Source organism: Bradyrhizobium sp. Kon69 (assembly GCF_055807515.1).
This window is the reverse complement of the sequence record NZ_JBVVOS010000005.1, coordinates 1-351,705: the sequence shown is the minus strand read 5'-3', so window position 1 is coordinate 351,705 and position 351,705 is coordinate 1. Positions and strand designations below refer to the sequence as shown.

Annotated in this window: 306 protein-coding genes and 1 pseudogene; 141 read left to right on the top strand and 166 right to left on the bottom strand. The window is 64.4% G+C overall.

What is annotated here, in order from left to right:
- Positions 1–344 precede the first annotated feature (344 nt).
- From AC0L3U_RS09845 to AC0L3U_RS09830, 4 genes are all read left to right on the top strand, one after another.
- Complete coding sequence (locus AC0L3U_RS09845) at positions 345–1,340, top strand: NAD(P)H-dependent flavin oxidoreductase (protein ID WP_473361594.1); 996 nt, start codon at positions 345–347, stop codon at positions 1,338–1,340.
- A 25-nt stretch (positions 1,341–1,365) separates the two neighbouring features.
- Entirely contained in the window at positions 1,366–2,337 is a 972-nt protein-coding gene (locus AC0L3U_RS09840; protein WP_473361593.1) for a quinone oxidoreductase family protein, read from the top strand.
- A 208-nt stretch (positions 2,338–2,545) separates the two neighbouring features.
- Positions 2,546–3,919 carry a cation diffusion facilitator family transporter gene (locus tag AC0L3U_RS09835; RefSeq protein WP_473361592.1) on the top strand — a complete coding sequence of 458 codons (1,374 nt, stop codon included), beginning with the start codon at positions 2,546–2,548 and terminating at the stop codon, positions 3,917–3,919.
- Between the two features lie 226 nt (positions 3,920–4,145).
- Entirely contained in the window at positions 4,146–6,476 is a 2,331-nt protein-coding gene (locus AC0L3U_RS09830) for a PAS domain-containing sensor histidine kinase (protein ID WP_473361591.1), read from the top strand.
- A gap of 3 nt (positions 6,477–6,479) precedes the next feature.
- Here the strand turns inward: AC0L3U_RS09830 and AC0L3U_RS09825 are convergent, their stop codons facing one another.
- Complete coding sequence (locus tag AC0L3U_RS09825) at positions 6,480–7,373, bottom strand: LysR family transcriptional regulator (RefSeq protein WP_247433008.1); 894 nt, start codon at positions 7,371–7,373, stop codon at positions 6,480–6,482.
- A 223-nt stretch (positions 7,374–7,596) separates the two neighbouring features.
- On the opposite strand from AC0L3U_RS09825, the gene AC0L3U_RS09820 reads away from it, so the two are divergent.
- Genes AC0L3U_RS09820 through AC0L3U_RS09800 form a run of 5 tightly spaced genes read left to right on the top strand, consistent with a single transcriptional unit; the run spans position 7,597 to position 13,577 of the window.
- Complete coding sequence (locus tag AC0L3U_RS09820; RefSeq protein WP_473361590.1) at positions 7,597–8,073, top strand: formate dehydrogenase subunit gamma; 477 nt, start codon at positions 7,597–7,599, stop codon at positions 8,071–8,073.
- Complete coding sequence (locus AC0L3U_RS09815) at positions 8,070–9,626, top strand: formate dehydrogenase beta subunit (protein ID WP_473361589.1); 1,557 nt, start codon at positions 8,070–8,072, stop codon at positions 9,624–9,626. Before AC0L3U_RS09820 ends, AC0L3U_RS09815 begins: the two co-directional genes overlap by 4 nt.
- 10 nt (positions 9,627–9,636) lie before the next feature.
- On the top strand, positions 9,637–12,522 hold the full coding sequence (fdhF, locus tag AC0L3U_RS09810; protein WP_473361588.1) for a formate dehydrogenase subunit alpha: 2,886 nt from the start codon (positions 9,637–9,639) through the stop codon (positions 12,520–12,522).
- Positions 12,523–12,526: 4 nt separating this feature from the next.
- The gene (gene fdhD / locus AC0L3U_RS09805) at positions 12,527–13,354 is read left to right on the top strand and encodes a formate dehydrogenase accessory sulfurtransferase FdhD (RefSeq protein ID WP_473361587.1); all 828 of its coding nucleotides are present in this window, start codon (positions 12,527–12,529) and stop codon (positions 13,352–13,354) included.
- Positions 13,344–13,577 carry a formate dehydrogenase subunit delta gene (locus AC0L3U_RS09800; protein ID WP_027516979.1) on the top strand — a complete coding sequence of 78 codons (234 nt, stop codon included), beginning with the start codon at positions 13,344–13,346 and terminating at the stop codon, positions 13,575–13,577. The genes fdhD and AC0L3U_RS09800 overlap by 11 nt, the downstream gene beginning before the upstream one ends.
- Here AC0L3U_RS09800 and AC0L3U_RS09795 read toward each other — a convergent pair.
- The 13 genes from AC0L3U_RS09795 to AC0L3U_RS09735 form a co-directional block, all read right to left on the bottom strand.
- Entirely contained in the window at positions 13,534–16,521 is a 2,988-nt protein-coding gene (locus AC0L3U_RS09795) for a bifunctional [glutamine synthetase] adenylyltransferase/[glutamine synthetase]-adenylyl-L-tyrosine phosphorylase (protein WP_473361586.1), read from the bottom strand. The genes AC0L3U_RS09800 and AC0L3U_RS09795 overlap by 44 nt on opposite strands.
- Entirely contained in the window at positions 16,518–17,978 is a 1,461-nt protein-coding gene (locus tag AC0L3U_RS09790; RefSeq protein ID WP_473361585.1) for a sensor histidine kinase, read from the bottom strand. The genes AC0L3U_RS09795 and AC0L3U_RS09790 overlap by 4 nt, the downstream gene beginning before the upstream one ends.
- Positions 17,962–18,642 (bottom strand): response regulator transcription factor, encoded by a 681-nt coding sequence (locus tag AC0L3U_RS09785; protein WP_035969420.1) that lies wholly within the window; start codon positions 18,640–18,642, stop codon positions 17,962–17,964. The genes AC0L3U_RS09790 and AC0L3U_RS09785 overlap by 17 nt, the downstream gene beginning before the upstream one ends.
- 283 nt (positions 18,643–18,925) lie before the next feature.
- On the bottom strand, positions 18,926–20,509 hold the full coding sequence (locus AC0L3U_RS09780; protein WP_473361584.1) for a Do family serine endopeptidase: 1,584 nt from the start codon (positions 20,507–20,509) through the stop codon (positions 18,926–18,928).
- 231 nt (positions 20,510–20,740) lie between these two features.
- Positions 20,741–21,223, bottom strand: a complete 483-nt coding sequence (locus AC0L3U_RS09775; RefSeq protein ID WP_473361583.1) for a cytochrome c-type biogenesis protein — start codon at positions 21,221–21,223, stop codon at positions 20,741–20,743.
- 4 nt (positions 21,224–21,227) lie between these two features.
- Positions 21,228–23,210: a heme lyase CcmF/NrfE family subunit gene (locus AC0L3U_RS09770; protein ID WP_473361582.1), complete on the bottom strand. Its 1,983-nt coding sequence runs from the start codon at positions 23,208–23,210 to the stop codon at positions 21,228–21,230.
- Positions 23,207–23,734, bottom strand: coding sequence for a cytochrome c maturation protein CcmE (ccmE, locus tag AC0L3U_RS09765; RefSeq protein WP_473361581.1), 528 nt, complete (start codon positions 23,732–23,734; stop codon positions 23,207–23,209). Before ccmE ends, AC0L3U_RS09770 begins: the two co-directional genes overlap by 4 nt.
- A gap of 37 nt (positions 23,735–23,771) precedes the next feature.
- On the bottom strand, positions 23,772–24,887 hold the full coding sequence (ccmI, locus tag AC0L3U_RS09760) for a c-type cytochrome biogenesis protein CcmI (RefSeq protein WP_473361580.1): 1,116 nt from the start codon (positions 24,885–24,887) through the stop codon (positions 23,772–23,774).
- A gap of 131 nt (positions 24,888–25,018) precedes the next feature.
- Positions 25,019–25,288, bottom strand: coding sequence for a hypothetical protein (locus tag AC0L3U_RS09755; protein ID WP_456765139.1), 270 nt, complete (start codon positions 25,286–25,288; stop codon positions 25,019–25,021).
- Positions 25,289–25,387: 99 nt separating this feature from the next.
- Positions 25,388–26,788, bottom strand: a complete 1,401-nt coding sequence (locus AC0L3U_RS09750) for a hypothetical protein (RefSeq protein ID WP_473361579.1) — start codon at positions 26,786–26,788, stop codon at positions 25,388–25,390.
- A gap of 162 nt (positions 26,789–26,950) precedes the next feature.
- The gene (locus tag AC0L3U_RS09745) at positions 26,951–28,327 is read right to left on the bottom strand and encodes an ATP-binding protein (protein ID WP_473361578.1); all 1,377 of its coding nucleotides are present in this window, start codon (positions 28,325–28,327) and stop codon (positions 26,951–26,953) included.
- A gap of 121 nt (positions 28,328–28,448) precedes the next feature.
- On the bottom strand, positions 28,449–29,120 hold the full coding sequence (locus AC0L3U_RS09740; RefSeq protein WP_027569117.1) for a response regulator transcription factor: 672 nt from the start codon (positions 29,118–29,120) through the stop codon (positions 28,449–28,451).
- Between the two features lie 230 nt (positions 29,121–29,350).
- Positions 29,351–29,506 (bottom strand): hypothetical protein, encoded by a 156-nt coding sequence (locus tag AC0L3U_RS09735; RefSeq protein ID WP_007593402.1) that lies wholly within the window; start codon positions 29,504–29,506, stop codon positions 29,351–29,353.
- Between the two features lie 233 nt (positions 29,507–29,739).
- Here AC0L3U_RS09735 and ku point away from each other — a divergent pair, with 233 nt between their 5' ends.
- The 7 genes from ku (at position 29,740) to AC0L3U_RS09700 (ending at position 35,339) form a co-directional block, all read left to right on the top strand.
- A complete protein-coding gene (ku, locus tag AC0L3U_RS09730; protein WP_473293341.1) occupies positions 29,740–30,723 on the top strand; it encodes a non-homologous end joining protein Ku in 984 nt (327 codons plus the stop codon).
- Between the two features lie 57 nt (positions 30,724–30,780).
- Positions 30,781–31,017, top strand: coding sequence for a hypothetical protein (locus tag AC0L3U_RS09725; protein WP_027569115.1), 237 nt, complete (start codon positions 30,781–30,783; stop codon positions 31,015–31,017).
- Positions 31,018–31,192: 175 nt separating this feature from the next.
- Positions 31,193–31,375, top strand: a complete 183-nt coding sequence (locus AC0L3U_RS09720) for a hypothetical protein (protein WP_473361577.1) — start codon at positions 31,193–31,195, stop codon at positions 31,373–31,375.
- 191 nt (positions 31,376–31,566) lie between these two features.
- Positions 31,567–31,731 carry a Flp family type IVb pilin gene (locus tag AC0L3U_RS09715; protein ID WP_456765145.1) on the top strand — a complete coding sequence of 55 codons (165 nt, stop codon included), beginning with the start codon at positions 31,567–31,569 and terminating at the stop codon, positions 31,729–31,731.
- A gap of 183 nt (positions 31,732–31,914) precedes the next feature.
- Positions 31,915–33,477, top strand: a complete 1,563-nt coding sequence (locus AC0L3U_RS09710; RefSeq protein WP_473361576.1) for a hypothetical protein — start codon at positions 31,915–31,917, stop codon at positions 33,475–33,477.
- 174 nt (positions 33,478–33,651) lie between these two features.
- Entirely contained in the window at positions 33,652–34,647 is a 996-nt protein-coding gene (locus AC0L3U_RS09705) for a glycosyltransferase family 2 protein (protein ID WP_473361575.1), read from the top strand.
- Positions 34,648–34,655: 8 nt separating this feature from the next.
- A complete protein-coding gene (locus AC0L3U_RS09700; protein ID WP_473361574.1) occupies positions 34,656–35,339 on the top strand; it encodes a class I SAM-dependent methyltransferase in 684 nt (227 codons plus the stop codon).
- A 1-nt stretch (position 35,340) separates the two neighbouring features.
- Here AC0L3U_RS09700 and AC0L3U_RS09695 read toward each other — a convergent pair whose 3' ends face one another.
- Positions 35,341–36,786: a hypothetical protein gene (locus AC0L3U_RS09695; protein WP_473361573.1), complete on the bottom strand. Its 1,446-nt coding sequence runs from the start codon at positions 36,784–36,786 to the stop codon at positions 35,341–35,343.
- Positions 36,787–37,603: 817 nt separating this feature from the next.
- Between AC0L3U_RS09695 and AC0L3U_RS09690 the strand changes: the two are divergent.
- Both AC0L3U_RS09690 and AC0L3U_RS09685 read left to right on the top strand, forming a co-directional pair.
- Positions 37,604–39,247 (top strand): annotated as a pseudogene (locus AC0L3U_RS09690) (thiamine pyrophosphate-requiring protein); the annotation flags it as partial.
- Between the two features lie 114 nt (positions 39,248–39,361).
- Positions 39,362–41,863, top strand: coding sequence for a GAF domain-containing sensor histidine kinase (locus tag AC0L3U_RS09685; RefSeq protein WP_473361572.1), 2,502 nt, complete (start codon positions 39,362–39,364; stop codon positions 41,861–41,863).
- Positions 41,864–41,869: 6 nt separating this feature from the next.
- On the opposite strand, the gene AC0L3U_RS09680 is transcribed toward AC0L3U_RS09685, so the two are convergent.
- From AC0L3U_RS09680 to AC0L3U_RS09670, 3 genes are all read right to left on the bottom strand, one after another.
- Entirely contained in the window at positions 41,870–43,450 is a 1,581-nt protein-coding gene (locus tag AC0L3U_RS09680) for an MDR family MFS transporter (protein ID WP_473361571.1), read from the bottom strand.
- Between the two features lie 207 nt (positions 43,451–43,657).
- Positions 43,658–44,749, bottom strand: coding sequence for a M12 family metallopeptidase (locus AC0L3U_RS09675; protein ID WP_473361570.1), 1,092 nt, complete (start codon positions 44,747–44,749; stop codon positions 43,658–43,660).
- A 167-nt stretch (positions 44,750–44,916) separates the two neighbouring features.
- Positions 44,917–45,432, bottom strand: a complete 516-nt coding sequence (locus AC0L3U_RS09670) for a YcgN family cysteine cluster protein (protein ID WP_063993066.1) — start codon at positions 45,430–45,432, stop codon at positions 44,917–44,919.
- Positions 45,433–45,726: 294 nt separating this feature from the next.
- Between AC0L3U_RS09670 and AC0L3U_RS09665 the strand changes: the two genes are divergently transcribed.
- From AC0L3U_RS09665 to rnk, 5 genes are all read left to right on the top strand, one after another.
- Positions 45,727–48,015, top strand: a complete 2,289-nt coding sequence (locus tag AC0L3U_RS09665; RefSeq protein ID WP_473361569.1) for a transglycosylase domain-containing protein — start codon at positions 45,727–45,729, stop codon at positions 48,013–48,015.
- Positions 48,016–48,040: 25 nt separating this feature from the next.
- Positions 48,041–48,619, top strand: coding sequence for a DUF1214 domain-containing protein (locus AC0L3U_RS09660; protein ID WP_473361568.1), 579 nt, complete (start codon positions 48,041–48,043; stop codon positions 48,617–48,619).
- Positions 48,616–49,200: a DUF1254 domain-containing protein gene (locus AC0L3U_RS09655; protein ID WP_473263156.1), complete on the top strand. Its 585-nt coding sequence runs from the start codon at positions 48,616–48,618 to the stop codon at positions 49,198–49,200. Before AC0L3U_RS09660 ends, AC0L3U_RS09655 begins: the two co-directional genes overlap by 4 nt.
- Before the next feature lie 1,216 nt (positions 49,201–50,416).
- On the top strand, positions 50,417–50,908 hold the full coding sequence (locus AC0L3U_RS09650) for a GreA/GreB family elongation factor (RefSeq protein WP_473361567.1): 492 nt from the start codon (positions 50,417–50,419) through the stop codon (positions 50,906–50,908).
- Between the two features lie 9 nt (positions 50,909–50,917).
- Positions 50,918–51,331 (top strand): nucleoside diphosphate kinase regulator, encoded by a 414-nt coding sequence (gene rnk / locus AC0L3U_RS09645; protein ID WP_473361566.1) that lies wholly within the window; start codon positions 50,918–50,920, stop codon positions 51,329–51,331.
- A gap of 861 nt (positions 51,332–52,192) precedes the next feature.
- Here rnk and AC0L3U_RS09640 read toward each other — a convergent pair.
- A complete protein-coding gene (locus AC0L3U_RS09640) occupies positions 52,193–52,528 on the bottom strand; it encodes a hypothetical protein (RefSeq protein ID WP_473361605.1) in 336 nt (111 codons plus the stop codon).
- On the opposite strand from AC0L3U_RS09640, the gene AC0L3U_RS09635 reads away from it, so the two are divergent.
- Positions 52,479–52,718 (top strand): YjiS-like domain-containing protein, encoded by a 240-nt coding sequence (locus tag AC0L3U_RS09635; protein ID WP_473361565.1) that lies wholly within the window; start codon positions 52,479–52,481, stop codon positions 52,716–52,718. The genes AC0L3U_RS09640 and AC0L3U_RS09635 overlap by 50 nt on opposite strands.
- A gap of 130 nt (positions 52,719–52,848) precedes the next feature.
- Here AC0L3U_RS09635 and AC0L3U_RS09630 read toward each other — a convergent pair whose 3' ends face one another.
- Genes AC0L3U_RS09630 through AC0L3U_RS09620 form a run of 3 tightly spaced genes read right to left on the bottom strand, consistent with a single transcriptional unit; the run spans position 52,849 to position 54,986 of the window.
- Positions 52,849–53,349 carry a GlcG/HbpS family heme-binding protein gene (locus tag AC0L3U_RS09630; protein WP_473361564.1) on the bottom strand — a complete coding sequence of 167 codons (501 nt, stop codon included), beginning with the start codon at positions 53,347–53,349 and terminating at the stop codon, positions 52,849–52,851.
- A gap of 29 nt (positions 53,350–53,378) precedes the next feature.
- On the bottom strand, positions 53,379–54,062 hold the full coding sequence (locus AC0L3U_RS09625) for a hypothetical protein (protein WP_473361563.1): 684 nt from the start codon (positions 54,060–54,062) through the stop codon (positions 53,379–53,381).
- A gap of 15 nt (positions 54,063–54,077) precedes the next feature.
- Positions 54,078–54,986, bottom strand: coding sequence for a DUF1259 domain-containing protein (locus AC0L3U_RS09620; RefSeq protein WP_473361562.1), 909 nt, complete (start codon positions 54,984–54,986; stop codon positions 54,078–54,080).
- Between the two features lie 521 nt (positions 54,987–55,507).
- Between AC0L3U_RS09620 and AC0L3U_RS09615 the strand changes: the two genes are divergently transcribed.
- From AC0L3U_RS09615 to AC0L3U_RS09605, 3 genes are read left to right on the top strand one after another with little or no spacing between them, the layout of a single operon-like run.
- Complete coding sequence (locus AC0L3U_RS09615) at positions 55,508–56,542, top strand: Cj0069 family protein (protein ID WP_473361561.1); 1,035 nt, start codon at positions 55,508–55,510, stop codon at positions 56,540–56,542.
- A 3-nt stretch (positions 56,543–56,545) separates the two neighbouring features.
- The gene (locus AC0L3U_RS09610; protein ID WP_473361560.1) at positions 56,546–57,142 is read left to right on the top strand and encodes an ABC transporter ATP-binding protein; all 597 of its coding nucleotides are present in this window, start codon (positions 56,546–56,548) and stop codon (positions 57,140–57,142) included.
- Complete coding sequence (locus AC0L3U_RS09605) at positions 57,139–57,939, top strand: ABC transporter permease (RefSeq protein ID WP_473293390.1); 801 nt, start codon at positions 57,139–57,141, stop codon at positions 57,937–57,939. The genes AC0L3U_RS09610 and AC0L3U_RS09605 overlap by 4 nt, the downstream gene beginning before the upstream one ends.
- 12 nt (positions 57,940–57,951) lie before the next feature.
- Here AC0L3U_RS09605 and AC0L3U_RS09600 read toward each other — a convergent pair whose 3' ends face one another.
- From AC0L3U_RS09600 to AC0L3U_RS09590, 3 genes are all read right to left on the bottom strand, one after another.
- Positions 57,952–59,133: an MFS transporter gene (locus AC0L3U_RS09600; RefSeq protein WP_473361604.1), complete on the bottom strand. Its 1,182-nt coding sequence runs from the start codon at positions 59,131–59,133 to the stop codon at positions 57,952–57,954.
- 115 nt (positions 59,134–59,248) lie between these two features.
- Positions 59,249–60,616, bottom strand: a complete 1,368-nt coding sequence (locus tag AC0L3U_RS09595; RefSeq protein WP_473361559.1) for an NAD(P)-binding domain-containing protein — start codon at positions 60,614–60,616, stop codon at positions 59,249–59,251.
- Positions 60,617–60,663: 47 nt separating this feature from the next.
- Entirely contained in the window at positions 60,664–60,981 is a 318-nt protein-coding gene (locus AC0L3U_RS09590; protein WP_473361603.1) for an ArsR/SmtB family transcription factor, read from the bottom strand.
- A 132-nt stretch (positions 60,982–61,113) separates the two neighbouring features.
- Here AC0L3U_RS09590 and AC0L3U_RS09585 point away from each other — a divergent pair, with 132 nt between their 5' ends.
- Genes AC0L3U_RS09585 through arsC form a run of 3 tightly spaced genes read left to right on the top strand, consistent with a single transcriptional unit; the run spans position 61,114 to position 62,571 of the window.
- Entirely contained in the window at positions 61,114–61,476 is a 363-nt protein-coding gene (locus AC0L3U_RS09585) for an ArsR/SmtB family transcription factor (protein ID WP_473361558.1), read from the top strand.
- Positions 61,469–62,173 carry an aquaporin gene (locus tag AC0L3U_RS09580; RefSeq protein ID WP_473361557.1) on the top strand — a complete coding sequence of 235 codons (705 nt, stop codon included), beginning with the start codon at positions 61,469–61,471 and terminating at the stop codon, positions 62,171–62,173. Before AC0L3U_RS09585 ends, AC0L3U_RS09580 begins: the two co-directional genes overlap by 8 nt.
- The gene (gene arsC / locus AC0L3U_RS09575) at positions 62,170–62,571 is read left to right on the top strand and encodes an arsenate reductase (glutaredoxin) (protein ID WP_473361556.1); all 402 of its coding nucleotides are present in this window, start codon (positions 62,170–62,172) and stop codon (positions 62,569–62,571) included. Before AC0L3U_RS09580 ends, arsC begins: the two co-directional genes overlap by 4 nt.
- 28 nt (positions 62,572–62,599) lie before the next feature.
- On the opposite strand, the gene AC0L3U_RS09570 is transcribed toward arsC, so the two are convergent.
- The 3 genes from AC0L3U_RS09570 to AC0L3U_RS09560 all read right to left on the bottom strand — a co-directional run bounded on the left by AC0L3U_RS09570 (position 62,600) and on the right by AC0L3U_RS09560 (position 65,567).
- Positions 62,600–63,577, bottom strand: coding sequence for a tripartite tricarboxylate transporter substrate binding protein (locus tag AC0L3U_RS09570; RefSeq protein ID WP_473361555.1), 978 nt, complete (start codon positions 63,575–63,577; stop codon positions 62,600–62,602).
- 75 nt (positions 63,578–63,652) lie between these two features.
- Positions 63,653–64,558 carry a VOC family protein gene (locus AC0L3U_RS09565; RefSeq protein WP_473361554.1) on the bottom strand — a complete coding sequence of 302 codons (906 nt, stop codon included), beginning with the start codon at positions 64,556–64,558 and terminating at the stop codon, positions 63,653–63,655.
- A 16-nt stretch (positions 64,559–64,574) separates the two neighbouring features.
- Complete coding sequence (locus AC0L3U_RS09560) at positions 64,575–65,567, bottom strand: zinc-dependent alcohol dehydrogenase family protein (protein ID WP_473361553.1); 993 nt, start codon at positions 65,565–65,567, stop codon at positions 64,575–64,577.
- Between the two features lie 111 nt (positions 65,568–65,678).
- On the opposite strand from AC0L3U_RS09560, the gene AC0L3U_RS09555 reads away from it, so the two are divergent.
- The 3 genes from AC0L3U_RS09555 (at position 65,679) to AC0L3U_RS09545 (ending at position 67,968) form a co-directional block, all read left to right on the top strand.
- The gene (locus AC0L3U_RS09555) at positions 65,679–66,380 is read left to right on the top strand and encodes a GntR family transcriptional regulator (RefSeq protein WP_456765167.1); all 702 of its coding nucleotides are present in this window, start codon (positions 65,679–65,681) and stop codon (positions 66,378–66,380) included.
- 94 nt (positions 66,381–66,474) lie between these two features.
- The gene (locus AC0L3U_RS09550; protein ID WP_456765168.1) at positions 66,475–67,338 is read left to right on the top strand and encodes a fumarylacetoacetate hydrolase family protein; all 864 of its coding nucleotides are present in this window, start codon (positions 66,475–66,477) and stop codon (positions 67,336–67,338) included.
- 9 nt (positions 67,339–67,347) lie between these two features.
- Positions 67,348–67,968, top strand: a complete 621-nt coding sequence (locus AC0L3U_RS09545; RefSeq protein WP_473346775.1) for an amino acid synthesis family protein — start codon at positions 67,348–67,350, stop codon at positions 67,966–67,968.
- 94 nt (positions 67,969–68,062) lie between these two features.
- Here AC0L3U_RS09545 and AC0L3U_RS09540 read toward each other — a convergent pair whose 3' ends face one another.
- On the bottom strand, positions 68,063–68,824 hold the full coding sequence (locus AC0L3U_RS09540; protein ID WP_085395547.1) for a hypothetical protein: 762 nt from the start codon (positions 68,822–68,824) through the stop codon (positions 68,063–68,065).
- Between the two features lie 15 nt (positions 68,825–68,839).
- Positions 68,840–69,028 carry a hypothetical protein gene (locus AC0L3U_RS09535; protein ID WP_027516916.1) on the bottom strand — a complete coding sequence of 63 codons (189 nt, stop codon included), beginning with the start codon at positions 69,026–69,028 and terminating at the stop codon, positions 68,840–68,842.
- Between the two features lie 254 nt (positions 69,029–69,282).
- On the opposite strand from AC0L3U_RS09535, the gene AC0L3U_RS09530 reads away from it, so the two are divergent.
- A complete protein-coding gene (locus tag AC0L3U_RS09530; RefSeq protein WP_473361552.1) occupies positions 69,283–70,269 on the top strand; it encodes a DUF2336 domain-containing protein in 987 nt (328 codons plus the stop codon).
- Here AC0L3U_RS09530 and AC0L3U_RS09525 read toward each other — a convergent pair.
- The 3 genes from AC0L3U_RS09525 to AC0L3U_RS09515 are packed head-to-tail and all read right to left on the bottom strand — an operon-like array spanning position 70,266 to position 73,302.
- The gene (locus AC0L3U_RS09525) at positions 70,266–70,610 is read right to left on the bottom strand and encodes a DUF1491 family protein (protein WP_473293414.1); all 345 of its coding nucleotides are present in this window, start codon (positions 70,608–70,610) and stop codon (positions 70,266–70,268) included. The genes AC0L3U_RS09530 and AC0L3U_RS09525 overlap by 4 nt on opposite strands.
- Before the next feature lie 57 nt (positions 70,611–70,667).
- Complete coding sequence (locus tag AC0L3U_RS09520) at positions 70,668–71,378, bottom strand: peptidoglycan-binding domain-containing protein (protein WP_473293416.1); 711 nt, start codon at positions 71,376–71,378, stop codon at positions 70,668–70,670.
- Positions 71,371–73,302, bottom strand: a complete 1,932-nt coding sequence (locus tag AC0L3U_RS09515) for a PAS domain-containing sensor histidine kinase (RefSeq protein ID WP_473361551.1) — start codon at positions 73,300–73,302, stop codon at positions 71,371–71,373. Before AC0L3U_RS09515 ends, AC0L3U_RS09520 begins: the two co-directional genes overlap by 8 nt.
- Before the next feature lie 384 nt (positions 73,303–73,686).
- Between AC0L3U_RS09515 and AC0L3U_RS09510 the strand changes: the two genes are divergently transcribed.
- A complete protein-coding gene (locus AC0L3U_RS09510; RefSeq protein ID WP_219684869.1) occupies positions 73,687–74,112 on the top strand; it encodes a DUF5330 domain-containing protein in 426 nt (141 codons plus the stop codon).
- 68 nt (positions 74,113–74,180) lie between these two features.
- Entirely contained in the window at positions 74,181–74,612 is a 432-nt protein-coding gene (locus AC0L3U_RS09505) for a SufE family protein (protein ID WP_456765174.1), read from the top strand.
- Between the two features lie 5 nt (positions 74,613–74,617).
- Here the strand turns inward: AC0L3U_RS09505 and AC0L3U_RS09500 are convergent, their stop codons facing one another.
- On the bottom strand, positions 74,618–75,034 hold the full coding sequence (locus AC0L3U_RS09500; protein ID WP_027569063.1) for a Ros/MucR family transcriptional regulator: 417 nt from the start codon (positions 75,032–75,034) through the stop codon (positions 74,618–74,620).
- Positions 75,035–75,208: 174 nt separating this feature from the next.
- Positions 75,209–76,078, bottom strand: a complete 870-nt coding sequence (locus AC0L3U_RS09495; protein WP_473361550.1) for a DUF308 domain-containing protein — start codon at positions 76,076–76,078, stop codon at positions 75,209–75,211.
- Between the two features lie 313 nt (positions 76,079–76,391).
- Here AC0L3U_RS09495 and AC0L3U_RS09490 point away from each other — a divergent pair, with 313 nt between their 5' ends.
- Positions 76,392–78,041 carry an ArnT family glycosyltransferase gene (locus tag AC0L3U_RS09490; protein WP_473361549.1) on the top strand — a complete coding sequence of 550 codons (1,650 nt, stop codon included), beginning with the start codon at positions 76,392–76,394 and terminating at the stop codon, positions 78,039–78,041.
- A 181-nt stretch (positions 78,042–78,222) separates the two neighbouring features.
- Positions 78,223–79,002, top strand: coding sequence for a class II aldolase/adducin family protein (locus tag AC0L3U_RS09485; protein ID WP_007593534.1), 780 nt, complete (start codon positions 78,223–78,225; stop codon positions 79,000–79,002).
- Between the two features lie 197 nt (positions 79,003–79,199).
- On the opposite strand, the gene AC0L3U_RS09480 is transcribed toward AC0L3U_RS09485, so the two are convergent.
- From AC0L3U_RS09480 to AC0L3U_RS09470, 3 genes are all read right to left on the bottom strand, one after another.
- The gene (locus tag AC0L3U_RS09480) at positions 79,200–80,594 is read right to left on the bottom strand and encodes a M20/M25/M40 family metallo-hydrolase (RefSeq protein ID WP_473361548.1); all 1,395 of its coding nucleotides are present in this window, start codon (positions 80,592–80,594) and stop codon (positions 79,200–79,202) included.
- Positions 80,595–80,646: 52 nt separating this feature from the next.
- Positions 80,647–81,975 carry a glycosyltransferase family 87 protein gene (locus AC0L3U_RS09475; RefSeq protein ID WP_473361547.1) on the bottom strand — a complete coding sequence of 443 codons (1,329 nt, stop codon included), beginning with the start codon at positions 81,973–81,975 and terminating at the stop codon, positions 80,647–80,649.
- 133 nt (positions 81,976–82,108) lie between these two features.
- On the bottom strand, positions 82,109–83,737 hold the full coding sequence (locus AC0L3U_RS09470; protein WP_473361546.1) for a helicase HerA-like domain-containing protein: 1,629 nt from the start codon (positions 83,735–83,737) through the stop codon (positions 82,109–82,111).
- A gap of 346 nt (positions 83,738–84,083) precedes the next feature.
- On the opposite strand from AC0L3U_RS09470, the gene AC0L3U_RS09465 reads away from it, so the two are divergent.
- The 15 genes from AC0L3U_RS09465 (at position 84,084) to AC0L3U_RS09395 (ending at position 98,774) form a co-directional block, all read left to right on the top strand.
- Positions 84,084–84,449, top strand: coding sequence for a DUF2267 domain-containing protein (locus tag AC0L3U_RS09465; protein ID WP_247399217.1), 366 nt, complete (start codon positions 84,084–84,086; stop codon positions 84,447–84,449).
- A 26-nt stretch (positions 84,450–84,475) separates the two neighbouring features.
- The gene (locus AC0L3U_RS09460; RefSeq protein ID WP_007593543.1) at positions 84,476–84,883 is read left to right on the top strand and encodes a DUF4332 domain-containing protein; all 408 of its coding nucleotides are present in this window, start codon (positions 84,476–84,478) and stop codon (positions 84,881–84,883) included.
- Between the two features lie 234 nt (positions 84,884–85,117).
- Positions 85,118–85,978, top strand: coding sequence for a dihydropteroate synthase (gene folP / locus AC0L3U_RS09455; RefSeq protein WP_473361545.1), 861 nt, complete (start codon positions 85,118–85,120; stop codon positions 85,976–85,978).
- A complete protein-coding gene (folB, locus tag AC0L3U_RS09450; protein ID WP_027516901.1) occupies positions 85,975–86,343 on the top strand; it encodes a dihydroneopterin aldolase in 369 nt (122 codons plus the stop codon). Before folP ends, folB begins: the two co-directional genes overlap by 4 nt.
- Before the next feature lies 1 nt (position 86,344).
- A complete protein-coding gene (folK, locus tag AC0L3U_RS09445) occupies positions 86,345–86,836 on the top strand; it encodes a 2-amino-4-hydroxy-6-hydroxymethyldihydropteridine diphosphokinase (protein WP_473361544.1) in 492 nt (163 codons plus the stop codon).
- Between the two features lie 82 nt (positions 86,837–86,918).
- A complete protein-coding gene (locus tag AC0L3U_RS09440; protein WP_473361543.1) occupies positions 86,919–88,790 on the top strand; it encodes a methylmalonyl-CoA mutase family protein in 1,872 nt (623 codons plus the stop codon).
- Positions 88,787–89,251, top strand: a complete 465-nt coding sequence (locus AC0L3U_RS09435) for a GFA family protein (protein ID WP_473361542.1) — start codon at positions 88,787–88,789, stop codon at positions 89,249–89,251. Before AC0L3U_RS09440 ends, AC0L3U_RS09435 begins: the two co-directional genes overlap by 4 nt.
- A 23-nt stretch (positions 89,252–89,274) precedes the next feature.
- On the top strand, positions 89,275–91,431 hold the full coding sequence (scpA, locus tag AC0L3U_RS09430) for a methylmalonyl-CoA mutase (RefSeq protein ID WP_473361541.1): 2,157 nt from the start codon (positions 89,275–89,277) through the stop codon (positions 91,429–91,431).
- A 53-nt stretch (positions 91,432–91,484) separates the two neighbouring features.
- Entirely contained in the window at positions 91,485–92,255 is a 771-nt protein-coding gene (locus tag AC0L3U_RS09425; RefSeq protein WP_473361602.1) for an RsiV family protein, read from the top strand.
- A 126-nt stretch (positions 92,256–92,381) separates the two neighbouring features.
- Positions 92,382–93,374 carry a tripartite tricarboxylate transporter substrate binding protein gene (locus tag AC0L3U_RS09420; protein WP_007608179.1) on the top strand — a complete coding sequence of 331 codons (993 nt, stop codon included), beginning with the start codon at positions 92,382–92,384 and terminating at the stop codon, positions 93,372–93,374.
- A 231-nt stretch (positions 93,375–93,605) separates the two neighbouring features.
- Positions 93,606–94,100: a tripartite tricarboxylate transporter TctB family protein gene (locus AC0L3U_RS09415; protein ID WP_027569049.1), complete on the top strand. Its 495-nt coding sequence runs from the start codon at positions 93,606–93,608 to the stop codon at positions 94,098–94,100.
- Positions 94,101–94,104: 4 nt separating this feature from the next.
- Positions 94,105–95,619 carry a tripartite tricarboxylate transporter permease gene (locus AC0L3U_RS09410; RefSeq protein WP_018456882.1) on the top strand — a complete coding sequence of 505 codons (1,515 nt, stop codon included), beginning with the start codon at positions 94,105–94,107 and terminating at the stop codon, positions 95,617–95,619.
- Between the two features lie 51 nt (positions 95,620–95,670).
- Positions 95,671–96,660: a methylmalonyl Co-A mutase-associated GTPase MeaB gene (gene meaB, locus AC0L3U_RS09405; RefSeq protein ID WP_473293448.1), complete on the top strand. Its 990-nt coding sequence runs from the start codon at positions 95,671–95,673 to the stop codon at positions 96,658–96,660.
- Positions 96,657–97,310, top strand: a complete 654-nt coding sequence (locus AC0L3U_RS09400; protein ID WP_473361540.1) for a pyroglutamyl-peptidase I — start codon at positions 96,657–96,659, stop codon at positions 97,308–97,310. The genes meaB and AC0L3U_RS09400 overlap by 4 nt, the downstream gene beginning before the upstream one ends.
- A gap of 93 nt (positions 97,311–97,403) precedes the next feature.
- Positions 97,404–98,774 carry a TIGR03808 family TAT-translocated repetitive protein gene (locus AC0L3U_RS09395; protein WP_473361539.1) on the top strand — a complete coding sequence of 457 codons (1,371 nt, stop codon included), beginning with the start codon at positions 97,404–97,406 and terminating at the stop codon, positions 98,772–98,774.
- 30 nt (positions 98,775–98,804) lie between these two features.
- On the opposite strand, the gene AC0L3U_RS09390 is transcribed toward AC0L3U_RS09395, so the two are convergent.
- The 4 genes from AC0L3U_RS09390 to AC0L3U_RS09375 all read right to left on the bottom strand — a co-directional run bounded on the left by AC0L3U_RS09390 (position 98,805) and on the right by AC0L3U_RS09375 (position 102,939).
- Positions 98,805–99,446, bottom strand: coding sequence for a TIGR03809 family protein (locus AC0L3U_RS09390; RefSeq protein WP_473361601.1), 642 nt, complete (start codon positions 99,444–99,446; stop codon positions 98,805–98,807).
- 509 nt (positions 99,447–99,955) lie between these two features.
- A complete protein-coding gene (locus tag AC0L3U_RS09385; protein WP_473361538.1) occupies positions 99,956–101,662 on the bottom strand; it encodes a S8 family serine peptidase in 1,707 nt (568 codons plus the stop codon).
- Positions 101,663–101,677: 15 nt separating this feature from the next.
- On the bottom strand, positions 101,678–102,373 hold the full coding sequence (locus AC0L3U_RS09380; protein ID WP_456765190.1) for a hypothetical protein: 696 nt from the start codon (positions 102,371–102,373) through the stop codon (positions 101,678–101,680).
- On the bottom strand, positions 102,370–102,939 hold the full coding sequence (locus tag AC0L3U_RS09375) for a sigma-70 family RNA polymerase sigma factor (protein WP_007593582.1): 570 nt from the start codon (positions 102,937–102,939) through the stop codon (positions 102,370–102,372). The genes AC0L3U_RS09380 and AC0L3U_RS09375 overlap by 4 nt, the downstream gene beginning before the upstream one ends.
- A gap of 432 nt (positions 102,940–103,371) precedes the next feature.
- On the opposite strand from AC0L3U_RS09375, the gene AC0L3U_RS09370 reads away from it, so the two are divergent.
- Together AC0L3U_RS09370 and AC0L3U_RS09365 are read left to right on the top strand one after the other, a co-directional pair.
- On the top strand, positions 103,372–104,529 hold the full coding sequence (locus AC0L3U_RS09370; protein WP_473361537.1) for a GGDEF domain-containing protein: 1,158 nt from the start codon (positions 103,372–103,374) through the stop codon (positions 104,527–104,529).
- Between the two features lie 63 nt (positions 104,530–104,592).
- Positions 104,593–105,696 (top strand): DUF2336 domain-containing protein, encoded by a 1,104-nt coding sequence (locus AC0L3U_RS09365; protein WP_473361536.1) that lies wholly within the window; start codon positions 104,593–104,595, stop codon positions 105,694–105,696.
- A gap of 10 nt (positions 105,697–105,706) precedes the next feature.
- On the opposite strand, the gene AC0L3U_RS09360 is transcribed toward AC0L3U_RS09365, so the two are convergent.
- Positions 105,707–106,345, bottom strand: a complete 639-nt coding sequence (locus AC0L3U_RS09360) for an NrsF family protein (RefSeq protein WP_473361535.1) — start codon at positions 106,343–106,345, stop codon at positions 105,707–105,709.
- A 2-nt stretch (positions 106,346–106,347) separates the two neighbouring features.
- Positions 106,348–106,893: a sigma-70 family RNA polymerase sigma factor gene (locus AC0L3U_RS09355; RefSeq protein WP_473361534.1), complete on the bottom strand. Its 546-nt coding sequence runs from the start codon at positions 106,891–106,893 to the stop codon at positions 106,348–106,350.
- A gap of 287 nt (positions 106,894–107,180) precedes the next feature.
- On the opposite strand from AC0L3U_RS09355, the gene AC0L3U_RS09350 reads away from it, so the two are divergent.
- The 6 genes from AC0L3U_RS09350 (at position 107,181) to AC0L3U_RS09325 (ending at position 112,815) form a co-directional block, all read left to right on the top strand.
- Positions 107,181–107,834, top strand: coding sequence for a hypothetical protein (locus AC0L3U_RS09350; protein ID WP_473361533.1), 654 nt, complete (start codon positions 107,181–107,183; stop codon positions 107,832–107,834).
- A 162-nt stretch (positions 107,835–107,996) separates the two neighbouring features.
- Positions 107,997–108,776 (top strand): enoyl-CoA hydratase, encoded by a 780-nt coding sequence (locus AC0L3U_RS09345; protein ID WP_027516881.1) that lies wholly within the window; start codon positions 107,997–107,999, stop codon positions 108,774–108,776.
- 184 nt (positions 108,777–108,960) lie between these two features.
- Positions 108,961–110,391, top strand: coding sequence for a TolC family outer membrane protein (locus AC0L3U_RS09340; protein ID WP_473361532.1), 1,431 nt, complete (start codon positions 108,961–108,963; stop codon positions 110,389–110,391).
- A gap of 25 nt (positions 110,392–110,416) precedes the next feature.
- The gene (locus AC0L3U_RS09335) at positions 110,417–110,974 is read left to right on the top strand and encodes a P-loop NTPase family protein (protein WP_473361531.1); all 558 of its coding nucleotides are present in this window, start codon (positions 110,417–110,419) and stop codon (positions 110,972–110,974) included.
- A gap of 51 nt (positions 110,975–111,025) precedes the next feature.
- Positions 111,026–111,988: an amidohydrolase family protein gene (locus AC0L3U_RS09330; RefSeq protein ID WP_473361530.1), complete on the top strand. Its 963-nt coding sequence runs from the start codon at positions 111,026–111,028 to the stop codon at positions 111,986–111,988.
- 200 nt (positions 111,989–112,188) lie between these two features.
- On the top strand, positions 112,189–112,815 hold the full coding sequence (locus AC0L3U_RS09325; protein ID WP_473361529.1) for a LysE family translocator: 627 nt from the start codon (positions 112,189–112,191) through the stop codon (positions 112,813–112,815).
- A 9-nt stretch (positions 112,816–112,824) separates the two neighbouring features.
- Here AC0L3U_RS09325 and AC0L3U_RS09320 read toward each other — a convergent pair whose 3' ends face one another.
- The 3 genes from AC0L3U_RS09320 to AC0L3U_RS09310 form a co-directional block, all read right to left on the bottom strand.
- A complete protein-coding gene (locus tag AC0L3U_RS09320; protein WP_473361528.1) occupies positions 112,825–115,941 on the bottom strand; it encodes an efflux RND transporter permease subunit in 3,117 nt (1,038 codons plus the stop codon).
- A gap of 36 nt (positions 115,942–115,977) precedes the next feature.
- Positions 115,978–117,222, bottom strand: coding sequence for an efflux RND transporter periplasmic adaptor subunit (locus tag AC0L3U_RS09315; RefSeq protein ID WP_473361527.1), 1,245 nt, complete (start codon positions 117,220–117,222; stop codon positions 115,978–115,980).
- Positions 117,223–117,367: 145 nt separating this feature from the next.
- The gene (locus tag AC0L3U_RS09310; RefSeq protein ID WP_473361526.1) at positions 117,368–118,780 is read right to left on the bottom strand and encodes a CoA transferase; all 1,413 of its coding nucleotides are present in this window, start codon (positions 118,778–118,780) and stop codon (positions 117,368–117,370) included.
- Between the two features lie 54 nt (positions 118,781–118,834).
- Between AC0L3U_RS09310 and AC0L3U_RS09305 the strand changes: the two genes are divergently transcribed.
- Both AC0L3U_RS09305 and AC0L3U_RS09300 read left to right on the top strand, forming a co-directional pair.
- Positions 118,835–119,122, top strand: a complete 288-nt coding sequence (locus tag AC0L3U_RS09305) for a hypothetical protein (RefSeq protein WP_007593600.1) — start codon at positions 118,835–118,837, stop codon at positions 119,120–119,122.
- 175 nt (positions 119,123–119,297) lie between these two features.
- Positions 119,298–120,068, top strand: coding sequence for an SDR family NAD(P)-dependent oxidoreductase (locus AC0L3U_RS09300; protein ID WP_473361525.1), 771 nt, complete (start codon positions 119,298–119,300; stop codon positions 120,066–120,068).
- 115 nt (positions 120,069–120,183) lie between these two features.
- Here the strand turns inward: AC0L3U_RS09300 and AC0L3U_RS09295 are convergent, their stop codons facing one another.
- The 3 genes from AC0L3U_RS09295 to AC0L3U_RS09285 are packed head-to-tail and all read right to left on the bottom strand — an operon-like array spanning position 120,184 to position 125,826.
- A complete protein-coding gene (locus AC0L3U_RS09295) occupies positions 120,184–123,552 on the bottom strand; it encodes an error-prone DNA polymerase (RefSeq protein ID WP_473361524.1) in 3,369 nt (1,122 codons plus the stop codon).
- Positions 123,549–125,141, bottom strand: a complete 1,593-nt coding sequence (locus AC0L3U_RS09290) for a Y-family DNA polymerase (protein WP_473361523.1) — start codon at positions 125,139–125,141, stop codon at positions 123,549–123,551. Before AC0L3U_RS09290 ends, AC0L3U_RS09295 begins: the two co-directional genes overlap by 4 nt.
- A complete protein-coding gene (locus tag AC0L3U_RS09285; RefSeq protein ID WP_473361522.1) occupies positions 125,038–125,826 on the bottom strand; it encodes an ImuA family protein in 789 nt (262 codons plus the stop codon). Before AC0L3U_RS09285 ends, AC0L3U_RS09290 begins: the two co-directional genes overlap by 104 nt.
- Positions 125,827–125,986: 160 nt before the next feature.
- On the opposite strand from AC0L3U_RS09285, the gene AC0L3U_RS09280 reads away from it, so the two are divergent.
- The 3 genes from AC0L3U_RS09280 to AC0L3U_RS09270 all read left to right on the top strand — a co-directional run bounded on the left by AC0L3U_RS09280 (position 125,987) and on the right by AC0L3U_RS09270 (position 130,391).
- The gene (locus AC0L3U_RS09280; protein WP_473361521.1) at positions 125,987–127,222 is read left to right on the top strand and encodes a putative DNA modification/repair radical SAM protein; all 1,236 of its coding nucleotides are present in this window, start codon (positions 125,987–125,989) and stop codon (positions 127,220–127,222) included.
- Complete coding sequence (locus tag AC0L3U_RS09275) at positions 127,222–128,664, top strand: UdgX family uracil-DNA binding protein (protein WP_473361520.1); 1,443 nt, start codon at positions 127,222–127,224, stop codon at positions 128,662–128,664. Before AC0L3U_RS09280 ends, AC0L3U_RS09275 begins: the two co-directional genes overlap by 1 nt.
- Positions 128,665–128,762: 98 nt before the next feature.
- Positions 128,763–130,391 (top strand): inorganic phosphate transporter, encoded by a 1,629-nt coding sequence (locus AC0L3U_RS09270; protein ID WP_473361519.1) that lies wholly within the window; start codon positions 128,763–128,765, stop codon positions 130,389–130,391.
- A 169-nt stretch (positions 130,392–130,560) separates the two neighbouring features.
- Here AC0L3U_RS09270 and AC0L3U_RS09265 read toward each other — a convergent pair whose 3' ends face one another.
- The gene (locus AC0L3U_RS09265; RefSeq protein WP_473361518.1) at positions 130,561–131,733 is read right to left on the bottom strand and encodes a M20 aminoacylase family protein; all 1,173 of its coding nucleotides are present in this window, start codon (positions 131,731–131,733) and stop codon (positions 130,561–130,563) included.
- Positions 131,734–131,934: 201 nt separating this feature from the next.
- Here AC0L3U_RS09265 and AC0L3U_RS09260 point away from each other — a divergent pair, with 201 nt between their 5' ends.
- The 7 genes from AC0L3U_RS09260 to AC0L3U_RS09230 all read left to right on the top strand — a co-directional run bounded on the left by AC0L3U_RS09260 (position 131,935) and on the right by AC0L3U_RS09230 (position 137,186).
- The gene (locus tag AC0L3U_RS09260) at positions 131,935–133,554 is read left to right on the top strand and encodes a GMC family oxidoreductase (RefSeq protein WP_473361517.1); all 1,620 of its coding nucleotides are present in this window, start codon (positions 131,935–131,937) and stop codon (positions 133,552–133,554) included.
- Between the two features lie 186 nt (positions 133,555–133,740).
- On the top strand, positions 133,741–134,685 hold the full coding sequence (locus tag AC0L3U_RS09255; RefSeq protein WP_473361516.1) for a metallophosphoesterase family protein: 945 nt from the start codon (positions 133,741–133,743) through the stop codon (positions 134,683–134,685).
- 23 nt (positions 134,686–134,708) lie between these two features.
- The gene (locus AC0L3U_RS09250; protein ID WP_473361515.1) at positions 134,709–135,044 is read left to right on the top strand and encodes a cupredoxin domain-containing protein; all 336 of its coding nucleotides are present in this window, start codon (positions 134,709–134,711) and stop codon (positions 135,042–135,044) included.
- Positions 135,045–135,216: 172 nt separating this feature from the next.
- Complete coding sequence (locus tag AC0L3U_RS09245; RefSeq protein ID WP_007608103.1) at positions 135,217–135,765, top strand: sigma-70 family RNA polymerase sigma factor; 549 nt, start codon at positions 135,217–135,219, stop codon at positions 135,763–135,765.
- Entirely contained in the window at positions 135,762–136,529 is a 768-nt protein-coding gene (locus AC0L3U_RS09240; protein WP_456765216.1) for an anti-sigma factor family protein, read from the top strand. Before AC0L3U_RS09245 ends, AC0L3U_RS09240 begins: the two co-directional genes overlap by 4 nt.
- 58 nt (positions 136,530–136,587) lie before the next feature.
- Complete coding sequence (locus tag AC0L3U_RS09235) at positions 136,588–136,869, top strand: type II toxin-antitoxin system RelE/ParE family toxin (RefSeq protein WP_473361514.1); 282 nt, start codon at positions 136,588–136,590, stop codon at positions 136,867–136,869.
- 11 nt (positions 136,870–136,880) lie between these two features.
- Positions 136,881–137,186 (top strand): HigA family addiction module antitoxin, encoded by a 306-nt coding sequence (locus AC0L3U_RS09230; protein ID WP_473361513.1) that lies wholly within the window; start codon positions 136,881–136,883, stop codon positions 137,184–137,186.
- 9 nt (positions 137,187–137,195) lie between these two features.
- Here the strand turns inward: AC0L3U_RS09230 and hpnO are convergent, their stop codons facing one another.
- Entirely contained in the window at positions 137,196–138,587 is a 1,392-nt protein-coding gene (gene hpnO, locus AC0L3U_RS09225) for an aminobacteriohopanetriol synthase HpnO (RefSeq protein ID WP_026233264.1), read from the bottom strand.
- Between the two features lie 141 nt (positions 138,588–138,728).
- Between hpnO and AC0L3U_RS09220 the strand changes: the two genes are divergently transcribed.
- Complete coding sequence (locus AC0L3U_RS09220) at positions 138,729–139,361, top strand: DUF2147 domain-containing protein (RefSeq protein ID WP_473361512.1); 633 nt, start codon at positions 138,729–138,731, stop codon at positions 139,359–139,361.
- On the opposite strand, the gene hpnN is transcribed toward AC0L3U_RS09220, so the two are convergent.
- Positions 139,329–141,917, bottom strand: coding sequence for a hopanoid transporter HpnN (hpnN, locus tag AC0L3U_RS09215; protein ID WP_473361511.1), 2,589 nt, complete (start codon positions 141,915–141,917; stop codon positions 139,329–139,331). The two genes, AC0L3U_RS09220 and hpnN, sit on opposite strands and share 33 nt — an antisense overlap.
- A gap of 464 nt (positions 141,918–142,381) precedes the next feature.
- On the opposite strand from hpnN, the gene ispH reads away from it, so the two are divergent.
- Both ispH and hpnH read left to right on the top strand, forming a co-directional pair.
- A complete protein-coding gene (gene ispH / locus AC0L3U_RS09210) occupies positions 142,382–143,308 on the top strand; it encodes a 4-hydroxy-3-methylbut-2-enyl diphosphate reductase (RefSeq protein WP_473361510.1) in 927 nt (308 codons plus the stop codon).
- 35 nt (positions 143,309–143,343) lie between these two features.
- Positions 143,344–144,504 carry an adenosyl-hopene transferase HpnH gene (hpnH, locus tag AC0L3U_RS09205; RefSeq protein WP_007593619.1) on the top strand — a complete coding sequence of 387 codons (1,161 nt, stop codon included), beginning with the start codon at positions 143,344–143,346 and terminating at the stop codon, positions 144,502–144,504.
- 167 nt (positions 144,505–144,671) lie between these two features.
- Here hpnH and AC0L3U_RS09200 read toward each other — a convergent pair whose 3' ends face one another.
- The 6 genes from AC0L3U_RS09200 to AC0L3U_RS09175 all read right to left on the bottom strand — a co-directional run bounded on the left by AC0L3U_RS09200 (position 144,672) and on the right by AC0L3U_RS09175 (position 150,857).
- Positions 144,672–145,421 carry a phosphorylase gene (locus AC0L3U_RS09200; RefSeq protein WP_027516857.1) on the bottom strand — a complete coding sequence of 250 codons (750 nt, stop codon included), beginning with the start codon at positions 145,419–145,421 and terminating at the stop codon, positions 144,672–144,674.
- On the bottom strand, positions 145,418–147,385 hold the full coding sequence (shc, locus tag AC0L3U_RS09195; protein ID WP_473361509.1) for a squalene--hopene cyclase: 1,968 nt from the start codon (positions 147,383–147,385) through the stop codon (positions 145,418–145,420). The genes AC0L3U_RS09200 and shc overlap by 4 nt, the downstream gene beginning before the upstream one ends.
- A gap of 76 nt (positions 147,386–147,461) precedes the next feature.
- A complete protein-coding gene (hpnE, locus tag AC0L3U_RS09190; RefSeq protein ID WP_473361508.1) occupies positions 147,462–148,715 on the bottom strand; it encodes a hydroxysqualene dehydroxylase HpnE in 1,254 nt (417 codons plus the stop codon).
- The gene (hpnD, locus tag AC0L3U_RS09185) at positions 148,715–149,554 is read right to left on the bottom strand and encodes a presqualene diphosphate synthase HpnD (RefSeq protein ID WP_473361507.1); all 840 of its coding nucleotides are present in this window, start codon (positions 149,552–149,554) and stop codon (positions 148,715–148,717) included. The genes hpnE and hpnD overlap by 1 nt, the downstream gene beginning before the upstream one ends.
- Positions 149,544–150,428, bottom strand: a complete 885-nt coding sequence (gene hpnC / locus AC0L3U_RS09180; RefSeq protein WP_473361506.1) for a squalene synthase HpnC — start codon at positions 150,426–150,428, stop codon at positions 149,544–149,546. The genes hpnD and hpnC overlap by 11 nt, the downstream gene beginning before the upstream one ends.
- Before the next feature lie 195 nt (positions 150,429–150,623).
- Positions 150,624–150,857: a hypothetical protein gene (locus AC0L3U_RS09175; RefSeq protein ID WP_007593627.1), complete on the bottom strand. Its 234-nt coding sequence runs from the start codon at positions 150,855–150,857 to the stop codon at positions 150,624–150,626.
- A gap of 461 nt (positions 150,858–151,318) precedes the next feature.
- Between AC0L3U_RS09175 and AC0L3U_RS09170 the strand changes: the two genes are divergently transcribed.
- Positions 151,319–151,816, top strand: coding sequence for a hypothetical protein (locus tag AC0L3U_RS09170; RefSeq protein WP_027516853.1), 498 nt, complete (start codon positions 151,319–151,321; stop codon positions 151,814–151,816).
- 122 nt (positions 151,817–151,938) lie between these two features.
- On the opposite strand, the gene AC0L3U_RS09165 is transcribed toward AC0L3U_RS09170, so the two are convergent.
- The 4 genes from AC0L3U_RS09165 to AC0L3U_RS09150 form a co-directional block, all read right to left on the bottom strand.
- Positions 151,939–154,305 carry an efflux RND transporter permease subunit gene (locus AC0L3U_RS09165; RefSeq protein ID WP_473361505.1) on the bottom strand — a complete coding sequence of 789 codons (2,367 nt, stop codon included), beginning with the start codon at positions 154,303–154,305 and terminating at the stop codon, positions 151,939–151,941.
- Between the two features lie 206 nt (positions 154,306–154,511).
- Positions 154,512–155,297 (bottom strand): ethanolamine ammonia-lyase subunit EutC, encoded by a 786-nt coding sequence (gene eutC / locus AC0L3U_RS09160; RefSeq protein ID WP_473361504.1) that lies wholly within the window; start codon positions 155,295–155,297, stop codon positions 154,512–154,514.
- 6 nt (positions 155,298–155,303) lie between these two features.
- Positions 155,304–156,890: a B12-binding domain-containing radical SAM protein gene (locus tag AC0L3U_RS09155; protein ID WP_473361503.1), complete on the bottom strand. Its 1,587-nt coding sequence runs from the start codon at positions 156,888–156,890 to the stop codon at positions 155,304–155,306.
- Positions 156,891–157,041: 151 nt separating this feature from the next.
- Positions 157,042–158,421, bottom strand: a complete 1,380-nt coding sequence (locus tag AC0L3U_RS09150; protein WP_473361502.1) for an ethanolamine ammonia-lyase subunit EutB — start codon at positions 158,419–158,421, stop codon at positions 157,042–157,044.
- A 220-nt stretch (positions 158,422–158,641) separates the two neighbouring features.
- Here AC0L3U_RS09150 and AC0L3U_RS09145 point away from each other — a divergent pair, with 220 nt between their 5' ends.
- Both AC0L3U_RS09145 and AC0L3U_RS09140 read left to right on the top strand, forming a co-directional pair.
- Positions 158,642–160,381, top strand: a complete 1,740-nt coding sequence (locus AC0L3U_RS09145; RefSeq protein ID WP_473361501.1) for a methyl-accepting chemotaxis protein — start codon at positions 158,642–158,644, stop codon at positions 160,379–160,381.
- Positions 160,382–161,130: 749 nt separating this feature from the next.
- Entirely contained in the window at positions 161,131–163,101 is a 1,971-nt protein-coding gene (locus tag AC0L3U_RS09140) for an AI-2E family transporter (protein WP_473361500.1), read from the top strand.
- A 57-nt stretch (positions 163,102–163,158) separates the two neighbouring features.
- On the opposite strand, the gene AC0L3U_RS09135 is transcribed toward AC0L3U_RS09140, so the two are convergent.
- Entirely contained in the window at positions 163,159–163,929 is a 771-nt protein-coding gene (locus AC0L3U_RS09135) for a cupin domain-containing protein (protein ID WP_473361499.1), read from the bottom strand.
- Positions 163,930–164,289: 360 nt separating this feature from the next.
- On the bottom strand, positions 164,290–164,781 hold the full coding sequence (locus AC0L3U_RS09130) for a septal ring lytic transglycosylase RlpA family protein (RefSeq protein ID WP_456765231.1): 492 nt from the start codon (positions 164,779–164,781) through the stop codon (positions 164,290–164,292).
- 637 nt (positions 164,782–165,418) lie between these two features.
- Here AC0L3U_RS09130 and AC0L3U_RS09125 point away from each other — a divergent pair.
- Complete coding sequence (locus AC0L3U_RS09125; protein WP_473361498.1) at positions 165,419–166,756, top strand: epoxide hydrolase family protein; 1,338 nt, start codon at positions 165,419–165,421, stop codon at positions 166,754–166,756.
- A gap of 94 nt (positions 166,757–166,850) precedes the next feature.
- Here the strand turns inward: AC0L3U_RS09125 and AC0L3U_RS09120 are convergent, their stop codons facing one another.
- From AC0L3U_RS09120 to hpaR, 15 genes are all read right to left on the bottom strand, one after another.
- On the bottom strand, positions 166,851–168,065 hold the full coding sequence (locus tag AC0L3U_RS09120; RefSeq protein WP_473361497.1) for an acyl-CoA dehydrogenase family protein: 1,215 nt from the start codon (positions 168,063–168,065) through the stop codon (positions 166,851–166,853).
- 160 nt (positions 168,066–168,225) lie between these two features.
- Positions 168,226–169,434: an ABC transporter substrate-binding protein gene (locus tag AC0L3U_RS09115; protein WP_247288685.1), complete on the bottom strand. Its 1,209-nt coding sequence runs from the start codon at positions 169,432–169,434 to the stop codon at positions 168,226–168,228.
- Between the two features lie 176 nt (positions 169,435–169,610).
- Positions 169,611–171,134 (bottom strand): FAD-dependent oxidoreductase, encoded by a 1,524-nt coding sequence (locus tag AC0L3U_RS09110; RefSeq protein ID WP_473361496.1) that lies wholly within the window; start codon positions 171,132–171,134, stop codon positions 169,611–169,613.
- 27 nt (positions 171,135–171,161) lie between these two features.
- Complete coding sequence (gene folE, locus AC0L3U_RS09105; RefSeq protein WP_007608055.1) at positions 171,162–171,788, bottom strand: GTP cyclohydrolase I FolE; 627 nt, start codon at positions 171,786–171,788, stop codon at positions 171,162–171,164.
- Between the two features lie 135 nt (positions 171,789–171,923).
- Positions 171,924–172,814 carry an alpha/beta fold hydrolase gene (locus AC0L3U_RS09100; RefSeq protein ID WP_473361495.1) on the bottom strand — a complete coding sequence of 297 codons (891 nt, stop codon included), beginning with the start codon at positions 172,812–172,814 and terminating at the stop codon, positions 171,924–171,926.
- Positions 172,815–172,826: 12 nt separating this feature from the next.
- A complete protein-coding gene (locus tag AC0L3U_RS09095; RefSeq protein ID WP_473361494.1) occupies positions 172,827–173,654 on the bottom strand; it encodes a metal-dependent phosphohydrolase in 828 nt (275 codons plus the stop codon).
- A gap of 216 nt (positions 173,655–173,870) precedes the next feature.
- Complete coding sequence (locus AC0L3U_RS09090) at positions 173,871–174,749, bottom strand: transglutaminase family protein (protein ID WP_473361493.1); 879 nt, start codon at positions 174,747–174,749, stop codon at positions 173,871–173,873.
- The gene (locus AC0L3U_RS09085; protein WP_473361492.1) at positions 174,746–177,283 is read right to left on the bottom strand and encodes a circularly permuted type 2 ATP-grasp protein; all 2,538 of its coding nucleotides are present in this window, start codon (positions 177,281–177,283) and stop codon (positions 174,746–174,748) included. The genes AC0L3U_RS09090 and AC0L3U_RS09085 overlap by 4 nt, the downstream gene beginning before the upstream one ends.
- Positions 177,284–177,310: 27 nt before the next feature.
- Positions 177,311–180,580 carry a transglutaminase family protein gene (locus AC0L3U_RS09080; protein WP_473361491.1) on the bottom strand — a complete coding sequence of 1,090 codons (3,270 nt, stop codon included), beginning with the start codon at positions 180,578–180,580 and terminating at the stop codon, positions 177,311–177,313.
- Positions 180,581–180,868: 288 nt separating this feature from the next.
- Positions 180,869–182,173, bottom strand: a complete 1,305-nt coding sequence (locus tag AC0L3U_RS09075; RefSeq protein WP_473361490.1) for a methyl-accepting chemotaxis protein — start codon at positions 182,171–182,173, stop codon at positions 180,869–180,871.
- Positions 182,151–182,672 (bottom strand): PAS domain-containing protein, encoded by a 522-nt coding sequence (locus AC0L3U_RS09070; RefSeq protein ID WP_473361489.1) that lies wholly within the window; start codon positions 182,670–182,672, stop codon positions 182,151–182,153. Before AC0L3U_RS09070 ends, AC0L3U_RS09075 begins: the two co-directional genes overlap by 23 nt.
- 187 nt (positions 182,673–182,859) lie before the next feature.
- Positions 182,860–184,383, bottom strand: a complete 1,524-nt coding sequence (locus AC0L3U_RS09065; RefSeq protein WP_473361488.1) for a UxaA family hydrolase — start codon at positions 184,381–184,383, stop codon at positions 182,860–182,862.
- Between the two features lie 198 nt (positions 184,384–184,581).
- On the bottom strand, positions 184,582–185,358 hold the full coding sequence (locus tag AC0L3U_RS09060; protein ID WP_018456947.1) for an HpcH/HpaI aldolase family protein: 777 nt from the start codon (positions 185,356–185,358) through the stop codon (positions 184,582–184,584).
- Positions 185,359–185,513: 155 nt separating this feature from the next.
- Complete coding sequence (locus AC0L3U_RS09055) at positions 185,514–186,599, bottom strand: malate/lactate/ureidoglycolate dehydrogenase (RefSeq protein ID WP_473361487.1); 1,086 nt, start codon at positions 186,597–186,599, stop codon at positions 185,514–185,516.
- Between the two features lie 118 nt (positions 186,600–186,717).
- Positions 186,718–187,236: a homoprotocatechuate degradation operon regulator HpaR gene (gene hpaR, locus AC0L3U_RS09050; RefSeq protein ID WP_473361486.1), complete on the bottom strand. Its 519-nt coding sequence runs from the start codon at positions 187,234–187,236 to the stop codon at positions 186,718–186,720.
- A gap of 110 nt (positions 187,237–187,346) precedes the next feature.
- Here hpaR and hpaH point away from each other — a divergent pair, with 110 nt between their 5' ends.
- The 6 genes from hpaH to AC0L3U_RS09020 all read left to right on the top strand — a co-directional run bounded on the left by hpaH (position 187,347) and on the right by AC0L3U_RS09020 (position 193,689).
- Positions 187,347–188,153 (top strand): 2-oxo-hept-4-ene-1,7-dioate hydratase, encoded by an 807-nt coding sequence (gene hpaH, locus AC0L3U_RS09045; protein WP_473361485.1) that lies wholly within the window; start codon positions 187,347–187,349, stop codon positions 188,151–188,153.
- A 30-nt stretch (positions 188,154–188,183) separates the two neighbouring features.
- On the top strand, positions 188,184–188,582 hold the full coding sequence (locus AC0L3U_RS09040) for a 5-carboxymethyl-2-hydroxymuconate isomerase (protein ID WP_473361484.1): 399 nt from the start codon (positions 188,184–188,186) through the stop codon (positions 188,580–188,582).
- On the top strand, positions 188,575–190,113 hold the full coding sequence (gene hpaE, locus AC0L3U_RS09035) for a 5-carboxymethyl-2-hydroxymuconate semialdehyde dehydrogenase (RefSeq protein ID WP_473361483.1): 1,539 nt from the start codon (positions 188,575–188,577) through the stop codon (positions 190,111–190,113). The genes AC0L3U_RS09040 and hpaE overlap by 8 nt, the downstream gene beginning before the upstream one ends.
- A gap of 65 nt (positions 190,114–190,178) precedes the next feature.
- On the top strand, positions 190,179–191,162 hold the full coding sequence (hpaD, locus tag AC0L3U_RS09030) for a 3,4-dihydroxyphenylacetate 2,3-dioxygenase (protein ID WP_354056375.1): 984 nt from the start codon (positions 190,179–190,181) through the stop codon (positions 191,160–191,162).
- Between the two features lie 3 nt (positions 191,163–191,165).
- A complete protein-coding gene (locus AC0L3U_RS09025) occupies positions 191,166–192,035 on the top strand; it encodes a fumarylacetoacetate hydrolase family protein (RefSeq protein ID WP_473361482.1) in 870 nt (289 codons plus the stop codon).
- Between the two features lie 25 nt (positions 192,036–192,060).
- Complete coding sequence (locus tag AC0L3U_RS09020) at positions 192,061–193,689, top strand: thiamine pyrophosphate-dependent enzyme (RefSeq protein WP_473288852.1); 1,629 nt, start codon at positions 192,061–192,063, stop codon at positions 193,687–193,689.
- On the opposite strand, the gene AC0L3U_RS09015 is transcribed toward AC0L3U_RS09020, so the two are convergent.
- The 5 genes from AC0L3U_RS09015 to AC0L3U_RS08995 form a co-directional block, all read right to left on the bottom strand.
- On the bottom strand, positions 193,667–194,908 hold the full coding sequence (locus AC0L3U_RS09015; RefSeq protein ID WP_473361481.1) for an MFS transporter: 1,242 nt from the start codon (positions 194,906–194,908) through the stop codon (positions 193,667–193,669). The two genes, AC0L3U_RS09020 and AC0L3U_RS09015, sit on opposite strands and share 23 nt — an antisense overlap.
- A 54-nt stretch (positions 194,909–194,962) precedes the next feature.
- The gene (gene alkB, locus AC0L3U_RS09010; protein ID WP_473361600.1) at positions 194,963–195,616 is read right to left on the bottom strand and encodes a DNA oxidative demethylase AlkB; all 654 of its coding nucleotides are present in this window, start codon (positions 195,614–195,616) and stop codon (positions 194,963–194,965) included.
- A 9-nt stretch (positions 195,617–195,625) separates the two neighbouring features.
- A complete protein-coding gene (locus tag AC0L3U_RS09005) occupies positions 195,626–196,372 on the bottom strand; it encodes a 2OG-Fe(II) oxygenase (protein ID WP_473361480.1) in 747 nt (248 codons plus the stop codon).
- Positions 196,373–196,558: 186 nt separating this feature from the next.
- Positions 196,559–197,245 (bottom strand): DUF2848 domain-containing protein, encoded by a 687-nt coding sequence (locus tag AC0L3U_RS09000; RefSeq protein ID WP_473361479.1) that lies wholly within the window; start codon positions 197,243–197,245, stop codon positions 196,559–196,561.
- Entirely contained in the window at positions 197,238–198,587 is a 1,350-nt protein-coding gene (locus AC0L3U_RS08995; RefSeq protein ID WP_473361478.1) for an amidase, read from the bottom strand. The genes AC0L3U_RS09000 and AC0L3U_RS08995 overlap by 8 nt, the downstream gene beginning before the upstream one ends.
- A gap of 173 nt (positions 198,588–198,760) precedes the next feature.
- Here AC0L3U_RS08995 and AC0L3U_RS08990 point away from each other — a divergent pair, with 173 nt between their 5' ends.
- From AC0L3U_RS08990 to AC0L3U_RS08975, 4 genes are all read left to right on the top strand, one after another.
- On the top strand, positions 198,761–199,174 hold the full coding sequence (locus AC0L3U_RS08990; protein ID WP_473361477.1) for a Zn-ribbon domain-containing OB-fold protein: 414 nt from the start codon (positions 198,761–198,763) through the stop codon (positions 199,172–199,174).
- A 4-nt stretch (positions 199,175–199,178) separates the two neighbouring features.
- Complete coding sequence (locus AC0L3U_RS08985; protein WP_473361476.1) at positions 199,179–200,318, top strand: thiolase C-terminal domain-containing protein; 1,140 nt, start codon at positions 199,179–199,181, stop codon at positions 200,316–200,318.
- Between the two features lie 170 nt (positions 200,319–200,488).
- Positions 200,489–201,403 (top strand): SDR family oxidoreductase, encoded by a 915-nt coding sequence (locus tag AC0L3U_RS08980; protein ID WP_247288650.1) that lies wholly within the window; start codon positions 200,489–200,491, stop codon positions 201,401–201,403.
- Positions 201,404–201,534: 131 nt separating this feature from the next.
- Entirely contained in the window at positions 201,535–202,647 is a 1,113-nt protein-coding gene (locus AC0L3U_RS08975) for an SMP-30/gluconolactonase/LRE family protein (RefSeq protein WP_473361475.1), read from the top strand.
- Positions 202,648–202,777: 130 nt separating this feature from the next.
- On the opposite strand, the gene ppc is transcribed toward AC0L3U_RS08975, so the two are convergent.
- Positions 202,778–205,567: a phosphoenolpyruvate carboxylase gene (gene ppc, locus AC0L3U_RS08970; RefSeq protein WP_473361474.1), complete on the bottom strand. Its 2,790-nt coding sequence runs from the start codon at positions 205,565–205,567 to the stop codon at positions 202,778–202,780.
- 927 nt (positions 205,568–206,494) lie between these two features.
- On the opposite strand from ppc, the gene AC0L3U_RS08965 reads away from it, so the two are divergent.
- Entirely contained in the window at positions 206,495–206,713 is a 219-nt protein-coding gene (locus AC0L3U_RS08965) for a hypothetical protein (protein WP_027516815.1), read from the top strand.
- A gap of 243 nt (positions 206,714–206,956) precedes the next feature.
- Here the strand turns inward: AC0L3U_RS08965 and AC0L3U_RS08960 are convergent, their stop codons facing one another.
- Positions 206,957–207,835, bottom strand: coding sequence for an SDR family oxidoreductase (locus AC0L3U_RS08960; RefSeq protein ID WP_473361473.1), 879 nt, complete (start codon positions 207,833–207,835; stop codon positions 206,957–206,959).
- Positions 207,836–207,959: 124 nt separating this feature from the next.
- Here AC0L3U_RS08960 and AC0L3U_RS08955 point away from each other — a divergent pair, with 124 nt between their 5' ends.
- A complete protein-coding gene (locus AC0L3U_RS08955) occupies positions 207,960–208,583 on the top strand; it encodes a TetR/AcrR family transcriptional regulator (protein WP_473288860.1) in 624 nt (207 codons plus the stop codon).
- Between the two features lie 127 nt (positions 208,584–208,710).
- Here AC0L3U_RS08955 and AC0L3U_RS08950 read toward each other — a convergent pair whose 3' ends face one another.
- From AC0L3U_RS08950 to AC0L3U_RS08935, 4 genes are all read right to left on the bottom strand, one after another.
- Positions 208,711–208,860, bottom strand: coding sequence for a hypothetical protein (locus AC0L3U_RS08950; RefSeq protein WP_473288861.1), 150 nt, complete (start codon positions 208,858–208,860; stop codon positions 208,711–208,713).
- A gap of 469 nt (positions 208,861–209,329) precedes the next feature.
- A complete protein-coding gene (locus AC0L3U_RS08945; RefSeq protein ID WP_473288862.1) occupies positions 209,330–209,734 on the bottom strand; it encodes a YccF domain-containing protein in 405 nt (134 codons plus the stop codon).
- Between the two features lie 171 nt (positions 209,735–209,905).
- Positions 209,906–211,450, bottom strand: coding sequence for an acyl-CoA synthetase (locus AC0L3U_RS08940; RefSeq protein WP_473361472.1), 1,545 nt, complete (start codon positions 211,448–211,450; stop codon positions 209,906–209,908).
- Between the two features lie 166 nt (positions 211,451–211,616).
- The gene (locus AC0L3U_RS08935; RefSeq protein WP_473361471.1) at positions 211,617–212,426 is read right to left on the bottom strand and encodes a crotonase/enoyl-CoA hydratase family protein; all 810 of its coding nucleotides are present in this window, start codon (positions 212,424–212,426) and stop codon (positions 211,617–211,619) included.
- A 116-nt stretch (positions 212,427–212,542) separates the two neighbouring features.
- Between AC0L3U_RS08935 and AC0L3U_RS08930 the strand changes: the two genes are divergently transcribed.
- Both AC0L3U_RS08930 and AC0L3U_RS08925 read left to right on the top strand, forming a co-directional pair.
- A complete protein-coding gene (locus tag AC0L3U_RS08930) occupies positions 212,543–213,415 on the top strand; it encodes an SDR family oxidoreductase (RefSeq protein ID WP_027516806.1) in 873 nt (290 codons plus the stop codon).
- A gap of 231 nt (positions 213,416–213,646) precedes the next feature.
- A complete protein-coding gene (locus AC0L3U_RS08925; protein ID WP_473361470.1) occupies positions 213,647–215,227 on the top strand; it encodes a fatty acid--CoA ligase in 1,581 nt (526 codons plus the stop codon).
- Positions 215,228–215,393: 166 nt separating this feature from the next.
- Here AC0L3U_RS08925 and AC0L3U_RS08920 read toward each other — a convergent pair whose 3' ends face one another.
- Complete coding sequence (locus AC0L3U_RS08920; protein WP_473361469.1) at positions 215,394–216,668, bottom strand: acyl-CoA dehydrogenase family protein; 1,275 nt, start codon at positions 216,666–216,668, stop codon at positions 215,394–215,396.
- 209 nt (positions 216,669–216,877) lie between these two features.
- Between AC0L3U_RS08920 and AC0L3U_RS08915 the strand changes: the two genes are divergently transcribed.
- On the top strand, positions 216,878–217,657 hold the full coding sequence (locus tag AC0L3U_RS08915) for an enoyl-CoA hydratase-related protein (protein WP_473361468.1): 780 nt from the start codon (positions 216,878–216,880) through the stop codon (positions 217,655–217,657).
- Positions 217,658–217,799: 142 nt separating this feature from the next.
- On the opposite strand, the gene AC0L3U_RS08910 is transcribed toward AC0L3U_RS08915, so the two are convergent.
- The 3 genes from AC0L3U_RS08910 to AC0L3U_RS08900 are packed head-to-tail and all read right to left on the bottom strand — an operon-like array spanning position 217,800 to position 219,951.
- Positions 217,800–218,177, bottom strand: a complete 378-nt coding sequence (locus tag AC0L3U_RS08910; RefSeq protein ID WP_473361467.1) for a DUF6285 domain-containing protein — start codon at positions 218,175–218,177, stop codon at positions 217,800–217,802.
- 2 nt (positions 218,178–218,179) lie between these two features.
- On the bottom strand, positions 218,180–219,166 hold the full coding sequence (locus AC0L3U_RS08905) for a phosphotransferase family protein (protein WP_473361466.1): 987 nt from the start codon (positions 219,164–219,166) through the stop codon (positions 218,180–218,182).
- On the bottom strand, positions 219,163–219,951 hold the full coding sequence (locus AC0L3U_RS08900) for an enoyl-CoA hydratase/isomerase (RefSeq protein WP_473361465.1): 789 nt from the start codon (positions 219,949–219,951) through the stop codon (positions 219,163–219,165). Before AC0L3U_RS08900 ends, AC0L3U_RS08905 begins: the two co-directional genes overlap by 4 nt.
- Positions 219,952–220,117: 166 nt before the next feature.
- Between AC0L3U_RS08900 and AC0L3U_RS08895 the strand changes: the two genes are divergently transcribed.
- From AC0L3U_RS08895 to AC0L3U_RS08885, 3 genes are all read left to right on the top strand, one after another.
- Complete coding sequence (locus tag AC0L3U_RS08895; protein ID WP_473361464.1) at positions 220,118–220,897, top strand: SDR family NAD(P)-dependent oxidoreductase; 780 nt, start codon at positions 220,118–220,120, stop codon at positions 220,895–220,897.
- 107 nt (positions 220,898–221,004) lie between these two features.
- Positions 221,005–221,385: a VOC family protein gene (locus tag AC0L3U_RS08890; RefSeq protein ID WP_473361463.1), complete on the top strand. Its 381-nt coding sequence runs from the start codon at positions 221,005–221,007 to the stop codon at positions 221,383–221,385.
- Between the two features lie 253 nt (positions 221,386–221,638).
- Positions 221,639–222,916: an acyl-CoA dehydrogenase family protein gene (locus AC0L3U_RS08885; protein WP_473361462.1), complete on the top strand. Its 1,278-nt coding sequence runs from the start codon at positions 221,639–221,641 to the stop codon at positions 222,914–222,916.
- 157 nt (positions 222,917–223,073) lie between these two features.
- Here the strand turns inward: AC0L3U_RS08885 and yghU are convergent, their stop codons facing one another.
- On the bottom strand, positions 223,074–223,955 hold the full coding sequence (yghU, locus tag AC0L3U_RS08880) for a glutathione-dependent disulfide-bond oxidoreductase (protein WP_473361461.1): 882 nt from the start codon (positions 223,953–223,955) through the stop codon (positions 223,074–223,076).
- A gap of 303 nt (positions 223,956–224,258) precedes the next feature.
- On the opposite strand from yghU, the gene AC0L3U_RS08875 reads away from it, so the two are divergent.
- On the top strand, positions 224,259–225,392 hold the full coding sequence (locus AC0L3U_RS08875; protein ID WP_473361460.1) for a nitronate monooxygenase: 1,134 nt from the start codon (positions 224,259–224,261) through the stop codon (positions 225,390–225,392).
- Between the two features lie 119 nt (positions 225,393–225,511).
- A complete protein-coding gene (locus AC0L3U_RS08870) occupies positions 225,512–227,029 on the top strand; it encodes an acetyl-CoA acetyltransferase (protein ID WP_473361459.1) in 1,518 nt (505 codons plus the stop codon).
- 147 nt (positions 227,030–227,176) lie between these two features.
- Here AC0L3U_RS08870 and AC0L3U_RS08865 read toward each other — a convergent pair whose 3' ends face one another.
- From AC0L3U_RS08865 to ltnD, 6 genes are all read right to left on the bottom strand, one after another.
- A complete protein-coding gene (locus tag AC0L3U_RS08865; RefSeq protein ID WP_473361458.1) occupies positions 227,177–228,379 on the bottom strand; it encodes an efflux RND transporter periplasmic adaptor subunit in 1,203 nt (400 codons plus the stop codon).
- A complete protein-coding gene (locus AC0L3U_RS08860; protein ID WP_473361457.1) occupies positions 228,366–231,545 on the bottom strand; it encodes an efflux RND transporter permease subunit in 3,180 nt (1,059 codons plus the stop codon). The genes AC0L3U_RS08865 and AC0L3U_RS08860 overlap by 14 nt, the downstream gene beginning before the upstream one ends.
- 245 nt (positions 231,546–231,790) lie before the next feature.
- Positions 231,791–233,482 carry a methyl-accepting chemotaxis protein gene (locus AC0L3U_RS08855; RefSeq protein ID WP_473361456.1) on the bottom strand — a complete coding sequence of 564 codons (1,692 nt, stop codon included), beginning with the start codon at positions 233,480–233,482 and terminating at the stop codon, positions 231,791–231,793.
- Between the two features lie 168 nt (positions 233,483–233,650).
- Positions 233,651–234,940, bottom strand: a complete 1,290-nt coding sequence (gene otnK, locus AC0L3U_RS08850) for a 3-oxo-tetronate kinase (RefSeq protein ID WP_473361455.1) — start codon at positions 234,938–234,940, stop codon at positions 233,651–233,653.
- Entirely contained in the window at positions 234,937–235,719 is a 783-nt protein-coding gene (gene otnI, locus AC0L3U_RS08845; protein ID WP_473361454.1) for a 2-oxo-tetronate isomerase, read from the bottom strand. The genes otnK and otnI overlap by 4 nt, the downstream gene beginning before the upstream one ends.
- Before the next feature lie 14 nt (positions 235,720–235,733).
- Positions 235,734–236,651, bottom strand: coding sequence for an L-threonate dehydrogenase (ltnD, locus tag AC0L3U_RS08840; protein ID WP_473361453.1), 918 nt, complete (start codon positions 236,649–236,651; stop codon positions 235,734–235,736).
- Between the two features lie 103 nt (positions 236,652–236,754).
- Between ltnD and otnC the strand changes: the two genes are divergently transcribed.
- Together otnC and AC0L3U_RS08830 are read left to right on the top strand one after the other, a co-directional pair.
- Positions 236,755–237,429 (top strand): 3-oxo-tetronate 4-phosphate decarboxylase, encoded by a 675-nt coding sequence (otnC, locus tag AC0L3U_RS08835; protein WP_473361452.1) that lies wholly within the window; start codon positions 236,755–236,757, stop codon positions 237,427–237,429.
- Positions 237,426–237,638, top strand: coding sequence for a hypothetical protein (locus AC0L3U_RS08830; RefSeq protein ID WP_473361451.1), 213 nt, complete (start codon positions 237,426–237,428; stop codon positions 237,636–237,638). The genes otnC and AC0L3U_RS08830 overlap by 4 nt, the downstream gene beginning before the upstream one ends.
- A gap of 81 nt (positions 237,639–237,719) precedes the next feature.
- Here the strand turns inward: AC0L3U_RS08830 and AC0L3U_RS08825 are convergent, their stop codons facing one another.
- The 6 genes from AC0L3U_RS08825 to AC0L3U_RS08800 all read right to left on the bottom strand — a co-directional run bounded on the left by AC0L3U_RS08825 (position 237,720) and on the right by AC0L3U_RS08800 (position 243,318).
- Positions 237,720–238,424, bottom strand: a complete 705-nt coding sequence (locus AC0L3U_RS08825; protein WP_473361450.1) for an ABC transporter ATP-binding protein — start codon at positions 238,422–238,424, stop codon at positions 237,720–237,722.
- Positions 238,408–239,139, bottom strand: a complete 732-nt coding sequence (locus AC0L3U_RS08820; RefSeq protein ID WP_007593737.1) for an ABC transporter ATP-binding protein — start codon at positions 239,137–239,139, stop codon at positions 238,408–238,410. The genes AC0L3U_RS08825 and AC0L3U_RS08820 overlap by 17 nt, the downstream gene beginning before the upstream one ends.
- Positions 239,136–240,119: a branched-chain amino acid ABC transporter permease gene (locus tag AC0L3U_RS08815; protein WP_007593738.1), complete on the bottom strand. Its 984-nt coding sequence runs from the start codon at positions 240,117–240,119 to the stop codon at positions 239,136–239,138. The genes AC0L3U_RS08820 and AC0L3U_RS08815 overlap by 4 nt, the downstream gene beginning before the upstream one ends.
- Positions 240,119–240,997, bottom strand: coding sequence for a branched-chain amino acid ABC transporter permease (locus AC0L3U_RS08810; RefSeq protein WP_026233279.1), 879 nt, complete (start codon positions 240,995–240,997; stop codon positions 240,119–240,121). The genes AC0L3U_RS08815 and AC0L3U_RS08810 overlap by 1 nt, the downstream gene beginning before the upstream one ends.
- Before the next feature lie 171 nt (positions 240,998–241,168).
- The gene (locus tag AC0L3U_RS08805; protein WP_473361449.1) at positions 241,169–242,413 is read right to left on the bottom strand and encodes an ABC transporter substrate-binding protein; all 1,245 of its coding nucleotides are present in this window, start codon (positions 242,411–242,413) and stop codon (positions 241,169–241,171) included.
- 89 nt (positions 242,414–242,502) lie between these two features.
- Positions 242,503–243,318: a putative hydro-lyase gene (locus AC0L3U_RS08800; RefSeq protein WP_473361448.1), complete on the bottom strand. Its 816-nt coding sequence runs from the start codon at positions 243,316–243,318 to the stop codon at positions 242,503–242,505.
- Between the two features lie 120 nt (positions 243,319–243,438).
- On the opposite strand from AC0L3U_RS08800, the gene AC0L3U_RS08795 reads away from it, so the two are divergent.
- From AC0L3U_RS08795 to AC0L3U_RS08780, 4 genes are read left to right on the top strand one after another with little or no spacing between them, the layout of a single operon-like run.
- Entirely contained in the window at positions 243,439–244,356 is a 918-nt protein-coding gene (locus tag AC0L3U_RS08795) for a LysR family transcriptional regulator (RefSeq protein WP_473288883.1), read from the top strand.
- 32 nt (positions 244,357–244,388) lie between these two features.
- Positions 244,389–245,639, top strand: coding sequence for an allantoate amidohydrolase (locus AC0L3U_RS08790; RefSeq protein WP_473361447.1), 1,251 nt, complete (start codon positions 244,389–244,391; stop codon positions 245,637–245,639).
- Between the two features lie 14 nt (positions 245,640–245,653).
- Entirely contained in the window at positions 245,654–246,565 is a 912-nt protein-coding gene (locus tag AC0L3U_RS08785; RefSeq protein WP_473361446.1) for an NAD(P)-dependent oxidoreductase, read from the top strand.
- Positions 246,566–246,576: 11 nt separating this feature from the next.
- On the top strand, positions 246,577–247,650 hold the full coding sequence (locus AC0L3U_RS08780) for a malate/lactate/ureidoglycolate dehydrogenase (RefSeq protein ID WP_473361445.1): 1,074 nt from the start codon (positions 246,577–246,579) through the stop codon (positions 247,648–247,650).
- A 193-nt stretch (positions 247,651–247,843) separates the two neighbouring features.
- On the opposite strand, the gene AC0L3U_RS08775 is transcribed toward AC0L3U_RS08780, so the two are convergent.
- Positions 247,844–248,917: a tartrate dehydrogenase gene (locus AC0L3U_RS08775; RefSeq protein ID WP_247288600.1), complete on the bottom strand. Its 1,074-nt coding sequence runs from the start codon at positions 248,915–248,917 to the stop codon at positions 247,844–247,846.
- 157 nt (positions 248,918–249,074) lie between these two features.
- Between AC0L3U_RS08775 and AC0L3U_RS08770 the strand changes: the two genes are divergently transcribed.
- Positions 249,075–249,851: an SDR family oxidoreductase gene (locus AC0L3U_RS08770; protein ID WP_473361444.1), complete on the top strand. Its 777-nt coding sequence runs from the start codon at positions 249,075–249,077 to the stop codon at positions 249,849–249,851.
- 126 nt (positions 249,852–249,977) lie between these two features.
- A complete protein-coding gene (locus tag AC0L3U_RS08765) occupies positions 249,978–251,396 on the top strand; it encodes an amidase (RefSeq protein ID WP_473361443.1) in 1,419 nt (472 codons plus the stop codon).
- A gap of 174 nt (positions 251,397–251,570) precedes the next feature.
- Here AC0L3U_RS08765 and AC0L3U_RS08760 read toward each other — a convergent pair whose 3' ends face one another.
- Together AC0L3U_RS08760 and AC0L3U_RS08755 are read right to left on the bottom strand one after the other, a co-directional pair.
- Positions 251,571–252,677, bottom strand: a complete 1,107-nt coding sequence (locus AC0L3U_RS08760) for an amino acid ABC transporter permease (RefSeq protein ID WP_473361442.1) — start codon at positions 252,675–252,677, stop codon at positions 251,571–251,573.
- A gap of 2 nt (positions 252,678–252,679) precedes the next feature.
- On the bottom strand, positions 252,680–253,867 hold the full coding sequence (locus AC0L3U_RS08755) for an amino acid ABC transporter permease (protein WP_473361441.1): 1,188 nt from the start codon (positions 253,865–253,867) through the stop codon (positions 252,680–252,682).
- Positions 253,868–253,953: 86 nt separating this feature from the next.
- Between AC0L3U_RS08755 and AC0L3U_RS08750 the strand changes: the two genes are divergently transcribed.
- The 4 genes from AC0L3U_RS08750 to AC0L3U_RS08735 all read left to right on the top strand — a co-directional run bounded on the left by AC0L3U_RS08750 (position 253,954) and on the right by AC0L3U_RS08735 (position 258,009).
- Positions 253,954–254,826 (top strand): MurR/RpiR family transcriptional regulator, encoded by an 873-nt coding sequence (locus AC0L3U_RS08750; protein WP_473361440.1) that lies wholly within the window; start codon positions 253,954–253,956, stop codon positions 254,824–254,826.
- A 3-nt stretch (positions 254,827–254,829) separates the two neighbouring features.
- Positions 254,830–256,179, top strand: a complete 1,350-nt coding sequence (locus AC0L3U_RS08745) for an aspartate aminotransferase family protein (protein WP_473361439.1) — start codon at positions 254,830–254,832, stop codon at positions 256,177–256,179.
- 12 nt (positions 256,180–256,191) lie between these two features.
- Complete coding sequence (locus tag AC0L3U_RS08740; protein ID WP_473288894.1) at positions 256,192–257,205, top strand: amino acid ABC transporter substrate-binding protein; 1,014 nt, start codon at positions 256,192–256,194, stop codon at positions 257,203–257,205.
- A gap of 165 nt (positions 257,206–257,370) precedes the next feature.
- Positions 257,371–258,009 (top strand): aspartate/glutamate racemase family protein, encoded by a 639-nt coding sequence (locus tag AC0L3U_RS08735; RefSeq protein ID WP_473361438.1) that lies wholly within the window; start codon positions 257,371–257,373, stop codon positions 258,007–258,009.
- Here the strand turns inward: AC0L3U_RS08735 and AC0L3U_RS08730 are convergent.
- On the bottom strand, positions 258,006–258,653 hold the full coding sequence (locus AC0L3U_RS08730) for a TetR/AcrR family transcriptional regulator (protein WP_473361437.1): 648 nt from the start codon (positions 258,651–258,653) through the stop codon (positions 258,006–258,008). The two genes, AC0L3U_RS08735 and AC0L3U_RS08730, sit on opposite strands and share 4 nt — an antisense overlap.
- 135 nt (positions 258,654–258,788) lie before the next feature.
- On the opposite strand from AC0L3U_RS08730, the gene AC0L3U_RS08725 reads away from it, so the two are divergent.
- Genes AC0L3U_RS08725 through AC0L3U_RS08705 form a run of 5 tightly spaced genes read left to right on the top strand, consistent with a single transcriptional unit; the run spans position 258,789 to position 263,545 of the window.
- On the top strand, positions 258,789–258,998 hold the full coding sequence (locus AC0L3U_RS08725; protein ID WP_007607931.1) for a ferredoxin: 210 nt from the start codon (positions 258,789–258,791) through the stop codon (positions 258,996–258,998).
- 53 nt (positions 258,999–259,051) lie between these two features.
- Positions 259,052–260,275, top strand: a complete 1,224-nt coding sequence (locus AC0L3U_RS08720) for a cytochrome P450 (protein ID WP_473361436.1) — start codon at positions 259,052–259,054, stop codon at positions 260,273–260,275.
- A gap of 33 nt (positions 260,276–260,308) precedes the next feature.
- Positions 260,309–261,631 (top strand): MFS transporter, encoded by a 1,323-nt coding sequence (locus AC0L3U_RS08715; RefSeq protein ID WP_473361435.1) that lies wholly within the window; start codon positions 260,309–260,311, stop codon positions 261,629–261,631.
- Between the two features lie 3 nt (positions 261,632–261,634).
- Positions 261,635–262,297: a sulfite oxidase-like oxidoreductase gene (locus AC0L3U_RS08710; protein WP_473361434.1), complete on the top strand. Its 663-nt coding sequence runs from the start codon at positions 261,635–261,637 to the stop codon at positions 262,295–262,297.
- 24 nt (positions 262,298–262,321) lie between these two features.
- A complete protein-coding gene (locus AC0L3U_RS08705) occupies positions 262,322–263,545 on the top strand; it encodes a bifunctional alpha/beta hydrolase/OsmC family protein (RefSeq protein WP_473361433.1) in 1,224 nt (407 codons plus the stop codon).
- A 10-nt stretch (positions 263,546–263,555) separates the two neighbouring features.
- Here the strand turns inward: AC0L3U_RS08705 and pdxR are convergent, their stop codons facing one another.
- On the bottom strand, positions 263,556–265,004 hold the full coding sequence (gene pdxR, locus AC0L3U_RS08700; protein ID WP_473361432.1) for a MocR-like pyridoxine biosynthesis transcription factor PdxR: 1,449 nt from the start codon (positions 265,002–265,004) through the stop codon (positions 263,556–263,558).
- Positions 265,005–265,086: 82 nt separating this feature from the next.
- On the opposite strand from pdxR, the gene AC0L3U_RS08695 reads away from it, so the two are divergent.
- Positions 265,087–266,001: a DMT family transporter gene (locus AC0L3U_RS08695; RefSeq protein WP_473361431.1), complete on the top strand. Its 915-nt coding sequence runs from the start codon at positions 265,087–265,089 to the stop codon at positions 265,999–266,001.
- Here AC0L3U_RS08695 and AC0L3U_RS08690 read toward each other — a convergent pair.
- The 16 genes from AC0L3U_RS08690 to AC0L3U_RS08615 form a co-directional block, all read right to left on the bottom strand.
- Positions 265,980–267,038 (bottom strand): YeeE/YedE family protein, encoded by a 1,059-nt coding sequence (locus AC0L3U_RS08690; RefSeq protein ID WP_473361430.1) that lies wholly within the window; start codon positions 267,036–267,038, stop codon positions 265,980–265,982. The genes AC0L3U_RS08695 and AC0L3U_RS08690 overlap by 22 nt on opposite strands.
- A 2-nt stretch (positions 267,039–267,040) precedes the next feature.
- Positions 267,041–268,045: a quinone oxidoreductase family protein gene (locus AC0L3U_RS08685; protein ID WP_473361429.1), complete on the bottom strand. Its 1,005-nt coding sequence runs from the start codon at positions 268,043–268,045 to the stop codon at positions 267,041–267,043.
- Between the two features lie 64 nt (positions 268,046–268,109).
- The gene (gene paaK / locus AC0L3U_RS08680) at positions 268,110–269,441 is read right to left on the bottom strand and encodes a phenylacetate--CoA ligase PaaK (protein ID WP_473361428.1); all 1,332 of its coding nucleotides are present in this window, start codon (positions 269,439–269,441) and stop codon (positions 268,110–268,112) included.
- A 28-nt stretch (positions 269,442–269,469) separates the two neighbouring features.
- Positions 269,470–269,919 carry a hydroxyphenylacetyl-CoA thioesterase PaaI gene (gene paaI / locus AC0L3U_RS08675; RefSeq protein WP_473361427.1) on the bottom strand — a complete coding sequence of 150 codons (450 nt, stop codon included), beginning with the start codon at positions 269,917–269,919 and terminating at the stop codon, positions 269,470–269,472.
- A gap of 55 nt (positions 269,920–269,974) precedes the next feature.
- Entirely contained in the window at positions 269,975–271,057 is a 1,083-nt protein-coding gene (gene paaE, locus AC0L3U_RS08670) for a 1,2-phenylacetyl-CoA epoxidase subunit PaaE (protein ID WP_473361426.1), read from the bottom strand.
- A gap of 2 nt (positions 271,058–271,059) precedes the next feature.
- Positions 271,060–271,563, bottom strand: a complete 504-nt coding sequence (gene paaD / locus AC0L3U_RS08665) for a 1,2-phenylacetyl-CoA epoxidase subunit PaaD (RefSeq protein ID WP_473361425.1) — start codon at positions 271,561–271,563, stop codon at positions 271,060–271,062.
- Positions 271,557–272,333, bottom strand: coding sequence for a 1,2-phenylacetyl-CoA epoxidase subunit PaaC (gene paaC, locus AC0L3U_RS08660; RefSeq protein WP_473361424.1), 777 nt, complete (start codon positions 272,331–272,333; stop codon positions 271,557–271,559). Before paaC ends, paaD begins: the two co-directional genes overlap by 7 nt.
- Positions 272,333–272,620, bottom strand: coding sequence for a 1,2-phenylacetyl-CoA epoxidase subunit PaaB (paaB, locus tag AC0L3U_RS08655; RefSeq protein WP_008136594.1), 288 nt, complete (start codon positions 272,618–272,620; stop codon positions 272,333–272,335). Before paaB ends, paaC begins: the two co-directional genes overlap by 1 nt.
- A 10-nt stretch (positions 272,621–272,630) precedes the next feature.
- Positions 272,631–273,623, bottom strand: coding sequence for a 1,2-phenylacetyl-CoA epoxidase subunit PaaA (gene paaA / locus AC0L3U_RS08650; RefSeq protein WP_456765307.1), 993 nt, complete (start codon positions 273,621–273,623; stop codon positions 272,631–272,633).
- A 76-nt stretch (positions 273,624–273,699) separates the two neighbouring features.
- The gene (gene paaX / locus AC0L3U_RS08645; RefSeq protein ID WP_473361423.1) at positions 273,700–274,566 is read right to left on the bottom strand and encodes a phenylacetic acid degradation operon negative regulatory protein PaaX; all 867 of its coding nucleotides are present in this window, start codon (positions 274,564–274,566) and stop codon (positions 273,700–273,702) included.
- A gap of 96 nt (positions 274,567–274,662) precedes the next feature.
- The gene (locus AC0L3U_RS08640; RefSeq protein WP_473361422.1) at positions 274,663–275,433 is read right to left on the bottom strand and encodes an esterase/lipase family protein; all 771 of its coding nucleotides are present in this window, start codon (positions 275,431–275,433) and stop codon (positions 274,663–274,665) included.
- A 201-nt stretch (positions 275,434–275,634) separates the two neighbouring features.
- Complete coding sequence (locus AC0L3U_RS08635; RefSeq protein ID WP_473361421.1) at positions 275,635–276,921, bottom strand: DUF445 domain-containing protein; 1,287 nt, start codon at positions 276,919–276,921, stop codon at positions 275,635–275,637.
- Positions 276,922–277,093: 172 nt separating this feature from the next.
- On the bottom strand, positions 277,094–277,549 hold the full coding sequence (locus AC0L3U_RS08630; RefSeq protein ID WP_007607904.1) for a phasin: 456 nt from the start codon (positions 277,547–277,549) through the stop codon (positions 277,094–277,096).
- Between the two features lie 203 nt (positions 277,550–277,752).
- On the bottom strand, positions 277,753–278,346 hold the full coding sequence (locus AC0L3U_RS08625; RefSeq protein ID WP_007593821.1) for a GNAT family N-acetyltransferase: 594 nt from the start codon (positions 278,344–278,346) through the stop codon (positions 277,753–277,755).
- On the bottom strand, positions 278,343–279,425 hold the full coding sequence (locus AC0L3U_RS08620; protein ID WP_473361420.1) for a PHA/PHB synthase family protein: 1,083 nt from the start codon (positions 279,423–279,425) through the stop codon (positions 278,343–278,345). The genes AC0L3U_RS08625 and AC0L3U_RS08620 overlap by 4 nt, the downstream gene beginning before the upstream one ends.
- A complete protein-coding gene (locus AC0L3U_RS08615) occupies positions 279,422–279,805 on the bottom strand; it encodes a hypothetical protein (RefSeq protein ID WP_473361419.1) in 384 nt (127 codons plus the stop codon). The genes AC0L3U_RS08620 and AC0L3U_RS08615 overlap by 4 nt, the downstream gene beginning before the upstream one ends.
- A 169-nt stretch (positions 279,806–279,974) precedes the next feature.
- Between AC0L3U_RS08615 and AC0L3U_RS08610 the strand changes: the two genes are divergently transcribed.
- Positions 279,975–280,889 (top strand): alpha/beta fold hydrolase, encoded by a 915-nt coding sequence (locus AC0L3U_RS08610; protein WP_473361418.1) that lies wholly within the window; start codon positions 279,975–279,977, stop codon positions 280,887–280,889.
- A gap of 145 nt (positions 280,890–281,034) precedes the next feature.
- Positions 281,035–281,499 carry a nuclear transport factor 2 family protein gene (locus AC0L3U_RS08605; protein WP_473288913.1) on the top strand — a complete coding sequence of 155 codons (465 nt, stop codon included), beginning with the start codon at positions 281,035–281,037 and terminating at the stop codon, positions 281,497–281,499.
- A 109-nt stretch (positions 281,500–281,608) separates the two neighbouring features.
- Here AC0L3U_RS08605 and AC0L3U_RS08600 read toward each other — a convergent pair whose 3' ends face one another.
- Genes AC0L3U_RS08600 through AC0L3U_RS08575 form a run of 6 tightly spaced genes read right to left on the bottom strand, consistent with a single transcriptional unit; the run spans position 281,609 to position 289,253 of the window.
- The gene (locus tag AC0L3U_RS08600; protein ID WP_473361417.1) at positions 281,609–282,283 is read right to left on the bottom strand and encodes a spermidine synthase; all 675 of its coding nucleotides are present in this window, start codon (positions 282,281–282,283) and stop codon (positions 281,609–281,611) included.
- A 30-nt stretch (positions 282,284–282,313) separates the two neighbouring features.
- Positions 282,314–285,547, bottom strand: coding sequence for a bifunctional cytochrome P450/NADPH--P450 reductase (locus AC0L3U_RS08595; protein ID WP_473361416.1), 3,234 nt, complete (start codon positions 285,545–285,547; stop codon positions 282,314–282,316).
- A gap of 45 nt (positions 285,548–285,592) precedes the next feature.
- Entirely contained in the window at positions 285,593–286,588 is a 996-nt protein-coding gene (locus AC0L3U_RS08590; RefSeq protein ID WP_473361415.1) for an alpha/beta fold hydrolase, read from the bottom strand.
- Between the two features lie 10 nt (positions 286,589–286,598).
- A complete protein-coding gene (locus tag AC0L3U_RS08585; RefSeq protein ID WP_473361414.1) occupies positions 286,599–288,149 on the bottom strand; it encodes a WS/DGAT/MGAT family O-acyltransferase in 1,551 nt (516 codons plus the stop codon).
- Between the two features lie 46 nt (positions 288,150–288,195).
- On the bottom strand, positions 288,196–288,996 hold the full coding sequence (locus tag AC0L3U_RS08580; RefSeq protein ID WP_473361413.1) for an esterase/lipase family protein: 801 nt from the start codon (positions 288,994–288,996) through the stop codon (positions 288,196–288,198).
- On the bottom strand, positions 288,996–289,253 hold the full coding sequence (locus AC0L3U_RS08575) for a DUF6489 family protein (RefSeq protein ID WP_007593837.1): 258 nt from the start codon (positions 289,251–289,253) through the stop codon (positions 288,996–288,998). Before AC0L3U_RS08575 ends, AC0L3U_RS08580 begins: the two co-directional genes overlap by 1 nt.
- Positions 289,254–289,558: 305 nt before the next feature.
- Between AC0L3U_RS08575 and AC0L3U_RS08570 the strand changes: the two genes are divergently transcribed.
- The 12 genes from AC0L3U_RS08570 (at position 289,559) to AC0L3U_RS08515 (ending at position 303,300) form a co-directional block, all read left to right on the top strand.
- Complete coding sequence (locus tag AC0L3U_RS08570) at positions 289,559–291,157, top strand: ABC transporter substrate-binding protein (protein ID WP_473361412.1); 1,599 nt, start codon at positions 289,559–289,561, stop codon at positions 291,155–291,157.
- 99 nt (positions 291,158–291,256) lie between these two features.
- Complete coding sequence (locus AC0L3U_RS08565; RefSeq protein WP_473361411.1) at positions 291,257–292,237, top strand: ABC transporter permease; 981 nt, start codon at positions 291,257–291,259, stop codon at positions 292,235–292,237.
- Positions 292,238–293,206, top strand: coding sequence for an ABC transporter permease (locus AC0L3U_RS08560; protein WP_007593845.1), 969 nt, complete (start codon positions 292,238–292,240; stop codon positions 293,204–293,206).
- A gap of 13 nt (positions 293,207–293,219) precedes the next feature.
- Complete coding sequence (locus tag AC0L3U_RS08555; protein WP_456765323.1) at positions 293,220–294,206, top strand: ABC transporter ATP-binding protein; 987 nt, start codon at positions 293,220–293,222, stop codon at positions 294,204–294,206.
- Complete coding sequence (locus AC0L3U_RS08550; protein WP_473361410.1) at positions 294,203–295,192, top strand: ABC transporter ATP-binding protein; 990 nt, start codon at positions 294,203–294,205, stop codon at positions 295,190–295,192. Before AC0L3U_RS08555 ends, AC0L3U_RS08550 begins: the two co-directional genes overlap by 4 nt.
- A gap of 81 nt (positions 295,193–295,273) precedes the next feature.
- Complete coding sequence (locus AC0L3U_RS08545; protein WP_473361409.1) at positions 295,274–297,079, top strand: gamma-glutamyltransferase family protein; 1,806 nt, start codon at positions 295,274–295,276, stop codon at positions 297,077–297,079.
- Positions 297,080–297,088: 9 nt separating this feature from the next.
- Complete coding sequence (locus tag AC0L3U_RS08540) at positions 297,089–297,799, top strand: DUF1028 domain-containing protein (RefSeq protein ID WP_473361408.1); 711 nt, start codon at positions 297,089–297,091, stop codon at positions 297,797–297,799.
- Entirely contained in the window at positions 297,796–298,785 is a 990-nt protein-coding gene (locus AC0L3U_RS08535) for an ABC transporter ATP-binding protein (RefSeq protein WP_473361407.1), read from the top strand. Before AC0L3U_RS08540 ends, AC0L3U_RS08535 begins: the two co-directional genes overlap by 4 nt.
- Positions 298,785–299,885, top strand: a complete 1,101-nt coding sequence (locus tag AC0L3U_RS08530; RefSeq protein ID WP_473361406.1) for an ABC transporter ATP-binding protein — start codon at positions 298,785–298,787, stop codon at positions 299,883–299,885. The genes AC0L3U_RS08535 and AC0L3U_RS08530 overlap by 1 nt, the downstream gene beginning before the upstream one ends.
- 23 nt (positions 299,886–299,908) lie before the next feature.
- Entirely contained in the window at positions 299,909–301,432 is a 1,524-nt protein-coding gene (locus tag AC0L3U_RS08525; protein WP_473361405.1) for an ABC transporter substrate-binding protein, read from the top strand.
- Between the two features lie 31 nt (positions 301,433–301,463).
- Positions 301,464–302,405, top strand: a complete 942-nt coding sequence (locus AC0L3U_RS08520) for an ABC transporter permease (protein ID WP_456765330.1) — start codon at positions 301,464–301,466, stop codon at positions 302,403–302,405.
- 4 nt (positions 302,406–302,409) lie between these two features.
- Entirely contained in the window at positions 302,410–303,300 is an 891-nt protein-coding gene (locus tag AC0L3U_RS08515; protein WP_473361404.1) for an ABC transporter permease, read from the top strand.
- Here AC0L3U_RS08515 and cnbZ read toward each other — a convergent pair.
- The 9 genes from cnbZ to AC0L3U_RS08470 form a co-directional block, all read right to left on the bottom strand.
- Positions 303,297–304,043, bottom strand: coding sequence for a 2-amino-5-chloromuconate deaminase CnbZ (cnbZ, locus tag AC0L3U_RS08510; protein WP_473361403.1), 747 nt, complete (start codon positions 304,041–304,043; stop codon positions 303,297–303,299). The genes AC0L3U_RS08515 and cnbZ overlap by 4 nt on opposite strands.
- A 9-nt stretch (positions 304,044–304,052) precedes the next feature.
- The gene (locus AC0L3U_RS08505; RefSeq protein WP_473361402.1) at positions 304,053–305,303 is read right to left on the bottom strand and encodes an adenylate/guanylate cyclase domain-containing protein; all 1,251 of its coding nucleotides are present in this window, start codon (positions 305,301–305,303) and stop codon (positions 304,053–304,055) included.
- On the bottom strand, positions 305,300–305,689 hold the full coding sequence (locus AC0L3U_RS08500) for a response regulator (RefSeq protein WP_473361401.1): 390 nt from the start codon (positions 305,687–305,689) through the stop codon (positions 305,300–305,302). Before AC0L3U_RS08500 ends, AC0L3U_RS08505 begins: the two co-directional genes overlap by 4 nt.
- Complete coding sequence (locus tag AC0L3U_RS08495) at positions 305,686–308,283, bottom strand: ATP-binding protein (RefSeq protein ID WP_473361400.1); 2,598 nt, start codon at positions 308,281–308,283, stop codon at positions 305,686–305,688. The genes AC0L3U_RS08500 and AC0L3U_RS08495 overlap by 4 nt, the downstream gene beginning before the upstream one ends.
- Before the next feature lie 133 nt (positions 308,284–308,416).
- Entirely contained in the window at positions 308,417–311,512 is a 3,096-nt protein-coding gene (locus AC0L3U_RS08490; protein WP_473361599.1) for a MexW/MexI family multidrug efflux RND transporter permease subunit, read from the bottom strand.
- A gap of 76 nt (positions 311,513–311,588) precedes the next feature.
- The gene (locus tag AC0L3U_RS08485) at positions 311,589–312,782 is read right to left on the bottom strand and encodes an efflux RND transporter periplasmic adaptor subunit (protein ID WP_473288928.1); all 1,194 of its coding nucleotides are present in this window, start codon (positions 312,780–312,782) and stop codon (positions 311,589–311,591) included.
- 1 nt (position 312,783) lies between these two features.
- Entirely contained in the window at positions 312,784–313,485 is a 702-nt protein-coding gene (locus AC0L3U_RS08480) for a TetR/AcrR family transcriptional regulator (RefSeq protein ID WP_456765337.1), read from the bottom strand.
- 122 nt (positions 313,486–313,607) lie between these two features.
- Positions 313,608–314,198, bottom strand: a complete 591-nt coding sequence (locus AC0L3U_RS08475) for a thiamine pyrophosphate-dependent enzyme (protein ID WP_473361399.1) — start codon at positions 314,196–314,198, stop codon at positions 313,608–313,610.
- Positions 314,195–314,737 (bottom strand): phosphonopyruvate decarboxylase, encoded by a 543-nt coding sequence (locus AC0L3U_RS08470; RefSeq protein WP_473361398.1) that lies wholly within the window; start codon positions 314,735–314,737, stop codon positions 314,195–314,197. Before AC0L3U_RS08470 ends, AC0L3U_RS08475 begins: the two co-directional genes overlap by 4 nt.
- 107 nt (positions 314,738–314,844) lie before the next feature.
- Here AC0L3U_RS08470 and AC0L3U_RS08465 point away from each other — a divergent pair, with 107 nt between their 5' ends.
- On the top strand, positions 314,845–316,065 hold the full coding sequence (locus tag AC0L3U_RS08465; protein ID WP_473361397.1) for a cytochrome P450: 1,221 nt from the start codon (positions 314,845–314,847) through the stop codon (positions 316,063–316,065).
- 137 nt (positions 316,066–316,202) lie between these two features.
- Here AC0L3U_RS08465 and AC0L3U_RS08460 read toward each other — a convergent pair whose 3' ends face one another.
- The 9 genes from AC0L3U_RS08460 to AC0L3U_RS08420 all read right to left on the bottom strand — a co-directional run bounded on the left by AC0L3U_RS08460 (position 316,203) and on the right by AC0L3U_RS08420 (position 325,723).
- Positions 316,203–317,066, bottom strand: a complete 864-nt coding sequence (locus AC0L3U_RS08460) for a sugar phosphate isomerase/epimerase family protein (protein ID WP_473361396.1) — start codon at positions 317,064–317,066, stop codon at positions 316,203–316,205.
- Positions 317,066–318,271: a dihydrodipicolinate synthase family protein gene (locus tag AC0L3U_RS08455; protein WP_473361395.1), complete on the bottom strand. Its 1,206-nt coding sequence runs from the start codon at positions 318,269–318,271 to the stop codon at positions 317,066–317,068. The genes AC0L3U_RS08460 and AC0L3U_RS08455 overlap by 1 nt, the downstream gene beginning before the upstream one ends.
- Positions 318,272–318,406: 135 nt before the next feature.
- On the bottom strand, positions 318,407–319,558 hold the full coding sequence (locus AC0L3U_RS08450; protein ID WP_473361394.1) for a Gfo/Idh/MocA family protein: 1,152 nt from the start codon (positions 319,556–319,558) through the stop codon (positions 318,407–318,409).
- On the bottom strand, positions 319,555–320,952 hold the full coding sequence (locus AC0L3U_RS08445) for an enolase-like domain-containing protein (RefSeq protein ID WP_473361393.1): 1,398 nt from the start codon (positions 320,950–320,952) through the stop codon (positions 319,555–319,557). Before AC0L3U_RS08445 ends, AC0L3U_RS08450 begins: the two co-directional genes overlap by 4 nt.
- Before the next feature lie 5 nt (positions 320,953–320,957).
- Positions 320,958–321,788 (bottom strand): ABC transporter ATP-binding protein, encoded by an 831-nt coding sequence (locus AC0L3U_RS08440; protein WP_473361598.1) that lies wholly within the window; start codon positions 321,786–321,788, stop codon positions 320,958–320,960.
- Between the two features lie 14 nt (positions 321,789–321,802).
- The gene (locus AC0L3U_RS08435) at positions 321,803–322,795 is read right to left on the bottom strand and encodes an ABC transporter substrate-binding protein (RefSeq protein ID WP_026233291.1); all 993 of its coding nucleotides are present in this window, start codon (positions 322,793–322,795) and stop codon (positions 321,803–321,805) included.
- A 62-nt stretch (positions 322,796–322,857) separates the two neighbouring features.
- Positions 322,858–323,667: an ABC transporter permease gene (locus AC0L3U_RS08430; protein ID WP_473279483.1), complete on the bottom strand. Its 810-nt coding sequence runs from the start codon at positions 323,665–323,667 to the stop codon at positions 322,858–322,860.
- Between the two features lie 343 nt (positions 323,668–324,010).
- Positions 324,011–324,670, bottom strand: a complete 660-nt coding sequence (locus tag AC0L3U_RS08425) for a TetR family transcriptional regulator (protein ID WP_473361597.1) — start codon at positions 324,668–324,670, stop codon at positions 324,011–324,013.
- Between the two features lie 204 nt (positions 324,671–324,874).
- Entirely contained in the window at positions 324,875–325,723 is an 849-nt protein-coding gene (locus tag AC0L3U_RS08420) for a VOC family protein (RefSeq protein ID WP_473361392.1), read from the bottom strand.
- A 210-nt stretch (positions 325,724–325,933) separates the two neighbouring features.
- Here AC0L3U_RS08420 and AC0L3U_RS08415 point away from each other — a divergent pair, with 210 nt between their 5' ends.
- Positions 325,934–326,827 (top strand): sugar kinase, encoded by an 894-nt coding sequence (locus AC0L3U_RS08415; protein ID WP_007593904.1) that lies wholly within the window; start codon positions 325,934–325,936, stop codon positions 326,825–326,827.
- Positions 326,828–326,859: 32 nt separating this feature from the next.
- Positions 326,860–327,777: a ribokinase gene (locus AC0L3U_RS08410; protein ID WP_473361391.1), complete on the top strand. Its 918-nt coding sequence runs from the start codon at positions 326,860–326,862 to the stop codon at positions 327,775–327,777.
- A gap of 148 nt (positions 327,778–327,925) precedes the next feature.
- Here the strand turns inward: AC0L3U_RS08410 and AC0L3U_RS08405 are convergent, their stop codons facing one another.
- On the bottom strand, positions 327,926–329,146 hold the full coding sequence (locus tag AC0L3U_RS08405) for an NAD(P)/FAD-dependent oxidoreductase (RefSeq protein WP_473361390.1): 1,221 nt from the start codon (positions 329,144–329,146) through the stop codon (positions 327,926–327,928).
- Positions 329,147–329,369: 223 nt separating this feature from the next.
- Between AC0L3U_RS08405 and AC0L3U_RS08400 the strand changes: the two genes are divergently transcribed.
- The gene (locus AC0L3U_RS08400; RefSeq protein ID WP_473361389.1) at positions 329,370–330,164 is read left to right on the top strand and encodes an enoyl-CoA hydratase/isomerase family protein; all 795 of its coding nucleotides are present in this window, start codon (positions 329,370–329,372) and stop codon (positions 330,162–330,164) included.
- A gap of 3 nt (positions 330,165–330,167) precedes the next feature.
- Here AC0L3U_RS08400 and AC0L3U_RS08395 read toward each other — a convergent pair whose 3' ends face one another.
- From AC0L3U_RS08395 to AC0L3U_RS08380, 4 genes are all read right to left on the bottom strand, one after another.
- A complete protein-coding gene (locus AC0L3U_RS08395; RefSeq protein WP_473361388.1) occupies positions 330,168–331,508 on the bottom strand; it encodes a TRAP transporter large permease in 1,341 nt (446 codons plus the stop codon).
- Entirely contained in the window at positions 331,505–332,086 is a 582-nt protein-coding gene (locus tag AC0L3U_RS08390; RefSeq protein WP_473361387.1) for a TRAP transporter small permease, read from the bottom strand. Before AC0L3U_RS08390 ends, AC0L3U_RS08395 begins: the two co-directional genes overlap by 4 nt.
- Positions 332,087–332,258: 172 nt before the next feature.
- Positions 332,259–333,254, bottom strand: a complete 996-nt coding sequence (locus AC0L3U_RS08385; RefSeq protein WP_473361386.1) for a TRAP transporter substrate-binding protein — start codon at positions 333,252–333,254, stop codon at positions 332,259–332,261.
- A gap of 60 nt (positions 333,255–333,314) precedes the next feature.
- Positions 333,315–335,021 carry an IlvD/Edd family dehydratase gene (locus AC0L3U_RS08380; protein WP_473361385.1) on the bottom strand — a complete coding sequence of 569 codons (1,707 nt, stop codon included), beginning with the start codon at positions 335,019–335,021 and terminating at the stop codon, positions 333,315–333,317.
- Between the two features lie 176 nt (positions 335,022–335,197).
- Here AC0L3U_RS08380 and AC0L3U_RS08375 point away from each other — a divergent pair, with 176 nt between their 5' ends.
- Together AC0L3U_RS08375 and AC0L3U_RS08370 are read left to right on the top strand one after the other, a co-directional pair.
- A complete protein-coding gene (locus tag AC0L3U_RS08375; RefSeq protein WP_473361384.1) occupies positions 335,198–335,902 on the top strand; it encodes a GntR family transcriptional regulator in 705 nt (234 codons plus the stop codon).
- A gap of 196 nt (positions 335,903–336,098) precedes the next feature.
- A complete protein-coding gene (locus tag AC0L3U_RS08370) occupies positions 336,099–338,522 on the top strand; it encodes a PAS domain-containing protein (protein WP_473361383.1) in 2,424 nt (807 codons plus the stop codon).
- A gap of 132 nt (positions 338,523–338,654) precedes the next feature.
- Here AC0L3U_RS08370 and AC0L3U_RS08365 read toward each other — a convergent pair whose 3' ends face one another.
- Positions 338,655–339,068: a hypothetical protein gene (locus AC0L3U_RS08365; RefSeq protein ID WP_473289056.1), complete on the bottom strand. Its 414-nt coding sequence runs from the start codon at positions 339,066–339,068 to the stop codon at positions 338,655–338,657.
- A gap of 300 nt (positions 339,069–339,368) precedes the next feature.
- Between AC0L3U_RS08365 and AC0L3U_RS08360 the strand changes: the two genes are divergently transcribed.
- Positions 339,369–340,640: an MFS transporter gene (locus AC0L3U_RS08360; RefSeq protein WP_473361382.1), complete on the top strand. Its 1,272-nt coding sequence runs from the start codon at positions 339,369–339,371 to the stop codon at positions 340,638–340,640.
- A gap of 37 nt (positions 340,641–340,677) precedes the next feature.
- Here the strand turns inward: AC0L3U_RS08360 and AC0L3U_RS08355 are convergent, their stop codons facing one another.
- Positions 340,678–341,499 (bottom strand): NAD-dependent epimerase/dehydratase family protein, encoded by an 822-nt coding sequence (locus tag AC0L3U_RS08355; protein ID WP_473361381.1) that lies wholly within the window; start codon positions 341,497–341,499, stop codon positions 340,678–340,680.
- An 89-nt stretch (positions 341,500–341,588) separates the two neighbouring features.
- On the opposite strand from AC0L3U_RS08355, the gene AC0L3U_RS08350 reads away from it, so the two are divergent.
- Complete coding sequence (locus AC0L3U_RS08350) at positions 341,589–342,557, top strand: SMP-30/gluconolactonase/LRE family protein (RefSeq protein ID WP_473361380.1); 969 nt, start codon at positions 341,589–341,591, stop codon at positions 342,555–342,557.
- Between the two features lie 156 nt (positions 342,558–342,713).
- On the opposite strand, the gene AC0L3U_RS08345 is transcribed toward AC0L3U_RS08350, so the two are convergent.
- Complete coding sequence (locus AC0L3U_RS08345; RefSeq protein ID WP_473361379.1) at positions 342,714–344,144, bottom strand: aldehyde dehydrogenase family protein; 1,431 nt, start codon at positions 344,142–344,144, stop codon at positions 342,714–342,716.
- Between the two features lie 295 nt (positions 344,145–344,439).
- Positions 344,440–346,803 carry a transketolase gene (locus tag AC0L3U_RS08340; RefSeq protein ID WP_473361378.1) on the bottom strand — a complete coding sequence of 788 codons (2,364 nt, stop codon included), beginning with the start codon at positions 346,801–346,803 and terminating at the stop codon, positions 344,440–344,442.
- A 133-nt stretch (positions 346,804–346,936) separates the two neighbouring features.
- On the opposite strand from AC0L3U_RS08340, the gene AC0L3U_RS08335 reads away from it, so the two are divergent.
- Positions 346,937–347,398: an Lrp/AsnC family transcriptional regulator gene (locus AC0L3U_RS08335; protein WP_473361377.1), complete on the top strand. Its 462-nt coding sequence runs from the start codon at positions 346,937–346,939 to the stop codon at positions 347,396–347,398.
- A gap of 4 nt (positions 347,399–347,402) precedes the next feature.
- On the opposite strand, the gene AC0L3U_RS08330 is transcribed toward AC0L3U_RS08335, so the two are convergent.
- The 4 genes from AC0L3U_RS08330 to AC0L3U_RS08315 form a co-directional block, all read right to left on the bottom strand.
- Complete coding sequence (locus AC0L3U_RS08330; protein WP_473361376.1) at positions 347,403–348,482, bottom strand: zinc-binding dehydrogenase; 1,080 nt, start codon at positions 348,480–348,482, stop codon at positions 347,403–347,405.
- A gap of 59 nt (positions 348,483–348,541) precedes the next feature.
- Entirely contained in the window at positions 348,542–349,483 is a 942-nt protein-coding gene (locus tag AC0L3U_RS08325; RefSeq protein ID WP_473361596.1) for a DMT family transporter, read from the bottom strand.
- Positions 349,484–349,668: 185 nt separating this feature from the next.
- A complete protein-coding gene (locus AC0L3U_RS08320) occupies positions 349,669–350,508 on the bottom strand; it encodes an aldo/keto reductase (protein ID WP_473361375.1) in 840 nt (279 codons plus the stop codon).
- A gap of 45 nt (positions 350,509–350,553) precedes the next feature.
- Positions 350,554–351,456: an SMP-30/gluconolactonase/LRE family protein gene (locus AC0L3U_RS08315; RefSeq protein ID WP_473361595.1), complete on the bottom strand. Its 903-nt coding sequence runs from the start codon at positions 351,454–351,456 to the stop codon at positions 350,554–350,556.
- Positions 351,457–351,705 lie beyond the last annotated feature (249 nt).

Genomic DNA, 351,705 nt, shown 5'->3' with positions numbered 1-351,705 from the left:
GCGCCCGGCCTTCCCTGCGCCCTTGTCTCAACGAGGGTAATGCGATCGGGCAAAGCTCGGGCGAATGCGCCGCGAGAGGGCGGAGGCATGCCTTGCGACGGAAATGCAAGTTGATGGTCTCCGAAAGCTCCTCATCCTCCGTCGGTGTTGAAGCAGCGGCGCACAAAAAACCTCGCGCCACCCGGTGCTACCACCTCAATTATCCGCCCTGCGGAATCCCCCCACTCCTCGCATGATCGCCCCGCCTCCACCGCACGCCGGCGCAATAGACTTTTCCCGACCCGGGCGGCATCCTGCCGCCATCAAACGATAACAGAGCGCCACACAGGCGGAGGAAACAGATCATGCTGCAGACACGGTTCACCAAGCTCGCCGGTGTCGAGCACCCGATCGTCCAGGGCGGCATGCAATGGGTCGGGCGCGCCGAGCTGGTCGCCGCCGTCGCCAATGCCGGAGCGCTCGGCTTCATCACGGCGCTGACCCAGCCGACACCGGAGGACCTCAGGAAGGAGATCGCCCGCTGCCGCGATCTCACCGACAAGCCGTTTGGCGTCAACCTCACCATCCTGCCCGCGATCAAGCCGCCGCCTTATGCCGAATATCGCGCCGCCATCATCGAGAGCGGCATCAAGGTGGTCGAAACTGCCGGCAACAAGCCGCAGGAGCATGTCGACGAGTTCAGGAAGCACGGCGTCAAGGTCGTGCACAAATGCACCAGCGTCCGTCACGGGCTCTCGGCCGAGCGCATGGGCGTCGACGCCATCTCGATCGACGGGTTCGAATGCGCCGGCCATCCCGGCGAGGACGACACCCCCGGCCTGATCCTGATCCCGGCTGCCGCCAACAAGATCAAGATCCCGATGATCGCCTCCGGCGGCTTTGCCGACGCCCGCGGCCTGGTCGCCGCACTGGCGCTGGGCGCCGAAGGCATCAACATGGGCACGCGCTTCATGGCGACCCAAGAGAGCCCCATTCATCAGCTCATCAAGGAGAAGATCGTCGCCAATGACGAGCGCGAGACCGAGCTGATCTTCCGCACCATGCGCAACACCTCCCGCGTCGCCAGGAACGAGATCTCGACCAAGGTCGTCGCGATGGAGAAGGAAGGCGCCAAGTTCGAGGATATCCGCGAGCTCGTCGCAGGCGCCCGCGGCAAGATGGTCTACGCGACCGGCAACTCGGACGAAGGCATCTGGTCGGCGGGCCAGGTCCAGGGCCTGATCCAGGACATCCCGACCTGCGCCGAACTGATCTCCCGCATCGTGCGCGAAGCGGAGGCCATCATCCGCAGCCGGCTCGAAAGCATGATCATTCATCCGACAGCGCAGGCTGCTGAATAGTCACGGCAAGAAGCGAGAGCAACACATGAAGGCTTATGTCTACGGCCCTGGTGGCGCTACAATTTCCGACGTCGCTCAACCAAAGCCTGAAGGCACGCAGGTGCTGGTGCGTGTCCGCGCCTGTGGCCTCAATCGCGCCGACACCGGCATGCGCAAGGGCCACGCCCATGGCGCGGCCGGGGGCGCCGGCACCGTGCTCGGCATGGAATGGGCCGGCGAGATTGCCGCGCTCGGACCGGATGCCAAGGGCGTCAAGGTCGGCGACCGCATCATGGGCTCGGGCGGCGCGGCGTTTGCCGAATACACACTGGCCGATCACGGCCGGCTGTTCCGCGCGCCCTCGAACATGAACTTCGAAGAAGCTGCCACCCTGCCCGTCGCGCTCGCGACCATGCACAACGCCGTCGTCACCATCGGCGGCGTGCAGCCCGGGCAGGCCGTGCTCATCCAGGGCGCAAGCTCCGGCGTCGGCCTGATGGCGATGCAGATTGCGAAGCTCAAGGGCGCCAAGCTCGTGATCGGCTCGTCGACCGATGCCACTCGTCGCGGCCGGCTGAAGGAGTATGGCGCCGACCTCGCGGTCGATTCCTCCGACCCCACATGGGTCGAGGAGGTGCTGAAGGCGACGAACGGCGAAGGTGTCGACCTCATCGTCGACCAGGTCTCCGGCAAGGTCGCAAGCCAGAACCTCGCCGCAACGAAGGTAAAAGGCCGCATCGTCAATGTCGGCCGGCTCGGCGGCACCCATGCCGATTTCAATTTCGACCTGCACGCGGCCCGCCGCATCGACTATGTCGGCGTCACCTTCCGCACCCGCACCGTCGCGGAAGTCCGCGAGATCTTCGACGAGGTCAAAAAGGACATCTGGGGCGCGGTCGAGTCGCGAAAACTGCAGCTGCCGATCGACAAGGTGTTTGCCTTCGACGACATCGACAAGGCGTTCGAGCACATGGAGGCGAACAAGCACCTGGGCAAGATCGTCGTGACGGTGCCGTAACATTCCTGGGCCAAAGACCGAGGTCTAGTAGGGTGGGCAAAGCGAAGCGTGCCCACCATGCGTCAGCGTCCCCGAAAGATGGTGGGCACGGCGCTCCGCGCCTTTGCCAACCCTACAAAACCGGAGGATCCCGCTCCTGCAACTCACTAGCGTCTACGCCTGTGGATCGTCGCTTGATGTTCACCCGTGGCCTGCTACATCCCCCGCCATGAGCTCCCAACACAACAAGACCTCGGTCGCAGCGATCTCGATCTTCGCCAGTGGCGGCATGGCGGCGGCCAAGTTTGCGGTCGGGATCGCGATCGGCTCGCTGGCGCTGATTTCCGAGGCGCTGCATTCCTCGATCGACCTGGTCGCCACCATCATCACCTGGGCGGTGGTGCGGGTGTCCGACAAGCCGGCGGACGAGGAGCATCATTACGGCCACGGCAAGCTCGAAAGCGTCTCGGCACTGGGCGTCACGGCCCTGCTCTACGTGCTCGCCGGCGGCATCCTGGTCGAGTCCTACAGCCGGCTGCGCGAGGGAACCGCGCCGCCGACCATTTCGGCCGTGCCGTTCGTGGTGTTGGTGATCGACATTGTCGTCAATCTCTGGCGCGCCCGCGCCCTGCACCGTGCCGCGCGGGAGACCAGGAGCCAGGCGCTCGCCGCCGATGCGCTGCATTTCGCCTCCGACGTGATGGGCTCGTTCGCCGTGATCGTGGGCCTGATCCTCGCCGCCCTCGGCTTCTGGTGGGGCGACGCGGCTGCCGCTGCCGCGGTGGCCGTGATGATCGCCCTGCTCGGCCTGCGCATGGCCGGCTCGACGGTGCAGACGCTGGTCGACCGTGCCCCCGAAGGCGCGCATGAGAGGGCCACGGCCGCGATCCGCAGCGTGCCGGGTGTGATTGGCGTCGAGCGGCTCCGCGTGCGCATGGTCGGGGCCACCACGTTTATCGACACGATCGCAAAGGTGCCGCGGACTTACCCCATCGACCGGGTCGAGGACATCAAGCGCAGCGCGCAAGCAGCGGTCGAAAAGGCCTTCGGCGATACCGACCTCACCTTCACCGCAGTCCCCGTGGCGCGCGACAACGAGACCGTACGCGACCGCATCATGGTCATCGCCCACAATTCAGGCCTCGCCATCCACCACGTCACCGTGCACGATCTCGGCGCCAAGCTGATCGTCAGCATCGACCTCGAGGTCGACGCCGGGATGCAGCTCGACGCCGCCCATGACGTCGCCAACACGCTGGAACGCAACATCCAGGAAGAGTTCGGCGCGGACGTCGAGGTCGACGTCCACATCGAGCCGCTGGAACCGGAACTGCCGTTCGGGGTCGATGCCGCGTCGGAACGGGTGCAGGCCATTGCCGCCGCCCTGACGGAATATGCCGCCGGCGGCGAGATCCACGACATCCACAATGTCCGCGTCCGCAACACCGACGCCGGCGAGATCGTCAACTTCCACTGCCGCGCCGAGCCGTCGATGAGCGTGATCAGGGTGCACGAGCATGTCGACGCGATCGAGCGCGCGTTGCGGCGCGCGTTCCCGAGCGTGAAGCGCGTCATCAGTCACGCCGAACCGCCGCGTGCGTGACAGAGAATGTGCGAGGAGTCACACGTTCTCGTTTCGGACTCGCCGCGCACGTAAGTTTGCGGAGGCGCGACGCACAAACTGCGCGTTGGATAAGAATAAATTCGCGTTAACGATTCGTTGACTCTCGACAGCCCGCGAAATCTGGATTCAAATCGACCATGATTCGGAAGCGATGTGGGGCTGCTTCCAAAATCAAGTTGCAAGCAGGTTCCAGGGGGCTTTAGGCATGTCGCGTGCAGACGCCGCGAACGCGTGCGTCCAATCCGATTCGATCAAAGGATTGGCGCAATCGATCGCGAAACCTGCCTATCATCGGCTCCTGATCGCGGAGCCTGCGCTACGCCGTGCCGTGCCAACGCTCATCATCGCGTTCCTGATCACGATCTGCCTCGGCGCATTCGTGCAGGTCGTCGACCAGACGCGCCAGAAGCGGCTGGTGATCCGCCACGACATCTCGGCGCTCGCTGACCTGCTCGCCGAGCGCATCGACCGCCTCACCTCCGCGCGGCAGGAGCGGCTGAAGAACATCGAGAGCCTGCCGGCGCTGCTGCCTGACCTCATTCCATCCTGGGGCACCGCCTCGGGCCGGCACGTCATCGTCACCTCGGCTGGACTCGACCGCCGCATCCTCGCCCGCATCCCGGTCGACAGCGATCCCGCGGGCAACGACCGCCTGCTCGACGCAATCACGACGGCGCAACTGATGGCGGCGCCGCCGCACGACGGCAACATCTCCGACCTGACGCTGCCGAACGGCAACGCCGCGATGGCGACCGCGCGGCAGATCAAGTCGCTGCCCGGCTTCGTCACCGTGATCCAGGAGCGCAACGAGCCGATCTGGGGCTCGGACGCCGCGCTGTCGGTCACGCTGTCGGCCACCACCGGCTTCGTCGTCCTGATCCTCGGCTTCGCCTTCCACTGGCAGTCCACCCGTGCCCGCGAGGGCGATTTGATCAACGACGCCGTGCGCGGCCGGATCGACACCGCGCTCAACCGCGGCCGCTGCGGGCTGTGGGACTGGGACCTGTCGCGCGGCCGCATCTTCTGGTCGCAGTCGATGTTTTCGATGCTCGGCCTCGACGGCCGCAACGAGCTCCTCACCTTCGGCGAGGTCAACGCGCTGGTGAAGTCCGACGACATCGACCTGTTCGAGATCGCCGACCAGCTCATCTCCGAGAAGATCGACCACATCGACCAGACCTTCCGCATGCAGCATGTCGACGGCCACTGGATCTGGCTGCGCGTCCGCTGCGAAAAGACCAGCGGCGCGACGGACTCCAGCGTTCACCTGATCGGGATCGCCGTCGACATCACCGAGCAGAAGAGCCTCGCCGAGCGAACCGTGGAAGCCGATTTGCGCCTGCGCGACGCGATCGAGACCATTCCCGAAGCCTTCGTGCTGTGGGACGCCAGCGACCGCCTGGTGCTGTGCAATTCGCACTTCCAGCGCCTGCACAAGCTGCCCGACAGCGCCGTCATCCCCGGCACCTCCTACGAGACCGTGCTCGAGGTCGGCCGCATGCCCGAGGTCCGCACCCGGCACAACGAGACTGCGAGCCAGGGCCCCGGCGCGCGCACCTTCGAGGCGCAGCTCGACGACGGCAGCTGGCTGCACATCAGCGAGCGCCGCACCAAGGACGGCGGCTACGTCTCGGTCGGCACCGACATCACCCGCATCAAGGAGCACGAGCAGAAGCTGGTCGACAACGATCTACGCCTGCGCGCCACCGTCATCGACCTCAAGCGTTCGCAGGCAGCCCTGGAGCGCCAGGCGGGTGAACTGGCCGATCTCGCCGAGAAATACCAGCGCGAGAAGACCCGCGCCGAGGAGGCCAACCAGACCAAGTCGAAATTCCTCGCCAATATGAGCCACGAGCTGCGCACGCCGCTGAACGCGATCATCGGCTTCTCCGAGATCATGGGCTCGGGTATGTTCGGCGAGCTCGGCTCGGAGAAGTACCAGGAATACTGCCACGACATCCTGACCAGCGGGCATTACCTGCTCGAAGTCATCAACGACATCCTCGACATGTCCAAGATCGAGGCCGGCCGCATGAAGCTCGACATGGAAGAGCTCGACCTGGCGCAGACGCTGGCGGAATCCCTGCGGGTGGTCACCGGCCGCGCGCAGGACAAGCACCTGACGCTCGACGCCGACATCGCGAAATCCATCTCCGTCGTCGCCGACCGCCGCGCCACCAAACAGATCATCGTCAACCTGCTCTCCAACGCCGTGAAGTTCACGCCCGACGGCGGACGCATCGTGGTGCGCAGCCGGCAGCTCGACGACAGGATCGTGCTGATGATCGCCGACACCGGCATCGGCATCGCGCCGCATTCACTGGCGCGGCTCGGCCGCCCGTTCGAGCAGGTCGAGAGCCAGCTCACCAAGACCTATCATGGCTCGGGACTGGGGCTGGCGATCGCCCGCTCGCTAGCGCAGCTCCATGGCGGCTCGATGAGGCTGCGCTCCAAGCTGGAGGTCGGCACCGTCGTGCGCGTCACCCTGCCCCGCGACGCGATCAAGTCGGCGTCCGGAATATCAGCCGCGGCCTGATGGCTACGATTGCAGCGACGGCGCGACTTCCCGCGCGACGTTGACCAGCGCCGCGATCAGCGGCGTCATCGGATCACGCTGCGGGATCACCATGCCGATGCTGTAATTGACATCGGGATCGGTGATCGGGATCGAGCGCACGGTGTCGGACAGGCCGAGCGTCTCGGCGAGCTTGGCCGGCATCACGCTGGCCCAGCGCCCCGTCTTCACATGCGTGAACAGCACGAGCAGCGAATTCGACGTCAAGGTCGGCGTCGCCTCCGCGCCGACCGAACGTAACGCACGGTCGATGATGCGGCGGTTCTGCATGTCGGGCGTGAGCAGGCACAGCGGCACCTGTCCGACCTCCTTCCACGTCACCGTCTCGCGATCGCCGAACATTCCATCCGGCGCGGTGAGCAGGCGATAGCTCTCGCTGTAGAGCGGGATGGTCCGCACCTTGCCGATCGGCTCGTTCTCGATATAGGTCAGCCCCGCATCCACCTCGAGATTCTCGAGCAGCCCCAGCACCTCGGACGAGGTGGTGGAGCGGATACTGAAACGCACCTCGGGATGCCTGGCGCGGAACGGCGTCGTCAGCGCAGCGACCATGCCGAGCACGGTCGGGATTGCGGCAATACGGATCTCGCCGGAGAGCTGATGCTTCAGCCCGTTGATCTCGTCACGCATCGCGCGGGCATCGCCGACGATCCGCCGCGCCCAATCGAGTGCCCGCTCGCCTTCCGGCGTAAAACCCTGGAAGCGGGAGCCGCGCTGGACCAGCATCACGCCGAGGATCTCCTCGAGCTGCTTCAGCCCGGTCGACATCGTCGGTTGCGTCACGCCGCAGACCTCCGCCGCGCGTCCGAAATGCCGCTCCTTCGCCAGCGCCAGCAACAGTTCAAGCTTGTCGAGCAACCGGTCATCCCCTCGAATTGTGTGGTGGCATACAAGCTAGCATGCTCGCCCCATTCCAACACGTAAAAACGGCCCGGAGGACAGCTTCAATTGCAATTTCAGATCGAGTGATTGCCATCGCAAATCGATCGGAATCCGCAATCGCAGCATGAGACAGCTTTATTGATCTTCGAACGATTCCAAATAGTTTGCGATCAGCAGACGCTCTGGTTGAGAACGAAGAATGACAGCGGTTTTTGAGCCTTGGGACGAAACGCGCGGCGCCGAGATCATCGCCGAACACAGCGAGCAGGAAGGCGCGACGCTGGTGATCCTGCACGCACTCCAGGAGGCGTTCGGATACGTGCCGGAGGCAGCCATTCCCATGGTGGCGCAGGCGCTCAATTTGTCCCGCGCCGAAGTGCATGGCGTGTTCACGTTCTATCATGACTTCCGCCACAAGCCAGCCGGCCGCCATGTGCTGAAGCTCTGCCGCGCGGAGGCCTGTCAGGCGGCGGGCGGCGACGCGCTGGCGGCACGTGCGGAGGCAAAACTCGGCGTATCGCTCGGCCACACCACGGCCGACGATCGCGTCACGCTGGAGCCGGTCTACTGCCTCGGATTGTGCGCGACCGCGCCCTCCGCGATGCTCGACGGCCGGCTGATCGGCCGGCTCGATGACAAGCGTATCGATGCTCTCGTTGCGGAGACGCAGCGATGAGCATCCGTCTATATGTCTCTCGCGACGCGGGCGCGCTTGCGGTCGGCGCCAACGAGGTCGCGCTGGCACTGGAGCAGGCTGCGGCGAAGCGTGGCATCGCCGTCGAGATCGTCAGGACCGGCTCGCGCGGCCTGTACTGGCTCGAGCCGCTGGTCGAGGTCGCGACACCGCAGGGCCGGATCGCGTTCGGCCCTGTGACCGAGACCGATGTGCCCTCCCTGCTCGACGCGCTCGCGAGCAACACGCCGCATCTGCTGCGGCTCGGGGCCACCGACGAGATCCCCTGGCTCAAGCGCCAGACCCGCCTGACCTTCGCGCGCTGCGGCGTGATCGACCCGCGCTCGCTCGACGACTACCGCGCCCATGGCGGCTACAAGGGCCTCGAACGCGCGCTGTCCCTCGGCTCGAAAGCCATCCTCAATGAAGTGACGGCGTCCGGCCTGCGCGGCCGCGGCGGCGCGGGCTTCCCGACCGGCATCAAGTGGAAGACGGTCGCGCAGGCGAAAGCGGATCGCAAGTTCATCGTCTGCAACGCCGACGAAGGCGACAGCGGCACCTTCGCCGACCGCATGATCATGGAAGGTGATCCCTTTCTCGTCATCGAGGGCATGACGACCGCCGGCCTCACCGTCGGCGCGACCAAGGGTTACATCTATATCCGCAGCGAATATCCGCACGCGGTCGAGGCGATGAACGCGGCCATCCAGGCTGCGAAGCACGACGGCTATCTCGGCGCGAACATCGGCGGCTCAACATACAGCTTCGATCTTGAGGTGCGCGTCGGCGCCGGCGCTTACGTTTGCGGCGAAGAGACCTCGCTGCTGGAAAGCCTCGAAGGCCGCCGCGGCCTCGTGCGCGCAAAGCCGCCACTGCCCGCGCATCACGGCCTGTTCGGCAAGCCGACCGTGATCAACAACGTGTTGTCGTTCGCCGCCATCCCCTTCATCCTGGCCGAAGGCGCCAAGACCTATGCCGATTTCGGCATGGGTCGCTCGCGCGGTACGATGCCGATCCAGCTCGCCGGCAACATCCGCCACGGCGGGCTGTTCGAGACGGCGTTCGGCGTGACGCTCGGCGGGCTCGTCGACGACATCGGCGGCGGCACGTTCACGGGCCGCCCGGTCCGCGCGGTGCAGGTCGGAGGTCCGCTCGGCGCCTACTTCCCGCGCGCGCTGTTCGACACCCCGTTCGACTACGAGGCATTCGCCGCGCGCGACGGCCTGATCGGCCATGGCGGTATCGTCGTGTTCGACGACAGCGTCGACATGCGCAAGCAGGCGCGTTTCGCCATGGAATTCTGCGCCATCGAATCCTGCGGCAAGTGCACGCCGTGCCGGATCGGCTCGACCCGCGGCGTCGAGACGATCGAGAAGATCATCAAGGGCGAGCGCGTGAGTGAAAACCTCGCACTCGTCGAAGACCTCTGCAACACCATGAAATTCGGCTCGCTCTGCGCGCTCGGTGGCTTCACGCCCTACCCCGTGCTCAGCGCACTGAAGCACTTCCGGGAGGATTTCGTCCCGGCCCCGACCACGCTTCAGGCCGCGGAATAGGAGAACGACAATGTCTCTGATCGAAGAAATCGACTTCGGCACGCCGCGCTCGAAATCGGAAACGATGGTGACGCTGACCATCGACGGCAACCAGGTCACGGTGCCCGAGGGCACCTCGATTATGCGGGCGGCGATGGACGCCGGCCACCAGATCCCGAAACTGTGCGCGACCGACATGGTCGATGCGTTCGGCTCGTGCCGCCTTTGCGTTGTCGAGATCGAGGGCCGCGCCGGAACGCCAGCCTCGTGCACCACGCCAGTGATGCCCGGTCTCGTCGTTCACACCCAGAGCGAACGGCTCAAGAAGCTGCGCAAGGGCGTGATGGAGCTCTACATCTCCGACCATCCGCTCGACTGCCTCACCTGCGGTGCCAACGGTGATTGCGAGTTGCAGGACATGGCCGGCGCCGTGGGCCTGCGCGACGTCCGTTACGGCTATGAAGGCGAGAACCACGTCTTCGCCAAGACGCCTGGCAAGTCCAATGGCGAGATCAATGCCGCCTGGATGCCGAAGGACGAGTCCAACCCGTATTTCACCTACGATCCCTCCAAGTGCATCGTCTGCTCGCGCTGCGTCCGCGCCTGCGAGGAAGTGCAGGGCACCTTCGCGCTGACGATTTCCGGCCGCGGCTTCGACAGCCGCGTGTCGCCCGGCATGAGCGAGAGCTTCCTCGGCTCCGAATGCGTCTCCTGCGGCGCCTGCGTGCAGGCCTGCCCGACTGCAACACTGACCGAGAAATCCGTGATCGAAATCGGTCAGCCCGAACATTCGGTCGTCACCACCTGCGCCTATTGCGGCGTCGGCTGCGCCTTCAAGGCCGAGATGCGCGGCGAGGAAGTCGTCCGCATGGTGCCGTACAAGGACGGCAAGGCCAATCGCGGCCATTCCTGCGTCAAGGGCCGCTTCGCCTGGGGCTACACCAACCACAAGGAACGCATCCTCAACCCGATGATCCGCGAGCGGATCGAGGATCCCTGGCGCGAAGTGTCGTGGGACGAGGCCTTCTCGTTTGCCGCCGACAGGATGCGCGGCATCCAGAAGAAATACGGCCGCGACGCCATCGGTGGCATCACATCGTCCCGCTGCACCAATGAAGAGACCTATCTGGTGCAGAAGCTGATCCGCGCCGGCTTCGGCAACAACAATGTCGACACTTGCGCCCGCGTCTGCCACTCCCCGACCGGCTATGGCCTTTCGACCACGTTCGGTACCTCTGCCGGCACGCAGGATTTCGACTCGGTCGAGGACACCGACGTCGTGGTCGTCATCGGCGCCAACCCCGCTTCGGCCCACCCGGTGTTCGCCTCCCGTCTGAAGAAGCGGCTGCGCCAGGGCGCCAAGCTGATCGTGATCGATCCGCGCCGCACCGAGATGGTGGAATCGCCGCATGTGAAGGCGCTGCACCTGCCGCTGATGCCCGGCACCAACGTTGCGGTGATGACGGCACTGGCGCATGTGATCGTCACCGAAGGCCTCGTCGACGAAGCCTTCGTGCGCGAACGCTGCGACTGGAGCGAGTTCGAGGAATGGGCGACGTTCGTCGCCCAGCCGAAGAACAGCCCGGAAGCCACCGCCATCCTCACCGGCGTCGATCCGAAGGATCTGCGCGAAGCAGCGCGCGTCTACGCCACCGGCGGCAACGGCGCGATCTATTACGGTCTCGGCGTCACGGAGCACAGCCAGGGCTCGACCACCGTGATCGCGATCGCCAACATCGCGATGGCCACGGGCAATATCGGCCGTCCCGGTGTCGGCGTGAACCCGCTGCGCGGCCAGAACAACGTGCAGGGCTCCTGCGACATGGGCTCGTTCCCGCACGAGCTGCCCGGCTACCGCCACATCTCGGGCGATGCCGTGCGGGACCAGTTCGAAGCGCTGTGGAATGTCAAGCTCAACCCCGAGCCGGGCCTGCGCATTCCCAACATGTTCGACGCCGCGGTCGAAGGCACCTTCATGGGGATCTACGTGCAGGGCGAGGACATCCTGCAATCCGATCCCAACACCAAGCATGTGGTGGCGGCACTCTCGGCGATGGAATGCGTCATCGTCCACGACCTCTTCCTGAATGAGACCGCGAACTACGCCCATGTGTTCCTGCCAGGCTCCAGCTTCCTCGAGAAGGACGGCACCTTCACCAATGCCGAGCGCCGCATCCAGCGTGTCCGCAAGGTGATGACGCCGAAGAACGGCCTCGCCGACTGGGAGGTCACCATCGGCCTCGCCAGGGCCATGGGCTTCGAGATGACCTACAGCCATCCTTCCGAGATCATGGACGAGATCGCGGCGCTGACCCCGACCTTCGCCGGCGTCTCCTATGCCAAGCTCGACGAGCTCGGCTCAGTGCAATGGCCCTGCAACGACAAGGCGCCCGAGGGCACGCCGGTGATGCATATCGACGGCTTCGTCCGCGGCAAGGGCAAGTTCGTCGTGACCGAATATGTCGCGACCGACGAACGCACCGGCCCGCGCTATCCGCTGCTGCTCACCACGGGCCGCATCCTCAGCCAGTACAATGTCGGCGCGCAGACCCGGCGCACCGAGAACGTGGTCTGGCATGCCGAGGATCGGCTGGAAATCCATCCGCACGATGCCGAACAGCGCGGCGTGCGCGACGGAGACTGGGTACGGCTGCAGAGCCGCGCCGGCGAGACCACACTGCGTGCGGAGATCACCGATCGCGTCGCGCCGGGAGTCGTCTACACCACGTTCCATCATCCGGACACGCAGGCCAACGTCATCACGACCGACTATTCGGACTGGGCGACCAACTGCCCCGAATACAAGGTCACGGCAGTGCAGATCTCGCCATCGAACGGCCCGTCCGACTGGCAGAAGGCCTACGACGCGCAAGCACGGCATTCCCGCCGCATCGCGCCGGCCGAGGCCGCGGAGTAGCGGCATGCACGTGCCGGTCCAGGCCATCGACCGCGATATCTGGCGCGACGGTGTCGCGTCCGAAGGAGCGCGGCTGATCCCGGAGGAGACGCCGCTGGCGTTGACCTACAATGGCGGCACCTACGCCGTCATGATGGGAACGCCGCAGAACCTCGAAGATTTCGCGGTCGGCTTCAGCCTGGACGAAGGCATCATCAAATCCGTCGATGACATCAAGTCGCTCGAAATCGTCCGTCTCGACGACGGCATCGAGCTGCGCATGTGGTTGGCGCCCGACAATGCCGCGCGCATCAGCGAGCGCCGCCGCCACATCGCCGGTCCGACCGGCTGCGGCATTTGCGGCATCGACTCGATTGCCGCAGCGGTGAGGCCAGCAGCCGTCGTGCCGCAGGGACAGACGTTTACGCCCGAGCAGGTCATGCCGGCGATGCAAGCCATCGCGCCGCTGCAATCGATCAATCTGCAGACCCGCGCCGTTCACGCCGCCGCGTTCTGGTCGCCTGCCGGTGGTATCGTCGCGCTGCGGGAGGATGTCGGCCGCCATAACGCGCTGGACAAGCTCGCCGGTTCGCTGGCGCGCAGCCGCACGCCTGCAAGCGGCGGCATCGTGCTACTGACGAGCCGCGTCTCGGTCGAGATGGTGCAGAAGACCGCCGCCATCGGCGCGCCGGTGATCGTCGCCGTCTCTGCGCCGACTGCCCTTGCCGTGCGCACCGCGGAGGCCGCCGGCATCACGCTGATTGCCATTGCCCGCCAGGACGGGTTCGAAGTGTTTTCGCATGGCGGCCGGGTTGTCGCCCGTCATGCCACGGAGGTTGCCGATGTCGCCTGACCGCCTGATCTACATGGCCAACCAGATCGGCACGTTCTTCCGGAGCCAGGGCCACGACAAGGCCGTGCCGGGGATCGCCGACCACATCAAGAAGTTCTGGGATCCGCGGATGAAGCGCGCGATCTTCGCCCATCTCGATGCCGGCGGCGCGGGCCTTGAGCCGAACGTGCGGGAGGCGCTCACCTCGCTGAAGCCGACGACATCCCTTCCAGCAGCGCCCTGAAGACACGGCGCACCTCGCCCTGCGTCTCCTTCACGCGCGCCTCCAGCGAGGAGAAATGCGGCGCATCGCCGGCGCGTGCCATCACGCGCAGAAGGTCGGTGCCGGCGGTTTCCGGCTTGAACCGGTCGCTGACGCAGAGCCGCAGGATCTGCGTCAGGTCGTGATAGAGCCGCGCCGCGGCACGCAATATCTCGGTCTCCGATTGCGCGAGCACGCCGAGCCTGCATGCGTTGTCCAGCACCTGCGTGGTGCCGACGTCGAGAATCTCCGGTTTCTCGTGAGCATGCACGAGTTGGAGATATTGCGCGATGAAGTCGATGTCGACCATGCCGCCGGCGGCATATTTGAGATCCCAGCAATCGGCCTCGCCCTTCTCCTGGGCGATCGCGCGCCGCATGTCGGCAACATCGTTGGCGGTGATTGCGGGATCGCGGCGACGGGTCAGGACATCGCGGATGACGTGTTCGATCCGCTCCCGGAATTCGGGCGAAGCCGACACGACGCGCGCGCGCGTCAGCGCCATGTGCTCCCAGGTCCAGGCCTCGTTGGCCTGGTAGTCCGCGAACGAGACGAGGCTCGAGGCCACAGGGCCGGCACGCCCCGAGGGGCGCAGCCGCATGTCGATCTCGTAGAGCACTCCGTAATTGGTGCGCGTCGTGAACGCGCTGATCAGGCGTTGGGTGAAGCGGGCGAAGTAATGCGCACCTTGCAGTGACTTCGCACCGTCGGAGTCCGGATTGTCGCTGTCGAAATCGTAAAGCAGGATCAGGTCGAGATCGGACGACGCGGTCATCTCGCGGCTGCCGAGCCGGCCCATCGCGATGATTGCGCTCTCCTGCCCCTTGATCCGGCCATGCTGGGCGGCGAAGCGGTCGGCGACGAGACCATGAACGGTATGGACGATGCCCTCGGCGACGTCGGCAAAGGCCGTGCTCGCCTGCTGCGCCGAGACGGTGCCGGAGAGAATGCGCGTGCCGATCAGGAACAGGCTCTCCTGCCCGAACAGACGCAGGCGGTCGAGGAACTCTTCGTAAGAGCCGGCATCCTGCACGGTGGTCGCAAGCCGCCCCGACAATTCCTGCCGGTCGGGCATGGCGCCGAAGAAGCGCGGATCGATCAGGCCGTCCATGAGCTGCGGCTGCCGCGCCAGCATCTCGCCGAGCCGGGGCGCCGCGCCCAGCACCAGGGCCACGAGCGCGACGAGATCGCGGTTCTGGCCGAGCAGCGTGATCAGCCGGCCGCCGCGCTGAAGCGCCCCAAGGAAATGGTCGAACGCCACGACGGCCCGATCCGGCTCCTCGGCATGAGCGAGACCGTCGATCAGGGCCGGCACGAATTCGACGAAAGCGTTTCGCGTCGCCTCGACGCGGAAGACGCGGTACTCGCCGGTGATCCAGTCACGCACGGTCTGCGCGACGGCGGCAGGCTTCTTGAAGCCGAGCGTGGCCAGATACTGAAGCAGCCGCGGATCGTCGGGACCCGCACTGTAGTCGAGCGCCGGCAGCTTGGCCGTGCCGGTCGGATCGTCGCCCTCGAACAGTTTTTCGTAGTGGCCCTGAACGATCTCGAGCTGGCGCAAGAGGTCGCGGGCAAAGGCCTCGCGATCCGGATAGCCGAAGAACCAGGCGAAACGCTCGACCGCCTCCTTGTCCTCGGGCAGCGTGTGGGTCTGCTCGTCGGCGATCATCTGGAGGCGATGCTCGACCCGGCGCAGGAATTGGTACGCCGTGGTCAGCTCGTCACGCGCCGCAATCGTGATCCAGTTGCTGGAAGCAAGCACGCCGAGTGCCGCGAGCGTCGGCCGCACGCGCAGTTCGGGATGTCGTCCCCCGGCGATCAATTGCTGGGTCTGGGCGAAGAACTCGATCTCGCGGATTCCGCCGCGCCCGACCTTGACGTTATGGCCTTCGACCGCGACCTCGCTCTGGCCGCGATAGGTCTGCATCTGCCGCTTCATGTCGTGAACGTCGGCAAGCGCGGCAAAGTCGAGATGCTTGCGCCAGACGAAGGGCGCGATCTCCGCGAGCAGCGCCTCGCCTGCCCTGGGATCGCCGGCGCAGGCGCGCGCCTTGATCATCGCGGCGCGCTCCCAGGTGCGCCCTTCCCGCTCGTAATAGTTCAGCGCGGCGTCGCGCGAAATCGCCACCTGCGTCGAGGATGGATCGGGACGCAGGCGCAGATCGACGCGGAAGACGTAACCGTCGTAGGTGCGCTGCTGGAGAATGCGTGCCATCCCCTGCGTCACCCTCACGAAGAATGGCTGGGGTTCGATATCGGCGGCGAGTGTCGTATTGTCGGGATCGAAAAACACGATGAGATCGATGTCGCTGGAATAGTTCAGCTCGCCTGCGCCCATCTTGCCCATCGCAAGCACGATCAGCCCGCAGCCCTCCTCCGGCGCCTCGGGATTGGGCGGCGAGAGCTTGCCGCGTGCGGCTTCCTGCCGCAGCAAGTATTGAAGCGCCGCCCGCACCGAAGACACCGCGACATCGGTGAGCGCTGCGGTCACCCGCATCACCGGCCAGACCCCGCCGATGTCGCACAGTGCGATCAGGAGCGCGGCCTCCGCCTTCATGCGGCGCAGCAGCCGCATCACCTCGGCTTCGTCGGATGCCGCGAGCACCGCGCCGTTCGCCTCGGTGATCAGCGTGGCGAGATGCGCATCCGGTTCGCATTCCAGCAGCCGGATCAGGCGCTGCGGATCAGCGCGCACCAGCTCGAACAGATAAGGCGAGAATTCCGCGATGCCAGCCAGGATGTCCCGCGCGAAGCGGTGAGCCAGCAGCGCTTCAAGACGAGTGAATTGCGCGGGCTCGAGCTCGGCCAGCCAGCTTTCAAAACGTCCTTGGTCGGTGGCGGAAGCGGCAATATGGGGAGCCTCCGCGAAGCGTGCGGCAAGTCTCTCACCATGCTTGTCCGCGTTTCCCGGCGCGGAATGGTTCATGCCACCTTCTGTGGCACATCCTGCATTGGCGGAGCAACCCTGTCGCCGGCCCCCGCGCGCGCCGGCAGCACAAGCGTGGCGACAAGCCCGGGCTGGGCGTCACCCAACCTCAACTCACCGCCATGCAATGTCGCGACCGCGGAGGCGAGACTGAGGCCGAGGCCGGATCCAGGCAGCGTGCGGCTGGCTTCCAGCCGCACGAATCGCTCGACGGCATGCTTGCGGTCGGCCTCGGGTATACCGGGGCCGCGATCGGTGACGCTGAGCAGCACCTGGTCGCCCTCGCGTTTCGCCTCGATCGTGATCTGCCTTGAATCCAGGCTGACCACGGTTCCACCCGTTAGCGCGACCGGCTTGCCGTATTTGATCGCATTCTCGACAAGATTGGCGAGGGCCTGGCTGATCAACTCGCGGTTGGCGTAAACCGGCGTCGGCTCGCACCTGACCTTCAAGGTCATGCCGTCGTCTTCAGCCAGTGGCTCGTAGAGCTCGTGAATGCCGTTGGCGACATCGGCCGCGTCGAAATCATCCATGTTGCCGCGCGCCTGCCCGGACTCGGCGCGCGCGATCATCAGCAGCGCGTTGAAGGTACGGATCAGGCCGTCGGATTCCTCGATGGTCCGCTCCAGCGCGGCGCGGTAATCGGCCTCGCTGCCTGATTTCGCCAGCGCCTCCTCGGCGCGGTTGCGCAGGCGTGTCAGCGGCGTCTTGAGATCGTGGGCGATGTTGTCGGAGACCTCCTTCAGCCCCGCCATCAGCGCCTCGATGCGCTCCAGCATGGCATTGAGGTTTTCGGCGAGGCGGTCGAGCTCGTCACCGCTGCGTCCCACCGGCAGGCGCTCGCTGAGATCGCCGGTCATGATACGATGGGCCGTCCCGGACATGGCGTCGATGCGCCTGAGCACCCTGCGCGCGACGAAGATCCCGCCGCCCAGGCCAAGCACCACGACGATCAGCACCGACCATTGCGCGGCCTTGGCGACGATGCCGAACAGGCGCCGCCGCTCGGCGAGGTCTCGGCCGATCAGAAGCCGGAAGCCATTCTCGAGCTCGGTGACGCGCACCAGGGCGCGATGGTCGCGCTCGTCCGCATCCTCGATGCGCCGATACGCCGTCTCCGACCAGCCGCGCGTCGCCATCACGCCGGGCGCCAGCGAGCCGACATTGCCGGCGATCGCCTGCCCGGTCGGCGTGGTCACGAGGTAGAGGTTGGCCCCCGGCCGCAGCGCCCGGTACTCAATCGCGCGTACGAGGCCGACCAAGCCGCGGCGGCCGTAGATCTCGTTGATCTCAGACGTCTCGGCATTGACCGTCTGCGTGATTTCCTCGGTGATCAGCCGCCGCGTATTCCAGGCGAAATAGGCCAGCAGCGAGGCCGCGAACATCGCGAACAACAGCAAATAGACCAGCGTCAGCCGGAATGCCGTGGTGCGGACGAGTTTACCGAATGCCGTCACGGATCATGTATCCCGCGCCGCGGATCGTGTGCAGCAGCGGCCGCTCAAAACCCTTGTCGATCTTGGAACGCAGCCGTGAAATGTGCACGTCGATCACGTTGGTCTGCGGATCGAAATGATAGTCCCACACGTTCTCCAGCAGCATGGTGCGGGTCACCACCTGGCCCGCATGCTTCATCAGATATTCGAGCAGGCGGAATTCGCGCGGCTGCAGCGTCAGCTCGTCCTTGCCGCGCGCGACGCGATGGGAGAGCCGGTCGAGCTCGAGATCGCCGACCCGGTACAACGTGTCCTCGGCCGGACCGCCGCGGCGGCGCGACAGCACTTCGACCCGGGCCAGGAGCTCGGCGAAGGAATAGGGTTTTGGCAGATAGTCGTCGCCGCCGGCGCGCAAGCCCTTGATGCGGTCGTCGACCTGGCCGAGCGCGGAGAGAATCAGCACCGGCGTCGAATCGTCCTTGTCGCGGAGCGCGCCGATCACCGACAGGCCGTCGCGCTTGGGCAGCATGCGGTCGACCACCAGCACGTCGTAGTCGCCGTTCTCGGCCATGGCGAGGCCTTCCTCGCCGTCGGCGGCGTGGTCGGCAATGTGCCCGACCTCGCGAAACGCCTTCACGAGGTAGTCGGCGGATTCGCGGTCGTCTTCGATGATGAGGAGGCGCATCGTGCGTTCGGCAACGGTCAAGGGAGTGAACCTTCTCTAAACATGGCGCGAGCGGCAATCGCATGCAAGCCGAGTGAGAGACTCTGGCATCGAGAAAAAGGCGGGCGGTGAAGCTGGGGGGACTTCACCGCCCTAGGCCTTCCGACGGAGGGGGGCGTATTCCACCGGAAGGTAGACAGGGGAAGCAAACGTTGCGCTGCTCCCCCGAAGAGCGCCGTCGGCGGGGGCGACTGATGCCGGCGACACCCTTCATCTCGGAGGCCTCCTGAGGCCTGGCCCTTGGTTAACCCTTGGCGATGGGCACGGCGACGAAGCGCGACTGGCCGCCGCTCTTCACCCGCATCAGGACGCTGTTCTTGTTGTCGGTCCGCGCCGTGTTGATGGCGTCGCGGACTTCACCGGCGGTGCTCACGCTCTTGCCGCCGACTTCGAGAATCACGTCGCCTTCCTTGAAGCCGCGCTCGGCTGCGGCGCTCTTCGGATCGACTTCGGTGATCACGACGCCTTCCTTGCCGGCGCCGGCCACGGAATCGGCGGGCGCCACGGTCATGCCGAGCTTGGGCACGTCGGTGCCGCGGCTCGCGCCCTTGCCGCTGTCCTTGTCGATGTCGGCCTTGGCCTCGACCGTGTTCGGCAGCTGGCCAAGGGTGAGGTTCACCACCTTGTCCTGGCCCTTGTGCAGCACGTTGAGCTTCACGGTCGCGCCGGGCGCCAGGCCGCCAATGGTACGGGCGAGCTCGCGGGCGTCCTTGACCGATTCGCCGTTGACCGACGTGATCACGTCACCGGACTCGATGCCGGCCTTGGCCGCCGGACCGTTCGCCTGCGGCTCGGCAACCAGCGCGCCTTCGGCCTTCTTCATGCCGAGGCTGTCGGCGATGTCGGATGTCACCGGCTGAATCTGCACGCCGATCCAGCCGCGGCTGACCGAGCCCTTGTCCTTGAGCTGCGCCACCACGCTCTTCACGGTGCTGGCGGGAATCGAGAACGCGATGCCGACGCTGCCGCCGGAAGGCGAGTAGATCGCGGTGTTGACGCCCATCACCTCACCGTTGGTGTCGAAGGCCGGACCGCCGGAATTGCCCTTGTTCACGGGCGCGTCGATCTGGATGAAATCATCGTAGGGGCCGTTGCCGATGTCGCGGCCGCTGGCCGAAACGATGCCGGCAGTCACGGTGCCGCCGAGGCCGAACGGGTTGCCGACCGCGAGCACCCAGTCACCGATCCGCGGCTTGCCGTCGGCAAGCTTCGCGAACGGGAAGTTCGAGCTGCCCTCGACCTTGATCAAGGCGAGGTCGGTGCGCTGATCGGTACCGATCACCTTGGCGGTGTAGGTCTTGCCGTCGTCGGTCGTGACCTCGACCTTGTCGGCGCCGTCGACCACGTGGTTGTTGGTCACGGCGAAGCCATCAGCCGAGATGAAGAAGCCGGAGCCCTGGCCCTGCACGACGCGGCCACGACCGCCACCACCCTTCAGGCCCGGGATGCCATCCTGACCGCCGAAGCGGCGGAAGAACCGCTCCATCGGCGAGCCCGGCTGGAACGGCGACTGCGCGTCATCGCCGTCGTCATTGCTCGCGGTCTTTTCCTTGATGTTGACCTTCACCGAGATCACCGACGGTTTCACCCGCTCGACGATGTCGGCGAAACCAATTGGGCGTTCGACCTTGCGGACCTCGTTGTTGACCTGTGCATGCGCCGGGCTTGAGAACAGGTCGGCCGGCGAGGTCGACGTGCCGAAGCCGTAGACGGCGGCGCCGAGGCCGGCGACAACCGAGGCCATCAGCGCGATCTTGCGGGCCGAGAAAACGGACCGGCGGGGCTGCCGGTAGGACGGAAGGTTCGAGAGGTCGGAACGGTCGGTCATGCAGAGATCTCCAGGGCCTTGAAATCCATTTGGCGCCTGACGGCGGCACCTTACGGACCTGAAGATGGGGGCTGCCGCCTTACCGTGCGCTGGCGGCGGGGTTAAACTTTTGTAATGAACGCGGAATGCGGATGCGGCAGTTTATCGCGGCCGAAAGTCGTGAATCGGCAGGAACTTAACGAAGTTCCAGTAACGCCCGCGCGGTGCGGCTTGATGCGCGTAGCAACGTAGCTAGCGCGATGTGGCCTCGTCCGACATCAATGCGGCGAGCCGCGCTTCCTCGTCGGGCGTGAGCGGCGGAGCCGGTAGGTCTGCACCATTTCGCGAGCGCCGGCGGATTTGCAGCCATAGCGCCAGGCCGCCGCCAAGCAGCAGCAGCGGCGCGAGCAGCCACAGCAGCATGTTCTGGCGCTCGAAGCGTGGCTTGAGCAGCACGAACTCGCCGTAGCGCGCAACCAGGAAATCGAGCACTTGCGAATTGCTGTCGCCGGCCGCGATGCGCTCGCGCACCAGGAGTCGCAAATCGCGCGCGAGCGGCGCATCGGAATCATCGATCGACTGGTTCTGGCAGACCATGCAGCGCAGCTCGCGCGACAAGTCGCGTGCACGCGACTCCTTCGCAGGGTCCGACATGATCTCGTCGGGCTGCACGGCATGCGCCGCAGGCAAGGCCAGCAGCATCAGCGCGATGAACGCGACCATCATTCGGCGCATCAGATCACTCCGCCGGCTGCAGGCGCTGCTTTGCCCGCGCCGGTTTTGGCGCACCCACCCGCAGGCGCCGGTCCGACAGCGACAGCACGCCGCCGAACGCCATCAGCACCGGCCCCCACCAGATCAGCAGCACCAGCGGCTTGTGATAGATGCGCACCGCAATGGCGCCATCGGCAGTGGCGTCGCCGAGCGAGATGTAGAGCTGGCTGGCGCCGCGCGTCAGCAGCGCGGCCTCGGTAGTCGAGGAGCCGCGGGTGGTGAAGCTGCGCTTGGACGGCGTCATCACGCTGAGCTTCTCGCCGTCACTGCTGACGTTGAATTCGGCGATCATCTCGTGGAAGTTCGGCCCTTGGCGCTGAAACAGGCCGTCCAGCTTGACGTCATAGCCGGCGACATGGGCGACGTCGTTCTGCTTCATCGTGGCGATATATTCGCTGTTCCAGGTGGTCTCGCAGACGATTCCGATCAGCGCGACGCCGAGGCCGGCATGCGCAAATACCGAGCCCCAGGCCGAGCGCGGCAGACCGCGGGCACGATGCAGCGTCGTCGCGAACGGCAGGCGGAACAAGCCGGTTCGTTCGGCCAGATCCGTCGCGGCGCCGGCAATGACGAAGACGCCAAGTCCGATCGCCAATGGCGCCAGCGCGCTGCCGCCGAGCGCCCAGCCCCAGACCATGGCAACGGCGACAAGCCCGGCAACGCCGGCCGCGAGCAGACGTTGGGTGACGCCAAGCAGATCGCCGCGTTTCCATGCCAGCATCGGCCCGAACGGCACGGCGAGCAGCAACAGCGTGAACAGCGGGGCGAAGGTGAGATTGTAGAAGGGAGCACCGACCGACATCTTGAAATCGGCGAGCATCTCCATCGCCAGCGGATAGAGCGTGCCGAACAGCACCACCGCGCAGGCGACCGTGAGCAGCAAATTGTTCAGCACCAGCGCACCTTCGCGCGAGATCGGCGCAAACAAGCCGCCTTGCTTCAACGACGTCGCGCGCCCCGCGAACAGCGACAGGCTGCCCCCGATGAACAGGCAGAGAATCAGGAGAATGAACACGCCGCGGGTTGGATCGGTCGCGAAGGCATGCACCGAGGTGATGACCCCCGAGCGCACCAGGAAGGTGCCGAGCAGCGATAGCGAGAAGGTCAGGATCGACAAGAGGATGGTCCAGACCTTCAGCGCGTTGCGCTTCTCCATCACCAGAGCCGAATGCAGCAGCGCGGTGCCGGCAAGCCACGGCATCAGCGAGGCGTTCTCGACCGGGTCCCAGAACCACCAGCCGCCCCAGCCCAGTTCGTAATAGGCCCAGTACGAGCCCATGGCGATACCGAGGGTCAGGAAGATCCAGGCAACCAGTGTCCACGGCCGCACCCAGCGCGCCCACGCGGCATCGATCCGCCCCTCCAGCAGCGCCGCGATCGCGAAGGAGAACGAGATCGAGAAGCCGACATAGCCGAGATAGAGCATCGGCGGATGCACGGCGAGACCGATGTCCTGAAGCACCGGATTGAGATCGCGTCCCTCGATCGGCGGGTTGGCGATGCGGAGGAACGGGTTGGAGGTCACCAGGATGAAGAGATAGAAGGCACTGGCGATCCACGCCTGTACGGCCAGCACATGCGCGCGCAGCGACAGCGGCAGATTATTGCCGAAGGCCGCGACCAATCCGCCGAACAGCGCGAGGATCGACACCCACAACAGCATCGAACCTTCATGGTTTCCCCACACGCCGGTGATCTTGTAGAGCAGCGGCTTCATGGAGTGGGAATTCTCGTAGACGTTGGCAACCGAAAAATCCGACTCTACGTGCAGCATCACCAATGCGATGAACGACGCACCGACGAACAGAAGCTGCGCCAGCGCGGTGGACCGCGCCACATTCATCAGCGCGTCATCGCGCAGTCGTGCGCCGATCAGGGGCACGATGGACTGGATCAGTGCCAGTCCGAGCGCCAGCACCAGCGCGTAATGTCCCGACTCCGCGATCACCGAATTGCTCCCTGCGGATTGCCCTGCGCAGTCGTGGCCCCAGGCCTGACGCTATCTGAAGCCTTGACGCCATCGGAAGCTTTGGCACCGTAATCATCCTTCCAGTGCCCCTGCTTCTTCAGGGCATCGGCGACGTCCTTGGGCATGTAGGTTTCGTCGTGCTTGGCGAGCACGGTGTCGGCCTTGAACACGCCATCGGCGTCGAGCGCGCCTTCGGCGACGACGCCCTGCCCTTCCCGGAACAGATCGGGCAAAATGCCCTTGAAGGCGACCGGAAGCTTGGCGCCGCCGTCGGCGACCTCGAAGGTCACTGCGAGATTGTCGCCGCGCTGGAGCGAGCCGGGCTGCACCAGGCCGCCGAGGCGAAACCGCTTGCCGGGCGCGACGTGCTTCTCGGCGACCATGGTCGGGGTCGAGAAGAACACGATGGAGTCGCGCAGTGCGTTGAGCACCAGCCCGGCCGCGAGCGCGAGCACGGCAAGCGAGCCGCCGATGATGGTCATACGTCGCTGCTTGCGCGTCATGGCGTATCCATTCCCTGCCCGTCTCGTCGTGACATCCTCATCCGTCGAGCCCGAGTGTCTTGAGGCCTTCATCGAGCTGGCGCAACCGCGCTGCATCGTTGGCAACTGCCTGGCGGGCATCGGTCGATGCCCCCACCGCCTTGTCGCGATCACCCATCACGAGATAGGCGCGCACCAGGCGCAGCCAACCCTCGACGTCGTCGCCGTTCTGCTTGAGGCGCGTGGCGAGCCGTTCGACCATGCCGCGAACCATCGCGTTGCGGTCGCCCTCTTTCATGTCCTTGGAAGCTGCGAGGGTTTCATCGGACAGCGCCGGCATCGTCGCGCCACCGCCGCCGACCCGCGCGAGCGAGGTCTGCACCAGAGGGCGCCACGGCGCATCCGCCGGCGCTTTCGCCAGCAGCGCGCGCCAGATATTGGCGGCATCGTCTTTGCGGCCGTCCTGCTCGGCGGCGAGACCGAGGAAGTAGTTCGCCTTGGGGTCATCGGCGCTGAGCGCGCGCGCGCGCTCGAACTCGGTCTTGGCCTCGGCGGTCACGACGCCGCCGGCGGCGGCCGAGATCGCTTCGCCGAGATCGGACCGGCGCTCCGCGCTCTCGCCATTGTAGGTGAGCGAGTTGCGATAGGCGCGCACCGCGTCATCGAAGCGGCCAAGCCGCTCCAGCACGGGCGCGATCACGTTCCAGCCGCGCCCGTCGGTCGGATTCTTTTCCAGATGTTGCTCGACCTGGACGACCAGATTCTCGAGCGACTGCGCCATGCCGGACCCGGATCCGCGCTCCCGCTGCGCCAGTGGAAAGTCCTGAAGCCTGGGCGAGCCGAGCGGCACGTAGACGCTGATCGCAACCAGCGGCAGGCCGGCAAGCGCCAACACGGCCGCCGCGCGGCGCCATTTGAGGCTGGAATTCGGCGCCGTTGCGGGCTCGCTGCCGGCTGCGGCGAGCAGCCTGCGGCTGACCTCGACGCGCGCGGCCTCGGCTTCGGGCGCTGCGATCAGCCCTGCGGCAAGATCACGCTCGATCTCGGCGAGTTGGTCCTTGTAGACCGCGACCTCGCTGCCCTGATTTTGCGCGCGTCCGCTACGGCCGAGCGGCAAAAGCACGGCGAAGATCGCCGCGACCGTCATCAGCGCGAACACGAACCATAGCGTCATCTGGCAAGCTTCCGGCAGCGCGCAAGCCGCGCCCACAGGTGGCTTTACACCACGGCCGGACGATGCGGCAATTGACAATTGTCAATTCGGCGCGACCGCGCACGGTCCCGAAATGGTGAAAATCCAACGGCTTAGCTGATCTCGAAGTCCGCGCTTTGGGCGGCGTCCTCGCCATGCCCGTTGAAGGCCTTCAGGAAGTATGTTCCCGGCTCGATAGCGTCGGGCAATCTGATGCGCAACGCCCCGACCGGAACGGGCGATGCAACCCTGGTGACAGTCTCAGGAAGCTGCCGACCGCTTGCCTTCTCGACCAGCACCACCTTCGCGCCGACCATCAGCCTTTGATATTTGGCAACGACGACGCGATTCTCGATTTCGATGGAACTGATAACGGATTTCATGCGCCCACAGATAGAAATATCAAAGTTTGCACGGCGACCGTAGGGCCCGACATGGGCACCGTCAACCTGAAATTGTGACTACTGAAATATGCGCCTGGATCAGCTCGCGCGCGACGATTTGCGCTCGCCCGTGGCCGCGTTCTCCGCGGCGCGGCTCATCAGCGAGGCATAATCATCGCCGAACAGCACCTGGCAGAAGCGGATCGCGGCCTGCACCTGCTGCTGCCGATAGGTGCGGACCTTGTGATCGGCGCCGCGCAGCGACTGCACCAGCTGCTCGGTTGAACGCTCGACATATTGCTGGAGGTCGGAATAGGTGCGCAGTGTCACCTCGTTGATCGCAAGCTCGCTCGCATAGTTGCGACAGGTCGCAACGAAATCGATCAGCGCCACGGTTTCCTCGACCTCGGTGCTGTCGATCCGCGCGCCCGGCGGAATGTCCTTCTCGGCGCGCTGGCGCAGGATGCGGCGGACGCGGCCGGGAACACTGTCGATCTCGGATTGCAGCGCGTTGGAGATGTCGGCCCGGATCGAGGTCAACTGCTTGCCCCAAGCGGAATCGTTGCGCAGGTCGAGCTCGGTACGCAGGCCCCGGACGCCGTCGTGCAGCGTCTTGAGATTGCCGGCGACATTGTCGAAATGGCCGCGCTTGATGTCCATGCGCAGGATGGCGGCCACGCAGGACAGATCATGCAGCGCCATCGTGACGGCGACGCCATAGGGCGTTGCCGCGACACGGATCTCGTCGTCGGACGCGGCGATCTTGATGGCGAGGCGGATGATCTGCCACGGCGCGGTCATCCGCTGCACGACGATGGAGAGCGCGAAGGGCAGCATCTGCGGCGTCTGGAGGACGGGAATGTTGAGCGCTGCAGTCACCGAGGCGATCTGAGCATCGCCGAAGGCGCGCAAAGAGCGCGGCAGCTTCTCGTTCAAGGTGACGATGGCGTCGCGGACCGCGAGCACCGCCCCGGTCGAATAGAGATCCTCGATCACGTTGGGCGGACCAACGCGTGCGAGCGCACGCGATTTATCACCCCCGCCCGGTCCCGTCAGTTCGAAGATGGCATCCGCGGCGACCGCCTGGAGCTTCGAGGCCAGCGCTTCGACCTGCCCTGCGCTGTCGGCCGGCATGCGTGCCAGCGCCGCCTCGAATTCGCTCAGCTTGGCCGGAGCACCGTCGCGGCCGAGCCATTGCCAAATCGGAGCCAGCGAGGAGCGGCGGATCTGCCCGGCCCGGATCGGGGTGCCTGCCTCGACCAGGAAGGGTTCCAGCACCTGGAACAGTAGCCGCGACAGGTCGTCCGTGCGCGGCGGTGTTGCTTCCTCGGCTTCCGTCTTGCGGACAATCTTGCGCAGCTGGTCGAGCACGAGGGTCGCCACTGCCGTGTCCTGGCCGCGCTCAAGCGCGCGCTCGAACTCCCGCATCAGCAGTGCCTGCGCCTGCGGCGGGAGCTGCGCGAGATATTCCCTCAGCCGCTCGATCGATGTCTGGCTCATGCGTCCGGGTAATGAACGGTAAAATGGCGGACGTGGGATCCGTCCTGCTCGATCATAGGTGGGCCCGCTTAAGAAGCCGTTTAGGAAGTCGCTCCGAATACCCCTGGTTTCGTCCGGATCGGTGTGCCTCTGCAGGTCAAATAGTCGCGTCGGAACAAGGGATTATATTCCGGGGAGGACCAGCTCCGCCCGCAAGCCCCCGGTCGGCGCGCGGCCGAGTGCGAGGCTGCCGCCGTAGAGCGCAGCGAGCTCGGTCACGATCGACAGCCCCAGCCCCGATCCGGGCTTGGACTCGTCGAGCCGCTGGCCGCGCCGTGAGACCTGGGTGCGCTCGGCCTCCGACAGGCCGCGACCGTCGTCGTCGACGATGATGTGCAGCCGCGGACCGGCGCTCGCCTGATGCGGCGCCTCCACCAGAACTTCGATGAAGACCCGCGAGGCCGCCCATTTGCAGGCGTTGTCGACGAGATTGCCGACCATCTCCTCCAGATCCTGCCGCTCGCCGCGAAATTTCGCCGACGGATCGGCCTCGGCCTCGACCACGATGCCGCGGCCGCGGTGGATCTTCTCCATGGTCCGCCGCAATGCCTCGATGGCCGGTGCAACCTCCGTCACCGTCGCGACGACCGAGACCCGCGCCGCGATGCGCGCGCGCTCAAGGTGATGGGCGACCTGGTCGCGCATCACGTCGGCCTGCTCCATCACCTTGGCCGCGAACGGATCGGCGGCGTGCGCGCCGGCCTCGTTCACGATGACCGAGAGCGGCGTCTTGATGGCGTGGGCGAGGTTTCCGACATGGGTGCGGGCGCGCTCGACGATCTCGCGATTGGCGTCGATCAGCGCGTTGGTCTCGCGCGCCAGCGGCGCGATCTCGACCGGGAACTCGCCCTCGAGCCGCTCCGCCCGCCCAGACCGGATGTCGGCGATGGATTCGGAGATGCGCTTGAGCGGCGCGAGACCGAAGCGGACCTGGAACACGGTGGTCAGCAGCAACACGATGCCGAGCGCGGTGAAGGTGCCGCCGAGATAGTAGTCGAAACTGCGCGTCTCGTCGAAAATCTCGGTGTCGTCGCCGGCGACACTGACGAGAAATTTGCCGTCCGCGCCGAGATCGACCGGCCGCTCCACCATGCGCAGGTTCTGTCCCTCGGGACCGTCGACATAAGCGATCCGGATGCCGGCGGCGGTAAGCTCGGTGCCCTGCTCTTCCAGCTTCGGCAGCTTCTTGTCCCAGAGCGAGCGCGACGAGCGCACCTCCGGCTTTTCGATGTCGGTCCGCGTGATCTGCCAGTACCAGCCGGACAACGGCAGCTCGAACAGAGGCTCGCCGAGCGACTGGAACTGGCGGTCCGGGGGCTCGTCGGGGGTGGCAACCTCGGCGATCAGTGTGCGGAGATAGAGATTGAGCCGGCGGTCGAAGGCGCGCTCGGTGGCGTTCTTGTAGACCGACGACAGCACCACGCCGGTGACGGCCAGGATCACCACGAGCCACGCGGTCGCCGACAGGAACAGGCGGTTCGCGAGCGAGCTGGCGGGCATCGGAATGATCCCGGAGGCACGGGGTGGCATGGCGTCGGAACTCATGACCCGAACAAGGCCTCTGCCGGGCCGCCCGTCAAGCCAAGATACGTCTAGACAAGATCGTTCGAGACACCACGCTTCAAGCCCCGGGGGGCGGCGGGGTCAGGAGATAGCCGAGGCCGCGGACAGTCTGGATGATGTCGACGTCGAGCTTCTTGCGGATGCGGCCGACGAAGACCTCGATGGTGTTGGAGTCGCGGTCGAAGTCCTGGTCGTAGAGATGCTCGACCAGCTCGGTGCGGGATACGACGCGCCCCGAATGATGCATCAGGTAGGCCAGAAGCCGATATTCGTGCGACGTCATCTTGATGGGATTGCCCGATACGCTGACCCGGCCGGTCCTGGTGTCGAGCGTGACGGGGCCGCAGCTCAGCTCGCTTTGGGCATGGCCGGTGGAGCGGCGCAGCAGCGCGCGGATGCGCGCCAGCACCTCCTCCAGGTGGAACGGCTTTGCGACGTAGTCGTCGGCGCCGGCATCGAAGCCCTGGACCTTGTCGCTCCAGCGGTCGCGCGCGGTGAGGATGAGGACCGGCATGGTGCGGCCGTTGCGCCGCCAGGCTTCCAGGACCGAGATGCCGTCCTTCTTCGGCAGGCCGATGTCGAGCACCACGGCATCGTAGGGCTCGTTGTCACCGAGATAATGCCCCTCCTCCCCGTCGAAGGCGCGATCGACGACATAGCCGGCGTCGGTCAGCGCCTTGGTGAGCTGGCGATTGAGATCGGGGTCGTCCTCAACGACGAGCAGGCGCACGCTTCTCTCCAGAATTAGGCCGCATGAACATCCGCACAGATGAGCAATTCCGGCGTGAACTGAATATGAACACGGGGAACCGGCCGCGTTACTTTTTGGTCATATCCGACCAGTTCGCGCAAAACGCATTGCGCCCGCCGGGCCACCGGACGAACCGGCGGCCTGGCGGGCGCAATGTGCCGCGGTACGCGGCGAGTCGGAAGGTGCGAACCGTCCGCTCGATCTGCCGATCAGGTCCGGAAGAACACGAACCAGATGACCGCGAGGATCAGGATCGCAAGCCCGGTCGATATGGCGAGCAGCGCCGCCACCGACGGCCCAGGCTCGCCCTGGCGCGCCTCGGTCGGAGTTTCCACGATCTGACGTTGGTCTCGCGTGGTTGCCATGGTGACCTCAATTCTGGCTGTCGCGTCGGATGGCCGCGACTGCTCGCGGCGGAATGTCTCGTGCCAACGCATGATGGGATATGATGTTCCGGCCTTTGCGGCCTGATCAGGTTGCAACCGCGCACCGGGCGGCCGGTTAACGCAGTTGCAAGATTCAGCGATCCGCCTTGCTATGATTCGTTGTTCCCCGATGGTATCTTCGTCTTCTGTCCCCGTTGCGTTTGGAGTAGCCCATGGCCCCCCGCGCCAATTGGAAGGGTTTTCTGCGTTTGTCGCTCGTGACCTGCCCGGTCGCGCTCTATCCGGCCACTTCGGATACCGAGAAGGTCTCGTTCAACCAGATCAACCGCAAGACCGGCCACCGGATCAAGTACCTCAAGGTCGACGCCGAGACCGGTGACGAGGTGACCTCGGAGGACATCGTCAAGGGCTACAAGGTCGACACCGACACCTATATCGAGGTCACCAAGGACGAGCTCGACGACATCGCGCTGGACTCCACCCACACGATCGAGATCGACGAGTTCGTACCGAAGACCGACATCGACAGCCGCTATCTGATCCGCCCCTATTATCTCGTGCCCGATGGCAAGGTCGGCCATGACGCCTTTGCCGTGATCCGCGAGACGATCCGGAGCATGGACAAGGTCGCGATCGGCCGCGTGGTGCTGACCAACCGCGAGCACATCATCGCGCTGGAGCCGCTCGGGAGCGGCCTAATGGGGACGCTGCTGCGCTACCCCTATGAGGTGCGCGGCGAGAAGGACTATTTCGACGACATCCAGGACGTGAAGCTGACCAAGGACATGCTCGACCTTGCAAAGCACATCGTCGAGAAGAAGTCCGGCGCGTTCGAGCCCGAGCTGTTCGAGGACCATTACGAGACCGCGCTGATCGACCTCATCAACAAGAAGCGCAGCGGAGCGCCCATCGCAGCAAAGGCCGCGCCCAAGACCGGCGGCAACGTCATCAACCTCATGGACGCGCTGAAGAAGAGCATCGCGAACGAGAAGGACGCAAGCCCCGCGGCGAAGGTGGCCAAGGACGTGAGCAAGGACGCCGTCAAGGGCAAGAAGCCGAAGAAGCGCGTCGAAGGCCAGCGCGAGATGCTGCTGCCGATCGCGGGCAAGGGCGGCAAGGACGCTGCTGCGAAAGCCGCTCCCAAGAAGGCCGACAAGCCAGTGCGCGCGCCGGCGCGGGCGAAGAAGGCCGGCTAGAACCATCGCACAGCGACGACGCCGTGATGCCTCCCCTCGTCGATCGGCCGACCTGACATGCCCTGGTCGACTGCGTTCGACGACCCCATTTCGTTACGTGGCGGGCGCAAGCTGCGGACGCTGCAAGAAGCTGCCGATCACATCATGCGACTGCCCGAGGATACGCAGCATGCGAGCCACTGGCAGACCGCGATCGAAACCCTGATCAACGCGGCCGAGACCGGCGGCGGCTGGATGATGTTCGCCCGCATCGCGGTGTTGCGGGCGCTGAATGCGGACGCTCGTCGCGACTGAGCTTTGCACCGCGGTCGAGAACAGGCTCAACAATCCGTTAAGCCAAGCCCGCGCTTTCAGCGTCTGCCCACAGTCGCGGGGGCGGCACGTAATCCTACGGAAGACAAAATTAACCGACGCTTCTCGCTCTGCGCAGCATGGTCGCCCCTCGATTGAACCCGGGATTTGCAGGCTCGTGCAGCAGCAGGACGCCAGAAAGAACTACATCGGCATCGTCAACGACGCGGCCGAGCAAGAAAGCCTCGCCGGCAGCCCCGCGCGGGCGCAGCCGTGCGCGGTGAGCTATCTGGTCGGACGCCTGGCAGCGGTGCTGAAACGCCCCGGCAAGATCGCGCCGGAACGTCAGATCTCGTCCTGAGACGGGATGACGACATCGCCAAATGCGTCCGAATTGGGTGACGAAACCTTAAGTCAATCGATGACACCATATCAAACGGCAGGTGAGGACCATCCACCTGCGTTTTGACGCGCCCGCGAAAAATTAGTGAATCAATTTACCATTCCGAAAACGGCACCAGCCTAGGTTGGACGGATGAACAGGAGTTGACGATGACTTTGCTCAAGTCATTTCTTGCCAATGAAAATGGTGCCACCGCCATCGAGTATTGTCTGATCGCCACGGGCATCGCGCTCGCGATCATCACGGCCGTGAACAACACGGGCGGCGCACTCCTGAGCGGCAAATTCAACTCGATCAGCGCGGCGGTGAAGTAGCCGGCATAGCCGGCGCGCCGCAATCTCATCAGCACGAGTCCGCGTGCAGCACGCCGGATGACGGGCTCCTCCTTCCGATGCGGCGCGACCCCAGCTTGATTTTCGCGAAGTTCACATTATGGCGTTGTGTCGTGCGGTTGCGCCGTCGTAGAGCGTAAGCTCAAACTCCAGCGGCCCTTTGATATGATTCCTTCCGACAAGCCGACCTCGACAATCCGGGCTCGTCTTGGCTCGGACCGGTCGGTAGCGATCACCGTTCTTGCTGTCCTGGCGGCCGTGTCGTTTCTTCCGGTGCTGCTGACCCCTATCCCCGCGATGGTCGACTATCCCAATCACCTCGCCCGGATGTATATTCTGAGCCAGAACGGCACTCCCAACGCCAATCCGCATTACGAGGTGGTCTGGGCATTCTATCCCAACCTTGGAATGGATCTGCTGGTCCCGCAGATGGCGCGGCTGATCAGCGTCGAGAACGCCACACGGCTGTTTCTGCTCCTGAGCCAATTGCTGATCGTCGGGGGCGCTCTCTTGCTCGAATGGGCCCGGAAGGGACGGGTCCATCTCGCCGGCTTTGCGGCGCTCGCTTTCCTTTACTGTCTGCCGTTCAGCTGGGGCTTCGTGAATTTCGAGTTCGGGCTAGGCCTCGCTCTCTGCGGCATCGCCGTCTATCTGATGCTCGCCGAACGCCCATGGCCACTGCGTTTCGTCGTCAACATGGTCTTCGTCGCAGCGCTGTTTACGGCGCATTTCTTCTCGCTCGGCATCTACGGCGCGACGCTCGGGCTTTACGAGCTCTCGCGCATCCGCCATGGGCGAATGTCGTACGGTGTCGCCGCCGCGCGGCTCGCCGCGTTGGCCATACCGGCGCTTGCCCTGTTTGGGATCATGCGCATGACGGCGGGATCGATCGGAAGCGAAGGAACGAACTGGTTCTTCGGATTCAAGCCTATCTGGCCGTTGCGCATCATGAACGGCTACAATTTGACGGTCGCGGCGGCGACCGGGCTGACGCTGATGATCTCGCTGTTCTTCGCCGCAAGACGCGGCGTCCTCAAGCTCGAAGCAGCCGGAATCTGGCTCGCGATCGGCTTCGCTCTGCTCTATGTCGTCATTCCCTCGAAGCTGTTCGGAACCTCGTTCGTCGACCTGCGCGTGATTCCCGCTGCGGCTCTGATCCTGCCGGCCTTCTGCTCGCTGACACTGCCCAGCCGGGCATGGAGAATGGCAGCGCTCGCCGCGATCAGTAGCATCATACTGATCAATCTCGCCCTCGTGCTTGCGGTGTGGTTGCCTTACCGCACCGACTATGCGGCCATCGTCGAGTCGTTCCACAAGATCGATCGCGGCTCGCGCATCCTGGTCGCCAGCACGGACGATAACGGAGACCCGCCCTTCGCGGACCTCACCTCGTATCCGATGTATTATGCGCCTACGCTGGCCGTGCACTATGCCAACGCGTTCGTGCCCAATCTATTCACGGAAGCCGGCAAGCAGCCCGTGCGGCCCCGCGAGGACGTGCGCCGTCTTGCCATTCCCTACGGAGGGCCGGTGCCGCTGGCCGTGCTGACCGCGATTGCGGCAAGCCGGCCGCCGGCGGGCGTTCCGCCGTTCGTCCGCACCTGGCACCAGGACTTCGACTATCTCTACGTCCTCGGGCCGAAAGTCGCAAACCCGCTGCCGGATCTGCTGGAAGCGCTGGACACCTCGGAGCGATTTGTTCTCTACAAGATCCGCCGCAAGTCCTAGGCCGAAGTCCTAGACCAAAGCCGCCGCTGCCCGCGTGGTTAATCGGGTATCACCATCCGCACCCGCCTCATTGGAAGCGGCCACGGTGCCCGATATCCTTAATGGTTGTGGCAAGGCGACCTTAACCACCGCAGGCATAGACTTCCGCTCCTGCAACGAGTTGGACTCTCTCGCATGGCGGCCAATTTCCAGTCGATCCGCTACAGCCTCGTCATCCCCGTGTTCAACGAGGAAGCCGTGCTGCCGGTGCTGCTGCGCAGGCTCGACCTGGTCTTGTCCCGGCTCGACGGGCCGGCAGAAGCAATCTTCGTCGACGACGGCAGCAGTGATTCCAGCTCGATCGTGCTACAGGCGCTCGCCACGCGCGACCCGCGCTTTCGCTATATCGGCCTGTCGCGAAATTTCGGGCATCAGATCGCCATCACCGCCGGCATGGACGCCGCGCAAGGTGAAGCGATCATCGTCATGGATGCCGATTTGCAGGATCCGCCCGAAGTGATCGAGCAATTGATCGCAAAATGGCAGGAAGGCAACGACATCGTCCACGCCCGCCGCCTCTCGCGCGACGGCGAAAGCCGATTCAAGCGCGCGACCGCGCATCTGTTCTACCGGCTTCTCGGCAGGATGTCCTCGGTCGGCATCCCCGCCGATGTCGGCGACTTCCGCCTGATCGATCGCAAGGTGCTCGACGCGCTTCGGCAGATGCCGGAGCAGGACCGCTTCGTACGCGGCATGATCGCCTGGCTCGGCTTCCGGCAGGCCGAGGTCACCTTCCACCGCCTCGAGCGCGCAGCGGGCGAGACCAAATATCCGCTGTTCAAGATGGTGCGGCTCGCGACGAACGCCGCGCTCGGCTTTTCCGATCTGCCCTTGCGGCTCGCAATCTGGTGCGGATTGACGGTCTCGGGTCTGGCACTGCTCTATGGCGGCTGGGTGATCGTGTTGTGGCTCAGCAACGATAGTCATCTCGTGACCGGCTGGTCCTCGACGATCGTCGTCGTGTCCCTGCTGTGTGGAATGAACATGCTGATGACGGGCATCGTGGGGCTTTACGTCGGCCGTATTCATGCCGAGGTGAAACGTCGACCGCTCTACGTGGTGCAGACCCGCGCTGGCTTCGACCGCAACGAGGCGGCGGCCGCGCCTGCGATCCACGCCGTCAACGAGTGACCCAGCGCATGACCGAGCTCTTCGACGGTTATCACGACAACTACCGTGACGTGGTCCAATCCTCGATCGACTTCTCCGGTTTGCCGCATCATTTCTTCATGCGCGCCAAGGCTGATCTCCTGGGCAATCTGATCGCGCAGCGGCTCGACACGGAGAGGCCCGACATGCTGGACGTCGGCTGCGGCGTCGGCAGCCTTCATCCTCTGCTGCACGGCATGGTCGGCCGCTTGAGCGGTATCGACGTTTCTTCGGCCAGCCTGGCGCAGGCACGCACTGACAATGGCAGGGTCGACTACCGTGAGTTTGACGGCCGCACCTTTCCTTTCGACGATGCCAGCTTCGATCTGGTCACGGCCGTCTGCGTGATGCATCACGTCGTGCCGGCCGAGTGGGCGCAATTCATCGCGGAGATGCGGCGCGTGACGCGCCCTGGGGGACTCGTCTGCGTCATCGAGCACAATCCGTACAACCCGCTGACGCGCCTCGCCGTCGCGCGTTGTGAGTTCGACCGGGACGCTGTCCTGCTCGGGGCTGGCACAACCCGAAAATTGATGGCTGCCGGCGGCTTGCGCGAGATCGGTGCGCGCCATTTCCTGCTGCTGCCCTGGGACACCAAGCCGGCGCGGCGCCTCGAAGCGACCCTGAGCGGCGTGCCGCTCGGCGGCCAATACGCCGCCTTCGGGACCGCTTGATCTATCTTTGCGGCACATCTCGCCGCTTGTGCACGACCGCCACGTCGTCGCTGTAGACGCGCTGCCATTGGGGTAGCCGGTCCAGCATCGCTATCGCGGGCGTCTCCGGCGCGAGCAGCGTCGCGCCGATGTTGTATTCATCGAGCAACTTGAGAAAGTCGCCGAGGTCGACCAGCGCCAGGGCGCGATTGTAGCGGTTGATGAACGTTCCCCCGTACAGTTCACCGCGACCGTCGATAAAGGTGGGAATGCCGGCAAAGATCAAATAGCCGCCGAAGGAATAATCGTTGAGCACGTGCCCCGTCGTGGCGAGCTTGGCTTCAGTGACGGCAGCCTGAGGAGTAATGGCCGAAGCCGGCCGTATATCACGGACCAGCGTCGCCCCGCTCACCACGATCAGCACACCCAGCACGGCCAGGTTCAGGCCGCGTGACGAGCCGGCAGCATCTTCCGCAATCGATCCGCCGAACGTCCGCCCCAGCGGAGCCGCCAGATAGAGCGGCGCCAGCATGGCCAGCAGATCCGCATTGCGGATCTGGGCCAGCGCGAAATGCAGTAAGCCGATCACGACCAAGGTCCGCACGACCGGCAGCGTCACGCCACGCGAGAGCGCGAAGATGCCGGCCAGCAGCAGCAACTCGAAGATACCTATGTGGCTGAAATCCTGCGGCCGCCATTCCGCGATCCAACCGAGCGCGGGGCCGAGGCCGAGTGTGGTCAGCGGCATCAGCAGCGGTTCCGGCCCGTAGGGGGTCAGGCAGGACGCCGCGACCGCAAGCGCGGTGAACGGCAGCCAACGCAGGAATACGCGGGGCCATTCGCTGCGCTTCTCGCGCAGCAGCGCCTCGAGCCCCGCAGGGCCGATCAGTCCAAGCGCCAGCACCACACTGCCGTGCAGATTGGCCCACACGACCAGCAGCGGAAGGGCCCAATACGGCGGAGGCCCTCCACGATCCATGCAGCGTACCAGGGCAGCCGCCCAGGTCACCATCAGCGGCAGCACCAGCACGTGTGGCCGCGCCAGCATATGCGGCGCCAACAGGATGACGGCCGCGATCACCATGAGCAGCGTCTGGGTCGGCGAAAGCTCGCGCAGCAGGAAGAACGTGAACAGGCCGAACGCGAGCGCTATCGCCGCGGCGCCGACGACGAGGCCGGCCTGCCAGCCGGCAAGCGCGTAAGCTCCGGCGTAGATGATCTCCGAGAGCCATTCGAAGGTGATCCAGGGGGCGCCATGCCTCGAAAAAGAAAATGGGTCGCTCGCCGGAAGCTTGCCGTGCGCGATGATCCAGCGCCCGACCTCGATGTGCGAATAGGTGTCGGGATCATTGAGCAGCCGCGGTCCTAGGATCAGCAGCAGGACATAGACGCCAAGGCTCACCAGCCAGGGGAGCGCCGTGCGCGCCGAAAACGGTTGAACCTCGCTGTGGACGACCTGGTCACTCATGGCGAGCGCAAGTTAGGGCCCAAGCGTTAAATTCCTCTTTGACATTCATTGCGGCTGGAGAGTGCGCGGCGGGCCGGTCACACTTTGTGAACCATACTCCCGGCTACGAAATCCGGGCTGCGGCGCTTTGACGACCATGCGGGTCCTGATACCCTTCATACTGTCAATCGACCAACCACAGCTGCAAGGATGCGGATGAGAAGCGTGATGCTCCTGGCTTTCAGCCTCGTCTTGTCGGCGTCTGGTCGCAGGACGGCGCGAGAGGACAGACTTCGGCCGCACCGCCGGTTTCGCTTTCTCCGCCCAATGGATCGCCGCCGCACGCGGGCGCCAAAAATTCTAGACCTCCGCCGGCAGCATCCATCAGAGAAGCTTCGCCGCCTGTGATCGGCGGGCTTCCATCGGCGCCGAACCCAGCCGCCGACTACGATGGCTTCAGCGTAGGCACTGGCGACGACAACGACACATCGCATCAGGTGGTCCCGCCTGTGAGGTCACGCACTGCGAAGGGCTCCAAGGCCGACCCGGGTGCTAAAGGCGCCGCTGAGCAATTGATCGATCAAGAAGACGAGGCCTTGAAACGCAAGCTGAGGATCTGCCAAAGCTGCAAGTAGCGGTCGTAGCGGATCGAGCGCCGCAATTGGTCACCGGTCTATCCGGGTGGAACGGCCCCGGATTGCGCTGCGCTCCATCCGGGCTACGGCAGCTCACTGCATGGCTGACCTACCGCAGCTCTCACGCGCTCACGCTTTACCCTCCGCCAATTTCCTGATCCTCTCTCCCCTAATCGGCCGGACCAACCGGCCCGCCCAGGGAGAGAGACGCCATGAAGCTCGGCACCGCCATTGCGGAAATCATGAAGCGCGAGGGGATCGAGATCCTCTGCGGCTATCCGGTCAACCATCTGATCGAACATGCGGCGAAGGCCGATATCAGGCCCGTGATGGTGCGGCAGGAGCGCGTCGGCATCCACATGGCGGATGCGATCTCGCGGGTGACGTCGGGACGCTCGATTGGCGCGTTCTGCATGCAGCATGGGCCCGGCGCGGAGAACGCGATGGGCGGCGTCGCGCAATGCTACGGCGAATCCGTTCCCGTGCTGGTGCTGCCGATGGGCTATCAGCGCAGGCTTGCGCATATCGAGCCGAACTTCAATTCCAGCGAAGCGATGAAGGCGTTTTCGAAATCATCCGAACCGATCATCCTGGCCGCGGAAGTCGCCAACATTTTTCGCCGCGCCTTCACCAAGCTGAAGAACGGCCGCGGCGGGCCTGTCATCGTCGAGATCCCGGCGGACATGTGGAACGAAGAGGTGCCGGAGCCGCTGAACTATACTCCGGTGCTGCGCACGCGCTACGGCGCCGACCCCGTACATGTGAAGGAAGCCGCCCACCTGCTCGTCAGCGCCAAGCGTCCGGTGATCTATGCCGGCCAAGGCGTGCATTACGCGCGGGCGTGGCCACAACTGAAACGGCTGGCCGAACGGCTCGCCATTCCCGTGACGACCAGCCTTGGGGGCAAATCATCGTTTCCGGAAACGCATCCGCTCTCGCTCGGCTCCGGCGGCCTTGCGGTGCCGCGCGCGGTGCCGAAGTTCCTGGCCGAGGCCGACGTCATTTTCGGCATCGGCTGCTCCTTCACCGAAACAAGCTTCGGCATCGCGATGCCGAAAGACAAAACCATCATCCACTCCACACTCGATCCGAACCATCTCAACAAGGACGTCGAAGCCCGGATCGGCCTCGTCGGCGATGCCGGGCTCGTGCTCGATGCGCTGCTGGAGGAGATCTGCAAGGCCGTCACCGCGGATCGGGACGCCTCGGCGGTCGCCGCAGAGATCGCGGCCTCGCACAAGGAGTGGCTGGCGAAATGGATGCCGAAGCTCACCAGCAATGATGCGCCCTTGAGTCCCTATCGCGTGCTGTGGGACCTGCAGCACACCGTCGACATCGCCAACACCATCATCACCCACGATGCCGGCAGCCCCCGCGACCAGCTCTCGCCGTTCTGGAAGTCGGTCGAGCCCCTCACCTATCTCGGCTGGGGCAAGACGACGCAACTCGGCTACGGCCTTGGGTTGGCCATGGGCGCAAAACTCGCCAAGCCCGACAAGCTCTGCATCAATGTCTGGGGCGACGCCGCGATCGGCTTCACCGGAATGGATTTCGAGACCGCGGTGCGCGAGCGCATTCCGATCATGTCGATCCTGCTGAACAATTTTTCGATGGCGATCGAATTGAAGGTGATGCCGGTCTCGACCGAGAAATATCGCTCGACCGACATTTCCGGCGACTACGCCGCGATGGCGCGCGCCTTCGGCGGCTATGGCGAGCGGGTGACAAGACCTGAGGACATCATCCCCGCGATCAGGCGCGGCATCCAGAAGACGCAGGAAGGCGTTCCCGTGCTGCTGGAATTCATCACCAGCAAGGAGACCGAGGTGTCGCGGCCGGGCACATAAAGCTGGCCGGATTCTGGCGCCAAAACTCGCTGTCGCGGACGCTGGCTCCGGCCGCAGGAGATGTGATAATCCGCCCTGGTGCCGCGCTTGTCGCAGCATCAAGCCGGATTGCGAATGACCGCCCCTTCCAACGACATCGCGGAACTTGAGCGCCTGTTACAGGCGGCCACAGCCGAGAACGCGCAGCTTCGCAGCGAGCTCGCGATTGCGCGCGATCGTCAGAGCGCCAGCGCCGGGATTCTGCGCACCATCGCGGCCTCTCCCTCCGATGCCCGGCCGGTCTTCGAGGCGATTGCGTCCAGCTCCCGGCGTTTGCTCGGCGGCTTCTCCGCCACCGTGCTTCAGTTCATCGAGGACGAGCTCCACCTCGTGGCGTTCACACCAACCAGCCCCGAGGCGGACGAAGGGCTCAAGGCGTCGTTCCCGCGCAAGATTGCCGACTTTCCGACCTTCGCACTGGTGCGTGGCGGCGAGACGATCCAGTTTCCAGATAGCGAAGCCGCGGAGGTCCCGGAGCTGAACCGGAACCTCGCGCGGCTGCGCGGCTTCCGCAGCGTGCTGTTCATGCCGCTGATGAACCGGGGAACGCCGGTCGGCATGATCAGCGTCACGCGCGCCGAGCCCGGCGCGTTCGCAACCGACCTCGTCCAGCTGCTCCAGACCTTTGCCGACCAGGCGGTGATCGCGATCGAGAACGCACGGCTGTTCAACGAGACACGCGAGACGCTGGAACGCCAGACCGCTACTGCCGACATTCTGAAAGTGATGGCCGCCTCGCCGTCCGACGTACAGCCAGTGTTCGACGCCATCGCTGCCAATGCCAACCGGCTGATCGGCGGATTCTCCACGGCGGTGCTGCGCTACATCGACGGCGCTGCGCACCTTGCGGCGTTCACGCCGACCGATCCGGCCGGCGATCGCGTGCTGCAGGCCTCTTTCCCGGTGCCATTCGCGCAGTTCCCGCCCTACCAGCTCGTGGCCAATGGGGCGGCGGCGCAATTGCCCGACACCGAGGTCGAACCGGCAGCTCGCGACATCGCGCGCGCCCGCGGCTACCGCAGCATGCTGTTCGCGCCCTTGATGAGCGACGGCGAGGCCATCGGAATCATCATCGCCACGCGGCGCGCCACCGGCGTGTTCGGCGAGCATCATGTGCGGCTGCTGCAGACCTTCGCCGACCAGGCGGTGATCGCGATCAAGAATGTCAGCCTGTTCAATACCACGAGGGAGGCGCTGGAACGGCAGACCGCGACCGCCGACATCCTCAAGGTGATCGCGGCCTCGCCCGCGGATGTGACGCCGGTGTTCCAGGCGATTTCCGATAGCGCCAAGTCCCTGGTCGGCGGACATTCCTCCACCGTCACGCGCGTCGTCGACGGCCTGCTGCACCTGGCCGCCTTCAGCACCGACAACGCAGCCGGCAACGAAGAGCTGCTCAGCTCGTTCCCGGCGCCGCTGTCGGCGTCCGGCATTCACAGCCGGGTGGCAAGAAGCGGAGAGTTCGCATTCCGCAGCGACATGCAGAACGAGCCCGACCTCACGGATGCCATGAGAGAGCTGGCGCGGACGCGAGGTTATCGCAGCATCCTCGTGATCCCGATGCTGCGCGACGGTGTCGCGATCGGCACCATCGGCGTGACGCGGCCGGAGGCCGGTCCTTTCCCGGACAAGGCGATCGCCCTGCTCAAGACCTTTGCAGACCAGGCCGTGATCGCCATCGAGAACACGCGCCTGTTCAACGAGGTGCAGGATCGCACCAGGGACCTCGCCAAATCGCTCGACGACTTGCGCGCTGCCCAGGACCGGCTGGTCCAGACCGAGAAGCTGGCCTCGCTCGGCCAGCTCACCGCCGGCATTGCGCACGAGATCAAGAACCCGCTCAACTTCGTCAACAATTTTGCATCGCTCTCCGCCGAACTGACGGACGAACTGAATGATGCGCTCGCGCCTGTCTCGCTCGCGGACGACGTCCGCAGCGAGGTCGACGAGCTGACCGGGCTCCTGAAGGACAATCTCGCGAAGATCGTGCAGCACGGCAGGCGCGCCGACTCCATCGTCAAGAACATGCTGCTGCATTCCCGCGAGGGCGGCGGCGAGCATCGGCTGAGCGACATCAACGCGCTGGTCGAGGAGAGCCTCAACCTTGCCTATCACGGCGCCCGCGCCGAGAAGCCACAGTTCGACGTGACGCTGAAGCGCGAGCTCGATCCGGCGGCCGGGCAAGCGGAAGTGTTTCCGCAGGAGATCACCCGGGTGCTGCTGAACCTGATCTCGAATGGCTTCCACGCGGTTGCCAAGCGCAAGTCGGATGTCGGCGCCGCCGATTACGAGCCGGTGGTGATCGCCGCGACACGCGACCAGGGCGACAGCATCGAGATCCGCATCCGGGACAATGGCACCGGCATTCCGCACGAGGTGAAGGAAAAGATGTTCGATCCGTTCTTCACCACCAAGCCGGCCGGCGAAGGCACGGGCCTTGGATTGTCGATGAGCCACGATATCGTGGTGAAGCAGCACGGCGGCACCATCGACGTCGCGACGGAGCCCGGCGCGTTCACCGAGTTCACGATTCGATTGCCGCGAAACAGCAGCTTTCCGGGCGGAGGCCGCGGCTAGCGGTTCTTATTCCGCCATCTCGACGGGTTGCGTCGTGGACGGACCGGCCAGCGGCCGCTCCTCCATCATGATCAGGCAGAGCGCGGCGCCGGCCATCAGCGCCGTGGCGGCGCCGAAAACGTAGCGGAACGCATGCCGCATGTCGTCGGCGGGGATCGCATTGACGGCGCCGTGATGCTCGCCCGCGAGCGGAACGTCGGCACCGAGGGCGATGAGCAGGATGGCTGCGAACGCCGCGACGGTAAACGAGGACATCAGCGAGCGGAAGAAGTTCAAGGCGCCGGTGATGGTGCCGACCTGCGGACGGGCGACCGAATTCTGCACCGAGACCACACAGACCGGAAAGGTGGTGCCGAGGCCAAGCGCAAACGCGGCCATCAGTGTCAGCAGTGCCCAGAGCGGCAACGTCGTCAACGTCAGGCCGAGGCCGCACAGCGCAGCCCAGGACGTTCCGACGATGGCGACCCGCTTGTAGTGCTTGGCCCGCGCCATGGTGCGACCGGCGACGGCCGCGCCGACGGTCGAGACCGCCGCGAGCGGAATCAGCGCAAGGCCCGCTTCGCTGGCGCTGAGGTGATAGACCGCCTCGTAATAGAGCGGCAGCTGGACCGTGAGGCCCGTGATCGCACCGAGCGCGCAGCCGCCGGCCGTCAGCCCGAATGGCACAACCGATCCGCCGAGCAGCGGCAGCGGCAGGAACGGCTCGTCGGCGCGGCGCGCATGCCACACGAAAGTGACCGCGAGTGCGACCGCGCCGCCCACCATCGCAAGCACGGTCGGCGAGAGCCACGGGAAGCGCGTGCCGCCCCAGGTCAGCACAAGCATGAAGACGACGGCGGAGGCCATCAGCAGCACGCCGCCGAGCCAGTCGACCTTGCGCTTGCGGTGGAACACCGGGATCTTTTTCATCCGGGGCAGCAGCAGCGCGATCGCCGCGGCCGCGAGCGGCACATTGATCCAGAAGATCATCGACCAATGCAGATGCTCGGCGAACACGCCGCCGATGACCGGGCCGAGAATGCCACCGACCATCCACACGCTGGAGAAATAGGCTTGGTACTGGCCGCGCTCGCGTGGGCTCACGACGTCGGAGATCACGGTCTGCACCACCGGCATGATGCCGCCGCCGCCCAGTCCCTGGAGACCGCGTGCGAGAATCAGCATCGGCAGGTTCGGCGCGATCGCGCACAGCACCGAGCCCGCGACGAACAGGCTGAGCGAGATGATGATCATGACGCGGCGGCCGTAGATGTCGCTGAGCGTGCCGAACACCGGCGCGACCGCGGTCGACGCGAGCAGATAGGCTGTGATGACCCAGGAGAGATTGGAGACGTCGTGGAACTGGCGTCCGATGGTCGGCAGCGCGGTAGCGACGATGGTCTGATCCAGTGCGGCCAGGAACATCGTCAGCATCAGGCTGATGACGATGGTGCGGACCTCGTCCTGCGATAGCGGCGCCGGCGGCGCGAGCGAAGGAGCGTCATCGACGCTCAAGACCTCGCTCGGAAGGCGGGACAATTCCTCGGCGATATCGTCGGGCAATGTCTGGGTGTCGGCAGAACTGCTCTGCCGCTCGAACTTGTTCATCTCGATCGGAAGCCATGAGGCGGCGCAACGCCGCGAAGGATTCGTTCTATGCAGTCCAATGTAGACAGCAAAGTTCTTCCCAGGCAGGCACCGCGGCGCATGGGTGCATCCCAAAGTCGGGCCATCGCGACGATTGGCGTACGGACCCAGGTGAGAGTCGCAGGACCCCGGTCGCTGCCGGCAGCCCTGCGACGCCCCAGGGCAACCTTAGGAAAACATCAGTGCCGTCTTGCCCGAGGGGCCTGGATGCACCAGTCGCAGCCGGGCGATATAGCTTCGGCCGGCGAACAATTTGTAAGAAATTTTCGCGTTTCGATCCTCGCCGCTATCATCGTCACCCACGAGAAACCGCGGCGTTCCGTTCACCTCCTCGAACAGGACCAGCGTTGCGTCAGACGGCCCTTTGGTCTCGATGGTATATTTGCGTGAGGCGCTGGGTTTGATCGCATAGTCCATCTGCTGACCAGCGGCGAGATCGACCACGGCCGGATGGAAGGGCTGAAGCGTCGTCAAGGCCGGCTGTAGCGGCGGATACCAGCGGCGGATCCACTGCTTGTCTCCGGCGGAGAGCGTCCCCGGAGGAACCAGACCATTGGTCTCGTAAGGCTTCGGCTCCGCAATCAGCCCCGGCTCAAACTCGTATTCCATGATGGAATCCGGATCCCATGTTGAACCCTGTACCTGCTGCGGGGTGAGCTTCTCCAGAATGTTGTGAAACGTCGTCGATCGGCTCCACTTGTTGGGCGGAGCGCCCAGCGACTTGTAAACAGCCTCATCATGCCACTTGATGCCGGCGAAGGGGTTTTGATGCTCGTGCTCCATGCCAAGCACGTGTCCGAGTTCATGCAGCGCAGTGCCGCTGCCATATTGCGAGGTCAGATCCCAACCATACACGGTGGTCGGCTCGGTCTGGGATACCTGCAGCACGTCCCTGCCAACCTGCGAGGCCGACGATCCGTCTGGCACTGAATAGCCAATTCGCACTTCGGCTTCAGCGAGTTGGGAGACCTCCTGGAATTCGAGGCCGATGCCTACCGCCTTCCATTTCGCGAAGGCCTTGCGTATTGCGTCCGCCTGGGCCCTGGGAACTTCAAAGTGACCCGAGGTGAAAAAGCAGTAGTGCAGGACCGTGCCGTTCACCCACTTGGATCGGCTCGAGATAATCGCACGTGCGCGAAGGGTGTCGGCCATGACAGCCGGACTGAGCTGCGGCAGGACTCTCGGGCCGTTCTGACAAAATGGCCGGGCCTGACCTTTGACCACGGGAGATTTCTTCGCCTGCTTTTGCGACTTTGCCATATGGCTCTCCAAAGATTTACGCCCCCGGGTGGGGGACTGAAAACAGAAGGCAAGAGAAAAAAATGAGCCGTAAAACGGCGCCAGCATATCACAATCTCAGATTGTATCAATATGCTGCGCTAGGGGCTGGGCGTCCGCTCCGGCCCGACCTCGATCTCACAGGCGGATCAGTCCTTCGGACGTCGCTTCAGGCGGGCCCGTTTCGGCAGCTGCGCCGGCCACTGCACGATGTGGTTCTCGAGCTCATCGTCCGGGATCTCCACCTCGCTGCCTTCGACCCGACCGCGTACGGAGACGCCGGCCTCATGCACGGTGTCGGGATCGCCTGACACCAGCGGATGCCACCAATAGAGGTCGCGGCCTTCCGCGACGAGCTTGTAGCCGCAGCTCGGCGGCAGCCAGTTCAGGGTGCGGACATTGGCCGGAGTCAGGCGGACGCAGTCCGGAACCTTGTCGGAACGATTCGCATAGTCCTTGCAGCCGCAGGTCACCCCATCGAGCAGCTTGCAGCCGACATGGGTGAAGTAGATGTCGCCGGTGCCCTCTTCCTCGAGCTTGTTCAGGCAGCAGCGGCCGCAGCCGTCGCACAGGCTCTCCCATTCGGGCCCCGACATCTCTTCCAACGTCTTGGTTTTCCAGAAGAATCCTTCCTGGCCTGAAGGTCGTTTGGGAGCTGCGGTCATGCGCCTCAACAAAAGTTCGAAAGAGCTACGGCTGGTGCCATCTAGGGCGTGGGGCCTTGGGGCCGCAAGCAACGCCCGCGTGAGGCCCGTAATGAACCGGGGTCAATTAGGCCTGTTGTTCAAAATCGCAAGCGTGACCATTGGTTTATAGGCCCTGCTCGGCTAGAAGGAACAGCAAGTCCCCACCGTCGCTGGCCGGGCGCCTTGGGTTTGCCGCAACACTCCCGCAAGACGTCTCGATGCCGCCCCGGCCGGGTGCTTGAACGCTTTCGAACCAAGCCGCAAGGGTTCTAGGTGCGCCAGATCATACCACCGCATTGGAAGGCCCGGATCCGGAATTTCTTCCTGGATCTCGATGCGCGCATCGACTCCTCGCTGTTCTCCTCGGCCAAGGGCATCCGCGAGCTCTACGAGCGCTACTCGACCTTCATGGACCGCTTCTATGTCGGGCGTTGGAAGCGCTGGGTATTCATCGAGCCGCTGTCGGAGGCTGCGACGCTGGGCCTCGGCGGCCTGGTTGTGATGCTGACCCTCGCCATCCCGGCGTTCCGCGAGACCGCGGACGAGGACTGGCTGAAGAAGTCCGACCTCGCGGTGACCTTCCTCGACCGCTACGGCAACCCGATCGGCAGCCGCGGCATCAAGCACAACGATTCGATCCCGCTGGAAGATTTTCCGGACGTGCTGATCAAGGCGACGCTGGCGACCGAGGACCGCCGCTTCTACGAGCATTTCGGCATCGACATCGCCGGCACGGCGCGCGCGCTCGTCACCAACGCCCAGGCCGGCGGCGTCCGCCAGGGCGGCTCCTCGATCACCCAGCAGCTCGCCAAGAACCTGTTCCTCAGCAACGAGCGCACCATCGAGCGCAAGGTCAACGAAGCCTTCCTCGCGGTCTGGCTGGAATGGCGCCTGACCAAGAACGAGATCCTCAAGCTGTATCTCGACCGCGCCTATATGGGCGGCGGCACCTTCGGCGTCGACGGCGCCGCGCATTTCTACTTCAACAAGTCGGCACGCGACGTGACGCTTGCGGAGGCCGCGATGCTCGCCGGTCTGTTCAAGGCGCCGACCAAATACGCGCCCCACATCAACCTGCCCGCCGCCCGCGCCCGCGCCAACGTCGTGCTCGACAATCTCGTCGACGCCGGCTTCATGACCGAGGGCCAGGTGTTCGGCGCCCGCCGCAATCCTGCCTTCGCGGTCGACCGCCGCTACGAGGCGTCGCCGAATTACTATCTCGACTACGCCTTCGACGAGATGCGCAAGCTGGTCGACACCTTCCCGAAATCCTACACCGAGCGCGTCTTCGTGGTCCGGCTCGCGATCGACACCAATGTGCAGAAGGCGGCGGAAGACGCAGTCGAGAACCAGCTGCGCCAGTTCGGCCGCGATTATCACGCGACCCAGGCCGCGACCGTCGTCTCCGATCTCGACGGCGGCATTCGCGCCATGGTCGGCGGCCGCGACTACGGCGCCAGCCAGTTCAACCGCGCCACCGACGCCTATCGCCAGCCGGGCTCCTCGTTCAAGCCTTACGTCTACACCACCGCGCTCCTCAACGGCTTCACGCCGAACTCGATCGTGGTCGACGGCCCGGTCTGCATCGGCAATTGGTGCCCGCAGAACTATGGCCATTCCTATTCCGGCGCGGTGACGCTGACGCAGGCGATCACGCGTTCGATCAACGTGGTGCCGGTCAAGCTGTCGATCGCGATCGGCCAGAAGGAGCAGCCGAAGGCGCCGAACCCGGCCAAGATCGGCCGCGCCAAGATCGTCGAGGTCGCGCGCCGCTTCGGCCTCAAGGCGCCGCTGCCCGACACGCCGTCGCTGCCGATCGGCTCGGACGAAGTCACCGTGCTCGAGCACGCGGTGGCGTATGCGACCTTCCCCAACCGCGGCAAGGCGGTGACGCCGCATTCCGTGCTGGAAGTGCGCACCGGCGCCGGCGATCCGGTCTGGCGCTGGGACCGCGACGGACCGAAGCCCCGCCAGGCGATTCCCGCCTCGGTGGCCGCCGACATGGCCGGCATGATGAGCCACGTCGTCAGCGAAGGCACCGCGCGCCGCGCCGCGCTCGACGGGATTCCGACCGCGGGCAAGACCGGCACGACCAATGCGTATCGCGACGCCTGGTTCGTCGGCTACACCGGCAATTTCACCTGCGCGGTCTGGTACGGCAATGACGACTATTCGCCGACCAACCGCATGACCGGCGGCTCGCTGCCGGCGCAGACCTGGCACGACATCATGCTCGCGGCGCATCAGGGCGTCGAGGTGCGGGAAATCGCCGGCATCGGCATGGGCCAGAAGCTGCCGCCCGAGCGGATCGCCAACGCGCAGGCCAATGCGGCGCCGAAGGTGCTGGAGACCAAGCCCGGTCCGCCGCCGGTATTGACCAAGCGCGGCGCCGACGTGTTGGTGCGGGTCGAGAAGCTGCTCGATGACGCGGCCCGGACCGCGACCAAATCGGCCGCCAGCGACTCCAAGCAAGCCAAACCGGCATCGTCCACGAGCGCGCTCGCCTTCCCGCAGAACTATGCGGAAGAGAATGCGAACGCATCCGCCCCGCGCAAGAACTAATCGAAACAAGAACTGATCGAAACAAGTGCGGCTGATCCTGATCACATTGACGGCCCTTCTGCTCGCAACCGTGGTGGGCGTCGGCGCGACCTGGATGACGACGACGCGCGGCACCGAGATTGGCGCGCTGACCATCGGCCCCTGGACCGCGCGTCCGCGCACCGGCACCGCCGACGTCGACCCCTATTCGCGCGCCACCATCGTGCGCAACGGCGAGCTGCCGATCGGCACCGGCGACGGCGTCGCCTTCACCGCGACCACCGACGACAAGAAGAAGGTGCTCGACGGCCGCTGTGACGTCGTGGTCTCCGGCGTGACGCCGCCGGCGCGGTTCTGGACGCTGACGCTTTATGACCACAAGGGTCATCTCGTCCCGAATTCGCTGCAGCGCTACGGCTTCACCAGCCAGGAGATCGTGCGGCAGTCCGACGGCTCGTTCGAGATCCGCATCGCCTCGCGCTCGCGCGCCGGCAACTGGTTGCCGACCGGCGGCATCGAGCGTTACGCGCTGATGCTGCGGCTCTACGACACCCCGGTCGGCGTTGCCACCCGCACCCAGCGCGACGCGCCGATGCCCACCATCACGACGGCGGGCTGCTCATGATCCGGCTGTTGTTCACCATCGTTGCCGGCGTGGTGCTGGGCCTCGTGGTCCATCTCGTCAGCGTGCTGGCGTTGCCGCGGATCGCGACCCAGGACGCCTATTCGCGGCTGACGCCGATGACCAAGCTCAACGGCGTCACCCAGCTGCCGCTCGCCGATCCCAGCACCTCGCCGATGCCGTTCATGGACCCGGCCTTTGCGCTGGCGATCTGTCGCTACGATCTGTCGAACGGGCCGATCAAGCTGACGGTGCCAGTCAGCCAGGCCTACACCTCGGTGTCGTTCTACACCCGCAACGAGATCGCCTATTACGCCATCAACGACCGCTCGGCCGGCAAGAAGGTGATCGAGCTCGACCTGATGACCGAGCCGCAGCACAACGAGCTGCCGGAGGACGAAGAGATCACCGCCGCCGACCGCCTGATCATCGATTCCCCGAGCACGACCGGGCTGATCGTGATGAAGGCGCTCGCGCCCGAGCCCGGCCTGATGCCGCAAGCGCAAGGCTCGCTTGCGGCCGCGAGCTGCGGACCGCAGACCGAGCCGCCGGCGAAGGCCGAAGCGCCGCGCGGACGGCGCTGAGGCGCGGCTTCGGCAAGCCGCAAAACAAAAAGTCGAAAAACAACCCCATGCACAGTAGCGTTGGCATTGAAATCGTTAGCCATTTTTGTTGCACCAAATAGGCATTTGCCGGACCGGTACATCCCTGCCGTCGCGCTGTTCAGCTTTGACTCGTCGGGCAAAACACTGGCAGAATGGCAGCATCGAAAGTTCACCCGCGCGGAGCAATCCGCCGCGGGTTTTTTCATGCTTGTGCCTCAAACCGAAGATGACCTGAATGCCTGGAGCGCGGCGCCCCCTCAGGTCGGTGGTTGTAGCCCTGGCGAGTTGAGCCAATGATCCAGGGACAAGCTTGTTTCGGCCCAGCGTGCGCGTCTGAGGGCGGCATCTCTCACTGGCCCTGGCGGGAGCAGTTCCGCGGCTGAGCGAAGACGAGCGGCCATTTCTGCAAGCCCCTCTTCGTGCGATTCATTGAACTTGCGCCGCTGGCTCACTGCACCATCCGTTCCGGAGGAGGCGGGAGCGCAAGCAGCGTTCTCATCACCGATAACAGCCGCTGATCGGGCGGTGACGTCGGAACGTAGATATTGGTGGAAGCTTCCGTCGGCGCACTAGTGCACACAAGCGGCAGAGAGCGGTTCACGTTGGCGGCACTTCCTCCTGCAGCATGTACATGGATCAGGTCGGAGCCACCAAGCATCGCGTCCCGCTAGCGCGGGGAACAAGGTCAAGGCATGCAGGTTGACGTTGCGGCAGGGAGAGTTGTCATGAGCGAAGAGGAGCTGACCAGCAAAGCCGAGCGCGCGCTCGTTACCGTTGCGCTTAGCCTGACGATGCTGGTTCTTTGCGTCGGAGCCCTGATCTGTCGCTAGCGCGTTGCTCTGTTCGCCGCTCGGTGTTCGCCAATCCTACCGCTCTTCAGTCGGATGCCACCCATTTCTATGGGGTTGAGCGCAGGTTGCCATGATCGGAGAAGCACTATCGTCTCACTTCAACGAAGTTCCTTTGTCCCCTCTCGATATTTCATGTGCACAGGTGCTGTGCGGTTTCGTCGCAATGTTTCCGGGGAAATGAACTCCTATAATCAGATCATCATGGCTTACGTCATCGACATTGATGCGCGCACCGCGCGTTTTGGTCTTCACGCCGGCCGCCTCCAAGCAGGCGGTTAGCCGGACGGTGTTCGCGCCGTCCGGGCTCTTTTCCAGCTTTCGTGACCCCCACTCGATAGGTCGTCTTGAAGCAGAAGGAGTGCGCCGTGCTGCCTCTTCCAAAAATCGCACTGACCTCATCAGACTATCCGCGGCTCGAACAGCTCGCCCGCTTCTCCGTCCAAAAAGGAGATTTGGACGGGATATTCCTCATGGGCGAAATCAACCGCGCCGATATCGTCCCGGACGAAGCGGACAACGTCCGTCCTTTCGTGACGATCGGATCATGGGTCACCCATTGCACGAATTGGGGCGTTCCGCGTCGTACTGTGCAACTGGTCTGGCCCGAGGAGTGCTGGTCGGATCCCGCCTGCATTTCGGTGTTGACCCCGCTGGGTACAGCTTTGATCGGACTGCAGGTCGGCGATCAGATGCCGTACTTCGTCGCCGGATGTCTGAATGTCGTCAGGGTCCAAAGCCTGACCCCATCGGATTCAAAGGTCGTCCCACTGTTCCGGAGAGGGCCGAGGCGGTCAGGCAACCCGTGCGACGACGATCCCGGACCAACTGCAGCATAGGAGCGACCAATGCGCAATTTCGAAGCCGAGAGCCGGCGAGAACAGCCGGCGTTGCCGCCGATCAAGATCACTGAGGACGAATCACGGCGCCTCAGTTCCTTGGCCAATTCGAGCATGGATCTGTTTCCGCGAGTGGCCCATTTTCTGGCTCGAGAGATGGATCGTGCCACGGTGACGGACGAGAACGACTTGCGAGGCGTGATCAGGATGGGATCGAAAGTGACCTATCGCGACGACGAGACGGGTGCGAGCCGAGAGATCGTGCTGGTGTATCCGCATGAGGCAAACATTGAGCTCAATCGGATCTCGGTCCTGACGCCTGTTGGAGCGGCCTTGATCGGCCTATCGCCAGGGCAGCGGATCGACTTCGAGACGCCCCACAAGCGCACCAGGGGCCTGACCGTTCTCGCGGTGTCCGAATAAGGCGCGTACGTTAAGTCAGACCGAGCATCGCACGTCTTGCGATATGGGCCGTAGTCCCGAGGGCGTCGCACCCGGATCTGGCCCTTTCGTATGAGTTCGACAGCGCACTCGCCTTGGTTTCGTAGCGCTGTGGATCACCGCGCCTCTCACTATTGCAGGACTGGTCGCCCAACGACTCTGCGCGGCTTCGATCCATCATAGTGAGTTTGCAACGCGGTGTGCCCCCAGAGGACCGGGGCTCAGGGGGCGTGAAGTCGTTCACAAGTACGTCTCAAGTCGCGGCCGTGCGGTTGATCTACACACTCACTCTTTGGAAAAAGACAGGAACATTCCTGCAATTGCCAAGTTTTCCCGATGCCCTTCCCCAAGGGCGACCCCGAGTGGCCCCAGCTCCATGCCCCCCAATATCCCCGCGAGCTGGGGCCCGTCTTTTCTCGAAATTCGGGAGACCGCACCGGCGAGCTTCCTGCCATTGATGTCGAGGCCATGGCGGAAGAGCCGCCTAAGCCCTTGACGAAGAACTCGGGTTGCCTCGGTGGATGGCGTAGCCGAACAGGCCCCTCTCGAGGTTGCATGGTCTCGGCATAGTCTTGCCGCCATCTTGGTGCCCAGCTCCTTCTCGACGATTTCGACCGAGTTATCGCAGTGCGCGTTCCTGCTCCCCGCCAAGGAGGCCGTCATGTCGAGATTAGCGATCGTGTTAATGTCGGCACTTTCTGTGACTTCTGCCACCGCGCAAGATGCTGCGTCCGGACGATCGCACGAGCCGGCCGCTGCCAGCGCGTATGAAACTCAGCCTTTCCTATTTGATGGACGGATGCGAGGCGACGGCATGAGGCAGCGAGGGCCTGCCGACAATCGTCACCCCAACGCCGGTGCCATTGGCGTGCAACCGAAAGCAAACGAGCCAAGGCGCGAACGATGAGCCCGCGTGCCCGCTTTGATCTGCCCGCCCAGTTGTTTGCCCTGGACGAGGTGATCAATTGCGCCGGCAATGTCTCCGATCGGCCTATCGCCTCCGGCTTCCAGATCGGCGGATCGCTTGTGCGGCAGAGACGAGCATGATAGCAGGAGCCATCGGGTCAAACACAACCGCCCGACCAGCTTTCGAGCCAAGCGTTGTTTCGCTCCATTACGGAGGTGAAACATGTCTTGCGACAGCACCACTGGCTCAATCGGCACATCCAGCGCAGCCATCGGCCCTGCTCCAAACCCTGGATGGTTCTGGAAGCTCACGCTCGCGCTGCTGGATGGCATCACACGGCGCCGCCAATACGACGAGCTTCTCGAACTGGACGACCGGCTTCTCGCGGACGTCGGCTTATCGAGAACGATCGTTGGGGAGGCTCGACGGTGTTACTTCTCAGGTTGGCGCGACGATCGGTGATCGTCATATCCACTCGATGAGCGGCCACACCTGGGTGTGCGAAGGCGGCGCGTCTGCTTATCCTTGCGGATCGGACGGCCGCCAAGCCAGCGAAAAGGCTAACGGACTTCTTAACCGCGATCCTTACGCCTCAGAAGTCCAGCTTGTCGCGTATGGCATCAATTCCGGCTCTCGCGCACGCTTCGTCCGCATCACCGCCCGGAGCGCCGGACACGCCGATCGCGCCGACCAGGGAGCCGCCGGCTTCGACGATCAGTCCTCCGGCGATGACGACCGCTCCGGGAAGATTGCGAATGCCCGCCTGCATCATGCCGGGCTGGCTGATCGCATTCAGCTCGGTCGTGCTGGTCTTGAACGAGGCAGCCGTCCACGCCTTGGCTGCTGCCGTCGAGGGCGTGTGAGGGCCTGCGAAACGGTCGCGCAACATCACTTGCGTGACGCCGAAGCGATCGACGACGGCAACTGCAATTTGGTATCCACGGGTGCGGCAGTTCGCCAACGCAGCGCGCGCAAGATCGAGCGCCAGTTCCGGACCGAGCGATTTGTAGGCGACCAGACCTTCCTCCGCCCGTACCGGGCAGATGGACGCAATCAGCACGGCCGTCGCGACCGACAGGCATCGAACGTTCATGGCAATCTCCGGCAAGGGTGACCAAGCGCTTATTCGATCTCACCATATGTCAGATCATCGAACAGGGTCACGCTATCTGCCTTGGTCCACAGGCCGATCATGCCGGCGTCCGGAATGGTGGCGTCTTCCACCTCGAACAATTGCTTTCCGTCATAGCTCACCTTGAACCGACGTCCTGCGAAGTCGCAGCGCAGCAGGTGCCATTGCCCTGACGACACCGGCGCGCCGACGCCATAGCCGCCTCTGCGACCCACGATCTCAAGCGACGTTCGAACGCCATTGACCGTCTTGTACAGGACGACATTGTCCTCCAGCGCGTTAGCCCGGACCACGTAGTAATTATCGGCGTCCTTCGCACGCCAGATGACTCCCGCGGCGCGGTCCTCGGAGCCGGCAACGGCCTTGAATTTCACCTCGACGAAGCCGTCGCGGATGGCGGTATCGCGCTTGATGGCGAGAGGAAACGTCGCCCGTCCGGATTGCTTGAGAACGTTCGGCTTGCTTGGCGCCGTCGACTCGGCCTCGACGGTCCATTTGGGCTGTCCCTTGCCGGTCATCGTCAAAGTCCAACCTTCGGGCGAGGTTCCGGCAGCAGCGTTGTCGAAATTCAAGGTCTCGGCCATGGCGTTCCCTCCCACTAACAAAGCCAGCATGGATGCCAGCGCAAGCTTGCCCACGAGCTTGTCCAAGAGCTTGTCCAAGAGCTTGTCCATGTGCTTGTCCATGCATCAGCCCTTCGTGCTCGCCGTCTTGTCGAGCGCCGCACGGAGGCCCTCCGCAAGCTTGACGGCGTCGTCGTTGGCCCAGAAGTGCATGAAGAAGAGCCGCGGCTGTTCGTCCAGCATGTGGCTGTGCAGCGCCGTTACCTCGACGCCGTGGGTCCGCAGCGCCACGATGACCGGGTTCACCTCGTCGCTGGTCAGCACGAAGTCGCCGGTGATGGCCGCCCTACCCGCGCCCGTCGGTTGGAAATTGATGGCGATCGCAACGCCCATCGCGGCGACGGGGGTCAGCAACATGCCGTCTTCCGTAATGGGGTCGTGCCGCTTCACGTTGAACTGGTAGACGCCGCCATTCGCTTTCCCGTCCACTCCGATGATCTGGTCGAGTTTCGCCGTGTCGAGGTCGATGGCGGGCGGCGGGTTCACCGGCGCCGTGACCGTCAGCGGGGTCTTGCTTTCGGCCAAGGCATCATGGATGGCCGAGGCCAGTTTGACGGGATCGCCGTGGCCGGCGACGTGCATGTAGAACGTGGCCGGGCTCGCGCGCAGCAGATGATTGTGCACGGCTGTGATCTCGAGCCCGCTCGCGATCATCTTCGCCATCACGGGATTGATCTCGGTCTCGAGCAGCACGAGGTCGCCCATGACCATGGCACCGCCATGCGCAGGCTTGAACGCGATCCAGCCGCCAAGAGCCAGCGCCGGCTTGATCGCAACCCCATCCAACGTCACGGAGAGATCGCTGCGGGGAAAGCCGTAACGGCGGACGTCGTCCGAGACGGCGGGCTTGCGACCCAAAGTCTCGTCCACCTTCTGCCAGTCGGCATCCTGGGCATATGCCGGGACGCAGGAACCGAACCGAAATGCAAGAAGACAGACACCAATGCCGACCACGGCCCAGATGATTCTTTTCATCGTGCTACTCCTCAGGCTTGGTTTCCCTCTTTGACCCGATCGCCGCTGTCGACGACGGACCCGCCCCAGGTGAAGTCCGGCTCGCGATCTTCCCTACATCACACGCACGAGGCGCGACAAAGCGCGGGCATCGACGCGCGCAGCGGGGCTGCGATCGGCACGGGAGCCCGCCGAACAATCGAGCCCATCTGACGGATGAAATCGGGGATGTATGATGACATGCTGCGCCCTTGGTGATCAGGACGCGATGCTTGGGCATGTCGCCTCACGGGGAGATCGCACATCCCCGAGCCCCAAGTAAAAACCCGAGGGCGGCAGCTGTCAACGGGCGTAGGGCTTCGGGTGGCCCACCAAAGCCGCCGGCGAACGTCACGAAGAATTCACCGCTCCGCGGAACCGCGCCAGCCACGTCTTGAAACTCGCGGACGGGCTCGCTACTATTCCTGGTGTGGGGACAAAGCAGACTCCCCGTGAGGCCTCGGTCCAAGCTCTGCGCAGCACGCCATTCGTGGAGCTTGCGCATGGACACCGAACGACACCCTTCTCACCAACACACCGTCGCCATCCTCTCGCGAGGCGACGCTGCCGCGCGGCGGGATGCGACGGCGCAAAACAGCCGCTTCGTCCGCGTTTTCGAAGCCCTCGCCGCCGTCGGCATCGAAGCCCGGCCGGCGATCTACGACGAAAGCTTCGCCGAAGAGGTCCGCGAGCAGTTGCTCGCGGTGGACGGCGTGCTCGTCTGGGTTAACCCCATTCAAGACGGTCGAAATCGCGCCGGTCTCGACGCATTGCTGCGCGACGTCGCCGCACGGGGTGTGTGGGTCAGCGCCCATCCGGACGTCATTCTCAAGATGGGCACCAAGGAGGTTCTGTATCGTACCCGCTCGATGGGCTGGGGAAGCGACACGACGCTATATCAAACCGCTGCGGCGATGCGCGCCGAGCTGCCGACGCGGCTCGCCGCCGGTCCGCGCGTGATCAAGCGCAACCGGGGTAATGGCGGCCAAGGCGTCTGGAAGGTCGAGAGTCTGCCGACCTCCTCCATGATAAAGGTGCTGGACGCGACCAGGGACGCGCCCGAGGAACTGACGCTGGATGATTTTCTCCGTCGTTGCGCGGAGTATTTCGAGAACGGTAGCGTGATCGACCAACCATTCCAGCCTCGCCTGAGCGAGGGCGTCGTACGTTGCTACATGGCAGGCGATCGCTGCGCCGGCTTCGGCCATCACAAGGTCAAAGCCCTCGTTGATTCGCCGGCCGCACGCGCCGAGGCCGGACCACGGCTCTATTCGTCCAACGCAGACCCGCGCTTCCAGCGGCTGCGTCGCTTGATGGAAGACGAGTGGACGCCCGAGCTGACGTCGTTGCTCGATATTCCGCGGCACGACCTGCCTGCGATTTGGGACGCCGACTTCATGCTTGGCCCGGTCCTTCCCGACGGGACCGACAGCTATGTACTTGGTGAGATCAATGTCAGCTCGGTGCATCCTTATCCGGACGAGGCGCCGGCGGAGATCGCGAGGCGGGTTGCCGATCGGCTCCGGCGCAAGCTTTGACACATGCTGACGGTCCGCGCGCTTAAGCGCTTGCACATCTCCGTTTCATTCGACTTGCAGGACGGCGAATGCGTCGCCCTGCAAGGGCCCTCCGGCGTAGGCAAGACCCAGCTCCTTCGCTCGATCGCGGATCTCGATCCCAACGCAGGAATGGTCGAACTGGACGGAACGCTCAGGGAGGCGATGCCCGCCCCGGCCTGGCGCAAGCGAGTGACTTATGTCGCTGCCGAGCCGGGCTGGTGGTCAGAGACCGTGCAAGATCACTTCAGCGGCTGGGATGATGCCTTACCATTGGTCACGAGACTGGGGTTGCCGTGCAGTTGCGGTCCCTGGCCGATCCAAAGACTTTCGACCGGCGAGCGGCAACGGCTGGGGCTGGTGCGCGCGCTGATGCTGAGGTCGCGGGTCCTTCTCCTGGACGAGCCGACATCGGCCCTCGATTCGGCCTCAACGGCGGCCGTGGAATCCTTGATCGCGGAACGCATTTCGAATGGAACGAGTGTCGTCTGGAGCACTCACGACAACGCCCAGGCCCGCCGCGTCGGGTCGAGGGTCCTTGTGATGAATGCCGACGGTGGAATCGAGGAAAATCAGCCGTGAGTTACATTCACTTGGCATACGGCGATTTGATTCTGCCCGCGCTCCTTGTCGTCATGGACGGCGCTCTCTCGCTTGCTCTCCGCCTCAAGCTTGAAAAGCAACTGGCCATCGCCACCGTGCGGATGGTGCTTCAGCTGGTGCTCGTCGGATACGTATTGACGTTCCTGTTCGCCGCGGTCTCGCCGCTCTGGACCGCCCTCGCCGCCTTCATCATGGTTCTCTTCGCATCACGGGAAATCGTCGCTCGGCAAAAGCGACGCCTGCCGGGTATCTGGAGCTATGGCCTAGGAGCGGGATGCATGTTGCTCGCGGCCGGGACCGTCACGATGTTCGCGCTTCTGACGGAGCTACGCCCGGATCCGTGGTATCATCCGCGCTATGCGCTGCCATTGTTGGGCATGATCCTGGGCAACACCATGACGGGAATAAGCCTGGGCCTGGACGTGCTGACGAATAGCCTGGTGCGCGAACGGGCCGCTGTCGAAGCGTGCCTTGCTCTTGGCGGGACCCGGTATCAGGCGTTGCTGCCGGTCCTGCGGGACGCATTGAGAAGCGGCTTCATGCCAATCATGAACAGCATGGCCGCGATCGGCCTTGTCTCTTTGCCGGGGATGATGACCGGTCAAATCCTTGCAGGCGTCGAACCGATCGACGCCGTCAAGTATCAGCTCTTGATCATGTTCTTGATCGCCGGCGGGACGGGATTGGGAACGCTCGCTGCCGTGATGGGAGGCGCTCGCCTTCTCACCGATCATCGCCATCGATTGCGCCTCGATCGATTTTCCACTGCCGAATAGAATTGCGTGACCTCACATCGACTGCGCCCGAACAGACTGGCCCTTCCGCGCCCACAGCAGCGCGAATGGACCCAACGCGATACCAGCCGCGAGGACGCTGAATGCCAAGAGCCAGCCGGTCGCGCTCTGCGGGCCGCCGGCTGCGTCGAGCGCGGCGCCGGTGCCCCAGGCACCGACCGCCGACAGGCCGAAGCCGACCGTCGAATGCAGGGCCAGGGTCGCGCCGCGATGTTCGGACACAGCCGCCGCCGACATGCCGGCGGTCAATGCGCCCGAATCCGCCGGCACGGTCAGGCCATAGGCAAGCAGCAGCAGCGCAAGCACCCATGCCGGCGCCGTCGCGTTGAGGCCGATGATGAGCGCGACGCAGGCCGACGCGATCATCACGACCGTGATCGCGCGATGGCGGCCGAATTTCAGCGCGGCCTCGTTGCCGAGGATGCTGGCGGGCATCGAGATCACCGCGAAGCAGAAGCTCAGCACAACAGGGCTCAACCATGACGGCGCGCCTTGGTGGGCGACGACGAAGGTCCAGAACCCCACCAGCCAGGTGCGGATGCCATAGAGCTCAAAGCAATGGGCGCCATAGCCGAAGATGTATCCGAGCGCCTCGCGGTTGGCGAAGACGGGCGCGAAGTTCAAGAGACGTCCCGTCTTCGGCGCGGGCCGCTGCGCCTGCATCAGAAGGCACGCGACGACCATTGCGATAGGTCCGAAGCCGGTGACAAGGAAGGCGGTCCGCCATCCCCAGCGGTCGGCGATCACTTGCGCGACCAGGAACGAGAGGCCGACGCCGACCGAGAAGCTCGACGTGTACAGCGTGACGGCGCGCGAGGTATCGCCGGCGGGAAGCCGGTCCGTCAGCGCCTTCAAGCCCGGCATGTAGGCGCCGGCAAATCCAAGCCCTGCCAGGGACCAGATCGCGGTCGCGGACCAAAACCCTTGCGCGAAGATTCCGAACGCTGCGGTCGCGAGGCCACTGACGATCGAACCCCAGAGCAAAACGAGCCGCGCATCGATCCGGTCGGTCAATGTCGTCAGCACGGGCACGGCGAGCATGTAGCCGAACGCGTAACCGCTCGCCATCAAGCCGCCTTCGGCCGCGGAAAGCCCCCACGCCGGCATCAGATGCTGCGCCAGATTCGCGGACAGTGTCACATGCGGCAGCAGATTGCCGACCTGGCCGATGCACATCACCGCGATCAGAGACCGCCCGCTCAAGTTACGAATGCTGTCCTCCCGCCCCCCGGCTGACACGGCGCACCAACCACAATGGGCAACTCTCCGGCTTCACCTGCAAGAACTCATGTCATGAACAACCGCAGCCCGAAGCGCCGGCCTTCTTCGCTGCTTCGTCGGCGGCGCAGCAGGCCGATGGCTCTTCCTTCGCCGGCCCACCGCAACATCCTGATGCGGCCGCGGCGGCTTCGACGCCACCGCGCGAGCAGACGCCGGTCTCCGGCAGCACGAGCTCCACCCTTGTGGCGGCTTCCTTGTCGCCGGCGAGATCGGCTGCAATCGAGCGCACCTGCTCATATCCTGTCATCATGAGAAAGGTCGGCGCGCGGCCATACGATTTCATGCCCGCCATGTAGAAACCCGGCTCATCGTGCGCGAGCTCGCGCGCGCCGTGCGGGCGCACCGTGCCGCAGCTGTGCTCGTTGGGATCGATCAGCGGCGCCAGGGCGACCGGCGCCTCGATGGCGGGATCGAGCCGCAGGCGCAATTCGGACAGGAACGAAAAGTCGGGACGGAAGCCCGCCGAGACGATCAGCTCGTCCACGATCACGCTCCGTCCGCCGCAACCCGAGCCGGCCGCGATCTCGAGGCGGCCTTCGGAGTCCGACAGATGCGTGACGCCGAATTCCGTTTCGACCCTGATCTTCCCGGCGGCCACGAGCGCGGCAAAGGTGGAGCCGAGCTCTCCGCGTGCAGCGAGCTTGTCATTCCGGCCGCCGCCAAACGCCTTGGCGGGATCGGCGCCGCGCAACAGCCAGATCGCTTGCGTCCCCGGCGCCTCGTCCGCGAGATGCACGAGATCGATCAGCGTGCCCACCGCAGAGTGGCCGGCGCCGAGCACCGCAACAATCTTCCCGGCATATCGGGCGCGGCCGGCACCACGGACATCGGGCATGCCGTAGGCGATGTGGCCGGCGCATTCGCGCTCGCCGATCGCGGGCAGCCCATTGCCTCCGGCGGGATTGGGCGAGAACCATGTGCCTGATGTATCGATCACGGCATCCGCGCGCAGCACGTCGGGACCTTTGCCGTTCTGGTAGCGGATTTCGAACGGCGCCTGCTCACGCCCTTTGGTCTTCGCCTTGTCGAAACCAACGCGGCTGATGGCCGAGACGCGGCTGGATGTCCGGATCACCTCGCGCAACGGCGTTCGCGTCGCAAGCGGCGTCAGATATCGATCGATCAGCTCGCCGCCGGTCGGATAGGCGCTCGGGTCCGGCGAATTCCATCCCGTCGGCGCGAGCATGCGCGCGGCGGCCTTGTCGACATTATATTCCCATGGCGAGAAGAGCTGGACCTGCTGCCACTGGCGAACCGCGTGCCCCGCTTCGGGTCCTGCCTCCAGCACGATGGGGGACATGCCGCGCTCCAGGACGTGCGCAGCTGCTGCGAGGCCGACAGGCCCTGCCCCGATGATGGCTACTGTTTTTGCGTTCATTCCCGCTTCTCCCATATTCTAGAATTATGGAATAATTTGTCAAAAAATCACGCCGCCGTTTGCGTCGTCTTGCATCCGACTTCGTCTGCGCAGCACTCCGCCGCCAGGAAATCGACCAGACCCCGCATCGCCTCAAAGTTCGCGTGGCAGATCAGCGTCGTCGATTCCCGGACCTGGCTGACGAGCCCGACCGAGACCAGGGTCTTGATGTGATGCGACAGCGTCGACGCCGGGATCTTCAGCTTGTCTTGCAAGCGACCGACGGGCATGCCGGAGTGCCCGGCCCGGACCAGGGCCCGGTAGATCTGGAGTCGGGTCTGATTACCCAGGGCTTCGAGGCGTGCTGCTGCGTCGTCGATCTTCATGGCCGCCATGATGCGCCTGCCGATGTCAAACCGTCAAACCATATTTCTAGAATCTTCGAAATACTGGCTCGGCCACCCAACGGCAAGAATTCCGGATTGACGCGCTCCAAATAATTCCATAAGTCTGGATATATGGAAACCGAGGAAGCCGTCCTGGCGCTCGCGGCGCTGTCCCAATCGACCCGGCTGGAGGCCTTCCGGGCACTGGTCCGGCACGAGCCTGACGGTCTCGCCGCGGGCGATCTCGCCCGGCTGCTGGAGGTCCCCCAGAACACGCTCTCGGCGCATCTGTCGATCTTGACGCGCGCGCGCCTTGTCACCTCCGAGCGGCACAGCCGTTCGATTGTCTATCGCGCCAATCTCGGCGAATTTCGCGACGTTGCGGTTTTCCTGCTGCGCGATTGCTGCGGCGGACGGCCGGAAGTCTGCGAGCCGGTCATCGAAACCCTGCAAGCCTGCTGCAAGCCGAGACGAAAGGAGCGGAGCCGTGCCTGATCAATTCGATCTTCCACGGCGTCTCGCGGCCGAGGCGCTCGGCACAGGCATTCTCGTTGCCACGGTGGTCGGCTCCGGCATCATGGCGGAGACGCTGACCAAGGATCTCGCGCTTGCGTTGCTGTGCAACACCCTGCCGACGGGAGCCATTCTGGTCGTCCTGGTCACTGTGCTCGGACCGATCTCCGGCGCACACTTCAATCCGGCAGTTACGCTGGTCTTCACCGGCAAGCGCGAGTTGCCGGTGAACGAGGCCGCTCTCTATGTGATTGCGCAGATCGCCGGCGGCATCGCGGGAACGATGGCGGCGCATCTGATGTTCGGACTGCCGCTGCTCGATCTCTCGGCGAAGGTGCGAACCGGAGGACCGCAATGGTTCGCCGAAGCCGTCGCCGCCTTCGGTCTGGTCGCGACGATCCTGGCCGGTATCCGGTTTCAGCGCACCGCCGTCCCCTGGCTGGTCGGCCTGTACATCATGGCGGCCTATTGGTTCACGGCCTCGACCTCGTTCGCCAATCCGGCCGTGGCGATCGCGAGGTCGCTGACAAACACGTTCTCGGGCATACGTCCCACCGACCTGCCCGGATTCATTCTCGCGGAACTCTGCGGAGCCTTTGCCGCCATGCTGTTGATGAACTGGCTGCTCGGACAGCCCCAGGCGCGAGGCCCCATCCCAATCGTGGAGACTACCTCATGAGCGTCACGATCTATCACAACCCCGCCTGCGGCACCTCGCGCAACACGCTGGCGATGATCCGGCAGAGCGGCGTCGATCCGGACGTGATCGAATATCTGAAGACGCCGCCATCCCGCGAAAAGCTGGTCGAGCTCGTCAAGGCCCTCGGCATCTCCGTTCGCGCGCTGCTGCGCGAGAAAGGCACGCCCTACAAGGAGCTCGGCCTCGATGACCCCAAATGGTCCGATGACGAGCTGATCGACCAGATGCTCGCGCACCCGATCCTGATCAACCGTCCGATCGTGGTGACGCCCAAGGGTACACGCTTGTGCCGTCCCTCGGAAGCCGTCATCGATCTCCTGGACAAGCCCGTCGGCCGCTTTGTGAAGGAGGATGGCGAGGTGGTCGAGGCGCGATAGGCTTACGGGGCCGCTGTCTTGCTTGGGATCAGATCTTCGGGATCTTCGCCCGCTCCACCACGCCGGTCCATTTTCTGATCTCGGTCTCGATCAGCTGCTTCATCTCCTCCGGCGAGCTGCCGCGGACTTCGCCGCCGACAGCGGTCTCCAGACGCTGCTTGAGGTCGGGATCCCTGAGAGCGTCCAGCGTCGCCGCGTTGAGTGCGGCCATGATGGCGGGCGGCGTTCCCTTCGGGGCCAGCAGGCCGGCCCAGGTGCGCACGTCATATCCCTTGATACCGGCTTCCTGAACCGTCGGCACGTCGGGCAACAATGCGGTGCGCGTCGGCGAGGTCACCGCCAGGCCGCGGATCGCACCGCCCTGGATCTGCGCGGCGAGCAGCACCGGCGTGCCGACGATCACCGGAACCTCTCCGCCGAGCAGCGCGGTGACCGCTTGAGAATCGCCGCGATAGGGCACGTGCACGATCTCGACGCCGGCGGCTGCGTTCAACAGCTCTCCCGCGAGATGGTGCGTGCTGCCGAAGCCGACCGACCCGAAGGAGAGCGCACCGGGCTTCTGCTTTGCCATGACGACGAGCTCGCCCAGCGACTTTGCCGGATAATCGCTACGCACGGCAATGACGAGCGCGTAATAGACCAGCGTTGAGATCATCTCGAAGCTCTCGGCCGGCTGGTAGGCGAGGCTCTTGTAGGTCGCCGCGGAAATGGCGTGAGCGCCGGTGACGAGCCCGATCGTGTAGCCGTCGGGCGCCGCTTTCGCGATGGCATCCGCGGCGATGTTGCCGCCGGCGCCGGGCTTGGCCTCGACGATGATCGGCTGCCCGAGCTTTTTCGAGAGCCCGTCGGCGATGATGCGCGACAGCGTGTCGGCCGCGCCGCCGGCGGCAAATCCATGCAGCAGCCGGATCGGGCGCGACGGATAGTTGTCCGCCGACGCCGAAGTGGTTGCGAGACAACCGCCAAACAGAAAAATCGCCGCAGCAAGCCGCTTCATCCTTCCCATGGATGCGTCCTCCCTTTTGATTGTTCTATCGTTGGCCGCGACGAGGCGGCGTTCTTCAAGTCGAGTTTGAATCCGCTAGCGGGCGAACTCCGTGCATTCAGGCGATTGCGGCATGCCCCAGACGTCGCGCGGCAGACCGACCCAGACTTTTGGCCGCTGCGGTCGATCGCGATGCCAGGGACGCGGCTCGAAATAGCCGAGCGCCTCGTCGGTCATGCGGTCGAGATCGAAGAACAGCTCGACCACATGGCCGTCGGGGTTGCGGTGGTAAATCGCGGTGTTGTGCCCGGGGCCATGACGCACCGGCCCCCAGAGAACCGGCAGCTTGTGCCGCGCGAGATGATCGCAGGCTTCGTGCATGTGAGCGGCACCGCGCAGCTCGAACGCGACATGATGCAGGCCACGAACGGGCGCGCGAGCGAAGTTCAGCGTGTGGTGTTCGAAGCCGCTGCGCATGAAGACGAAGCGATCCTCGATCCAGTCGGAAACCCGCAGGCCCATCATGTTCGCGTAAAACTCAGAGGCCGCGCGCGGATCGGGCGTGCCAAGCGCGACATGGCCGAGCTTGCTGACGGCAAGCGCTCCGATCCGCTCCTGCGCGGGCGTCGGCCTCCAGCCCTGGATCAACTCGAAGCGCGTGCCTTCGGGATCGCTGAACGACAGCAGCCTGGAAACGCCGGGCAGGGGATCGCTCTGAAGTTCGGGCCGCAGATCGGCCTGCTTCAGCGCGGCGCCAAGCGCCTCGATCTGGACATCAGGAGATATCTCGAAGGCGATGCTCGTCAGCGCGGCGTCGCCCGGTTCGATCACCAGCGAAAGCTGCTCGGCATCGTTGGCAAGGAAGATGCGGTTGCCGTCGCGGCCGACGAGGCCAAGACCGATCACGGCGCGGTAATAATCGAGCAGCCGCTCGGGATCGGGCGAGGCGAAGCTCGCATGTCGCAGCCGGGTGAAGCGTGCAATGGGTGCTTGTGTCGTCATCGTGCAATCCACCCCCTCATGGCGTCATGATGATCTTGCCGAGCGCGGAGCCCTGCTCGAGCAGCGTGTGGGCCTGCCTGACCTCGTCGAGTTTCAGGACCGCCGAGATCGCCGGCTTGATCGCATTGCGGCTCAGCGCGTCGATCACGTTGCGCATGAGCGCGCGACGCTCGTCGCGATCGTGGTCGTAGATGTGGAAGGAGAAGCAGCGTATCGCCGGGCAGATGTCGAGATGGTCGCGCATCGCCGCCATCAGGTTTTCTTCCGGCAATCCGGCGAAGGCGTTGTACGACAGCAGCGTCCCCCATTTGCCGAGCGCGCCGAGATAGCCGGTGAACTCGGGCCCACAGACGTGATCGAGCACGAGGCCAACGCCCTCGCCATTGGTCAGCTCGCGGGTCCGCGCCACCACGTCTTCGCGGCGGTAGAAGATGATCTCATCGGCGCCGTTGTCCCGCGCGAATGCGGCCTTCTCTTCGGTGGAGACCGTGCCGATGACATTTATCTGCGCGAGCTTGGCGAGCTGCACCAGCGCGGTGCCGACACCACCCGCCGCCCCGATCACCAGCACGCTCGCCGGTGCGCGCGGATGGCGGCACTCGTTCAGCAGCGCGTAGGCCACCTGGTAGTTCGACAGGCACACGGCCGCTTGCAGATCGACATTGTCGGGCAGCACGTGAATGGCGTCGGCGGGCGCGACCACATAGTCGGCATAGCAGCCGCCGCGCTGCGACAGGTCGCGCGCGCTCAGCAGCACCTTCTGGCCAATCGCAAACCCTTCGACGTCCGACCCGAGCGCGGCAATGCGGCCGGCGACGTCGTTGCCGGGATTGGCCGGCAGCGGCGGCATCCATTTGTAGACGCCACGCCGGATCAGCACATCGGGCTGCCCCACCCCGAATGCTTCGGCGCGGATCTGCACTTGGCCGGGTCCGGGCATAGGCACCGGAAGCTCGACCAGTTCGAGTGCATCCGGCCCACCCGGCTGACGCACCAGCACCGCTCTCATGATGTCACACGCCTCCCAAGCCGTATTTTCGAAAATCATACCGATTACGAAAATTATTGCAAGATGCTCGTTAGCGCGGCATGTTGAGCCATCGATTCAATGACGGAAACCATGTCCGACAGCGCCATTCGCCCCCGCAAGGAATTCGGCAAGACCGTTGCCGCCGACATCACCCATCGGCTGCGCGAGGAGATCATTGCCTGCGGCCTGGCGCCGGGCGAGCCGCTGCGATTCGACGTCCTGCGCGAACGATTCGGCGTAAGTTTCACGACGCTGCGCGAGGCGCTGACGGCGCTTACGGCCGAAGGCCTGGTCGACGCGCAGGAGCAGCGCGGATTTCGCGTAGCGCCCGTCAGCCGCCAGGATCTGGTGGAGGTCACCGATGCGCGGGTGCTGATCGAGGTGGAATTGATCCGCCGCGCGATCGAGCGGGGCGACGACGATTGGGAAATCGCCGTCATCTCCACACTGCATAGATTGAAGCGAATCGAGCAGCGCGATCCCGAACATCCGCTGCGCGATCCCGAATGGAAGATCGCCCACCGCCAATTCCACCAGGCGCTGGTCTCCGCCTGCGGCTCGGCGACACTGCTCGCCATTCGCGCCGAGCTGTTCGATCGCGCCGAGCGCTATCGGCATCTCTCGGCCAATTTCCGGCCGCGTCCGCGCGACAAGGCCGGCGAGCACCAGGCGATCATGCAGGCCGCCATCTCGCGCAATCCGGATCTCGCTGTGCAGCTGATCGAGACGCATATCCGCTCGACCGCCGACAACGTGGCAACCTACGCCGCGCATCTGCTCGATATCGAATAGGCGGCAACGGCTTTTTACCGCCGTGGGCTTGCGCGCCGCTCCATTTTCGAAAATAATAGACAAGATCGAAAATGCCAACCTTTGAGGCGTGACCATGAAGCTGCTGTCGTTCTTGGACGGAAATCGGGAAAGCTGGGGCGCCGTTGTCGAAAATGGCGTCGTGGATCTCGGTCGCGCCCTGCCCCAGTACCCTGTTCTCGCGGACTTCCTCGGCAGCGACGACTATGCGCGGCGCGAGGCCATCGTCGCCGGGCACAAGCCCACGATGGCGCTCAGTGACGTCAAATATCTTCCGGTGATCCCGCGTCCGGAGAAGATCGTCTGCGCCGTGCGCAATTATCTCGACCACCACAATGAAGCCGTGGCGTTCGGCATGAAGCGCGAGATCACGGAATTTCCGCCGATCTTCCTCCGGGTCTGGCGCTCCCAGGTCGCGCACGACGCGCCCGTGATCCGGCCGAAAGTCTCGGACAATTTCGACTGGGAGGGCGAGCTGGCTGTCGTCATCGGCAAGGGCGGCCGTCACATCAGCCAGGCCGACGCCTGGGATCACGTGGCGGGCTACTCGATCTACAACGACGTCAGCGTGCGCGACTGGCAGCGCCACGCCCAGCAGATCGCTTCCGGCAAGAACTTCGTCGGCACCGGCCCGTTCGGTCCCTGGCTGGTGACGCCGGACGAGATCGGCGATCCCACCAAATTGAAGCTCGAGACGCGCGTCAACGGCGCGGTGGTGCAATCCTCCGACACCTCGATGCTGATCTTCTCGATCCCGCGGCTGATCGAGTACAGCTCGACCATCTTCGATCTCGTCCCCGGCGACGTCATCGCCACCGGCACGCCGGCCGGCGTCGGCTTCACCCGCAAGCCGCCTGTTTTCCTCAAGCCCGGCGACGTGGTCGAGGTCGAGATCGAGAACATCGGCGTGCTGCGCAATCCCGTCGTCGACGAAGCATAGAGCCTGCGCATGTCGTCCCAAGACTTGTCGTCCCAAGAAGTGGCCCAAGACGTGTCCTATGACATCCGCAAGACCGCGCTCAGCGTCGAGACCATCTGGCACGAGCGCGGTCCCCGGCGGGAGAAGCCGCTGCTGGTCGGAACGGCCATTGCGGTGATCCGCAATCCCTTCGCGGGCCGCTTCGAACCTGACCTGATGCCGTTTCAGGCATCCTTGCGCGAGCTCGGGCGCGAGCTCGCGACACGGCTGATCGCGCAGCTCGGCGGTGCCGCGCAGATCGAAGCCTATGGCAAGGGCATCATCGTCGGCGAGGACGGCGAGCTCGAGCACGGCGCGGTCTGGCACGAGGCCGGCGGCCAGGGCATGCGCGAGGTGCTCGGTCAGCCCAAAGCGATCGTCCCGGCGGCGAAGACCATCGGCGGTCCGGGCACGCGGCTCATGGTTCCGCTCGGGCACATTCACGCCGCCTATGTCCGCAGCCATTTCGGCACTGCCGAGATGACGCTATGGGATTCACCACGGCGCGACGAGATCGCCTTCGGTCTCGTGATGGCGACCGGCGGCCGCCCTCACGCGCGCATCGGCGGCCTCGCGGCATCCGCTATCTCCGTGCACGACGGACAGCGCTGACGGGCGCACGATGCGCTGAAGAATTTTGCGGAAAGCCGCAGAAGCAGCGCGCCAACCCGACGCAATCAGGCCCCGGTGCGCAGCCGTAAGATGATCAGCCTTTCGAGACCACCGCGCGGCCGTAGGGCGGCTGGGCCGCGACCGGCGGGTTGGCGGTCTGGGCGGCGAGTTCGCCGATCAGGCGGTCGGCATCGGCGGCCATGCCGTCGGGCGCCTGGATCACCAGCCGCTCCAGCCCCCAGCGATAGGACGAGACGCGCTGCTCGAGGCACTGCTGCACCCACTGAATGATCAGCGAATTCTCCTGCATGCGCTCGACCGCGTCCTCCTTCTCCTTCGGCGAGAGGGAGGAGACACGCGCCATGCTGGCATTGCGCTTCTTGTCGAGGTCGATGACGCGGATCGCGGAGGCGAAGAACGGCTCGAAGCGGGTGATGTCGTTGCGCACGTCCTCCATCAGCTGCGTATAGCGCGAAGAATGCGAACGGTGCGGCTCGTCGATCAGCGTGCGACCGTACATGGTGCGGTCGAACACGATCTTTTGCCGCCAGGGCGAGGGCAGCGCCTTGTAGTCGCCGAACACGCTCTTCCAGGCGGGCCGCGACAGCGGCGGCTCGATCAGCGGATAGGCGAGGTCGCGAAGCTGGCGCTCCTCGTCAGTGAGCTGGAACTGGGATGGCTTCAGCCCGACGCTGGAGGTGACTTCCGCGCCCAGCCAGCGATGCATGTCGTCGCTGCGCATGTCGGCGCGGGTCCGGCCGAAATCGCCGCCGCTACAGGCGGCAAGCGTCGCGCCCAGCACTGCGAGCATGATGGCCGTTACGACGGGCCGGATCTGGCGGAGGTTCTCCGGCATTGCAAAGGCCGAAGGCTAGCGGCGACGACGACGGCGCCCCGGCGCTGTGCCCTGCTCCGGCCCGTGATCGCCGCTGGTTTCGTCGCTCTCGCGCTCGATGCGGATCACGGGAAGGATCAAAATCGTGCCCATGTCCGCGCGCGGAGCCACGTCCCCCGACGCGCTCACCCGGCGACCGGCCGGAAATTCGATGATGGTCCCCATATCAGCTCTCTTCAATTGCCGCGCGACCCGGCGCGCCTCTGCAACATGGAGATCATTAAGATCAGTTCATGGTTAACGGGGTGTAAACGTGCCGACGGGACCGTAACCGCACGGGCGGGACCCGCCGTCCCGTTGCGGCACGAGAAAGCTTCAAAGCGCCCGTTCGGCTTCACGCCTCGTTTTCCTTAACGAGCCTTTAAAGGAGCCCGCGATAGGCTGACGGCGAGTATCTCTTCCAGGTCGCGTATCTCTCCATGACCAAGTCGTTGTTTCCAGGATTCGACGGGCTGATGACCCTCTCCCGTCGCGAAGGCGTCGATGTTCGTCCGACGCTGCTGCGCGTGCTGACCGACCTCTATGTCCAGTCGAGCACCCATAGCGACGACGAGCAGCGCCAGTTCGTCGAGCTCGCCACACGACTGATCGACCAGGTCGACGACGCGACGCGCGCGGCCGTCAAGGCGCGGCTTGCGATCTATCCGTCGACGCCCGCGCCGATCATGCAGAAGCTCGGACTGTCGGCCGCGCAGGAGGGCCGCAGGGTTCCGCTCGCGCGCGAAATCCCGGCGCCCGTCCCTGCCCCCGCTCCTGCCCCCTTGCCGGTTCGCACGCCAACCGACGCCGAGCTGCGCATGACCTCGAACATGGCGATGCAGCCAACGGACGCGGCCGATATCCACGACATGTTCTTCCGCGCCGGCGCTGCCGAGCGCGCGCTGATCCTGCACAATCTGGCGGAGACGCCGCTGAAGGCCGCGCCGCGGATTCCGACAGTCCGCGCCAAGCGCGCGATCCAGATCCTCGAGATGGCGGCGATCGCGGGCGATGTCGAGAATTTCACCTTCGAGCTCGGCGACAGCCTGATCCTGCCCTCGCGCGTCGCAGCCCAGATCGTCGACGATGCAAGCGGCGAAGCGCTCGCGGTCGCCGCGCGCGCGCTCGACATGCCGAGCCCGGTGTTCCAGCGCATCCTGCTGTTCTTCAAGCCGGAGATCGGCAACTCCGTGACCGACGTGTACCGGCTGTCGCGGCTTTACGATCGTCTCAGCGACCGCGCGGCGCTGGTAATGCTGGCCGCCTGGCGCGGCTCGACGCTCGCCGTCACCCGTGCCAAGTACCAGCCGTCGCTGCACGACAGCGAGCGCCAGCGCGCGCGCATGGGCGCAAGCCAGACGCGCCCGGGCGTGCAGCCCGGCTCCGCGCCCGCGGTGCGGACGGGGACCGACGGATCGGATCGTTAGGCCTTCGCCAGCTCGAGAAAATGCCGCCCGGCGCGGTCTTCGGTCTCGACGATCCAGATGTCGGAGTCGAAGCGGATCTCCTTGGTCAGACGCTCCTCCACCACCGGCTCCGGCATCGGCTGCGGCGCAAGCGGCACGAAGAAGCGATCGACCGGCCGACCGTCGTCATAAGAGGTCTGCGGCGCGGGCACATAGAGCATCGCGTTGCCGTCGAGCAACGAGACCTTCACGAACACCGCACCCGCCTCCTCCGCGCCGCGACGACGCACCGCGCCGTACACGCCCTCGGTCTGGCACCGGCGCAAATAGGCTGAGACCCAGATATTTGATTTCAAACGCATGGAGGCCACGATAGGACAGCGCGGCAATCAGCACCAGCCTTCGCACAACAGTGACGACTATTCGACGGGGTGGCCGATCGCGGCGCCGAGCTCGCGGAGCAGGCGGTCGGACAGCTGGCCGGTGACCTGCATCTTGTGCTCGCGCTCGAATTTCTGAATCGCGGACTGGGTCTCGGCGCCCATCGCGCCGGTGATCTTCAAATTCCCGTAGCCGTATTCGGAGAGAGCGCGCTGCACGCCGGCGATGCGCCGCGCGGCCGGGCCCTGCTGCAAGGGGATCGGCGCCGGCGGACGCGCGACGGACGGCGGCGCCGCAATCGTTTGCTTGACCAGATTGGTCATGGGATCGCCCGAGCGCGGCGTCGATGCAGTCGCCTCGACGGGCCTCTCCGGCGGCTTGTCTGCAGATCTGGGCTCGGCAGGTCTGGGCTCGGCACGAAACTCCGTCGCTCTCGGCTCGAGCGGCGAGGTATCGGCGCCGACGGGACGCGGACGGGGCAAGGGGTTCGACAGCGCCATGGACGACGGTGCGGGAAGATTGATCACGGTGCCGAACATCGGCGCCGGGTGCCGGCCGGTCTGCAGGAACAGCGCATTGGCAACGATCGCGCCGATGGCGGCGACGGCGACGAGACCGGCCAGCGTATCCTTGGGGCTATGCAGCAGCACGCGCAGCACGAGATTGCGCTCGGTCTCGACATCGATGATCGCGGCCTTGGCGCCACGGCGGCGCGGAGCGGCTTGGTCCTTGGCAGACTTCTTAGGCACTTTTCTTCACCAGAGCGGGTTGGTCCTGAACTTGGTCGTGAGGATGGTCCTGAAGTTCGTGGTCCTGAATTTCCTGGCGCAGCACCGGCGTCAAGGTCGCGATCTTGCTCTCGCTCGCCTTGCTGTCGGGCATCTTGCCATCAGAAGTCTTCATATCAGACGTCTTGGCCTGCGGCGTGTAGACCAGCGGCAGCTTGACGGTGACGGCAGTGCCCTCGCCGAGCCTGCTTTGTACCGTCAATTCGCCGAGATGCAACGCCACCAGGCTCTTCACGATCGAAAGTCCGAGGCCGGTGCCTTCGTGACGGCGCTGATAGGTCTTGCCGGCCTGGAAGAACGGCGCGCCGATGCGCTTGAGATCGTCAGGCGCGATGCCTATGCCGGTGTCGCTGACGCGCAGCGCAAGCTGCGAACCCGAGACCGCGGCTGTGACGGTGACCTGACCGCCGCGCTCGGTGAACTTGACGGCGTTGGCGACGAGATTGAGCACGATCTGCTTGAAGGCGCGTGGATCGCCGGTCATGACAGGCAGGTCCTGCGGCGCATCGGTGACGAGATCGACACCGTTCTCCCGCGCCTTCAGCGCCAGCAGATTGCAGCAATGCATCAATGATGCACGCGGCGCGAACGGTTCCGACGCCATCTCGAAATTGCCCGATTCCATCTTGGACATGTCCAGGATGCCGTTGACGACCGAGAGCAGATGCTGGCCGGAATCGTTGATGAGCTGGGCGTATTCCCTGCGCTGGGCCGCACCCAGCATCAGGGTCTGCTCCTGAGTGATCATCTCGGAGAAGCCGATGATGGCGTTCAGCGGCGTGCGCAGCTCATGGCTCATGGTGGCGAGGAAGCGCGTCTTGGCGGCGTCCGCTGCCTCTGCAGCGCTGCGTGCCTGATCGAACGCCTGTTCGGAGAGCTTGCGGTCGGTGACATCGCGCATCACGGCGACGACATCGGCCTCGCGCGTGGCATCACGGCCCCTATCCTGATCGAGCGGGCGGCAGCGCATCTCGACCCAGATGAAATCAACCTGGCCACGTTCCGAGCCGGCACGTTCCCGGCGCAACCGGAACTCGACGCTGCGCACGTCGCCGCGCGCGGCATCGGACAGCGCCGTCAGATACGCCGGGCGATCGGCGACATGGACCCGATCGAACAGGCCGTGGCCGAGCAGTTGCGCGACGGGCACGCCGAGCATCGCTTCCACCGCCGGCGAAATGAACTGCACCGCGCCGTTGCGCTGATGCCGCGAGATGACATCGCTCATGTTTCGCGCCAGGAGGCGGTAACGCTCTTCCTCACGCGACAGCAGCGCAACGCTGGTGCGCGCAAGCGATTCCGCACCGAAGGCCAGACCCGCGGCATAGAGCGTCGCCGAGGCGACGCCGAACGCCATCAGCACGCCGCGTTCCGTAGCGCTGGTGTCGCCAATCGACAGCCAGCCGAGCTGGCTGACGAGGATCAGGATGCCGGCGCACGACAGCGCCAGCAGCGAGGCAAAGGCCGCGACGCGGCGCGAAGCCGACAGCGCAGCTTCGAGGGGAACCACGACCAGCCAGATCGCGGCGAATGATTCGATGCCGCCGGTCGTCACCGCAACCGCCATGATCAGGCCCGACAGCGCCAGCGACGACAGCACATGCGCGCCTTCGTAACGGCCGGTGCGCGACAGGAACCAGGACAACAGGATCGGCGCGATCAGCCAGGCGAAGGCAGCGACCTCGATCGCGCTCGGCGCGCCGCGCATGGCGAGATAGACCGGAAATGCGGCGAAGGCGGCCAGGCTGCCGAGCAGCCGCGGGGCCATGAAGGCACGATGGCGCGCTCGCGTCAGCGCGTCGTAACGCGCGGAGGGATGCAGCAGCGCATCGAGACAATCGCGGATGATACTCAAAACTGTCACGGGTCTCGCGCTTCGGCTCATTCGTCGGGAAGACGCGCCGGAACGCCTCCTTATCGTTGAGCCACCGTGTCAGAGCGACCTTAAACGAACACTAAGGCAGCGCGGGGCGCCGCCGGACACCGCGTCATCGCAGGGCATTTTAGACGATTTGGCGACGTCATCGGCGAGGATGGTGAACACAGGGTTTCACCGTGATCCGCATGGTTTCGAAATGATGGACGGGCGTGGCGGCAGAGCTCACGGCACGGACGTCAATCGAAAATTTACGACACCGTCGATTGCAGAGATTCTTGAGTCATTTTTCCGCGAATTAAGCGGAAGGCAATCACTTGCGATTTATCGAGAGTTGCTAGGTCCGACATCCGCGGAGATCGCCGCGGCGGGCTCTAACATACAGGTCGCAAGATGCGCTTTCTGCTTCGCATCACATTCTGGCTCGGGCTGGTGCTGGTGCTCCTGCCGCGGGACAAGACGCCCGAATCGGACAAGCTGCCGCAGATCGGCGCTGCCGATGCGGTGCAGGCTGCGACCGCGGCCGTCTCCGACATGACCCAGTTCTGCAAGCGCCAGCCCGCGGCCTGCGAGGTCGGCGGACAGGCCGCGACCATCATCGGCCAGCGCGCGCAGGACGGCGCGAAGAAGATCTACCAGATCATCAACGACAAGAAAGAGCAGCTCGAGAAGCCCGACAAGAAGGCGCCCGACCACACCGGCTCGATCGCGCTGGCCGGCGAAGGCGATACCGCAACCAGCGAGGCGCCGCGCGACACGCTGTCCCAGGACGACCTCGCGCTGGAATGGCGCGGCCCGGCGCCCGCGACAGCGAATTAGCGCCCAAACCCTATCGATTTCGGCGCTTTGCGTCCCTATATTGGCCTGAACGGGAACTTTGGGCCAGCATGACGACGATCGACGAAATCAGGGATAATTTCGAGATTCTGGACGAGTGGGACGACCGTTATCGGTACGTCATCGAGCTCGGCCGCACCCTGGAACCGATGTCCGAGGCGGAGCATTCGGCCGAGAACAAGGTGAATGGCTGTGTCAGCCAGGTCTGGCTTCAGAAGCTGATCGATCATCGCGATGGCGGCGCGCCGGTCCTGACATATCGCGGCGACAGTGACGCCCACATCGTGCGCGGGCTGGTCGCGATCGTGCTGTCGCTTTACTCCGGCCGCACGCCGCAGGAGATTCTTGCGACCGACGCCATTGCCGTATTCGACGAGTTCGGCTTTCGCGATCATCTGACGCCGCAGCGTTCCAACGGTCTGCGCTCGATGGTCGAGCGCATCAAGACCGACGCGAAAGAGGCGCTCGCGGAAGCGTCGTAGAAATTCTACTTCCGCTTCCGCTGCTGCTGTCCCAGTCCCATCTGCTTCGCAAGCTGCGAGCGGGCCACCGCATAGTTCGGCGCGACCATGGGATAGTCGGCCGGCAGGCCCCACTTCTCGCGATATTGCTCGGGCGTCATGTTGTACTGGGTGCGCAGATGGCGCTTCAGCGACTTGAAGCGCTTGCCGTCTTCAAGGCAGACCAGATAATCGGGCGCGATCGACTTCTTCAGCGAGACCGCCGGCTTCGCGGGCTCGAGCGGCACCGTCTCGGTACGGCCCGACGAAACGCGCACCAGCGCGCCATGGACCTGGCTGATCAGGTTCGGAATCTCAGCCGCAGGCGTTGGATTGTTGCTGAGATAGGCCGACACGATGCCCGCCGTCAGCTCAATGAAATTCTTAGCCCCAGCATCCGACATCGGCCCGACCTTTCTCCACCTTGCCTCGCACGGGATTGACGACGTCAAAGTATTCCGTGTCAACAATACGTTCGGTTGAAACGGGACGACTGAGGAGTATGGGCTGATTTACTGACGAAGCGACAAGAACGCCAGCGCTTTACTTGGCTGCGCCAGATTTGCCTGCGCCAGCTCTCAAGCCCCGCGTTGGTCGAGGTGGGAGCGCAGCTCGTCGATCGAGGCAAAGCGCATCATCCCCTCCGGCATCTGGGCTTCGATCGAGCCGTCGGAATAGAGCGAATAGGCCATGCCGTCGACGATGCCGGATTTGAGCACGGTCACGGGCGCCTGCTCGGCCGCGGCCGCAGGCTCCGGTGCGGGCGGCGGAGCAGCCTCCGCGAAGGTGGACGGCGAGCGCGGTGGCGGGCGCCGCGAGGCGGCCGGCGGCTCTGCAGGCCTCATGCGGTCCGGCTTCGGCCAGGCGTCGTCAAAGCTCGCAGGCGGCGCCTCCGGGGCGGCAGGCTCCGCCGACGGCTCGGCATGCGGCAGCGGCGGCACGCCCTCGCCGGTCTTGGCCTCCGCGCGCTCACGCTCCTTACGGGAAGTCGAGGCGAACATCAGGTTGCGCCGGCGTGGCGGTTCCGGAACCTCAGGCGGGCTCGGAAGCTCCGGCGGCGGCTCGGCGCGCGGACGCTCGCGCGCGGCTGCTTCGTTCTGCCAGGGCGGCGGGCCTGCGGCCGGCAATGGCGGCGCCGGCTCCATCTTCTCTGCGCCCGTCGGCTCAGGGGCGGTGGCAGGCGTTCCAGGCAAGCCGAGACCCGGAAGGACGGGCCTGACCCGAACGTCGGATGGCGCGATGGACCCAGCGATCCGGCGGGCCATGCCCTTCAATTCCGCGACCACGACATAGAGGCCGGCCAGTAACATTCCGGAGCAGACGCCGATGGTGCCGGAGATTATGAGGGTACTGCCGAGACTGAATTCCCTGACGGTGAAGCCGAACAGGATCGCAAGGAGGCCCGCCAAAACGGCGAAAATCCCCGCGATCAACAATGCCAACGCCATCGAACTCACCCCCGGCCGCGCAGCCACACGCGACCCTCGTCACGCCACGATACCGTCATCCGGTGTTCCACGCCAACGTCGAATTATAGCCTGCGTTCCTAAAGGAAAGAAAATCAGGGACTTATTCACATTCCCTTCAGCTACGGCTCGCTACTTCTAAGCTGCTCTCGATGTGGTCGGATTTGCTGCGTTGCATCAGGAATTTAGCCATAATGCCCAATTACTTGGTAATGGAACTGCGCTATAGGGATTCCGGGGAGCAGGCCCGCGCGCGCCAGCAGGGCCAAGAGGGGATTCCGGGTCACCAATAGCCATGACATCCATCACGACTTCGGCGATCGACACGCCTCTGCGGCGCTCGGTTGAACGGACTTGCGACGATCTCGCCATGCTGGTGCTGGCTGCGGTCGCCGTCATTGCAGGCTTGACCTTCCGGGACTACGGACTCGGCTGGGACGACTACACCCACGCCGAATATGCTGACCTGCTGCTGCGCATGTTCGGTTCCGGTTTCAAGGACACCGCGGCACTCTCCTTCGCCAACCTTTACATGTATGGCGGCGGCTTCGACATGGTCGCGGCTCTCCTGCACAAGGTGATTCCGCTCGAGCTGTTCGAGACGCGCCGTCTGGTCGGCGCCGTCGTCGGCGTGATCGGACTTGCGGTGACGTGGCGGCTCGGCCGCCGTGTCGGCGGCCCCCTTGCGGGACTTGCCTCACTCTTGCTGCTCGCGCTCTGCCCGATCTTCTACGGCCACATGTTCATGAACCCGAAGGATGCGCCCTTCGCGGTGGCCATGATCATCCTGATGCTGGGTCTCGTCCGCCTCGCCGAGGAATATCCGCAGCCTTCGCCGCGCACGATTCTGATCGTCGGCCTTGGTGCCGGCCTTTCGCTCGGCACCCGCATCCTCGGTGGTCTCGCGCTGGTCTACGCCGTGATCGGCTTCATGCCGCTGTTCCTGGAGGAACTGCGCAGCGAGGGCCTGCGCGAGTCGGTCCGACGCTTCGCTTATGTCGTCTACGTGCTGCTGCCCGGTCTCGTGCTCGGCTACCTCGTGATGGGGCTGATCTGGCCGTGGTCGATCATGGAGCCCGGCAATCCCTTCGAGGCGCTGACCTACTTCTCGCACTTCTTCGAGAAACCCTGGAAGGAGATGTTCGACGGCGCGATCGTATCCGTGCCGGACATGCCCTGGTCCTATCTGCCGACGCTGTTCGCGCTTCAGTTGCCCGAGGTGATGCTGGTGCTGATGTTCGGCGCCGTGATCGGCACCTTGGCACTGCTGCCGCGTCGCGAGGTTCCCGCCCGCCGCAAGACCATCCTGCTGATGCTCACGCTCGCCGCGACGCTGCCGCTGGCGATCGCGATGGTGAAGCGGCCCGCGCTGTACAACGGCATCCGCCATTTCGTCTTCGTGATCCCGCCGATGGCGGTGCTCGGCGGCGTTGCCTTTGGCTGGGCGATGGAGCGCCTGCGCGCCAATCACCGCACCTGGCAGCCGGTCGTGCTCGCCACCTTCTGCTTTGGCCTTGCGCTCTCGCTCGCCGAGATGATCCGGCTGCATCCCTATCAATACACCCACTTCAACCACATCGCCGGTACCGTGCGCGGTGCCGACGACCGCTTCATGCTGGATTATTGGGGTCTGGCGCTGAAGCAGGCCTCCGACGAATTGCGCGAGCAACTGATCGAACGCCAGGAAGTGCCGCCGCGTAACCGCAAATGGAAAGTCGCCGTGTGCGGTCCGCAACGCCCCGCCCAGGTCGCGCTCGGTCCCGATTTCACCATCGGCTGGGATTCCAATGCCGCCGATTTCGCCATGACGCTCGGCGAGTTCTACTGCAAGGGCCTCACCGCGCCCGTGCTGGTCGAGATCAAGCGCGACGACGTGGTGTTCGCCCGCGTCTACGACATCCGCGGCAGCAGCATTTCCAGCCTGCTCTCGATCCCGGCACCGTAATAAACTCCTCCGGACCGTAAGCCCCGATGAGCGCAGCGACATCCGGGGCCTATCAGGCAGCCCCGCATGTCGCTTCGCTCATGCGGGCTACGCTGGACTGCCGCGCTTTGTGTGCCTTGCTGGCAGCTCGCGGCAGGACTACCCTCCCTCCCCGCAACAACGATGTTCGGAGAGATCAACCATGTCGCCAGCGGAAGCGCGCCTGAAGGAAGTGCCGTCGAATATGACGGAGGCCGAGTGGCAGCAACGGGTCAATCTCGCCGCATGCTATCGTCTCGTCTCGCTCTACGGCTGGGACGATTTGGTCGACACCCATATCTCCGCCCGCGTGCCCGGCCCCGACCATCATTTCCTCATCAACCCCTACGGGCTGATGTTCGACGAGATCACGGCGTCGAGCCTGGTCAAGGTCGATCTGCACGGCAACCAGCTCTCCGAGAGCGAGTACAGCATCAACCCCGCCGGCTTCACCATCCACTCGGCGATCCACGAGGTGCGCGAGGACGCCATCTGCGTGCTGCATCTCCACACCCTCGACGGCACCGCGGTCTCGAGCAGCGCCGAAGGCCTGCTGCCGCTGAACCAGACCGCCCAGCTCGTCACCCACGACCTCGCCTATCATGACTACGAAGGCATCGCGCTCGACCACGACGAGCGGCCGCGGCTGCAGAAGGACCTCGGCGACCACAACCACATGCTGCTGCGCAACCACGGCACGATGACGGTCGGCCGTTCGGTCGCCTCGGCCTTCGAGCGCATGTATCACCTCGAGCGAGCCTGCTCGATGCAGGTACGTACCCGCGCGCTGGGCACGCCGGTCTATCCGGTCGACGATGTCGCGATCGACAAGAACACCGAGCTGCTCGCCAACCGCGATCGGGCCGAATTGCGCGCCACCAACCTCGTGTGGCCGCCGCTGCTGCGCAAGCTGGACCGCGAGCTTCCGGGCTACCGGTCTTGAGATTTTCGGGATTTGGTGTAGGGTAGGTCTCAACACCCTCTACACATTTTCGGAATGAAACGCCGCCCAATTCCGGGCGGCGTTTTTATTTAGCCCGTCATTGCGAGGAGCGAAGCGACGAAGCAATCCAGGCTGTCTCCGCGGAGAGATTTCTGGATTGCTTCGCTACGCTCGCAATGACGAGGAAAGAGCGCCCGCTACTTCACCTCCGCCAGCGCCGCGAGGATGCGCGCCCAGGAACGGATGCCTTTCTGGAAGCTGCGGAGGTCGTACTTCTCGTTCGGCGAGTGGATATTGTCGTCGTCGAGGCCGAAACCAACGAGCAGCGAATCCAGCCCCAGCGTGCGCTTGAAGTCCGCGACGATCGGGATCGAGGCGCCCGATCCCATCAGCACGGTCTCCTTGCCCCATTCCTCGGTCAGCGCGGTCTTGGCCGCGGCGAGCGGCTTCATGTTCCAGTCGAGCGCAATTGCAGGCCCGGCAGAGTGGTCGCCGAACTCGACCTTGCAGTCTCCCGGAATGCGCGCCGTCACGTACTCACGGAAAGCCTTGCGGATCTTTTGCGGATCCTGCCCTTCGACCAGCCGGAACGAGACCTTGGCCGAGGCGTGCGACGGGATCACCGTCTTCGAGCCCTCACCGATATAACCGCCCCAGATGCCGTTGACGTCGCAGGTCGGACGCGTGGAAGCCTGCTCGACCAGGAGCCTGCCCTTCTCGCCGGCCGGTATCGATAGTCCGACCGGCTTGAGGAACGTGTCCGGTGTGAAATCGAGCTTCTTCCACTGCGCGAGAATGTCCGGCGGGGTGTCCTTCACCCCGTCATAGAAGCCCGGAATGGTGATACGGTTGTCATCGTCGAACAGCCCGCCGAGAATTTTGGTCAGCACCCGGATCGGATTCATCGCGCTGCCGCCGAACACGCCGGAATGCAGGTCGCGATTGGCGGCGGTGATCTTGAGCTCCTCATAGAGCAGACCGCGCAGCGAGGTCGTGATCGCCGGCGTGTTGCGGTCCCACATGCCGGTGTCGCAGACCAGCACGTAGTCCGCCCTAAACTCGTCCTTGTTGGCTTCGATGAAGGGCACGAAGTTCTTCGAGCCGACTTCTTCCTCGCCTTCGATCAGGAAAGTGACGTCGATCGGCAGCGACCCCGTCACCTTCTTCCAGGCGCGGCAGGCCTCGACGAAAGTCATGACCTGGCCCTTGTCGTCCTCGGCGCCGCGCGCCACGATGATCTTGCGGCCGTCGGCATGGTCGGTCACATCAGGCTCAAATGGCGGACGGTGCCAGAGCTCGATCGGATCGACCGGCTGCACATCATAGTGGCCGTAGAACAGCACATGCGGCCGGCCGCCCGCGACGCTCTTGCCGACGACCGCGGGATGGCCGGCGGTCGGCCTCACTTCAGTCGCAACGCCGAGGCTCGCGATGTCTCTGGCAAGATGCTCGGCCGCCGCCTTGCAATCGGGCGCGAAGGCCGGATCGGCGGAGATCGACTTGATCCGCAACAGCGAGAACAGACGCTCCAGGCTGTTGTCAAACTCCTTGTCGATGTGGTCGAGCACGGATTGAAGCTGCGCATTTGCCATTGTCGTATTCCCTGCGTTCGAATCCCAAGACGTCGGGGCTCAAGCTGTCTTCTCAAGAACTATCGGCTTTTAGCGCTGCCGCGGCGTTGGGGCCAGCCGCAACCGGCGGATGCCGGATGTGCCATGCGAGACTAGCTGCGAGGACCGCTGTGGCGACGAGGTTATTGCCCCAGGCCTGGAAGACATTGGGAAACCACGGCAGCGCCAGCAGCATGAGGATGCCGGCGGCGCCAAGGGAAAGCCAGGTTCCCAGGCGCACGTTCGCCCGCTCGTCGAAGGCGGCACGATGCATCAGCACCGTCATCGGGAAGAACAGCCACATGAAGTAGTATTGCCGCGCCAGGGGCGATGCCACCGTCATTAGGCAGAACAGGATGGCGAGCTCCTCGGCGTCCGAGCGCGCCGTACGCCGCGCTTGCCGTGGCATGACCGCGACGAAGCCCAATCCGAGCAACGCCGACAGCGCCAGCACGATCCAGTTCGCCGTCCTGTAATCGACGTCGATGACATTCATCGTGCGCGGCGGCTTGTTGGGATCCTCCTGATTGTAATTGATTGGCCGGACCAGCCGATGCGTGACGGCAATGAGCGACTGGTTCACCCACGACCAGTTCTGCTCGTCGCGCTGGCCAAATCCTTGTTCCGAGCTCGACCCGACCATGCCCTGATACCACGTCTTGAGCTCGGCGGCGTTGCGCTCGAAGCCGCGAATGGGGGCCGGCACGATATAGAGAAGTATGCTGGTGAAGGCGACCGTAGCGACGGCGGCTGCCCACTTCCGCCGCCAGACCAGATAGGGCAGCACCGCAATGGGAAACACCTTGATGGCGGTGGCGAGCGCGAACATGAAGCCAGCGAGCCAGGAGCGCTGATGCTGCAAGCTCCAGAAGCCGTAGAGCATCATCGCCAGCAGCACGAGGTTCGGCTGGCCAAGATCGAACATGTCGAACACGAAGGTCACGGTGACGAGAGCCGGCAGCGCCTCCAGCCAGGGGCCAGGCGTGCGGCCCGAACCGGTCATGGCGTTGGAGAGCATCCCGGTGTACCACCACGCCGCAATATTCAGGATCGACAGCACGCTGTAGAGCGCGATCTTGCCGAACCAGCTCGGGATCGCCAGCAGGATCGCCGGCAGCGGTGGATAGATGAACTCGAAGTACGCACGGATGTCGCCGGGATAGAGCGGCCCACCCTTTAAGACCTGCTGCCCGGCCCAGTACCACAGGCCGTAGTCCTTGGTCTTGCCGTGCCCAAAGATCTCGGGACCGAGGACATCGGCAGCTAGGATGAAGCAGCAGAGCAGGAAGAGCAGGTCGAGCGGCGCACGCAACGACAGGTTTCGGAATGCGCCGGGTCGGACGAAAGATTCAGGTGAGGTCACGATGTGGTCCAGTCAGGGGCCATAGCACCTAGCAGACCAACGGACGCTTGGAGAGTCCTGATCACCCGAATTTGTACCCGCCGCGCACAAGCGGCGGGTCTGCGGACGAATTGCCTCAAACGAGGCTTTCTGCCTACCTGCGCAGCAAGCCGCCGAGCGCGCCGCGGACCAGCGTGCGGCCGATCGAGCCACCAAGCTGGCCGGCGACCGACTTGCCGATATTGGCGGCCATCCCCCCGATCACCTGATTGGTAACCGATCGGGTCATGTCGCGCGCGATGACCTGGCCCGTCGACAGGCGGCCGCGCTTGACGTTGGTACCGAAGATTGTGCCGACGATCGAGCCGATCTGGCCGAGGATACCGCCGCTTCCATTTCCGCCAGCCGCGCCGGGATCGGCAGTCGCAGCCGTGCCGGCAATGCGCTTCTGAATCATCTCGTAGGCGGACTCTGCATCGACGGCGGTGTCGTATTTGCCCTTCACCGGGCTTGCATCCATGATCGCCTTGCGCTCTTCCGGCGTGATCGGTCCGATCCGGGCCGATGGCGGCCGGATCATCACCCGCTCGACCATCGCCGGCGTGCCGTTGCCTTCGAGAAACGAGACCAGCGCCTCGCCCTTGCCGAGCTCCATGATCACCTTGGCAGTGTCGAGCTTCGGGTTGGGCCGGAAGGTCTGGGCCGCGGCGGCGACCGCCTTCTGGTCGCGTGGAGTGAAGGCGCGGAGCGCGTGCTGCACCCGGTTGCCCAATTGTCCGAGCACGCGGTCCGGCACGTCGACCGGGTTTTGCGTGACGAAATAAACGCCGACGCCTTTGGAGCGGATCAGGCGCACCACCTGCTCGATCTTGTCCATCAGCGCCTTGGGCGCGTCGTTGAACAGCAGATGCGCCTCGTCGAAGAAGAAGACCAGCTTCGGCTTGGGCAGGTCACCGGCCTCGGGCAGCTCCTCGAACAGCTCCGACAGCATCCACAGCAGGAATGTCGCGTAAAGCCGTGGGCTCTGCAGCAGCTTGTCGGCGACGAGGATGTTGACCATGCCGCGGCCGTCGCGGTCGGTCTTCATGAAGTCTTTCAGCGTCAGCGCCGGCTCGCCGAAGAATTTGGTGGCGCCCTGGTTCTCCAGCACCAGAAGCTGGCGCTGGATGGTGCCGACCGTGGCCTTGGTGACGTTGCCAAAACCCTGCGCCGCCTTCTTGATCTCGGCAAGCGGACTCTCCTCGGCATCCGCCCCCTTCTTGCCGGCGTCGGGCACGATGGCATCGAGCAGCGCGCGCAGATCCTTCATGTCGATCAGCGTCAGCCCGTTGTCGTCGGCGACGCGGAAGGCGACATTGAGCACGCCTTCCTGCACGTCGTTCAGGTCGAGCATACGTGCGAGCAGCAGCGGGCCCATTTCCGTGACGGTCGCCCGCACCGGGTGGCCCTGCTCGCCGAACACGTCCCAGAACACCGTCGAGAACTGGTCGGGCTGGAACGTCAGTCCCATCTCGGTAGCGCGCTTGACGATGAAATCTTTGGCTTCGCCGACCTCGGAGATGCCTGAGAGGTCGCCCTTGATGTCGGCCGCGAACACTGGAACACCGGCGCGCGCAAATCCTTCTGCCATCACTTGCAGCGAGACCGTCTTGCCGGTTCCGGTTGCACCCGTGACGAGGCCGTGGCGATTGGCGAACGCCAGCGTCAGCCATGCCTGCTCGCTTCCTTTACCGACGAAGATCTTGTCGTCGGTATCACCGAGCTTGCTGTCCTGTGCGGTCATTATTCCCTGATCTCTCTGCCCTGTTTCGCATATCGAAACTCGAATGCACCAGTTCCGTAGTTTAACGCATATCGCGCGCTGATTGAAACCATTCAAAGCGCTCCGGGCATGCGACATCGTCGGAAACATGCGAGTGACATCCGCCGAAAGTAGGAACGACGCATTCGCATCGCGGCATTTTTCTGCCGATTTCATCTCCGCCCTTGCATCGCTGCAACACTTCTCGCGCGTTCGAGAATGAATCGGAACGTTGACGGCGTTCATCGCTTGTATTTCACATCGCACCGGCTCAAGATCATTTTCGAAAGCAATACTCCGGCATGTGAACCGGCTGAGGGGCGGCCATATGGACGAGCTGATCGGGCGGCTGGCGACAAACGCCAGCATAGATAGTGCTGTCGCCGAAAAGACCGTCGGCATTATCCTGGGCTTCCTCCGCAACGAGGGTCCTTCCGACAGCGTCCAGGTCCTGATCGACCAGATTCCAGGTGCAGAAGCGGCAATCGAGGCGTCCCGCAGCGGCGGAGGACTGTCGCGGCTGATGGGCGGCGGCCTGATGGCGGTGGGCACGCGCCTGATGGGCCTGGGACTTGGCATGTCCGAGATTCAGAACATCGCCCGTGAACTTTTTCGCTTCGGCCGAGACAAAATCGGAGCGGATCAGATGGGCAAGATCATCGCGGGGACCCCGGGCCTCAGCCAGTTCGCCTGACGCCTGCGCATTTCACATCGAGTATCATGACATATCCGATCTCCGAGATTGAGGGCCTGTCGGCCTTTGCCGCCAACAAGTTGAAGGCGCACGGTATCCGCACCACCGACGCGCTGCTCGAGGCGGCATCGACCGTGAAGGGCCGCAAGGCGCTCTCCGCCAAGACCGGCATCAGCGAGCAGTTGCTGCTGGAATGGGCCAACGTCTCCGACTACATGCGCATCCCCGGCATGGGCCGGGCCAAGGTCGGCCTGGTCCGCGCCGCCGGCGTCACCACCGTGCGCGAGCTCGCCTACCGAAATCCGGCAAGGCTCGCCCAGAGCATGCGGGACGCCAACGAGAAGAAAAAGCTCCTCCGCATCCTGCCCTCGGAAAAGTCGGTCGGCGACATCATCGCCAAGGCGAAAAAGCTGCCGCCGAAGATTTCGTATTGATCCAGGGAGAAGGCTGGGCAGATAGAGCACCGCTCCTTCCCGGTCGTCATTGCGAGCGCAGCGAAGCAATCCAGAGTCTCTCCGCAGCGGCAGCCTGGATTGCTTCGCTACGCTCGCAATGACGGAGTGTGGGCAAGAGCATCGCGCCCTCACCGGCCCCGGAGCGCATTGGGCGACTGGATCGCCCCCAATCCCGCCTTGAATCCCCCCTCCCCGACCGCTAAAGCGGGCCGCATGAATGCCTCGCCTTCCCCATCCGTCCCGGCGGCCGGTTCAGTCGGGCTTGACGTGCTGCGGACGCTGCTGGAGCGGCCGATCCCGGCGGTGATGGGCGTGCTCAACGTCACCCCGGATTCATTCTCCGACGGCGGCGAATTCATCGCGCCCGCGCAGGCGCTCGCGCGGGCAAGGGCGATGATCGAGGCCGGAGTTGACATCATCGATATCGGTGCCGAGTCCACCCGGCCCTACAAGGGCGCGCGGCCGGTCACCGCGGAAGACGAACTGGCGCGGCTGAGGCCGGTGCTATCGGACATCGTGGCGCTCGGTGTGCCGGTCTCGATCGACAGCATGAAGGCGGAAGTGGTGGCCTTCGCGCTCGATCAGGGCGCGGCGATTGCCAACGACGTCTGGGGCCTGCAGCGCGATGCCGGCATGGCGCCGATAGTGGCCGCGAGGAGCGTCCCCGTCATCGTCATGCACAACCGCGACAGCGTCGATCCTGCCATCGACATCGTTGCGGACATGAAGGCGTTCTTTCAGCGCTCGCTGGATATCGCGGCACAAGCGGGCATCGCCCGCGACAAGATCGTGCTCGATCCCGGCATCGGCTTCGGCAAGACGGCCGAGCAGAGCATGATTGCGCTGGCGCGGCTGCGTGAATTCGACATGTTTGGCCTGCCGATCCTCGTTGGTGCCTCGCGAAAACGCTTCATCGCTTCGGTGTCGCCGTCGGAGCCGACAGAGCGGCTCGCCGGCTCGATCGCCGCGCATCTGATCGCCGCACAGCGCGGCGCGAAAATCATCAGGACCCATGACGTCGCCGAAACCTTGCAGGCCCTGCGAGTGGCGCACGCAATCGAGAGCAAGCCATGACCGATACGATCTTCGTGAGCGGCCTGTCGATCCATGCCCGCCACGGCGTGATGGAGCACGAGACCGAGGTCGGCCAACGTTTTGTCATCGACCTCGAGCTCTATACCGACCTGTCGGAACCTTCCCGCAGCGACCGGCTCGCCGACACCGTGTCCTATGCCGACGTCGTGGCGACCACCACCGCAGCCTTCAAGAACACCAATTACAAGCTGCTGGAGCGCGCGGCCGGCGCGGTGGCCGATGCCATCCTGTCGCACTTTCCGCGCATCCGTGCGGTCAAGATCACCGTGCACAAGCCTCATGCGCCGATCGCCGCGATCTTCGACGACGTCGGCATCATGCTGACGCGCTCGCGGCACCCCTGACATGGCAAGCGTCCTGATTGCGCTCGGCGGCAATGTCGGCGATGTCCGCACGACGTTCCAGAAGGCGATCGCCCATATCTGCGGCATGGCGCAGGCCGCGTTGATCGCGCGCTCGTCGGACTATGCGACACCGCCCTGGGGCGACGAGGACCAGGCTCCTTTCATCAACGCCTGCGTCGAGATCGAGACCGATCTCGATCCGCATGCGCTGCTGTTCGTGATGCAGAAGATCGAGCAGAAATTCGGCCGCACCCGCGATAAAGAGCGGCGCTGGGGCCCGCGCACGCTCGATCTCGACATGATCGCCTATGACGATGTGTCGATGCAGAAGCCCGACCTGACCCTGCCGCATCCGCGCCTGTTCGAGCGCGCCTTTGTGCTGGTGCCGCTGGCCGAGATCGCGCCCGACCGCGTGATCGCAGGCATTCATGTCCGTGACGGTCTCGCCAGCGTCTCGACACAAGGCATTGAGCGGCTTCCGGATACCGGTTAACCAAAAACAACCGTTTGCAGGGACGGCCGGCCGTGGCAATTTCGCCTGCGAACAACAAGATTTTTCGGGAGCCCCTCGCCGCATGACCTCCGCGACTGACGACCTGCCGCTGGCGGCGGATTTTCCCAAGGCGACCGTCGACGACTGGCGCAAGCTGGTCGATGGCGTGCTGAAGGGCGCGCCATTCGAGAAGCTGGTCGCCAAGACCTATGACGGAATCAAGATCGATCCGCTCTATCCGCGCGCCAAAGGCGTTGCGCCCGTGGTGGGTCGGCCGGCGGCGGCGCCCTGGCAGATCATGCAGCGGATCGACCATCCCGATGCAAGTGCGGCGAATGCGCAGGCACTGACCGATCTCGAAAATGGCGCGACGGGTCTGGCGCTGGTGTTCGCCGGCGGCAATGCCGCTCACGGTTTCGGGCTGGAACCGACCGCGGACGCAGTCGCAAAGATCTTGAAGGATATCCATCTCGATGCCGGCATCGGGCTGGAGCTCGAGATCGGTCCGCAATCGCGGATGGCGGCGATCCACGTCGCGGAATATGTGAAGAGCAACGGCATCGATCCCGCGGCCTGCGACATTCGCTTCGGGCTCGACCCGCTCGCGGCCGGCGCGGTGTGGGGCCACAGCCCCTATACCTGGGATGAGATCGTTCCGGCCGTCACCGGCGGCATCAAGGGCCTCGCCGCGCTCGGCTTCAAGGGACCGTTCGCATCAGCCGACGGACGCGTGATCCACGATGCCGGTGGCTCGGAGGTGCAGGAGCTCGCCTTTGTGCTCGCCTGCGGCATCGCCTATTTGCGCGCGATCGAGGCCGCGGGCGTTCCGCTGGAGCAGGCGCGGGGCATGGTCTATGCGCGGCTTGCCGCGGATGCAGATCAGTTCCTCACCATGGCAAAATTCCGCGCCTTGCGGCTGCTATGGGCGCGTATCGAGACGGCGTGCGGGCTCACGCCAAGACCGCTGTTCATCGCCGCCGATACCGCCTGGCGCATGCTGACGCAGCGCGATCCCTATGTGAACATGCTGCGCGCGACCATGGCGACGTTTGCGGCCGGACTCGCCGGCGCGAACGCGATCACCGTGCTGCCGCATACGCTGGCGCTCGGCCTGCCCGATCCGTTCGCGCGGCGCGTGGCGCGCAATACGCAAGCCGTGCTGCTGGAAGAGAGCAACCTCGCCAAGGTCAGCGATCCCGCGGCAGGCGCAGGCGGCATCGAGACATTGACGGGACAGCTCTGCGACGCGGCTTGGGCGCTATTCCAGGAGAGCGAGAAAGCCGGCGGCGCCTTCGCTGCGCTTCAGCAGGGCCTGTTCCAGAGCAAGGTCGCGGCCGCGCGAAAAGCCCGCGACGCTAACATCGCAAAACGCCGCGACGTGCTGACCGGCGCCAGTGAGTTTCCGAACCTGCACGAGAATGAGACGACGGTGCTGAAGGCGACGCCGATCGCGCTGGCGCCTTATGGCGAGCAAAAATACAAGTTCGACGCGCTGCCGCCGATCCGGCTTGCGGAACCGTTCGAGGCGCTGCGCGACAAATCCGATGCGGCGTTGAAGGCACAGGGCGCCCGGCCGAAAGTGTTCTTGGCCAATCTCGGCACACCTGCCGATTTCACGGCGCGCGCGAGCTTTGCCAAGAGCTTGTTCGAGACCGGCGGCATCCAGGCCGTCGACAGCGAGGGCTTCGCCGATCCGGCCACGCTCGTAGCCGCGTTCACGGCTTCCGGCGCCCAGCTTGCCTGTCTTTGTTCCAGCGACAAGGTCTATGCGGAACACGCCGAAGCCGCGGCGCAGGCCCTGCAAACCGCCGGGGCGCGACTTATCTATCTGGCAGGCCGCCCGACCGATGCCGAGGCGGCGCTGCGTGCAGCCGGCGTCACCGGTTTTGTCTTCGCCGGGGGCGACGCGCTTGCCACGCTGCAAGACACGTATCGACGGATGGAGCAGCCATGACCGAAGCAGGCAAACCTGTTCTCACCGGCGGCTGCCAATGCGGGGCAGTGCGCTTTGGAGTCATGACGGCGCCGAACAGGGTTTCGATCTGCCACTGCCGGATGTGCCAGAAGGCCAGCGGCGCGCCGTTCGCCTCTTTTGCCGACATCAACAAGACGGGCTTTGCCTGGACCAAGGGGCAGCCGTCGTTCTTCCGCTCCTCCTCCATCGCCGAGCGCGGCTTCTGCGCCGCCTGCGGCACGCCGCTGAGCTTTGGCCGCATCGACGGCGACCGGATCGAGATCATGACCGGCGCGTTCGACCGCCCCGACCACGTGGTGCCGACGCGGCAGTTCGGCACCGAGTCCCGCCTCGGTTGGGTGGTCGGGATCGCCAATTTGCCCAGCCAGACCACGCAGCAGAATTACGGGCCGGAGAAGATGGCGACCATCGTCAGCCATCAGCATCCGGATCATGATTGAGCGCCTATGATATGGTTGAAACCATGAGCCGCATTCCCAATTTCGCCGACGTCGCCTTCGAGCGCATCGCCACCGCCGCTCCATCCGGCAGCGCCGAGCCGTGGCTGACGCCCGAGGGCATTCTGGTGAAGCCGGCCTATGGTGAAGGCGACCTGGCCGGGCTCGACTTCCTCGAGACCTATCCGGGCATCGCGCCTTACCTGCGCGGCCCCTACCCGACCATGTACGTCAACCAGCCCTGGACCGTCAGGCAATATGCCGGCTTCTCCACGGCGGAGGATTCCAACGCGTTCTACCGCCGTAATCTCGCGGCCGGACAGAAGGGCCTCTCGGTCGCCTTCGATCTCGCCACCCATCGCGGCTATGACAGCGACCATCCGCGCGTCGGCGGCGACGTCGGCATGGCCGGCGTTGCCATCGATTCCATCTACGACATGCGCACGCTGTTTGCCGGGATTCCGCTCGACCAGATGAGCGTGTCCATGACCATGAACGGCGCGGTGCTGCCGATCCTCGCGCTCTATGTCGCTGCTGCCGATGAACAGGGCGTGCCGCCGGAGAAGCTCTCAGGGACCATTCAGAACGACATTCTGAAAGAGTTCATGGTGCGCAACACCTACATCTATCCGCCTGCGCCCTCGATGCGGATCATCTCGGACATTTTTGCGTATACCTCGCAAAAAATGCCGAAATACAATTCGATCTCGATCTCCGGCTATCACATGCAGGAGGCCGGGGCGACGCAGGACCTCGAGCTCGCCTATACCTTGGCCGACGGCGTCGAGTATCTTCGCGCCGGCCTTGCGGCGGGCCTCGATGTCGACCGCTTCGCGCCGCGGCTGTCGTTTTTCTGGGCGACCGGGATGAACTTCTTCATGGAAGTGGCCAAGATGCGCGCCGCGCGGCTGCTCTGGGCGAAGCTGCTGAAGCCGTTCAATCCGAAGGATCCGCGCTCGCTGTCACTGCGCACGCATTGCCAGACCTCCGGCTGGTCGCTGACCGCGCAGGACGTCTTCAACAACGTGATGCGCACGACTGTGGAAGCGATGGCGGCGACGCAGGGCCATACCCAGTCGCTGCACACCAACGCGCTCGACGAGGCGCTGGCGCTGCCGACCGATTTCTCTGCGCGTATCGCCCGCAACACCCAGCTCTTCCTGCAGCAGGAGAGCGGCACCACCCGCATCATCGATCCCTGGGGTGGCTCGTATTATGTCGAGCGTCTCACCCGCGACCTCGCCGCCAAGGCCTGGAGCCACATCCAGGAGGTCGAGGAGCTCGGCGGCATGGCCAAGGCCATCGAGGCCGGCGTGCCGAAGCTGCGCATCGAGGAAGCCTCGGCGAAGACCCAGGCCCGCATCGATGCCGGCAAGCAGGCGGTGATCGGCGTCAACAAATACAAGCCGACCGACGAAGCTCCGATCGATATCCTCAAGGTCGACAACACCAATGTCCGCCGGCTCCAGATCGACAAGCTGACGCGGCTGAAATCCGAACGCAACCAGAAGGACGTCGAGGCCGCGCTCGCCGCGCTGACGCGCTCGGCCGGCGAAGGCAACGGCAATCTGTTGGCGCTCGCCATTGATGCCGCGCGCGCGAAGGCAACCGTCGGCGAGATCTCGGACGCGATGGAGAAGGTGTTCGGCCGGCACCGCGCCGAGATCAAATCCATCACCGGCGTCTACAAGCGGGAGGCGTCCAGCATGGGTAACCGGGTCGAGAAGGTTCAGGCGCTGATCGACGCCTTCGAGGAGGCGGAAGGCCGCCGTCCGCGCATCCTGGTCGCAAAAATCGGCCAGGACGGTCACGACCGCGGCCAAAAAGTGATCGCGTCGGCCTTCGCCGATATCGGCTTCGACGTCGACATCGGGCCGCTGTTCGCAACCGCCGACGAAGCCGCGCGCCAGGCGGTCGAGAACGATGTCCACATCCTCGGCGTCTCCTCGCTCGCGGCCGCCCATCTCACCGCCGTGCCGGAGCTGAAGGCCGCGCTGAAGAAGCAGGGCCGCGACGACATCATGATCATCGTCGGCGGCGTGGTGCCGCCACAGGATTACGATGCGCTCTACGCGGCCGGCGCCGAAGCGATCTTCCCGCCGGGCACGGTGATTGCGGACGCGGCCGAAGAGCTGATCCGCAAGCTGAACGCCCGGCTCGGGCATAGCGAGGCGGCAGCGTAGCTCGCCATCGCTCTTCGAAAGGATAGTGCGTGATATTTTCCGCGCCGGCGTTCATGCGCGCGCTAGCTGTGGTCGCAGCCTGCAGCGCGTTGTTGGCTACTGCCCATGCTGCCGACCCCAAGCCCGACGCGGTGATCAAGACCAAGAGCATCGAGGCCCGCGTCTTCCTCGACGACAAGGTCAAGGTCGATGCGGCGCTGGCGGCCGACTGCCTGACTGAAGGCAAGAAGTGGCTCGACAAGAACGCGGCAGAAGCCACCGCCTCGCGCAAAGAGGATCCGCAGTTCTTCAGGGATGGCGGCTGGGACTTTGAGCGCAAATATGCGGTTCGCTCCGTCGTCGCCGACCGCTATGTCAGCATTCTCCGCAACGACTACATGGATACCCACGGCGCCCATCCCAACTCCGACGTGAACACGGTCCTGTGGGACAAGACTGACAACAAGCGCATCTCCATCCGCCCGTTCTTCACCGAGACCGCCGACAACGGCCCGGCCATGAAGGCAATGGTGAAGGCGGTGATCGCATCGTTGAAGATCGAGAAGAAGAAGCGCGATACCAGCGAGACCGCGACCGACGAATGGTTCAAGAGCGTGGAGCCGAGCCTGCTCAAGATCGGCGCCGTGACGCTCGCGCCTTCAACCGACGCGGGCAAGAGTTCCGGCCTCACTTTCCACTACCCGCCCTACGCAGTCGGCCCCTACGCCGAGGGCGAATATCTCGCTTTCGTGCCGTGGGAAACGCTGAAACCCTATCTCACCGCGGAAGGCACCCGCATCTTCGGCGGCGCGCGGCCGAAGAGCGACGCGGACGAGCCGCAATGATCGTGTTGAGCGACAGGTTGCTCGCAGAGCGCTGGTAGCGCTGCCTTGCAGCCGCGCTGCAAAGCCGACTAGAATGTCGCCATTGACAAGAGCGCCCGAAATCATGGGCGCCGCTGGGAGGCATTCATGTCCAAGATTACGCGCCGCAGCTTTGCGGCCTCTTCCGCTGCGGTTGCAGCGTCGGCCGCATTCGGCCTCACACCGGCACTTGCGCAAGCCTATCCGGCGCGGCCCGTCACCGTGATCGTGCCCTGGGGCGCGGGCGGCGGCACCGACGCGACTGCACGCATTGTCGCAGCGCTGTTGGAGAAGGATCTCGGCCAGCCCTTCAACGTGGTCAATCGCACCGGCGGCTCCGGCGTCGTCGGCCATACCGCGATCGCGACCGCGCAGCCCGATGGCTACACCATCGGCATGCTCACGGTCGAAATCTCGATGATGCACTGGCAGGGGCTGACCGAGCTGGCGCCGAAGAGCTACACCCCGCTGGCGCTGATGAACGAAGATCCCCCGGGCATCCAGGTCTCCTCCTCCTCGCCTTACAAGACGGTGAAGGAACTCGCGGAAGCCATCAAGGCGGCCCCTCCCGGCAAGTTCAAGGCCTCCGGCACCGGCCAGGGCGGCATCTGGCATCTCGCGCTGGTCGGCTGGATGCAGGCAATGGGCCTGCCCGCCAACCAGGTCGCCTGGGTGCCGTCGAACGGCGCCGCACCCGCGATGCAGGACCTCGCCGCCGGCGGCCTCGACCTCACCACCTGCTCGGTGCCGGAAGCTCGCGCCATCATCGAGGCCGGCAAGGCCAGGAGCCTTGCCATCATGGCCCCGGCGCGCAATCCGATCTTCAAGGACGTGCCGACGCTGAAGGAGGCGATGGGCATCGACTACGCGACCGGCGCCTGGCGCGGCATCGGTGCGCCGAAGAACCTTCCGCCGGAGATCGCAACGAAGCTCACTGCGGCGCTGAAGAAGGTCTACGACTCCGCCGAGTTCAAGGACTTCATGGGCAATCGCGGCTTCGGCACCGTGTGGGGCGACGCCGGTCAGTTCGCAAGCTTCATGGACAAGGGGGACGCCCAGATGGGCGAAGCCATGAAGGCGGCGGGTCTGAGCAAGGCGTAATCTCCTGCGGCTATCACGCGAGGCGATAGTTGATTGAAGTGGCCGGTCCGCACGCTCAATTCACCTCGCCCCGCTTGCGGGGAGAGGTCGGAATGCGTGCGAACCGCGGATTCCGGGTGAGGGGGACTCTCCGCGAATCCAGCTTTCACCTCCCCCGCGGAGAGCCCCCCTCACCCCGACCCTCTCCCCGCGCGCGGGGAGAGGGAGAACATCTCTTGTAGGACTCCTCCCATGCGTCTTCCCGACTCCGTCACGGGATCGTTTCTCGTCGTGCTCGGCACAGCAGCCGCCTATGGCGGCTGGCTGCTGCCGCCGGTGCCTGGGCAGCCGGTCGGCCCCAACGTATTTCCGCTCGTGATCGGCATCGGGCTTGCGCTGTGCGGGCTCGCGATCGTGTTCGGGATCGGCCACACCTTCGAGGAGGCGGAAGAGCTGATCCCGCTCGAGGATGGCCAGGCAGCGGCTGCCCCGCCGCCGCAGGGAAAGTTGTACGGCCTGCGCGCGCTGCTGCCCCCGGCGCTGCTGCTGTTCTACGTGGTCGCGGCCGACCGCCTCGGCTTCATCGTCACCGCGGCGATCATGGTCTACGTCACCTCGACCGCGTTGGGGGCGAAGTGGAAGCTGGCGCTGCCGCTCGCAGCACTGGCGCCGTTCGCCATCCACCTCATCTTCGGCAAGCTGCTGCGCGTGCCGCTTCCCGCCGGCTTGCTGCCGACGCCGTGGTGATCCCATGCTGAAAACTCTGATTGAAGCGTTCGCACTGATCTCCACCTGGGAGGTCATCATCGCGATGTTCGCAGCCTCCGTGTACGGGCTCGTGATCGGCTCGCTGCCGGGCCTGTCCGCGACGATGGCAACCGCCCTGCTCGTCCCCGTCACCTTCTATCTCTCGCCGATCGCGGCGATCGCGACCATCGTCGCGGCGTCCTCAATGGCGATCTTCTCCGGCGACATCCCCGGTGCGCTGCTGCGCATCCCGGGAACGCCGGCGTCCGCCGCCTATGCCGACGAGGCTTACGCCATGACCCGCAAGGGGCAGGCCGAGCTGGCGCTCGGGGCCGGCGTGTGGTTCTCGGCCGTCGGCGGCATCGCCGGCGTGTTGTCGCTGATGATCCTGGCGCCGCCGCTGGCCGAGATAGCGCTGTCGTTTTCGACCTTCGAGTATTTCTGGCTGGCGCTGCTCGGCCTGATGTGCGCCACTTTGGTCGCGCGCTCCTCGCCCGTGAAGGCGATCGCGGGCATGTTCCTCGGCCTGCTGGTCTCCTGCGTCGGCATCGAAAATCCCGGCGGCGTGCCGCGCTTCACCTTCGGCCTCACCGATCTGTTCGGCGGCATCGAGCCGATCCCCGCGCTGGTCGGCGTGTTCGCGGTGGCCCAGGTGATGCGCGCGATGCTGACGCCCGAGCCTCCGCCGCTGCCGCGGCGCAAATTCGGAAGCATCATGGCCGGCCAGTGGAAGCTGACCAAGAAATACCATTGGCAGATGACGCGCGGAAACATCGTCGGCATCATCATCGGCGTGCTGCCCGGCGCCGGCGCCGACATGGCCGCCTGGGTGTCCTATGCGATGTCGAAGCGCTTCTCCAAGGAACCGGAGAAATTCGGCACCGGCCATGTCGAAGGCCTGGTCGAGGCCGGCGCCAGCAACAATGCCAGCATCGCCTCGGGCTGGGTGCCGTCGCTGCTGTTCGGCATCCCCGGCGACACCATCGCGGCGATCGCGATCGGCGTGCTCTACATGAAGGGGCTGAACCCCGGGCCGACGCTGTTCACCGAGAAGGCGTCGAGCATGTACGCGATCTATCTGATGTTCATCATCGCCAACATTCTGATGATCCCGCTCGGCATTGCCATGATCCGGGTTGCCGCCTACATCCTGCTGGCACCGCGCTCCGCCATCATGCCGATCATCATGCTGTGCTGCGCGGTCGGCTCGTTCGCGATCGGCAATAACATGTTCGGCGTCGTTACCGTCGCCGCCTTCGGCGTGATCGGCTATGTGATGGAGGCGAACGGCTATCCGGTCGCCGCGATGGTGCTCGGCATCGTCATGGGCACCATGGTCGAGCAGGCATTTGTGACCTCGCTGATCAAGTCCGACGGCAGCATCCTGCCGTTTTTCGAGCGCCCCGTGGCCGCGATCCTCGCCGCCATGGCGATCGGCGCGCTGCTTTGGCCGGTGATGGTCTGGGCGTGGCGGAAGCTGAAACCGGTGCGGACGGGGGTGGCGGCGACATCCCGGTGATATCGGGCGGGCGGCCCTCGCCTGCCCTGCGCGGGCGTTGTAAAGCAGGGCATGGTTGAGAAAAAGCCTTCACTGGACATCAAATCCCTCGCCCATGACCTCCGCGCCGGTAGCCGCGCGGCGCTGGCGCGGGCCATCACGCTGGTCGAGAGCCGGCGCAGCGACCATCAGGCGCTGGCGCGCGAGCTGGTGCAAATGCTCTTGCCCGATACCGGCAGGGCAGTCCGCGTCGGCATCACCGGCTCGCCCGGCGTCGGCAAATCCACCACCATCGACGCGCTCGGCACCCATCTCATCGAGCAAGGCCACAAGGTCGCGGTGCTCGCGGTCGATCCGTCCTCGGCGCGGAGCGGTGGCTCAATCCTCGGCGACAAGACGCGGATGGCTCGGCTCTCGGCCTCCGACGACGCCTTCATCCGCCCTTCGCCGTCCTCGGGCACGCTCGGCGGCGTCGCGGCCAAGACACGCGAGGCGATGCTGCTGTGCGAGGCGGCCGGCTTCGACGTCGTGCTGGTCGAGACTGTCGGCATCGGCCAGTCCGAAACCGCGGTTTGCGACATGACCGATTTCTTCCTGGCCCTGATGCTGCCGGGCGGCGGCGACGAATTGCAGGGCATCAAGAAGGGCCTGGTCGAGCTCGCCGACATGATCGCGATCAACAAGGCCGACGGCGACAATCTCAAGCGCGCCAACATCACCGCCGCTGATTATCGCGGCGCGCTGCACATCCTGACGCCGCGCTCCGAGCACTGGCATCCGCCGGTCGAGACCTATTCGGCGCTGACCGGCGACGGCATTGCGAAGATCTGGCAGAAGGTCCTCGATCACCGCAAGGCGATGAATGCATCCGGCGATTTCGCCGCACGGCGGCGCGAGCAGCAGGTGAAATGGATGTGGTCGATGCTGGAGCAGCGCATGCTGGCGCGGTTGCGCAGCGAGGCGTCGGTGCGGACCAAGGTCCGGAAGATCGAGACCGAGGTCGCCGACGGCCATCTCACGCCGGCGCTCGCCGCCGAAAAGATCCTGGAGTTGCTGCAATGAGCGACAAGCTCCGCATTCTCCTCACCGGCTTCGGCCCGTTTCCCGGCGCGCCCTACAATCCGACCCAGCCACTGGTCGCCCGGCTGGCGCAATTGCGCCGTCCCGCACTCGACGATGCCGCGATCTCCAGCCACATCTTCCCGGTCACCTATGCTGCGGTCGACCGGCAATTGCCGGAGGTGCTCGCGAGAGAGAAACCGGATGCGCTGCTGATGTTTGGCCTTGCCGCACGCACGCCCTATCTGCGCATCGAGAGCCGCGCCCGCAACGCCGTCACCATGCTCTGGCCCGATGCCGCCAACACCCGCTCGAGCAAGCGCGGCATCGCCGGTAATGCGGACGCGCTGATTTTCGGCCCGCACACCGCTAGGCTGCTACGCGCCGCCCGCCTCACCGGCATCGACGCACGCGCCTCGCGCGATGCCGGCGCCTATCTCTGCAATTATCTGAGCTGGCGCGCGATCGAGAACGTCAGGGGCGGCGGACCAAAGCTCGCCGCTTTCATCCATATTCCCCTGCTCGCGCGCGGCGGCGCCGTGCGCCGCAAGGGCGCGCCGCGGATCACGCTCGAGGAACTGGTGGACGCCGGGGAAGCGATGCTGATGGAGATGGTACAGTTGGCACGGAAGGCCCGGAACACGACTGCGTAAACATTTAACCCTACCGCGAACAATCCTCACGCGACCAGCGGCCCTGCGCTACCTAACCGCTGCGGACTCCCGCGTCCGCCGGAGGACGCGTCCATGGACCTCAATCGCCGCCATCTCATCGGAGCATCGACCGCAGGCATCGCCGGCGCGCTCGCGATACCAGCCGACGCCGCGCGCGCAGCGCCGCTGACGTCGCTGCTCGGCCGCGATGCAACGCAATATGGCGTGCGGCCCGGCAGCAGCGAGGATCAGACGCGCGCGCTCCAGCGTGCGATCGACGAGGCCGCGCGGGCGCAGATGCCGCTCGCGTTGCCGCCCGGAATCTACCGCAGCGGGCTATTGCGACTGCCAAATGGCGCGCAACTGGTCGGCGTGCGCGGCGCGACCAAATTCGTCTTCACCGGCGGGGCCTCGGCGATCCAGAGTGACGGCTCCGATGCAATCGGCCTTTCCGGCATCACCTTCGATGGCGGCGGCATTCCGCTGCCGACGCGGCGCGGGCTGATCCAGATCCTCGGCGGGCGCGACGTCCGCATCACCGATTGCGAGATCACGGGGTCCGGCGGCAGCGGCATCTGGCTCGAGCAGGTCTCCGGCGACATCTCGGGCAACATCTTTACCAACATCGCGGTGACGGCAGTGGTGTCGTTCGACGCCAGGGGTCTCAGCGTCTCCCACAACACCATCACCGGCACCAACGACAACGGCATCGAGATCCTGCGCACCGCCATCGGCGATGACGGCACGCTGGTCACTGATAACCGCATCGAGGACATCAAGGCCGGTCCCGGCGGCTCCGGCCAGTACGGCAACGCCATCAACGCGTTCCGCGCCGGCAACGTCATCGTGCGCGGCAATCGCATCAAGAACTGCGATTACTCCGCCGTGCGCGGCAACTCGGCCTCGAACATCCACATATCAGGCAACAGCGTCAGCGACGTGCGCGAGGTCGCGCTCTATTCGGAATTCGCGTTCGAGGCCGCGGTAATCGCCAACAATATTGTGGACGGCGCCGCCGTCGGCGTCTCCGTCTGCAATTTCAACGAAGGCGGCCGCATCGCCGTGGTCCAGGGCAACATCATCCGCAATCTGATCCCGAAGCGGCCGATCGGCACCGCGCCGGATGACGATGCCGGTATCGGCATCTACATCGAGGCGGATTCATCGGTCACCGGCAACGTGATCGAGAACGCGCCGTCCTACGGCATCGTCGCCGGCTGGGGCAAATATCTCCGCGACGTCGCCATCACGGGCAACGTGATCCGCAAGGCACTGGCCGGCGTCGGGGTGTCCGTCGTGCCCGGCGCAGGCACCGCGCTCGTCAACAACAACATGATCTCGGAAACCCCGCGCGGCGCCGTCGTCGGGCTCGATCATGCGCGCGCCGTAACGTCCGACCTGTCGGCGGACGGCGCTCAGCGGTTTGCGCAATTGGTCGTCGGCGGGAATGCGGTGCGGCGGTAGGTGCCGTTCCTCGCCTCTGGCTCTCGAAGGCTAGAACGCGTTCCGCAGCAGCGGGTACTTCGCTTCGAGGCCGTCGAGGCTGAAGGTGAACTCAACCAGACGTTCGGGGGCTGCGACAATTTCGGCTGCCGGCGGAGAGAACTGCGGCAGAAGCGCCGCCATTGCCGCCAGTGCCTTGGGCGCTGCCGTCGCGGCCGGCACCTTGGGCCCCGTCATCGCGACGGGCGCGGTGGGCGGCGCCATGGCAGCCGGCACTTGGAGCGGTGCCATCGGGGCAGGCGCGGCGACCTGCGCGGCCGGGGCTTCGGAGATTTCGGCGAGAACGCCCGGCTTGGGATCGAGCCTGACCGGCACGGCGGTCTGCGGGGCGATGTGCACGGCCTTCGGTTGCACGGTCTGCGCCTGCTGCTCGCGCGGAAACATGCGGGGCATTGTCGCCGGCGACCAGCCGAAGGCCGGCGATACGCTCGCGGCCGCCGTGGCGACATCGGCGCCGGTGGCAAGCGCGCGCCAAGTCTGAACGGCGAGCTTGGCTTCCTGGATGTTTTCGAGAAATGCGATCTCGGAGTGATAGCGGCGCCAGCGCCCGGTCTCGAACATCTCGGAGAGATGCACCAGCCGCTGCTCGGCGAGAGCGCACCAGCGTGCCGCAACGTCGCGGCCAATAGCAATGTCGCGAATAGCTTCTTGGCGATGTGTCATAAATCAGCCCGTCAGGAGAAAATACGGACGCGACGCAACGCACACGAATCAATTTAGACGCGACGTGAATATTTTGTGGAAAAGTTTTGACTTGTCCAGCAACGACGATGTTTTCGTCGCCAAACTCCGTAGTCGTGCGGAGATTCAAGGGGTTTTGGAGTCAAGCTTCGCACAAGCATAGCGCGCTTGCGGCGTGCCGGCGGAGCGGTCGCGCTGAGTGAGCCACGATCTCTCAACCGGAAGCTGATCTCGCGTAGGGCTTCGAGGAATTGGACGTCCAAAAAGAAAAGACCCGTCCGGGGGGACAACCGGACGGGTCGAGCCATATGGGCGCTTGGGGTGGATGGGCGCTCGCGCCTAATATGACTTATGGGGAGGGATAACCGCTCCCACATAATTTGGTCGTGGCAGCGGGCCGAACGTTCAACGCGGCGTTTGATTTTTCGACCTTCGCGCCGCGCGCAAAGTTGTCGCAGCCGCTATCGCGTCGCCGGCTTATCCGCTTGAGAAACCGTGGCTTTATCCTCGGTGCTCGACAACGAAGGTTGCTCTAATGCGCGGACGCCAGGCTCGTCGCGACGCTTCCCGATATCTTCACGTTTTGTTGTACCGGAGGCGGCCGCGACCGGCGTCGCGCCGGCGGCAGGAACGGCCATGACCGCGGCAAACGCGTCGGCCTCGCCATCGCCGAACAGATCATCACGGCCGGGTGAACCGAGGTCGCGCGCCGTCTTCGCCAGCGTCGTGCGCAGCGCTTCCGGCTTCAAGGCGTAGTTGCGCTCGAGCAGCAGCGCCGCGACGCCGGAGATATAGGCGGCCGAGAACGAGGTGCCCGACGTCATCTGGTATTTGCCGTCAGGCGCCGGCAGGAAGATATCGACGCCGGGGGCCGCGACCGCGATGTAGTTGCCGCGGTTGGAGGCGGTGAACAGCCGGTCCTGCTGGTCGGTCGCGCTGACCGCGATCACGTTGGGATTGGCGGCCGGATAGAGTGGCGGCGACTTCGCGCCGGCATTGCCGGCGGCCGCGATCAGCACCAGGCCACGCGCGGCGGTCGCCGCGATGGCCCGCTCGATCACGGCGTCTTTGGGACCGGCAAAGCTCATGTTGACGATCTGCGCGCCGTGCTCGGCGGCATAATTCAGCGAGCGCAGGATGATGTAGGACGAGCTCTCGGCCCCGCCGGTGGTGCCGCCGAAGGCGCGGATGGCGATGAGGCGCGCCTCGGGCGCGCTGCCCATCAGCTTGGCATGCGCCACGATGGCGCCGGCAATGCCGGTGCCGTGAATGTGCGGGCCGTCGGCGCTGCCAAGCGCATCGAAATTGTCGGCAATGGAATTGGCAAGTTCCGGATGTTGGACGTCGATGCCGGAGTCGATTACGGCGACCGTCACATTGGCGCCATGCGCGAGAGTATGTGCCTGCGGCAGGCGGAGCTTGGCCAGCGCATATTGCGCGGGATCACCCTCGGTCGGCACCGACGATTTCTGGTCCTGGAGCAGGTAGCGGAAGTTCGGCTGGACCGAGCGCACGCTGCCGTCGGCCGCGAATTCACGCCGCACCGTCGCGGAGGGCCGGCCGTCGGTGATGCGGAACAGTCCGAACGTTGCCCCGATCAGGGGAAAATTCTCGGAGGACACGCGGGTCAGGCCATGGCGGCGCGCAAGCTCGTCGGCTTGGCTCAACGACAGCCCGCCGTCGATCTCGGCGACGAATTCGCCGGCGAAGGTGCGCAAATCAGCGGCGACGGGCGTGTTGTTGCCGCGCCCCTTTCCGGCGGTCTTCTTGCCCGATTTGCCCGACCCATCGCCGCCTGCGTTCTGCTGCGCCAGGCATTCGCCGGCGGCGTCGCGATCGGGCGCGGTACAGGCGGGATAGAGGTTCGGGGAGTAGCGCGCATAAGGCAGCACCGGCGTCGGTCCCATCCGCGCCGAAATCCTCGTCGTCACAATCGGACCGGGACCACGGCCAACGGCCACCGCTCTGGCGGCAACACCGGGACTGACGCGTGCGGCGACGCCAGGAGAAATCGTCGGCATTCGGGAGGGGACGCTGATCGTCGGCGTGCGCATGATCGCCTGCGCCTGCGCAACCTCGACGCCGAGACAGGCGGCGAGCAGAAGCGCGGCTGCGACCGACGAAGCGCAGGCCCCGGCTCTTACTCCACTTTCAAACTTGCGCGTCATTGGTTTGGAAGCGCCTTACGGCGCTGCGACGGCGAGGTTGACGAACTTCTCGCGCTGCATCTTGCCGAGCAGCGAGGCGAGTTCGTCCCGGCTCATCGCCTTGTCGAACTGGAGGCGGAACATGCCGCCCTTGGCATCACCGATGATCGAAGCCTGGTAGCCGTCGAGCAATGCCGTGATGTCGGCGACGCGCGCCTCGGGCGTGAAGCGGACCAGCGCGCGCGCTGGCGGGACGGTCGTGCCGAGGTCGCGGGTGATCGGAGCGCTGGTCGAGAGCGAAGCAGTCTGGAAGGTCGCAGTCTGGGTCTTCGTCAACACGGCGCCGATGATTCCGGCCTGCAGCACCAGCGCCATGGCGCCAAGGCTCGCCGACCAGGCCAGAGTGCGCGGCGACAGGCTCGCAAAGAAGCTGGCGATGCGCGCCGACAGCGGCAACGAACCGGCCGCCCGCGCAGGCTCAGCGTCGATCGCGGCGAACAGCTTCTGCATCGCACGCGCCGACGGAGCACCCAGGCTCTCGTTCAGATGGATGGTCTCTTCATATTCGCCGCGGATCGCGGCATATTGCTTCGCGAGCTCCGGATCGCGCGCCAGCGCCTCGTCGACGCGGCGCGCGTCGCGCGGGTTCAGCGTGCCGGCGGCGTGCCACGGCAGCAGCAGTTCAATTTCACCGGGCTCTTGCTCCAGCATCTTCTTGCTCAAAGCCATCATGGCCAGCCTCGCTCAATGCCGGCTGCCTTCAGCAGTTCGGCCAATTTCTTGCGCGCATAGAACAAGCGCGTCTTCACAGTGTTCTCCGGGATGCCAACGATTTCGGCCACCTCTTCCACGGATTTCTCGTGGTAGTAGACGAGATCGACGATCTCCCGATGATCCGGCGAGAGGCCCGTCAGACACTCCCGCAACGCTTCACTGGTATCCTTCTTCTGCACCGCCGTTTCCGGATTGTCGGACGTATCCTCGATCGCGTTCGCGGCGTCGTCGTCCAACTCAAAATCCTTCCTGCGCCGAAGCGCAGACAGGGCCTTGAATCGGGTAATGGCCAGCAGCCAGGTGGAAACGGCGGATCGGCCCTCGAATTTGCCGGCTTGACGCCAGACGTCGAGAAACACCTCGCTGATGAGGTCTTCCGCCGCCTGCTCGTCCCGCACGAGCCGGAGGCCGAACCGATACACCCTGACATGGTGCCGCCCGTACAGCACCTGCATGGCGAGCCGGTCACCCTGAGCGATCCTGGCGATCAGGATCTCGTCCGAAGCCGCTTGTGTCACGCTCAAAGACCGTCTCGCAAGGTTGGTCGGGTCGATGCGGCAGACGGTTCGACGGGAGGGGTAAAATTGTTCAACCTACCGCAGTCATACGGGAGGCTGTGTGATCTACCCCACATGCGCGAAATTTCCTGTTGCCACCCGCGGCTGGGCGCTTCGCTCAAGAACGGTAACATAGTAATGAAGCACTTTCCTGAGCAATGCCGTCCCAGTAGAGACGGCCCGACGTGCATGGAACCTTAGCAGCCTAGCACGACATATGTCTTCCGAAGCCCTGCTTTGGCTCGACGCGTCGCACACAATGCCTAATCGCCGACAATTCCTTGAGCGGTCCACGTCCCCTGCTGCCGCGCTGCACAGCGTGGATTCGGTTTCGAAGGATACCAAACCTAAAGGCTTGCGACGTAGATTTTTGGGCTGACATCCACCACTGGCGGGACCATGAGCACGGCTGCGACGTCCTTTCCCGAGAGGAATGCCGCTGAGGCCGCGGATCTCGCCTTGACGACCGAGGCAGCGGCACCCGAGGTCCTGGCGCGCCGGATCCGGCAGCGGCGCCAGATGTATGTCGGCCAGGTGGCGAGCTATTCGCTCGGCGCCTCCGTCCTGCTGCTCTACGCCTTTGACGGCGTGATCTCCGCGGGCGTTCCGTCACTGTTCTGGCTCGGCGGCCTTCTGATCATCGGGACCTTCACCGTGCTGTCGGAAGCGGGCTTCGGCGACCGGCTCGAGGATCATTACCTCACCGTCTTCCAGATCTCGGCGCATATGACGCTGCAGCTGCTGTTCCTCCTCGCGGTGCCGACAGTCGGAGTCGCGTTCCTGGCCGTGCTGTTTCTGATCTTCGCCTTCGGCACGCTTCGTATGACCTCGAGCCAGGCGATGCTCACCTGGGGTCTCGCCACTTGCGGGCTCGCGTTGGTCTTCCTCGCCTCGGACTTGCCGATCGGACTGCCGGTGACGACCCAGCTGCAACGGGCGGCATCGATGCTGTGCTTCGTGCTGGTGATCGGCCAGTGCGCCTTCCTCGGCCTGTTCGGCGCCACGTTGCGCAAGATCCTGTACCGGCGCAGCATCGAGCTGAAGGCCGCCTATCGGCGCATCGAGGAACTGGCGGAGCTCGACGAGCTCACCGGCTCCTACAACCGCCGCTGCATCATGCGGCTTCTCGACGACGGGATCGAAAAATCGCGGCAGACATCGACCCCTTGCGCGATCGCGCTGATCGATCTCGACTGGTTCAAGCGCATCAACGACGCCCATGGCCATCCCGTCGGCGACGAGGTGCTGCGCACCTTCGCGATCACCATTTTCGCCAACATCCGCCCGGCCGACTGCTTCGGCCGCTACGGCGGCGAGGAATTCTTGCTGCTGCTGCCTGGAATGGACGGCGATGCGGCGTCGCGCATGCTCGATCGGCTGCGCGGCATCGTCGCCGATCTGGACTGGAGCGCATTCTCCCCGGGCATGCGCGTGACCATTTCCGCGGGCGTCGTGACGCTGCGCGACAACGATACTGCCGACACGTTTCTCGTGCGCGCCGACAGCGCGCTCTATTCCGCCAAGGCACAAGGGCGCAACCGCATTGCAACGAGCTGACCCATCCATTTTCTCCCGGCGCGACAGAAGCCGTTGCCGGGCCGAACGCTCCAGGACAGGGCAATGAGATCCAAATCCGCAAAATCATCCGAGAGTCTGCTCGAGGAATTGCAGACTGCGCTCTCGCACGGCACCGTTGCGCACCGGGTCGAGACGTTGCGCCGCGTCACCGATCTGTTCGTGGACAACGCGGTGGACTATTCCGACGACCACGTCCGCGTGTTCGACGACGTGTTCCAATGCCTGATCGAGCGGATCGAGACGTCCGCCAGGGCGCTCCTCGCCGACCGCCTCGCATCAATCGCGGCTGCGCCGCCGAAGATCATCCGCACGCTCGCGCTCGACGAGGTGATCGAGGTTTCCGGCCCCGTGCTGTCGAAATCCGAACGGCTGGACGAGGCGACCCTGATGGAGATCGCGCGCACCAGGGGCCAGGCGCATCTCAAGGCGATCTCGCTGCGGCGGGTGCTGTCGGAAGCGCTGACCGACGTGCTGGTGACCCGCGGCGACGAGGACGTGGTGCAATCGACTGTCAGCAATCCGGGCGCGCAACTATCCGAGGGAAGTCTCGCCGTCCTCGTGACTCGCGCCGAACGTGACGACGACCTCGCCAGCTGCATCGGCCTGCGGGCCGACCTGCCCCGCCATCATTATTTGAAGCTGGTCGCGAAGGCTTCCTTGGCCGTGCGCCGGAAGCTGGAGGCCGCGCATCCGGAGCTCGCGGGCGACGTGTCCAGCGTGGTTCAGGAAGCGGCTCAGCGGATCCGCGCCGCCACCATGACCCGGCAGACCGAGATGGCGCGCGCGCTGGTGAAGTCGCTGCACGAGGACGGTCGCCTGACCGAGCTCGAGGTCGCCACCTTCGCAGAGCAGGGCAAGTTCGACGAGACCAATGCGGGGCTCGCGGCGCTTGCGGGCGTCGCCGTCGAGACCGCCGAGACCATGATGATCGAAAGCCGGGTCGAGGGCGTGATGATCCTCGCCAAGGTCGCGGCCATGCAATGGTCGAGCGTCCGCGCCATCATCGCCCTGCGCGAGAAGCTCTCAGGCGGCCCGCAGACCGACATGCTGACGCTGCGCGATGCTTACGAGGCGCTGCGCAGTTCGACCGCGCAGCAGGTGCTGCGCTTCCACCGCATGCAGCAGGGCGCGGCGCCGGTGGCGTGAAGCCGGCGAGCTAGTAGCGTAGGACCCTCGCCCCCACCAGCGCGCCAATTGCCGCCACCAACGCGGTGGCGAGCGTGTACCAGGTCGCGACGAACAGCGGCGAGTCATCGGTGCAGTGCGAGGCGTACAGCGTCGCGGCAAGGCCCGCCGACACCAGGCCGGCGAGCGCACCGGCGAGCGCGGGATGCGACGGCGCGCCGTGGCGCAGGCCGAACAGGGCCCCCGCAAGCAGCGGCAGCGACATCGCGGGGATTGCGAACAGGCAAACTCTGGAATTCTTGCCCATCAATCGCATCGTCACCGGCATGGCCGGCGCCATCATCGCCTCGCTGCCGATCGCCACCGCGAGCAGCCCGACGGGCAGCAGCAGCAGCCAGCCCCAGCCACGCAGCAAGGCTTCGGGACGCGACAGATGCAGGCTGACGATGATCGCCGGGATCGCGAGCGACAGCGTGACCGCGAACTTCATGTCGAAGAACGGGTTGTGCATCGCGCTCATCACGTCGTGACGCACACCGAGGAAGGTGGCGAAGATCAGGATCGACAGCGGCGCGGCAACCAGCAGCGCCATGGTCAGCACCGCGCCGACGCGCGGCGGGCGATGGGCGTTGTCGGCCGCGAGCGAGCGAATGAGTTGATCGGTATCCATGACTAGTGGTCCCGCAGTTTGGCTGTCAGCGCCGCAAGTCCGCGATGCAGCGCGACCCGCACCGCGCCCTCGCTCATCGAATATTTCGTCGCCGTGTCCTTGATCGAGGTGCTGTCGACCGCGATCGACTGCAACACGTCGCGCTGGCGTTGCGGCAGCGTATTGAGCTGGCTGGCGACTTCGCCCGCCGAGGCCGTCTCCTGCGGCGCCTCGCCCGGCAGGATCTCGGCGAAATCGTCGATGTTGACGAAAATCCGCCTGCCCCGTCGCCGCAGCATGTCGATCAGCTTGTTGCGGCCGATCGCAAACAGCCACGGGGCGAAGGGGGCTTCGCTGTCCCAGGTGTGCCGCTTCAGATGCACCGCCAACAGAATCTCCTGCACGATATCCTCGGCCTGGTCGGAAGGCTGCCCGGCTCGCGCCAGGCCGCGCCTCGCGGCAGCACGCAGCACAGGCGTGACCGCCTTCAACAGACGATGATACGCCGCGTCATCGCCTGCCATGGCCGACCGCATCAGGTCGGTCCACTCGTCCTCACGTCCGCGCACGCGCGCCCTCACCATGCAATTCGGCCGTTCTTTCAGTTTGTTACGCCGGCGGCAGTATGATCACGAATTCGTGATCATACTTGGCCACGTAACCGATACGGCCGTCAGGATCTGCGACGGCTCATAACACCGATCGGTCCCGTACGCACCCGCGGGCGGCCAAGACGGCAAGGGTTTGCCGCGCTTTTGCCCGGTGTGGCCCGAAGATTCCCATTTTCTGCCCCGCTGTGGTCACGCCCCAGGGTCTCTGTTCGGTCCGGGACGGGCGGACTTGGGGAGATGTCAACATGATGAAAGCCAGCGGGCGCGCGGCCCTGATTCTCCTGGCCGGGCTTTTCGTGCTGTTCGGGGGCGTTGCACAGGCGGCGCCGAGTTCGGCTGCTAGCAGCAAGTCGGACAGCGCAGGCAAACAGGCGGACGAGGTCAAGCCGAGCAAGCAGCGGCGTCACACGTCGCGCCACCGCGACAGCACCAAGACGGCGCAGAAATCCGACAAGAAGGATGCCGTGGCGACGGCCGACGAGGCCAAGGCCGACAATCGTGAGCTCCCGGCCTCGAGCGAGATGCCGCCGGAAGTCGCCAACGCCAATGCGCAGCTCGCCGCCGCCGATACGCCGACTGCGGCAGCCGCCTCCGCAATGACGGGCCGCGCCAACGACAACGTCCAGGCCGCGGCCGATAATACCGCCGCCCCGAACGCCGAGGGCCAGGTCGTCCCACCCGATCAGCTCAACGACATCGACCGCGCCCTGCAACAGGACAACGCGCCGGCGCAGAAGGCGGTGATTGCCGCAACCGACGCGCAGCCGCGCCCGGCACCGGTGATGGCAAGCAGCCAGCAGAGCTCGGCTTGGGACCAGAGCTCCCTGATTGGAAAAATCTTCATCGGCGTCGGCACGCTGCTGACGCTGGCCTCCGCCGCGCGCATGTTCATGGCGTGACTTTGGCTTGAGTTTGGCCTGATCGCCGGCCCGCGGGACCTCGTCCGGAACGCGCATCTCACCGCCTGTTCCGGACGTTCCTGCTCCGATGGCTTTGGGGCCTCTTGAAGCCCACCGCGCCAGCGGGCACATTGCCCGCTCAACCAAAAGCGTGGGTGGAGCATGAGCACGTTCGAACACATCATCGTCGAAAGCAAAGGCGCGGTCGGCATCATCAAGCTGAACCGGCCGAAGCTGCTCAACGCACTCTCCTTCGGCGTCTTCCGCGAGATCGCCGCGGCCGTCGACGATCTCGAAGCCGATGACGCCATCGGCTGCATCGTCGTGACCGGCAGCGAGAAGGCATTTGCCGCCGGTGCCGACATTAAGGAGATGCAGCCGAAAGGCTTCATCGACATGTTCTCGGAGGATTTTGCCGCGATCGGCGGCGATCGGGTCGCGCGCTGCCGCAAGCCGACGATCGCCGCAGTCGCGGGTTACGCGCTCGGCGGCGGCTGCGAGCTCGCGATGATGTGCGACTTCATCATCGCAGCCGACACCGCCAAATTTGGCCAACCCGAAATCACGCTCGGCACCATCCCCGGCATCGGCGGCACCCAGCGCCTGACCCGTGCGATCGGCAAGTCCAAGGCGATGGACCTTTGCCTCACCGGCCGCATGATGGATGCAGCCGAAGCCGAGCGCAGCGGCCTCGTCAGCCGCATCGTGCCGGCCGACAAGCTGATGGAAGAGGTGATGGCCGCGGCCGAGAAGATCGCCGCGATGTCGCGGCCCGCGGTCGCGATGGCCAAGGAAGCGGTCAACCGCGCCTTCGAGACCACGCTCGCCGAGGGCATGAGCGTCGAGCGCAACCTGTTCCACTCGACCTTCGCGCTGGAGGACCGCTCCGAGGGCATGGCGGCGTTCATCGAGAAGCGGAAGCCGGTGAACAAGAACCGGTAAGGAGGCGAGCGGTCAGGCTGGTGTAAGCCTCTGCCCTTCCCGCAGAATCCCTGTGATGTAGCTGCAACAAGCACGGAATACATGGGGGTTTCCCCCGCGGCAGTTTGCCTGCGAGACCTTGGCTGGTTAAACAGTTAAGAGAGCCGCCGTCGGCGGGGGCGGACAGCCGGGATTTGCGGATTACATGATTGGGCGTGCCGCCAGAGCTGGTCGCGTGATGACGCGGCGTCGATCGGGCGTGGCTCCTGTGCTCGCGACATGGACCACGCTGGCACTCTGTTGCGCCCTGCCCTCCGCCGCACGGTCGGAAGCGCTGCCGGAGGCGCTCGCCAAGGCCTATCAGACCAATCCGCAGCTCAATGCCGAACGTGCGCGGCAGCGCGCCACCGACGAGAACGTGCCGCAGGCGCTCGCCGGCTACCGGCCCCAGATCGTGGCAAGCCTCAGCGCCGGGCTGCAATCGGTGCGCAATCTGCTGCCCGACAACACCATCCAGACCGCCAATCTGAAGCCATGGATCATCGGCGTCACCGTGTCGCAGACCCTGTTCAACGGTTTCCGCACCGCCAACAACGTGCGGGCCGCCGAACTCCAGGTGCAGTCGGGCCGCGAGGCGCTGCGCAACGTCGGCCAGGGCGTGCTGCTCGACGCGGTCACCGCCTACACCAATGTCCTCGCCAACCAGTCGCTGGTCGAGGCGCAGCGCTCCAACGTCGCCTTCCTGCGCGAAACGCTTTCGGTCACCCAGCGGCGCCTCAACGCCGGCGACGTCACGCCGACCGACAGCGCGCAGGCCGAGGCGCGGCTCAACCGCGGGCTTTCCGATCTCAATGCCGCCGAAGTCGCGCTGGCGGTGAGCCAGGCAATCTACGCGCAGGTGATCGGCAATGCGCCGTCGCAGCTTCGCGCTGCCGACGTCGTAGACCGCTATCTGCCGAAGAGCCGCGAAGACGCGCTGACGATGGCGATCCGTCAGCACCCGGCGGTGATGGCGGCAGGCTTCGACGTCGATGTCGCCTCCACTAATATCCGCGTCGCCGAAGGCGCGCTGCTGCCGAGCGCCAGCGTCCAGGGCAGCGCCAGCAAGAGCCGCAACAACGACCCGACGCTCGGCACCTTCGCCGAAGACCAAGCCTCGATCGTCGCCAATGTCACCGTGCCGATCTACGACGGCGGCCAGGCCGCCGCACAGACCCGGCAGGCCAAGGAGATCACGGCGCAGAGCCGGCTCGTGCTCGACCAGGTGCGCAACCAGGCGCGCACGGCGGCGGTCAGCGCGTGGGTTGCCAATGAAGGCGCCAAGATCGCGGTCTCGGCCTCGGAATCCGAAGTAAAAGCGGCGACCGTCGCGCTCCAGGGCGTGCAGCGCGAGGCCGCCGGCGGACAGCGCACGACGGTGGACGTGCTGAACTCGCAGGCCGATCTGATCCAGGCCAAGGCCCGCCTGATCGGCGCCAATCGCGACCGCGTGATCGCCTCCTACACCCTGCTCAGCGCCGTCGGCCATCTCGACGTCAAGACCTTGAGCCTGAACACGCCGGACTATCTGCCCGAGGTACACTACCAGCAGGTCCGCGACGCCTGGCACGGACTGCGCACGCCGTCTGGGCAGTAGTTTCAAATCGTCTGGCTTGGTGCCGATGAAGAGCCGCCGCATCCATCTGATGGGAGCTTCAGGCTCCGGCGTGACGACGCTCGGCCGTGCGCTCGCCGGCCGGCTTGCGCTGCCGCATCACGACAGCGATGATTATTTCTGGCTCCCGACCGCGCCGCCCTACCAGACGACACGCCCTGCCGCCGAACGTTTGCGGCTGATGCGCGAGATGTTCTTGCCGCGGCTCGATTGGGTGCTGAGCGGAACCGTCACCGGTTGGGGCGACGAGCTCGTCCCATTCTTCGATCTCGTCGTCTTTGTGACGGCGCCGCGCGAGCTCCGCTTGCAGCGCCTGCGTGACCGCGAGGCTACGCACTTCGGAGCGGATGCCGTCGCACAGGGCGGCTGGCGTCATGAGGAGGCGGAGTCGTTCGTCGACTGGGCCTCGCACTACGAAGCTGGCGATCGCGACGGCCGTAGTCTCCCAAAAGATGAAGCGTGGCTCGCGAAGCTGCCCTGCCCGGTCGTGCGCGTCGACGGCTCACGCCCGCTTGCGGACCTCGTCGAGCAGCTATGCAGCGAAGCGCAGCGGCTGCCGGGCTGATGTGATACTGTCACGACGCCACTGCCAAATAATAAAACAGGGAGAGAAACCATGCTCAGCCGACGCAGCGTCCTGCTTGCCTCCCTTGCCGCCGGAGTTGCCATGTCCAACAAAGCCCACGCACGTGCCGCGCAGCCCGCGACGCCAGTCAATTTCGACGTCCCGGCCCATGCCTGCGACTGTCACACCCACATCCATGGCGATGTCGAAAAATTTCCGTTCTTCGCGGGCCGCGTCTACACGCCGGAGCCGGCTTCGCCGGAGGAAATGGCCGCGCTGCACAAGGCGCTGCATATCGAGCGCGTGGTGATCGTGACGCCGAGCGTCTACGGCACCGATAACTCCTCCACCCTGTTCGGCATGAAGGCGCGCGGCGCGGCCGCGCGCGGGGTGGCCGTGATCGACGACAAAACGACCGAGGCCCAGCTCGACGCGATGCAAGCAGACGGCTTTCGCGGTGTCCGCCTCAATCTTGCGACCGGCGGCGTCAACGACCCCAATGTCGGCCGACCGCGTTTCACCGCCGCAGTCGAGCGCATGAAGGCGCGCGGCTGGCACGTGCAACTTTACACCACGCTCCCCATGATCTCGGCAATCAAGGACCTCGTCGAGACGGCGCCGGTACCCGTTGTATTCGACCATTTCGGCGGCCTCGAGGCTTCGCTTGGGCTGGAGCAACCGGGATTTGTCGACCTGGTCGCGCTGGTGAAATCCGGCAAGGCGTATGTCAAGATTTCCGGCGCCTATCGCTCCTCGAAGCTCGCGCCCGACTATCAGGACATGGCGCCCTATGCGCGCGCACTGATCGCAGCGAATGCGGACCGCGTCGTCTGGGGTACGGACTGGCCGCACCCGGATTCGAGCCGTGTCGAGGGACGCAAAGCCACCGACATCGCACCGCTCTACCAGATCGACGACGGTCGTCTGCTCAACCAGCTTCCGGTATGGGCGCCGGATGCGGATGTGCGCAAGAAGATCCTGGTCGACAACCCGGCGCAACTCTACGGGTTCTGAGTCGCGCCAAGCGCAATTCGGTTCAACGACCGCGACACGGTTCCACAGTGAGGCGTGGAACTGTTGTCGCGAAGTCACAAACTCCTTGGACTCACACGAACGTGTTTGTGCTCTCGCTCGTTTCTCACCCTTCTGGTTGAGGCGGCGATTCATTTTCGGGGCTACGCACACGCACAGATTTCATTTGTTCGTGCGGGTGCATGCCTTTATCGCATTATCTTGCCGCGCTTTTTTCCGGCATTGGAATTGGTTTCACCGTCGCCGCCCCCATCGGACCGATGGGCATGCTGTGCATTCAGCGCACATTGGCATCAGGCATGGCCACGGGCCTCGCAACCGGCTTCGGCGCGGCGACCGTGCATCTCACTTACAGCGCCCTCGCGGTTTTGGGCCTGGGCTCGCTTGCACAGCCCTGGGTCGAGGCCAATGCCGCCAGCTTCGGCATCGTCTCGGCGCTCACGCTGCTGTGGTTCGCGATCCGAACCCATCGCGGCTCGGTCGCGCTCCAGACGACCGACGACATCGACAACGTACGTCTGGCGCGCGCCTATCTCAGCGCCATCGCGCTTGGGTTCACCAATCCGCTGACTGTCATCCTGTTTCTGGCTGCGCTGCACGCCCTTTCAATGCAAGCCGCGGCAGCCCCGCTGATCGCCGGTGTCTTCGTCGGTTCCGCGATCTGGTGGACCGTGCTCAGCACGATCGTGGCAACGGCGCGGTCACGGCTGACGCCGCGCATGCTGTCGATGAGCAGTCGGTTGGCCAGCCTGATGCTGCTGGGCCTCGGCACCATGATGCTGGTGCGGATCGCGCAGCGGATGCTGTGATTGGCGGCGTCAGCGTGCGCGGCGGGAGAAGAAGGAGATCAGCACCGGCAGTGTCACCAGGATCACGATCGGCGCCAGCATCATGCCGGTTACCACGACCACCGCGAGCGGCTTCTGCACCTGCGAGCCGATGCCTTCCGACAGCGCGGCCGGCAACAGGCCGATGCCGGCGACGACGCAGGTCATCAGCACCGGCCGAAGCTGCAATTCGCCGGTGCGTATCACCGCGCTCATGCGGTCCATGCCCTCTTCGATCAGCTGGTTGAACTGCGACAGGATGATGATGCCGTCCATCACGGCGATACCGAACAGGGCGATGAAGCCGATCGCTGCCGAGACACTGAAGGCGGTGCCGGTGATCAAGAGACCGAGCACGCCGCCGAAGATCGCCATCGGGATCACGCTCATCGCGAGCAGCGTGTCGGTCATCGAGCCGAAATTGAACCAGAGCAGGACGCCGATCAGCGCGAGCGAGATCGGCACCACGATCGACAATCGCCGGATCGCATCCTGGAGATTGCCGAATTCGCCGACCCAATCCATGTGCGCGCCGGGCGGCAGCTGCACCTGATCGGCGATCTTCTGCTGCGCCTCGCGAATCGCACTGCCGAGGTCGCGTTCACGCACCGAGAACTTGATCGGCAGATAGCGTTCCTGCTGCTCGCGATAAATGTAGGCCGCACCCGAGACGAGGCTGATGGTGGCGACCTCGCTCAGGGGGATCTGCGTGACGGTGCCGTTCGGTCCGGGCGCGCCGATCCGCAAATTCTGGATCGCTTCGGCGCTCCTGCGGAATTCCGGCGCGAGGCGAACGATGATCGGGAAGTGGCGGTCGCTTCCGGCCTCGTAGATGTCGCCTGCGGTGTCGCCACCGATCGCGACCTTGATGGTGGCGTTGATGTCGCCCGGCGCGAGGCCGTAACGCGCGGCCTTGGCGCGGTTGATGTCGATCTGGATGGTCGGCTGCCCGAGTGAGGTGAACACCGCAAGATCGGTGACGCCCTGCACGGTTGCCAGCACCGACTTGATCTTGTTGGCGGTGTCGGTCAGCGCCTGGAGGTCGCTGCCGAACAGCTTGATCGAGTTCTCGCCCTTCACGCCGGAGACGGCTTCGGAGACGTTGTCCTGGAGATATTGCGAGAAGTTGAACTCGACGCCGGGGAAGCGATCGTCGAGCTGCTTGAGCAGCTGCGCGGTCAGCTCTTCCTTGTCGCGGGTGCCGGGCCATTGGCTGGCGGGCTTGAGCGGCGCGAAGAACTCGGCGTTGAAGAAGCCGGCGGCGTCGGTGCCGTCATCGGGGCGGCCATGCTGCGACACCACGGATTCCACTTCAGGCCGCGCGCGGATCACCTTGCGCATCTCGTTGACGTAGGAGTTGCCTTCCTGGAGCGAGATGGTCGGCGGCAGCGTGGCGCGGATCCAGAGGTTGCCCTCCTCCAGCTTCGGCAGGAATTCGAGGCCAAGCAAACGGCTGAGCGCAACCGTCATCAGCACGAGGCCGAACGCGCCACCGAGCATGATGCCGCGGTTGGCGACCGCCCAATGCAGCACCGGCATGTAGATCCGATGCAGGATCAGCATCACCTTGGTCTCGGTCTCCCTGACATGCGCGGGCAGGATGATCGCGGACAGCGCCGGGGTGACGGTGAAGGTCGCAAGCAGTCCACCGGCCAGCGCGTAGGCATAGGTGCGCGCCATCGGCCCGAAGATGTTGCCCTCGACGCCGGAGAGCGTGAACAGCGGCAGGAAGGCCGCGATGATGATCGCTGCGGCGAAGAAGATCGAACGTGAGACATCGGCCGCAGCGCTGAGGATGGCGTGGCTTTTCATGCCGAACAGGGTCTCGGACGACATCTGCTCGGATTCCGACATCGGCGTCGTCTGCGTCAGGCGCCGGAAGATCGCCTCCACCATGATGACGGTGGCATCGACGATCAGGCCGAAATCGATCGCGCCGACCGACAGCAGGTTCGCCGATTCCCCGCGCAGCACCAGGATGATCACCGCGAAGAACAGCGCGAACGGAATGGTGGCGCCGACGATCAGCGCACTGCGGAGATCGCCGAGAAAGATCCACTGCAGCAGCACGATCAAGAGAATGCCGACCACCATATTGTGCAGCACGGTGTGGGTGGTGAGTTCGATCAGGTCGCCGCGGTCGTAGATGCGCTCGATACGCACGCCGGGCGGCAGGATGCTGGACTCGTTGATGGTTTGAACGAGCTGGTGGACGCGCTTGATGGTTGGCGAGCTCTGCTCGCCACGGCGCATCAGGACGATGCCCTGCACGATGTCGTCGGCCTCGTCGAGGCCGGCAATACCGAGACGTGGCTTCTGGCCGACGGTGACAGTGGCGACGTCCTTGACCAGCACCGGATTGCCGTTGGTCTGCGAGACCATGGTGTTGGCGAGGTCGTCGATCGAGCGGATCAGGCCGACGCCGCGCACCACGGCCGATTGCTGACCGATATTGACGGTGTTGCCGCCGACATTGACGTTGGAATTACCGACCGCCTGGAGCAATTGCGGCAGCGTCAGGCCGTTGGCGACCAGCTTGTTGAAGTCGACCTGGAGCTCGTAGGTCTTGCTCTTGCCGCCCCACCCGGTGACGTCGATCACGCCGGGCACGGCACGGAAGCGCCGCTGGAGAATCCAGTCCTGGATAGTCTTGAGATCGAGGACACTGTAGTTCGGCGGGCCGACGAGACGGTAGCGGAAGATTTCGCCAATCGGGCTAAGCGGCGAGATCTGCGGCTGCACGTTGCCCGGCAGCGGCGCGAGCTGCGCCAGGCGGTTCAAGACCTGCTGCAACGCCTCGTCATAGGTGTAGGCGAAGGAGAACTGCAGTTTGACGTCGGAGAGGCCGTAGAGCGAGATGGTGCGAATGGTCGTCACGTTCTTCAGACCCGCAACCTGGGTCTCGATCGGGATCGTGATGTAGCGCTCGATCTCCTCTGCCGACAGGCCCGGACTCTGCGTCACGATGTCGACCATCGGCGGGGTCGGATCGGGATAAGCCTCGATGTTGAGCTGGTTGAACGCGATCAGGCCGCCGATGAGCACGGCGACGAACATCCCGACCATCAGGAAGCGCCGGTTGACGGCAAGGGCGACGAGGCGATCCATTCAGGTCTTCAGCTTGTCTTTTTCCCGGCCCGTCGATCAGCTGCCGGACGCCGCGCGGTCGATGAACAGGCTGCCTTTGGTGACCACCTGCTCGCCGGGCTTCAGATTGCTGATGACCTCGACGAGGTTGCCATTGATGAGACCGATCTTGATCTCGCGCAGCTCGACCGACTTGTCCTCGCGTGCGACCCAGAGGCGGACCTTGTCGGCTTCGTAGATCAAGGCCTGCTTCGGTACCGCCGGCGCGGCGCGGTCGCCGGACGAATAGATCGTGACGTTGGCGAACATCTCCGGCTTCAGCAGACCGTCCTTGTTGTCGATGGTGGCGCGGACCAGCAGGCGGCGGGTGTTCGGATCGATCGCGGCGGCGACGTAGTTGACCTTGGCGGTCAAGGGGCGGCCCGGGAGCGCCATCACGTTGACGCTGATGTCCTGCCCGACGCACACGGCAGCCGCATCGCTCTCGCGCACGAAGGCGGTGAGCCAGACCGTGGAGAGGTCGCCGACGACGAAGACCGGATCGCTGGCGCCGGAATTGACGTACTGGCCGGGGCCGATCTTACGCTGCACGACCGTGCCCGCGATCGGCGAATAGATCGTGACTTCCGGATTGATGACGCCCTTGTCCTGGAACGCCTTGATGGTCTCGTCGGTGAAGCCGAGGATACGCAGCTTGTTGCGCGCGGCTTCCAGTGCCGTCGCCGATGAGCGCATGTCGTTCTGCGCCTGAACCTGAGTCGCTTCCGCCTGCTGATAGTCCTTCAGGGGGATGGCATGGCCCTCGTAGAGGTCCTTGGCGCGCTTGAACTGGATGTCGGCAAGATCGATCGCCGACTTCGCCTTGTTCTGCGAGCTCATCGCCGCAATGAAATCGTTCTGGGCCTGCACGGTGTCGGCGGCCTCGATCGTGAACAGCGGTTGACCTTGCTTCAGCACCTCGCCAGGCTTGGCGAGCAGCTTGGTCACGCGACCCGCATAGGGCGAAAACACCGGCGTCGAACGGTCCTCGTCGACTGCGACCTTGCCCTCGGTGACATACTCGGCGCGGAAGGTCTTGGCCTTGACCGGCTCGATCGTCAGCGTCGCCCATTCCGACGGCGTCGGCGTGAAGTTCTGCGCATTCCTGCGCGACTGGCTGGAGATCTCGGAGTGGTTCTTCTCCTTCGCTCCCGCATGGAGGAAGCCGTAAGCCCCGGCACCGGCAAGAGCTAGTAAAACTACGGATGTAATCACCCGTTGTTTTGTAAGCACCTGCAATCGCTTGGTATTTTCAACTACCATGGGGCCCGGTCATGTCTGCGATGATAGCGGCGGATGCCGGCGTCATCGGTCGCGCTAATAGTGCCGAATTGTGATTTCAAACAACCTAAAAAACGCCGGGCGCCTTTCGGTTTGCGTTAAAAATTTGCGACACGTCAGCTTCACGTCAGCTTGTCACCGGCCACTCTGCCGGATGACTGCCGAGCGGCATCGCCGGACGGCTCCATTGCGCCGGCGTCTTCGACAGCAATGCTGAATGGCGCACCGCCTTCAACGTGCCGAAGCCAGATGGCATGCTCTCGATGAATGCAGCGTGTACGGCCTGGCCCGTAATATCCGGGGTATCCAGGCCATTTTCGAGCCGTCCGAGATTCCACAGCCAGCGCCCGGTCTGCGCCAGCGACACGCGCACGTGCCAGCTGCCGCCTTCGCGAGCCTGGCGGGCCTTGGCCATCATCGCGCCGAACGCCATCAGATAGCCGGTGGCGTGGTCGAGCATCTGTGCCGGCAATTCCTTCGGTCCATCGATGCCGGCAGCCTGTCCCTCGGCGTGGTTGAAGCCGGTCGTGGTCTGCACCAGCGAATCGAAGCCGCGCCGCTCCGCCCAGGGACCGGCATGGCCATAGGCCGACAGCGTCACGTAGACGATGCCGGGGTTGATTGTCGCCGCGTCCTCCGGAGTAAAGCCGAGAGCAGCAAGCGCGCGCGGGCGATAGCCTTGTGAGAAGATGTCGGCGTCCTTCAACAGCGCGCGCATCTGCGCTCTCCCCGCCTCGCTCTTCAGCTCGATGAAGGTGGTGAGCTTGCCGCGTCCGGTGTCGATGGTCAGCCACGGAATGGCCGGCAGCGTGGGGCCTGACACGAGCAGCACATCCGCGCCGTGCACGGCGAGCGTGCGGCCGGCGACGGGGCCCGCGATGACGCGAGAGAGATCGAGCACGCGCACGCCTGCGAGCGGGCGATCGCCTTTTGGCAATCGTTGCGGCCATGGCTTCGGCGGGGCCTCGCCGATCTTCTCGATCGAGACCAGCGGCAATTCGGCAAGCGCGCGGGCCTGCGGCAGCGCCGACCATTCGTCGTAGGAGCGCATCAGGGCAACGACGCCGCCCGCAGCGTAAGCCGCAGTCTCGAAATCCTCGCCCTTCCATTGCATCAATGCGGCCTGCACCTTCTCGCGCTCGGGTTCGCAGCCGAGCACCTTGCAGACGGCGTCGCGATGATGCGGAAAATTGGTGTGGCAGCGGACGAAGCGGTTGTCGCCGGTTCTGTAGACGCCGGCGATGGCGTCCCAGGCGGGCGGCGGCGGCTTGTCGTCGACGCGCAAGTAGCGCTCGGAGCGGCATTCGGCGACGGCATGGCGCAGGTCGACGCTGACGTCCTGCGCCTCGCCGCTGCGCAATCTCCAGATTTCGGCGGCGGCAAGACCGGCGGCGGCGATCGTGGTCTGGCCGGCAATTGCGACGCGAAACGAGGACGGGATTTGCGGCTCCTCGCCCGTCAGCCGCACGCGCGCGAGCGCGGCGGCATCACCGCCGGCGGAGGTCCAGATGCCACTGAGAATTTCGGTGGGGCTTTGCATGACCCTTCTCTCCCTTTAGTTTGCGACCATCGCATTAGCACACAAGGACATGCAATGGCCGCCATCGATCCCCTCACCGCAGGCGCCGTGTTCATCGCAACGGCGGCCACCGACGCGGTCTATGTCATGTTCACCTCGGCGGTGATCGCGCGCAAGCGCGTGCCCGCGGCGAACTGGAGCGCGGTCTGGTACATGCTCTCCTCCTATGCAGTGATCAGCTACACCGAAAACGCTTTCTATGTGGCTTTCGCGGCGATCGGCTCCTGGGCCGGCGCCTACGTCTCACTGACATTCCTGCACCGCCCGCCCGGCGGCCCGCCGGTGGGGGCGGCACCGGAGTGAGGGCCGCTGTTTCCACACGGTCATTGCGAGCGAAGCGAAGCAATCCAGAGTCTTTCCGCGGTGGCAGTCTGGATTGCTTCGTCGCAAGAGCTCCTCGCAATGACGATGTGGAGGCTTTTGGGCGTCTCTCGAAACAGCTACACTCGCTGCGACCAACAAAAAGGAAAACCAAACAATGGATCTCGGTCTCAAAGGCAAGAACGCCGTCGTGCTTGGCGGCACGCGCGGCATCGGGCGGGCGATTGCGGCGACGCTGGCCGGCGAAGGCAGCAATGTCGCGGTGTGTGCACGCAACGCCGATCAGGTTGCCGCCACCGTTACGGAGTTGAAGGCCAGCGGGATCCGCGCGACCGGCGGCCCGGTCGACGTCACCGACGGCGCGGCGCTGAAGTCCTGGATCGAGGGCGCGGCAAAGGAGCTTGGCGGCATCGACATGCTGTTCTCCAACGCGGGCGCGATGGCGCAGGGCCATGATGCCGCATCGTGGGAGCAGAATTTTCGGCTCGACCTGCTCGGCGCCGTGCACGCGTTCGACGCCGCGCGGCCGTTCCTCGAGGCCAGCGGTGCGAGCAGCGGCGACGCCGCCTTCGTCATCATCTCCTCGATTTCAGCGGCGCAAGCGGACACGGCCAGCTCCTACGGCCCGATCAAGGCTGCGTTGATCCACATGGCCAAGGGGCTGGCACGGCAGCACGCGAAGAAGAAGATCCGCGTCAACGTGGTCTCGCCAGGCACGGTCTATTTCAAGGGCGGCGTCTGGAATACGATCGAGCAGAACATGCCCGAGCGCTACAATGATGCGATGAAGCGCAACCCGACCGGCCGCATGGCGACGCCACAGGAGATCGCGAGCGCAGCGGTATTTCTGGCGAGCCCGGTGTCGGGGTTCACCACGGGCTCCAATCTGGTGGTGGACGGCGCGATCTCGAACCGGGTGAATTTTTAGAACAAGCTCGTCATTGCGAGCGCAGCGAAGCAATCCAGTATCTCTCCGCGGCGACAGTCTGGATTGCTTCGCTGCGCTCGCAATGACGGTGTGGCAGCAGAGTGCTCTATATTCCTCAATGAAAATCCCGCGACGGCGGCAGGATGCGGACGTTGCGGGGGTGGCGAAGTTTTTGCGCGGGCGCATCCGCATGCGCGCGGGGATCGTCATTGAGCGGTTCGACCACGGTGGCGCCTGCCGGCACCGGATGCTTGCGGCCGAAGGCGTCGTTGGCGAGGCCGACCAGATCGTGCGAACGGTCGATCATCCGCTGGGCGATCAGATGCGTCACCTTTTCGGGGCTGCTCTGGATATAGCCTTCGACCAGGATGAGGCGTGCGCCCATCACTTCTTTCCGGTACTGCTCCATGATCTTCGGCCACACCACGACATTGGCGATGCCGGTTTCGTCCTCCAGTGTCATGAACACGACGCCGCTGGCGCTGCCCGGCCGCTGCCGTACCAGCACGACGCCGGCACAGCGGACGCGGCGCCGCTCGTTGTCATGATTGATGTCCCTGCAGGCGACGATGCGCTCGCGCGTAAACATCTCGCGCAAAAATTCCATCGGATGCCCCTTCAGCGATAACCGAATGGTCTGATAGTCCGCGACCACCTGTTCGGCCCGCGGCATCACCGGCAACGGCCTGGCGTGCTCGTCCGGCTGCTCGCGTGCGGTGGCCACCTCGAACAGGGGCAGCGGCACATCGTCGGGCAAGCGCCGCACCTGCCACAGCGCCTCGCGCCGGTCGAGCCCGAGCGAGCGGAAGGCGTCGGCATCGGCGAGCAGGATCAGCGCGCGCTTGGGCAGACCTGTGTCGCGGGCGAAATCTTCCAGCGAGGTGAAGGGCCGGCGGTTGCGCGCGGCGACGATACGGTCGCCCCAGTCGGGCGCTCTCTCCACATACTCATTCCGGGACGCGGCTCTTTTGAGCCTTTCCTCATCCTCATCGAGCCAATGAAAACCGTCGATCTGGCGGAAGCCCAGGCGCACGGCGCAATATTTGCCACTTCCTTCTTCCAGCGTGTTCTGCGCAAAGCTGTAGGACACATCGATCTCCCGCACCTCGACGCCGTTCTTGCGAGCGTCGCTGACGATCTGCGCCGGGGCGTAAAAGCCCATCGGCTGCGAGTTCAGGAGGCCACAGCAGAATGCATCAGGGTGATAATGCTTCAGCCATGAGGAGATATAGACAAGCTGCGCGAAGCTTGCGGCATGGCTCTCCGGAAAGCCGTAACTGCCAAAACCCTTGATCTGTTCGAAACAGTTTCTGGCAAAATCAGGCGCATAGCCGCGCGCGATCATGTTGCCGATCATCTTGTCTTCGAACTTGCCGATGGTGCCGACATTGCGGAACGTTGCCATCGCACGGCGCAGACCGTTGGCCTCCTCGGCCGTGAACTTCGCGGCTTCGATCGCGATCCGCATCGCCTGCTCCTGGAACAAGGGCACGCCGAGGGTCTTGTGCAGCACTCTGTAAAGCTCGTCCTTGTCGCCATGCTCCGGTGACGGCGATGGATAGTTCACTTTTTCCAAGCCGTTCCGCCGCCGCAAATAGGGATGCACCATGTCGCCCTGGATCGGCCCCGGCCGCACGATCGCGACCTCGATGACGAGATCGTAGAAGGTCCGTGGCTTCAGCCGGGGCAGCATGTTCATCTGCGCGCGGCTCTCGACCTGGAACACGCCGAGCGACTCCCCGTCGCACAGCATGTCGTAGACTTTGGAATCATCCTGCGGGACGCTCGCCAGCATCCAGCGTTCGCCCTTGTGCTGCTCGATCAGATCAAAGCACTTGCGGATGCAGGTCAGCATGCCCAGCGCGAGCACGTCGACCTTCATCATGCTGAGCGCGTCGACATCGTCCTTGTCCCATTCGATGAAGGTGCGATCATCCATCGCGGCATTGCCGATCGGCACATAGGTGTCGAGCCGGTCTTGCGTAAGCACATAGCCGCCGACATGCTGGGACAGATGACGGGGGAATTCGATCAGCTCGGTCGCGAGCTCGACTGCGAGGTTGATCATGGAATTTTGCGGATCGAGGCCAGCCTGCCTGACCTGCATGTCGTTGAGGCCCTTGCCCCAGCTACCCCAGACGGTGTCGGCGAGGGCGGCGGTGACGTCCTCGGTCAGGCCCAGCGCCTTGCCGACGTCGCGGATGGCGCTGCGCGGGCGATAATGAATGACGGTGGCGATGATCGCGGCACGATGGCGGCCGTAACGCCGATAGACATATTGCATCACCTCCTCGCGCCGCGAATGCTCGAAATCGACGTCGATGTCGGGCGGCTCCAGCCGTTCCTTGGAGATGAAGCGCTCGAACAGCAGATCGACCTTGGTCGGGTCGACCGAGGTGATGCCGAGCACGTAGCAGACCGCCGAATTCGCCGCCGATCCCCGCCCCTGGCACAAGATGTTCTGGCTGCGCGCGTAATGCACGATGTCGTGCACGGTGAGAAAGTAATGTGCGTATTTCAGATCGGCGATCAGTGCGAGTTCTTTCTTCAGGGTGGCGCGCAGCTTGTCGTCGATCTTGCCGCCGAAATATTTGTCGACACCGGCCCAGGTCAGATCCTCCAGATGCCCCTGCGCGGTCTTCCCCGGTGGCACCGGCTCATCCGGATACTGGTATTTGAGCTGGTCGAGCGAGAAGGTGATCTTGTCCGCAAAGCGCTTGGTCTCCGCAATAGCCTCAGGGAAATCGCGGAACAGCCGCGCCATCTCCCTGGGCGTCTTCAGAAACCGTTCTGCATTGGCTTCCAGCTTCCGGCCGACCACCTCGATCGTGGTTTTCTCCCGGATGCAGGTCAGCACGTCCTGGAGGGGACGGCGCGCGGGATGGTGATAGAGCACCTCGTTGGTCGCAAGCAGCGGCACTTTTGCTTTTGCGGCGAGATCATCGAGCTGCGCGAGGCGACGGCGGTCGTCGCCGCGATAGATTAGGCTCGCCGCCAGCCACACGCCCTCGGCACGACTTGCCTTCAGCTTGGCGAGGATGTCCTGCGCATGCGCCGCATCGAAGCGATGCGGCAGCGTCAGGATCAGGAGCTGGCCTTCGGAAAACGCAAGGAGATCGGCGAAGGTGAGATGGCATTCGCCCTTCGCGATCCGCGTGATGTCGTCGCCGCGCTTGCCCCGGGTAAGAAGCTGGCACAGCCGGCCATAGGCGGCGCGGTCGCGCGGATAGACCAGAATATCGGGCGTACCATCGATGAAGACGATGCGGGTGCCGATCAGAAGCTTCGGCTTGTGCAGCACCTCGTCATTGTCGAGCTCCTTGTAGGCGCGCACCACACCGGCGAGCGTGTTGTGATCGGCGATGCCGATCACGGGAATGCCGAGCTTGCTGGCCTGGTGCACATAGGCGCGCGGATCCGAGCCGCCGCGCAGGAAGGAGAAATTCGTGGTGATGCCGATCTCGGCATAAGCGGGCGTGTTCATGCGAAGAGACCGTGCACATACCAACCGGGAGGAGCGGGCTTGCCGTCGTCGTCGAAGCACTCCCCCTCGTAAAGACCGTCGCGAAAGATCCAGAAGCGCAGGCCCTCGGCATCCTCGATGCGGAAATAGTCCCGCGTTAATTGCTTGCCGTCCTGCCGCCACCATTCCATGGCGATGCGCTCGGGGCCTTCCACCCGCACTACCGCATGTTGCGCGCGGCGCCAGGTGAATTGATGCGGCGGCCCGTCGGGCACGGTCGCAAACGGCACATTGATCGGCTCAGGCTTGTCGAACAGCCGCAACGGACGCAGTGGCGGCTCAGTCTCGGTGCGCGCGGGCCATTCGGCCTGCATGGCCACGACGAGATGATGCTGGGCCGGCGCCGCCAGCACCGCACATTCGGGGATATGGGTATCCTCAGGCAGATGCACGACGACGCGCTTTCCGCCGATGCGTGCGGCGATGCGGTCGATCAGCGCGGCAAGCTCGTCATTGTCGTGGACATGGGCGTCGAGATCGCGCTGCTCCTGCACCACGATTTCGGTGCGGCTTGCCGACAGCCGCACCATGTCGAAGCCGAAGCCGGGATCAAGGGGATCGGCGAGCGCATCGAGGCGCTCGCGGAACAGCCGGTCGATGACTTTGCTTTGCGTCACCGGCCGCCCGGTCTCGACCATGATCGCGCGCACCGCGCCGTCGGTACGGAAGAAGGTAGCCTCTAATCGTCGCGCGCCCTTGCCCTGCTTCTCCATGGACGCGATCAGCGTGTCGGCGAGGCGCGACAGCGTCATCGCGATCATGGTGTCGGTCGCGATCGGCTCGGCAAAGCGTTTCTCCACGATGTAATCGGGCAGCGGCTTTCGTGGATTGATCGGTGCATCGCCCTGCCCCAGCGCATGCGCGAGCAGCGTGGAGAACCGTGCACCGAACCGCGCCGTGATTTCGCTCGGCGTGCGCGAGGCCACATCGCCGATGGTCTTCAGGCCGGCGCGTCGCAGGCCGGTGCTGATAGCCTCACCCGCGCCAAGCGCGGACACCGGAAACCGGCTGATTGCCGCCGCCTCCCCGCCATCGGCAACGATGGTCCCTGAAGATTGCCGCGTCAGCGTGCGCGCGCAGACCGAGGTGCCGGCGATCGCCGCGCTGACGGCAAAGCCCTGGCGGTCGAGGGCACGGACAAGGGTTTGCAACAGCGCAGCCTCGCCGCCGAACAGATGCGCGCAGCCGGTGATGTCGAGGAACAGCCCGTGCGGCGGATCGAGCGCCACCAGCGGCGTGAAACGGTCGCACCAGTCGGCGATGTCGCCGATCGTCTTGGCATCGGCCACGGCATCGGCGTCGAACACCTTTAAATCAGGACACATCGCCCGGGCATTGGCCAGAGGCTGGCCGATATGCAGACCGAGGCGCTCGGCCGCCTCGTCCAGCGCATGGATCACCAGCGCGTTGCTGTCCTTGGCAACGACGATGCTGGGCGCATTATTTTCATGCAGTCCGACGTTGCCGAAGAACCGCTGGATCCGATCGATGGGCAGGCGCGGCAGCCACAGGCTGAGGATACGCCGACGATTCAGAGAACTGGCACTCATCACATTTCCATTCCATGATCCACCGGCCGCACGGGCCATGACGATTGCGCAGGAGCTCGGCATCGAAGCGCGGCGCCCCCCAAGCGCTCCACATCGCGCCCGGCGGCGAATGCGCCGCGCGCAGCATCCATCTGGTCTCGGCGGTCGAGGGTAAAGGTTGCGCGGCCATCCGCAGCAACAGGCCGGTGACACCGGAAGATTGCGCAGCCAGCGTCAGCTTGCGGCTCGCCACCAGATCGAACTGCCTTGTCTCCCCCCAGAGCTCGAGCACGACGGCGCCCAGCGCGTCGCAGGCGAGCGCATCGGCCGACGTGCGCAACGCGCTCTCCACGTCGGCGGCGCGCACCATCACCATGCGGCGCGGATCGAGACCGATCTCGGCGAGCCCGCTCATCGACAGCGCACCGGTTTCAATGTCTGAAAAATCCTGCCGCACCCACAGCAGCGGTTTGCGCGCCGTCACGCGCCCCGCAAGGCCCGTGACAAAGCCCGTCGCGGCTGCGCCCTGACGTCCTTCGCAAAACACCTCGTGGATTGCCGCGCGCGCGAGCCCGCCCTTCAGCGCGCTGTCTACTTCGCTATGGCCGAGCGCGACACGGTCATGATGATGCACGACCTCCGCCGTCTCGATGCGCTCGATCTGGCCGCGCAAGGCTGCAAGCGCGCTTGTTCGTGCGCCGCTCATACGCCGCTCCTCAAGGGTGATTGCCGATGGCTCTCAAAAAGAGAACCAGCGGCTAGCTCATTTGTTCATGATATGTTCTAATATAAAGCTAACGACGCCCCGGGAGTCAATCGAATTGGCGGGCCTTGGGATTCATGAGCTGAATCAAAGGGATTCCAATATGGACGTGCAACGCAAGCTGGAAATCCTGGCGGACGCCGCCAAGTACGACGCGTCCTGCGCCTCCAGCGGCACCGAGAGGCGGGATTCCAGCGACGGCAAGGGCATGGGCTCGACCGCGCCCGGCATGGGCATTTGCCATTCCTACGCGCCGGATGGCCGCTGCATCTCGCTGCTCAAAGTGCTGCTGACCAACGCCTGCAATTACGACTGCCTCTATTGCGTCAACCGCGCCTCCTCCAACGTGCCGCGTGCCCGCTTCACCATCGACGAAGTGGTCAAGCTGACGCTCGACTTCTACCGGCGCAATTACATCGAAGGACTGTTTCTCTCCTCCGGCATCATCCGCAACCCCGACTACACCATGGAGCAGGTGGTGAGCGTCGCGCGCAAACTGCGCGAGGAGCATCACTTCCGTGGCTACATCCATCTCAAGACGATCCCGGAGGCCGACGATGCATTGATCTCCGAGGCTGGCAAATATGCCGACCGTCTCTCCATCAACATCGAGATGCCGCAGGAGACGAGCCTGCAGCAATTTGCGCCCGAGAAGGACGTGCGCGCGATCCGCCGCACCATGGGCCGGCTGCGGCTGAAGCTGGACGAGGCTGAGGAAAGCCGCAGCGCGAACACGAAAGCCAAGCCGCAGCGCTTCGCGCCGGCCGGCCAGAGCACGCAGATGATCGTCGGCGCCGACGCGGCCTCCGACCACACCATCCTCCACACCAGCGCCAATCTCTACGGTTCATACAGGCTGAAGCGCGTCTATTATTCCGCGTTCAGCCCGATCCCCGATGCCAGCCGCGCGCTGCCTCTGCGCGCGCCGCCCTTGCTGCGCGAGCACCGTCTCTACCAGGCCGACTGGCTGATGCGGTTCTACGGCTTCGACGTTGCGGAGATCGTCGACGACAGTGCGATGCTGCCGCTCGACATCGATCCAAAACTCGCCTGGGCATTACGCCACCGCGACCACTTCCCGCTCGACGTCAACCGCGCCAGCCGCGAGGAATTGTTGCGCGTGCCGGGCTTCGGCACCAAGGCGGTCGATCGCATCATCGCAACGCGGCGCACGACCACGATCCGCGTCGCCGATCTCGCGCGGCTGCATGTGCCCCGCAACAAGGCGCTGCCGTTCATCGTGCTGAGCGATCACCGGCCCGCGCCGCATCGCCTCGACGAGGCACGGCTGATCGAACAGTTCAAGCCGAAGGCAACACAACTGGGATTTGGCTTCTGATGCAATACATCACCCTCGAGAACGAAACCGATTTCGATGGCTGGCGCAAAGCCGCGCGTAGCCTCGTGCTTCACCAAATGAAACCGGCCGATGTCACCTGGACCGTGCAGGGCGGCGAAGCGGAGCTGTTCACGCCGCCCTCGCCGTCTCCGCTGCCGGCGGGTGGCGACGGCACCTTCAACGTGCCGGCAAAATTCGTCGAGCTCGCCAAGGCCGCGATCCTCCATCGCGATCCCGAGCGTTTCGCGATCCTCTATCGCCTGCTGTTTCGGCTGAAGGACAATCACGACCTCATGGAGGTCGCGACCGATGCCGATGTCGCGCAAGTTACGGCCATGGCAAAGGCGGTCTATCGCGACGAGCACAAGATGCACGCCTTCGTGCGCTTCCGCGAGATCGGCAGGGAACGCGAAGCACATTACGTCGCCTGGTTCGAGCCGGAGCATCACATCGTCGAGCTCGCCGCACCGTTCTTCGCCAAGCGCTTTGCCGACATGCCCTGGTCGATCCTGACGCCGGATTTGTGCGCGCATTGGGATGGCCACGCGCTCTCGTTCACATCAGGCGTCAGCAAGAGCGAGGCGCCGAGCGAAGACCGGCTGGAGGAAACCTGGCGGCGTTACTACACCAGCATCTTCAATCCGGCACGCCTGAAGGTGAAGGCGATGCAAACGGAGATGCCGAAGAAATATTGGAGGAACCTGCCTGAGGCTTCGATCATTAAGCCCTTGATCGAGGACGCCGAACGCATGACCGGCGCCATGATCGCCAATGCCGCAACCGATCCGCACAAGCCTCAAAAGCGGCCGGAGGCTCCGATGAAACGCAAAACCGCTCCCGACGATCTTGAAGCGCTCCGCGAGGAGGCCGCCCATTGCCGCGCCTGCCATCTCTACAAGGACGCGACCCAGACCGTGTTCGGCGAGGGTCCGAAGTCCGCCAATATCATGCTGGTCGGCGAACAGCCCGGCGACAAGGAAGACCTGGCCGGCCATCCCTTTGTCGGTCCGGCCGGCCAGATGCTCGACAGGGCACTGCAGGAGGCCGGTGTCGACCGCAAGAAGGTCTATGTCACCAACGCGGTGAAGCACTTCAAATTCGTGCCGCGCGGCAAGATCCGCCTGCATCAGAAGCCGAATACGCCGGAGATAAAGGCCTGCCGGCAGTGGTATGAGCGGGAAGTCTCCGTCATCCAGCCCGATCTCATCGTCGCGATGGGCGCGACCGCCGCACAGAGCGTGTTCGGCAAGATCACCCCGATCGGAAAGAACCGCGGCCGGCTGATCGACCTGCCCGACGGCCGCAAGGCGCTGGTGACGGTGCACCCGTCCTATCTGCTGCGGTTGCCCGATCCGGAAGCCAAGGTGCTGGAATATCAGCGCTTTGTCGAAGATTTGAAGATCGCCGCCGGCTTGCAGAAGAAAGCGGCGCGCGCCGCCTAAATACAGGTGGGAAAACGACTTTCAAGCCTCGGTTGTCATCCAGCCTTCAAATCCATCGGGGACAATAGCCCTTACAGAAAGTTAAGGGGCGTCCAGACATGACCGATGTTGCATTCGACCGCGCGGTAGCCGATCCCGCGCCGATCCAGCCGGCCTCGCGGCCAAATCTCGACAAGGGCTTCAATCCGCTGACGATGATCCTATTCTTCGGCATCCTCGCCGCGGGCCTGCTCTATGTGGCCTACAGCATCTATTCCGATGTCGATGCGACCGGTACCAGGGTCACGAGCTACCTGCCCTATATCCTCCTTATCGTTGCGCTCCTGATTGCGCTCGGCTTCGAATTCGTAAACGGTTTCCACGACACCGCCAACGCGGTAGCGACCGTGATCTACACTCACTCGCTGCCGGCCGAAGTCGCGGTGATGTGGTCGGGCTTCTTCAACTTCCTCGGCGTGCTCATGTCGTCCGGCGCGGTCGCCTTCGGCATCGTTTCGCTGCTGCCGGTGGAGCTGATCCTGCAGGTCGGCTCGAGCGCCGGTTTCGCGATGGTGTTCGCGCTGCTGATCGCCGCGATCCTTTGGAACCTCGGCACCTGGTATTTCGGCCTGCCGGCCTCCTCCTCGCACACGCTGATCGGCTCGATCATCGGCGTCGGCGTTGCGAACGCGCTGATGCGCGGCCGCGACGGCACCTCGGGTGTGGACTGGGGCAAGGCCACCGAGATCGGCTATGCGCTCCTGCTGTCGCCGCTGGTCGGCTTCGTCTGCGCCGCCGGCCTGCTGTTGCTGCTCAAGCTGATGATCAAGAACCCGGCGCTCTATGCCGCTCCTGAGGGTAACAAAGCCCCGCCGATCTGGATTCGCGGCCTGCTGATCCTGACCTGCACCGGCGTCAGCTTCGCCCACGGTTCGAACGACGGCCAGAAGGGCATGGGCCTCATCATGCTGATCCTGATCGGCACCGTGCCCACGGCCTATGCGCTCAATCGCGCATTGCCGGAGTCGCAGGTCGCCCAGTTCGCGAAGATTTCGGAAGCCGCCTCCAAGGTGGTTGCGGCCAAGGGCGCCGGCCATGCGATCATCGGCGATCCCCGTCCTGCGGTGACGCAATACGTCACCTCGCATCACATCAGCGAAGGCACCTATCCTTCGCTGTCAGTGCTGGTGAAGGATGTCGGCGAGCAGGTCGCGAAATACGGTTCGCTGAACAAGGTGCCGGCGGAAGTCGTCGGCAACACCCGCAACGACATGTACCTGACCTCGGAAGCGATCCGCTTCCTGATGAAGGACAAGGAAAACGACCTCAGCAAGGAAGAGGTCGGGACCTTGAATGCCTACAAGGGCGGCCTCGACAGCGCGACCAAGTTCATCCCGACCTGGGTGAAAGTGGCGGTCGCGATCGCGCTCGGCCTCGGCACCATGATCGGCTGGAAGCGCATCGTCGTCACCGTCGGCGAGAAGATCGGCAAGACCCATCTCACCTACGCGCAGGGTGCCTCCGCCGAGCTCGTCGCCGCCGCCACGATCGGCGCCGCCGACGTGTTCGGCCTGCCGGTCTCGACCACTCACGTGCTGTCGTCCGGCGTCGCCGGCACCATGGCCGCGAACGGTTCGGGTCTCCAGGTCGCCACCATCAGGAACATGGTGATGGCCTGGGTGCTGACCCTGCCGGTCGCCATCCTGCTGTCGGGCACACTGTACGTGATCTTCTCGCGGATCTTCTGAAGATATCTCCAACCCTCTCCCCGTTCTTACGGGGAGAGGGTTGGGGTGAGGGGCTGCTTCCGCGATCGCGGTGAGAGACGGACTCGCGGAGAGTCCCCCTCACCCGGAATTCAAGCTGCGCTCGAATTCCGACCTCTCCCCGCAAGCGGGGCGAGGTGAAGTAAGAGCCTTACGACGCCGCGAGCGATTGCTCGACCAGCTTGACCCAGTACGACGTGCCGAAGACGATCGCCTCGTCGTCGAAATTGTAGGCGGGGTGATGCAGGCCGGCGCTGTCGCCGTTGCCGCAGAAAATGAAGGCGCCGGGGCGCGCCTCCAGCATATAGGCGAAATCCTCGCCGCCCATCAGCGGCGACATCTCGAGCACGTTGGCCTCGCCCGCAACTTGCCCCGCGATGCGACGCGCAATCTCGGTCTCCGCGGCGTGGTTGTTCACCACCGGATAATTGCGCTGGTAGCGCAGGTCGATCTTGGCGCCGGTGATCTGCGCCACGCCCGCCACAACCTCGTGCACGCGCTTCTCCACCAGCTTGCGCACCTCCGGGGACAACGTGCGGATGGTGCCCCTCAGTGTCGCGGTTTGTGGAATAACGTTACGGGCATTGCCCGCGTGGAACTCGCAGATCGAGATCACGGCCGATTCCAGCGGATCGACGCTGCGCGCGACGATCGACTGCAGCGCCGTGATCACTTGCGCGCCGACCAGAACGGAATCGACACATTTGTGCGGCCGCGCGGCATGGCCGCCGAGGCCTTCGATCATGATATCGACTTCGTCAGTCGCCGCCATGATCGGACCCGGCCGGATCGCGAACGAGCCGACCGGAATGCCCGGGCCGTTGTGCATGCCGTAGACCTGCTCGATGCCGAAGCGCTCCATCATTCCGTCCTTGACCATGGCCAAGCCGCCGGCGCCACCCTCCTCGGCCGGCTGGAAGATCACCACGGCATCGCCGGCGAAGTTGCGGGTCTCGGCGAGATAACGCGCAGCACCGAGCAGCATCGCGGTGTGGCCGTCATGGCCGCAGGCGTGCATCTTGCCCGGGGTCTTCGAAGCGTAAGGCAGGTTGGTCTGTTCCTCGACCGGCAGCGCATCCATGTCGGCACGCAGGCCGATGGCCTTGAGGCCCTCGCCGGCCGGCTTGCTGCCCTTGATCACGCCGACCACGCCGGTCTGCCCGATCCCCGTCACGACCTCATCGCAGCCGAATTCGCGCAGGCGGTCCGCGACGAATGCTGCGGTGCGGTGGACGTCATAGAGCAGCTCCGGATGCTGGTGGATGTCCCGGCGCCAGGCCTGAATATCGGGTTGAAGGTCGACGACGCGGTTCACGATGGGCATGGATGGTCTCAAGCTTTGTTGAAAATGCAGGCCTGTCTACCATGCAAGCACCAGTCCACCCAACTGGCGGGGATCGGGGTGTAGCCCTGACTCACAGGCATGGCCGGACTTGTCCCGGCCATCCACGTCTGACTATTAGAACGGAAAGCGCGTGGATGCCCCGGACAAGCCCGGGCATGACGCCTGTCGGGTGGAAGCAGAATGCCAAGGCGGCTCGAAGGTGAGTTTGACTACATTGTCGTTGGGGCCGGCACGGCGGGCTGCATCCTCGCCAACCGGCTGTCCGCCAATTCCAGCAATCGCGTCCTCGTCCTCGAAGCCGGCGGCGACGACAACTGGATCTGGTTCCACATTCCCGTCGGCTATCTCTTCGCCATCGGCAATCCGCGCTCGGACTGGATGTTCAGGACCGAGGCCGAGCCCGGGCTGAACGGCCGCTCGCTCGCCTATCCCCGTGGCAAGGTGATCGGCGGCTCTTCGGCGATCAACGCCATGATCTCGATGCGTGGACAGGCCGCCGATTACGATCACTGGCGCCAGCTCGGCATGACCGGCTGGGGTTATGACGACGTGCTGCCGCTGTTCAAACGGCTCGAGGATCATTTCCTCGGCGCGAGTGAGCATCATGGCGCCGGGGGCGGCTGGCGCATCGAGGCGCCGCGGCTGTCCTGGGACGTCCTCGATGCCGTGGGCGATGCAGCCGAGGAAATGGGCATCAAGCGCATCCCGGATTTCAATACCGGCGACAACGAAGGCACCAGCTATTTTCACGTCAATCAGAAGCGCGGCCGGCGCTGGTCGTCGGCGCGCGGCTTCCTCAAGCCGGCGCTGAACCGCCCGAACCTGCGGCTCGAAAAGCATGTGCTGGTCGACCGTCTGATCATCGAACAGGGCCGCGCCGTCGGCGTGCGCTTCATCCAGAATGGCGAGATCTTCGAGGCGCGTGCGAAACGCGAGGTGGTCCTCTCGGCGGGCGCGATCGGCTCGGTGCAGGTGCTGCATCGCTCTGGCATCGGACCTGCCGACTGGCTGTCACCGCTCGGCATCGACATCGTGATGGATAAGCCCGGCGTCGGCCGCAATCTGCAGGACCATCTCCAGCAGCGCGCGATCTACAAGGTCGAGGGCGTGCGCACCTTGAACGAGACCTATTACAACCTGCTCCGCCGCGGCCTGATGGGCCTCGACTACGCGTTCCGCCGCCGCGGCCCGCTGACCATGGCGCCGTCGCAGCTCGGCATCTTCACCCGCTCCGATGCGACGCGCGCACGCGCCAACATCCAGTTCCACGTGCAGCCGCTGTCGCTCGACAAGTTCGGCGATCCCCTGCACCGCTTCCCCGCGATCACGGTGAGCGCCTGCAATCTCCAGCCGACATCGCGCGGCACCGTACGTCTGCGTTCGGCGGCCCTAGACGAGAAGCCGATCATCGCGCCGAATTACCTTTCAACGGATGACGACCGCCAGGTCGGCGCCGATGCCATCCGCACCACGCGCCGCCTGATGCAGCAGAAGGCGCTGGCAAAATACCGCCCGAGCGAATATCTGCCCGGCCCCGCCGTCGGCGACGACGATGCCTCGCTCGCCAAGGCCGCCGGCGACATCGGCACCACCATTTTCCATCCCGTCGGCACCGCGAAGATGGGCGCGGTGAGCGATCGGATGGCGGTGGTCGACGAACGCCTGCGCTTCTACGGTCTCGGCGGCCTTCGCATTGTCGATGCCTCGATCATGCCGACCATCACGTCGGGCAACACCAACACGCCGACCGCGATGATCGCCGAGAAAGGCGCGGCGATGATTTTGGAGGATGCGAAGTGAATGCGTAGCCCCGATGGGCGTAGCGGAATCCGGGAGAGGACGCTCGATTGGTCCCGTATTCCGCTACGCTCCATACGGGCTACGCGTCCAACCACCTCACGAAAACGTCATCGCGTCCGGGAATAACACCCCCGCTCCCCCAATCACCTCCCCGAAGCCCAATTCCGGGCGAAGTGGAGCTGCGCGATGAGCGGACACGATCACGGCGAGGACGGCTTAAGCCGCCGCAAGGTGTTGGAATGCATGACCTGGGCCGGCACCGGGGTGCTTTGGACCATCAGCGGTGGCGTGCCGCGCTCGCTCGGCATCATCGATTCCGCGCAAGCTGCGACCGCGGCCGCGCCCGGAATGACATTCCTCCAGATCAGCGACAGCCATGTCGGCTTCGACAAGCCGGCTAATCCCAACGCGCTCGGCACGCTGGAGGAAGCCATCAACAAGATCAACGCGATGCCGGTCAAGCCGTCGTTCATGATCCACACTGGCGACATCACCCATCTGTCGAAGGCCGCCGAATTCGACAATGCCGATCGCATCATCTCGCAGAGCAAGCTCGACGTGCATTACGTGCCCGGCGAGCACGACTTCCTCGACGAGGACGTAAAATTCTATCGCGAGCGCTACGGCCGCGGTACCAAGGGCGCAGGCTGGTATTCGTTCGACGCCGGCGGCGTGCACTTCATCGGCCTCGTCAATGTCGTCGACCTCAAGGCCGGAGGCCTCGGCAATCTCGGCGCCGAGCAGCTCGCCTGGCTCGAGGACGATCTGCGCGGCAAGTCGAAATCGACGCCGATCGTGCTGTTCGCCCACATCCCGCTCTGGACCGTCTACCCCGAATGGGGCTGGGGCACCGAGGACGGCGCCCGCGCGCTGGAACAGGTGAAAGGCTTCGGTTCGGTCACCGTGCTGAACGGCCATATTCACCAAGTGATGCAGAAGGTCGAGGGCAACGTCACCTTCCATACCGCGCGCTCGACCGCCTTCCCGCAGCCCGCGCCGGGAGCTGCCCCCTCGCCCGGACCGATGAAGGTGGAGGACGCAAAGCTCCGCGCGATGCTTGGCGTTGCCAGCATCAACTTCAAGCAGAACGAGCAGCGGCTCGCGATCATCGACACGCCGCTCCAGGGTTGATGCAGGACTAACGGAAGCTGACAATGAATACATTCAATCGCCGCGACCTAGGTGTCGCCTTCGGTCTCGCTTTGGCCGCGGCCATGCTGGTACCCGCCACAACCGCCCATGCCGACGACATGGAAGTGCATATCGACAATTTCGTCTTCCAGCCGGCCGAGCTCAAGATCAAGGTCGGCACCACCGTGACCTGGACCAACCGGGACGACATCCCTCACACCGTGGTGTCGGCCGGCAAATTCAGGTCCAAGACGCTCGACACTGACGACAAGTTCTCGTTCACCTTCACCAATGCGGGCGACTACAAATATTTTTGTTCTCTGCATCCGCACATGACGGGGATGATCAAGGTTGAGTAACGTCTCGAACCAAGGCATCAACGTCTTGCCCGGCCGGTGGTCCCACGCCGGCCGGGCTCGTGTGCCTTCGGTCACACGCGGCGACCAAGCGAACTTGGACGAAACGAACAGGGACGAGACGAGCAACGACGACACGAAGCAACGAGCAGAACAAGAGGCAAAGCGAGGAGCGATGCCCGCCAACGACGATTTGCAGAAGGCGCAACGCTTCCGCGAGGCGGCGCTGCCCTATCTCGACGATGTCTACACGCTCGCGCGCTATCTGTTGCGTGACGCCTCCGATGCCGAGGACGCGGTGCAGGAGTGCTATCTGCGCGCGCTGAAGCATTTCGACAGCTATCGCGGGCCGGCGATGAAGCCCTGGTTGTTCGCGATCCTGCGTAACGTCTGCAATGCCGAATATGCGCGGCGCGCGCACAGGCACAGCGCGATCGAGGATACGCCCGGCGCTGCCGAGCAGACGCCGATCTGGCAAGAGACCGAGGCAAGCCCGGAAACCGAAGTGCTGCGCAGCCGCGATGCGGGCGCGATCCGCAAGCTGATCGACGCGCTCGCCGAACCGTTCAAGGAAACATTCGTGCTGCGGGAGATCAACAACCTGTCCTATCGTGAAATCGCCGAGGCCGTCGGTGCCCCCGTCGGCACCGTGATGTCCCGCCTCGCCCGCGCCCGCGCCATGCTGCGCGCGGCCTGGACGGCGGATGAGGAGCAAGCAAGATGACCTGCGACGAAGCAAGGATCCTGCTTCACGCGCTGCTCGACAACGAGCTCGATGCCGGCCATGCGCGCGAGGTCGAAGCCCATATCGCCAGCTGCCCGGCCTGCGCTGCGGAGCTTTCGGCCCAACGCGACATGCAGCGCGTGCTCGCGGACGCCGATTTGCGCTACACCGCACCGGCGAGCCTGCGTGCGCGTATCGAGGCTTCGCTGCCGCAGCCGCAGCGTCAACAGCCGAGCCGCCGCTCCGTGCTGCGCGGCTTTGCGATGGGCTCGGCAGTCTCCGCGCTCGCCGCCTCCGGGGTCGTCGCATTGGTGCTGCGCCAGGACGACCAGCAGCGCATCCTGTCGGAGGTCGTCTCTGCGCATCTGCGCTCGCTCCAGGCCGGCCACCTCATCGACGTGGTCTCGACCGACCAGCACACGGTGAAGCCGTGGTTCAACGGCAAGCTCGACGTCGCCCCTCCCGTGATCGACCTCACCGCACAAGGCTTTACGCTGGTCGGCGGCAGGCTCGATTATATCGACGCACGTGCCATCGGCGCGGTCGTCTACAAACGCCGGCAGCACGTGGTCAATCTGTTCGTGTCGCAGACGTCGAACGCGGAATACCGCGCGCCCAAGACCGAGACCATGCAGGGCTTCAACTGCCGGCGCTGGGGCAATCGCGGCCTGAACTTCTGGGCCGTCAGCGATCTCGGCGCAGACGAGCTCGCCGAGTTCGTTGACAAGTTCGAGGCGGCGATGAAGGCGAATGTGGAGGGGTAGCGGCCCCGTTGATACGCGGGACCTTGAATTGTGTATCAGATAATGATACATTTTTTGAGTGATCAAGACCTTCAGGGATAAGACGACTGAGGCGGTCTTTGATGGCGAAAGCCCAAAAGGCTTTCCGGCTGATCTGGTGAAGGTTGCGCGTCGGAAATTGCGCTATCTGCACGCAGCCAGCGAACTCAGCGACTTAAGGGCGCCGCCCGGCAACCGTCTTGAGGCCCTCGCGGGCGATCGCAAGGGACAGCACTCGATCAGGATCAACGATCAGTTCCGAGTGTGCTTCGTCTGGACAGCGCAGGGCGCCGCCGAGGTCGAGATTGTGGATTATCACTAGGAGACGCGAGGATGGCCAAAAAACTAAAGCCCATGCATCCTGGTGAGGTTCTTCGGGAGGAATTTCTGGCTCCGCTAGACATGTCGGCGGGCGCGCTCGCCAAGACATGCGGCCTTCCCCGCACGCGAATCGAGCGAATCGCGAGTGAACAGACCGGGGTCACCGCCGACACAGCACTTCGACTCGCCAAAGCCCTCGGTACGACGGCCGAGCTTTGGCTCAATCTTCAGAATGACTACGATATCCAGATTGCCAAGCGCGATCTCGGCAAGGCTCTCGACCGCATCGAGACTGTAAACAAGCCCAAGGCGGCCTGAGGGATCAGGTCACGCCGACCGCCGCACCGCGTTGTCCACCAGCGTCTTGCCGAGCGACCAGATCGCGCCGGGAACCTTGTGGCTGCCGGCGATGACGTCGTCGAAGGCGCGCTCGATCCAGCCGCAATCTTCCTCGGTGATGGTGAGCGGCGGCAGAAGCTTGATGGTGTGGCTGCCGTGGCCGGCGACCTGCGTGAGGATCTTGTGGTCCTTGAACAGCGGCACGGTGATGAGCTGGCAGAACAGGCCCTTGTTGGCCGCCTCCAGCACGTTCCAGGACGCCCGCAGCCGCAGCGATTTCGGCGGGCCGAACTCGACGCCGATCATCAGGCCCTTGCCGCGGACTTCCTTCAACAGCTCGTAGCCGGGCACCATGCGCGTGAGCGCGAGGCGCAGCTCGGCACCGCGCTTGGCGGCGGACTCGATCAGCTTCTCGGACTCCATGATGTCGAGCGTGGCGATGCCCGCAGCCATCGCCAAGTCGTTCTTGGAGAAAGTTGAACCGTGCACGACTGCACGGTCCATCTGGTTGAAGATCTTGTCGAAGATGCTCTTGCGCGTCAGCACCGCGCCGACCGGCACGTGGCCGCCGGACAGCGACTTCGACAGCAGCACCATGTCGGGCTCGACATTCCAGTGCTCGACCGCGAGGAAGCGGCCGGTGCGGCCCATGCCGGTCTGGATCTCGTCGGCGACGAACAGCGTGCCGTATTTCTTGCAGAGCGCAGCCGCACCCGGCAGGAACTCATCGGTGGGCATGTTGACGCCCTTGCCCTGGATCGGCTCGACGACGAAGGCCGCCACCTCGCGCGAGGCCAGCGCCTTTTCGAGCGCAGCGAGATCGTTGAACGGGATCGAGGTGCAGCCCGGCAGCAGCGGCTCGAAGCCGGTGCGGAAGTTCGAATCACCGGTCAGCGACAGCGCGCCATAGGTCAGGCCGTGATAGCCGTGGGCACAATAGACGATCCCCGGACGGCCGGTGGCGCCGCGGGCGAACTTGATCGCGGCTTCGACGCATTCGGCGCCCGAATTGGCGAAGAACGCCTTGTCGAGATAGGGGACGTACTTCAAAAGCCGCTCGGCGAGCACGCCGGCAAGCACCGAGACGTCAAACTGGACGAGGTTGGGCAGGTCGGCATCGAGCACGCTCTTGAGCGCCTCGCGCATGACCGGATGATTGCGCCCGATCGCAAACACGCCAAAACCGGACAAGAGGTCGAGATAGCGCGCCCCATCGCGGTCGTAGAGGTACTGTCCCTGCCCCTTCTGGAAGCCGACATCGTAGCCGATGGTCTTCAGGACCCGAACGAACTGCTCGTTCAGATGCCGATTATGCAGGGCGCTGCGCTGGGCCTGGCGGTCCGCGAACAGCTGAGACATGTCTGGATTTGGGCTGTGCATCCGCTACATACTTCGGTTGAGGGCCGTCTCGTCAACTGAAAACGGAACGTCGCTGAAAACGGTCTGTGCGGCCTTTTGCCCTTTTTCGGACCATCTTCGCAAGCAGAGCTTTAGACCATGTTGCACTGCCAAGGAACTATCATGCGTTTAGCCCTTTACACCGGACTAATACTGGCTGGCGGTTACACCTGCCTCAACCCGGCGCTCGCGGCCGATCCGACCGGCGATTGGCGGGTTGCCGACGGCGTCGCCAACATTCGTGTCGCCCAATGCAATGGCAGCATGTGGGGCGCGGTTTCCTGGGAAAAACAGCCCGGCGGCCGCGATGAGAACAATCCGGACGCGTCGAAAAAGACCCGCCCCACGCTGGGCATGGCGACCCTGATCGACATGAAGAGGAAGCCCGGCGCCGATCAATGGGAAGGTCAGGTCTACAACGCCAAGGACGGCCAGCTCTACAGCGCGACCATCACGCCGGTTGGCACCGACCAGCTCGAGATCAAGGGCTGCGTGATGGGGTTCCTGTGCGGTGGCGAGACCTGGACCCGGGTCAGTCCCCCGATTCCCTTGAGCCCCGCCAACGCCATGGCCAAGGGCGCGCCGAAGCCCACCGGCGCGGCGCCGAAAGCCCCGGCAACGACGGGCGCTACAGCGGCGCAGGCTGCGCCCGCAGCCCCGAAGGCCACCGGCACTGCCAAACCCGGTCAGAAGGGCGCCGCCGACCAGGTCGGCGACATTTGCCTACTCCCTGAGATTGCGGGGTTTGCCCATTAGGGCGGGCTGAAACAGCAGCACGGCGGCAAGCGTCGTCACCAGCGACAGCGCGAGCAGCTTGCCCATGCTGGACGTGCCGGGATGGCTCGACAGCCAAAGGCTGCCGAACGCGGTCGCCGTTGTCAGCGCGCTGAAAAAGATCGCGCGCGTCAGGCTGGTCTGGAGCAGGTTTGTCCTGCCCGAGCGCCAGGCCACGACATAGTAGATCTTGAAGGCCACGCCGACGCCGAGCAGCAGCGGGAACGCGACGATATTGGCGAAGTTGAGCGGCAAGCCGATCAGCACGCAGATCTCGAGCGTCACCGCGCCGGCCACCAGCAGCGGCACCAGCGTCATCAGCACGTCGACGAACCGGCGCAGCGTCACCCACAGCAACAGGCCGATCACCAGCAGCGCATAGATTCCGGCATGGATGAACGCCTTCACCACGGTGTCGCCGGATTTCAGGATCGAGACCGGACCGCCGATCGCGGTCGGCTCGGCAACGAGCACCGCCGCCGCAAATTTGCGCAGCGTGTCGTTGTCGTTGGGATCGCCCTTCGGCAGCGCCTCGACGCGGATGATGCCGTCCTTGCTCTTCCAGGCACTGACGAGATCTGCCGGCAATGACTTCAGGGTGACCGGTTCGGCCTGCATCGCGTTCCGGAGCTGGTCGAACACGATCTTCATCGGCGCGACGAACACGTCCTGCGCCTTGTTCCGCGTGGTCTCGTCGCCATTGGCGAGCTTTTCCAGCGCGTCAGCGAGCCGACGCGAGGCGACCGCACCCGGGCCCTTCGCATCGCCTGCGGTCCGGCGCAGATTGTCGACCGAGGATTTCAGCGCATCGACGTTTTCCTTGTCCGTCGGCGCGGCGTCGATCTGGTCGGGATTGAGCGCGGGGTTCAGCACCTTGGCGCCCTGCGCGATCAGCTTCAGCTTCGGCGGCTGGTCTTCAGGAACGAAGCTGTTGAGCGACATCACGCGCAACACCTCCGGCACCTTCTCCAGCTTCGCCTCCACCTGCCTTGCCTGCTCTTCCGACGTGGTCATCACGTTGATGGCATTGGCACCGGTGTTGGGATCCTTGCGCAAATCGAGGAAGGTCGCGATCGACTCCGCCTTCGGGTTGCGCAGGTTCATCGGGTTGAAGTCGAACTTCATGTAATAGAGCAGCGGCAGGCCGGCGACCGCCAGAAACATCGTACCGCCGACGACCAGCACCCGGTGCTTCTCCAGGAAGTGATCGAGCGGCGCCAGGAAGGCATAGCCGACCGGCTCCTTCTCGCCGGGCGGGTTCAACAGCTTCAGCATCGCCGGCAGCACGGTGATGCTGGTGACGAACGCGACCAGCATGCCGACGCCAGCGATCTGCCCGAGTTCGGCAATACCCTTGTAGTCGGTGGGGATGAAGCAGAGGAAGCCGGCCGCGGTCGCCATTGCCGCCAGCGACAACGGAATGGCCGAGCGCTTGGCAGCCAGGATCAGCGCGCCAGAGAGATCGTTGTGCTTGTAGCGCTCGGAGCGATAGCGGACGCTGTACTGAATGCCGAAATCGACGCCGAGGCCGACGAACAGCACCGCGAACGCGATCGACAGCAAATTGAGCGAGCCCACCATCATCAGGCCGGCGGCGGTTGTCAGCGCAAGACCGACGAAGAGATTGACGAACACCGCGAAGATGATCTTCGCCGAATGCAGCGCCAGCCACAGGATGAGCAGCACGACGAGGACCGTGCCGATGCCGTTGACGACGGCGCCTTCCTGGACGGTTGCATATTCCTCGTTGGCGATCGGGACCGGTCCAGTCAGCCGGACCCGCGCCTGGTATTTGGTGGCAAAATCCAGATCGGCTGCGGCCTTGCGGATCGCATCGGTGGCGCCCTTGCCGGGCTCCAGCGCGTTGTAGTCGAGGATCGGCTTGAACTCGATGAAGGCGCGCTTGTCCGAATCCGTCAGCGGCTCGTCACTGACGAGCTGGCGCCAGGAGAAGGTCGCATCGCCCTTGTTGAGCACGGTCTCGACCGTTTGCGCGATCTGGTTGAAGGGCCGTTCGGTGTTGTCGAGCTTGACCTGCCCGCGCTTGACGCCGGCAAGTCCGGTTTCCAGCGCGCCGGTCAGGCCGCGGATCGAGGGATCGCCCGCCATGATCTCGATCAGGGGTGCTGCGGATTCGAACTGGCCGGTGACCTTGGCGACTTCCTCTGTCGGCAGGAACAACAGGCCATTCTTTTCGAAGAACTCGCCGGTGCCGAGCTGCTGCATCGACTGGAAGTCGGTCTTGTTGTCCTTCAGCTTGGCATAGAGCGCGTCCGACGCCGCGGTCGCCATCTCCGGCGTCTTGGCTTCGACCACCGCCGTAATCGTCGCATCGCGGTCGAAGGCGCGATCGAACTGCTGGTCGCGTTGGCGCCAGTCCAGATTTTGGGCAATCAGCGAATTGATGTCGGTGTTGATGGCGAAATGCTGGGACGTGTAATAGCCCGCCCCCACCGCCAGCAGGAGCCCGAGAACGACGACGAGGGAGGCAAACCGGGTGCAGGCCCTGACGATGGCAACGACGACGCTTTGCAGCACTACTTTTCTTTCTGCGGTTAACAGCTTGCCGGAAACGCCCGCTGTTTAACGGAGTTCCCGGCCGAAACCTATTGCTGTTTTGAGTGGTTATCGCCGTCAGAAGGTTCGAGGTAAACGGCGGAAGACCATGGCAAAATCATGCGGGGCCGTGGGTATAGCCGAGGAGTTGAGGCGGGAAAGTGACGAAGCGTGCGCACAAAATGTCGCCACTTTGCTGCCACGGGCCACCTCTACTATAATACCGTAAAACTGATCCGGCAGGGAACCAAAGTTCATTCCACCTTTCCTTACTGCCGATTTTTTGACACAAAGTACTGCGCCTCCATGCACCGGGGTCCCCGCCAGGGGTGGGCGGCTACCGCGTGCGCGAAACCGATGGTGCGGATATTGCAACTCATTGGTTCGTAGCAGGGTATCCCCTGAACTTGAGAGCGGATTGGTGCAACTTGCGTGATGGGCGTCCAATGGAAGTTTATCTGGCGCAACCGCGCGGCTTTTGCGCGGGGGTGGTGCGTGCGATCGAGATCGTGGAACGGGCGCTGGAGAAGTACGGCCCGCCCGTCTACGTGCGCCATGAGATCGTGCACAACAAGTACGTCGTCGAAAGCCTGAAAAAAAAAGGCGCGATCTTCGTCGAGGAACTGTCGGAGGTGCCGCCCAAGGCCGTGACGGTCTTCAGCGCCCATGGCGTCGCCCGCAGCGTCGAGGAAGAAGCGGCCGCGCGCGATCTTCCGGTGCTCAATGCCACCTGCCCCCTGGTCACGAAAGTTCACAATCAGGGGAAGCGCTACATCGCCAGGGGCCGCACGCTGATCCTGATCGGCCATGCCGGCCACCCCGAGGTCGAGGGTACGATGGGCCAGGTTCCCGCCCCCGTACTGCTGGTCCAAAGCGTTGAAGAGGTTAAGGCCCTTGAGCTGCCGGCGGATACGCCAGTGGCCTATATCACCCAGACCACCCTGTCCGTGGATGACACAAAGGACATCATTTCGGCCCTGCAGGCCCGCTTTACAGATATTCAAGGCCCGGATATCCGGGATATCTGCTATGCGACACAGAACCGCCAATCTGCGGTAAGGGACTTGAGCAAGCTGGTCGACGTGATCTTGGTGGTGGGCGCTGCCAATAGCTCGAATTCGAACCGGCTCCGCGAAATCGGCACTGAGGCCGGTGTCGCGAGTTATCTGATTGCCGACGGCAGCGCGCTCAATCCGGAGTGGTTGAAAGATGCCAAGATCGTCGGCGTCACGGCCGGCGCTTCGGCGCCCGAGGTACTCGTGGATGACGTGATCGAAGCGATGCGGCGGATCGGACCGGTCAAGGTCTCGGTGCTTCCGGGCCGCGAGGAAAACATCGAATTCCGGCTTCCGGCCCAACTGGCTGCGAGCTGACCCACCCGAATTTCAAGCCCAGAAAGAAACTTGTAATGGCTATCCCCTTCTTCAAGGAAATGCGTATCGGCGGCTATTTGATCAAGCAGAAGCTGCTTGGCCGCAAGCGCTATCCGCTCGTGCTGATGCTAGAGCCGCTGTTCCGCTGCAACCTCGCCTGCGTCGGCTGCGGCAAGATCGATTATCCGGATGCGATCCTCAACCGCCGCATGACCGCACAGGAGTGCTGGGACGCGGCCGACGAGTGCGGCGCGCCGATGGTCGCCATTCCCGGCGGCGAGCCGCTGATCCACAAGGAGATCGGCGAGATCGTGCGCGGCCTCGTCGCGCGCAAGAAGTTCGTCTCGCTCTGCACCAACGCGCTGCTGCTCGAGAAGAAGCTCGATCTGTTCGAGCCCTCGCCCTACCTGTTCTTCTCGGTGCATCTCGACGGCCTGAAGGAGCACCACGACAAGGCCGTGTCGCAGAAGGGCGTGTTCGACCGCGCCGTCTCCGCGATCAAGGCCGCCAAGGCCCGCGGCTTCACCGTCAACGTCAACGCCACCATCTTCGACGGCCACCCGGCCGAGGAGATCGCCAAATTCCTCGACCTCACCGTCGAGCTCGGTGTCGGCGTCTCGATGTCGCCCGGCTACGCCTATGAGCGCGCGCCGGACCAGGAGCACTTCCTCAACCGCACCAAGACCAAGAAGCTGTTCCGCGACGTCTTTGCGATGGGCAAGGGCAAGAAGTGGAATTTCATGCATTCCGGCCTGTTCCTCGACTTCCTCGCCGGCAACCAGGAATACGAGTGCACGCCCTGGGGCATGCCCGCGCGCAACATCTTCGGCTGGCAGAAGCCCTGCTATCTGCTCGGTGAAGGCTACGCCAAAACCTTCAAGGAGCTGATGGACACCACCGACTGGGAGACCTACGGCACCGGCAAGTACGAGAAGTGCGCCGACTGCATGGCCCATTGCGGCTACGAGCCGACGGCGGCAACCGCAGCCATCAACAACCCGCTGAAGGCGATGTGGGTGTCGCTGCGCGGCATCAGGACCACGGGTCCGATGGCCCCGGAGATCGACATGAGCAAGCAGCGTCCTGCGCAGTACATCTTCTCCGCCGAAGTGCAGAAGCGCCTGTCGGAGATCCGCAAGGACGAGGCAGCCGCCGCGCAGGAGAAGGCTGCTCGTAAGGCGTCAACCGCCGCGTAAGCGCGACGCCCTGTAGCCCGGATGGAGCGCAAGCGAAATCCGGGACAGTCCCTCCGCGTTGAAGGCCCGATTGCGCCCCCGCTCCATCCGAGTGACGCAGATCAAACAAAAGGCCCGATCGCCAATGGCGACCGGGCCTTTTGTTTTTAATGATCGATAGAACCCGCTCAGGCCGCCTCTGAAACCAGCGCCTCGCTCTCCACGATCTCGGTGCCGATCAGGAAGTCGCGGCAGCCGCGAAGTGAGCGCAGCGCGCGGTTGAAGTCGAGGCCGGTCGAGACCAGTCCATGCAGCGCGGTCGGGTTGCGCGCGATACCGCGCAGCACGGCCAGCACGTCGATCTGGCCGTTCGGCTTGATGGCGGCGCGGGCGAGCGCCGGCAGCGCACGATGGGCGGGATCGCTGATGACGCGGACCGCGGCGAACGGCAAGCCGGCCTCGGCGGCGTAGGCGGCCGCGATGTGGCTTTCCATGTCGACGGCGGCAGCTCCGGTCTCCGAATGCAGCGCCGCCTTGCAGGAGCGCCCCGTGACCACTTCCTCGGCACCGGCGAGGCTGCCGCGCACCACGCGGCGGCGCCCCGACGTCAGGCGGTCGATCAGGTCGTCGCCGAGCGAGAGGCCAGCGGCCCAGCGGGTGTCGCCCGCGAGCACCTCGGTCGCCAGCACGACGTCGCCGGAGCGCAGCGTCGGGTCGAGCCCGCCGGCCACGCCAAAGGAGATCACACCGCGAATCGTCTCGGGATCCAGCACCGTCAACAGCGCCCGCAACTGGGTGGGGCTGCTCGACGAGCAAATGACCGCCATGCCGGGCCCGGCCGCGATGCGGGCCTCCTGAACCAGTCCAGTCACGATCAATATCGGCCTCGGATCAACGGTTTGACCCGCGGTAAGATAGTCCCCCGTCCCCAAAGTCACATTCCGACCCCTACCACCCTGCTGTTGGTGTTCCGCAAGTTCCGATACCGCGCCAATGCCCACAGCGGGAAGAACTTCGGATAACCATGGTACCGTAGATAGAATACACGGGGAAAGCCTGTGGCGGTGTACCGCTGTTCGTCCCACAGTCCTTTTTCGTTCTGTGTTGCAATCAGGTACTCCACCCCGCGGGCGACGGCCGGGTGATCAACCTCGCCAGCAGCCATCAGGGCAAGCAAGGCCCATGCCGTTTGGGAGGCGGTCGAGGGGGCGGCCTCCCAGCCCCGGTAGTCGAGCCGGTAGCTGACAGCATCCTCGCCCCAGCCGCCGTCCTGATTCTGGATCGAGGCCAGCCAGCCCGCCGCTTTCCGCATCATCGGGTCGTCATGGCGGACGCCGGCCATGTTGAGGGCGCACAGCACCGACCAGGTTCCGTAGATGAAATTCATGCCCCAGCGGCCGTACCAGGACCCTTCCGGGTGCTGGGTCTTGCGGAGGTAGGCGATCCCGTCCGCGACATGCTTGCTGGTCTCCGCGGTCTCGCCGAGCTGGGCCAGCATCGATATGCAGCGCGCGGTGACGTCCTCGGTCGGTGGATCAAGCAGCGCGCCGTGGTCGGAGAACGGGATGTTGTTCAGATAATATTCGAGATTGTTGACGTCGAAGGCAGCCCAGCCGCCGTCGTCGCTCTGCATGCCCTCGATCCACTCCCGGGCACGGTCGATCGCGGCGTCATAGCCGGCCGCACCGTGCTCCCGGCGCATCCGGTCCATCGACATCACGACCACCGCGGTGTCGTCGAGATCGGGATAATGGGCATTGTTGTACTGGAAGGCCCAGCCGCCCGGGCGCACGTCGGGCCGCTTCACCGCCCAATCGCCCTTCACCTCGAGCTCCTGCTTCGGGATCAGCCAGTCGAGACCCTGCTTGGCCGCCGGCACCGCCTTGTCACCGCCGGCTTCGAGCAGCGCGTGCGCGGTCAGCGTCGTGTCCCACACCGGCGAGACGCAGGGCTGGCAATAGGCTTCGTCGTCCTTGATCACGAGCAGCTTGTCGATGCCCCGGCGCGTGATCGCGCGCGGCGGGAAGTTCTCGTCCTTGCCGAGCGCGTCGTACATCATGACGATGTTGGCCATCGGCGGATAGATCGCGCCCATGCCGTCCTCGCCGTTCAGCCGCTCCTCGGTGAAGGCGAGCGCTGCGTCGATGGCGCGCTTGCGCAGGCTCTTGGGAAACATCGGCTCGACCACGCGCAAAATGCCGTCGAGCGCGCGGAACAGCACGAACCAGGCCATGCTCTGGTGTGGCGCCTTGGCGGTCATGCCAATCGAGCGCGGATCCTGCAGGAACAGCTCGTCGATGCCGACGCCCTTGGGATTCCTCGCCCGCGGCTTCAGCGCGGCGATGACCATCAGCGGCACCATGGTGGTGCGCGCCCAGTAGGAGATCTTGTTGATGTGGAACGGCGACCAGAACGGCAGCAGCACGATCTCGATCGGCAGCACCGGTACCGCGCGCCAGGTCACGACGCCAAACATAGCAAGCATGAAGCGCGTGAAGACATTGCTGTGAATGGCGCCGCCGCGGGAATGGATCGCCTCGCGCGCACGCACCATGTGCGGCGCGTCGATGGAATCCCCGATCATCTTCAGCGCGAAATACGCTTTCACGCTCGCGCTCATGTCGAACTCGCCGTCATGCACCAGCGGCCAGCCGCCATGGGCGCCCTGCACGCGGCGAAGATAATTGGCGATCTTGGCTTCGAGCACGGCATCGACCGGCTCGGCGAGATAATGGCGCAGCAGGACGTATTCGGCCGGAATCGTGCAATCGGCCTCGAGCTCGAACACCCAATGGCCGTCGGTTTGCTGGAAGCCGAGGACGCCTTCGGTGGCCGACGCAATGCTCGATTCCAAGTTCCTGAATTCTTGGGCTTCGCGGCTGGTCGCGTTCACGGAATCCATCTCGCTCGATTGCTCCGATAGTCGATTGAATGGGCCGAAATTGACCGGGACAAATGCCCGTCAGGGCCGCCTGTCACTATCCCTTGGCGGCCAGAACCAGATCGGCGGCGCGATCACCGGATCGGACCGATCCCTCGATGGTTGCAGGCAATCCCGTAGCAGTCCAATCGCCTGCAAGAAACAGGTTTTTCAGCGCAGTGACCGGCCCCGGACGCAGGGCATTCTGCGCCGGCGTCGCCGCAAATGTGGCACGGCGCTCGCGCACGATCTGCCAGGGGGGCAGCTCGCCGGACACACCGCCCGCCTTGCAGACGTCGTTCCAGATCGCCTGCGCGAGTTCCTCGCGCGGCATGTCGACCAGACGGTCGCCGTTGCTGATGGTGACGGACAGCCGGTTCGGGAACGCAAACAGCCATTCCACGACGCCGCCTATTACGCCGAGGATCGGAGCCGATCCCGCCGGCGGCTCGACGCGGAAATGCGCATTCACGATGGCGCGGAATTCGGTCGGCGTCTTCAGGCCGGGCAGCAGGTTGGAGGCAGCGCGCGGCGGCACCGCCATCACGACGACGTCGCCCGCGCCGATCTGGATCACATCCTCGCCGCCGAAATTCAGCGCGCCGACCTTGCCGTCACGGGTCGCAAACGAGCGCAGCTCATGGCCGAGCTGAACGGTGTGCCCGCGCTCCTGCAGGAACGTCACGGCAGGCTCGATCAGCACCGCGCTGAGCCCGTCGCGCGCGATCAGGGGACGGCAGGCCTGCCCGCCGGCGAGCAGCGTCTCGCGCACGATCGCGCCGGCAAGCCCCGCCGAGCCTTCGGGGGGATCGACGTTGAGCGCCGCGAGCAGCAGAGGCTGCACCAGGCGCTGATAGAGAACGCCCTCGCAGGGAATCGACTTGCCGACCAGCGTCTCTTCCGAGGCCCAGATCAGCGGCGCTAGCTTTAGATAATCGATCAACCCGGTGTCGGGGACACGGCGGCTCTCGTCGAGCACCCAGGTCGGCAGCCGGCCATCGCCGAGATCGATCTGCCAGCGCTGCCCGGTCTTGAGATCGACGAAGGGAAACTGCGCGCGCTCCGGACCGACGAGGCCCGCCTCGGTGCCGATCGAGCGCGCATAGGCGCGCGCATGACTGTTGCCGGACAGCAGCAAATGGTTGCCGTTGTCGATCGTGAGATTCGTGGCCCCGTCGAAATAGGAACGGCAGCGGCCGCCAGCCTGCTGCGTCGCCTCGTGCACGGCGACCTTGAAGCCGGCATTGGCAAGCCGCACGGCGGCGGAAAGGCCGGAGATTCCAGCACCGATGATGTGAGCTGTTTTTTGCATCAGATGAGAGCGTAACGGAGCAGGATGGCGATGCGTGTGATCTTCGACACACGCACCGGTTCGCGCGGCGCGTTGAACCCGCGCGCGATCAGGAGATCCAGAATGGCATGATAGTATTTCGACATCATCCGCGGCGCACGCACCGCGCGGCGGCGGTTGCGGTTCATGATCTCGTCCGACTTCTCGAAATACACCTTTGCGCGCTGCGCCAGCGGCAGGCAGACCTTCGGCAGCGCGCGCTCGACGATCACGCGGTCCGGATCGTTGGAGGTGATGCCGGCATGCAGCAGCGCTTCGCGCGGCAGATAGAGCCGGCCGAGGCCCGCGTCCTCGTCGATGTCGCGCAGGATGTTGGTGAGCTGGAGCGCGCGGCCGAGATGATGGGCGAGCTCGATGCCGTCTTCTTCCGGCAGGCCGAAGACCCGGACCGACAGCCGCCCCACGGCACTCGCGACGCGATCGCAATAGAGATCCAGCGTCGCCATGTCGGGCGCGCGGATGTCCTGCGGCACGTCCATCTCCATCCCGTCGACGATCGCGAGGAAATCCTCGCGCTTGAGGCCGAAGGTCTTCACCGAGGCGACGTAGTCCTTCAGCCGCGGCGGCGGATTGCCCCGGTAGAGCGCATCGATGTCGTTGCGCCACGCCTGAAGCGCGGCGAGCCGCTCGTCGCGCGGACCATCGGAATCGGCGATGTCGTCGACCTGGCGGCAGAAGCTGTAGATCTGGAACATCGCTTCGCGCTGGTCGTGCGGCAGGATGCGCATCGCGGCGTAGAACGAACTGCCGGATGCGGTCGAGCCATAATTGGCGCTGGGCGAGGTCGCCTCAAGCGTCATGTGCAGTCCCCGGTCTGGAAATGGCCTTGCGTCCGACCGCGCGGCGGCCGACTTCGCCGATCATGCCGGCGAGGCTGAAGGTGAGGAGCTCGAGCTTGTTCAGGTGCACGCGCTCGCGCAGGGGATCGCGCACCTTCAACAGGCGCACGATGCCGTCGGCATAGGCCTGGATCACCGAGACCTCGACGCCGAGGCGGAAATCTCGGATTTCCGCAGCTAGCGACCTGCCCTCGTCCAGCAGCGCTTCGTTGCGGACGGCGAGAGCCTGAAGGCAGGCCAGCATCGTCGGCGGCGACTGCGCCAGTCCGAGCTGCTCGACCGAGGCGCCACTCGCGGCCAACGCATCGCGCGGCAGATAGACCCGGTTGAGCTCGCGGAAATCCTTGCCGCAATCCTGAAGGTGGTTGTTGATCTGCAGTGCTGCGCAGAGCGCATCCGACGCAGCCCAGGTCGAGGTGCTCTCGCCATGGACGTCGAGCATGAAGCGGCCGACCGGCATCGCCGAGTAGCGGCAATAATGGATGACCTCGTCCCAATTCTCGTAGCGCAACTTGGTCACGTCCATACGGAACGCGATAAGCACGTCGAGCGCGTGGCGCGGCGCCATGCCACGTTCGGCCAGTGCGTGCCGCAGGCTGACGGCCTCGGCCTGGGTATCGCCCCTGCCGAGCAATTCCGCCTCGAGCAGGTCGAGATAAGCGAGCTTCTTATCCGGCGGCAGCGTGGCGTGGTCGGCGATATCGTCGGCGGTGCGGACGAAATTGTAATAAGCCAGGATCAGCGCGCGATGACGCGGATGAATGATCCAGGACGCGACGGGAAAATTCTCGTCGCGCTCACCCTTGCCGGATCGCAATTCGCTCGCAGAGGTCATCGAGGGCTGGTCTACAATCGTTTGGACAGGAAGGGCTTTTTCGCTCGCGCTAGCCCGTGCCGGCGATGCCGCCGCGGCCCCCATATAGGGGAATACGGCCGCAAAACCAATCCTGTCTCTCGATGGCTGCCCTTTGCGGATCAGGTCCGAAAAGGCGGCCCAAAAGGCCGCCTTTTTGTGGGCCAGTGGCCGAGCTTACTGGTTGTGGTTCTTCAGGACCTGGTCGCAGGCCTGAGAGATCTTGGCCCGGTTCTCCTTGAGGCAGGCCAGGATGGTGAAATCGCCCTGGTCGATGACCGGACGGCAGAGCTTCTGCACATCGCGCGAGCAGGCCTTCTGCTCGGCGTCGGTGCCGCGTCCTTGCTGGGCGAACGCTGCGGTTGAGAGGGAGGCCGACAGCAAGGTGAGAGCGACGAGAAGCTTACGCATTGTATTCCTTCATTCTGACGGCAGAATCGCACCAATCCCGGGCAGCAGAGGGCGACGACCGGAACGGAGTGTTCTGATGGCAAGTCGCCGCGGGAGTAGCGGCCTCGGAGAAGGCACAAGCACTGGCAAATGCGGCCAAATTGGCGCCACGTCCACCAAATCAGGTCTTCCCTGCGCCTTCTCTGGCAAATGTAAGAGACTGATACTACGTCATAATCCAGGTGCGCCGCGTTTTGCTGCGCACCTGTTGCAGAGCTGCATCTCTCCATCCCGCCGTGGCCGCCAGAAACATGCCGAAACGCAGAGAATCCGGAGGCCAACCATGGCAAGCGCGCTTCGCGATGCCGACATGTGGGCGGCCGGCCATTGAACCTGACACAGGCTCGGAACACTAAACCTTCGATGTGGCGAGACGTTCTTAGTGATAAGCGGACGTCGTTCCAAAACGGGATATTTTGAAGATGAAATTCTTTGGGCGATCTGAACTGGCAATCAAGGCGGCCGGCATCGGCGCTGTGCTGCTCTTCTCGGTTTCGACAAGTCAGGCTCAGTCGTCCGGACCGTTTGCAGGTTTCGAGGGCGCGTGGACCGGCACGGGTACGGTGTCGCTGTCCGACGGCTCCACCGAGCGCATCCGCTGCAAGGCCGACTACAAGGTTGCCGGTACCGGTCTCAGCCTCAAGCAGGCGCTGCACTGCGCGTCCGACAGCTACAAATTCGACCTCACCAGCGACGTGACCAGCCAGGGCGAGCGCATCTCCGGCAATTGGAGCGAGACCAACCGCAACATTTTCGGCAATCTCCAGGGCACCGCCGGTGGCGGCCAGATCGAGGTGTTCGTCGAGGCCAACGGCTTTGCCGCCAATCTGTCGCTGCGCACCAATGGCACCAAGCAAACGGTGCAGATCTCATCCAAGGGCGAGATTCGCGGCGTCAACATCACGATGACAAAGGGCTGACAGCTCTTACCGCTTCGAAAGCAGCAAGCCCCGGTTCTCGCGAACCGGGGCTTTGTTGTTTTTCGGAGACGCGGCGCAATCGCCCGGACCGCACCGATTTCATGTCTGATGAATGAAGCCGCTCAGATCGCCGGCTTGTCGGTGCCCTGAAGCTTGGCGTGCAGATTGATCAGCCACATCGCCGTCGGCCGCAGGATGAAGAGGTCGGCGACGAGCGCCATGACCATCGAGAAGGCGCTGAGCCAGCCGAACAGCCGCAGCGACGGCAGGTCGGAGAACACGGTGACGACGAGACCGCAGGCGAGCACCAACGTGGTCAGGATCAATGCCGGGCCGACCAGCACGGTGGCGCGCTCCACCGCCAGCGCCGAGCCGACGCCCGGCTTGCTCTCGAGCCTGAGGCGGTTGAGGAAGTGGATGGTGGCGCTTAGGCCCAGGCCGAACGAAACGGTCAGAGCCACGACACTGGCGAATTGCAGTCCCTCGCCCATCGCCCACAGCACCGTTCCCGACATCACGACGGGGAAGATGCCCGGCAGGATGCAGGCGAACATCACCACCCAGGAGCGGAAGGCCAGGCCGATGAAGATCGCGACCAGCGCGAATTCGACGGTGAGCCCGCGGTTGAGCTTCTCGATCATGCCGGCCGAGTTGCGCGCGGCAATCGCGGCAAGACCCGTGACCGCTACTTCATAACCGGGATGCTTCTTGCGGACGGCGTCGAGCTCGGTATCGAGCTTGTCGACGATCGGCAGGAGCTGGCTGGAATCCTTGTCCGGCACGCGACCTGCGACCACGACGGCGTCCTGCTCGGCATCGATGAACCGGCGCACCAGATGCTCCGGAATGACGCTGACATATTCCTTCAGGGTGGCCACGTCGGCGCTGCCGGCCTTGTCCGCGAGCCAGCGGCGCAGGGTCTCGACCGACCAGACATTGCCGACACCGGCTGCCTTCTCCACCGTCGCGTGCACGTCGGCGATGGTCTGCAGCGTCTCCGGCGAATAGAGCGATTCACCCTTGGGGAACTGGATCAGAACGTTGACCGGGTTGGCGCCGGTGAGCTTGGCGTCGAGCCGGTCGCTGGCGGCGACCGCCTGGCGCTTGTCCGGCACCTGGTCGGCGAGCCGGTAGCGCGGCTCCAGATTGGCGTAGATGACGCCGAGGCCCGCCACGAACACCACCGCGATCAGGCTGAACAGGCCGGGACGGCCCACCATGCGCACCGCGATCCAGTAGCAGAAATTACGCAGCGCCTGCACGCCGGCATCCGCGCTCTGGAACTTGGTCGCAAAGACCTTCTCGTTGCGCACCAACAGCACGCCGAACACCGGCACCAGCGACAACACCGCGACCAGCGCGATGATGGTGGCCGCGAGACCCGCCTCGCCGAACTTGCGGATCAGATCGGAGTCGGAGAACTGGAGCGCGATGAAGGAAATGCCGGCGGTGCCGTGCGTCAGCACGCAGGCCGGTCCCACCACCAGCACCGCGTTCTTGAATGCGGTGAACTTGTCCTGGCCCGCGATCAGCCGGTCGCGCGCGGCGAAGGTGAGCTGCATCGAGTCCGAGAAGCTGATGACCATGATGAGCGGCGTCATCACGTTCAGGAACATGTTGAGGTTGAAATTGGCCCAGCCGAGCGCGCCGAGCGCCAGCAGGATCGCGATCATCGGCGGGAACGCGGCCGCCACCATGAACGAGATCTTGCGGAAGAAGATGATGGCGATGACACAGCCGGCGAGAATACCAAGGATGTTGTAGGTGAGCCCGTCGCGCTCGACCGCGTTGCGGATCTCGAGCTGCATCACCGGCACGCCGGAAAGCTGCACGTTGAGCCCGGTGTCGCCGAGGTCTTCCTTCATCAGCGCGCGGATGTCGGCGACAGTCTTGGTCAGCTTGTTGGAGGCGACCACCTCCGGATCGAGCGACAGCACGATCAGCGCCAGCGTGCCGTCCTCGGACAACAGCTTGCCGCGGATGATCTCGTTGGCTTTGACGCCCTCGATGAACTTGTCATAGGCCGCGCCCTCGGGCAGCTCGGGCGGGAACAGCGCGGCGGGAAGCTTGCCGGGCGCCGGCGCCTGACGCGCGGAGAACAGCGAGACCAGTCCGCGCGTCCCCTCGACCAGCTGCATGTCGGTGACGAAGTCGCGCAGCTTCTCGAGGTTGTTGCGGGCCAGCAGGGTCTTGCCCTCGACTACGACGAGGACGTCGAATTCCTCGGCTGGGAACTTCTTGGTCACCGCTTCGTACTGCTTGAATTCCGGCGTGTTGGACCGGAACAGCTGCGACAGCGAATCGTCGATCTTGATCCGGTGGATGCCGAACACGGCGCCGACGATCAGGACGACCAGGACGATGCAGGAGACGATGGGCGCCCGGACGGCGAACAGCCCGATGCGCTCCAGCCCGAAGGCGATCGAGGACGCAGGTCCCTGCTCGACCTTGTCGACATGAACCTCACTCTCGCTGTGCTTTTCGAGCATGCCTTGTCCAGTTCCTAAATCAGCTCGGGTCTGTGAGCTTGTCGCGCCCCGCGAACGGCTTGAAAATGCCATACCAATGGGAGGCTTGCCCTTTGAAAATGCGCAGAAAATCGCCGCGAGGGGTTTAGCAGGTCAATCACCCTTCTCGCAAGCAGGCGGAGTGTGGCCGAATCGATCAAGATGTGGCGATTTTGCCTTAATGCCCTTCATTCGGGCAAAGCCGTGCCAATTCGACGCGGCGCGCGGTCCGCGCTCTCGTCCTTCAGCGCCACACCGGTCGCTTCCCGCGCGAGCCCCTCGCGGACCAGCCAGGCGATCTTGAAGGCCGCCTCGTCATAGCCCAACCCGGCCTTGTGGATGTTCGACACGCAGTTGCGGTCGGCATCGGTGCGATCAGGCTTCGGGGCGAAAGTCAGATAGGCGCCGAGACTGTCGGGCGCCGACAGGCCCGGCCGCTCGCCGATCAGCATCACGACCATGCGCGCGCCGAGAATGGCGCCGATCTCGTCGCCGAGCGCGACGCGCGCGCCTGAGGCGACGACGACATGGCCGATCGCGACACCATCATCGGCTGCGAGCAACGGCAGCAGGCGCATCACCAGCGCGACCGCATGGGCGTGGACCGCCGCCGCCGACAGCCCATCGCCAATCACGACGGCGAGTCGGCACGGCTCCGAGGCGCTCCGCGTCAGGGCCTCGACTGATCCGGCATCGAGCCGTCTGCCCAGATCGGGCCGCCGCAGATAGTCTCTGCGGTCGACCGCCCGGCTGTTCGCCGCGGTGACGACGAGGCCAAGCGCGCGGAGATCCGCAACCAGCCGCGGCGCATCGAACACGGCATGCACGGCATCGCGGGCGCGGGCGTGGTCCAGTGTGAAGTCGAGCAGTGCCCGCGTCGGCAGGCTCGCGCCGCTGCGCCCGAGTGCGACGCGCGCGGGCGTGAGCGACCGCAGATCGAGGGTCGGACGACGCGGGATGGCCGGATCAGACATGTCGCATCATTCGGCGGGGACGGAAGCCTCGCGTAGCCGGATCGAATAGTTCGAGGCGTTTTGCTGGCCGGTCGAGGCCGCCCGCGCAAAGGTGATGAGATGGTGCGCGATCAGGGTGCAGCCGATCAGGCCTTCGAGATCGCCGTGCTTGATGCGGCCCAGCGCGAACTTCCAGAACACGCGCTTGTAGTCGCCGAGCACGCCGACCTTCCAGAAAATGTTTCGCAGCATGACGAGGCCGCGCCTGATGTTGGGCCAGGTCTTCATCTCGTCCGGTTTCGGCATCTTCAAGCGGTGCACGTAAACGTGGTCGCATTGATACTGGAAGCGCGCGTAGACCTTCTCGGGCTCGTAGGCGACGGCCATGGCGTGCTTCCAGGATGCAACGACGTCGTCATAGGGCAACAGGAAGTTGACATTGGAATCGCGGCCGTCGTCCTCAACCAGGCGTCCCTCGCGCTCAAGACGGTCCCACAGCGGCGTCTTCGGCAGGGCTTGAAGCAGGTTGATCGTGAGCAGCGGAATTCGGGAGTCCTCGACGAAGGCGAGCAGCGCCTCCGAAGTGTTGGGCTTGTCGGTGTCGAGCCCCATGATGATGCCGGACACGACCTCCATGCCGTAGGAATTGATGGTTTGCACGCCCTCGAGGATCGGGACCATCATGTTGTGGTCCTTGTGCATCGCCTTCAGCGCATCGGGGTCGGGCGTCTCGATGCCGCAGAAGATGGTGACGAAATAGGCCTCGCGCATCTTCTCGAGAATTTCCGGCCGCTTCGCGATGTTGAGCGTCGCCTCGCAGGCGAGCCGCACCATGTAGCCGGTCCTCTTCTGCCATTCGATCAGATGCGGCAGGAGGTCCAGCGCCGCCTTGCGGTTGCCGATGAAATTGTCGTCGACGAAATAGACCGTGTCGGTCATGCCGCATTCGCGCAGGCGGTCGAGCTCGGCGATGATCTGCTCCGGCGATTTGAGGCGCGGATTGCGGCCGTAGAGGCCGGGGATGTCGCAGAACTCGCATTGATAGGGACAGCCGCTGGAATACTGGATGCTGCCGAGGAAGTACTTTTTGACGTCGGCGAGCTCATAGGCCGGGATCGGAAACTCCGTCATCGGCACGCGGTCCTTGGTGGTCAGCACCACCTGCGCTTCCGGACGCGAGATATCGCGCGACAATATCTCAAGCAGCTGATTGGTGGCGTCGCCGAGCTCACCGACATGGAGATAGTCGAAGGAGGGATAGTAATCCGGGCAGGCGCTGACGGAGGGACCGCCGAGCGCGACGGGCAGATCGAACTCATGGGCGCGGCGGCAGATGTCGTTCATCTGCTGGCGCTGGATGTGCATGCCGCTGACGAAGACCGCCTCCGCCCATTCGAACTCTTCCCTTGTCGTGCGGCGAAGGTTCTCGTCGACGAATTTGACCTGCCATTCCTTGGGCAGATAGGCCGCGAGCAGCAAAAGTCCCTGCGGCGGCATGAAGGCGCGGACGCCATCGGTCAGGGGGTAGGAATGCTCGAACGTCCCGAACGACGATGTGTATCGCGGAAACACGCAGAGAATCCGCCGGGACGTCCCGTTACTTTCAGCTCGCATCAAAGCTCCCCCGCCACGCTCGACTTAGCCGCGGAAATTGCCAGACAGACACATAGCGTAATGCTGCCGCCGGAATTTCTCAATATTGTGGCATGAGCCTAATTCCCTAGGGCATCAATGGTTTCCTCGGGCCGCCGGGTGCTCCGCCGCGTCACGCGATCAGCCGTGACGCAAAATCGGGCAGCAGGCCTGCATCGCCGGCAAGACGGAAGTCAGCGCCCGCAATGCCGGACCGCACCAGCCAGTCGTCGAATTCCGGCGCACGGCGCAGTCCGAAGACGTCGCGGACATAGAGCGCGTCGTGAAAAGACGTCGACTGATAGTTCAGCATGACGTCGTCGGCGCCGGGGACACCCATGATGAAGGTGACGCCGGCGGCAGCGAGCAGCGTCAGCAGATTGTCCATGTCGTCCTGGTCCGCCTCGGCGTGGTTGGTGTAGCAAATGTCGATCCCAAGCGGCAGGCCGAGCAGCTTGCCGCAAAAGTGATCCTCCAGCCCGGCCCGGATGATTTCCTTGCCGTCGTAGAGATATTCCGGGCCGATGAAGCCGACCACGCTGTTGACCAGGAGGGGCGCAAAGGCGCGGGCGACCGCGTAGGCGCGCGCCTCGCAGGTCTGCTGGTCGACGCCGTGATGGGCGTTGGCCGACAGCGCCGAGCCCTGCCCGGTCTCGAAATACATCACGTTCTGCCCGACCGTGCCGCGCTTCTGCGACAGCCCGGCGTCCTGCGCCTCCTTGAGAAGCGCGAGGTCGATGCCAAAACTGCGGTTGGCAGCCTCAGTGCCGGCGACCGACTGGAACACGAGGTCGACCGGCACGCCCTGCCCGATCAGCGACAGCGTGGTGGTGACATGGGTCAGCACGCAGCCCTGGGTCGGGATCTTCAGCCGCCCGATGACCTCGTCCAGCAGCCGCAGCAAGTGGCCGATCACGGCCGGGTCGTCGCTCGCCGGGTTGATGCCGATGCAGGCATCGCCGGCGCCGAGCAGGATGCCGTCGAGGATGGAGGCGGTGATGCCCCTGGCGTCGTCGAAGGGATGGTTGGGCTGGAGCCGGGTACTCATCCGGCCCTTCAGGCCGATGGTGTTGCGGAAAGCGGTGGTGACCTCGCATTTCCGCGCCGCCAGGATCAGGTCCTGGTTGCGCATCAGCTTCGAGACCGCGGCCGCCATCTCCGGGGTGATGCCGCCGGCCAGCTTGCGCAAGATTTCGGGCGTCGCGGCATCCGACAGCAGCCAATCGCGAAAGGCGCCGACCGTCAGCGAAGCCACCGGCGCGAAGGCTTTTGCGTCGTGGCTGTCGATGACGAGGCGGGTGACCTCGTCGGTCTCATAGGGGATGACGGCTTCCTGCAAGAACTGCCCGAGCGGGACGTCGGCCAGCGCCATCCGCGCCGCGATCATCTGTTCGGCACTGGCGGCGATCCCGGCCAGCCGGTCGCCGGAGCGCGGCGGCGTCGCCTTGGCGAGCAGGTCGCGCAAATCCGGGAACGTGTAGGTCGTGGCGTCGATAGTGTGGCGGTAGACCAAGGGTCTCTCCGGGGTTCGTCGGCCAGAGGCCGACTCCAGGGCAATCCCAAGACTATAGCTTCAGATCAAGACGCTGAAATATCTACCTTTCCTTCGGCCGAGGGCAAAGGGGGCCAAACCCGGCGTTAACGCCGCGTCCATCTTCATTCTGCATAGTTTTGCAATCATTTGCACGACCGCGCTCTCCGGCCGCTCCCGGCCATTCGGGCCCCTGAAAACCATGACAACCGACCAATCTGGGAATGCCGCCGGCCTTGCCGGCCGCTTCACGCTTGCCAACAAGCTCTACGCGATCTTCGCACTGTTCGCGCTGCTCACGGCCGCGATCGCGATGCTGTCCGACTACAACAGCCGCCGCGGTGCCGAGCTGACCACCGCGATCGAGACCGCGAACGCCGCCGCGCTGAACGTCGAGCGAGTCAACTCGCTGGTCTATGCGGTGGTGATGGAATCGCGCGGCGTCTACATGTCGACCGAGCCCGCCGTAGTGAAGAAATACGGCGAGGGCCTGCTCAAGTTCAACGCCCAGATCCTCGACGTCGTGAAGCGCTGGGAGACCATCGTCAAGGCCGACGATGCCGAGCAGTTCGCCACCTTCAAGAAGCGCATCGAGCAGTTCGTCGAGTTTCGCAAGGAGCTGGTGCGCCGCGGCGTCGAGATCAACGCGGCCGCGGGCCGCGAATGGGGCGACAACGACGCCAACCGCGCCGTGCGCTCGGCGCTGAACAAGGATCTCGAGGCGCTGTCCAAGGTCTATGCCGAGCGCGCGAGGCAAATCGCGCACGAGACCGAGACCAATCGCACACTGTCCTTCGTCCTGACCTGCCTCGCCGGCGTGGCGCTCGCCCTCGTCGTGATCGGCATCGTCATCATCGCCCGCTCGATCGCACGCCCCCTCTCCGCCATCACCGCGACTATCAAGCAGGTCGCTGACGGCGCCGAGAACGTCGTGGTGCCCCACTCTGACCGCGCCGACGAGATCGGCGCACTGGCACGCGCGATCCAGATCTTCCAGGACGCGATGGGGCGCAACCGCAACCTCGCCTCGCAGGTCTCGCAGGACTCCGCCGCGCGCGAGGAGCGCGCCCGCCACATCGAGCAATCGGTCGACGCGTTTCGCGAGGCGATCGGCGCGATCATGCGCGGTCTCAGCGACAACGCCTCCGTCATGCGCGAGACGGCTCAGACCATCACCCGCGTCACCGCGGACGCGAGCAGCCGCGCCGGCACGGCGGCGAACGCCACCGAGCAGGCCTCGCACAACGTCACGGCGGTGGCAGGCGCGGCCGAGGAGCTGTCTGCATCGGTGGTGGAGATCGGCCGCCAGGTGCGGCAATCCGCCAGCGCGGTCGAGCAGACCGGCCAGCGCACCGAGAAATCCATCGCCGAGATCGAGAGCCTGGCCGCCGCCACGCAACGCATCGACGGCGTGCTCAGCCTGATCCAGGCGATCGCCGAGCAGACCAATCTGCTCGCGCTCAATGCCACCATCGAGGCCGCGCGCGCGGGCGATGCCGGCCGCGGCTTTGCCGTCGTCGCGCATGAAGTGAAGGCACTCGCGGGCCAGACCGCAAAGGCGACCGCCGACATCAGCGAGAACGTCTCGATGATCCAGTCCTCCACCCGCAACGCAGTGGATGCCGTCCGCGAGATCGGCGGCGCGGTGCGCGAGATCAACGATGTCACCTCGGCGATCGCCGGCGCCATCGGCCAGCAGGACGCCGCCACGCGCGAGATCTCGTCCAACGCGCAATCGGCGGCCCAAGGCAACGAGACCCTCGTCGCCAACATCAGCTCGCTCCGCGATGCCATCGGCGAGACCGATACGGCGGCCTCTTCGGTGCTGGCGGCTGCGAGCAGCGTGACCGAGACGGCGGAGACGCTGTCGCGCGAGGTGGAGAAGTTCTTCCAGAACCTGCGCTCGGGCGCGGCGGACGGCCGCGTCGCCAAGGCGGGGTAGCAGCACGTCCATCGCCAGCGGAGCCGGCGGTGGGGTCGCTCCATCAAAAAGCGCGAAAACAACCCCATGCACGGTAGCCGGGGCTAGCGATATCAACGGCTTGGCTCTAGTCCAAGCCTATTCGTATTTTGCGAAATGATATTTGACTCGTCGGGCAAAACAGGGGCATGATGTCAATGTTGGAGCTTTCGCGCTGCGCCGGCAGATCGTGAGAAGCCGAAGGCTGGCTGAGGCCGCCTCCCTGTGAACCAAAGCCGCGGAGCAGTCCGCGGCTTTTTGCTATCGCCACCATCTAGCTCTAGCGGAAGCGATGCAGGAGACAGTGATCCTTGGAAGCGGCCCGAATGCTCAGGCTTTTCGGCGGGAAGCAGGCCGGAAAGATCGCACGCCGAGTCGCTATCGCGAGCTGAAGCGGGGCGCCATACCGCGCTCTTGGAGCAGCGCGCGGAACTAAACCCGGCGTGAGATGTTCAGTCCCAACGTGGCTTGGCGCTCCCGATTCAATGCCGCCGTTAGCGCACCATCGTTAGCTCCAGATGCTCATGGCAACAATGCGTACCCGTCGGGATCGTAGCCCTAGCCGATCGGGCTTGGTCAGTTGTGATCGGCTCGCAAAACGGCCTGAAGCTCATGCACCGACTTCGACAGCTTGCGTCATGTCAGGACTGGACGACTTTCCCAAAGATGTGCCGTCCGAACTCACCGGACCCTCAACAAACTCGCCGCTTTTCCCGGCCTAGCGAGGAGCTGTGATCAGGCAGCCATTCAAAGCACGAACACCGGAAGAACTGATTTCGCTATTGAGCGCCGTGGCGATGGCTATTCTCGCCGCGATCATTGTCATGGTGCTCTATTACGGTCGCGAGATCATCATTCCGATAGCGCTGGCCGTCTTGCTCAGCTTCGTGCTGGCGCCCCTGGTTCGACTGGTTCAGCGTCTGCGCATTCCGCGCAGTTTGGCTGTGGTGAGCGTGGTCGTGATCGCCTTCGCGTTCATATTTGCGATGGGCAGTCTGCTCGCTACCCAACTCGCGCAGCTGGCCGGCGATTTGCCGCGATATCAGTCCACAATAAGCGAGAAGATCCAATCCTTCCGTGAGACGACCGCCGGTCGAGGCACGCTCGAGCGGGCTTCCAGCATGTTGAAGGACCTCAGCAAAGAACTCGACAAGCCCAAGGAGGCCGCGAATTCGTTGGGGACCATAGCAGCTCCGAAAGCGGCCCCGCCGAAGCCCGTTCCTGTGGAAGTGCTTCAGCCCGATCCGGGCGCGCTGGAGAGCTTGCAAACACTGATTTCACCATTGCTTCATCCGCTCGCAACGACCGGGATCATCGTCATATTCGTGATCTTCATTTTGCTTCAGCGCGAGGACCTTCGTAATCGCCTGATCAGGCTGGCCGGTTCGGATGACCTGCAGCGCACCACGGCTGCCCTTGATGACGCGGCGAGCCGTCTCAGCCGGCTTTTCCTTATCCAGCTTCTCGTGAACGGGGGCTTCGGCATCATCATCGGAATGGGTCTCTGGCTGATCGGCGTTCCAAGCGCGATCCTGTGGGGTATTCTGGCAGCAGTGCTGCGCTTCGTGCCTTACATTGGGGCGGTCATCGCCGCCGCCTTCCCTCTCGCTCTTGCGGTTGCGGTCGATCCAACCTGGACGATGCTGCTTTGGACGATCGCGCTGTTCGTGGTGGTAGAACCAATCGTCGGCCATGTGCTGGAGCCGATGGTCTATGGACACAGCACGGGACTATCGCCGGTGGCCGTTGTGGCTTCCGCGACGTTCTGGACGGCGCTCTGGGGTCCAATCGGCCTCGTTCTGGCGACACCCCTTACCGTGTGTCTGGTCGTCCTGGGCCGCCATGTCGAGCGCCTGGAGTTCCTCGACGTCATGTTTGGAGACCGACCAGCGCTCTCTCCGCCTGAGATATTCTATCAGCGGATGCTCGCCGGCGATCCGACAGAAGCTTCGGCAAAAGCCGAGGAATTCTTGAAGGAGCGATCTCTTAGCTCCTATTACGACGAAGTAGCCTTGCGAGGACTGCAACTGGCTCAAGCAGATGCCGAGCGCGGCGCTCTGGCTCCCGACCGGCTGACCAAAATCAGGGATGCGGTCCAGGAATTTGCCAATAACATTTCGGAGCAGGATGAGCGTCCGTCGCCGAAGGTCAACCCGACCACAGATGTCGAAGCTACATCTGCCATAGAGGGCGTGGCTGAGGACGCGCCTTATGAGAGTCTGCGGGTGCTGCGCAAGGAGGACTTGCCTTCTGAATGGCAAGGCGATCATCCCGTGCTCTGCTTGGCTGGACGAAATCCGATCGACGAAGCGGCTGCGATCATGCTGGCGCAACTGACGGATGCGCATGGCTTGTCGGCCCGAGTTGAAGCGGCGGGAGCGTTATCGACGGCGAATATCTTCCGGCTGGAGACCGCCGGGGTCGCCATTGCCTGTCTTGTCTATATGGACGCAAGTAGTCCTGCTCATATGCGTTACTCGGTGCGACGGCTTCGCCGTAAATTGCCGAAGGCTACAATCATTCTGGGTTGCTGGATGAAGGACATCGACCCAGCGGCGCTGGAAAGCCTGCGGGAAGGTGCCAAGGCGGATCTGGCTGCTGCAACTCTGGGCGGAGCGCTCAAACTCTGCATAGAGGCGACAGGTGTGGACTCGCTTGGCACTGGAGCCGAAGGCCCGGCTTCGAAGATCACGGCCGCTTAGCAGTTTGCACGCTAGACATGGCTGCTTTCAGCCAACGAGGCGCCGCGTCTCCACCTCTCAGGCGCGCTTCCCGCCGATCGAGACAAACGCCATGAGACAGGGTTCGGGCAATGGGTTGCGCCAGCGATGGCGCGTTCCGTTTTGCACGATGCAATCACCTTGACGCAAATGGACCTTCTGACCGTCGTCCAATTCCAGTGTCATCTCGCCGCGAACCACGACTCCATAGTCTACGGTATCCGATGTGTGCATCCCTGGAGCGCCGCGCTCGAAATGATCTCCCATGCCGGGGATCTTGTCCGACATTTCTTTAAGCCCACTCTCGAAAGTGACTCCGGGCGGCGGTTTCCATCCTTCCGGGCGTTTCGGCGGATACGAGATCAATCGAAACATGGTCCCCTCAGGGCCCGGAAAGGCCTTCGTTCCTGCCGACATTGGATCCGGCTCCAGGCCGCTCAGTCCTGGCACTCCCTCGGTCATATACAGTTCATAGAAAGTCAGTCCTGGATTGGCATCGATTTCCACCAGCTTTGGAGTCACCTCAAAAGACTTCAACACCGACTTGCCGGCTGCATCGCGGCCGGTCAATGCACGTCTTGGAGGTGGCAAATCACTGGAGTCTTTTGCTTCGGCGGGGTTTGACATCTCCCCCAACGCGCTACCGGCGGCGAAGACGGATAGCGCCTGCAGCAGGTGTCGCCGACCCCTGCCTTCGAACTGTTCGGAAGAAGGCTCCGCCTTATCCGAAGGAGACTTTGCATTGTCCAGAGGTTTGTTCTTGTGCTTTTGCCACAAGCGCCAAGGGAAGTGCCAAGGGAAGCTGCTCATCTGCGTTCTCCATGGTTACGTGCAATCGCACACCGCTCCAGCGGCACGACCTCGCAACTACAACGATATTGGCGAACATGCGTGGACGTAGAACGCAGATAGAAACCGTCGGAAAAAGCAAGTTGATGAAGACCGAGCAACGGCTGCCCGCCCCCACCTGCCTTTCCGTCTTTCAATCTAGACGCGCAGATTTCAACCCGCTATTCGGCTTTGGTCGAGCATGGAGGTGTGTCGGTTTTCCCAAAACATCCGACCACCGTTGCACCGGCGAGCAACGCCTTGCCGACAGCATGGAGAGCCATCGAGGCCTTCTCAACTGTTCTGGAAGGGCCGTGCTGCGCGACTTTCTGGTGCGACGGTTCAACCAACCGGTCCGGGAGTCCAATCGCCGCCGGCAAGCGGCCGGACTTTGACGTCGGGAATGACCCCGCGCTCCAGGCTCGGATCGAAATGGCGCATCGTCCGCTCATTGAAGTCGATGATGCGGCCAGGCCTTAGCGGTCCCACGTCATTTATCCTGACGATGACCTTCTTGCCGACGGCCTCGACGAGGGCGTATTTCGGCTTCGCGCCAAATTGGACCCCACCGAATTTCTTGCGCAAGCTCGTCTTGATGGCAGCCGACCAGACCGAGGGATCATAGCGCTCGCCGGAAGCCGTCTTCGGGCCGCCCTCCTCTTTGCCAGGCTTGAACGGATTGTACATGGATGCCGCGCCAACGATCGCTTCTCCGGAAGCGGCATCGTCGACAGCGTTTGAGTGAACCCCACCAGCTTCACATCGCGCAATAGAAACGGAAACGGCAAGCGCAATCACGGCGCCGCAAATTGCGGCGCTCGAGCGGAACACCATTATAACTCCTGTGATTTTCGATTGTTTGGTTCCGATGCCGCAAATCGTTTTGCGGGTCGAGCCAACCCCTGGCTCCGGAACCGTTTGTAGGAACCCCAACAGTTCCAGCACGTGTTTTACTTGTCGCCGTCTAAGACAGACATTGCGTCAACAGCATGACGACGAGCGCGACAGTGAAATAAGTGCGACGACATGACTCTCACGGCGCCACCAATCAAGACAATCGGTGCGCTCGCCTGCCTGACCGTGTTTTCATTCTCATCGGCGTTGGTTTTCGCAGAAGCGATCATCGCAGCGACAGAGGCCGCCACCTAGCGTGAGAAGGCTTGCTTGCACGATGTCGCAGAGGGAGTTTGCGATGTCCTCGCGCGGCAAGGCCCGCTGCTGAACACGTTCATGGACACCGAGCCGACGCACAAATCCGATCAGCTTGTCCACTCCCGTCCTTGTCGGCGGACATGGGACAGAAATGCTGAGCTTGTCTTTCTTCACCTTGCCCCTGCATCAGTCGCAACTGCTCACAGCATCTAACAAGCCTTAACGAGCTATTGACCAGCTTCCGAGCCATGTTGCAGAGCCAGACGAAGGACTGCCCTGCTCCGCAGGCTCCGATCGCCTGAAGCCAGGAGGGTGTCCCATGCCGATGCCATACAATTCCGAGAACACCATCGACAGAAGTCGGCGCGCGCTTTTGAGCACCGCAGCGATTGGAATTGCAGCGGTGATTTCCACGAGCGTGTTTCCGCTGCGTGGAGCGGCGGCCGCGGGCGAAAACACAATTCGCCCCTTCCACATTGCCGTGCCGGAGGAGGACCTTCTCGAGCTTCGGCGGCGCGTGTTGGCGACGCGATGGCCTGATCGCGAGACTGTTTCCGATCAGTCCCAAGGTATCCCTCTGGCGAAGCTCCAGCCCCTCGTCAACTATTGGGGGACGGCCTACGACTGGCGCAAGATCGAAGCGAGGATGAATCGACTTCCGCAGTTCATCACCCACATCGACGGCATCGATATCCACTTCATTCATGTCCGCTCCAAACATCCCAATGCCCTGCCTGTCGTCATAACCCATGGCTGGCCAGGATCGGTATTCGAGCAGCTCAAGCTGATCGATCCACTCACCGATCCCACGGCCCATGCGGGCCGGGCCGAAGACGCGTTCGACGTCGTGATCCCCTCGATGCCCGGCTATGGCTTCTCCGGCAAACCGATCGATATCGGTTGGGGTCCCGACCGCACGGCGCGCATCTGGGCAGAACTGATGAAGCGCTTGGGCTACACCCACTATGTCGCGCAGGGCGGCGACTGGGGCTCGCCGGTCTCGAGTGCGATGGCACGGCTGGCGCCGGCAGGCTTGCTCGGCATCCATATCAATTTGCCGGCGATCGTCCCGCCCGATATCGCCGCGATCCTCGCGGCCGGCGGGCCCGCCCCGGCAGACCTTTCCGCTAGCGAACGCGCAGCGTTCGATGCATTCAGTGCGGCCGGCAAGATGGGCAACCGGTCCTACGCGCTGATGATGGGAACGAGGCCGCAAACGATCGGCTACGGCCTGACGGATTCTCCCGCGGGCCTGGCGGCCTGGATGCTCGGACATCCCGGCTTCTCGCATTGGAAATTCGACGACACCGATTCCGAAAAATCCCGCGACGAGGTGCTGGACGACATCACGCTGTACTGGCTGACGAACAGCGCCACCTCCTCGGCGCGGCTTTACTGGGAATATGGCGGGCGCAGTCCCGCCCTTGCAGGTCCGGAGAAGACTGCGGAGATTTCGCTGCCGGTGGCCATCACGGTCTTCCCCGGCGAGAGCTATCAAGCCCCGGAGACGTGGGCCCGGCGCGCCTATCGCAACCTGACCTACTTCCACGAGGTCGACAAAGGCGGTCATTTTGCGGCGTGGGAGCAGCCGGCGCTTTTCTCCGCCGAGCTGCGCGCCGCATTCAGGCCGCTTCGGCCCGCACATCTGGTCCAGTGACGGTGGTCAAGAGCGTCGCCGGCAAGGTGTTGATCTAACTGCCGCCTTGCTCGGCGCAGGAAACAAGAAATGGGGTGGTTAGTAATGGCGTTGCTCAGCCCATCACGCCGCCGCGCTTGATCAGCTCCTTCCCCACCGCGGCCAGATGCACCTGATCCGGTCCGTCGCCGATGCGGATGAAGCGGGCGTAAACGTAAGCACGCGCGAGGAAAGTATCCTGCGAGACGCCGGCGGCGCCGTGGATCTGGATGGCGCGGTCGATAACGCGGGCGGCCATGCTGGGCACCACGATCTTGGCGGCGGCGATCAAATCGCGCGCGGCTTTGTTGCCTTCGCGGTCCATCCTGTCGGCGGCCTGCAGCGTCAGGAGCCGCGCCTGCGCGATCTCGCAGAACGAGTGCGCGATGTCCTCGCGCACCGAGCCCTGCTCGGCAAGCGGCTTGCCGAAGGCTGTGCGGGAGACCGCACGCTGGCACATCAATTCGAGCGCGCGCTGGGCGCAGCCGATCAGCCGCATGCAATGATGGATGCGGCCGGGACCAAGCCTGCCTTGCGCGATCTCGAAGCCGCGGCCCTCTCCCAGCAGGATGTTCTCGGCGGGCACGCGAACGTTCTCGTAGACAATCTCGGGATGGCCGACCGGCGCGTCGTCGTAGCCGTAAGTGAGCATGTCGCGGACGATGCGCACGCCGGGCGTCGCCTTCGGCACCAGGATCATGGATTGCTGGCGGTGGCGGTCGGGATCGTCGGGCGCCGTCTTGCCCATCACGATCAGGATCTCGCAATCCTCGTTCATCGCGCCTGAGGTGAACCATTTGCGGCCGTTGATGACGTAGTCGCCGCCGTCGCGCCTGATCTCGCACTGGATGTTGGTGGCATCGCTGGAGGCGACCTGCGGCTCGGTCATCGAGAAGCCGGAGCGGATGCGCCCTTCCAGCAGCGGCTTCAGCCAGCGCTCCTGTTGCGCCGGCGTGCCGTAATTCGCCAGCACCTCCATGTTGCCGACATCGGGCGCCGAGCAATTGAAGACCTCGGGCGCCCAGAGGATGCGGCCCATGATCTCCTTCACCGGCGCATATTCGAGATTGCTGAGGCCCGGACCGTGCTCGCCGGAGAGGAACAGGTTCCAGAGCCCCTGCTCGCGCGCCAGCCGTTTCAGGTCCTGAAGGACCTGCGGCGTCTTGTAGCGTGTCGCTTCCGGCTTCACCTGCTCGTAATAGAGCTCCTCGACCGGCTCGACATGCGTCCGCATGAAGCGGCGGACCCGCTCCTGCAGCTCCAGCGAACGTTCGGAGTGGTGAAAATCCATGGCGGTCTCCTCTGTTCACAACACCTGATGTCGTCATGCCCGGGCTTGTCCCGGGCATCCACGTTCTTTCGTGCCATGGGAAAGACGTGGATGGCCGGGACAAGCCCGGCCATGACGATGTGGAGACATCGGTGTCTCCAAAGCGGGCGCTCGCTTGCCCTCACGTGCCGCGCAGCAGCTCGCTCGCGACGATCCAGTCATTGCCGTTGAACTGCAGCATATAGCCGTCCTTGATCGGACGGAAATCCTGCGGCGTGGTGTTGAGCGTGATGCCGGGCATCAGCAGCGACAGCGGCACGTTCTTCAAATTGGCCGCCTGCGCCATGATGTTCTCGCGCGTCAGATTGTCCTTGCACTGCTTCAGCAAGACTACCAATGCCTCGGCGACGGTGTAGCCGTAGAGACCCGCGACGTTGTTGACGTCGGCATTGGGCAGGCGCTTCTTCATGAAGTCGATATAGGCCGTCATCGCCGGATCGTCCTTTGGCGCCTCGACGAACGGCTTGAGCGAGCCGAGCGAGAGCACGCCCTTGCCGGCATCGAGGCCGGCCGGCACCATCACGGTGGCCTTGTTGGCACAGCCCGAGGCGAGGAAGCGCGTCGCCTGCCAGCCGACCTCATGCGCTTTCCGGATCGCCTGGGCGCAGGCGCGCGGCGTCACCGAATAGATCATGAAGACGTCGGCCTTGGTGTTGGCGAGCGTCAGGACCTGGGAATCGACGGTGGGGTCGGCGACCTCGAAGCTCGACGCCATCGCGATCGCCTTGTCGGCGTCGGCACCAAGCGCTTCCTTGACGCCGCGCAGATATTCCTTGCCGGCGTCGTCGTTCTGATAGAGCACCGCGAAGCGCGCATTCGGGTTCTTGGCGCGGGCATAGGCGACGTCGATGGCGGCCTCGCTGGTGTAGTTCGGCGCCCATGGCAGCGCCATCGACCAGGGCATGTTGGCGGGGTCGTTCCACTTCGAGGCCGAGCTGATCAGAAACAGCTGCGGCACCTTGTTGCTGTTGAGATATTTCGCGATCGCCGAGCTCGGCGCGGTGCCCATGGTCGCGAAGATGAAGGCGACCCCGTCGCCCTCGACCAGCCGCCGCGCCGCTTCCATGGTCTTCGGCGGCGAGAAGGCGTCGTCGAGCGACAGGAGATTGAGCTTGCGGCCGTTGATCCCGCCCTTCTCGTTGACCTCGTCGAAATAGGCCGAGATCACCCTGCCGGTGATGCCGAGCGGCGAAGCGGGGCCGCTATAGGGCATGGTGTTGCCGATCTTGATCTCGGTGTCGCTGACGCCGGGACCATAGGATTTTTGCGCGGAGACAGGCGTGGACAGGCAGGCAGCCAGCGCTGCAGCCAGGACCAAAGCGGCTTTCATGGTTTCTCCCGGTGATGATCGCCGCGCTGATCGGAAGGCGCGGCGTGCTGCTTTTTGCCAGCACGTCAGATCAGCGGAGTTCCGCAAGGCGGTCTTGCGTCGAGTTGCTGATCAGCCGGTGCACAGCGGCCCTCGCGGGCAGCTACATTGACGAAAATCAACACCGGATGCGCGCCTCAGCCGCGCGTCCGCTCCATCTCCAGCTCGGCCTTGAGATCGTCGAGATCCCGATAAATTGAAGCAATCGCAAGGACGCGGCCGCCCTTGCGATATTGCAACAGGCAGTCCTTGCCGGAAATGCTGCCGTCGATCGCGATATCGTCAAAACTATCGGCGTGGCCGACATAGTTGATCGGCACGTCATAGTGCTGCGACCAGAAGAACGGCACGGCCTCGAAACGCTCGCGCTTGCCGAGCATGTTGCGCGCCGCGGTCTGGCCCTGCCGCTCCGCCACCACCCAGTGCTCGACGCGGATGGTTTGCCGCGAATGCGGATCCGGCCAGCGCGCGATGTCGCCGGCCGCGAAGATGCCGGCTATGCTGGTCTCCAGATATTCGCTGACGCTGACGCCCCGGTCGGCCGCAAGCCCCGCCTGCTCGGCGAGCGCGAGGCGCGGCTTGACGCCGATGCCGACCACGACCAGTTCGGCCTCGATCACGCCGCCGCTCTTCAACGTGGCGCGCGTGCCGTCCAGCTTTTCCACCGTGTCCTCGAGATGGAAGTTGACGCCGTTCTCCTCATGCAGCACGCGCACGAAGTCGCCCATCTCGGGACCGAGCACCTTCTGCATCGGCCGTTCGTCCGGCGCGACCACGTGCACCTCGATCTTGCGTGCCCGCAAGGAGGCCGCAACTTCGAGGCCGATGAAGCTGGCGCCGATCACCAGCGCACGCTTGGCGCTGCCGGCCGCCTTGATGATGGCGCGGCTGTCGGCGACGGAGCGCAGCGTGTGGACATGAGGCTGGTCGGCACCCGGAATCTGCAATCTGACCGGCTCGGCGCCGGTCGCGAGCAGCAGCCGGTCGAACGGCAGCCTGTCGCCATTGCCCAGCGTCACGCTGCGCGTCTTCGCCTCGATCGCGGCGACATTCGTGTTGAGCCTGAGATCGATGCCGGCGTCCTGATAATAGTCCTCGCCCCGCAGCGGCAGCCAATCCTCCGGCGCGTTGCCCGCGAGATAATCCTTGGAGAGATTGGGCCGGTCCACCGGCATCGCGCTGTCATTGCTGAGCATGGTGATGGCGCCGGCAAAGCCCTCGCGACGGAGTGTCTGCGCCGCCGCGAAACCCGCCGCGCCGCCGCCGATAATGACGAATTTCTCCGGCGTTGGCGCTGTCCGGTGAGGCGCCGGAGGCTTCGGCATCTCGCGCTTGCGCTGGACGACGATCTTGTCCCGATCGCGCGAGACCTCCCACACTGCCAGCGCATTCAGCGCCGGCGGACGGGTCGCCTCGCCTGACCGCAAGGAGAAGCAGGCGTGATGCCAAGGACAGCGGATGGTGTCGCCCACCACCAGTCCTTCGACGAGCGGACCGTGATAGTGGCTGCAGGCGGGCTCGATCGCGAAGATCTCGCTGCCGGCCTGCACCAGCAGGACGTCTTCCTCGCCGACATGGCCGAGCAATTTGCCGTCCTTGAATTCGGCGAGCGTCACGCCCCGGCTCAAGTCGGGCCCGCTTGGCTTCTTGTCTTCGGTCATGGCGTTGCCTCCTTGAGCCGTCGCGGATCAATCGTCCGAATTGGCCAGCCCCAGCAGCTCCTGGCGCGTCAACGCATTGTCGCGGAACACGCCGAGCATGCGGCTGGTGACGAGATCTGTCCCGGGCTTGTGCGCGCCGCGCGTGGTCATGCAGTGATGCGTTGCCTTGATGATGACCCCGACGCCTTCGGGCCTCAGCACATCGTTGATCGTGTTGGCGATCTGCGCGGTCATCTTCTCCTGGATCTGAAGCCGCTTGGCGTAGATGTCGACGAGACGCGCGAGCTTGGAGATGCCGACGACGCGCCCCTGCGGGATATAAGCGACCCAGGCGCGGCCGACGATCGGTGCCATGTGGTGCTCGCAATGGCTTTCGAAGCGAACGCCGCGCAGGACGATCATCTCGTCATAGCCTTCGATCTCCTCAAAGGTCTTTTGCAGGATTTCGGTCGGATCCTGGGCATAGCCGGAGAAATACTCCTCGAAGGCGCGCGCGACCCGGTCCGGCGTATCGCGTAGACCGTCGCGCGCGGGATCGTCGCCAGCCCAGCGGATCATGGTGCGGATCGCCTGCTCGACCTCCGCCCTCTCGGGCCGCTCGGTCGGCGCCTGCGCGACCGCGACACGTTCCAGCCTGCGCGTTTGCGTCTTCATCGAAAACTCCCCTGCAACGAACCGCATACAGAAGGCGGCCCACAGCTTGGACGGCTGCGATCGGAAAAGGTTCCCGGGATCAGGAAAAATTGGAAGCTGTGAGAGCGGCAAGGCAGCGGGACGAGAAACCCGGCTCTACGAGACCGCTTTCCGCACATCGAGCACAGCCTGGGCCCATTCGGCCGGCCGCTCCTGCGGCAAATTGTGGCCGGCCCCTGCAAAGACGCGTCGCTCGAAAAAGCCCTCGAATTTGCCTGCATGGTGCGCGGTGCCGGAATTGACGCCGTCGCTGTCACCGTCGATCGCGATCGTCGGCACCCGAACCGGCGGCTGGGCGGCGAGCTTCGCCTCGATCGCGGCATAGGCGGGATCGCCCGCGACCAGCGCGTAACGATGTCGGTAGGAGTGGATCACGACATCGACGAAATCGGGATTGTCGAACGACATTGCGCTGGTCTCGAACGTCGCGTCGTCGAAAGCCCATGTCGGCGACCACATCGACCAGAGCTGGCGGGCAAAACCGCGCCGGTTGCGCTCCAGCGCGCGGCGGCCGCGTTCGTTGTGGAAGAGATATTGATACCAGAGCGCCGCCTCCTCGGTTGGCGAAGCCGGCTCCATCGAACGCGCGATGTTCTGGATGTTGTAGGAATTACCCGAGACGAGGCCGATCACGCGCTCCGGATGCAGCACCGAGACCACGCAGGCTGCGCGCCCGCCCCAATCGTAACCGCCGACCACCGCGCGCGAGATTCCAAGCGCATCCATGAAGGCCAGCAGATCGGCGCCAAGCGCCGCCTGCTCGCCGGATCGCAACGTCGCAGCGGAGCGGAACCGTGTCGGCCCGTAGCCGCGCAGCCAGGGCACCAGCACCCGCGCGCCCGCTTGCGCCATGAACGGCGCCGTCTCGGCATAGGCGTTCACGTCGTAGGGAAAGCCGTGGCCCATGATGCAGGGCCAGCCGTCCGGCGCGCCGTATTCGCGATAGGCGATGTCGAGGATATCGGTAGTGACCGTTTTCTGTTGCATTACAGAGCGGAGCTATTTTTGCGGCCCGGACAACGTGATCTCACGCTCGGCGCGGAACACGTTGCTGTAGAGGTTGGCGATCCACTGCCGACCGATCTCGGTCTTGTTGAGGTAGCCGATCTCGGTCTGGATGTGCGGTGCGACGCTGTTCCAGTAGAACTGCGGATAGCGGTTCACGATGTCGGCAGGCGAATCGTAGCCGAGCTGGCGATTCATGCCGACTTCCTCGAATTCGTAATAGAGCGCGTTGGCCTTGCGCAGATAGTTGGGGTCGCCGAGCTGGCCGATGAAATCGGCGGCGCGCAGGATCGAGGCGTCGTCGTCGTATTCCTGCCCTTCGCGGGCCGGAAACCGCGTGCCTTCGATGGCGCGGGCGACGCGCTCACTGTCCACGCCCCGGATCTGCGGCAGCCGCCGCCGCACAAACAGTTTCGAGCGATCGACGTGATACATCATCAGGCTGGCATCCGAAGCGCCACGCGGCAGCGCCACCTTGGTGCCGGAATCATCGATGATGAAGCCGTCTTCGTCATCCTCCGGAAACAGACCACGGACATAGCCGATGTCATGCGCGAGGCAGGCGATCAGGACGTTGATGTAGTCCTCAGCCGCAAGATGCGTGTGGAGATTACGTCCCATCAGGATCGCCTGAGCGGCCAGCGTCACCAACATCGTATGCTCGATGTTGTGATAGAGTGCGTCGCTGTTGCCGATGCATTCCATCGCCGTGCGGGCCGAGCCTTCCAGCACTCTGGCGTAGGACTCGTCGAACCGACGACGCATGAACGAGCCCAGCAATTTCTCCAGGGTCTCCGCCGCCAGTTTCGGTAACGTGATCATGGATGCAGCCCCGCTTGTCGGTGGTGTTCCACGCCAACTCCCGACGTCTCATTCATGTCCTCGACGCAAAGGCCAGCTTAGCCCATCTTGGGCCGACTGGCCAAACCCGGGAACGAAAATACGGAAATATGTTGCGGTTTGTGCCCCGCGATATCGCGGTTGCGGTGCCGGCCCGACACACCCGGGCTGAGCGTCGCCGGGACGGCAAAACGGCGATCATTCCACCAGCAGCACGTCGACGGCGACGTCGAGCTTCTGCTTCGGCGAGCCGACAATGATGCCGTCGACCGGCGAAACGTCGGAAAAGTCGCGGCCGACCGCGAGCACGATATGGTCGCCAGCGACCATAAGATCGTTGGTCGGATCGAAATCGACCCAGCCAAGCTCCTCCCCGCACCACAGCGACACCCAGGCGTGGGTGGCATCGGCGCCCTGCAAGCGCGGCTGGCCCGCCGGCGGAATGGTGCGCAAATATCCGCTGACATAGGCCGCGGGCAGGCCCAGCCCGCGCAAGCCCGCAATCATCACATGGGCAAAATCCTGACAGACGCCATGTCGCTTGACGAAGACCTCGTTGAGCGGCGTCGAGATCACCGTCGCCTTGGGATCGTAGCGAAATTCGGTGCGGATGCGATGCATCAGATCGACCGCCCCGGCGAGGATGCCCGCGCCGGCCGCGAAGCTTTCCGCGGCATAGGCGCTGACCGGTCCCAGCACCGGCACCAGCGGGCTCGCAAAGACATAGCCGACCGGCGAGGACGGCCCGAGGCTCGTCGCCTCGAAGGCGATGTCGCGAATGCTCTCCCAGGCCGGACTGGCAGCGGCGCGCGCCGGCGGCTGGCGCGACACCTTCACGCGCGAGCGGGAATCGATGCGCAGAGTGCGATGCGCGGCCTCGATCACCACGCTCTCGGTCAGGGTGCCGAAGAAATCGCGCCGGACGCTACGCTCCGCGGGGCGCGGACGAATCTCGACCTTGTGCGAGATCAGCTCCTGGCCATGGCCGCTCCTCGGCTCCAGCCGCAGCGTGCAGCGGGCGAAGCTGACCGGACTCTCGTATTCGTAGGTGGTGACGTGACGGATATCGTAGATCACGCCAGCCCCGTCAGCTTTTCCGGCCGGCTCGCATTGGGACCGTGCGGGAAGTAGTGCTGCCCGACTGCCTCGGCGAGGCTGAGCAGATCCTGCTCCAGTGCGAACAGCGTCTTGACCTCGATCCTCTCGGCCTCCGCGGTCGCGAGCATCGCCTGCAGCGCGACCGCAAGCCGCTGCGGCTTCTCGATCAGGCCGTGCTCCTTCAGGCTCGGCAGCGCGGCGATATGCTCGTTCAGCGCCATCACCTGGAACGCCACCGAACGCGGATTGTAGCTGTCGAGCACGGCGAGGTCGCGCACCGGCGCCAGGATCGGCGCCAGCAGATAACGCGAGCGGTAGGTGATCTGGCAATCCACCAGCGTCAGCAGGATATCGAGATCCTCGTCGCCGGCTTCGTCATAGGCAAACTGCCGGGCAAAACGCGTGGTGTTGATGGCGCGCTCGGTGCGGCGGCCGATATCGAGGAAGCGCCAGCCGGCGGCGCGGTTCATGTTCTCATGCGCGAGGCCGGCAAAGCTCGCGAGCTCCTGCAAGGTCAGCTCGGCCGCGCTCAGCACGCTGTCGTCGTCCTCGACCTCGACGGCCAGCCGCTCGACCATCTCGGTGATGACTTGCCAGGCATCGGGCGACAGCCGCTCGCGCAAGGAGGTCGCCGTGCGCTGGGCCGCGCGGACCAGCGACAGTGCCGAGCCGAAACGCTCCGGGCTCTGCAGCGCCTCGGCAACGATGCGGCCGGGCGCCGCGCGCGAGGTCTGCGAGATCGCGCCCCAGGTCACCAGCAGGCGCTGGATACGCTCGGCCGATTGCAGCGAGGCCGCGGTGCCCTTGTTGGGCCCGCTCGGCGAGCCCAGCGCCCGCACCAGCCGCAGCGTCGCCTCGGCGCGTTCGAGATAGCGGCCGAGCCAGAACAGATTGTCGGCGGCGCGACTCGGCAGCACGCCGGCGATACGGCGGATGCGCACCTTGTCGACCGCAGGCAGCAGCGTCGCGGTCGAGACCTGCTTGTCCGAGACCACCCAGACATCGGCGGAGCGCGCGCCGTCGCCCATCGACACGGCGCGCGCATCCGGCTGCTCGGCGATCCGGCAGAAGCCGCCGGGCATGATGGCCCAGCCGTCGGGCGTCGCGGCTGCGAACACGCGCAGCACGAAGGGGCGCGGCGTGATCTGCCCCTGCTCCCACACCGGCATGGTCGAGAGCCGCACCACCTCCTGGCCGACATAGTCCATGCCGCGCGCGGCGATGGCGTCGCTCAGGCGCCGGCGGCCAGCGGCATCGAGCTCGCTCGCGAGCACCGGACCGTTGCTGTCGAAACCGGGGACGCCGCGCCGATAAGCGCCTTCGATCGCGACCTCGTCGAGCCGCGACAACACCTCGTCGCGCGCCGAGCGCTGGCCGCACCACCAGGTCGCGATGTGCGGCATCTTCAGCTCTTCGCCCAGCAGGCGGCGGCTGAGCGCCGGCAGGAAGCCGAGCATCGCACGCGCCTCCAGCACGCCCGAGCCCGGCATGTTGGCGACGACGACGCCGTCCTTGCGCAGCACGTCGATCAGGCCGGGGACCCCCAGCCGCGAGGAGGCGTCGAGCTCGAGCGGATCGAGCGAATTGGAATCGACGCGGCGCAGCAGCACGTCGAGGCGCTTGAGGCCCGCAACCGTGCGGATGTGGATATGGTTGTCGCTGACCGCGAGATCGTCGCCCTCGACCAGCAGGAAGCCGAGATAGCGCGCCAGCGTCGCGTGCTCGAAATAGGTCTCGCTGAAGCTGCCCGGCGTGAGCACGCCGATCCGCGGCTCGTCGCGGTCGGCGCGCGCGCGAAGACTGTCGCGAAACGCCTCGAAGAACGGCGCGACGCGCGGCACGTTCATCGACTTGTAGAGATCGGAGAAGGCGCGCGAGAGCACCAGGCGGTTCTCCAGCGCATAGCCCGCGCCCGACGGCGCCTGCGTGCGGTCGCCGAGCACCCACCAGCGGCCGTCGGGCCCGCGGCCGACATCGGCGGCATAGAGCGAGAGATAGCGCCCGCCCGGCGGCGGCACGCCGCAGACGGGACGGAGATATTCGGGGCTCCCGGCGATCGCGGCGGCAGGCAACGCGCCTTCGGCGACGAGGCGGCCCTCGCCATAGATGTCGCGCAGCACGAGCTCGAGCAGCTCGGCGCGCTGGGTGATGCCATCGGACAGCTGCTTCCAGTCGGCCTCGTCGATCAGCAGCGGCAGATGGCTGATCGACCAGGGCCGGTCGGCGCTCTCGCCGGGCGCGCGATAGGTGACGCCGGCCTCGCGGAGATGACGGTCGGCCATACCGAAACGCCGCTCGACCTCGTCGGGCGCGAGCGCGCCGAAGGCATCGAAGAAGCGGCTCCAGACCGCGCGGGGCTTGCCGTCCGAGCCGAGAAACTCGTCGGGGATGCCGGGCAGGCGCCTGTAGTCGCGGACCCATTGCGCGAAACGGCGCTGGCCTTCGCGCTGGCCATTACGTTGACCTTGCGCCTTACCCGCCTTGTCGTCCTCTTCGGCTGCGCCCTCGGCCATGCGCCTCTCCCTGCCCCCGCATCATACTCATTGCAGGAGCGGGGACCGCAAGTCGAGGGTCAGCGGAAACTCATTTGTGCGTTCCTCAGGCGGCGGCTGCATCGGGCCCGGCGTATGGCCGTGGTCCTGGAAGCGCGCCAGCCGCCGCGCCTCGGCCTCGTAGGTGTTGACGGGCTTGGTGTCGTAGCTGCGGCCGCCGGGATGGGCGACGTGATAGACGCAGCCGCCGAGCGAGCGGCCGTTCCAGGTGTCGATGAGGTCGAATGTCAGGGGCGCGTGAACGGGAATGGTCGGATGCAGGCCGGAGGCCGGCTGCCAGGCCTTGAAGCGGACGCCGGCCACGGCTTCGCCGGAGCGGCCGGTGGAGGTCATCGGCAGGCGACGGCCGTTGCAGGTGACGATGTGGCGGCCCTCAACGAAGCCTTCCGCCTTGACCTGGAGCCGCTCGACCGATGAGTCGACATAGCGCACGGTGCCGCCGGCCGAGCCCTCCTCGCCGAGCACGTGCCAGGGCTCCAGCGCCTGCCGCAGCTCCAGCGTCACGCCGCCATGATGGATGCGGCCGAAAGCGGGGAAGCGGAATTCGAGCTGGGCCAGATACCATTCGGGCTCGAACGGATAGCCGGACTGCTTCAACTCGGTCAGCACTTCGAGGAAATCCTCCCAGATGAAGTGCGGCAGCATGAAGCGATCATGAAGCGCGGTGCCCCAGCGCACGAACTTGCCTTGTTGCGGCTCGCGCCAGAATTTCGCGATCAGCGCGCGGATCAGCAGCTGCTGCGCCAGCGACATGCGTGGATCCGGCGGCATTTCGAGCGCCCGGAATTCGACCAGGCCGAGGCGGCCGGTCGTGCCGTCCGGTGAATAGAGCTTGTCGATGCAGATCTCGGCACGATGGGTGTTGCCGGTGATGTCGACGAGGAGATGCCGGAACAAGCGATCCACCAGCCACAGCGGCGCCTGAACGCCCGGCGGCGGCACGTGCGTGAGCGCGACCTCGAGCTCGTAAATGCTGTCGTGGCGGGCTTCGTCGATGCGCGGTGCCTGGCTGGTCGGGCCGATGAACAGGCCGGAGAAGAAATAGGACAGCGCCGGATGCCGCTGCCAGTGCAGCACCAGGCTCTTCAACAGATCGGGCCGGCGCAGGAACGGCGAGTCCTCCGGGCTCGAGCCGCCGACCACGACGTGATTGCCGCCGCCGGTGCCGGTGTGGCGGCCGTCGACCAGGAAGCGGTTGGCGCCGAGGCGTGTCTTGCCGGCATCCTCATAGAGCCCGACGGTGATGTCGACCGCCTCGCGCCAGTTCTTTGCCGGCTGGACGTTGACTTCGATCACGCCGGGATCGGGCGTCACCTTGATGACGTCGACACGCGGATCGAACGGCGGCGGATAACCCTCGACATGGACCTGGAGCTGCATCTCCTCGGCCGTCGCTTCGAGCGCCGCGATCATCTCGAGATAATCCTCGATCTGCTCGACCGGAGGCATGAAGGCACAGAGCACGCCGTCGCGGACTTCGACCGACATCGCGGTGCGGACCGGCACGGAGGTGTTGAGCTCTTCGGGCTCGAGCCGCTCCGAGGATTCCGGACGCGCCGGAAGGCTGAACACCGGCAGCTTGCCGCGGGCCTCCATCGGATCCCGCTCGACGATGTAGGGATATTGATCGGGCGCGACATAGCCCAGCGAGTCCAGCGGCAGGCGAAGGCCGAGCGGCGAATCCCCCGGCATCAGGAACAGATGACTGCGCCGGAGCTGCCAGCGCTCGCTGCGCCAGCGCGGCGCCGCATTCCAGCGCTGCACCGGCAGCACGAAGCCGCGAGGGTTGTTGAGCCCCTGCTCGAACACCCGCGCCATCCGCGCGCGGGCCTCCGGATCGGACAATTTGGAATCGGACGGATCGACGTTGACGGGAAGCTCTGATTCCTTCTGCAGCCAGTACGCGGTGTCCTCGTAGGCCGGCATGATGTAGCCGGGATCGAGCCCGAGCCGCAGCGCCGTGCCCTCCACGAACGCCTGGACGTCCTTGGCCTGCGCCGGCCGCGGATTTTCGATGCTGGCGATGAGGTCGGCATTCTTCCAGATCGGCACGCCGTCCTTGCGCCAGTACAGGCCAAAGGCCCAGCGCGGCAGGCTTTCGCCCGGATACCATTTGCCCTGACCGAAGTGCAGCAGGCCCCCGGGTCCGAAACGCGCGCGCAGGCGGCGGATCAGATCGTCGGCGAGCCCGCGCTTGGTCGGACCGACGGCGTCCGTGTTCCACTCGGCGCCTTCGAGATCATCGACGGAGACGAAGGTCGGCTCGCCGCCCATGGTCAGACGCACGTCCTGCGCCGCAAGATCGCCGTCGACCTGCTCGCCGAGATCGTTGAGCCGTATCCAGGATTCGTCCGAGAACGGTTTTGTGATGCGCGGCGCCTCGCGAATGCGCTTGACGCTCATGTCGAAGGCGAATTCGACCTCGGCAAAGCCGGCGCCGCCGGAGATCGGCGCGGCCGAACGGTAGTGCGGCGTCGCCGCGACCGGGATGTGGCCCTCGCCCGCGAGCATACCCGAGGTCGCGTCGAATCCGATCCAGCCCGCGCCCGGCAGGTAGACCTCGGCCCACGCGTGGAGATCGGTGAAATCGTTCTCGACCTCCGGCGGCCCCTCGATCGGATCGATGTCGGGACGGACCTGGATCAGATAGCCGGAGACGAAACGGGCGGCGAGACCGAGGTGCCGGAAGGTCTGGATCAGGAGCCAGGCGGAGTCGCGGCACGAGCCCGCCGCGGAGGAGAGCGTCTCCTCCGGCGTCTGCACGCCCGCCTCCATGCGGATGACGTAGCCGATCCTTTTCTGCAGCTCCCTGTTGAGATCGACCAGGAAGTTGACGGTGTTCGGGGCTTCGTGCGGGATCGTGTCGAGATATTTCGCGAACAGCCGATCGGGCTTGACGGTCTCGAGATAAGGCGCGAGCTCCGTCTTGAGATCTTGCGTATATTCGAACGGAAAGCTGTCGGCATAGGGCTCGACGAAGAAGTCGAACGGATTGACCGTGGTCATCTGCGCCGTGAAATCGACCTCGATCTTGAGCTCGGTCGTCTTCTCCGGGAAGACGTAACGCGCGATCCAATTGCCCAGCGGATCCTGCTGCCAGTTCACGAAATGATTGGCCGGCGTGACCTTGAGCGAATAGCTCAGGATCGGCGTGCGGGTATGCGGCGCCGGCCGCAGACGGATGGTCTGCGGGCCGAGATCGATCGGGCGGTCGTATTTGTAGTGCGTGACGTGGTGTAATGCGACGTAGATCGACACGGGGTGCGGTACTCCAGCAGCTTTTTTGAGCAGAACACCGCTGGTGACCTCGATCAAGCACTAACAACGGGCAAAGGGTGCCTACGCAAGGTGCGGGCGGTCGCTTTCTTCCCTCTCCCCTTGCGGGAGAAGGTGGCGCGAAGCGCCGGATGAGGGGTATGTCTCCGCGAATTCCAGCGTGAGAGGTGCGCGCGGAGAGAGACCCCTCACCCGTCTCGCCGCAAACACGGCGAGCCACCCTCTCCCACAAGGGGAGAGGGGAAGAATGCGCGTCCTCTCCGCGATGTCCTACGCCGCTGACGTCAGCCGTTGCAGGAATTGCGTCACCTCGCGCCGGAGCGTCTCGACCTCGCCATGGACGCGTTCGGAGGCGCTGTTGACGCGGCTTGCCACGCGGCCGGTGTCGGCGGCGGCTTCGCTGATGCCGGTGACGTTGGAGGACATTTGCGAGGTGCCGGCCGAGGCTTCCTGGACGTTGCGGGCGATCTCGCGGGTGGCGAGACCTTGCTGCTCGATCGAGGTCGCGATCGAGGCGGTGATGCCGTTGATCTCGGTGATGGTCTGCGCGATCGCCTCGACGGCGGCGACCGAATTGGTGGTCGATTGCTGCATCTCGCCGACCTTGGCGCTGATTTCCTCGGTCGCCTTCGCGGTCTGGTTGGCGAGGCTCTTGACCTCGGATGCGACCACGGCGAAGCCGCGACCGGCTTCGCCTGCCCGCGCGGCCTCGATGGTGGCGTTGAGCGCCAAGAGATTGGTCTGCTCGGCGATCGCGCTGATCAGCTTGACCACGTCGCCGATCCGCATCGCCGCATCCGCAAGCGTGCGGATCTCGCTGCCGGCACGATTGGCTTCGTTCACCGCCCGCCCCGTGCTCGTGGTCGAGCCGGCCACCTGGCGGCTGATCTCGGCGATCGACGCTGCGAGTTGCTCCGCGGCGCTGGCGACGGTGGCGACGTTGCGCGAGGCCTGATCGGACGCACTGAGCACGCCGGAGGTCTGCCGGCTGGTCTTCTCGGCCGCCGCCGCCATCTGGCCGGCGTCGGATTCGAGATCGGTCGCCGCGCCCATCAGCGTGCCGGCGACCTGGTCGAGATGCGTGCCGAACTGCTTTGCGAGGTCCGCGATCTCGACCACGCGACGGCCGAGGCTGTCGGTGCCGGAATTGATGACGGTGGCTGAACGGCGGAACGAGCCGGGTAATCCGCGCGCGAGGATCTTGCGGAAATATTTGCCGCGGCTCGCATAGTCCATCGACGCCGAGGCTTCCCGCAAATACGCATCGGTGATGTCGAGCATGTCGTTGACCGACTTCTGAATGGCGCCGATCCGTCCGGCCTGGCGGATGCTGAGGATGCGCGCCTCGAGGTCGCCACGTGCCGCCTTGCGGCACACGTCTGCCACCTCGTCGACGGCCACCGCCGTGCGGTGCTGGCACCAGACGGCATAGGCGAGCAGCACGACCGTCGCGCCAAGCAACGCCGCACCGGAAATTCCGGTCGCACCGGCGAGCGAGAGCACGAACGCAACGACGGCAAGAACGGATGCGAGCGCGGTCGCTCCCTGCGCCTTAGAGAGAGAGCACAAATTCATCGTAACCGACACCCTGTTGCTTGAGCAGCCCGACCATCGCCTCGAAGCTCGCATGCATGCCGTCCTTGGCATTGGCATGCCGCGCCTCTTCCGCGCACAGCGCCTTGTAGATCGGCTTGATACGCTCGATCTGCGCAGGATCGGGTTTGCGACGGTTGGAGTGATAGCCGACGATATTGCCACGCTCGTCGAATGTCGGCGTGACGTGGGCGAACACCCAGTAATGGCTGCCGTCCTTCGCGAGGTTGACGACGTAGGCGAAGATTTCCTGCCTGGACTGAAGCGTGTCCCACAGCAGCTTGAAGACGGAGCGTGGCATCTCGGGGTGGCGGATCAGGCTGTGGGGCGCGCCCATCAGCTCCTGCCAGGAGTACTTCGCCATGCGGATGAAGACATCGTTGGCGTAGGTGATGCGGCCCTTGAGATCGGTCTTCGACACGATCAGCTCCTCCTCACCGAGGAGATTTTCCACGCCGGTCGACCGTATCGCACGCGTCATCGTCGACGAATCCTCACGAAGGGCGAACGCCCCACATGAGTGGAGCTCGCATCCTCCCAAGGGATTACGGCAGAAGATGTTAATCAGGTGTGACCGCGGGAACCCCCGTGATCACGTGACGGCTCCGTATCATTACTTAGGAGCGTCGCTTGCCGTGCAGGGTTACCGCCGACGCGCAACGAGGGGACTACATCGTCGCGCCCAGCACCCAGGGCGCGAACTCGGCGCCGCCGAAATCAAAACTCTCGCTCTTGGTCGGCTGGCCCGACGCGGTCTTGAGGATGAGATCGAAAATACGCTGGCCGCACTGCTGGACGCTCTCCTCGCCCTCGAGGATGGTGCCGCAATTGACGTCCATGTCCTCTTCCATGCGCTTGTACATGGGCGTGTTGGTGGCGAGCTTGATCGAGGGCGCCGGCTTGCAGCCGAACACGCTGCCGCGGCCCGTGGTGAAGCAGACCAGATTGGCGCCGCCGGCGACCTGCCCGGTCGCGGCGACGGGATCGTAGCCAGGCGTGTCCATGAACACGAAACCCTTCTTGGTGATGGGTTCGGCGTAGCGCAGCACCTCGACGAGGTTGGTAGTGCCGGCCTTCGCCATCGCGCCGAGCGATTTCTCCAAAATGGTGGTGAGACCGCCGGCCTTGTTGCCCGGGCTGGGATTGGCGTTCATCTCGGCGCCTTCGCGCGTCGTGTATTCGTCCCACCAGCGCATGAGATCGACCAGCTTCTCGCCGACTTCGCGGCTGACGGCGCGGCGCGTGAGCAGATGCTCGGCGCCATAGGTCTCCGGCGTCTCCGACAGGATCACGGTGCCGCCGTGACGTACGATGAGATCGCTGGCCGCGCCGAGCGCCGGGTTGGCGGAGACACCGGAATAGCCATCCGAACCGCCGCATTGCAGCGCCACGGTCAATTCGCTCACCGGAACGGACTCGCGCTTGACCTTGTTGGACTCCGCAAGCGCCTCGCGCACGAAGGCGATGCCCGCCTCCACCGTCTTGCGAGTGCCGCCGACCTCCTGGATATCCATCGCGCGCAGACGTCCGGCGAGCTTCTGCTCTTCCATCAAGCCGCCGATCTGGTTCACCTCGCAGCCGAGGCCGAGCACGATCACATGAGAGAAGTTCACGTGCCGCGCATAGCCACCGAGCGTGCGGCGGAGCAGCGCCAGGGGCTCGTTCTGCGTCATGCCGCAGCCGGTCTTGTGGGTCAGCGCAACCACGCCGTCGACATTGGGGAAGTCGGCCAGCGGATTGTCGCCGGTGAACGGATTCTTCTTGAAGACGTCGGCGACGAGGCTTGCGACATGCGCGCTGCAATTCACCGAGGTGAGGATGCCGATATAGTTGCGCGTGGCGACGCGGCCGTCCGGGCGGCGGATGCCTTGGAAACTCGCCGGCAGATCGAAATTCGGCGTCGGCTTGACGTCGGCGCAATAGGCATAGTCCTTGGCGAAATCGCCCATGCCGCAGTTCTGCACGTGCACGTGCTGGCCCGGCGCGATCGGCGTGGTCGCAAAGCCGATGATCTGGCCGTAGCGTATCACCGGCTCCCCGACTGCGATCGGCTTGATCGCGACCTTGTGGCCGGAGGGAATGCGCTCGACCGTGGTCACGCCGTCGGCCACCGATGTTCCCGGCGGCAGGCTCGCGCGCGCGATCAGCACGCCATCATCGGGATGCAGGCGAATGACGGGGCTGACGGTCATGGGAGGTCTCCTTGGTCTTCTTTCTTCACCTCTCCCCGTTCTTACGGGGAGAGGTCGGATCGCGCCCGGCGATGCATCGTCCGGGGCGATCCGGGTGAGGGGCAAGCGGCGCGCTCGATCGTTGGATCAGTCGTGTTGAGAGAGCCCCTCACCCTAACCCTCTCCCCGTAAGAACGGGGAGAGGGAAAAGGGAAGAGATCAGGCCTTGCCGCCGGAATCCTTCCGGGTGGCATTGACCTGCATCTTGGCGTAGGTCGTCATCAGGCCGACCTCGTTCGAGAGCGTCACCAGCTTGAAGCCCATGTTGATGGCGCGTGCGGCGCCTTCGGCGCCGCTGCAATGGATGCCGGGGTTGAGGCCGCGCTTGCCGCACTCCTTGATGATCTTCTCGTAGATCGCCAGGATTTCGGGCTCGGTGCGATCGAGCTTCGGCTCGAGGCCGTAGGAGAAGCCGAGATCGGACGGGCCGATATAGACGCCGTCGATGCCTTCGACGTCGAAGATCGCTTCCATGTTCTCGACCGCGGTTTTGGTCTCCATCATCGGCAGCAGCACGATGTCGTCGTTGGCCGTCTTCTGGTAGGAGCCCGCGGTGCCGTACATGCCGGCGCGGATCGGGCCGTTGGAGCGGACGCCCTTCGGCGGGTACTTGGCATAGGAGACGAGATTCCTGGCTTCCTGCGGCGTGTTGACCATCGGGCAGATCACGCCATAGGCACCGCCATCGAGCACCTTGCCGATGATGCCGGGCTCGTTCCAGGGCACGCGGACCATCGGCGTGATCGGATGCTTGTCCATCGCCTGGAAGCACTGCACCATCGACAGATAATCCTGCACGCCGTGCTGCATGTCGACGGTGACGCTGTCGAAGCCGCATTGCGCGATCATCTCGGCCGAGAAGCCGGAGGGAATCGCGAGCCACGCGTTGACCACGGCCTTGCCCGACTTCCAGATTTCCTTGACCTTGTTCGCCACGTTGCCTTCCTTCTTTGTTGTTTGGACCGTGTTATTTGGACCGTGTTATTTGGACCGTGTGATTTGGACTATCGTCACCATGACGAGCGTCGCGACAGCACAACCGCTGTTACCGCGAACTGGCGCGTCGCGCTACGCTCGCAATGACGCAAGACCTATGCGGTCGCCCTCTGGATGCTGACTTCGCTGACGCCGACCTCGCGGGCGGTATTCACTATTGCCGCCCAGGTGTCATCCGGCAAGGGGATGCCGTTTTGGGTCCGCTCAGCCCGGGTTTTCCGCTCGGGATCGCCGGGGATCAGCACCTGGTCGACCCCGGCCGCGGGCTTGGTGGCACGGATGAAGTCGGCATAGCGCGACACCTCTGCGTCGAAGACATGGGAGGTATCGACCACCTTCGGATCGACGTAGAAGGCCAGCATGCCGTTGGCGAAGCGCCGACCGCCGGACGTGGCCCCGGTTCCGGTCAACGCGCCGCCGAGCAGCTCGCACATGAAGGCAAGGCCCGAGCCCTTGTGCTCGCCGAACGCACGGATCGCGCCCGTCCCCTTGGTGTGATCGCGCGGCCCATCCGGCGTGTAGGGGCCGTAGAGCACGGCCGGCTCCTCGCTCAGGCTGCCGTCGGCATCGACCAGCGCGTCCTTCGGCAACTTCTTGCCGCCGCGGCTTGCGACCAGCACCTTGCCCTCAGCCACGACCGAGGTTGCAAAGTCCAGCACGATCGGATCCTGGCCCTCGCGCGGAATGCCGACGCAATAGGGTGCGGTGGAGAGCCGTTTCTCCACGCCGCCGAACGGCGCCACCAGCAACGAGCCTGCGGCATTGACGAAATGAACCGAGATCAGTCCTTCGGCGGCGGCCATCTCGGCCCAATCGCCGACCCGGCCGATATGGCCGGCATTGCGCAGCGCGACTGCGGCAAGTCCCGCCTTCCTGCACTTCTCGATGCCGATCCGGACCGCTTGCGGCGTCACGGTCTGGCCGTAGCCGAACTTGCCGTCGATCACCGCGAGCGAAGGCGTGTCGAGCACCAATTCGGCGTTCTGGTTGGGCACGACCGCGCCGGACTTCTGCCAGCGAATATAGACGGGGACGCGGATCACGCCGTGGCTGTCATGGCCGGTCAGATTCGCCGTGGTTAGATAAGTGGCGATGCGCCGGGCTTCGTCGGGCGACGATTGCGCATGCGCGAAGACCTCAGTGACGAAGTCGATCAGCTTCTGAACCTGGATGGTGACCATGAGGGTCTGTTTGCCTCTACCTCGGCGCCGATTTTGCAGTCATCGGCTTAAGCGGCACTTGAGCGAAAAAGCACGTCAATGTCCATTGCTGTCGCTACGCGCTCGCGCATATCTGCTTTCACTCCTCGGCACTTGCTTCCTCGCCCGCGCCGAGCCCTGCGAGACTCTGTTCGAGCTCGCCGAGCATCTCCTGCAACTCGGCGAGCTTGCGTGCGCCAAAGCGTCGCGTGATCTCCGCATAGATCGCTTCGGAGGACGGCGCCACGGAGGCCATCAGCTTCACGCCCTTTTCCGAGATCGAGACCATGCTGCGGCGCTGGTCCGCCTTCGCGGTCTTGCGCTCGATCAAATTGCGCGCCTCCAGATCACGCAGGATGCGCGACAGGCTCGGTCCGAGCAGGAACGCGGTGCGCGCCAGTTCCGTGACCTCGACCGTGTCGATCGCAGCGAGCGCGCGCAGAATGCGCCATTGCTGCTCGGTCAGGCCATGCTCGCGCAACGAGGGACGGAATTGCCGCATCACCGCTTCGCGTGCCCGCAGCAACGACATCGGTAGCGAGCGCGAGAAGTCGCGCATCGGCACCTGCCGGACGGCGGGCTCGCTTCCGTTCGCAGGATCAGCCGGTCTCTTCACCATGACGCCCCTTCAAGCCGCGAAACGTTTGCAGTGCAGCAAGCCAATTTGCGATTGACGCATTCACTTAACATGTTAAGTATCTTCCCGCACCACGATTTGTAAGATCACAAATGGCGCTTTCCAACGACGATATCCGAGCTTGCGCGAGCCGTCTGCACCAGGCGGAGAAGACCCGTACGCAGATCCGGCAGCTCTCGCAGGACTTTCCCGACATCAGCATCGCTGACGCCTACGCGATTCAGAAGGCCTGGGTCGACGTCAAGATCGCCGAGGGGCGCATCGTCAGGGGACACAAGATCGGCCTGACCTCGAAGGCGATGCAGAGCGCGCTTGGCATCAACGAGCCGGATTCCGGCGTGTTGCTCGACGACATGTTCTTTGCCGATGGTGGCCTCGTCCCGACCGAGCGCTTCATCGGGACGCGCGTGGAAGCCGAGCTCGCCTTCGTCATGAGCAAGCGCCTCGCGGGGCCCGACTGCACGTTGTTCGACGTGCTCAACGCCACCGACTTCGTGGTTCCGGCGCTGGAGATTCTGGACACTCGGATCGAGCGCGTCGATCCCCGGACCAAGGCGACGCGAAAGATCTTCGATACCATTGCCGATAACGCGGCCAATGCCGGCATCGTGCTCGGCGGACGGCCGATCCGCCCGCTGGAGGCTGATTTGCGCTGGATCGGCGCGCTGTGTTTCAAGAACGGCCAGCTCGAAGAGACCGGCCTTGCCGCCGGCGTGCTCAATCATCCCGCCACGGCCGTTGCCTGGCTCGCCAACAAGATCGCACCGCTCGGGCTTGCGCTCGAGCCCGGACAAATCGTGCTCGCCGGCTCCTTCATCCGTCCGATCGAGACCCGCAAGGGCGACACAATTCAAGCCGATTATGGCGCCTACGGCTCGGTCAGCTGCTACTTCGCCTAGACGAACAAGAAAACAGGGAGTGAAACCGCGATGCCGCATTTCACGATCGAATATTCGGCCAATCTCGACGACCGCCTCGACATCGGTGCGGCGTGTGAGGTGGTGCGCAAGGCCGCGGTCGAGACCGGCATCTTCCCGCTCGGCGGCATCCGCGTCCGCGCCGTCAGATGCGAGCGTTATGCGATCGCGGACGCGCGGCAAGACTACGGCTTTCTCGACATGGTGCTGCGCATCGGCGAAGGCCGCGATCTGCCAACCCGCAAGAAAGCCGGCGAGCATGTCTTCCAGGCGCTCTCCCAGCATCTCGATCCCGTCTTCGCAAGCTCGAAATTCGCGCTCTCGTTCGACATGCAGATCAACGACAAGGACACGAGCTGGAAGCGCAACAACATTCACGACGCCCTGAAAGCGGAGGCCGCCCATGGATAAGCCCACGCCGAAAGCCGATGTGTTCCAGGCCAATCGCGACCGCATCGCACCGCTGCTGAAGTCGCTGCGTGCCGACGGTATCGGCCACATGATCGACGGCAAGATCGTGCCCTCGATCTCGGGCGAGACCTTCGAGACCAAGTCGCCGGTCGACGGCGCGATACTCGCAAGCGTCGCCCGCGGCAATGCCGAGGATGTCGATCGCGCCGCCACCGCTGCTGCGCTGGCCTTCAAATCCTGGCGCGACATGGGCCCAGTGATGCGGAAGAAGCTGCTGCACCGCGTCGCCGATGCCATCGAGGACAATGCCGAGGACATCGCGGTGCTCGAATGCATCGACACCGGCCAGGCCTATCGCTTCATGGCCAAGGCCGCGATTCGCGCCGCAGAGAATTTCCGCTTCTTTGCCGATCGATGCGGAGAGGCGCGCGACGGCCAGAACACGCCGAGCGACGAGCATTGGAACGTCTCGACGCGCGTGCCGATCGGCCCGGTCGGCGTGATCACGCCCTGGAATACGCCGTTCATGCTTTCGACCTGGAAGATCGCCCCTGCCCTCGCCGCCGGCTGCACCGTCGTGCACAAGCCGGCGGAATGGTCGCCGGTCACGGCCGCAATTCTGGCAAAGCTCGTCAAGGAAGCCGGCGTTCCCGACGGCGTGCTCAACACCGTCCACGGCTTTGGCGAAGAGGCCGGCAAGGCATTGACCGAGCATCCCGCCATCAAGGCGATCGGCTTTGTCGGCGAAAGTTCGACGGGCTCCGCGATCATGGTTCAGGGCGCGCCCACCTTGAAGCGCGTGCATTTCGAGCTCGGCGGCAAGAACCCGGTGATCGTGTTCGACGACGCCGATCTCGACCGCGCACTCGATGCCGTCGTGTTCATGATCTACTCGCTCAATGGCGAGCGCTGCACGTCGTCGAGCCGCCTGCTGATCCAGGCCGGCATCGCCGAAAAGTTCATCGAGAAGCTGACCGCGCGGGTAAGAGCCCTGAAGGTTGGTCATCCCCTCGATCCCGCCACCGAGATCGGACCGCTGATCCACGAGCGGCATCTGGCGAAGGTGTGCTCCTATTTCGACGTCGCACGCCAGGACGGCGCGACCATCGCGGTCGGCGGCAAGGCCTATGACGGCCCGGGCGGCGGACATTATGTCGAGCCGACGCTGGTGACCGGCGCACATGGCAAGATGCGCGTGGCGCAGGAGGAGGTGTTCGGCCCCTTCCTCACCGTGCTGCCCTTCAAGGACGAAGCAGACGCGATCGAGATCGCCAACGACATCCGCTATGGCCTGACCGGCTATGTCTGGACCAACGATGTCGGCCGCGCGCTGCGTGTCGCGGATGCGCTGGAGGCCGGCATGATCTGGCTGAACTCGGAAAACGTCCGCCATCTGCCGACGCCGTTCGGCGGCATGAAGGCCTCAGGCATCGGCCGCGACGGCGGCGATTACTCGTTCGATTTCTACATGGAAACCAAGCACGTCTCGCTGGCGCGGGGCACGCACAAGATTCAGAAGTTGGGAATCTAACGCTCACGTTCCTCGACGCGCGGAGCGCGGACGGGGAATGGCGGGGTCTGGAGAGGGGAAACGCAATGCCCGTACCGCAACATATCTTCGAGCCGCCGTTCAACATCATCCGCTCCAGCCACGCCGTGCTGGACGTGACCGATCTGAAGCTCAGCCGCGAGTTCTATGAAAGCGTTGTCGGCCTGCATGTCGAGGACGCCGACGACAAGGTCGTCTATTTGCGCGCCGCCGAGGAGCATCAGCATCACTCGCTGGTGTTGCGCAAGGCGGCGGCGCCTGCCTGCAACCGCCTCGGCTTCAAGGTCGGCAATGACGGGGATCTGGACAAGGCTGCAAAGTTTCTGTCCGAGAACGGCCTGGGCTACGCTTTCGTCGATCAGCCGTTCCAGGGCCGCACGCTGCAATTCACCGACCCCTTCGGCTTCCAGATCGAGCTGTATGCGTCGATGGACCGGCGGCCGCACCTGCTGCGCCGCTATGACCTCTACAGGGGTTGCCATCCGCAGCGGCTCGACCATTTCAACGTGTTCGCCGCCGAGGTGCAGGACACCGTCGAATTCTATGCCCGGCTCGGCTTTCGCCTCACCGAATACGCCGAAGAGGACGGACCGAACGGGCGCATTGCGGCTGCCTGGATGCATCGCAAGGGCAATGTCCACGATTTCGCCATCACCAACGGCAAGGGCCCGCGGCTGCACCACTTCGCGTACTGGACGCCGACGGCGATGAACATCATCCATCTCTGCGACGTGATGGCCTCGCAAGGGTTCGTGAAGAACATCGAGCGTGGCCCCGGCCGCCACGGCATCTCGAATGCGTTCTTCCTCTACGTCCGCGACCCCGACGGACACCGGCTCGAGCTCTACACCAGCGACTATTTCACCGGCGATCACGACCACGAGCCGCTGCGCTGGTCGTTGCGCGATCCGCGCCGCCAGACATTGTGGGGCGCGCCCGCCCCGCGCTCCTGGTTCGAGCAGGGCTCGCCGTTCTCCGGGCAAGCCGTGCGCGAGCCGAAGTTCGTGGCCGACGTGCTGGTGGCGGATTGAGCAATGAACCTCCCTCGCATCGCCACCTATTCCGTCAAGGGTACCATCAGCTACGGCGCCGTCGTTGACGGCGGCATTGTCGATCTCTCCGCGCGCCACGCAAAGGACTATCCGACGCTGCGCGAGGTGATCGCGGCGGGAAAGCTCGCGAGCCTCGCCGAAGAGGCTGCCGGCCGCACGCCCGATCACGCGCTCGGTGACGTCATCTGGCTGCCGCCGGTGCCCGCGCCGGAAAAGATCATCTGCATCGGCGTCAACTACCCCGACCGCAATGCCGAGTACAAGGACGGCCAGGACGCGCCAAAATATCCGAGCATGTTCATGCGCTCGCCGCGCTCCTTCGTCGGCCACGACACGCCGCTGGTGCGCCCGCGCGCCTCAGCGCAGCTCGACTATGAGGGCGAGATCGTGCTGGTGATCGGCAAGGCTGGGCGGCACATTGCGGAAAGTTCGGCGCTCGACCACATTGCCGCGCTGACGCTCTGCAACGAAGGCTCGGTGCGCGACTGGCTGCGCCATGCCAAGTTCAACGTCACGCAGGGCAAGAACTTCGATTCCAGCGGCAGTCTCGGCCCGTGGCTGGTGCCCTACACGCAGGAATCGCAGATCGCCGACATTCGCCTCACCACGCATGTCAACGGCGAGCTGCGGCAGGACGACCGCACCAGCCGATTGATGTTCCCGTTCCGCTATCTCATCAGCTATATCTCGACCTTCGCGACGCTCGTTCCCGGCGACGTCATCGTCACGGGCACGCCAACCGGCGCCGGTGCGCGGTTCGACCCGCCGCGTTATCTGAAGCCCGGCGATGTTATCGAAGTCGCGGCCGAGGGCATCGGATCTTTACGCAACGGCGTCGTCGACGAAGCCTGAACAATAATCGAAATGGAATAATGCCATGACCACCCTCACCGGCGGCGAAGCGATCGTAAGCGGCCTCGTCGCCCATGGCGTCGACACTGTATTCGGCCTGCCCGGCGCGCAAGTCTACGGCCTGTTCGACGCCTTCCACCAGGCCCAGCTCAAGGTGATCGGCGCGCGGCACGAGCAGGCCTGCGGCTATATGGCGTTCGGCTATGCGCGTTCCAGCGGCAGGCCCGGCGTGTTCAGCGTGGTGCCGGGTCCTGGCGTGCTCAACGCCAGCGCCGCGCTGCTCACCGCCTTCGGCTGCAACGAGCCGGTGCTGTGCGTCACCGGCCAGGTGCCGACGCAATTTCTCGGCAAGGGCCGCGGCCATCTGCACGAGATGCCGGACCAGCTCGCGACCTTGCGCACCTATGTGAAATGGGCGGATCGGATCGAATATCCCGGCAACGCACCGACCACCGTCGCGCGCGCCTTCCAGGAGATGACGTCGGGACGACGCGGCCCCGCCTCGGTCGAGATGCCCTGGGACGTCTTTACACAACGCGCTGACACGGCCGCCGCAAAGGTGCTTGAGCCTTTGCCCGCGCCGCAGCCCGACCCTGATATGATCAAGCAGGCGGCCGCGCTGATCAGGAACAGCAAGGCGCCGATGATCTTCGTCGGCAGCGGCGCAATCGAGGCGCGCGAGGAGATTCTCGAACTGGCCGAGATGATCGACGCGCCCGTCGTCGCCTTCCGCAGCGGCCGCGGCATCGTCTCCAATGCACATGAGCTCGGCCTGACCATGGCGGCAGCTTACAAGCTGTGGCCGACAACCGATTTGATGATCGCAATCGGCACGCGCGCCGAGCTGCCGGCGTCGGGCTTCCGCTGGCCGTATCAGCCGAAGGGGCTGAAATCCATTCGTGTCGATATCGATCCGGCCGAGATGCGCCGGCTCGCTTCCGATGTCGCTATCGTCGCCGACGCCAAAGCCGGCACGGCCGATCTCGTCGCAGCCGTGAAGAAGGCCGGCTATGCCAGGACCAGCGGCCGGCGGGGAGAGATCCGCGAGGCCACTGCGAGCGCGCAAGCCGAGATCCAGCGCATCCAGCCGCAGATGGCCTATCTCAACATCCTGCGCGAAGTGCTGCCGGCGAACGCGATCGTGACCGATGAATTGTCGCAGTTCGGCTTCGCCTCCTGGTACGGTTTTCCGATCTACGAGCCGCGCACCTTCATCACGTCAGGCTATCAGGGCACGCTCGGCTCGGGCTTCCCGACCGCGCTCGGCGCCAAGGTCGCCAACCCCGACAAGCCGGTGGTGGCGATCACCGGCGACGGCGGCTTCATGTTCGGCGTGCAGGAGCTTGCCACCGCCGTGCAGTTCAATATCGCCGTGGTGACGCTGGTGTTCAACAACAACGCCTACGGCAATGTCCGCCGCGACCAGCGCGAGCGTTTTGACGGCCGCGTGGTGGCGTCGGACCTGGTCAACCCGGATTTCGTCAAGCTCGCGGAGTCCTTTGGCGTCGCCGCGGCGCGCGTCACCGCGCCGGATCAGTTCAAGGCGGCGATGGAGAAGGCGCTGGCGCATGGCGGGCCGTATCTGATCTCGGTGGAAGTGACGCGGGATTCGGAAGTGAGCCCGTGGGCGTTCATTCACCCGCCGAAGCCTTGAGGTGAACGCCGCCCTGTAGCCGCGCTGCCGCGATCACCAGCAAGCCCGCGCCTGCGACCGCCCAGCAGGCGACCGGGGCCCAGTGCAGCAGCGGCGCGTAGTCAGGCATTTTCTGCAAGCCGCCGGCGACCGCCGCCATTCGCGCGAAGGTCCCGAGTGCGAGCGCCGAGAAGACGAGGCCGGTCACCTTTCCTTCCGCGCCCGTCGAGCCGATGGCCAACGCAGCCGAGATCGCGCTCATCAGCATGCAGCCCCACGCCGCTCCGGCGAGAAACTGCGCGACGATCAGGGTGTTGAGGCTGCCGGCGAATTCGGCCGCAGCAATCGCGACGGCTCCAAGCAGTCCGGCCGCGCCCATCACGATCACGCCGCCACGGTGCTTGACGACGAGGCTTGCCGGAAACATCGCAATATTGAAACCGATCCAGAACACCGGCATCAGCCATTGCAGCTCATCCGGCTTGGCAAAGCGCAGGTAGAACGGCGCGCTGTTCAGAGCGAAGTGCAACTGATAGCCGAGCGCGAGCGCCACCATTGCGACGATGAAGGCGATCGGCACGAGGCCAAGCGGCTTTGCCGCCTCGGCCAGTGTCGGCGGCGCGGTGGCGCGGGCCACCTCGTGCTCGATCCGTGACAGTCCGAGCGCGGTCAACAGCAATACTGCGCTCGATATCACGAAGGGCAGCCGCGCATCGTGCTCGCGCAGCACCACGCCGAGATAGGGCGAGACTGCGCCGGCGACGCCATAGCCGAGCATCGCGAGCGCGGCGAGGAACGGCACCTGCGGCCGGGCGCGGTATCTGCCGAGCAGGGTCAGCGGTGGCGCGCGCAGTGCGGACGAAGTGATCGACCAGACCACGATCAGGGCAATGAACCACCCCTGCGCGGCCACGCCGCGCCCTGCGACGAAGGGCAGCGCGACGAACGCGCCGCAGGAGATCGCGGCCACGAGCCCGACGAAAAGGCCAAGCCTGCCGAGATGGGGAGCGATCTTGTCGGCGGCGATCCCCATCGCGGTGTCAGCGATGGTGAAGATCGCCTGGTCCAGCATCAGGATGAGGATGACGGCCGATGGCGCGATGCCGACCTCAGCCGCGAGCTTGGGCAGATAGATGACGTAGGTGGTCCAGCCAAGCGTGAACGCCAGTTGCAGCACGGCCAGATACAAGCCGGTACGGTTGGCCGCGCCAGTGCCGGCCGAGAGCTGTGTGGTCGCCATATCGCCGTCTCCCCCGCCGGAAGCTTAGACGAGCGGCGGCTGCGAGGAAACGCGTCAGCGGACCTTTCGGAATGTCAAATTGATCCGCTTCCGCCCCAGCAACGCATGCTCGCCGTCGGCCAGCGGCGCGACGCCGTGATAGGCGAGCCGTGACGGCCCGCCCCAGACCACGACATCGCCATGGATCAGCCGGAAGCGGCGCGGCTTGTCGCTGCGTGCCAGGCCGCCGAACAGGAAGGTCGCGGGCAGCCCGAGCGAGACCGAGACGATCGGCGCTGAATAATCCAGCTCGTCCTTGTCCTGATGCAATGACAGCCGCGTGCCGGGCTCGTAGCGGTTCACGAGGCAGGCATCGGGCGCGAAGCCGGCAAAGCCGCCCTGCTCCGCCGCGCGGCGAGCGAGATCGCGGAGCACCGGTGGCATCGCCGGCCACGGCGCGCCGGTCCGCGGATCGACGGGATCATAGCGGTAACCGGTATGATCGGTGATCCAGCCGCGCTCGCCGCAATTGGTCATCGCCACCGACATCAAATGCCCGCCGGGCGTGGTCATGCGCCGGAACGGCGATTGCGCCACGATGGCGCGCACCGCTTCGATCAGCTCGCTCTCGATTGGCTTGACGAAGCCGCGCAGCAGAACGGCGCCGTCGGCGATCTCTTCGCGCGACGGCTGGGCTTCGGCGACATGGTCGAACAAATCCGCCATCAGAGGCAGCGTTTATTTCGCATCGTGAAAGATCACACCTAGTGTGTGGCGCTGGCCAGAGCGAATCCGGCTGACGCCATGGCGCAGGTTAACGCGGTAGGTGCCGCGTGTCCCCTGCGCCGGGCGGTGATGCACGGCAAAAGTAACTGCGTCGCCCTGCGCGAGCGGAACCACTTCGGCGCGGGACTGCATGCGCGGGCGCTGCTCGGTCAGCACGAACTCGCCGCCGGTGAAATCGCGGCCGGGCTCGGACAAGAGGATCGCGACCTGCAGCGGGAACACGTGCTCGCCATAGAGATCCTGATGCAGGCAGTTGAAATCGCCTGCCTCGTATTGCAGCAGCAGCGGCGTCGGCCGCGCTTGGCCTGCCTCGTGGCAGCGCTTCAGGAACGCCGCGTGTTCGGCGGGATAGCGGATGTCGATCCCCATCGCCTCGTTCCAGCGATTGGCGATGCCCTGGAGATGCGCGTAGAGCGCCGGGCGCAATTGCGCGATCAGATCGGGCAGCGGGTAGGAGAAATATTTGTACTCGCCGCGGCCAAAGCCGTGGCGGCCCATGACGATGCGGCTGCGGAAGTTGGCGTCGTCGGGATAGAGCGCGGCGACGGCGCGGCATTGGTCCGGCGTGAGCAGGCCCTTCAGGATAGCGGAGCCCTGGGTGTCGAGTTCGGCGGTGATCTGGGGCCAGTCGAGGGTATCAACGTGGCCGGCGAGGTCGGCTGCCGGAGATTGAGGCGATTTGCGTGCTGTTGCTGTCATGGCACTGACTTTCGCAAGACCGCCCCATCCTCTACCACCCGATTTCCGTCTCTCTCCCCGTCATTGCGAGCAAAGCGGCGAAGCAATCCAGAGTGCCCCCGCGGAACCAGCCTGGATTGCTTCGTCGCAAGAGCTCCTCGCAATGACGGCGGAGAGAGTTCCGCTCGCAATGACGGCGGAGAGACTTTAGCCCCTCACCGGCAGCGTCACCACGTCGTAGCCGTGCTTGATCGTGCGCTTCAGCACGGGGTCTTCCAGCTCGAAATCGAAACGGTCGGCGGGGCGGATACCGCCCTTCGCCGCAAACGTGCCGCCGAACATGGCGCAACCGTCGGGAAATTTCCCTCCCCCGAAGCCACGCGCAATCAAGTCAGCGACCGGCAGCATCGCGTCGAGCGTGCCCTCCTGGTAGAGCACGCGCTCGCCCTTGATCGTGGCCCAGGAGCGCAGGATCATCCTCTCCCAATGGCCGATGACGTCCTCAAGCTCCCACAGCGTGGATGCGATCGGCTTGTCGCACATCTGCTTGGACACCGTGACGCTGTAGGCCTCGACCTTGCGGTCGGTGTGGTCGGAGCCGCAACCGACGAAAATACGCCCCTGCCAGCCGATCAGCACGAATTCGACCTCGCCGCTGGAATCGCCGCCGGTGCACTCGATGCTGTCTTCCATCGTCAGGCGCCGTGCCGAGGCGCGGTAGTAGATCGGCGTCGACGCCGGCGGGGCGATGCCCATCTCTTGCAGCTCTTTGATGTGCTTGTCGCGCGCGACCGGATCGCGGCCGGTCCAGCCGGCGATGACCATCTGGTCGATCGCCAGCGTCAGCGGCGTGGTGGTGTCCTGGGCGTCGACGGTGAAAGTCAGGTCAAACACGAATTACGGCCTCCATGCCGGCAGCAAGCTCGAAGATACGGCGGTCCGATCCGCCCGCGCCCGCCAGCATCAGGCCGACGGGAATCTCGCCCTCGCGATGCGCAGGCAGCGAGATGGCGCAGCCGTCGATCATGTTGATCAGGGTGCAATTGCGGAGCGCCCGCAGGTTTTCCCTGGTGAACGCCTTGTCGTCGGCAAGGTCCGAAATTTTCGGCGGCGTGTTGGCGGTGGTCGGCAGCACCAGCGCGTCATAGGGCGCGATGCGCGCATTGACGCGGGCGATCAGCGAGCGGCGCTCGTGGAGAAGATCGATGTAGTCCGCCGCGCTCTGCGCCTCGCCACGCATGATGCGCACGGAGACTCGGGGATCGTAGACGTCGCCCTTGGACGTGAGGAGGTAGCGATGCCAGGCGTAGCTTTCGGAAGCCGCGAAGCCGCCCTTGGCGTTCATCGGTCCGATGTCGTGGAATTCGGCCATCTCGATGCGCTCGATGATCGCACCGTGATCGGCAAGGCTCTTGAGTGCACGCTCGAATGTCGAGGCCACAGCCGCGTCGAGGTCGTCGAGCGCGATCGTGGTCGGCACCGCCAGCCGCATGCCCTTGACCGGGCGAGGCTTCAGCGGGGCGATCGGCTCGTTCGCGAGCACGGCATCGAGAATGGCACAGCAACTGACCGATCGTGCCAGCGGCCCGATGCTGTCGAGCGAGAACGACAGCGGCACAGCACCGTCGAGCGGCACGCGCCGCTGCGTCGGCTTGTAGCCGACGATGCCGTTATAGGCCGCCGGAATCCGGCAGGAGCCGCCGGTGTCGGTGCCGAGCGCGCCATGCGCCATGCCGTCGAGCACGGAAACCGCGGCGCCCGAGGACGAGCCGCCGGGCACGTGGCCCTCGGCCCGGTTCCAGACGCCCTTTGGCGTGCCGTAATGCGGATTGATGCCGATGCCGGAATAGGCGAACTCGGTCATGTTGGTCCGCCCGATCACGACGAAGCCGGCCTTGCGCAGCCGCGCCACCGTGGGGGCATCCTGTTCGGCCGGCGAGGAATCATCCAGCGCGCGGGAGCCGGCGCGCGTCACCTGGCCCTTGATGTCGAAGAGATCCTTGATCGAGACCGGGATACCGGCGTAGCGCGACGGCGCCGCCTTCACCTTGCGCAAACCGTCCATCGCATCCGCCGCCACGAGCGCGGCGTCCTTGTCGACATGGATGAAGGCGCGCTGCCCCTCGCCGGCCGGATCGGCGATTTTGGCGATGCAAGCCTCGACCAGCTTGCGGGAGGTGGTGCGGCCGCTTTCGAGGTCTTCGGCGAGCTTCTTCAGTGTCGAAAAATCGGGCATGTCTGTCTCACGGAATATTTGCGCGCAATGTATAGCGCTGCCTCAGTTCGACACAAGCATTGTGCGCATGATGGCATGCATGCGCATTGCTGGACCGTTGACGCGCCATGGTCGATTGTCGCATCAAGATCGCAACAGCCGGGCTCAGCTTGGCCTTGGGAGGACCTGCCGAGATGGCCGAACCGCAGCGCGCGCGACCGAAACCGACGCCCGAGACCCAGCATTTCTGGGACGGCACCAAGGCGGGCGAGTTGCGCCTGCAGCGCTGCGACGCCTGCGCGCATGTCTATTTCCCGCCGCGCCCGTTCTGCCCGTCCTGCGCCTCGCGCAAGGTCAGCATCTTCAAAGCGAGCGGCAAGGGCTTTCTCTACAGCTACGTGATCAACCACCGTCCCGCCGCGCCCGGCTTCACGCCGCCTTACGCCATCGCAGTGGTCGAGCTTGCCGAGGGGCCGCGGATGATGAGCAACATCATCGACTGCCCGCAGACGCCGGAGGCGCTCGAGCTCGACATGAAGCTCGAGGTCGCCTTCGAGGCACTCGACGACAAGACCACCCTTCCCGTATTCCGTCCGGCGAAGGGGTAAGCCCATGCGCAGCAATCAGGTTGCCGTCGTCGGCGCGGCCGAGACCACCGAACTCGGTGTCATCCCCAACGTCTCGCAGCTCCAGCTTCACGCGGATGCGGCGCTCAATGCCATTGCCGATGCCGGACTGAAGCTGTCCGACATCGACGGCTTCGCCACCGCCGTCGAAACGCCGCAGCAGGTCTGCCACTATCTCGGCATCAAGCCGACCTGGGTGGACGGCACCTCGGTCGGCGGCTGCTCCTTCATGCTGCACGTCCGCCATGCCGCCGCGGCGATCGAGGCCGGCCTGTGCAAGACCGTGCTGATCACCCATGCCGAGAGCGGCAAGTCGATGATCGGCAAGGCGCCGCGCTCGATTCCCCCTGACAGCCTGCAAGGCCAGTTCGAGGCGCCGTTCGGCGCCTACGGCCCGCCCAGCATGTTCCCGATCCCCGTGCTGCGCTTCATGAAGACCTACGGCATCACGCACGAGCAGCTCGCTTCGGTCGCGGTGGTGCAGCGGGAATGGGCGGCGAAGAATCCGCGCGCGATGATGAAGGATCCGATCACGGTCGCCGACGTCCTCAACTCGCGCATGATCGCCTATCCGTTCCGCCTGCTGCAATGCTGCCTCGTCACCGACGGCGGCGGCGCGCTGATCCTGACCTCGGCGGACCGTGCCAAGGATTTTCCGCGCAAGCCGGTCTACATCATGGGCACCGGCGAGAGCGTGGAGACGCCGATGGTCAGCCAAATGGAGACTTTTAATTCCTCGCGCGCGTTCAAGACCGCCGGTCCTCTCGCCTTCAAGGAAGCCGGGATCGCGCATAAGGACGTCGACCATCTCATGATCTACGACGCCTTTGCGCATCTGCCGCTGTTCGGCCTCGGCGATCTCGGCTTCATGCCGCACGAGGAGACCGGCAAGTTCATCGCCGACGGCAATACGCGGCCGGGCGGCAAGCTTCCGCTCAACACCAATGGCGGCGGATTGAGCTACATGCATTCGGGCATGTACGGCATGTATGCGCTCCAGGAGAGCGTGCGGCAGATGCGCGGTATCGCACCGGCGCAGGTGCCGAATGCAAAGATTTCGGTGTGCCACGGCGTCGGCGGCATGTTCGCCGCGTCGGGCACGATCGTGTTTACGAACGAGAGGTAATGAGCTGCTCGCCTCTCCCTCTCCCCGTTCTTACGGGGAGAGGGTTGGGGTGAGGGGCTGCTTCCACACACTCTGACTCGCGGAGAGTCCCCCCTCACCCGGATCGCATCTTCGATGCGATCCGACCTCTCCCCGCAAGCGGGGCGAGGTAAGACAACAGGAGAATCCACATGAGCAAATCACTGCAAGACAAGGTTATCATCGTCACCGGCGCAGGCCGCGGCATCGGGCGGGAGATCGCGCTGCTGTGCGCTGGCGAAGGCGCCAAGGTCGTCGTCAACGATCCCGGCGTCGCCGCTGACGGCGCCGGCACCAGCGCCGCGCCCGCCGAGGAAGTGGTCGAGGAGATCAAGAAGCGCGGCGGCACCGCCGTCGCCAATTTCGAGTCGGTGGCCGAAGCCATCCCCGCCAGCAAGATCGTGAAGACCGCGACCGATCATTTCGGCCGGCTCGACGGCGTGGTCAACAATGCCGGCATTTTGCGCGACATGATCTTCCACAAGATGAGCGTGGAAGCGTTCGAGGCCGTCATCAAGGTGCATTTGATGGGCTCGTTCTACGTCAGCCACGCCGCAGCGCGAATCTTCCGCGAGCAGGAGTCCGGATCGTTCGTGCACTTCACCTCGACCTCCGGCCTGATCGGCAACTTTGGCCAAGCCAATTACGCCGCCGCCAAGCTCGGCATCGTCGGCCTGTCGAAGTCGATTGCGCTCGACATGGGTCGCTTCAACGTCCGTTCCAACTGCGTCTCGCCGTTCGCCTGGACCCGCATGATCGGCACCATCCCGACCGAGACCGAAGCCGAGAAGGCGCGGGTCGAGAAGATCAAGCAGATGGGACCGGAGAAGATCGCGCCGGTCTGCGCCTATCTGCTCTCCGACGCGGCCAAGGACGTCTCCGGGCAGATCTTTGGCGCACGCATGAACGAGCTGTTCCTGTTCAGCCAGAACCGTCCGCTGCGCTCGGTGCATCGCAGCGAAGGCTGGACGCCGCAATCGATCGCGGAACACGGCATGCCGGCGCTGAAGGGCTCGTTCTACAAGCTCGACCGCTCCGCCGATATCTTCCCGTGGGATCCCGTGTAAGGAATCCCGTCTGGCCGCATTTCCGGCATTTCTGCCCTGCGATCTCCGGTTATCTGAGTCCGGAGATCGCTCCGCTTTACGCCCGATTGCTGGCGGATCATTTCCTCCCAACACAACTTTGGGAGGAAACCATGACAAGAATACTGACCAACTCCGACGACACGACTGCAAGCAGCGGCCTCGCCCGCCGTACGCTGCTCAAGGGCGCCGCGACCGTCGCCGCATCGGCCCTGCTCGCCTCACGCGCGGACGCCCGCGACTTCGGCGCCAACGCCGAGCCGCAGCGCTATCCCGATCCTGACATCATCGCCATCGACCCCAAGCGCTTCAAGGCCAAGGTCGGCAACACCGCAATCAAGCGGCTCTACACCGGCTGCCTGTGGGCGGAAGGGCCGGCGTGGAATGCGCAAGGGCAATATCTGGTCTGGAGCGACATCCCGGCCAACCGGCAGCTGCGCTACCTCGATGACGACGGTCATATCTCCGAGCAGTTCCACAAGCCGTCGAACGAAGCCAACGGCAACTCGTTCGACACCGAGGGGCGCCAGCTCAGTGCCGAGCGCACCCGGCTCGTCCGCTACGAGCACGACGGTTCGGTGACGACGCTGGCCGAGCAGGCCGGCGGCAAGCCGCTCAACGGTCCCAACGACATGGTGGTGCATCCCAACGACAAGGCGATCTGGTTCACCGATCCCGGCTATGGCGCGATCAGCATCTACGAGGGCAAGCTTGCCAATACCGGCTCGCTGCAGCCGTATCAGAAGGAAGCGGTTTATCGCATTGATCCGCAGAGCGGCCAGGTCGCGAAGGTCGCCGACGAGCCGTTCAAGCCGAACGGCATCGCTTTCAGTCACGACTACAAGAAGCTCTATGTCTGCGACACCGGCATCACGCATTATCCCGAAGCCAAGAACGTGGTGTGGTCGTACGACATCGATGGGGCGAAGCTGTCGAACCCGAAGAAGCTGATCGACATGACGCTCGACGGCAAGTCAGGCTTCCCCGACGGGCTGCGCGTCGACACCGAGGGCAACATCTGGGTCGGCGCCGGCTGGGTCGGACCCGGCTATGACGGCGTGCAGGTGTTCGCGCCGAACGACGGCGCGCGCATCGGGCAGATCCTGTTGCCCGAGACCTGCGCCAATGTCTGCTTCGGCGGCAAGAAGCGCAACCGCCTGTTCATGACCGCGAGCCAGTCGCTCTATGCGGTGTATGTGGAAACGCAGGGCGCGCATTTCTGTTGAGGGGACACCGCCCTCTCCACTCGTCATGGCCGGGCTTGTCCCGGCCATCCACGACTTGACGCGCGGCACTGAGAACGTGGATGCCCGGGACAAGCCCGGGCATGACGACTGAGGATGTGGCCGCCGTGAACTACCCCGTGTTCCTCAGCCCCGCCGAGATCCCGTTGATCGTCAGCTGAATCCCGCGCAGCACCTGCTCATCCGGGTTCTGCGCGCGATGCTCTTTCAGCAGCTCGACCTGCACGTGGTTGAGCGGGTCGAGATAGGGGAAGCGGTGACGCACCGAGCGCTCCAGCAGCGGGTTGCCTTGCAGCAGCCGGTCCTGGCCCATGATGTCCAGCAGCGTCTCGATGCAGGAATGCCATTCGCGGCGGATGCGGCCGAAGATTTTTTCGCGGAGCGCCTCGTCGGGCACGAGCTCGGCATAGCGCGAGGCGATCGCGATCGAGCTTTTCGCCAGCACCATGTCCATGTTCGACAAGAGCATGCGGAAGAACGGCCATTCCTTGTAGAGCTCTTTGAGGAACGGCATGCCCTTGTCGGGATGCTCCGCGATCCATTGCTCGACGGCGCTGCCAAAGCCGTACCAGCCGGGCAGCATCAGGCGGCATTGCGCCCAGGAGAACACCCAGGGGATCGCCCGCAAATCCTCGATCGCGCGGGTCTTCTTGCGCGAGGCCGGACGGCTGCCGATGTTGAGCGTCGCGATCTCGTTGATGACGGTGGACGCCCAGAAATAATCGACGAAGCCCTCGGTCTCGTAGACGAGGCCGCGGTAGGCCTTGAAGGCGAGACTTGAAAGCTCGTCCATCGCGGTCAGATATTCGCGACGCGGCGCGCTCTGGCGCGGATGCAACAGGCTCGCCTCCAGAGTCGCGGCGGCAAGGATCTCCAGATTGTTGCGGCCAACTTCGGCGTTGGAATATTTCGACGAGATGATCTCGCCCTGCTCGGTGATGCGGATCTGGCCGTTCACCGCACCACCTGGCTGGGCGACGATGGCATCGTAGCTCGGGCCGCCGCCGCGGCCGACCGAACCGCCGCGGCCATGGAACAGACGCAGGCGCACGCCGTGGCGCTCGAACACATCGACGAGGCCGATCTCAGCCTTGTAGAGCTCCCAGCCCGAAGTGACGAAGCCGCCGTCCTTGTTCGAGTCGGAATAGCCCAGCATGACCTCCTGCACGCTGCCGCGGCTGTCGACCAGCCGGCGGTAATCGTGCAGCGAGAGCATGCGGTCCATGATGGTGGAAGACGCCTGCAAATCCTCGATGGTTTCGAACAGCGGCACGATGTTGATGGCGCTGCGCCCGGAGGGATGCACCAGCCCCACCTCCTTCAGCAGCACCGCGACCTCGAGCATGTCGGACATGCTCTTGCACATCGAGATGATGCATTGGGGGATGGCATCCGAGCCGAACTTCGCGTGCGCCTCCGCGGCCGCATGGAAGACATTGAGCTCGCCCATGGTCTCGTCGCTGTATTTGACGAATGGCGACACCAGCGAGCGCGTCGAGCGCAGCTCGTTGGTGAGCAGCGAGATGCGCGCGTCCTCGCCGAGCGCGAGATAGGACATGCCGGGGTTGGCGGCGTCCATCAGCTCGGCAATGGTGCGCTCGTGCACCGCCGAATTCTGCCGGATATCGAGCCGGGCCAGATGGAATCCGAAGCAGTCCACCGCACGGCGCAGCCGCCGCAGCCGGCCGCGGGCGATGACGCCGGCGTTGTTGGAGATCAGCGAGCGGTGCAGCACGTCGAGATCGGCCTTGAACTCCCCGACGCTGTCATACGGCGCGCCCTTGCCGACCGGCCGGCGCGTGATCTCGACCTGAAGCATTTCGGCCGTTGCGGTCAGGCGCGCATAGATGCCAGAGACCGCGAGGCGATACGGCTCGCCGCTCCGGTGCGGCGAGGTATCGGGCGAGCGCTCCGCCAGCGTGCGCAGCTCCTCGGAGACGTCGGCGAGATGCGCTGCGATCGACAGCTCGGAGCCGAGCACATGCAGCTCATTGAGATAGAATTGCATCACCCGGCTCGACTGCAGCCGCAGCGTGCCGCGCATCACGTCGGCGGTGACGAAGGGATTGCCGTCGCGGTCGCCGCCGATCCAGCTGCCCATGCGCAGGAACGAGGCGAGCTCGCCGGCCGCCTGCTCGCCGCCCTCCTCCAGCCGGTCCTCGAGCGTGTTGACCAGCCGCGGCACCTCGCGCAGAAACGTGTAATCGTAGAACGACAGGCCGTTGGCGACCTCGTCGAGCACGGTGAGCTTGGTCCGGCGCAGCAGGTTGGTCTGCCACAGCGTCAGCACCTCGCGGCGGAGCTGCTCGTCGCTGGCGGCGGCCTCCTCCGCCGTCAGCGCGACGCGCTCGCGACGATCGAGCAGGGCGGCGACCTCCATCTCGCGGTCCATCGTGCTCTTGCGGCGGACCTCGGTCGGATGCGCGGTCAGGACCGGGCTGACCAGCGCGCTCTTGAAGAAATTGCGCAGGGCATCGGCGCCGATGCCCGCCGCCCTGGCATGGGCAAGCGTCTCGGCCAGCACGCCGGAGCCGCCGCCTTTGTTGGCGCGCATCTGACGGATGTTGTTCTGATCCTCGGCGATGTTGGCGAGGTGGGAGAAATAGCTGAAGGCGCGGACGATCCGCACGGTCTCCGAAGTCGACATGCTGTCGAGGATCTGTTCGAGCTCGCGACGGGCGAGCCGGTCCTCATCGCGGTGGAATCGGATCGAGGTCTGCCGGATGCGCTCGACCAGATCGAACAATTCAGGCCCCTCCTGGTCGCGCACGGTGTCGCCGAGGATGCGCCCGAGCAGGCGGATATCGTCTCGCAGCCGCGCATCTGCCTCCAGCGCCAGGACGTCCTCGGGGCGGTTGGGGCGCTGATCGGCGCTGTCGGATGATATGGTCTGGAGGGACATTGGCTCGCTCCCCTTGTCGAGCTCACTTGATTGCCCGGCTCAGCCGAGTGTGCAAGTTTTTTGCCGCAGCGCAAGATGAAGTTGGGGGCGGCGCGGCAACATCACCGATCATGGGTGGGAATGCGCCTTGCTGACGGGCGCAGACATACATTCGCGGTCTCGCGGCGCGAGCGCCCGAGTTTTGCTGTCCGTTTCGCCCTCATCGCAAAGGAAGGGCGCAGGGAAGGCCGGGCGCCGGCTGGCACCCAGGGTCCGCACGCGAAAAACGCACGCGGGGGTGACCACAGGTGATGCCGGAACATCCGGCCTTCCCTGCGCAATGGTTTTACGGCTTATGGCGCGCTCTCCCCAGGGAGCGATGCACTATTGCCCCCGTCGCCTTGCGGATGAACGATGCGCGCACCCGGTCGGGCCGCACATCACCGCAAGCCTTGACGCACAGACCCCGGGCGTCAGGACCACACGCTTTTGCCGTCCGCGGACGTCCCTCCCCGGACCTCCGGAAGCTTGCGCGTGCTCGCTCCCGAAGCCGAAAAGAACCGCTGTGACCGCGCCGGGTCGTTCGCGCGGATCGCGATGGCTCACGGGGGTCGCCCGCCCTGCCACCTCGTCACGCGCCGGCGCTGCCGCGTCCATCGCGTCCCGGCTCACGTATCGTGACGATCGCGAAACGCCCTTTTTAGCGGGCCGGGATGCTTTGCGGTTTACCCGAAGAGATGAATTCGGTCAATCAGAATATTAGACGGTCTTGTGCTTGACGTGCATGTGGCGTGTTTTGCCCGTCAGGCAACGCGAGGGATGGTGGACGCGGTGCCTGAGCGTGTGTCGGCTCTGGTACTGTGAAGCTGCAATCTCCCACTCTGCCATTTCCAAGCGGCCCGTCCCCCACGGATTTGCTTGAATCGCGCATTTTGATAAGCACTCAGCATGGGAACGCTGACAGTCGAGAACCGAACTGTGAAATATCGATGGGCGAGCGATGTCGACTTTGACGGCATTCGTATGGAAATCCTTTCGGACGACGGGGGTGTGCTCTTTGATGTTAGCGTGCCCGATGACGGTCCAATCACCATCAACACGTTCGGCAAGGAAGTTGCAGCATCTCTGATCGATACAGCAATCCAAGTCGCGCGTCGTTCAAGGTAGAACGTTCTCGCATGCGCTCTACCCGTCCTACGAGCTGAGCAAGCGCCTCGTCCTTCGAGACGACCGCTTCGCGGTCTCCTCAGGATGAGGCTGAGCCACGTCGGGTTTCGTTGAAATTGCAGCGCGTAGGGTGGGTTGAGCCGTTACGAAACCCATCATGCCCCGTCATCGGCGGACGGATTGATGAGTTTCGCTCACGCTCTATCCTTCCTACGAACTGACAGTGTGCTTATCGCCTTCCCGTCAAATCATGCTCGCCATGCCGAGCGCGCGAAGGAGATCGTTCTGGATCGGGGCGACGGCCTCGTTCAGGCGCTCGACGCCGAAATCCATGCCTTCGGGCATCACGACCGTCCGCAGAGGCCGCCGTTCCGTGGCCTCGACCAGCTGCGCGATTGCATTCGCGACGCGCTGGGGCTGTGGCGGATTCTGCGGATCGTTTCCATCGTTGGAGTGCTGCTTGATCTGACCTGGGATCGCGGCAACACCGCCATAGGTTTTCAGCACGGCCTGGTCGGATGCTTCCGGGCTGGACGGAAGAAGGTTGCTCGGGAACGGGCCTGGCTCGACGATGACCGAATCGACGCCGAAGCTCGAAAGCTCGTAGCGATAGGCTTCCGCAAGCGCTTCGAGCGCGAACTTGCTGGCGGAATAGACACCGAAGAACGGGAAGACCACCCGACCCATGAGCGACGTGACATGGACGAGGACGCCGCTGCCGGCGGCCCGCATGTGCGGCAGAACGGCACGATCGGTGCGAACGGCGCCGAAGAAGTTCACGGCGAACTGCGCTTCGATATCCTTGACGGTATAGGCTTCCGTGACGCCGACGGGCATCATTCCGGCGTTGTTGACCAGGGCATCGACCCTGCCGTGCTGCCGGATGACATCCGCGGTCGCGGCGTTGACGGATTGTTCGTCGGCGACGTCCATCTCGAGGACCTGGAGCGCACGCCCTTCAGCCTTTGCCACTTCGACAAGCACGTCGCGAACACGGCTATTTCTTCCTGCGACATCGCGCATGGTAGCAACCACCGTGTGCCCCCGCCTTGCGAGTTCCAAGGCGGTGAGTTTTCCAAAACCACTGCTCGCACCCGTCACAACCACAACTTTTCCGCTCATCTCATGATCTTTCTCTGAAATCCAAGGGACGACGGGTGTATAGACAGACCTGTATGTCTTTGCAATCTCTAAGTTGACAGAATAGTCTGTCCAGTGACGCAAACGGCTGGGTTAAGGACGATCGATGGGCACGGTGCTTGATTTCGTGGACGTGGATATTCAACCGCTCGATGCGCTCGCCCCGCGCGAGCGCATTTTGAAGACGGCGTCCGACCTGTTTTACCGGTTCAGCATCAACTCTGTCGGAATCGACCGGATCATCGCCGAAAGCGGCGTGGCCAAGATGACGTTCTACAAGCACTTTCCCTCGAAGGCCGACCTCATCGCCACCTACCTGCGCTACAAGAGCGCCGTTTGGTTTCAGATGCTTTCGACCTCCACCGAGCGAGCCGGTCTCACGCCAGTGGAGCGCGTTCTCGCTGTTTTCGATGCACTCGAACAACCGCTCCTTGCGCCTTCGTTCCGCGGCTGTCCGTTCGCGAAAGGCATGGCCGAATTCGGCCCGGAGGCAAACTCGCCGGGCGTAGAGGCGACCATCGCAGCGTATTTTTTGAAGTTGCACGACTTCGTTGCGTTACTCATTGAGCCCTTGTCATTGAGCAAACCCGAAAGGGCCGTGATCCAGATCCTGTCGCTGTTCGAAGGCTCGCTCGTGATCGCACAGTCAACGCGTGATCCCGCCATCGTCGAGGCTAACCGCGAGGCAGCCAGAGTGTTGTTGGAACAAGGGATCGCATCGTCGTCTTAATCTGGAGCCCTTGCGAAACCCATCATGCTTCGACATCGGCAAACGGACTGATGGGTTTCGCTGACGCTCTACCCATTCTGCGAGCTTAGTTGGTGATCAAGCTCCCGGATGTGCTTCGCGGTCCGAATTAAACGTGATCACCAACTCCGATCTCGGGACAAAACTGACGCTTACCAGTGGTGATGGTGCCGCCAGCCATAATGATGGCCTCGGCCTCTGCCCCAGCCGTAATGATGACCACGGCCGCCGCGATGACCCCACCCGTGGCCACCGCCATGTCCGTGGCCGCCCTTGACCTCGATGGTGTCAGTCTGAGACGCGCCCAGTGCGCCCGGCTTGGCAACAGGCATCGCCGAAACAGAAGGTGAGGGTATCAAAGCAACGGCTCCCGCCACAACGCCGACCAAGCAAAGCCACTTCATGCAATCGCCTCCCGATAAGAATGAGATCAAGGGCCAGCCAGTCGCGGCACATTGCGGCCGCGTCCGCCCCCGTTCTTCAACAATGAGGTCGGGAAAAAGTTGCAATGAAATTTGACGCATTGCGGTTTCGCTGGCGCTCTACCCATCCCACGGCCCGAGCAAGCGCCTCGTCCTTCGAGACGACCGCTTCGCGGTCTCCTCAGGATGAGGCTGAACTGCGTCGGGATTAGTTGCAGGTGCAGCCACCCGTTCCGCCCTCATCCTGAGGGCCCGCCAGCGGCGGGCGTCTCGAAGGATGTGCCGCGGGGACGCTTACGAACTCCCCTAAGCCGGCACGATCACCTTGCCGATCGGCCAGAGCGCGATACCGGCGAGCTTGAGGTGGGCCCAGGCGAAGGGGATGCCGATGATGGTGATCGCGAGGGCCAGGGCGGTGAGCAGATGGCCGAGCGCCAGCCACCAGCCGGCCAGCACGAACCAGATGATGTTGCCGATCACCCCGAGCGGGCCGGTGCCGATATCGCTCATGCCGGTGACCTCATAGCGGCTGACCGCCCGCGAGCCGAACGGCATCAGCGTGTAGACCGCGATGTTGAACGCCGCCCGCGCCCAGGGCAGGCCGATGATCGTGACCGCCATGATGACCGCGGCGACCAGCCAGCCGAGCGCCATCCAGGCGCCGCCGATGAGGATCCAGAGCAGGTTGAGCAGGATGGAAACGGGAGCCATGGGATGATCCAGAGGTCGATGATCCCGTCTATATAGCACGATGAGCGAGGTTGCGGTCCATGAAGCCGCTCACGTATTCGCGGGCTCGTGTAGCCCGGATGAGCGAAGCGACATCCGGGTCTTATTATCCCAGGTATCGCTTCGCTCACCCGGGCTACGCACTACGCACCGTCAGATCTTCCGCCCCGCCTGCTCCCAATAGGGATCGCGCAGGCGGCGCTTGAAGATCTTGCCGGAATCTTCGCGCGGCAGCCCGGCGCGGATCTCGATGTGCTTTGGGACCTTGTAGTCGGCGAGCGAGGTCTTCAGCCGCGCGCGGATATCGCCGGCGTCGAGCGCGATGCCCGGCTGCGGCTCGACCACGGCCATCAGCGCCTCACCGAACTCGGCATCGGGGATGCCGAACACCGCGCAATCATGCACGCCGGGGACGGCATGCAGCACCGATTCGATCTCGGCCGGATAGATGTTGACGCCGCCCGAGATCACCATGTCGCGCTTGCGGTCGCAGATGAAGACGTAGCCCTCTTCGTCGATATAGCCGACGTCGCCCGAGGTGATGAAGCCGTCGCGATCGATCTCGGCGCGCTTCTCCGGCTTGTTGTGATAGGTGAAATCGGCCATCCCGACCATGCGCGAGTAGATCTCGCCGATCTCGCCCACGCCCAGCACGCGTCCGTCATCGCCGATGAAGCGCAGCTCGGCGCCGGGCGATATTTTGCCGACAGTGCCGGGCTTCCTCAGCGCGTCCTCGGAGGTCGCGAAGGTGACGGCGCTGGATTCGGTCGAGCCGTAGAATTCGTAGATCACCGGCCCCCACCACGCGATCATGGCGCGCTTGACGTCCGCCGGACAGGGCGCGGCTGCGTGGATGATGTGGCGCAGCGAGGAGACGTCATATCGCTTGCGCACCTCCTCCGGCAGCTTCATCAGGCGGATGAACATCGTCGGCACCATGAAGATGGTGTCGATCTCAAAGCGCTCGATCAGCTCGAGAAATTCCTCGGGCTCGAAGCGCGGCATCAGCACCAGTGCGCCGCCAAGCTTGCCGGCGCGGATGCCGAACGAGTTCGGCGCGGAGTGATAGAGTGGACCCGGCAGGATCGTGCGGGCGCCGGGCTTCAGCCCGTAGATCATCGCGCGCATGCGCTCGCCGGCGGCCGCCTGTTCCGGCGTCGGCGCGTTGCGCCGTACGCCCTTGGGATGGCCTGTCGTGCCCGAAGTGTAGATCATGTTCATGGGCTGCGGCACGAACGGACCGTCATAGAGCTGGTGCTGCGCGAGCCAGGGCTCGAAATCGATCGCAAAGTCCGGCGTCTTCAGATGATCGGGATCGATCTTGTAGCTGGACAGGATCTCCGGCGGCGTCGGCACGCTGAGCACGGTGACGCCTTTCGGGATCGCATCGCGCAAAGCATGCAGCATGTCGGCATGCCCGATCAGCACGGAGGTGCCGGTATCGTTCAGGATGTAATTGATCTCTTCCGGCTTGAAGTGCCAGTTGATCGGCACGCCATAGGCGCCCAGCCGCATCGCGGCGTAAGCGGCTTCGACGAAGGCGATGTCGTTGCGCATCAGCATGCAGACGCAATCGCCCTGCCTGACGCCGATCTTGCTGAGACCGCTCGCGATGCGGTCGGCACGATCAGCAACCTCGATATGGGAGCGGCTGCGCCCGCCGGAGACGATGCCGAGGAAATTTGACGTTTCGCTCATTTGTTTTTCTTTGTTGTTTAGCGACGATGTCCGTTAGTCGTCATCACCGGGCTTGTCCCGGTGATCCACGTCCTTGCTTGCCGCTTCGTACCAAGAACGTGGATGGCCGGGACATCTAGCGCGAAGACGCGCTTCGCGCTTTTGCCCGGCCATGACGGAGAGTTTGTCAGTCCGCAAACTTCGGCGCGCGCTTCTCCAGGTTGGCACGCACCGCCTCGGTCTGGTTCGCGCTGCCGATCAGCTTCTGCTGCTCGACGGATTCGGCGAGCAGCGCCGGGCCCGGATCGACCGCGAGATTGTTGAGCATGCGTTTCGCGGCGCGGATCGCATCGGGGCTTTTTCCCGCGATCTCGCGCGCGACGTCGAGCGCGCTCGCGCGCGGGTCGTCGCAGATGCGCGTGGCGAGACCGTAAGCCATCGCCTCCTGCGCCGAGAAGATCCGGCCGGTGTAGGTGAGATCGCGCAAGATGTCGTCGCGCACGAGCGAGGCCAGGATCGGCGTGCCCGCCATGTCGGGCACCAGACCCCATTTGATTTCCATCACCGACATCCGCGTATCCGGGGTGAGGAAGCGCATGTCGGCGCCGAGCGCGAGCTGGAAGCCGCCGCCAAAGGCGACGCCCTGGATCGCGGCGATCACCGGCACGGGAAGCTGTCGCCAGCCCCACACCGCCTGTTGCGCAAAATTCGCTTGGCCGTGCGTGCGTTTGGTGAGGTCGCGATTTTCGCCACCCGGAATTCCGTTGCCGCCCTTCTCTTTCATGGCGGCAAAACGCCCCATGTCGAGACCGGCGCAGAAGGCGCGGCCCTCGCCGGACAGCACCACGACGCGCACGCCTTTTTCCTTCGAAAGCCGATCCGTTGCGGCCACAAGCGCCTCGAACATGGCTTGATCCAGCGCATTCATCTTGTCCGCGCGCACCAGCCGCACGTCGGCGACGCCTTCCGAAATCGAGATCGAGACGCGCTCTTCCATGGATGAATTCTCCCCTGGTTCCCTGCTGTTCTTGTTCGGTGCCGCTTTACAGGACGACGGCGGCCGGATTTAGTCAATCGATCAATTAACCGACAATCACTGCGGGGGAAACAGCCATGTTCAAGGAAAATCTTCTGGCAGGACGACGCATCCTCGTGACCGGCGGCGGCACCGGGCTCGGCAAGTCGATGGCGGCGCGCTTTCTCCAGCTCGGCGCCGAGGTGCACATCTGCGGCCGGCGCAAGATCGTCTGCGACGAAACCGCGACCGAGCTGATGGCGGAGTATGGCGGCCGCGTGAGCAGCCACGGCGTCGATATCCGCAACGCGCTCGCGGTCGAGGAGATGATCGAGACCATCTTTCGCGACGGCCCCCTCACCGACCTCATCAACAACGCCGCCGGGAATTTCATCTCGCGCAGCGAGGAGCTGTCGCCGCGCGGCTTCGACGCGGTCGCCAACATCGTCATGCACGGCACGTTCTACGTGACGCAGGCGGTCGGCAAGCGCTGGATCGCGTTGAAGCAGCCCGGCAACGTCGTCTCGATCACCACGACCTGGGTGCGCAACGGCTCGCCTTACGTCGTGCCGTCGGCGATGAGCAAGTCGGCGATCCATGCCATGACGATGTCGCTCGCCACCGAATGGGGCCGCTACGGCATCCGGCTGAACACGATCGCACCGGGTGAGATCCCGACCGAGGGCATGAGCAAGCGCATCAAGCCGGGCGACGAGGCCGGTGCTCGCACCAAGGCGATGAACCCGATGGGCCGCGTCGGCACCATGGAGGAATTGCAGAACGTCGCGGTGTTTTTGATTTCCGGCGGTTGCGACTGGATCAGCGGCGAGACCATCGCCATGGACGGCGCCCAGGCGCTCGCGATGGGCGGCAATTTCTACCAGCTCCGCGACTGGAGCGACGACGACTGGAAAACCGCGCGCGAGAGCATCATGGCGCAGAACGAGAAAGATCGGGCGAAGCGGGGGTGAGGCTCTCTCCGTAGTCGTCCTGGCGAAAGCCAGGACCCATTACCACCGAATGTTTTTTGGCGAAGATTGGTCATGGCCAGTCTTCGCCAAATTGCGTTTTGTGGCTATGGGTCCTGGCTTTCGCCAGGACGACGCATTGAGAGAGCGGGGCCGCGACCCTCTCCCGTCTTGTCATCGCCCGCGGATGACGCCACACTCCGCCCCATAAAAACAAGACGTCACGGGAGAGACATGTCCACCACACAGCCATTGGCCAATCTCGCCGACATGGTGCGTGAGCGCGCGAGGAGCCGCGGCGACGCCATCGCCTTCGAGTTCGAAGGTCGTGTCACCAGCTTCGCCGAGTTCGACATCAAGACCAATCGCGTCGCCAATGCGCTGATCGCGATGGGCGTGAACAAGGGCGAGCGCATCGCCTATCTCGGCAAGAACAGCGACATCTATTTCGAGCTGCTGATGGGCGCGATGAAGGCCGGCGTGGTGATGGCGCCGGTGAACTGGCGGCTCGCGGGGCCCGAGGTCGCCTTCATCGTGAGCGACTGCAACGCGCCGGTGCTGTTCGTGGGACCTGAGTTCATCACCCAGGTCCGCCAGATCAAGGACCAGTTGCCGGGCGTGCGCAGCGTCATCACCACCGAAGGCGGCGCACCGGAATGGCCTGACTTTGCGGCGTGGCGCGATGCACAGAGTGGCGACGATCCCAAGGTGCCGATCACGGCCCGGGACATCGCGATCCAGCTCTATACGTCGGGTACGACGGGCAAGCCGAAGGGCGCGATGCTGTCGCATGCGAACTTCCTCAACCTCGTGCAAACCGGCAATGCCGAGGACAAGCCCGAGTGGAACCGGTGGTCGACCGACGACGTGTCGCTGGTCGCGATGCCGATCTTCCACATCGGCGGCTCCGGCTGGGGCGTGATGGGACTCTACCACGGCGCCCGCGGCGTGATCGCGCGCGAGTTCGATCCGACCAAGGTGCTGGACTTCTTCGAGCTATCAGGCATCACAAAGCTGTTCATGGTGCCCGCCGCGATGCAGTTCGTCGTGCGGCAGCCGCGAGCCAAGACGGTGGACTTCTCCCGGTTGAAATACATGCTCTATGGCGCCTCGCCGATCCCAGCGGCGCTGCTGAAGGAATGCATCGAGATCTTCAAATGCGGCTTCGTGCAGATGTACGGCATGACCGAGACCACCGGCACCATCGTCGCGCTGCCGCCGGAGGATCATGTCGAGGGGCTGGAGCGGATGCGCTCGGCCGGCAAGGCGCTGCCGGGCATCGAGATCGCGATTCTCGATGTCGACGGCAAGCCGCTGCCGCCGCGCGAGGTCGGCGAGATCGCCACGCGCTCGGGCTCCAACATGGCCGGCTACTGGAACCTGCCGGAAGCGACCGCCGCGACGCTGCGCGGCGACGGCTGGCTGCGCACGGGTGATGCCGGCTACATGGACGAAGACGGCTATCTCTACATCCACGACCGCATCAAGGACATGATCATCTCTGGCGGCGAGAACATCTACCCGGCCGAGGTCGAGAGCGCGCTGTGCGATCATCCCGACGTCGCGGAAGCTGCCGTGATCGGCATCCCCGACGACAAATGGGGCGAGGCGGTGAAGGCCGTCGTGGTGATGAAGCCCGGCAAGCAGGCGACCGCCACCGACATCATCAACTTCACCCGCGAGCGCATCGCCGGGTTCAAGACGCCGAAGAGCGTGGAGTTCTTGCCGGCGCTGCCGAGGAATCCGTCAGGCAAGATTCTGCGGCGGCAATTGAGGGAGCCGTATTGGGCGGGGAAGGATAGAAGGGTGAATTAGGCCCGCTATATCCACATCGTCGTCCCGGCGAAGGCCGGGACCCATAACCACAGGATTGGGTTTTGCGAAGACTCGGAGTTGCCGTCTCGCGCTACAACTACTCCCTAGGGTAATGGGTCCCGGCGTTCGCCGGGACGACCCAGGAGAGATATCGTGCGAGCCCCCGTCAATGCTTCCCCGGCCCCATATAGCCGAACAAAAATCCCGCCACCTTCCGGATCTGGATCTCCTCGCTGCCCTCGGTGATGCGGTAGCGGCGGTGGTGGCGGTAGATGTGCTCGAACGGCTTGTGGCGTGAGTAGCCCATGCCGCCGTGAACCTGCATGGCGCGGTCGGCGGATTCGCAACAGAGGCGGTTTGCCCAGTAGTTGCACATCGAGACGCGGTCGGAAAGCGTGCGCTCGATCTGCTCCTCGGTAAGCTTGTCCATCTCCCAGGCGGTCTTGCGGATCAGCAGCCGCAGCATCTCGGCTTGGGTTGCAAGCTCGACCAGCGGGAACTGGATCGCCTGGTTCTCCGCCAGCGCCTTGCCGAACGGCTTTCGCTCGCGCGCATACTTTACGCTCTCGTTGATGCAGTAGACCGCTGCCCCCAACGAACTCGCCGCCTGCCGAATGCGGTTCTGATGGACAAAACATTGCGCCAGCGACAGGCCGCGGCCGACCCCGCCGAACAGCGCGTCCTCGGGAACGAACACGTCCGTGAAACTGACGCGAGGATGATCGGTCGGCATGTTGAAGGTCCACATGTACTCTTCAATCTTCACGCCGTTGCTCTTGGCTGGAACCAGGAAGCAGGTGATGCCGCGCGCGTCGCCGTCATTGCCTGACGTCCGCGCGAACAGAGCGCAATGCGTGGCGACGTGCATGCCGGTGGTCCACATCTTCTCGCCGTTGATGATCCAGCCCTTGACGTTGTCGCGGGTCGCCGGCACCGCGCGCGTTTCCATGTGGGTCGCGTCGGAGCCATGATTTGGCTCGGTCAAGCCGAACGTGATGCGATACTTGCCCTTGATCGAGCCGTCGATCATCGCCTTCTGGTCGTCGCGGCCGTAGCGATCCAGCATGGTGGCGACGGGAAAGTTGCCGACGATGGAGTGCTCGTTCTGGAGATCGTTGTGCAGACCGAGCCCCTTGGCGGCAAAGTGCTCGCGGATCACCGCCATCCAGAGGTTGGAGCCATCCTTACCGCCATATTGCTTCGGCACCGCAAAGCGCAAATGACCGGCGGCATCGGCAAGATCCTTCGCCTTGCGCAGCAGCGCTTCCCATTCGTGCCGCGGCAGCCCGCCATTTTCGAAATCGGTGCGGGCCCATTCGCGACGATGATCGAAGAAGCGGATATTATCATCGGCCTCTTCCAGCGGCTTGACCTCGCGTTCGATGAAACGGTCGAGCTCCGCGAGATAGGCGACGAGATCGGCAGGCAATGAGAAATCCACGGCTCTCTCCCGGGTGTTTTTTCGTTTTGTGTTAAGGCGCTGGGCGCAGCTTTGCTTCGCACGATTAAGGTGAGAAGAGCGCGCGCAAGTCAAGCAATGGGAGGCGTGCCGAATGCGCAAGGCGCATTGCGCAATTCGATGGTGCTCTAGCGCGGAGGCGCGGTAGTATTCCGGCAATATTCCTTCACGAGAAACTGCGGGAGCGCGCGATGGAGCTGAAATTTTCCAAGGTGGAACGTAAGGGGCCGATCACGATCGTGACGCTGTCGCGGCCCGAGGTCTACAACGCGCTGCACACCGACGCGCATTTCGAGCTGCAAAAGGTATTTGACGATTTCTCCGCCGATCCCGAGCAGTGGATCGCGATCGTCACGGGTAGCGGCGACAAGGCGTTCTGCGCCGGCAACGATCTGAAATGGCAGGCGGCTGGCGGCAAGCGCGGCTGGGACAAGGGCGGCTTTGCCGGCCTCACCGCGCGCTTCGACTGCGACAAGCCAATCATCGCTGCGGTCAATGGCGTCGCCATGGGCGGCGGTTTCGAGATCGCGCTGGCCTGCGACCTCATCATTGCCTCGGAGAACGCCACCTTCGCCCTGCCCGAGCCGCGCGTGGGGCTGGCCGCACTCGCCGGCGGCCTGCACCGGCTGCCGCGCCAGATCGGGTTGAAGCGCGCCATGGGCATGATCCTCACCGCACGCCATGTCAGCGCCAAGGAGGGACTCGACCTCGGCTTCGTCAACGAGGTGGTGTCGCAGGGCGAGGCGCTCACGGCCGCGCTGCGCTGGGCCGAGATGATCACCAAGAATTCGCCGATGTCGATCCGCGCCTCGAAGCAGGCGATCCAGAAGGGTCTCGGCGTGTCGCTGGAGCAGGCGATCGAGGAGCAGCGCGACTATCCGGCGGTGAAGGCGATGGTGGCCTCGCAGGACTACATCGAGGGCCCGAAAGCGTTTGCGGAGAAGCGGCCGCCGAAATGGGTGGGGAAGTAGGATTGTCTCCGTCATGGCCGGGCTCGTCCCGGCCATCCACGCCTTGCCGCTCGAAGAAGAACGTGGATGCCCGGGACAAGCCCGGGCATGACGATGCGGAGACAGTACGCCTTTGCCTCAGCACCGTCATTGGGGCTGCGCCCTACCCGTCTCTTGAAAGCTCGCGTTTGTACGACGCGTAATTCGGCTGATCCACCGCAAGTTTGTCCATCGTGGTCGCCCACAGATGCTCGGCCAATCCCGGCGTTGCCAGATCGACCTCGCCCTTCGCGATGCGCTCGGCGAGTGCGCGGTTGAGATCGATCACCGAGCCGTCCATGCCGAACAGCGCACGCAGCCGCTCCACCTCCGCAGCATCGCTGCCCTCCTCCCGCGTCAACTGCCGCGTGACGAGATCGAGGATGTTGATGGCGACGCGCAGCTTGAAGGCCTGGTGGCCGGAGATCAGCGGCGTGATGTCGTTGCGGAGGAAATCGGCGACTGACTTGGTCAGCTCGACCGGTGTCGGCTCGTCCTGCATGGTCAACTCCCCCGCGGCGCCAGCAGCCGCAACAGATCAATCTCGGTCTCGGAGGCGCGACGGCCGATCATGGCGCGTTCCATCGAATGGTCCGGACTTTCGCGGAAGCGCTGCATCATGCCGCCGCACATGATGCCCCAGCGCAGCGTGCCCATCACTTCCCAGAATTTGACACGCGATGGATCGACCTTCCGCCCAGCCGCCTCATAGCCGGCGAACAGCTCCTCACGCGAGCCAAAGCCGCCGACCGGCTTGTCGATCTCGCCAAAGCGCCAGGAGTTCACGCAGACCCAGCCGAGATCCTCCATGGGATCGCCGAGATGGGCGAGCTCCCAGTCCAGCACCGCGCGCACGCCGTCGGCACCGATGATGAGATTGCCGTTGCGGAAATCGCCATGCACCAGCGTGGTCTCGGCCGACGGGCCCGGATCGTGGTCGCGCAGCCAGCGCAGCGCCAATTCGAACACCGGCTTTGGCCAGTCCAGGCTGCGATAGTCGCGTTCGAACTCGCCGATCTCCTGGGTCGCGGACCGGCTGCGCAGCTCGGGCAATTTGTCGCCTGGTAGCCTGTGCAGCTTCGCGAGCACGCCGCCGATCTGCCGTGCGAGAAGCGGCCGCGCCGCCGCGAACTCGTCGTCGCGCAGGATCTTGCGCGCGATGGTTTCTCCCTCGACCCGCTGCATGATGAAGCCGGTGCCGAGATCGTCGTCCGGCGTCAGCACATGCATCACGCGCGGCGACGGCACGCCGGCCTCATAGGCGAGCTGCATCAGTTGCGCTTCGGCCGCAAGACCCGCCGCGCGCGTCGGCGCCGCGCCATAGCCTTTCGGCGAGCGGCGCAAGATCGCACCGATCGGCCGGTCGGGATGCACGATGTCGAAGCGCCAGGTCTCCTGGCTGGCGCCGCCGGACAGCTTGGCCGCGCCGGTCACGCCGGTCGCCCCCTCGCACCAGCGCGCAACGCTGCGGGAAAGCTCAGCCTCGATCATTTGCCCTTGAACTGCGCCGGACGCTTCTCCAGGAACGCGCCGACGCCTTCGCGGAAATCATCCGTGTCGCCAGCACGGAGCTGGCACTGGAATTCGAGATTGAGCTGATGCTCGAAGGAATTCTCCGGGCTGTCCCAATAGAGCTTGCGAATCAGCGACAGCGCGACCGTCGGGCCGCTGGCGAGGTCGCGCGCAAGCTTCATCGCCTCCTCCATCAGCACGCCGTCATCATAGACGCGGTTGACGAGGCCCCATTCCAGCGCCTTCTCGGCGGGAAGTCGCTCGCCCATCAGCGACAATTCGATCGAGCGCGCCTTGCCGATCAGCCGCGGCAAGAGCCAGGTCGAGCCGCAATCCGGCACGAGGCCGATACGGCGGAAGGCTTGCAGGAAATAGGACGAGCGCGCGCATAAAATCATGTCGCCGAGCAACGCGAAGCTCATGCCGGCGCCGGCCGCCGGACCGTTGACCGCAGTCACGATCGGGCAATGCAGATTGCGGATGCGGCGCAGGAAGGGATGAAAGCCGGTCTCGAGCGTCAGGCCGGCCTTGGTCTTCTTCGACTGGTTGTTGCGGCCCTGCAGATTGGCGCCGGTGCAGAACGCCCGCCCCGCGCCCGTCAGCACGACGCAGCGCACCTCGTCCTTCTTCTCCTCGATCGCGTCGAGCGCTTCCGCGAGACCGCCCAGCATGTCCACGGAGACCGCGTTCATCACCTCCTGATGGTCGAGCTTGAGGATCGCGACCGAACCATCGAGATCGAGCGTGACGTGTTTGAACTGCATGGTTTCCTCGTGAGTTGCGGCCTGTGTCAGTTTCGCAGACCGGAATTGCTTTTGCCGGGGCGCATATTTGATTTTTGGCGCGGTCTTGTCCATGGTGATCGGAGCATAGCAAGCAATCTTGCGCGCAGCGGCTGATGCGCGCCAAGCAAAAACAAGGAAACGCGCCATGAACCTTTTCGACCTTTCAGGCCGGGTCGCCGTGATCACCGGCGGCAATGGCGGCATCGGGCTCGGCATCGCACACGCGCTCGCCGGCCAGGGCTGCAATGTCTCGATCTGGGGTCGCAATCCTGACAAGAACAAGGCCGCTGCCGCGAGCCTGGCGGGGTTATCAGGCAAGGTCGACGCGCGGGTCTGCGACGTCACCGACCCGGCCTCGGTCAATGCCGCGATGAAGGCCACGCTCGATACATTCGGCCGGGTCGACGGCTGCTTCGCCAATGCCGGCATCGGCGGCGGCGGCCGGCGCTCCTTCATCGAGCGCACCGAGGAAGAATGGCGCACGATGTTTGCGACCAATCTCGACGGCGTGTTCCACGCGTTCCAGGCGGCCGCAAAACACATGACCCAGCGCGCCGAGGCCGGCGATCCCTTCGGCCGGCTGGTGGCGACTTCGAGCCTCGCCTCGATCTTCGGCACCGCGCGCAACGAGCACTATGCCGCGACCAAGGCCGCGATCAACGCGCTGGTGCGCGCGCTCGGCGTCGAGTTGGCGCGCCACGGCGTCACCGCGAATGCGATCCTGCCCGGCTGGATCAAGAGCGACATGACCTCGGGCCTGATGGCCAATGAGAAATTCGTCGCCAACGTGATGCCGCGCATTCCGGTGCGGCGCTTCGGCGAGGCCAGCGATTTCGGCGGCATCGCGGTGTATCTGATGAGCAAGGCCTCGTCGTATCACACCGCGGATACGTTCGTGATCGACGGCGGCTATACGGCGTATTGAGTCTCGTAGCCCGGATGGAGCGCAGCACAATTCGGGATTTTCAAAGTAAGCAAGACCCGGATTACGCTTCGCTCCATCCGGGCTACAAACTCTGAGGGGAATGGGCAATGTTCTCGCACATCATGATCGGCACCGACGACCTCGACAAGGCCAAGGCGTTCTACGACAATTTGCTGTCCACGCTCGAGGTGCGGCCAGCGCGCGTCGACGGCCATCGCATCTTCTACATCACCAAGACCGGCGTGTTCTCGGTGACGAAGCCTATCAACGGCGAAGCGGCGACGCCTGCGAATGGCGGCACCATTGGCTTTGCCGCCAACTCGCCGGAGCAGGTCAATGCATGGCATACGGCCGGCATCGCCGCTGGCGGCGTTCCTTGCGAAGATCCTCCCGGCATTCGCCAGGGCCCGGGCGTCAACCTCTATATTGCCTATTTGCGCGACCTCGACGGCAACAAGATCTGCGCGATGCATCGGATGGCGAACTGAGCCGACACGCACGGTCGTTGCCCGGATGGAGCGCAGCGTAATCCGGGGTTGCGCAACGCTCGCTCTGTCCCGGATTGCGCTGCGCTTCATCCGGGCTACGGCTCCTCAACAGCCCCATTCAAACAACATTTCAAACGCCCTCGCGATATTCCATCGCATGGCATGGCTCGCGTTGGAAAATGCGCGCTCGCACTTTGGCGACGCTGCGACTATTCTCCGGCTCGACGCGATCTCAGCGCCCCCGGGAGGAACAATGACAAAACACACCTACATTCCCCGCACCACCAACTACACCCTCAATCCCGGCGACGAGCTTAACGACCTCAGGATGTCGGACCAGGTGCGGCCGCTCTACGATCACGTCAGGAAGTTCATCCGCGACACCGTCGAGCCGATGTCGATCGAGTTCACCAAGGCCGGCGAAGGCAAAGAGGATCGCTGGAGCTTCACGCCAAAGCAGCTCGAGGTGCTGGAGAAGGCCAAGAACAAGGCCAAGCAGGAAGGCCTCTGGAACTTCTTCCTGCCCGACGACGAGACCGGCCAGGGCCTGAAGAATCTCGACTACGCCTATATCGCCTCCGAGCTCGGCAAGAGCCCGCTGGCCTCGGAGAGCATGAACTGCTCGGCGCCTGACACCGGCAACATGGAGGTGCTGGAGCGCGTCGGCACCAAGGAGCAGAAGGAGAAGTGGCTGAAGCCGCTGATGAACGGCGAGATCCGCTCCGCCTATGTCATGACCGAGCCGAACGTCGCCTCCTCCGATGCCAAGAACATCTCGACCAGCGCAAAGCTGGTCGGCGACGAATGGGTCATCAACGGCGAGAAGTACTACATCTCCGGTGTCGGCGATCCCCGCTGCAAGATCCTCATCGTGATGGTGAAGACCAATCCGGATGCGGCGCCGAGCAAGCAGCAGTCGCAGATCCTGGTGCCGCGCGACACACCCGGTGTCGAGGTGCTCGGTCCCATGTACGTATTCGGCCAGGACCACGCGCCGCGCGGCCACATGCACATGCGCTTCAACAATGTGCGCGTGCCCAAGGAGAACATTCTGCTCGGCGAAGGCCGCGGCTTCGAGATCTCGCAGCTTCGGCTAGGCCCGGGCCGCATCCATCACTGCATGCGCACCATCGGCAAGGCCGAGAAGGCGCTCGATTTGATGGTGCAGCGTGGCCTCACCCGCGAAGCCTTCGGCAAGAAGATCGCCCATCTTGGCGGCAACATGCAGATCATCGCGCAGGCGCGCTGCGAGATCGAGGCGATGCGGCTGATGGTGCTGAAGGCCGCCAAGGCCATGGACGTGCTCGGCAACAAGGAGGCTCGCGTCTGGGTCTCCATGGTCAAGGCCATGGTGCCGGAGCGCGCCTGCAAGATCATCGACCAGTCGATCCAGATGCATGGCGCCACCGGCATCTCGCACTGGACCCCGCTCGCCGAGATGTATCAGGACGTCCGCCATCTGCGCTTCGCGGACGGTCCGGACGAGGTGCACTGGATGGTGGTGGGACGCCATGAGCTCAGCATGGCGTGATCTTTCTTCCCCTTCTTCCCGCTTGCGGGGAGAAGGTTGGGATGAGGGGGAGTCTCCGCCAGGATGCTGTCAGTCGGACTCGCGGAGAGTCCCCCTCACCCGGAATTTGCTTGCGCAAATTCCGGCCTCTCCCCGCACGCGGGGAGAGGCGAAGGGACTACGACGCGGCCACCTCGCCGATCTTGTCCTGCGTCCTGGTCTCGAAATCGCCGGCATCATGCCGCTCGTGGAGCTGGCTGGCGGGATCGCCGGAGACGCGATTGACCATGCGGCCGCGCTTGACGGCCGGGCGCTTGGCGATCTGGTCGGTCCAGCGCTGCACGTTCTTGTAGTCCTGCACCGAGAGGAATTCGCCGGCGCCATAGACCAGCCCCTTGGCGAGCGCGCCGTACCAGGGCCACACCGCCATGTCGGCGATAGTGTATTCGCTGCCCGCGAGATATTCGTTGTCGGCGAGCCGGCGGTCGAGCACGTCGAGCTGGCGCTTGGTCTCCATTGCGAAACGGTCGATGGCGTATTCGATCTTGGTCGGCGCGTAGGCGTAGAAATGACCGAAGCCACCGCCGAGATAGGGCGCGCTGCCCATCTGCCAGAACAGCCACGACATCGCCTCGGTGCGGCTCTTGATGTCCTTCGGCAGGAAGGCACCGAACTTCTCGGCGAGGTAGAACAGGATCGAGCCGGACTCGAACACCCGAATCGGCTCCGGGCCGGAGCGGTCCATCAGCGCCGGGATCTTGGAGTTCGGATTGATGTCGACGAAGCCGCTGCCGAACTGGTCGCCATTGCCGATCTTGATCAGCCAGGCGTCATACTCCGCGCCTTTGTGGCCGAGCGCCAGAAGCTCCTCCAGCATCACGGTGACCTTCACCCCGTTCGGCGTCGCCAGCGAATAGAGCTGGAACGGATGCTTGCCGACCGGCAGCTCCTTGTCATGGGTGGGACCCGCGATGGGACGGTTGATGCTGGCGAACTGTCCGCCGTTCTCCTTGTTCCAGGTCCAGACCTTGGGCGGCACGTAGGCGGGGGTGTCGGTCATGTGAGGGCTCCGGCGAAAAAGATGCGTCTGCATTAATTAGCCCACGGACGGCCGATGGCAAGCCCTGCCGGCCCTGCGTCCGGCGCGGGCCTCGCGACCGCGTCATGCATTCGACATCGCCGAGGACGACCTGCACCAGAGCCCGCATCTGTCGAGCCAGGCGTACGGCTTCGCGCAACACGGCGTGTGCACGCAAGATGCGCCGCCAAATCCGGATTGGCATGGCGCGAGACGATGGTCTAGCGTCGATGAGCCTTCGCTCAAGATTGCAATGACAGCAACGCGAGGCCGCCGGAGGGAACGATGAAATCGCCGATCTGCGACATGCTGGGCATCGATTTCCCCCTGCTCGCCTTCAGCCATTGCCGCGATGTCGTTGCCGCTGTCAGCCGTGCGGGCGGGTTTGGCGTGTTGGGTGCGACCGTGCACACGCCGGATACGCTGGAGCGCGAGCTGAAATGGATCGACGAGCACGTCGACGGCAAGCCTTACGGCATCGACGTTCTGATCCCCGAAAACATCTCGACTGCGGGCGAGAAGAACGTCACCTGGAAGAGCCTTGAAGCGCGCGTGCCACAGGAGCACCGCAACTACACGCGCGATCTCCTGAAGAAATACGACATCGAACTCACGACCACCGAGGTGGCTGACAACCAGCCGCAGCCGTTCGATGCCAGGACGGCGCTGGAGCTGCTGGAGGTCTCGTTCAAGCACCCGATCCGCCTGATCGCCAATGCGCTCGGCGTGCCGCCGAAGGCCATGATCGAGATGGGCAGGAAGCACGGCGTGCCGGTCGCGGCGCTGGTCGGCGCCAAGGAGCACGCGCTGCGCCAGGTCGCGGCCGGCGTCGATATCCTCGTGGTCCAGGGCACCGAGGCCGGCGGCCATTGCGGCGAGGTCTCGACCATGGTGCTGGTGCCCGAGGTGATCAAGGCGATCAAGAATATCCGCGACGTGCCGGTGCTGGCGGCCGGCGGCATCATGACGGGACGGCAGATGGCGGCCTGCATGGCGATGGGTGCCGCGGGCGCCTGGACCGGCTCGGTGTGGCTTGCCACCGTCGAGTCCGAGACCACGGAGATCTTTCGCGAGAAGATGATCGCGGCATCGTCGCGCGATGCGGTGCGCTCGAAGGGCCGCACCGGAAAGCCGGCGCGGCAGCTTCGCTCGGTCTGGACCGACGCCTGGGACCGCGCAGCCGAGAGCCCCGGTGCATTGCCGATGCCGCTGCAAAGCATCGTCAGCCGCGACGCCTTCCACGCGATCGACCGCGCGGCGGCGGGCGGCAACGCGAAAGCGCGCGATCTCGTGAGTTACTTCGTCGGCCAGGGCGTGGGCCTGATCGACAGCGTGAAATCGGCCGGCGCGGTGGTGCAGGAGTTCAAGGAAGAGTTTGCCGAAGCCGTCGAGCACATGAATGCGCTGGTGGCGGAGTGATTGCCACACACCATCATTGCGAGCGCAGCGAAGCAATCCAGACTGCTTCCGCGGGTAGATTTCTGGATTGCTTCGCTACGCTCGCAATGACGAAACAACTGGTATCGTGAATTGAGGCCATGACCGACAAGACCAATACCCCCGAAGACCGCATTCCCGTCATCGTCGGCGTCGGCGAGATCGTCGACCGCCCCAAGGAGATCACCGATGGCCTCGAGCCGCTCGACCTGCTCGAACAGGCGCTGCTGCGCGCGGAAGCTGATGCCGGCGCAAAGCTGCTCGGCGAGGTGCAGTCGCTCGACGTCGTCAACTTCCTGAGCTGGCGCTATCGCGATCCGGAGCAGCTGCTGGCGCAACGGCTCGGCACCACGCCTGCGCATTGCTATTACGGCCCGGTCGGCGGCGAGAGCCCGATCCGCTACATCCACGAAGCCGCAAAGCGCATCGCGCGCGGTGAATGCAGTGTTGCCGCAGTTTGCGGCGCGGAGGCACAGTCGACGGCGACCAAGGCGGAGCGCGCCGGCGCGAAGCTGTCGTGGACGCCGTTCGCCCATGACGTCGAGGAGCCGAAACGCGGCGCAGCGTTCCAGAAACCGCTGGCCGTGAAGCTCGGCGTGTTCCGGCCCGTGACCGTCTATCCGTTCTATGAAGCGGCATCGTCCGCCCATTGGAGCCAGACACCGCGCGAGGCGATGGCAGAGTCGGGTACACTCTGGTCACGCTATTCCGAGGCCGCCGCGCAAAATCCCAACGCCTGGCTGAAGCGGCGCTATGCGCCCAACGAGATTACGACGCCAACGGCGGACAACCGCCTGATCGCCTGGCCCTACAACAAGCTGATGGTTGCCAACCCAAGCGTCAACATGGGCGGCGCGCTGCTGCTCACCAGCCTCGCCAGGGCGCGCGCGGCCGGCATCGCCGATCACAAGCTGGTCCATCCGCTCGGCGGCGCCTCGGCCGAGGAGCCGCGCGACTATCTCTTGCGCGACCAGTTTTACGAGAGCCATTCGCAGAATGCCGTCTTGAAGGCCGTGATGGATCTCGCCGACGGCGACGGCAAGAAGTTCGATGCGATCGAGCTCTATAGCTGCTTCCCGTGCGTGCCCAAGATGGCGCGGCGGACGCTGGGCCTGGGTGCCGACGTGCAGCCGACCGTGACCGGCGGCCTCACCTTCTTCGGCGCGCCGCTGAACACTTACATGACGCATGCAGCCTGCGCGATGGTGCGGCGGGTGCGCGACGGCGCAAAGCTCGGCCTGCTCTACGGCCAGGGCGGCTTCGTCACCAAGCATCATGCGCTGGTGGTGTCGAAGGTGCCGCCGCGTGAAGCATTGGCACAGGAGACAAGCGTGCAGGCGGCGGCGGACAGCAACAAGCGCGCGGTGCCCGAGTTCGTCACGGATGTCTCGGGCAAGGGCAAGGTCGAGAGCTTTACGGTGCTCTACGGCCGGGGCGGCGATGTCGAGCACGGCGTGGTGATGCTGCGGACGGACGATGACAGGCGCACGCTGGCGCGGATTCCCGCGAGCGATACCGCGACGTTGGCGCATGTGCTGAACATGGACCGCACGCCGGTGGGCTCGCTCGGCGAGATTGCGATGGCCGCGGATGGCGTGCCGGAGTGGCGGGTGGCGTAGGGGTCTCCCTCGCCCCGCTTGCGGGGAGAGGGTGGGGGTGAGGGGGAGTCTCCGCGAGGACGGTAAGAGTTGGACTCGCGGAGAGTCCCCCTCACCCGATCGCTTCGCGATCGACCTCTCCCCGCAAGCGGGGCGAGGTAAATGAGGCTACCCCTTCGGCGCCTGCTTCTCCGACGCGGTCGCCGGCTTGCCCTTGGCACCGGCGCCGGTGACGCGGACCTGGTCGCCGTCGGAAAGGCCGTCCGGTGGTGCCGTGATGACGCGATCATCCGCTGCAACTCCCGAGGCAAGCTCGATCTCGCGGCCGAGATCGCGCGCGATGGTCACCGGCTTGAACAGCACCTTGTCGTCCGGACCGACGGTTGCGACGCGCAGGCCGCTGCCGTTGAAGATCAGCGCGCTGGCGGGAATGCTGAGCGGCGCGGAGTCGCGCTGCAGGCTGAGCTTCACGCTGGCGTAGCCGCCGGGCATCAGCTCGCCTGAGGAATTGTCGAGACCGAGTTGCATGCGCGTCGTGCCGGAGGCGACGTCAACCGCCTGCGAGGAGGCCTCCACCGTCGCCTGGAAGGTCCGGTTCGGATACTCCGGCAGCACGATGGCGGCCTTGGCGCCGATCTTGATCGCGGGCACGTAGTTCTGGGGAACGTTGATGTAGACGCGCAGCTTGGTGATGTCGGAGACCACGAACATCGCCGGGCCCGAGCCGCCGCCTGAATTGATCAGCGCACCGACGTCGGTGTCGCGCGCCGTGACCACACCGTCAAACGGAGCGGTGATCTTCTTGTAACCGGCCAGCGCTTCGAGGCGCTCGACATTGGCCTGTCCCGAACGAACCGCCGCGTTCTTGTTGGAGAGATCGGCGGTACGCTCGTCGATCTCCTGCGCGGAGACGAAATTGGAGGCGACCAGCGTCTTGCGGCGGTTGAGGGTGGCTTCCGACAGCCTGGCGCTGGACTGCTGGCTGGCGAGGTCGGCGCGGGCCTGAAGCAGTTGCTGGTCGAGGTCAGGCGCCTCGATCTCGGCGATCACCTGACCGGCTTTCACCCGCGCACCGATGTCGGCGCTCCAGCTTTTGAGATAGCCGGGAACGCGGGCAAAGATCGGCGCGCGATAATAGGCTTCGAGACGGCCCGGCAAATCGATGGTCGCATTGAGAGCCTTGGCATTGGGCAGCGTCACCGCGACGCTGGGAACAGCCTGGTCATCGGTCCAGGCCTTCAGCTTGGAGCCCTGCTCCTCGCGGGCACGGATGCCGGTGCCCACGACCAGGCCCGCCGCGATCAGCGCCACCACGCCGAAGATGCCCAGTTTCCGGTGCGACACCGGGGAGCGGGATTCAGTGGGCGACATGCGGGGTCTCCAGGGAGGCGGCGGCTTTGGCGCCTTGCTTCTTGTGTACCATGCTGAACACCACGGGAACAAACATCAGCGTGGCGAAGGTTGCAAAGATCAGGCCGCCGATCACGGCGCGGCCGAGCGGCGCATTCTGCTCGCCGCCCTCGCCGAGCCCGAGGGCCATGGGCGCCATGCCGATGATCATGGCGAGCGCGGTCATCAGCACCGGGCGGAACCGGACGAAGCCGGCTTCCAGCGCCGCGGCGATGGGATCGCCGAGCTCTTCGTAGCGCTCGCGCGCGAACGAGATCACGAGCACGCTATTGGCGGTGGCAACGCCCATGCACATGATGGCGCCGGTCAGCGCCGGAACCGACAGCGTCGTCTCGGTGGCGAACAGCATCCAGACGATGCCGGCGAGCGCGGCCGGCAGCGCCGTGATGATCACGAACGGATCGGACCAGGACTGGAAGTTCACGACGATCAGGAAATAGATCAGGACGACCGCCCCGAGCAGGCCGAACAGCAGGCCCGTGAAGGCGCTGTTCATGGTCTGCACCTGGCCGAGCAGCACCACGGAAGAGCCCTTCGGCACCTCTTTGGCGGTGTCGGCGATCACCTGGCGGATGTCGGTCGCGACCGCACCGAGATCGCGGCCCGAGGTCGTGGCGAAGATCTGCACCATCGACTGGATGTCGTATTGCGAGACCACCGCGCTCGAGGTCGAGCGCCTGATGTCGGCGATGCCGCCGAGGATCGGCGACTGCGAATTGCCGGCCGCCGTGATCGGCAGCGTCTGAAGCGCGCTGAGCGAATCCATCTGGTACTGCGGCGTCTGCATCACGATCGAATAGGACACGCCGTTATCCGGATTGAGGTAGTAGGTCGGCGCCACCTGCGAGGAGCCAGCAAGGTTGACCACGAGACTGTTGGTGACGTCGCGCTCGGTCAGGCCGACATATTGCGCGCGGGTGCGGTCGACGTCGATGTTGAAGGTCGGATTGTTCGGCGACTGCTGGATGCGCGCATCGGCGACGCCGGGAATCCTGCGGACCTTGGCCAGCAGATTGTTGGCATAAGCGAAGTTGGCGCTGATATTGGCGCCGCGAATCTGCAGGTCGATCGGTGCCGGCGCGCCGAAGTTCAGGATCTGGCTGACGATGTCCGCCGGCAGGAAGGCGAAGCTGACGCCGGGGAACAGCCGCGGCAGTTGCTCACGCAGCACGCGCACATGCTCCTCGGTCGGCTTGTGGCCTTCCTTCAGCTTGATCTGGATGTCGCCATCCTGCGGGCCGATCACGCCGGTGTTGTTGTAGGTCATGTTGATGCCGGAGATCGGCATGCCGATGTTGTCGGTCAGCGTTTCGATCTCGCCCGGGATCAGCTTGCGGATCGCCTTCTGCACGTCGGCGAGCTGGTTCGCGGTCTCCTCGACGCGGGTGCCGACCTGGGTGCGGACGTGCATCAGGATGTTGCCGGCATCGACCGCGGGGAAGAAGTTGCGCCCGAGGAACGGCACCAGCGCGAAGGACGCGCCGACCACGCAGAGGAAGCCGATCACGAACACCGGACGGTGCGCGAGCGCGAGCCCGAGGAAATTGTGGTAGCCGCCGCGAATACGCTCGAAGCGAGCCTCGAAGCCGCGCTGGAACCACACCAGGGGATTGCGCGACTTCGGCGGGCCGTCCTCGTGATGGACATGCGGCTGCAGCAGGTAATTGGCCATGGTCGGCACCAGCGTGCGCGACAGCAGGAACGACCAGATCATCGCGAACATCACCGCTTCCGCCATCGGCACGAACAGGAAGCGCGCCACGCCGGTAAGGAAGAACATCGGCACGAACACGATGCAGATGCAGAGCAGCGAGACGAAGGCCGGTGTCACGATCTGGTTGGCGCCGTCGAGGATCGACTGCTCGACCGGCTTGCCCTGCTCCAGATGGTAGTTGATGTTCTCGATCGTGACGGTGGCGTCATCAACGAGAATGCCGACCGCGAGCGCGAGGCCGCCGAGCGTCATGATGTTCAGCGTCTCGCCGATCGCCGACAGCATGATGATAGCGCCGAGCACGGAGAGCGGGATCGAGACCGCGATGATCACGGTCGAGCGCCAGCTGCCGAGGAACAGCAGGATCATGACGCTGGTGAGCAACGCCGCGATCACGCCCTCGAACGCGACGCCTTCGATGGCGCCGCGGACGAACACCGACTGATCGCCGATGAAGCCGATCTTGAGCGCGTCCGGCAGCTGGTCCTTGACGTCGATCACCTTCTGCTTGATGCCGGCGATGATGTCGAGCGTCGAGGTCGCGCCTGCCTTCAGCACCATCATCAGCACCGAGCGGTTGCCGTCGACATGGACGATGTTGGTCTGCGGCGGGTTGCCGTCCCTGACGGTCGCGACGTCGCGCACATAGACCATCGCGCCGTTGACGGTCTTGATCGGCAGATTGCCGAGCTCCTCGATCTTCAGCGGCGAGTTGTTGAGCTGGATGTTGTATTCGAACTGCCCGATCTTCTGGGTGCCGACCGGCGTGATCAGGTTCTGGGCCGCGAGCGCGTTGGCGACGTCCTGGCCGGACAGGCCCCTCGCCTGGAGCGCGGTCGGGTCGAGATCGATCTGGACCTGGCGCTGCTTGCCGCCGAACGGATACGGGATCGCAGCACCCGGCACGGTGACCAGCGGCGTACGCAGCTGGTTGATGCCGATATCGGCGAGGTTCTGCTCGGTCAGCCCATCACCCGACAGCGCCACCTGGACGATCGGCACGGTGGAGGCGGAGTAGTTCAGGATCAGAGGCGGCGTCGCGCCCGGCGGCATCTGCTTGATCAGCGTCTGCGAGATCGCGGTGACCTGCGCATTGGCGGTGCGGATGTCGACGTTCGGCTGGAAGAAGATCTTGATGATGCCAAAGCCGTTATAGGAATTGGCGGTGATGTGCTCGATGTCGTTGACCGTCGTCGTCAGCGCGCGCTGAAACGGCGTGGTGATGCGACCCGACATCTGGTCGGGCGGCAGGCCGGTGTATTGCCAGACCACCCCGATCACGGGGATGCGGATGTCCGGGAAGATGTCGGTCGGCGTCCGCAGCGCCGCCAGCGGTCCGATGATCAGAAGCAGGAGCGCGAGCACGACAAACGTGTAGGGCCGGCTCAGGGCAATACGGACCAGAGCAATCATTCGTTGGGCAATTCCAGATCAGGGACCGGAAACACCGCCCCCGCGGGTTCCTCGGCTGATTTACCTGAAGACCGCACAAATGGCCAACGACGCTGCGGCACCTGCGGTAACTTCCCTGCTATCGCACTGCGAAATCGCATTCCAGATATGCAGCTCAGGCCCGAAAGATGACAGAAGCCGCTGTTCCCCGCGTAAAAAAAGCGGCGTCCGCGGACGCCGCTTTCAGGAATTCCGTGCCTGCCAGCCTAGGCCGCGCGGACGTTGGTCAGGAACTTGCTGACTTCGGTCTTGAGCCGGTTCGAGTCGTTCGACAGCATCTGCGCCGCCGACAGCACCTGCGAGGAGGCCGTGCCGGTCTCGGTCGCGCCGCGCTGCACGTCGGTGATGTTGGAGGAGACCTGCTGGGTGCCCTGCGCCGCCTGTTGTACGTTGCGGGCGATCTCCTGGGTCGCCGCGCCCTGCTCTTCCACGGCCGCCGCGATCGCCGATGAGATCTCCGACAGACGCTCGATGGTCGACGAGATCTCCTTGATGGCGCCGACCGAGTCGTTGGTCGCCGCCTGGATGCCGGAAATCTGCTGGCCGATCTCACCGGTCGCCTTCGCGGTCTGCTCGGCGAGCGCCTTCACCTCGGAGGCGACGACCGCAAAGCCGCGGCCGGCTTCGCCGGCGCGTGCGGCTTCGATGGTCGCGTTCAGCGCCAGAAGGTTGGTCTGGCCGGCGATGGTGTTGATGAGCTCGACGACGTCGCCGATGCGCGAGGCTGCCTTGGAGAGTTCGCTGACGCGTTCGGTGGTGGTGCGCGCCTGGCCGACGGCGTCGCCCGCCATCCGCGCAGATTCCTGCACCTGACGGCTGATCTCGCCGACCGATGAGGCCATCTCCTCGGTGGCCGAGGCCACCGACTGCACGTTGGTCGAGGCCTCCTCCGACGCTCCGGCAACCGTGGTCGCCAGCCGCTGGGAGCGGTCGGCGGTCGAGGTCAGCGTCGAGGCGGAGGCCTCCAACTGGGTCGAGGCCGACGACACGGTCTGGACGATCTCGCCGATCATCGTTTCGAATTCGCGGGTGATGTTGTCGACGCGGCGGCCGCGCTCGATCTTGGCTTCGGCATCGGCGGCGGCAGCCTCGTCGGCGGCCTTCTTGGCGATCAGCGCGTCCTTGAAGATCTGGAGCACGTCGGCCATGGCGCCGATCTCGGTCTTCTCACCACGGTGCGGAACCTCGGCGGAAAGGTCGCCCTTGCCGAGTGCCTGCATCGGCTGGGTAATCGAGTTGATGCCGTTCGAGACGTCCTGCACCAGGTAGAAGCCAACGCCGGAGCCGACAAGGACGGCGGCGCCGAGAATGATCGCGACCAGCATGAAGGCATAATAGTAGCTGTTGGCGGCATCCTGCGCGGCCTGGTCGCCACCCTTGGTGTTGAGCTCGATATCCTTGCGCAGAACCTCGTCGGCCTGAAGCCCGATCTTGTTGACCGTCTTGGTGTTCAGCTCATGCGCCTCGTGCGGGACCTTGCCGGCCTCCTTGCGCGACAGCGCCATGACCTCCTGGGTGCCCTTCTTGTAATCGTCCCAGAACTTGGACCATTCACCGTAGAGTGCCCGTTCTTCAGGCGAGGTAATCATGTCCTCGTAAGTTTTGCGGAATTTGGTGTTGGCCTCGATCACGGTCGCAAGCGTCTTCTCTGCCGCGAGCTTCTCGTCCAGCGTTTCCGACAGCATGTGCTCCCGGATGACGTTGCGGTAAGTGATGACGCCGGCACGCAGGTCGCCGAGCACACGCACGCTGGGCATCCAGCTCGTGGTGATGTCGACGGTGTTGGCATTCATCGACCGCATCTTCATGACGGCGAGCAGGCCCATGCCGGCCATCGCGACCAGCAGGAACGCCACGACACTGATGATCTTGGCGCGGATGGAAATAGTGGCGAGCATATGGAGTCTCTTTGTGCTGGCGCGGCGGCGCGTCCGGAAATCTACGAATCAACCTAAGGGAGCAGCACCGACATCCAACACCAGAGCACCTGAGCAGATGTTAACGACGACTCCGTACGAGTACGGAAGCCTGAAACAAGTGAACACGACGCTAAAAATGCCCTGCGCTCAGCGCATGAGCCCAAGCGCGTCGGAGAAAAACTCCGGCCCGCCGAAATTTCCGGACTTCAAGGCAAGCAGCATGTCGCCTTTTTCAGCACCGACCGCGCGCAGCACCGGGACGCCGGCTGCGATCTCCACCCCCACGAGAAATCCCGGTATCTTCAATCGGTCGACCACGGCACCGGATGTCTCCCCGCCGGCAACGACCAGGCGCTTGACGCCGGCCTGCACCAGACCCTCGGCGATGTCGGCCATCGCCTGCTCGATGGCGTGACCGGCCGCGTCGCGACCATGGCGCGCCTGGAGCGCGGCGACCTGATCGGGCGTCGAGCTCGATGCGATCAGGACCGGACCGTCGGCCAGTCGCGGCTTCGCCCATGCCAGCGCGCGCTGCGCCTCGTCCTTGCCCGTAGTAATACGGTCCGGATCGAGATGCAGCACCGGCATGACACGCTCGGCATTGGCGATCTGCTGGAGCGTCGCCTGCGAGCAGCTTCCGGCAAGGCACGCCGCCGGTCCGCCGACCGCTGCCCCCGCCTCGCTGCTCGCCGCGCTCGATGCGATCTTGCCCGTCGACACCAGCGCCCGCGCCAGCCCAAGACCCATGCCGGAAGCGCCGACCGACAGCCGATGCTGGACAGCGACGAGGCCGATGGTCTCGAGGTCGCGATCGAAGACGGCGTCGATGATCGCCGCGCCAATGCCCTTGCCGGCGAGTTCGGCCAGCCGCGTCCGCACGGCATCCGCGCCGCGCGTGACGGTAGCGAGATCGACCAGGCCGATTTGCGTCTTGCTCTGGCGCGCCAGGACGCGGACCAGGTTGGAATCGTGCATCGGGTTGAGCGGATGGTCCTTCAGCGGGCTCTCGTTCAACGGCACGGCGCCGACGAACAGATTGCCCTGGTAGACGGTGCGGCCGGTCTCCGGAAACGCCGGCGTCACCAGCACGGCCGCCTCGCCGCAATCGGCGCGCAGCGCGTCCATCACCGGGCCGATATTGCCGGCATCGGTGGAATCGAAGGTGGAGCAGATCTTGAACAGCACGTGGCTTGCGCCGCGGCCGCGTAGCCATGTCTCGGCCGCGCGCGAGCGCGACACGGCGAGGCCGGCCTCGATCGAGCGGCTCTTCAAGGACACCACGACGGCGTCGACCTCGGGCAGTGCGAGATCGTCCGCGGGCACGCCGATGGTCTGCACCGTGCGCAGGCCCGCGCGCGTCAGCGTGTTGGCGAGGTCGGAGGCGCCGGTGTAGTCGTCGGCGATGCAGCCAAGAGATATTTTCGCTGCAAGTGTCACGGCTTCACTCCCGCATAAGGCTTGAACCAGGCGAGGCCGTCGGTCGTCTTGCCGCGCGGATTATATTCGCAGCCGACGAAGCCGGCATAGCCGAGCCGGTCGAGTTCGTCGAACAGGAACGGATAGTTCAGCTCCTCGCCATCAGGCTCGTTGCGCGAGGGGATGCTGGCGATCTGGACGTGGCCGATCAGCGGCATCATCTCGCGCAGCCGCATCGTGACGTCGCCATGGATGATCTGGCAGTGATAGATGTCGAACTGGAGTTTCAGGTTCGGAAGCCTCAGCTCCTGGATCAGGTCGCGCGCGAAGCCGAAATCGTTGAGGAAGTAGCCGGGCACATTGCGCGCATTGATCGGCTCGAGCACGATGTCGATCCCGTGCGGCGCGAAGAACTCGGCGGCCCACGCCACCGATTTGTAGAACGCCTCGATCGCGACGCGCTCGCTGCGGTTGGCGATGCCCGCCATCAAATGCAGCCGCTTGACGCCGGTCGCCTTGGCGTAGGGCAGCGCGGTCTCCAGGCTCGCCTTCAGCTCGGCGAATCGCGACGGGAGTGCCGCAAAGCCCTTCTCGCCGGCATTCCAGTCGCCCGGCGGCAGGTTGAACAGCGCCTGGGTCAAGCCGTTGCGCTTGAGCCGCTCGCCGACCGCCTCGGCCGGATGCTCGTAGGGAAAGAGAAACTCGACTGCGGTGAAGCCGGCTGCGGCAGCGGCGTCGAAGCGGTCGAGGAACGGCACCTCGGTGAACATCATCGAGAGATTGGCGGCAAAACGGGGCATGGGAATCCTCTTGTCTATTTGTCGCCGGGCAGCTTCACGCCCGTGACCTGCGCATACATCCGCGCCACCGACGCATCGTCGTCGCGGCCCATGCCGGCGGCTGCCGTCATCAAGAACATCTGAAGTGCAGCGGCGGAGACCGGAACCGGGAATCTGGCACTGCGTGCCATGTCCTGGATGATGCCGAGGTCCTTGACGAAGATCTCGACCGCACTCCTCGGCGTGTAATCGCCGTCGAGCACGTGCGGCATGCGGTTCTCGAACATCCAGGAGTTTCCGGCGGAGGCCGTGATCACCTCATAAACCTTGCGGATGTCGAGACCCTGCTTGGCCGCGAATGCGATCGCTTCGCTGGCAGCGGCGATATGCACGCCGGCAAGCAATTGGTTGATCATCTTGAAGGCGGCGCCCTGGCCTGCGGCATCGCCAAGCTCGTAGAGCTTTGCGGCCATGGCATCGAGTGCGGGCCGTGCTTTCTCGAACGCAACCGGACTGCCGGAGGCGAGGATCGTCAGCTCGCCCTGCGCTGCGCGCTGCGCCCCGCCGGAGATCGGCGCATCCAGATAGTGCCGGCCGGTCGCCTCCAACTGCTTGGCGAGACGCCGCGCCACGTCGGGATCCATGGTCGCCGACGACAGAAAGACGCTGTCCTTGGCCATGGTTTCCGCGACGCCATCCTTGCCGAACAGGATGGTCTCGGTCTGCGCGGCATTGACGACGACGCTGACGACGATGTCGGCGCCCTTGGCAGCTTCGGCCGGCGTCTTGGCGCCCGCCCCGCCCTCCGTCACGAAACGCGCCACCGCATCAGCCGAGACGTCGCAGCCGGTGACGACATGACCGGCGCGCTTCAGCGAGGTCGCCATGCCAAACCCCATCGAGCCGAGCCCGATGACGGCGATGCGCTGATTCTGTGACGTGGAGGCGGACATGCAACTGATCCTTGCGACGTTTCCCGGAGGGCCACCCTTTGCGGCAGCTTGGCAACCGATTAACACGGCTTGGCCGCGCTGCCAAAGCGTGAGACAAACGGACATGACGGCCATGAGCAACGAGACACGGCTCCGCGAAGACATTTGCCGCTTCGGACGGTCCCTGTTCGAGCGTGGGCTGACGCCCGGCTCCTCCGGTAATATCAGCGTCAGGCTGGAGGGCGGCGGCTGGCTGGTGACGCCGACCAATGCCTCGCTCGGCTTCCTCGATCCCGCAAAACTGTCGTGGCTGGACGATCAGGGCCGACTGGTTTCGGGCGATGCGCCGACCAAGGAAGTTCCGCTGCACAATGCGCTCTACGCCACGCGCGGGAGCGCACGGGCGATCGTGCATCTGCATTCCACCCATTCGGTCGCGCTGTCGATGCTGCCGGAGATCGACCCGCGCGCCGCGCTGCCGCCGATGACGGCCTATTATCTGATGAAATGCGGCGCCACCGCGCTCGTGCCCTATTACCGCCCCGGCGATCCCGCGGTCGCCGATGCGATCAAGGGGCTGGCGGGAAAATACTCATCCGTGCTGCTCGCCAATCACGGTCCGGTCGTCGCCGGCGACACGCTGGAAGCAGCCGTGTTCGCGACCGAGGAGCTGGAGGAGACGGCGAAGCTGTATCTCCTGCTGCGCGGGATGAACCCGCGCTATCTCTCGCCCGAGCAGGTGAACGATCTGGGAAAGGTGTTTGGGCTGATGCTGCCGGAGCATGGGCACGAGGAATGACCGATGCAGCACGGCCTACACCGGGTGAGATAGTGGCGGCGGCCCGCGTTCTCCACGAAATTGGCTTACACCGTCACTGGTGGTCTCCCTATACGAAGACATACGATGAACTGACCGCAACTGATCCGATCGGAAAGGAAGAGTTCGACGCAATCGTCGAAGCGGTGTTGCTGGCGGCGGCTAAAGCAAGGCATGGTCAGCGATCGTAGCCCGCATGAGCGAAGCGACATGCGGGAGCACCTGCCCCGGATATCGCTTCGCTCATCCGGGCTACGGCAGTGTGCTTGTAGCTACAGTCCCAGATAGGCCTTGCGCACGTCCGGATTGCCCTTGATCTCGCTTGCCGCACCCTGCATCAGCACGCGGCCGGTTTGCAGGATGTAGGCGCGGTCGGCGATCTCGAGACATTCCGCCATGCGTTGCTCTACGATCAGCACCGTCATGCCGGCGTCGCGGATGCGCTTGACGGCCTGGAAGATCTCGTCGACCAGCTTCGGCATGATGCCCTGCGAGGGCTCGTCCAGCATCAACAGCCGCGGGCGCGTCATCAGCGCACGGCCGATCGCGAGCATCTGCTGTTCGCCGCCGGATAGCGTCTCGGCGCGCTGCTCCAGGCGCTCGGCGAGACGCGGAAACAGCTGGAACACGAGATCGAGCGGACTCTCGCGGTCGGCCTCGCCGCGGTAGAGATAACTGCCGAGGCGCAGATTGTCGCGCACGGAGAGGCGCGGAAACAGGCGGCGGTTCTCCGGCACATAGGCGATGCCGGTGGCCGTGATGTGATGCTGCGCCATGCCGTCGAGGCGCTTGCCGTCGAACGTCACCGTGCCCGAACGCGGGCGCTCGGCGCCGGCGATGGATTTCAGCAGCGTCGACTTGCCCGCGCCGTTGGCGCCGGCGACGCAGACGATCTCGCCCTTGGCGACTTCAATGCTGACCGAGGAGATCGCGACCAGGCCCTGATAGGCGGTCGTGACTTCACGCACCGACAGCATGACGATCTCCCAGATATGCGCTGATCACCTTGGGATCGCGGACGATTTCAGTGGGCTTGCCCTCGACCAGCACCTTGCCGAGGTCGAGCACGATGGCACGATCGACCAGCGGCATCACGATCTCCATGACATGCTCGACCATCAGCACGGTGATGCCGGCGTCACGCACCTTGCGCACCAGCGCGACGCCGGTCTGCGCCTCGGTCGGCGTAAGACCAGTGAGGACTTCGTCGAGCAGCAGCAGCTTTGGTTCGGTCGCAAGCGCGCGCGCGACTTCGAGGCGGCGCTTTTCGGCCGGCACGAGGTCGCTCGCGAGCACGTTGGCGCGCGCGGCAAGGCCGGTGAACTCCAACACCTCATGCGCCTTGCGGCGTGCCTCGCGCATCACGGTGTTGCGCACCAGTGCGCCGACGATGACGTTGTCGATAACGGTCATGGTCTCAAAGCTCTTGACGACCTGGAAGGTACGCCCGACGCCGCGCTGGCAGCGCTCGGCGGCCGGCATGCTGGTGACATCCTCGCCGTCGAACCAGATCGAGCCTTGCGTCGGCGGCAGCACGCCGGCGATGAGATTGAACAGCGTCGACTTGCCGGCACCATTCGGGCCGATCAGGCCGACGATCTCGCCGCGACCGACCGAGATCGAGACGTCGCTGTTGGCGACGAGGCCGCCGAAGCGCTGCCAGACGCCGCGGGTTTCGAGCAGCGGGGTCATCGCGTGGCTCCCTTCCGCTTCGCACGAGAGAACAGGCTCACCAGACCCTGTGGCAGGGCGAGCGAAATCAGCACGATCAGCGTGCCGTAGACGATGAGATCGACGCCGCGGCCGGAGCCGCCGATATAGGAGCGCGTCAGCTCCGTCATCGGGATCAGGATGGCCGCCCCTAACACGGGCCCCCAGAGGGTGCCGATGCCGCCCAGCACGGCCGGCAACGCCATCAGCAGCGAGAACTGAAAGCCCATGACGCTTTCAGGATCGATGTAGGCGAGGAATTGCGCATAGAAAGCGCCGCCGATGGCAACGAGGAAAGCGGAGACGGCAGCCGCGCCCATCTTGGAGTTGAACACGACGACGCCGAGGCTCTCGGCCGCTTCCGGATTGTCCTTTACCGCGCGCCACCAGAAGCCCCATTTGGAGTCCTCCAACCACCAGGTGACGAACCAGGCGAGGCTGCACAGCACCAGCGCGAAATAGAAGTACGGCAGCTTGCTGCGCATGAACTGGAATTTCAGCCAGCTGTCGCCGCGCACCGGAATGGTGATTCCCATCGCGGCCCCCGCCCATTCCCAATTCTGGAACAAGAGCAAGCCGATCTCGGCAATGACGATGGTCGCGATCACGAAATAATGGCCGCGCAACCGAAAGAAGGGATAGCCGAGCCCCATCGCGATCGCGGCCGCGACTGCGCCGCCGGCGAGCATGCCGAACCATGGCAGCACGCCGAACTTGGTGAACAGCAGCTCGGTGGTGTAGGCGCCGATGCCGAAATAGAGCGCGTGTCCCAGCGAGATCTGCCCGCAATAGCCGGAGAGAATATTCCAGCTCTGCGACAGCGCCGCATACATCAAGGTCAGGATCAGGATGTTCTGGACGTAGACGTCCTTGATGAACAGCGGAGCGAGCGCCGCCAGGGCGGTCAGCACCGCGGCGATGATGAGGTCGCGGCGGCGCCGCGCGGCAAAATCCTTGTCCATCACATCGATCCGAACAGGCCGCGCGGCCGGATGAAGACGACCAGCAGGTACACGGCGTAGATGCCGACCGATTTCAGCGACGGCGGCAGCACCAGCGCGGTGGTGGCCTCGACAAGGCCGACGATGATTCCGCCGGCGAAAGCGCCGAACACGCTGCCGAAGCCACCGAGCGCGACGGTGACGTAGGCGATCAGCGCAAAGGACGCGCCGACGTCGGGATAGATATAGAAGAAGCTCGCCATGATCGCTCCGGCGAGGCCGACCAGCGCGGCACCAAGCCCCCAGCCGAGTGCGAACACGCGGTTCTTGTCGATGCCGACGAGGGCCACCGCGCCGGGATCTTCACGGGTGGCCTCCAGCGCGCGACCGAAATCGGTGCGATGGATGAAGAAGTAGAGGCCGGCAAAGGCCAGGATCGAAACCAGCGCACCCATGAGCTGCGGCTCCGGCAGGAAGACGCCGGCGATAGAGATCGTCTTGCCGCCGAGCCAGGACTGCGGAACGCTGCGATAGTCAGGCGTGAAGAAGAATTGCGCGAGACCGCGCATCACGATGGCGAGGCCGAAGGTGGAGAAGATCTGCACCATGCCCGCATTGGCCTTGGCCCGCATGGCGAAGCGCACGATCAACAAATAGACGACCGCTCCGAATACGAACAGCGCGGCGGCCACCAGCGGCGCCGACAGCAAGGGGTCGATGGCGAAGAACGTGAACAGGAAGAAGCTCACATACATCGCGATCATCAGGAACTCGCCATGGGCGAAGTTCACGACGTCCATCAAGCCGAAGATCAGCGCGAGGCCGACGGCGATCAGTCCGTAGAGCAGGCCCATGAGAAGGCCGCTCGCGAGACTTTGGATAATGGTTTGGGCTGTCACCGGTGGTCCCCCGCTCGAAATATCATCGTTTGCTCCGTCATTGCGAGCGAAGCGAAGCGAAGCAATCCAGAATCTCGTCGCGGAGACAGTCTGGATTGCTTCGTCGCTTCGCTCCTCGCAATGACGAGGCTCTTGCGACGATCTCGATTTGCTTCCCTGCTCCCGCAGCGCTTACTTCATCGGCCAGATCGCCTCGGCGATCGCGGCCTGCGGCGGGAAGATGGTGACGAATTTGCCGCCGACATATTGCAGCAGCACCGGGTCGGCGTCGTTGTTCTGGCCCATCTCGTCGAACTTGACGCGCTTCCAGGGCATGATGGTCTGCTCGCCCGGGATGTCGGTGGCGGCCAGCGCATCGCGGATCTTCTCGCCGTCCGTCGACTTGGCGCGACTGATGGCGTCCGCGAGGATGATCAGGCCCATGAACTGACGCGAGGTGAGATCGTTGAAATCCTTGCCCGAACGCGTCTTGAACATGTCGTTGATCTTGCCGACCATCGGGCGCTTCTGCGCGAGATCGAGCGAGAAGGTGCCGCGCGAGATCACGCCTTCGAGCTTGTCGCCGACGGCGTCGTAGAGCGCCTTCTCGGAGAAGCCGGCGTCCTGCGCCACGATCGCGTTCGGCTTGTAACCGAGCTCGGCCATGGTCTTCACCAGCAGGATGCCATCGGTGGTGTAGCTCGAGGGCATCAGCACGTCGGCGTTCGCGCTCTTGAGCTGCTGCACCTCGGCCGAGAGCGAGGGCGAATTGGCGCGATACTTGATGTCCGCGACGATCTTGTAGCCGCGCTCGCCGGCGATCTTGGCCTGGGCATTGGCGGAATCGGTGCCGAAGATGGTGTCTTCGTGGAACAGCGACAGCGTCTCGATCTTGGTGCCCTTCTTCTTCAAGGCATCGAAGAAGTCGAACATCGCGGCCGAGTACATCTCGTCGTGCGGGGAGGCGCGGAAGTAATATTTGAGGCCGCGGCGATGCAGGCTCGGCGAGGAGTTGTCGGCGGAGACGAACGGGATCTGGTAGCGCTCGCAGATCTGGCTGACGGTGACGGCGACCGCGCTCTGATAGGTGCCGATGATGGCGCAGACCTTCTCCTGCGTGATCAGGCGCTCGGCTTCGGCACGGCCCTTCTGCGGATCGGCCTGATGGTCGGCGAACACGAGGCGCACTTTTGCGCCGCCGAGGCCCGGCAGGCCCTCGCCCTTGGCCAGCGGCAGGTCGAAATCCGTGGCCTTGTTGATGACCTCGAGCGCGGTCTCATAGGCCTTCTGCGCGTCGACGCCCTGCTGCGCGCTGCCGCCGGAGAACGGATAGATCACGCCGATCACGACTTCCGAAGTCTGTGCGCGGGCGGCCAGCGGTACCAGCGCGGCCGTAGCGGTGGCTCCCAACAATACGTCGCGGCGAGTGATCGTCATGGCAAAGTCCCCTGTTACTGAATTTCGGCTGATCGAATGAAGCGATTGATGGATGCGGTAAAGCTCGAAGAAGCAGCAAACGCTGCCCACTAAATCACGGCCATGGTCCTGTTCTTGAGATCCGTCACCAGCATCAGGCCCGGCGAATGCGTGATCGCGAACGGCAGCTTGGCAGCGTTGATGACCGATTGCGGCGTCACGCCGCAGGCCCAGAACACCGGGATCTCGTCGTCGGCGACCGGCACCGGATCGCCGTAGTCGGGCTTGGCGATGTCCTTGATGCCGATCAGATGCGGATGGCCGAGATGCACGGGCGCGCCGTGCACGGCCGGATAGCGCGAGGTGATCTGCACCGCGCGGATCGCATCCGCCGGCTTGAACGGACGCATCGACACCACCATGGGACCGGCGAAGGGACCGGACTCGCCGCAGGCGATGTTGGTGCGATACATCGGCACGCGCACATTGTGCTCGATGTGGCGGATCGGCATGCCCTCGTCGAGCAGCGCCTCTTCGAACGAGAACGAGCAGCCGAGCACGAACGTCACGAGATCGTCGCGCCAATGCTTTGTCACATCGGTCGGCTCGTCCACGACCTCGCCGTCGCGCCAGACGCGGTAGCGCGGCACGTCGGTGCGGATGTCGAGATCGGCGCCCAGCGCCGGGATGTACGGACTGCCGACATCGGACATGCCGATGATCGGGCACGGCTTGGGATTGAGCTGGCAGAAGCGGTGGAAGGCGCCGGCATATTCGGCCGGCAGGATCGCCAGATTGCCCTGGACGAAGCCCGGGGCGACGCCGGCAGTGGAGGCGACCAGCCCTTCGCGGTAGGCGAGCCGCGCCTTGCGGCTCGGGAGCGTGTCGGGTGTTTCAGTTTGCTGCACTGCCACCAAAACAGTCATGGGATCGACCTGCCTATAAACTCGACAAAGACAAGCCAACACCACGCGTGCTATAAAGTCTAATCTTCCTTTCTAATCAATATCGATAAATTTCATTTATCGGACAGGAAAATCCTTCCAATGCTGGACTTCAGATCGATCGAGACGTTTCTGTGGGTTGTGAAGCTCGGCAGCTTTCGCGGCGCCGCAGCACGCCTCAACACGACCCAGCCGGCGATCTCCCAGCGCATCGCCCAGCTCGAGCGCGAGATGGGGGTGAAGCTCCTGAACCGCGACCACCGCGTGGCCTCGCCGACGCCGAGCGGCCGGCAGATGATGGTCTACGCGGAGAAGCTGATCGGCCTGCGCGCTGCGATGATCGCCGAGATCGGCGATCGCTCCGCAATGCGCGGCGTGATGCGGCTCGGCGTCGCCGAGACCATCGTGCACACCTGGCTGCCGCGGCTGGTGAAGAGCATGAACCAAGTCTACCCGAACCTGTCGCTGGAGATCGAGGTCGACATCACGCCGAACCTGACCGCGCGCCTGCTCGCGCAGGAGATCGAGCTTGCTTTCGTCGTCGGTCCGCTCTCGGCTTCCGGGGTGCACAACCGCGTCCTCGCCGACTATCCGATCGGATTTCTCGCCAGCCCCTCGCTCGGCCTCGGCCATGGACCGGTCACGCGGGCCGAGCTCGCGCGGTTTCCGATCATTACCTTCCCGCGGAAGACGCGGCCCTACGAGGTCGTGCGCGAAGTGTTCGACCGGCCGGAGCTGCCGCCGATCCGGCTGCATGCCTCCGCCTCGCTTGCGACCGTGATCCACATGGCGGTCGAGGGCCTCGGCATCGCCGTGATCCCCGACGCGATCGTCGAGAACGAGCTTGCAGACGGGCGGCTGCAACTGCTCGACACCGATCTCAAAATCGCGCCGCTGACATTCACCGCCAGCTGGCTCGCCTCGCCCGACGTCGTGGCGGTGGAGCGGGTCGCAGAGCTTGCATGTCAGATTGCGCAGGGCAGCCTTACAGTTGACGCGCCCGCGCCGGCGCGTCATTGAAACAGCCGCCGGACAATTGAGAGACTGACCGCATGAGCCGAGCCGCCACCAATTTGCAAATCGATTCCGCCCGCCTTTGGGGGTCCATCCACGAGACCGCGCAGTTCGGCGCGACGGCCAAGGGCGGCGTGCGGCGGCTGACGCTGAGCGTGGAGGACAAGCTGGTGCGCGACTGGTTCCGCAAGGCCTGCGAGGACGCCGGCTTGGAGGTGCACACCGATGCGCTCGGCTCGCAGTTCGGCCTGCGCAAGGGCCGCGACATGTCGAAGCCGCCGGTCGGCATCGGCTCTCATCTCGACACGCAACCCACCGGCGGCAAGTATGACGGCATTCTGGGAACGCTCGGCGCACTGGAAGTGATCCGCACGTTGAACGACGCCGGCATTGAGACCGAGGCGCCGATCTGCGTCGTCAACTGGACCAACGAAGAGGGATCACGCTTCGCTCCCGCGATGATGGCCTCCGCCGCCTATGTCGGCGACTTCACCACCGACGACATCCTGTCGCGCAAGGATGCCGACGGCACCACCGTCGGCCAGGCGCTCGATAGCATCGGTTATCGCGGCGACAAGCCGGTCGGTTTCCAGAAGCTCGGCTGTTTCGTCGAATTGCACATTGAGCAGGGCCCGATCCTGGAAGCCGAAGGCAAGACCATCGGCGTCGTCGATTCCGGCCAGGGCGTGCTTTGGTACGACGGCAAGATTTCCGGCTTCGAGAGCCATGCCGGATCGACGCCGATGCCGCTGCGGCGCGATGCGCTGGCGACGCTGTCCGAGATCGTGCTGGCGCTGGAAGCCATCGCGAGCAAGCACGGGCCGAAGGCCGTCGGCACCATCGGCGAGGCCGTGATCGCAAACCCCTCGCGCAATGTCATCCCCGGCGAGATCGCCTTCACGATGGACTGCCGCAGTGCGGATGGCGCGATCATGGATGCGCTCGATCGCGATCTGCGCAGTGCGATTGTCGAGATCGCCGCACGCCGCAAGGTCGAGGTGAAGATCGACCTGGTCTGGCGCAAGCCGCCGACGCATTTCGATCCCAAGTTGATTGCGGCCGTCGAGAACGCGGCGAAGACGCTCGGCTACTCCTCTCGCCGCATCACCTCCGGCGCTGGCCATGACGCCTGTAACCTCAACACAATCATGCCGGCCGCAATGGTGTTCGTGCCCTGCAAGGACGGCATCAGCCACAACGAGCTCGAAGACGCCACGCAGCCCGATTGCGCCGCGGGCACCAATGTCCTCATGCACACGGTGCTGGCGATCGCCGGCGTCGCATCCTGACCGGAGAGAGAGTCATGCGCGGAGTTTTCGTCGACGCCAACGAAGCCCTGGCCGTGATCATGGAGCGGCTGGAGCTATCAGGCGATCCCAAGGTGCGGATCCACAGGGACCCCGACATCAAGCCCGAGCAATATCCTGAAATCCTCGACGGCGCCGAGATCGCGATCGTCGACCACACCGCGCTGCCGACCGAGGTCGCAAAGAACTGCGCGGGGCTGAAACATGTCGTGTTCCTCGGCACCGGCGCGCGCAGCTACATGAACCCGGAGGAGCTCGCTGAGCTCGGCATCTCCGTGCACCTGATCAAGGGCTATGGCGACACGGCGGTCGCGGAATGCGCGATCGCGCTGATGTGGGCTTCGAGCCGCGTCATCGCGATGATGGACCGCGAGATGCGCGTCGGAAACTGGCTGCGCGAGGACGGCATGCAGCTCACCGGCAAGACGCTCGGCCTGATCGGCTTCGGCGGTATTGCCGCGGAGGTCGCGCGCATTGCCTCGGGCAGCGGCATGAAGGTGATCGCCTGGAACCGCTCGCCGAAGAGCTATCCGGGCGTGGAATTCGTCGATCTCGATTCGGTGCTGGCGAGAGCAGACGTCGTATCGCTGCATCTGCTGCTCAACGACGAGACGCGCGGCATGATCACTCGCGAGATGATCGCGAAGATGAAGCCGGGCGTCATCCTCATCAACACCGCTCGCGCGGCCGTGGTCGATGAGGCCGCCATGATCGATGCGCTGAAGTCAGGCCACATCCGCCATGCCGGCCTCGACGTCTTCAACATCGAGCCCCTGCCCGGCGATCATCCGCTGACAAAACTGCCGAACGTGACGTTGTCGGCGCATTCGGCGTTCCGGACCCCGGAGGCGAGCGAGAACCTCATTCATGCGGCGTGGGAGCACTGCCGCAGAATCGTAAAGGGATAAGAGCACCAACAATGGCCGACTATCGAACCATCAAGGCACAGCCGCTCATCGAAGCCATCAGTGCCATCGTCAAGGCCGGCGGCTCCACGGACCGCGAGGCCGAGCTCGTATCCACCAATCTGGTCGAGGCCAATCTCAAGGGACACGACTCCCACGGCGTCGGCATGATCCCGCGCTATGTCCAGAGCGTCACCACGGGCGGCCTCGCCGTGAACCAGCACGTCAAGATCGTGCTCGACACCGGTCCGCTGCTCACCCTCGACGGCCTCACCGGCTACGGCCAGGTCATCGGCCATGAAGCGATGGAGCTGGCGGCCGAGCGGGCCAAGCGCAACGGCGTGTGTCTCGTCGGCCTGTCGAACTCGCACCACATCGGCCGCATCGGCCACTGGGCCGAGCAGTGCATCGACCACGGACTGGTCTCGATTCACTTCGTCAACGTGATCTCGCGCCCGATCGTGGCGCCCTGGGGCGGCAGTGATGGGCGCCACGGCACCAATCCGTTCTGCGTCGGCATCCCGCGCGCGGGCAAGGACCCCATCGTGCTCGACTTCGCCACTAGCAGGATCGCGCAGGGCAAAACCCGCGTCGCCCACAACAAGGGCGTCGAACTCGAGCCCGGCACCATCATCGACAACGAGGGCAAGCCGACCACCAACCCGCGCTATACCGTGATCCCGCCGCACGGAGCCATCCTGCCGTTCGGCGAGCACAAGGGGTCGGGGCTCGCGCTGGTGTGCGAAATCCTCGGCGGCGCGCTCTCCGGCGGGCAGGTGGTCAAGGGCCCGTCCGATGGCAAGCACAACGTCCTCAACGGCATGCTCTCGATCATCATCGATCCGACCAAACTCGGCACCGCGGAGAATCTCGCGCGCGAAGTCGAGAGCTTCGTCGCCTGGCACACCGGCTCACCTCCGGCGGCCGGCGTCGATAAGGTGAAGATCGCAGGCGAGCCCGAACGCGAGACGAAGAAAAAGCGCCTGGCTGAGGGTATTCCGGTCGATCCGACCACCTGGCGAGATATTTTGCTGGCTGGAAAACCGTTCGGGCTCGATGAGGCGGCGATCGAGAAGATCGCGGGGTAGTGAGACAGAGCACGGTGCTCTTCCCTTCTCCCCTTGTGGGAGAAGGTGGCGCGAAGCGCCGGATGAGGGGTTCTGTCCGCGAAGAGAAATGCACAATTGAGAGGTCTGTCTCCGCGGAGACAACCCCTCACCCGTCTTCGATGCTTCGCATCGAAGCCACCCTCCCCCACAAGGGGGGAGGGAAAGCAGTGCTCTAATCCACCATATCCGCAACCGCCTTGCCGCAAGCCGTGGTGTCAGCGTTGCCGCCGAGATCCTTGGTGCGGAGCGTGCGCTCCGCCAGCGTGCGCTCGATCGCATCGACGATCGACTTGCCGGCTTCCTTTTCGCCGAGATGTTCGAGCATCATCGCGCCGGACCAGATTGCGCCGATCGGATTGGCGATGCCCTGCCCCGCGATGTCGGGCGCCGAGCCGTGCACCGGCTCGAACACCGACGGGAAATTGCCCTCGGGATTGATGTTGCCCGACGGCGCGATGCCGATGGTGCCGGTGCAGGCCGGGCCGAGATCGGACAGGATGTCACCAAACAGATTGGAGCCGACCACGACGTCGAACCAATCCGGATGCAGCACGAAGTTCGCAGTCAGGATGTCGATGTGGTACTTGTCCCACTTCACACTTGGATACTTCTTCGCCATCGCCTCCACGCGCTCGTCCCAATAGGGCATGGTGATGGAGATGCCGTTCGACTTGGTCGCCGAGGTCAGGTGCTTCTTCGGCCGCGACTGCGCGAGCTCGAACGCGAACTTCAGGATGCGATCGACGCCGATGCGGGTCATCACCGTCTGCTGCGTCACGAACTCACGGTCGGTGTCCGGGAACATGCGACCGCCGACGGAGGAATATTCGCCTTCAGTGTTCTCGCGCACCACCCAGAAATCGATGTCGCCGGGCTTGCGGTTTGCCAGCGGCGACGGCACGCCCGGCATCAGCCGCACCGGGCGCAGATTCACATATTGGTCGAACTCGCGGCGGAACTTGATCAGCGAACCCCAAAGTGAGACGTGATCCGGAATCTTGGCCGGCCAGCCGACTGCGCCGAAGTAGATGGCATCGTGCTTGCCGATCTTATCCTTCCAATCGTCCGGCATCATCTGGCCGTGCTTCTCGTAATAGTCCCAGGACGAGAAGTCGAAATGATCGAAATGAAGGGACACCCCGTGCTTCTTCGCCGCGGTCTCCAGAACGCGCAGACCTTCGGGCATCACTTCCTTGCCGATGCCGTCGCCGGGAATGACCGCGATCCGGTATTGTTTCTTGCTCATCGAGAACGTCCTTGATTGCTCCGGCAGCCGCCGCCTTTTTGACCGCACTGCAATGGACCAAACGCGGCGGCAGTGCAACGCTGCACTGCAATGTTGACCATGGCGCGGCCGACCGCCTACTGATTTTATTCCCGTTCCTCTCCTGCGAGTTATTCCCATGGATCTGCATCTGCGTGGCAAGCGCGTCCTGATCACGGGCGCGTCCAAGGGTATTGGCGCAGCTGCCGCCGAGGCTTTTGCCGAGGAAGGCTGCCATCTCCTCCTCGCCGCCCGCAACGGCGATCAGCTCAAGGCTCTGGCCGAGCGCTTGCGCTCGGCGCACCAGATCGATGCCGCCACGAGCATCGTCGATTTGCGTAAGAGCGAGGATTTGACGCGGCTCGCCAAGGAAGCCGCCGACATCGACGTCCTCGTCAATAATGCCGGCGACATTCCCGGCGGCTCCATCGACAAGATCGACGAGGCGACCTGGCGCCACGCCTGGGAATTGAAAGTGTTCGGCTACATCAACCTCACGCGCATGATCTATGCGCAGATGAAGGCGAAGGGCGGCGGCGTGATCGTCAACGACATCGGCGCCGCCGGCGAGAAATTCGACGCCAACTACATTTGCGGCAGCGCCGGCAATGCCGCACTGATGGCCTTCACCCGCGCGCTCGGGGGCAAGAGCCTCACCGACAACATCCGCGTGGTCGGCATCAATCCCGGCCCTGTCGGCACCGACCGTCACGTCACCCTGCTGAAGACGCGGGCAAAACACCAGTTCGGCGACGAGAGCCGCTACAAGGAATTCCAGAAGAGCCTGCCGCTCGGCAGGCCTGCGCATGCGCGCGAGATCGGCGACCTCATGGCGTTCCTGGCGTCGGATCGCGCCGGCTACACGTCCGGCGTGATTTACACGGTGGACGGCGGCATCAGCGCGGGATGGGGTTAACTCTATCCTCGCCATTGCGAGCGAAGCGATGCAATCCAGAAATGTGTCTGCGGCAAAAGTCTGGATTGCTTCGTCGCTTCGCTCCTCGCAATGACGGAGCCTAGAACAAGCACAGGAGTAAAATAGTTGTCTCAAGACCTGATCCGCGAAACCGCTTGCACCGTCGTCGACAAGCTGCGGTCCGGCGACGTCTCGCCGCTGGAGCTCTTGGATGTACTGGAAAAGCGCATCAGCCAAGTCGACGGCAAGGTCAACGCGCTGCCGACGCTGTGCTTCGATCGCGCGCGGGATAGCGCAAAGGCGCTGATGCGGAATCCGGCGGGTGCGCGCGGATTGCTCGCCGGTCTGCCGGTGCCAATCAAGGACCTGACCGATGTTGCTGGCGTGCTGAACACCCAGGGCTCGCCGATCTTCAAGGACAACATCCCGGCGACGTCCGACATCCTGGTCGAAAACCTCGAGGCCAACGGCGCCGTCGTCTACGCCAAATCCAACACGCCGGAGTTCGGCGCCGGCGCCAACACCTTTAACGAGGTGTTCGGCGCAACTCTCAATCCCTGGGATACGTCCAAGTCGGCAGCCGGCTCGTCAGGCGGCGCGGCCGTTGCGCTCGCCACCGGCATGGCCTGGCTCGCGCAAGGCTCCGACATGGGCGGCAGTCTGCGCAGCCCGGCAGCTTTCTGCGGCGTCGTGGGCATGCGGCCGAGCATCGGCCGGGTCGCGCATACTCCAAAATCAGCCATCGATCGTAACCTCGGCGTCGTCGGTCCGATGGCACGCAACGTCGAGGATCTCGCGCTGCTGCTCGATGCCATGAGTGGCGACTATGCAGCCGATCCATTGTCGCTTCCCGCGCCTGCGACCTCATTCCTGTCAGCGGCACAATCAGGCAAGAAACCGAAGCGCATCGCCTACTCGCCCGATCTCGGCATCACGCCAGTCGATCCCGAAGTCAAAGCGATCACACGCAAGGCGGCTCAACGCTTTGCCGAAGCCGGCGCCATCGTCGAGGAGGCGCACCCGGACTGGCGCGAGGCGCATGAGTGCTTCCACGTGCTGCGCGCGTTCGATTTTGCGATCAGCAAGGCCAATCTGTTGCGCACCAAGCGCGACCTGCTCAAGCCCGAAGTGATCTGGAACATCGAGGAAGGCCTCAAGCTCACGATCGAGCAGCTCGAACGCGCCGAGGCGCAGCGCGTCGGCATGACCGGGCGTGCGGTCGAGTTCTTCAAGAGCTACGATCTGCTGCTGGTACCGACCACGATCGTGCCTCCCTTCCCGATCGAGCATCGCTATGTCGCCGAATGCGCCGGCACGACGTTCGACAACTACGTCGAGTGGCTCGGCATCGTCTATGCGATCACGCTCGCCTGCTGTCCCGCGCTGTCGCTGCCGTGCGGCTTCACCGCATCGGGACTTCCGGTCGGCCTGCAGGTCGTCGGGGCTCCACGCGCGGATGCGCAGGTGATCGCCGGCGCCAAGGTGCTGGAGGATATTTTGGGCGTACGCGGCACGACGCCGATTGATCCGCGCGTGAAGAATTAGGACTCGGAAGGCGCAGCGCGCTCGGTAGACCCCCTCGCCCCGCTCTTGCGGGGAGAGGGTTGGGTGAGGGCCTGCTTCCGTGAAGACGGTGGCAGTTCAACTCGCGGAGATTTCCCCTCACCCGATCGCTTCGCGATCGACCTCTCCCCGCAAGCGGGGAGAGGTGAAGAAGCATCACCTTCCGTCCGTCGCCTCCAGACTCCGGCTATACCGCGACATCGCGAAGCAGAAGACAAAATAGATACCGGCGATGAAGATGTAGACTTCGACGGAGAATTGCTGCCACGCCGGATCGATGATCGCGGTCTTGGCCGTCGTCAGCAAGTCGAAGATACCGATGATCAGGACGAGGCTGGTGTCCTTGAAGAAGGCGATGAAGGTATTGACCAGCGGCGGGATGACGTGGCGGATCGCCTGCGGCAGGACGATCAGCCGGTTCTTGCGCCAGTAGGACAGGCCGAGCGCGTCGGCGGCCTCGTATTGCCCGCGCGGCACGGCCTGGAGGCCGCCGCGAATGACTTCGGCAAGATAGGCACCCGCGAACAGGATGATCGCGACCTGCGCGCGCAGGAGCTTGTCGATGTTGAATCCGTTCGGCATGAACAGCGGAAACATCACGCTCGCCATGAACAGCAGACTGACCAGCGGCACGCCGCGGATCAGCTCGACATAGAGCACGCTGAGCGAGCGGATCGCGGGCAGTTTTGAGCGCCGGCCAAGCGCGACCAGGATGCCGAGCGGGAAGCCGAAAGCCAGACCGAAGGTCGCCAGGATCAGCGTCACCGGCAAGCCGCCCCAGCGGTCCTGCGAGACGAACGACAAGCCCAATATGCCGCCCCACATCAGCACGCTGATCAGCACGAGCGCTCCGATCCAGAGATAAGCCAGTTCGCGCCGCCATAAGGCGCGGCGGCTGGACAGATAGAACAGGGCGATGAACAGCAGCACCGCCAGCGCCGGCCGCCACTGCTCGTCGAACGGATAGGTGCCGAACAGGATGAAGCGGTATTTTTCGGGGATGATCGCCCAGCATGCACCGACGCCGCGTACCGCGCGGCATGCGCTGGAATCGTTCGCCGGGGTGAGCCAGACCGCATTGGCGATGCCCCATTGCACGAAGCTGAAAAGGCCCTTTGCGAGCACTGCCAGCAACACGACCGAAAGGATGCCGTTCGGGATCGACGAGAACAAATTGGTGCGCAGCCAGCGCAGCACCGGATTGCCGATCTGCGGGCGGCGGGCGGCGCGCGGTACTTCCGGAATGTCGGCGATCGCCGTCATGGTCAGCGCTCCACCAGCGCGATGCGCGAATTGTACCAGTTCATGAAAAAGCTGATGCCGAGGCTGATGGTCAGAAACACCGCCATGATCAAGGCAATGGCCTCGATCGCCTGACCGGTTTGGTTCAGCGTCGTGTTGGCGATCGAGACCACGTCCTGATAGCCGATCGCCACCGCGAGCGAAGAGTTCTTGGTCAGGTTGAGGTACTGGCTCGTCATCGGTGGCACGATCACGCGTAGCGCCTGTGGCAGGATGATCTGCCGCAGCATGAAGCTGCGTCGCAGTCCGAGCGCATTGGCGGCATCCCACTGGCCGCGCGGCACCGACTGGATGCCGCTGCGCACGATCTCGGCGATGAAGGCCGAGGTGTAGGTGACGAGCGCGATCAGCAGCGCGAAATATTCCGGCGCGAGCGTCAGCCCGCCGACGAAGTTGAAGCCGCGCAACTCCGGCCATTCGATCGTCCAGGATACGCCGAGCAGCACGGACACCGCCGCAGGCAGCACAACGAGCAACCCGAGTCCAAACGGCCAGGCCGGCCGCGGCTTGCCGTCGCGCATTTGCTGCGCGATGAGCCGCCGCTGGATGACATAGAACACGACAAGCCCGAGCACCGCCGTGCCGAGCACCCAAAGCTGCGGCGTCCCGATCGGAATCGCCGGCAGGATCAATCCGCGATTGGACAGGAACACGCCCTCGATCGGCCGCCATGCCGCGCGCGCGGCCGGCAGCGCCTGCATCAGCACGTACCAGAACAGGAGCTGGAGCAGCAGCGGGATGTCGCGGAGCGTTTCGACATACACCGCGGCGAGCCGCGACAGCAGCCAGTTGGCCGACAGCCGCGAGATGCCGATCACCGTGCCCAGGATGGTCGCAAGCACGATTCCAATCACGGCGACGCGCAGGGTGTTGGCGATGCCGACGACGAAGGCCCAGAGATATGAGTCTCTCGGATTATAGGCGAGCAGGCTGTCGGCGATGGGCATGCCGGCCTCACGGCCGAGGAAGGCAAAACCGGTCGTGATGCGGCGCGCGGAGAGATTGGTGACCGTGTTGGACCAGAGGAAGACGATGACCGCGACTGCGATCCCGACCACCAGGGCCTGCCAGAACAGGCCTTTCAGCTCGCGTCGTCCGAAAGCGCCCAAGAAGCGGCGGCGCGGCGGCGGTCTCGGAGCGTCTGACGTCACAGCACAAAAATCCTTCTCAAGACGGCGATTTCCGGCAGCGTACGTCAACTGTTGCACCAAACTCTACTTCGTGCAACAAATGTTTCATGGCCGAGCCCGCCAAATCCTCGCCGCTGAGCGAACTGCGCATTGCATTGCCATCGCTTCCGATGCGGTTGCAGGAGGTCGGGCGTTTCGTCGCGGCCAACGATTACGACGCCACCACGCGTTCGATGCGCGATCTCGCAGCGGTTGCCGGCGCCGATCCCGCCGCCTTCACGCGGCTTGCCAAGGCGATCGGCTATTCGGGCTGGGACGAATTGCGCGCGGCACTGACGGAGGAGCGGCGGCCCTCGCAGATAGCGCCCTTCTCCGGCCGCGCCAGGAGCCGCCGTCACGGCCCGAACGCCGATGTCGCGCTCGTCACCGAAAAGCTCGAGGCCGAGGCCGCCGGACTTCCGCGCATCCCGGCGCAGCCGATTGCGGAGGCGGCACGCGCGCTCCACGATGCCAAGCGAATATGGATCACCGGCTACCGAAGCTGCCGCAGCGTCGCGGAGCTGCTCAACTACGAGCTCCGGCTGTTTCGTCCCGAACAGGTGCAACTCGTCGGCGCGTCCGGCCCCGACGATCTCGACCTCGGCGCATTCCGGCCCGGCGAAGCCGTCATCGTCATCGGTTTCATGCCGTACACTCATGCGAGCGTCCGCGTCGCGCAGGCCGCGTATCGTGCCGGCGCGGCCCTGATCGCGATCGCCGATAGCCCTTCGGCGCCGATGGCCGAGGGCGCGGACCACGTACTGCTGTTCGAGGCGGCCTCCTCTCCCGGCTTTTTCCCCAGTCTCACCGGCGCCATTGCGATCGCGCAATCGCTCGCCGCCGTGACGTTTTCGCTCGGCGGCACGGCCGCCAAGAAACGCCTGGAGAATACCGAGGCGCGGCTGGCCGCGGCCTCAACTTACGTTTCAGAGAAAGGTTGACCCATGGCCGCTCGCACCAGCCGCGTGCTGCATCGCTCGCTGCGCGAAACGCCGCCCAAGGCGATCGGCGGCGAAGGCGTCTATCTCTTCGCTGAGGACGGGCGCCGCATCATCGACGCCTCCGGCGGAGCTGCGGTCTCCTGTCTCGGCCACCAGCATCCGCGCGTGATCGCAGCGATCACGAAGCAGGCGTCGACCCTCGCTTATGCCCACACATCCTTCTTCTCGTCCGAGCCGGCGGAGGCGCTGGCGGAGAGGCTGGTCGGCCATGAGCCCGGCGGCCTCGCCTACGCCTATTTCGTCAGCGGCGGATCGGAAGCGGTTGAAGCCAGCATCAAGCTCGCGCGGCAATATTTCATCGAGCGCGGCGAGCCGCAGCGGCAGCACTTCATTGCGCGGCGGCAGAGCTATCACGGCAATACGCTCGGCGCGCTCGCGGCCGGCGGCAATGCCTGGCGCCGCGCGCCCTACGCTCCGCTGCTCTCCGACGCCTTCAGCCACGTGACGCCGGCCTTCGCCTATCACGAGAAGCACGATGGCGAATCCGATGCGCAATTCGTCGCCCGGCTTGCGGCCGAGCTCGAAGCCGAGTTTCAGCGCCTCGGCCCCGACACGGTCGCCGCGTTCCTCGCAGAGCCCGTCGTCGGCGCCACCGCAGGTGCCGTGACGGCGCCGGACGGCTACTTCAAGGCGGTGCGCGAGATCTGCGACCGCCACGGTGCGCTGCTCATTCTCGACGAGGTCATGAGCGGCATGGGCCGCACCGGCACCACGCACGCCTGGGAGCAGGAAGGCGTGGCGCCCGACATTCAGGCGATCGCGAAGGGCCTCGGCGGCGGCTACCAACCGATCGGTGCAATGCTGGCGAGCGGCAGGATCATCGAAACAATCCGCTCAGGTTCGGGCGCCTTCCTACACGGCCACACTTATCTGGCGCACCCTCTCGCTTGCGCCGCCGCGCTCGCGGTGCAGGACGTGATCCGCGAGGACGACCTGCTCGACCGGGTCAAGGAGCGCGGCAAGCAGCTCGAGCAGCGGCTCATCGAGCGATTCGGCAATCACCGCCATGTCGGCGACATCAGGGGCCGTGGCCTGTTCTGGGCGATCGAGCTCGTCGCCGATCGCGCCGGCCGGACCTCGTTCGATCCCGCGCTGAAGCTGAACCAGAAGATCAAGGCGGAGGCCTTGGCCAACGGTCTCGGCTGCTATCCCGGCGGCGGCACCGTGGACGGCGTCCGTGGCGACCACGTGCTTCTGGCGCCGCCCTATATCACCTCCGCGGAGGAGATCGATCTGATCGTCGACAAGCTCGGCACGGCTGTCGACAACTTATTGCGTCGTGTCAATCAGTGAGGGGAGAATAGCATGATGAGGAAAGTGGTTATCGTAGCCGGCTTGCTCGCGGCATCGACGGTGGTCGCGTCGGCGGCAACGCTCGACACGGTGAAGAGCCGCGGCACGCTGATATGCGGCGTCAGCGCCGGTTTTGCCGGCTTCTCCGCGCCGGATTCGCAAGGCAACTACAAGGGTCTTGACGTCGATTATTGCCGCGCGCTCGCCGCCGGCGTGCTCGGCGACGCCAGCAAGGTGCGTTACGTCTCGCTGACCGCGCAGAACCGCTTCACCGCGCTCCAGTCCGGCGAGATCGACGTGCTCTACCGCAACTCGACGCAGACCTATCTGCGCGGCGTGACACTCGGCCTGCGGCAGGGACCGGTCAACTTCTACGACGGCCAGGGCTTTGTCGTGAAGAAGGACCTCGGCGTGAAGGAGATCAAGGATCTCAAGGGCGCCACCGTCTGTGTCGCGCAGGGCACCACGCATGAGGTCACGCTCGGCGATTACGGCCGCGCCAATGGCATCGACTGGAAGCCGCTGGTGTTCGACCGCGTCGACACCATGTACCAGACCTTCTTCGGCGGGCGTTGCGACGCCATGACCCAGGACGCTTCCGCGCTTGCCGGCGCCGTGACGACCGCGGCGCCGAACGCGGCCGACTACGTCGTGCTGCCGCAGACCATCAGCAAGGAGCCGCTCGGCCCCTTCACCCGCAATGGCGATGAAGTCTGGAGCGACATCATCACCTGGCTGCATTACGGCTTGATCGAGGCCGAAGAGCTTGGCGTCACACAAGGCAATGTCGACGAGATGGCGAAGTCGCAGACGCCCGCGATCCAGCGCCTGCTCGGTGCCTCCGGCGATCTCGGCTCGCGGCTCGGGCTCGACAACAAATGGCTGGTCACGGCCATCAAGGCCACAGGCAATTACGGCGAGATCTACGAGCGCAATGTCGGCAAGGCGAGCCCGCTCAAGCTCGAGCGCGGCCTCAACGGCCTCTGGAGCAAGGGCGGTTTGATGTACGCGGTGCCGTTCAAGTAAAAGGCGCGTCACCTCTCCCCGCTTGCGGGGAGAGGTCGGATTGCACAGCAATCCGGGTGAGGGGGACTCTCCGCGAGTTCAACTCTCACCGCCAACGTGGATAGAGCCCCTCACCCCACCCTCTCCCCGTAAGAACGGGGAGAGGGAGAAGAAACGCCGAACCCAATGCGCATCGCCCTGATCCACGCCCTCAAGCATTCCGTCGCCCCGATCGAAGCTGCGTTCGCGAAGGCGTGGCCGGAGGCGCGGCTGATGAACCTGCTCGACGACAGCCTGTCGTCGGATCTGGCGCGTGACGGCAAGCTCAACGATGCCATGGCCGAGCGCTTTCTTGCGCTGGGTCGCTACGCCACGGCGACGGGCGCGGATGCGATCCTGTTCACCTGCTCGGCGTTCGGTCCCTGCATCGAGGCGGTTGCGCGCGCACATGCGCCGATGCCGGTGCTCAAGCCGAACGAAGCCATGATCGAGCGCGCGGTGACGATGGGCCGGCGCATCGGCCTGCTCTCGACCTTCGCGCCGACGCTGGCCTCGATGCCGCCGGAGTTTCCTTCCTCCGTCCAGGTCGTGCCGAAACTAGCCGAAGGCGCGCTTGCCGCGCTGGACCGCGGCGACCGCGCTACGCATGACCGGCTGATCGTGGAAGCCTCACGCGATTTGCGCGATTGCGACGTCATCGCGCTCGCGCAATTCAGCATCGCGGCAACGGCGCCCGTCGTGGTAGAAGCTACCGGCCGCCCAGTCGTGACCACGCCTGACAGCGCCGTCGAGAGGCTGAGGAAGCTGTTGGCGGCAAAGGCTTAAGCGCCAGCCTTTTTCGACCGCCGTGCGCCCTTGATCGCCGCCGCAAGTGCCGCCTTGGTTTCGCTGACAAAATCCTCGACCAGGTCTTCGCGCGTGGCATGGGCAGCCTCGCCGGTGAACAGTCCCTGCTCAGCCAGCATCACCACGCCGTGCACTGCCGCCCAGATCTTGAGCGCCTGCCGCTCGCGCAAGTAATCAACTGCCGGAGCTTCCAGCGCCTCGATCACGAGCGCAAAGGTTTCGCGGGTCGCTTCGTGCAGCTCGCTGCCTTTCGCCGCACACGACACCGTGCGCGAGGCGAACATCAAGCGGTAGATGCCATTGCGGCGTAAGCCGAAATCCAGCGTCGCCTGCGCCAGCAGCGACAGCTTCGACCGCTTCGACGGCTTTGCCATCGCCGCACGCAGAAGCACGCTGAGCTGCCGGAATGCCTCCGCCGTCACCGCCGCAAGCAGCGCCTCGCGATCGGCAAAATGCCGGTAGGGCGCCGGCTGCGAGACGCCCAGCTGCTTTGCCAGCGCCTTGATGCTGATCGCCTCCGTCCCGCCCTGCTCGGCTTCGCGCAGCGCGGCCTTGATCAAGGCGTCGCGGAGATCGCCATGGTGGTAGGTGTTCTCGGGCTTGCGGGCAAGTTGTGAACGCATGTTGCGCAGAGCCTATAAGTTTGCGCTTGACAGGGGAAGCCCGCCGCGAATGTAATATCCTATAACTTGAATAAGAACTCAGATGGGAGCGCGCGCCGCCTTCAGGCCGGAGCGCATACGACCGAGGAAGCCGCCATGACAGAGCGACTGAGGGTTCACGTCGATCCGGACAAATGCCAGGGGCACGCGCGCTGCAAGGCGCTTGCGCCGGAGCTGTTCGAACTGGACGAATACGGTAACGCCCACGAAGCCGGCGACGGCACCGTCCCACCCGGCCTCGAAGACAAGGCCTGGCTTGCCAAATCCAATTGTCCGGAAATCGCGATCGACGTGATCGAGGAGTAGCGCAGCCGCTGCCCGCGAGCCTTCCGCGACCACGAGCCCCAAGGGATTTCGAGATGTCCGACGTCAGCCAGCCCGCCGCCCATCCGCCCGTGACCGACTGGGTCCATGATTTCGACCACACCGATCCGCAATGGACGGAAGATCCCTTCCCGATCTGGGACGAGCTGCGCGCCGCAAGCCCGGTCGTGCATACCGACCGCTTCCTCGGCTGCTACCTGCCGACGACCTATGAAGCGGTGCGCCAGATCGCCAACGATAGCGAGCATTTCTCCTCGCGTCGCATCATCGTCCGTGACGTTCGGCCGGAGATCACCAGCAGAAACTCCGCCCCGCCGATCACGTCCGATCCGCCGGTACACAAGCCAGCCAAGCAATTGCTGCTGCCGCCGTTCACGCCGGACGCGATGAAGAAGCTGGAACCGCGGGTGCGCGCGATCTGCAACGAGTTGATCGACGGTTTCATCACTGAAGGCCGAGTGGACGCGGCAGAGCGCTACACCAAGCACATTCCGGTTCGCGCGATCGCCCACATGCTCGGCATCCCCGAGACAGACAGCGATCTCTTCATCCGCTGGATCCACATGATCCTGGAACTTGGCATCAAGGACGAAAACACGCTGCTCCAGGCGGTGCAGGAGATGACCGTCTATTTCAGCGGCCATATCGAGGCGCGCAAGAACAAGCCGACCGACGACCTCATTTCCTACCTGATGAATGCCAGGGACAAGGACGGCAATCCGCTCGAGGATTCGCACGTGCTGGGCTCGCTGCGCCTGCTCCTGATTGCCGGCATCGACACCACCTGGAGCGCGATCGGCTCCTCGCTCTGGCACCTCGCCCGGACGCCCGCCGACCGCGAGCGCCTGGTCGCCGAGCCCGGGCTGATCCCGACCGCGGTGGAAGAGCTGCTGCGCGCCTATTCGCCGGTGACGATGGCGCGCGAAGTGGTCAAGGAGACCACGATCTCAGGCTGCCCGGTCAAGCCGGGCAACATGGTGCTGCTGTCCTTCCCGGCCGCCAACCGTGACCCGAAAATGTTTCCGGATGCTGACAAGGTCGTGATTGACCGCCGTGAGAACCGCCACGCGGCCTTCGGCCTCGGCATCCACCGCTGCGTCGGCTCGAACCTTGCGCGCATGGAGATGCAGGTTGCGCTGGAGGAATGGCTGAAGCGAATTCCGGACTTCGCCCTCGATCCGGCAGGCACGGTGACCTGGTCACAGGGAACCGTCAGAGGCCCCCGCCAGTTGCCATTTTTGCTTGGAAAGGCGATGTAGACCTCTCCAAAGAGCAATACCGAGAGGCCGGACGTGACTGAGCAAATAACCCGACCGGCTTCCGACCACATTGACCTCGCCGACGCCAAGCGCCGGATCAAGGCGATCTTCATCGGCTCGATCGGCAATCTCGTCGAGTGGTATGACTTCTACGCCTACACCGCGTTTGCGCTCTATTTCGCTCCCGCCTTCTTTCCCGGCAACGACCCCGTCGTCCAGCAATTGAATGTCGCCGTCGTATTCGCGGCGACCTTCCTGATGCGGCCGCTGGGCGGCTGGCTGTTCGGCTATATCGCCGATCATTACGGGCGGCGCATCTCGCTGACGCTGTCGGTCGTCTTCATGTGCTTCGGCTCGCTGATCATCGCGTTGACGCCGACCTACGCCACGATCGGCTTCGCCGCGCCGGTGATCCTGGCACTCGCCCGCGTCATCGAAGGCTTGAGTCTCGGCGGCGAATACGGCGCCAGCGCCACCTATCTCAGCGAGGTCGCCGACCCCAAGCACCGCGGCTTCTATTCGAGCTTCCAATACGTCACCCTGATCGGCGGCCAGCTCACCGCGATCATCGTCCTTCTGCTTCTGCAAAAGATCTTCCTCACGCCGGAGGAACTGAGAGCCTGGGGCTGGCGCATCCCGTTTGCGATCGGTGCGGCGCTCGCGATCTTTGCTGCGGTGATGCGGCGCGGCTTGCACGAGACCGAGGCCTTCGAAGAAGCCAGAAAGGTGGTGAAGCCGACCGGCTCGCTCACCAATTTGCTGCGCTATCCCCGCGAGTTGCTCCTGGTGGTCGGCCTGACCGCGGGCGGCACTGCGGCGTTCTACACTTTCACCACCTATATGCAGACCTTCGTCAAGCTTTCGGTTGGGTTGACCGAGGACCAGACCACGTTCGTGATCTTCGGCACGCTGATCTTCGCGACCATCCTGCAGCCGATCTATGGCGCCATCTCCGACAAGATCGGCCGCAAGCCGCTGCTGATCTTCTTCGGCGTCGCCGGCACGCTCGCAACCGTGCCCCTGCTGATGACGCTGAAGGAGACCAAGTCGCCCTTCATCGCGTTCATCCTGATCTGCTGCGCCTGGCTGTTCGTCGCCGGATACACCTCGATCAACGCCGTGGTGAAGGCCGAGCTGTTCCCGACCAATGTCCGCGCCCTCGGCGTCGGCCTGCCCTATGCGATCACCGTCTCCCTGTTCGGCGGCACGGCGCCGGCGATCGCGCTCTATTTCAAGAGCATCGGGCATGAGGAGTGGTTCTACTACTATCTCGCCGGCATCATCTGCCTGTCACTGATCATCTATTCCACCATGCGCGACACCAAGCACGCCTCCGCGATGCACCGACACGAGTAGCCGATGGCCGAAGACAACGAGCGCCCCGACAGCAAGCTGACGCGCACCAAGGAGAAATGGGCGCGCGAAGGCCGCTTTTTGACCGGCAAGGTCACGCGCCCGGAAGATCAGCGCCTGCCGCCCGGCCAGCATCTGACAAAAGACTGGCCGGTGCTCGATCTCGGCGTCGTGCCGCCGATTTCGCGCGAGCGCTGGCGGCTCGACGTCTACGGCGCGATCGAGACCCCCGTGTTCTGGACCTTTGCCGAGTTCGCCGCCCAGAAGCAGGCGCAGTTCACCTCCGACATCCACTGCGTCACCACCTGGTCGCGCTACGACAATGAGTGGGAGGGGCTCGCCACGCGCGAGCTGCTCGCGGCCTGCCAGCCGCGCGAGGACGCGCGCTTCGTCGTGCTGCATTCCCATGACGGCTACACCACCAACCTCGCGCTGGACGACTTTGCAGCCGAGGATGCATTGCTCGCCCATAGCTGGTCCGGAGAGCCACTGTCGGACGAACATGGCGGCCCGGTGCGGCTGGTGGTGCCGCATCTGTATTTCTGGAAGAGCGCCAAATGGGTTCAGTCGATCGAGTTCCTGACCGAGGACGCGCCGGGCTTCTGGGAAGTCCGCGGCTACCATAACCGCGGCGATCCCTGGGCAGAGCAACGCTATTCGGGCGATTAGGTTCAGCAAGGACGGGGGAAGCCCATGCCGACAGAGCGCTTTCAATTCACCGGCGAAGGCGGCCATCAACTTTCGGCCGCGCTGGAGCTACCCGACAGCGAGCCTGCAGCCTTCGCGCTGTTCGCGCATTGCTTCACCTGCGGCAAGGACACGCTGGCCGCCAAACGCATCTCGGTCGCGCTCGCCGCCAAGGGCATCGCGGTGCTGCGCTTCGACTTCACCGGGCTCGGCTCCAGTGAAGGAGATTTCGCCAATTCGACGTTTTCCTCCAACGTCGCCGATCTCGTGCGCGCGGCCGATCATCTGCGTAGCGTCCGCAAGGCGCCGTCGATCCTGATCGGTCACAGCCTCGGCGGCGCCGCGATCCTCGCGGCAGCCGGACGCATCCCCGAGGCCAAGGCGGTTGTGACCATTGCGGCACCCTCCGATCCCGCCCACGTCACCGGCCTGTTCAAAGAGCATCTCGACGACATTCGCACCCAAGGTGAGGTCGAAGTCTCGCTTGCGGGACGCCCGTTCCGGATCAAGCGCGAATTCCTCGACGACATCGCCGAGCACGAGCTGATGAAGGACGTCACCCGCCTGCACAAGGCGCTGTTGGTCATGCATTCTCCGGTCGACGATACTGTCGGCATCGACAATGCGACCAAGCTCTTCGTCTCCGCCCGGCATCCCAAGAGCTTCGTCTCGCTCGATCATGCGGATCATCTGCTGACCAAGCCGGCCGATGCACTCTACGCAGCCGACATGATCGCGGCCTGGGCAAGCCGGTACATCGACACAGCCAAACCCGCGAAGGCAATGGATCTCCCGGAGGCGCCGCGCCGGGTCGTGGTGCAGGAGACCCGCAAGAGCAAGTTCAACCAGATCATCTCCGTCGGTCCGCATCAGCTCATCGCGGACGAGCCGGTCGCCGCCGGCGGCGAGGATGCCGGCCCTGGTCCGTATGATCTTCTGCTCGCTGGCCTCGGGGCCTGTACCTCCATGACCATGCGCCTCTATGCCGACCGCAAGTCGCTGCCGCTCGATCGTGTCACCGTCTCGCTGAAGCATTCCAAAATCTATGCAAAAGACTGCGCGGAGTGCGAGACGCGCGACGGCATGCTCGACCAGATCGAGCGCGACATCGCGATGGACGGCGCGCTCGATCCCGAGCAGCGCAAGAAATTGATGGAGATCGCCGACAAGTGCCCGGTGCACCGGACGCTGACCTCGGAAATCCGCATCGTGACGAAGGCTGTGGATTAGCGCGACTGCGCTAGAAGCACGACGCCATCGTCCGCAACGCCGCGGTGATCTCGCTCTCGCGCCAGGCCGCGAAGCCGAGCAGTAGGCCGTGATCGCGCGGCCTGCCCAGTGCCAAGCCGGACAGGGCGCGCGTTTCGACGCCCGCTTCGACCAGCCGCTTGACCGCCGCCTGATCGGCGCGGCCACGCTTGAGGCGGGCGACGAGCTGAAGGCCGCCCGGAGGCGCTTCGACCGAGACAACCTCGCCGAGATGACGCTCCAAACCCTCGACGAGGCGATCACGGCGGGCGTGATAGATCCGGCGCATCCGGCGCAGATGCGCCAGGAAATGCCCGTCGGCAATGAACTCGGCCAGCGCGTCCTGGACGTGGCTCGCGGCAATCAGTCCGATGTGCCGCTGTACGATCTCGAGAGTGTTGACCAGTGCCGGCGGAACGACGAGATAGCCGAGCCGGATGTCCGAGGTCATGGCCTTGGAGAACGTACCGACATAGAACACGCGGCCATGGGCATCTAGTCCCTGCAAGGCCGGCACCGGCCGGCTGTCATAGTGGAATTCGCCGTCGTAATCGTCCTCTACGATCCAGGTCTTGCCGGGCCTGCTCAGGCCAAGAAACTCCGTGCGGCGCGAGAGCGACATCAGGCGGCCGGTCGGGTGCTGGTGCGATGGCGTCATGAAGATCAAGGTCGGGGCCGCCAGTCCCGGAATCCGCTGCATGCCCTGCTCGTCCAGTCTCATCCCGATCACGTTCGCACCGGACGCGCGGAAGGCGGCCGCGGCACCGGGAAAGCCGGGATCCTCGACCCAGACGTCGTCACCGGGCGTGATGACGGCGGCCGCAATCAAGGTCAGCGCAGCCTGCGCGCTCGGCAGAATCAGGATCTGATCCGCCGTCGCGCGCACGCCCCTGCTGGTCGCCAGATAATGCGCCAGCACCTCGCGCAGGCGCGTCCGGTTGACCGGTCCAAGCTCGCGCTTGGCCGCGCGCACGGCGCTGCGGCGCAGGCAGCGCGCCCAGACCTCGTTCGGAAACTCCCGGAAATCGCCGTGCCCGGGACGCAAGGGTCTTAGTCGCGCCTGATAAGACATCGGCCAGTCGGTCTGCGTGAGGCTCGAAGCCCAAGGCGAAAGCCGCGGCTTGCCAGGGCGTACGCGAGATGCGACGGCGCCCGCCTCTGCGATGCGCTCGCCGCCCTCGACCGTGACCATCGGACGGCGGCCGTGCGAGGCCTCGAGATATCCCTCGGCGGCGAGCTGCTCGAACGCATAGGTGACGGTGTTGCGCGAGACGCCGAGATCGCTCGCAAGCCGGCGGCTCGACGGCAGCGTGCGGCCTTTGCCGAGGCGGCCCGTCGCGATCAAGCTTCGGAGCTGGCTCGTCAGCTGAGCCACCAGTCCGTCGTCTTCGGCCCGGTTCAGGTCGATCAGGGCGGAAATCAAGCTGTCCGGAACTGGCACCTTAATCCTTTCCAATCTGGCACTTTTTCAGGTGCCAAACGGGATGCTATTCGCCTGATAGAACTGCTTCAAGGATTTTGCGATGAACTCCCTCTCACCCCGCGCGGCCGTCGGCCTGTTTCTCATCGTCGTGCTGGCCTGGGGCGTGAACTGGTCGGTGACAAAGCAACTCGTCCAGTTCCTTCCGCCGCTCTGGACCTCGGCGATCCGCAGTTGGATCGCTCTGGCAGCATTGTTCGTGATCCTGGGGCTCAGCAACAATCTGGTGATCCCCAAGCGGCGCGACATTCCGGTGGTCCTGAGCGTCGCGCTGCTGCACATGACGATATTCTCTGTCCTGGTGGCGGCGGGTGTGCGCTTCCTGCCCGCGAGTAAGGCCATTGTGCTCGGCTACACCACGCCGCTCTGGGTCGCGATCGCAGCGCCCCTGCTGGGGAAGGATACGCTGACTGCGCCAAAACTGGCCGGCGCCCTGCTCGGGCTGATTGGTCTTGCCGTTATCCTGAACCCCACCTCGATCGACTGGACCAATGCCAACGTCGTGCTCGGCGCCGGCATGGTGATCCTGGCCGCGATCTCATGGGCTGCGAATATCATCTATATCCGCGCGCATCGCTGGATCGCATCCCCACTTCAGCTCCTGATCTGGCAGGTGCTCGTTGCCACGATCGTGCTGTCAGCGGCTGCGATGATCGTGGAGGGGCTGCCGCACGCGGAATGGTCATGGAAACTCGTCCTGCTGTTCCTGTACTCCGGTCTGATCGGGACAGCGCTGGCTTATTGGGCCATGTCGATGGTCAACAAGAGCATCTCGGCTCTGACGACGGCGCTCGGGACCACCGGAACGCCGCTCGTCGGGATCGCCTGCGCTGCGATCCTGCTGGGCGAGCCTATTGATATTAGTCTTGCCGTTGCGGCCGGACTGATCATCGCTGGCATTGGCTTTGCCACGCTCGGCGATCGTATGCTGCGCCGTCAGGCTACCGCGAACGGCTGAACGCGCAGGACCCCGCGCAAGCCCGCCGTCGTGCCGAGCAGGATGCCGGCGACGGCGACGAAGGAGCCCAGCGCGAGCGTCGACACGCCTGTAAGTCCTTGCCCGATCGAACAACCGAACGCCATCACGCCGCCGATGCCCATCAGCGCGGCGCCACCCGCCGATCGCAGCATGTGGCGTGGTGAGGAATAGCCTTCGAGATGGAAACGGCCCGTAGCAAGCGCGGTGGCCAGACTGCCAGCGAAGACGCCGACAACTGTCGCAATGCCGAAATTCGGCGTCAGACCGGTCGAGAGCATGGCATATTGCAGGCTGTCCGCGATCGGCGCGACGAAGGTGAGCGAGGTCACCGGCACCGGGTTGAAGTCATCCGCGCCAAGATAGCCTGTGACGAACCAGCCGCCGGCGACGAGGAGACCGACGATGACACCGGCTGCAATCTGGCCGGTGGAACGCCGGAACGCCGGGTGCGCGAAAGCAAACAGGATCAGCGCAACGACGACGATAGCAGCAGCCATCGCGCGCGAAACCGCTTCAGCCGGACCGAACGTCGCCAACAGCGACGGCAGCGAATTCAAATTGACTGTGGTTTGCGAGGCCTGGACCAGCGCGATGCGCGCTGGCGCGATCAAGCCCTTCAGCGTCATCTGCGCGGCGATGGCGAGCACGACCACCACGACGAAGGAGCGGAGATTGCCGCGACCGAGCAGCACCAGCGCGCGCGAACCGCAGCCGTTCGACAGCACCATGCCGTATCCGAACAGAAGTCCGCCGAGAAACAGCACCGGCACCGAAAAGGACTGTTGCAGGTAGATCGATTTGCCGAGATCGACCATGCCGTTGCCGGCGAGGAATTGACTCGCGGCGGTCGCAACCGCGATCGCCAACGCGTAGGTGCGTACCAGCCGCCCATCCCCCTTCGCCAACCAGCCGCGCATGCTGCTCATCAGGCAGAAGCCGCTGAGCAGGCCGACGGCGCCGTAAACCAGGCCGATGACGAGGCCCGCGAGGATGACGAGTTGGGTGGACGATTCCATGATCAAGGCTTCAGGATCACGCGATCCCGCGACGAGCCTGCAACGGCGACATAGGCCTCCTTCGCGCGTTCGAGCGGATAGACGGCGTTCGCCTTGATCGCGAACGGTTTCAGGTGCCCGCTCGCGAAGCCCGGGCCGAGGTCACGCAGCACAGCGCCTGTCGCTATCGACGAGAGGCCGAGCGTGTCGATGCCGACATAGGTGTGTTGCCCGCGGTAGAATTCGAGAATGTTGAACTGCACGATGCGGTCGATCGCGGCGATCAGGATCTGGCGGCCGCGAAGCGCGAGCGACTTGTGCGCCGCCTGGAAATAGGGATCGCCGACCGTGTTGAAGACGATGTCGGCACCTTTACTCCCGGTCAACTCGCGCACGCGTGTGGCGACGTCGGTCGCGGAAGCGTCGATCACCTCGATGGCCGCGTTGGTATGGCCCTCATAAGCTTCCGCTTTGCGCACCACGCCGATGACACGCGCGCCCTGCCAGGTCGCGATCTGCACCGCCGCTTGACCGACCTTGCCGTTGACGCCGAATACCAGCACCGTTTCCCCGGGCTTTGGAATGCCGGCGCGGCGAAAGCCCTCCATGGCGGTGACGAAGGGCACGCCGATGCCGGCGGCCTCCTCCCACGATACGGTTTTCGGCTTGTCGACAACCGCGTCAGATTCAACGACAAGATGGCTGGCGTGGGTGCCGTCGCGACGGATGCCGAGATCGCCGGAGGAGCCGAACACCTCGTGGCCGATCGTACCGGCGGGCCCGTCGATCACCACACCGGCGTAATCGCGACCCGGCGTGCGCGGGAACACGGCGTAGGGCATCAGCCCAGTTGCGGCCTTGACGTCGGAGGGATTGACCGCAGCGGCCCTGACCTCGATCAGGAGATCGCTAGGGCCGCGAGCGACCGTCCGACGCTCAACCACCGGCGCAACCGCAGCCGCGTTCTCGGCCTTCGCGGTGAGGCGCACACAGCGCGCATCGACGGCTTTGGGATCGGCTATTGACATGGAAAGACCCGCGATTTCTCGCCGGCCTTGTCGCCTTTGGGGGCGGTCGAGTCAATCCGTCAAGTCAATCCTTCGGCCGCTTGTCGTAGAGGCGCTTGGCCTTGCCGAGCGAGCGCTCCAGCGTGGCCGGCGCAACCACGCTCACCCTGGAGCTGATGCCGATGGTGTTCTTGATGTGCGTCGAGATCCGGCTCGCGTGGTCGAGGAGGCCCCGGCCGTCCCAGCTCTCCGGCCGCGCCTCGGCAATGATGGTCAACTCGTCCATGCGGCCTTCGCGGGTCAGTTCCAGAATGAAATGCCCGCCGCACCAGTCGGTGGCGAGCAGAACCTCCTCGATCTGGGTCGGGAACAGATTGACCCCGCGCAGGATGATCATGTCGTCCGAGCGCCCCGTCACCTTCTCCATCCGCCGCATGCCCGGCCGCGCCGTGCCCGGCAACAGGCGTGTGAGATCGCGGGTGCGATAGCGGATCACCGGAAAGGCTTCCTTGGTGAGCGAAGTAAAGACCAGTTCGCCCTTCTCGCCGTCGGGCAGCACCGCACCGGTGTCGGGGTCGATGACTTCGGGATAGAAATGGTCTTCCCATATGTGCAGGCCGTCCTTGCTCTCGATACATTCCTGCGCAACGCCGGGCCCGATCACCTCGGAAAGACCGTAGATGTCGGTCGCGTCCATGTCGAAGGCGTCCTCGATCTCGCCGCGCATGGCATTGGTCCAGGGCTCGGCGCCGAAAATGCCGACCTTGAGCGAGCATTGACGCGGATCGAGCTTCTGGCGCTTGAATTCGTCGAGGATCGCCAGCATGTAGCTCGGGGTCACCGTGATGATGTCGGGCCGGAAGTCGTTGATGAGCTGCACCTGCCGCTCGGTCATGCCCCCGGAGATCGGCACCACGGTGCAGCCGAGTTTTTCGGCGCCATAGTGCACCCCTAACCCGCCGGTGAAGAGCCCGTAGCCATAGGCATTGTGGATGATCATGCCAGTTCGACCGCCGGCCGCGCGGATCGAGCGCGCCATCACGTCCGACCATGTGTCGATGTCGTGTTGTGTATAGCCGACCACGATCGGCTTGCCCGTCGTGCCGGAGGACGCGTGCACGCGCACCAGCTTTTCACGGGGCACGGCAAACATGCCGAAGGGATAATTGTCGCGCAGATCCGTCTTCACGGTGAACGGAAATTTCGCAAGATCGGAGAGCTCGCGAAAGTCCGACGGATGCACGCCGACCGCGTCGAAGGCCTTGCGATAATGCGCGACGTTGTCGTAGGCGTGCTTCAGCGACCAGGCCAGCCGCTCCGTCTGGAGCGCCATGATCTCGTCGCGCGATGCGCGCTCGTGCGCATCCAGCTCGGCCTTATAGGTGTCGCCACCTTCCTTGAGCCTCGTCAGAGCCATCCTCGTTTCCCCGTATCATTGCTTTTCTTTATTGGCCCTGCGCCGGCAGCCAATTGCCGGAAATAACCCGCGAATGCCCGCGGAATTCGGCGATGACTGTATCGCCGGCGGTGACGCGCACGTCATAGATGCCGGAGCGGCCGCCGCGCGTAACCTCGCGCGCTTTTGCGACGAGGCAATCGCCGAGCTTGCCCGGCTTGATGAAGGTGATCTGGCCTTGCGCCGCCACGACGCGATCGTTGTGCGAGTTGCACGCGAAAGCGAAGGCGGAATCGGCCAGCGTGAAAATGAAACCGCCATGGGCGATGCGCTGGCCGTTGACCATGTCCGGCCGTACAGTCATGGCGAGCGTGGCATAGCCCGGCCCGATCTCAATGATCTCCATGCCGAGTCCCTTGGAGGCGTCGTCCTCCGCCCACATCGCATCGGCGCAGGCGCGGGCAACATCCTCGGGCGACAAGGCGGCTTTGACGTTCACGCGCTTCTCCCGTCCGATTGTTTGGACACGATGTTCTGCTGCCTGGCTAAAACTGTCAAACGTGGTCGTAATCGACGACGACCCGCTCCGACGATGGCTTGGCCTGACAGGTCAGGACAAAGCCGGCCTTCAGCTCCCAGGGTTCCAGCGAGTAGTTGATATCCATCGGCGCCTCACCCTCCACCAGTTTTGCACGGCAGGTCGAGCACATGCCGCCCTTGCAGGCGAAGGGCAGATCGACACCGGCGCGCAGCGCGGCATCGAGGATCGCCTCGTCCTGGGCAACCGGCACGTCGCGGCGCTTGCCGTCGATGATCAGCGACGCGATCGCTTTCGGCGGCGCGTCCGGCGCAACGATCTTCTTCGGCCGCGGCTTGCCGCCGAACTCGGAGACAAACCGCTCGACATGGATGCGCTCGTCCGCGATGCCGAGATGGCGGCAGGTCGCCTCGATGTCCTCGCTCATGCCGGACGGACCGCAGATGAAGACGTGGTCGACGCTTTCCGCCGGCACGAGCGAACGCAACAGTACCTTCACCTTGTCGCCGTCGAGCCGGCCATGCAGGATCGGGATATCCTGCTCCTCGCCGGAGATGACGTGGAAGATCGAGAGCCGGTCGATGAAGCGATCCTTGAGCTCTTCAAGCGCCTCGAGGAACATGATGTTGTCGGTCGTGCGATTGCCGTAGAACAGGAAGAAGCGGCTGTCCGATTCGCGGGCGAGCACGCCCTTGACGATCGACAGGATCGGCGTGATGCCGGAGCCGGCGGCAAAGCCGACATGGATGCGGCCGGCGCCGGCCGGCGGGATCACGCCGAAACGTCCCGTGGGCGTCATCACGTCCAGCGCGTCGCCACACTTCAAATCGTCCGCTGCCCAGCTCGAAAACGCGCCACCATCGATCTTCTTTACGGCGATGCGTATCTCGCCGTCGTCGGGGCCGGAGCAGATCGAATAGGAGCGGCGCACTTCCTCGCCATCCAGCGTGGTGCGGAGGGTCAGGTATTGGCCGGGTGTGAAGGCGTAGTCGGTCGCAAGCTCCGCCGGGATGGCGAATGTCAGCGATACGGCGTCCGACGCTTCGCGGCGGAGGTCGTTGACGGCCAGGCGATGAAAGCGCGGTGCGGCTGCTGACATGGTCAATGACACTTGAAATAATCGAAGGGTTCGCGGCAGGCCCTGCAGCGCCAGAGCGCCTTGCAGGAGGTGGAGCCGAATTCGGACAGCAACTCGGTATTCGCCGAGCCGCATTGCGGGCACATAACGGCTTGCTCGCCGAACAGCGCGCGGCGTGAATTCGAATCCTGCGGCGGCGCGATCCCGTAGGCGTGAAGCTTCCGGCGGCCCTCTTCGCTCATCCAGTCGGTGGTCCAGGCCGGCGAGAGCACAGTGCGGACCTTTGGACCGCAGAAACCGGCGCGCTCCAGCGCGACCTCGATTTCCAGCGCGATCATGTTCATGGCCGGGCAGCCCGAATAGGTCGGGGTGATCGCGACCTCGACGTGATCGCCGTCGAGGATGACATCACGGAGTACACCGAGATCGGCGATGGTCAAAACCGGGATTTCGGGATCGACTACGCTCGCCGCCGCATCCCAGGCCCGTTGGCGCAGTTTGCTATGGGGCTCCAGCACCGTCACCATGTCTGCCCCGGGAAAGTGCGCTGCATCGATTGCAGGTCTGCGAGAAGATGGCCGAGATGCTCGCTGTGCCGGCCCACGCGGCCGCCCTGCTGCATCCAGTCGTTCTGCGGCAGCTTGAGCGTGGCTTCACTGATCACATCCGAGAGTGTCGTCAGCCAGCGACCCCGCAAGGTCCCTGGGTCTACAGCGATACCGGCATGGATCAAGGCGCGCTCGCCGTCGTCGACGGCAAACATCTCGCCGGTGAACGCCCAGAGATGATCGATCGCAGCCTGCGCGCGGGCATGGCTCTCGTCGGTGCCGTCGCCGAGCCGAATGATCCACTCCGAGGAATGCCGCAAATGATAGGCACTCTCCTTCTCCGACTTGGCGGCAATCGCCGCGAGCGTCGTATCGCGCGAGATCATCATGGCGCGCCAGTAGAGATCGGCGAAGGCGGAATAGAAGAACTGCCGCACCAGCGTCTGGGCAAAGTCGCCGTTCGGCTGCTCGAGGAGCAGCAGATTGCGATACTGCCTGACATCGCGAAGGTAGGCGAGCTTGTCTTCGTCGTTGTCCTTGCCTTCGGCTTTGGCTGCGTAGGTGTAGAGCTCGCGGGCCTGGCCGATGAGGTCGAGCGCGATATTAGAGAGCGCCATATCCTCCTCCAGCATCGGCGCGTGCCCGCACCATTCCGACAGCCGGTGGCCGAGGATCAGCGCATCGTCGGCGCGGCGCAATGCGTAGAGCACCAACGGCGTTTCGGAGACCTGGGTGTTGGCGCTCGCCATCACATGTGCCCCACTTCTTCAGGCACCTCGTAAAACGTCGGGTGCCGGTAGATCTTCGATTCCGCCGGCTCGAACATCATGCCCTTCTCCGCGGGATCGCTTGCGGTGATCGCCGTCGACGGCACGACCCAGATCGAAAGGCCCTCGCCGCGACGGGTGTAGATATCGCGGGCGGCCTGCAAGGCCATGGTGGCGTCGCTCGCATGCAGCGAGCCGACATGCTTGTGCGCGAGCCCATTGCGGCTGCGAATGAAGACTTCCCACAGCGGCGTGTTCGGCGTGGCCATCGTGATCTCCCTACTCTGCCGCTTGTGCAGTTCGACGCTGCGCGCGCTTGGCGGCATAGCTAGCTGCCGCCTCGCGTACCCAGGCGCCCTCGTCGTGCGCCTTGCGGCGCGCAGCCATCCGGTCACGGTTGCACGGGCCATTGCCGGCGAGCACCTGTTTGAACTCGGTCCAGTCGATCTCGCTGTAGCGCCAGTGCCCATCCGCATCCTGAATCATGCCGGGATCGGGAATCGTGAGGCCGAGATATTGCGCCTGCGGCACGGTGGCATCGACGAATTTCTGCCGCAGCTCGTCATTGGAGAAGCGCTTGATCTTCCATCTCGTCGAGGTGTCGCTGTGCTGGCTGGTGGCATCCGGCGGGCCGAACATCATCAGCACCGGCCACCACCATCTGTTCAGGGCATCCTGCGCCATCGCCTTCTGCTCGTCCGAGCCGCGGCACAGCGTCAGCATGATCTCATAGCCCTGGCGCTGGTGGAACGACTCCTCCTTGCAGACGCGGATCATCGCGCGGGCATAGGGGCCGTAGGAGCAGCGGCACAGCGGGATCTGGTTCATGATCGCGGCGCCGTCGACCAGCCAGCCGATGGTGCCGATGTCGGCCCAGGTCAGCGTCGGATAGTTGAAGATCGAGGAATATTTTGCCTTGCCCGCGAGCATGGCGTCGACCAGCTCTTCGCGCGAGGTGCCGAGTGTCTCGGCCGCGGCATAGAGATAAAGCCCGTGGCCGCACTCGTCCTGCACCTTCGCGAGCAGCGCGGCCTTGCGGCGCAACGACGGTGCGCGCGTGATCCAGTTGCCTTCGGGCAGCATGCCGACGATTTCGGAATGAGCGTGCTGGGAGATCTGGCGGGTCAGCGTCTTGCGATAGGCCGCCGGCATCCAGTCGTTCGGCTCGATGCGCTCCTCGGCATCGATGCGGGCCTGAAACTGCGCCGCCTTAGCTGCGTCCTCGAGGCTGCGGTCATCCGCCTCGGTCGTGTTCAGCGCCTGGGTATACATGCGCATCCTCCCATTTTATTGAGAGGCAATATATAACAAGAATTATATCATGCAAGATATTTCTGTAACATAATGATCAAGCCTGGAATCTCCGTTCCAGGAGTTTTCGCGCCGGCGGCAATGACCCCTTTTCATTTGTTCCGTGGCCATCAAGCCATTGTTCCGATGGGGCAAGCAGCGCGCGATAGATGTCGCCGCACAACGCGCGGGCGGCCTTGCCTGGCCAGTTCGCCGGAAGCAGGCTTTCGGGCAGCAGCGGATCGCGCAGCACAACGCGGCGATAATGGTGGATCAGGAGGATGCGCGCCGTGAAGGCGTCAGCCTCGGACAGCTCCGTGCCGCGCGCGATCGCGGTGCGCAGCGGCTCGAACGTCTTCATGAACTTCAGATAGGCGTCCGCGGTGCGATCCAGCGGCCAGCTCGCACTGAGCAGCCGGCGGCCGCTGTCATCCTCGGCCGAGACTTCCAGACGGATGGCGCCCGCGGCCTCGTCCGGCACTGGCACACCTGACGGGGCGACCCACACGCCCGGCAGCGGACTACCGAAGCCGGCATTGCGGAGCGCCTCGCGCGAGGCGTCGCGGTCCTCGCCATTGCCGATCAGAAGCAGTTCGAAGCGCCCGGTCCAGTCGGATGGCGGCGGATCGTAGATATGGCGTGTCGCGGCCTCGAAGATCTGGCGGCCCTTGTCGGCCAAGCGGTAAAAACTATTGCGGCCGACCTTTTCGCGCGTCAGCCAGCCATCGGCGGCAAGCCGCGACATCGCGGTACGCACCACGCCGTTGTCGATGTCCAGGCTCTCGAAGAATTCCAGCAGCGTGCCGAGCCATACCGAGCCGCCACGCGGCACGATGGCATCGCCGAACACCGTGATGACGATAGAGCCGGTGCGCGACGGTTCGCGTTTGAGCTGCTCGATGATGCGGGACAACGGATGCGCCATGCGCGAGGCATAGCGCGTTTGGTGCGGGCGCGACAATGGACGGGTGCGACGGTCTTGTTTCTGCCTCTCCCCGTCCTCACGGGGAGAGGCAAAGAACTACCGATGCGGATCGGGATAGACCACGCTGCGCCAGCCGCTGCGGTCGAAGGGACGCCAGCTGCCCTCCTTCTGCGCAAGGCGATCAGCCACCGCGAAGACAGCGGCGGGATGATGGCCCATGCCGCAATGGCTGCTCTCGATCTCGATGCTCTCGGTCTGCGTGCCCGTCTTCTCCATGCAGCCCTGCCAGGCGCAGACCCCGTCGGTGCGGCTGAAGATCGCCGTGGTCGGCACCGGCGGCGGGACGGCGAGATCGCCGCCGAACTGCGGATCGACCTCGTCGGACTTCCGCCCGCTCGCCCACTCATAGACGCGCCAGGCATTGGTCGAATGGGGATCGCCGGCAAAGGGGCTGCCGAGCGTGATCACCTGGCGTACGCGGTCGGGCATCATCTTGGCGAGCTGGCGCGCATAGAGACCGCCGAGGCTCCAGCCGACCAGGCTGATCTTGCGGCCATGCCTGTCGCTGAGCTCCTGAACCAGATCCACCATCGCGTGCTGCACGCCCTCGCGCAGGCCATAATTGCGGCCCTGGCGCCAGCCGCTCACCGCATAGCCCTTGCCGGACAGAAAGGTGCGTAGTGCACGCGTGGATGAGTCTGAGGCCACGAGGCCCGGCAGTACCAGCACCGGATGTCCATCACCGCGCGGCGCGAGGCTGAGCAGCGGCAGCGCGCCAAGGAATGCGCCGAACTCGTGGATCGCTCGCCCTTCCAGGAACATCAGGGTGCGGGACGGCGGGCTCAGCGTCTGGGCAGTAGCAGTCATCAATGGTCCCCTTGGGAGAATTGCTGAAAAGGCCACCGGTTGTTTGCCGGCAAATGGGTATGGGATTCCAACACGCCGGCTTCTTGATCGTTCCGCAACGCAACATGAATCAGCTAGGCAGCGGGTTCCCGACATTCAAGCGGGAGACACACCGGGCCACAATAGGCCGGGGCGCTAATGCTGGCGTCCGTGACGCAAAAGTCACAACAATCGAAGCAGGAATTCTACGGAGTAAAGCGCAAGGCCCGCGAGCCCGCCGATCAGCGAACCGTTGAATCGGATGTATTGCAGGTCGCGGCCAATGTTGATTTCGATCAGCGAAATCAGCTGCGCCATGTCCCACGATTTGACCTGGTCGGAAATGAAGGTCGAAACGCCGCTCTTCTGGTCCGCGACGAAACTGCGCAGCACCGCGACCAGGCCCTTGTTGATCTCGCCGCGCAGCTCGGCATCGCCGGCAAGCGCTTCGCCCGCCGCGACACACATTCCGGCGAGATGATGCTGCAGCACCTGCGTCTCGCCGCTTGCACTACGTTCGATGAAGGACCGCGTGTTGTCCCAGACGGTACGGGCGAGATCGGCGAGTTCGGGACGCGCGAGCAGATCGCGCTTCAAGCCGTCGATGCGGTCGATATAGGCCTGGTCGGTGCCGAGCCGGTCGACGAAGCTCAGCACCATGCGGTCGAACTCACCGCGGAACGGATGCTTGGGATCGCTGCGCACCTCATTGAAGAAAGCGGTGGCGGAGGCCACGATCTTGTTGACCAGAAATTTGTCGGCCCGGTAGAGCCTGAGCAGGGTCGGCAACTCCGCGCGCACCTTCTCGCGGATCATCGCCATCGTCTCGGTCTGGTTCAGCGTCTCGTGCATCACGCGCAGGAGATCGTCGAACAAGATCTGGTGGCGTCCCTCGGCAACGAAACCGCGCAACGTGCCGGCCGCGAGCGGCGCGAGGTCGATCGCCTGGAGCTGCGATGACATGCGGCGAAGGATGAAGGTCATCAGGCCCGAGCTTTCCGTCGCGGAGACGGCCTCTGGCAGCAGGCGCAGCGCAAAGCGCGCAAGGTCGTCACTACGCTTGCGGTCGCGCAGCCAGTCGGCGACGAAGGAGCCGAAATCGATCTCGTTCAGCTTGGCCTTGACCGGACCGGCCTCGAGGAAATGCACCTGAATGAACTCGCCGAGCTTGTCGGCAATACGGGCCTGGTTGCTCTGAATGATCGCCGTGTGCGGAATCGGCAGGCCGAGTGGACGCTTGAACAGCGCGACCACCGCATACCAGTCAGCGAGCCCGCCGATGGTCGCGGCTTCCGCGAAGGCCGCGATGAATCCGAACACCGGATGCACGGGCAGCAGCCATTTCGCGACGACGAACAGGACAAGCGTCGAACCCAGCACCATGGTCGCCAGCGCTTTCACGCGGCGCAATTCGGCCGCGCGTTCTGCGTCGCCGGGGGAATCGAAGGAGAAGGCGCCTGATGGAGTCATCACAGCATCACCCTATCCGTCATTGCGAGCGAAGCGAAGCAATCCAGAGTCTTTCCAAGGAGGCAGACTGGATTGCTTCGCTTCGCCGCTTGGCTCGCAATGACGGCTGCGGCGGAAAACAAAAGGCCCGCCGAAGCGGGCCTCAAATTCACTTTGTACGCAGGGCGCCGTATCAGGCGGTCTTGTTGTAGACCTTGGCAAAATTGTCCTGAGCGGACTTCGCACCGTTGGCGGCGAGCTTGCCGAAATAGTCGGTGGTCGCCTTGGCGCGCGAGACGAACGCTTCGCCGCGGGAGCGGAGCAGGCCGGACTGGATCTCGACAGCTTCGCTGAACGACTTGGCGGACGCGAGCTTGTCGATGCCCGCGAAGAACGCCTCGGCGTCCTCGTAGATCGCCTGCTGGATGTTGCGGCTGATCTTGCCCGCTTCGGTAACGGACTCGGTCACCGCATTCTCGACGGCGGCGGTCACGCGCTCGGAGCCAGCGAACACCTCGGCAGCACGGTCCTTGGCGGTATTGGCGGACTTCTTGACGAACTCGCGGGCAGCCTCGGGAACTTCCAGGTTCTGGATGTTCTTGAACGCGTCCTTGAAGCCTTCGAAAGCGGTGTTGGTTTCGGTGGTCATTGGGGTCTCTCCATCCTCATTGGTTGAGCTATGGGCTCACCCCGTCCGGTTTTGGCCCGGGGCACGGCTTATATGGCATAGTTAATTGTGCGGTGCAATATCCATATTGCAGTGCGATATCACGAAACCGTGAACAGCCTTAACGAGAGGCAATCTGGCGCCTCGCTCACCATCCGGGTTCCCCGACACCCGTCCAGAGGTTCTCAGTGCTGGACGGCGCCCGGCAGTCCATAGGCCTCCATCTGGGCCTGGACCTGCGCGATGTTATGACCGAGCACGACGATATCGTGGGTCTTGCCGTCGACGTCCCGAACATGGTCGCGCAGCAGTGCCTCTGCCTTGAAGCCAAGGCTCTCGAACAGCGTGATCGCCGCCTGCTGATCGACTGTCATCTGAACCGAGAGCTTCTCGAGGCCGGCTCCGAGCGCGAGTGCGAAGGTCTCCTGCGACAGCGTCCGTCCCACCCCCTTCCCGCGCACGTCGAGCGAAACCACCATCCGGATCTCGCCGACATGGGGCGACCAGGAGTGCGGGTCACGCACCAGCGTGCCGCAACCGACGACCGTGCCGCCCCTGACCGCGAGCAGGCTCGTGATCGCGCCGCGCTCAATCTCCTTGACCCAGGCGGAGAGCACCTTCGGCTCACTGATGTTGCGCGGCAGGAACAACAGGTCGTGGGTCGGCAGGCCCTTGCCGAAGGCGAGCACCGCGGCTTCGTCCGCAGGCGACATCAGGCGGATCTCGATATCGCCCGCGTCCGTCTTCACATGACGCGGATAGGAACGCTGCTCACTCATGTCGATCTCTTCCCCAGCCAGGAATCCAGTTTCGGCCATAGCCGCTTCACCGCATTGGCGCCGGCGACGAGCGAGACGTGACCGCCCTTCAGCATCACCTCCTCCTTGTCCTCGGATCCGATCTTGGCGATCAGGTGCTTTGCCGCCTCATACGGCACGATGTGGTCGTGTTCCGCCACCGCATGCAGGAACGGCACCTTGATGTCCTCGAGCTTCGCCGCACGGCCGCCGACCGACATGGTGTCGTTGAACAGCTTGTTGTCCCACATCAGGTCCTTGGTGATGGTGCGGAAATATTCGCCGGCCAGCGGCAGCGTGTCGGTCGCCCAGCGGTCGAACATCCGGTAGGATTTGACGAACTCGTCATTCCAGATGTTTTCCCAGAGCTGGATCTGGCTGACGGTGCGCGAGGCCGGGCGCAGCATCTCGAACGACGACAGGATCATCTCGGGCGGCACGTTGCCGACGCTGTCGACGAGGCGATCGACGTCGAAATAGCGACGGTCGGAGAAGTTCGAGAACAGTTTCATCTCGCGAAAGTCGATCGGCGTGGTGAAGCAGATCAAATTCTTCATCGGCCCGTCCCTGTGGATCGAGCCGTAGAGCAGCGACAGCACGCCGCCGAAGCAATAGCCGATGACGGAGACGTCCTGTTCGCCGGAATCCTGCCGTACGCGGCGGATGCAATCCGGAATGAAGTCGAGGACATAGTCCTCCATGCGGAGGCTCTTCTCCTCCGGCCGCGGCGCGCTCCAGTCGAGCATGTAGACGTCGTAACCGCGCTTCAACAGGAACTCGATGAAACTCTGGCCGGGCACGAGGTCGAGAATGTAACCGCGGTTGGTGGTCGCCATCACGATCAAGATCGGAATTCGATAGATCTCGTCGGACATCGGACGATAGTGGTAGAGGCTCATCGTGCCGCGCGAATGCAGCACGTCCTTCGGGGTCGAGCCGAGCGTGGGGCCGGACGTCGAGAAATATTCGACGCCCTTGATGCTGCGCTGGATGGCGCGCTGCACCTCGGACTGGATGCGCTCCGGGATTCCTGCGAAGTCTAATCCGGCGGGTGCATTCATGTCTGCTCTCCGCCTTCAGATGGCGGGCGCTTGGTGCGCGGCGGGCGCAATGCAGTATCGGAGCCCTGAGAAATGCCGGAACTCGCCGCCATCTGGCTCAGCATCGACTTGATCTCACCGATCTGTCCTTCGATGGACTGCAGCCGTTCCGCAAGGCCGGTGACCTGGTCCCGGCTCGGTAGATTCATGGAGACCAGATATTTCTCCATGAGCTCGCCGAGCTGCTTCTGAGCACCTGCAGCAACGCCGCCGGCCCGGTTCACGGCTTGCGAAAACTCGGGCGACGACATGGCCTGATTGGCGAAGGAATTGAACCCCTTCTCCATCTCGCCAACCATCTTCTGCCACATGGCAATGGGGTCGTTGCTCTTGTCGGTCATCGGCGTCCTCCTGAACTCGAGAGCTTCGATGCCCTTCCTTTTTCGCCATACCACACCGTTGCGCGGTGCCGGTCAACCGGCAAGCAGCGGGTCCGGAGTCGCGGACGCGGCTTCATTGCGAGGGGAAACCGTGCGATACAGTATTGATCAAAGCCGAGGGAACGCAGCCGTGAACGCCTATCAGCCGCCGCAAACCGTCCACACCAACGGCATCGACATCTGTTACGAAACTTTCGGCAATGACAGTGCCGAGCCGCTGCTGCTGATCATGGGGTTAGGCGCCCAGATGATCCACTGGGACGATGCGTTCTGCGAGCAGCTCGCAGCGCAGGGCTTTCGCGTCGTTCGGTTCGACAATCGCGACATCGGAAAGTCGAGCCATCTCACCGGCGGCAAGCGTCTGACGCCGCTCGAGCTGTTGAAGCTTCGCTTCCTCAGGATTCCCGTGGCCGCAACCTACAAGCTGATCGACATGGCGAAAGACACTGTCGGGCTGATGGACGCACTCGGCATCAAGTCGGCGCATCTGGTCGGGGCGTCCATGGGCGGCATGATTGCGCAGGAAGTGACGTTGTCGTTTCCCGAGCGCGTGCGCTCGCTCACCTCGATCATGTCGACGACCGGCAATCCGCGCGTGCCGCCGCCGACACGTGAGGCCGCCGCGATGCTGATGGCGCCGCCACCGCGCAGCAAGGAGGAGTTCATCGTCCGCTACGGCCAGACCTGGAACGTGTTGCGGGCCGGGTCCTTTCCGGAGGAAGAGGCGCTCGATCCCGGTCGTGCCGAGCGCGTGTTCGCGCGCGGGCTCAATCCGGCCGGCGTCGGCCGGCAGCTCCGGGCGGTGCTCGCCTCCGGCAGCCGCAAGGAGCGACTGTACGGCGTCAAGACACCGACGCTGGTCATCCATGGCACCGTTGATCCGCTGGTCCGCCCCGAGGGCGGCAGGGACACGGCAGAGTCAATTCCTGGCGCAAAGCTGCTGATGATCGAAGGCATGGGCCACGCGCTGCCGATGCGGTTCTGGCCGGAGATCATCGGCGCCATCGCCCAGCACGCACATGGCGCGGCGGCGCGTGCGGCGTAAACCGACGCAGAAGGTCTCCTCACGGTGACCATGTGAGCTGCCGGTTACTCTCTTAACGCAAGCCGGAACGAAAGCTATACAGGCCTCCTTCAATCGCCGAGACCCTCACTCGCCAACAAAGAGGCCGCGGCCTCTCGGAGTTCACATGCATCTCATCGTCCGGTCGGCCGCAATCGTGGCTGCTTCAGTCCTCACGCTGTCCCTCGCTAGCGGCGCCGCGATGGCGGGTAGCGCGCAAGAAGAAGCCAATCGCAAAACTGTGCTTGCGTTCTATGAGAAGGGGCTCAACCAAAAGGACGCCGATGCAGCCCTCGCCCATGTCGGCGACCGCTACGTCCAGCACAATCCTAATGCGGCCGATGGTCCGGACGGCTTCCGAAAGTTCATCGGCTTCCTCCGGGACAAATTCCCGAACTCGCACAGCGAGATCAAGCGCAGCTTCGTGGATGGCGACTACGTCATCCTGCACGTTCACGCGGTTCGCGAGCCCGGCAGCAGGGGCAACGCGATCGTCGACATCTTCAAGCTGGAGAACGGCAAGGTGGTCGAACACTGGGACGTCGTGCAACCGATCCCGGAAAATCCGGCGAACAACAACACGATGTTCTAGCTCGGAGCCGTAGCCCGGATGGAGCGCAGCGCAATCCGGGTTCTTGCGCGGATCGACCGTCCCGGATTTCGCTGCGCTCATCCGGGCTACAAATAGCTGGGCAGGCGGCCTAGCTCTTCCTGGCCAGCCAGATCACGTGGCGCGCGCCACCGCCTCTTCCGGTGGCGCGAATGTTGACTTCGTTGACGTCGAAGCCAGCACTCCCGAGCCGCTTGGTGAAGGCCGGGTTGGGTCCCGAGGACCAGACCGCGAGCACGCCTCCCGGCCGCAGCGCCGTCTTCGCTGCCTTGAGTCCGCTCGCATTGTAGAGCGCATCATTGCCCTTCCGGGTCAGCCCTTCCGGCCCGTTGTCGACGTCGAGGAGAATGGCATCGAATGCCGACCGCTGCGCCCGGATGATTTCGCCAACGTCGGTTTCCCGTATGCTCACCCTGGAGTCATCGAGACTGTCACCGAACACCGCCGCCATCGGGCCCCGCGCCCAGGCGACCACCGCCGGCACGAGCTCGCAGACCACAATCTTCGCCTTGCTTCCGAGCACGGTCAGCGCCGCACGCAGCGTAAAACCCATGCCCAGGCCCCCGATAAGGACGACAGGTTTTGCGACGGTCTCGATCTGCTTCGCCGCGAGTGTGGCGAGCGCGGCTTCCGAGCCCGACAGGCGGTTGTTCATCAGCTCGTTGGTGCCGAGCTTGATGGAGAACTCCTTGCCTCGCCGCATCAGGCGAAGCTCTTCATCGGAGCCGGGGATTTTGGCGGTGTCGATCTTTTCCCAGGGAATCATGCGAGAGCTTTAGCACGATCGAACGAACAATTACCCACCTGCCCACACGTCCAACACATACCTGTTCTTGGCGCCCATCTCCTCGATCCAGCGCGCGGCCGTCGCGGCATCGCTGCCGCTCTTCTCGCGATGGATCGCGACCAGCGCCGCCTTCACGTCGGGCTCCATCTTGCTGCCGTCGCCACAGACATAGACGATTGCGCCCTGCTCGATCAGCGGCCAGACCTTGTCCTTCTGCGCGGCGAGGACGTGCTGCACATAGGTCTTCGGGCCTTCCGCTCGTGAGAACGCCGTGAACAGCTCGGTGATGCCGCTTGCCGCCAGCGCCTTCAGCTCGTCCGCGTAGAGAAAATCCTGATCGGGATGCCGGCAGCCGAAAAGCAGCATGGCCGGGCCGAGCGCGGCGCCCTTGGCCTTGCGCGCAGCGCGCTCCTGGAGGAAGCCGCGGAACGGCGCCAGTCCCGTGCCCGGGCCGATCATGACGATCGGCACGGATGGATCGTCCGGGAGCCGGAAGCCGGCCTTGGTCTCACGCACGGTGGCATGGATCACGTCGCCCGCGCGTCGATTGGCGAGATAGTTCGAGCAAATACCCTTGTAGGTGCCGCGGCCCGAGGCGGCCGGCCCTTCAACCACGCCGACCGTGACGCTGCAACGAACCGGGTCGACCGACGGCGAAGACGAGATCGAATAATAACGCGGCGCCAGCAGCGAGAGCATTTCCAGATAGACGTGGAACGGCAGTTCGCAGGCCGGATATTCGAGCAGCAGATCGAACACCGATTTTCGTCGCGCCAGAATCTCGCAGCGATAGCGCTCGAGTGGCTCGGGCTCCTCGCCAACGAAGGCCAGCAGTTTTGGTTTCGTGACCGGACAACGCGTGTGCTCGGTCATGATCTGGATCTGCTTCCGTGTCGCTACTTGCTGGAGCTCGACGAACTCGCTGAGCAGACGGCCGACCGACACGGCATCGCCGACCGGCAATTGCGCGCGGCGGCCTTCGGCGACCTGAAGCCTGATCTGGTCGGCCGGCAGGAAGCCGAAGCGACGGGCAACCGAATCCACCAGCGTCGGATCGTTGCGCGGGACCACGCTCAGATGATCGCCGACGCGGTAATTGATGTTGGACGGCAGCTGCACCTCGATGTGGCGCGTCGAACGCTCCGACGGATTGGAACCGGCCTTGTTCTGAAGCTCGTCATTGACCAGCACCTTCATGGCCACCGCGCCGCCCTGGGCGACGATGGTGTTGACGGCGGTCACCGCGACCGGCTCGATCGCGTAGAGCGGATCGTCCTCCGCGGTACGGGTGAAATTCCAGTCGATGCCGAATTCCTTGGTCGCGACCTGGGCGGCCGCCGGGAACCATTTCTGGAACTGGCCGTCGAGATCGCTGCGCGCATCGCCTTCGCCGCGCGGATAGACCGCGCGCGCGCCATGCTTCGACAACTGCTCATCGATGAAGCGCGGCACCGACTGGTAGGTCGCGGCCCAGTCACTATTGCCGCAGCCGAACACGGCGTAGCGCACATTGGCAAACGCATCCTTCGGCAGCTCGTCGCCGAGCCATTTGACGAATTGCGTCGCATTGTCCGGCGGCGCGCCGTTATAGGAGGCGCAGATGATCAGCACACCGCCCTCCCGCGGCAGCTTGCCGACGTAATCGTCGAGCGGCCCCAGATGCACGGCAAAGCCGTTGATCTCGGCAAGATCGGCCATCCGAGTCGCCAGCTCCTCGGCGGTGCCGAGATTGGAGCCGTAGAGCACCAGCATTGGCGTGTTGTGGCCGGGACGCGCGGTGGGCTGACGCGGGGCCTTCGGCGTCGACGACACCGCCACAGGTCCGCCATAGGCACCGCGCTCGCGATCGGCGCGCGGACGGACCTTGATCTTGAAGCCTTCCGGCTTCATCGTCAGCGTTTCCTTCAGATGCATCTGGTAGCGCTGGTGGTCGATCAACTTGAAGCGCTGGAGGATCATGCCGAGCGCGAGCGCCGCCTCGTGCATGGCGAAGCCGCGGCCGATGCAGGCGCGCTGACCGTTGCCGAACGGCTTCCAGGCATTGATCGGCCGTTTGGCTTCCGCCTCCCGGCTGAAATTCTCCGGATCGAACGCGTCCGGGTTCGGACCCCAGACCGAGGGATCGCGATGCAGCGCGGTCACCAGGATGGTGGTGAACGTACCCTTCCTGAGCTTGTACTTGCCGGCGCCGATGGTCTCGTCGTTCAGCGGCGAGATGCCATAGGCCGGCGCCGGCGGCCATAGCCGCAGCGCCTCCTTCAGGATCTGCGTGATGTAGGTGAGCTGCGTCACCTGCTGATAAGTTGGCCGAACATTGGCGTCGGGACCGAACACGCGGTCGACCTCGTCATAGGCCTTCTTGAGAATGTCGGGGTGCTTGAGCAGCGCATAGAGCGCGCACGACAACAGGCCGCTGGTGGTCTCGTGGCCTGCGATCAGGAACGTATTGATCTGATAGCGGATGTTGACGTCGTCGAGCTGTTCGCCGGTCGAGCGATCGACGCCCGTCATCATCGCCGCAAGCATATCCTTCTTGTCGTCGGTCGCCTCGCCTCCCTTGCGGCGCTCGGCAATGATCTCGTCGACCATCTTGTTCATGAAGTCGACGTCTTCAGCCATCGTCTTGCGCCGCTTCTGCATCCAGAGCTGCTCGAACGGCAGGCCGCGCGTCATCATGATGGTTTCGAGCGAGCGCACCAGCGACTCGACGAAAGGATGGTAATCACGCCGGTAGAACGAATTGAAGCGGTAGTCGAAGCCGCACAGCCCGATCGTATCCAACGTCAGTGCCGTCATGTCGTGGACGACGTCGATCTCGTCGTCGGCGTTGAGCCGTTCCCATTTGCCAACGAGCTGCTCGGCAATCTCGACCATGCTCGGGTGATAGGACTGCATGGCGCGGTTGCCGAAGGGCTGGAGCAGGATGTTGTGCGCCTTGCTCCAGTTCGGCTCCCTGGTGTCGGCCGTGAACAGGCCGTCGCCACCGACCGCGCGCACCCGCCGCAGTGCGCCGCGCACCGTCTTGTCGAAGCGCTTCTCGTCCGAGAGCTCGTCGACGAGATCGTGGCCGGAGACGACCACGATCGGCGAGCCCATCATGTCGAGCCAGAAGATCGGCCCCAGCTCCTTGGCAAGCCGGGTCAGATGCTGCACCGGTGCGGCCGAATCCAGCGACAGCATGTTGCCGACCACCGGCTTGGTCGGCGGCTGCGGGATCGGGTCCAGACGGTTCTTCGATGACATTAAAAGTGCTTCCCCTGCCTCGGTATTCAACGCCGTCGTTGCGAGCTAGCCAAACCGCCTTCTACGCCATTCGATCAGCTTAGCGCTGACCTCCTCCGGCTTCTCCTGCTGCGTCCAATGGCCGCTGTCCTTCACCAGATACTTCTCCAGATCAGATATCAACGTCTCCATGCCGTCGGCCGCCGACGGCGGCAGCACGGCATCGTTCTCGGCCATGATCATCAATGACGGCACGTACACGTGATGGTCCAGGCCTTTCGCGCGCTCCCAATTGCGAGTGAAGTTGCGATACCAGTTGATGCCACCGGTGAAGCCGGTTTTCGTAAACGTATCGACGAACACCTTCTTCTCGTCGGCCGACAGGATCGGCGTGCGCGGATCGTGCTTCGCATCGTAGGCTGCGATCATCTGCGGGAATGCCAGATTGGTCTTCGACGAGGCGCCGACACCCGCGATCGGCGGCTCCTCCGGTTTCTCCGCCGGCCGCACCAGCGGCTTGCGCATGAACGCGTCGAACGTCTGCTCGACGCGGCTGCCGAAGATCCTGTCCGGCTCACGCGCGGGATCCTGAAACTGGACGATGTACATCTGATCGCCGAAGCGCTGGCGGAACAGCGCGATCGGATCGATCGGCGCGCGGTCCCAATGCGGCGTGTTGACGCCGACCACACCGGCAACCCGCGAAGGATGCCGCAGCGGCATCTGCCAGACGACGAATCCGCCCCAGTCGTGGCCGACGAAGATCGCCTTGTCGATCCCGAGATGATCGAGCAGCCCGACCAGATCGCCGGTCAAATGCTCCATGTCGTAGTCCTCGACCGGCTCTGGCCGGTCGGTCGCGCCGTAGCCGCGCTGGTCCGGCGCAATCACCCGGATGCCGGCCTCGCTCAGCGCCTTGATCTGATGGCGCCAGGAAAATGCGAGTTCGGGCCAGCCATGGCACAGCACCATCGGCGGCTCGTCTGTGACCGGGCCCGCCTCGTAATAGCCCATGCGGATTCCGTTCGTCTGCACGAACTTGAGCGGCGGCATTTCAATCATCGGAACATTCCTACTCAGCGGCGCCCTTGATGTCCGCAGCGGGCGGCGCATAGGCCGCCTCCAGCGCGGCGAATTCTTCCGGCAGCATGTCGCACATCACCTGCACGTGCGGAATGATATTGGCGCCGACGATGAAGCCGAAATCGAGCTGGTCGCGATAGCTCTGCACGGTGATGTTGAGCGCCTGTCCGTGCGTCGAGATCGACACCGGGAAGATGTGCAACAGCTCCGCGCCCGCGGCGTAGAGCGTCTGCCGCGGCCCCGGCACGTTGGACACCGTGATGTTCGCAGCCGGCGGCAGCACATTCGACAAATCGGAGCGGCTGTAGAGCAGCGCCATGATCTGCACGACGATCGGCGCGCCCAGCATCGAGATATTGGAGATCTGCGGCATCAGTGCCCGCAGCGGATGCGACATCTCCTTGGACTTGGTCGATTGCGCGATAATGGCTTCCAGGCGTGCCTTGGGATCGTCGATGTTGGTCGCGATCGAGCAGATCATGCCGAACACCTGGTTGTTGGCTTCGGTGTTGCCTTCTTCGCGCAGCGAGATCGGCACGGCAGCGGTCAGGGACTTTGCCGGCAGCGTTCCGTGTTGCTGGAGGTAGCGCCGGACCACGCCGGAGGCGAGCGCCAGCACGACGTCGTTGAGCTTGCCGCCGGCCTGCTTGGCCAGCGCCTTGGATCGCGACAGCGAAATCGAGACCCCGGCGAAGCTGCGCTCGGACGAGATCGATTTGTTCAGCATGGTCGGCGGCGACACCATGCTGGCGAGGCTCTCGCGCGATTTTGGATCGGATATCTTGCCGAGCACGTCCGAGACGCTCTTGACCATGGTCGGGATGTTGCCGGCAAAGCGCACCGCACTCTCGATCTGGTACATCGCATTGTCGAACAGGATCGAGCCGATGTCGCTCTTGCCGGTGCGCGGCAGCTGCAGGTTCTTCGCGGCCGCCGATGCATCGAGCGGCTGGGTGAAAAGCTGCTGGTAGGAATCGACCAGGTTCGCTGCGATGTCGCGCGGCTCCTGCCCGGGCTTCGCTCCCGCGGTCGGCGCATCGACCTTCCGCGGGATCGGCGAGATATCGTAGATCATGTTGGTCAGCGCCGCACCCGCGCCGCCGTCGATGGCGGCATGATGCATCTTCGAATAGAGCCCGACCTCATTGTCCTTCATGCCCTCGAACACGTAGAACTCCCAGAGCGGGCGGGCGCGGTTCAAGAGCTTGGCGTGCATCCAGCCCACGATGCGTTCGAGCGTGGCGCGGTCGCGCGGCTGCGGCAGGCTGGCGCGGAAGATGTGACGGTCGATGTCGAACTGATCGTCCTCGACCCAGGAGGGATGATCGATGTCGAGCGGCGCCTTCTCCAGTCGCGCCTTGAGGATTGGCGCGATGTGCAGGCGCGAGACGATCATCGCCTTGAAATCTTCGAAGAAGTCGCCCTTGTAGTCGTCCGGCAGGCGAAAGATCGCCATGCTCCCGACATGCATCGGCATTTCCGGCGTTTCCAGATAGAGAAACGACGCGTCCAGCGACGACAGTTTCTTACCGTCAGCCATAGTTCCCTCCCGAGTATTTGACGGGCGCCTTAGGCGGCGCTTCTCGTCAGGCCGATACTGCCTGTTCCGGCGGGGCATATGCAATGGCAAACGGCCCTGCCCTGTCAAATGGCCAGAACTCCCCCTCCGGTTGCGCAAGGCGGTCCGCCACGGCCCACAGCGCTGCGGGATTCACCCCAAGCCCGATATGGCTCGCCAGGTGCACCTCGATGTTCTCGGCGCGGTCGGAGGGACGCAGCAGGCAGGTTCGCCAATTCACGATGCCGTCGGCGCGCGAATAGATCGACGTCGTCGGCACCGGAAGATCGGCGGCGATCGCCGCGCGCAGCTCGGCGAAATCCCCGACACGCTCGCCGGACATCATCTCGTAGAGCCGCGTCGCATTGGTCGCTCTTATGTCATTGGCAAAAGGGCTGCCGAGCGTGATGACATTGCGAACCAAGTCGGGCGCCTGCAGCGCGAGATCGCGTGCATAGACACCGCCGAGGCTCCAGCCCACCAAGCTGACCTTGCGTCCGCTCGCAGCATGGATTTCGGCGAGACGGGCGCGCAATGAATCCCGCATCCGTGCGAACCCGCCGAAATTACGGCCCATCCGCCAGGCATGTGCCTCATAGCCGAGCTCGCTGAGATAGCGCCGCATCGGCGCCATCGAAAGGTCGCTGGCGAGGAAGCCAGGCAGCGCCAGTACCGGATGGCCATCGCCTTTGGGCGCCCGCATCAGGACCGGCGACAGCAGCAGGCTGGCATTGAGTTCGAGCAACCCACGGGCTTCGGCGAGCAGCAAAGCAAGGCCGGGCGGACGAAGCCGGCCTGGGGTCTGCGGCCCGTCGGGACCGGGCGGCATTATTTCTTCTTGTCGCCGCTGCGCGTGCCGCCGAGGCCGGCCATGGTGACGAACATGTCCTGAAACCGCTCGGCAAGCTTGGGATCGAAGGTGAACCAGCTCTGGATCAGCGACTCCGGCGAGACCTTGTCGATGTTGCTCAAGACCTGCTGCTGCAGCTTGTCCATCACCGCCGTCTGCATCGGTGCCAAATCGGGCAATCCGATGAACTGGCGGGCCTCGAGGGGGGTGCAGTCGATTTCGATATTAACCTTCATGTCCCCTCCAGATGAGATTCGAGCGCCCGGCCGCAGTATCGCCGCGAGACGGTGTGCAACGCAAGCGACCTGAGGCCGGTCGCGGCGCTTCGGCTTCCGCGATCGGCGCATATGGTCAATCAAAATCGGCCGCGTCCGCGCCCATCCACCCGTCAATGCCGGTCAGCATTGCTGCACAGCGGTGCAACTTGGCGCGTTCCTTGCTGGAATGGCGCTTGCACGGGTCGAGAACTCTGGGCAACATGGTTCGATCAGCCCCGCCGAACAATCAAAAATGACGGTGCGGGCGAGTGGAGAGGTCAAGAATGTCAGTCGGACGAAGTCTGTTTGCGGCGATGCTCGCCAGTATGCTTGCGTTGGCGGTTTCGCCGGCGTCGAGCCAGACGCTGCGCTATGCCAACCAGGGTGAACTCAAGTCGCTCGACCCGTACACGCTGAACGAGTCGACCACCAGTGCGCATCTCGGTCATGTCTATGAGGGCCTGGTTGCGCGCGGCAAGGACCTGAAGATCGTCCCGGCACTCGCCGAAAGCTGGGAGACGCCGGAGCCGACACGCTGGCGCTTTCACCTGCGCAAGGACGTCAAATTCCACAACGGTGACCCCTTCACCGCGGACGACGTGGTGTTCTCGGCCGAACGAGTGCGGGCGAAAGGTTCGAATTTCCAGAGCCGCGTTCCCGCCGATGCCAAGGTGGTCAAGATCGACGATTACACCGTCGATTTCATCCTGACCTCGCCCAATCCCATTCTGACGGCGCTGTGGGCGACCTGGTACATCATGGACAAGAAATGGGCAGAGGCGAACGATGCGGTGGCACCGACGCCCGCAGCCGCGACGACCCCGAGCTACGCCTCGCTCCATGAAAACGGCACCGGACCCTTCACCATCGAGAGCCATCAACCGGGCGTGAAGACCGTCTTCAAGGCCAATCCGAACTGGTGGCGTAAGCCGGAGCATAATCTGAAGGAGATCGTCTTCACGCCGATCGCCAACCCCGCCACGCGTGTTGCGGCGCTGTTGTCCGGCGAAGTCGACGTGATCGAGCCGGTTCCGGTCCAGGACATCGAGCGCGTGAAAGCTAGTCCGAACGCCACCGTGCTGACGGGACCTGAACTCCGCACCATCTTTGTCGGCATGGATCAGGCGCGTGACGAGCTCTTGTACTCCAACGTCAAGGGCAAGAATCCGTTCAAGGACGTCCGCGTCCGCGAAGCCGTCTACCGGGCAATCGACATCGACCTGATCAAGAATCGCGTCATGCGCGGACTGTCCACGCCGTCCGCATTGATGGTCGCACCAGAGATCTTTGCCGCGAAGGATTTCACCCGGCCGAAGCTCGATCCCGACGCCGCCAAGAAGCTTCTGGCTGACGCCGGCTACCCCGAGGGTTTCGAAGTCACGATGGACTGCCCCAACGATCGCTACGTCAATGACGCCGCGATCTGTCAGGCCGTCGTCGGCATGCTCGCCCGCATCGGCCTCAAAGTGGAGCTGCTGGCGCAACCCAAGGCCCAGTATTTCGCCAAGGTTCTGAAGCCCGGCGGCTACAAGACGTCGTTCTTCATGCTGGGCTGGACCCCCGACACGCTGGACTCCCATAACGTCCTGCACGACATCATGGGTTGCCGCGATGATCCCAAGGATCCCAACCGCGGCGAAGCCAATCTCGCTGGTTACTGCAACAAGCAATTCGACGAACTCGCGGACAAGGTTCTCCTGGAACTCGATACGGCCAAGCGCGATTTGCTGATCAAGCAGGCTTGGGAGATCTCGATGAAGGACTGGGCCTACGTGCCGCTGCATCAGCAGGCGCTGGCCTGGGGCGTGTCCAAGAAGGTCAAGCTGACCCAGCGCGCGGACAACCAGGTCCTGCTCTACTGGGCGACCAAGCAGGACGAGTAGGTGTCGACAAGTTGTGAAGTCCCGGAAGCCCTGGCTTCCGGGACTTGCTATTTCGGGCTAACGCAATGATGCGCTACTGAAGAAATGTGAAAGGAACAGATGCTCGCTTTCACACTGCGCCGGGCTATTCAGGCCATTGGTGTCATGATCGCCGTCGGGATCATCTCCTTTTCGATGTTTCGTTTCGCCGGCGATCCTGTGAACCAGATGGTCGGGATGGACACGTCCGGCGCCGAACGCGCCGCGATCCGCAAATCGCTCGGCCTCGACGATCCCGTGATCGTGCAGTTCGGCCGATATATCGGCAACGCTGCGCAGTTCAAGTTCGGCGTCTCCTACCAGTTCCGTCTGCCTGTCGCCAATCTTCTGATGGAGCGGATGCCCGCGACCCTGGAGCTCGCGATCTGCGCCACCATCTTCGCGATGCTCTGTGGCATCCTGACGGGTGTCTATTCGGCGCTACGCCGCGATAGCTGGCTGACACACGCGTTCCAGGCGATCTCGCTGATCGGCATCTCGCTGCCGACCTTCCTGATCGGCATTCTCATGATCTACCTGTTCTCGGTGACGCTCGGCTGGCTGCCCTCGTTCGGGCGCGGCGACGTCGTGCATATCGGCTGGTGGACGACAGGTCTGCTGACGCTGTCCGGACTGAAGGCGCTGATCATGCCCTCGATCACGCTGGGCTTGTTCCAGATGACGCTGATCATGCGGCTGGTCCGCACCGAGATGCTCGAAGTCATGCGCACCGACTACATTCGCTTCGCCCGTGCCCGCGGCCTCACCACGCGCGCCATCCATTACGGTCATGCGCTGCGCAACACGCTGATCCCGGTCATCACGGTGGCCGGCCTGCAATTTGGCTCGGTAATTGCATTTGCGATCATCACCGAGACCGTATTCCAGTGGCCCGGCATGGGGTTGCTGTTCGTGCAGGCCGTGCAGAATGTCGATATCCCGATCATGGCTGCCTATCTGATGATGGTGTCCCTGATCTTCGTCACCATCAATCTCGTGGTTGATATCCTCTACACCATCGTCGATCCGCGGCTGCGTTCGACGATCAGCCGGGCACATTGAATGAGCGAAGCCGTCGTCCCGCACAAGGTTGAAGAACGCGGCCCGCGCGCCGACGCGCCGGGTTGGTTCAAACGCGCGCTCGACAGCGACCTGTTCTATTCATTTCGTCGCTCCAAGATCACCATGGTCGCAGCGGCGGTGACGCTGCTGTTCTTCCTGGTCGCGATCCTCGCCTCGGTCCTGTCGGTCCAGAATCCCTTTGACCCGGCACAGCTCCAGCTGATGAACTCGCGCATCTCGCCATTATGGACCTCCGACGGCCAGAGCCCGTTCCTGCTCGGCACCGACGAACAAGGTCGGGACGTGTTGTCCGCGATCCTTTACGGCATGCGCATCTCGCTTCTCGTCGGCGTGCTCGGCGTCGTCTTCTCCGGCGCGATCGGCATCCTGCTCGGGCTGACAGCCGGCTATTTCGGCGGTGCCGTCGACGGGCTGATCATGCGCATCGCCGACGTGCAGCTTTCATTCCCGGCGATCCTGATCGCGCTGCTGATCAACGGCATCGCCAAATCGGTCTTCGGCAACAAGCTCGACGAGATGAGTATGCTGGCTGTCCTGGTCTTCGCGATCGGGTTGAGCTTTTGGGTGCAATATGCCCGCACAGTACGCGGCTCCGTCATGGTCGAGAAGAACAAGGACTATGTCGCCGCCGCCCAGCTCATTGGCCTGCCCGCCCCGGTGATCATGTTGCGCCATGTGCTGCCGAACACGATGGGGCCGATTCTCGTCATCGCCACCATCAATCTCGCGCTCGCTATCATCACCGAGGCGACGCTGTCGTTCCTCGGCTCGGGGATGCCCGAGACCATGCCATCGCTGGGCACGCTGATCCGCATCGGCAATAACTATCTGTTCGCGGGCGAATGGTGGATCGTCGCCTTCCCTGGAATCGCACTCGCGGCGCTGATCCTGTCGATCAATCTGCTCGGCGACTGGCTGCGTGACGCGCTTAACCCGAAACTCCGATGAGTATGCAGCGTTCATGACCGAGCCCGTTCTCTCCGTTCGTAATCTTCAGGTCGAGTTCGCCTCCCGCCGGGGCACGTTGCGCGCGATCGATAATGTCTCCTTCGACATCGCCAAAGGCGAGGTGCTCGGTGTTGTCGGCGAGTCCGGCGCAGGCAAATCGGTCACCGGACTCGCGGTCATTGGCCTGATCGATTCCCCGGGCCGCATCTCGGGCGGCGAGATCCGCCTCTCCGGCCTGCGCATCGACAATCTGCCGCAAGAAGAGATGCGCCGCGTGCGGGGAAAACGCATCGGCATGATCTTCCAGGACCCCCTCACCTCGCTCAATCCGCTGTACAAGATCGGCGACCAGCTCATCGAGACGATCAGAACCCATCTGAACCTGTCCGAGACCGCCGCCCGCCGCCGAGCCATCGACCTGCTCGCCGAAGTCGGAATCCCGGCTCCGGAAAAGCGCATCGACGGCTATCCGCACGAATTCTCCGGCGGCATGCGCCAGCGCGTGGTGATTGCGCTCGCGATCTGCGCCGAACCGGAGCTGATCATCGCCGACGAGCCGACCACCGCGCTCGACGTCTCGGTGCAGGCGCAGATCATCTCGCTCATCAAGCGTCTCGGCCGCGACCACGGCACCGCGGTGATGCTGGTGACCCACGACATGGGCGTGATCGCCGAGACCTCCGACCGGGTCGCGGTAATGTATGCCGGCCGCGTCGCGGAGATCGGTCCGGTGCAGGATGTCGTGCAGAACGCGCTGCATCCTTACGCCAAGGGCCTGATGGGCGCGATCCCGACGCTCGCGGGCGACGACAAGCGCCTGGTGCAGATCCCCGGCTCCATGCCGCGCCTGTCGGCGATTCCGCGCGGGTGCTCGTTCAATCCACGCTGCGCGTTGGCGTTCGATCGCTGCCGTGTCGAGCGACCGGAGCCACTGCCACGGGGCGCGCAATCGGTCGCCTGCCATCTCTATGACGGCGTGCCGGCGGAGAGCGCGGCATGAGCACTCCCTTCGTTCAGGCCACGAATCTGCGCCGCGTCTTCGACGTCTCGAAACCCTGGCTCAACCGCATGCTCGAAGGCGGGCAGCTCGAATATCTCAAGGCCGTCGACGGCGTCACCTTCGACATCAGGAAGGGCGAGACCTTTGCACTGGTCGGCGAATCCGGCTCGGGCAAGACCACGGTGGCGAGGATGATCGTCGGCTTGCTGCCGCCAAGCTCCGGCAACGTCCTGATCGACGGCATCTCAATGACCGATCCGCGGCAGGCCCAGGCGCGGCGGAAACTGCGCCGCCGCATCCAGATGATCTTTCAGGATCCCTATGCGAGCCTGAACCCACGCTTCCGGGTCGACGCCATCATCTCCGAGCCGATCCGCGCGTTCGACCTGATCGAGGGCGAGCGCGACATCCAGGCGCGGGTCGGAGAGCTTCTCAGCCTCGTCGGCCTGCATCCCGACGACAGGTTGAAATTTCCGCACGAATTCTCGGGCGGCCAGCGTCAGCGCATCGCGATCGCTCGCGCGCTCGCCTCCGACGCGGAGTTCATTGTCTGCGACGAGCCGACCTCCGCGCTCGACGTCTCCGTACAGGCGCAGATCCTGAACCTGATGCGCGACCTCCAGGACAAGTTCGGCCTGACCTACATGTTCATCAGTCACAACCTCGCCGTGGTCCGCCACATGGCGAGCCGCGTCGGCGTGATGTATCTCGGCCGCATTGTCGAGATCGCGGAAGGGCGCGAGCTGTTTGCCCGTCCGCGCATGCCCTACACCAAGATGCTGCTGGGGGCCGTGCCCGATCTTGCCATGAGCGGCCGCCAGCGCATTCCGGTGAAGGGCGAGATCCCGAACCCGATCAATCCGCCGTCCGGGTGCGCCTTTAATCCGCGCTGTCCGCTGGCGTTCGACCTCTGCCGCAAGGAGGCGCCGAGCCTGATCAACGGCGTCGCCTGCCATGCGGTCAACACCGCGCCGGTACCGGCGTGACGCGCGCGTGCCATGCAGCCTGCGCATTTGGCGGCGGCCTGGCCCTGTGATCAATTGCGCGCGCCGCAAATGAGGTAGTCCATGGCCAGCATCGTCAATCCCGATCCCTTCACGACACGCCCCGAGATCGAAGGCACCTTCGGGGTCGTCGCGACCACGCACTGGATCGCGACTGCTATCGGCATGGCCATCCTGGAAAAGGGCGGCAACGCCTTTGACGCCGGCGTCGCCACCGCTTTCACGCTCCAGGTGGTCGAGCCGCATCTGAACGGCCCCGGCGGCGACGTTCCGATCATCGTGCACGACGTGAAGCGCGGCCGCACCGAGGTGATCTGCGGCCAGGGTCCCGCCCCGGCCCGCGCCACCATCGCGCATTACAAGAGCGAAGGCCTCGACATGGTGCCTGGCACCGGCCTGCTCGCGGCCTGCGTCCCCGGCACCTTCGAATCCTGGATGATGCTGCTGCGTGACTACGGCACGATGCGCGTGCGCGACGTGCTGGAGCCCGCGATCTCCTATGCGCGCGACGGCTATCCGCTGGTCGAGCGCGCCTGCGCCACGATCCAGACCGTCGAGCAATTATTCCGCAAGCATTGGCCGACGTCAGCCGCCGTCTATCTCCCGAACGGCGAAGTGCCAAAGCCCGGCACGCTCTTCACCAACAAGACGCTTGCGGCGACCTACGCACGAATCCTGAGCGAAGCCGAGAGCGGCGGCGGCGGCCGCGACGCCGAGATCGAGCGCGCACGCAAGGCGTGGTCGCAGGGCTTCGTCGCGGAAGCCATCGACAAATTCTGCCGGACGCAGGACGTGATGGACGTCAGCGGCTCGCCGCATCGCGGCGTGCTGTCGGCCGATGACATGGCGCGCTGGCAGCCGACGGTCGAGACCCCGCTCACCTACGATTATGGCCGCTACACTGTCTGCAAGGCCGGGGTCTGGAGCCAGGGTCCGGTAACGCTGCAGCAGCTCGCGCTGCTGAAGGGCTTTGCGCTCGATGGGCTCGACCCGACCGGGCCGGAATTCATCCATCTCCAGATCGAATGCGCCAAGCTCGCCTTCGCCGACCGCGAGAAATTCTACGGCGATCCTGAGTTCAGCGAGATCCCGATCGGAACGCTGCTGTCGGATGCCTACAACAACGAGCGCCGCAAGCTCGTCACCGACAAGGCCTCGCTCGATCTCCGGCCCGGTGCGATCGAGGGCTTTGGCGGCGTGGTCAAGCTGCGCCGCGCCGAGGGCCAGCGCGAGGCTGTCGGCGCGCTCGGCGCCGGCGAGCCGACGGTGGGTCGCTTCGGCGAGGTGCGCGGCGACACCGTGCATTTCGACATCATCGACAAGGCCGGCAACATGGTGTCCTCGACGCCATCAGGCGGCTGGCTGCAATCCTCTCCGATCATTCCCGAGCTCGGCTTCTGCCTCGGCAGCCGCGCGCAGATGTTCGATCTGGAGGAGAACCAACCGAGCTCGCTCGCGCCCGGCAAGCGGCCGCGCACCACGCTGTCCCCCACCATGGCATTGCGCGACGGCGAGCCTTATCTCGCCTGGGGCTCGCCCGGAGGCGACCAGCAGGACCAGTGGATCACGCAGTTCTTCCTGCGGCACGTCCATTGCAACCTCAATCTCCAGGAGGCGATCGACGCCCCGGCCTGGCACTCCGAGCATTTCCCGATCTCGTTCTGGCCCCGCACCGCGCGCCCCGGCGTGCTCGTGGTCGAGAACCGCGTGCCGAAGGCGACGATCGCGAATCTTCGCGAACGCGGACATATCGTCGAGGTCGGACCGGATTGGTCGGAAGGCCGCCTCACCGCGGCCTCGCGCGTCGGTCCGCGTCGCCGCGCCGCCGCCAATCCACGCGGCATGCAGGGCTACGCCGCAGGGCGCTAAAGGCAGCACATGACCTGGTCGATTATCGCGCGCGATTCTGCTACCGGCCAGTTTGGCATCGCCGTAGCCACGCGCTTCTTCGCCGTCGGCGCGCGAGTGCCCTACATCGCTGCGGGCCTTGGCGCCATCGCGACGCAGGCCTTCGTCAATCCTTATTACGGCATCGACGGCGTCAAGCTGCTGCGTCAGGGTCTCAACGCACACGACGCGCTGGCCGCCCTGCTCGCGACCGACGATGGCCGCGAGAGCCGCCAGGTCCACATCATGGACGCCAGCGGCGCGATTGCCGCGCATACCGGGCGCGACTGCGTCGATTGGTGCGGACACATCGCGGGCAGCGGCTTCTCGATCGCCGGCAACATGCTCGCGGGCGCCGATGTGCTCGACGAGACCGCAAAGACCTATATCGCCAATGACAGCCTGCCTTTCCCGCGCCGCCTGCTCGCCGCGATGCGCGGGGGCGAGGCCGCCGGCGGCGACAAGCGCGGCAAGCAGTCCGCCGCGCTCCTGATCCACGGCGAGGAGGAATGGCCGGCATTGGACCTGCGCGCCGACGATCATCCCGATCCGCTCGGTGAGCTCGAGCGGCTCGAACGGGTCAGCCACGAGCTCTGGGTCCACTTCCGCGCCTCCATGCCGACGCGGCAGAACCCGGCCGGCAACACCGATCGCAGCGTCATCGACGCCAGCATCGCCGCAGCGCGCGCAAGACAATCATGAACCCGAGCCCCCTCATCGAGATCAGCCATCTGCGTATTCGTTTTCACGGCGACGACGGCCGCGTCACCCACGCGGTCGACGGCGTCGATCTCAGCGTCGCCAATGGCGCGACGCTCGGCCTCGTCGGCGAATCCGGCTGCGGCAAGAGCGTGACGTCGCTGGCGATCATGGGCCTGCTGCCGAAGCAGAGCGCGGAGATCTCCGGCGCGATCCGCTTCGACGGTTTCGACCTGCTCAAGACGTCGGACCAGACGATGCGCGACCTTCGCGGCAACCGGCTCGCGATGATCTTTCAGGAGCCGATGACCTCGCTCAATCCGAGCTTCACCATCGGCGACCAGATCGTCGAGACGATTCTGCGCCATCGCGGCGGCTCGCGCAGGAGTGCGCGCGAGCGGGCGATCGATCTGCTGCGTCGCGTCCACATCCCCTCGCCCGAGCGGCGGATCGACGAATATCCGCACAAGCTCTCCGGCGGCATGCGCCAGCGCGTCATGATCGCGATGGCGCTGGCCTGCGACCCGCGGCTGCTGATCGCGGACGAGCCGACCACCGCGCTCGATGTCACCCTGCAGGCGCAGATCCTGGAGCTGATGCGCGAGTTGAAGGCGGCGAGCGGCGCGGCCATCATCCTGATCACCCACGATCTCGGCGTGGTCGCCGAAGTCTGCGACGAGGTCGCGGTGATGTATGCCGGCGAGATCGTCGAGCGCGCGCCCGTCGACGAGCTGTTCTCGACGCCGCAACATCCCTACACCGTCGGCCTGCTCGGCTCGATCCCGCGGCTCGACCATCGCGCCGAACAGCTTGCCACGATCGAGGGCATGGTTCCGAACATGGCGCAGCCGCCCGCGGGATGCCGTTTCGCCGCGCGCTGCCCGTTTGTGCTGGACGCCTGCACCAAGGCGCCGCCGCCGCTGGTCGAAGTCGGTCCCGGCCACCTCTCGCGCTGCATCCGCGCGCCGCTCGAACGTCTGGTGTCGTGATGGCGCTGCTCGAGGTCGACGGCCTGGTCAAGCATTTCGTCGCCGAGCGCTCGCTGTTCGGCCGGGCGCTGGCGCATGTCAAAGCCGTCGATGGCGTTTCCTTCTCGCTCGATGCCGGCAAGACGCTGGCGCTGGTCGGTGAATCCGGCTGCGGCAAATCCACCGTCAGCCGCCTGGTGCTGCGGCTGATCGAGCCGGATGCAGGCACAATCCGGTTCGAAGGCCGCGATCTGCTCTCGCTCGACGCCGGCGCGCTGCGCGCCTTTCGTCGCGAGGCGCAGATCATCTTTCAGGATCCCTACGCCTCGCTCAATCCGCGCATGACCGTCGGCCAGATCCTGACCGAGCCGCTGGCGCTGCATGATCTGGTGCCGCCCGCCCGGCGGCGCGAACGCGTCGAGGAGATCTTGCGGCTGGTCGGGCTGGAGCCGCGGCTGGCCCGGCGTTATCCGCACGAGTTTTCCGGCGGCCAGCGCCAGCGCATTGCCATCGCCCGCGCGCTCGCGGTCGAGCCGAAACTGATCATCTGCGATGAGCCGGTCTCGGCGCTCGACGTCTCGATCCGCTCGCAGATCCTCAATCTGCTGCGCGAGCTCCAGGACCGGCTTGGGCTGGCCTACATTTTCGTCTCGCACGACCTCGCGGTGGTCAAGCACATCGCCGACCACGTAGCGGTGATGAATCTCGGCCAGATCGTCGAGACGGCGGCGGCGGACGCGCTGTTCGCCGCACCCCGCCATCCCTATAGCCGGGCCCTGCTGTCCGCGATCCCGGTGCCTAAACCGCGGGCAAAGCGCAGCCGGATTGTGCTGCAGGGAGAGATCCCCAGCGCGCTCAATCCGCCGCCGGCATGCCGCTTCCATACCCGCTGCCCCTACGTGGTCGATCGTTGCCGCAGCGAAATGCCTCAGCTCGTGCCGGATGGCATCGGACATGCAACGGCATGCCACCGAACGTCGGAACTGCCGTCGTCCGAGGCCATCGTCCCAACGGACGGCGGCTTCTCCCCGGTTCTCGAAAAATTGGTTGCCGCCTTCAGCGGCGGCCCGGAAGCAGTCCGCGGCAGCGGGGTTAGTCCATTGGGGACGAACCCGGCATAGCCGTAAAACAGAGGTTGAGAGCGATGAGACCTATGCGTTTGGCACTCCTGGCGTCGGCATTGCTGACGTCGCTCGTGAGCGCGGCCCAAATCCAGGCCCAAGCCCAGACCACGCTTCGCATCGGCATCGGCGAGGACCCTGATATCCTCGACCCCAGCATCGGCCGCACCTATGTCGGCCGCATCGTGTTCTCCGCCTTCTGCGACAAGCTGTTCGACATCGACGAGAAGCTCAACATCGTGCCGCAGCTCGCGCTGTCCCATGAGACCTCGGCCGACGGCAAGGAGATGATCATCAAGCTCCGGCCGAACGTGAAATTCCACGACGGCGAACCGCTCGATGCAGAAGCTGCAAAGTTCTCGATCGAGCGTCACATGACGCTGCCGGGTTCGTTCCGCAAGTCCGAGCTCGCCAGCGTCGACCATGTCGAGGTCGTCGATCCCCTGACCATCAAGCTGGTGCTCAAGACGCCTTACTCGCCCCTGATCGCCCAGCTGACCGACCGCTCCGGCATGATGGTGTCGCCGAAGGCCGCCAAGGAAGCTGGCGACAAGTTTGGCCTGCATCCGGTCTGCGCCGGTCCCTACAAATTCGTCGAGCGCGTACAACAGGACCGCATGGTGTTCGAGAGATTCGCCGACTACTGGAACAAGGACAACATCCATATCGACCGCGTGGTGTTCCTGCCGATCGTGGACGCCACGGTGCGCCTTGCCAACCTGAAGTCCGGCGGACTCGATCTGATCGAGCGCGTGCTCGCCACCGACATCAAGGACGTCCGCGCCGACCCCAAGCTGGTGCTGTCGACCGCGCCTGAGCTGGGCTATCTCGGCCTGACTATCAATATTGGCAACGACAAAGCCAAGGGGCCGCTGAGCCAATCGGCGAAAGTCCGCCAGGCGCTCGATCTGTCGATCGATCGCGAGGCGATCAACCAGGTCGTGTTCAACGGCGAGTTCACCCCCGGCAATCAATGGGTCAGCCCGACGCATCCCTACTACCAGAAGGCATTCCCCCTTCACGGTCGCGACATCGCAAAGGCGAAGGCGCTGTTGAAGGAGGCTGGCGTCAGCCTGCCCGTCACGGTCGACTACATGGTGCCGAAGGGGACCGAGTACGAGGCCGTCGCCCAGGTCGTGCAGTCCATGGCGGCCGAAGCAGGTTTCGACATCAGGGTCCGCGTCGTCGAATTCGCGACCACCTTCAAGCAGGCCCAGGCCGGCGAGTTCCAGATCTTCCAGATCAACTGGAGCGGCCGCATCGACCCCGATGGCAACTCCTATATCTTCATGCGCAGCAAGGCACCGCAGAACGATGGCGTCTATTCGAATCCGGAGACCGATAAGCTGCTGGAAGAAGGAAGGCTGACCGCCAATGTCGCGGAGCGCAAGGCGATCTACGAAAAGATGGCCAAGATCCTGCTCGACGATTTGCCGATCATCTACATCTACCACCGCACGCTTCTGATTGCGCACACGACCAAGCTCCAGGGTTACAGGCAGATGCCCGACGGGCTGGTGCGCGTGGTCGGGCTGAAGTTCAAGTGAGCGTGGCATCGCCTGACAACCGGCCGGCGCCATGCTGAACTTTCTCGCCCGACGCATCGCGCAGATCGTGCCGACACTGTTCTTCGTGTCGTTGCTGATCTTCTCGCTCCAGCAATTGTTGCCGGGTGATCCGGCACTGGTGATGGCCGGCGAGGAGCGTGATCCCGCGGCAATCGAACAGATCCGCCATCAATACCGGCTCGATCAGCCGATCCCCGTGCAGTACGTCTATTGGCTCAAGGGCGTTCTATCAGGCAATTTCGGTGAATCGCTGCGCAACAAGATGCCGGTGCGCGAGCTGATCGCGCAGAAGCTGCCGGTGACGCTCCAGCTCGGCTCGATGGCAATGTTGATCGCCCTCCTGATCGGCATTCCCGCCGGCATCGTCTCCGCCGTGAAAAGGGGCACCGTCTGGGACTATGGCGCCAATTTGTTTGCGCTGTGGGGCATCTCGACGCCGAATTTTTGGCTCGGCATCATGCTCATTTTCCTGTTCTCGATCGAACTCGGCTGGCTGCCGGCGTCCGGCTACGTGCCGCTGACCGAGAACTGGCGTGCGAGCCTCGCCGCCACCATCATGCCGGCCTTCGTGCTCGGCAACGCGATTTCGGCGGTCCTGATGCGGCACACCCGGAGTGCCATGCTGCAGGTGCTGGAAAGCGACTATGTCCGCACCGCGCGCGCCAAGGGATTGTCCGAACGCTCGGTCATCCTCAAGCACGCCATGCGCAACGCACTCACGCCGATCATCACGCTCGGTGCGCTCGAGCTCGGCACGCTGTTGTCGGGGGCGGTCCTGACCGAGCAGATCTTCTCCATTCCCGGCTTCGGAAAACTGATCGTGGACGCCGTGTTCAACCGCGACTACGCGGTGGTACAGGGCGTCGTTCTGGTGACGGCGACCGTCTACATCACGCTGAACCTGGTTGCCGACGTCGCCTACATCCTCGTCAATCCGCGGCTGCGGGGCTAGACTCATGACCGATGCCGCCCTGCCCGCCGCTGCTCCTATCGTGCAAGCTGACGAGCTGGACAGCCCGGCGCGGCGCGCCCGGCGCCGCTTGTTCAAACGCAAGGCCGCAGTGTTCGGACTTGTCATGATCACGTTGTTCGTCGGGATCGCGCTGCTCGCGCCGCTCGTCGTGCCCTACGATCCCATCGCGACGAGCTGGAGCCTGGTCCGCAAGCCGCCCACTGCGGCGCACTGGTTCGGCACCGACGAGCTCGGCCGCGACATCCTGAGCCGCGTCGTCTACGGCGCCCGCGCGTCGCTGCTCGCGGGCCTCATCTCGGTCGCGATCGCGCTGGGCGTCGGCGTCCCGCTCGGCCTGCTTGCCGGCTATCGCGGCGGCTTCGTCGATGCGCTGATCAGCCGGATGACCGACGCGATGCTGGCCTGCCCGTTCCTGATCCTGGCGATCGCGCTCGCCGCATTCCTCGGCCCGAGCCTCGGCAACGCCATGATCGCGATCGGCATCTCGGCAACCCCGATCTTCATCCGCCTGACCCGCGGCCAGGTGTTGAACGTCAAGGCCGAGGATTATGTCGAGGCGGCGCGCGCGCTCGGCAATCCGCCGTGGCGGATCGCGTTCTCGCACATCCTGCCGAACATCCTGCCGGCGCTGCTGGTGCAGGCGACGCTGTCGATTGCGGCCGCCATCATCGCCGAAGCTGCGCTGTCCTTCCTGGGCCTGGGCCAGCAGCCGCCGGCGCCATCCTGGGGCAGCATGCTCAACGCAGCGCAGCGCTTCCTCACCCAAGCGCCCTGGATGGCGCTCTGGCCGGGGCTTGCGATCTTCCTCGTGGTGCTGTCGCTGAACCTGCTCGGGGACGGCCTGCGCGACGCGCTCGATCCGCGCCAGCGCTAGATCACGGTCTCGCGCATCACGCGGCGGCAATCCATCTCGTATTCGAGATCGACGACCGGGGGCCGGGCATAGTGCCAGGTCAGGCCGGACCGCAACGCCCCGCGGCGGACGAGCTCGTCGACCAGCGCGTGGTGGAAGTCGTGCACGGAATAGGCTTGCACGCCGGTCGTGTCCTTCCAGCCGAAGCCGAAGGCCGTCATCCTGTTCTCCATCTGGGACGTCGTCGTGAAGCGCACCTTCTCGCGAAGCCCTTCCGGGCTGAGGTCGCGGTAGCGCACGGTGCGCTCGACATAGGTCCCATTGCCCTCGCGCGCCTCGGCGCCGCCTGATATCACGAAGCTCGGCGTCTTCGAGACTGTCGGCCGCGTGAAGGAGAACGCGTAGAACGACGGCTCGGCCGGTGGATCGATCTCGGGACAGACATTGCTGCGCGCCACCGGATTGGCGGTGCCGTCGAAGATGCGCCATTCGGACAGCGTCTTCACATAGTGCAGGTTGAACGCGCGAAAGCCTTCCTCGCTGAAGGCCGCGGGCGAGCGCAGTTCGCAGGCGCAGAACGCCGTCAGCGGCCGCCCCGCCTCCTGAATATACTTCGCGGCAAGCGCAAACCCCTCCGCGAGCGGCACCAGCCGGTCGAAGCGGACGCGCTCGATCTCGTAGCCGTCGTCCGCGGCCGCACCGGCCGAATACTGGAATACTGACGGAATGAAACGGTAATTGCCGGCGGAGAATTCACCAATCATATCGGACTCCTATTCCAGTTGCATGCGAATGCCCTTGTCGCCATTAAGCAGGCGCTTCAGGTGAAAGCCGGCCAGGGAATCGTCGGCATGCATGCCGACCAGCGCGGCGAAGGCCGGCATGGCTGCGGCATCACCGGCCTCCATCTTGGCAAAAGCCTTGGAATACAGCGCCGTTTCCGGCGCAGCGAATTGGGCCGGTGTCAGCGGCTCGAACGCGCGCAACGGTTCGCTGCGTCCACGCAGCATCAGTTCCCCGACGGGACGACCCCGAAAATTCTCAGCCGCCTCGGCGATGCCGGCACTGACGCAAATGCGCGTGCCCAGATGCTTGTTCGCGGCTTCCAGTCGCGCCGCGATGTTGATGGAGTCGCCATAGGCGGTGTAGTCGAAAAACCGGTTGCCGCCGAAATTTCCGACCAGGGCCGGCCCGGCGTGAATGCCGATGCGGGTGGTGCCGAAATTCACGCCTCTCGCCTTCCAACGCGCGGAAAACTCCTCCGCCCAGGCGTCGAGATCGTGTGCGCAGGCGACTGCGCGTGTCGCATAGTCGGGCTGATCGCCGGGCGCGTTGAAGAGCACCTGGATCGCATCGCCGATGATCTTGGCGACAGTCCCCTCGTGCGCGAAGACAACCTCGGTCATGCCGCCGACATACTCGTTGAGAAGCGCGCCCAGCGTCTCCGGCGGCGCACTCTCGACCAGCGAGGTGAAGCCGGTAATATCCGTGAAGATGGTCGCGACGTCGCGCCACTGCACTTCGATCCCCTCGCTCTCACCACTGGCCGCCAGACGCTTGGCGAGCTCGGGCGAAAAATGACGCGAGAGCGCGGCATGGGCGCGCTCTGCTTCCGCCTGGCGGCCTCGCATCTCACGCAGCATTTCGATATGGCGGATAGTCTTCTGGATCGTCATCTCCAGGTCCGCGAAGTCAATCGGTTTGGTCAGGAAGTCGAACGCACCGCGGTTCATCGCAGTGCGGATGTTGCTCATGTCGCCATAGGCCGACACGATAATGGTGGACTTCTTGTCTTCGGCTTCCTGGAGCTTCGCCAGCAGCGACAGCCCGTCCATCCTGGGCATGTTGATGTCGGAGACCACCATGTCGACATGCGGGTTCTGCTCGAGTGACTGCAGCGCTTCGAGGCCGTCGCGCGCGAACATGATCGTTACCGACCCGTCGCGAATCTGCCTGCGAAATTTTTGCAGGACCAACGCCTCGAGATCCGGCTCGTCGTCGACGAAGAGGATGGTCGCGGTCATGCGGCTTGCCCGAGCCTCGTGTCGATTTCCTGCCGCAGCAGCGCGAAATCGATCGGCTTGGTGAGAAGTCCGACTGCGCCGCGCTCGATCGCCTTCCGGCGCGTCTCGGCGTCGCCATAGGCGGTGATCATGATGACGGGAACGTCCGGATGCGCATCACGCACCTTCGGCAGCATGTCGAGCCCGCTCATGCCGGGCATGTTGATGTCGGACAGAATCAGGATCAACGAGGGATCGCGAACCTCGGCGGCGAGCTTCAGCGCTTCGGGCGCGGACGGCGCGAATTCCATCTGGAAGCGGCCGGCGCGCAAATCGCGCCGGAACTGCTGCCGGAACAGCGCCTCGACGTCGGGCTCGTCATCGACGACCAGGATGTAAACGTTCAACTCTTGCCTCCGGAAGTGTCGCCCGCCGCCATCATGCGCGGCAGGCTGATGATGAATTCGGTGAACACACCGGACTCGGTGTTCACGTCGATCGTGCCGCCGTGCTGATTCACGACGATGTCATGACTCATGGAAAGGCCGAGCCCGGTGCCTTCGCCGGCCGGCTTGGTGGTGAAGAAGGGATTGAACATCTTCTCCTTCACCTCGGACGAGATGCCGGTGCCGTTGTCGCGAATGCGGATCTCGACCCTGTCGCCGAAAGTTCTGGTTGCCGCGCACAGGGTGGGCTCGAAGGCGTCTGGGGCGCTCTCCTTGCGCTGGGCAGTGGCGTAGAAGCCGTTCGAGATCAGATTGAGGAAGACGCGCGTAATCTCCTGTGGATAGATATCGACCATGCCTGCGGCGGGGTCGAAGCCGCGCTCGATCGTGACGTTGAAGCCAGGCTTCTCGGCGCGCGCGCCGTGATAGGCGAGGTTGAGGCTTTCCTCGACGATGGCATTGATGTCCGCCGGACGGTGCTCGCCTGAGCCTTCGCGCGAATGCAAGAGCATGTTCCTGACGATGGAGTCGGCGCGCTTGCCGTGCTGCACAATCTTCTCGAGATTGCTCTTGAGCATGCCAGTCAGCTCCTCGACCTCCTCTTTTGTCGTGCCGTCGAGCGAGGCCGCTTGCAAGGCCTCGTTGAGCTCGTCGATCAGCTCGGTCGAGACCGCCGAGAAATTGTTGACGAAATTGAGCGGGTTCTTGATCTCGTGCGCGATCCCCGCCGTGAGCTGGCCGAGGGACGCCAGCTTCTCGGTCTGGATCAGACGGTCCTGCGCGGTGCGAAGATCGTCGAGGGATTGCGACAGCTCCGTCGTACGCTTGCGCAACTCGTTCAGCAGCCGCGTATTCTCGATTGCAATGACGGCTTGCTTCGTGAAGTTCTCAACCAACGCGATTTGCTTGTCGGTGAACGGCCGGACCTCCTTGCGATAAACCGCGACGGTTCCGATTAGCTCGCTGTCCCTCATCATGGGCACGATGACGATCGTGCGGGCGCCGGCAACGTCGGAGATTCCACGAATGGTCGGACCTCCGGCCAGATAGGCCGGAGTTTGTTGCACATCGTGAACGTGGACAACCTGACGTGTCCTGACGACCTCAGCAAGCGCGCTCTCCGGATGAGGACGGATCGCCATATCTTTCCGCGAAGCCGCGAACGCGGGCGGCACATTGTAATCCGCAGCAATCGTGAAACTCTCACCATTCCACAAATTCATCACGCCGAAACTCGCGCCACAGACGCGTGTGGCATTCTCGAGCATCTTGTTGAACACCGGCGCGAGTTCGCCCGGAGACGAGCTGATGACCTGCAACACTTCCGACGTAGCCGTTTGTTGCTCGAGCGACTCGGTCAACTCGGCCGTTCTCACCTCGACCTTTTTCTCCAGGTCTGCATACGATTCCTGCAGGCGCTCGCCCATGTGGTTGAACTGGTCTGCGAGACCCTCGAGCTCGTCACCGGTTCTGATCGAGATGCGCTGGGAGAAATCGCCGCTGCCGATGCGCTCGGCGCCGCTCCGCAGCGCCTGGATCGGACCGACCATGCGGCGCGCGAGGAATATCCCGGCAAGCACCGCGAAGGTCGACGCCGCGAGCAGCACGAATGCAAGCCGTTCCAACGCGGCATAGAGCGCCGCATAGGCCTCCTCGACCGGGAGCTCGACGAACATGGTCCAGTGCAGCGGCGCGATCGGGGCCGACGCGGTCAGCACCTTCCGTCCCTGGAGATTGCGCGCTTCGGAAAGCGCGTCGAGCGTGGCGCTGCCTCCGGCAAGTGCGGCGCGCACCTGGGTGAGACCAGACATGTCGGTGTTGCGCAGGACCAGGCTGATATCGGGGTGCGCGATCAGGCGTCCCTCCGGGCCGACCACGTAGGCGTGTCCATGCTCGCCGACCTTGATCTGGGATACAACGTCCCAGATCAGCTTGAGATTGACTTCCGCGATGCTGACGCCGGCATCCTTGCGCGACCCGGCCTGCGCCAGGGTCATGTACGGCTCGGACTCCCTGCGGAAATAGACCGGACCGTAAAAAACCTTGTGCGCGACCGCCTCGGTGAACTTCGGATCGTCCGACAGGTCGATGCCGCTGTCGATTGCGTCCATGGCGAGCCGCGAGACCCGCAGCCGCTCCCTGCCGGTCGCATCGACCTGGGCGAGCTCGGTGACCGCGGGGACCTGGCGCAGCAGCCGCAGCGCATCGAAGCGGCGCTGCTCGATCGAACCCACCGACCAGGGCAGCTGCGTGGTCCAGCCGAGCTGGCTCTCGATCTCCTTGACGAACTGACCGATCTTGGCCGCGGCTGCCTCGGCCTGTTCATGCTGGACCCGGATCAGCGCGGCCTTGTGCTCGCGATAATAGAAGAGGACCTCGAACAGCCCGTTGGCCAGCAGCGCGATCGCGACGACAGCCACGAACAGCGCCACATATTTCGTGAAGAGCCGGCTCCTGATCCCCTGCCCTGGCGTCGTGCCGGACGCGACGGCAACCGGCGACGCGCTTGGCAGCGTCCTGGCTTGCGGGGTGTCGGGGTGGAGGGAAAGGCTCATCCCGCCGAACCTAGCAAGAAGACCGGACCTTGTCTCTCGCGAGCGGGGAAAGGCTAGCCGACGCGCCGGAGGCAATAGAAAAGGGCGGCAGCGGATTGGCCGCTGCCGCCCTCGGGTTCCTTGATTTGCGGCCTCAGGTCGGCCGCAGCGCCTTGGAGCCGAGGTCGAGATCGTTGACCTGCTTGTTGCGCTCGGAATCGGCCGCCGCGCGATGGTCGGTCGCCAGCACCACATAGACCGCCGGCAGCACGAACAGCGTGAACAACGTGCCGATCGACATTCCGGCGACGACCACCAGACCGATCGAGAAGCGGCTGGCCGCGCCTGCGCCGGTCGCGGTCAGAAGCGGGATCAGGCCCGTCACCATCGCGGCCGTGGTCATCAGGATCGGCCGCAGACGAATGCGGGCCGACATTTCGATGGCGGAGCGGCGATCGAGCCGCTCGTTGATCTGGAGCTCGTTGGCGAACTCCACCATCAGGATGCCGTGCTTGGTGATCAGGCCCACCAAGGTCAGCAGGCCGACCTGGGTGTAGATGTTCATGGTCGCCACGCCGAAGAACAGCGGGATCAGCGCGCCAACGATCGCCATCGGCACCGAGATCATGATGACCAGCGGATCGCGCAAGCTCTCGAACTGCGCCGCCAGCACCAGGAAGATGATGATCAGCGCAAAGCCGAAGGTGATCGCGAGCTGGTTGCCTTCCTGCACATACTGCCTGCTGTCAGCAAGATAATCATGGCTGAAACCTTGCGGCAGGTTTTTGGCCTCGCTTTCGAGGAAGTCGACCGCAGCACCGACGGTCACGCCGGGCATCGGCACTGCCGAGAAGGTCGCCGAATTGAGCTGATTGTAATGTGTCAGCGAATTCGGCTCGGTCTTGGTCTCGATCGACACCACCGTCGACAGCGGAAGCTGCTGGCCGGTGTTGGTCGTCACATAGTAGCCGGCAAGCGATTCCGGCGAGAGCCGCTGGCCGCGCGGCACCTGCGGGATGACCTGATAGGAACGGCCCTCCAGGTTGAAGCGGTTGATGTAGTTGCCGCCGAGCAGCACCGCGAGCGAGCTGCCGAGGTTCTGCATACTGACGCCGAGATCCTGCGCCTTGGTGCGGTTGATCGTCACCTTCACGTTCGGCTGGTTGTAGGCAAGGTCGCTGTCTGAGACGATGAACATTCCGCTCTTGCGGGCAGCAGCCTTCAGCTTCTCCATCTGCTCATAGACAGTCTGGAAGCTGGCGGTGGAGTTGATCACCATTTGCACCGGGAGGCCGCCCGGGCCGCCCGGCAGCGGCGGCAGGTTGAACGCGAACGCCTGCACGCCCTCGATCTTGGAAAGCTCGGCCTGCACCAGCGACTTCAGCTGGATCGACGAGCGCTTGCGCTCCTCCCAAGGCTTGAGCAGCATGCCGGCGATACCGCCCTGCGGGCCGTTGATGCCGTTCAGCACGAAGCGCAGATCGGTCTCGGGGAATTTCTGGAATTCCTTGTCGAGCTTCTCGCCGTAAAAGTCGACATAGTCGATGTTGGCGTATTTCGGCGCCTTGGTCACCGCGAACACGATGCCCTGGTCTTCCTCGGGCGCCAGCTCCTTCGAGGTGTGCATGTAGAGGAAGCCGACGAGCCCGAGGATGGTCACCGCAAACAGGCCGGTGATGGCCTTGTAGTCGAGCGAGCGGTCGAGCCTGCGCCCGTACCACCGCGTCAGCGCGCCAAACACCTTGTTGACCGCCTTGGCGAAGCGACCCTCTTCGGTGTTCTTCAGCAGCACCGAGCACATCATCGGCGACAGCGTCAGCGCGATCACGCCGGACACGATCACCGAGCCCGCAAGCGTGAAGGCGAATTCACGAAACAGCGAGCCGGTCAGGCCGCCGAGGAAACCGATCGGCGCGTACACGGCCGCGAGCGTGATGGTCATCGAGACGACGGGACCCACGATTTCACGCGCGCCTTCCAGTGAGGCCTGGACCGGCGTTTTCCCTTCCTCCAGATGCCGATGGATGTTTTCCACCACGACGATTGCGTCGTCGACCACGAGGCCGATCGCGAGCACCATCGCGAGCAGGGTCAACAGGTTGAAGCTGAAGCCCAGCGCCAACATCAGCGTGCAGACGCCGATCATCGACAGCGGGATGGTGACGACGGGAATGATGACCGAACGGAACGACGCCAGGAACAGGAAGATCACCACGATCACGATGATCACGGCTTCACCCAGCGTCTTCTCGACCTCGTCGATCGAGGATTGGATGAACTTGGTAGAATCGTACGCGACCTTCATCTTCATCGAGGGCGGCAGATTGCGCTCGAGCTCGGGGAACAGCGCCCGCACGCCCTTGACCAGCGTCAGCGGGTTGCCCTGCGGCGTTGCCTGCACACCGATGAAGATCGCGTGCTCGCCATTGAAGGCGACGCTCGCGTCCGTGCTTTGGGCCGCAAGTTCGACGGTGGCGATGTCCTCCATCCGCACGAAGCCGCCGTCCTTGGCCTTGACGATCATCTTCTTGAACTGGTTGACGTCGGTCAGGCCCGTATTCGTCGATACGTTCGAGACGATGAGATAGCCCTTGGTCTGCCCCGCCGCAGACTGGAAGTTGTTGGCGGTGATCGCGGTCGCGACATCCGCAGGCGACACGTTGCGGCCGGCCATCTTCAGGGGATCAAGCCACAGCCGCATCGCAAACGTCTGGCCACCGAGAATGTCGGCGGAGGCGACGCCGTCGACGGTCGACAGCACCGGTTGCACAACGCGCGTCAGATAGTCTGAGATCGCCGAGCCCGACAGCTCTTCGGACGAAAATCCGAGATACATCACGGCCGTGGTCTGGCCCGTGGTCTTGGTGACGATCGGGTCGTTGGATTCCTTCGGGATCAGATATTTGACCGAGTTCGTCTTGGCCAGAACCTCGGTCAGCGCCTGGTTCGGATCGAAATTCAGCTTGATGTAGACCTGGATCGTCGAGGTGCCGAGCACCGAGGACGAGGTGATGTAGTCGACGCCTTCGGCGGAAGCGACAGCCTGCTCGATCGGCGTGGTGATGAAGCCCTGGATCAGGTCCGCGGACGCACCCGGATAGACGGTCGTGATGTTGATGACCGTATTCGACAGCTTCGGATACTGCCGGATCGGCAGCGTCGTCGCCGCGCGCAGGCCGATCAGCAGGATCAGCAGGCTGACGACGACCGACAGAACCGGGCGTTTGATGAAAATATCAGTAAAGCGCATCGCGGCGATCTCGATTTCTTTGACTTGCAAAGCGCATGACCCGGCCGTGCCGGATCATGCTGCAACGTGTACGATGTCAGTAGCGCGGCGGCTGCGCCGGGATCTGCGGAGCCGGGTCGGTCGAAATCGACACCGCCGCGCCCGATTGCAGCTTGAGTTGGCCGACGGCGACGACCTTGTCGCCCGGCTTCACGCCCTTGACGATTTCGACGCGGCCTTCGACCCGGCTGCCGGTCTGCACGAAAGTGCGCACCGCGCTCAGGCTGGTCTTGCCGTCAGCTTCCTTCTTCTCGGTGATCACGAACACGGAGTCGCCGTACAGCGTGTAGTCGACCGCCGTCTCCGGCACGGTGACCACGGCCGGCTTGTCCGGCAGCACCACCGTAGTGGTGACGAACATGCCGGGCTTCAGGATCTTCTCCGGATTGGAGATGGTCGCCTGCACGCGGATGTTGCGGGTGTCGGCCGAGATCTGCGGCTCGATCGTGGTAATCTTGGCGTCGAAGGTGCGACCCGGATAGGCATCGACCTTCAGCCGAACCGGCTGACCGACCTTGAGATTGCCCGAGTCCTTTTCCGTCACCGTGAAGTTGGCCCACAGCTCCGACAGATCTGTCAGCGAAACGATGGCCGTGCCGGCGGTCAGATACTGGCCCACCTCGACCTTGCGGACGCCGAGATCGCCGGAGAACGGCGCGCGGACCAGCTTCTGCGAGATCAATGCTTCGGTCTTGGCGATACCCGCCAGCGCCTGATCGTACGCGGCCTGCGCGGTGTCGACGGTTGCCTGCGGGCCGAACTGGCGCGACGCGAGTTGCTTGGCGCGGTCCAGCGACAGCTGTGCGACGGTGGACTGCGCCTTGTAATTGGCGAGGTCGCCCTGCTCCGGCGCGTCGAACATCTGCACCAGCGGCGTGCCGGCCTCGACATGCGTGCCCGGCTCGAACTTGATCTCGGTGACGCGGCCGTTGACGTCGGCGCTGACGTCAACCTGGTGCACAGCGGACAGCCCGCCGACGGCCGTCAGCAGGTTCGGCACCACCTCGGACTTCGCCTCGGCGGCGCTGACCGCGACCGGCGGCGGCTTGTTGTTGGCGAAGAACTGCTTGATCATCTGGCCGCGGAAATAATTGAACCAGACGAGGCCACCGACGAGCACGGCCAGAAGCGCGCCGACGATGATGAACCAGAGCACCGGCCGGACCGGACGCTTCGGAGCCTTGTTGTCGATCGGTTCGCCCGAAATCTTGTGTTCGGTGACGATGTTCATGTCATGCACTCTCTGCAATCGCCGTCTTGTCCGCACACGCGGCCTGATCGCGGCCTAAATGCGAAGCAATTGCGGCGTCGTTAAGTCCGATACCCCTCAGGAGAAACTCACAGAGCTGCCGCTCGAGGTCGTTCGCCTTGCCGTAAGCGAGACACGGCGTGGCCGGCAGCCTAGTCAGCGCAGCGGTCATCACGGTGTGATGCGCAAACCAGAACAGGTTGAGCGGTTCGCCGTTGTATGGCCGCGCGTCCCCCGCGGCAACCGCACGCTTGAGCGAGGCAACGAAGGCCGCCCCGATCAGCGTCTCGATCTTGGCATATAGCAAACGCGCGAATTCGCCATCATCCAAATGACTCGTGGTCATCAGTCGCAGGCGCTGGGCCTCTTCCTGGTCGGGCCCGTCGGCGATGTGCATGAAATGTCCGACCATGCCGCGGATCAGCTCGACCAACGTGGCGGTCGACGGCTCCCGTTCGAGGAGCTCCATGAGCGCTGGGTCCGCCTCGCATTCGTCGCTGAGAATTTCGGCGTAAAGCGCGGCCTTGGACGGGAAATGCTTGAACAGCAGCGCTTCGGAAATGGCAGCGGCGGCCGCCACGCTCTTGGTCGTGGTGCCGGTATAGCCGTGTCGGGCAAAGCAACGCTTTGCGGCGCCGAGGATCAATTGACGCCTCAGGTCGCTCGTCATACGCAATGAGCTCATGCTGGTGAGTAAGCACTCACCCACGCAAAAGTCAAGCACTATGCTGCATCGCAACCTGAGTGCGTTGTAATTCCAGTGGAAATTGACCTCGCCCGCACGGTCTCCGTGCAGGACGGGAGCGCCTAGATTGGCCGGAAGCCGAGGTCGCCGCGAATCCGGTTGAGAATGTAAGTCCCGTCCCGGCTCGGCAAAATCCGCTCCAGATTGGCGCTGTCGATCTTCACATTGGCAAAACGCGGCCCGGCCGTGACGTCGTGGACGGCTCTGGCGAACGCCTCGACCTCGGCCATGGTCGTCACAGACCGGCTATCCCCGATGCCGCAGGCCCTGGCGACGCCGACGAGGTCGGCGGCTGCGGCCGTGTGGCTGGCCTGGCCCCCGGTCTCGCCATAGGCCTCGTTATCGAGCACCGCGATCGAGAGATTGGACGGCTTCTGAAGGCCGATGGTGGCAAGGCTGCCCATGCCCATCAACATCTCGCCGTCGCCGGTGATGACCAGCACCGGCAATTTTGGCTGCGCCAGAGCGAGGCCCAACCCGATCATCGCCGCCCCGCCCATGCCGCCCCAGAGGTAGAAATTCCGGGCATGATCGCCGGCCGCGCACATGTCGTTGGTAGAGGCGCCGAGGCCGCCGATCGCAACCACGTCCTTGCGATCCGCGAGAAGCGTGGACACCACCTGACGGCGGTCGAGGAGATTGGCCTTGCTCATTTGGTGAAAACCTTGGCGCCGATCAGGCGCTGCGACAGCAGGACGGCGGTGGGCGTGAGCGCGTTGTAGGCCTGAGCGGCCGCCGCCTCGAGCACGGCCGGCACCTCGGCTGCGTTAGACGCCCGCAGCACCTTGACACCCGAGAGCTCGAACACGCCCTGCGTGGTCGATCCCATCGGCACCTGCCACGGATTGAACTCGCCCCACTCGCCACGCATGGTCACCAGCGTGAGGAAGGGAAAGCGCAGGATCGGGATCAGCGACAGCATGTTGATGCAATTGCCGACCCCGCTCGACTGCATCAACAGCACGCCGCGCTGGCCACCCGTCCAGGCGCCGGCGAGCAGCGCCACGCCCTCCTCCTCCGTCGTCAGCGGAATGCCGCGCATCGTGGACGATGCCAGCACGCGCTGGATCAGCCTCGAATGGCCGGCGTCGGGCACGTAAGGCACCTGCCGAACGTCGAAGCGTTGCAGGGCCGCGAAGATATCGTCTGGCCATGAAGGAGCCGTGTCGGCAGCATCAAAGCGGGCGTGCATTTTCCTGTCCGGTCGGCTTGCAAATCGCAGCTCGACTGTAGACGGTGAACCGAGCCGCCCAAAAGAGCGAATACAGCATATCGGACTCAACCGGCGAGTATGGCGGCATGAACGCAAGTGCGAATGAACTGGCGGCCAGTTTCGATCTGGAGAAGCTGACGCCGGAATTCTACGACAATCCCTACCCGACCTATCGTGCACTGCGGGAGAACGAGCCGGTCAAGCGCCTGCGCAACGGCACCGTGTTCCTGACCCGCTATGACGATCTCGTCACGACCTACAAGAACACAAAATCGTTCAGCTCGGACAAGAAGCGCGAGTTCGCGCCGAAATACGGCGACACCCCGCTCTACGAGCACCACACCACGAGCCTCGTCTTCAACGATCCGCCGGCGCATACGCGCGTGCGGCGGCTGATCATGGGCGCGCTGTCGCCGCGCGCGATCGCGGGGATGGAGCCCGATATCGTCAAGCTGGTCGGCGGACTGCTCGACGCCATCGCCGTCAAAGGCGATTGCGAGCTGATCGAGGACTTCGCCGCCTCGATCCCGATCGAGGTGATCGGCAATTTGCTCGATGTGCCCCATGACGAGCGCGCGCCGCTGCGCGAGTGGTCGCTGGCGATCCTGGGCGCCCTCGAACCGGTGGTGTCGCCTGAAGTCGCTGCGCGCGGCAACAAGGCCGTGACGGATTTTCTCGCCTATCTCGAAACGCTGGTCGCACGCCGACGAGGGAAGCCTGGCAACCCCGAACGCGACGTGCTGACGCGCCTGATACAGGGCGAGGATAACAGCGAACGCCTGACCGAGAAGGAACTGCTGCACAACTGCATCTTCCTGCTCAACGCCGGCCACGAGACCACCACCAATTTGATCGGCAACGGCCTCGTGGCGCTCGACCGGAATCCGGATCAGAAGCGGCGGCTGATCGACCAGCCCGAGCTGATCAAGACTGCGGTCGAAGAGATGCTGCGTTACGAGAGTTCGAACCAGCTCGGCAATCGCATGACCACCGAGCGGGTCGAGCTCGGCGGAATCATGCTCGATGCTGGCACGTCGATCACGCTGTGCATCGGCGCGGCCAACCGCGACCCGGCGCAGTTTCCGGACCCCGAGAGCTTCGACATCGCGCGCACGCCGAACCGGCATCTCGCCTTCGCCACCGGCGCACATCAATGCGCCGGCATGGCGCTGGCGCGGCTGGAAGGCGCCATCGCGGTCTCACGCTTCTTGGCGCGCTTCCCGAACTATGCCGTGAGCGGACAGCCGGTCAGGGGCGGACGGGTGCGGTTCCGCGGCTTTTTGAGCGTGCCCTGCGCGATCGGCTGAGGCGTCGAAACAAAAAAACGCGAAAACAACCCCATGCACAGTAGAAGGTTACCGCCGCGGGATGCGCCGGTGATCCCGCGCAACCAATTGACATCTCAGGCCATCGGCGCCGTTGCGCGCAACAAATTCCGGAAGGCCTAAACCACCGTCTTGTGCCGCGCGATGCAGGTTTGCAGCACCTCGTCCATCGGTTTACTCCACCAGTCGTTGGAGAAGATTTCAATCTCCGAATAGCCGGCAAAGCCCTGTGCTTCGACCGCTTCGCGCACCGATTTGATGTCGATGACGCCGTCGCCCATCATGCCGCGGTCGTTGAGAATGTCCCTGGTCGGAACCAGCCAGTCGCAGACGTGGAAGGCGAGCAGGCGATCCCGGCCGGCGCGCGCGATCTGGCCCATCAGCTCCGGATCCCACCAGATGTGATAGACGTCGAGCGCGACGCCGAGCATGCCGCTGCGATCAGGGTCGAGCCGGTCGCAGATGTCGAGCGCCTGCTTCGTGGTGTTGACGCAGGCGCGGTCCGCCGCATAGGCCGGATGCAGCGGCTCGATCGCCAGCGGCAGCTTGGCCTGTTTGGCGTAATCGAGCATATCGGCGAGCGCTTCCTCGACCTGCGTCCGCGCGCCGGCGATGTCCTTCGACGCCTCGCTGCCCGGCCGCGAATATTGCGGCAGGCCGCCGACGACGAGAACGATGCAGGGGGCTCCCAGCGCCTTGGCTTCGTCGACGCAGCGCCGGTTGTCGTCGCGCACCTCGCTCCGGCGCGACGCGTCCGAGGTGAACATGCCGCCACGGCAATAGCCCGACAGGTCGAGACCGGCGTCGCGCACCGCGCGCGCGGCACGCTCGAGGCCGACGGCTGCGACCTGGTCGCGCCAGGGATCGATGGCGCGGATGCCGTGCCTGGCACAGGCGTCGACGATTTCGACGAGATCACCCTGCTTGCGGATCGTCGCCGTGTTGAGCGACAGCCAGCGATGGTCGGACGAAAAATCGCGCATCAGGATTCGATTCCGTGCGTTGAGAGCACCGCCTTCATCCGCAGCGTCGCCAGCTCCGGATTGGCGAGCAGCCCGGCCTTGTCGGCCAGCCGGAACAGCTCCGCCAGATGCAGCGTCGAGCGCGTGCTCTCCTGCCCGCCGACCATGGTGAAGTGGTCCTGATGGCCGTTGAGATAGGCCATGAACACCACGCCGGTCTTGTAGAACCGCGTCGGCGCCTTGAAGATGTGCCGCGACAGCGACACGGTCGGTCCCAGCACGTCGTGGAAGCCCGCTTCGTCACCAGCAGCCAACCGCGACAAGGCGTAGGACGCCGCCGGCGCGATCGCGTCAAAAATGCCGAGCAGCGCGTGCGAAAAGCCCTGTTCGTCGCCGGCGATCAGCTCCGCATAATTAAAATCGTCGCCGGTGTACATCTTGATGCGCTTGTCGAGACGACGGCGCATGTCGATCTCGCGCTGCTTGTCGAGCAGCGAAACCTTGACACCGTCGACCTTGGCAGCATTGCCGTTGATGATGGCGACCGCAATATCCATCGCCATGTCGAGATCGCTGGTGCCCCAATATCCCGTCAGCGCCGGATCGAACATGTCGCCGAGCCAGTGGATGATCACGGGCTCGCGAACCTGCGAGAGCACGCGGTCATAGACCTTTGCGTAATCGTCGGCGTTACGGCCAAGCTTCGCCAGCGCGCGCGACGCCATCAGGATGATGCGGCCGCCGACCTTCTCGACCGCCGATATCTGCTCCTCATAGGCGCGGATCACGTCGTCGAGATTTTTGGCCTCCTCGACCGGGAGATGGTCCGTGCCCGCTCCGGAAAACACCAGCGCGTTGCGGCGCTTGGCGGCGGACACCGAGCGCGTGATCAGCTCGAGCGAGGTCGGCCAATCCAGCCCCATGCCGCGCTGCGCGGTATCCATGGCTTCCGCAACGCCGAGCCCGAGGTCCCAGACGTGCTCGCGAAAGGCGATGGTCTTGTCCCAGTCGACGGCAGCGGACAGCCACGGGTCGTTGTCGGCGAAGGGATCGACCACGGTATGGACGGCCGAGAACGCGATGCGGTTCAGCGGCCCCTCGAGCTTTGCGGGAAAGGTGCGCGATGCAGCAAGACGATAGGTTTCGATCGAGCGATCGGCCTTCGGCAGCTTGAGCGACAGGGACGACACTGAAGGGACGGGTTTGGGCGGGACGGGCTTGTTCATGATTTCAGACCTCTCCCCGTCATTGCGAGGAGCGAAGCGACGAATCAATCCAGACTCTTGCCGCGGAGGCACTCTGGATTGCTTCGCTTCGCTCGCAATGACGGCTCAATAACATCGACACTTGTCCAATAAACCTCAGACCTTGATCGGGGCGACGTCGATCCAGCGCCGCTCCTTCCAGCTCTTCAGCGCGCATTCGGCGAGCTGCACGCCTTTGACGCCTTCGAGCAGCGTGAACTTGTAGGGCGCATCCTCGTAGACGTGGCGGATGAACATCTCCCACTGCTCCTTAAAGCCGTTGTCGTAGGTGACGTTGTCAGGCAGTTTCTGCCAGTCGCCGTAGAAATCGTGCAGCCGCTTCTCGTCGGGATTCCATACCGGCCGGGGCGTCGCCTGCCGCGCCTGGATCATGCAGTCGGAAAGGCCGGCCACGGCCGAGCCGAGTGTGCCGTCGACCTGGAAGGTGACGAGATCGTCGCGATAGACGCGCGTCACCCAGGACATATTGATGTGGGCGATGGCGCCGCCCTTGAGCTGGAACGTGGCATAGGCGGAGTCGTCCGCGGTCGCCTTGTACTTCTTGCCCTGCTCGTCGAAACGCTCCGGGATGTCGGTGTTGCCGATGCAGCTCACGCTCTCGACCTCGCCGAAGAGATTGTCGAGCACGTAGCGCCAGTGGCAAACCATGTCGAGGATGATGCCGCCGCCGTCCTCGTCGCGATAATTCCATGACGGCCGCTGCGCCTCCTGCCAGCCACCTTCGAACACCCAATAGCCGAACTCGCCGCGCACCGAGAGGATGCGACCGAAGAAGCCGGAGTCGCGCAGGAAGGCAATCTTCTTCAGGCCGGGCAGGAACAGCTTGTCCTGCACCGTGCCGTGCTTGATGCCCTTGGAATTGGCGAGCTTGACGACCTCGAGCGCGGCCTCGAAATTGGTCGCGATCGGCTTCTCGCAATAAACGTGCTTGCCGGCATTGATGGCCTGGGTCAGCAGCCCGGGGCGCGCCTGCGTGGTTGCGGCATCGAAGAACATGGTATCGTTCTTGTCGGCGAGGGCCGCATCGAGATCCGTGGTCCAGCGCGTGATGTTGTAGCGCTTGGCAAGCGCCTCGACCTTCTCGGCGCTGCGGCCGACCAGGATCGGATCGGGCATCACGCGGTCGCCGTTCTTCAAGCGGACGCCGCCCTGCTCACGGATCGCGACGATCGAGCGGATCAGATGCTGGTTGAGTCCCATGCGGCCGGTGACGCCGTTCATGATGAGGCCGAGGCGTTGGGTGGTCATGCCGATTTCTCCCAGAGTGATTTTGGCTGTTCGAGCGGGCGTAGCGCCGACCAGTCCGGATGGACCGACGTCGCAAATCCCGCTTGGTTGAGCGATCCCGTCAGGAGATCGCCGTTGTGAATGGAGAGGCGGATGCCCTGCCGGGCATCGGCGTAGAGATCCGGGTGCGCGGCGGCGAAGGCCCGGGCTTCCGCGGCGGGCGTGTCACCGAAGCCGTCCACGTAATGATGGCCGTTGCGTTCGGCATGGGTGATGCCGATGAAGGCGCCGAGCGCAAGGTCCTGCTGCACGGAAAGGCCGGCCTGGCAGGTCAGGTCCTCGCTGGTCACGAAGAATCTTTCGCCGGCCGCGCTCCATTTCGCTGCGCGCGTCGCGTTGATGATGGACTTGTAAAGCCCTTTGCAGGATTTCGAGGAGATGCCGTGATAGCCGAGCGCCCGCGCCGCAGGAAACGCGTCGTAGGAATCGTCGGCTTCGTCGATGATAAAGCCGCGCGCCGCGAGCGAGCCGAGCGGCGACTGCCTCGTGACATCGCGCGGCATCGGCTGCTCGATATAGAGCAGCCTGGATGCAATCGATGGCAGCGCGGGATCATGGTCAAGCCGGTCGATCAGTGCCTGCAACGCCGCGAGATCGGCATATTGCTCGTTGGCATCGAGCGTCACCTTGTAGTCACGGTCCAGCGCGTCGAGCTCCTTGCCAATGCGCGCCAGCCGCGCTGCATCGCCGACGGGGTCCCCCGACAGCTTCAGCTTGAAGTATCTTGCACCGGAGTTCTCGTGGGGATCTGCAACTCCGCCCGCGCCTTCAACGGTGTCGTCGAGACCGACGGTATGCCTGATGGCAACGCGCGCCAGCGGCTTCCGGCCGGATAGAAACGTCGTGAGATCCGTTTCCTTCAGGTCGGGCGAAAGCCGCGCATCGATGCCGGCGATGTTGCCGGCCATGCCGTCGAAAAAATTGGTCTCGGCCGCACGGAGCAGCGCGTCGAGGATCGCCTTGTCGATTTCCGCAGGGCCGTAGGCCGCGGCAAGCGCCGGAATGTTCTTTTTCGCACAAGTTGCGACCTGGGCACCGATACACGATGCATGCAGATCGAATGCCGTGAGAAATCCGGTTCGCGCAAGATAAAGCCCCCGCGCGATCTCCAGCGAGCGGCGCAAATCATCGACGGTCTGCGCCGGCGACAGTTCCGGCCGCTTGTCGAACCATTTCGGCACCAGCAGCTCGGCGGCGGCACCGACCGCGCTTCCCCTGCCCTCGACCTCGATCTCGACCCGCACGAACAGCTGCGGCGTCGCGTTGATGGTAACAGCGCCGAAGCGGAACGGCCGGGCGAAATGCACGGGTCGCTCGAAGAAGGTGATGTCTCGCAGCTTCAGGCGCGGTGCCATGGTCGTCAGTCCAGTGAACCTTGCGAGAAAAAGTGCTTGCGGATGCGCTGCACGAGTTCGGTGAACACAGGATCCGCCATCACGTCCAGCGAACGGGGCCGCGGCAGCGGCACGTCGTAGATGGCGGCGACCGCGCCGGGCCGCTCGGTCATGACCAGCACGCGGTCGGCGAGGAACACGGCCTCGGGGATCGAATGCGTGATCAGCAGCACCGTCTTCCGGGTCTCGCGCTGGATCCGCATCAGCTCGACATTCATGCGCTCGCGCGTCAACGCGTCGAGCGCGCCGAACGGCTCGTCCATCAGCATGATCCTGGGATCATGCACCAGGGCACGGCAGATCGAGGCGCGCTGCTGCATGCCGCCGGAGAGCTGCCACGGCAGCTTCTTCTCGAAGCCGTCGAGCCCGACGAGCTTCAACAGCGCCTTGGCGCGGTCGAGATATGTCTGCCGCGGCAGCCGCTTCATGTCGATCGGCAGCATCACGTTTGACAGGATGTTCCGCCATGGCAGCAGCAGCGCGTTCTGGAAGACGATGCCGACATTGCCGTGCGGCGCCGTCACCTTCTCGCCCTCGACCAGGATCTCGCCTGTCGTCGGCGGCAGCAATCCCGAGATCAGCTTGAGTAGCGTGGACTTGCCACAGCCGCTTGGACCGACCACGACGAAGAACTCGCCGTCATTGATGTGAAAATCCAGCGGCCGCAGCGACGGCACATCGCCGTCGCGCGTCCGATAGGTCTTCGACACGCCTGACAGCTTGATGCCCGACGCATCGCCGGCAGCCCGGTCGCTCACCAGTCTCAGATGCGCGGCCGGTTGCAGGGTTTCGCTCATGGTTGTCGCAGGTTTCACGAGCCGCTCTTCGGCAGATAGTCGTTGGTATAGAACGCCTTCGGGTTCTCCTTGGCCTTGGCATCGAGCCCGCCATATTCGACCATCAGGTTGACCGAGTCCGTCATGTTCTGGTCGGTGACCTGGAACGGCCGCTTGCTCTTGGTCTCGGGCGTCCGGTAGAGCGGAATGGTCAGCTCAAATCCTTGCGTCAGCGTGTCGATCTTGCCGCCCTTGGGGTTGGCATCGAGGATCGACTGCGCCGCGGCCTTCGGCTCCTTCTCAGCGGCCTCGACCGCCTTGGTCGTGGCCGACATGAAGCGGCGGACGAGATCGGCATTGGCCTTCACATAATCAGTGTTGGCGATGATGCCGGAGGAGACCATGTTGATGCCGTAGTCGGCGAACTTGATCGGATAGACGTCCTTGCCGGTGGCGTCCTTGATCTTCATCGACTGGTCCATGACGTAGCCGAGCAAGAGATCAGCCTGGCCGTTGATGACCGCGTTGAGCTTGGTCTGGCCATCGCCCGCCACCGTCTGGAAGTCGCTTTCCTTCAGGCCGGTCTTCTTCAGGAACAGCGGCCAGATCTGGGTCATGGAATCGGCCGGCGTGATCGCGACCGTCTTACCCTTGATGTCCTCGGGCTTCCTGATGTTCTTGTCGACGAAACCCATGGCAGACATCGGGCTGGTCTGGAGCAGCACGCCAGTCGCAACCACTGGCGCGCCCTTGATCGCGGCGCGCATCATGGTGGGCACGTCGACATAGCCGAAATCGGCGGTCTTGGCGGCCACCGCCTGCGTGGTCGCCGCCGAGCCGCGGCCTTCCTGGATCTCGAGGTCGATGCCTTCGGCTGCGTAAATGCCCTTGGCCTTGCCGTAATAGAACGGCGCGTGCTCGCCATAGACATACCAATTCAGCATCAGCACGACCTTGTCGGCTGCTTGCGCAGGCATGGCCGCGAACACCATCAGCGCCGCCGAGACAGCTCCTATCCACCGCTTCATCGTCACTCTCCCTTGTCGTTGTTGCGTCGGCCGTTGGCGGCCGTTCGTTGCTTTGGTTGCTGTTAAGAGGCGAAAATCACGTCCTCGCGCTGGCTGACATGCCAGGGAATGACCAGCTTCTCGATCCGGTCCACGATCCAGAACAGGATGACGCCGAGCAGCGCGAGGATCACGAGCGCTGCGAACATCGTCGGCAGGTCGAAGGTGCCGATCGAGCGCTGCATCACATAGCCGATGCCGGAATTGGAGCCGACGAACTCGCCGACGACGGCGCCGACCACGGCGAGCGTCACCGACACTTTGAGGCCGGAGAAGATCGCGGGCAGCGCATGCGGCAGGTTCACCGCGCAAAACACCTGGAAGCGGCTGCCCTGCATGGCGCGGGCGAGATCGACCATATCGGGATCCACGGACTTGAAGCCCTGCACCGCGGAGACCACCACCGGAAAGAAGCCGAGCAGGAACGCCGAGATTACTTTCGGAATGATGCCGAAGCCGAACCAGACCACGAACAGCGGCGCGATCGCGATCTTCGGCACGGATTGCGAGAACACCAGCAGCGGATAGACGTAGCTCTCCACGGTCTTGGAGCCCGCGATCAGCATCGCGATGGGGATACCGAACAGCGCCGAGAGCGCGAAGCCGCAGACGGTCGCATAAGTCGTCGGCCATGACTGGCGCAGCAGTTCCGGCCAGTCGGTGCGCAGCACCGCAATGACATCGCCCGGCGACGGAATCTGGTAGGCGGGAATCCTAAACAGCCGGATCGCGAGATCCCAGGCCACGACGATGAACACCAGGAACAAAAACGGCCGGATCCAGGCCGCATTCAGCATCTTGGACACCGCACTCTGCGGCTTCAGCTCAGCCACGTCTCACTCCCGGTCGTCTTGTTCGTTGGGCGAGAAATTAACCCGTTGGGTAAATACTGTCCAGCGGTTTTCCTGCGACGTTTTGGGCGCGGGTTCCGGAAGGTTTGGGCGGGGGGATCGCGGCGGAACGTGCCGTCCCTCCAAACATTCGGTGTCGTCCTGGCGAAGGCCAGGACCCATAACCACAGGGTGAAGTTTGGCGAAGGCTGATCGTTCGGGATTGGCACCACGCGCGATCGATGGATCACGCGGTATGGGTCCTGGCCTTCGCCAGGACGACGTTGGGGGAGCAGTCCGACCCCACAATTTCCATTATCGCAAGCAGCGATACGACGAAGTCGCGCTACACCGTCTGCGCCACCGCGGCGCGCGACTTCGGCGCCTTTGTCATGGCTAACAGTGCAGCCGACTGCCCCGTCAGCGCCGCCAGCACGAGGCCGACCATGTGATCCAGCCGCTCGTCCTTGGCGTCCTTGGCCAGCAAATCGCGACCGAAGATCACGCTGAGCGTCGCCGAGTTCGACAGATAGAAGAAGCAGAGTCCCGCGATCGAGATGTAGAGCTGGACAGGATCGACCGCGACCTTGAAGTCGCCGCCGGACACACCGCGCCGCACCACGGTGCCGATCATCTCGACGAAGGGCGAGTGCATCGACTTGACCTTGGTCGAGCGCTTCAGGTGCTTTGCGCGCGCAAGGTTTTCGGTCTGGAGCAACGACAGGAATTCGGGATTGCGCAGGAAGTAATTCCAGGTGAACTCGATCAGGCGGCGGATCGCCTCAGGCGGATCGAGATGTTCGAGATCGAGCCCGCGCTCCTCGCTGCGGATCTTGTCATAGGCACCTTCGAGCACCGCGAGATAGAGCTCGTCCTTGTTGCCGACGTGATAATAGAGCATCCGCTTGTTGGCGCCGGCGTTGGCCGCGATGCGGTCGACGCGCGCACCGGCAAGCCCGTGCGCCGAGAATTCCTGCTTGGCGGCTTCGAGAATGCGCAACCGCATCCCCTCGGGATCGCGCTGCCATTTCAGAGTTCGCTTTGCCGCTGCTTTCGCCAAACCGGGTGCTCGCTGGGTGGTCTTAGGACGGATGTAACACGCGCTCGCCGTCATTGCGAGGAGACCTTGCGACGAAGCAATCCAGACTGTCTCCGTGGAGGGATTCTGGATTGCTTCGCTGCGCTCGCAATGACGAGAAAAAGGCTTAGCCTACTCCACCGGCTTCGGCGAGCGCTCCAGCAGGACCGTCTGGATGCCGCAGGTGCCGGTCCGCACCGTCATCACCCGCGTGCCCGGCTTGCGGCCGTTGCGCACGTCGCTGACGTCGAGGCCGGCGGCGATCAGGCGGGCGCGCGTGGCGTCGATGTCGGCCACCCGCCAGCTCAGGCCCCAGAGGCGGTCATGCAGGGAATCGCCACCCGCGACGGGGCGGCGCACCAGCTCGACGACGAGATCGCCGCAGCGGAAGAACATCAGCTGGCCCCAATCCTGGTGCGAGCGGTCGAGCGCCAGATCGAGCCCGAGCCGCGCGCCATAGAGCGCGGCGGCGCGATCGGAATCCTCCGTGGTGATCACGACGTGGTCGAGCGCATCGATCGGCCCGATATCAGTCGTCTTCGAAAGCGGGCGCTCATCAGCCAGTTCGAGGAAGAACATGCGCACGCCGCGCGTGAGCTCCGTGGCGGCGCGCGTCCGCTTCCAGTGCAGGACCGCGCCGCTCTCCGCGTCGCTGCTTTCGACCTCGGCAACCGGATCCGGCATGAGTGCCACCCGCTCCAGCCGCCGGTGCGTTTTGCTCATGTCCGCGACACGAAAGCACAGGCTGGCGAGCACGCCTTCCTGGTCGCCAAGCAGCGCGCGCATGCGGTCGGCGGTCACGCTGAAGCCGTTCGGCGCCATCAATTCGATCGTCATGTTCGCCAGAGTGAACAGCACCCGGTCGGCGCCCTCGCCCGAATTCTGCCAGGCCGGCGCGCGCCCGAGCAGCGTCTGATAGGCCGCCCTGGCCGCACCGATATCCCTGACCAGTGCGACGACGTGATCGAGGCCGGTGATCATGCTTCCCCCTGTTGAGCGGCCCGGAACCATGGACCGAGAGACGGCGTTTGTCCGGGCTTGGCATTGCCCGGTGATGGTCGTATTCCGGCCGCATGCCGACCTCAAGCACTCCGAGCGCCGGTTTTGCGAATAATTTCAGCGGTCCCGCGGCGGAACCGGTGTTACAGTAAGCACGCCGGCCGGGACCACAAAGCGCATCACGGACAAGCAATGCAGGCTCTCTTCATCGGACAGACCTATATCGACGTCGTCTTCATCACCGACCACATGCCGACCGGCGACGAGAAGCACGTGGCCTCCGACTACGCGGTTTCCTTCGGCGGCAATGCGGTGACAGCGGCGTTCTGCTGCGCCAAGCTCGGCATCGTGCCCGATCTGATCGCCACCGCGGCCAATGACTGGCTCGGCCGCATGTTCATGGACATGTGCGCGAAATATGCGATCTCGCTGCATGGGCGGAAGGTCAACCAGTCCTCGCTGTCCTTCATCATGCCAAAGGACGGCAAGCGCGCCATCGTCCGCTGCCGCGACGACGACCACATCCATCCGTTCCCGATGCTCAATCTCGGCGGCTGCCGCGCGCTGCACGTCGACGGCCATCAGCCGGATGCCGCGATCCACTACGCAAAGGTCTGCCGCGAGGCCGGCATCTTGACCTCGCTCGACGGTGGCGGCCTGCGCACCAACACGCATGAGCTATTGGAATTCATCGACGTCGCGATCGTCGCCGAGCGCCTGTGCGAGCAGATGGATCTGACGCCGGAGAAGATGCTGGATTACCTCAAGAGCCGCGGCTGCAAGATCGGCGGCATCACCATGGGCGAGAAGGGCCTGCTCTGGTACGACGAGACCGGAACGGTGCAGGTGATGCCGGCGATGCCGATCCCGCGCGAGCGCGTGATCGACACCAACGGCGCCGGCGACGTCTTCCACGGCGCCTATGTCTATTCTTATCTCGCCCATCCCGGCAAAAGTTGGCGCGAGCATTTTGATTTTGCCCGGGCAGCCTCGACCTTCAAGATCCAACGTCTTGGCAACGAAGCCGGCCTGCCGACGCTTGTCGACATCGCCAAGGTCAGGCACGAGTTCGAGGTCAGGGTCTAGCGTTCGCCGAGGTTTCTCATCTGAGGTTTCTTATGGGGCGCGTCTTCGTCGCCGGCAGCATCAATATGGATGTGGTGGCGACAGCCGATCGCCATCCGAAGATCGGCGAGACCGTCGCCGGCAAGCAGGTGCTGTATTTTCCGGGTGGCAAGGGCGCCAACCAGGCGGTGGCGGCATCACGGCTTGGCGCGCGGACCACGTTGATCGGCCGGCTGGGCAAGGATTCGTTCGGCGGTGAGCTGAGGACGTTCCTCGGCGCGCAAGGCATCGATCTCGACTACCTCCAGGAGGCGGCCGAGGCGCACACCGGCACCGCCATCATCACGGTGGCGGAGGCCGACAACACCATCGTCGTCATTCCCGGCAGCAATGCGCTCGTCGGCATCGATGACGTCGCGGCCGTCCCACTGGCAAAGGGCGATGTCGCGGTCAGCCAGTTCGAGATCCCGCTGCCGACGATCGCCGCGTTCTTCCGGCGGGCTCGCGAGGCCGGAGCTACGACGCTGCTCAATCCGGCGCCGGCGCAAACCATGTCGGGCGAATTGCTCGCGCTGGTCGACATCCTCGTGCTGAACGAGACCGAGCTCGGTCTCCTCGCCGCCGTGAGGTTGTCCGACGGTGACGAGGCTGCGCGGATCATCGACGTCGCGCGAAAACTTCAGGCGCGCGAGGACCAGACCATCTGTGTGACCCTCGGCAAGCGCGGCGTGCTGGCGCTCGCGGGACGCGAGGAGATTTCGGTGCAAGGCCGCGTGGTGAAGGCGCTCGACACCACAGGCGCGGGCGATTGTTTTGTGGGAGCGCTCGCGGCGCAACTCGCCGACGGCGTCGATTTGGGCCCGGCACTCGCCTTCGCCAATGCCGCCGCCTCGATCTCCGTGCAACGCATGGGCGCGGGGCCGTCGATGCCGACGGCCGGGGAAGTCGCCGCGGTCCTAGACGCAGGCTGATATCTTTCTTACCTCGCCCCGCTTGCGGGGAGAGGTCGGATTGCGAAGCAATCCGGGTGAGGGGGTACAGGTTTCACGCTCATCTCATCTGCGGAGAGAGCCCCTCACCCCAACCCTCTCCCCGTAAGAACGGGGAGAGGGAGAGAGCTCACGCCAGCGCGCCTTTCAGGTCAAAACTTTCGTCGGCGGCCTGCTCCGGCGTGATCGAGCGATCCAGGCCGAACAGGCGGCGGCCGAACATGTGGTCGCCGGCGCGGTTGATCGATTCGATGCCGAGCAGATTGTCGCCCTTGTAGCAGAACGCCGAGAACGCCTTCCTGGCGGGATCGCCGCGCAGCACGACGCGGTCGTAGCCGGTGGTGAGGCCCGCGATCTGGAGCTTGTCCTCGCCCTGGTCGCTCCAGAACCAGGGATGGCTGTCATAGGCCTTGCGGTCGCCGGTCAGCCGTGCCGCGAGGCAGCGCGCGTGGTCGGTGGCGTTCTGCACCGATTCCAGCCGCTGCGATCCGCCGAAGCGCGGGCTTTTGAACAGCGCGCAATCGCCGATCGCCGAGATATCGGGATCGGCGGTCAAGAGATATTCGTCGACGATGATACCGGCCGCGACCGGCAGCCCCGCCTCCGCCGCGAGCTCGATATTCGGCAGCACGCCAACGCCAACCACGACGAGGTCGGCCGGCAGGTGCCTTCCGTCGCTCAAGGAGACGCCGGTGACCTTGCCGCCCTCAGCCTCGATGGACGTTGCCTGCACGCCGAGGTGAATGCGGATGCCGGCCTCGCGATGCCGCGCCTGAAAATACTCCGAGACCTCCGCCGTCACCGCGCGCGCCATCACGCGCGGGGCGAGTTCGAGCACGTCGACCTCGAGGCCCTTGATGCGCGCAGTGGACGCGAATTCGAGGCCGATGAAGCCGGCCCCGATCACCACGACCCGCGTCTTCGACGGGATGATGTTTCGCAGCGCCTCGCTCTCGTCGAGGATGCGCAAATATTTCACGTCGGGGAGGTTCGCATTGGGCAGATCGAGCAGCCGGTTGCGCGCGCCGGTCGCCAGCACGAGGTGGCCATAGGGCAGCGTCCTGCCCGAGGCGAGCAGCACTTTGCGCCCCTCGCGGTCGATCGACACGGCGCGGCCCGCGACGAGCTCGATGGTCTGGTCCTGGTAGAATTTCTCCGGCCGGAACATCAGGCTCTCCGGCCCGGCCGCGCCCTTGATATAGGCCTTGGACAGCGGCGGCCGCTGATAGGGCAGATGCGCCTCGTCATTGACCAGGCAAATGGGCGCGGAAAATCCCGCCTGACGCAGCGATGCCGCGACCTGGTAGCCGCCATGCCCGGCACCGACAATAACCACTGGACCATCCGTCATTGGACAGCCCATTTCCGCAAGACACGAGCGTCACCCATGTCGTCTCCTCTCTCTGATTTTGGCTTGCTAGCCTAGGAGGAGCCGGCGCTCGTGTCCGTCCCTAAACGAAGGCCTGCCCATTTGAGCCTATCGTTCCGGCTTGCGCAAGAGCAGCAGGCGGGGATTGTCACCCCTCGCCTTCTGCGATTTAGTTCGTGCATCGACCTCATGCCGGGGATTTCCGATGACCGCTCCCGTCTCACGACCCGACGATCCCGCCTTGCTGCGAATCGATGGCCCGATCGCGACCATCACGCTCAACCGGCCCGCCGCGTTCAATTCGATCAACCTGGCGATTGCACAAAAGCTCGAACAGCTCGCGGCCTACATTGAGGGCGCCGACGATATCAGGGTCGTGGTCCTCGAAGGTGAGGGCCGCGCCTTCTCGGCCGGCGGCGATCTGCAGACGATCGGCGCCGCCGCCGAAGCGGGCACGGTGACGCCTGTCGTCGGCGAGCTGTTGAAGCACTATCACGCCTTCATCGAGATCATCCGGCGCATGCCGAAGATCTCGCTGTCCAGCGTGCACGGCTCGGCGGCCGGCGCCGGCATGGGCCTCGCCTTCGTCACCGATCTCTGCATCGCTGCGGAGGATGCCAAATTCACGCCGGCCTACGCCAAGATCGGCGTGTCGCCGGATGGCGGTTCCACGGTCGGCATCGTCAACACGGTCGGCCCGCGCCGCGCGCTCCAGATTTTCCTCGCCGAGGACACTTTTACCGCGCAGCAGGCCCATGAATGGGGCCTGGTTGCGAAGGTCGTTCCTGCCGCCGAGCTAAAGGCGGCAACGCGAACCCTCGCCGAGCGTCTCGCGCAGAACCCGATCGCCGCGATTGCCGGCACCAAATCGCTGGTCTACCAGGCCGCCACGACGCCGGTGAAGCAGCAGCTCGACGCCGAGGAGCACAAGATCATCATGGCGATGAACACGGAGGAGTTTCGCGCTGCCGTGAAGAAATTCACGAGCAAGAGCAAGTAGCTCTCACTGCGGACAGATGTACCCCGTCCCCGCCGGCGACTTGAAGCAGCCGACCGACTCGGGGAGCACTTGCCGCGGCAGCCACAGCACCACGCTCGGGAAGTAGATCGCGAACGCGATCGTCCCGAGGAAGACCAGATAGATCGGCAACGCGGCGCGTAGCGCCTTTGCGAAACTGACGCCGACGAATTTCGACGCCATCAGCAGCACCAGGCCGTAAGGCGGCGTGATCAGGCCGAAGGCGAGCGTGGCGATCAGCACCACGCCCATATGCACGGCGTTGATGTCGCCGGCTTCCGTCAGCGTGTTGACCAGCGGCATGAAGATGATGATGGTCGGCACCGGCTCGATGAAATCGCCGACGATCGTGAACAGCAGCACCATCAACAGCATGATCAGATGCGGATCGTTGCCGGCGAGCGACGTGATGACTTCGGCGATGTAGCTTGCACCGCGCAAGTAGGCGAGCATCCAGCCGAACGCATTGGCGGCGCCGATCGTGATCAGCGGTAGCGAGAAGATCAGGCCCGCGAGGCAGAAATCGTATGGGATCTTGCTGATGTGCCCGCGGTTGAGCGCGGGGATCACGACCACGACAATCCAGACCACGGCAACGACGCCGGCTTCCGTCGGCGTGAACCAGCCGGTCAGGATGCCCCCCAACAGGATCACCGGGATCATCAGCGGTAGCGCCGCATCGCCCGCCGCGAACACCACCTGCCGCAGCGGGGCGCGCGGCTTGCGCAGGCCGGACGGGCCGAAGAAGTAACAATAGATCATCAGTCCGAAGCCGATCATCAGGCCCGGCACGACGCCTGCCATGAACAGGCCGGCGATCGAGACGTTGCCCACGGCGCCATAGACCACTGCGGTGATGCTCGGCGGCACCAGCGCCGCAATCGTCGAGGCGGATGCGATGATCGCCGCGATGAAGGCGGGCTCGTAGCCCTCGCGCTTCATCGGGCCGCCCAGCGCGCGGCTCATCACGGCGACGTCGGCCGTGGTCGAGCCCGACATTTCCGAGAAGAACATGCTGAAGACGACCACGACCTGCGACAGGCCGCCTCTGATATGCCCCACCAGCGACACCGAGAGGTTGGCTATTCGAACCACCACATTGGCCGAGCTCATGAGCTCGCCGACCAGCAGGAAAAAGGGGATTGCCAGCAGCGCCTCGGAATCGACGCCGTCAAACACCTTCTGGATGATCGCGGCGAGCGAGACGTCCGACAGCAGCGCGCCGATGAAGACGCCGGCCATCAGCGAGAACGGCACGGGCACGCCGAGATAGCCGAAGGACAGGAAGCAGACCGTCATCAACGCCAGAACGATGGGTGCGCTCACGGCTGCGCCCTCATCTGTGCGTCGGTGATGACGGGTGTCCCGCCGTCCTCCTCGGGCGGCTCGGGATGGTCAAAGCCGTTGCGCAGGCCATTGACGAGCTGCTCGATGGTGAACAGGCCGATCAGCACGCCCGACAGCGGAATGATCGCGTAGAGCGAGGCGATCGGCGTGCCCGACGGCAGGCGAAAACTGCCGAAGCCGCGAAGATAGTTCTGATAGCCGTACACGATCAGGCAGAAGGCGACGCCGAGCACCACGATGCGGATGATGATTTCGACGATCAGACGCGGCGTGCCGTGCATCGCCTCGGAGATCGCGGTGAGATAGAGATGGTCGTTGCGCCGGGTCGCAGCCGCGGTGCCGACGAAGATGGCGTAGATGAACAGCGTCGACGTGACTTCCTGAAGCCACAGCCAGGGATGGCCGATGGTGCGGGTGACGATGTCGGCGGTCACCGACAGCGAGAAGCCGAAGCAGAGCACGCCGCAGAGGATCATCAGCGCGAGCTCGAGCCAGTCGAGCCCGCGCCATTTGAGGTGGCGTTGGCGCTGAACGAGCAGTTTGTCGGCGATGGCCATTAATGTCGTCCCTGCCTAGTGCGCTACTGCGCACGGGGGCCGGGACCCATAGCCCCAGCTGCGTGTGGCCAAAGCAAGCTGGTGGCTACCCTGCCCCAAGCTCCGCCGCGGCGTATCGGTCCCGGCCTTCGCCGGAACGACTCGTGGAGGCACGGACATTTCCGCGGGCGGCCTAGTTGATCGACCGGATCAAATCCTTGATCTTTTCGGCGTGCGGGCCGAGCTCCTTGGCGAGCTTGTCGAGATAGGGATCGGCGACCGCCGTGAAGCTCTTCTTGTCGACGTTGTCGACGATCTTCACGCCCATCTTCTTCAGCTTCTCTGCGGCGGTGCGTTCGAGGTCGAAGGCCTTCTGCGGCTCCTTGGAGCTGACCTCGTTCCCCGCTGCCTGCACCCAGCCTTTCTGCTCGGCCGACAGGCTCTGCCAGAGCTTGTCGGAGATGAACACCAGCGCGTTGTTGGCCTCGTGCTCGGTGATGTTCAGGACCGGGGCGACCTCGTAGTGCTTGTTGACGAGGTAGACGTTGATGCTGTTCTCGGCGACGTCGACCACGCCGGTCTGCAGGCTCGTGTAGACGCTGCCGAACGGCATGTGCACGGTCTGGGCGCCGTAGGCGGGGAACATGGTGTCCTCGGTCGCGGTCGCCTGCACCCGGATTTTCAGGCCCTTGATGTCGCCGACATTGTGGATCTCCTTCTTGGAGTACATGTGGCGCACGCCCTGCGAGCCGGTCGCGATCACATGCAGGCCCTGCGTGGTCTCGTCGATCATGGTCTTGAGCGCCGCGAACACTTTTGGATCGGCCAGGCCCTTGACCACGTGGTTCTCGTCGCGGAAGAGAAAGTGCAACGACATCACGCCCGCTTGCGGCGAGATCGTCGCGGTGTTCGCCGAGGAGATGATCGCAAATTCGACGTCGCCCGCTTTCACGAGCTGAAGCACCTGCGGCTCCTGCCCGAGCTGCGCGCCCGGATATTGATCGATGATCATGGTGCCTTTGCTCAATTCCTTGAGCTTTTCGGCAAAGAGGTCGCCCGCGATGGAATAGCCGGTGTTGCGCGGCTGATCGTAGGCAAAGCGATAATGCTTCACCTCCTGTGCCGATGCGCCCGTAACGAACAGAACAGCGGCCGTTGCCGCCAGCCCAAGCATGGATCGTGCAATCATCGTTTCCCCCTGTTTTATGCCCGCCGCTTGTGCGGTCTGAGCGCTCGTTCGAGTGGTTGATCAGCCTTTGCCAGTCCTCTGCATAAAATCGAAGTCACAGCCCTCGTCGGCTTGCATAATGGTCTCATTGAACAGCCAGGCGTAGCCGCGCCGCGCCTCCTCCGGCGCAGCCGCCGGCTTCAATGCGGCACGGCGGCGCTCCAGCTCGGCGGCATCGACCAGCAGCTCGATGCTGCGTTTCGCAACATCCAGCTGGATCATGTCGCCGTTCTTCACCAGCGCCAGCGGCCCGCCGACAGCGGATTCCGGCGTGATGTGCAGCACGATGGTTCCGAACGCGGTGCCACTCATGCGCGCGTCGGAAATGCGCACCATGTCCTTGGTACCGCCACGCGCGAGCTTCTTCGGGATCGGCAGATAGCCCGCCTCGGGCATGCCGGGCGCGCCCTTGGGGCCGGCGTTGCGCAGCACCAGCACGTCATCGGCGGTGACGTCGAGATCGGGATCGTCAACCCGCAGCGTCATATCCTCGACGGATTCGAACACCACGGCACGTCCGGTGTGCTGCAACAGCTTTGGGCTTGCAGCCGACTGCTTGATCACCGCGCCGCGCGGGGCGAGATTACCGTGCAGGACGGCGAGGCCGCCTTCCTTCTTGATCGGATTGTCGCGCGCGCGGATCACGTCCTGGCCGGGTACGTGTTCCGCGTTGGCGGCGACATCGCGCAGGCTCTCGCCCGTGATCGTCTTCGCATCGAGATCGATGAGGTCGCCGAGCTGCGCCAGCAGTTTCGGCACGCCACCGGCGTGATGGAAATGCTCCATGTAATGCTCGCCCGACGGCTTGAGATCGATCAGCACCGGCACCTCGCGGCCGATCTGGTCGAACACCCCGAGATCGAGCCGGTGCGGCGAGCGATGCGCCATCGCGGTCAAATGAATCAGGCCGTTGGTCGAGCCGCCGATCGCCTGGAGCACGACCTGGGCGTTCTTGAAAGATGCAGGCGTCAGCACCTCGCTCGGCTTCGGGCCCTTGGTCTTGGCCATCTCGGCGGCCACCCTGCCGCTCGCCTCGGCGAGCCGAAAGCGCTCCGCATGCGGCGCGGGAATCGTCGCGCTCATCGGCAGCGACAGGCCCATGGCTTCGATCATGCAGGCCATGGTGGAGGCGGTGCCCATCACCATGCAGGTGCCGACCGACGGCGCGAGCCGGCCGTTGACCGCCTCGATCTCGACATCGTCCATTTCGCCGGCGCGATACTTGCCCCAGAGACGGCGGCAATCGGTGCAGGCGCCCAGCACCTCGCCCTTGTGATGACCAACCACCATGGGGCCCACGGGAATGACCACCGTCGGCAGGTCGGCGCTGATTGCGGCCATCACCTGCGCAGGAAGAGTCTTGTCGCAGCCGCCGATGACGATCACTGAATCCATCGGCTGGGCCCGGATCATCTCCTCGGTGTCCATCGCCATCAGATTGCGCAGATACATCGAGGTCGGATGCGCAAAGCTCTCCGCGATCGAGATGGTCGGGAACACGAACGGCATCGCGCCCGACAGCATCACGCCGCGCTTGGCGGCCTCGATGATCTGCGGGACGTTGCCGTGGCAGGGATTGTAATCGCTGTAGGTATTGGTGATGCCGACGATCGGACGCTCCAGCGCGTCGTCGGAATAGCCCATGGCCTTGATGAACGCCTTGCGCAGGAACAGCGAGAAGCCGGCATCGCCATAGCTCGTCAGCCCTTTGCGCAACCCACTCGTCATCATGCCACTCCCATCACCAGGCCATTGTCGTACAGCCTACTCCCTGATTGTCAATAAGGCAGGCGCCAAACCTGTCGTTTTCCGGATTGGCGTACTGGTAGACGACCAGATTATTGACAATCCGAGCCTTCCCTGCTCCACAGGACGGACCGGCCAGGCGCCGGGGGGCCAAGGGCATGTCCGACACTCACACCGCAGACAGCATGACGGTCCGGCGCGACGATCCGGACGACATCGTCGCGCGGCTTGAAGAGGACATCATCTTCGGCCGACTCGCTCCCGGCGCGCGCCTCACGGAAGACGCGCTGATGTCGGCTTACGGCACCTCGCGGCACTTCGTGCGCCAGGCGCTGGTGGATGCGGAACGCCGCGGCATCGTCCGCCGCGAAAAGAATGTCGGCGCCACCGTGCGGTTCTATTCGGCTGAAGAGGTCCGGCAGATCTACGAGGTCCGGGAGATGCTGACGCGGCAGGCGGCGCTGATGATCCCCCTGCCCGCGCAGCAAGGCCTGATCGACGAGCTCTCAGCATTGCAACGGCAATATTGCGCGCGAGCGGATTTGCAGGACCTGCGCGGCATCCATGAAGCCAACGACGCCTTCCACCTCGCGCTGTTCTCGGCCTGCGGCAATCCATATCTGGTGCGCTCGCTGCAGAACTATATGAACCTGACGCTGCCGATGCGTGCCAAGAACCTCGCCGACAGCGACGGGCTGGCACAGTCGCGGCGCCAGCACGAGTTGATGATCGAGCTGTTGAAGGGCCGCGACAGTTGGGCGCTGGCCCAGCTCTGTGTGGATCACATGCAGTTCAGCAAGAAGGATTACCTGGCGCGGATTGCGGGTGGCGAGGTCGAACGTCGGGACGCGCCGAACAAGTGAAAGACGTCCACTTACAGCGCTGAGATTCGTTCGGACAAAGCCGCGATTTCGGCTTGCGCCTCGCGTTCCGAACCCGATCTTGCACCTTTGGCCGAGACGGTTTCAACTGTATGTTGGTAACAAACAGCTGGCGCACTGGTTGAGTTGCTCATGCCCATGATCGACCGTACGGCGGCGCAGAGCTGCGAGAATATTGATGGTTGACCTGCCTAGCGCGCAGCCGCCGGAGAGAGGCCCGCCGGTCCAGGCGCTCTTGCACAGCAGCGATTGGACCAAGTCACCGCTCGGCCCACCGCAGGGGTGGTCACCGACGCTTCGGTCAGTCGTGAGTCTGGCGCTGGACTCGAAGTTTCCGATGTTCGTGGCTTGGGGCCCGGAACTCGGTTTCATTTACAACGACGCCTACGCTGAGATCCTCGCCGACAAGCATCCGGCTGCTTTCGGCGCTCGCTTCCATGACATTTGGGCGGAGATCTGGGACGATATCTGGCCTCTGATCCAAAAAGCCATGGCTGGCGAGGCAACTTGGCAAGAGAACCTGCCGCTCATCATGAACCGGCGCGGCTACGATGAGCAGACCTGGTTTACCTTCTCCTATTCGGCGGTTCGCGAGCCCACGGGCGAAGTGATGGGCATGTTCTGCGCCGTCGCGGAGACCACCGGCCAGGTGCTTGCAGAAGCGGCGCTGCGCGAAAGCGAAGCCAGGGCCGCGGCGATCACGAACTCCATCGACCAGATGATCTGGTCAACGCGACCTGATGGGTTCCACGACTTCTATAATCAGCGTTGGTACGAGTTCACCGGCGTACCGCAAGGTTCCACAGACGGCGAAGCTTGGAACGGAATGTTCCACCCCGAAGATCGAGAGGCCGCATGGTCCGCTTGGCGTCACTCCCTGGAAACCGGCGAACCGTATCAGATCGAGTATCGTCTCCGTCATCGATCCGGGCAGTACCGATGGGTGCTTGGACGTGCGCAGCCAGTGCGCGACGCAGATGGCGTGATCTTGCGATGGTACGGGACCTGTACAGACATTGAGGACATGGTCGCCGCTCGGGAGATCCTGGCCCGATCGCGCGAACAGCTCGAACGCCTTGTTCAGGAGCGCACGGAGGAGCGCAATCAGCTCTGGAGTGGTACCAACCTCTTGGTCGCGGTGGTTGCTTTCGACTCGACCATACGAGAGGTCAATCCGGCCTGGCCAGCGCTGCTCGGCTGGTCTCAAGCTGAGATCGTGGGACGACCCTATACTCAGTTCATCCACCCGGACGACATCGAAGGATCGCGCCTCTGGGCCGACGAACTCGCGGCTAACGATGAATCCGGCGAATTCGAGAACCGTTACCTTTGCAAAGACGGAGCCTATCGTTGGATCGCCTGGTCGGTCACCGCTAGCAAGGGAGCTTTTCACTGCATCGGTCGTGACATCCATCGTCAGAAAGAGCAGGCCGAAGCACTGAGAGCCGCCGAAGAGGCCCTCCGCCAAGCGCAAAAAATGGAAGCCGTCGGGCATCTCACGGGCGGCATCGCGCACGACTTCAATAACATGTTGTCGATCGTGATGGGCTCACTCGATCTTCTGAAGCGCCGAATGGTCGAGATCGACCCCCGCGCCAAGCGCTATCTCGAAGCTGCCATGGACGGAGCGCGCCGCGCTGCCTTGCTTACGCAGCGCCTCCTTGCGTTCTCCAGGCAACAGCCGTTGAAGCCGCAACCGATCGATATCAACAAGCTCGTCTCCGGGATGTCCGGGTTCATACGCGGCTCACTCGGCAGTGATGTAAGGTTAGAGACTGCGCTGGATTCAGACGTCTGGCGCATCTCAGCCGACGCAAACCAACTTGAAAATGTCCTCCTGAACCTTGCCGTGAATGCCCGCGACGCAATGCCGGAGGGCGGCCGGCTCACCATCGAAACTCACAACGCTGATTTGGACGACCGCTATCTGGCAAGCGAACCAGGCGTCCTGGCAGGGCAATATGTATTAATCGCGGTGACGGACACCGGCTCCGGCATGCCTGCGGACGTAATGGCCAAAGCCTTCGACCCCTTCTTCACCACCAAAGCTGTCGGCAAAGGCACCGGCCTAGGTCTCAGCCAGGTATACGGCTTCGTCAAACAGTCGGGCGGCCACGTCAAGATCTACTCGGAACCCGGCGAAGGGACAACATTCAAGGTCTACCTGCCGAGGCTCGTGGATGCGACCGAGCCCGTTTTCACGGAAAAAGCAGCCGCGTTCCTGCGTACCGACGACAATCACGAGCTTATCCTGGTGGTCGAGGACGAGCCGGCAGTGCGCCAGTATAGTGTCGATGCATTGATTGAACTGGGCTACCGCGTGATGGAGGCAGAAAGCGCAGAAGCGGCGCTGCAGCTTTTGGACGAAACCCCGGACGTCAGCCTACTATTCACAGACATCGTCATGCCGGACATCAACGGGGCGAAGCTCTCTGAAGAAGCGCTTCGACGCCGAGCGGATCTGAAGGTTCTTTTCACGACGGGCTATACGCCCAACGCGATGCTCCAAAATCGTGTGGCAAGACCCGGCGTGGCCGTGCTCAGCAAGCCTTTCACCGTCGAGGAACTCGCAGTGAAGGTGCGAGAGGTGCTGGACGACTAGCCAGCGAGAGCGCACCGGTTCTGCGCAATGAGCTACGTTGCGCCCTGCCGTCATACCCAGATCAAGTTGTCGCTCCCACCAGCCCACTCTCGCGCCGATTCCCGTCAGGCCGCGGCAGGCCAGAACGCGCGTTCAATACCGCCTCAGCAGGCCGCGCTCCACGCTGGTATCGCCATAACCAGCGCAGGCGCCTTTCGGATCTCTGACCAGGTCCGTCCGGACACGCCTGAACGTTTTGGCGGCTGCGTCGGACACCTCGATGCGGAATTTACCGGGATCGGAGGTCTCGCCATCGCGGGCCTTGATGGCCGCCGCATAGGCGTCGATCATCGCCATCGCGGCATCCGTGCTGCCGAGAAGTCGGGCGCCGAGCTGGACACTGCCGGTACCATTGACCTCGTAGCCGACGCATCGTTGTTCGAGCACCGCGGACGCGGTGACGAGCTGGTCGAGAAACGTCGTCTCGGCGTCGCTGAGCATCGCGGATCGCGCCGGGCCCGACATGATCAGCGCGAGCAGTACGACGGCTGGCAATTTGATTTTCATTGTCCTGACTCGCGCTGCCGCAATCGAACCGTAATCGCGGCGCCGGTTGCCGAAAATGCGATCGCACAGATCGAGAACCAAATACCAAAGGCATGGTTGACCTGGATCAATGGGCAGGGCGGCCAAGCCAAAGCTCGGCCCTTGCATGCGCTCGCTCTCAGTGACCCGAGGCACGGCGTCGAGATTGGCATCAAAACCTTTTGTCAACCCATCGAAATAGTGCTCCATCGGAAATAGATAGGACCGGCGCCTAGCGGCGAATCACACGTTCTTCCCGTATTCCTTCCCGACCGAAATGGCATGACCGAACAAACCCTGACCGAGCCGATCGCCGAGCAGCAAGCGCCATCCCGCGGCTTCTCGCGCTACCAGGCGATCCTCGTCGGGCTGCTGGCGCTGGTCCAATTCACGATCATCATTGATTTCATGATCATGTCGCCGCTCGGCGCCATCATGATGCCGGCGCTCGATATTTCGGCCGCCCAGTTCGGGGTGGCGGTCTCGGCCTATGCGTTCAGCGCGGGAATTTCCGGCATCCTGGCGGCCGGCTTCGCCGACCGGTTCGATCGCAAGCGGCTGCTGTTGTTCTTCTACGCCGGCTTCACCCTCGGCACGGCGCTGTGCGCGATCGCGCCCAACTATCATCTGTTGCTGCTGGGGCGGATCGTGACCGGCCTGTTCGGCGGCGTGATCGGCTCGGTCGTGCTCGCCATCGTCACCGATCTGTTCACGCTGCAATTGCGCGGCCGCGTCATGGGTTTCGTGCAAACCGCCTTCGCCGCGAGCCAGGTGCTGGGCATCCCGGCCGGGCTTTTCCTCGCCAACCAGTGGAACTGGCACATCGCGTTCGGCGCGCTGGTCGGCCTGTCGGTGATCGGCATGGCCGCCGTGATGTTCCTGATGAAGCCGGTGAACGGCCATCTCGGGCTGAAGCAGGATCGAAACCCGTTCCGGCATCTGATCGCAACGGTCTCGCAACCGCGTTATTGGATGGCGTTTTCGGTGACGACCCTGCTGGCGACCGGCGGCTACATGCTGATGCCGTTCGGCAGCGCCTACACCGTGCACAATCTCGGCATCGACATCGTGCATCTGCCGACGATCTATCTCGTCTCCGGCCTGTTCAGCATTGTCATCGGCCCGCTGGTGGGACGCGCGAGCGATGCCTTCGGCAAATACCCGACCTTCGTCTTCGGCAGCGCGATGTCTATCGTCATGGTGCTGATCTACACCCATCTCGGCGTGGTGAGCCTGACGGTCGCGATCCTGGTCAACGTCCTGATGTTCGTCGGCATCTTCTCCCGCATGATTCCGTCGCAGGCGCTGATTTCCGCAATCCCCGAGCCGGCGCAACGCGGCTCCTTCAGCGCGGTCGGCGCGTCGCTGCAACAGCTCTCCGGCGGCCTCGGCTCCGTGCTCGCCGCCGCGCTGATCGCGCAGGACCCCGACGGTACGCTGCGGCATTTCGACCGGCTGGGATACGTCGTCGTGACGACGGCCGTGATTTCCCTGATCCTGATGTACTTCGTACAGAGGCCCATCGCGGCCCAGGCCGGCAAGCGCGTTGTCTAGGGCGTCGATTCCGACGCCCTGGATTTGCTAATGCGCCTTACCGCTTATTCCAGTCGATGATGCGACTTGTGTCGCCGTCGAACTCGTTGCTGCAGAACGCGCCGCCCTGGTAGTGATCGCCGACCGGATCGGGCTTCAGCTTGGCTTGCTCGGCCATCGCATGCGCTACGTGGTCCTCGGAGCGCCCCGTGGGGCGGTAGCCGAACTCGTAGGCGCGGTGGTTGTCCCACCACGCGCGCTCGTTCAGGGACACGCCGTAGAAGATCTCGAAATGAATATCGGGATGCTCGAGCCCGATCTGGCAGAGCTGCACCAAATCTTCCGGCTTCAGCCAGATCGAGATGCGGCGAAGGTCCAGCGGCACGTCGCCGAAATTGCCAATGCGAAGGCAAGTCACCTTCAGGCCATGCTTGTCGGCATAGAGCGCGCCGACCGCTTCGCCGAACACCTTGCTGACCCCATAGCGGCCGTCGGGACGCGGGGTCACGTCGGTGCCGATCTTGTGGTGGCGCGGATAGAATCCGACGGCATGGTTCGAGGAGGCGAACACCACGCGCTTGACGCCCTTGCGATACGCGGCCTCGAACAGATTGTAGCCGCCGATGATGTTGGCCTGGAGGATGTCGTTCCAAGGACCTTCGACCGAATAGCCGCCGAAATGGATGATGCCGTCGACGCCCTCGCAGATCGCCTCGCACTGCGCCAGGTCAGAGAGGTCCGCCGCCTTGAATTGCTCGTTCTGGCCGAGATCGGCCGGCGGGCGGATGTCGCTGAGCAGCAGGTCCGGATAGATCGGCGGCAACAGTTTTCGCAGGCGCGTTCCAATCCCGCCTGAAGCTCCCGTCATCAAGATGCGCATGTCATTCCTCGTCTTTGGCGACCGATTTGCCGTCAGGTGTCTCTAATGATAGCTGGATTGTCCAGAGGGAACGAAACGAGAGAACCGAGATGAATGAGGCATCGTCCCACACTCAAGGCTGGCGGCCGGCGACCTATTATCCAGATCCCGCGATAAAAGCACTCGATCCCCGCTTCGAAAAATACTGGCTGAAGCTCTCGGCGGTGGAGCGGCTGACGACCGGCCTGCGCTGGGCCGAGGGTCCGGTGTGGTTCGGCGACGGGCGCTATCTTTTGTGCAGCGATATTCCGAACCAGCGCATCCTCAAATGGGAGGGGGAGACCGGCGCCGTCAGCGTGTTCCGCAAGCCCTCCAATTTCGCCAACGGCAACACCAGGGATCGCCAGGGCCGGCTCGTCACCTGCGAGCATGGTGGGCGGCGCGTCACCCGCACCGAATATGACGGCAGCATCACCGTGCTGATTGACTCGTTCGGCGGCAAGAAGCTCAACTCGCCGAACGACGTCGTGGTGAAGTCCGACGGCGCGGTCTGGTTCACCGATCCCACCTTCGGCCTGCTCGGCAATTACGAGGGCTACAAGGCCGAGCCCGAGCTCGAGCCGAACGTCTACCGGCTCGATCCCACGACCGGCAAGGCGACCATCGTTGCCGAAGGCGTGCTCGGCCCCAACGGGTTGTGCTTCTCGCCGGACGAGAAAATCCTCTACGTCGTGGAATCACGCGGCGTGCCGAACCGCAAGATTCTCGCCTATGACGTCTCGCCTGATGGCACCACGATCTCCAACAAGCGCGTCTTCATCGACGCGGGTCCGGGCACGCCTGACGGCATGCGCTGCGACATCGACGGCAATCTCTGGTGCGGCTGGGGCATGGGCGATCCCGAGCTCGACGGCGTCGTGGTGTTCGCGCCCGACGGCGTCATGATCGGCCGCATCGCCCTGCCCGAACGTTGCGCCAATCTCTGCTTCGGCGGCATCAAGCGCAACCGCCTGTTCATGGCGGCAAGCCAGTCGATCTACGCGTTGTATGTGAACACGCAGGGCGCGGTGGGGGGATAAGGCTTCGCCCGATTCCGCGACGGCCCTTAGCCCGGATGGAGCGAAGCGCAATCCGGGACAGTCCCCGCATTCCGCTTCGCTCCAGGCGGGCTACACCAAACAAAAACGCCGGAGCGGTTTCCCGCTCCGGCGTCATCTTCACCCAGGCGCTAAAGCCTACGCCGCGTTGAAGCCGGCGACGGCCTTCACTTCGAGGAAGTCCTCGAGGCCGTACTTGCCCCATTCGCGGCCGTTGCCGGACTGCTTGTAGCCGCCGAACGGCGCGGAGCGATCGTTGGGCACGCCCTGCAGATTGACGTTGCCGGCGCGGATCTGACGGCCGACGCGCTTGGCGTCTTCGACGGAAGCACCCGTGACGTAGCCGGCAAGCCCATAGGGCGTGTCGTTGGCGATGTGCACCGCCTCGGCTTCGTCCTTGGCGCCGATGATGGTCAGCACCGGTCCGAAGATCTCTTCGCGAGCGATCGTCATGTCGGGGGTGACGTCGGCGAAGATGGTCGGACGGACATAGAAGCCCTTGTTGACGCCCTCGGGCAGGCCCGGGCCGCCGGAGACGAGCGTTGCGCCCTCGTCGATGCCCTTCTTGATCAGGCCCTGGATCTTGTCCCACTGGCCGCGGTTGACGACGGGGCCGATGGTGGTGCCTTCGGCGCGCGGATCGCCCGCCTTGGTCTTGTCGGCGACAGCCTTCGCGATCGCGGCGACTTCCTTCATCTTCGAGGCCGGCACGATCATGCGCGAGGGCGCGTTGCAGGACTGGCCGGAGTTGTTGAACATGTGCATCACGCCGCCGGTCACCGCCTTCGTGAGGTCGGCGCCTTCGAGGATGACGTTCGGCGACTTGCCACCGAGCTCCTGGCTGACGCGCTTCACGGTCGGCGCCGCGCGCTTGGCCACGTCGATGCCGGCGCGGGTCGAGCCGGTGAACGAGATCATGTCGATGTCGGGGTGCTCGCTCATGGCGGCGCCGACCTCGGGACCGAGACCGTTGACGAGGTTGAACACGCCCTTCGGCACGCCGGCTTCATGAAGGATTTGCGCGAAGATCAGCGCCGAGGTCGGGGTGAACTCCGACGGCTTCAGGATCATGGTGCAGCCGGCGGCGAGCGCGGGCGCGACCTTGCAGGCGATCTGGTTGAGCGGCCAGTTCCAGGGCGTGATCATGCCGACCACGCCGACCGGCTCGCGCAGCACCATGGCGGTGCCGACCGGTTCCTCGAAATGATAGTTCTTGAGCACGTCGAGCGTGGTCATGAGGTGGCCAAGGCCGGCGCCGGCCTGGAGTTTTTCGGCCATCGGCAGAGGCGCGCCCATCTCGTCGGAGACGGCGGCTCCGATCTCCTTGAGACGGCCCTTGTAGATCTCGATGACTTTGGTGAGCAGCGCGACGCGCTCGTCACGGCTGGTCTGGGAGAACGTCACGAACGCGCGCTTGGCGGCAGCAACGGCTTTGTCAACGTCGGCCTTGGAGCCCAGCGCAACCTCGTACATCGCCTCTTCCGTCGCCGGATTGACCACGGCGGTGGACTTCTTGACGGCGGGATCGACCCAGGCGCCGTCGATGTAGAACTGCATGCGATTGACCATAGTGAACCTCTTCTTGGGGGCTTGGGGGGCGTTTCGGCAGGCATCCTTGCACGAAAGCGCCGGCAATTGAACCCGCCATGTGCGGGGCCAGCATTGCGGCGGACGGAGGTTATATGAGCCGATGGCGGAGGGGTGGCAAGGCCGTCATGGACGTCGTCCTGGCGAAGGCCAGGACCCATTACCACAAACGTCGGTTGGCTTGCTCAGACGTCTACGACCTGCGGCCACAACAATCGCTGCGGCGTATGGGCCCCGGCCCCCCGTGCGCAATTGCGCACTAGGCCGGGGCGACGAATTACACCGCCATCTTCCGATGCAGCACCGGCGCGCCGGTGGTGAGGCTTTCGGCCGCATCGATGATGGCGTTGGCGTCGATGCCGTGGTGGCGGTAGAGGTCGGCGATGGTGCCGGTCTGGCCGAACTGCTCGACGCCCAGCGCCTCGACGCGGTGGCCACGGACGCTGCCGAGCCAGCCCAGCGCCGCCGGATGGCCGTCGATCACGGTCACGATGCCGCAGTCGCGCGGCAGCGGCGCGAGCAGTTTTTCGATGTGGCTGAGATGCTGCACGCCACGCCGATCACGGCGTAATGTCCGTGCGGCGGTCCACCCCGCATGCAGACGATCCGCGGACGTGATCGCGAGCAGGCCGATGTCGCGCCGGCTCTCGCCGATGAAGCCGGTCGCCTCGATCGCTTCCGGCGCAACGGCGCCGGTATAGGCGATGACGAGTTCGGCATTGGGGCCCGGCTTGCGCAGCCAATAGGCGCCGTCGGTGATGCCCTGTGCAAGCTCGGGTGTCATGATCCGCTGCGCCTGCTCGATGCTGCGCGTCGACAGCCGCAAATAGACCGAGCCGCCCTCGCCCGGATCGCGCTGCATGTGGTTGAAACCCCACCCCATAATCACGGCGAGTTCGTCGACGAAGGCCGGCTCGAACGAGGCGAGGCCGTCCTGCGCCATGCCGATCAAAGGCGTTGCGATCGACTGGTGCGCGCCGCCTTCGGGCGCCAGCGTGATGCCCGACGGCGTTGCCGCCACCATGAAACGGGCATCCTGATAGCAGGCATAATTCAGCGCATCGAGACCGCGCTCGATGAAAGGATCATAGAGCGTGCCGACCGGCAGCAACCGCTCGCCGTTGATCTGGTGCGACAGGCCGAGCGCTGAGAGCATGATAAACAGGTTCATCTCGGCGATGCCGAGCTCGAGATGCTGGCCCTTGGGCGAGAAATCCCAGTTGAAGGTGGACGGAATTTTCTCGCTGCGGAATAAGTCCGCCTTCTCGCCGCGCGCAAACAGGCCGCGCCGGTTCACCCACGGGCCGAGATTGGTCGAGACGGTGACGTCGGGCGATGTCGTCACGATCCGCTGTGCGAGCTCGCTGTCGCCGCGCGCGATCTCGTTCAGCACCAGCCCAAAACCCTGCTGGGTCGACATCTGCGGCGCCGGCTTGAAGGCGAGCTGCGACGGCACCTCGATCACAGGCGCGGTGAGCCGGCGGCCGTCCCGGTTGAACGGCACGCGCGCGAGGAAGGCGTCCAGCTCGGCGGGACTTTGGGCGAGACCCTCGTATCTGTCCCATTCGTGTCCCGGCCGGATGTTCTGGCTGTCGCGATATTTCTCCATCTGCGCGACCGTCATCAGGCCGGCGTGATTGTCCTTGTGGCCCTGGAACGGCAGGCCGACGCCCTTGATGGTGTAGGCGATGAAGCAGACCGGGCGATCGTGATCGATGGATTCGAAGGCGTCCAGCATGCTCGCCATGTCGTGGCCGCCGAGGTTCGACATCAGCGCCAGCAATTCGTCGTCGCTGCGCTTGTCGATCAGCTTGGTGATGGGGCCCTGATCGCCGATCTCGTCGTGGAGATGCTTGCGGAACGCCGCGCCGCCCTGGAAACACAAGGCGGCGTAGAGTGCGTTCGGGCAATTGTCGATCCAGCGCTTCAGTGCCTCGCCGCCAGCTTCCGCAAAGGCCTCGCGCATCAGCCGGCCGTATTTCACGATCACCACGTCCCAGCCGAAATTGCGGAACACGGTCTCGAACTTCTCCCAGAGACCTTCGCGGACAACGGCGTCCAGCGACTGCCTGTTGTAGTCGACCACCCACCAGGTGTTGCGCAGCCCGTGCTTCCAGCCTTCCGCCAGCGCCTCGAAGATGTTGCCCTCGTCCATCTCGGCGTCGCCGACCAGCGCGATCATCCGCCCCTCGCGGCGATCCTTCATCCAGCCATGCGCCTTGACATAGTCCTGCACCAGCGAGGCGAACAGCGTCTGCGCGACGCCGAGTCCGACCGAGCCGGTGGAGAAATCGACGTCGTCGACGTCCTTGGTGCGCGAGGGATAGGACTGCGCACCCTTGAAGCCACGAAAATTCTCCAGCTTCTCGCGGCTCTGCCGGCCGAACAGATACTGGATGGCGTGGAACACCGGGCTCGCATGCGGCTTCACCGCAACGCGATCTTCGGGTTTCAGCACGTGGAAATACAGCGCCGACATGATGGTGGCGAGCGAGGCCGACGAGGCCTGATGTCCGCCAACTTTGAGGCCGTCCGCATTCGGGCGGATGTGGTTGGCGTGATGGATGGTCCATGACGACAGCCACAGCGCCTTGCGGGCGAGCGCAGTCAATGTGTCGAGGCGGTCGGTATCAACGGGCATGGCAATGCTCCCGGAAAACAGGTACCCGATGATACCCCTGCGGAAAGCGCCAAACTTCTCAATTTTTCGCGCAATACCAGCCAATATTGAGATAGTTTACCAATCGATCGGTAAAAGCGACAGGTTCATCCCAATGCCCGCCCTCGACGCCATCGACCGAAAAATCCTCGCTCTGCTCCAGAACGACAGCCGGCTGACCATGCAGGAGCTGGCCGACAGGGTCGGGCTGTCAGTGTCGCCCTGCCACCGCCGGGTCAAGCTGCTGGAGGAGCGCGGCGTCATCTCGCGCTACATCGCGACCGTGGACCAGAAGGCGCTGGGGCTGCATGTCAGCGTCTTCATCTCGATCAAGCTGGCGCGGCAGAAGGAGGAGGATCTCAACCGCTTCGCGCGGGCGATCTCGAAATGGGACGAGGTGCTGGAGTGCTATCTGATGACCGGCAACCGCGACTACCTCCTGCGCGTGGTCGCAGCCGACCTCGCCTCCTACGAGACCTTCCTGAAGACCAAGCTGACCCGACTCGACGGCATCGCCTCGATCGAATCGAGCTTCGCACTGAGCCAGGTGAAGTATTCGATCGCGCTGCCGGTGTAAGGCATCACCGCCACGGCTGCACGATGATCTTGGTGTGGACTTCAGGGTTGGCGAGATCGGCAAACGCTTTCGCGACGCCGTCGATGCCGACTTCCGCAGTTACCATCGCCGCCGCATCGACCTGCCCTTCCGCGATCAGGCGCAGTGAGGCTGCGAATTCGTCCGGCGTATAGCCGAGCACGTACTGGACGTTGAGCTCCTTCATGATGCCGAGCATGGGCTCGCTCCTGTCGGTCTCCATGCAGACGCCGACCACGACGATCCTGGCATCGCGCGGCGCGCCTTCGAACACCTGCTGCAACAGGCCGGGCACGCCGACGCATTCGAAGATGATCGCGGGCTTCAGCGCGGGCAGCATCGCCTGCAACGGCGGGCGCGCCGCCTTTTCCGCATCCGACATCTGCGCATGCTCGGCCCAGGTCGCATAGGGCTGCGACACCCTTGGATCCACGACGATATCGGCGCCGAGTTTTGCCGCAAGCGCGCGCCGCGCCGGCGAATAGTCAGCGGCGACGATCGGATGCAGGCCCTTGAGCTTCAGCGCCGCAATCACCGCCAGCCCGACCGGTCCGCAGCCGATCACGAGCGGCACCTCGCCGCCACGGATGTTGGCCTTGGCGACTGCGTGAACGCCGACCGCGAGCGGTTCGGTGAGCGCGGCATGCTCCGGCGCCAGACCGTTGGGCACCTCGAGCAGCAGCGCTTCGCTCAGCAGCATCGCCTCGGCATAGCCGCCAATATTATCATTGGAATAGCCAATGCCCTCGATGCCCTGCGGCGTCACGAGGGCCGGCAGCGAGCAGACGCGCGTGCCCGGCTTGAGCTTGCGCACAGTGTCCGGCCCGAAGTCGACGATCTCGCAGCAGAACTCATGGCCGAACACGACGTCGCGGGCGAGATCCATCGGCTTGCGGCCGCTCTTTCGCGCCATCTCCACCATGCGATGGGCGTGCTGGCGCGCGTGCAGGTCGGAGCCGCAGATGCCGCAGGCGAGCGTCTTGACCAGCACCTGGCCGGGGCCGGGCTTTGGCTCCGCCATCCGGTCGACGACAATCTCACCGTTCCTGAAAATCGCAGCGCGCATTCGGCTCCTCCCGGCTTGTTGGAGCCATTGATAGCACGAAGCGGACGCGTGAACTTGCGTCAGGGGTTCGGGGACCGCTCTTCCATGATCAGGAGCTGGGCGCGGCGGATGCGCTCGCGATGGGCGATGTAGAGGCCGCTGGCGACGATGAAGGCCGCACCGGTGACGGTCCAGACATCAGGCACTTCGCCGAACAGGAAGAAGCCCAAAATGCTGACCCAGAGCAACTGCGTGTAGGAGAACGGCGCCAGCACCGAGGCATCGCCGTAGCGATAGGCCAGGACGATGATCCACTGGCCGACGGTGGAGGCGACGCCGATCACGATGCCAAGCCCGATCGCGGTCCAGGTTGGCGTGACCCAGACGAACGGTACCATCAGAGAGAGGATCGCAACGCCCGTCAGCGCCGAATAGGCCATCGTGGTGAGGACGGCTTCACGCCCGCTCATCATGCGCGTCAGGATCAGCGCCGCGGCCCAGCAGAATGCCGAGACGATCGGGAAGAACGCGGCGGCGTGAAACGCGCTGGAGCCCGGGCGCAGGATGATCAGCACGCCGGTCAGGCCGATCGCGGTCGCGATCCAGCGGCGCATGCCGACCTTCTCGCTCAGGAAGACGATAGAGAGCGCGGTGACGAACAGCGGCGAGACGAAGCCGGTCGCGGACGCTTCCGCGATCGGCAGGAAGCTCAGGCCGGTGATGAAGAACAGCGAAGAGCCAAGCAATGCCGCGCCGCGCATCAGCTGCAGGCCGAGGCGCTCGGTGCGCATGGCATGAAGCGGCGAGCCCGGCAGCATCACCGGCGTGAACATCAGCGCAAACGTCACGAAGCGGATCCAGGTGATCTCGATCGACGGCAGGCTCGACGACAAATATTTCGCGGTGACATCGGAGCAACCGAGAAAGATGGTCGACAGCAGCACCAGCGCGATGCCCTTGAAGGGATGATCGACGCGCGCGGGCGCGCGGCGCGCCTGCGGCTTCTTTTCCGGCATAGGCATGGGAATACTGTCGAGCCTTGCGGCTGCGGCGGGCGGCGGGGTCACGGCTGGAACCTAGGAATGCGAATCGGGAATGATCGTAAAAAACGATAATTGCGCCGCTTTCACAACTTCCGAAAACAGGATGCCGATATGCGCTCACGTCCGCGCGCGTCAAGACTCCATTAAGAATAGGCGTTTGTGCACTACAGCATGGGCAGGCCGCGCGGCTTCGGACCGCGCGGAAACGCCGCATCGAGGGCCGCAATCTCGTCTTTGGTCAGCACGAGATCGCCGGCTGCGGCATTTTCGCCGGCATGTTCCGCGGACGATGCCTTCGGGATCGCGAACACCGTAGTCGCACGGGTGAGGAAGCTCAGCGCGACCTGGCGCGGCGTCGCGCGACGCGCCTCCGCGATGCGCGCCAGCACCGCGCCGCCCTTGCTGCTGCTTGCAGGGAAATCATCGTGGCCGAATGGCGAATAGGCGACCACGGCGACACCATGCTGTTTGCACCACGGGATCACCGCGTGCTCGATCGCGCGTTCCTTCAGATGATAGAGCACCTGATTGCAGGCGATGCGGTCTTCGCCGGCGGCGTCGAGCATCTCGTCGAGATCATCGGCATCGAAATTGGAAACGCCCCATGATTTGATCTTGCCGGCCTTCACCAGGTCCTCGAATGCGGCCACGGTGTCCTCCAGCGGATACGAACCGCGCCAGTGCAGCAGATAGCAATCGAGCCGATCGGTCTTCAGCCGCTTCAGCGAGCGCTCACAGGCGGTGACGGTTCCGCGGCGCGAGGCGTTGCTCGGCAGTACCTTCGACACGAGGAACACCTCGTCGCGTCGGCCCGCGATCGCATCGGCAATGACGAGCTCGGCATCGCCGTACATCTCGGCGGTGTCGATGTGTGTCATGCCGAGATCGAGCCCGCGCTGAAGCGCCGCGATCGCGCGCTTGCGATCGCCATGGTCGAGATACCAGGTGCCCTGCCCGATGACGGCGACGTTGGCGCCGGTTTTACCGAAAGGTTTCGTGTTCATAATTGCTCCGATACCGCTCGTTCGCTCAGGCAACCGCCATCGAGCTCAAGAGTTCAATACGCCGATGTCAGCGACCAATACGCTACCGGTGGCAGACTCCGTGATGTAGAGCCGATCTTTGTTCGCGCCACCGATCGCGACATTGGTGCAGTTCGGCCCGGCACACGATTTCACCCGCGCGATCAATTCGCCGTTGGGCGCGAACACGAAGACATGGCCGAGCGAGGCGTGACCCACGAACAGCCGGCCCTTGGCATCCATGGTCAAGCCATCGGGGCCACTGGTACCGAACAGCGAGCAGAAGCGGCCGACCTTCGACACGCTGCCGTCCTTCATGAACGGCAGCCGCCACACCGCGTTGTCGCGCGTCATCGCGACGAACAGCACGGTCTCGGTTGGATCGAGCACCAGACCATTCGGACTGATGCCGGTATCGATCAGGCAATCCAGCCGGCCGCCTGGCGTCAGGCGATAGACGCGGCCGCTCGGGTCATGCAGGCCGGTCTGACCCTGGTCGGTGAAATAGATGTCGCCGTTGGAAGCGAGATGCAAATCGTTGCAGCCCCGGAAGGACTCCGAGTTGCGCGAGGTCAGCACCGGCGCCATCCGCCCTGCCTTGGCGTCGAACTCCATGATGCCGTGCCTGTAGTCGGCGATCAGGATGCGGCCGTCGCCCGCAATCTTCAGCCCGTTCGGCCAGCCCTCATATTCAATCGCCAGCGACCATTCACCGTCGGGCGCGATGCGGAAGATGCGCCCGAAGGGAATGTCGACGATGTAGAGATTACCGTCCTTGTCGAACGACGGCCCTTCGACGAAGGAGTCCGTCGGCACGCCCGGCCGGTTGGCATCGGCCCAATCCGTCCGCTCGCCCTTGCGGCGGAATTTGTCGGGCATGGCGGAGAAGAGCCTGGTCTCGATCAGGCGCGGCGGCGTTTCCAGGTACATCATTGTTTTTTTTATCGTTGTTGATGGGAGAGCGCGGCACCATAGGGCACAATGGGGCGTGCGTCGATTGGGGCCGAGGCATAGCCCCGCCCTCGCTGTCATTCCCCGCGAATACGCCATGGCCTCTCCACTTGATCACAGGCATCTCGGCGTACTGGATCGCCCGGTCAAGTGTTTAGACCGGAGACATAGCTGACGCTTGTTCGGACACATCACTGACAGGTTGGCCATTGGTCAAGTCGATTGATG

Coding starts and splice junctions, on each gene's coding strand:
- AC0L3U_RS09845 (WP_473361594.1), top strand. CDS start 345: ATGCTGCAGACACGGTTCACCAAGCTCGCCGGTGTCGAGCACCCGATC.
- AC0L3U_RS09840 (WP_473361593.1), top strand. CDS start 1,366: ATGAAGGCTTATGTCTACGGCCCTGGTGGCGCTACAATTTCCGACGTC.
- AC0L3U_RS09835 (WP_473361592.1), top strand. CDS start 2,546: ATGAGCTCCCAACACAACAAGACCTCGGTCGCAGCGATCTCGATCTTC.
- AC0L3U_RS09830 (WP_473361591.1), top strand. CDS start 4,146: ATGTCGCGTGCAGACGCCGCGAACGCGTGCGTCCAATCCGATTCGATC.
- AC0L3U_RS09820 (WP_473361590.1), top strand. CDS start 7,597: ATGACAGCGGTTTTTGAGCCTTGGGACGAAACGCGCGGCGCCGAGATC.
- AC0L3U_RS09815 (WP_473361589.1), top strand. CDS start 8,070: ATGAGCATCCGTCTATATGTCTCTCGCGACGCGGGCGCGCTTGCGGTC.
- fdhF (WP_473361588.1), top strand. CDS start 9,637: ATGTCTCTGATCGAAGAAATCGACTTCGGCACGCCGCGCTCGAAATCG.
- fdhD (WP_473361587.1), top strand. CDS start 12,527: ATGCACGTGCCGGTCCAGGCCATCGACCGCGATATCTGGCGCGACGGT.
- AC0L3U_RS09800 (WP_027516979.1), top strand. CDS start 13,344: ATGTCGCCTGACCGCCTGATCTACATGGCCAACCAGATCGGCACGTTC.
- AC0L3U_RS09795 (WP_473361586.1), bottom strand. CDS start 16,521: ATGAACCATTCCGCGCCGGGAAACGCGGACAAGCATGGTGAGAGACTT.
- AC0L3U_RS09785 (WP_035969420.1), bottom strand. CDS start 18,642: ATGCGCCTCCTCATCATCGAAGACGACCGCGAATCCGCCGACTACCTC.
- AC0L3U_RS09780 (WP_473361584.1), bottom strand. CDS start 20,509: ATGACCGACCGTTCCGACCTCTCGAACCTTCCGTCCTACCGGCAGCCC.
- AC0L3U_RS09775 (WP_473361583.1), bottom strand. CDS start 21,223: ATGCGCCGAATGATGGTCGCGTTCATCGCGCTGATGCTGCTGGCCTTG.
- ccmE (WP_473361581.1), bottom strand. CDS start 23,734: ATGACGCGCAAGCAGCGACGTATGACCATCATCGGCGGCTCGCTTGCC.
- ccmI (WP_473361580.1), bottom strand. CDS start 24,887: ATGACGCTATGGTTCGTGTTCGCGCTGATGACGGTCGCGGCGATCTTC.
- AC0L3U_RS09755 (WP_456765139.1), bottom strand. CDS start 25,288: ATGAAATCCGTTATCAGTTCCATCGAAATCGAGAATCGCGTCGTCGTT.
- AC0L3U_RS09750 (WP_473361579.1), bottom strand. CDS start 26,788: ATGAGCCAGACATCGATCGAGCGGCTGAGGGAATATCTCGCGCAGCTC.
- AC0L3U_RS09745 (WP_473361578.1), bottom strand. CDS start 28,327: ATGCCCGCCAGCTCGCTCGCGAACCGCCTGTTCCTGTCGGCGACCGCG.
- AC0L3U_RS09735 (WP_007593402.1), bottom strand. CDS start 29,506: ATGGCAACCACGCGAGACCAACGTCAGATCGTGGAAACTCCGACCGAG.
- ku (WP_473293341.1), top strand. CDS start 29,740: ATGGCCCCCCGCGCCAATTGGAAGGGTTTTCTGCGTTTGTCGCTCGTG.
- AC0L3U_RS09725 (WP_027569115.1), top strand. CDS start 30,781: ATGCCCTGGTCGACTGCGTTCGACGACCCCATTTCGTTACGTGGCGGG.
- AC0L3U_RS09715 (WP_456765145.1), top strand. CDS start 31,567: ATGACTTTGCTCAAGTCATTTCTTGCCAATGAAAATGGTGCCACCGCC.
- AC0L3U_RS09710 (WP_473361576.1), top strand. CDS start 31,915: ATGATTCCTTCCGACAAGCCGACCTCGACAATCCGGGCTCGTCTTGGC.
- AC0L3U_RS09705 (WP_473361575.1), top strand. CDS start 33,652: ATGGCGGCCAATTTCCAGTCGATCCGCTACAGCCTCGTCATCCCCGTG.
- AC0L3U_RS09700 (WP_473361574.1), top strand. CDS start 34,656: ATGACCGAGCTCTTCGACGGTTATCACGACAACTACCGTGACGTGGTC.
- AC0L3U_RS09695 (WP_473361573.1), bottom strand. CDS start 36,786: ATGAGTGACCAGGTCGTCCACAGCGAGGTTCAACCGTTTTCGGCGCGC.
- AC0L3U_RS09685 (WP_473361572.1), top strand. CDS start 39,362: ATGACCGCCCCTTCCAACGACATCGCGGAACTTGAGCGCCTGTTACAG.
- AC0L3U_RS09680 (WP_473361571.1), bottom strand. CDS start 43,450: ATGAACAAGTTCGAGCGGCAGAGCAGTTCTGCCGACACCCAGACATTG.
- AC0L3U_RS09675 (WP_473361570.1), bottom strand. CDS start 44,749: ATGGCAAAGTCGCAAAAGCAGGCGAAGAAATCTCCCGTGGTCAAAGGT.
- AC0L3U_RS09670 (WP_063993066.1), bottom strand. CDS start 45,432: ATGACCGCAGCTCCCAAACGACCTTCAGGCCAGGAAGGATTCTTCTGG.
- AC0L3U_RS09655 (WP_473263156.1), top strand. CDS start 48,616: ATGATCCGGCTGTTGTTCACCATCGTTGCCGGCGTGGTGCTGGGCCTC.
- rnk (WP_473361566.1), top strand. CDS start 50,918: ATGCGCAATTTCGAAGCCGAGAGCCGGCGAGAACAGCCGGCGTTGCCG.
- AC0L3U_RS09635 (WP_473361565.1), top strand. CDS start 52,479: ATGTCTTGCGACAGCACCACTGGCTCAATCGGCACATCCAGCGCAGCC.
- AC0L3U_RS09640 (WP_473361605.1), bottom strand. CDS start 52,528: ATGGCTGCGCTGGATGTGCCGATTGAGCCAGTGGTGCTGTCGCAAGAC.
- AC0L3U_RS09630 (WP_473361564.1), bottom strand. CDS start 53,349: ATGAACGTTCGATGCCTGTCGGTCGCGACGGCCGTGCTGATTGCGTCC.
- AC0L3U_RS09625 (WP_473361563.1), bottom strand. CDS start 54,062: ATGGACAAGCTCTTGGACAAGCTCTTGGACAAGCTCGTGGGCAAGCTT.
- AC0L3U_RS09620 (WP_473361562.1), bottom strand. CDS start 54,986: ATGAAAAGAATCATCTGGGCCGTGGTCGGCATTGGTGTCTGTCTTCTT.
- AC0L3U_RS09615 (WP_473361561.1), top strand. CDS start 55,508: ATGGACACCGAACGACACCCTTCTCACCAACACACCGTCGCCATCCTC.
- AC0L3U_RS09610 (WP_473361560.1), top strand. CDS start 56,546: ATGCTGACGGTCCGCGCGCTTAAGCGCTTGCACATCTCCGTTTCATTC.
- AC0L3U_RS09600 (WP_473361604.1), bottom strand. CDS start 59,133: ATGTGCATCGGCCAGGTCGGCAATCTGCTGCCGCATGTGACACTGTCC.
- AC0L3U_RS09595 (WP_473361559.1), bottom strand. CDS start 60,616: ATGAACGCAAAAACAGTAGCCATCATCGGGGCAGGGCCTGTCGGCCTC.
- AC0L3U_RS09590 (WP_473361603.1), bottom strand. CDS start 60,981: ATGAAGATCGACGACGCAGCAGCACGCCTCGAAGCCCTGGGTAATCAG.
- AC0L3U_RS09585 (WP_473361558.1), top strand. CDS start 61,114: ATGGAAACCGAGGAAGCCGTCCTGGCGCTCGCGGCGCTGTCCCAATCG.
- arsC (WP_473361556.1), top strand. CDS start 62,170: ATGAGCGTCACGATCTATCACAACCCCGCCTGCGGCACCTCGCGCAAC.
- AC0L3U_RS09570 (WP_473361555.1), bottom strand. CDS start 63,577: ATGGGAAGGATGAAGCGGCTTGCTGCGGCGATTTTTCTGTTTGGCGGT.
- AC0L3U_RS09565 (WP_473361554.1), bottom strand. CDS start 64,558: ATGACGACACAAGCACCCATTGCACGCTTCACCCGGCTGCGACATGCG.
- AC0L3U_RS09560 (WP_473361553.1), bottom strand. CDS start 65,567: ATGAGAGCGGTGCTGGTGCGTCAGCCGGGTGGGCCGGATGCACTCGAA.
- AC0L3U_RS09555 (WP_456765167.1), top strand. CDS start 65,679: ATGTCCGACAGCGCCATTCGCCCCCGCAAGGAATTCGGCAAGACCGTT.
- AC0L3U_RS09550 (WP_456765168.1), top strand. CDS start 66,475: ATGAAGCTGCTGTCGTTCTTGGACGGAAATCGGGAAAGCTGGGGCGCC.
- AC0L3U_RS09545 (WP_473346775.1), top strand. CDS start 67,348: ATGTCGTCCCAAGACTTGTCGTCCCAAGAAGTGGCCCAAGACGTGTCC.
- AC0L3U_RS09540 (WP_085395547.1), bottom strand. CDS start 68,824: ATGCCGGAGAACCTCCGCCAGATCCGGCCCGTCGTAACGGCCATCATG.
- AC0L3U_RS09535 (WP_027516916.1), bottom strand. CDS start 69,028: ATGGGGACCATCATCGAATTTCCGGCCGGTCGCCGGGTGAGCGCGTCG.
- AC0L3U_RS09530 (WP_473361552.1), top strand. CDS start 69,283: ATGACCAAGTCGTTGTTTCCAGGATTCGACGGGCTGATGACCCTCTCC.
- AC0L3U_RS09525 (WP_473293414.1), bottom strand. CDS start 70,610: ATGCGTTTGAAATCAAATATCTGGGTCTCAGCCTATTTGCGCCGGTGC.
- AC0L3U_RS09515 (WP_473361551.1), bottom strand. CDS start 73,302: ATGAGCCGAAGCGCGAGACCCGTGACAGTTTTGAGTATCATCCGCGAT.
- AC0L3U_RS09510 (WP_219684869.1), top strand. CDS start 73,687: ATGCGCTTTCTGCTTCGCATCACATTCTGGCTCGGGCTGGTGCTGGTG.
- AC0L3U_RS09505 (WP_456765174.1), top strand. CDS start 74,181: ATGACGACGATCGACGAAATCAGGGATAATTTCGAGATTCTGGACGAG.
- AC0L3U_RS09500 (WP_027569063.1), bottom strand. CDS start 75,034: ATGTCGGATGCTGGGGCTAAGAATTTCATTGAGCTGACGGCGGGCATC.
- AC0L3U_RS09495 (WP_473361550.1), bottom strand. CDS start 76,078: ATGGCGTTGGCATTGTTGATCGCGGGGATTTTCGCCGTTTTGGCGGGC.
- AC0L3U_RS09490 (WP_473361549.1), top strand. CDS start 76,392: ATGACATCCATCACGACTTCGGCGATCGACACGCCTCTGCGGCGCTCG.
- AC0L3U_RS09485 (WP_007593534.1), top strand. CDS start 78,223: ATGTCGCCAGCGGAAGCGCGCCTGAAGGAAGTGCCGTCGAATATGACG.
- AC0L3U_RS09480 (WP_473361548.1), bottom strand. CDS start 80,594: ATGGCAAATGCGCAGCTTCAATCCGTGCTCGACCACATCGACAAGGAG.
- AC0L3U_RS09470 (WP_473361546.1), bottom strand. CDS start 83,737: ATGACCGCACAGGACAGCAAGCTCGGTGATACCGACGACAAGATCTTC.
- AC0L3U_RS09465 (WP_247399217.1), top strand. CDS start 84,084: ATGGACGAGCTGATCGGGCGGCTGGCGACAAACGCCAGCATAGATAGT.
- AC0L3U_RS09460 (WP_007593543.1), top strand. CDS start 84,476: ATGACATATCCGATCTCCGAGATTGAGGGCCTGTCGGCCTTTGCCGCC.
- folP (WP_473361545.1), top strand. CDS start 85,118: ATGAATGCCTCGCCTTCCCCATCCGTCCCGGCGGCCGGTTCAGTCGGG.
- folB (WP_027516901.1), top strand. CDS start 85,975: ATGACCGATACGATCTTCGTGAGCGGCCTGTCGATCCATGCCCGCCAC.
- folK (WP_473361544.1), top strand. CDS start 86,345: ATGGCAAGCGTCCTGATTGCGCTCGGCGGCAATGTCGGCGATGTCCGC.
- AC0L3U_RS09440 (WP_473361543.1), top strand. CDS start 86,919: ATGACCTCCGCGACTGACGACCTGCCGCTGGCGGCGGATTTTCCCAAG.
- AC0L3U_RS09435 (WP_473361542.1), top strand. CDS start 88,787: ATGACCGAAGCAGGCAAACCTGTTCTCACCGGCGGCTGCCAATGCGGG.
- scpA (WP_473361541.1), top strand. CDS start 89,275: ATGAGCCGCATTCCCAATTTCGCCGACGTCGCCTTCGAGCGCATCGCC.
- AC0L3U_RS09425 (WP_473361602.1), top strand. CDS start 91,485: ATGCGCGCGCTAGCTGTGGTCGCAGCCTGCAGCGCGTTGTTGGCTACT.
- AC0L3U_RS09420 (WP_007608179.1), top strand. CDS start 92,382: ATGTCCAAGATTACGCGCCGCAGCTTTGCGGCCTCTTCCGCTGCGGTT.
- AC0L3U_RS09415 (WP_027569049.1), top strand. CDS start 93,606: ATGCGTCTTCCCGACTCCGTCACGGGATCGTTTCTCGTCGTGCTCGGC.
- AC0L3U_RS09410 (WP_018456882.1), top strand. CDS start 94,105: ATGCTGAAAACTCTGATTGAAGCGTTCGCACTGATCTCCACCTGGGAG.
- meaB (WP_473293448.1), top strand. CDS start 95,671: ATGGTTGAGAAAAAGCCTTCACTGGACATCAAATCCCTCGCCCATGAC.
- AC0L3U_RS09400 (WP_473361540.1), top strand. CDS start 96,657: ATGAGCGACAAGCTCCGCATTCTCCTCACCGGCTTCGGCCCGTTTCCC.
- AC0L3U_RS09395 (WP_473361539.1), top strand. CDS start 97,404: ATGGACCTCAATCGCCGCCATCTCATCGGAGCATCGACCGCAGGCATC.
- AC0L3U_RS09385 (WP_473361538.1), bottom strand. CDS start 101,662: ATGACGCGCAAGTTTGAAAGTGGAGTAAGAGCCGGGGCCTGCGCTTCG.
- AC0L3U_RS09380 (WP_456765190.1), bottom strand. CDS start 102,373: ATGATGGCTTTGAGCAAGAAGATGCTGGAGCAAGAGCCCGGTGAAATT.
- AC0L3U_RS09370 (WP_473361537.1), top strand. CDS start 103,372: ATGAGCACGGCTGCGACGTCCTTTCCCGAGAGGAATGCCGCTGAGGCC.
- AC0L3U_RS09365 (WP_473361536.1), top strand. CDS start 104,593: ATGAGATCCAAATCCGCAAAATCATCCGAGAGTCTGCTCGAGGAATTG.
- AC0L3U_RS09360 (WP_473361535.1), bottom strand. CDS start 106,345: ATGGATACCGATCAACTCATTCGCTCGCTCGCGGCCGACAACGCCCAT.
- AC0L3U_RS09350 (WP_473361533.1), top strand. CDS start 107,181: ATGATGAAAGCCAGCGGGCGCGCGGCCCTGATTCTCCTGGCCGGGCTT.
- AC0L3U_RS09345 (WP_027516881.1), top strand. CDS start 107,997: ATGAGCACGTTCGAACACATCATCGTCGAAAGCAAAGGCGCGGTCGGC.
- AC0L3U_RS09340 (WP_473361532.1), top strand. CDS start 108,961: ATGATTGGGCGTGCCGCCAGAGCTGGTCGCGTGATGACGCGGCGTCGA.
- AC0L3U_RS09335 (WP_473361531.1), top strand. CDS start 110,417: ATGAAGAGCCGCCGCATCCATCTGATGGGAGCTTCAGGCTCCGGCGTG.
- AC0L3U_RS09330 (WP_473361530.1), top strand. CDS start 111,026: ATGCTCAGCCGACGCAGCGTCCTGCTTGCCTCCCTTGCCGCCGGAGTT.
- AC0L3U_RS09325 (WP_473361529.1), top strand. CDS start 112,189: ATGCCTTTATCGCATTATCTTGCCGCGCTTTTTTCCGGCATTGGAATT.
- AC0L3U_RS09320 (WP_473361528.1), bottom strand. CDS start 115,941: ATGGATCGCCTCGTCGCCCTTGCCGTCAACCGGCGCTTCCTGATGGTC.
- AC0L3U_RS09315 (WP_473361527.1), bottom strand. CDS start 117,222: ATGGTAGTTGAAAATACCAAGCGATTGCAGGTGCTTACAAAACAACGG.
- AC0L3U_RS09310 (WP_473361526.1), bottom strand. CDS start 118,780: ATGCAAAGCCCCACCGAAATTCTCAGTGGCATCTGGACCTCCGCCGGC.
- AC0L3U_RS09305 (WP_007593600.1), top strand. CDS start 118,835: ATGGCCGCCATCGATCCCCTCACCGCAGGCGCCGTGTTCATCGCAACG.
- AC0L3U_RS09300 (WP_473361525.1), top strand. CDS start 119,298: ATGGATCTCGGTCTCAAAGGCAAGAACGCCGTCGTGCTTGGCGGCACG.
- AC0L3U_RS09295 (WP_473361524.1), bottom strand. CDS start 123,552: ATGAACACGCCCGCTTATGCCGAGATCGGCATCACCACGAATTTCTCC.
- AC0L3U_RS09290 (WP_473361523.1), bottom strand. CDS start 125,141: ATGAGTGCCAGTTCTCTGAATCGTCGGCGTATCCTCAGCCTGTGGCTG.
- AC0L3U_RS09285 (WP_473361522.1), bottom strand. CDS start 125,826: ATGAGCGGCGCACGAACAAGCGCGCTTGCAGCCTTGCGCGGCCAGATC.
- AC0L3U_RS09280 (WP_473361521.1), top strand. CDS start 125,987: ATGGACGTGCAACGCAAGCTGGAAATCCTGGCGGACGCCGCCAAGTAC.
- AC0L3U_RS09275 (WP_473361520.1), top strand. CDS start 127,222: ATGCAATACATCACCCTCGAGAACGAAACCGATTTCGATGGCTGGCGC.
- AC0L3U_RS09270 (WP_473361519.1), top strand. CDS start 128,763: ATGACCGATGTTGCATTCGACCGCGCGGTAGCCGATCCCGCGCCGATC.
- AC0L3U_RS09265 (WP_473361518.1), bottom strand. CDS start 131,733: ATGCCCATCGTGAACCGCGTCGTCGACCTTCAACCCGATATTCAGGCC.
- AC0L3U_RS09260 (WP_473361517.1), top strand. CDS start 131,935: ATGCCAAGGCGGCTCGAAGGTGAGTTTGACTACATTGTCGTTGGGGCC.
- AC0L3U_RS09255 (WP_473361516.1), top strand. CDS start 133,741: ATGAGCGGACACGATCACGGCGAGGACGGCTTAAGCCGCCGCAAGGTG.
- AC0L3U_RS09250 (WP_473361515.1), top strand. CDS start 134,709: ATGAATACATTCAATCGCCGCGACCTAGGTGTCGCCTTCGGTCTCGCT.
- AC0L3U_RS09245 (WP_007608103.1), top strand. CDS start 135,217: ATGCCCGCCAACGACGATTTGCAGAAGGCGCAACGCTTCCGCGAGGCG.
- AC0L3U_RS09240 (WP_456765216.1), top strand. CDS start 135,762: ATGACCTGCGACGAAGCAAGGATCCTGCTTCACGCGCTGCTCGACAAC.
- AC0L3U_RS09230 (WP_473361513.1), top strand. CDS start 136,881: ATGGCCAAAAAACTAAAGCCCATGCATCCTGGTGAGGTTCTTCGGGAG.
- hpnO (WP_026233264.1), bottom strand. CDS start 138,587: ATGCACAGCCCAAATCCAGACATGTCTCAGCTGTTCGCGGACCGCCAG.
- AC0L3U_RS09220 (WP_473361512.1), top strand. CDS start 138,729: ATGCGTTTAGCCCTTTACACCGGACTAATACTGGCTGGCGGTTACACC.
- ispH (WP_473361510.1), top strand. CDS start 142,382: ATGGAAGTTTATCTGGCGCAACCGCGCGGCTTTTGCGCGGGGGTGGTG.
- hpnH (WP_007593619.1), top strand. CDS start 143,344: ATGGCTATCCCCTTCTTCAAGGAAATGCGTATCGGCGGCTATTTGATC.
- shc (WP_473361509.1), bottom strand. CDS start 147,385: ATGGATTCCGTGAACGCGACCAGCCGCGAAGCCCAAGAATTCAGGAAC.
- hpnE (WP_473361508.1), bottom strand. CDS start 148,715: ATGCAAAAAACAGCTCACATCATCGGTGCTGGAATCTCCGGCCTTTCC.
- hpnD (WP_473361507.1), bottom strand. CDS start 149,554: ATGACGCTTGAGGCGACCTCGCCCAGCGCCAATTATGGCTCGACCGCA.
- hpnC (WP_473361506.1), bottom strand. CDS start 150,428: ATGACCTCTGCGAGCGAATTGCGATCCGGCAAGGGTGAGCGCGACGAG.
- AC0L3U_RS09175 (WP_007593627.1), bottom strand. CDS start 150,857: ATGCGTAAGCTTCTCGTCGCTCTCACCTTGCTGTCGGCCTCCCTCTCA.
- AC0L3U_RS09170 (WP_027516853.1), top strand. CDS start 151,319: ATGAAATTCTTTGGGCGATCTGAACTGGCAATCAAGGCGGCCGGCATC.
- AC0L3U_RS09165 (WP_473361505.1), bottom strand. CDS start 154,305: ATGCTCGAAAAGCACAGCGAGAGTGAGGTTCATGTCGACAAGGTCGAG.
- eutC (WP_473361504.1), bottom strand. CDS start 155,297: ATGTCTGATCCGGCCATCCCGCGTCGTCCGACCCTCGATCTGCGGTCG.
- AC0L3U_RS09155 (WP_473361503.1), bottom strand. CDS start 156,890: ATGCGAGCTGAAAGTAACGGGACGTCCCGGCGGATTCTCTGCGTGTTT.
- AC0L3U_RS09145 (WP_473361501.1), top strand. CDS start 158,642: ATGACAACCGACCAATCTGGGAATGCCGCCGGCCTTGCCGGCCGCTTC.
- AC0L3U_RS09135 (WP_473361499.1), bottom strand. CDS start 163,929: ATGAGCAGCTTCCCTTGGCACTTCCCTTGGCGCTTGTGGCAAAAGCAC.
- AC0L3U_RS09130 (WP_456765231.1), bottom strand. CDS start 164,781: ATGGTGTTCCGCTCGAGCGCCGCAATTTGCGGCGCCGTGATTGCGCTT.
- AC0L3U_RS09125 (WP_473361498.1), top strand. CDS start 165,419: ATGCCGATGCCATACAATTCCGAGAACACCATCGACAGAAGTCGGCGC.
- AC0L3U_RS09120 (WP_473361497.1), bottom strand. CDS start 168,065: ATGGATTTTCACCACTCCGAACGTTCGCTGGAGCTGCAGGAGCGGGTC.
- AC0L3U_RS09115 (WP_247288685.1), bottom strand. CDS start 169,434: ATGAAAGCCGCTTTGGTCCTGGCTGCAGCGCTGGCTGCCTGCCTGTCC.
- AC0L3U_RS09110 (WP_473361496.1), bottom strand. CDS start 171,134: ATGACCGAAGACAAGAAGCCAAGCGGGCCCGACTTGAGCCGGGGCGTG.
- folE (WP_007608055.1), bottom strand. CDS start 171,788: ATGAAGACGCAAACGCGCAGGCTGGAACGTGTCGCGGTCGCGCAGGCG.
- AC0L3U_RS09100 (WP_473361495.1), bottom strand. CDS start 172,814: ATGCAACAGAAAACGGTCACTACCGATATCCTCGACATCGCCTATCGC.
- AC0L3U_RS09095 (WP_473361494.1), bottom strand. CDS start 173,654: ATGATCACGTTACCGAAACTGGCGGCGGAGACCCTGGAGAAATTGCTG.
- AC0L3U_RS09085 (WP_473361492.1), bottom strand. CDS start 177,283: ATGGCCGAGGGCGCAGCCGAAGAGGACGACAAGGCGGGTAAGGCGCAA.
- AC0L3U_RS09075 (WP_473361490.1), bottom strand. CDS start 182,173: ATGAATTTGTGCTCTCTCTCTAAGGCGCAGGGAGCGACCGCGCTCGCA.
- AC0L3U_RS09070 (WP_473361489.1), bottom strand. CDS start 182,672: ATGACGCGTGCGATACGGTCGACCGGCGTGGAAAATCTCCTCGGTGAG.
- AC0L3U_RS09065 (WP_473361488.1), bottom strand. CDS start 184,383: ATGACCGTCAGCCCCGTCATTCGCCTGCATCCCGATGATGGCGTGCTG.
- AC0L3U_RS09055 (WP_473361487.1), bottom strand. CDS start 186,599: ATGGTCACCATCCAGGTTCAGAAGCTGATCGACTTCGTCACTGAGGTC.
- hpaR (WP_473361486.1), bottom strand. CDS start 187,236: ATGGTGAAGAGACCGGCTGATCCTGCGAACGGAAGCGAGCCCGCCGTC.
- hpaH (WP_473361485.1), top strand. CDS start 187,347: ATGGCGCTTTCCAACGACGATATCCGAGCTTGCGCGAGCCGTCTGCAC.
- AC0L3U_RS09040 (WP_473361484.1), top strand. CDS start 188,184: ATGCCGCATTTCACGATCGAATATTCGGCCAATCTCGACGACCGCCTC.
- hpaE (WP_473361483.1), top strand. CDS start 188,575: ATGGATAAGCCCACGCCGAAAGCCGATGTGTTCCAGGCCAATCGCGAC.
- hpaD (WP_354056375.1), top strand. CDS start 190,179: ATGCCCGTACCGCAACATATCTTCGAGCCGCCGTTCAACATCATCCGC.
- AC0L3U_RS09025 (WP_473361482.1), top strand. CDS start 191,166: ATGAACCTCCCTCGCATCGCCACCTATTCCGTCAAGGGTACCATCAGC.
- AC0L3U_RS09020 (WP_473288852.1), top strand. CDS start 192,061: ATGACCACCCTCACCGGCGGCGAAGCGATCGTAAGCGGCCTCGTCGCC.
- AC0L3U_RS09015 (WP_473361481.1), bottom strand. CDS start 194,908: ATGGCGACCACACAGCTCTCGGCCGGCACTGGCGCGGCCAACCGTACC.
- AC0L3U_RS09005 (WP_473361480.1), bottom strand. CDS start 196,372: ATGACAGCAACAGCACGCAAATCGCCTCAATCTCCGGCAGCCGACCTC.
- AC0L3U_RS08995 (WP_473361478.1), bottom strand. CDS start 198,587: ATGCCCGATTTTTCGACACTGAAGAAGCTCGCCGAAGACCTCGAAAGC.
- AC0L3U_RS08990 (WP_473361477.1), top strand. CDS start 198,761: ATGGCCGAACCGCAGCGCGCGCGACCGAAACCGACGCCCGAGACCCAG.
- AC0L3U_RS08985 (WP_473361476.1), top strand. CDS start 199,179: ATGCGCAGCAATCAGGTTGCCGTCGTCGGCGCGGCCGAGACCACCGAA.
- AC0L3U_RS08980 (WP_247288650.1), top strand. CDS start 200,489: ATGAGCAAATCACTGCAAGACAAGGTTATCATCGTCACCGGCGCAGGC.
- AC0L3U_RS08975 (WP_473361475.1), top strand. CDS start 201,535: ATGACAAGAATACTGACCAACTCCGACGACACGACTGCAAGCAGCGGC.
- ppc (WP_473361474.1), bottom strand. CDS start 205,567: ATGTCCCTCCAGACCATATCATCCGACAGCGCCGATCAGCGCCCCAAC.
- AC0L3U_RS08965 (WP_027516815.1), top strand. CDS start 206,495: ATGGGAACGCTGACAGTCGAGAACCGAACTGTGAAATATCGATGGGCG.
- AC0L3U_RS08960 (WP_473361473.1), bottom strand. CDS start 207,835: ATGAGCGGAAAAGTTGTGGTTGTGACGGGTGCGAGCAGTGGTTTTGGA.
- AC0L3U_RS08955 (WP_473288860.1), top strand. CDS start 207,960: ATGGGCACGGTGCTTGATTTCGTGGACGTGGATATTCAACCGCTCGAT.
- AC0L3U_RS08950 (WP_473288861.1), bottom strand. CDS start 208,860: ATGGCGGTGGCCACGGGTGGGGTCATCGCGGCGGCCGTGGTCATCATT.
- AC0L3U_RS08945 (WP_473288862.1), bottom strand. CDS start 209,734: ATGGCTCCCGTTTCCATCCTGCTCAACCTGCTCTGGATCCTCATCGGC.
- AC0L3U_RS08940 (WP_473361472.1), bottom strand. CDS start 211,450: ATGAGCGAAACGTCAAATTTCCTCGGCATCGTCTCCGGCGGGCGCAGC.
- AC0L3U_RS08935 (WP_473361471.1), bottom strand. CDS start 212,426: ATGGAAGAGCGCGTCTCGATCTCGATTTCGGAAGGCGTCGCCGACGTG.
- AC0L3U_RS08930 (WP_027516806.1), top strand. CDS start 212,543: ATGTTCAAGGAAAATCTTCTGGCAGGACGACGCATCCTCGTGACCGGC.
- AC0L3U_RS08925 (WP_473361470.1), top strand. CDS start 213,647: ATGTCCACCACACAGCCATTGGCCAATCTCGCCGACATGGTGCGTGAG.
- AC0L3U_RS08915 (WP_473361468.1), top strand. CDS start 216,878: ATGGAGCTGAAATTTTCCAAGGTGGAACGTAAGGGGCCGATCACGATC.
- AC0L3U_RS08910 (WP_473361467.1), bottom strand. CDS start 218,177: ATGCAGGACGAGCCGACACCGGTCGAGCTGACCAAGTCAGTCGCCGAT.
- AC0L3U_RS08905 (WP_473361466.1), bottom strand. CDS start 219,166: ATGATCGAGGCTGAGCTTTCCCGCAGCGTTGCGCGCTGGTGCGAGGGG.
- AC0L3U_RS08900 (WP_473361465.1), bottom strand. CDS start 219,951: ATGCAGTTCAAACACGTCACGCTCGATCTCGATGGTTCGGTCGCGATC.
- AC0L3U_RS08895 (WP_473361464.1), top strand. CDS start 220,118: ATGAACCTTTTCGACCTTTCAGGCCGGGTCGCCGTGATCACCGGCGGC.
- AC0L3U_RS08890 (WP_473361463.1), top strand. CDS start 221,005: ATGTTCTCGCACATCATGATCGGCACCGACGACCTCGACAAGGCCAAG.
- AC0L3U_RS08885 (WP_473361462.1), top strand. CDS start 221,639: ATGACAAAACACACCTACATTCCCCGCACCACCAACTACACCCTCAAT.
- yghU (WP_473361461.1), bottom strand. CDS start 223,955: ATGACCGACACCCCCGCCTACGTGCCGCCCAAGGTCTGGACCTGGAAC.
- AC0L3U_RS08875 (WP_473361460.1), top strand. CDS start 224,259: ATGAAATCGCCGATCTGCGACATGCTGGGCATCGATTTCCCCCTGCTC.
- AC0L3U_RS08870 (WP_473361459.1), top strand. CDS start 225,512: ATGACCGACAAGACCAATACCCCCGAAGACCGCATTCCCGTCATCGTC.
- AC0L3U_RS08865 (WP_473361458.1), bottom strand. CDS start 228,379: ATGTCGCCCACTGAATCCCGCTCCCCGGTGTCGCACCGGAAACTGGGC.
- AC0L3U_RS08860 (WP_473361457.1), bottom strand. CDS start 231,545: ATGATTGCTCTGGTCCGTATTGCCCTGAGCCGGCCCTACACGTTTGTC.
- AC0L3U_RS08855 (WP_473361456.1), bottom strand. CDS start 233,482: ATGCTCGCCACTATTTCCATCCGCGCCAAGATCATCAGTGTCGTGGCG.
- otnI (WP_473361454.1), bottom strand. CDS start 235,719: ATGCCCCGTTTTGCCGCCAATCTCTCGATGATGTTCACCGAGGTGCCG.
- ltnD (WP_473361453.1), bottom strand. CDS start 236,651: ATGTCCGCCTCCACGTCACAGAATCAGCGCATCGCCGTCATCGGGCTC.
- otnC (WP_473361452.1), top strand. CDS start 236,755: ATGACGGCCATGAGCAACGAGACACGGCTCCGCGAAGACATTTGCCGC.
- AC0L3U_RS08830 (WP_473361451.1), top strand. CDS start 237,426: ATGACCGATGCAGCACGGCCTACACCGGGTGAGATAGTGGCGGCGGCC.
- AC0L3U_RS08825 (WP_473361450.1), bottom strand. CDS start 238,424: ATGCTGTCGGTGCGTGAAGTCACGACCGCCTATCAGGGCCTGGTCGCG.
- AC0L3U_RS08820 (WP_007593737.1), bottom strand. CDS start 239,139: ATGACCCCGCTGCTCGAAACCCGCGGCGTCTGGCAGCGCTTCGGCGGC.
- AC0L3U_RS08815 (WP_007593738.1), bottom strand. CDS start 240,119: ATGGACAAGGATTTTGCCGCGCGGCGCCGCCGCGACCTCATCATCGCC.
- AC0L3U_RS08805 (WP_473361449.1), bottom strand. CDS start 242,413: ATGACGATCACTCGCCGCGACGTATTGTTGGGAGCCACCGCTACGGCC.
- AC0L3U_RS08800 (WP_473361448.1), bottom strand. CDS start 243,318: ATGACTGTTTTGGTGGCAGTGCAGCAAACTGAAACACCCGACACGCTC.
- AC0L3U_RS08795 (WP_473288883.1), top strand. CDS start 243,439: ATGCTGGACTTCAGATCGATCGAGACGTTTCTGTGGGTTGTGAAGCTC.
- AC0L3U_RS08790 (WP_473361447.1), top strand. CDS start 244,389: ATGAGCCGAGCCGCCACCAATTTGCAAATCGATTCCGCCCGCCTTTGG.
- AC0L3U_RS08785 (WP_473361446.1), top strand. CDS start 245,654: ATGCGCGGAGTTTTCGTCGACGCCAACGAAGCCCTGGCCGTGATCATG.
- AC0L3U_RS08780 (WP_473361445.1), top strand. CDS start 246,577: ATGGCCGACTATCGAACCATCAAGGCACAGCCGCTCATCGAAGCCATC.
- AC0L3U_RS08775 (WP_247288600.1), bottom strand. CDS start 248,917: ATGAGCAAGAAACAATACCGGATCGCGGTCATTCCCGGCGACGGCATC.
- AC0L3U_RS08770 (WP_473361444.1), top strand. CDS start 249,075: ATGGATCTGCATCTGCGTGGCAAGCGCGTCCTGATCACGGGCGCGTCC.
- AC0L3U_RS08760 (WP_473361442.1), bottom strand. CDS start 252,677: ATGACGGCGATCGCCGACATTCCGGAAGTACCGCGCGCCGCCCGCCGC.
- AC0L3U_RS08750 (WP_473361440.1), top strand. CDS start 253,954: ATGGCCGAGCCCGCCAAATCCTCGCCGCTGAGCGAACTGCGCATTGCA.
- AC0L3U_RS08745 (WP_473361439.1), top strand. CDS start 254,830: ATGGCCGCTCGCACCAGCCGCGTGCTGCATCGCTCGCTGCGCGAAACG.
- AC0L3U_RS08740 (WP_473288894.1), top strand. CDS start 256,192: ATGATGAGGAAAGTGGTTATCGTAGCCGGCTTGCTCGCGGCATCGACG.
- AC0L3U_RS08735 (WP_473361438.1), top strand. CDS start 257,371: ATGCGCATCGCCCTGATCCACGCCCTCAAGCATTCCGTCGCCCCGATC.
- AC0L3U_RS08730 (WP_473361437.1), bottom strand. CDS start 258,653: ATGCGTTCACAACTTGCCCGCAAGCCCGAGAACACCTACCACCATGGC.
- AC0L3U_RS08725 (WP_007607931.1), top strand. CDS start 258,789: ATGACAGAGCGACTGAGGGTTCACGTCGATCCGGACAAATGCCAGGGG.
- AC0L3U_RS08720 (WP_473361436.1), top strand. CDS start 259,052: ATGTCCGACGTCAGCCAGCCCGCCGCCCATCCGCCCGTGACCGACTGG.
- AC0L3U_RS08710 (WP_473361434.1), top strand. CDS start 261,635: ATGGCCGAAGACAACGAGCGCCCCGACAGCAAGCTGACGCGCACCAAG.
- AC0L3U_RS08705 (WP_473361433.1), top strand. CDS start 262,322: ATGCCGACAGAGCGCTTTCAATTCACCGGCGAAGGCGGCCATCAACTT.
- AC0L3U_RS08695 (WP_473361431.1), top strand. CDS start 265,087: ATGAACTCCCTCTCACCCCGCGCGGCCGTCGGCCTGTTTCTCATCGTC.
- AC0L3U_RS08690 (WP_473361430.1), bottom strand. CDS start 267,038: ATGGAATCGTCCACCCAACTCGTCATCCTCGCGGGCCTCGTCATCGGC.
- AC0L3U_RS08685 (WP_473361429.1), bottom strand. CDS start 268,045: ATGTCAATAGCCGATCCCAAAGCCGTCGATGCGCGCTGTGTGCGCCTC.
- paaK (WP_473361428.1), bottom strand. CDS start 269,441: ATGGCTCTGACGAGGCTCAAGGAAGGTGGCGACACCTATAAGGCCGAG.
- paaE (WP_473361426.1), bottom strand. CDS start 271,057: ATGTCAGCAGCCGCACCGCGCTTTCATCGCCTGGCCGTCAACGACCTC.
- paaD (WP_473361425.1), bottom strand. CDS start 271,563: ATGGTGACGGTGCTGGAGCCCCATAGCAAACTGCGCCAACGGGCCTGG.
- paaC (WP_473361424.1), bottom strand. CDS start 272,333: ATGGCGAGCGCCAACACCCAGGTCTCCGAAACGCCGTTGGTGCTCTAC.
- paaB (WP_008136594.1), bottom strand. CDS start 272,620: ATGGCCACGCCGAACACGCCGCTGTGGGAAGTCTTCATTCGCAGCCGC.
- paaA (WP_456765307.1), bottom strand. CDS start 273,623: ATGTATACCCAGGCGCTGAACACGACCGAGGCGGATGACCGCAGCCTC.
- paaX (WP_473361423.1), bottom strand. CDS start 274,566: ATGGCGCATCCGTTGTCCCGCATCATCGAGCAGCTCAAACGCGAACCG.
- AC0L3U_RS08640 (WP_473361422.1), bottom strand. CDS start 275,433: ATGACTGCTACTGCCCAGACGCTGAGCCCGCCGTCCCGCACCCTGATG.
- AC0L3U_RS08635 (WP_473361421.1), bottom strand. CDS start 276,921: ATGACTCCATCAGGCGCCTTCTCCTTCGATTCCCCCGGCGACGCAGAA.
- AC0L3U_RS08630 (WP_007607904.1), bottom strand. CDS start 277,549: ATGACCACCGAAACCAACACCGCTTTCGAAGGCTTCAAGGACGCGTTC.
- AC0L3U_RS08625 (WP_007593821.1), bottom strand. CDS start 278,346: ATGAGTGAGCAGCGTTCCTATCCGCGTCATGTGAAGACGGACGCGGGC.
- AC0L3U_RS08620 (WP_473361420.1), bottom strand. CDS start 279,425: ATGAATGCACCCGCCGGATTAGACTTCGCAGGAATCCCGGAGCGCATC.
- AC0L3U_RS08615 (WP_473361419.1), bottom strand. CDS start 279,805: ATGACCGACAAGAGCAACGACCCCATTGCCATGTGGCAGAAGATGGTT.
- AC0L3U_RS08605 (WP_473288913.1), top strand. CDS start 281,035: ATGCATCTCATCGTCCGGTCGGCCGCAATCGTGGCTGCTTCAGTCCTC.
- AC0L3U_RS08600 (WP_473361417.1), bottom strand. CDS start 282,283: ATGATTCCCTGGGAAAAGATCGACACCGCCAAAATCCCCGGCTCCGAT.
- AC0L3U_RS08595 (WP_473361416.1), bottom strand. CDS start 285,547: ATGTCATCGAAGAACCGTCTGGACCCGATCCCGCAGCCGCCGACCAAG.
- AC0L3U_RS08590 (WP_473361415.1), bottom strand. CDS start 286,588: ATGATTGAAATGCCGCCGCTCAAGTTCGTGCAGACGAACGGAATCCGC.
- AC0L3U_RS08585 (WP_473361414.1), bottom strand. CDS start 288,149: ATGGCTGACGGTAAGAAACTGTCGTCGCTGGACGCGTCGTTTCTCTAT.
- AC0L3U_RS08580 (WP_473361413.1), bottom strand. CDS start 288,996: ATGCCGCCCGGTCCCGACGGGCCGCAGACCCCAGGCCGGCTTCGTCCG.
- AC0L3U_RS08575 (WP_007593837.1), bottom strand. CDS start 289,253: ATGAAGGTTAATATCGAAATCGACTGCACCCCCCTCGAGGCCCGCCAG.
- AC0L3U_RS08570 (WP_473361412.1), top strand. CDS start 289,559: ATGTCAGTCGGACGAAGTCTGTTTGCGGCGATGCTCGCCAGTATGCTT.
- AC0L3U_RS08565 (WP_473361411.1), top strand. CDS start 291,257: ATGCTCGCTTTCACACTGCGCCGGGCTATTCAGGCCATTGGTGTCATG.
- AC0L3U_RS08560 (WP_007593845.1), top strand. CDS start 292,238: ATGAGCGAAGCCGTCGTCCCGCACAAGGTTGAAGAACGCGGCCCGCGC.
- AC0L3U_RS08555 (WP_456765323.1), top strand. CDS start 293,220: ATGACCGAGCCCGTTCTCTCCGTTCGTAATCTTCAGGTCGAGTTCGCC.
- AC0L3U_RS08550 (WP_473361410.1), top strand. CDS start 294,203: ATGAGCACTCCCTTCGTTCAGGCCACGAATCTGCGCCGCGTCTTCGAC.
- AC0L3U_RS08545 (WP_473361409.1), top strand. CDS start 295,274: ATGGCCAGCATCGTCAATCCCGATCCCTTCACGACACGCCCCGAGATC.
- AC0L3U_RS08540 (WP_473361408.1), top strand. CDS start 297,089: ATGACCTGGTCGATTATCGCGCGCGATTCTGCTACCGGCCAGTTTGGC.
- AC0L3U_RS08535 (WP_473361407.1), top strand. CDS start 297,796: ATGAACCCGAGCCCCCTCATCGAGATCAGCCATCTGCGTATTCGTTTT.
- AC0L3U_RS08530 (WP_473361406.1), top strand. CDS start 298,785: ATGGCGCTGCTCGAGGTCGACGGCCTGGTCAAGCATTTCGTCGCCGAG.
- AC0L3U_RS08525 (WP_473361405.1), top strand. CDS start 299,909: ATGAGACCTATGCGTTTGGCACTCCTGGCGTCGGCATTGCTGACGTCG.
- AC0L3U_RS08520 (WP_456765330.1), top strand. CDS start 301,464: ATGCTGAACTTTCTCGCCCGACGCATCGCGCAGATCGTGCCGACACTG.
- AC0L3U_RS08515 (WP_473361404.1), top strand. CDS start 302,410: ATGACCGATGCCGCCCTGCCCGCCGCTGCTCCTATCGTGCAAGCTGAC.
- cnbZ (WP_473361403.1), bottom strand. CDS start 304,043: ATGATTGGTGAATTCTCCGCCGGCAATTACCGTTTCATTCCGTCAGTA.
- AC0L3U_RS08505 (WP_473361402.1), bottom strand. CDS start 305,303: ATGACCGCGACCATCCTCTTCGTCGACGACGAGCCGGATCTCGAGGCG.
- AC0L3U_RS08495 (WP_473361400.1), bottom strand. CDS start 308,283: ATGAGCCTTTCCCTCCACCCCGACACCCCGCAAGCCAGGACGCTGCCA.
- AC0L3U_RS08490 (WP_473361599.1), bottom strand. CDS start 311,512: ATGCGCTTTACTGATATTTTCATCAAACGCCCGGTTCTGTCGGTCGTC.
- AC0L3U_RS08485 (WP_473288928.1), bottom strand. CDS start 312,782: ATGAACATCGTCACCGAACACAAGATTTCGGGCGAACCGATCGACAAC.
- AC0L3U_RS08480 (WP_456765337.1), bottom strand. CDS start 313,485: ATGAGCTCATTGCGTATGACGAGCGACCTGAGGCGTCAATTGATCCTC.
- AC0L3U_RS08475 (WP_473361399.1), bottom strand. CDS start 314,198: ATGAGCAAGGCCAATCTCCTCGACCGCCGTCAGGTGGTGTCCACGCTT.
- AC0L3U_RS08470 (WP_473361398.1), bottom strand. CDS start 314,737: ATGCACGCCCGCTTTGATGCTGCCGACACGGCTCCTTCATGGCCAGAC.
- AC0L3U_RS08465 (WP_473361397.1), top strand. CDS start 314,845: ATGAACGCAAGTGCGAATGAACTGGCGGCCAGTTTCGATCTGGAGAAG.
- AC0L3U_RS08460 (WP_473361396.1), bottom strand. CDS start 317,066: ATGCGCGATTTTTCGTCCGACCATCGCTGGCTGTCGCTCAACACGGCG.
- AC0L3U_RS08455 (WP_473361395.1), bottom strand. CDS start 318,271: ATGAACAAGCCCGTCCCGCCCAAACCCGTCCCTTCAGTGTCGTCCCTG.
- AC0L3U_RS08450 (WP_473361394.1), bottom strand. CDS start 319,558: ATGACCACCCAACGCCTCGGCCTCATCATGAACGGCGTCACCGGCCGC.
- AC0L3U_RS08445 (WP_473361393.1), bottom strand. CDS start 320,952: ATGGCACCGCGCCTGAAGCTGCGAGACATCACCTTCTTCGAGCGACCC.
- AC0L3U_RS08440 (WP_473361598.1), bottom strand. CDS start 321,788: ATGAGCGAAACCCTGCAACCGGCCGCGCATCTGAGACTGGTGAGCGAC.
- AC0L3U_RS08435 (WP_026233291.1), bottom strand. CDS start 322,795: ATGAAGCGGTGGATAGGAGCTGTCTCGGCGGCGCTGATGGTGTTCGCG.
- AC0L3U_RS08425 (WP_473361597.1), bottom strand. CDS start 324,670: ATGCGGTTGCGCATTCTCGAAGCCGCCAAGCAGGAATTCTCGGCGCAC.
- AC0L3U_RS08420 (WP_473361392.1), bottom strand. CDS start 325,723: ATGATCACCGGCCTCGATCACGTCGTCGCACTGGTCAGGGATATCGGT.
- AC0L3U_RS08415 (WP_007593904.1), top strand. CDS start 325,934: ATGCAGGCTCTCTTCATCGGACAGACCTATATCGACGTCGTCTTCATC.
- AC0L3U_RS08410 (WP_473361391.1), top strand. CDS start 326,860: ATGGGGCGCGTCTTCGTCGCCGGCAGCATCAATATGGATGTGGTGGCG.
- AC0L3U_RS08405 (WP_473361390.1), bottom strand. CDS start 329,146: ATGACGGATGGTCCAGTGGTTATTGTCGGTGCCGGGCATGGCGGCTAC.
- AC0L3U_RS08400 (WP_473361389.1), top strand. CDS start 329,370: ATGACCGCTCCCGTCTCACGACCCGACGATCCCGCCTTGCTGCGAATC.
- AC0L3U_RS08390 (WP_473361387.1), bottom strand. CDS start 332,086: ATGGCCATCGCCGACAAACTGCTCGTTCAGCGCCAACGCCACCTCAAA.
- AC0L3U_RS08385 (WP_473361386.1), bottom strand. CDS start 333,254: ATGATTGCACGATCCATGCTTGGGCTGGCGGCAACGGCCGCTGTTCTG.
- AC0L3U_RS08380 (WP_473361385.1), bottom strand. CDS start 335,021: ATGACGAGTGGGTTGCGCAAAGGGCTGACGAGCTATGGCGATGCCGGC.
- AC0L3U_RS08375 (WP_473361384.1), top strand. CDS start 335,198: ATGTCCGACACTCACACCGCAGACAGCATGACGGTCCGGCGCGACGAT.
- AC0L3U_RS08370 (WP_473361383.1), top strand. CDS start 336,099: ATGGTTGACCTGCCTAGCGCGCAGCCGCCGGAGAGAGGCCCGCCGGTC.
- AC0L3U_RS08365 (WP_473289056.1), bottom strand. CDS start 339,068: ATGAAAATCAAATTGCCAGCCGTCGTACTGCTCGCGCTGATCATGTCG.
- AC0L3U_RS08360 (WP_473361382.1), top strand. CDS start 339,369: ATGACCGAACAAACCCTGACCGAGCCGATCGCCGAGCAGCAAGCGCCA.
- AC0L3U_RS08355 (WP_473361381.1), bottom strand. CDS start 341,499: ATGCGCATCTTGATGACGGGAGCTTCAGGCGGGATTGGAACGCGCCTG.
- AC0L3U_RS08350 (WP_473361380.1), top strand. CDS start 341,589: ATGAATGAGGCATCGTCCCACACTCAAGGCTGGCGGCCGGCGACCTAT.
- AC0L3U_RS08345 (WP_473361379.1), bottom strand. CDS start 344,144: ATGGTCAATCGCATGCAGTTCTACATCGACGGCGCCTGGGTCGATCCC.
- AC0L3U_RS08340 (WP_473361378.1), bottom strand. CDS start 346,803: ATGCCCGTTGATACCGACCGCCTCGACACATTGACTGCGCTCGCCCGC.
- AC0L3U_RS08335 (WP_473361377.1), top strand. CDS start 346,937: ATGCCCGCCCTCGACGCCATCGACCGAAAAATCCTCGCTCTGCTCCAG.
- AC0L3U_RS08330 (WP_473361376.1), bottom strand. CDS start 348,482: ATGCGCGCTGCGATTTTCAGGAACGGTGAGATTGTCGTCGACCGGATG.
- AC0L3U_RS08325 (WP_473361596.1), bottom strand. CDS start 349,483: ATGCCTATGCCGGAAAAGAAGCCGCAGGCGCGCCGCGCGCCCGCGCGC.
- AC0L3U_RS08320 (WP_473361375.1), bottom strand. CDS start 350,508: ATGAACACGAAACCTTTCGGTAAAACCGGCGCCAACGTCGCCGTCATC.
- AC0L3U_RS08315 (WP_473361595.1), bottom strand. CDS start 351,456: ATGTACCTGGAAACGCCGCCGCGCCTGATCGAGACCAGGCTCTTCTCC.